The organism is Listeria sp. PSOL-1 (assembly GCF_902806445.1).
In the GTDB taxonomy this organism is placed as follows: Bacteria; Bacillota; Bacilli; order Lactobacillales; family Listeriaceae; genus Listeria.
This window is the reverse complement of the sequence record NZ_LR760298.1, coordinates 1-461,373: the sequence shown is the minus strand read 5'-3', so window position 1 is coordinate 461,373 and position 461,373 is coordinate 1. Positions and strand designations below refer to the sequence as shown.

General features: G+C 36.5%; 442 protein-coding genes, 11 tRNA genes, 2 rRNA genes, 2 other RNA genes, 4 pseudogenes, 2 riboswitches and 3 other annotated features (1 of these 466 only partly in view). Of the genes and pseudogenes, 104 read left to right on the top strand and 357 right to left on the bottom strand.

Going from position 1 to position 461,373, the window contains the following annotated elements:
* A protein-coding gene (gene rnjA, locus G6Q10_RS02280; RefSeq protein ID WP_163652439.1) for a ribonuclease J1 crosses the window boundary here: on the top strand, positions 1 to 386 show its 3' end. 1,282 nt of this gene lie to the left of the window's left edge; 386 of the gene's 1,668 nt are visible here — the last part of the coding sequence; its start codon lies beyond the left edge, outside the window; the stop codon is at positions 384 to 386.
* A gap of 334 nt (positions 387 to 720) precedes the next feature.
* Here rnjA and G6Q10_RS02275 read toward each other — a convergent pair whose 3' ends face one another.
* The 10 genes from G6Q10_RS02275 to G6Q10_RS02230 form a co-directional block, all read right to left on the bottom strand.
* Positions 721 to 1,380 (bottom strand): potassium channel family protein, encoded by a 660-nt coding sequence (locus tag G6Q10_RS02275; protein WP_163652437.1) that lies wholly within the window; start codon positions 1,378 to 1,380, stop codon positions 721 to 723.
* Between the two features lie 12 nt (positions 1,381 to 1,392).
* The gene (locus G6Q10_RS02270) at positions 1,393 to 2,034 is read right to left on the bottom strand and encodes a response regulator (protein ID WP_163652435.1); all 642 of its coding nucleotides are present in this window, start codon (positions 2,032 to 2,034) and stop codon (positions 1,393 to 1,395) included.
* A complete protein-coding gene (locus G6Q10_RS02265; protein ID WP_163652431.1) occupies positions 2,031 to 3,086 on the bottom strand; it encodes a sensor histidine kinase in 1,056 nt (351 codons plus the stop codon). The genes G6Q10_RS02270 and G6Q10_RS02265 overlap by 4 nt, the downstream gene beginning before the upstream one ends.
* Positions 3,083 to 3,796, bottom strand: coding sequence for a cell wall-active antibiotics response protein LiaF (liaF, locus tag G6Q10_RS02260; RefSeq protein WP_163652429.1), 714 nt, complete (start codon positions 3,794 to 3,796; stop codon positions 3,083 to 3,085). Before liaF ends, G6Q10_RS02265 begins: the two co-directional genes overlap by 4 nt.
* A 98-nt stretch (positions 3,797 to 3,894) precedes the next feature.
* Positions 3,895 to 4,770 carry a CvfB family protein gene (locus tag G6Q10_RS02255; RefSeq protein WP_163652428.1) on the bottom strand — a complete coding sequence of 292 codons (876 nt, stop codon included), beginning with the start codon at positions 4,768 to 4,770 and terminating at the stop codon, positions 3,895 to 3,897.
* Positions 4,771 to 5,057: 287 nt separating this feature from the next.
* Complete coding sequence (locus G6Q10_RS02250; RefSeq protein ID WP_163652424.1) at positions 5,058 to 5,747, bottom strand: copper homeostasis protein CutC; 690 nt, start codon at positions 5,745 to 5,747, stop codon at positions 5,058 to 5,060.
* A 145-nt stretch (positions 5,748 to 5,892) separates the two neighbouring features.
* Entirely contained in the window at positions 5,893 to 7,344 is a 1,452-nt protein-coding gene (locus tag G6Q10_RS02245; protein ID WP_163652423.1) for a PTS transporter subunit EIIC, read from the bottom strand.
* 21 nt (positions 7,345 to 7,365) lie between these two features.
* On the bottom strand, positions 7,366 to 7,836 hold the full coding sequence (locus G6Q10_RS02240; protein ID WP_163652421.1) for a PTS transporter subunit EIIC: 471 nt from the start codon (positions 7,834 to 7,836) through the stop codon (positions 7,366 to 7,368).
* 21 nt (positions 7,837 to 7,857) lie between these two features.
* Positions 7,858 to 8,688, bottom strand: coding sequence for a PRD domain-containing protein (locus G6Q10_RS02235; RefSeq protein ID WP_163652419.1), 831 nt, complete (start codon positions 8,686 to 8,688; stop codon positions 7,858 to 7,860).
* Between the two features lie 55 nt (positions 8,689 to 8,743).
* The gene (locus G6Q10_RS02230) at positions 8,744 to 9,235 is read right to left on the bottom strand and encodes a PTS sugar transporter subunit IIA (RefSeq protein WP_163652416.1); all 492 of its coding nucleotides are present in this window, start codon (positions 9,233 to 9,235) and stop codon (positions 8,744 to 8,746) included.
* A gap of 304 nt (positions 9,236 to 9,539) precedes the next feature.
* On the opposite strand from G6Q10_RS02230, the gene G6Q10_RS02225 reads away from it, so the two are divergent.
* Positions 9,540 to 10,382 (top strand): mechanosensitive ion channel family protein, encoded by an 843-nt coding sequence (locus G6Q10_RS02225; protein WP_163652413.1) that lies wholly within the window; start codon positions 9,540 to 9,542, stop codon positions 10,380 to 10,382.
* Positions 10,383 to 10,479: 97 nt separating this feature from the next.
* On the opposite strand, the gene G6Q10_RS02220 is transcribed toward G6Q10_RS02225, so the two are convergent.
* From G6Q10_RS02220 to G6Q10_RS02195, 6 genes are all read right to left on the bottom strand, one after another.
* A complete protein-coding gene (locus tag G6Q10_RS02220) occupies positions 10,480 to 11,595 on the bottom strand; it encodes an N-acetyldiaminopimelate deacetylase (RefSeq protein WP_163652411.1) in 1,116 nt (371 codons plus the stop codon).
* A 44-nt stretch (positions 11,596 to 11,639) separates the two neighbouring features.
* Entirely contained in the window at positions 11,640 to 12,350 is a 711-nt protein-coding gene (dapD, locus tag G6Q10_RS02215; RefSeq protein WP_163652410.1) for a 2,3,4,5-tetrahydropyridine-2,6-dicarboxylate N-acetyltransferase, read from the bottom strand.
* A gap of 48 nt (positions 12,351 to 12,398) precedes the next feature.
* A complete protein-coding gene (locus G6Q10_RS02210) occupies positions 12,399 to 13,277 on the bottom strand; it encodes a transcriptional regulator CcpC (RefSeq protein WP_163652409.1) in 879 nt (292 codons plus the stop codon).
* The gene (cbpB, locus tag G6Q10_RS02205) at positions 13,274 to 13,726 is read right to left on the bottom strand and encodes a cyclic-di-AMP-binding protein CbpB (protein WP_163652408.1); all 453 of its coding nucleotides are present in this window, start codon (positions 13,724 to 13,726) and stop codon (positions 13,274 to 13,276) included. The genes G6Q10_RS02210 and cbpB overlap by 4 nt, the downstream gene beginning before the upstream one ends.
* A 119-nt stretch (positions 13,727 to 13,845) precedes the next feature.
* On the bottom strand, positions 13,846 to 14,076 hold the full coding sequence (locus tag G6Q10_RS02200; RefSeq protein WP_163652407.1) for a YkuJ family protein: 231 nt from the start codon (positions 14,074 to 14,076) through the stop codon (positions 13,846 to 13,848).
* Positions 14,077 to 14,237: 161 nt separating this feature from the next.
* On the bottom strand, positions 14,238 to 14,459 hold the full coding sequence (locus G6Q10_RS02195; RefSeq protein WP_163652406.1) for a hypothetical protein: 222 nt from the start codon (positions 14,457 to 14,459) through the stop codon (positions 14,238 to 14,240).
* 158 nt (positions 14,460 to 14,617) lie between these two features.
* Here G6Q10_RS02195 and G6Q10_RS02190 point away from each other — a divergent pair, with 158 nt between their 5' ends.
* A complete protein-coding gene (locus G6Q10_RS02190) occupies positions 14,618 to 15,766 on the top strand; it encodes an aminotransferase class I/II-fold pyridoxal phosphate-dependent enzyme (protein WP_163652405.1) in 1,149 nt (382 codons plus the stop codon).
* Between the two features lie 40 nt (positions 15,767 to 15,806).
* Here the strand turns inward: G6Q10_RS02190 and G6Q10_RS02185 are convergent, their stop codons facing one another.
* From G6Q10_RS02185 to G6Q10_RS02170, 4 genes are all read right to left on the bottom strand, one after another.
* Entirely contained in the window at positions 15,807 to 16,676 is an 870-nt protein-coding gene (locus G6Q10_RS02185; RefSeq protein WP_163652404.1) for an NAD(P)-dependent oxidoreductase, read from the bottom strand.
* A 21-nt stretch (positions 16,677 to 16,697) separates the two neighbouring features.
* The gene (locus G6Q10_RS02180; RefSeq protein ID WP_163652402.1) at positions 16,698 to 17,735 is read right to left on the bottom strand and encodes a YdcF family protein; all 1,038 of its coding nucleotides are present in this window, start codon (positions 17,733 to 17,735) and stop codon (positions 16,698 to 16,700) included.
* Positions 17,736 to 17,885: 150 nt separating this feature from the next.
* Positions 17,886 to 19,604, bottom strand: a complete 1,719-nt coding sequence (gene ptsP, locus G6Q10_RS02175) for a phosphoenolpyruvate--protein phosphotransferase (RefSeq protein WP_163652399.1) — start codon at positions 19,602 to 19,604, stop codon at positions 17,886 to 17,888.
* Positions 19,604 to 19,870, bottom strand: a complete 267-nt coding sequence (locus tag G6Q10_RS02170; protein WP_163652395.1) for a phosphocarrier protein HPr — start codon at positions 19,868 to 19,870, stop codon at positions 19,604 to 19,606. Before G6Q10_RS02170 ends, ptsP begins: the two co-directional genes overlap by 1 nt.
* 382 nt (positions 19,871 to 20,252) lie before the next feature.
* Here G6Q10_RS02170 and G6Q10_RS02165 point away from each other — a divergent pair, with 382 nt between their 5' ends.
* Entirely contained in the window at positions 20,253 to 20,447 is a 195-nt protein-coding gene (locus G6Q10_RS02165) for a DUF2187 family protein (protein WP_163652393.1), read from the top strand.
* A 127-nt stretch (positions 20,448 to 20,574) separates the two neighbouring features.
* Entirely contained in the window at positions 20,575 to 22,014 is a 1,440-nt protein-coding gene (locus tag G6Q10_RS02160; RefSeq protein WP_163652391.1) for a phytoene desaturase family protein, read from the top strand.
* Between the two features lie 66 nt (positions 22,015 to 22,080).
* On the opposite strand, the gene G6Q10_RS02155 is transcribed toward G6Q10_RS02160, so the two are convergent.
* Positions 22,081 to 22,857 (bottom strand): carotenoid biosynthesis protein, encoded by a 777-nt coding sequence (locus G6Q10_RS02155; RefSeq protein ID WP_163652389.1) that lies wholly within the window; start codon positions 22,855 to 22,857, stop codon positions 22,081 to 22,083.
* Between the two features lie 186 nt (positions 22,858 to 23,043).
* Between G6Q10_RS02155 and G6Q10_RS02150 the strand changes: the two genes are divergently transcribed.
* From G6Q10_RS02150 to G6Q10_RS02135, 4 genes are all read left to right on the top strand, one after another.
* Positions 23,044 to 23,655: a CPBP family intramembrane glutamic endopeptidase gene (locus G6Q10_RS02150; RefSeq protein WP_163652387.1), complete on the top strand. Its 612-nt coding sequence runs from the start codon at positions 23,044 to 23,046 to the stop codon at positions 23,653 to 23,655.
* Between the two features lie 225 nt (positions 23,656 to 23,880).
* A complete protein-coding gene (locus G6Q10_RS02145; protein WP_163652385.1) occupies positions 23,881 to 26,058 on the top strand; it encodes an ATP-dependent Clp protease ATP-binding subunit in 2,178 nt (725 codons plus the stop codon).
* Between the two features lie 348 nt (positions 26,059 to 26,406).
* The gene (locus G6Q10_RS02140) at positions 26,407 to 27,453 is read left to right on the top strand and encodes an acyltransferase family protein (protein WP_163652383.1); all 1,047 of its coding nucleotides are present in this window, start codon (positions 26,407 to 26,409) and stop codon (positions 27,451 to 27,453) included.
* A gap of 196 nt (positions 27,454 to 27,649) precedes the next feature.
* Complete coding sequence (locus G6Q10_RS02135) at positions 27,650 to 28,786, top strand: VanZ family protein (RefSeq protein WP_163652381.1); 1,137 nt, start codon at positions 27,650 to 27,652, stop codon at positions 28,784 to 28,786.
* Between the two features lie 54 nt (positions 28,787 to 28,840).
* Here the strand turns inward: G6Q10_RS02135 and G6Q10_RS02130 are convergent, their stop codons facing one another.
* The 5 genes from G6Q10_RS02130 to G6Q10_RS02110 form a co-directional block, all read right to left on the bottom strand.
* Positions 28,841 to 30,178, bottom strand: coding sequence for a TrkH family potassium uptake protein (locus tag G6Q10_RS02130; protein WP_163655669.1), 1,338 nt, complete (start codon positions 30,176 to 30,178; stop codon positions 28,841 to 28,843).
* A 13-nt stretch (positions 30,179 to 30,191) separates the two neighbouring features.
* Positions 30,192 to 30,974, bottom strand: a complete 783-nt coding sequence (locus G6Q10_RS02125) for a TerC family protein (protein ID WP_163652379.1) — start codon at positions 30,972 to 30,974, stop codon at positions 30,192 to 30,194.
* Between the two features lie 278 nt (positions 30,975 to 31,252).
* Positions 31,253 to 32,005, bottom strand: a complete 753-nt coding sequence (locus G6Q10_RS02120; RefSeq protein ID WP_163652377.1) for a TerC family protein — start codon at positions 32,003 to 32,005, stop codon at positions 31,253 to 31,255.
* 247 nt (positions 32,006 to 32,252) lie between these two features.
* Positions 32,253 to 33,821, bottom strand: coding sequence for a peptide chain release factor 3 (locus G6Q10_RS02115; protein WP_163652375.1), 1,569 nt, complete (start codon positions 33,819 to 33,821; stop codon positions 32,253 to 32,255).
* 271 nt (positions 33,822 to 34,092) lie between these two features.
* On the bottom strand, positions 34,093 to 34,563 hold the full coding sequence (locus tag G6Q10_RS02110; protein ID WP_163652373.1) for a glutathione peroxidase: 471 nt from the start codon (positions 34,561 to 34,563) through the stop codon (positions 34,093 to 34,095).
* Positions 34,564 to 34,723: 160 nt separating this feature from the next.
* Here G6Q10_RS02110 and G6Q10_RS02105 point away from each other — a divergent pair, with 160 nt between their 5' ends.
* Positions 34,724 to 36,199, top strand: a complete 1,476-nt coding sequence (locus G6Q10_RS02105) for an MDR family MFS transporter (protein ID WP_163652371.1) — start codon at positions 34,724 to 34,726, stop codon at positions 36,197 to 36,199.
* A 198-nt stretch (positions 36,200 to 36,397) separates the two neighbouring features.
* Here G6Q10_RS02105 and G6Q10_RS02100 read toward each other — a convergent pair.
* Positions 36,398 to 37,426 (bottom strand): annotated as a pseudogene (locus tag G6Q10_RS02100) (branched-chain amino acid aminotransferase); the annotation flags it as partial.
* Between the two features lie 186 nt (positions 37,427 to 37,612).
* Here G6Q10_RS02100 and G6Q10_RS02095 point away from each other — a divergent pair.
* Both G6Q10_RS02095 and G6Q10_RS02090 read left to right on the top strand, forming a co-directional pair.
* Positions 37,613 to 38,362: an alpha/beta hydrolase gene (locus G6Q10_RS02095; RefSeq protein ID WP_163652367.1), complete on the top strand. Its 750-nt coding sequence runs from the start codon at positions 37,613 to 37,615 to the stop codon at positions 38,360 to 38,362.
* A 20-nt stretch (positions 38,363 to 38,382) separates the two neighbouring features.
* A complete protein-coding gene (locus G6Q10_RS02090) occupies positions 38,383 to 38,817 on the top strand; it encodes a GNAT family N-acetyltransferase (RefSeq protein WP_163652365.1) in 435 nt (144 codons plus the stop codon).
* Between the two features lie 48 nt (positions 38,818 to 38,865).
* Here G6Q10_RS02090 and rpiA read toward each other — a convergent pair whose 3' ends face one another.
* Positions 38,866 to 39,540 (bottom strand): ribose-5-phosphate isomerase RpiA, encoded by a 675-nt coding sequence (gene rpiA, locus G6Q10_RS02085; protein ID WP_163652363.1) that lies wholly within the window; start codon positions 39,538 to 39,540, stop codon positions 38,866 to 38,868.
* A 264-nt stretch (positions 39,541 to 39,804) separates the two neighbouring features.
* On the opposite strand from rpiA, the gene G6Q10_RS02080 reads away from it, so the two are divergent.
* The 5 genes from G6Q10_RS02080 to dltD are packed head-to-tail and all read left to right on the top strand — an operon-like array spanning position 39,805 to position 44,258.
* Positions 39,805 to 39,960 carry a teichoic acid D-Ala incorporation-associated protein DltX gene (locus G6Q10_RS02080; protein ID WP_163652361.1) on the top strand — a complete coding sequence of 52 codons (156 nt, stop codon included), beginning with the start codon at positions 39,805 to 39,807 and terminating at the stop codon, positions 39,958 to 39,960.
* A gap of 18 nt (positions 39,961 to 39,978) precedes the next feature.
* A complete protein-coding gene (gene dltA, locus G6Q10_RS02075) occupies positions 39,979 to 41,529 on the top strand; it encodes a D-alanine--poly(phosphoribitol) ligase subunit DltA (RefSeq protein WP_370519496.1) in 1,551 nt (516 codons plus the stop codon).
* Positions 41,526 to 42,710 carry a D-alanyl-lipoteichoic acid biosynthesis protein DltB gene (gene dltB, locus G6Q10_RS02070; RefSeq protein WP_163652359.1) on the top strand — a complete coding sequence of 395 codons (1,185 nt, stop codon included), beginning with the start codon at positions 41,526 to 41,528 and terminating at the stop codon, positions 42,708 to 42,710. The genes dltA and dltB overlap by 4 nt, the downstream gene beginning before the upstream one ends.
* Before the next feature lie 28 nt (positions 42,711 to 42,738).
* On the top strand, positions 42,739 to 42,975 hold the full coding sequence (gene dltC / locus G6Q10_RS02065; RefSeq protein ID WP_163652357.1) for a D-alanine--poly(phosphoribitol) ligase subunit DltC: 237 nt from the start codon (positions 42,739 to 42,741) through the stop codon (positions 42,973 to 42,975).
* The gene (dltD, locus tag G6Q10_RS02060; protein WP_163652355.1) at positions 42,975 to 44,258 is read left to right on the top strand and encodes a D-alanyl-lipoteichoic acid biosynthesis protein DltD; all 1,284 of its coding nucleotides are present in this window, start codon (positions 42,975 to 42,977) and stop codon (positions 44,256 to 44,258) included. Before dltC ends, dltD begins: the two co-directional genes overlap by 1 nt.
* A 46-nt stretch (positions 44,259 to 44,304) precedes the next feature.
* Here dltD and fabI read toward each other — a convergent pair whose 3' ends face one another.
* From fabI to G6Q10_RS02040, 4 genes are all read right to left on the bottom strand, one after another.
* Positions 44,305 to 45,093, bottom strand: coding sequence for an enoyl-ACP reductase FabI (fabI, locus tag G6Q10_RS02055; RefSeq protein ID WP_163652353.1), 789 nt, complete (start codon positions 45,091 to 45,093; stop codon positions 44,305 to 44,307).
* 63 nt (positions 45,094 to 45,156) lie between these two features.
* Positions 45,157 to 46,053: an RluA family pseudouridine synthase gene (locus G6Q10_RS02050; RefSeq protein ID WP_163652351.1), complete on the bottom strand. Its 897-nt coding sequence runs from the start codon at positions 46,051 to 46,053 to the stop codon at positions 45,157 to 45,159.
* A gap of 9 nt (positions 46,054 to 46,062) precedes the next feature.
* Entirely contained in the window at positions 46,063 to 46,857 is a 795-nt protein-coding gene (locus G6Q10_RS02045; RefSeq protein ID WP_163652349.1) for an NAD kinase, read from the bottom strand.
* 17 nt (positions 46,858 to 46,874) lie between these two features.
* A complete protein-coding gene (locus G6Q10_RS02040) occupies positions 46,875 to 47,537 on the bottom strand; it encodes a GTP diphosphokinase (RefSeq protein ID WP_163652346.1) in 663 nt (220 codons plus the stop codon).
* Positions 47,538 to 47,702: 165 nt separating this feature from the next.
* On the opposite strand from G6Q10_RS02040, the gene G6Q10_RS02035 reads away from it, so the two are divergent.
* On the top strand, positions 47,703 to 48,284 hold the full coding sequence (locus G6Q10_RS02035; protein WP_163652344.1) for a CYTH domain-containing protein: 582 nt from the start codon (positions 47,703 to 47,705) through the stop codon (positions 48,282 to 48,284).
* Between the two features lie 171 nt (positions 48,285 to 48,455).
* Complete coding sequence (yjbH, locus tag G6Q10_RS02030) at positions 48,456 to 49,268, top strand: protease adaptor protein YjbH (protein WP_163655665.1); 813 nt, start codon at positions 48,456 to 48,458, stop codon at positions 49,266 to 49,268.
* 62 nt (positions 49,269 to 49,330) lie between these two features.
* Here the strand turns inward: yjbH and htpX are convergent, their stop codons facing one another.
* The 5 genes from htpX to G6Q10_RS02005 form a co-directional block, all read right to left on the bottom strand.
* On the bottom strand, positions 49,331 to 50,245 hold the full coding sequence (gene htpX / locus G6Q10_RS02025) for a zinc metalloprotease HtpX (RefSeq protein WP_163652342.1): 915 nt from the start codon (positions 50,243 to 50,245) through the stop codon (positions 49,331 to 49,333).
* Between the two features lie 20 nt (positions 50,246 to 50,265).
* Entirely contained in the window at positions 50,266 to 50,823 is a 558-nt protein-coding gene (locus G6Q10_RS02020; protein WP_163652340.1) for a LemA family protein, read from the bottom strand.
* A 68-nt stretch (positions 50,824 to 50,891) separates the two neighbouring features.
* Positions 50,892 to 52,118 (bottom strand): peptidase U32 family protein, encoded by a 1,227-nt coding sequence (locus G6Q10_RS02015; protein ID WP_163652338.1) that lies wholly within the window; start codon positions 52,116 to 52,118, stop codon positions 50,892 to 50,894.
* Between the two features lie 12 nt (positions 52,119 to 52,130).
* Positions 52,131 to 53,039: a peptidase U32 family protein gene (locus G6Q10_RS02010; protein ID WP_163652336.1), complete on the bottom strand. Its 909-nt coding sequence runs from the start codon at positions 53,037 to 53,039 to the stop codon at positions 52,131 to 52,133.
* A gap of 189 nt (positions 53,040 to 53,228) precedes the next feature.
* Positions 53,229 to 54,263, bottom strand: a complete 1,035-nt coding sequence (locus tag G6Q10_RS02005; RefSeq protein ID WP_370519539.1) for a glycosyltransferase family 4 protein — start codon at positions 54,261 to 54,263, stop codon at positions 53,229 to 53,231.
* 204 nt (positions 54,264 to 54,467) lie between these two features.
* Here G6Q10_RS02005 and G6Q10_RS02000 point away from each other — a divergent pair, with 204 nt between their 5' ends.
* The 3 genes from G6Q10_RS02000 to G6Q10_RS01990 all read left to right on the top strand — a co-directional run bounded on the left by G6Q10_RS02000 (position 54,468) and on the right by G6Q10_RS01990 (position 58,953).
* A complete protein-coding gene (locus G6Q10_RS02000; protein ID WP_163652332.1) occupies positions 54,468 to 55,427 on the top strand; it encodes an LCP family glycopolymer transferase in 960 nt (319 codons plus the stop codon).
* Between the two features lie 300 nt (positions 55,428 to 55,727).
* Positions 55,728 to 56,285, top strand: coding sequence for a hypothetical protein (locus G6Q10_RS01995; RefSeq protein WP_163652330.1), 558 nt, complete (start codon positions 55,728 to 55,730; stop codon positions 56,283 to 56,285).
* A 109-nt stretch (positions 56,286 to 56,394) separates the two neighbouring features.
* The gene (locus tag G6Q10_RS01990) at positions 56,395 to 58,953 is read left to right on the top strand and encodes a scabin-related ADP-ribosyltransferase (protein WP_163652328.1); all 2,559 of its coding nucleotides are present in this window, start codon (positions 56,395 to 56,397) and stop codon (positions 58,951 to 58,953) included.
* A gap of 118 nt (positions 58,954 to 59,071) precedes the next feature.
* Here G6Q10_RS01990 and G6Q10_RS01985 read toward each other — a convergent pair whose 3' ends face one another.
* The 7 genes from G6Q10_RS01985 to G6Q10_RS01955 form a co-directional block, all read right to left on the bottom strand.
* Positions 59,072 to 59,791, bottom strand: a complete 720-nt coding sequence (locus G6Q10_RS01985; RefSeq protein WP_163652326.1) for a GntR family transcriptional regulator — start codon at positions 59,789 to 59,791, stop codon at positions 59,072 to 59,074.
* Positions 59,792 to 59,807: 16 nt separating this feature from the next.
* Positions 59,808 to 60,512: a glucosamine-6-phosphate deaminase gene (locus G6Q10_RS01980; RefSeq protein ID WP_163652324.1), complete on the bottom strand. Its 705-nt coding sequence runs from the start codon at positions 60,510 to 60,512 to the stop codon at positions 59,808 to 59,810.
* A gap of 16 nt (positions 60,513 to 60,528) precedes the next feature.
* Complete coding sequence (nagA, locus tag G6Q10_RS01975) at positions 60,529 to 61,662, bottom strand: N-acetylglucosamine-6-phosphate deacetylase (protein ID WP_163652322.1); 1,134 nt, start codon at positions 61,660 to 61,662, stop codon at positions 60,529 to 60,531.
* A gap of 127 nt (positions 61,663 to 61,789) precedes the next feature.
* Positions 61,790 to 62,605, bottom strand: a complete 816-nt coding sequence (locus tag G6Q10_RS01970; protein ID WP_163652320.1) for a PspA/IM30 family protein — start codon at positions 62,603 to 62,605, stop codon at positions 61,790 to 61,792.
* Between the two features lie 15 nt (positions 62,606 to 62,620).
* On the bottom strand, positions 62,621 to 62,935 hold the full coding sequence (locus G6Q10_RS01965; protein ID WP_163652319.1) for a lmo0954 family membrane protein: 315 nt from the start codon (positions 62,933 to 62,935) through the stop codon (positions 62,621 to 62,623).
* Between the two features lie 145 nt (positions 62,936 to 63,080).
* On the bottom strand, positions 63,081 to 63,314 hold the full coding sequence (locus G6Q10_RS01960) for a hypothetical protein (RefSeq protein ID WP_163652317.1): 234 nt from the start codon (positions 63,312 to 63,314) through the stop codon (positions 63,081 to 63,083).
* A gap of 104 nt (positions 63,315 to 63,418) precedes the next feature.
* Positions 63,419 to 63,877, bottom strand: a complete 459-nt coding sequence (locus G6Q10_RS01955; RefSeq protein WP_163652315.1) for a DUF4064 domain-containing protein — start codon at positions 63,875 to 63,877, stop codon at positions 63,419 to 63,421.
* A 128-nt stretch (positions 63,878 to 64,005) separates the two neighbouring features.
* Here G6Q10_RS01955 and G6Q10_RS01950 point away from each other — a divergent pair, with 128 nt between their 5' ends.
* Together G6Q10_RS01950 and G6Q10_RS01945 are read left to right on the top strand one after the other, a co-directional pair.
* Positions 64,006 to 64,824: an alpha/beta hydrolase gene (locus G6Q10_RS01950; protein ID WP_232057776.1), complete on the top strand. Its 819-nt coding sequence runs from the start codon at positions 64,006 to 64,008 to the stop codon at positions 64,822 to 64,824.
* A 19-nt stretch (positions 64,825 to 64,843) separates the two neighbouring features.
* Entirely contained in the window at positions 64,844 to 65,710 is an 867-nt protein-coding gene (locus tag G6Q10_RS01945; protein WP_163652313.1) for an alpha/beta hydrolase, read from the top strand.
* A 65-nt stretch (positions 65,711 to 65,775) separates the two neighbouring features.
* On the opposite strand, the gene G6Q10_RS01940 is transcribed toward G6Q10_RS01945, so the two are convergent.
* From G6Q10_RS01940 to G6Q10_RS01915, 6 genes are all read right to left on the bottom strand, one after another.
* Positions 65,776 to 66,825, bottom strand: coding sequence for an AI-2E family transporter (locus tag G6Q10_RS01940; RefSeq protein WP_163652311.1), 1,050 nt, complete (start codon positions 66,823 to 66,825; stop codon positions 65,776 to 65,778).
* A 237-nt stretch (positions 66,826 to 67,062) separates the two neighbouring features.
* A complete protein-coding gene (locus tag G6Q10_RS01935; RefSeq protein ID WP_163652309.1) occupies positions 67,063 to 67,290 on the bottom strand; it encodes a DUF3006 domain-containing protein in 228 nt (75 codons plus the stop codon).
* An 8-nt stretch (positions 67,291 to 67,298) separates the two neighbouring features.
* Entirely contained in the window at positions 67,299 to 68,420 is a 1,122-nt protein-coding gene (locus G6Q10_RS01930) for an MBL fold metallo-hydrolase (protein ID WP_163652307.1), read from the bottom strand.
* Between the two features lie 103 nt (positions 68,421 to 68,523).
* Positions 68,524 to 68,817, bottom strand: coding sequence for a HesB/YadR/YfhF family protein (locus G6Q10_RS01925; protein WP_163652305.1), 294 nt, complete (start codon positions 68,815 to 68,817; stop codon positions 68,524 to 68,526).
* A 221-nt stretch (positions 68,818 to 69,038) separates the two neighbouring features.
* Entirely contained in the window at positions 69,039 to 69,311 is a 273-nt protein-coding gene (locus tag G6Q10_RS01920; protein WP_163652303.1) for a hypothetical protein, read from the bottom strand.
* A 113-nt stretch (positions 69,312 to 69,424) separates the two neighbouring features.
* Positions 69,425 to 69,898, bottom strand: a complete 474-nt coding sequence (locus tag G6Q10_RS01915; protein ID WP_163652301.1) for a Dps family protein — start codon at positions 69,896 to 69,898, stop codon at positions 69,425 to 69,427.
* A 204-nt stretch (positions 69,899 to 70,102) separates the two neighbouring features.
* On the opposite strand from G6Q10_RS01915, the gene G6Q10_RS01910 reads away from it, so the two are divergent.
* From G6Q10_RS01910 to G6Q10_RS01900, 3 genes are all read left to right on the top strand, one after another.
* Positions 70,103 to 70,837, top strand: a complete 735-nt coding sequence (locus tag G6Q10_RS01910; protein ID WP_163652299.1) for an SMI1/KNR4 family protein — start codon at positions 70,103 to 70,105, stop codon at positions 70,835 to 70,837.
* Positions 70,837 to 71,310, top strand: coding sequence for a low molecular weight protein-tyrosine-phosphatase (locus G6Q10_RS01905; RefSeq protein WP_163652297.1), 474 nt, complete (start codon positions 70,837 to 70,839; stop codon positions 71,308 to 71,310). The genes G6Q10_RS01910 and G6Q10_RS01905 overlap by 1 nt, the downstream gene beginning before the upstream one ends.
* Before the next feature lie 67 nt (positions 71,311 to 71,377).
* Entirely contained in the window at positions 71,378 to 71,542 is a 165-nt protein-coding gene (locus tag G6Q10_RS01900; protein WP_163652295.1) for a lmo0937 family membrane protein, read from the top strand.
* A gap of 395 nt (positions 71,543 to 71,937) precedes the next feature.
* Here G6Q10_RS01900 and G6Q10_RS01895 read toward each other — a convergent pair whose 3' ends face one another.
* Complete coding sequence (locus G6Q10_RS01895) at positions 71,938 to 72,774, bottom strand: NAD-dependent epimerase/dehydratase family protein (protein WP_163652293.1); 837 nt, start codon at positions 72,772 to 72,774, stop codon at positions 71,938 to 71,940.
* 125 nt (positions 72,775 to 72,899) lie between these two features.
* On the opposite strand from G6Q10_RS01895, the gene G6Q10_RS01890 reads away from it, so the two are divergent.
* On the top strand, positions 72,900 to 73,730 hold the full coding sequence (locus G6Q10_RS01890; RefSeq protein WP_163652291.1) for a helix-turn-helix transcriptional regulator: 831 nt from the start codon (positions 72,900 to 72,902) through the stop codon (positions 73,728 to 73,730).
* A gap of 207 nt (positions 73,731 to 73,937) precedes the next feature.
* Here G6Q10_RS01890 and G6Q10_RS10065 read toward each other — a convergent pair.
* The 10 genes and pseudogenes from G6Q10_RS10065 to G6Q10_RS01845 all read right to left on the bottom strand — a co-directional run.
* Positions 73,938 to 74,055: pseudogene (locus tag G6Q10_RS10065) on the bottom strand (1,4-dihydroxy-2-naphthoyl-CoA synthase); the annotation flags it as partial.
* A gap of 69 nt (positions 74,056 to 74,124) precedes the next feature.
* A complete protein-coding gene (locus G6Q10_RS01885) occupies positions 74,125 to 78,234 on the bottom strand; it encodes an immunoglobulin-like domain-containing protein (protein ID WP_163652289.1) in 4,110 nt (1,369 codons plus the stop codon).
* A gap of 383 nt (positions 78,235 to 78,617) precedes the next feature.
* Positions 78,618 to 79,355, bottom strand: a complete 738-nt coding sequence (nfsA, locus tag G6Q10_RS01880) for an oxygen-insensitive NADPH nitroreductase (protein ID WP_163652287.1) — start codon at positions 79,353 to 79,355, stop codon at positions 78,618 to 78,620.
* Between the two features lie 15 nt (positions 79,356 to 79,370).
* Complete coding sequence (gene trmL / locus G6Q10_RS01875; protein ID WP_163652285.1) at positions 79,371 to 79,880, bottom strand: tRNA (uridine(34)/cytosine(34)/5-carboxymethylaminomethyluridine(34)-2'-O)-methyltransferase TrmL; 510 nt, start codon at positions 79,878 to 79,880, stop codon at positions 79,371 to 79,373.
* A 4-nt stretch (positions 79,881 to 79,884) separates the two neighbouring features.
* The gene (gene queG, locus G6Q10_RS01870; protein ID WP_163652284.1) at positions 79,885 to 81,021 is read right to left on the bottom strand and encodes a tRNA epoxyqueuosine(34) reductase QueG; all 1,137 of its coding nucleotides are present in this window, start codon (positions 81,019 to 81,021) and stop codon (positions 79,885 to 79,887) included.
* Positions 81,022 to 81,103: 82 nt separating this feature from the next.
* Positions 81,104 to 81,174, bottom strand: a tRNA-Gly gene (locus tag G6Q10_RS01865).
* A gap of 211 nt (positions 81,175 to 81,385) precedes the next feature.
* Positions 81,386 to 82,381 carry a lipoate--protein ligase gene (locus G6Q10_RS01860; RefSeq protein WP_163652283.1) on the bottom strand — a complete coding sequence of 332 codons (996 nt, stop codon included), beginning with the start codon at positions 82,379 to 82,381 and terminating at the stop codon, positions 81,386 to 81,388.
* Between the two features lie 15 nt (positions 82,382 to 82,396).
* The gene (locus G6Q10_RS01855) at positions 82,397 to 83,128 is read right to left on the bottom strand and encodes an MBL fold metallo-hydrolase (RefSeq protein WP_163652282.1); all 732 of its coding nucleotides are present in this window, start codon (positions 83,126 to 83,128) and stop codon (positions 82,397 to 82,399) included.
* Between the two features lie 114 nt (positions 83,129 to 83,242).
* Positions 83,243 to 83,914: a class A sortase gene (locus G6Q10_RS01850; protein ID WP_163652281.1), complete on the bottom strand. Its 672-nt coding sequence runs from the start codon at positions 83,912 to 83,914 to the stop codon at positions 83,243 to 83,245.
* A 63-nt stretch (positions 83,915 to 83,977) separates the two neighbouring features.
* Complete coding sequence (locus G6Q10_RS01845; RefSeq protein ID WP_163652280.1) at positions 83,978 to 84,598, bottom strand: DNA-3-methyladenine glycosylase; 621 nt, start codon at positions 84,596 to 84,598, stop codon at positions 83,978 to 83,980.
* Between the two features lie 258 nt (positions 84,599 to 84,856).
* On the opposite strand from G6Q10_RS01845, the gene G6Q10_RS01840 reads away from it, so the two are divergent.
* Positions 84,857 to 86,839, top strand: a complete 1,983-nt coding sequence (locus G6Q10_RS01840; protein WP_163652279.1) for a lipoteichoic acid synthase — start codon at positions 84,857 to 84,859, stop codon at positions 86,837 to 86,839.
* Between the two features lie 136 nt (positions 86,840 to 86,975).
* Positions 86,976 to 88,211 (top strand): dicarboxylate/amino acid:cation symporter, encoded by a 1,236-nt coding sequence (locus G6Q10_RS01835; protein ID WP_163652277.1) that lies wholly within the window; start codon positions 86,976 to 86,978, stop codon positions 88,209 to 88,211.
* A 47-nt stretch (positions 88,212 to 88,258) separates the two neighbouring features.
* Here G6Q10_RS01835 and G6Q10_RS01830 read toward each other — a convergent pair whose 3' ends face one another.
* The 9 genes from G6Q10_RS01830 to G6Q10_RS01790 form a co-directional block, all read right to left on the bottom strand.
* A complete protein-coding gene (locus G6Q10_RS01830; protein ID WP_232057775.1) occupies positions 88,259 to 88,918 on the bottom strand; it encodes a TetR/AcrR family transcriptional regulator in 660 nt (219 codons plus the stop codon).
* A 12-nt stretch (positions 88,919 to 88,930) separates the two neighbouring features.
* Positions 88,931 to 90,034: an ABC transporter permease gene (locus G6Q10_RS01825; protein ID WP_163652275.1), complete on the bottom strand. Its 1,104-nt coding sequence runs from the start codon at positions 90,032 to 90,034 to the stop codon at positions 88,931 to 88,933.
* Positions 90,031 to 90,753 carry an ABC transporter ATP-binding protein gene (locus tag G6Q10_RS01820; protein WP_163652273.1) on the bottom strand — a complete coding sequence of 241 codons (723 nt, stop codon included), beginning with the start codon at positions 90,751 to 90,753 and terminating at the stop codon, positions 90,031 to 90,033. Before G6Q10_RS01820 ends, G6Q10_RS01825 begins: the two co-directional genes overlap by 4 nt.
* 123 nt (positions 90,754 to 90,876) lie before the next feature.
* Positions 90,877 to 91,797 carry a type I pantothenate kinase gene (gene coaA, locus G6Q10_RS01815; protein ID WP_163652271.1) on the bottom strand — a complete coding sequence of 307 codons (921 nt, stop codon included), beginning with the start codon at positions 91,795 to 91,797 and terminating at the stop codon, positions 90,877 to 90,879.
* 84 nt (positions 91,798 to 91,881) lie between these two features.
* A complete protein-coding gene (locus tag G6Q10_RS01810; protein WP_163652269.1) occupies positions 91,882 to 92,715 on the bottom strand; it encodes a TIGR03943 family putative permease subunit in 834 nt (277 codons plus the stop codon).
* A gap of 15 nt (positions 92,716 to 92,730) precedes the next feature.
* Complete coding sequence (locus tag G6Q10_RS01805; RefSeq protein ID WP_163652267.1) at positions 92,731 to 93,729, bottom strand: permease; 999 nt, start codon at positions 93,727 to 93,729, stop codon at positions 92,731 to 92,733.
* A 94-nt stretch (positions 93,730 to 93,823) separates the two neighbouring features.
* On the bottom strand, positions 93,824 to 95,392 hold the full coding sequence (gene abc-f, locus G6Q10_RS01800) for a ribosomal protection-like ABC-F family protein (RefSeq protein WP_163652265.1): 1,569 nt from the start codon (positions 95,390 to 95,392) through the stop codon (positions 93,824 to 93,826).
* 376 nt (positions 95,393 to 95,768) lie between these two features.
* Complete coding sequence (locus tag G6Q10_RS01795; RefSeq protein WP_370519495.1) at positions 95,769 to 97,232, bottom strand: NAD-dependent succinate-semialdehyde dehydrogenase; 1,464 nt, start codon at positions 97,230 to 97,232, stop codon at positions 95,769 to 95,771.
* 121 nt (positions 97,233 to 97,353) lie between these two features.
* Positions 97,354 to 97,869: a GyrI-like domain-containing protein gene (locus G6Q10_RS01790; protein WP_163652261.1), complete on the bottom strand. Its 516-nt coding sequence runs from the start codon at positions 97,867 to 97,869 to the stop codon at positions 97,354 to 97,356.
* Between the two features lie 164 nt (positions 97,870 to 98,033).
* Between G6Q10_RS01790 and G6Q10_RS01785 the strand changes: the two genes are divergently transcribed.
* Positions 98,034 to 99,149, top strand: coding sequence for an AI-2E family transporter (locus tag G6Q10_RS01785; RefSeq protein ID WP_163652259.1), 1,116 nt, complete (start codon positions 98,034 to 98,036; stop codon positions 99,147 to 99,149).
* A 77-nt stretch (positions 99,150 to 99,226) separates the two neighbouring features.
* Here G6Q10_RS01785 and G6Q10_RS01780 read toward each other — a convergent pair whose 3' ends face one another.
* From G6Q10_RS01780 to hemG, 35 genes are all read right to left on the bottom strand, one after another.
* Entirely contained in the window at positions 99,227 to 99,901 is a 675-nt protein-coding gene (locus G6Q10_RS01780; RefSeq protein ID WP_163652257.1) for a histidine phosphatase family protein, read from the bottom strand.
* A gap of 23 nt (positions 99,902 to 99,924) precedes the next feature.
* Positions 99,925 to 101,274 (bottom strand): glutathione-disulfide reductase, encoded by a 1,350-nt coding sequence (gene gorA, locus G6Q10_RS01775; protein WP_163652255.1) that lies wholly within the window; start codon positions 101,272 to 101,274, stop codon positions 99,925 to 99,927.
* Between the two features lie 166 nt (positions 101,275 to 101,440).
* Positions 101,441 to 102,940 carry a glutamate/gamma-aminobutyrate family transporter YjeM gene (gene yjeM, locus G6Q10_RS01770; RefSeq protein WP_163652252.1) on the bottom strand — a complete coding sequence of 500 codons (1,500 nt, stop codon included), beginning with the start codon at positions 102,938 to 102,940 and terminating at the stop codon, positions 101,441 to 101,443.
* A gap of 148 nt (positions 102,941 to 103,088) precedes the next feature.
* A complete protein-coding gene (locus tag G6Q10_RS01765) occupies positions 103,089 to 103,586 on the bottom strand; it encodes a hypothetical protein (protein WP_163652250.1) in 498 nt (165 codons plus the stop codon).
* Between the two features lie 31 nt (positions 103,587 to 103,617).
* Positions 103,618 to 104,712, bottom strand: a complete 1,095-nt coding sequence (locus G6Q10_RS01760; protein ID WP_163655659.1) for an FtsW/RodA/SpoVE family cell cycle protein — start codon at positions 104,710 to 104,712, stop codon at positions 103,618 to 103,620.
* A 253-nt stretch (positions 104,713 to 104,965) separates the two neighbouring features.
* Entirely contained in the window at positions 104,966 to 105,598 is a 633-nt protein-coding gene (locus G6Q10_RS01755) for a YdeI/OmpD-associated family protein (protein WP_163652248.1), read from the bottom strand.
* A 17-nt stretch (positions 105,599 to 105,615) separates the two neighbouring features.
* Positions 105,616 to 105,852 carry a hypothetical protein gene (locus tag G6Q10_RS01750; RefSeq protein ID WP_163652247.1) on the bottom strand — a complete coding sequence of 79 codons (237 nt, stop codon included), beginning with the start codon at positions 105,850 to 105,852 and terminating at the stop codon, positions 105,616 to 105,618.
* 24 nt (positions 105,853 to 105,876) lie between these two features.
* Entirely contained in the window at positions 105,877 to 106,971 is a 1,095-nt protein-coding gene (locus G6Q10_RS01745) for a Glu/Leu/Phe/Val dehydrogenase (protein ID WP_163652245.1), read from the bottom strand.
* Positions 106,972 to 107,109: 138 nt separating this feature from the next.
* Positions 107,110 to 107,496 carry an OsmC family protein gene (locus tag G6Q10_RS01740; protein WP_163652243.1) on the bottom strand — a complete coding sequence of 129 codons (387 nt, stop codon included), beginning with the start codon at positions 107,494 to 107,496 and terminating at the stop codon, positions 107,110 to 107,112.
* A gap of 64 nt (positions 107,497 to 107,560) precedes the next feature.
* The gene (locus tag G6Q10_RS10060) at positions 107,561 to 107,713 is read right to left on the bottom strand and encodes a hypothetical protein (protein WP_232057836.1); all 153 of its coding nucleotides are present in this window, start codon (positions 107,711 to 107,713) and stop codon (positions 107,561 to 107,563) included.
* 249 nt (positions 107,714 to 107,962) lie between these two features.
* Positions 107,963 to 108,271, bottom strand: coding sequence for a hypothetical protein (locus G6Q10_RS10050; RefSeq protein WP_232057774.1), 309 nt, complete (start codon positions 108,269 to 108,271; stop codon positions 107,963 to 107,965).
* Between the two features lie 213 nt (positions 108,272 to 108,484).
* Positions 108,485 to 108,787, bottom strand: a complete 303-nt coding sequence (locus G6Q10_RS01730; protein WP_163652241.1) for a hypothetical protein — start codon at positions 108,785 to 108,787, stop codon at positions 108,485 to 108,487.
* 24 nt (positions 108,788 to 108,811) lie between these two features.
* Positions 108,812 to 109,762 (bottom strand): flotillin-like protein FloA, encoded by a 951-nt coding sequence (gene floA / locus G6Q10_RS01725; protein WP_163652239.1) that lies wholly within the window; start codon positions 109,760 to 109,762, stop codon positions 108,812 to 108,814.
* Positions 109,763 to 110,059 (bottom strand): NfeD family protein, encoded by a 297-nt coding sequence (locus tag G6Q10_RS01720; protein ID WP_163652237.1) that lies wholly within the window; start codon positions 110,057 to 110,059, stop codon positions 109,763 to 109,765. It lies immediately after the preceding gene.
* Positions 110,060 to 110,189: 130 nt separating this feature from the next.
* Positions 110,190 to 110,471, bottom strand: coding sequence for an HU family DNA-binding protein (locus tag G6Q10_RS01715; RefSeq protein WP_163652235.1), 282 nt, complete (start codon positions 110,469 to 110,471; stop codon positions 110,190 to 110,192).
* A gap of 366 nt (positions 110,472 to 110,837) precedes the next feature.
* The gene (locus G6Q10_RS01710; RefSeq protein ID WP_163652233.1) at positions 110,838 to 111,818 is read right to left on the bottom strand and encodes a tyrosine-protein phosphatase; all 981 of its coding nucleotides are present in this window, start codon (positions 111,816 to 111,818) and stop codon (positions 110,838 to 110,840) included.
* A 72-nt stretch (positions 111,819 to 111,890) separates the two neighbouring features.
* A complete protein-coding gene (locus tag G6Q10_RS01705; RefSeq protein ID WP_163655657.1) occupies positions 111,891 to 112,910 on the bottom strand; it encodes an NAD(P)H-dependent glycerol-3-phosphate dehydrogenase in 1,020 nt (339 codons plus the stop codon).
* A gap of 22 nt (positions 112,911 to 112,932) precedes the next feature.
* On the bottom strand, positions 112,933 to 114,243 hold the full coding sequence (der, locus tag G6Q10_RS01700; protein WP_163652231.1) for a ribosome biogenesis GTPase Der: 1,311 nt from the start codon (positions 114,241 to 114,243) through the stop codon (positions 112,933 to 112,935).
* Positions 114,244 to 114,520: 277 nt separating this feature from the next.
* Positions 114,521 to 114,608 (bottom strand) — tRNA-Ser (locus G6Q10_RS01695).
* An 8-nt stretch (positions 114,609 to 114,616) separates the two neighbouring features.
* Positions 114,617 to 114,689: transfer RNA gene (locus tag G6Q10_RS01690), tRNA-Asn, on the bottom strand.
* A 95-nt stretch (positions 114,690 to 114,784) separates the two neighbouring features.
* On the bottom strand, positions 114,785 to 115,249 hold the full coding sequence (locus tag G6Q10_RS01685; RefSeq protein ID WP_163652229.1) for a SprT family protein: 465 nt from the start codon (positions 115,247 to 115,249) through the stop codon (positions 114,785 to 114,787).
* Entirely contained in the window at positions 115,242 to 117,371 is a 2,130-nt protein-coding gene (locus G6Q10_RS01680; RefSeq protein WP_163652227.1) for a Tex family protein, read from the bottom strand. The genes G6Q10_RS01685 and G6Q10_RS01680 overlap by 8 nt, the downstream gene beginning before the upstream one ends.
* A gap of 160 nt (positions 117,372 to 117,531) precedes the next feature.
* Positions 117,532 to 118,149, bottom strand: a complete 618-nt coding sequence (locus G6Q10_RS01675) for a SpoIIE family protein phosphatase (RefSeq protein ID WP_163652225.1) — start codon at positions 118,147 to 118,149, stop codon at positions 117,532 to 117,534.
* 2 nt (positions 118,150 to 118,151) lie between these two features.
* A complete protein-coding gene (gene sigB, locus G6Q10_RS01670) occupies positions 118,152 to 118,931 on the bottom strand; it encodes an RNA polymerase sigma factor SigB (protein WP_163652223.1) in 780 nt (259 codons plus the stop codon).
* Positions 118,909 to 119,382, bottom strand: a complete 474-nt coding sequence (gene rsbW, locus G6Q10_RS01665) for an anti-sigma B factor RsbW (protein ID WP_163652221.1) — start codon at positions 119,380 to 119,382, stop codon at positions 118,909 to 118,911. The genes sigB and rsbW overlap by 23 nt, the downstream gene beginning before the upstream one ends.
* The gene (locus G6Q10_RS01660) at positions 119,366 to 119,707 is read right to left on the bottom strand and encodes an STAS domain-containing protein (RefSeq protein WP_163652219.1); all 342 of its coding nucleotides are present in this window, start codon (positions 119,705 to 119,707) and stop codon (positions 119,366 to 119,368) included. The genes rsbW and G6Q10_RS01660 overlap by 17 nt, the downstream gene beginning before the upstream one ends.
* Before the next feature lie 62 nt (positions 119,708 to 119,769).
* Positions 119,770 to 120,777 carry a PP2C family protein-serine/threonine phosphatase gene (locus G6Q10_RS01655; RefSeq protein WP_163652217.1) on the bottom strand — a complete coding sequence of 336 codons (1,008 nt, stop codon included), beginning with the start codon at positions 120,775 to 120,777 and terminating at the stop codon, positions 119,770 to 119,772.
* Positions 120,778 to 120,792: 15 nt separating this feature from the next.
* Entirely contained in the window at positions 120,793 to 121,203 is a 411-nt protein-coding gene (locus G6Q10_RS01650) for an anti-sigma regulatory factor (protein WP_163652215.1), read from the bottom strand.
* A gap of 2 nt (positions 121,204 to 121,205) precedes the next feature.
* On the bottom strand, positions 121,206 to 121,562 hold the full coding sequence (locus tag G6Q10_RS01645; protein WP_163652213.1) for an STAS domain-containing protein: 357 nt from the start codon (positions 121,560 to 121,562) through the stop codon (positions 121,206 to 121,208).
* A 4-nt stretch (positions 121,563 to 121,566) separates the two neighbouring features.
* The gene (locus G6Q10_RS01640; protein ID WP_163652211.1) at positions 121,567 to 122,403 is read right to left on the bottom strand and encodes an STAS domain-containing protein; all 837 of its coding nucleotides are present in this window, start codon (positions 122,401 to 122,403) and stop codon (positions 121,567 to 121,569) included.
* Between the two features lie 274 nt (positions 122,404 to 122,677).
* On the bottom strand, positions 122,678 to 123,022 hold the full coding sequence (locus tag G6Q10_RS01635) for a type II toxin-antitoxin system PemK/MazF family toxin (protein ID WP_163652209.1): 345 nt from the start codon (positions 123,020 to 123,022) through the stop codon (positions 122,678 to 122,680).
* A gap of 4 nt (positions 123,023 to 123,026) precedes the next feature.
* The gene (locus tag G6Q10_RS01630; RefSeq protein ID WP_163652207.1) at positions 123,027 to 123,305 is read right to left on the bottom strand and encodes a CopG family ribbon-helix-helix protein; all 279 of its coding nucleotides are present in this window, start codon (positions 123,303 to 123,305) and stop codon (positions 123,027 to 123,029) included.
* Between the two features lie 145 nt (positions 123,306 to 123,450).
* Complete coding sequence (alr, locus tag G6Q10_RS01625) at positions 123,451 to 124,587, bottom strand: alanine racemase (protein WP_163652205.1); 1,137 nt, start codon at positions 124,585 to 124,587, stop codon at positions 123,451 to 123,453.
* 4 nt (positions 124,588 to 124,591) lie between these two features.
* On the bottom strand, positions 124,592 to 124,960 hold the full coding sequence (gene acpS, locus G6Q10_RS01620; protein WP_163652203.1) for a holo-ACP synthase: 369 nt from the start codon (positions 124,958 to 124,960) through the stop codon (positions 124,592 to 124,594).
* 1 nt (position 124,961) lies between these two features.
* The gene (gene hemG / locus G6Q10_RS01615; RefSeq protein WP_163652201.1) at positions 124,962 to 126,344 is read right to left on the bottom strand and encodes a protoporphyrinogen oxidase; all 1,383 of its coding nucleotides are present in this window, start codon (positions 126,342 to 126,344) and stop codon (positions 124,962 to 124,964) included.
* A gap of 232 nt (positions 126,345 to 126,576) precedes the next feature.
* Between hemG and G6Q10_RS01610 the strand changes: the two genes are divergently transcribed.
* Entirely contained in the window at positions 126,577 to 127,167 is a 591-nt protein-coding gene (locus G6Q10_RS01610; RefSeq protein WP_163652199.1) for a VanZ family protein, read from the top strand.
* A gap of 441 nt (positions 127,168 to 127,608) precedes the next feature.
* Here G6Q10_RS01610 and G6Q10_RS01605 read toward each other — a convergent pair whose 3' ends face one another.
* The 10 genes from G6Q10_RS01605 to G6Q10_RS01560 all read right to left on the bottom strand — a co-directional run bounded on the left by G6Q10_RS01605 (position 127,609) and on the right by G6Q10_RS01560 (position 140,180).
* The gene (locus G6Q10_RS01605; RefSeq protein ID WP_197914075.1) at positions 127,609 to 129,972 is read right to left on the bottom strand and encodes a M60 family metallopeptidase; all 2,364 of its coding nucleotides are present in this window, start codon (positions 129,970 to 129,972) and stop codon (positions 127,609 to 127,611) included.
* Between the two features lie 503 nt (positions 129,973 to 130,475).
* Positions 130,476 to 131,222 carry an amino acid ABC transporter ATP-binding protein gene (locus tag G6Q10_RS01600; protein ID WP_163652195.1) on the bottom strand — a complete coding sequence of 249 codons (747 nt, stop codon included), beginning with the start codon at positions 131,220 to 131,222 and terminating at the stop codon, positions 130,476 to 130,478.
* 14 nt (positions 131,223 to 131,236) lie between these two features.
* Positions 131,237 to 131,941, bottom strand: coding sequence for an amino acid ABC transporter permease (locus G6Q10_RS01595; protein WP_163652193.1), 705 nt, complete (start codon positions 131,939 to 131,941; stop codon positions 131,237 to 131,239).
* Positions 131,928 to 132,725, bottom strand: a complete 798-nt coding sequence (locus tag G6Q10_RS01590; RefSeq protein ID WP_163652190.1) for an amino acid ABC transporter substrate-binding protein — start codon at positions 132,723 to 132,725, stop codon at positions 131,928 to 131,930. The genes G6Q10_RS01595 and G6Q10_RS01590 overlap by 14 nt, the downstream gene beginning before the upstream one ends.
* A 116-nt stretch (positions 132,726 to 132,841) precedes the next feature.
* A complete protein-coding gene (locus tag G6Q10_RS01585; protein ID WP_163652188.1) occupies positions 132,842 to 134,311 on the bottom strand; it encodes a PH domain-containing protein in 1,470 nt (489 codons plus the stop codon).
* Positions 134,304 to 134,786: a PH domain-containing protein gene (locus tag G6Q10_RS01580; protein ID WP_163652186.1), complete on the bottom strand. Its 483-nt coding sequence runs from the start codon at positions 134,784 to 134,786 to the stop codon at positions 134,304 to 134,306. The genes G6Q10_RS01585 and G6Q10_RS01580 overlap by 8 nt, the downstream gene beginning before the upstream one ends.
* A 180-nt stretch (positions 134,787 to 134,966) precedes the next feature.
* On the bottom strand, positions 134,967 to 136,463 hold the full coding sequence (locus G6Q10_RS01575) for a degradosome RNA helicase CshA (RefSeq protein ID WP_163652184.1): 1,497 nt from the start codon (positions 136,461 to 136,463) through the stop codon (positions 134,967 to 134,969).
* A 449-nt stretch (positions 136,464 to 136,912) separates the two neighbouring features.
* On the bottom strand, positions 136,913 to 137,605 hold the full coding sequence (locus tag G6Q10_RS01570; protein WP_163652181.1) for an alpha/beta hydrolase: 693 nt from the start codon (positions 137,603 to 137,605) through the stop codon (positions 136,913 to 136,915).
* Positions 137,606 to 137,627: 22 nt separating this feature from the next.
* Entirely contained in the window at positions 137,628 to 139,004 is a 1,377-nt protein-coding gene (gene murF, locus G6Q10_RS01565) for a UDP-N-acetylmuramoyl-tripeptide--D-alanyl-D-alanine ligase (RefSeq protein WP_163652179.1), read from the bottom strand.
* Between the two features lie 63 nt (positions 139,005 to 139,067).
* The gene (locus G6Q10_RS01560; RefSeq protein ID WP_163652177.1) at positions 139,068 to 140,180 is read right to left on the bottom strand and encodes a D-alanine--D-alanine ligase; all 1,113 of its coding nucleotides are present in this window, start codon (positions 140,178 to 140,180) and stop codon (positions 139,068 to 139,070) included.
* 497 nt (positions 140,181 to 140,677) lie between these two features.
* On the opposite strand from G6Q10_RS01560, the gene G6Q10_RS10120 reads away from it, so the two are divergent.
* Positions 140,678 to 140,773 (top strand): type I toxin-antitoxin system Fst family toxin, encoded by a 96-nt coding sequence (locus G6Q10_RS10120; RefSeq protein ID WP_163652175.1) that lies wholly within the window; start codon positions 140,678 to 140,680, stop codon positions 140,771 to 140,773.
* Between the two features lie 809 nt (positions 140,774 to 141,582).
* Here the strand turns inward: G6Q10_RS10120 and G6Q10_RS01550 are convergent.
* The 6 genes from G6Q10_RS01550 to G6Q10_RS01530 all read right to left on the bottom strand — a co-directional run bounded on the left by G6Q10_RS01550 (position 141,583) and on the right by G6Q10_RS01530 (position 146,716).
* Entirely contained in the window at positions 141,583 to 142,143 is a 561-nt protein-coding gene (locus G6Q10_RS01550) for a hypothetical protein (protein WP_163652173.1), read from the bottom strand.
* 254 nt (positions 142,144 to 142,397) lie between these two features.
* Positions 142,398 to 142,979 (bottom strand): TetR/AcrR family transcriptional regulator, encoded by a 582-nt coding sequence (locus G6Q10_RS01545; RefSeq protein WP_163652171.1) that lies wholly within the window; start codon positions 142,977 to 142,979, stop codon positions 142,398 to 142,400.
* Between the two features lie 270 nt (positions 142,980 to 143,249).
* On the bottom strand, positions 143,250 to 144,017 hold the full coding sequence (locus G6Q10_RS01540) for a hypothetical protein (RefSeq protein WP_163652169.1): 768 nt from the start codon (positions 144,015 to 144,017) through the stop codon (positions 143,250 to 143,252).
* Positions 144,018 to 144,176: 159 nt separating this feature from the next.
* Positions 144,177 to 144,323 (bottom strand): Lmo0850 family protein, encoded by a 147-nt coding sequence (locus tag G6Q10_RS10030; RefSeq protein WP_197914074.1) that lies wholly within the window; start codon positions 144,321 to 144,323, stop codon positions 144,177 to 144,179.
* A 240-nt stretch (positions 144,324 to 144,563) separates the two neighbouring features.
* Positions 144,564 to 145,292 carry an amino acid ABC transporter ATP-binding protein gene (locus G6Q10_RS01535; protein WP_163652167.1) on the bottom strand — a complete coding sequence of 243 codons (729 nt, stop codon included), beginning with the start codon at positions 145,290 to 145,292 and terminating at the stop codon, positions 144,564 to 144,566.
* Positions 145,289 to 146,716 (bottom strand): amino acid ABC transporter substrate-binding protein/permease, encoded by a 1,428-nt coding sequence (locus G6Q10_RS01530; RefSeq protein ID WP_163652165.1) that lies wholly within the window; start codon positions 146,714 to 146,716, stop codon positions 145,289 to 145,291. Before G6Q10_RS01530 ends, G6Q10_RS01535 begins: the two co-directional genes overlap by 4 nt.
* A 473-nt stretch (positions 146,717 to 147,189) precedes the next feature.
* Between G6Q10_RS01530 and G6Q10_RS01525 the strand changes: the two genes are divergently transcribed.
* Positions 147,190 to 147,393 (top strand): hypothetical protein, encoded by a 204-nt coding sequence (locus G6Q10_RS01525; protein WP_163652163.1) that lies wholly within the window; start codon positions 147,190 to 147,192, stop codon positions 147,391 to 147,393.
* A gap of 55 nt (positions 147,394 to 147,448) precedes the next feature.
* On the opposite strand, the gene G6Q10_RS01520 is transcribed toward G6Q10_RS01525, so the two are convergent.
* The 3 genes from G6Q10_RS01520 to G6Q10_RS01510 all read right to left on the bottom strand — a co-directional run bounded on the left by G6Q10_RS01520 (position 147,449) and on the right by G6Q10_RS01510 (position 154,688).
* Positions 147,449 to 149,785: a cation-translocating P-type ATPase gene (locus G6Q10_RS01520; protein ID WP_163652161.1), complete on the bottom strand. Its 2,337-nt coding sequence runs from the start codon at positions 149,783 to 149,785 to the stop codon at positions 147,449 to 147,451.
* 179 nt (positions 149,786 to 149,964) lie between these two features.
* The gene (gene nifJ / locus G6Q10_RS01515; protein WP_163652159.1) at positions 149,965 to 153,519 is read right to left on the bottom strand and encodes a pyruvate:ferredoxin (flavodoxin) oxidoreductase; all 3,555 of its coding nucleotides are present in this window, start codon (positions 153,517 to 153,519) and stop codon (positions 149,965 to 149,967) included.
* A gap of 125 nt (positions 153,520 to 153,644) precedes the next feature.
* The gene (locus G6Q10_RS01510) at positions 153,645 to 154,688 is read right to left on the bottom strand and encodes an alpha/beta hydrolase (protein WP_163652157.1); all 1,044 of its coding nucleotides are present in this window, start codon (positions 154,686 to 154,688) and stop codon (positions 153,645 to 153,647) included.
* Positions 154,689 to 154,872: 184 nt separating this feature from the next.
* Between G6Q10_RS01510 and G6Q10_RS01505 the strand changes: the two genes are divergently transcribed.
* Positions 154,873 to 156,087: an argininosuccinate synthase gene (locus G6Q10_RS01505; protein ID WP_163652155.1), complete on the top strand. Its 1,215-nt coding sequence runs from the start codon at positions 154,873 to 154,875 to the stop codon at positions 156,085 to 156,087.
* A gap of 3 nt (positions 156,088 to 156,090) precedes the next feature.
* Entirely contained in the window at positions 156,091 to 157,464 is a 1,374-nt protein-coding gene (gene argH, locus G6Q10_RS01500) for an argininosuccinate lyase (protein ID WP_163652153.1), read from the top strand.
* An 84-nt stretch (positions 157,465 to 157,548) separates the two neighbouring features.
* Here argH and G6Q10_RS01495 read toward each other — a convergent pair whose 3' ends face one another.
* The 5 genes from G6Q10_RS01495 to G6Q10_RS01475 form a co-directional block, all read right to left on the bottom strand.
* Positions 157,549 to 158,469: a nitronate monooxygenase gene (locus tag G6Q10_RS01495; protein ID WP_163652151.1), complete on the bottom strand. Its 921-nt coding sequence runs from the start codon at positions 158,467 to 158,469 to the stop codon at positions 157,549 to 157,551.
* Positions 158,470 to 158,543: 74 nt separating this feature from the next.
* Positions 158,544 to 159,410, bottom strand: coding sequence for an ROK family protein (locus tag G6Q10_RS01490; protein ID WP_163655655.1), 867 nt, complete (start codon positions 159,408 to 159,410; stop codon positions 158,544 to 158,546).
* A gap of 14 nt (positions 159,411 to 159,424) precedes the next feature.
* Positions 159,425 to 159,979, bottom strand: a complete 555-nt coding sequence (locus G6Q10_RS01485) for an HD domain-containing protein (RefSeq protein ID WP_163652149.1) — start codon at positions 159,977 to 159,979, stop codon at positions 159,425 to 159,427.
* 12 nt (positions 159,980 to 159,991) lie between these two features.
* A complete protein-coding gene (locus G6Q10_RS01480) occupies positions 159,992 to 160,948 on the bottom strand; it encodes an NAD(P)-dependent oxidoreductase (protein ID WP_163652147.1) in 957 nt (318 codons plus the stop codon).
* A gap of 5 nt (positions 160,949 to 160,953) precedes the next feature.
* A complete protein-coding gene (locus tag G6Q10_RS01475) occupies positions 160,954 to 161,658 on the bottom strand; it encodes a carbonic anhydrase family protein (protein ID WP_163652145.1) in 705 nt (234 codons plus the stop codon).
* A 340-nt stretch (positions 161,659 to 161,998) separates the two neighbouring features.
* Here G6Q10_RS01475 and G6Q10_RS01470 point away from each other — a divergent pair, with 340 nt between their 5' ends.
* Entirely contained in the window at positions 161,999 to 162,979 is a 981-nt protein-coding gene (locus G6Q10_RS01470) for an ETX/MTX2 family pore-forming toxin (protein ID WP_163652143.1), read from the top strand.
* 63 nt (positions 162,980 to 163,042) lie between these two features.
* Here the strand turns inward: G6Q10_RS01470 and G6Q10_RS01465 are convergent, their stop codons facing one another.
* The 4 genes from G6Q10_RS01465 to G6Q10_RS01450 form a co-directional block, all read right to left on the bottom strand.
* The gene (locus G6Q10_RS01465; RefSeq protein ID WP_163652141.1) at positions 163,043 to 163,693 is read right to left on the bottom strand and encodes a peptidoglycan recognition protein family protein; all 651 of its coding nucleotides are present in this window, start codon (positions 163,691 to 163,693) and stop codon (positions 163,043 to 163,045) included.
* A 206-nt stretch (positions 163,694 to 163,899) separates the two neighbouring features.
* Positions 163,900 to 164,415 carry an RICIN domain-containing protein gene (locus G6Q10_RS01460; RefSeq protein WP_163652140.1) on the bottom strand — a complete coding sequence of 172 codons (516 nt, stop codon included), beginning with the start codon at positions 164,413 to 164,415 and terminating at the stop codon, positions 163,900 to 163,902.
* Positions 164,416 to 164,679: 264 nt separating this feature from the next.
* Positions 164,680 to 165,096, bottom strand: a complete 417-nt coding sequence (locus G6Q10_RS01455) for a hypothetical protein (protein ID WP_163652138.1) — start codon at positions 165,094 to 165,096, stop codon at positions 164,680 to 164,682.
* 152 nt (positions 165,097 to 165,248) lie between these two features.
* On the bottom strand, positions 165,249 to 165,410 hold the full coding sequence (locus tag G6Q10_RS01450; RefSeq protein WP_163652136.1) for a hypothetical protein: 162 nt from the start codon (positions 165,408 to 165,410) through the stop codon (positions 165,249 to 165,251).
* Positions 165,411 to 165,578: 168 nt separating this feature from the next.
* Here G6Q10_RS01450 and G6Q10_RS01445 point away from each other — a divergent pair, with 168 nt between their 5' ends.
* Positions 165,579 to 165,794: a hypothetical protein gene (locus tag G6Q10_RS01445; RefSeq protein WP_163652135.1), complete on the top strand. Its 216-nt coding sequence runs from the start codon at positions 165,579 to 165,581 to the stop codon at positions 165,792 to 165,794.
* 232 nt (positions 165,795 to 166,026) lie between these two features.
* Positions 166,027 to 166,377, top strand: a complete 351-nt coding sequence (locus G6Q10_RS01440) for a YxeA family protein (protein ID WP_163652134.1) — start codon at positions 166,027 to 166,029, stop codon at positions 166,375 to 166,377.
* Between the two features lie 226 nt (positions 166,378 to 166,603).
* Here G6Q10_RS01440 and G6Q10_RS01435 read toward each other — a convergent pair whose 3' ends face one another.
* From G6Q10_RS01435 to G6Q10_RS01420, 4 genes are all read right to left on the bottom strand, one after another.
* Entirely contained in the window at positions 166,604 to 166,930 is a 327-nt protein-coding gene (locus G6Q10_RS01435) for an arsenic metallochaperone ArsD family protein (RefSeq protein WP_163652133.1), read from the bottom strand.
* Complete coding sequence (locus tag G6Q10_RS01430; RefSeq protein WP_163652132.1) at positions 166,927 to 167,478, bottom strand: hypothetical protein; 552 nt, start codon at positions 167,476 to 167,478, stop codon at positions 166,927 to 166,929. Before G6Q10_RS01430 ends, G6Q10_RS01435 begins: the two co-directional genes overlap by 4 nt.
* A gap of 303 nt (positions 167,479 to 167,781) precedes the next feature.
* Entirely contained in the window at positions 167,782 to 168,171 is a 390-nt protein-coding gene (locus G6Q10_RS01425) for a YrvL family regulatory protein (protein ID WP_163652131.1), read from the bottom strand.
* Positions 168,172 to 168,382: 211 nt separating this feature from the next.
* Positions 168,383 to 168,661 carry a hypothetical protein gene (locus G6Q10_RS01420; RefSeq protein WP_163652129.1) on the bottom strand — a complete coding sequence of 93 codons (279 nt, stop codon included), beginning with the start codon at positions 168,659 to 168,661 and terminating at the stop codon, positions 168,383 to 168,385.
* A 346-nt stretch (positions 168,662 to 169,007) separates the two neighbouring features.
* Between G6Q10_RS01420 and G6Q10_RS01415 the strand changes: the two genes are divergently transcribed.
* Complete coding sequence (locus tag G6Q10_RS01415; protein WP_163652127.1) at positions 169,008 to 169,985, top strand: ETX/MTX2 family pore-forming toxin; 978 nt, start codon at positions 169,008 to 169,010, stop codon at positions 169,983 to 169,985.
* 747 nt (positions 169,986 to 170,732) lie between these two features.
* Here G6Q10_RS01415 and G6Q10_RS01410 read toward each other — a convergent pair.
* From G6Q10_RS01410 to G6Q10_RS01400, 3 genes are read right to left on the bottom strand one after another with little or no spacing between them, the layout of a single operon-like run.
* Positions 170,733 to 171,116: a DUF423 domain-containing protein gene (locus tag G6Q10_RS01410; RefSeq protein WP_163652125.1), complete on the bottom strand. Its 384-nt coding sequence runs from the start codon at positions 171,114 to 171,116 to the stop codon at positions 170,733 to 170,735.
* A gap of 15 nt (positions 171,117 to 171,131) precedes the next feature.
* On the bottom strand, positions 171,132 to 171,398 hold the full coding sequence (locus tag G6Q10_RS01405) for a YwdI family protein (protein WP_163652123.1): 267 nt from the start codon (positions 171,396 to 171,398) through the stop codon (positions 171,132 to 171,134).
* Positions 171,395 to 171,961, bottom strand: coding sequence for a maltose acetyltransferase domain-containing protein (locus tag G6Q10_RS01400; RefSeq protein WP_163652121.1), 567 nt, complete (start codon positions 171,959 to 171,961; stop codon positions 171,395 to 171,397). Before G6Q10_RS01400 ends, G6Q10_RS01405 begins: the two co-directional genes overlap by 4 nt.
* Positions 171,962 to 172,109: 148 nt before the next feature.
* Here G6Q10_RS01400 and G6Q10_RS01395 point away from each other — a divergent pair, with 148 nt between their 5' ends.
* The 3 genes from G6Q10_RS01395 to G6Q10_RS01385 are packed head-to-tail and all read left to right on the top strand — an operon-like array spanning position 172,110 to position 174,406.
* A complete protein-coding gene (locus tag G6Q10_RS01395; RefSeq protein WP_163652119.1) occupies positions 172,110 to 172,976 on the top strand; it encodes a Cof-type HAD-IIB family hydrolase in 867 nt (288 codons plus the stop codon).
* A gap of 17 nt (positions 172,977 to 172,993) precedes the next feature.
* Positions 172,994 to 173,812, top strand: coding sequence for a pyridoxine/pyridoxal/pyridoxamine kinase (gene pdxK, locus G6Q10_RS01390; protein ID WP_163652117.1), 819 nt, complete (start codon positions 172,994 to 172,996; stop codon positions 173,810 to 173,812).
* A 30-nt stretch (positions 173,813 to 173,842) separates the two neighbouring features.
* Positions 173,843 to 174,406 (top strand): DUF420 domain-containing protein, encoded by a 564-nt coding sequence (locus G6Q10_RS01385; protein ID WP_163652115.1) that lies wholly within the window; start codon positions 173,843 to 173,845, stop codon positions 174,404 to 174,406.
* A 73-nt stretch (positions 174,407 to 174,479) separates the two neighbouring features.
* Here the strand turns inward: G6Q10_RS01385 and G6Q10_RS01380 are convergent, their stop codons facing one another.
* The 4 genes from G6Q10_RS01380 to G6Q10_RS01365 all read right to left on the bottom strand — a co-directional run bounded on the left by G6Q10_RS01380 (position 174,480) and on the right by G6Q10_RS01365 (position 177,860).
* Entirely contained in the window at positions 174,480 to 175,871 is a 1,392-nt protein-coding gene (locus tag G6Q10_RS01380; RefSeq protein ID WP_163652113.1) for a lytic polysaccharide monooxygenase, read from the bottom strand.
* Between the two features lie 117 nt (positions 175,872 to 175,988).
* Complete coding sequence (locus G6Q10_RS01375; protein WP_163652111.1) at positions 175,989 to 176,858, bottom strand: alpha/beta hydrolase; 870 nt, start codon at positions 176,856 to 176,858, stop codon at positions 175,989 to 175,991.
* Between the two features lie 31 nt (positions 176,859 to 176,889).
* Positions 176,890 to 177,591, bottom strand: a complete 702-nt coding sequence (locus tag G6Q10_RS01370) for a metallophosphoesterase family protein (protein WP_163652109.1) — start codon at positions 177,589 to 177,591, stop codon at positions 176,890 to 176,892.
* A 74-nt stretch (positions 177,592 to 177,665) separates the two neighbouring features.
* Positions 177,666 to 177,860 carry an Lmo0654 family protein gene (locus tag G6Q10_RS01365; protein ID WP_163652107.1) on the bottom strand — a complete coding sequence of 65 codons (195 nt, stop codon included), beginning with the start codon at positions 177,858 to 177,860 and terminating at the stop codon, positions 177,666 to 177,668.
* 165 nt (positions 177,861 to 178,025) lie between these two features.
* Between G6Q10_RS01365 and G6Q10_RS01360 the strand changes: the two genes are divergently transcribed.
* Positions 178,026 to 178,850, top strand: coding sequence for a DUF975 family protein (locus tag G6Q10_RS01360; RefSeq protein ID WP_163652105.1), 825 nt, complete (start codon positions 178,026 to 178,028; stop codon positions 178,848 to 178,850).
* A gap of 211 nt (positions 178,851 to 179,061) precedes the next feature.
* Here G6Q10_RS01360 and G6Q10_RS01355 read toward each other — a convergent pair whose 3' ends face one another.
* The 5 genes from G6Q10_RS01355 to G6Q10_RS01335 all read right to left on the bottom strand — a co-directional run bounded on the left by G6Q10_RS01355 (position 179,062) and on the right by G6Q10_RS01335 (position 186,180).
* Positions 179,062 to 179,718: a GntR family transcriptional regulator gene (locus G6Q10_RS01355; protein ID WP_163652103.1), complete on the bottom strand. Its 657-nt coding sequence runs from the start codon at positions 179,716 to 179,718 to the stop codon at positions 179,062 to 179,064.
* Positions 179,719 to 179,935: 217 nt separating this feature from the next.
* On the bottom strand, positions 179,936 to 182,626 hold the full coding sequence (locus G6Q10_RS01350; RefSeq protein WP_163652101.1) for a YhgE/Pip domain-containing protein: 2,691 nt from the start codon (positions 182,624 to 182,626) through the stop codon (positions 179,936 to 179,938).
* Between the two features lie 106 nt (positions 182,627 to 182,732).
* Complete coding sequence (locus tag G6Q10_RS01345; protein ID WP_163652099.1) at positions 182,733 to 183,692, bottom strand: magnesium transporter CorA family protein; 960 nt, start codon at positions 183,690 to 183,692, stop codon at positions 182,733 to 182,735.
* Between the two features lie 129 nt (positions 183,693 to 183,821).
* Positions 183,822 to 185,213 carry a branched-chain amino acid transporter BcaP gene (locus G6Q10_RS01340; protein ID WP_163652097.1) on the bottom strand — a complete coding sequence of 464 codons (1,392 nt, stop codon included), beginning with the start codon at positions 185,211 to 185,213 and terminating at the stop codon, positions 183,822 to 183,824.
* A gap of 154 nt (positions 185,214 to 185,367) precedes the next feature.
* Positions 185,368 to 186,180 (bottom strand): hypothetical protein, encoded by an 813-nt coding sequence (locus tag G6Q10_RS01335; RefSeq protein ID WP_163652095.1) that lies wholly within the window; start codon positions 186,178 to 186,180, stop codon positions 185,368 to 185,370.
* Between the two features lie 164 nt (positions 186,181 to 186,344).
* Between G6Q10_RS01335 and G6Q10_RS01330 the strand changes: the two genes are divergently transcribed.
* A complete protein-coding gene (locus G6Q10_RS01330; protein ID WP_163652093.1) occupies positions 186,345 to 188,168 on the top strand; it encodes an LTA synthase family protein in 1,824 nt (607 codons plus the stop codon).
* Between the two features lie 210 nt (positions 188,169 to 188,378).
* Here the strand turns inward: G6Q10_RS01330 and G6Q10_RS01325 are convergent, their stop codons facing one another.
* Positions 188,379 to 189,092: a DUF2238 domain-containing protein gene (locus tag G6Q10_RS01325; protein WP_163655653.1), complete on the bottom strand. Its 714-nt coding sequence runs from the start codon at positions 189,090 to 189,092 to the stop codon at positions 188,379 to 188,381.
* 109 nt (positions 189,093 to 189,201) lie between these two features.
* A complete protein-coding gene (locus G6Q10_RS01320; protein WP_163652090.1) occupies positions 189,202 to 189,849 on the bottom strand; it encodes a redox-sensing transcriptional repressor Rex in 648 nt (215 codons plus the stop codon).
* Between the two features lie 301 nt (positions 189,850 to 190,150).
* Here G6Q10_RS01320 and G6Q10_RS01315 point away from each other — a divergent pair, with 301 nt between their 5' ends.
* A complete protein-coding gene (locus G6Q10_RS01315; protein WP_163652088.1) occupies positions 190,151 to 192,109 on the top strand; it encodes an ABC-F family ATP-binding cassette domain-containing protein in 1,959 nt (652 codons plus the stop codon).
* Between the two features lie 58 nt (positions 192,110 to 192,167).
* Here the strand turns inward: G6Q10_RS01315 and G6Q10_RS01310 are convergent, their stop codons facing one another.
* The 6 genes from G6Q10_RS01310 to G6Q10_RS01285 form a co-directional block, all read right to left on the bottom strand.
* Positions 192,168 to 193,781, bottom strand: a complete 1,614-nt coding sequence (locus G6Q10_RS01310; RefSeq protein ID WP_163655651.1) for an HTH domain-containing protein — start codon at positions 193,779 to 193,781, stop codon at positions 192,168 to 192,170.
* A 3-nt stretch (positions 193,782 to 193,784) separates the two neighbouring features.
* The gene (locus G6Q10_RS01305; protein ID WP_197914073.1) at positions 193,785 to 194,948 is read right to left on the bottom strand and encodes a MalY/PatB family protein; all 1,164 of its coding nucleotides are present in this window, start codon (positions 194,946 to 194,948) and stop codon (positions 193,785 to 193,787) included.
* Positions 194,949 to 194,964: 16 nt separating this feature from the next.
* On the bottom strand, positions 194,965 to 196,422 hold the full coding sequence (locus G6Q10_RS01300) for a PTS fructose-like transporter subunit IIBC (RefSeq protein ID WP_197914072.1): 1,458 nt from the start codon (positions 196,420 to 196,422) through the stop codon (positions 194,965 to 194,967).
* A gap of 15 nt (positions 196,423 to 196,437) precedes the next feature.
* Positions 196,438 to 196,884 carry a fructose PTS transporter subunit IIA gene (locus G6Q10_RS01295; RefSeq protein ID WP_163652081.1) on the bottom strand — a complete coding sequence of 149 codons (447 nt, stop codon included), beginning with the start codon at positions 196,882 to 196,884 and terminating at the stop codon, positions 196,438 to 196,440.
* 283 nt (positions 196,885 to 197,167) lie between these two features.
* Positions 197,168 to 197,920, bottom strand: a complete 753-nt coding sequence (locus G6Q10_RS01290; RefSeq protein ID WP_163652079.1) for a flavodoxin family protein — start codon at positions 197,918 to 197,920, stop codon at positions 197,168 to 197,170.
* Positions 197,921 to 198,227: 307 nt separating this feature from the next.
* Positions 198,228 to 199,253: an SDR family oxidoreductase gene (locus G6Q10_RS01285; protein ID WP_163652077.1), complete on the bottom strand. Its 1,026-nt coding sequence runs from the start codon at positions 199,251 to 199,253 to the stop codon at positions 198,228 to 198,230.
* 114 nt (positions 199,254 to 199,367) lie between these two features.
* On the opposite strand from G6Q10_RS01285, the gene G6Q10_RS01280 reads away from it, so the two are divergent.
* The gene (locus G6Q10_RS01280) at positions 199,368 to 199,799 is read left to right on the top strand and encodes a MerR family transcriptional regulator (protein WP_163652075.1); all 432 of its coding nucleotides are present in this window, start codon (positions 199,368 to 199,370) and stop codon (positions 199,797 to 199,799) included.
* A gap of 202 nt (positions 199,800 to 200,001) precedes the next feature.
* Here G6Q10_RS01280 and G6Q10_RS01275 read toward each other — a convergent pair whose 3' ends face one another.
* From G6Q10_RS01275 to G6Q10_RS01235, 9 genes are all read right to left on the bottom strand, one after another.
* The gene (locus G6Q10_RS01275; protein WP_163652074.1) at positions 200,002 to 200,733 is read right to left on the bottom strand and encodes an epoxyqueuosine reductase QueH; all 732 of its coding nucleotides are present in this window, start codon (positions 200,731 to 200,733) and stop codon (positions 200,002 to 200,004) included.
* Complete coding sequence (gene tsaD, locus G6Q10_RS01270) at positions 200,726 to 201,760, bottom strand: tRNA (adenosine(37)-N6)-threonylcarbamoyltransferase complex transferase subunit TsaD (protein ID WP_163652072.1); 1,035 nt, start codon at positions 201,758 to 201,760, stop codon at positions 200,726 to 200,728. Before tsaD ends, G6Q10_RS01275 begins: the two co-directional genes overlap by 8 nt.
* A complete protein-coding gene (rimI, locus tag G6Q10_RS01265; RefSeq protein WP_163652070.1) occupies positions 201,757 to 202,203 on the bottom strand; it encodes a ribosomal protein S18-alanine N-acetyltransferase in 447 nt (148 codons plus the stop codon). The genes tsaD and rimI overlap by 4 nt, the downstream gene beginning before the upstream one ends.
* Positions 202,200 to 202,889, bottom strand: a complete 690-nt coding sequence (tsaB, locus tag G6Q10_RS01260) for a tRNA (adenosine(37)-N6)-threonylcarbamoyltransferase complex dimerization subunit type 1 TsaB (RefSeq protein WP_163652068.1) — start codon at positions 202,887 to 202,889, stop codon at positions 202,200 to 202,202. The genes rimI and tsaB overlap by 4 nt, the downstream gene beginning before the upstream one ends.
* Positions 202,886 to 203,347: a tRNA (adenosine(37)-N6)-threonylcarbamoyltransferase complex ATPase subunit type 1 TsaE gene (tsaE, locus tag G6Q10_RS01255; RefSeq protein ID WP_163652065.1), complete on the bottom strand. Its 462-nt coding sequence runs from the start codon at positions 203,345 to 203,347 to the stop codon at positions 202,886 to 202,888. The genes tsaB and tsaE overlap by 4 nt, the downstream gene beginning before the upstream one ends.
* A 287-nt stretch (positions 203,348 to 203,634) precedes the next feature.
* A complete protein-coding gene (locus G6Q10_RS01250) occupies positions 203,635 to 204,618 on the bottom strand; it encodes a FecCD family ABC transporter permease (RefSeq protein WP_163655649.1) in 984 nt (327 codons plus the stop codon).
* The gene (locus G6Q10_RS01245) at positions 204,618 to 205,598 is read right to left on the bottom strand and encodes a FecCD family ABC transporter permease (protein WP_163652063.1); all 981 of its coding nucleotides are present in this window, start codon (positions 205,596 to 205,598) and stop codon (positions 204,618 to 204,620) included. Before G6Q10_RS01245 ends, G6Q10_RS01250 begins: the two co-directional genes overlap by 1 nt.
* A gap of 17 nt (positions 205,599 to 205,615) precedes the next feature.
* Entirely contained in the window at positions 205,616 to 206,521 is a 906-nt protein-coding gene (locus G6Q10_RS01240; RefSeq protein ID WP_163652061.1) for an iron-hydroxamate ABC transporter substrate-binding protein, read from the bottom strand.
* Between the two features lie 759 nt (positions 206,522 to 207,280).
* On the bottom strand, positions 207,281 to 208,297 hold the full coding sequence (locus tag G6Q10_RS01235; RefSeq protein WP_163652059.1) for a PTS sugar transporter subunit IIC: 1,017 nt from the start codon (positions 208,295 to 208,297) through the stop codon (positions 207,281 to 207,283).
* A gap of 238 nt (positions 208,298 to 208,535) precedes the next feature.
* Between G6Q10_RS01235 and G6Q10_RS10025 the strand changes: the two genes are divergently transcribed.
* Positions 208,536 to 208,709, top strand: a complete 174-nt coding sequence (locus G6Q10_RS10025; RefSeq protein ID WP_197914071.1) for a hypothetical protein — start codon at positions 208,536 to 208,538, stop codon at positions 208,707 to 208,709.
* Between the two features lie 229 nt (positions 208,710 to 208,938).
* Here G6Q10_RS10025 and G6Q10_RS01230 read toward each other — a convergent pair whose 3' ends face one another.
* From G6Q10_RS01230 to G6Q10_RS01205, 6 genes are all read right to left on the bottom strand, one after another.
* Entirely contained in the window at positions 208,939 to 211,359 is a 2,421-nt protein-coding gene (locus G6Q10_RS01230) for a SpaA isopeptide-forming pilin-related protein (RefSeq protein ID WP_163652057.1), read from the bottom strand.
* Positions 211,360 to 211,516: 157 nt separating this feature from the next.
* Positions 211,517 to 213,001, bottom strand: a complete 1,485-nt coding sequence (locus tag G6Q10_RS01225) for an AcpB/EbpR/MafR family transcriptional regulator (RefSeq protein ID WP_163652055.1) — start codon at positions 212,999 to 213,001, stop codon at positions 211,517 to 211,519.
* A gap of 342 nt (positions 213,002 to 213,343) precedes the next feature.
* Positions 213,344 to 215,206, bottom strand: a complete 1,863-nt coding sequence (locus G6Q10_RS01220) for a PTS fructose transporter subunit IIABC (protein ID WP_163652053.1) — start codon at positions 215,204 to 215,206, stop codon at positions 213,344 to 213,346.
* A gap of 17 nt (positions 215,207 to 215,223) precedes the next feature.
* The gene (pfkB, locus tag G6Q10_RS01215) at positions 215,224 to 216,135 is read right to left on the bottom strand and encodes a 1-phosphofructokinase (RefSeq protein WP_163652051.1); all 912 of its coding nucleotides are present in this window, start codon (positions 216,133 to 216,135) and stop codon (positions 215,224 to 215,226) included.
* Positions 216,132 to 216,884: a DeoR/GlpR family DNA-binding transcription regulator gene (locus tag G6Q10_RS01210; protein ID WP_163652049.1), complete on the bottom strand. Its 753-nt coding sequence runs from the start codon at positions 216,882 to 216,884 to the stop codon at positions 216,132 to 216,134. Before G6Q10_RS01210 ends, pfkB begins: the two co-directional genes overlap by 4 nt.
* 121 nt (positions 216,885 to 217,005) lie before the next feature.
* Positions 217,006 to 218,193 carry a serine hydrolase domain-containing protein gene (locus tag G6Q10_RS01205; protein WP_163652047.1) on the bottom strand — a complete coding sequence of 396 codons (1,188 nt, stop codon included), beginning with the start codon at positions 218,191 to 218,193 and terminating at the stop codon, positions 217,006 to 217,008.
* 196 nt (positions 218,194 to 218,389) lie between these two features.
* Here G6Q10_RS01205 and G6Q10_RS01200 point away from each other — a divergent pair, with 196 nt between their 5' ends.
* Entirely contained in the window at positions 218,390 to 219,406 is a 1,017-nt protein-coding gene (locus G6Q10_RS01200) for a tagatose-bisphosphate aldolase (protein WP_163652045.1), read from the top strand.
* A 262-nt stretch (positions 219,407 to 219,668) separates the two neighbouring features.
* On the top strand, positions 219,669 to 220,637 hold the full coding sequence (locus G6Q10_RS01195; RefSeq protein WP_163652043.1) for a LacI family DNA-binding transcriptional regulator: 969 nt from the start codon (positions 219,669 to 219,671) through the stop codon (positions 220,635 to 220,637).
* Positions 220,638 to 220,640: 3 nt separating this feature from the next.
* Here the strand turns inward: G6Q10_RS01195 and G6Q10_RS01190 are convergent, their stop codons facing one another.
* A complete protein-coding gene (locus G6Q10_RS01190; protein WP_163652041.1) occupies positions 220,641 to 221,393 on the bottom strand; it encodes a MurR/RpiR family transcriptional regulator in 753 nt (250 codons plus the stop codon).
* A 175-nt stretch (positions 221,394 to 221,568) separates the two neighbouring features.
* On the opposite strand from G6Q10_RS01190, the gene G6Q10_RS01185 reads away from it, so the two are divergent.
* Positions 221,569 to 222,891, top strand: a complete 1,323-nt coding sequence (locus G6Q10_RS01185; RefSeq protein WP_163652039.1) for a 6-phospho-beta-glucosidase — start codon at positions 221,569 to 221,571, stop codon at positions 222,889 to 222,891.
* Positions 222,892 to 222,908: 17 nt separating this feature from the next.
* Here the strand turns inward: G6Q10_RS01185 and G6Q10_RS01180 are convergent, their stop codons facing one another.
* On the bottom strand, positions 222,909 to 223,340 hold the full coding sequence (locus G6Q10_RS01180; RefSeq protein WP_163652037.1) for a universal stress protein: 432 nt from the start codon (positions 223,338 to 223,340) through the stop codon (positions 222,909 to 222,911).
* A gap of 112 nt (positions 223,341 to 223,452) precedes the next feature.
* On the opposite strand from G6Q10_RS01180, the gene G6Q10_RS01175 reads away from it, so the two are divergent.
* From G6Q10_RS01175 to G6Q10_RS01165, 3 genes are all read left to right on the top strand, one after another.
* Positions 223,453 to 223,812, top strand: a complete 360-nt coding sequence (locus tag G6Q10_RS01175) for a Lin0512 family protein (RefSeq protein ID WP_163652033.1) — start codon at positions 223,453 to 223,455, stop codon at positions 223,810 to 223,812.
* 64 nt (positions 223,813 to 223,876) lie between these two features.
* Positions 223,877 to 223,949, top strand: a tRNA-Ala gene (locus tag G6Q10_RS01170).
* 181 nt (positions 223,950 to 224,130) lie between these two features.
* On the top strand, positions 224,131 to 224,466 hold the full coding sequence (locus G6Q10_RS01165; RefSeq protein WP_163652031.1) for a DUF898 family protein: 336 nt from the start codon (positions 224,131 to 224,133) through the stop codon (positions 224,464 to 224,466).
* Positions 224,467 to 224,653: 187 nt separating this feature from the next.
* On the opposite strand, the gene G6Q10_RS01160 is transcribed toward G6Q10_RS01165, so the two are convergent.
* From G6Q10_RS01160 to G6Q10_RS01150, 4 genes are all read right to left on the bottom strand, one after another.
* Positions 224,654 to 225,016 carry a glycoside hydrolase family 73 protein gene (locus G6Q10_RS01160; RefSeq protein ID WP_197914070.1) on the bottom strand — a complete coding sequence of 121 codons (363 nt, stop codon included), beginning with the start codon at positions 225,014 to 225,016 and terminating at the stop codon, positions 224,654 to 224,656.
* Positions 224,938 to 225,297, bottom strand: a complete 360-nt coding sequence (locus G6Q10_RS10020) for a glucosaminidase domain-containing protein (protein WP_197914069.1) — start codon at positions 225,295 to 225,297, stop codon at positions 224,938 to 224,940. The genes G6Q10_RS01160 and G6Q10_RS10020 overlap by 79 nt, the downstream gene beginning before the upstream one ends.
* Before the next feature lie 447 nt (positions 225,298 to 225,744).
* Complete coding sequence (locus tag G6Q10_RS01155) at positions 225,745 to 225,948, bottom strand: hypothetical protein (RefSeq protein WP_163652029.1); 204 nt, start codon at positions 225,946 to 225,948, stop codon at positions 225,745 to 225,747.
* Between the two features lie 230 nt (positions 225,949 to 226,178).
* A complete protein-coding gene (locus G6Q10_RS01150; RefSeq protein WP_163652027.1) occupies positions 226,179 to 226,991 on the bottom strand; it encodes a hypothetical protein in 813 nt (270 codons plus the stop codon).
* Between the two features lie 412 nt (positions 226,992 to 227,403).
* On the opposite strand from G6Q10_RS01150, the gene G6Q10_RS01145 reads away from it, so the two are divergent.
* Positions 227,404 to 227,610 carry a hypothetical protein gene (locus G6Q10_RS01145; protein ID WP_163652025.1) on the top strand — a complete coding sequence of 69 codons (207 nt, stop codon included), beginning with the start codon at positions 227,404 to 227,406 and terminating at the stop codon, positions 227,608 to 227,610.
* Complete coding sequence (locus tag G6Q10_RS01140; RefSeq protein ID WP_163652023.1) at positions 227,573 to 228,124, top strand: DUF2335 domain-containing protein; 552 nt, start codon at positions 227,573 to 227,575, stop codon at positions 228,122 to 228,124. The genes G6Q10_RS01145 and G6Q10_RS01140 overlap by 38 nt, the downstream gene beginning before the upstream one ends.
* 599 nt (positions 228,125 to 228,723) lie before the next feature.
* Here G6Q10_RS01140 and pepF read toward each other — a convergent pair.
* The 9 genes from pepF to G6Q10_RS01095 form a co-directional block, all read right to left on the bottom strand.
* Positions 228,724 to 230,532, bottom strand: a complete 1,809-nt coding sequence (gene pepF / locus G6Q10_RS01135; RefSeq protein ID WP_163652021.1) for an oligoendopeptidase F — start codon at positions 230,530 to 230,532, stop codon at positions 228,724 to 228,726.
* 73 nt (positions 230,533 to 230,605) lie between these two features.
* On the bottom strand, positions 230,606 to 231,712 hold the full coding sequence (locus G6Q10_RS01130; RefSeq protein WP_163652019.1) for a competence protein CoiA family protein: 1,107 nt from the start codon (positions 231,710 to 231,712) through the stop codon (positions 230,606 to 230,608).
* A 133-nt stretch (positions 231,713 to 231,845) separates the two neighbouring features.
* On the bottom strand, positions 231,846 to 232,502 hold the full coding sequence (gene mecA / locus G6Q10_RS01125; protein WP_163652017.1) for an adaptor protein MecA: 657 nt from the start codon (positions 232,500 to 232,502) through the stop codon (positions 231,846 to 231,848).
* Positions 232,503 to 232,712: 210 nt separating this feature from the next.
* Complete coding sequence (spxA, locus tag G6Q10_RS01120; protein ID WP_163652015.1) at positions 232,713 to 233,108, bottom strand: transcriptional regulator SpxA; 396 nt, start codon at positions 233,106 to 233,108, stop codon at positions 232,713 to 232,715.
* 265 nt (positions 233,109 to 233,373) lie between these two features.
* Entirely contained in the window at positions 233,374 to 234,333 is a 960-nt protein-coding gene (locus G6Q10_RS01115; RefSeq protein ID WP_163652013.1) for an ABC transporter ATP-binding protein, read from the bottom strand.
* Positions 234,326 to 235,405, bottom strand: a complete 1,080-nt coding sequence (locus G6Q10_RS01110) for an ABC transporter ATP-binding protein (RefSeq protein WP_163652011.1) — start codon at positions 235,403 to 235,405, stop codon at positions 234,326 to 234,328. The genes G6Q10_RS01115 and G6Q10_RS01110 overlap by 8 nt, the downstream gene beginning before the upstream one ends.
* 15 nt (positions 235,406 to 235,420) lie before the next feature.
* A complete protein-coding gene (opp3C, locus tag G6Q10_RS01105) occupies positions 235,421 to 236,455 on the bottom strand; it encodes an oligopeptide ABC transporter permease (RefSeq protein ID WP_163652009.1) in 1,035 nt (344 codons plus the stop codon).
* Positions 236,455 to 237,384 (bottom strand): oligopeptide ABC transporter permease, encoded by a 930-nt coding sequence (gene opp3b / locus G6Q10_RS01100; RefSeq protein ID WP_163652007.1) that lies wholly within the window; start codon positions 237,382 to 237,384, stop codon positions 236,455 to 236,457. The genes opp3C and opp3b overlap by 1 nt, the downstream gene beginning before the upstream one ends.
* A gap of 174 nt (positions 237,385 to 237,558) precedes the next feature.
* Positions 237,559 to 239,229, bottom strand: coding sequence for a peptide ABC transporter substrate-binding protein (locus G6Q10_RS01095; protein ID WP_163652005.1), 1,671 nt, complete (start codon positions 239,227 to 239,229; stop codon positions 237,559 to 237,561).
* Positions 239,230 to 239,592: 363 nt separating this feature from the next.
* Here G6Q10_RS01095 and G6Q10_RS01090 point away from each other — a divergent pair, with 363 nt between their 5' ends.
* Positions 239,593 to 239,943 (top strand): DUF3899 domain-containing protein, encoded by a 351-nt coding sequence (locus tag G6Q10_RS01090; protein ID WP_370519491.1) that lies wholly within the window; start codon positions 239,593 to 239,595, stop codon positions 239,941 to 239,943.
* A gap of 45 nt (positions 239,944 to 239,988) precedes the next feature.
* Positions 239,989 to 240,212 (top strand) — a binding site (T-box leader).
* Between the two features lie 75 nt (positions 240,213 to 240,287).
* Positions 240,288 to 241,280: a tryptophan--tRNA ligase gene (gene trpS / locus G6Q10_RS01085; RefSeq protein WP_163652003.1), complete on the top strand. Its 993-nt coding sequence runs from the start codon at positions 240,288 to 240,290 to the stop codon at positions 241,278 to 241,280.
* A 94-nt stretch (positions 241,281 to 241,374) separates the two neighbouring features.
* On the opposite strand, the gene G6Q10_RS01080 is transcribed toward trpS, so the two are convergent.
* The 6 genes from G6Q10_RS01080 to G6Q10_RS01055 all read right to left on the bottom strand — a co-directional run bounded on the left by G6Q10_RS01080 (position 241,375) and on the right by G6Q10_RS01055 (position 247,219).
* Positions 241,375 to 241,791: an organic hydroperoxide resistance protein gene (locus G6Q10_RS01080; protein WP_163652001.1), complete on the bottom strand. Its 417-nt coding sequence runs from the start codon at positions 241,789 to 241,791 to the stop codon at positions 241,375 to 241,377.
* 70 nt (positions 241,792 to 241,861) lie between these two features.
* On the bottom strand, positions 241,862 to 242,560 hold the full coding sequence (locus tag G6Q10_RS01075; protein WP_163651999.1) for a LutC/YkgG family protein: 699 nt from the start codon (positions 242,558 to 242,560) through the stop codon (positions 241,862 to 241,864).
* Complete coding sequence (locus G6Q10_RS01070) at positions 242,557 to 243,990, bottom strand: LutB/LldF family L-lactate oxidation iron-sulfur protein (protein ID WP_163651997.1); 1,434 nt, start codon at positions 243,988 to 243,990, stop codon at positions 242,557 to 242,559. The genes G6Q10_RS01075 and G6Q10_RS01070 overlap by 4 nt, the downstream gene beginning before the upstream one ends.
* Before the next feature lie 14 nt (positions 243,991 to 244,004).
* Complete coding sequence (locus tag G6Q10_RS01065) at positions 244,005 to 244,745, bottom strand: (Fe-S)-binding protein (RefSeq protein ID WP_163651995.1); 741 nt, start codon at positions 244,743 to 244,745, stop codon at positions 244,005 to 244,007.
* A gap of 131 nt (positions 244,746 to 244,876) precedes the next feature.
* Entirely contained in the window at positions 244,877 to 246,121 is a 1,245-nt protein-coding gene (gene fabF / locus G6Q10_RS01060) for a beta-ketoacyl-ACP synthase II (RefSeq protein WP_163651993.1), read from the bottom strand.
* A gap of 156 nt (positions 246,122 to 246,277) precedes the next feature.
* Positions 246,278 to 247,219, bottom strand: a complete 942-nt coding sequence (locus G6Q10_RS01055; RefSeq protein WP_163651991.1) for a beta-ketoacyl-ACP synthase III — start codon at positions 247,217 to 247,219, stop codon at positions 246,278 to 246,280.
* A 177-nt stretch (positions 247,220 to 247,396) separates the two neighbouring features.
* Between G6Q10_RS01055 and G6Q10_RS01050 the strand changes: the two genes are divergently transcribed.
* Complete coding sequence (locus G6Q10_RS01050) at positions 247,397 to 247,585, top strand: YjzD family protein (RefSeq protein WP_163651989.1); 189 nt, start codon at positions 247,397 to 247,399, stop codon at positions 247,583 to 247,585.
* A 183-nt stretch (positions 247,586 to 247,768) separates the two neighbouring features.
* Here G6Q10_RS01050 and gpmA read toward each other — a convergent pair whose 3' ends face one another.
* The 5 genes from gpmA to groES all read right to left on the bottom strand — a co-directional run bounded on the left by gpmA (position 247,769) and on the right by groES (position 254,455).
* Positions 247,769 to 248,458, bottom strand: coding sequence for a 2,3-diphosphoglycerate-dependent phosphoglycerate mutase (gene gpmA / locus G6Q10_RS01045; RefSeq protein ID WP_163651987.1), 690 nt, complete (start codon positions 248,456 to 248,458; stop codon positions 247,769 to 247,771).
* 75 nt (positions 248,459 to 248,533) lie between these two features.
* Positions 248,534 to 251,137, bottom strand: coding sequence for an ATP-dependent chaperone ClpB (clpB, locus tag G6Q10_RS01040; RefSeq protein ID WP_163651985.1), 2,604 nt, complete (start codon positions 251,135 to 251,137; stop codon positions 248,534 to 248,536).
* Between the two features lie 333 nt (positions 251,138 to 251,470).
* Positions 251,471 to 252,262: a GNAT family N-acetyltransferase gene (locus G6Q10_RS01035; protein WP_163651983.1), complete on the bottom strand. Its 792-nt coding sequence runs from the start codon at positions 252,260 to 252,262 to the stop codon at positions 251,471 to 251,473.
* Positions 252,263 to 252,505: 243 nt separating this feature from the next.
* A complete protein-coding gene (gene groL / locus G6Q10_RS01030; RefSeq protein WP_163651981.1) occupies positions 252,506 to 254,131 on the bottom strand; it encodes a chaperonin GroEL in 1,626 nt (541 codons plus the stop codon).
* 39 nt (positions 254,132 to 254,170) lie between these two features.
* Positions 254,171 to 254,455, bottom strand: a complete 285-nt coding sequence (groES, locus tag G6Q10_RS01025; RefSeq protein ID WP_163651979.1) for a co-chaperone GroES — start codon at positions 254,453 to 254,455, stop codon at positions 254,171 to 254,173.
* 220 nt (positions 254,456 to 254,675) lie between these two features.
* Between groES and G6Q10_RS01020 the strand changes: the two genes are divergently transcribed.
* The gene (locus G6Q10_RS01020; RefSeq protein ID WP_163651976.1) at positions 254,676 to 255,359 is read left to right on the top strand and encodes a CPBP family intramembrane glutamic endopeptidase; all 684 of its coding nucleotides are present in this window, start codon (positions 254,676 to 254,678) and stop codon (positions 255,357 to 255,359) included.
* 3 nt (positions 255,360 to 255,362) lie between these two features.
* Positions 255,363 to 255,557, top strand: coding sequence for a YdiK family protein (locus tag G6Q10_RS01015; RefSeq protein ID WP_163651974.1), 195 nt, complete (start codon positions 255,363 to 255,365; stop codon positions 255,555 to 255,557).
* A 124-nt stretch (positions 255,558 to 255,681) separates the two neighbouring features.
* Here the strand turns inward: G6Q10_RS01015 and glmS are convergent, their stop codons facing one another.
* From glmS to G6Q10_RS00970, 9 genes are all read right to left on the bottom strand, one after another.
* On the bottom strand, positions 255,682 to 257,490 hold the full coding sequence (gene glmS, locus G6Q10_RS01010) for a glutamine--fructose-6-phosphate transaminase (isomerizing) (RefSeq protein ID WP_163651972.1): 1,809 nt from the start codon (positions 257,488 to 257,490) through the stop codon (positions 255,682 to 255,684).
* Positions 257,491 to 257,910: 420 nt separating this feature from the next.
* A complete protein-coding gene (locus tag G6Q10_RS01005; protein WP_163651970.1) occupies positions 257,911 to 258,729 on the bottom strand; it encodes a hypothetical protein in 819 nt (272 codons plus the stop codon).
* 19 nt (positions 258,730 to 258,748) lie between these two features.
* The gene (locus tag G6Q10_RS01000) at positions 258,749 to 259,204 is read right to left on the bottom strand and encodes a DUF6568 family protein (RefSeq protein ID WP_163651968.1); all 456 of its coding nucleotides are present in this window, start codon (positions 259,202 to 259,204) and stop codon (positions 258,749 to 258,751) included.
* 90 nt (positions 259,205 to 259,294) lie between these two features.
* Complete coding sequence (gene glmM, locus G6Q10_RS00995) at positions 259,295 to 260,641, bottom strand: phosphoglucosamine mutase (RefSeq protein ID WP_163651966.1); 1,347 nt, start codon at positions 260,639 to 260,641, stop codon at positions 259,295 to 259,297.
* Positions 260,642 to 260,784: 143 nt separating this feature from the next.
* Entirely contained in the window at positions 260,785 to 262,131 is a 1,347-nt protein-coding gene (locus G6Q10_RS00990; protein WP_163651964.1) for a CdaR family protein, read from the bottom strand.
* Positions 262,128 to 262,949, bottom strand: coding sequence for a diadenylate cyclase CdaA (gene cdaA / locus G6Q10_RS00985; protein WP_163651962.1), 822 nt, complete (start codon positions 262,947 to 262,949; stop codon positions 262,128 to 262,130). Before cdaA ends, G6Q10_RS00990 begins: the two co-directional genes overlap by 4 nt.
* A gap of 184 nt (positions 262,950 to 263,133) precedes the next feature.
* The gene (locus G6Q10_RS00980) at positions 263,134 to 263,382 is read right to left on the bottom strand and encodes a hypothetical protein (RefSeq protein ID WP_163651960.1); all 249 of its coding nucleotides are present in this window, start codon (positions 263,380 to 263,382) and stop codon (positions 263,134 to 263,136) included.
* A gap of 233 nt (positions 263,383 to 263,615) precedes the next feature.
* Positions 263,616 to 264,491: an arginase family protein gene (locus G6Q10_RS00975; protein WP_163651958.1), complete on the bottom strand. Its 876-nt coding sequence runs from the start codon at positions 264,489 to 264,491 to the stop codon at positions 263,616 to 263,618.
* A 133-nt stretch (positions 264,492 to 264,624) separates the two neighbouring features.
* The gene (locus G6Q10_RS00970) at positions 264,625 to 266,448 is read right to left on the bottom strand and encodes an APC family permease (protein ID WP_163651956.1); all 1,824 of its coding nucleotides are present in this window, start codon (positions 266,446 to 266,448) and stop codon (positions 264,625 to 264,627) included.
* 277 nt (positions 266,449 to 266,725) lie between these two features.
* Between G6Q10_RS00970 and G6Q10_RS00965 the strand changes: the two genes are divergently transcribed.
* The 8 genes from G6Q10_RS00965 (at position 266,726) to G6Q10_RS00930 (ending at position 270,011) form a co-directional block, all read left to right on the top strand.
* A tRNA-Glu gene (locus G6Q10_RS00965) sits at positions 266,726 to 266,797 on the top strand.
* Between the two features lie 42 nt (positions 266,798 to 266,839).
* Positions 266,840 to 266,913, top strand: a tRNA-Thr gene (locus tag G6Q10_RS00960).
* A gap of 11 nt (positions 266,914 to 266,924) precedes the next feature.
* A tRNA-Tyr gene (locus tag G6Q10_RS00955) sits at positions 266,925 to 267,008 on the top strand.
* A 4-nt stretch (positions 267,009 to 267,012) separates the two neighbouring features.
* Positions 267,013 to 267,087 (top strand) — tRNA-Gln (locus G6Q10_RS00950).
* A 6-nt stretch (positions 267,088 to 267,093) separates the two neighbouring features.
* Positions 267,094 to 267,166: transfer RNA gene (locus tag G6Q10_RS00945), tRNA-Lys, on the top strand.
* Positions 267,167 to 267,392: 226 nt separating this feature from the next.
* The gene (locus tag G6Q10_RS00940; protein ID WP_163651954.1) at positions 267,393 to 268,295 is read left to right on the top strand and encodes an ABC transporter ATP-binding protein; all 903 of its coding nucleotides are present in this window, start codon (positions 267,393 to 267,395) and stop codon (positions 268,293 to 268,295) included.
* On the top strand, positions 268,288 to 269,520 hold the full coding sequence (locus G6Q10_RS00935) for an ABC transporter permease (protein ID WP_163651952.1): 1,233 nt from the start codon (positions 268,288 to 268,290) through the stop codon (positions 269,518 to 269,520). The genes G6Q10_RS00940 and G6Q10_RS00935 overlap by 8 nt, the downstream gene beginning before the upstream one ends.
* A gap of 17 nt (positions 269,521 to 269,537) precedes the next feature.
* On the top strand, positions 269,538 to 270,011 hold the full coding sequence (locus G6Q10_RS00930) for a GNAT family N-acetyltransferase (protein WP_163651950.1): 474 nt from the start codon (positions 269,538 to 269,540) through the stop codon (positions 270,009 to 270,011).
* A 140-nt stretch (positions 270,012 to 270,151) separates the two neighbouring features.
* Here G6Q10_RS00930 and G6Q10_RS00925 read toward each other — a convergent pair whose 3' ends face one another.
* The 7 genes from G6Q10_RS00925 to G6Q10_RS00895 all read right to left on the bottom strand — a co-directional run bounded on the left by G6Q10_RS00925 (position 270,152) and on the right by G6Q10_RS00895 (position 278,689).
* Complete coding sequence (locus tag G6Q10_RS00925) at positions 270,152 to 271,495, bottom strand: Ig-like domain-containing protein (RefSeq protein ID WP_163651948.1); 1,344 nt, start codon at positions 271,493 to 271,495, stop codon at positions 270,152 to 270,154.
* A gap of 34 nt (positions 271,496 to 271,529) precedes the next feature.
* Entirely contained in the window at positions 271,530 to 273,878 is a 2,349-nt protein-coding gene (locus G6Q10_RS00920; RefSeq protein ID WP_163651946.1) for an Ig-like domain-containing protein, read from the bottom strand.
* Positions 273,879 to 273,896: 18 nt separating this feature from the next.
* The gene (locus tag G6Q10_RS00915; protein WP_163651944.1) at positions 273,897 to 275,285 is read right to left on the bottom strand and encodes a MucBP domain-containing protein; all 1,389 of its coding nucleotides are present in this window, start codon (positions 275,283 to 275,285) and stop codon (positions 273,897 to 273,899) included.
* Positions 275,286 to 275,547: 262 nt separating this feature from the next.
* Complete coding sequence (locus G6Q10_RS00910; RefSeq protein WP_163651942.1) at positions 275,548 to 276,264, bottom strand: Crp/Fnr family transcriptional regulator; 717 nt, start codon at positions 276,262 to 276,264, stop codon at positions 275,548 to 275,550.
* A 448-nt stretch (positions 276,265 to 276,712) separates the two neighbouring features.
* Positions 276,713 to 277,201, bottom strand: a complete 489-nt coding sequence (locus G6Q10_RS00905) for a methylated-DNA--[protein]-cysteine S-methyltransferase (RefSeq protein WP_163651940.1) — start codon at positions 277,199 to 277,201, stop codon at positions 276,713 to 276,715.
* The gene (locus tag G6Q10_RS00900) at positions 277,198 to 277,761 is read right to left on the bottom strand and encodes a bifunctional transcriptional activator/DNA repair enzyme AdaA (RefSeq protein ID WP_163651938.1); all 564 of its coding nucleotides are present in this window, start codon (positions 277,759 to 277,761) and stop codon (positions 277,198 to 277,200) included. The genes G6Q10_RS00905 and G6Q10_RS00900 overlap by 4 nt, the downstream gene beginning before the upstream one ends.
* A gap of 127 nt (positions 277,762 to 277,888) precedes the next feature.
* Entirely contained in the window at positions 277,889 to 278,689 is an 801-nt protein-coding gene (locus G6Q10_RS00895) for a formate/nitrite transporter family protein (RefSeq protein ID WP_163651936.1), read from the bottom strand.
* 171 nt (positions 278,690 to 278,860) lie between these two features.
* On the opposite strand from G6Q10_RS00895, the gene G6Q10_RS00890 reads away from it, so the two are divergent.
* A complete protein-coding gene (locus G6Q10_RS00890; RefSeq protein ID WP_163651934.1) occupies positions 278,861 to 279,736 on the top strand; it encodes an alpha/beta hydrolase in 876 nt (291 codons plus the stop codon).
* Between the two features lie 105 nt (positions 279,737 to 279,841).
* Here the strand turns inward: G6Q10_RS00890 and G6Q10_RS00885 are convergent, their stop codons facing one another.
* From G6Q10_RS00885 to crcB (G6Q10_RS00820), 14 genes and pseudogenes are all read right to left on the bottom strand, one after another.
* Entirely contained in the window at positions 279,842 to 280,249 is a 408-nt protein-coding gene (locus tag G6Q10_RS00885) for an Lrp/AsnC family transcriptional regulator (protein ID WP_163651932.1), read from the bottom strand.
* Positions 280,250 to 280,290: 41 nt separating this feature from the next.
* Positions 280,291 to 281,573: pseudogene (gene kynU, locus G6Q10_RS00880) on the bottom strand (kynureninase).
* Complete coding sequence (locus G6Q10_RS00875) at positions 281,573 to 282,769, bottom strand: MFS transporter (protein WP_163651929.1); 1,197 nt, start codon at positions 282,767 to 282,769, stop codon at positions 281,573 to 281,575. The pseudogene kynU and the gene G6Q10_RS00875 overlap by 1 nt, the downstream one beginning before the upstream one ends.
* A 242-nt stretch (positions 282,770 to 283,011) precedes the next feature.
* Positions 283,012 to 284,154, bottom strand: coding sequence for an ArgE/DapE family deacylase (locus G6Q10_RS00870; protein ID WP_163651927.1), 1,143 nt, complete (start codon positions 284,152 to 284,154; stop codon positions 283,012 to 283,014).
* 59 nt (positions 284,155 to 284,213) lie between these two features.
* On the bottom strand, positions 284,214 to 285,107 hold the full coding sequence (gene rbsK / locus G6Q10_RS00865) for a ribokinase (protein ID WP_163651925.1): 894 nt from the start codon (positions 285,105 to 285,107) through the stop codon (positions 284,214 to 284,216).
* A 20-nt stretch (positions 285,108 to 285,127) separates the two neighbouring features.
* Positions 285,128 to 285,481, bottom strand: coding sequence for a hypothetical protein (locus G6Q10_RS00860; protein WP_163651924.1), 354 nt, complete (start codon positions 285,479 to 285,481; stop codon positions 285,128 to 285,130).
* 192 nt (positions 285,482 to 285,673) lie between these two features.
* Positions 285,674 to 285,877, bottom strand: a complete 204-nt coding sequence (locus G6Q10_RS00855; protein WP_163651922.1) for a CsbD family protein — start codon at positions 285,875 to 285,877, stop codon at positions 285,674 to 285,676.
* Between the two features lie 34 nt (positions 285,878 to 285,911).
* On the bottom strand, positions 285,912 to 286,340 hold the full coding sequence (locus G6Q10_RS00850; protein ID WP_163651920.1) for an Asp23/Gls24 family envelope stress response protein: 429 nt from the start codon (positions 286,338 to 286,340) through the stop codon (positions 285,912 to 285,914).
* 23 nt (positions 286,341 to 286,363) lie between these two features.
* Positions 286,364 to 286,567 (bottom strand): DUF2273 domain-containing protein, encoded by a 204-nt coding sequence (locus G6Q10_RS00845; protein WP_163651918.1) that lies wholly within the window; start codon positions 286,565 to 286,567, stop codon positions 286,364 to 286,366.
* A 12-nt stretch (positions 286,568 to 286,579) separates the two neighbouring features.
* A complete protein-coding gene (gene amaP / locus G6Q10_RS00840; RefSeq protein WP_163651916.1) occupies positions 286,580 to 287,134 on the bottom strand; it encodes an alkaline shock response membrane anchor protein AmaP in 555 nt (184 codons plus the stop codon).
* A gap of 22 nt (positions 287,135 to 287,156) precedes the next feature.
* Positions 287,157 to 287,408, bottom strand: coding sequence for a GlsB/YeaQ/YmgE family stress response membrane protein (locus tag G6Q10_RS00835; RefSeq protein ID WP_163651914.1), 252 nt, complete (start codon positions 287,406 to 287,408; stop codon positions 287,157 to 287,159).
* Between the two features lie 367 nt (positions 287,409 to 287,775).
* Positions 287,776 to 288,147, bottom strand: coding sequence for a hypothetical protein (locus tag G6Q10_RS00830; protein WP_163651912.1), 372 nt, complete (start codon positions 288,145 to 288,147; stop codon positions 287,776 to 287,778).
* Positions 288,148 to 288,233: 86 nt separating this feature from the next.
* The gene (gene crcB, locus G6Q10_RS00825) at positions 288,234 to 288,596 is read right to left on the bottom strand and encodes a fluoride efflux transporter CrcB (protein ID WP_163651910.1); all 363 of its coding nucleotides are present in this window, start codon (positions 288,594 to 288,596) and stop codon (positions 288,234 to 288,236) included.
* A gap of 2 nt (positions 288,597 to 288,598) precedes the next feature.
* Complete coding sequence (crcB, locus tag G6Q10_RS00820) at positions 288,599 to 288,979, bottom strand: fluoride efflux transporter CrcB (protein ID WP_163651908.1); 381 nt, start codon at positions 288,977 to 288,979, stop codon at positions 288,599 to 288,601.
* 64 nt (positions 288,980 to 289,043) lie between these two features.
* Positions 289,044 to 289,102: riboswitch (Fluoride riboswitch) on the bottom strand.
* A 172-nt stretch (positions 289,103 to 289,274) separates the two neighbouring features.
* On the opposite strand from crcB (G6Q10_RS00820), the gene G6Q10_RS00815 reads away from it, so the two are divergent.
* Both G6Q10_RS00815 and G6Q10_RS00810 read left to right on the top strand, forming a co-directional pair.
* Complete coding sequence (locus G6Q10_RS00815) at positions 289,275 to 289,703, top strand: hypothetical protein (protein WP_163651906.1); 429 nt, start codon at positions 289,275 to 289,277, stop codon at positions 289,701 to 289,703.
* A gap of 309 nt (positions 289,704 to 290,012) precedes the next feature.
* A tRNA-Leu gene (locus G6Q10_RS00810) sits at positions 290,013 to 290,096 on the top strand.
* Positions 290,097 to 290,532: 436 nt separating this feature from the next.
* On the opposite strand, the gene G6Q10_RS00805 is transcribed toward G6Q10_RS00810, so the two are convergent.
* The 5 genes from G6Q10_RS00805 to G6Q10_RS00785 all read right to left on the bottom strand — a co-directional run bounded on the left by G6Q10_RS00805 (position 290,533) and on the right by G6Q10_RS00785 (position 293,705).
* Positions 290,533 to 290,910: a DUF3139 domain-containing protein gene (locus tag G6Q10_RS00805; protein ID WP_163651904.1), complete on the bottom strand. Its 378-nt coding sequence runs from the start codon at positions 290,908 to 290,910 to the stop codon at positions 290,533 to 290,535.
* Positions 290,911 to 290,928: 18 nt separating this feature from the next.
* Positions 290,929 to 291,396, bottom strand: a complete 468-nt coding sequence (locus G6Q10_RS00800; RefSeq protein WP_163651902.1) for a YiiX/YebB-like N1pC/P60 family cysteine hydrolase — start codon at positions 291,394 to 291,396, stop codon at positions 290,929 to 290,931.
* Positions 291,383 to 291,541 (bottom strand): hypothetical protein, encoded by a 159-nt coding sequence (locus G6Q10_RS00795; RefSeq protein ID WP_163651899.1) that lies wholly within the window; start codon positions 291,539 to 291,541, stop codon positions 291,383 to 291,385. The genes G6Q10_RS00800 and G6Q10_RS00795 overlap by 14 nt, the downstream gene beginning before the upstream one ends.
* A gap of 824 nt (positions 291,542 to 292,365) precedes the next feature.
* Entirely contained in the window at positions 292,366 to 293,190 is an 825-nt protein-coding gene (locus G6Q10_RS00790; protein WP_163655645.1) for an aldo/keto reductase, read from the bottom strand.
* A gap of 125 nt (positions 293,191 to 293,315) precedes the next feature.
* Positions 293,316 to 293,705, bottom strand: a complete 390-nt coding sequence (locus G6Q10_RS00785) for a MerR family transcriptional regulator (protein ID WP_163651897.1) — start codon at positions 293,703 to 293,705, stop codon at positions 293,316 to 293,318.
* A gap of 145 nt (positions 293,706 to 293,850) precedes the next feature.
* Here G6Q10_RS00785 and G6Q10_RS00780 point away from each other — a divergent pair, with 145 nt between their 5' ends.
* Complete coding sequence (locus G6Q10_RS00780) at positions 293,851 to 295,200, top strand: MFS transporter (RefSeq protein ID WP_163651896.1); 1,350 nt, start codon at positions 293,851 to 293,853, stop codon at positions 295,198 to 295,200.
* Positions 295,201 to 295,264: 64 nt separating this feature from the next.
* Here the strand turns inward: G6Q10_RS00780 and G6Q10_RS00775 are convergent, their stop codons facing one another.
* The 5 genes from G6Q10_RS00775 to G6Q10_RS00755 all read right to left on the bottom strand — a co-directional run bounded on the left by G6Q10_RS00775 (position 295,265) and on the right by G6Q10_RS00755 (position 301,614).
* Positions 295,265 to 295,924: a protein with hydrophobic anchor gene (locus tag G6Q10_RS00775; RefSeq protein ID WP_163651894.1), complete on the bottom strand. Its 660-nt coding sequence runs from the start codon at positions 295,922 to 295,924 to the stop codon at positions 295,265 to 295,267.
* A 90-nt stretch (positions 295,925 to 296,014) separates the two neighbouring features.
* Positions 296,015 to 296,578 (bottom strand): GNAT family N-acetyltransferase, encoded by a 564-nt coding sequence (locus tag G6Q10_RS00770; protein ID WP_163651892.1) that lies wholly within the window; start codon positions 296,576 to 296,578, stop codon positions 296,015 to 296,017.
* Between the two features lie 27 nt (positions 296,579 to 296,605).
* Entirely contained in the window at positions 296,606 to 298,123 is a 1,518-nt protein-coding gene (gene cls / locus G6Q10_RS00765) for a cardiolipin synthase (RefSeq protein WP_163651890.1), read from the bottom strand.
* Positions 298,124 to 298,379: 256 nt separating this feature from the next.
* The gene (locus G6Q10_RS00760; protein WP_163651888.1) at positions 298,380 to 300,629 is read right to left on the bottom strand and encodes a glycosyl hydrolase family 18 protein; all 2,250 of its coding nucleotides are present in this window, start codon (positions 300,627 to 300,629) and stop codon (positions 298,380 to 298,382) included.
* Between the two features lie 271 nt (positions 300,630 to 300,900).
* Complete coding sequence (locus tag G6Q10_RS00755; protein WP_163651886.1) at positions 300,901 to 301,614, bottom strand: glucosamine-6-phosphate deaminase; 714 nt, start codon at positions 301,612 to 301,614, stop codon at positions 300,901 to 300,903.
* 84 nt (positions 301,615 to 301,698) lie between these two features.
* Between G6Q10_RS00755 and G6Q10_RS00750 the strand changes: the two genes are divergently transcribed.
* Complete coding sequence (locus tag G6Q10_RS00750; protein WP_163651884.1) at positions 301,699 to 302,421, top strand: MerR family transcriptional regulator; 723 nt, start codon at positions 301,699 to 301,701, stop codon at positions 302,419 to 302,421.
* Positions 302,422 to 302,442: 21 nt separating this feature from the next.
* On the opposite strand, the gene G6Q10_RS00745 is transcribed toward G6Q10_RS00750, so the two are convergent.
* The 4 genes from G6Q10_RS00745 to G6Q10_RS00730 form a co-directional block, all read right to left on the bottom strand.
* Entirely contained in the window at positions 302,443 to 302,751 is a 309-nt protein-coding gene (locus G6Q10_RS00745) for a rhodanese-like domain-containing protein (protein ID WP_163651882.1), read from the bottom strand.
* Positions 302,752 to 302,879: 128 nt separating this feature from the next.
* Complete coding sequence (locus G6Q10_RS00740) at positions 302,880 to 304,694, bottom strand: ABC transporter ATP-binding protein (RefSeq protein ID WP_163651880.1); 1,815 nt, start codon at positions 304,692 to 304,694, stop codon at positions 302,880 to 302,882.
* Positions 304,691 to 306,415: an ABC transporter ATP-binding protein gene (locus G6Q10_RS00735; protein ID WP_163651878.1), complete on the bottom strand. Its 1,725-nt coding sequence runs from the start codon at positions 306,413 to 306,415 to the stop codon at positions 304,691 to 304,693. The genes G6Q10_RS00740 and G6Q10_RS00735 overlap by 4 nt, the downstream gene beginning before the upstream one ends.
* Entirely contained in the window at positions 306,390 to 306,842 is a 453-nt protein-coding gene (locus G6Q10_RS00730; RefSeq protein ID WP_163655643.1) for a MarR family winged helix-turn-helix transcriptional regulator, read from the bottom strand. Before G6Q10_RS00730 ends, G6Q10_RS00735 begins: the two co-directional genes overlap by 26 nt.
* Before the next feature lie 195 nt (positions 306,843 to 307,037).
* On the opposite strand from G6Q10_RS00730, the gene G6Q10_RS00725 reads away from it, so the two are divergent.
* The gene (locus tag G6Q10_RS00725; protein WP_163651876.1) at positions 307,038 to 307,427 is read left to right on the top strand and encodes a hypothetical protein; all 390 of its coding nucleotides are present in this window, start codon (positions 307,038 to 307,040) and stop codon (positions 307,425 to 307,427) included.
* A 196-nt stretch (positions 307,428 to 307,623) separates the two neighbouring features.
* Here G6Q10_RS00725 and G6Q10_RS00720 read toward each other — a convergent pair whose 3' ends face one another.
* Positions 307,624 to 308,127 (bottom strand): GNAT family N-acetyltransferase, encoded by a 504-nt coding sequence (locus tag G6Q10_RS00720; RefSeq protein ID WP_163651874.1) that lies wholly within the window; start codon positions 308,125 to 308,127, stop codon positions 307,624 to 307,626.
* Between the two features lie 193 nt (positions 308,128 to 308,320).
* On the opposite strand from G6Q10_RS00720, the gene G6Q10_RS00715 reads away from it, so the two are divergent.
* A complete protein-coding gene (locus G6Q10_RS00715; RefSeq protein ID WP_163651872.1) occupies positions 308,321 to 308,869 on the top strand; it encodes a biotin transporter BioY in 549 nt (182 codons plus the stop codon).
* A 98-nt stretch (positions 308,870 to 308,967) separates the two neighbouring features.
* Here G6Q10_RS00715 and G6Q10_RS00710 read toward each other — a convergent pair whose 3' ends face one another.
* The 6 genes from G6Q10_RS00710 to G6Q10_RS00685 form a co-directional block, all read right to left on the bottom strand.
* Entirely contained in the window at positions 308,968 to 310,902 is a 1,935-nt protein-coding gene (locus G6Q10_RS00710) for a Na+/H+ antiporter (protein ID WP_163651869.1), read from the bottom strand.
* Between the two features lie 272 nt (positions 310,903 to 311,174).
* Positions 311,175 to 312,176 carry an NADP-dependent oxidoreductase gene (locus tag G6Q10_RS00705; protein ID WP_163651867.1) on the bottom strand — a complete coding sequence of 334 codons (1,002 nt, stop codon included), beginning with the start codon at positions 312,174 to 312,176 and terminating at the stop codon, positions 311,175 to 311,177.
* A 138-nt stretch (positions 312,177 to 312,314) separates the two neighbouring features.
* Positions 312,315 to 313,244, bottom strand: a complete 930-nt coding sequence (locus tag G6Q10_RS00700) for an LCP family protein (RefSeq protein ID WP_163651865.1) — start codon at positions 313,242 to 313,244, stop codon at positions 312,315 to 312,317.
* Positions 313,245 to 313,485: 241 nt separating this feature from the next.
* On the bottom strand, positions 313,486 to 313,941 hold the full coding sequence (locus G6Q10_RS00695) for a VanZ family protein (RefSeq protein WP_163651863.1): 456 nt from the start codon (positions 313,939 to 313,941) through the stop codon (positions 313,486 to 313,488).
* 200 nt (positions 313,942 to 314,141) lie between these two features.
* Entirely contained in the window at positions 314,142 to 315,542 is a 1,401-nt protein-coding gene (locus G6Q10_RS00690; RefSeq protein WP_163651861.1) for a polysaccharide deacetylase family protein, read from the bottom strand.
* A 358-nt stretch (positions 315,543 to 315,900) separates the two neighbouring features.
* On the bottom strand, positions 315,901 to 316,767 hold the full coding sequence (locus tag G6Q10_RS00685; RefSeq protein WP_163651858.1) for a trypsin-like serine peptidase: 867 nt from the start codon (positions 316,765 to 316,767) through the stop codon (positions 315,901 to 315,903).
* 334 nt (positions 316,768 to 317,101) lie between these two features.
* Between G6Q10_RS00685 and G6Q10_RS00680 the strand changes: the two genes are divergently transcribed.
* Positions 317,102 to 317,935, top strand: a complete 834-nt coding sequence (locus G6Q10_RS00680) for a DUF4198 domain-containing protein (protein WP_163651857.1) — start codon at positions 317,102 to 317,104, stop codon at positions 317,933 to 317,935.
* An 89-nt stretch (positions 317,936 to 318,024) separates the two neighbouring features.
* Here G6Q10_RS00680 and G6Q10_RS00675 read toward each other — a convergent pair whose 3' ends face one another.
* The 3 genes from G6Q10_RS00675 to G6Q10_RS00665 all read right to left on the bottom strand — a co-directional run bounded on the left by G6Q10_RS00675 (position 318,025) and on the right by G6Q10_RS00665 (position 319,987).
* On the bottom strand, positions 318,025 to 318,417 hold the full coding sequence (locus G6Q10_RS00675; protein WP_163651855.1) for a DUF1149 family protein: 393 nt from the start codon (positions 318,415 to 318,417) through the stop codon (positions 318,025 to 318,027).
* Positions 318,418 to 318,493: 76 nt separating this feature from the next.
* On the bottom strand, positions 318,494 to 319,501 hold the full coding sequence (locus tag G6Q10_RS00670; protein ID WP_163651853.1) for an inorganic phosphate transporter: 1,008 nt from the start codon (positions 319,499 to 319,501) through the stop codon (positions 318,494 to 318,496).
* Between the two features lie 93 nt (positions 319,502 to 319,594).
* On the bottom strand, positions 319,595 to 319,987 hold the full coding sequence (locus G6Q10_RS00665) for a peptidase (RefSeq protein WP_163651851.1): 393 nt from the start codon (positions 319,985 to 319,987) through the stop codon (positions 319,595 to 319,597).
* A gap of 151 nt (positions 319,988 to 320,138) precedes the next feature.
* Here G6Q10_RS00665 and G6Q10_RS00660 point away from each other — a divergent pair, with 151 nt between their 5' ends.
* Entirely contained in the window at positions 320,139 to 321,584 is a 1,446-nt protein-coding gene (locus G6Q10_RS00660; protein ID WP_163651849.1) for an MFS transporter, read from the top strand.
* An 86-nt stretch (positions 321,585 to 321,670) separates the two neighbouring features.
* On the opposite strand, the gene G6Q10_RS00655 is transcribed toward G6Q10_RS00660, so the two are convergent.
* Positions 321,671 to 322,012: a zinc ribbon domain-containing protein YjdM gene (locus G6Q10_RS00655; protein WP_163651847.1), complete on the bottom strand. Its 342-nt coding sequence runs from the start codon at positions 322,010 to 322,012 to the stop codon at positions 321,671 to 321,673.
* A gap of 173 nt (positions 322,013 to 322,185) precedes the next feature.
* Between G6Q10_RS00655 and G6Q10_RS00650 the strand changes: the two genes are divergently transcribed.
* A complete protein-coding gene (locus G6Q10_RS00650; protein WP_163651845.1) occupies positions 322,186 to 322,899 on the top strand; it encodes a YebC/PmpR family DNA-binding transcriptional regulator in 714 nt (237 codons plus the stop codon).
* Positions 322,900 to 322,927: 28 nt separating this feature from the next.
* On the opposite strand, the gene G6Q10_RS00645 is transcribed toward G6Q10_RS00650, so the two are convergent.
* The 9 genes from G6Q10_RS00645 to G6Q10_RS00605 form a co-directional block, all read right to left on the bottom strand.
* Positions 322,928 to 323,521 carry a YdeI/OmpD-associated family protein gene (locus G6Q10_RS00645; protein WP_163651844.1) on the bottom strand — a complete coding sequence of 198 codons (594 nt, stop codon included), beginning with the start codon at positions 323,519 to 323,521 and terminating at the stop codon, positions 322,928 to 322,930.
* A gap of 98 nt (positions 323,522 to 323,619) precedes the next feature.
* Positions 323,620 to 324,798: an MFS transporter gene (locus G6Q10_RS00640; protein WP_163651841.1), complete on the bottom strand. Its 1,179-nt coding sequence runs from the start codon at positions 324,796 to 324,798 to the stop codon at positions 323,620 to 323,622.
* Positions 324,799 to 324,895: 97 nt separating this feature from the next.
* A complete protein-coding gene (locus G6Q10_RS00635) occupies positions 324,896 to 325,546 on the bottom strand; it encodes a response regulator transcription factor (protein ID WP_163651840.1) in 651 nt (216 codons plus the stop codon).
* Positions 325,547 to 325,559: 13 nt separating this feature from the next.
* Entirely contained in the window at positions 325,560 to 326,591 is a 1,032-nt protein-coding gene (locus tag G6Q10_RS00630; protein ID WP_163651838.1) for a sensor histidine kinase, read from the bottom strand.
* Between the two features lie 15 nt (positions 326,592 to 326,606).
* On the bottom strand, positions 326,607 to 327,059 hold the full coding sequence (locus G6Q10_RS00625) for a GAF domain-containing protein (RefSeq protein WP_163651836.1): 453 nt from the start codon (positions 327,057 to 327,059) through the stop codon (positions 326,607 to 326,609).
* Positions 327,060 to 327,078: 19 nt separating this feature from the next.
* Positions 327,079 to 327,747, bottom strand: coding sequence for a respiratory nitrate reductase subunit gamma (gene narI / locus G6Q10_RS00620; protein WP_163651834.1), 669 nt, complete (start codon positions 327,745 to 327,747; stop codon positions 327,079 to 327,081).
* Entirely contained in the window at positions 327,741 to 328,310 is a 570-nt protein-coding gene (narJ, locus tag G6Q10_RS00615) for a nitrate reductase molybdenum cofactor assembly chaperone (RefSeq protein WP_163651832.1), read from the bottom strand. The genes narI and narJ overlap by 7 nt, the downstream gene beginning before the upstream one ends.
* Positions 328,303 to 329,871: a nitrate reductase subunit beta gene (gene narH, locus G6Q10_RS00610; protein WP_163651830.1), complete on the bottom strand. Its 1,569-nt coding sequence runs from the start codon at positions 329,869 to 329,871 to the stop codon at positions 328,303 to 328,305. The genes narJ and narH overlap by 8 nt, the downstream gene beginning before the upstream one ends.
* Positions 329,861 to 333,532, bottom strand: a complete 3,672-nt coding sequence (locus G6Q10_RS00605; protein WP_163651828.1) for a nitrate reductase subunit alpha — start codon at positions 333,530 to 333,532, stop codon at positions 329,861 to 329,863. The genes narH and G6Q10_RS00605 overlap by 11 nt, the downstream gene beginning before the upstream one ends.
* Positions 333,533 to 333,895: 363 nt before the next feature.
* Between G6Q10_RS00605 and pflB the strand changes: the two genes are divergently transcribed.
* Positions 333,896 to 336,178 carry a formate C-acetyltransferase gene (pflB, locus tag G6Q10_RS00600; protein ID WP_163651826.1) on the top strand — a complete coding sequence of 761 codons (2,283 nt, stop codon included), beginning with the start codon at positions 333,896 to 333,898 and terminating at the stop codon, positions 336,176 to 336,178.
* A gap of 399 nt (positions 336,179 to 336,577) precedes the next feature.
* On the opposite strand, the gene G6Q10_RS00595 is transcribed toward pflB, so the two are convergent.
* From G6Q10_RS00595 to G6Q10_RS00585, 4 genes are all read right to left on the bottom strand, one after another.
* On the bottom strand, positions 336,578 to 339,574 hold the full coding sequence (locus G6Q10_RS00595; protein WP_163651824.1) for a SpaA isopeptide-forming pilin-related protein: 2,997 nt from the start codon (positions 339,572 to 339,574) through the stop codon (positions 336,578 to 336,580).
* Between the two features lie 1,370 nt (positions 339,575 to 340,944).
* Complete coding sequence (locus tag G6Q10_RS10140; RefSeq protein WP_370519488.1) at positions 340,945 to 341,283, bottom strand: hypothetical protein; 339 nt, start codon at positions 341,281 to 341,283, stop codon at positions 340,945 to 340,947.
* Positions 341,249 to 342,538 (bottom strand): ABC transporter permease, encoded by a 1,290-nt coding sequence (locus tag G6Q10_RS00590; protein WP_370519487.1) that lies wholly within the window; start codon positions 342,536 to 342,538, stop codon positions 341,249 to 341,251. Before G6Q10_RS00590 ends, G6Q10_RS10140 begins: the two co-directional genes overlap by 35 nt.
* A complete protein-coding gene (locus G6Q10_RS00585; protein ID WP_163651822.1) occupies positions 342,531 to 343,436 on the bottom strand; it encodes an ABC transporter ATP-binding protein in 906 nt (301 codons plus the stop codon). Before G6Q10_RS00585 ends, G6Q10_RS00590 begins: the two co-directional genes overlap by 8 nt.
* A gap of 130 nt (positions 343,437 to 343,566) precedes the next feature.
* On the opposite strand from G6Q10_RS00585, the gene G6Q10_RS00580 reads away from it, so the two are divergent.
* The 5 genes from G6Q10_RS00580 to G6Q10_RS00560 all read left to right on the top strand — a co-directional run bounded on the left by G6Q10_RS00580 (position 343,567) and on the right by G6Q10_RS00560 (position 348,621).
* Complete coding sequence (locus tag G6Q10_RS00580; RefSeq protein WP_163651820.1) at positions 343,567 to 344,073, top strand: TetR/AcrR family transcriptional regulator; 507 nt, start codon at positions 343,567 to 343,569, stop codon at positions 344,071 to 344,073.
* Between the two features lie 91 nt (positions 344,074 to 344,164).
* Positions 344,165 to 345,691, top strand: a complete 1,527-nt coding sequence (locus tag G6Q10_RS00575; protein ID WP_163651818.1) for an AMP-binding protein — start codon at positions 344,165 to 344,167, stop codon at positions 345,689 to 345,691.
* A gap of 185 nt (positions 345,692 to 345,876) precedes the next feature.
* Positions 345,877 to 346,182 carry a PTS sugar transporter subunit IIB gene (locus G6Q10_RS00570; RefSeq protein WP_163651816.1) on the top strand — a complete coding sequence of 102 codons (306 nt, stop codon included), beginning with the start codon at positions 345,877 to 345,879 and terminating at the stop codon, positions 346,180 to 346,182.
* A 48-nt stretch (positions 346,183 to 346,230) separates the two neighbouring features.
* Positions 346,231 to 347,538: a PTS sugar transporter subunit IIC gene (locus tag G6Q10_RS00565; RefSeq protein ID WP_163651814.1), complete on the top strand. Its 1,308-nt coding sequence runs from the start codon at positions 346,231 to 346,233 to the stop codon at positions 347,536 to 347,538.
* Positions 347,539 to 347,847: 309 nt separating this feature from the next.
* Positions 347,848 to 348,621 carry a YtvA family blue-light photoreceptor gene (locus G6Q10_RS00560; protein ID WP_163651812.1) on the top strand — a complete coding sequence of 258 codons (774 nt, stop codon included), beginning with the start codon at positions 347,848 to 347,850 and terminating at the stop codon, positions 348,619 to 348,621.
* Between the two features lie 122 nt (positions 348,622 to 348,743).
* Here the strand turns inward: G6Q10_RS00560 and G6Q10_RS00555 are convergent, their stop codons facing one another.
* The 3 genes from G6Q10_RS00555 to G6Q10_RS00545 all read right to left on the bottom strand — a co-directional run bounded on the left by G6Q10_RS00555 (position 348,744) and on the right by G6Q10_RS00545 (position 351,439).
* Entirely contained in the window at positions 348,744 to 350,150 is a 1,407-nt protein-coding gene (locus tag G6Q10_RS00555; protein ID WP_163651810.1) for an MDR family MFS transporter, read from the bottom strand.
* 77 nt (positions 350,151 to 350,227) lie between these two features.
* Positions 350,228 to 350,851 (bottom strand): TetR/AcrR family transcriptional regulator, encoded by a 624-nt coding sequence (locus G6Q10_RS00550; RefSeq protein ID WP_163651808.1) that lies wholly within the window; start codon positions 350,849 to 350,851, stop codon positions 350,228 to 350,230.
* 12 nt (positions 350,852 to 350,863) lie between these two features.
* The gene (locus tag G6Q10_RS00545) at positions 350,864 to 351,439 is read right to left on the bottom strand and encodes a TetR/AcrR family transcriptional regulator (protein ID WP_163651806.1); all 576 of its coding nucleotides are present in this window, start codon (positions 351,437 to 351,439) and stop codon (positions 350,864 to 350,866) included.
* A 172-nt stretch (positions 351,440 to 351,611) separates the two neighbouring features.
* Between G6Q10_RS00545 and G6Q10_RS00540 the strand changes: the two genes are divergently transcribed.
* The gene (locus G6Q10_RS00540; RefSeq protein ID WP_163651804.1) at positions 351,612 to 352,580 is read left to right on the top strand and encodes a LysM peptidoglycan-binding domain-containing protein; all 969 of its coding nucleotides are present in this window, start codon (positions 351,612 to 351,614) and stop codon (positions 352,578 to 352,580) included.
* Between the two features lie 246 nt (positions 352,581 to 352,826).
* Here G6Q10_RS00540 and G6Q10_RS00535 read toward each other — a convergent pair whose 3' ends face one another.
* On the bottom strand, positions 352,827 to 353,891 hold the full coding sequence (locus tag G6Q10_RS00535) for an ETX/MTX2 family pore-forming toxin (RefSeq protein ID WP_163651802.1): 1,065 nt from the start codon (positions 353,889 to 353,891) through the stop codon (positions 352,827 to 352,829).
* Positions 353,892 to 354,267: 376 nt separating this feature from the next.
* Between G6Q10_RS00535 and G6Q10_RS00530 the strand changes: the two genes are divergently transcribed.
* Entirely contained in the window at positions 354,268 to 354,924 is a 657-nt protein-coding gene (locus G6Q10_RS00530) for a cyclic nucleotide-binding domain-containing protein (RefSeq protein WP_163651800.1), read from the top strand.
* A 68-nt stretch (positions 354,925 to 354,992) separates the two neighbouring features.
* Here the strand turns inward: G6Q10_RS00530 and G6Q10_RS00525 are convergent, their stop codons facing one another.
* The 3 genes from G6Q10_RS00525 to G6Q10_RS00515 all read right to left on the bottom strand — a co-directional run bounded on the left by G6Q10_RS00525 (position 354,993) and on the right by G6Q10_RS00515 (position 357,445).
* On the bottom strand, positions 354,993 to 355,322 hold the full coding sequence (locus tag G6Q10_RS00525; RefSeq protein WP_163651798.1) for a cyclic-di-AMP receptor: 330 nt from the start codon (positions 355,320 to 355,322) through the stop codon (positions 354,993 to 354,995).
* Positions 355,323 to 355,400: 78 nt separating this feature from the next.
* Positions 355,401 to 356,030 carry a dTMP kinase gene (tmk, locus tag G6Q10_RS00520; RefSeq protein ID WP_163651796.1) on the bottom strand — a complete coding sequence of 210 codons (630 nt, stop codon included), beginning with the start codon at positions 356,028 to 356,030 and terminating at the stop codon, positions 355,401 to 355,403.
* Positions 356,031 to 356,059: 29 nt separating this feature from the next.
* A complete protein-coding gene (locus G6Q10_RS00515) occupies positions 356,060 to 357,445 on the bottom strand; it encodes an aminotransferase class I/II-fold pyridoxal phosphate-dependent enzyme (RefSeq protein ID WP_163651794.1) in 1,386 nt (461 codons plus the stop codon).
* Between the two features lie 128 nt (positions 357,446 to 357,573).
* On the opposite strand from G6Q10_RS00515, the gene dhaK reads away from it, so the two are divergent.
* Genes dhaK through dhaM form a run of 3 tightly spaced genes read left to right on the top strand, consistent with a single transcriptional unit; the run spans position 357,574 to position 359,555 of the window.
* Positions 357,574 to 358,569 (top strand): dihydroxyacetone kinase subunit DhaK, encoded by a 996-nt coding sequence (dhaK, locus tag G6Q10_RS00510; protein WP_163651792.1) that lies wholly within the window; start codon positions 357,574 to 357,576, stop codon positions 358,567 to 358,569.
* A gap of 13 nt (positions 358,570 to 358,582) precedes the next feature.
* On the top strand, positions 358,583 to 359,188 hold the full coding sequence (gene dhaL / locus G6Q10_RS00505) for a dihydroxyacetone kinase subunit DhaL (protein ID WP_163651790.1): 606 nt from the start codon (positions 358,583 to 358,585) through the stop codon (positions 359,186 to 359,188).
* A complete protein-coding gene (dhaM, locus tag G6Q10_RS00500) occupies positions 359,181 to 359,555 on the top strand; it encodes a dihydroxyacetone kinase phosphoryl donor subunit DhaM (RefSeq protein ID WP_163651787.1) in 375 nt (124 codons plus the stop codon). Before dhaL ends, dhaM begins: the two co-directional genes overlap by 8 nt.
* Before the next feature lie 61 nt (positions 359,556 to 359,616).
* Here dhaM and G6Q10_RS00495 read toward each other — a convergent pair whose 3' ends face one another.
* The 14 genes from G6Q10_RS00495 to G6Q10_RS00430 all read right to left on the bottom strand — a co-directional run bounded on the left by G6Q10_RS00495 (position 359,617) and on the right by G6Q10_RS00430 (position 372,992).
* Entirely contained in the window at positions 359,617 to 359,808 is a 192-nt protein-coding gene (locus G6Q10_RS00495; RefSeq protein WP_370519538.1) for a YaaL family protein, read from the bottom strand.
* Positions 359,809 to 359,882: 74 nt separating this feature from the next.
* Positions 359,883 to 360,479 (bottom strand): recombination mediator RecR, encoded by a 597-nt coding sequence (recR, locus tag G6Q10_RS00490; protein ID WP_163651783.1) that lies wholly within the window; start codon positions 360,477 to 360,479, stop codon positions 359,883 to 359,885.
* Positions 360,480 to 360,565: 86 nt separating this feature from the next.
* Positions 360,566 to 360,883, bottom strand: a complete 318-nt coding sequence (locus tag G6Q10_RS00485) for a YbaB/EbfC family nucleoid-associated protein (RefSeq protein ID WP_163651781.1) — start codon at positions 360,881 to 360,883, stop codon at positions 360,566 to 360,568.
* Between the two features lie 25 nt (positions 360,884 to 360,908).
* Positions 360,909 to 362,636 (bottom strand): DNA polymerase III subunit gamma/tau, encoded by a 1,728-nt coding sequence (gene dnaX, locus G6Q10_RS00480; RefSeq protein ID WP_163651779.1) that lies wholly within the window; start codon positions 362,634 to 362,636, stop codon positions 360,909 to 360,911.
* Between the two features lie 146 nt (positions 362,637 to 362,782).
* Positions 362,783 to 363,430 (bottom strand): hypothetical protein, encoded by a 648-nt coding sequence (locus G6Q10_RS00475; protein WP_163651777.1) that lies wholly within the window; start codon positions 363,428 to 363,430, stop codon positions 362,783 to 362,785.
* Between the two features lie 163 nt (positions 363,431 to 363,593).
* Positions 363,594 to 363,860, bottom strand: an RNA gene (gene ffs, locus G6Q10_RS00470) — signal recognition particle sRNA large type.
* Positions 363,861 to 363,977: 117 nt separating this feature from the next.
* Entirely contained in the window at positions 363,978 to 365,483 is a 1,506-nt protein-coding gene (locus G6Q10_RS00465; protein WP_370519537.1) for a gluconokinase, read from the bottom strand.
* Positions 365,484 to 365,642: 159 nt separating this feature from the next.
* Positions 365,643 to 367,364, bottom strand: a complete 1,722-nt coding sequence (gene cydC, locus G6Q10_RS00460; protein ID WP_163655642.1) for a thiol reductant ABC exporter subunit CydC — start codon at positions 367,362 to 367,364, stop codon at positions 365,643 to 365,645.
* Positions 367,364 to 369,088 carry a thiol reductant ABC exporter subunit CydD gene (gene cydD / locus G6Q10_RS00455; protein ID WP_163651773.1) on the bottom strand — a complete coding sequence of 575 codons (1,725 nt, stop codon included), beginning with the start codon at positions 369,086 to 369,088 and terminating at the stop codon, positions 367,364 to 367,366. The genes cydC and cydD overlap by 1 nt, the downstream gene beginning before the upstream one ends.
* Entirely contained in the window at positions 369,088 to 370,101 is a 1,014-nt protein-coding gene (gene cydB / locus G6Q10_RS00450) for a cytochrome d ubiquinol oxidase subunit II (protein ID WP_163651771.1), read from the bottom strand. The genes cydD and cydB overlap by 1 nt, the downstream gene beginning before the upstream one ends.
* Positions 370,088 to 371,491, bottom strand: a complete 1,404-nt coding sequence (locus tag G6Q10_RS00445; RefSeq protein WP_163651769.1) for a cytochrome ubiquinol oxidase subunit I — start codon at positions 371,489 to 371,491, stop codon at positions 370,088 to 370,090. The genes cydB and G6Q10_RS00445 overlap by 14 nt, the downstream gene beginning before the upstream one ends.
* A gap of 229 nt (positions 371,492 to 371,720) precedes the next feature.
* A complete protein-coding gene (gene tadA / locus G6Q10_RS00440) occupies positions 371,721 to 372,170 on the bottom strand; it encodes a tRNA adenosine(34) deaminase TadA (protein WP_370519536.1) in 450 nt (149 codons plus the stop codon).
* A gap of 169 nt (positions 372,171 to 372,339) precedes the next feature.
* Entirely contained in the window at positions 372,340 to 372,654 is a 315-nt protein-coding gene (locus tag G6Q10_RS00435) for a DMT family transporter (RefSeq protein WP_163651765.1), read from the bottom strand.
* Positions 372,651 to 372,992, bottom strand: a complete 342-nt coding sequence (locus G6Q10_RS00430) for a DMT family transporter (RefSeq protein WP_163651763.1) — start codon at positions 372,990 to 372,992, stop codon at positions 372,651 to 372,653. Before G6Q10_RS00430 ends, G6Q10_RS00435 begins: the two co-directional genes overlap by 4 nt.
* A 184-nt stretch (positions 372,993 to 373,176) precedes the next feature.
* On the opposite strand from G6Q10_RS00430, the gene G6Q10_RS00425 reads away from it, so the two are divergent.
* Both G6Q10_RS00425 and G6Q10_RS00420 read left to right on the top strand, forming a co-directional pair.
* On the top strand, positions 373,177 to 373,902 hold the full coding sequence (locus tag G6Q10_RS00425) for a MarR family winged helix-turn-helix transcriptional regulator (RefSeq protein WP_197914068.1): 726 nt from the start codon (positions 373,177 to 373,179) through the stop codon (positions 373,900 to 373,902).
* Between the two features lie 39 nt (positions 373,903 to 373,941).
* On the top strand, positions 373,942 to 375,708 hold the full coding sequence (locus G6Q10_RS00420; RefSeq protein ID WP_163651761.1) for an ABC transporter ATP-binding protein: 1,767 nt from the start codon (positions 373,942 to 373,944) through the stop codon (positions 375,706 to 375,708).
* A 95-nt stretch (positions 375,709 to 375,803) separates the two neighbouring features.
* Here the strand turns inward: G6Q10_RS00420 and G6Q10_RS00415 are convergent, their stop codons facing one another.
* The 22 genes and pseudogenes from G6Q10_RS00415 to G6Q10_RS00305 all read right to left on the bottom strand — a co-directional run bounded on the left by G6Q10_RS00415 (position 375,804) and on the right by G6Q10_RS00305 (position 394,295).
* Positions 375,804 to 377,240: a hypothetical protein gene (locus tag G6Q10_RS00415; protein WP_163651759.1), complete on the bottom strand. Its 1,437-nt coding sequence runs from the start codon at positions 377,238 to 377,240 to the stop codon at positions 375,804 to 375,806.
* A gap of 383 nt (positions 377,241 to 377,623) precedes the next feature.
* Positions 377,624 to 378,979, bottom strand: coding sequence for an MATE family efflux transporter (locus G6Q10_RS00410; RefSeq protein ID WP_163651758.1), 1,356 nt, complete (start codon positions 378,977 to 378,979; stop codon positions 377,624 to 377,626).
* Positions 378,963 to 379,424: a MarR family winged helix-turn-helix transcriptional regulator gene (locus G6Q10_RS00405; RefSeq protein ID WP_163651756.1), complete on the bottom strand. Its 462-nt coding sequence runs from the start codon at positions 379,422 to 379,424 to the stop codon at positions 378,963 to 378,965. Before G6Q10_RS00405 ends, G6Q10_RS00410 begins: the two co-directional genes overlap by 17 nt.
* 122 nt (positions 379,425 to 379,546) lie before the next feature.
* A complete protein-coding gene (locus tag G6Q10_RS00400; protein WP_163651754.1) occupies positions 379,547 to 380,152 on the bottom strand; it encodes an HAD family hydrolase in 606 nt (201 codons plus the stop codon).
* 15 nt (positions 380,153 to 380,167) lie between these two features.
* Entirely contained in the window at positions 380,168 to 380,482 is a 315-nt protein-coding gene (locus G6Q10_RS00395; RefSeq protein WP_163651752.1) for a hypothetical protein, read from the bottom strand.
* Between the two features lie 70 nt (positions 380,483 to 380,552).
* The gene (locus G6Q10_RS00390; protein ID WP_163651750.1) at positions 380,553 to 381,509 is read right to left on the bottom strand and encodes a LacI family DNA-binding transcriptional regulator; all 957 of its coding nucleotides are present in this window, start codon (positions 381,507 to 381,509) and stop codon (positions 380,553 to 380,555) included.
* Between the two features lie 41 nt (positions 381,510 to 381,550).
* Positions 381,551 to 382,252 (bottom strand): NAD-dependent protein deacylase, encoded by a 702-nt coding sequence (locus G6Q10_RS00385; protein WP_370519535.1) that lies wholly within the window; start codon positions 382,250 to 382,252, stop codon positions 381,551 to 381,553.
* A 23-nt stretch (positions 382,253 to 382,275) separates the two neighbouring features.
* Positions 382,276 to 383,469 carry a multidrug efflux MFS transporter gene (locus tag G6Q10_RS00380; RefSeq protein ID WP_163651747.1) on the bottom strand — a complete coding sequence of 398 codons (1,194 nt, stop codon included), beginning with the start codon at positions 383,467 to 383,469 and terminating at the stop codon, positions 382,276 to 382,278.
* A 120-nt stretch (positions 383,470 to 383,589) separates the two neighbouring features.
* Positions 383,590 to 384,516 carry a dipeptidase gene (locus tag G6Q10_RS00375; protein ID WP_163651745.1) on the bottom strand — a complete coding sequence of 309 codons (927 nt, stop codon included), beginning with the start codon at positions 384,514 to 384,516 and terminating at the stop codon, positions 383,590 to 383,592.
* Positions 384,517 to 384,561: 45 nt separating this feature from the next.
* The gene (locus G6Q10_RS00370; protein WP_163651744.1) at positions 384,562 to 384,948 is read right to left on the bottom strand and encodes a hypothetical protein; all 387 of its coding nucleotides are present in this window, start codon (positions 384,946 to 384,948) and stop codon (positions 384,562 to 384,564) included.
* Between the two features lie 179 nt (positions 384,949 to 385,127).
* A complete protein-coding gene (locus G6Q10_RS00365; RefSeq protein ID WP_163651743.1) occupies positions 385,128 to 385,493 on the bottom strand; it encodes a DoxX family protein in 366 nt (121 codons plus the stop codon).
* A gap of 293 nt (positions 385,494 to 385,786) precedes the next feature.
* Positions 385,787 to 386,275, bottom strand: a complete 489-nt coding sequence (locus tag G6Q10_RS00360) for a hypothetical protein (RefSeq protein WP_163651742.1) — start codon at positions 386,273 to 386,275, stop codon at positions 385,787 to 385,789.
* 169 nt (positions 386,276 to 386,444) lie between these two features.
* Complete coding sequence (locus G6Q10_RS00355) at positions 386,445 to 386,900, bottom strand: hypothetical protein (RefSeq protein ID WP_163651741.1); 456 nt, start codon at positions 386,898 to 386,900, stop codon at positions 386,445 to 386,447.
* 488 nt (positions 386,901 to 387,388) lie between these two features.
* Positions 387,389 to 387,757, bottom strand: a transfer-messenger RNA (tmRNA) gene (gene ssrA, locus G6Q10_RS00345).
* A 74-nt stretch (positions 387,758 to 387,831) separates the two neighbouring features.
* On the bottom strand, positions 387,832 to 388,296 hold the full coding sequence (smpB, locus tag G6Q10_RS00340) for an SsrA-binding protein SmpB (RefSeq protein ID WP_163651740.1): 465 nt from the start codon (positions 388,294 to 388,296) through the stop codon (positions 387,832 to 387,834).
* 16 nt (positions 388,297 to 388,312) lie between these two features.
* Complete coding sequence (gene rnr, locus G6Q10_RS00335) at positions 388,313 to 390,628, bottom strand: ribonuclease R (RefSeq protein WP_163651739.1); 2,316 nt, start codon at positions 390,626 to 390,628, stop codon at positions 388,313 to 388,315.
* A 22-nt stretch (positions 390,629 to 390,650) separates the two neighbouring features.
* The gene (locus tag G6Q10_RS00330; protein WP_163651738.1) at positions 390,651 to 391,397 is read right to left on the bottom strand and encodes an alpha/beta hydrolase; all 747 of its coding nucleotides are present in this window, start codon (positions 391,395 to 391,397) and stop codon (positions 390,651 to 390,653) included.
* 122 nt (positions 391,398 to 391,519) lie between these two features.
* Positions 391,520 to 391,756 (bottom strand): preprotein translocase subunit SecG, encoded by a 237-nt coding sequence (gene secG / locus G6Q10_RS00325; protein WP_163651736.1) that lies wholly within the window; start codon positions 391,754 to 391,756, stop codon positions 391,520 to 391,522.
* A 91-nt stretch (positions 391,757 to 391,847) separates the two neighbouring features.
* Positions 391,848 to 392,603, bottom strand: coding sequence for a type I 3-dehydroquinate dehydratase (aroD, locus tag G6Q10_RS00320; protein ID WP_163651734.1), 756 nt, complete (start codon positions 392,601 to 392,603; stop codon positions 391,848 to 391,850).
* A gap of 80 nt (positions 392,604 to 392,683) precedes the next feature.
* Positions 392,684 to 393,415 (bottom strand): NUDIX domain-containing protein, encoded by a 732-nt coding sequence (locus G6Q10_RS00315; protein ID WP_163651733.1) that lies wholly within the window; start codon positions 393,413 to 393,415, stop codon positions 392,684 to 392,686.
* Positions 393,416 to 393,519: 104 nt separating this feature from the next.
* Positions 393,520 to 393,867 carry an antibiotic biosynthesis monooxygenase gene (locus G6Q10_RS00310; protein WP_163651731.1) on the bottom strand — a complete coding sequence of 116 codons (348 nt, stop codon included), beginning with the start codon at positions 393,865 to 393,867 and terminating at the stop codon, positions 393,520 to 393,522.
* 72 nt (positions 393,868 to 393,939) lie between these two features.
* Positions 393,940 to 394,295 (bottom strand): annotated as a pseudogene (locus tag G6Q10_RS00305) (DUF488 domain-containing protein).
* A 500-nt stretch (positions 394,296 to 394,795) separates the two neighbouring features.
* On the opposite strand from G6Q10_RS00305, the gene G6Q10_RS00300 reads away from it, so the two are divergent.
* Entirely contained in the window at positions 394,796 to 395,638 is an 843-nt protein-coding gene (locus G6Q10_RS00300) for an STAS domain-containing protein (protein WP_163651729.1), read from the top strand.
* Between the two features lie 45 nt (positions 395,639 to 395,683).
* Here the strand turns inward: G6Q10_RS00300 and tuf are convergent, their stop codons facing one another.
* The 6 genes from tuf to G6Q10_RS00270 all read right to left on the bottom strand — a co-directional run bounded on the left by tuf (position 395,684) and on the right by G6Q10_RS00270 (position 402,145).
* A complete protein-coding gene (tuf, locus tag G6Q10_RS00295) occupies positions 395,684 to 396,871 on the bottom strand; it encodes an elongation factor Tu (RefSeq protein WP_163651727.1) in 1,188 nt (395 codons plus the stop codon).
* Between the two features lie 111 nt (positions 396,872 to 396,982).
* A complete protein-coding gene (gene fusA / locus G6Q10_RS00290) occupies positions 396,983 to 399,064 on the bottom strand; it encodes an elongation factor G (protein WP_163651725.1) in 2,082 nt (693 codons plus the stop codon).
* A gap of 98 nt (positions 399,065 to 399,162) precedes the next feature.
* Complete coding sequence (gene rpsG / locus G6Q10_RS00285) at positions 399,163 to 399,633, bottom strand: 30S ribosomal protein S7 (RefSeq protein WP_163651722.1); 471 nt, start codon at positions 399,631 to 399,633, stop codon at positions 399,163 to 399,165.
* 32 nt (positions 399,634 to 399,665) lie between these two features.
* On the bottom strand, positions 399,666 to 400,079 hold the full coding sequence (gene rpsL, locus G6Q10_RS00280) for a 30S ribosomal protein S12 (RefSeq protein WP_163651720.1): 414 nt from the start codon (positions 400,077 to 400,079) through the stop codon (positions 399,666 to 399,668).
* 236 nt (positions 400,080 to 400,315) lie between these two features.
* Positions 400,316 to 400,723 carry a DUF2871 domain-containing protein gene (locus tag G6Q10_RS00275; protein WP_163651718.1) on the bottom strand — a complete coding sequence of 136 codons (408 nt, stop codon included), beginning with the start codon at positions 400,721 to 400,723 and terminating at the stop codon, positions 400,316 to 400,318.
* Between the two features lie 24 nt (positions 400,724 to 400,747).
* Complete coding sequence (locus G6Q10_RS00270) at positions 400,748 to 402,145, bottom strand: deoxyguanosinetriphosphate triphosphohydrolase (RefSeq protein ID WP_163651716.1); 1,398 nt, start codon at positions 402,143 to 402,145, stop codon at positions 400,748 to 400,750.
* A 153-nt stretch (positions 402,146 to 402,298) separates the two neighbouring features.
* Between G6Q10_RS00270 and G6Q10_RS00265 the strand changes: the two genes are divergently transcribed.
* Positions 402,299 to 402,760 (top strand): universal stress protein, encoded by a 462-nt coding sequence (locus G6Q10_RS00265; protein WP_163651714.1) that lies wholly within the window; start codon positions 402,299 to 402,301, stop codon positions 402,758 to 402,760.
* Positions 402,761 to 402,830: 70 nt separating this feature from the next.
* On the opposite strand, the gene G6Q10_RS00260 is transcribed toward G6Q10_RS00265, so the two are convergent.
* On the bottom strand, positions 402,831 to 403,415 hold the full coding sequence (locus tag G6Q10_RS00260; RefSeq protein WP_163651712.1) for a LysE family translocator: 585 nt from the start codon (positions 403,413 to 403,415) through the stop codon (positions 402,831 to 402,833).
* Between the two features lie 82 nt (positions 403,416 to 403,497).
* Between G6Q10_RS00260 and G6Q10_RS00255 the strand changes: the two genes are divergently transcribed.
* The 4 genes from G6Q10_RS00255 (at position 403,498) to G6Q10_RS00240 (ending at position 406,617) form a co-directional block, all read left to right on the top strand.
* On the top strand, positions 403,498 to 404,049 hold the full coding sequence (locus G6Q10_RS00255) for a helix-turn-helix domain-containing protein (RefSeq protein WP_163651710.1): 552 nt from the start codon (positions 403,498 to 403,500) through the stop codon (positions 404,047 to 404,049).
* Positions 404,050 to 404,103: 54 nt separating this feature from the next.
* Positions 404,104 to 404,562, top strand: coding sequence for a ribose 5-phosphate isomerase B (gene rpiB / locus G6Q10_RS00250; RefSeq protein ID WP_163651708.1), 459 nt, complete (start codon positions 404,104 to 404,106; stop codon positions 404,560 to 404,562).
* 243 nt (positions 404,563 to 404,805) lie between these two features.
* A riboswitch (SAM riboswitch) is annotated at positions 404,806 to 404,910 on the top strand.
* 69 nt (positions 404,911 to 404,979) lie between these two features.
* Entirely contained in the window at positions 404,980 to 405,660 is a 681-nt protein-coding gene (locus tag G6Q10_RS00245; protein ID WP_163651707.1) for a VOC family protein, read from the top strand.
* 102 nt (positions 405,661 to 405,762) lie between these two features.
* Entirely contained in the window at positions 405,763 to 406,617 is an 855-nt protein-coding gene (locus G6Q10_RS00240; protein WP_163651706.1) for a MurR/RpiR family transcriptional regulator, read from the top strand.
* A 64-nt stretch (positions 406,618 to 406,681) separates the two neighbouring features.
* On the opposite strand, the gene G6Q10_RS00235 is transcribed toward G6Q10_RS00240, so the two are convergent.
* Positions 406,682 to 407,098, bottom strand: a complete 417-nt coding sequence (locus tag G6Q10_RS00235) for a DUF2188 domain-containing protein (protein ID WP_163651705.1) — start codon at positions 407,096 to 407,098, stop codon at positions 406,682 to 406,684.
* 23 nt (positions 407,099 to 407,121) lie between these two features.
* A complete protein-coding gene (locus G6Q10_RS00230) occupies positions 407,122 to 408,849 on the bottom strand; it encodes a pyruvate oxidase (protein WP_163651704.1) in 1,728 nt (575 codons plus the stop codon).
* 226 nt (positions 408,850 to 409,075) lie between these two features.
* On the opposite strand from G6Q10_RS00230, the gene murQ reads away from it, so the two are divergent.
* Both murQ and G6Q10_RS00220 read left to right on the top strand, forming a co-directional pair.
* Complete coding sequence (gene murQ / locus G6Q10_RS00225; RefSeq protein WP_163651703.1) at positions 409,076 to 409,960, top strand: N-acetylmuramic acid 6-phosphate etherase; 885 nt, start codon at positions 409,076 to 409,078, stop codon at positions 409,958 to 409,960.
* A gap of 15 nt (positions 409,961 to 409,975) precedes the next feature.
* Positions 409,976 to 411,427, top strand: coding sequence for a PTS transporter subunit EIIC (locus G6Q10_RS00220; RefSeq protein WP_163651702.1), 1,452 nt, complete (start codon positions 409,976 to 409,978; stop codon positions 411,425 to 411,427).
* A 201-nt stretch (positions 411,428 to 411,628) separates the two neighbouring features.
* Here the strand turns inward: G6Q10_RS00220 and rlmH are convergent, their stop codons facing one another.
* A complete protein-coding gene (rlmH, locus tag G6Q10_RS00215; RefSeq protein ID WP_163651701.1) occupies positions 411,629 to 412,108 on the bottom strand; it encodes a 23S rRNA (pseudouridine(1915)-N(3))-methyltransferase RlmH in 480 nt (159 codons plus the stop codon).
* A gap of 812 nt (positions 412,109 to 412,920) precedes the next feature.
* Here rlmH and G6Q10_RS00210 point away from each other — a divergent pair.
* Together G6Q10_RS00210 and G6Q10_RS00205 are read left to right on the top strand one after the other, a co-directional pair.
* Positions 412,921 to 415,557 (top strand): binary toxin-like calcium binding domain-containing protein, encoded by a 2,637-nt coding sequence (locus tag G6Q10_RS00210; RefSeq protein WP_163651700.1) that lies wholly within the window; start codon positions 412,921 to 412,923, stop codon positions 415,555 to 415,557.
* A 268-nt stretch (positions 415,558 to 415,825) separates the two neighbouring features.
* Positions 415,826 to 416,518: a Crp/Fnr family transcriptional regulator gene (locus tag G6Q10_RS00205; protein ID WP_163651699.1), complete on the top strand. Its 693-nt coding sequence runs from the start codon at positions 415,826 to 415,828 to the stop codon at positions 416,516 to 416,518.
* Positions 416,519 to 416,570: 52 nt separating this feature from the next.
* Here G6Q10_RS00205 and G6Q10_RS00200 read toward each other — a convergent pair whose 3' ends face one another.
* From G6Q10_RS00200 to G6Q10_RS00150, 11 genes are all read right to left on the bottom strand, one after another.
* A complete protein-coding gene (locus G6Q10_RS00200; protein WP_163651697.1) occupies positions 416,571 to 417,080 on the bottom strand; it encodes a type 1 glutamine amidotransferase domain-containing protein in 510 nt (169 codons plus the stop codon).
* A gap of 103 nt (positions 417,081 to 417,183) precedes the next feature.
* On the bottom strand, positions 417,184 to 418,719 hold the full coding sequence (locus G6Q10_RS00195; RefSeq protein ID WP_163651695.1) for a S1C family serine protease: 1,536 nt from the start codon (positions 418,717 to 418,719) through the stop codon (positions 417,184 to 417,186).
* Between the two features lie 124 nt (positions 418,720 to 418,843).
* Positions 418,844 to 419,674, bottom strand: coding sequence for an MBL fold metallo-hydrolase (locus G6Q10_RS00190; RefSeq protein ID WP_163651693.1), 831 nt, complete (start codon positions 419,672 to 419,674; stop codon positions 418,844 to 418,846).
* Positions 419,675 to 419,787: 113 nt separating this feature from the next.
* On the bottom strand, positions 419,788 to 420,582 hold the full coding sequence (locus G6Q10_RS00185) for a two-component system regulatory protein YycI (RefSeq protein WP_163651691.1): 795 nt from the start codon (positions 420,580 to 420,582) through the stop codon (positions 419,788 to 419,790).
* Positions 420,582 to 421,898: a YycH family regulatory protein gene (locus G6Q10_RS00180; protein WP_163651689.1), complete on the bottom strand. Its 1,317-nt coding sequence runs from the start codon at positions 421,896 to 421,898 to the stop codon at positions 420,582 to 420,584. The genes G6Q10_RS00185 and G6Q10_RS00180 overlap by 1 nt, the downstream gene beginning before the upstream one ends.
* Positions 421,895 to 423,730, bottom strand: coding sequence for a cell wall metabolism sensor histidine kinase WalK (gene walK / locus G6Q10_RS00175; RefSeq protein WP_163651687.1), 1,836 nt, complete (start codon positions 423,728 to 423,730; stop codon positions 421,895 to 421,897). Before walK ends, G6Q10_RS00180 begins: the two co-directional genes overlap by 4 nt.
* Positions 423,731 to 423,739: 9 nt before the next feature.
* Entirely contained in the window at positions 423,740 to 424,453 is a 714-nt protein-coding gene (gene yycF, locus G6Q10_RS00170; RefSeq protein WP_163651685.1) for a response regulator YycF, read from the bottom strand.
* Between the two features lie 211 nt (positions 424,454 to 424,664).
* Positions 424,665 to 424,737, bottom strand: a tRNA-Asp gene (locus G6Q10_RS00165).
* 382 nt (positions 424,738 to 425,119) lie between these two features.
* Complete coding sequence (gene nrdG / locus G6Q10_RS00160; protein WP_163651683.1) at positions 425,120 to 425,671, bottom strand: anaerobic ribonucleoside-triphosphate reductase activating protein; 552 nt, start codon at positions 425,669 to 425,671, stop codon at positions 425,120 to 425,122.
* Complete coding sequence (gene nrdD / locus G6Q10_RS00155) at positions 425,664 to 427,814, bottom strand: anaerobic ribonucleoside-triphosphate reductase (RefSeq protein WP_163651681.1); 2,151 nt, start codon at positions 427,812 to 427,814, stop codon at positions 425,664 to 425,666. Before nrdD ends, nrdG begins: the two co-directional genes overlap by 8 nt.
* A 191-nt stretch (positions 427,815 to 428,005) precedes the next feature.
* A complete protein-coding gene (locus G6Q10_RS00150; protein ID WP_163651679.1) occupies positions 428,006 to 428,506 on the bottom strand; it encodes a GNAT family N-acetyltransferase in 501 nt (166 codons plus the stop codon).
* 129 nt (positions 428,507 to 428,635) lie between these two features.
* Here G6Q10_RS00150 and yidA point away from each other — a divergent pair, with 129 nt between their 5' ends.
* Positions 428,636 to 429,445, top strand: coding sequence for a sugar-phosphatase (gene yidA / locus G6Q10_RS00145; protein ID WP_163651677.1), 810 nt, complete (start codon positions 428,636 to 428,638; stop codon positions 429,443 to 429,445).
* Positions 429,446 to 429,482: 37 nt separating this feature from the next.
* Here yidA and G6Q10_RS00140 read toward each other — a convergent pair whose 3' ends face one another.
* Together G6Q10_RS00140 and G6Q10_RS00135 are read right to left on the bottom strand one after the other, a co-directional pair.
* Positions 429,483 to 430,100, bottom strand: coding sequence for a histidine phosphatase family protein (locus G6Q10_RS00140; protein ID WP_163655637.1), 618 nt, complete (start codon positions 430,098 to 430,100; stop codon positions 429,483 to 429,485).
* 78 nt (positions 430,101 to 430,178) lie between these two features.
* Positions 430,179 to 430,724, bottom strand: coding sequence for a TetR/AcrR family transcriptional regulator (locus tag G6Q10_RS00135; protein ID WP_163651675.1), 546 nt, complete (start codon positions 430,722 to 430,724; stop codon positions 430,179 to 430,181).
* Between the two features lie 166 nt (positions 430,725 to 430,890).
* On the opposite strand from G6Q10_RS00135, the gene G6Q10_RS00130 reads away from it, so the two are divergent.
* Positions 430,891 to 432,336 (top strand): glycoside hydrolase family 1 protein, encoded by a 1,446-nt coding sequence (locus G6Q10_RS00130; protein WP_163651672.1) that lies wholly within the window; start codon positions 430,891 to 430,893, stop codon positions 432,334 to 432,336.
* Positions 432,337 to 432,415: 79 nt separating this feature from the next.
* On the opposite strand, the gene rpoC is transcribed toward G6Q10_RS00130, so the two are convergent.
* From rpoC to G6Q10_RS00005, 25 genes are all read right to left on the bottom strand, one after another.
* A complete protein-coding gene (gene rpoC, locus G6Q10_RS00125; RefSeq protein ID WP_163651670.1) occupies positions 432,416 to 436,021 on the bottom strand; it encodes a DNA-directed RNA polymerase subunit beta' in 3,606 nt (1,201 codons plus the stop codon).
* Between the two features lie 199 nt (positions 436,022 to 436,220).
* Positions 436,221 to 439,775, bottom strand: a complete 3,555-nt coding sequence (rpoB, locus tag G6Q10_RS00120) for a DNA-directed RNA polymerase subunit beta (protein WP_163651669.1) — start codon at positions 439,773 to 439,775, stop codon at positions 436,221 to 436,223.
* Between the two features lie 473 nt (positions 439,776 to 440,248).
* The gene (locus G6Q10_RS00115; RefSeq protein ID WP_163651668.1) at positions 440,249 to 440,854 is read right to left on the bottom strand and encodes a class I SAM-dependent methyltransferase; all 606 of its coding nucleotides are present in this window, start codon (positions 440,852 to 440,854) and stop codon (positions 440,249 to 440,251) included.
* Between the two features lie 86 nt (positions 440,855 to 440,940).
* Positions 440,941 to 441,309, bottom strand: coding sequence for a 50S ribosomal protein L7/L12 (rplL, locus tag G6Q10_RS00110; RefSeq protein ID WP_163651667.1), 369 nt, complete (start codon positions 441,307 to 441,309; stop codon positions 440,941 to 440,943).
* A gap of 36 nt (positions 441,310 to 441,345) precedes the next feature.
* On the bottom strand, positions 441,346 to 441,846 hold the full coding sequence (rplJ, locus tag G6Q10_RS00105; RefSeq protein ID WP_163651666.1) for a 50S ribosomal protein L10: 501 nt from the start codon (positions 441,844 to 441,846) through the stop codon (positions 441,346 to 441,348).
* Between the two features lie 33 nt (positions 441,847 to 441,879).
* Positions 441,880 to 442,018, bottom strand: a sequence feature (ribosomal protein L10 leader region).
* Positions 442,019 to 442,067: 49 nt separating this feature from the next.
* On the bottom strand, positions 442,068 to 442,757 hold the full coding sequence (gene rplA, locus G6Q10_RS00100; protein ID WP_163651665.1) for a 50S ribosomal protein L1: 690 nt from the start codon (positions 442,755 to 442,757) through the stop codon (positions 442,068 to 442,070).
* Between the two features lie 33 nt (positions 442,758 to 442,790).
* Positions 442,791 to 443,216: a 50S ribosomal protein L11 gene (gene rplK / locus G6Q10_RS00095; RefSeq protein ID WP_163651664.1), complete on the bottom strand. Its 426-nt coding sequence runs from the start codon at positions 443,214 to 443,216 to the stop codon at positions 442,791 to 442,793.
* A 183-nt stretch (positions 443,217 to 443,399) separates the two neighbouring features.
* Positions 443,400 to 443,933, bottom strand: a complete 534-nt coding sequence (nusG, locus tag G6Q10_RS00090; RefSeq protein WP_163655635.1) for a transcription termination/antitermination protein NusG — start codon at positions 443,931 to 443,933, stop codon at positions 443,400 to 443,402.
* Between the two features lie 120 nt (positions 443,934 to 444,053).
* Positions 444,054 to 444,245 carry a preprotein translocase subunit SecE gene (gene secE / locus G6Q10_RS00085; RefSeq protein ID WP_163651663.1) on the bottom strand — a complete coding sequence of 64 codons (192 nt, stop codon included), beginning with the start codon at positions 444,243 to 444,245 and terminating at the stop codon, positions 444,054 to 444,056.
* Positions 444,246 to 444,262: 17 nt separating this feature from the next.
* Positions 444,263 to 444,412, bottom strand: a complete 150-nt coding sequence (gene rpmG, locus G6Q10_RS00080) for a 50S ribosomal protein L33 (RefSeq protein ID WP_163651662.1) — start codon at positions 444,410 to 444,412, stop codon at positions 444,263 to 444,265.
* Between the two features lie 106 nt (positions 444,413 to 444,518).
* On the bottom strand, positions 444,519 to 445,145 hold the full coding sequence (locus tag G6Q10_RS00075; protein ID WP_232057771.1) for an RNA polymerase factor sigma-70: 627 nt from the start codon (positions 445,143 to 445,145) through the stop codon (positions 444,519 to 444,521).
* A gap of 88 nt (positions 445,146 to 445,233) precedes the next feature.
* On the bottom strand, positions 445,234 to 445,752 hold the full coding sequence (locus G6Q10_RS00070) for an NYN domain-containing protein (protein WP_163651660.1): 519 nt from the start codon (positions 445,750 to 445,752) through the stop codon (positions 445,234 to 445,236).
* Positions 445,753 to 445,755: 3 nt separating this feature from the next.
* Positions 445,756 to 446,505, bottom strand: coding sequence for a 23S rRNA (guanosine(2251)-2'-O)-methyltransferase RlmB (gene rlmB / locus G6Q10_RS00065; protein WP_163655634.1), 750 nt, complete (start codon positions 446,503 to 446,505; stop codon positions 445,756 to 445,758).
* Complete coding sequence (locus tag G6Q10_RS00060) at positions 446,505 to 446,915, bottom strand: Mini-ribonuclease 3 (RefSeq protein ID WP_163651659.1); 411 nt, start codon at positions 446,913 to 446,915, stop codon at positions 446,505 to 446,507. Before G6Q10_RS00060 ends, rlmB begins: the two co-directional genes overlap by 1 nt.
* Before the next feature lie 3 nt (positions 446,916 to 446,918).
* A complete protein-coding gene (cysS, locus tag G6Q10_RS00055; RefSeq protein WP_163651658.1) occupies positions 446,919 to 448,334 on the bottom strand; it encodes a cysteine--tRNA ligase in 1,416 nt (471 codons plus the stop codon).
* 2 nt (positions 448,335 to 448,336) lie between these two features.
* The gene (epsC, locus tag G6Q10_RS00050; protein ID WP_370519534.1) at positions 448,337 to 448,939 is read right to left on the bottom strand and encodes a serine O-acetyltransferase EpsC; all 603 of its coding nucleotides are present in this window, start codon (positions 448,937 to 448,939) and stop codon (positions 448,337 to 448,339) included.
* Between the two features lie 64 nt (positions 448,940 to 449,003).
* Positions 449,004 to 449,220, bottom strand: a binding site (T-box leader).
* A 51-nt stretch (positions 449,221 to 449,271) separates the two neighbouring features.
* Complete coding sequence (gltX, locus tag G6Q10_RS00045) at positions 449,272 to 450,744, bottom strand: glutamate--tRNA ligase (protein WP_163651656.1); 1,473 nt, start codon at positions 450,742 to 450,744, stop codon at positions 449,272 to 449,274.
* Between the two features lie 17 nt (positions 450,745 to 450,761).
* A complete protein-coding gene (gene ispF / locus G6Q10_RS00040; RefSeq protein WP_163655632.1) occupies positions 450,762 to 451,235 on the bottom strand; it encodes a 2-C-methyl-D-erythritol 2,4-cyclodiphosphate synthase in 474 nt (157 codons plus the stop codon).
* Entirely contained in the window at positions 451,210 to 451,926 is a 717-nt protein-coding gene (gene ispD, locus G6Q10_RS00035) for a 2-C-methyl-D-erythritol 4-phosphate cytidylyltransferase (RefSeq protein WP_163651655.1), read from the bottom strand. The genes ispF and ispD overlap by 26 nt, the downstream gene beginning before the upstream one ends.
* An 18-nt stretch (positions 451,927 to 451,944) precedes the next feature.
* Positions 451,945 to 453,006: a PIN/TRAM domain-containing protein gene (locus tag G6Q10_RS00030; RefSeq protein WP_163651653.1), complete on the bottom strand. Its 1,062-nt coding sequence runs from the start codon at positions 453,004 to 453,006 to the stop codon at positions 451,945 to 451,947.
* 74 nt (positions 453,007 to 453,080) lie between these two features.
* Positions 453,081 to 454,454, bottom strand: coding sequence for a DNA repair protein RadA (gene radA, locus G6Q10_RS00025; protein ID WP_163651651.1), 1,374 nt, complete (start codon positions 454,452 to 454,454; stop codon positions 453,081 to 453,083).
* A gap of 361 nt (positions 454,455 to 454,815) precedes the next feature.
* The gene (locus G6Q10_RS00020) at positions 454,816 to 457,266 is read right to left on the bottom strand and encodes an ATP-dependent Clp protease ATP-binding subunit (RefSeq protein WP_163651649.1); all 2,451 of its coding nucleotides are present in this window, start codon (positions 457,264 to 457,266) and stop codon (positions 454,816 to 454,818) included.
* Between the two features lie 229 nt (positions 457,267 to 457,495).
* The gene (locus G6Q10_RS00015; RefSeq protein WP_163651647.1) at positions 457,496 to 457,954 is read right to left on the bottom strand and encodes a CtsR family transcriptional regulator; all 459 of its coding nucleotides are present in this window, start codon (positions 457,952 to 457,954) and stop codon (positions 457,496 to 457,498) included.
* A gap of 136 nt (positions 457,955 to 458,090) precedes the next feature.
* Positions 458,091 to 458,206, bottom strand: a 5S ribosomal RNA gene (rrf, locus tag G6Q10_RS00010).
* 74 nt (positions 458,207 to 458,280) lie between these two features.
* Positions 458,281 to 461,214, bottom strand: a 23S ribosomal RNA gene (locus G6Q10_RS00005).
* Between the last annotated feature and the right edge of the window lie 159 nt (positions 461,215 to 461,373).

The window sequence follows — 461,373 nt, the reverse complement described above, 5'->3', positions numbered from 1 at the left end:
CTGCTCGTGTTGCTGGTAAAATTTCAGCTGGAGACGTTTATATTGATGGTAGCGGCATTGGTGACATTGGTAATATTGTCTTACGCGATCGCCGTACTCTGTCAGAAGAAGGACTTGTCATTGTTGTTGTTTCAATTGATATGAAAACATCTAAAGTTATGGCCGGCCCAGATATCATTTCTCGTGGCTTTATCTATATGCGTGAATCTGGTAATCTAATTGGCGAAGCACAAAGCTTACTAAGAAGGCACTTAAACAAAGTCATGGCGAAAAAAACATCGCAATGGTCAGAAATCAAAAATGAAATCACAGATACACTGCAACCATTTCTTTATAATAAAACAAACCGCTATCCAATGATCTTACCGATTATTATGGAAGTCTAAAAGTCTTTGATATACAAAAAATAAATCGGCGACAAACCGAACATTGAAGAAGTCTGGCAAACTTCTTCAATGTTCGGTTTGTTATGTTCGAAATGTAGCACCTACAGTTCCTGACCTTTTTCTTTTAGCTCTTTCACGTGTAAAAATCCTTTCGCTAAAATCAGCAAATAACGGAGGCAATTTAGTTTGCAAGTTTATCCCCCTCTCTTAAAAATTAGTTCATTATAGTATGAAATAATGAAAGCGCAATCTTCTTTTTAAGCAAAAAAAACTTGTATTTTAAGCTTTAGATAGAATTAGAAACCTATCCAAATCCGCAAACACAAGCGTTATCTTATTGAATTTTTTCTTGTAAACGTTCAATATTATCATCTGGGCCAATTACAATCAATACATCGCCTTCTTGCAAGACATCCCCTGCTTCCGGCGTAATAATCATTTGTCTGTCTCGTTTGATACCAACAATATTTACACCATATGTATTACGAAAGTCAAGGTCAACCAAACTTTTCCCTAGGAAACGAGGATCGGACACAGAAACTTCAACCAAGCTGTATTCATCTGAAAGTTCAAGGTAATCAAGCATGTTTTTAGAAACGATATAATGAGCAATCCGTCTCCCCATATCGCGTTCTGGGTGAACAACACGGTCAGCGCCTATTTTGTCGAGTAACTTTGCATGTTTATCATTGGTTGCTTTGGCTGTGACAAATTTAACGCCCATTTCTTTTAAAATGAGTGTTGTTAAAATACTTGATTGAATATCTTCACCAATCGCTACAATAACATGTTCAAAATTACGAATCCCAAGCTGTCTTAGAGCATTTTCATCCGTTGAATTTGCGATGACAGCATGTGTTGCAATGGACATATATTCATTCACGCGCTCTTCGCTAGAATCAATCGCTAGAACTTCCATACCTTGTTCAACAAGCGAATGGCAAATACTGCCGCCAAATCTACCCAGTCCAATAACTGCAAAACCCTCTTTCATCTTCAATTCCTCCTAAGATTCTTTCTTAACAAGACCGTGTTTAAAAGCATAAATCGCTGCTTGTGTGCGGTCTTGTACATCAAGTTTTGATAAAATGTTGCTGACATGCGTTTTTACTGTTTTTAAAGTGATGAATAGCTCGTCGGCGATCTCTTGATTGGATTTACCTTCTGCAATTAGCAGTAAAATTTCATTTTCACGATTCGTTAAATCATCATGTAAATTTTTTTCTGGTCTAGCTGTCAAACGTTGCATCATTTTTCCAGTAACTTCGGGTTCTAAAACAGAATCTCCTGCAAATGTGGCACGAATAGCGTCGGCGATTTCACTTGCCGTTGACGTTTTTAACATATAGCTACTTGCACCTGCTTCAAGCGCTGGATACACCTTCTCATCATCAATAAAACTTGTTACTATGATAATTTTTGCATCCTTCCATTTTTGCATGATTTCTTTTGTTGCTTCAATTCCATCCATCTCATCCATAACTAGATCCATCAAGATAATATCTGGTCGCAAGTTTAAAGCCATTTCAACACCTTTTAAACCGTTTTCTGCTTCTCCAACGACTTCCATATCATCTTGAACAGATAAATAAGCAGAGACACCGATACGAACCATCTCATGATCATCTACTAGTAATACTTTTATCATTTTTTATCCACTTCCTTCTCTAGAACAAGTGGAATTTTAATTTCGACACTTGTACCTTTTTTAGGAAAACTAATAATTTTAATCGTTCCCCCAAATTCAGCTACACGCTCGCGCATATTTTGCAAACCGTAAGAGCCTTGGGGTGTATAATTCATATCAAAACCGATGCCATCATCCACTACCTTAAGAACAGCAAGCTTGTCGATTTCAACAAAGCGGACTTCAAGAAGTGCTGCTTTGGAATGTCTAAGTGTGTTACTCAAAAGTTCCTGAATGATGCGAAATAAGTGGTCTTCAATTCCTTTTTTCAGCTTGATATCTTCAATTTGCCACTCGACTTTAATCGGTAGCTTCGTCGTTAGTTCTCTTAATAATTGTTCGATTCCTTTTTTTAGTGATTTACCCTCTAATTGGGTTGGTCGTAAATGAAGAAGAAGCGCTCGCATTTCTGATTGTGATTCGTTAACAATTGATTCAACCATCTTGAGTTGCTTCATTAATATTGGAGAGGCATTTTCATCAACTTGCTCGTTTAAAGCTGATAGAAGCATCATTGCAGCAAATAATTGCTGACTGACGGAATCATGCAATTCACGAGCAATCCGGTGTCGTTCTTCTGAGAGAATGGCTTCTTTTGTTTCGCCGCTTGTTTCTGCTTTTTCGCTAGCAATTTTTTGTGTGAGTAGCGTTTGTTGTTTCATTTTATCACGTAATTGATCAATTTGCTTATAAACTTGCTGCACTTCAATAAAATTTTCTTCTTCTGACTTTATTTTTTTGTCTAAATCCCCTTGTTCAAGTAAACGAATCGAAAAATCCACGCTTTCAAATTTCTGTTTGATAAAATAACCAGAAATCGCTCCAATGATAATCCCCGCTGAAATTGCCGTCAGTGGTACAAATAAAATAAATGGCAAATAAAAAATTCTATTTTGAATTAAAAATTGGTAACTCGAGACATCATTTGAAAAATAGTAAAGAAAAGAAGCAACAATAGATGCCCCAAGCAGGAGCCCACTTGCAAGTAAAATTTGCGATCGGATATAAGTCATAGACGAATCACCTCTAAATCGCCAAATACAACAGAGGTTGTGATTTTTACTTTGCGAACGGCAGTTTCATAATTATCTGAGTAAACTTTAATGGTATTATTTTGAACCGTTGTATTTATTTTATCGTATTGTAAATTACCGAAAATCGCCGAATGCTCTAGACAGATGCCTAAATCAAATGGAATGAGTAAACGAATCTTACCAGAAATACTGCGAATCATGATCACACTTTCTCCAGTAGGCAAAACAGTATTTCCAAGATCGATAATTGTATCTCCAATACCAGTTTGAACATTAATATCGTCCCATTCATACACAACATCAAGCATGCGCCTGTTCCCAAACCACTGATTACGAATGAAATGATTAGCTTTATCTATTTTTGAAGCAGGCTCACAAGTTTTTACCATTAAAAGCTGAGGTGCCCGCTTGCGGTGAATATAATGGATAATGGCAAAGATCGCTGCAATAACTAAACCGAACTTAAATGAAACTGTTAATAAAACAGACATGAGCAGAAAAGTTACGGCTATGATCATGTGGTACTTTGCTGTTTTCTTTGTAATCCCTGCTCTTCGCGAACTGAACAAAAAACAAATACCAATTGCAAATAAAAAGAGTAACTGCCATTTAAAAAGCATCTCAAGACCAATGCCTACTGCTACAGCCACAACAAATACAAATAAAAATGAGCTCTCTATTTTCTTCAAGCTGACACACCTCCTTTAAAAAAACATGACTAATTCCTATTATAAAGGAAAGCTAATTTTGTTTACAATCCGCTATAGAACGATGCTTTGCTCATACTTTAGTCTGAGGTATCGTCTTTGGTTAGTTTAGTGATCACGCCTGCTTGTTGGGTCACTTTTTTTTGTTTCATTAGTGTACCAAGTGCACGTTTAAATTGAGCTTTACTAATCCCAAATTTTGCGCGAATGGCATCTGGATCGGATTTATCGCCAAAACCCATTTCTCCACCGACACTTCTTAAATACGTTAGGATCATTTCTGCGTCATCTGAGAGCACTTCATGAACGCGTCCACGAAGAGATAAATTTAATGAGCCATCAGGTTTGACAGAAATAACGCGAGCTTTGACATATTCCCCAAGACGAGGCTCTGAAGTTCGCTCACTTTCATGAATAAAGCCAATGTGGTAATTATCGGTTAAAATAAACGAACCAATTTTTAAGAGTCGATAAACGGTTCCGGAAATATTTTGATTAAATAAATTAGGATCTGCTTTCCTCGCAATCGCTTTAAATTCACGTTCAGTTGCAAGTACTCCCCAAATCCGATTTTTTTCATCGACGCGTAAAGAAATCATTAAGCGATCTCCTTTTTTTGGCCATAAATGTTTTAAAGCTGGCATATCATCAAGTGAAACAACCACATCTTTTTCAATGCCAATATCAATAAACACACCTAAATCTTTGCGAACTTCGGTTACAGTTCCAAAGCTATAGTGCCCTACTTGGATTTTTGGAATGATTGTTGTTGCTGTTATTTCATGATCATAATCAACATATAGAAACACTTGAACTAGTTCACCTGGCTGTAAATCAGAACGATTGCTGTTTCCTTTTTTTAAAAGAACTTCTTGATCATTTTTTGTTAATAGATAGCCTTCAGTAAGGACTTGTGTTACCGTCATTGTTTGGCTTGTTCCAAGATATTTTTCCATTTTTTCACCCTCAATAATCAATCTTTATCCATTATAGCTTATTCCATCCTATTACGCTATTTTTTCTAGAAAAGTGCATACACAAAATAAATCGGCGAAAAGCGTTGCATTTAAAAAATTTGCCAGACTACCGATCCTCACGTACAATCGTACGCTCCGCTTCCGGCTTCTGGCAAATTTTTTAAGTGCAAACGTTTTCGCTTGATTGGTCGTATTCGACATGTAGAACCTACGCTATATTTTTTAACAGATCCAAAGTGCATGATGTTTCAGGATCCCGCCTTTATTTATGTGTTTTGCTTGAAGAAAGCTATTTTAGTTTTATCTATGGTTTGGCTAAAATCGTTGGCAATCCGTGCGCCACTTCCAACATGATACCATTCATTAGCAAGTTCGCTATGCAGTTCTTGAACGTTTTTAGTTGAAACGCCACTTCCGACAAGGATTTTGAAAGAGTCCTGATTTGCCTCGCTATCTTTAATCCAGCGCTTTAATCTTGGCAGGGAATCGATTGCTTTTTCAGTTCCCCCAGATGTTAATAATTGCGTGATTTCAGTTCCATAATTTTTACGTAAAAGTTGATAACTTTCTTCAATATCACGTGTACTTTCAAGAGCTCGGTGAAACGTAAGGGCTAGACTTCCTTTTTTGTCAATGACTTTTTCTAAAAGCGCCTGATCAATGTCACCTTCTTTGGTTAATGCGCCGAAAACAATACCAGTAGCACCCAGTTCTTTTACTATTTCAATGTCTGTTAACATCGTTTTTTGATCGCTCGGTGAATAGGTAAAGGAATAGCTATGTGGACGGATCATGATCATTGTTTTTGTGCTTACACTCTTTATAATGTTTTTGATTGTACCGTAACTTGGTGTAAGCCCGCCCTCACCAATGGCTTGAACAATCTCCAAGCGGTCTACACCATACTGTTCTGCTCGCTTTGCATCTTCAGCATTTTGAACGATAACTTCAAGCATTTTGTTCACTCCTTCATAACATAATTAGACGCGTTTGGGGGATAAATAAAATAAATCGGCGACATGCACTCGCATTTATAGGTTTCAACTCTATCAAAATCTGTAAACGCAAGTACTTTCGCTCGATTTATTATCTTCCAAACCTTTATTTACCAGTAATATCATGCAACTTGTCAGCAACGAACTCTACATCCGCACCAACAATAATTTGCGCACTCTCTTTGTTCAATTTAACAACGCCACGTGCACCAGCTTTTTTAAGTGCTGGTTCATTGAGTAAGCTTGAATCTTTTACTGTTAAGCGAAGGCGTGTTGTACAATTATCGACTTTAACCAAGTTCTCTTCGCCACCAAGTCCGGCTAAATAACCTCTAGCCATGCGTTCATATTTATCAATTTGTCCAGAAACAGGAACGTCTGCTTCTGTTGCACCAAGTGAAGCAGCTTCTTCTTGTACTGGCGCATTTGACATTTCCATTGCAAGTCCTTCTTCCGTTTCATCTTCACGTCCAGGTGTTTTTAAATTGAATTTTTTGATGACGAAATAGAAAATTAAGAAATACACAACAGCAAAAACTAAACCGATTGGAATCAATTGCCAAGCATTGTGTCCTTTTGTATAATTCAGCGCGAAGTCAATGAAACCAGCACTAAATGTAAAGCCAAGTTTTATACCTAAGAAATTCGTAATAAACATCGATACACCCATTAATAATGCATGGATAGCATATAAGAATGGTGCAATAAACATAAATGTAAACTCAATCGGTTCTGTAATCCCTGTCAAAAACGCAGTAAGAGCTAAGGATAACATCATTCCGCCGACTTCTTTACGATTTTTCTTCTTCGCAGCAAGGTACATGGCAAACGCAGCACCTGGAAGACCGAACATCATAATTGGGAAAAATCCTACTTGGAAAACACCAGCTGTTGGGTCTCCCGCAAAGAAACGATTAATATCGCCGTGAGCCACTTGGCCGGTCGCATCAGTAAAGCTGCCAAAACCAAACCATAGATATGTGTTAAGCACGTGATGGAGCCCAGTTGGAATAAGCGCACGGTTTAGTACACCATAAACAGCAGAGCCAAACGCACCAGCACTTGTAATCCAGCCGTTTAATGAATCTAACCAACCTTGAATCGTTGGCCAAGCAAAGCCAAACAAAGCGACTAATAAAAGAGCCAAGATCGCATTAAGAATGATCGCTAAATGTTTTCCATCAAAGTATTCTTGATTGCCAAAAACTTTTTTATCGTACAAATAATTATATAGAATCGGTGCTGTAAGGCCTGCAATAAAACCAGCGAAAACCCCCATATTGATGTTAGGATTTATACCAATTACACCAAAGTTTAAAATAAAGAAGACAATCGCTCCGTTAAGACCTGCTGCTCCACTATTATCGCGGCTCAAACCAATTGAAATCCCGATTGCAAATAATAATGCTAGAAAGTCAAACAGCGCCGCGCCTCCTGAATGAATAAATGGTACATTTAAAACATCTTCTGCACCTAAGCGATTAAGTAAACCCGCTGCTGGTAATACAGCAATTGGCAGCATTAACGCTTTTCCCACTTTTTGTAATCCACTTAACATAATGATACCTCCATTTTATTCTTAAAAGATTGCTGCCACGAAAGCCCCGATAAACAAGGCAACTACAGATGTTATAATTGGAACAAATCTACGTCCACCAAAGAATGCTAACCATTCAGGCAAGCGAATGTTGTAAAATTTATTGTAAAGAAATCCTGCGATAATTCCCATATAAATTCCACTTATGAAGTTGAAATCAGCTGTTAATGTTGTAGGATTAAATACTCCTTTTGGATAGTTTAAAGATACAATAACTGCACCATATACTAACCAACCAACTGCGCCAGCAAGAGCAGCTGCACCACTATGATCTTTCGCAATCCCAATGGCAATCCCCATAGAAACAACAAGTGGAAACATAAGAACTAAGCCGTTATAAATTGCGTCCATTGATTTTATTCCTGTTTGCTGGGCTATCCAGAAAATACCTATAATAATGAGTGCAACAATTGGATAAACCACACCGATTGCCAATCTTTTTAATACATTCATTTTTTTAACTCCTCCTAAAAATTATTTCTTCCAAAAACTACGCAGTCTTTCAATATGCAGGGCTATATATCCTAATTCCGCTTCAGGCAATGTTTTTTTGTAATCTCGCTGAAGTAAAAAAGCTACTTTCCCCGCGGTATTAAAACTCGTTTCAAATTTCTTTTTAATCATTAAAAGCATTTCGCTATCCATCGTGTGTAATTCTTTTTTTTCTACACGATTTAACACAAAGCGTAAATGTGTAATCAGGCGTTCATAAGCGATATCTTGTCCTGAAAGCGTAATGCCTAGTTCGCTAGTAATCGTCTCAACCATACTAGCGATGATTGTCGCTGTTCTGACACTATCATGAATATCCCCAGAACCTATTTTTGCCGTGTGAATGTGAAGGGCAATATAAGCAGCTTCATCAATCGGCATATCAAGATGAAAGCGCTCCTTAATATGATTAATCGCCCATAATCCTATTTTGAATTCAATTTCATATAAAACTTTTATTTCATTAAGCAATTTGTTTTGAAGAATAATTCCTTCTTTCAAACGCTCAATGGAGAAGGCTAAATGATCTGTTAACGCAATATGAATATGCTCACTTAACTTTTCCCCAAGGGTTCTTTCAGCATGTGAGATGATTTCTTCAGAGACAGCAAAATACTCTTCATTAATCCGATTAAGCAGCTCTCGGAAATGCTCCTCTTCTTCTTGCATGATAAACATTTTTTCAATTTTATTCGCTGTGATGATATCATTTCTTTTTTTATTAAAAGCAATTCCTGCACCAATTGCGATTTTTTCTTGGTCACCATCATTTACGACAACAGCATTATTATTTAATATTCTTATTATCTTCATTCTGGCACCCTTCTCTTTAGGTGTGCGGGAAAGAGTCAACCTTCCCGCAACCGGATCATTTTACTTTTGCTTCAAATACTGCGGTTTCTCCAGCTGTTACACTTGTAGCTTCTTTCCATTCAAAATCGAATTGTCCTTCCGCACTATTTGTAACGACCATTGGGATAACTGTACTACTTGCATTTTTCTCAATATAATCGAGGTCTGCCTCAATAATCAATTGTCCCTTTCTTACATGATCGCCCAATTTAGCATGAACTGTAAACCCTTCACCCTTTAGTGCGACTGTTTCTAAACCTACATGAACAAGAATTTCTTGACCCAGTTCAGAACGAATGCCAAATGCGTGTTTTGTATCAGCTAATTGAATAATCTCACCATCGATTGGCGCTACGACTTTGCCATCAGCTGGCTTAACTGCAATTCCTTCGCCCATCATTTTTTGGCTAAAAACTGGATCAGGTACATCTTGAAGGTTTACAAATTCACCAGTTGCTTGTGCATATACGATTTCATTTTTATCTTTTCTAAACATTTTTTTAAACATTTTCTCATTCCTCCTGAAAGTCATTTGATATTCTTTATTGTACCTGGAATTTACTTAGAAATAAACGAAAAAAGCATGAAGAGATAAGCGAACGCAGCAAGACCGCACCCAAAAAGCTCTCCATGCCTGCTCGTAACAGTAACATGAAAACAATATTTCTCATTTGTTATACAATATATTACTTGTTAATTTTCAAAAAAGCAACCCCTTTTTTGAAAAAACTCTGATAGTAGGTTTTTGAACAATCTTTTTTTGTTTGGTAAAATAAAAGGAAGGTAATTTTGAAAAGGAAGTGGATCAAACGATGAAACAAATATCAAAGTGGTTTAACTCGATTGATTGGGATTCTTTTTGGAGCCAGACCATCTCAATTGGTGTAAAAATTATCATTCTCATCATCCTTTACTTTATCCTCAAGTATATTGGCATGAAGGTTATTCGTACTTTTTTCAAACGTTATCGTGAAAATCAAGCGGTTTCAGCCGGTCGTTCAGATACGCTTGAAAGCTTAATTTCAAATGTATACGGTTATATTCTTTTCTTTACGATCGCCATTTTAATTTTGCAAAACTTCATCAATGTCACTGCAATTATCGCAGGTGCTGGGGTTGCCAGTTTAGCTGTCGCATTTGGTGCGCAAGGGCTCGTTAGTGATGTTGTCACTGGCTTTTTCATCTTACTCGAACGACAAATAGACGTTGGAGACAGTATTACACTTGACCAAGTGAACGGGATTGTTGAAGCACTTGGCCTTAGAACAACACAAGTTCGCGATTTTGATGGAACACTTCACTTCATTCCTAACAGACAAATTATTGTTGTTAGCAATCACTCCCGTGGCAATATGCGCGTTATGGTTGATATCGAGATCAGCCCAAAAGCCGACATTGAAAAAGCAATGGCTGTGATCAATGAAGTTTGCACGAAAGTCTCTGAAACAAACAAAAATATTGTTGAAAAACCTGTTGTCCTTGGAGTAGAGAATGCGGGTGCTGCAAATATGTTGATTCGTGCAGTTGGAAAAGCTGTAAACGGCGAACAAGGGAATGTACAGCGTGAACTGTTAAAAAAATGTCACGAGGCCCTTACCGAAAACAATATTGAACTCCCTTTCCCATACTTTCCTTCATTTGGTTCAACCAATTAACTTTTCCCCAAAACAAATGAAGAAGCAGCTAGACTTACGGATATCGGCAATCCATTCTTCTGCCGAAAACCGCTAATCTAGCTGCTTCTCACTTGTCTTATTTTGCTAGAAACTTAGATAATACATCGATAGCAAAAGGGATGGCTTCTTCTTGTGGGTTCAGCTTTGCATGATGCAGTCCGTACTCTGAATTAACGCCAAGCCAGAACATAAAGCCTGGAATTTCCTCGAGAAAATAACCAAAATCTTCCCCTGTCATCGCTGCTTTAGCCTGAAGGTAACTCCCAGGAAATTCGGCTTCTAAAAACTGAACAAATCGCTTTGTTTCCTCTTGATCATTATAGACTTGACAATAATCGGAACCAGAAATGAAGCGAATTTGACACTCAAAGGCTTCCTCATATCCACGTGCAAGTTGCCGCAATTTTTTCCAAATTAATTGCATTGTTTCTTTTTTAGCTGTACGAATGGTTCCATCAAGATAAGCTTTCTCAGCAATCACGTTTTGGACTTCTCCGCCTGTAATTTTGCCAATTGTAATCACCGCACTGTCCATCGGATCGATGCTACGGCTAATAATTGTCTGCATTTGGCCGACAAAACTACTCGCATGTACAACCATATCATTCGCTAAATGTGGAAAAGCAGCATGCCCTCCTTTTCCAGTAAATTCAATGAAAAGTTCAGCTGTATTAGCGAACAACAGCCCTTCTTTAATTGCGATCTTACCAACTGGATATTCTGGCGCAATATGTAAAGCATAAATAACATCAGGCTTCCAGCTATTAAACTCATCGCTTACCAAAATCGGCTTTGCCCCACCTGGCCCTTCCTCTGCTGGCTGAAAAACAAAAACAAGATGGTTTTTCGGCTGATGTTCTGCAAAATAAGTTAGTAGACCAAGAGCAATACTCATATGCAGGTCATGTCCACAAGCATGCATTTTCCCAGGATGGTTTGAAGCAAAAGGAAGTCCCGTTTCTTCAGTCACCTGTAACGCATCCATATCGGTTCGGTAGCCAATTGTTTTTTGAGGCGCAAATCCGGTTAACTTTACTAAAATTCCCGTTTTCCAAGTCTCTACTTCTAAAAATTCACATGTTAGTGTATCGATGTAATCTAACAAATAACGCTGTGTTTTTACTTCTTCAAAGCCAACTTCTGGAATTTGATGCAACTCTCTTCTGATTTGGATAAAGCGGTTCAAATCCATCTTCTACCTCTCCTTTTAAAAATCCCGTTCTTGTTGTGTCTCAGTTAAAGTTGACGTAATCCTTGCATGATTTCTGTTTTAGATGCTGTTTTGGCATCGATTTCTTTTAAAACACGTGCAGGAACACCTGCAACAACAGTACCCGGCTCAACGTTTTTCGTAACAATAGCTCCAGCGGCAACAACTGCCCCTTTACCAACGCGAACACCTTCTAAAATCACGGTATTTGCCCCAACAACCACATCATCTTCAATCACTACAGGATCAGCACTTGGTGGCTCAATGACACCAGCTAACACAGTACCTGCACCAATATGACAATTTTTCCCTACGGTTGCCCGACCACCCATGACAACATTCATATCAATCATCGTCTGCTCACCAATCACAGCCCCAATATTGATGCTTGCTCCCATCATGATAACCGCATTATCTCCAATCGTTACTTGGTCGCGAATAACAACCCCTGGCTCAATTCGAGCATTAATCGATTTAAGATCTAGTAGCGGAATAGCTGAATTCCGGCGATCATTTTCAATAACGTAATCTTCAATATATTGTTTATTCTCCTTAAGAAGGGGTTCAATAACGCTCCATTCGCCGAAAATTGTTCCCGCATTCTCAGAAATAAACGTTTGAACCTCTTTTGGAAAAGTGATTTGCTTTAACTTTCCCTTTATGTAAAGTTTAACAGGTGTGCTTTTTTTACTGTTTTGAATAAATGAGATAATTTGTTGTGCATCCATTTGTTCCATTATTCATTCTCCTTTCAGCTTGCTTTTATTTATTTTAGTTTGCCACAGTTAGATTTCTGTTTCAAGGAAATCATTTGCAATTTCCAAAAAAGTCCGCACTTGCGGAAGGGATAGCGACTGTTCATAAGTCAATAGTGTTGTATCACGGCTTGCAATCGTGCCGTCTTTTTCTGTTAACGGGATTTTACAAATATCTTCATCATTTCGAATCATTGTAACAGCAGGCAAGATAGCAAAGCCAATACCGTTCAATGCCATTTGACGTGCTGTTTCAATTTGGTCCACTAGCACGACACGCTTTGGCGCTTTTCCAAAATTACGTTGCCAATAATCTTGGATAATGTCGTAATAGCTTGAATCGCTTTTAAATTGAATAAAGGGTCGATCTGTTGTAAAAATATCCTCAATACGGCGCATCTCACGGTCAACTAAAATTAAAGGGTCTGTAAATAAATGTTTTTTCTTACTTTTCCAATTGGTATCCCCACGGACAATCCCTAAATGAACGCTACCGGAAATAAGATGTTGGTGGACTTCACTGCTCCACCCCGTATGGAGTGAAATTTGCACATTTGGATAAAGCTCAGCATATTTTTTTAACACACGTGGCAGCCATCTCTGTGCAACCACGCTCGCACAAGCAATTCTAAGCGTCCCACGAACAACACCTTCCATCGCGGCTAGCTTCTCCTGGATTTGATGTTCCCGTTCAATAACGCTTGCTGCATGACGAACAATGGCTTCTCCTTCTGGTGTGAGTAAAAGACCTTTTTGTGTCCGAATGAAAATTTTTGCTTCCCAACGGCTTTCAATCGTTTGCAGTCGCTGAGATAGGGCTGGCTGGCTTAAAAACAATTTTTCAGCACTTTTCCGCATATTCAGTTCTTTAGCGAGACAAACAAGCAATTCATATTCTGTTACAATCATGTTTTTTCCTCCGCAGGCACATGTATAAAGTGATTTACTTGTTTTAACACGATTTTCCGTGTCAGAATTCCTTGAAATTTGAAATCCTCACTCGTAACGCAGACGAAAGGATGGTCAACAAGTAAACGCACAACATTCTCAATATCAAAGTCTTCTTTTACAACAGGAAAATTTGTTTCCATCGCATCTTCTACTTTTAATATTTCAAGTCGCTCATACTCAATGCGCTCGAGCCCAATAATCGCATCTGTAATCAGCGCTGCACTAATTAAACCGTATAATTTAAATTCAAAATCCAACACAGGTATCGTTGAATAACCACACTTTGTTAAAACAAGCAAAGCGTGCTCTAAATTATTCCCCATTTGCACATGTGCTACCTTTTCCGCTGAAATCATACCATCTTGTAGTTTTTCATTTAAAAAAGAACCTAATCTATTAGAGATCATCAAGTATCCCTCTCTCACCAATTTCATCATAGTTAAAATGTAAAACCTTTAAGTTTATTTTACCATAGACTATAAAATAAAAACCAGAACAACAACTAGTTATTCTGGCATTTTAGTTATCAATTTTCTTGTAGAATTTCAAAAATTTCAATCGCTGTCCAGTCAGTATCAGTAAATTGATACTTACTATTTAGTGCGTAAATTTCAATTTCAAATTCCTTTGAATCTCGAAAATATTTCACTTCACATACAGGCGTGCCTTCTTTTTCAAAGCGTCTTGCCTGTGTTTCTGCGGAATCGTCCTCTTGCATGGCATTTAAACGTTGAATAATTCCCATCAATTGAGACACAGCACATTCTCCTCTCACATTACACCGGCGCCGAAACAACTACTCTATTATTTCTAACTACCTTTACTTGATAGTCGCACCAATTACTAATCATTATACTATCAAATTTTAGCGCATAAGGCACGTAATTAGCAAGAAGAATTTTAAATTATTTTTAACTTTTATCGTTCATTCTTAGGATTATTTATATGATTTAAACATAGCTTGACCGCTTTTGTTATCATTTTATTACGATTAAAACCTTTTACACAAATGGCTCCATTTCCTCGTTCAGCAAAAACTTCTCCCCATGACCCACAAGGATTAAATCCATAAACCTGTATTTTTAAAAGCCCGTTTTTTGTTGGAAAATAGAAAATCTCAAATCGTTTTGATTTTGCCATACTTCAGGAACTCCTTTTTATAATTGAAAATGATTCTCATTATTATTCATTTTACGTGATCCACAAAAAAGATGCAAGTTCTTTTTAGGCCAAAATCCATAATAAAATAAATTTGTGTTATGATAAAGAAAATACAAAAAAGAAACAGGGTGAAAATTTTGCCAAAACCAATAAAAAAAGAGATGGCGAACATTGAAATTAGCGGAATTCGCAAGTTTAACAATCAGATTAATGACATTCCTGATATGATTCGCCTTACATTAGGTGAACCCGATTTCAAAACGCCAGAACATATTAAACAAAAAGCAATCAAAGCTATTCATGAAGATTTTACTAACTATACAGCAAACGCAGGAATGCCTGAACTTAGAGCAGGTGTTGCCAACTATTTGAACAATAAACATCAATTAGAGATCTCTGAAGAGGAAGTTATCATAACAGTTGGTGCAACAGAAGCCATTGCGATTTCACTTGAAACGATTTTAACCGCAGAAGATGAAGTGATTCTACCAGATCCAGTTTATCCTGGTTATGAGCCACTCATCCAGCTTGCCGGTGCAAAAACGGTGAAAATCGATACAACGGAAACTGCTTTTAAAGTGACACCTGAAGCGTTAAAAAAAGCGATCACGGACAAAACAAAAGCTGTCATTTTACCTTATCCTTCTAATCCAACCGGCGTTACACTAACTAAAAAAGAGTTAGAAGATATCGCTAATATTCTTCGTGATACGGGCATTTATGTCATTGCTGATGAAATTTATAGTGAGCTTACTTACCAAGGAAAACATTATTCCATTCGCTCATGTCTAAAAGAACAAGCCATTGTCATAAATGGCTTGTCGAAATCACATGCTATGATTGGCTGGCGAATTGGCTTTTTAATTGCTGATAAATGGTTAATTCAAGAAATGCTTAAAATTCACCAATATACAGTCACCTGCGCGACTTCAATCAGCCAAGTAGCCGCGCTTGAAGCTGTTTCAGCAGGGGCTGATGACCCGTTTCCTATGCGTACAGAATACAAAACACGAGCCGGATTTGTATTCGACCGTCTAACGAAAATGGGATTTGAAGTGGTCAAACCAGACGGAGCCTTTTATTTCTTTGTTAAACTACCAGATGAGATCACAATCCCTTCTTTTGACTGGGCAATAAAACTTGCACACGAAGCAAAAGTAGCTGTTGTTCCCGGCAATGCTTTTTCTGAAAAAGGAGATCGCTACTTCCGATTATCCTATGCCGCTTCCTTCGATCTCTTAGCTGAAGCCATGGATCGTTTAGCTAACTTTATGGAAGAAGTTTGACAGAGCTCAAGAAAGCATACCCAGCAAAAGTCGACTTTTTTTATATCTGTCTAGAATAATAGTTAATTAACGCTTGCGTCCCTTTTTCACTTAAGCCTTGATCAGCAAGCGTTTGATACATTTTTTCAGCAAGTTTCAAACCAGGAAGATCAATCGCCATCTTATTGGCTTCATCAAGTGCAATACGCATATCTTTAATGAAATGTTTAATGAAAAATCCCGGTGTAAAATCATTTTTAAAAACACGAGGAGCTAAGTTTGAAAGCGACCAACTCTGAGCGGCACCAAAAGAAATCGACGCTAGCACGCGTTCAGGATTTAGTCCAGCTGCCTCAGCGTAAACAATCGCTTCTGTAACGCCAATCATGTTTGATGCGATCGCAATTTGATTAACCATTTTTGTATGCTGCCCCGAACCAGCCGCACCTTGTAAAATAACGTTTTGTCCAAGGCGTTCAAAAAGCGGTTTTGCTTTGTTAAAAGCCGCCTCATCACCGCCCACCATGATGGTGAGTGAACCGTTTTTTGCGCCAACATCGCCCCCTGATACTGGAGCATCTAAAACATCAATATCCGCTTCTTTGGCTTCATTTGCAATTTTTTTCGCAAGCATGGGTGAAGAAGTTGTCATATCAATAGCAAGTTTTCCTGGTTTTAGTGTTGCCAAAATACCATACTCACCTAAATAAAGCTCTTCAACATCACTTGGATAGCCAACCATTGTAATCACAACATCAACCGTTTCCGCGAGCTGCTTTATATCCTCCTGCCAAACAGCTCCCTCTTGCAACAATTTCCGAGCTTTAGCTTTTGTGCGTGTATAAATCAATACTTCATAACCAGCACGCAATAAATTAAGAGCCATACTAGCCCCCATAACTCCAGTCCCGACAAAACCAATTCGTTTCAATTCAAACACCTCTTTATTAGCCTAATATTGAAAATAGAATAAGAAAAACAGTAAAACAAATGGAAGTAACATAAGAATAATAAGCGTTATATGTACCCATTTATACATCATTACAATGGCAATAAACTCTCGAAGTAAAGCGTTAGGTAAATAGTAATAAGCGGTCTTTGAGCCAATACCATGACTTTTCAATCCAGCTTTCCTTGCGTATAAACTTGCACGGAATAAATGAAAATTATTAGTTGCAAAAATACTGTTATATTTATCTAAAATACTGTCCATCTTTTGTTTAGAAAAACGCATATTCTCAAGCGTATTCGTCGACTTATCTTCCATAATAATATACTCTTCTGGAATTCCTTTATCAAGTAAATAAAGCCGCATAGCATTTGCTTCTGACATCAATTCATTCGCGCCTTGACCACCTGAAACAATAAAAGTAGCCTTTTTTCCCGTTTTTTGAATTTGTTTTTCCGAAAATTGAATCGCTCGGTTTAACCTGCTTGCAAGAAGTGGTGGCACACGATCGCCAATAAGGCCACTTCCAAGTACAATAATAAAATCCTGATTTTTGCGCAAGAAGCTAATGCGATAAGCAATCATAGATACTAAAAAGCAGAGAAAGAAAAAAGAAAAATAACCACAAATCATCACCGCAAAGAAGAACGGAACACTAAGCCATATAATATGTTCAATAACCCCTAAAGCAAATCCCCAAGCAATAAGTCCTAAAATAAGTAGGCCTAAAAAAAGCGGCAATAAATTAGCTAATCTTCTCCCTTCTCTTTTCATCATTAAACGGCCATTTGCTACTAAGCCAACGCCAATACCAATAATGAAAAGCGGCAACATCAGCAAAATTAAAATAAAGACGCCAATAACGATGATTCTTAACCATTCACGCTCATTCGCTGCATTAAGAACAAAACCTAAAATGAATAATAACAAAAAAAACAAACCAATTGTCAAAAAGATACCATTGCTAATTCTCCGACGATCAAAAATAGATAACCCCACAAAAATAGCAAGAAAAATCAATACGATGTAACCTAAAAACAAAGCTGTTCCTCCTTTTTTCAATTTCTCTTTAATTATACGTTGTTTAAAGAGCAACTTTCAAGTTACAATGATGTATTTTTAGTTACACTTATAGAAAAAACTGCGTGATCTCTCTTGAGATCACGCAGTTTTTCATTTGCTGATCATAAATTACTCAGCCGTATATTTATTAACCAAATCAACAACTTCTTCAGCTGTACCCTTTGTTAATGCTTCTTCAGCTAGTTTTGCCATTTCTGACTTATCTAAGCGCTTGATAAGTGAACGTGACTTAAGAATACTTGATGCACTCATTGAAAACTCATCTAGTCCCATACCAAGAAGAAGAGGAATTGCTGTTTGATCTCCTGCCATTTCGCCACACATACCAGTCCATTTGCCCTCTTTGTGTGATGCATTAATGACATTTTTGATCAATCTTAGAATAGATGGATTGTACGGCTGATAAAGGTAAGCAACACGTTCATTCATCCGATCCGCAGCCATCGTATATTGAATCAAATCGTTTGTTCCAATTGAGAAGAAATCTACTTCTTTTGCAAATTGATCAGCTAAAACTGCTGCTGCTGGAATTTCAATCATAATACCAAGTTCGATATCATCAGCGACTTTTGTGCCAGACGCAACTAATTTCTCTTTTTCGTCAAGTAAAATTGCTTTTGCTTGACGGAACTCGCCAATCGTAGCAATCATTGGAAACATGATTTTAAGCTTTCCATACACACTTGCACGAAGTAACGCACGTAACTGTGTACGGAACAACTCTTGATTAGCAAAACACAAACGAATAGCTCTGAACCCTAAGAATGGGTTCATCTCTTCTGGAAGCTCAAGGTAAGGAAGTGTTTTGTCTCCACCGATATCCAGTGTACGAACGACAACAGAACGATCTTTCATACCTTCCAAAACAGTTTTGTAGGCTTCAAATTGCTCTTCTTCTGTTGGGAAGTTGTCACGACCCATATACAAGAATTCAGTTCTATAAAGCCCTACTGCTTCACCACCATTTGCATTGACGCCTTCAAGATCATTTGGCGTACCAATATTAGCAGCAAGCTCAACATGAATACCATCTTTGGAAACTGTTTTCTCATGTTTTAGTTTTTCCCATTCTGCTTTTTGACGAGCAAAATCGGATTGAACTTGCTTGTAATGAGCGATTTGATCATCAGTTGGCTCAATAATTACATTTCCTTCAAGCCCATCGATAATGATCATTTGGTCATTTTTAACACTTGCTGTTACTTCTTTTGTACCAACAATGGCTGGAATCTCAAGGGAACGAGCCATAATGGCAGAATGGGACGTACGCCCACCAATATCTGTTACAAAACCTTTAACAAAATTGCGATTAAGTTGTGCTGTATCAGACGGTGTTAAATCTGCTGCAACAACAACAACTTCCTCATCAATTAATGCTGGATTTGGAATGGATACACCTAAAAGATGCGAAAGCACGCGTTTACGAACGTCTTTAATATCAGCTGCACGTTCACGCATATATTCGTTATCCATCGATTCAAACATGCCAATAAATGTATCTGTTGTTTCCTTAAGCGCAAATTCCGCATTTGATTTGCTTGATTTAATACTTTCTTCAATGGGTCCAAGTAATTCTGGATCATTTAAGACAAGTAAATGTGCATCAAAAATTTGAGCCTTATCTTCGCCAAGGCTAGCCGCCGCTTTATCGCGAATTGTTGCTAGTTCTTTTTTAGAAATTTCAACAGCACTATGAAAACGTTTAACTTCACTTTCTGCATCGGTTACAACCGACTTTTCAAAAGAAAGATCTGGTTCTACGAGCAGATAAGCTTTCGCAATGGCAATCCCATCAGATGCTGCGATACCTTTCAACTCTTTTGTCATTATTCAGCCAAGCCTTCTTTCTTAAGTACCTCAGTTAAGCCTGTAATTGCTTCTTTTTCATCGCTTCCCTCAGCATAAATGACAACCTCAGCATTTTGGCCAACGCCAAGAGACATAACACCCATGATAGATTTAAGGTTTACTTTTTTATCTGTGTATTCAAGTTGAACATCAGAAGTGTATTTACTTGCAGCCTGAACGAGTACTGTTGCCGGTCGTGCGTGAATTCCTGTTTCATCAATTATTTTAAAACTTGCTTGTTCCATAATTACATTCTCCTTTGTAGACCAAAATTTATTTTGACTTTTTCCACCAAAAAATTTTATTCAGCAAAAAAAGAATATCCTTCAATTAAACAGAGTAACATGTTTTTTTCATGGATACAACTATTTCTTGAGAATTTAGTGTAAAAAATCACTTACTTTCTATTTTAGCTGACCTTTTTTAAAAACGCAATGCCATCTTGTTATATGACTTATTTTATTTTAACTATTTCATTCATCTTTTATGGAAAAAACGCAAAATTTATGATATTATTTTAGAAGCCTTTAGTTGATTTTATTAACAAGATGGTGCAAACTAATATGAAAGCTCAAAGGTAAAGGCATTTCTTTTACAAATTTTTATAAATCATAAGGAGTGATAGCAATGGCAGACGTGCATGTTGGCGATATTATTGAATGCAAAAATGGCCATACAGGAATTGTAGAAAAGATAAATGAAAATTCCGTAATTGTTGTTCTAACCCGTACAGAAAATTTCGATCGCCTAGGAATTGAAGAAAAAACAGTCGTCAATCATCGAAATTACAAAATCATCCACTCATCTCAAAATGATCACTAAATAAAAAACAAGATTTTATAAGGAAAGAAATGATTTCTTTCCTTATAAATTGTATAAAGCGCTGATTCAAAAACTTTTCAGGCTTTTTTTAATTGCCAAAAGCAATAATACGAAAGGAGGCTCCCTTGTGACAACTAAGAAAGTAATTATCATCGGGGCTGGACCCGGTGGCCTAGCTGCTGCAATGCGCCTTATTTATCATGGTTATCAAGTAGAAATTTATGAAAAAAACAATCAAATTGGCGGCCGAACCGGTATATTAGAATTAGGGAATTATCGTTTTGACATCGGCCCTGCATCCATTACGATGCCACATGTCTTTACTGCACTTTTTATGGAATGTGGTTTAAATATTCGCGACTATATTAATTTTATACCCATTCAACCGACTTACGAACTCCATTTTGGCGATCTCAAATTTTCACCATCTGATAACCAAGCCACGATGCTACGTGAAATTAACAAAGCTTTCCCTGGAAATGAAGAAAATTACTTGAAATTCATGACTGATAATGCGAAAAAAATGCTTTTTATCACACCACTAAATGAATCTTCTTTTTCAAGTTTATTCGATTATTTTAAGCCCAATATGATTCGAGCGATTCCAAGTCTTCATATTGGACGTAATTTATCAGATGAAATTTCGCGTTATTTTTATGATAAACGTTTGCGTCTTGCTTTCTCCTTTCAAACGAAATACTTAGGAATGGCGCCAGAAGATACACCAGCTGCTTATAGTGTTATTCCCTTTGCTGAATATTATTACGGCACATACCACACAACAGGCGGCCAACATCTGTTAACAAAAACAATGGCCGATTATATCACGAATAGCGGTGGAAAAATCTTTTTAAACAGTAAAGTAACTGACTTTGAGATAAAAAATAGAACCATTCAATCAATGACCCTTTCAACTGGTGAAAAAATAACCGGTGATGCATTTTTCATTAATGGAGATTTTGCTTATTCCATGTTAAATCTTTTCAAAAATAAACGGCCATTTAAGAAAAAAAAGATTGAGGCAAGTAAATATTCAGCAAGTGGCTTTGTCATTTATTTAGGACTGGATAAACAGTTCCCAATTGCCCACCAAACCGTACTTTTTAAAAACACAGCAGAAGATAACATAATCCATATTACGAATCCTTCCCCAAATGATACTTCACTTGCTCCAATTGGGCATTCTAGTATTCGGATTATCGTTTATGTACCAAATAATAAAAGTGCGACCCCTTGGAATGATATCAAACAAACTTTCCGCGATAAAATAATGAAACAAGTACAAACAAAACTAGATTTACCTGATCTTGAAAACCATATTGTTTGCGAAAAAGTTATCACACCAATTGATTGGGAAAACGATTATCATCTTCACCTTGGCGCGCTTTTTGGAATGCAACAAACATTTAGTCAGCTAGGCCCTTTCCGCATGCCTAGCATGTTAAGCCGCCGCATGAAAAACGCCTATATCGTTGGCCGAGACGCTCACCCTGGTAGCTCACTTCCTACCATTCTAGAAGGAGCAGCCATTGCTACTAAATTATTTATGAAACGCATGAAAAAATAAGCAATACGCATTTCAGGTTTTTAAACTTTTCTAATAGATTAGAATCAACTTGTTAAATGCGTTTGCTTATTTTTTTCTATTTTTAGCTAAACTTAAATAATAGCCACTTGTAAAAAGTAGATTCGCAAATAAAGTAATAGCAATCGAAAACCATAAACCACCAAAAGATGATAAAAAGACAAAGAAAACAATAATGATCCAATAAACCGTAATAATTTCTGATTTTAAATCTGGATATTTCAAATTCTCCCAACGATTCGTTAAACTTAAAATAAAATAAATCATCAAGTGCAAAATAAGTCCAAGTGTCCACCAATTAACAAGATCCGATACTTGAATATCCGTAAACCCAAGATTCATTAAAAATAAGCGCTTAGCTTGAAGTAAAATGGGATCAATCAGAATTTCAAAAAACATGATCATCGTTGCACCAATAATCGCATAAATTCCACCGCGTATCCAATCAATGTTGATCTTAAGCGTTATCTCCCTAGCAATAATATGGGTTCCTGCGATAAGGCCTATCCAAATAAAAGCAAAAGTAATTGGCATGCCATTTAAGACCATTTCAAAACTCTCGCTAGCCGCATTTCCAGTATAACTAAGCTGCATCCATTCAATACAAAGTGTCACAACAAAAATTAAAATGGTAATCGCTAACCCCAGTCCCTTACCATACTGCATAATAAAAAAGACAGCTGCAAAAATTCCAGCAAAAATCAAGAATAAGGAATGAATACTTGTTAATTCCGGCCCCAAAATATGAAGTGAAGTGAGCAGCACACTTCCTAAAAACCAAAAAATATAAATCCATAGTAAAAATTTGTAGTTTTTTTCTAGCACTAAAAGCACTCCTTCTATTCAAACGAACTACGCTATTGATTATTATACCAGTTATCAGCCATAATCTCCTCTTTTTTTATAAAAATTACAACTTTAAACCGATTTAATCTATATTTGTTGCCAAAGTGAATTTTTTCATTTAAAGTACTTAGAGTAAGAAGTTTTTTATGTAGAGGAGTTATTCAATTGAAAAGCAGCAAGATAGATTTAAAATTAATTATCGGTCTTATTATTTCTGCCATCTTGATTTTCATTACATTTAATTATACAGAGAGCTTCTGGTATATATACGGAGCCAGTATGTTATTTTTACTTAGCTTCAGCATTTTTACTGTTGATTTGAAAAAAAGATATTCTTTTTTTGGCGGTCTTATTCCAGCCATTTTCTCAAGTGTTGTCTTATACATAATTTTTTATTTAGGCGCTTTACTGCTTAAAATCTTACCTTTTGGACTTGATAAATCCGTTCGTGCCGCTTTTAGTACATTCGCTACTGATTCTTGGCCGATTTGGCTTCTTCTCATTGTAGCGATTATCCCAGGTGAAGAAATTTTCTGGCGCGGATTTGTACTTAATCGATTATTAAAGTTAGTTAAACCTTGGCTCGCCATTGTAATAAGCACAGCGTTAATTACCATCCTTATAAGCTTTAGTGACAGTTTCGCTCTAATCATCAGCACGCTTATAGCTAATCTCTTTTGGAACTTGCTTTATCTTTACCGTCCAAGTCTACTGATGACTTATTTATCCCATGTATTATTCATTTTTTTACTGCTATCATTGTTGCCTATTTATTAAATAAGGAATTTTTTTCTGCTTTGAATTTAGATATAAAGCTGTGCTCGCGGTTTAAAGTGCACAGTTCTTTTTATGAAGTTTTAAAATGTGAACTCAAATAAAGTTTTTTGAGCAAAACACTTGAAAGTCAGAATAAGTCAAGTTATACTATAAACATAAGGTCAAAGATAGTCAAAGTCAAAAGACCTTTTACTATTTCTCAATTTTAAAGGAGGAATTTGACTTATGAAATGTCAAAACTGTCATCAAAATGAAGCTAGAATTCAATTATATATGAACGTCAATGGGCAACGTATAGAAATGCCTTTATGTGAAACTTGCTACGCCGAATTACGCAAACAAGGCCAAATGAATAGAAGTAGCTTTTCCGGAAACACTCCATTCGATGATCTATTTCGCCAACTAAGCGGGCAAAACGCAGCAAACCAAAATCAATTTGAACAATATAAAAATAGTCGTGTAAAAACGCAAGCTGGTGCTACAGGTAACGGCTTACTTGATGAGTACGGCACAAACTTAACTAATTTAGCCAAAAAAAATCAGCTTGATCCTGTTATTGGACGAGATGAAGAAATTAAACGTACCATTGAGATTTTAAATCGTCGTAACAAAAATAATCCTGTATTAATCGGTGAACCAGGTGTCGGTAAAACAGCCATTGCAGAAGGGCTAGCAAATGCAATCATGCAAGGAAACGTACCAAATAAACTACTAAATAGAGAAATTATCTTGCTTGATGTTGCCTCACTTGTTTCAGGAACGGGCATCCGTGGCCAATTTGAAGAGCGCATGAAACAATTAATCACTGAACTTAGTGAACGCAAAAATACGATTTTATTCATCGATGAAGTGCACACGATTGTAGGAGCTGGCTCTGCAGAAGGTTCAATGGATGCAGGCAATATTTTAAAACCAGCACTTGCTCGTGGTGAACTACAGTTGATCGGTGCAACCACGCTTTCTGAGTATCGCAAAATCGAAAAAGATGCTGCACTTGAACGTAGATTTCAACCCGTTATTGTCAACGAACCAAGCGAAGATACCACTTTAACTATTCTTAACGGTTTAAAAGACAACTATCAAGATTTTCATGAAGTCGTTTACTCCGATGAAAGTCTAAAAGCTGCCGTCACATTGAGTGCACGTTATATTCAAGATCGTCATTTACCTGATAAAGCCATTGATTTGATGGACGAAGTCGGCTCAAAATATAATTTGACCATCGAAATAATGGATGAAAAAACAGTAAATGAACGCTTAATGAGACTGGAAGAAGAAAAAAATACGGCATTAAAAAATGAAGATTACGAAAAAGCTGCCCATGTTCGTGATGAAATCACACGCCTCAACGAAAACAAAGCAAACAGCACCATTTCAGAACGACCAGTTATCCAAGCATCTGACATCCAAAAACTGATTGAAGAAAAAACGGGTATTCCAGTAGGACGTCTACAACAAGATGAACAATCCAAAATGAAAAATTTAGAATCCCATTTAAACACTAAAGTGATCGGGCAAAAAGATGCTGTAGAAAAAGTTGCAAAAGCCATTAGACGTAGCCGTGTAGGTCTAAAACAAAAGAATCGCCCTATTGGTTCATTCCTCTTTGTCGGCCCAACTGGTGTTGGAAAAACAGAGCTAGGGCGCACCCTTGCAAGTGAATTATTTGGTTCTGAAGAGGCAATGATTCGTCTTGATATGAGCGAATTTATGGAAAAACACAGTGTCTCTAAACTTATTGGTTCACCTCCAGGATATGTTGGTCACGAAGAAGCAGGGCAATTAACAGAAAAAGTTCGGCGCAATCCGTACAGCATCTTACTTCTTGACGAAATGGAAAAAGCACACCCAGATGTACAACATATGTTCCTTCAGATTCTAGAAGATGGGCGCCTAACTGATTCACAAGGAAGAACGATCAGTTTTAAAGAAACAGTGATCATTATGACAAGCAATGCTGGAACCGGAGAAAAAGAAGCAGCTGTTGGCTTTAATAAAGAAGCAAATGATGATCATTTGAGTTCCAGCTCATCACTTCTTGCACGCCTTGGCTATTACTTCAAGCCAGAGTTCTTAAATCGACTTGATAGCGTCATCGAGTTCCACAGCTTATCTCAAGAAGATCTGCTTGTTATTGTTGACTTAATGCTTGCTGATTTAAACGAAATCCTAGCAAATCAACAAATAGCAATTAACGTAACGAATGAAGTAAAAAGTAAACTCATCGAACAAGGATACGATGCTAAATTCGGAGCACGTCCACTTAGAAGAACGATCCAAGAACATTTAGAAGATCATATTGCTGATCTATTGATTGAAAAACCAAATGCTACAGTACTTGAAGCTGCCCTTGATCAAGATGGAAAAATTCAAGTAAGTGAGAAAGTTTCTGTACAAGCTTAAGAAAAACAGAGTAAATCTGGGAAATAAGATGACTCAGCTCGATTTTTAAGAAAATATGATTTAAAAAATCGAGCGTGAGTTCCCCATTTTGAACACAATAAATCGAGCGAAAGCGTTTGTATTTAAGTAGTTTGCCAGAATCCTGAAGCGGAACGTACGACTGTACGTGATGGCAATCCACTTAAATCACGAGCGCTTGTCGCCGATTTTTTTATCTCAAAGACTCACTCCGTTTTTCTAATGATTCCTATGTAATAAATTGTTAACAATCTGTCTGTTTATTGTCATCTTTTAGCGGGAATTTAATCATGCAATACTTATTTTATAAAGAAATTGTGTGGTGATCTAATGACGGTAAAAGTCGCAAAGGAACGAGATTATTATTTTGACAATGCCAAATTTATTTTAATCTTTTTTGTTGTATTTGGGCATTTAATGGAAACTTTTGTTGCTGATTATACAAGTGTTCATATCCTTTATCTGTCTATTTATACTTTTCATATGCCTACTTTTATTTTAATCTCTGGTTTTTTCGCAAAAGGATTTCGTAAACCTGGTTACTTAAGAAAAACGATTAAAAAGTTAATTTTACCCTATATCTTCTTCCAGCTTATTTACTCTATCTTTTATTATTTTCTACTTAACGAAGCGCATTTATCTGTTAAAATGCTTGACCCAGAATGGTCTCTTTGGTTTTTAATCAGTTTAGTTTTTTGGAACGTTATGTTACTAGCTTTTGCTAAATTAAAACCTATTATAGCGATCTTAATTGCCATTCTCATCGGTTTAACAGCAGGCTATTTTAACGAAATTGACGGTTTTTTAAGTCTTTCGCGTACATTTGTGTTTTTCCCATTCTTTTTAGTTGGTTTTTTCTTAACAACAGAGCATTTCAAGCTCGCGAAGCAAAATAAAGCAAAGATTATCGGTGGAATCATTGCTATTCTTATCGTCGCCTTTCTTATTGCCAATCCTTCATTAAATGCAGATTGGTTCTTTGGTTCTAAGCCCTATACTGACTTTGTTGCAGTAAAATGGTTTGGTCTTTTTATACGGATCATTGTTTACATGGTTAGTTTTGCAGCAATGATTGCCTTTTTCACTTTTGTGCCGAAAAGAAAATTATTTTTTACAAAGTGGGGGGAAAATACGCTCTATGTTTATTTATTACATGGCTTTTTCATTAAAGCCTTTCGTGAAGGAATGACAGCAAATACTGACTATACCGCGCAAACATTCGTGTTACTACTTGCTGTTTCGTTTGGCCTCACTGTTCTTTTATCAAGTCGTCTTATCACTACATTTTTACAACCTGTCATTGAGCTGAGAATATCAAAAATACGCGCCTTGATTAGCCGTTTAAAAGAAAAAATTCAGCCGCACGAAGGCTTTTAATGTTTAATTATGGTAAAATAAATGAGTCTCGGACATAAACGAGGTTTGCCAGCTCACGTACAGTCCGTGCGCTGGCAAACAAGCGTTTTCGCTCGATTTGTTGCGTTCGACATGTAGAACCTACTCCCTATTTTTTACATCTTTTTTTCTTAAAGTTTACTTAATTTAATATTACTTAAAGGAGCCTACTTATTCCATGTCTAATTATCTTCTACCGATCCAAACCGCAGCTATTATTTTTCCTATTTTAGCTTTTTTTCTAACACTACCATTTGCCATTTACTCTTATCGTAAATTCGGGGGCATTACCTTTATCCGTATTTTTGTTGTCTTTAGCTTTATTTTCTATTTATTGGCAGCTCTCTTCCTTACGATGTTGCCTCTTCCTGATCCAAAGGTTATTGCTCATACAAAAGCACCTACCCCACAGCTTGTTCCTTTTACGTTCATCCGTGATTTTATTAACCAATCTGGTTTTATTTGGAATGAGTCATCAACTTATTTACATACACTGACAAAGCATGTGTTTATTCAGCCATTATTTAATATCTTTTTATTTTTACCACTTGGTGTTTATTTACGTTATTATTTCCGTGTATCGCTCTTAAAAACGATCATCATTTCTTTTCTCATTTCACTATTCTTTGAAGTGACACAACTTACTGGAATTTATGGTCTCTATCCTCATGCTTATCGTTTATTTGATATTGATGATCTTCTGTTAAATACATCTGGTAGTATGATTGGCTTCTTGATGGCACCTCTTATCACATTCTTTCTACCAAGTAGGGAAAAAATTGATTTAAAAAGTTACATCCAGAGTAAACAGGTAAGTTATATCCGCCGCTTTTTCGCTTATCTCATTGATTGGTTTATCATAAACTTGCTGACAGAGTTACTTGAATCATTCAAAATTCTCCCATTCAATGCGTTAAAACTTTCTAAAAGTAATGATATCATGCAACTTGTTTGGTTATTTATTATGGTCCTACTTTATTTCATTGTTCTCCCAGCACTTACAAATGGCAAAACAATCGGTAAATGGATTGTCCACATTAAAATCGTTCAGCAAAATGGCAATAAAGCTACATTTAAACAGCTTTTAGTACGTTATAGTTTACTTTATTACGCTGTTTTTGGCTTACTTTATATTATTCAAATCGAATTAATGCTAAATAATGCAACAAAACAAATCCAATTGATTCTATTTATTCTTTCATTCGGTATAATCGCGTTATTCTTACTTCACCTTTTTATCAATATCATTTTACGTGATCGAACCCTTTTTTATGAAAAAATAAGCCATACAATGAATCAAAGCACCTTTAAATAAAACGGAAAAAACGTTTCAAAGCTTTCTCCATGTGTAGAAGCTTTGAAACGTTTTTTAACCTGTAATCATTTTTTCTTTTGGTAGACGAATCGCATTTTTACGCTGGTGTTTGCTTCGTAGACTTAGCATGGCATACATAATACCAATACGCCCAATAAACATCAGGATAATGATCACAATTTTACCCGCAGTGCTAAGATTTTCAGACAAACCTAGTGAAAGACCACATGTTCCAAAGGCCGAGAATACCTCAAAAATAACAGAAATGAGTGTAGCCGTTCTTTCAGTTTGCATTAAAATCATAACAGAAGTAAAACATAAAACTGTGGCAAAAAGCGTCACAGCTAATGACTTCCTGACATCTTCTTTAAAGACTTCTCTACCAAATATATAAATATGGTTACGCCCTCGAATCACCGAATAAAGGAACAAGATCGTGATCGCAAACGTCGTCGTTCGAATCCCACCTCCAACTGAACTAGGTGAAGCTCCGATAAACATTAAGAAAGAAACAAACAGCAAAGTTGGAATGGAAAGTGCCCTACTATCAATTGTCTGGAGTCCAGCACTTCTTGAAGTTGCCGAAAGAAACATCGAATTAAAAAAGCCTTCACTTAAACTAGAATGCTTGAAAAAATGGTTGAATTCCATCCCCCAGATTAAAAGCCCCCCACCAATTAGGAGCACGACATAAGTAACCGTCGTCACTTTCACAAATAATGAAAAGCGGAAGGGAATGAGCGCATTTCTTTCAAATAAAAAACGTCTCGTTTCAAGCAACACAGGAAAACCAATCCCACCTGCAACAATAAGTAAAATAGAAATAACTTGAACAAAATAGTCATTCACAAATGGCGTCAAGGAGGCTCCAGTAATATCAACACCTGCATTCGTTACAAGCGAAACAGAATTATAAATTCCTTGAAACATCGCTTCACCAAAGGTTGGATAAAACGGAATAAAATAAAGCCCTAAAATCACCGCGCCAATCACTTCAATCCCAATAATTAAAATAAGGATTTCGCGTAACATTCGAACCATACCACTCATCGTATATTGATTGGTATCGGTCATAATAAGCTGACGTTGCTTTAAACCAATTCTTCGTCGCAAAATTAAATAGAAGAACGTACTAAGCATCATGACACCTAAACCACCAAGCTGAAAAATGATAATTAATACCCAAATCCCCGCTGTACTATAAGAATGACCGATATCAAACGTTGCAAGCCCAGTCACACTAACTGAACTAGCAGCAGTGAAGAGTGTATCAATAAATGAAATGTGAAACCCTGGCTTCTTCGTAAATGGCAAGCTTAAAAGAATGGTTGAAATTGTCACCGCAAAAAAATAATACGTAATAATCAGCTGTATAGGCGACATCCGTCCCAAAAGAATGCGTATTTTATCTTTTATTTTTTGATTTTCGAGATAAAGTTTTCTTTTTCCTTGCAATGATATAACCACCTAAACCTAATATTATCATAACGGACCAAAAGATTAGTTTCCAAGCAGTAGATTCTGGAAAGCTTTCTGGTAAAATATGAACAGCTGGATGTGCAAGCGTATAAATAATCAGTTTAACGCCTACCCAGCCAACAATTAAAAAAGCAGCTGTTTCGAGAGTTGGATAGCGTTCGAGTAATTTCACAACTTGTGTGGCTGCAAATCGAATGACAACAAGACCAACAAGACCACCTAAAAACATGACAGTAAACTGACCACCATTCATACCGCCAATATCAAAATCTCCTAAATTTGGTAACGTCATAGCAAGCGCAAGAGCAGCAAGCATCGAGTCAAGCGCAAAAGCAATATCAGTTAATTCAACGCGCAGGACCGTACCCCAGAAAGAAGTTGTTTTTACATTCTCAACCTCTTTTTCACTATGACTGTCTTTACCCTTTCTCAAATCCCAGACATGTTTCCCAGATAAATAAAGCAAGTAAAGCGCACCAATCGCTTGAATTTCCCAAACTTTAACTAAAAATGAAATGACAAATAATGCAATAAAACGAAAAACAAATGCGCCCACTAAACCATAAAACAGTGCCTTTCTCTGCTTGTCATGTGGTAAGTGCTTTACAATAACCGCCATAACTACGGCATTATCTGCTGAAAGTACTCCTTCTAAAACAATAAGTACCATAAAAACCCAAGCATATTCAGCCAAAATTGATACATCCATCTCCTTGCTTCCCACCTTTCCCTTTACTTTACCACACTATCTTTAGAACTGCATCAGTTTTTCACTACAGAAAAATAGTTTGGAACATCACACGATTCAGCGATCTATTTTTCAAGAAAATGTGATTTAAAAAATAGCGCATAAATGCGATGTTTTGAACACAACAAACTGAGCGAAAGCGTTTGTATTGGAAAGGTTTGCCAGATTTCTGATTTCTGGCAAACCTCTTAAATTGCGAGCGCTTGTCGCCGATTTATCTTGAACTCTAATCTACGTCCTTACTCTTTTGGCTTACGATAAGAAACGAACCAACCAAAAATAATAATTAAAAGCAGCACACCCCAGAAAATGAGCTTCCATAAAGTGGATTCTGGAAAACTATGCGGGATGATACCCAGACTTTTATGTGCAAGTGTATAAACAACAAGCTTAATGCCAACCCAGCCAACGATTAAAAAAGCAGCTGTTTCAAGCGATGGATAAGCCTTTAACAATTTAACAAACTGTGTTGCAGCGAAGCGAATAATGATTAAACCAATTAAGCCACCTAAAAACATCACAGCAAATTGACCTGTATCAATTCCTCCAATATGGCCAAACCCTGTTTTAGGCAATGTAATCGCAAGTGCTACAGCCGCAAGCATTGAATCGATTGCAAAAGCAACATCTGCAACTTCGACTTTAAAAACAGTCATCCAAAAACCTGATCCCTTTTTTTCTTTCCCTTCCTCTTTATGTTCAGTATACTTTAAATGTCGTACAATATGACTGATTGAAATATATAATAAATAGGCCGCTCCTAGTGCCTGTACTTGCCATACATTTGCCAAAAATGAAATTAAAAATAAAGCGGCAAAACGAAAGACGAAAGCACCTAACAGACCGTAAAAAAGAGCTCGCTTTTGCTGTTTCTCTGGTAAATGTTTAACCATTATTGCCATAACAACTGCGTTATCAGCTGCTAAAATCCCTTCCAAACCGATTAATACAAGTAACACCCAAGCATATTCAAATAACATTGATGTATCCATTTTATTCCTCCTCACTCCTTTTAACATGGAGATCTCCACTAAAAAAGCGAGACCTCACCCTAAAACGGGCAAAGGTCTCGCTGACATTTAAATAAATGCGATAAAACCGATGGCAAAACCACGTAATGACGACTTTATCCTGACTATCGCTAGCCAGTGCTACTCCCCTTTGACATTGTCAAAAGAATATTAAATTTAATACAAAAATCATACCATAATAATGAGCCTCACGTCAATTTGAAAAAATTTAAAGTAAAGCAGTTAACTCAATATCAGGATTTTTATCACAGAACCAATTAATCGCGAATTGATTTTCAAAAAGGAAAAGCGGCTGATTAAAGCGATCTTTAACAAGCATACTTCTAGGAGTAGACAGCTTTTCATCAACATCTTCCACTCGAATCCAACGAGCAATTTTTTTACCAATTGGTTCCATAATAATTTCGGAATTATACTCATTACGCATGCGATGTTCAAACACTTCAAATTGAAGCTGTCCAACAGCGCCAATAATATAATCTTCCGTACGCCACGTTTTAAATAGTTGAATGGCACCTTCTTGGACAAGCTGGCCGACACCTTTATGGAAGTGTTTTTGTTTCATTACATTTTTAGCAGAAACACGCATGAATAATTCTGGTGTAAACTGCGGTAAGTCTTCAAAAGCTAAGTTCTTGCTTCCACTTGAAATGGTATCCCCAATTTGATAATTTCCGGTATCATATAGACCAATAATATCCCCTGCAACCGCCCGCGTCACGATTTCACGGTCATCCGCCATGAACTGTGTGGAGTTACTTAATTTCATTTGTTTTCCTGTACGCGTAAGTGTCACATTAATCCCACGCTCAAACTCGCCAGAACAAATTCTTACAAAAGCAATTCGATCTCGGTGTGCTGGATTCATATTCGCTTGAATTTTAAAAATAAAACCTGAAAAAGCTGGGTCCTCTGGCTTGATATCGCCTTCATTTGACAGATGATGTGCTGGAGATGGGGCAAACTCGACAAATGTTTTCAAGAATGTTTCCACTCCAAAATTCGTTAATGCACTGCCAAAAAATACGGGTGTTAGTTCTCCAGCAGCAATTCGTTCATGACTGAACTCATTTCCAGCCTCATCAAGCAACATGATCTCATCAAGCGCTTGCGTATAGTAACTTGAATCTTGTAATTTATGCGCTTCTTTCAAATCCCCATTTTCTCCAAGTGGCAAGAAAGTTTCTTCTTTTGGAACACGATATTGTTCTACTACACGATGATAACGGTCATATAGCCCCGCTAGTTCTTTTCCCATACCAATGGGCCAGTTCATTGGATAAGATTGGATGCCTAATACTTCTTCAAGCTCGGCTAAAAGCTCAAGTGGCGCTTTCCCCTGGCGATCCATTTTATTCATAAATGTAAAGATAGGGATCCCACGCATCCGACAAACTTTGAATAATTTGATCGTTTGCGCTTCAATTCCTTTAGCTGAATCAATCACCATAAGCGCAGCATCAACAGCCATCAATGTCCGGTAAGTATCTTCACTAAAATCAGAGTGTCCTGGCGTATCTAAAATATTAATACGAAATTGATCGTAATCAAATTGCATCACTGAACTTGTAACAGAAATTCCCCTTTGTTTTTCAATTTCCATCCAATCACTAGTTGCAAACTTTCCTGTTTTTTTCCCTTTTACAGTTCCTGCTGATCGAATCGCACCGCCAAACAACAACAACTGCTCAGTAATCGTTGTTTTCCCGGCATCCGGGTGGGAAATAATAGCAAATGTTTTGCGCGATGCAACTTCTTTTTGCAAATTCTGACTCATTTTCATTTCCTCCTACATTTTTTCACGTTGTATAAGTATAACACAATCTGCCTATTGTTTGGAGCTTTTTTTAGGTGTCAAAGTTGTTAAATGAATAAATAGCTTAGAGCTTGGGACATCATACGATTCAGTTCTATTTTTTAAATCGAACTTGCTCAAAAAAAAAAGTTTGCCAGAATCCGGAAGCAAAGCGTACAGCTGTACATGAGAACCGGAAAACTGGCAAACCTCTCCAATGGCGAGTACTTATCGCCAATTTATTATAAACAAACTATTCTGGCAAGTGCTGACTAATTTCAGCTTCAATATCTTCTGGTTTTGTCTTAGAAGAAAAACGTTCAATGATCTTGCCATTTTCATCGATTAGAAATTTAGCAAAATTCCATTCGATTTTCTTTCCGCCTGTTTGCTCAACAAGATATTTATAAAGCGGTGTTGCGTCTTTCCCCTTTACTTTGATTTTCTGAAACATTGGAAAAGTTACGCCATAATTGATTTGACAGAATTCCATAATTTCCTCATTTGTGCCTGGATCTTGATGTAAAAATTGGTTACATGGAAAGCCAAGGATCACAAAGTTTTTGTCTTTATATTTTTCATAAAGTGCTTCTAGACCTTTAAGTTGTGGAGTTAAGCCACATTTACTTGCTGTATTTACAATCAATATTGCTTTTCCAGCATATTCTTTTAACGAGATTTCCTTACCATCCATCTTAACCTCAATAAAATCGTGAACATTCATGTCCATTCCTCCTTGACCATTTTGATAACAAATATCGTTTCTTTTGGAATTACCGTTCAATTTTTATTATAACGCGGAAAAGGGGATTTGAGTAAAGAAACAGCTTACAAATAAAGAGAGAATATGCTATAATTCGGTTTGGTATGAAGGAGGAATTATTTTGAAGCATACAAACGTAAAAGCTGTTACTATTGCCGTGTTTACAGCCACATTCATGGCAGCAATTGAAGGTACAATTGTTAGTACTGCAATGCCTACAATCGTTAGCCAACTAAATGGCATCGAATTGATGAATTGGATTTTCTCTATTTTTTTACTAACTTCTGCCGTAACAGTTCCAATTTATGGTAAGCTTTCTGACCTTTATGGTCGTAAACTCATTTTTGTAATTGCAGCACTTATTTTTATTATCGGATCATCTTTATGTGGCTTTGCTCAAAATATGGAGCAATTAATTATTTTCCGAGCCATCCAAGGTATTGGTGCTGGGGGGATTTTACCTTCAACAATGACTATTATTGCTGATATTTATCCTTTTGAAAAGCGCGCTCGTGTCATTGGCTTTATGGGATCTGCTTGGGGGATTGCTGGGGTTTTTGGTCCGCTTTTAGGCGGCTTTTTAGTTGATCAGCTTTCTTGGCATTGGATCTTCTTTATTAATGTTCCAGTTGGGATTATTACGATTTTCTTAATTTGGGTTTATTTAAAAGAAGATATTCATCATGCGCGCTTACCGATCGATTATCTTGGAGCGATTCTTTTCACAACGGCATTACTTACATTATTATTTGCTTTTCAGCGTGCAGGTGAAACGTTTAATTGGCTAGAACCACTTGTACTACTTTTATTATTTACTTCGATTATCTTGTTTGTTTGTTTTTATTTTGCCGAAAAAAAGGCACCGGATCCTATTATTCCGTTTGTTCTATTTAAAGAACCGGTTGTTTTAATCGGAAATTTAATTAGTTTCTTTACCAGCGCCTTTTTAATTGGTCTTAATGTGTATGTTCCAATGTGGGCACAAGGAATGTTAGGGTACGGCGCAACCATTGCTGGATTCATGCTAGCACCGCTTTCAGTTGCTTGGATTACCGCTTCTTTTATTAGTGGACGATGGTTAAACAAACTTGGAACGCGGCGAACAGTGGGAATTGGTAGTCTGCTTGTGATAGTAGGTGCACTGATCCTTGTCCTTTTACCGCAAAAAACACCTAGCATTTCTTTTTACTTCGTTAATCTTGTTATTGGTTTTGGCTTTGGTGTTATCTTTACAACAACTACCGTTACGGTGCAAGCAGCCGTTTCAAGAGATAAGACTGGTGTCGCTACAGCTTCGAACGCACTTTTTAGAACAGTTGGGCAAACCATTGGTGTTGCGGTTTTAGGCACCATCTTTAACTCTATCTTATCCACGCAATTTAATGCAGCTAATGATAGTGGCGTTACTAGAAAAAACCTAAATTTATTAATTAGCCCAAAAACAGCAACTGAAGTCGATACAAGTTTGTTCGAGCCCATAAGAAATATCTTATATCACGGATTAAATCTTGTATTCTTAGTCATGCTTCTCATTGGAATTATCAGTTATATTTGCCACTTTATTTTACCAAAAATGGTAGCAAATAATAAAGAATAGCAAAAAATCCAAGGCATCATGCGACTCAAACTCTATTTTTCAAGAAAGTATGATTTTAAAAAAGCTGCATAGACGCTACATGTTGAACACGACAAAGCGAGTGAAAAAAGAGGTTTGCCAGACTTCCGGATTCTGGCAAACCTCTTTCATTGCGAACGATTTATTTTATTTATGTCACTAAGCTATTTCCTACATATCTTAGTAATCTACTTTTACAATCCAATCTTCTTCTGGTGCTTCAATGTCACCAAATTGAATCCCGCATAATTCATCATAAAGTTTGCGTGTGATTGGCCCTACTTCAGTTTCACTATAGAATACATGGAACAGATCTCTATTTTGGATGCCACCAATTGGTGTAATAACTGCTGCCGTTCCGCAAGCTCCTGCCTCGATATAGTCATCTAGCTGATCAATGTACACATCGCCTTCCTCTACGGTTAAACCAAGCCTATGCTCTGCTAAATAAAGCAAAGAGTACTTAGTAATACTTGGCAAAATAGACGGGGAATACGGCGTTATAAAATGATTTTCTTTTGTAATTCCAAAGAAATTTGCTGCCCCAACTTCTTCAATTTTAGTATGGGTAGCTGGATCAAGATAAATACAGTCACCAAACTTACGATCGCGTGCCGTTTTACCTGGAAGTAAACTGGCAGCATAATTCCCACCAACTTTTGCAGCGCCAGTCCCATTTGGTGCCGCTCGGTCAAACTCTGATACAACAAAGTTCACTGGACTTAAGCCCTCTTTAAAGTAGGAACCAACTGGGCTACAGAAAACTGAGAAGATATATTCTGGAGCTGCTTGTACTCCTAAATTATCGCCTACACCGATAATGTAAGGTCGCAAATATAGTGTTCCCCCACTTCCATATGGAGGAACAAATTCTTCATTTGCCGCAACGACTTGCTTACATGCTTCGATAAATTTTTCAGTTGGGACGATTGGCATAAGTAGCCGTTCACAACTTTTTTGCATCCGTAAAGCATTTTGATCAGGACGAAAAAGGTTAATTGAGCCATCTTTGGTACGATAGGCTTTTAAACCTTCAAAACATTGTTGTCCATAATGCAAAGCTGTTGAGCCTTCGCTAATATGAAGGATATTGTCGCTTGTTAACGTTCCCTCGTCCCATGCCCCGTTTTTCCAATATGAAAGATAGCGTTGATCTGTTTTAATATAACTAAAACCTAATTTATCCCATTCAATATTTTTACTCATGTTGGAATCCCTACTTTCTAAATTTTAAATGTAGTTTTTAGTATAGCACAATCCAGTAATGATAACAGTATTTAATCCAAAAAAGTTGAATACACATTATTTTCTATCTTTTTGAAAAACAAGGCCAAATTTTTTCCAAGTCCTATTTTTTCATGTTAAAATAAAGAAAAAATAAAGGAGCGAGTGAAAATGGCGGATCAAAAGATAATAGAAGAAACTATTTTTAGCCATGCTTTAAATGAAACGTTAGATTTAATCATCTGTTTGCCCAAAAATTATACACCGCTTTATAAATATCCATTTTGTATTGTTCAAGATGGAAAGGATTATTTGCGTTTTGGTAAATTACTGCACTTGGCTAATGAACTTACTGATCAAGATAAAATACATAAAGTCATTTTCGTTCTTCTTCCTTATAAGGATGTCCAGGATCGGAGACGTAAATACCATCCAGACGGGGAACAAAATGATGCCTATATTCATTTTTTAGCCTATGAATTGCTTCCTTATTTAGAGGATCGGTATTCGTCCTTTTATTTACCAACAAGCCGTTTTTTAATGGGCGATTCGCTTGGCGGTAGCACGTCATTAAAAGCTGCACTAAAATACCCTCATACGTTTGGTAATGTCATTTTGCATTCACCTTTTATAAATGATGACTTACTAACGTTATTTAAGGGCATCGAACCCGCCCGCTTAAAACTTTTTCACATCATTGGTAGTGAAGAAACTGAAGTACAAACAACGGATGGACAAATTGCGAACTTTTTAGACGCAAACCTTTTACTCCATAAAACAATGATCCAGAAAAACGTTTTACATCGTTACTATTTATTTGCTGGTGATCATCGCTGGAAATATTGGCAAAACTATATAAAAGACAGTCTTATATATATGTTTCCACCACAATTATTTGATCTTGATAATGCAAAATTTTAACTAAGAAAAGGAGAAAAAAATTGACAGTACAAAAAGCTATTACTTCAGAAATAAGAAAAGATGCTTTAAAAATCCGGCGTAACGTCTTTATTGAAGAACAAGGTATTGATCCTGAACTAGAATGGGATGAATTCGATAACGTAAATAGCGCAACGATGTTTGTTGATTATGCTAACGATGGGACAGCAATCGCTACAGGAAGGTTCCGCATGACTGACGGTTACGGCAAAGTTGAACGGATCTGCACGCTAAAAGCAGCACGTGGACTCGGAGCTGGACGACGAATCATGGAAGCAATTGAACATGAAGCTCGCCTTCAAGGTATTCTAAAATTAAAACTTGGCGCCCAAGTAACGGCTATTCCATTTTATGAAAAGTTAGGCTATCAGATAGCTTCTGAACTTTTTGATGATGCCGGGATTCCTCATAGACTGATGGAAAAGACTTTGAAATAAAATACTTCTGGTGATCTTTTGACATAACGAATGTTATGTCCCAAAAGATCATTTTCGCAACACTTCTTTGACAGTTCCATCTTGCATGCCAATCATGACGATATCAGCAATATCTAAAAACAACCCATCTGTGACAACTCCCGGAATACGCTCAAGTTCTTGTTGTAATTCCCATGGGTTATCAATTTTGCCGATATGAAGATCATAAATATAATGCCCATTATCTGTCATAAAAATTTTTCCATCCTGTTCTTTTCTAAGAATGATTTCTTTAGCAAACGTCCCGAGCTTTCTTTTTATTACTTCATGACCAAATGAAACTACTTCAACCGCAAGTGGAAATCTACCTAAAGTGTTCACTTGTTTTGATTCATCCACTATCCAAATATTTGTCGTGCTTGCAGTCGCAACAATTTTTTCACGTAAAAGTGCGCCGCCACCACCTTTTATTCCATTTAATTCATGATCAACTTCGTCCGCACCATCTATTGTTAAATCAATTTTTTCTACATCATTAAGGCTATATAAGGGAATGTTATTTTCATGTGCTAGCTGCTCAGATATACGTGAAGTGGCTACAGCTTTTAAATTCATGCCTTCTTGAATCAACTTCGCTATACGTTTGATAGCATAATAAGCTGTACTCCCGGTTCCAAGACCAATTGTGCTTCCCGCTTTTATATGCTCACAAGCCTTTAAAGCCGCCATTTTTTTCGCATTCATGTTATATCTTTCCTCCTTCAAAGCGAAAAGTTCATAAAAAATTCATATTTGTTGTCATAAACAGACTTTGTCTAAATTTTTATTCTTTTTCGCAATATTTTTCTCCGACATTTTTATATTTTAGCGCAAATTATGATAAATAAATATAAAAATGACTCAACCTTACAAAATTGTAATTAGACAAATTAAGTCACATGCGTTACATTATATAAGGGATAAAAACATATTCTTAATATTTGTCATTAAACAGTAATAAATGAGGTGATGAACATATTTAGCAAATTAAAACTTTTCTTCTATAAACCTAGTACAATTTTTGTCCTTAAAACCCTTTTTTATTTAATTGTTCTTCTTAGCTTACTATGGTTTTATGGATTCAAAAATCCAAATAGCACTAATTTTGTCTATAACGAATTTTAATAGAAAGGACGGATGCAGATGAGTATCCAAACGATGGATTCTACAATCGCGGCTCGTATTGATGAGTGGGCACAGAAAACACCAAATGCACCGTGTTATGAATATAATAAGGAAGTCTTAACTTATAAAGAGCTTAAAGAAAAGTCTGATGCCTTTGCGCTATTTCTTGAGAACAAGATTGGTTGCGAAAAAAATAAGCCTGTCATCGTCTATGGTCATATGAGCCCACTAATGATTATTTCTTTCTTAGCAGCAACCAAAAGTGGTCATCCATATATACCCATTGATAAATCAGTTCCAAACGAACGCGCAAGTCAAATTATTACAGCTTCTGGTTCACTAGCTGTTATTTTAGCAGAAGACGCTGATGATGAAGTTATTGTAAATTGCAAAGAAAAAGTGATTACTACAACAGAAATAACAGCTACTTTCAACAAAAATGAAGGCAAACTTCCAAATCCAAAAAATGCAGTAAGTGGTAATGATACCTACTATATTATCTATACTTCTGGAAGCACAGGCATGCCTAAAGGTGTACAAATTTCACATAACAACTTGGCAAGCTTTAGCCATTGGATTTTACAGGATTTTTCCTTTGCACAAGGAATGCGCGTTTTAAATCAAGCACCTTATTCCTTTGATCTGTCAGTAATGGGAGTTTATCCAACCCTTTTATCAGGCGGCACCCTTTTACCACTTGACAAAGAGATTAGCGCCAACTTAAAAGATTTATATGCAAAACTTCCTGAAATGGGGCTAAATGTTTGGGTTAGCACACCTTCTTTTGTTGATGTTTGCCTACTTGATCCTCATTTCAATCAAGAAACACAACCTGGGCTTACTAACTTCTTATTTTGCGGCGAAATTCTTACAAAAGAAACCGCTCGTGAGCTGTTGAAACGTTTTCCAAAAGCAAATGTTTATAACACCTATGGCCCAACTGAAGCAACTGTTGCTGTCACACAAGTAAAGATTACAAATGAAATCATTGACCAATACCCAAGCTTACCACTTGGTGAAATGAAACCCGATTCTAAACTACAAATTGTCTCAACTGAAACTGGTGAAGTACTGCCAGACGGAGAAAAAGGTGAAATTGTTCTGATTGGACCAAGCGTTTCAAAAGGTTATCTAAACGATCCAGAAAAGACAGCACAAGTTTTTAAAGAATATCCACCTTTTGTTGGTTATCATACTGGAGATGCGGGGATTATTAAAGATGGACAACTCTTCTTCTATGGTCGCCTTGATTTCCAAGTTAAACTGCATGGATATCGGATTGAACTTGAAGATATCGAAAATAATTTGAAAGAAGTCAGCTATATACGTAGTTGCGTTGTCATTCCAAAACTTGTTAATGGGAAAGTCGATAGTTTAGTTGCCTTTGTCGTACCAAACTCACACGAATTTCAAAAAGAATATCAACTTAGTTCTGCAATAAAAAAGGAATTGCAAAGTGTGTTACCAAGCTATATGATCCCACGCAAATGGATTTACAAAGAAAGCTTACCATTAACAAATAACAGTAAGGTTGATCGTAAAGCGCTGGCTCTAGAGGTGAACGAATGACAACACCTTATGGTACGATATTCTATTTTGGGATATTGTTTCTATTTTTAGCTCCCATTATCATTGCAGGCCTAAATGGTCGCCGTTTACCTGTTTATAATGCCTTTGTAACACTTCTTTTCATTTATTGGATGTTCTCTGAGAACTACATTCAAGGGATTGCGTTTATTGCCTTTATCTTTTGGCAATTAATTATTGTACGGCTTTACTTTAATTATCGCCGTGTTTTAAATAAAAATCATGGTGGTATTTTCACTTTAGCAATATTGATGTCCATTTTACCACTCATTGTTACCAAGATGCAGCCATTACTTGCAGGCCATCTTTCACTCGTTGGCTTCCTTGGTATCTCTTATTTGACATTTAAAGCCGTAACCATGGTGATAGAAATCCGTGATGGCTTAATCAAAGAGTATAATTCTGTTGAATTCGTGAATTTCTTACTCTTTTTCCCAACGCTTTCTTCTGGACCAATTGATCGTTATCGTCGCTTTAAACAGGATGTCGATAAACCACTTGATAAGGAAAAATATTTAGCACTTTTAAACAGAGGTATTTTTCTTATTTTCTTAGGTTTTCTTTATAAATTCATTATTGCTTATTTAGTTTCCAAATACTGGGTGGAGCCACTTAAATTTAATTTAATAAACCATATTAATTTTGGCTCTAGCATGCTTGGTTATATGTATAGTTATAGTATGTATTTGTTCTTTGACTTTGCTGGTTATAGTGCGTTTGCTGTCGGAGTCAGTCATATGTTAGGGATACAGACACCAATGAACTTTAACAAACCATTTATCGCTCGCAACATTAAAGATTTCTGGAATAGATGGCATATGACCTTATCATTCTGGTTCCGAGATTTCGTTTTTATGCGCCTTGTATTCTGGTTAACAAAGAAAAAATGGTTTAAAAGCAAGTTTACAATTGCCTATATCGCTTATTTCGTGAATTTCATGATTATGGGGATTTGGCATGGTCTTCATTGGTATTACATCCTTTACGGGTTATACCAAGCGCTCATGATTATCGGTTTTGATATCTTTGAACGCATTAATAAAAAATATAAATTCTATCCAAAAAACAAAGTAACACATGTCATTGGGGTATTTATCACATTTAATTTTATCTGCTTTGGATTCTTGATCTTCTCAGGAATATTAGATAAAATCCCATTTTAACTAAAAATAATTAAAGGTGGTTTTTAACATGGCTTTTCGCGATGAAGTATTAAAAATTTTAGAGGAAATTACAGAAACAGAAGAAGTTAAAGATAACACAAACGTTCAACTTTTCGACGAAGGCTTGCTTGATTCAATGGCAACAGTTAGTCTACTCGTTGAAATTGAAGCTCGTTTAGGTATCACAGTTCCAGTCTCTGAATTTGAACGCACGGAATGGGCAACTCCAGAAATGATTATTGCTAAGCTCGAGGAACTCAAATAATGAAAAAAAAGCTTTGGATGACATTTGGTCCAGTACTTGTTGCTGGACTTGTCTTCCTGTTCATCCTTTTCGGCCCAAGTGCTCTTTTCAATGGCGTTTCAAATAAAACCATTGAAAAAAGTGCTACTTCGATGAATGAAGGTGTCATTCAAGGACAACTTATTCAAGACGATGCGTTTTCAAAAAAAGAATACTTACCAATCTTTGGGTCTTCTGAACTCTCTCGTATTGATATGTTTCATCCAAGCGTTTATTCTCAAAAATACAATAAGGGTTATACACCGTTTTTAATTGGCCGTGCAGGGACACAATCGCTTACACACTATTTAAATATCAACTCACTCGGTACCCAATTAAAAGGAAAAAAAGTAGTTTTCATTCTCTCCCCACAGTGGTTTCAACCAAAAGGAGTAAATGCTGGTCATTTTGGGATTAACTTTTCACCGCTTCAAGCTTATAAATTTGCTTTAGAAGACAAAAAAGAAACACCCGAAAGACGCTATGCTGCACGCAGGTTGTTACAATATAAAGTCGTGCAAAATGATACAACTTTAAAATCCTTACTTGAAAACATTGCTACACCTGGACCAAATAAACCAAACGATGAAACTTTCACACGCTTATCAGCAAAATTCCAATATGCTATTTTAACTCGTAAAGATGAATTGGAATCAAAATTTGTCACTGGTTCTAGAGAAGAAATGGTTGAAAATGGTATTAAAAATCTCCCTGGCAACTTATCCTATGAAAAACTAGATCAACTTGCTATAGAAGCTGGTAAAGCCAATACTGGTAACAATGAATTTAACATCAAACAAAAATATTACGATAAAAAAATCAAACCTATTTACGATAAGTTAACAGACAGCCGTCGCTCATTAAGCTATGCTCAATCACCTGAGTACGCTGACTTACAGCTAGTTATGGATGCGTTTAAGCAGGCTGGTGCAGATGTTCTCTTCGTTAATCCACCAATTAATGGAAAATGGATCGATTTTATTGGCATGAATAGAAAAGAATTAAGTTTATATTACCAAAAAACACAAGCAATGGTGGAACAGAATGGCTTTAAATACGTTTCACTTGAGAAATTTACAGATGATCCTTACTTCTTAGAGGACCCAATTCATTTAAGCTGGCGTGGCTGGGTACAAATAGATAAGGCGATTGATCAATTTAGACAAACTAAAAAACCAGCCTTTTACCCACCAACACCAAAAGAATTTTATCTTTCTCAAGCACCACTTAAAGATAACAAAGGTAAATTAGAGAAAAAAAATTAAAAACATGTGCCGAGGACATCAATGAATGTCCTCGGCACATGTTTTTTTAAAATCCGATAATGTGATAGCCGCTATCCACATGAATCATTTCACCAGTAATCCCTCGTGAAAGTGAACTAAACAGGAATAAAGCCGTATCTCCCACTTCTTCTGGTTGTGTCGCTCGTTTTAGCGGTGCTTTCTCTTCTACTATGCTTAGTGACTTTGTAAAACTACTCACACCTCTTGCTGATAACGTACGGATTGGACCAGCTGAGATCGCATTTACACGGACGCCCACTTTTCCAAGATCAACTGCCATATATTTAACACTTGCATCAAGAGAAGCTTTTGCGACCCCCATAATATTATAATTTTCAACCACGCGCTCGCCACCAAGATAAGTTAACGTAATTAAACTTGCATCCTCTGCTAGCATTTCTAAATGCTTCAATGTTCGAGCAATTGCTGTGAAAGAATAAGCACTGATTTCATGAGCTTGTAAAAAGCTTTCACGATCCACTTCTAAATAATCACCCGTTAAATAGTCTTTATTTGCAAAAGCAATACAATGTGCTAAGCCGCTAATTTTCTCATGTTTCGCTTTTACAGCTTCAAAAGCCGCTTTTATGTTATCTTCACTTGTGACATCACAGTGAATCAATAATGGATCTTTATTTATGTCAGAAAGCGTGTCTACTAGTTCTGTAATGCTTTTTTTAGCCCGATCGTCTGCATATGTAAAAACTAACTTAGCCCCTGCTTCGTTAAGTGATTTAGCAATACTCCAAGCAATACTACGTTTATTGGCAACACCCATCACAACGTAAGTTTTATCATCTAAAGTTAAATTCATTATTCTTCCTCCTAAAATTAAACATTTATTCCATTATTTATTTTACATGAGTCTTGTTTTTTTTTAAACTTTTTTCACTTTGTTTATCATGTTTTCAATATCTGCTGGTAGTGGAATTTCAAACTCAAGATATTCTTCTGTAAAAGGGTGTTGTAAATGAAGATGATACGAATGAAGTGCTTGCCTTTTTAACTGATCTACTTTACCGCCATACATTTCATCTCCAATTAATGGATGACCAATATATGAAAAATGAACGCGAATTTGATGGGTTCTCCCTGTTTCAAGTTCAATTTTGAGATGATCAAAATCCTGATAATGTGCTATTCTTTGGTAGTTTGTTTTTGCATATTTTCCTTCTGGTGTGACTATTCGTTCCATGATACTAACATCACGCCTACCAATTGGAGCGATAATACTTCCACTAGACTCTGACAATTGTCCCGTGACAAGCGCCTGATAACGCCTTTTCAAAAGCCCTTTTTGCAGAAAATCACTTAATCGCGCATGAGCAAACCGTGTTTTTGCAATCAGCATCAATCCAGAAGTTTCACGATCAAGCCTTGTCACAATATGGATTGCAGAATCAATACCTTTCAGATGGTAATACCCTTTCACATGACTTGCAACCGACCCCTTTGGATGATATTGTGCAGGAATCGATGCCATCCCAGCAGGCTTATTAATAACAAGAATAAAATCATCCTCAAACACGATATCTAAAAGGCCAAATTCAGGCACTAAACGGTCGTTTTGCTTTTCTTTTGGAAAAGTTAGCTTAATAATATCTCCTGTTTTTACTTTATAAAGGACGGTTTCTTCTTTTTTATTGACTTCAATTTTCCCGTCTTCTTGATATTTCACAGAAGCTAAAAGCTGTTTTGAAATATGATGATGCTTAAGAAATGTCCTAAGCAGTATGCCTTCTTCCTCTTCTTTCACTTGCCACGATAAAAACAAAACTTCCTCCTAATCTTCAATAAACGAATCATGTACTCGTTGCCAAAATGGAAACGACCTGAATCTTGCAAATTGAATTGACTGATCTGAAACCTCATAACGAATTTCTTTTACATCGCGATGTAAAATACTTAAATGATCCACTGATATTTGAAAGTCATTATGGTTAACTGGCTGTAAACTAACTAAGTGATGATTTGGGAAAACAAGTGGGCTCCCAATTGTACGATAAACCCGATTATTAATTGACGCCATTTCGGTTAACTGCATGGCTGAAATGGAAGGATGCATTAAAGCCCCTCCAAGCGATTTATTGTAAGCCGTGGTTCCACTTGGTGTTGACATACAAAGACCATCTCCGCGAAATCGCTCAAAATGACTATCATTGACAAAAACATCAACGACAAATGGCCCTCCAGAGCTTTTAACCGTTGATTCATTTAACGCTAAATAAATCGCTTCTTGTTTTCCTAACGCATAGCGTACGGTTGTTTTTAAAAGCGGATAAATCACTCTTTCAAACTTGCCTTTTACAATTAACTTGACCAATTTATCAACTTCTTGCGGGCGCCAATCAGCATAAAAGCCTAAATGCCCCGTATGAATACCTAAAAACACAGTTTGATCTAAACGATTTTCATATTGATGAAAAGCAGCAAGCATCGTCCCGTCACCGCCAATGGAAATCACAATTTCTGGGTTAACCTCATCATAGACCATATCATAATTCCCAAATTCAGCAACAATTGTCAATCTAAGTAAATTCGACTTTTCATCCCCTTTGGAGAAAATTACATATTTCATTTTGTGTTCTCCTTTATCTATTGTTTAGGAATTTCATGGTGTACAGTATTTTGGGCTTTGATGACATCTTTATTTTTTGAAAAAAAGACCTGAGCATCTCTTACTTCTTCACGAATTTGGCGCATCTCTTCATCTAATTGATATGCAGCTTCTGCAGCGCGTTTTAGTCTTGTATTAATCGCTTCTGGAAACCCACCTTGATATTTATAATTCATTGAATGCTCAATCGTCGCCCAAAAATTCATGGCAAGTGTCCGAATTTGAATTTCAACAAGTAACTTTTCTGTACCTTGGATTGTTTCCACTGGATATTCAATAACTACATGGTAAGAACGATAACCACTAGGCTTTTTATTCGCAATATAATCTCTTTCTTCTATAATACGAAAATCACTTCTTTGTCTCATTAACTCGACAACAACTTCAATATCATCCACAAATTGACACATCATTCTAAGTCCAGCGATATCTTGCATTTCTTCTGCTAAGCAATCAAGTGAGATCTCCTTTTTTGTTGCTTTATCCAAAATGCTTGCCACGGGCTTTACACGACCCGTCACAAATTCAATCGGCGAATGATTGTTTTCAAGTATAAACTGGGAACGCATTCCTTTAAATTTTACTTTTAACTCTTCTACAGCTTGCTTATACGGCACAAGAAAATCTTCCCAATGATTCAAAAACCTCACCTCTACTAGCTTATTTGACTGAGTCTCAAATGCACACACCTATTTTACCATATTTTTTAAGATTCCTCTTTTGTGATAGCGTATTTTTAGCATATTTTTTTCAACACTGGTACTATAGAAGAAAAGAAACTTTTTATGCTTGAAAGGATGATTATTTTGTCACAAGAACTTGAAATTGAATTTCGTAATATGCTAACAGCCAGCGAATACGAAAAACTAACAACAGATTTCAACATAAAAGCTGATGATTACTTTGAGCAAATTAACTATTACTTCGATACACCAGCCTTTGCCTTAAAAAACAGACAGAGCGCTTTACGTATTCGAAAAATAAAAAATAACGATCAATTAACATTAAAAACACCAGAAGGAAATGGATTGCTTGAAACCACGCAAATATTAGGCGCTGATCAAACGGATGCTATCTTAAAAGGTGCGAATATCCCCATTGGTAAAGTACGCGAACAACTTGCTAAATTATCTGTTTCGTACGAAGACCTTATCTTGTTCGGCTCACTAAAAACCATTCGAAGCGAAATCGAATACAAAAAAGGATTGCTTGTATTTGACAAAAATTTTTATGGAAATGTTGTTGATTATAATCTTGAATATGAAGTACCCGATTACGAAAAAGGAAAAAGTATCTTTTCTGAACTTCTGGAAAATTATTCAATCACTGAAATCCCTGCACCAAATAAAATTGAACGCTTCTATACCGAAGTTTATCACAATGAATAAATACAATTTATAAAGAAATTCTGCTTTTTTTGAGGAGCAATTATTTGTTAATTTATGTAGACGCTGATAAAATATAAATAGACTTAAATTATTTTACAATATAGTTTACAGCTCAAGCGATACTAAGTACGGGCAGTGTATATGTCAGAATTTGAAAATCAGGTGATAACAATGATTAACCAAAATCTATATTATGAATCTGTTTCAAGTTCCAAGCCGATTGAAATTTATTTATTTTTCGATCCTACTTGTGAAGATTGTTGGAATATGGATGTCAATATTAAGCGCCTCCAGTTAGAATATGGTAATTATTTTAAATTAAGATACATTTTATATAATAATTTACAAACTTTTATTAACAAACAAAAACGCACCCCACAATTAGAAATGTTCAAAGAGCAAAAGGAGCAGGCGCACCTTTCTTATATTTCTTGTCTTGCTGTAAAAGCTGCTGAACTTCAAGGAAAAAAACTGGGGATTAACTTTTTGCGTAAAATCCAAGAAGCCTATTTTTTAGAAGGCAAAGATATTTCTGATAATGAGACACTGTTAAAAATGGCGCATGCTGTGGGTCTTGATTTAAGCGAATTTAATAAAGACTTTGCTTCCAATATTGCTAAACGTGCTTATATTGGGGATCAGAAAGTAGCGCATGAAATGGATATTTTCGAAAATCCAACCGTCGTCTTTTTTAATCGGAATATAGAGGATGCTGGCCTTAAGATTACTGGTCCCCATCGTTATGATGTGTATGTGCATATTTTATCGGAGCTCTTAAATCATTTTCCTGAACCAGAGAATAGGCCTCCAATGGAAGAATATATCAAGCAAGTACGTGTAACATCAGCAGAAGCTATGGCTGAATATTATAATGTATCTACAGCAAAAATTGAACGCCTAATGAAGAAATGGCGCTTGCAACAAAAAGTCACTTCAGTCGAAATGGCAGATGGACAACTTATATGGCAATATACAGGTGGGTAAAAAGCCGTGATACTATTTTGGAACGATGTCCAACTAGAGTTTCACGGCTTTTTTTGTTTTGTTTACATACTTTTTAGACGTTCGATTCTTGTACTGATTGGTGGATGTGAATCAAATAAACCTGGCTTTTCTTTTTTCGACTTCAGGGGTGAAGCAAAATAAATTGATTCACTAGCTGCACTTACTTGCTCCATCTTCTTACTATTCCCGCTGATCTTTTCAAGTGCTGAAATTAAGCCCTCAGGATTTCGGGTTAATTCAACTGCGCTAGCATCAGCAAGATATTCACGATTCCGCGATAAAGCAAACTGGATTGCAGTTGCAATAATAGGTGCTAAAATAACAAATACAAGAGCAACTAAATAAATAATTACCTGTGCTGCACCACCACCATTATTGTCATTTTTACGGCTGTTACGTCCACCTGTTAAACTTCCCCAAAAAAGAAAACGCATCGCAATATCACTCAAAATTGCAATAACCGCTACAAGAGCTATCGCAATTGTCGAAAGGCGGATATCATAATTGCGAATATGAGAGACTTCATGCCCAATTACACCTTCTAGCTCATAGCGCTCTAATGCATTTAACAGCCCGCGTGTCACAGCGACTGCGCTTTTTTCTGGAGATGAACCTGTTGCAAAAGCATTAAGGCTAGCATCTTCTACAATATACACACGTGGCATCTTGATTCCTGCAACCATAGCCATATCAGAAACAGTGTCAAATAAGACAGGCTCTTCTTCACGCGAACGAATTTCTTTTGCATGATTCATTTGCATTACAATGCTAGAACTATTGAATAACATAATGGCGATATAAATGATGCCAACAACCGCAGCAATAAGCAGTCCGTTTAGATAATTGTTCCAAACAACAATGCCAATCGCAGCACCCACCAAAAGTACGAATAAGAAGAAACCGAACACAATAAAAACAGTTTTGCGCTTATTAGAAGCAATTTGTTCAAATAGCATGCGCTCTCTTCCTTTCTAAATTAAAATTGGACTTTTGGTGTTTCACGTTCCTCTTCTTTTGCACTTAACATTTCTCGTTTCGTAAAGCCATGTGCTTTAGCGATAATATTCGTTGGCAATGATTCAATTTTTGTATTGTATGTCATAACCGTTGTATTATACAACTGACGTGAGTAAGCAACCTTGTTTTCCGTTGTAGAAAGCTCATGCTGTAATTCGATAAATGATTGGTTTGCTTTCAAATCTGGGTAAGATTCGCCAAGAGCAAAAACAGATTTTAATGCACCTGTTAGCATATCATCTGCTTCAATTTGCTCAGCACGATCATTTTTTGATGTTGCCATCATTTTATTGCGCGCTTCAATGACCTGTGTCAGTGTTTCTTTTTCATGTGTGGCATACCCTTTGACCGTTTCTACCAAATTGGGAATTAAGTCAAAGCGACGTTTCAATTGAACATCAATTTGCGCCCAGGTTTCATCAACGCGATTACGATATTTAACAAGACTATTGTATAAACCAAAGTAAATCAACGCAAGAACAACGACGATTGCGATTATAATGATTAAAGTTATCATGCTAATTCCTCCTTATGTTACAATTTAATTACATTATACCTCATTTTCCGAATCGTTTCCATGGTAAACTATTTTTTCTTTCGCATAAAGTCAAATGGCTCAACCGGTTGATCTACAACCATTTTTACTGTCATCATTGCATTAGGAGCACGATCAATGACTTCATCATTTTCATTCCAAATTTTCGTTACGGTCTGCTTAAAGCCAGTATCTTTAGGGCCATAAAATTCAATTTTATCCCCAACGCCAAAATTATTGCGCTGTTCAAGCGTTGCAATTCGCGTTTTTGGATCATAGTCCAATACTTGTGCTGCAAAAGCATATTGTGGAATTTTTCTTGTTTTACCAAAAAGTTGCTCGTCTTCTGTTGGTTCTTTATAAAAGAAACCGGTCGATAACTCACGCTGAGCTACTTTCCACAATTCATCTTCCCAAGCAGGATCAAACTCGAAATGATCTGGATCGCTGCAATAAGCATCAACCACTTTGCGGTAAATACTAGCCACTGTTGAAACATAATGAATCGACTTCATCCGCCCTTCTATTTTAAGGCTGTCTACACCTGCTTCAATCATATCTGGTAGATAACGAATCATTGATAAGTCAACTGCACTCATTGAAAATGGCTCTTCGTCTTCTGCTACAAGATTTCGCTTCACGCCATGATCCACTTCAAACAAATCATATTTCCAGCGGCAACTCTGAGCACAACCACCACGATTGGCATCACGATTCGCCATATGATTAGAAAGTGTACAACGTCCAGAATAAGAAATACACATCGCCCCGTGAATAAAGGCTTCCATTTCAACATTGGTTTTTTCTGCGATTTCGCGAATTTCCTCCATGCTTACTTCTCGTGCCAAAACGACACGTTCAAGCCCTCGTTTTCGCCAAAATTCTAATGTTTTATAATTAGTCGCTGATGCTTGTGTTGATAAATGAACTGGTAAACCAGGTGCGTTTTCAAAACAAATTTGAATAAGCGCAGGGTCAGAGACAATAACTGCATCAATACCAATTTCTCGTAATGTCAGGAAAAATTCTCCCGCCCCCTCAGTATCACCTTCGTGAGCCACCATATTAGCAGCCACGTATACTTTAGCTCCATGTCCATGCGCAAAAGTAATACCTTCTCGCATTTCATCAAAACTAAAATTCCCAGCACGTGAACGTAATCCAAAAGCTTGTCCACCAATATAAACCGCATCAGCACCATAACGGATGGCAATTTTTAATTTTTCAAGATTTCCAGCAGGTGCAAGCACTTCTGGTTTTTTTGTTATTGTGCGCATAAATATCCCCCTTTACTTCACTTCATCCGGATCTTTCAAATAAAAACCAGCATCAAGGCTTCTCGTTTTATTTGACAGCTCAGCCAGTTGGTTAACAAAACTTTCAGCAACAAACGCATCTTTCACGATCATTTCTTTCGCCTCAACAAAAAGTTTTGCAATCCGAACAAAATTTTCACTTTCATGTAAAATGCCATCTAACTTCCAAGTTGTAATCCCTGCTTGATAAAGCTCTTTTAAATAAGGCATCAATGAAATATCTTCTGAGCTAAAAATATGCGTGCCATTTTCATCTTCATAAATAGGTAGCATGCTATCCGCATCCCCCGGCTCACGCAAATAAAGCCCACGTTCTTTAGCAGAGCTTTCATCTAAATCAGTAATATTATAGTAATTCGTCACCAACTTGCGCTTTGATTGGTGAATGCACGTTGGCCCATAAACAAGAACTTCTACAGGTACATTTAAGCTACTGGCAATTTTTTCGATTTCGATTTTTGTTAACTCTCTAGCAAGAACAGCACTAATTGCTCCTTGCTCCACCCAAAAGGCAATTTGTTCAGCGCTTGTCACAAATGTTTGTGCATCATAAATAAATGGTAAGTCAAGTCCCAGCTCTTCCAACGTCAAAATAACACCTGGGTCACCGCAAGCAATTGCATCAGCCTTTATTTCAGCTAATTGCTTTAAATAAGCTGGGATTTCTGCGATATGTTCATTGTGCATTAAACCATTTACGGCTATGATGACTTTTTTCCCTTGTCCGTGAGCAAAAGCCACGATCTCTTGTAATTCAGTTACACTAAATGAAGCAGGCAACCTAAGACCAAATCGGTTGTTTCCAACATATAGCGTATCTACCCCCGCGCGAAGCAACTTTTCGGCTTGCAGTGCTGAATCTGCTGTCGCAATGATTTCCATATTGATTTCTCCTCGACTTTCTGTAAAAAGCTTACCTGAATAATGTATCATAACCACGGCTCTCAAACAATAACTTTCAAGTAAAAAGGAGCACGTGAATAAGCTAACAAATAGCTCCTCTCACCATACTCCTTTTCTGTATGTACAAAGCATATAAAAAAAACGTGCACTTGTCACGCTTTTTTTACATTAACTATTTTTTTCTTCTTCGTTTTCTGAATTCATTTTAAACAAGCGCATAATTGGGCGATAATTTTTCCCAATCAAGCCTAATGTTTCAATCAGTACCTCAATTAAAATAACCAGCACAATCATTAAAATAATCGAACCTAAAAGCGTTGACATTGTAAAAATAAATGAAAAGAGCGAAAAAAGTGCTGCGATTGCATAAATTAAAATAACCGTTTGCCGATGAGTAAAACCTAGATTCATTAAGCAATGATGCAGATGATATTTATCTGCCATCGCAATAGGTTGCTTCGTTACCATTCGCCGTATAATGGCAAAAATCGTATCAGAAAGAGGTACCCCTAAAATTAAAATCGGTACAATAAGTGAAATAAATGTGACGTTTTTAAAGCCCATAACTGAAAGAACAGCAATAATAAAGCCTAAAAAAAGTGCTCCTGTATCACCCATAAAAATTTTTGCTGGATTAAAATTGTAAGGTAAGAACCCAAGCGTCGCAGAAATAAGCACCGTAGCCACTAAAATAACAACGCTATCCGACATAATAAAGGCCATCCCCAAAATTGTAAAAAGAGCAATCGTTGAAACCCCAGCTGCAAGGCCATCTAACCCATCAATCAAATTAATCGCATTCGTAATGGTCACAATCCAAAGAATGGTAAGTGGAATACTCAAAATCCCAAAATGTATTTCACCACCAAATGGTAAATTAATAAAATCAATATTAATGTCACCAAAAAAAACAATAACAAATGCCGCCAAAATCTGACCAAACAGCTTATAACGCGCTTTAATATCAAAAAGGTCATCAACTAAACCTGTAAGCATCATGACTGTCCCAGAAATAGCTAACGTCCAAACAAAGCGATCTTCAATCGGCAATAAGAACAGTCCAATCATAAAACTACTATAAATTGCCAAGCCGCCAATACTTGGGATCGGCTTTACATTTATTCTACGTTGATCGGGTTTATCCGTTATATCGAACTTTAAAGCTAGATATTTCACAAGTGGCGTCAATAGAAGCGATGCCATGAAACAAATACTAATTAATAAATAAAACAAGGCTTCCACGCCCTTTCCGAACAATTTGTTTATTTTATTATACTTTTTCCGCTATAAAAACACAATGAAAAGCTAAAATTCTCATCCAATCTTAATAACTTCTTAAAGATTAAAAATTTTTAATGACCTTTTTCATATTTTAGTATAAAATAATAATATGTACGTAAAGAAAGGATGTCAAAATTGCGATCAGACAAACGTAAAAAGAAAAAGCACTTCGTATTAAAAATTATATTAATCACGCTTTTAGTGATTGTTTTAGCTGCTGTAGCCCTTGTCGGCTTTGCTTATTGGAGAACAAGCTCTACTTTTGATAAGATTCATCATCCCATTGAAGGAAAAGGAAGTTCAGGCGTTGCTTTAAATGGTAAAACACCATTTTCTGTTTTAATCATCGGAACCGATGCTCGTGGTAATGAGCGTGGACGTTCTGATACATTGATTGCAGCAACAGTTAACGGCACAAAAAACAAAATTCAAATGTTAAGTATCCCTCGTGATACTCGCGCTGAAATTATTGGTCATAATTCGACTGAAAAAATTAATGCCGCCTTTGCTTATGGTGGCGTAAAAATGGCAGATGCCACAACAACGAATTTTTTAAATAACATTCCATTTAACTATTATATTAAAATTAATATGGAAGGTTTCCGTGATTTAGTGAATGCTGTTGGCGGCGTTGAAGTTTATAATGACAAAGACGGTTTAACGCTAAATAAACAATCAAGTACTGGTAGCCAAGGAACTTTCAACAAAGGAAATATTCATTTAGATGGTGACCAAGCTCTGGCTTATGTCCGTATCCGTAAAACAGATGCTGAAGGCGACTTTGGTCGACAAAAAAGGCAACAACAACTTATTTCTGCTATTGCTGAAAAAGCTTTAAGTACTGGATTAATCTGGCGCTTTGACGGCATTTTAAACGCCATTGGTAAGAATATCGAGACCGATTTTACAATGAATGACATTACTAAAATTGCTAAAAACTACCGTAACTCATTAAAAAATGTGGAAAACCTTCAAGTAAAAGGCGATGGCGGCAAACTAAATGATGGCCTATGGTACTATGTTGTTTCTGAACAAGAACGTGCTCGCTTACACGATGAGTTAGCTAAAAATCTTGAAATTAAATAAAAACGAGATTTAATATTATGTTTAAAAATAAAAATGCTTTTCTCAGAGAAGAGCATTTTTATTTTTGCTACATGAAACGATGAACACAAAAAAAGCGCTTAAAGACGCTAACTGAAAGCAACTCTAGAAAAAAATGGATCCCATTTTTCATTAGCACCCCTTAAAAAAGACACATTATTGTCACAATTATATCTCTTTCCTCGAAAACTTCATTTTTTTAAAAGTAACTTTTATGATAACGTGAAAGCGCTACCTTTAGAATGAAAAGTATTATAAAAAAATGGATAGGAGATGATTGGATTGAACGTAAAGAAAGTAATTTCGATTTTTAGCTCTATTGTTATCATCACACTACTATTAACACAAAGCTATGACATTACTCATGCAAACGCTTCGAAAGGCAAATTTACTACAAAAATAGCTACTCAAAATACTAACTTTATTAAAAATGGAACTTTTAATGACGGGATAACGAATTGGGATAATCTTTACCCAGAAAAAGCACAAATCATTAATGAAAACAATAATAATTTTCTTAGGATAGCCACAGGTTCTGGTTTTGGTCATGTCACTACTCAAAAAATAGTCGACTTGGAACCTTATACAGCGTATACATTAAGTTTCGATTCAAAGGAGCAGGATTTTGGCTTGGATGGTATAGGAGCTTTTGTCGCCTTAAATAATAATATAGGAGAAATTGTTTCTGGAGTACCACCGCATTCTCCTAATTTAGAAAACCAAAGTATCTCACTAAAAACAACGGATATCGGAGAGCTTACTGTTTTTATCTTTGTGAATCCAGAAATCGGGGATGGACAAGCTGATTTTGATAATTTTACTTTGCTAAAAACAAATTAATTCGTTGTACCTTATTTGATAGTTAAGCATGTTTCATCAATTAAAAAATGGCAACATTCATTCTTAAAGTAGCTTAGTCATTCATTTTATCGAAAAAAAGGAGAAAAAAATGAATATAAAAAAAATAATACCTACTTTTTTATTAACGTTAACGATTTTTTTTAGTTGTTTCATTATTAATTCAAATACTGCTTTAGCTAATAATAATTTAGACAGTACAAATGGGGTAAGCGCTGCAGCTGTTCCCGCTATAGCTGCACTAGCTGTAAGAACAGTTCATAACTATATGACAGTATTTTGGAGCCCTCAATTGCCAGCAGGCGGACCATACTGGAGAAGTAATGTTAATGGCGCCCATGAAAGAGAACGGCTACTAAGATATGATAATCGAGGTCCTGATGACATATTTCTAAATGGGTTTTCACCACGTCGTCAAACGAATGATATGGAAAGATACACATGGGGGTTTTTTCAATATGCGAGTGGTAAGTATACTTATAATAATACACCTTATGTATCCACAACACGCCCAGAAGTAGATGCTGATGGACAAATTGTCAGACAATGGATGCCAGGTGAGGAATTTCCATATAGATATCAATATGAGATCTTCGCCCCTGGCGGTATAGACACTAATGTATCATTAGGAAGTGATTCACCCTATCCAGACGAAAGTGAGATTGTCTTTCCAGGTGGGATAAGACCAGAGTTTATTCGTTCAGTACGCGAATATAGAAGAGGTGCAGGAAATACTCCAGACTTAGTACGGATAATAACCAACCCTTCTTTCTTAGAAAGACCGGGCATACCTGAATTAACAGCTCCAGAAGGAATCGAAGTTGTACAATGGCAAAGACCTCCTGAGGGTGAATTAAGAAAAGCTTCCTATACTAGTGAAGAGGAAAAAGACCCTATGAAACAAAAAGGTAGTGTACAACCGGTAGCTAAAGAAGGAGGAATAAGTTCCACTAGAATTCCAGATGGAAACTATTTTATTAAGAGTAATATAAATAAAAATAGTGTACTTACAGATCAGGGGTCCACTGATAATAATGTGAAAATTTGGAACCAAAAAAATATAGAAAGTCAACAATGGTCCTTTGTATATGATTTCAAGAAAAAAGCTTATAAAATTAGATGTGCCCCAGGAAAAATATTAACGTGGGACAGAAATAAGAAAAATCACTTGCAAACACTTCCAGAATTGAGAAATAACGATCAATATTGGAAATTAGAAAAGGTTTCAGATGGTACTTATAAGATTAAGAGCTATTCTGATCCAAATAAAGTAATCGATATAGAACGCGAAGATCCACGTAACGGAAACTCCATTTTAGTCTATCCATATAATGGTGGAGGGCACCAAAAATGGAAATTTGCCCCTGTTGATTATGCTCCTATTCTTGATGGAGAATACTATATTGAAAGTAAGGTGTCTAAAAATAAACTAGTTACATCAAATTATTACAGCAACCTTGATGTCGTTATAAAAATCTGGCAACGTGGCAAACCCGATGGACAGATGTGGAAATTTGTATATGATAACCAGAAAAAAGCTTATAAAATTAAAAGCGTAAAGAATGAAACTTTAGTATTAACATGGGACAGTAAGCGCTCAAACAAAGTAATTCTATTTCCAGATCAAGGAAACAGCGATCAATATTGGCAAGCTTATCAAGATAAAAATGGAAATTATCAATTAAAATCAAATTATAATTCATCCATAGTTCTTGATCTATCCTATGGTGATTCTAACAATGGAAATAATATCATCGCTTATTCAGAAAATGGAGGAAACAATCAAAAATGGGCAGTAAACCCTGTTAATGCTCGTATTCTTGAAGACGGAGAATATTACATTAAAAGTAACGTCGATCAAAATAAACTAGTTACTCCAGTTAGCATCGAGCATGACGCAAAAATAAGTACTTTACAAAATGGCAAATATGAAGGACAAACGTGGAAGTTTGTATATGATGAACAAAAAAGGGCCTATAAAATTAAAAATGCAGTAGACCCGAATTTAGTGTTGACAAGCTTTGGCCTTTATTCGCCTAACCCTGTTCTACTTATCGATTTTAACCTTAATGAACAGTATTGGCGAATAGAACGGACCGAACAAGGATATTATCAATTTAGCAACTTTGCTGATCCAACAAAAATATTTACCGATAACACAAATAATAGTTATAAGAAAGAATGGCAAATAAATCGTATAGATGAACAGCCTATTGAAGATGGGGTGTATAGTATTATCACAAGAGTAAATGACAAATCTGCTATATATGCAGCTTCTAGCGATTATATCGAGCTAAATACTTTTTTAAATAGTATAGAAACTGACTGGATGTTTAAATATAACGAAGAAAAAAAGGCTTATAAGATTTCCAGTATGCGGTCTCCCAATAACGAATTATTCTATCAATTTCCTACTGGTAGAGTACTCCTTTTTGATAGTAAAAGCAATTCATATGTTAATGATGCACTAGCATATTGGATTGTTGAATATAGTGTGAAAAGTGGTGGCTATTTAATTAGAAGCTTTTATAATCCAGAACAGGTTCTTGACTTACAATTTGCTAATACTAAAATATGGAGCCCTATCGTTACTTATTTACCTCGCTTTGGTAGCAATCAGATATGGAACTTAATTCCTCAAAAAAGTTAAATCACTAATTCCATTTCTACTACAATATCTAAAGTAATTTAAGCCTATACTAAATAAATGTAGGAAAATACCCTGATAAAAGCGGCTATTTTCCTACATTTTTTATGACACTGATTCTTTATTTAATTCTCGCCACAAATTGAAATCTGCTTCCTACATATTGTGAACGCGTAAATTCAAAAGGCCGGCCGTCTTCTAAAGTCGTGATTTGTTTTAACTTCATCACTGGTGAACCTACCTTCACATCCAAATAGGGTGCAATTCTTTCTGAGACAAGTGCTGCCTCCATCGTTTGTTCTGCTTCGCCAATAGGTTGCCCAATATTGGATTCAATCGCATGATATAACGAATGCGTAATATCTTCTTTTGTTAAAAGTGATGCAATTTTTTCTGGAATTGCTGCTACTTCAAATAAAATGGGGACAAGGTCACCATATCTAATCCGTTCGATTTTCATTACATTACTATTTTTAGGAAGTTGTAAAGCGATCTGTTCTTGTGTGCTAGCAGGTTTAATCCCGTATGAAACAATTCGCGTTGAAGGCGTTTTTCCTTCTTGGCGCATCAAATTAGTAAAACTTGTCACTGCTTCAAGCCGCTCTGTTAATTTCTTTTCAGCAATAAATGTTCCTGCACCAACACGCCGTTGTAAAACATTATCATCCACTAAGCCTTGGATGGCTTGTCTTACAGTCATCCGGCTAACATGAAACATTTCAGCAAGGTGCCTTTCTGCTGGGATCGCCGCCCCTACTTTCCACACTTCATTTTCAATGTTTTGCTTGATTTCTGCCTGAATTTGGATATAAATTGGTATTTCTGACTTTTTATCGATCATTTTTCAGCCCTCTTTTTTATAAAAGTGAACCCGCCTCTTCATCAACAATAATCGTTACATCTGGATGGTTTTGCAAGATAGAAGCAGGGCAGTTTACATCGATCGTTCCATTGATGGTCTCTTTGATAGCCTCAGCTTTACTTTTACCAAAAGCGAAAAGAATGATTTTTTTAGCATTCATAATGGATTTAATCCCCATTGAATATGCATGTGTTGGGACATCTTCTTCACGTTCAAAATAACGTTTATTTGCTTCGCGTGTTGATTCTGTAAGCAAAACTTTATGCGTTAAAGAATCAAACGCAGTCCCTGGTTCGTTGAAACCAATATGCCCATTTGTACCAATTCCAAGGATTTGAATATCGACTGGATGCTTGCTTAAAATCGTTTCATAATGTGCACATTCCGTGTCAGCATCCTCAGCCATCCCATTAGGTAAAAAACTTTCTTTAAACGTTTTTTTTGAAAATAATAGCTCATTCATATAGTAATGATAGCTGTTCAGATCATCAGCTGCAAGGCCTACGTATTCATCTAAGTTTACAGTTGTGATCTTACTTGTATCTACATCACTTTTAATAAGCTCAGCATAGAATGTTTCTGGTGTGCTTCCAGTTGCAAGACCTAGTGTATTGACTTTACCAGCTTGAATGTCTTCCTTGATGATTTCAAGGCCTTTTAAAGAGCCTTCTAATTTATCTTTTGTTTTGATCAGTTGCATTTGGTATCATTTCCTCTCAAGAATATTTTCTTCCGTAAGAATAGGTTTCTAGTAAGTTTAAGTCGGTATCAAAAATGTTAAAATCAGCGTCTTTTCCAGCTTGAAGTGCGCCTTTTTGTGATAATTGGAATTCAGTTGCTTGATTAACGGAACTCATAAGTACCGCTTCTTCAATTGTGCAACCTGTAAATTCAATGATATTTCGAAAAGCATCATCGTACGTTAAAACACTTCCAGCAAGCGTTCCATCTTCAAGACGAGCTTGTTTATCCTTTACAATAACCGTTTGGCCACCAAGTTCTGATTTCCCTTCTGGCATACCCTTTGCCCGCATTGAATCAGTAATGAGCGATATACCATGCGCACCTTTCATCTTATAAGCCAGTTTCACCATGTCACGGTTAACATGGATGCCATCACAAATTAGCTCAGCTTGAATACCATCTTCAAGGAGAACATGCCCCGGAACACCTGGTTCACGGTGTGTCATGCGGTGACAAGCATTATATAAATGAGTGGCATGCGTTGCTTTACTTGTTTTCAAATGCTCGCGTGTATCATTTGAATGTCCAACACTTGGAACAACGCCTAGTTCATAGCAAAGATCTTCAAAAGCTGGCGAAGTTTCATGTTCAGGTGCATAAGTGACTACTTTAATTAAACCTCCAGATACGTCAAACCATTTTTTAAATAGATCCAGGTCAGGCGCTTGAATATATTTTTCTGGCTGAGCTCCTTTAAAAATAGCTGATACGAATGGTCCTTCTAAATGGATCCCACCAATTATTGGCTCATTTTTTGCTACTTCAGCAATCACTTTTAGCGCATTTTCAATATTTTCATGTGATTGTGTCATGGTTGTTGGAAAATATGTTGTAATCCCCTCTTTTAACATTCCACGGACTTGCTCTTTTAACGCTTTAGGATCAGCATCCATTGCATCATGTCCGTAACCTCCATGAGAATGCACATCAATAAAACCAGGAATGATCATTTTATCAGAAGCATCAATCACTTCTTCGTCCTGATTGGCTTTAAAATTAGTCATTGTGCCTACTTCTTTAATCTGAGAATCAAAGCGAATATAGGCATCCTCTAATACATTTTTACCTGTATAAATCGTCGCATGTGTAATCACTTTAACAATCATTACATAACCTCCTCATTATTAATCGGTCTATACCAATTATTATACTGCTTTTTTTTATAAATGCAACCATCACTTTTTCTTTACCCTCAAAAAAAGAACGCAAAAGTTATTTGCGTTCAAAAGCAGATTATTTATCGTTTTCGTCCGTCTCTTCTGAGTCGGAAACTTTTTCTTTTTTCTTTGCTTGCTTTTCTAAATCATTTAAAAGGTCATCCATTGAGGCTTTTTCCTTTTTCTTGAAATTCTCTTTTTCTCGTTCAATAATTTCATCTACCATCGTCGAGAAATCTTGTGCTTTTTCTTTGATCACTTCTTTGCTTCTTGTTGTTTTCTTCTCTAGTTCATCCATTAATTCATCAAATGACTGGGAAAGTTCTTTTGTCATGTCTGCCTTTTTCTTTGTTTCATCAACTAAATCACGTTGTTTTTGCGCTTCATGGTAGTCAGTTACGCTCCCCCAACTCATATCATGAATCACTTTATCCATTTTTTGCGATGTTTTTTCAGCATTTTTTTCAGCAATATCAGCTAAATATTGCGTTTTTAGATTTTTCCACTTAAGGCGCATTTCGTGCATGCGCAGCTCGAGTTGCTCTAAGCTTTCTTTAGCTTGCTCATAATGCTCTTTTGTTACTTGTAATTGCTCTTCGTATTGCTTTACTTCTTCATTCGCAAATTCAGCTAATTTATCCTCACCGGCTTCACTTGCAACGACAGCTTGATGACGGCGTTTTTCAAGATACGTTTCCATTTCTTTGTATTCTTTATAAAAAAGGGATTTCAGTTCACGTTGTTTTTCTACCATGCGCTCTGCTTCTTTGATTTCAGCTTTTGTTTTATCCATATAATAGCTTACCGAATTACGGCGCTTTTCAGTACGTTCTTCAATTTTTTGGCCTAATTGTTTATTCCACTCTTTCATTTTTTCAAAAAGATTTGCCATGTTTTTTTCCTCCAATTATTTAGTATATGGGTAATCAAACGTATTTTTATGATGATTGTTTTTTCGTCTATTTTTCATGAGAAAATAAATTATTGCTACAATAACTGCAACAACAAGAATGCCTTTAAGATTTGCCAAAATAATGAGGGCACCTATTCCAAGCAATATACTGTAAAGCACTTTATCCACCGCCGACTTTGCAATTCGAAGCCTATTGAAGGCCCAAAAGCCCAATACTGCTCCAATAGCTGCCATAATTGCTGGCCAGAGTAACGTTAAAATTAAAGCTATTAAAATAACACCTAAAATTGCAATCATTAAGCCTCTCATAATTTTTCCCTCCTTGCTTTGACTGTATCCATCATAACGCGGCTAAACAACTTTTTTAAGCAACTGTAGAAGGAAATTAAACTACAACTTGAGTCTTATACTAAAAAGGGGGAATTGACGTAAGCCAATCCCTCCCACAAATAAATTATATTTCTTGTTTTTGATTTTCATAAGCAACTGCTGCAAGCCCACCTTCTGAAAGCATTTTATCAGCTTCAATTTGAGTCTCGTTTACAGTTTGTTCAGCATATTTACTCCGGATTTGATTGACCTCTTTGAAAGGACCTGATCTTTTTTGCTTTAAAAAAGAGTAAGCTAAAGTTCCGCTAACCGCTCCAAGTACTGCGCCAACCAATAAAGCACAACTTTTTGTTCTCATTTTAAGACAGCACCTCCTAAACAACTGGATCTTTTTCATTATTTCTAAAAAAATGGCTAAAATGAAAAAGAGCTGGCATAAAAGATCAATCCAACTCTCTTTTGTTAAAAATTATCCAATGAATTCCGCGGTTTTCTAGCCCAACACATAATTGCTGCAATAAGGAATAAAAGCGCTGGAATAAAGCCAACAAAAAGCGTCGAGAATAAAATAAGGATAGCTAGAATTAAAAAGATAACCCCAGCAAGCACTGGCTTACGATTTTTTGTAATAAAAATAATACCTAAAATGCCTAATATAAACGTGATAATAAGAACAGCTAAAAATAAACCAGCAAATGTATGTACCCCGTCAATCACTGTGCTTGCACTTGGCACATCCGCTTGGTTTATATTCGCTTCTTGCAGCCCTTTAATATAATTTCTATTAAAGCTGTCTAAACCAGACTGTGTATCAGTAATTCGAACAACAGCAAAACTAACGATAGTCATGCCAAGCTGTAAAAGTAAACCAAGGATCAAGCCAATCACCGAAAGCGTAACTTCTCCAGTTCTTTTGATCATGATACTTCCCTCCTTATATTCATAAGTATACATGTTTTTTGGGTAGTTGAAAATCAATAACAGTTTTTTTAGCGTTTTTTTACAAAAAAATGTATAATTAAAACTTAAGAAGGGATGTTGGAAACTAAATGAAACGCCTAATAATGATTACATTCGTATCTATTTTTTGTGTAGGGCTCTCGGTCTACCTATTATTCGAGCTAAATGCTGCTAACAAACAAATCGTTGTACCAAATAAAAAAATTCCAACTATTTTTATTCATGGGTATCGAGGAAATGATCGTACATTTCATGGGATGATTCGGCGCTTTGAACAAAAATATCATTGGGGCACAGAAGCGCTTACGATTCACGTAAGCCCAGAAGGAAAAATCAGCACGACTGGCCACTATTCTACAAAGCAAAAAAACCCATTGATCAATATTATATTTGATAACAGCCACGCAACACTGATTCAACAGTCGATTTGGACAAAAAATGCATTGCTATTTTTGAAGAAAAAAGAACACATTACTAAATTTAACGCTGTCGGACATTCAATGGGTGGTGGTGCTTGGACAGCTTATCTCGCTACTTATGAAAAAAATCCCGATGTTCCACGTGTCGAAAATATTATTTTTTTGGGCGTTCCTCTTTATCCAGAAGAATATATTAATGGTGCTGCTCCAGCTGTATTAAACAACACTGAGCTGCTACACAACCGTTTTGCTAAAAAAATATCAAAAGCTATTCCAAAAGACGTCAATGTCTTAATCATTGGTGGTGATTTAAAAAATGGCACAAAAAGTGATGGTGTCGTTAATTTATCAAGCGTCCTTTATGGAAAAAAATTATTTCCTTACCAAAAAGTCAAAACAAAGATCATTAGAGGAAGCAAAGCAACACATAGCAACTTGCATGAGCTTCCAAGCATCGATTATACCATTGCTGACTTTTTATTTAAATAAAATGAAAGAGGCCTAATCAATGAAAAAATGGTTTTTTACGATTGTTTTCTTAGTTCTAATTATCACTTGTTTCAGCATGATTTTCGCTGTTTATCTTCCAGTTGAAAATAAAACACCAGAAACACACGCTAAACAGAAAAAACCAAAAACAGTATCTACTTCCATTCCTACTGTTTTTGTTCATGGGTACGCTGGCACAAAAAACTCCCTTGGGAACATGATAAAGCGCTTAGAGCACAGTAGTGATGCTACAAAATCCCTTGTCTTAACTGTCAACACAGACGGTTCTATCGCAAGCTCCGGAAAATATGATAAATTCAGTCATCGTCCACTTATTCAAGTATTATTTAAAGATAATAAAAGCTCGATGATTAATCAAACCCAATGGCTAAAAAGTGTGATGGCTTACCTAAAAGCAGATGAACATATCAAAAAAGTCAATGTCCTGGGCCATTCCATGGGTGGTGTAAGTTTAACAAACTACCTTGAACAAACAACAAATGACCCTGCTTATCCTGAAACAGAAAAGCTTGTTTTAATTGCAGCGCCTCTAAATGGCCTTGTTATTGGTGATAACGGCGTAACAAACTATGATCTTACAAAAACAGGGCCAAAAACCAAATCTGAGCGTTTTCTTCAGTTTAGCAATGGAAAAAACAACCTTTCGAAACAGCTACAAGTACTCAATATTGCTGGTGATACATTAGATGGTACAAAAAGTGATGGGAGTGTTTCTCTTGCAAGCGCACTTTCTGGAAAATTTATTTATGATCAAGTAAAAAGCTACCAACAAAAAATTATTCAAGGTAATGGTGCCAAACATAGTTCTTTACATGAAAACACACAAGTTGACGAGTTGGTTAGCCAATTCCTCTGGGATAAATAAAAAAACAAGAATTTGGGAACAAATGTGCATTTTTCTGCCACAATTTATACTCCAAATTCTTTTTTTTATTTATTTTTTCTTTTTTCTCGGCCAAAAAAATTTCTGCGTGGAATTTCTTCAGTATGACGCACGTCTAGTACATCAAGTAAGAACACAAAAACCGGAATGCCAACAATCAATCCCCACACGCTAAAGAACTGTTCTGAAAAAATTAATACAATAAACGTATAAAATACAGGCATATCCGTTTTTGAAGACATTAATTTTGGATTTAATACATAGGTTTCAAGCGCATGAACGATGACAACTGTAATTAAAATGTAGATAACATCTTGAAAGCCACCAATGGAATAAGCAATGATTGTAAGTGGCACACAAGAAATAATCACACCAGCAACTGGAATAAGGCCTAAAATAAAGACCATAATGATCAGGCTTAATAACTGTGGAAAGTTCATCAAATAAAGCGCCAATGTCGTAATGATTGTATTGACTAAAGCAATCAATAATTGTGCTTCTAAAACGACACCAAAAGTTTTAACAAATTTTTCGCCAAAATAAGCGAGATCTTTAAAAATAAAACCCACTTTGCTTGTTAAAAACAAACTTGTAAAGTGAAAAACGCGCTCTTTTTCTAGTGAGAAAAATAAGCTTAAAATCAATGCTAAAAAAAAGGACAAACTGATAGATCCTATCCCCGATAAAGAAGTTAATGCGAAATCAACGCTAGATTGCAAGTATTTTTCGATATTACTTCTTTGAACAAAATCAACAATCCACTTAACAATTTCATTATCACCTGGATGATTATATGTAGTGACAAGCAAATGAATTAATTGCGAAATTTGCGTAATTAAAATCGGCAAATAATGCACCACCGCAATATAAAGAAAAAGCGCAACAACAAGATATAGTACGATAACAATTAGCTTTCGTGGAATTTTCACTCGCTTTAAAATCGCACTTTCTAATCGTGTCACTAAAAAAGCAAAAATAAATGTTAATAATATTAAATCAATCAGACACCGCAAAGCATAAATCACTAATCCAGCTAACGCAAAAACGAATAGCCTTCGTAAAGTTGTATTTTGTTTTAAACTTATAAGCCACTTCATTTTTTATCCTCCCCAACTCTTTTTCATTCTATCATATTCCTGCCATTATCCCAATTTTTTATCCAGCTTCTTTACAATGACATAAACAAAATAAATCGACGACAAACGCGCGCAATTTAAGAAGTTTTCCAGACGTTCGGTTCCCCGTCGCTTCTGGTAAACTTCTTGAATACAAACACTTTCGCTCAATTTATCGTGTTCAGACATATGATGACCAAGACTCGTTTATTTTGCTCTTTATTGACGTTTTCTTAATTCACTTAATTTCTTTGCAATACGATCTTTTGCTTGTTCGGTTTCCTTTTCGCTATAAGTGATCTTGCCATCATCAGAGATAAAAACCTCATCCCCCTCTTTTAAGCCTTGGGGTAAATGACTAGCAGCCATTTGCCATTCTACTTCTTCAGGATGAATTAAGAAAATAGCTTGTCCATCCTCTAATCGGTCAAGGGTTGCTTTTTTCATCTTTTCACCTACTTTACCTGCGCAATTCCCTGCGCTTTAATTTGGCGGACAATACCATTACCTATCCCGTTTACCCGTTTTAAATCATCAATTGAATGATAGGGACGCGCGCGAATAATTTTTTCTGCAAGTTCAGGGCCAACGAGTGGTAAAAATTGTAATTCTTCTTTTGAAGCACGATTGATATTGATTACATTAGGCATTTCTTCACTTTTTGCGCCTTCCATTTTTTCATGTGGTCGTATTTTTTCTTTTGCTGAGTAACTGCTTCCAGGCTTTGGGATCCCTTCTTTTTCAGTACTCGTGTGAAAAGTTTTTCCATCTGTTGTTATCGTAATTTCTCCATTTACATCCGTCCCCAAGGTTTTGATATGACGTTCATTCAACCAGGTAAGTACCTCCTGATGAGGATGTCCATAACGATTGGCTTGTTCTGCTGAATAAACAGCTATTTTGGGTTGCACTTTATCTAGGAAAAATGGTTGATTAGATGTAGAAGAGCCATGATGCCCTAGATCTAAAATATCGGCTTTTAAATTTAACCCGCTATGGACCATTTCCTGTTCGCGCGATTTTTCAGCATCCCCTGTAAAGATCGCTGAAATTCGACCATATGTCAAGCGAATACAAAGCGAATTATTATTTGCATCTTCACTTAATTGATCTGGGCTAAGTACTTCAATCTCAAATGGACCAAAATTAGCTTTATTTCCCCTTCTTGGTTCTTTATATTTTGCACTTGAAGCAAGGGCCGCATCAATAACACGCTCGTAAATACTGCTGTTAAAAACGAAACCGCTCATCCAGATTTCTCGTGGTTTGTATTTTTCAATCACTTTATCAGCGTAACCAATATGATCAGCATGCGGATGTGTTAATAATAATAAATCAATTTTGGAGACCTTTTTTTGTTGTAGTTTTTCTAAAATATGGTTGTTATCTTGGCGACCTGTATCAATGAGAATGGTCGTCCCATCTTCTGCTTGAATCAACGTACTGTCTCCTTGTCCAACATCAAAGAAACTAAATCTCGCTCCTGTTAAATTGTCGCTAGAACTTATGTTAGGATAACTACAACCTGTCAGGATAAAGAGTACAAATACAGCTAGTAAGATTATCTTTTTAAACATTTATCCTTAAAACCCCCTATTTTATTTAAGAATACCAAAGAAAGTTCTCTTAAACAATAAAAAAAAGTTAGGCGATTTCCCGCCTAACTTTGACTTGACAACTTTAATTAAAAGAATAATTAGCTTCTTCTGTTGTTGGATTATAATCAATTTTCCAGTTACGATCCTTAAAGTACCAATAGTCATGGTCTTCAATAAAAACAAACACGCTGCCGTCTTTATTATTCAAAACTACTGCTTCAATAGGTTCATCAGCCTCAACTCCAATGGAAAAACCTGGATGAAGAGTACTATTAGAACCACCATACTTCGCAAAAAGACGAATACCTTTTTGACCGGATACATCGAACTCATCTTTAAACCATTTTTGCGCACTATCTGTTACTTCGATTTCCATGCAAATCACTCCTCCATTCCAAGATCTTTACTGACAGAATAACAAATTTACGCTACATTTTCACTAATTCTGCACTGTGACATCTAATTGGATGCTGCATGATAAACTTTTGTAATAACACAGATGTTATTTTTAGTTACTATACCATAACAGATAAAAAAAGAAAAGATTTTTGCACTTTTTTTTACAATATATATGATATAATCCACTATATCCTAATTTTATTTAATTTTTCTCTCCCTAGTCTGTGTTACTTTGCCATAAGCTTCTAAAGCGCCTATAATAACAAGCAATTTAATATAGATATGATAGACTTCATCATAATAGACATATAGCCACTTATCAAGTAGCAATAACTGTTGTATTTCTTGATTGGTGCTTTTTTTCAGAATCTCAAAATAAATACCTAACGCTTCGTAGGCCATCTCACATAGCATTTTTCTATCGCTTGCTGCTGATCCAGCTGCTCGAATAGAACAAACAATCTCTTCCATTACTATCTCCTTAGCCAAGTCTTTCATGATGACAAAAATGGTCGTACTTGAGCAATTTTTTGAACAAAAAAGCATTTCCTCAAAAGGGAAATGCTTTTTCATAAATCCAAACCTTAATCTTCAAGTGGTGCTTTATTAAGAAATGCTTGGTACATCCAGATATGTTTATCAATACTATTTTTAAAAGCGATGAGCATATCATTTGTTACATCGTCGCCTTCTTTATCTGTTAATTCAATGCCTTGTTGATACTCATCTCGTAATAATTTCAATGTGCCAACAAGCATTTCAATGAGTTCTTCCATTGTTTTCTTTTTAGTATAAGGAGCTTCTTCCACACTTGCATTTTCCAAGAATTCTTTCAATGTAGAAAATGGTGCACCACCAATAGCAATTAGACGTTCAGCGACTTCATCCATTTGTTCACCAAATTCGCTGTAAAGATCATCCATTTTTTCGTGTAGTGTGAAGAAGTTCTTACCGCGCATGTACCAATGGATCTGATGGATTTTCACTGTAAAGACATTTAAATTGGCTACTTGATGGTTTAAGAATTGCTTTGTGTCGACAGAATTGATTGTTTTCATGATTAATATTCTCCTCCTGATTTATACTAATTATTATATAATAATTAGTATAATATTTATTCCTATGTATGTCCAGTGTGGTGACCTTCACAAACTTATTTTACCACAGAAGGAAGAAATTAAACGTTATTTTGTCTTCAAAAAGAAATTTACTTGCAAATGCCTTTATTTCTTTTGCATAATAGACTTAAGGAGTGATTTACGTTGACAATCTGGTTGGGAGAAAACAATTTACCCGTGGTGCAAGAAGCTTTACATCAGTTTGAACAGCAAAAACAAATTCTCTTGCCGGCTGCTTATAAACAATTATTGATGCAACAAAATGGTGGATATATTTATAAAAATCATTTACCGACAATCGAGCCTACTTCCTATGGTTTTAATTTTTTAGAAGTGTATCGCTTTCTTGGCATAAATGAACTGATCACATCGACTCCCTTTGCAGATGAAAACCCGCTAACTGGGAAAAAAATCTTTTTCCACCGCGACGGAATGCGTTATCTTGGTTTCGATTATATCCGTTTGGAACCAGAAATTATTTATGCTGATTTTGAAACGATGCAAACATTTACTGCAGCAAAAGATTTTAATCATTTTCTAAATGAACTTTATTTTAAACCATTTGATCTTACGTCAATAAATGGTTATTCAGTAGATAAATTAACACAAATTATGCGACAATCCACAGTAGCTGAGCAGAAGCTACTTTTCATAAAGTTAGAGGATTTTGCAGATAAAAATTGGTATTTTGATGAATTATTACGTTTTTTACAAGTTGCTGATAGCCTTATTGTAGCAGAATTATTTGAGAATCAGCTATTTTTCTTTCGGCGCAAATTAACGGATAAACTGGTATATAAACTTTTAAATGCGCTTCATCAAGCAGGTTTACCTCAAGAAAAAATAACTGTTTTAAAAAAAGAATGGGAGGAATCGTGATGATCAAAGTAATATTTGTTTGCCTTGGTAATATTTGCCGTTCGCCAATGGCAGAAGGAATTTTTTCTAAAATGGTGGAAGAAGCTCGACTAAGTGATCAAATTAGTATTCGTTCATTTGCAACTGGCTCTTGGAATCTTGGGAATTCGCCTCACCGTGGCACTAAACAAGTTTTAAAAAAACTAGGGATTGACTATGCTGACATGCGTGCTGAAAAACTAATGCCTGAGGATATTAAAACGGCGCAATATATTGTTGGAATGGATGATAGTAACGTTCGTAACATTTTGAAAGTTAGCCAGGATGAAGATGCTCATATGAAAGTAAAAAAATTAATGGATTATGTTAAAAACCCAGAGGCAACTAGTATTCCGGATCCTTATTATACTGGCGATTTTATGGAAACTGAACGTTTAATTACTGCTGGTTGCGAAGCGCTTTTAAAGTTTATTCGGGTAAAAGAGGGAATTTAACGTTTTGTTTTTGTTAAATGGTGGTATTTCTTTTCTTGTATAATTAAATGAAATGAGGTTGAAAAAAATGTTAGGGATTATTTGGGGTATTATTGTTATTCTTTTTGTTGTTTGGCTTATTGGGATTATTTTTCACATTGCTGGTGGGTTGATCAATATTTTATTAGTGGTTATTTTAATTTTAATCATTTGGAATTTAATTCAAAGTGCACGGGGTAGACGTAATAGATGACTATTTGTTTTTATTTAAGGTATTAATAACTTTCCGCCTGTAAAACGGGTGGAAAGATTGTAGCTAAAGTTTTTTATTTACTTTGTTTACAGTCTGAGTGTACATTTACACAACCGTAAATGTACACTTTTTTATTTTCAATATTTAATCTCTTTTATAATAAGAAGGCTAGACAGCTATATTTATCTTTAGTAGATCATTCATTCGTTCAGAAATAATTTTGATGGGTAACTGTCGCTTTTGCTTTTAAATGGCTGTATTTTTATTTTTAAATAGCAGTAACTATAAGCGTTAATTTCTACTGAAACTCTTTCATTGTAATTCTATATACACCTTATTTTCTCATTTACAAAAAGCCTAGAATGTGAATATTCTAGGCTTCAAACAAATTTTTATTACAAAGCATCAGCATCAAGAGCGCTTTTAAAAGATGGATACTTTGGTTTAAATCCTAATTCCGCTTTAATTTTTGTAGTATCGAGAAGCATTCCGTATTCATCATATGGCGTATCATGAGCTTCTGGACTTTGCTTTGGCATATGATTTAGGTCTAGAAGATCAGCTACACTAATAGGTTCTTCATCCGCAACGTTATAAATATGTTTAGCAACACCCTCTTTTTCAGCAGCTAATAAAAGAGATTGACAAATATCATCATGATGAATAAGAGACAGCTTTTGTTTTGGATTCCAAGTTTGCATGATAGGCGCAAATTCTTCAATATGCTTATCTCTATCACCGTAAACGAAAGCAAAGCGAACAATACGAAGATCTAGATCTAATTCTAATAAAGCTTTTTCAGTAGCTGCTTTTGTTTTGGGATAAAGCATTTTTGGTGCAAGTTTTTCTTCTTCCAGACAAGGTCTAGTATGTTCAATGCCTCCATAAACTAGGCTTGTACTACTGAAAACAAAACGCTTAACACCTGCTTCAATAGCAGCTTTAGCAACTATCAAGCTAGCCTCATAGTTATTTTCCCATGCTACTTCTTCATCGCTAATATTTCTAAATTGGGCAGCTAGATGGATGACAGCATCGGTTCCTTTTATAGCGTTTACCAAAAAGGAATAATCACTAAGACTACCTAAAATTAATTCCGCGCCTCGTTCTTGAAGAGCTTTACCTTTTTCTATGCTACGCACAAGTAATTTTACTTCGTATCCTTTATTTAGTAAATAACAAGCGAATCTACTTCCAACTTTTCCTGTTCCTCCAGTAATAAAAAATTTCATTAATTATCTACCTCTCTCTTCAAATTCGAATACATAAATAGTGTAACAAATATAGTAGTTGGCAACATGATGTTCTTTATCGTACTATTAATAGTAGTAGGATAATTATTAAAGAGGTGTTTATCATGAATGACAATGGAAATACACAAACTTTAGGTGCTTTTTTAAGAGAAGCTCGTAATCGAATAACTCCTAGACAAATCGGGCTCCTTCCAAATAGTAGACGTAGAACGCCTGGTTTACGCCGAGAGGAAGTGGCACAATTAGCCAATATTGGTGTATCTTGGTATACGGCAATTGAACAAGGTAAAAATGTTCATCCTTCTAATAATGTTTTAGAAGCCCTAGCAGATGCACTCTTGTTGTCAACTTCAGAAAGACAATATTTATTCTCTCTAGCTACTGGTACAAAATTAGAAAAAAAGAAAGAGCAACAAACAATCTCTATAGGCTTAAAACAAATTGTCGACTCTTTAGATCCAGATCCAGCTTACATCATTGATGAATATTGGGATATCCTTATATGGAATAAGTCCGCAGAATTTGTTTTTCACTTCCATCCATATGATCAAAATGTTCATTATCTTCCTAATCTATTACGTCATTTTTTAACAGATCCCTTTATGGTTGCCCTTAATGGTAACAGCTGGGAAAAGAGAGCAAAAGTAATGATTGCAAGATACCGAGCAGATCGCGCTAGATATCCACAAGATGATAAGGCACAGCAGTTGATTGAAGAACTAGAACAAACTAGCAGCCTATTTAAAAAGACTTGGATACAGCAGAAAATAAGCATAGCAAGCAACAGTAAAAAAATTTTTATGCATCCTGAAATTGGGTTGTTAGAATGCGAACAAAGTATATTACAAACTCCTGATAACCCTAGTTTAAGCTTACGGGTATTTACTACGGATAAAACGCTGCATGAGATCATAAGAAAGCAACTCCATCAATAACGATAGGAAGTAGTTTAGTGTATATTTTGCTATATAGCTTGGCAAACCTTATTGTTATTAAAAATTTGATCAAATTTAAGTAAATTATTTTAGTATATATTATTGATAAGTATTTTTTAATTAAAGATAATTATTTTACGCTAAACAAAAAACAAGCTGATTTATTTAAAAAATCAACTTGCTTATCTCTAATAAAATTATTTAAATTTATGGATACTTTGGAAATTGACTATAATTAGGATCGCGTTTTTCTTTAAATGCATCGCGATCTTCTTTAGCTTCATCCATTGTGTAATTAAAGAAGTGTTACATCGCCTACAAGCTGTTAAATTCCTGCTAAGTCACTCACACAAGTTAAATGAATGCTAACTTGTGTGAGTGATGTATCATTGAATTATTTTTGTACAATAACGTTGACTCTGTTGACAACTTTAAGTTGACTATCTAAGCCAACAATTTCAAATGTGTCTTGCCAATTTGCTGCGGTAATTGTTTCTGTGACATACATATCATAGGTGCCATCTGGGTTGATTTTCCCTGTACGTACAGGGATACCGTTTTGATACAAACGAACGTATTGGATGTCTGCGCCCATGTTTCCATGTACATAAGACCAGCTACCTACTGTATAAGGGCCGCTTATGATATCAAGTTTGTAATCTCTTACCTTATCGATCGCTACTGCGGCATGTGCTACTTCTTTTCCTTTACTGTTCAGTGCGACAACTTCTGCTTGGTCGGTTAGACTGGTTATCCACTGATTGGCATTCGAAATGGTATACGCTGAAGCGGTTCCTTTCACGCCTTCGGCTACGATGGTGCCGTTGACTTTTAAGATAACTTTGGCTACATCCGCGCCAAAAGTCCCGACTATGGTAGCGTCACCTAACAGATATGGAGAAGCAGTTAGGCTATAATTATAGTTTCCTGTGATAGGGACATGGATGGTCACTTGATTTTGTTTTGTGCGATCTTGAGAGACTAATTGAACGACATCATTGGGTTGGATTTCATAGCTGTTCATGTTCGCGAAGGCAAATGTTCCATTCGCTGTGACACTCGTTTCTGCGACGCCAATGCCATTAATCTTCAATGTGACATATTTAACATCTGCTCCAGCTGTCCCTGTTAGAGTTGCTGTTTTTATAACATAGCCATTGGTTGCTAAACTATAATCATAATTTCCTTTCACTGGGATATTGATGCGATTTTGCTCTCTGTATTTTTTATCAACGCCAATGACTTCGACTTTATCATTAGGTGTTTCCACAAACCAATTAACGCTAGTAAATTTATACGTATGTGTGGTTGGATCCAGTGTCGCTTGTTGTTGGATCGTTCCATTAACGACTAGACGAACATAAGCGATATCTTGTCCATAGGTGCCTGTCAGGATTGGATCCTTGAAGTTATAGGCATCTGCTTTTAAGCTGTAATCATAGTTGCCGAGTAGGGAAATGGCGATGCGGTTTTGTTCGACATAACGTGCATCGACACCCACGACGTCGACTTTGTCTGTGCTTTGAAGATCATATTTTTTCATATTGGTGAATGTATAGTTGCCTTGGTCATCTAAGATCGCTTGGGCTTCTGTTTTACCGTTTATGATCAAGCGAACGTAAGCGATATTTGTGCCGTGCGTTCCACTTAGTGTATTCTCTGTAATCATGAAGGGTTTGGCTGTTAAGGTGTTGTCTAAGCTTCCTGATAATGGCACATTGATTCGTGCGTATTCTTTGTACCTGCTATCCACACCAACGACCTCGACTTGATCCAAATGAGAGCGGATGAAAGCAGATGCTTTGTTAAAGGTGTAATTCCCTTGGCCGTCTGTGATCGCTTGGGCTTCAACTTTGCCATTCACAAATAAGCGGATATACGCCAAGTGACTGCCATACGTTCCGGTCAGTTGTGCACTTCCTAAACGATAAGAATCAACGGTTAAATGATCATCTTGTAAATCACCGTCGGTGGTTGGGACGATTTTTCTTGCGTGCTCTACGTAGCGTTTATCGACACCAACGATTTCGATTTTATCTGTTCCACGCGTTACATATTTGTCTACATTGTTAAAGGTGTAACGGCCTTGACCGTCTGTGATCGCTTGGGCTTCGACTTTGCCGTTCACAAATAAGCGGATATACGCTAAGTCTTTCCCGTGAGTTCCGGTAATGGTTTTGGTTCCGGTTTGATAGCTTGTTGGTACGGTTAAGCTATAATCGATTTCACCTGTGACAGGGATGGCTTTTCTTGCCTGTTCTACGTAGCGTTGGTCAACGCCGACGATGTCGACTTGGTCTGCATTTTTAGTGATATATTTGTCTGCATTGTTGACGGTGTAGTTGCCTTGACTGTCTGTTGTAGCTTGGGTTACGACTTTGCCATTTACGAATAAGCGAATATACGCTAGGCCTTTACCGTAAGTTCCAGTAATGGTTTTGGTTCCGATTTGATAATTTGTTGGTACGGTTAAGCTATAATCGATTTCGCCTGTGACAGGGACGGCTTTTCTTGTTTGTTCTACGTAGCGTTGGTCAACACCTACGATGTCAACTTGATCTGTGTTTTTAGTGATATATTTGTCTGCATTGTTGATGGTGTAGTTGCCTTGACTGTCTGTTGTGGCTTGGGTTACGACTTTGCCATTTATGAATAAACGAATATACGCTAGGCCTTTGCCATAAGTTCCAGTAATGGTTTTTGTGCCCATTGCGTAACTTTTTGGTACGGTTAAGCTATAATCTAGGACAGCTTTTACGGTGGTGGTGGCGGCCGCACTCTCTTGTTTAGAGCCTTCTTTGGCTGTGACATGGATTACGGTGCCAGCGGTTTGTTTGGTGATGGTGATCGTATAGATCCCGCTTCCGTTTGCGCTGCCGGTTCCAATGACTTGGCCTGCTACTTTTGCTGTGATCGTGCTGTATGGGGTGGCGGTTCCGTTTAACTCACTGTCGGTGTCTTTGACGGGATTTACTTTTGGTGTCGCCGTTTTGTTCGAAACAACCGTTGTGGTGGCGGCCGCACTTTCTTGTTTGTTTTCTTCTTTGGCTGTGACACTAATTACGGTGCCGGCGCTTTGTTTGGTGATGGTGATCGTGTAGATCCCGCTTCCGTTTGCGCTACCGGTGCCGATGATTTCACCTGCTACTTTCGCTGTGATCGTGCTGTACGGGGCGGCGGTTCCGCTTAACTCACTGTCGGTGTCTTTGACGGGATTTACTTTTGGTGTCGCCGTTTTGTTCGAAACAACCGTTGTGGTGGCGGCCGCACTTTCTTGTTTGTTTTCTTCTTTGGCTGTGACACTAATTACGGTGCCGGCGCTTTGTTTGGTGATAGTGATTGTGTAGATCCCGCTTCCGTTTGTGCTACCGGTTCCGATGATTTCACCTGCTACTTTCGCTGTGATCGTGCTGTACGGGGCAGCGGTTCCGCTTAATTCACTGTCGGTGTCTTTGACGGGATTTACTTTTGGTGTGGCCGTTTTGTTTGAAACAACCGTTGTCGTTGCGGCGGCGCTTTCTTGTTTGGCTCCTTCTTTGGCTGTGACGCTGATTACGGTGCCGGCGCTTTGTTTGGTGATGGTGATTGTATAGTCACCACTTCCGTTTGTGGTGCCGGTGCCGATGATTTGGTTGCCTGCTTTCGCTGTGATGATACTATTTGGTGTGGCGGTTCCGCTTAATTCGCTATCGGTATCTTTGACTGTGTTTATTGTTGGTGTAGCTGTAATAGGTGCACTACTAACGATTACCCCTGTGTCCCAGCTTCCTAATTTCTTTGGTGAGGTTGCACTTACATAGATAGCTGTATTTTTTTTCTGTGCGAGTATATTCACTTTAAAGCGTCCAGATGCATCTGCAACACCGCCTTCAATCATGATAGGATTATCGAATGTACCTGTTCTCACAAAAATATTGGCATTTGGTTCTGCAGTCCCAGTTACAGTTGTGTCGATCTCAGTAACAGGGTTTACTACTGGATTAGCAGTGGTATCTGGATATTCATTATCGACATCACTTGTTTTTACTGCTCTTACGTTTCCTATCCTCATGACAGCAGTTGCATCTTTATTATTGGCTCCATTTATAAAGCCCGCTCCATAAACTGTAGCGGTAGTTGATGTTGCTGTAAAAGAAGGTGACATTACCGTCATTTCTTCATCATAAATTTGTGTTCCTGTATCATTAATTGCTAAAGTAAATGCAGTATCCGTTCGACTTTGCATGTAATCATTGACAACTATAACAGGTGTTAAGTCCACGTCTCCAACTGTACTTGAAGGCGCTGGAGTAAGTGAATGAACCATAACATCTGCTTTTATTGTATAGTGTTGCCCAGGAGTAAGTCCTACTACTGTGATTGGTTGACTTTGTCCTCCGTTTTGATCGATAATATATTGCTCGCCTGATCCTGAATCTTCGACCTTAGCAAATACCGATAGAGGTTGCATTAAAGACATGCTCAACATCATTAATGTTAAAATTACTATAAAACTTTTTTTCACGTATATCCCCCTCATTATCTGATTGATAATCATTAAATTGTTTTGTACTAAAAAATTCCCTCCTTCTGTTATTTTCTCTATAAATAATAATAAATTTTCTTGCACAAGTATGTAGATAGTTTGTGAAAATTGATTAAAAAATTGTTAAAAGTTACCATTTTTAACAATTTTTTAAGTTTCATTCACTAATTTTATCTTTTAATCCAATCTGCTTGTCTTATTACTGTATTAACCTGCTAAGGCTCTTATTTTTATGCATATAAACAATTTATCATTTTCCCCTGTACTTTTATGACTCTATTATTTTTAAACAAAATAAATACACCCCAAAAATTAGACTTCCTAATCTAACTTTTAGCGTGCACTTTGATTTATTCATAAATTCATTTTTTAGCTAAGTTTTTTTCTGTAAGCAAACTTTTAATGTCAAGCCTTGTTGGATGGCTCGTGCCACGTGCCATTTGATCTGTCCAGTTTTCAATGCGCTTTCCGCCTGTCCTTTTTTCATAATAAGCACGAATCGTTGCATCGTATTCGTTATAAAGGGACTTATCTTTTTTCTGATAAACATTTTCATGATAAATTAACTCTTCTGGCATGCGGGGCTTGGGAGCAGAATTTTGAGCAGGATGGCCAATAGTTAAGCCAAAAATAGGTAAAGCATAGTCAGGAATTTCAAGCAGCTCGGATACTTGTCGTAAATTATTGCGAATCCCACCAATAAAGCAAATACCAAGGCCCATCGATTCAGCTGCAATAGCCATATTTTGAGCAGCAAGTGTAGCGTCAATCACTGCAACAAGCCATTTTTCTGTTGTTTCTAAAGAAGTGAAATCAACATTTTTCACTTCGGCAATTTCTTTATTTCTAGCTAAATCTGCCACAAAAACAAAGAAATGACCTGTTTGTGCCACATAACTAGCACTTCCGGAAATTTCAGCAATGACATTAAGCTTTTCCTGATCAGATACACCGATAATTGAATAAGCCTGCATAAAATTAGATGTCGAAGCAGACTGAGCTGCTTGAACCAATAAGCGAATTTCATCTTGTGTTAGTTTCTTATTTTGAAAAGCTCGGACTGAATAATGACTTAAAATTTGTTCAACGGTTGAATTCACTTTTCCCCCTCCTCTTTAATCGTGAAATATTTGCTGTTCATAATGAGGATCTACATCAAGCTTGCCAAAATGTTGCTGTCTTAATGCTTCATAAATAATAATAGCTGCTGTATTCGATAAATTTAGCGAACGGATTTTGTCAGTCATCGGGATACGCAGGGCCGTCTTCTCGTATTTTTGTAAAAGTTCTTTTGGGAGGCCGGTTGTCTCTTTTCCAAAGATAAAATAATGATTTTGCTTGTCATCTTGATAACAAGCATCACTGTAAAGATGGCGAGCAAATTTAGTAATACAATAGTAATTTCCCTCTTTATTTTTTTGGAAAAATTCATCTAGTGAATCGTAATAAGCAAGCTTAACATGATCCCAATAATCAAGTCCTGCACGTTTTAACATTTTATCATCTGTACTGAATCCAAGCGGGCGGATTAAATGTAAATGCGTATCTGTTCCAGCACAGGTGCGTGAAATATTCCCTGTATTTGCAGGGATTTCGGGTTGATAAAGAACAATATGATTTGGCATTTTTTCACCTTGTTTCTAATATTTTTTCAGCAAATTCCATTTCTTGTAATACTTCTTTGTCCGTTTCATTTTCTTTAGCTAAAGAAATGGCATTAGCTGCTTCTTCTCCGCCAATTTTGGCAAGAGCCCATGCTGCTGTTCCGCGAATGACCGGTCTTGGATCAGCAGTTAAGCATGTGATAAGTTCTGGTATAGCCGTCTTATCTCTAAAACGCCCTAAAATAATAATTGCATTCCGCTGAATTGGTTTTTTTCCACGCCAAGAAGCAGAACTTGCACCAAACTTTTCTTTAAATGCTTTGTTTGATATTGAAAGAAGCGGCTTCAATTCTGGACGAACAACTTGCGGATCTGGCTCCATCTCTTCGTGGAAATGAAAATCGTGTCCACGGTTATACGGACAAACAACCTGACAAGTATCACATCCATATAAACGATTATGCAGCACCTCACGATATTTTTCATCCAAAAAGCCTTTTGTTTGTGTTAAATAGCTCAGACAGATTTTGGGATTCATTTTCCCCATACCAAGAAGTGAACCAGTTGGGCAAGATTTGACGCACTGATTGCAATCTCCACATAAATCCCCAATTGGCTGATCTGGCTCAAAAGGGATATTTGTTATCATCTCCCCTAAATAAACCCACGAGCCATATTCAGGTGTAATAAGGAGTGTGTTCTTCCCACGTGAACCTAGTCCTGCCCGTTCAGCAACGGCAACGTCTGATAACTCTCCTGTATCGACCATTGATTTTGTTTTCGCGTTAGGAAACTGTTTTTTGATGAAATCATCAAGCTTAGCTAACTTTTCCTGTAAAATATGATGATAGTCGATTCCCCAAGCGGCCCTTGCTAGCTCTCCGCGTCTATTTTCTCGCCGATTTGTAGGAGAATTTTTTAATTTCGCAGGATAAGCTAAAGCAATAGCAATGATTGACTTTGGTTTGTCGAAAATTAAATCTGGATAGACACGTTCATCACTATTGGGGTGTTCAAAACCGGTTAAGAAGTCCTTTTTTTTAGCTACTTCAAGTCGCTCTTTTAGAAACAAAAAAGGATCAGCTGTTGTAAAGCCTATCTTTTCAATGCCGATTTCTTTAGCGTATTGGATGACTTCTTTTTTGAATTTCAGCAGATTCAAATGGACCACCTCATAAATACAAAAATAAAACGCAATGCTTCGCTTAAAAAGGTCGAAACACTGCGTTAGTAACAGGTTTAAGAGCGGGTGATGGGAATCGAACCCACGACAACAGCTTGGAAGGCTGTAGTTTTACCACTAAACTACACCCGCATAAAATTTTCTTGTAACAACTTTTATATGATAACATTCCATGTTTGTTTTGACAAGAGATTTTATCATTTTTTTTAGAAAAAGGTTTTTTTGTACATAAAAGTGGGTAGATAATAGGTTTAACAATTTTGATCTGACCTTTTAAAATTAAGGTCAGATCAGAATTTCATCATGTTATACATTCGTTTTCAAAATACCCACATAGCATTCTTTAATAAAGTAGCTCCAAAAATTCTGCTTTTGTGATATTACCAAAATAGTTTTTCACATCAATATTTGCTAAAGCCTGTTCTAATGCTTCTCTTTGGTAGTTTATACCCTTTAATTTGTCTTCAATCTCATCAATGTTAGCCACACCAAAGAAGTCTCCAAAAATCTTAATATCAGAAATGATCCCTCTAGCGACATTCAAACGGATATCAATCGAACCAATTGGAAAGCGTTTTGTGTGCTCTAAATTAAATTTAGGTGATTTTCCATAATTCCACTCCCAATTGGCATAACGGGCTACTGAAATTTCGCTAATGCGTTTCCAGTCCTCGGAAGTTAACTTATATTCTTTTACATCTTTTACATTTTCTACATCAAAAATATGACGCAATAATAAATCACGAAATTCTTCTGTTGACATTTCCTCATCCATAAACTGTGAAATATTAGCTACACGACTGCGTATTGACTTGATGCCTTTTGATTCAAATTTATCTTTGCGTGGCTTAAGTGCTGCTGCAACATGATCAAGATTTAAATCAAACATTAATGTCCCATGCGAAAACATCTTTCCTTTGGTTACAAATTGGGCATTGCCAGAGACTTTATAGCCATCAATCAAAAGATCATTCCGCCCTTTAAGTTCAGCGTTAACCCCTAGACGCTTTAATGCAGCGATAATTGGCTGCGTAACTTTAGCAAAATTATGGAAGCTATCCCCGTCATCATCCGTAATAAAGCTAAAATTCAAGTTCCCCTCATCATGATAAACTGCTCCGCCACCAGATAACCTGCGCACAACGATAATTTCATTTTTTTCAACATAATCTGTATTAATTTCTTCAACTGTATTTTGATTGCGACCAATGATAATAGAGGGCTTGTTAATGTAAAAAAGCAACACTGGTTCCTTAAGCTTAAGTTCAGTTAAAATAAATTCTTCTACTGCTAAGTTAATTCGTGGATCTTTTTCGTTATTATTATTAATGAAATACACCGTTCATTCTCCTCTTTAAATTAATTTTCTTAAGCCCTTTTTGGCGATTGTAATTGGGCCGGAATAAACTGTGCTTGCCTCTTCTTTTAGTGTGTTCAAATCGCCTACTTGCGGTAAATGAGTAAGCATTAACTCCTTTACATCTGCTTTTTCAGCAACTTCTCCCACTTCGATACTTGCCATGTGTACTTTAGATTTCCCGGCCATATCTTTATAAAAGTTCGTATCTGCAGCAAGTAAATCAGCTTCTTTGGCAAAAGGAATGAGCGCTTCAAAAAATGCGCTATCCGCAGTATATACAAAAGCTTTTCCCCTCGCTTCAAAGCGCATAGCGTAGCAAGGAACAGGATGAATCGTTTTTAAGAATGTCACCTTAAATGGGCCGATTGTTAGCGTATCATCAACTTGATATTCATAAGCTTTAGTTACGTCTTTCATGTCTAGATAAGAATAACCTCGCTCGTCTTCACGATGTGCATAAATTGGTAAAACAGGTGGTCTATTGACTTGATCTGAAAGTAGACGCACATGCTGTAAGATGCCAACATCAGCTACATGATCAGGATGATAATGACTAATAATGACTGCATCTAAGTCATTTGGGTTAATAACATTTTCCATAATTGAAACCGCACTTGCACCAACATCGACTAATAACTTAAAACCATCTTCTTCTAGCAAATAACTTGATGTTCCTTCATTTTTAACAGGGTATCCGCCCCAATGTCCAAATATAGTTAATTGCATTATTCTCCACCCTTCCTTTTATCCTCTCCTATCATACAACAAATTCATATTGAAGCCAAAAAAACAATGCTTAGAAAAAGTCTGGAACATCAGTGACGTTTCCAGACTTAATAGCTATGAATTAAAATATTTGTTTTTCAATTCTTTTGTTAATGTTTCTGTTTTAATAAGCTTACCTGTTGCGATAAAGCGTTTATTCGTTTCTGTTGGTTTATCACAAGTAATTAGTGTAATGGTTGGCTCTGTCGTTTGGTCTAAAACAGATACATTGGTATCTTTAATAATTTTAGTTTGTTCAATTTCGTATTGATAAATCTTTTTCAAATCAGTGATATAAACTTTGGCACCTTTTTTGATATTCATTAATGGTCCAAATAACATCGATTGTTTACGCATATGATGGCCTGCAAGTGGATAATTGCCTTTTCCTAAAGTTTGATCTTCAAGCATTGTTGTTGCACCTGCTAATAAATTGGCGTTATTTGTTCCTTTGAATGTAAGTAAATTAATGTCTACAGATGGGATTGCAATGTTCCCAATTACAGCGTCTTTATTATAATCTTTTGCGCCCTTCAATACATTTGTTACAGAAGGAGGTTCTACGCTGCTATAATCAAATGTGGCTTTTTTCTGGTTGTTTCTTTCTAGTTCTTCTGCTGAAAATTGTCCGATTTTGTGATGTGTGCTGAGGTATTCGACAATCCAGTTTTTAATAAAAGGAGAGAACACAAGTAGTAAGCCAATTAAAAGTATAATAATAGCAATTGTTTTCCTTTTTCTTAACATTTACTTCCTCCTTTGTTTGGTTTTCTTATTATACAGTAGCTTAGGCAATATTTCAACTAGAGGCTAACTGCTGGCCCATCCATTCCTCACATGCGCTGACATTTTTCGACCAGAAACATAAGGATTCCCACTAACAATAAAACGCAGCGGATAAAATGTGGCAAGTTCTTTATTTGGGATACCGATTCGTTCCGTTGCAAGAATGTTTTCCGGTGTTTTTCCACTTTCAAGCCAAATGTTGCTACTAAATAAGCTTTTACCGTAATCATCCATTGTTAAAGCAAGTGCTTTTGTTAACTTTCCAGGTCCATTTGTAATTTCTCGACCACTTTTCCCTTTTCGATTTCGAATCATTTGATCCATATTTTCAACTGGCTCAAGTCCACGAATTAAAACCGCCTCAGGAATTCCTGCCTGCATTGTTATAAAATTGAGTAAAACTTGTTGATGCATATGATACATATAAACAAATCCAGCTTCTTGAAACATAATTTCTGTTCGCTTCGTTCGCAGATGTTTATAGCTATGAGCCGCCCGGTCATAGGAACCAAGGTAGGCTTCTGTTTCTGTTATCAATCCAGCATAACGGATACCATCTTTTTCATGAACCAGTTTCATCCCAAGTAAATCTCGAGCAATCAGGATTGTATCATTTAATGAAAAAAGCTGTTCTACACTTGTCATTTTATCTTCCACCTGTCTTTATTAAATCGATCATCTTTTTTATTTTAACTGTTCCATTTTAAAATTGCATGCGAAAAATAGGAAAAATCATTCTGAAGCCCCATATAATATCATTTGCCTTTTAGTAAAGTTATGATAAAATTATGTTATTGTGGGATGAGTGTAAAGTTAATTTTATACATGCTCCTGCTTTTTTCGTCTTATGAAAATAACAATTTTATTGATACTCTGCTAAGAAGAGTATAGGAGAGGTGTACTATGAATGATAGAAAAGGAAAAATCCAAGCTTTTTTTAGTAAAAATTATGGATTTTTTATTCTAGCTGTCATTTTGTTTTGGCTGAAATCAGTCATTGCATATGAAACGCAATTTAAACTGGGCATTGAAAATACAATGCAGCAATTTTTATTAATGATTAATCCACTTAGTGCGGCCATTTTCTTTCTAGGCCTTGCACTTTTTGCTAAAGGAAAGCGATCATTTATTTGGCTTATCATCATCGACCTTTTGATGACGTTTATTCTTTATGCAAATATGGTATATTATCGCTTTTTCAGCGATTTCATTACCTTACCGAATTTAAACCCAAAACAAATGCAAAACATGGGCGATATGGGCGGAAGTGTTCTTGCGCTGATCCATTGGACGGATATTTTCTTTTTTGTAGATATCCTAATTCTCATCGCTTTGCTCGCATTTCGCTTTGTTAAACCAGACAAGAGCGCACGTATTCAAGCAAGAAAAGTTGTTGGGGTATTAACGCTTGGTATAGCCGTATTTCTTGCTAACCTTGGCCTTGCTGAAATTGACCGTCCACAACTTTTAACAAGAACCTTCGATCGAAATTACATTGTTAAATATCTAGGCATGACGAACTATCAGATTTATGACGCTGTAAAGAGTACAGAATCGCAAACACAACGCGCACTTGCTGACAGTAGTGATGTCAATGAAGTACTTAACTACACCAATTCGAAATATGCAGCACCAAATCCGACCTATTTTGGAAAAGCAAAAGGCAAAAACGTCATCTATATTCACTTAGAAAGCTTCCAGCAATTCCTAATTAACTACAAATTGAATGGACAAGAAGTAACACCTACGATTAATCAATTCTTCAAAGATAAAAATACATTAAGCTTTACAAACTTCTTCCATCAAACTGGCCAAGGGAAAACTGCTGATGCTGAAATGATGCTTGAGAACTCACTTTATGGTTTATCTCAAGGCTCTGCTTTTACAACAAAAGGACAAAATACATTCCAATCAGCGCCCGGTATTCTTGGTAGCTTGGGTTATGATTCAGCTGTTTTCCATGGAAATTATAAGAGCTTTTGGAATCGTGATGAAGTATATAAGCATTTCGGATACAAACACTTTTTTGATGCAAGCTATTATGATATGAATGATCAAGATGTATCGAACTATGGCTTAAAAGACAAGCCATTCTTCAAAGAATCCGAGCCTTATCTTCAGTCGCTTAAACAACCATTTTATGCAAAATTCATCACACTAACCAATCACTTCCCTTATCCAATTGATTCATCTGAGGCAAGTATTGGCCCAGCAAACACTGGTGATTCTTCTGTTGATACGTATTTCCAAACAGCTCGTTACCTTGATGAGTCAGTCAATAGTTTCTTGCAATACCTTAAAAAAACAGGACTCTATGATAATTCCGTGATCATTATGTACGGCGACCATTACGGTATTTCTGACAATCATGCGAAAGCGATGACGCAAGTACTTGGTAAAGACTATAATGCTTATCAAAATGCTCAAGCACAACGCGTACCACTCATGATTCATGTTCCAGGTGTCGAAGGTGGCATCGAACCACAATATGGTGGTGAAATTGATGTCTTACCAACACTTCTTCACTTACTTGGTATTGATTCAAAAGATTATTTACAGATGGGTTCAGATTTACTTTCAAAAGATCATAAACAAGTTGTACCATTTAGAAATGGCGACTTTATTTCTTCTAAATTTTCGTCTATTGGTGGAAACTATTATAATCAAGTAACAGGGCAGCCTATTACAACTGAAACAAAAGAAATGAAAGAAACAAAAGACGCTGTTGCAAAAGAACTTGAACTTTCAGATGCAATCTTACAAGGAGATCTATTAAGATTTCATACACCAAAAGGCTTCAAGCCAATTGAACCAAATAAATACAACTACAGCAAGAAAACTCCTTCTAAAACAACAGATGATGCAGCAAGCACGGAATCTAAATAGCAAAAAACTTGGAATGAGAAAAATGAATGGTTTCCCTTATCTAATTGCTAGATAAGGGAAGCGTATCAAAAGTTCCAAGTTTTTTTATGATGTTTTGCTATTCTTAATGAAGGACATTTTTGAAAGGGAGAAAAAAATGAAAATACTACGCAATTATACATTTACGATTTGTCTACTACTTGGTATTATACTTGGTGGAGTTTCTGGCTTTATCTTTGGTGAAAAAACACAAGTGATAAAGCCCATCGGTGATTTATTTTTAAACCTGATGTTTGTTATGATTGTTCCACTTGTTTTCTTAAGTGTTGCTTCAGCAATCGCTGGTATGAAGCAAATGAAGCGTCTAGGGAAAATCATCGGAACGGTTTTTGCTGTTTTTGTTATGACAGCACTTCTTGCAGCAATCATCGCGTTTATTGGTGTAACGCTCTTTAATCCACTCCATAGCGTTAACACTAGCGCTTTACTTAGCCATTTACCGACAATGCCTGCTGAAAAAGGAAAGACAATTGGTGATATTCTTGTATCTACGTTTACTGTTTCAGATTTTCTAGCACTTTTTACAAAAGCTAATCTATTACCACTTATCCTTTTTTCCATTTTATTTGGCTTGGCAACAACCATGCTTGGCGAAAAAGGAAAACCTATTGCTGACTTACTTCATTCAGGTACAGCAGTGATTTTAAAGATGATTCAAATCATTATGTACGCTGCACCGATTGGGTTAGGGTGCTATTTTGCCACAACGGTTGGGAGTCTTGGTCCACAAATTTTAAATGGCTATCTCAATGCCTTCTTATTATACCTGACGCTTACAGTCATTTATTTCTTTGGTATGAACACTTTATATGCCTTTATTGCCGGTGGTAAAGCAGGAATTCAGACATTTTGGAAAAACGTTATTCCTCCAGCTTTAACAGCTATTGCAACTTCTTCTAGCGCTGCCTCCATTCCAGTTAACCTTGTCGCAACAAAAAAAATGGGCGTCCCTGATGATATTGCAGAAACAGTTATTCCTCTTGGCGCAAACACCCATAAAGATGGTTCTGTTATCGGTGGCATGATTAAAATCGCTTTTCTTTTTACTTTATTTGGAAAAGATATGACTAGCCCAACAAGTATTGTAGCTATCATTTTAGTAGCCTTTTTAGTTGGTGCTGTTATGGGGGCCATTCCTAGCGGTGGCATGACAGGAGAACTTCTCATCTGCTCTATCTTTGGTTTCTCTCCTGAGCTTGTTGGTACCATCATGATTATTAGTACCATTATTGATATTCCAGCAACTCTGCTTAATTCAACTGGGAATACAGTTTGTAGCATGCTTATTACACGCTTTGTTGAAGGAAAGAATTGGCTTTTAAATAAAAATTAATCCTTCAAAAAAGCACCCTGATTCGAGGTTTTGAATCAGGGTGCTTTTTATTTTATAGCGATACCATGTAAAATATATGCTACAGTAAAATCGATCTCTTCTTCATCTTGCCAATCCGAATCTGGCATAACGACAAAACGTGTTAATAAAAAACCAACGATGTTTGTAATTAATGCTCGCATAATGGTACTATTTGGCATTGCAGCAATTTCGCCTCGTTCTTTATAATAATCAATGAGTTGATCAAATTTCCCCTTCACATGCGTCATAAAAATGTTAGAAAATTGTTCACGCAACTCATCGTGATAAAATAACTCAAGAAAATAAATTTTAATTGCCTTCCCATTCTCTTTCGAAAAAGCAAAGCGATTCATAATAATCCCACGCACAAAACTTTCAAAATCAGGATATTTCTGCGTCAACACTTGTTCCGAAAAATCTTGCGCTAAAAAGGGAATCACACCATCAATAAGTGTTGGCATCGTAATCGCCATCAATAAATCTTTTTTTGTTTTATAATGGCGAAAAATAGTCCCTTCAGCAACGCTTGCGCGCCTAGCAATTTCACTTGTACTCGTTCCAGCAAAGCCTTTTTCTGAAAAAAGTTCGATCGCTGCTTGAATAATTTTCTTTTGTTTTTCACTCATTCGCTTATCTTGTTCTGCCACGTTTAACATTTGTTTTACTAAGTCAAATTCTTGATCCATGCTTTCTACTCCTTATGCTTTACGATATTTTTTTAATGAAAAAAGATTTAAAATCAAAAAGACAGCAGCAAACAATAACAAAATGTAAAAGTTTCCTTGAAAATCTTGAAAAGTTTCACCTTTAATCATAATCCCTTTAAGTACTGTTGCGCCGTAATACATTGGCATAATATGCGCAATCCATTGTAACCAATCCGCCATTCCTTCGATTTTAAAAATACCGCAAAATAAAACTTGTGGTACAATCACAATCGGAATGAATTGAATAATTTGGAACTCATTATTTGCAAATGTTGAAAGCAGCATTCCAAGCGCTAGCGACACAATAGCAAGTGTTAACGTAATAAGTAAGACATACCAAATTGAACCATTTTGGACCATGCCTAAAACGTGCACAGAATATAATGCCACAAGAACAGATTGTAGTAATGCAAAAATGCCAAAACCAATCATATAGCCAAGTTCTAACTCAAGGCGTTTAATCGGTGTAGCCATCAACCGCTCGAGTGTCCCTGTTGTTCGTTCACGTAAAAAAGAAATCCCTGCAATGAGAAAAACAAAGAAGAAAACAAAGAAACCAATAAAGATTGGCCCAATCGTATCAAAAAACTTCGTATGACTGTTTCCGTATACATAATGCATCCTTGTTTTCATACTTTTAGCTCCTGGCATGTCTTGCTGATTGGTTTTCGTTTCTCCCATTTGTTTTGATAATTTGGTCACCAATTGCTTTGTTTCTGCATCTTGCTTTGTCATCATAGCACTTTGTAATTTCATCTTTATTTCCTGGGTAACAGAAGGATCACTGTTTTCAAACGTTACATCTAAGCTATTTCCCGTTTGCTTGATAAAACCGTCTAATTTATCGTGTTTAATTGTATGGTTTATTTCTGTTGCCATAGAATACTTTTTTACATTGATCTTTTTATCCGATAAATTCTTTACCATATCTGCTGATAAGCCAGCTACACCAACTGTTGGTGAAACATCACTATCATCAAATAAAAAATTTAATAACGTGATAAGCAGTAATGGCGCAATGAGCATTAGCGCAAGTGTTCTTTTATCACGCTTAAATTGGTTAATAATCCGCTTGACAATGGCCCATACCCTCATTTTTTATTCCTCCCAAATTTTAAAAACGCATCTTCAAGTTTATTACTTTCCGCCTCACTAGCAAGCTCTTTTGGTGTTCCAAGCGCAATGATCCGTCCATCACGAACCATCGCTAATCGGTCGCACTTTTCAGCTTCATCCATGACATGGGTTGTTACTACAATACATTTCCCTGACTGCTTCAGCTTATCTAATTCGGCCCAAATTGATCTTCTAAGTTCAGGATCAATCCCAACTGTTGGTTCGTCTAAAATTAAAATATCAGGATCTTGAAGAAGTGAAATGGCAAGTGACAAGCGTCTTTTCATGCCGCCTGAAAAAGCACTGACTTTCTTCTTACGCTCATTTTCTAAGTCGACTAGCTGTAATGCATAATCGATTCGTTTTCTTTTCAAATTGCCTTTCAAGGAATATAACGAGGCAAAAAAGTCGAGATTTTCTTGTGCGGTTAAATCACTATAAAGTGCATCAGACTGCGCCATATAACCAATATTTGTAATCACTTTTAGCGATGGCATTTTCGTTTGCAGTACTTCAATCCGTCCGCTTGTTGCCTTTTCCATACCGATAATCGTTTTAACAAGTGTTGTTTTTCCTGCTCCAGATGGACCGATTAAGCCGTAAATTTCACCTTGGTTTACTTCAATGGATATGTTGTGTAAAATTTGCTTTTTATGTAAGCTGACATTTAAATCTGTCGCACGAATAAGCGCCTCCATGACATCATCTCCTTATAAAAGTGAGTGCTCACTCATTTTTACCATAATTGCAATCATTTGTAAACTAAAAAACAGATTCGAGCCTAAACGAATGATCACTTCTGTCGTTTTTAGCTCGAATCTTTATTTTCTTAAATATACATCAGAAACCAAATGATTACGTCCTTTATAGAGAATAAGGTTCGCGCGATACTTGGTTTTTTCAATGTTTTCTTTTAAATTAACACCATTAATTGTATCCCAAATTTCAAGAGCAAAGCGTCCTGCTTCCTCCTTACTGACTTTCGTATACTGATGAAAATAAGAATTTACATCTTGAAAAGCTGTTTCACGTAATATAAAAAAACGTTCTAAATACCATTTTTTTATATTTTCTTCAGCGGCATCCACATAAACGGAAAAATCAAAGAAATCACTTGGAAATACATTTTCTGCTGAATCAACTTGAAGTACGTTAATCCCCTCGATAATCACAATATCTGGGTTTCTAATGGTGCGTGTTTCAGGTAACACATCATAAGTAAAGTGGGAGTAAAGCGGAATTTCCACCTTATTTTTATTTGTCTTAAGATTAATCAAAAACTCACTAAAACGTGCTTTATCATAACTTTCAGGAAAACCTTTTTTATTCATTAAACCACGTTTCAAAAGCTCATGATTAGGATATAAAAATCCATCTGTTGTAACAAGCTCTACTTGTCTCGTTTTTGAAAACCAGCGATCTAACATGAGTTTAAAGACACGTGCCGTCGTACTTTTTCCAACAGCAACGCTTCCAGAGAGTGCAATAATAAATGGCGCACGCTGTTCTTTCTTTTTGAGATACTCCATCTTCTCCTCATGGATAAAAATGGCTTCATGATATTGAATCGCAATCAGCTTAATTAGCGGTAAATAAATTTCTGAAATATCATCTAATGAAATCCGGTCATTTAGGCCGCGAATTTGCTCTAACTCTGCCGCTGTTAAAATCTGATCTTTACTAACTTCAAGTTGACGCCATTCATCACGCGCGAAATGAAAGTAATGGTTAAGTTTAGTCATTCATCTTGTCCGTCCTTTTATTAGCTTCAATGTAAAATCATGAATAAGCATAACGTATTGTTTCTAAAAGCGCAAGGATCTAGATTAGTATTTACGATAAACATAAACATCTTTTGGCTTCGACACTTTAGTGTATTGCTTGATTGTAAGTGCGGGAATGTTCATCTTAAATGGCGCATAATACTCTTGTGAAATAACGCCACTAACAGACAGCCACGTATCATTTGCTAGTTTTATTTTTTCTGGCATCTTAGCAAGCATTCCAAAAACCCCTGAATCCGCGACACAGTGAATAATTCCAAATCGAAATAAAAATAAGTGATTACTTTTTTCAACTGGATCATTATAAACAAAACCAGTGAACTTGATGTGTTTTCCAATAAACTCGCCTGGATAGTTATACAAAATTTCCATTGTCATTAAATAATTCGCATCGGTGACAATCATTGGATCTTGTTTAATAATTTCAGCTTTTTCTTTTTCCATCATTTTAGCGTAATCGCTTTTGCCAAAATAGCCACTTGTATCAGGGCGCAAAAATTGATTTTGTGCATATGGATCGTCTCCAGCAGCATTATTTTTTGGAAAATGAAAGCCTTTTGCTGACACAAGCTTTGAATCAAGTGAAGCAATCGGAAAACAAAAGCCAGCAATGAGCGGATAAACTAACAAACCATATACAAAAAATTTTTTCCAAATTGTATTTTCTAAAGAATGCACATGTCCACCATGCTCATGCTTCAAATCTTCATCGCGAAAGACAATAATAAGCTGAATGAGCGCTAATAAAAAAGCTGCAAACATTGCTGAAAAAGACAAATAAGAATACTTCATATTAATATATTTACTAATATTTCCAGAAATATGCAGAAACATCAAATAAAAACCGAATCCAAATAACAAAATCGCTCGAAACATCAATTTTCAACCTCCTTAAATCACAAGCGCATAAATGAAAACAATGATCGTGACACTTGCTACTAAAAATAGCACAAACTTTGTTTTAAATGAAGCGAACATCATCATCAAATTTTTAATATCAAACATTGGCCCAAAAACCAAAAAGGCAACAATCGATTGCGTGGAAAAAATACTGCGAAATGAAGCGCCAATAAACGCATCTGCTTCTGAACAAAGCGATAAAATAAACGCTAAGCTCATCATCAATAAAATCGATAAGATTGGACCATGCCCAATCGAAATAAGTGTAGCGGTTTTAATGTAGGTCTGCATGAACGCCGCTATCAGTGCCCCAAAAACTAAATATTTCCCAACTGAAAAAAATTCATCCACGGCATGTTGCGCAGTATGCCATAATTTAGAACCAAATGACATATCCTTATGATGATGAGTGTGGTCATGCTCATCATGTGTATTTTCTAAAGTCGTTATCGCATTAATTTTCACAATCGGTGCTGTTAAACTTGCACTCCCATCCTGATTATCAACCTCTTGTGCAGCTTTTTCATAAGCAAAAAATTTTTCTTTTAGCCCTTCTCCTTTATAAAAATAAGCCAGTAAAACGCCAACAATGATGGCAACGACAAGGCTTCCTACAACACGCAAAATGGGAACTTCCCACTGACTCCCAAAAGCCACATAGGTGGAAAATAAGACAACTGGATTAATAATTGGAGCCGTTAACATAAAGGCAATTCCCGCATGAAGTGGCACTCCTTTTGCTAACAAATTACGGACGATGGGTACAATTCCACATTCACAAGATGGAAAGAAAACACCGATCAAAGATCCGACAATTACAGCTAAAAATTTATTTTTTGGCATAACACTTGCGATAAAACGCTCTGAAACAAACATTTGGATCAGTCCTGCAATAAATACACCAATTAGAACAAAAGGCAATGCTTCGATCATAATTGAAATAAAAATCGTATTCATCTGTAAAAACGAATCTGGTAAATGATTAAACAAGATCATGCCTCCTTCTAACCCGTTATCATAACTTCTTGATTTTATTCCTTACATTAGAATAAATCAAGTTTTATTGGAAGAACGAATCTTTGCACTACCTTTTTCTAAAATTATTTAGCGCTTGGCTATTTTTGACATATTCTTGGTCAAGTACTGTCTTTTCCGCCATTGATAGTTTTGGATTCATAAGCTTTGCAGCAATCTCAGACTGCCGAAGTTCAAGGCGTAATTTTTCCTCTTGTGTTCTTGGCTTTTCCTCCATTTCATCTAAGCCTTGCTTATGATAGTACATCTTTTCATCCCTAATCTCAATCACTTCTGTTGCGATGTTTTTTACAAAGGTGCGATCATGTGAAACAAATAAAACGGTTCCATCATATTTTTTCAATAATTGTTCTAAAGCTTCCATGCTTTCGATATCCAAATAATTCGTTGGCTCATCTAAAATTAAGATATTAGCTCCTTTCAAAAGCTGCATGGCTAAAAACAGCTTTACACGCTCGCCGCCAGATAAAAACGCTGCTTTTTTTTGCCAGTCTAATTCGCTAAAATGAAAACTACCAAGAACCTCAAAAGTAGTATTTCGATCATAAGCATTGCCGAAAGCCACATTTTCTAACAATGTAGCCTCTAGCTTGATGTCTTTCAAATGCTGATCAAAATAAGCAACATGAACACCTTGTGTCAACTGAAAATCCTTATTTTCTGGATCAAGTAATGCACCTAAAAAGCTGCTTTTTCCCGTAGCATTTTGTCCAGTTATTGCCACTTTATCACCTGCTTTAACTGAATACGGGTTTGTTTTGAAAAGCTTGTTCTTGCCAGCAAACAATTCTGCTTCTTTTACAGTGAGCACTGTGCCTCCCCTTTTTAACTGATATGCTTCGGGTACAGTAATCTTAACCGGCTTAGATTGAAATGGCTTACTTACTTTGTCTAATCTCTCAACGCGTTTTTCAATAGCTTTTATCGTTTGATGTTGCTTTTTTTGTTGAACGCCTTTACTTGGCCTTGCTGCTCTAATTTCTTGACTTGTCAGCCGTTTAGAGGGACGTTCCATTTTATTTGCTTCTTTTTGATGATGACGTATGGCAAGATCTAGTTGTTTGCGCTTTGCTTGGTATTCAGCATAAAATTTCTCTTGTTGTTTTATTTCGTGGTTTTTGCTTTTCAAGTAAGCTGTGTAATTTCCAGGGTAAACGGTTATTTTTTTATCCTCTAATTGCCAAATTGTATCCACCACAGCGTCTAAAAAGGTACGATCATGCGATATGACTAAAATCGTACCAGAGTACTGCTTCAGCTGATGCTCTAAGTAACGAATGCTAGCTAAATCAAGATTACTAGTTGGTTCATCTACAAGCAAAATCGCGGGGCTTTCGCGTAGAATCTGCTGAATAAGCTTTCGTGTTTGCTCACCACCACTTAAGTTTTCTGAAACTGGCTGAATTTGTTGAAGATAGCCGATTTGATCAAAAGTAATTATTTCTCCACTTGTTGCTTCACGTAAGCTAGCAATCGTTTCAAGTAATGTTGTTTTACCTGTGCCATTTCTACCAATTATTCCAATTTTTGCCCCGCGTGTAACGTTTAGCTGTGGAATTTCAATAAGCAAATCGCCTTGCGCTTCAATTTTTACATGATTCATTTTGATTGATAACATGAAAAAAACCCCTATCCATTTCGGAGAGGAGTTCAATTTTAGTCTCGCTAAAAAGCCACTTATTTTAAAAAAGTGATACACGCCAAATTGAACATACTTATCCTATCCGAAAAATCATTTTTGCTATGATTCTTGATTATTTTCGAAAAATAGGATTAGAACTTCATTGGCTTAATGTTACACTCCTTTGAATTTAATGTGTTTATTATAAAGGAGATTTAAAAAGTTTGCAAGGTTTCCATACATAAAAAGAGTCTGAGACATCATACGCTTCCGCTAAATACAATTTAAAAGTTGGAGCGGAAGCGCTTATCGCCAATTTATTTTGTTTATGTCTCAAAGACTCTTTTCATCAACATGTGTCAGGTCAAACAAGCTAATACCTTACATTCACAAATTTAACTTGCGTATATTCTTCCAAACCGTAATGGCCATTTTCACGGCCAAAGCCAGAATGTTTCACCCCACCAAATGGCGTTTCTGCGTTTGAAATAGCTATTTCATTAACACCAACCATTCCGTACTCGAGTTGATCGCTTACTTCTTCAACTCGTCTAATATCTTTCGTAAAGAAATAAGAAGCTAAGCCAAATTCACAATCATTTGCCATTTTCACCGCTTCTTCCTCTGTTTTAAAAGAAATAAGCGGGATAACTGGCCCAAATGTTTCTTCATAAAAAATATTCATTTTTTGCGTTACTTGATCAAGAATCGTGGGTTCAAAATAATACCCTTTATCATACTCCCCACCTCTTAATCGATTTCCGCCGATCAAGATATCTGCACCTTTCTCTTCTGCATCAGCAAGCTGGGATTCAATTTTACCAATCGCATCTTCACGAATAAGTGGGCCAATATCAACATTTCCTAATCCATTGCCAACTTTAAGTCCTTTCACCTTTTCTAAAACAAGATTTGTAAATTCATCTTTCACTCGTTTATCGACAAAAATACGATTTGGCGCGATACAAACTTGACCGTTATTATTAAATTTAGCAGCAATCAAATAACTTGCTGCTTCTTCTAAATCAGCATCATCAAAAACAATAAATGGAGCATGACCGCCTAGTTCAAACGATATTTTCTTCAATGTGTCTCCTGATTGGTTGAAAAGTAATTTACCAACAGCGGTTGAACCCGTAAATGTTAACTTACGCACGTCATCACTGGCCGTTAATGTTTCACCGATCACTGTAGAATCACCCATCACTAAATTGACCACCCCATCCGGTACCCCTGCTTTTTTAGCAATTTCGAAAAAAGCTATAGCAGAAAGTGGTGTATCACTGGAAGGTTTTAAGACGACCGTATTCCCGGCTGCAAGTGCTGGCGATAACTTCCGTGTCACCATACCTGATGGGAAATTCCAAGGTGTAATCGCTGCGACTACTCCAATAGGTTCCTTCTTAACAATATAGTTATGGTTATTTGGTGCGGGGATTCGCTCTCCGTATAATCTACGCGCTTCTTCAGCGGCAAATAAAAAGGTTTCTACGCCGGATAAAACTTCTTCTTTTGCTTCTTTTAGTGGTTTTCCTTGTTCTAATGTCATAATTTTAGCTAGATCATCTGCTTTTTCTTCTATTAATTGACTGATCTTACGCAAAATGCTTACCCGTTCTTTTAGCTCCAGTGCTCGCCATTTAGGAAACGCTTCTTTCGCTGCTTGGATGGCTTGTTTGGTTTCCTCCTCCCCTGCTTGGCTGACTTTGGCAACTACTTCTTTTGTTGCTGGATTAATGACTTCTTTCGTTTGATCTAATCCACCGGTTGTCCATTCCCCATTAATAAACAATCTTGTTTCAACTTTAGGTAATTGATTATCTTGCACAAGAAACACTCCTTTATCATTCGTTATTCTTTCTTTTCCACAAAAAAGTGTTTTTAATCTTTTTTTTGCTTATTATGAAATAAATGATTTAATTGCACGAACATTTATTATCGTTAAAAAGGCAGTCTTTTTAAAAGACTGCCTCACTACTTGTTAATTTTTTTATGACGGGAATTCGAATTTCATAAGCCTCTTGCTTGCTAATTTTTCCATTTAAATAGTGAATTTCGATTTTAAATGGGAGTGGATCAAATACGGGAAAATCAGCGGTAATATAAGGAACATATCCACGTTCTTTAATTTGTCTGCTTATTTCATCATAGCTTTCTTCACGGTTTGTTCCGGCAACATGATTGGCTACAAAATAAGTTTGCGGCGGTATTTCTAACCACTCCATGTCCTCTGGCAAACTGCGCGGTTTTTTAGATGCCTGAAAAGCTGAATAATAAGTAATTCCATCTTCTATGTTATGAACTGAGATGTTAAAAAGTTGATCAACATCTACTGTGTCTTCAGTCAGTGTTTTTACCTCTTGAATTAACTTATTCGCTTTTTCATGAAATGCCTCCAAAGACTTCCCTTGCCAAACCAAAGCGATCATAAACAATGCTTCATGTTCTTCAAAACGCAGATCTGTAATGGCCATTTTTTATCGACTCCTTTCTATTTATGATATAAAAAGCAGTCATTTCATCTTGTCCTTCTACCTAAGAGCATATCATAAATCCTATCATCCGTCTTTCAATAACTATTTTTGGCTATTTCAGGCGTGAAATGGTAAGATAAAAGAAATTAAAAAAGGAGGTACCCATGAAGTTTCCACGATTTCAAAATAGCAAACTGTTTTTCTGGACTATTGAAATATTAGCCGTTGTACTTATTCTATTTTTCCTTTTAAAGTTGCGTTACATATTTTCGCCAATTGGGGTTATTATTTCAACTCTTTTCATGCCAATTCTAATTGCCGGCTTCTTATTTTATATGTTTAACCCTCTTGTTGGTTTTTTGGAAAAGCGTAAAATTCCACGTTTACTTAGCGTTCTTTTAATTTTTATCGTTTTCATCGTTTTGCTGGCACTCGCCGTTATGAAACTAGGGCCTATTCTGACAGACCAAGTGACACAACTCGCAAAGGCGCTTCCAGGTTATTGGAATGATTTCGAAAAATGGCTACAAGAACTTTCGAAAGATCCATCATTTAGCAAAATTGATTTTAAAAGTGAAATGGAGAAAGCAAATCTCTCCGTTCCTAAAATTATGAATATCGTTCTAAACGGTTTAACCACAAGCATCGGTGCAATTGCAGGCTTTGTTACAAGCTTTGTTGTGATTTTAGTTACAGTTCCTTTTATCCTATTTTATATGTTCAAAGATGGGAATAAATTCATGACATCTGTTCAAAAATTTTTTCCAGCATTTATTCGTGATGATGCCAAAAAAATTATCCAAGAAATGAATAAAACACTTTCAACTTATATTAGTTCACAAGTTTTAGATTGCTTATTTGTTGGGATTTTTACATTCATTGGTTATTTAATTATCGGTCAACCTTATGCTCTTTTATTTGCGTTCATTGCTGGTGCAACGAATATTATTCCATATTTAGGACCTTTTATTGGTGCGGCACCAGCTGTTATTGTTGCCTTTTTGACCACTCCGATACAAGCTTTAGGAGTTATCATCGTTGTTGTCATTGTGCAGCAAATTGATGGTAATGTTTTACAACCCCTTATTATGGGACGCACTTTAAAAATCCATCCATTAACGATTATCGTTATCTTGCTTGTTGCAGGCAATCTGGCTGGACTCTTTGGAATGATTTTAGGTGTACCACTTTATGCCATTATGAAAACAATTATTGTAAATGTAGCCAAACTGATCCAGCTCCATCACGATGTAGAGGTTGGGAAAAAATTAGATGAATAATCATTTTTAGGCTAGGACAGTTCAAGCGCTTATCGCCATCTGTCCTAGCCTTATTTTTGTATTTTTTACGCAAACTTTTATTCTGCTTGAAAATGAGAAATATCATTTAAGCGCTCAATTTCAAATAAACCATTTTCATAAGTTAAGACTGTCACACTAGCATTATCTAAAATAAAACTCTCTTTAACCGATGGAACTAGCTCATGGACAATATTTCTAATTGTATTTCCGTGAGCGACGATTAAAATATTTCCACCTTCCTCACGATGACGATTAATAACATGCAAAAACCCTTGTTCAACACGGGTCCAAAACGTGAAAAAGTCTTCTGCGTCACCAGTTGGATCAGCTTTTTTTGTGCCATCCATCGCTTGCTTTACATTGGCTTGCTCAAAAAACGCTGCTTGGGATTCATAGCCGTTTACTTGAGCAATTTCCTCCCAAGCAACCGTGTTTTTTTCTCCTTCAAATGAACCAAAAAAAGTTTCACGAAATTCTTCCCGCGGCTCAAGGGTCAAGCCAAATCCATGTTTATTTTCTTTTAACAATAATTCGGCAGTTGCAATGGTTCGGTGGAGATCACTAGAATAAGCTGCAATAAATTCAATTTCTGAAAGGCCACGACCACTTTGCTTAACAATTTCAATGCCCTCCGGTGTTAAAGGCGTATCAGCCCAACCTTGCATTCGCCAATTTTTATTTAAATATGTCTGTCCATGTCGTACGAAATATAAAGATAATTTTTCTCCCATTAACTCACGCCTCCTTAAAGTTCTTACCTCATTGTCACAAATTCTTCAGCACTTGTTGGATGAATGGCTACGGTATTATCGAAATCAGCTTTCGTTGCTCCCATTTTTATGGCAACAGCAAAGCCTTGCAACAGCTCATCCATGCCAGTACCGATACCATGAAGACCTACAATACGTTCATTTTGTCCTTCACAAATCAGTTTCATTCGACAAGGTTCACGGTGTGCAGTCATTGTTGTATACATGGATGTAAATGAAGAAGTATACACTTTGATATTTTTTTCACCATGTTTGGCAATCGCTTCAGGCTCTGTTAAACCAACTGTTCCAATTGTAGGGTGACTAAAGACAACGGTTGGTACCAGGTGATAATCTAAATGCTCATCTTTCTTACCATTAAATAACCGTTCTGCAAGTCTTCTTCCAGCAGCAATGGCTACTGGTGTTAATTCAATATGCCCAGTTACGTCGCCAACAGCATAAATTCCTTTAGCGCTTGTATTTTGGTATTGGTCAACGGCAATATAACCTTTATTTGTAAGTGATATTCCTGTATTTTCAAGTGCAAGCGTATCCGTAACAGGGGTTCGACCAATAGCCCAAATAATCGTGTCGACGATCTCTTGTTTTCCATTTTCTAAATAAAGAATTAAACGTCCATCTGCAGTTTTTTCGACCTGCTTCGGTATAGCATGCGTATGAATATCAATGCCATTTGCTTCATAAATTTCAGTAAGTGTAGATGAAATCATCGGATCAAAATGGCGCAAGGGTACATGTTTACGGACAAACAAATGGGTTTCAGAACCGAATGCGTGCAAAATACCAGCAAGTTCAACCGCAATATACCCTGCACCTACAACCGCCACCTTTTTTGGCAGCTCCTTTAAAGCAAAAAAACCATTCGATGTGATACCCAATTCAGCACCTGGAATATCTGGAATTGTTGGTTTTCCACCCGTAGCAATTAAAATGTGATCTGCTGTATATTTTTCTCCAGCGACGATGATTGTTTTGTCATCAAGAAATTGAGCATATCCATGAAGCAAATCAACATGATTATGATCCAAGCCCTTTTTATAAATGGTATGCAGTCGTGCGATATAACTTTCACGATTTTTAACAAGCGTTTGAAGATCAAATGTAAGATCAGCATGTAAGCCATAATCTGGGCCATATTTTTCAATTCCCGCTTTAATCTCTGCGCCATACCACATGACTTTTTTCGGTACGCACCCAACATTAACACATGTCCCACCAAGGTATTCAGGTTCTACTAAAGCACATTTTTTTCCATGCATAGCTGCGCGGTTAACTGATGCAATTCCTCCACTACCGCCGCCAATAGCAATATAATCATAGTGTTTTGTCATCTATTCTTCCCCCTGTTTTTCTAAATCACCTTAAGTGTACTGCATTTTTTGTATGATTGACAATTTCTCTGCTTCAAAAAAAGATTGAAGCATAAATAACGATAAGCCTACGCACGAAATCTATCATAGCGCAAAATCGATTTATGTCTTCAATCTCTTCTTTTGTTTACAATAATTGACGTCTCTTTCGAACATCATAATTTTCATAGATAGCGATAGCTAAGATGGAGAAAACAACTGGACCAGCAATCATCCATAATGTGTCACCCCAGTTTCCACCGATAGCCGGTTGAATGATAGTAAAGATGTTAGCAAAACCAACGACACAACTTAAAACAATGGTGACAAAATAAGAAATCATCTTATTTTTATAGACAACAAATGGTCGTTCTAGATTTTCACGACGTTTAAAAAAGGGAAAGGCTAACGCTAAAAATAAATAAGGTAGCGTCATTGAAACATTGGCCATTAGCGTTAATTTATTATAAAGCGCTGAGGCATTGCTTCCCCCAAAAGAAGCGATAACAATAATTAGCGAAACAATAATACACTGAACCCACATAGCAAATTCGGGCATGCCGGCTTTATTAATTTTGGTCATTCGTTTTGGCCACAATTCTTTTGGCGTCCCTTGAATAATTGCTTTTAGTGGTGAATAAATTAATGTAAAAAAAGCACCAGTATACGCTAAGAACATTGATAGCCCTGTAACTCTAGCAAACCAACTAGCCATTCCAATAGCAGCACTAGCTGAAAGACCTATTGCATGGCCAAATTCAAGCCCTAAATTATACATTAACACATACGTAATATTTCCTAAATTCGTCGTTTCGCCGTTTAATACTTTTGCCCAATTTGCAGTAACTCCCCAAAGTAAAATCCCAATAGCATAACCAATGGAAATCACCATGGCCGCAATCATAATTCCTTTTGGAAATGTTTTTTTAGGATTCTTCGTTTGATCAACAAGGCCAGCAACAGCTTCTGTTCCGCCATAAGCAAAAATCGCAAACACGCAAAAACTTAAAACAGAGATACTACTTAAGTAATTAGGATTGGGTGAGATTAAAAACGATCCAACACCAGTAATTTCCTGTGCAAAACGTCCGCCATTTAAGATTAAAACAACGAGACTAACTAAAATTAAAACAACATTTAATCCCATTACTGCGATTCCACCGACAGTTGTTACCTTAGTGATTTGTTTCAAACCTTTTGAAGCAAATAGCGTAACAACAATCATCCAAACCACACCGAGTATCCCAATTGTTTGCGTTGGAGAAAGCGAAAAAAGGGTCCATTCTTGTGTTTTATCTGTTCCAAATAAAAATGTCGAGAGTGGGATCCACACTTTAGATGAAATCCCAACCATCCAAATAATATAAGAGGTAAACCACATAAACGTAACAATAAAGGCATAGCGCGGTCCAACGCTATCATTCATCCACGAATAAATACCACCTTTTTCATAGCGATAAGCCGAGCCATATTCTGCCATCATTAGCGCAAACGGGATAAAAAAACAAACCGCTGCAGCAACATACCAAGGGATGGCACCATATCCCATCAAATAAAAACCAACAGGACCATTAGCAAAACCAAATACCGATGTGAAAATCATTAAAATCAAACTGATTAATCCCATCTTTTTAACTTCATTTGTCATTGAATTCATTCCTTCTTATTCGAAATTTCTTGAGCTAAACTCTCTCACCTCAAGTATTATACCACTATTTTGGCGAATTCCTTTTTAGTTAATGTATTTAGGGAAATGCTATAAATTGGAATTATCTGATTTTATGGCTGCAAATTTTTTAAATAAAAGCCTCTCCACGCATAATAGCAAGTACACGTGGGTTAGGCAGGTAACGCTCTACTTGTTTAAGCTGCGCCAAAATCTTTTCTTGCTGATAATGTTCAGCGATACCCATTGCAACAGCACTACTTCTACTTACACCCGCATGGCAGTGAACAACAATTTGTTCCCAATTTGGATAATGATCAATGAAACGATAGATGACTTCACAGTGTTTTTGATTAAATAATTTCATTTCAGCTTTCTCTTTGGCGCTAAGACCCCAATAATCGTCCCTTTCATTAATGTCATTAAAATATAATTCTAAGATGGCTTGATATCTTTTTGGATCGCGTAATGGCTTTAGATTTCCATCTACATCAGCAATACGAATTAATAAAGCATTGGAAGAAATGGGTTGATAATTAACCGCTACAACTTCTGGAAGCGCGACAATTTCTAAACGATATGGATCAAAATCAATATTTCGTTTCTCCTTATTAATATAATTTGCCATTTTATTCGCTCCTTTGATCTTCCACCGTATTTTAACATAGCCCTTGCATTTTATCATCGCGAATAACAGCAAGCATAATACCAAGCGCAATGAAGTTCCCGAGTACAGAACTTCCACCATAACTCAAAAAAGGTAGCGGAATACCAGTCAATGGCATCAATTCCACAGACATTGCGATATTTTCAAAAATATTAAAAGCATATAAAACGGCAAAGCCTGCAAAAACATAACTTGAAAACATATTTTTCATTTGTAAACTAACCATAATAAGCCTTTGGATAAATAAAATAAAAATAAGCAGCAAAATACTAACACCAATAAAGCCGAAATGATTAGCTATCGCGCTAAAAATCATATCTGTGTGGCTTTCAGGAATATATAGCTGCTTCCCACCATATCCCGTTAATTGCCCCGAACCAATAGCTTGAAGAGATAAATTAACTTGATAAGCACCATTAGGGTCACTTGCAGGATCAAGCCAAGTATAAATACGGGCAAACTGGTATTTATGCAAACCAATTTTTTCCAACCATTCCACATGATAAATAACCAAATACATAAATACCGAAAAACTTACTGCTAGCAAAGAACAGATACCAAGAATCCATTTCACTGATTTCATCGCAAGTAGCACGATGGCAAATGCCGTTACAAAATAAACAATCGTTGTCCCAAGATCTGGCTGTTTGAATAACAAAAGCAAAACAGGAATGATAAGTACTGTTAAAATAAACTGTTGCCGTTTCAAGTTTACGTGCTTGTTAGCAGCAAAATGAGCCAAAACAAGAATAAAAAAAGACTTAATAATTTCAGATGGCTGCAAAGAAAAGCCAAGAATACGATACCATCTCTTTGCTCCATTAATATCAGGAACCAATGGATTTGGAATAATAATTCCAACTAATAAAATCAGCATTAGCACATATATCCAAATGATATGTTTTCGCCAAAATTCAATCGAAACACGCGAAATAAGCAGACAAATCACAGAACCCATCATCAAAAAAATGATTTGTATTTTTAAAAAGTCTGTATCATATTGATTCGTTTGTTGCGCTAACCAAATAGCACTACAACTAATGAGTGAAAAAAGGATAATCATAGCTACAAGGCTTTTTTGCATCATTTCGTTTTTGTTCAACTTAATTTACCTCCGGACACTAGTATTTCTAGTGAATTTTGGATCGCACACTTAAGTTAAACGTATCACAATGAAAACGAGCTTACAATGCCTTTTCGGTTTTATTTAGAAATTCTTTAAAAATATTTAGTTGAAAATGACAAATCAAGAGAACACGTTTTCATTTAAGAGACTTGCTAAAAACGGAAGGCTAGCAAACCTCTTAAAGCAAGCGCTTGTCGTCGATTTATTTGAGATCTTATTTAGATTTTTGTCCAGTCTTCAAAAGCCTAATCGTTTCCTGTTCGCGTTTAGCCTTTGTTGCAGGCTGCTTAGCGCTATAAATGTATCTCGCCCATGATTTTTGATAACCAGGTGCAAGTGCTTGATAGAAAGCAAGGAGTTCCGGGTTTCCCGCAAGAAGTTCTTCAACATTGGGAATAAAGGATTGATAATCTGGTTCGTCCTCTGTTTTCTTTTTGTTCTTTGCATTCGCTATTTTAAGTCCTATTACGGTAAATGTCTCATTAAAGCTGACCATACGCGAAAACTTTAAATGGCTGTTTGGAATATAACCTGCTTCATCTGCTTCCAAGCCACTTAGAATTTCATCGCGATGAATGTATTCAGAGTATTCTTTATTTCCTTTTTTTGGATAGGCAAGAAAAAGATAGCCTGCTTTTGCTAAACGCTCTTCGTTAATTACCTGTAGAATAATTTGTTTCATTTCAGATAGGTTAAAAACAAAGGCAAAAATTAATTCATATTGTTTCTGCTTTAGCTCAAAATCAGTGCTAGTCAGTGAGTCGAGTTCAGTGACATGCTTTGGCAGATTTAAAATAGCCTTTTTCGGATATTTGGTTAAATCTAATTTTTCAATGATTGTTTTCACAGTAAAAAATCCTCCAATTACTCAGTTACGTGCTGTTCACCGTATTCTTTGACGCTTTTCATCACCTCATCACGTGTGTTCTCTTTTAAATAAGATACCATTTTAGGCACCAGGGCCATCATCTCTTTTTTTGAAAAAACACCGTTATTTTGGTTTTTAAATGTCGTTTCTAGTAACTTTCGCATGTCGCTTTCATTGGTAGGAGCTGTCCGTTCCAAAATGTAATCATAAAATTGTTTTTGTTCATCATTCATATTTTCTTCCTTCTTTCTCGATTTTTATCTTTTGGTTAATAACGAATGCTCATGTTTAAAGAAGTTGCTCCGTACTTCTTTTAGCTGCCTTATTCGCTTTTCTGCTATCTGATCGGCGGCATCAGCAGTGGTTATTTTTTCAGTATTCGCAAATTCGAATACTTTGCCAATCTGATCATAAATTTGATCAATCTTTTGCATTGCTCGTTCGTGATTATAATTGTTTAACTCATCAGCAATATTGATAACACCACCAGAATTAACAATATAATCCGGTGCATAAATGATTCCTTTTTCATTTATCATTTTGCCGTGTTTCTTTATATCTAAAAGTTGATTATTTGCGCTACCACAAATAACTTTTACCTTTAATTTTGGTATTGTATCATCATTTAAAATTCCACCAAGTGCGCATGGGGAAAAAATATCAGCATCAGCCTGATAAATTTCATCAGGAGCAACAGCCTTGGCCTCAAAGCGCTCAACAACCCTATCAACAGCTTCTTGATTAATATCCGTTACGATTAAATTAGCACCTTCTTGATCAAGCTGTTCACATAGAGAAAAGGCAACGTTGCCAACACCCTGAATTGCCACTGTCTTGCCCTTTAGTGAATCACTTCCATAAGCTTCTTTTGCACAGCGCTTCATTGCAGCAAGGATTCCACGTGCTGTCATCGGGCTTGGATTTCCAGATGACCCAAAGCTTTCTGACACACCTGTTACATAATCTGTCTCCTCATGGATATAATCCATGTCTTTAACTGTTGTCCCAACATCTTCAGCAATAATATAACGGCCATTTAGACTTTCTACAAAACGACCTAATGCTCTAAACATCGCTTCGCTTTTATCTTTTTTAGGATCGGCAATAATGACAGCTTTTTCTCCACCAAGGTCGAGCCCGGCTGCTGCATTTTTATATGTCATTCCACGAGATAGTCTTAGCACATCTTCTAATGCCGCTTCTTCTGATTCATAAGGCCACATACGACATCCACCTAGTGCTGGTCCAAGTGTTGTACTATGGACCGCAATGATCGCTTTTAACTCAGAAGTCTTATCTTGGCAAAATACTACTTGTTCATAATTATCTTTTTCCATCTTAGAAAATAACATAAAAATCCCCTTCCCTAGCTTTTATCATCATTCACTTTCATTATACGAGATCGTGATTTAAAAGCAAAAGCCTGGCATGCTTTATGTTAGAATTCATACTTTATATGTAGGCGGTTTCAAAAAATCAGGACTATAGTTTTAGTCATGTGATTCAAAAGTTAGCTTTTCTACGATTTTAATATCGGGATGTAAACTCATGACAACGGGACAAGCTTTTTTGACATACTTTAATGCGCTTTGTGCCTTTTCCTGGTCAGCTTCTGCTATATCAAGAAAAAAATGAATCGTAATTTCTTCAATGACATGAACTGCTTCGTCTAGGTTTTGCTTATAATCCACGTCCATCATAAGACTGTTCACTTTAATGCGCTTTTTTGTAAGCAATTTTACAAAAACATAACCACTACAAGCACTTGCAGCAGCAACAACCATTTGTACTGGAGAAAAGCCCTCCTCTTTAATTAATGGCCAATGAGCATCTGCATGAATAAGCTCAATTTTTTTCCCATTTTTAATTAATTTCACAAAGAATCCCTCCTTAAAAAATGATTATAGTCTTGACATGAATGAAAGTCAAAGATAAGAACAACTACTGAACGATAGCGGTAATCCCATTTTGCTCTGAAAAACACAATTTTAGGCCAACATTAGCATCTAGCTTTGCATAGTGTACAGCCCAGTAACGAATGGCTTGAACAAGCGAAAAATGATCCAGACTCTGAATGAGGTGATCTCCTTGCATGACATCAGCACCAAAACCTTTACTTCATCATACGTAAGAACAACTTCCACATCTTCTAGTGTCCTTCCTTTTTCATTTGTAAAAAAGACGATCACTGCATTTGAGATATTTCCTTCATCTAAAATTATCTTTTCACATGATCAAAAGTTTGTCGTTGTGTTACTGCTTCATTCCCGCGGCAACACTTCCATTTATTAAACAAGAAGAAGAGAAGACGAATAACAACATAGATTGCAAGCAGATTAACCATTAAGCCAAAAAACTGCCCAAACCAGGAAGTAAACCACCAAATAGTAAGCCAGCTAAGCTCTCTACCATTAGGCCTCCTAAAAAGCCTCTACCGCTCCGGTATTGTTTACCATTATTTGTAACTGGAGATTTTCGTGTTGTTGTATGATTATTTCCTGGATTAAAAGAACGCCGCGACGATCGGTAACCTTTTGCATCTGCTTTTGTTATTTGTTCGTATTTTGCTGGAACAATTTCATTTATTGCATTCCCTCCAATTGGTAAAAAGACAAGTCCTACAGATAGTAAAAACGCCATCATTTTTTTCATAGTGTTTCCTCCTTGATTTTGTAAAATAATAGAAAAAGACCTCACGTCTATAAGAAATAAACGTAAGATCTTGCAAACAATGTTAAAATTGCTAATTAAGCCGAGGAACTACATTCCCGTACTGACGACTTAATTATACTGCTACTCCCCTTAAGCTGGGTTTTATTTGAATAGGTTCATTATACTCCCATTTACTTTCCTAGTAAATCTTTTTTATTTACGCATTGAAACGGGCTTATCTAAAATTTCTTTCATGATAATGGCTTTTTTCTTTGTGCTAAGTAGGCTGGTTTTGTTGCTCAACCGATTCTCTTTCTCACTTCTTTTTTGTTGTAAGTTTTTTTGGGATAGAGGCTTTACCTCTTCTTTGACTACTTTTTTGTCGAGTTCTGGTTTTGGCGCTACTTTTTTCTTCGTTTGACTTTTCTTCTTTTCTTGAACAGATCTACTGTATAGTGAGATAACCCCTATTAAGATAATAAAAATGACGGGTAAAAGTCCCCAGTTAATGGACAAATGAAACACCTTCTTTCAAGCCACTTATTTGCTTAACTCTGAATCTTCACCGGCAATGGATTCGCGCATTGAAGTATCAGCTTGGACATTTTTCATTTGATAATAATCCATAACCCCAAGTTTTCCGCTTTCAAGAGCATGTGATAATGCCCGAGGAACCTCAGCTTCTGCTGCAACAACAGCAGCTCGATTTTCTTGTTCAAGCGCGATGGCCTCCGCTTTACGTTTTGAAGCGGCTGCTTGTGCAACTTCCATATCTGCATTCGCTTTTTCAATGTCTAGCTTTGCTTTAATGTTATCACCAATGCGCATTTCAGCTATATCAATAGACAAAATTGCATAAGCTGTTCCATCTCCAAGTCCTTGTTGTTGAACTTTTTTAGAAATGCTATTAGGATTTTCTAAAACATCGGTATGCTCGCGCGTTTCACCAACTGTTGACACAACTGCTTCACCAACACGCGCGATAACAGTGTCTTCACCTGCTCCTCCAACAATTCGTTCAATATTGGATTGGACTGTAATTTGAGTGATCACTTTTACTTCAACGCCATTTTGGGCAACGCCTGTAAATTCTGGAGTTCGGATAACTTTAGGTGTTACTGAGGTTTGCACGGCTTCAAGGACATCACGGCCAGCTAAATCAATCGCTGCAGCTCGACTAAAATCAAGCTCAATATTCGCTCTATGGGCTGCAATTAACGCATCAACTGTATTATCGACATCTCCACCAGCCAAATAATGACTTTCTAATTGATTAACCTCTAAATCAAGTCCTGCTTTAATTGCTTTAATTAGTGGCTTTACAACACGAGAGGGAATAACCCTACGCAGTCGCATTCCAATTAAAGTCCCTAATCCTACAGGGACACGTGCAGAAATAGCACTAATCCAAAGCCCTACAGGAACGAGCGAGAAAAAAGCAATCAACACGATAACAATAAGTAAAATGATAATCATTGATCCAATATACATTTAATCTTCCTCCGTTCGATTTTCACTGACTATAATATAACCGGTATCTATACCAGTAGCAATAACGGATGCTCCTACATCTAAGTAGCCATATCTAAGCCGCGCTTCATAAATTTCATTTTCTATTTCAACACGACCAATTGGTTTAAGTGTTGTAATTGCTTTTCCTACTTTTCCTTGCACTTTATCTTGTAATAACTTCATGCGTTCAAACTCCCGGTCCTCCAAAACCCCTCTGTGAATAAAGCCAAAAGAGTCACCGTATACAAAATCGTCGTCTGAAAAGTCATGTTTCATGCCATCACCTTCCTTTTACTTGTATGCCTACTTTAACCATACATGAAAACGCTTATGTTTACAAATTTTTTTAAAATAAAAAAAGAATCTGCCCACGTGGACAGATTCGGTCTGTTCAATATCTATGTAGTTATTTTTTTTGAACACGATCTTTAAGTCCTTTACCTGGACTAAATGCTGCAACTCTACGAGCAGGGATTTCGATTTCTTCTCTAGTACGTGGGTTGCGCCCTTTACGAGCCGCACGCTCACGAGTTTCAAAAGTACCAAAACCGATTAATTGAATCTTTTCGCCTGCAGCTAAATTTTCTTGAATAGTTTCTAAAGTAGCTTCTAAAGCTTTAGCAGCGTCTTTTTTGGAAAGGTTAGTTTTTTCAGCAATAGCATTAACTATATCTTGTTTATTTGCCATTTTGTTTTTCACCTCCTTATAGAGAAGTAATCCAAAATAAGCAGGTCTCAACCATTACCTGTCTATTTCTTTTCCAAAACAGCAAAACCCGTATGGAAAAATTGGATGAATCGATACCGAAATGGCTTAATTACAAGCCTTATCAGTAATTCTGATAAAAGAGTATCACATAATCCTCACAACTGCAAGGATTTACACTAGATTGATATTATTTTGATCTTTTTCTATACACGATTTTAAGACAAAAACGCGATAATATCAATCTGCTAACCATAATAGTAACTGGGAAATGGCATAATAGCAAGCAAAACCATCGAATGAGCCAAAAATGGTTCTTTTTTCATAAAAATAATGCTTAAATCTAGGCTATTCTAGCAATAATGCTTGTAATTTTTGTTTCATTTCTGCCGTTATGCCAATGCCTTCCTCAATGTAACGCTCAACGGAACCGTAAGTTTTGCGCATCTCATCAAAAGCGATTTCTAAATAAGAAGGTCTCGCTTCAGCCATAGGGCGGAAATTTTCTAAATTAATTTTTTCATCAGATGCACCAAATTGCTGCAATAGCCGATCCATTTCGGCTAAAATTTGATCGCTATATTGATTGGTTATTTGATAATCAGTAAAAATATCAGTTTCATTTACATCTAGTACTTTTAATAGCAAAGCGCCTAATACGCCTGTTCGATCTTTCCCAGCTGTACAGTGAAATAGAAAAGGAACCCCCCCATCCTGTAACAATAAATCAAAAATGACTTTAAACTCTGCTGTAGAGTCTACAAATACACGATAACTATCGCCCATAAGTGGTTCATAGATTGTTTTATCATTTCCTAAACTAGTGGTTTTAGAATCGTTTGTTGCTGTACCAATTGCAATATGCCGATCGTCTACCCCAGCAATCTCTTGCGTCGGCTCCGCTTGCACCTCTTTATCACTACGCAAATCACAAATCCATTTAATGCCTAAATGTTTCATCTCTGTTATATCATTTTCTGTCAGATTGACTAAATTACCTGAGCGAAATAATTTGCCCCATTTTACACGTCGCCCATTTGCCGATGAATAGCCACCCATATCTCGAAAGTTGAAGGTGCCTTCCATTTTGATCGTGCGTTCGCTTACAACGGTTGTTTCTCCATTGTTTTGTTTTAAAATAAAATAAAGTGGTTTGACATTCGTATAATTGGCAGAAAACTCTGTTTGATTAGCTTGTATTGTACCAATTAACTCACTTGTATTGCTTAATTCAGGTGCCTCACTTTGAAATATCTCTGTCCCTGTTGGAAACTCTCCTTTTGACCAAGTAATGTGATATGCTGCTTTTTGTGCTTCTACTTTTAACATACTCTGACCTCCTTCGTATTATCTACCCTAAAAAGCACAATTTGAATCGAGCACTTCGAATTGTGTCTTTTATTAAAATTTTTCTTTTTCTTCTTTTTTTGCTCTCCCCATTAAACGGTCCACAGCAACTTGTGGATTTTGATTCTCGAAAAGAATTTGATAGATTGCTTTTGAAATTGGCATCTCAATTTGTAATTTGTTCGCCCATGTATTAACGGCTTTTGCTGTTCGAACGCCTTCAACAACCATCCCCATATTATCTAGCACTTCTGTTAACTTTTTGCCTTTACCAAGCATGTTCCCGGCTCTCCAGTTACGCGAATGAACACTTGTACAGGTTACGATCAAATCGCCAATACCCGTTAAGCCATAAAAAGTTTGCGGCTCAGCACCTACTGCTGCACCAAGCCTCGTAATTTCAGCCATTCCACGGGTCATAAGCGCTGCCTTCGCATTATCTCCGTATCCTAAGCCGTCAGAAATACCAGCTCCAAGTGCAATAATATTTTTAAGGGCTCCACCAATTTCTGCACCAATAACATCAGTATTTGTATAAATTCGCAAGTTATGATTAGCAAAAATATCTTGTACTTTCTTAGCTAGCATAGTATCTTTACTACTTGCAGAAAGAGTTGTTGGCTTGCGTTTTGCCACTTCTTCAGCATGGCTAGGTCCAGATAAAACTACAATTCCTTGTCTGTTTTCAAGAGAAATTTCTTGGGCTAAAACTTCTGACATACGTAAATTAGTGTCCGGCTCAATCCCCTTACTTACGTGAACGATAATTTTAGGTTCAGTTAAAACCGTATTGAGGTGCTCCGAAACAGAACGCATTGCGCTTGTTGGCACAGCAATAACAATGATTTCGGCACCTTGTGTTGCTTGTTCAAGCGAGAGCGTTGCAGTAATTTTCGCAGGAAGAGAAATGCTTTTTAAATAATGACCATTTGTATGCTGTTCATTTATTTCTTGAATAATTTCTGCGTTATTCCCCCAAATTACTGTATTATGACCATTATCAGCTAGAACGAGTGCAAGTGCTGTTCCCCAACTACCTGCGCCAAGTATAGCTACTTTTTGCTCTTTTGCCATCATTTAAACCACCTTCAAAAAATTATTTTCGTTGTCTTGCAATAAGACGAATCGGCGTTCCTTCAAAAGGAAAGGCTTCACGAATTCTATTTTCTAAAAAGCGCTCATAAGAAAAATGCAACAATTCTGGTTCATTCACAAAAACAACAAAAGTTGGAGGTTTAACAGCTACTTGTGTTGTATAAAAAATCTTTAACCGTTTCCCTTTATCCATAGGTGCTGGATTCATTGCCACAGCATCACTAATCACATCATTCAACATGCTACTTTGGACGCGTAAAGTATGATTTTCACTCACCTGATTGATCACTGGGAATAAATTAGTTAAGCGTTTTTTCGTTATTGCGGATACAAAAACAATCGGTGCATAGGATAAAAATTGGAATTGCTCGCGAATATCTTCAGTAAAGGCTTTCATTGTTTTTTCATCTTTTTCAATGGCATCCCACTTATTCACAACGATAATAAGCGCACGCCCAGCATCATGAGCATATCCAGCAATACGTTTATCTTGTTCTCGAATGCCTTCTTCTGCATTTAAAACAACTAAAACAACGTCTGAGCGCTCAATCGCACGCATCGCTCGAAGGACACTATATTTTTCAGTGCTTTCATATACTTTCCCTTTCTTACGCATGCCAGCTGTATCAATCATAACATATTCTTGCTCTTCAAATGTATAACTCGTATCAATCGCATCACGCGTTGTGCCGGCAACATTTGAAACGATCACGCGCTCTTCGCCAAGTAGGGCGTTAACAAGGGATGATTTACCCACATTTGGGCGGCCAATTAATGAAAATTTAATTACATCTTCACCGTACTCATCAGCGATATCTTTTGGAAAATGGGAACGCGCCGCATCCAATAAATCACCTAATCCTAAGCCATGCGATCCCGAAATTGGATAGGGATCACCAAAACCAAGCGAATAAAAATCATAAAGTTGATCTCGCATTTCCGGATTATCAATTTTATTTACAGCTAAGATGACGGGTTTATTTGAACGATATAAGATTTTAGCCACTTGTTCATCAGCATCAGTGACACCTTCACGTCCATTTACAATAAAAATAATAACATCAGCTTCATCAATAGCAATTTCAGCTTGTGCGCGAATCTGTTTTAAAAATGGCTCATCACTTAAATCAATGCCACCTGTATCAATGATATTAAAATTTTGCCCAAGCCACTCTGCTGTATTATAAATTCGATCACGTGTTACTCCAGGAACATCTTCAACAATGGAGACACGCTCACCAACAATACGGTTAAAAATAGTTGATTTACCAACGTTTGGACGGCCTACAATTGCCATAACAGGTTTTGCCATCGTTTCACCTTCTTTTTCTTTTAAAATCCTGTTTGTTAGACTTTCTTTAGTTTATCAGTAAATGTGGTTAGTGGCAACATAAAAAAACAACCTAGCATTACTGGGCTGCTTCATTTTCATGATTGATGATTTCTATAGCGCTATAAAAACGATGGTTAACTTAGCAAAATACAGGTCCAGCATTTTTCATAGCATACACTTCTGTACGAATTGGGTTATTTACTTTAACAAAGCAAAAACACTCCTGTTGATTCACAACATTGAGTGTTTCCTAAAACGGAGAAAGAGGGATTTGAACCCTCGCGCCGCGTAAACGACCTACACCCTTAGCAGGGGCGCCTCTTCAGCCACTTGAGTATTTCTCCATATAAAGCTCCACAGGCAGGACTCGAACCTGCGACCGATCGGTTAACAGCCGATTGCTCTACCAACTGAGCTACTGTGGAATAATAGAGCATTTAAACTGCAATTTCTATTATAATCAGCTTCCAAGGAAAAAGCAAGCAAAAGTGAGAAATTTTAATCGCTGTTCTTCCTCTTTTTACTCGCCTATCTTCACTTTTGACTCGCCTATATATTTCAACTTTCCACCACAATTTCCACAACGATATTTGGCTACGTTAAACTTCCTTCTTCTTAAAAAAACTTGCCGACATTTTTCACAGCTATATTGTTGCACTTTTACTTCTCGCTTAAGCGGTTTAGAGAAACGCGGTGCATCTACTTCTTGCAAAAGCTTTTTAAAATCCTGATCACGATGCCGGTAACCTTTATTCTCCAAATGCAGATGATAATGACAAAGTTCATGGCGCATAATACTCATAAAGTAATCTAAACCACATTCAGCTAAATAGCTTGGATTCATTTCAATATCGTGGCTTAAAAGTAAGTATCTGCCGCCTGTCGTTTTTAACCTTGCATTAAATCTAGCTTTATGTTTAAATTTTTTTTTAAAATAATGAAGTGAAACCTGTTCCATTAGTTGTTGCAATTCGTCATTATTCATTTTTATCTTGTGATGGGTTAAGCATTGTTAGCGCAATGCGGTTTTTTATTAAATCTACCTCATCTACCCAGACCGTTACAATATCTCCAACGGATACGACGTCTAAAGGATTTTTTACAAAGGAAGAGGTTAATTTTGAAATATGAACGAGTCCATCTTGTTTCACACCGATATCAACGAATGCACCAAAGGCAACGACATTTCGGACAGTTCCTTCTAATTCCATGCCTGTTTTTAAATCTTCCATTGAGATAACATTTTGTTTTAATAACGGTGCAGGTAACTCCTCACGCAGATCTCGTCCTGGAGCGCTCAAATCGGCAATAATATCTTGTAATGTTTCTACCCCAATATCTAGTGTTTCAGCTAATTGCTTTTGATCCAAATCGCTTAAAACTGTTTTTAACTCATCGCTCCCAATCGATTCTAAAGTCGATCCAGCTGTTTTGATAATTTGTTTGGCGGCGGAATAACTTTCTGGATGAATGGCTGTTTTATCAAGTGGGTTTTCCCCTTCCAAAATACGCATGAAGCCGATGCTTTGTTCATACGATTTTGCACCTAAACGTGGTACTTTTTTTAGTTCACCACGTGAAGTAAATGAGCCATTTTCTTCACGATATTTACGAATGTTATTTGCGACTGTTTTATTCAATCCAGCAACATACTGTAAAAGTGAGGCAGAGGCGGTATTCACATTGACTCCTACCTGGTTTACAGCGGTTTCAACTACAAATGTGAGTGCTTCTGTTAATTTTTTTTGTGACACATCATGTTGATATTGCCCAACACCAACAGATTTCGGATCAATTTTAACAAGTTCAGCCAAAGGATCTTGCAGCCTGCGCCCGATTGAAACAGCACTTCTTTCTTCTACTTGGTAATCTGGAAATTCAGCACGGGCAACTTCACTTGCAGAATAAACGCTTGCACCTGCTTCGCTCACAATACAATAAGAGGCTTTTTCATTTGTTTCAGCAAGTACTTCTGCAACAAATTTTTCAGTCTCACGTGAAGCGGTACCATTACCGATTGCAATGATTTCAATTTGATATTTTGTTTGACCTGAATGTGGGTAGATAACACCAATTTCTAGTACCTTTCCAGTTTGATCAAGGACGGCAAGCTTACAACCAGTGCGATAAGCGGGATCCACACCTAACATAATTTTTCCTTTAAGCGGTGGTTGTAGGAGCAATTTACGTAGGTTTGCTGCAAAAATTTCGATGGCATGATTTTCTGCCACTTCAGTTAACTCTGCACGAATTTCACGCTCAATAGCTGGTGCAATAAAACGCTTGTAAGCATCTTGAATAGCGAGTTCTACCCGTGAACTTGCTTCGTTTGCTTTTCCTTTAATTAAATGATTGCGGAAATAATCAAAGATTTTAGTTGTGTCCACTTGAATGCCAACACGTAAAATCCCTTCTCTTTCACCGCGGTTAAAAGCAAGTGTGCGGTGACTTGCGATTTTTGTGATCATTTCTTGATAATCATAGTACATTTCATAGACTTTCTTTTCATCACTTTCGGGTTTTTTCGCAGTAGAAAGAATCATCCCGAATTTACGTGTGAAATCGCGCGTCCATTTACGATATTCTGCTTCATCGCCAATTTTTTCTGCCATAATTTCATGAGCGAAAAGAAGCGCTTCTTCGGCTGTTTTTACTTCTTTTTCAGCTGAAATAAACTTTTCTGCTTCCATTTCTGGACTGCCACTTTCTAATTTAAAGAGCCAATTCGCAAGTGGCTCCAGTCCTTTTTCCTTAGCGATCGTTGCTTTTGTTCTCTTCTTTTGTTTATATGGCCGGTAAATATCTTCTAGTGTTTGTTGCTTTTTTGTTTGGCGAATTTTAGCCTCTAATTCAGGAGTTAGCTTTTCCTGCTCAGCGATTAAGCGAATGATTTCTTCTTTTCTTGTTGCTAATTTAAGCTCATATTGATAGGTTTCTTCAATATTCCGAATGGCTACTTCATCTAAGCTTCCTGTCATTTCTTTACGATAACGTGCGATAAAAGGTACCGTATTTCCTTCATCCATTAATTTAATAACCGCATCAATATTTTTTTTCGGGTATGCTAATTGATTATAGATCTGCTGCATTGTTTTATCATCTTTCATTCTGGTGGCTTCCTCCTTATAAATTAACGATGAGCTTGGGACATAATGCGAATTTACGTAGGTGCTACATTTCGAACATGACAAATCGAGCGAAAGCGTTTGTATTTAAGAGGGCTGGCCAATCTCTTAGATACAAGCGCTTATCGCCGATTGATTTTGTTTATGTAACCTTGGGAAATTTTCCTAAAATAAATGTAACATCATCGCTTGGTTTTTCTTTGATTGTTTGTTCGATTAGATTTCCTGTCTTCTCTGTGCTAAGTGATGACTTTAAATAAGTTTGTACATGTTCAAGAACCAAACCATCAGAATACATTAAAAACTTTGTATCATACTGAAACTGGTATTCTTTCACCTTAAAACGCTTGGGTCCGCCAGATAAATATCCCTTTGTTGATAATGGATAGATTAGCTTATCTGACGGCCCAAGCGCAAAAAAGCGAATATTTCCCATGCCGCTATAAGTAATCCGCGCATGAGGTAAGTCGCACTTAACCACTGCAATAGCTGCCCCGCGAAGAGAAAAAACGGCTGTGTTTGCACGTTCCATTAATGTTAAAACGTCCTCTTCGGGGGCTTCTTTAATTGCATTAATCGCTGCCTTAGCTGCTTTATTAGCTTCAGTACCGCTTCCAAGCCCATCAGCTATCACACACAAAAACGTATCATTCGATTGATGGAAATAATACATGTCCCCAGAGCAAGTTTGCAAAGCTTTCGCTCTTTGAAAAGTAAACAATTCCATTTTAGCAAAAGCATCATTGGTTGTTTTAGACATTCTTATTCCACTTCCTCGTTTTGCAGTGCTTCCTGCAGTTTTTTTATAGCTTGGCGTTGAATTCGCGAAACGTGCATTTGTGAAATATCAAGAAGTGCTCCGGTCTCTTTTTGACTCCTATTTTCAATAAAAGTATATTGTAATATTTTTTGTTCACGTTCGTCTAATACGGGAAGCACTTTTTCAAGTAACATTCTTTGATTGACTTGTTCAAAGCCATCATCTTCATTTCCAACAACATCAAGTAACGTGATTGTGCTGCCATCAGAATCAGCTTCAATGGAATGGTCAACGGAAAGCGCTTGATAACTTTTCCCCATTTCCATTGCTTCAAGAACTTCCTCTTCTGTTGCACCAATATGATTTGCGATATCACTAATTTGTGGTGAGCTTTGGAGTTCTCGTGTGAGTTCTTCAACAGCGTTTTTTATTTTAGGGCCAAGTTCTTTAATACGTCTTGGCACATGAACACTCCATGTTTTATCGCGCAAAAAACGCTTAATTTCACCAACGATTGTTGGAACAGCAAAAGCCTCAAAACTTTTACCAAATGTTGCATCGTAACGTCTAATCGCGCCAAGCAAACCGATATTTCCCACTTGCACTAAATCTTCATGAAAAGATTTACCTTGGGAATACTTGCGAGCAATTGATTCAACTAAATTCTTATAGTGAACAACGAGTTCATATTGCGCTTGTTCGTCACCATCTTCTTGATAAGCTTTAATCCACTCATATACTTTTTCTTTAGCGTCCTTATCAGGTTGAGACACTCTCTGCATTCTCCTCCACCTGCTTCTCATTGATATATTTGGTCATTACAACGGAAACACCTTTTTTATGATAAAACTTTACGTCATCCATTAATGTTTCAATTAAAAACAGTCCTAAACCACCAATGCGCAAAACTTCGTGCTCTTCACTCACTTCATATGGTCCAATTTCGTCACGCTTAGCTTCAAAATCAAAACTTTCTCCGCGATCGGTAACAATGACATCAATCTTATCTTGATATATCTTAAACTCTACTTTTATTTCACCTTCACCGGTTTCTTTAAAAGCATGTTTAACAGAATTAGTAATGGCTTCACTTACGGCAATTTTTAAGTCTTCAATAGCTTCATAAGAAAAACCTGCTTGACTCGCAATTCCGGAAAGCGCCAATCTTCCTAACTTAACATATTCTGGCTTGGCAGGTAACGTTAATTCAATTTTGTCACACATTGTTGCCATTCGCTTCACCCTCTTTTTTGATTTCAATAATATCTGATAGTCCAGTGATTTCAAAAAGACGGTATAAACGTTCTGGTAATCCGACTAAAATAAGTTCACTGTTATTTGCACGAAGGCATTTATACATGCCAACAAATACACCTAGACCGGTAGAATCCATGTAACCGACGTCAGCTAAATCAACACGTAGTTCAAAATCTTTTTCTTCTTGATATTTTTCAAGATTTTCTTTTAGTTTAGGTGCTGTATAGGCGTCTATTTCACCCCTAATGAAGGCTTCTACGTGCTTTTCATCTTGTTCGTTAATCTTAATATCGATATTCATTATTTCACCCCATCAATTTCGGTATACTAAGGCTCTTTACCCAATTTTATTTTTTTCAAACCTTATTTCGTTCGCTTGATACAAATTAAAGTAAAATCATCATGCAATGTGAAATTCTGCATTTTAAGAAGTTGGTTGTAGACTTCTTCTACCATTGCTTGCGTATTTAAGCTCAAATTTTTTGTGAATAAATCAATTAATACTTCTCGTTCAATGAAGCCTTGTTCCGTCCGTGCTTCGGTTACGCCATCAGACATAATAACAATCATATCTCCTGGTTGAACACTTTTTTCAAAGCTGCGATAGCTTGTTTCGCGATCTATGCCAAGTGGAAGCCCTCTTGCATAAAGATCAGAGAAGGATTGTTCGTTTGCCTGATAGTAAAGCCCTACTTCATGGCCTGCTGATCCAAATTCAAAAAGATGTGTGTCATCATGATACAAGCCGTAAAACATCGTAATGAACATGCTATCGTTGATATTTTCTTCCACGACTTTGTTTAGTTCTTTTAAAACAATAGAAGGTGTTCGCTCTTTTTCATCTAGGCCAGTTAGTGCATATTTTATCATCGATGTACTAAATGCTGCTGGGATTCCTTTACCAATTACATCAGCTAGTGCGATGCCAATCCCTGTTTTTGTGTCTTCGATGAAACTGTAATAATCACCACTCATTTGTCTAGCCGCAATACTAACAACACCAAACTCTACATCTTCACGGTGCGGTGTTTCTGATTCCATTAGTGTTTTTTGCATTGTTTCTGCTTGGGCAATTTCATTTTGTAGCTTCTTTTGCTCACTTCTAAGGCTAATGTGTTCAAGATAGGCTAACCCGTAACCAACCATTGTTTCCAGTAACACATCGAATGACTTTTTGACATAATTTGACAATTCTGTATCATAATCTTCTAAGGCAGATCGGTGAATATTGATAATTTCTTCTGGTGGAATTTTATCTTCCATTGCTTCTTTTGTTAATTTTTCACAGCTATAAAGAATCTCTTCGTCTTGATGCTTTAAATATTCAAACAGAATTTTTTTATATTTTCTAGCAAAATTCTTCTTTTCCATTGAATGCAGTTCCCCCTACCGAACCCACTTAATTGCTTTGATGACGGTTCCCTTACTTTCCCCGTCTGCCTTAGATTCAATATCGAAACTATCCATTAAACGCTTTACACCAGGAAGACCAGCTCCTAGCCCTCCTGATGTTGTATAGCCATCTTGCATAACTTTGCGAATGTCTAAAATTCCTGGACCACTATCTTTTGCGGTAATTTCTAAGCCTGTTTTTCTTGATTCCGAAATGCGTGAAATACAAATCTCACCACTTCCAGCATAAAGAAAAATATTTCGCGCAAGTTCGCTAATTGCAGTTGTAATTCTTGCCTGATCTACTGTACCAAAACCTATTTCCTTTGAAAATTTTCTTCCAATTTGTCTTGCAGCTACAATATCCCATTCATTTATAATTTTTACACAGGATTGGAATTCCATCTTTATTCCCCCAATTCCTGTTTCAATTTTTCAAGGCCACTTTCTAAATCCATTGCTGATAGCACACCTTCAAAGACTATACCTAACTCAATTAATGTAATGGCTACTGCTGGTTGGATCCCAGTGACGACAACCTTTGCGCCCATCAATCTAGACATGCTGACAACATCACCTAGGATTTTTGCAATAAATGAATCAATAAAGTCAATAGACGTAATATCAATAACTACTCCTCTGGCTGTGGTTTCATGGATTTTAGCTAGCAGATCTTCTTGAAATTCAATTGCTGTATGATCATCCAATTCACTTTGGATCGAAATTAATAAACATTCACCTAATTTAAGTATTGGAATCCCCACAGTCTCACTCCTCTTTTTCAATGATCTCTCTATTTGTTAAAGCTAGTGCGCGCTCTATCCCTTTTTTTATTGTGTTTGTTGTAATGATCTGATTAAGCTCGATTCCAAGTGCCACGATAGTTTGCGCAATTTCTGGTCGAATTCCTACAAGCATGGCTTGACACCCGACAAGACGAGCGGCTTCTGCGGCCTGAATAATATGATGTGCAACCATTGTATCGACAACGGGTACACCTGTTATATCAATCAAAACAACTTCAGAACGATTTTTTACAACGCCCATGAGTAAATTTTCGATAATTAGCTTGGCTCGTTCAGTATCAATTGTACCTATAAGAGGCATTACTGATATTTTGTCGAAAATAGGTAAAAGCGGTGCTGAAAGTTCTTGAAGTGCTGTTTTTTGGATGTCCACTGTTTTTTCAAAGGTGGTTGCATAAGCTGTTATAATTTGATTATACATCGAAGAAAGCCAATTTCCAAAGAGATAATAACCATCTTTTTCTAGATCTTCTTCATACTTTAAAAAATTTTCTTGTCCACGTATTTTTTTGTAAACAAGCAGACCGAAAACTTTAAGCCCAATTGTAACAAAATGAACAGGCCAATTAATACTTACGATCTTTTCGGCATAATTATCAAGCTTTTCAAAAAACATACTGCTTGCTTCTGTAACGTTTGAAACAAGTAGGTCAATAAACTCTTTACTTGTTTCTTCATACATCTCTTCTTTTGTGATATCGACAATACGCGGATCGGTTTGCTGCTTCATTTCTTCCATCCATTCTTCTAATAAAACCGTATCGTTTTGACGAATGAACTTTGCAAAGTTGTTATACATTATTTATTTTCTCAACCTTTCCTGATAAACTCTTATGTTTCTTAGAGGAGCTAGCTACTTTTTGAAAAAACCTGGCATAGGAAACATTTTACTGCGATAATATGCAGTTTGTTTGTGTTTCCTATGTCAGGTATTTCAGACATTGAATTATTTCTTATGTAATATAATACCCTAAAACTTGTCAAGCTTAGAATAAACATTTGTCTTGCTGCGCGAATCATTTGCCCTGCTTTCATCATCCTATTTTATTACGATGGGGACTAATTGGATTTGGTCAAAATTCCACTACACCAAGACTTATTTCGACTGCTTTATTTACCTTTTCCATTAGCTCATCGTCCAGATGGGTAATCTTATCCGTTAAACGTTGCTTATCAATGGTTCGGATTTGTTCAAGTAAAATAACGGAATCCCGATCAAATCCATTTTTTTTGGTAGCTTCAACATGAGTTGGCAACTTTGCTTTTTGAATCTTTGCAGTAATTGCAGCTACAACAACGGTTGGACTAAACCGATTGCCAATATCATTCTGAATGATGAGAACAGGCCGTATTCCCCCTTGCTCGCTCCCGACCACGGGGGAAAGATCCGCGTAGTAAACATCACCACGCTTCACCAACTGCCTAACCTCCTAATATTTCCATACTTTTTGTTTCTGCTTCCGCTTCAACATGCGTGCATTCACTAGAAATAGCAAAGTTAATCGTTGCCATTTCAGTATATCCCTTTTCCATTTCGTCACGTAGCTCACGTGCTTTTTTTTGTTCGATAAACTGTTTCGTAGCTTCTCTAATCACTTCGCTTCGCCCCACTTTTTCTTTTTTTACGACTGAATCTAGTTCTTGCATGAGTTCCTCAGTTAACGTAACTGAGATTTCTGTTTCACATTCTCTCTCTAACACGTTTGGCACCCCCAAAGCTGCATACATGTTTATAACAATACCATCGTACCACTCCAAGCGCTTGAAGAAAAGTAATTTCCTTTAATTTTTCTATTTTTTAGCTATTAGTCCTAAGAATAAGCACAAGCTTTCGTCCTATATCTAGTTAAATGGGATGAAATTCATCTTTTTGTTCGGAAGTCTGATAGATACGCTTTAAACGTTCACTTAGCATACATATCACTTCATAATTGATCGTATTTAAATGGTCTGCTATGTCATCTGCACTTACTTGAACTCCGCTACTCTCCCCAATTATAGTTACTACCGTTCCAACTGGGAATTCATAGGGCAACCTAATCGTTATTTGATCCATGCAAACACGTCCGATAATTTCTGCTTTTATGCCGTTTATTAAGACATGAAAGCCTGAATAGTGACGAATAATTCCATCTGCATAGCCAATTGGAAGTGTGGCTATCCATTCTTCATTTTTTGCCGTATAAGTAGCCCCGTAGCTAACGTGATCACCTTTTTTTAACTTTTTGACTTGAACCATTTTGGTATAAAGCGATAAAGCTGGCGCGAGTTTAAACGGCAATATATCTGCAATTTCGGTGGAGGGAGTTAAGCCATACATTGCAATGCCAAACCGTACAACATTACATTCCAAATGCTCATGAAGTAGACTATCAGCTGAATTAGCTACATGAACATAACGTGGTTTTTTATCTAACGTTTGCAAAATTTCATCAAACCGTTGTATCTGTTTATTGAAATAGCTCATATCTTTTTGATCAGCTGTAGCAAAATGAGTAAAGATTCCTTCTAACGATAAACGATGATCATTTTTTACTTGATGGATAGCTTTTACTACCTCTTCTTTTGATCGCACGCCAAGTCGGCCCATTCCCGTATCCACTTTTAAATGGATATTTAAATTTCCGTCAAACACTAAGTCCTCTAGCCAGTTAAGATCAAATAGCGTAATTGAAATTTGAAATTTTGCAGCAAGCGCTACGTCTTCTTTTCTTACTGCTCCTAATACTAAAATCGGCATGTCAAGAAAACCATTTTCTCTTAACGCCAATGCTTCATCTAAAATAGCAACGCAAAAACCTGTAGCTCCTGCTTCTTTTGCAGCTTTTGCTACTTCAATGATTCCATGTCCATAGGCATTCGCTTTAACAACGGCCCAAATCGACGTGTTTTCTGGTAAGCGTTTTTGTTCATTTTGAATATTTTTTTTAATCCTTGTTAAATCGACTTCAATCCATGTATCACGGTGCCAACCGACAACCATCTTGTTACCTCTTTTCCTTATGTTCAATAATAACTTGAGCAGCTACTGAGTATTCAGTATGTGTAATACTGAGAAAGATGTTTTCATCAGCAAGGTCTGGTTTTAACAAAATGGGGCGACCACCTTTTAACTGTAAAACTTCAATGTCAAGAAAGCTAAGATGTGCTCCAAGTCCAGTACCGTTTGCTTTTGCATACGCTTCTTTTACGGCAAATCGTCCAGCTAGGAATTCCATTTGACGCTGTCCGGTATATTTATGATATAACAATTGCTCTTTCTCTGTTAAAATTCGTTCAACAAAGCGTGGATTATTTGTCACAGCTCGGCGAATCCGGTCAATATCAATCATATCAAGACCAATACCTTTGATCATGTCAATTTTCCACCTCGTTAATAATTTGTCTTGCTTGATTTTGTGCGAGATCAATACAATCAGGAATTCCTATCCCTACATAGCTCATACCAGCAAAATAAACACCTGGATAATTCGCCCGCAAATTATCTGTAAGCGCTAAAAGTCTCTCTTTATGCCCCACCTTATATGTAGGCATTGCATGCGCCATTCGGCTAACTTCTGCAAATAAAGGTACATCCGTAAGCCCCATCATTTCCTTATAGTCTTGAATTACAAAATCAATTAACGTATCATCTGAATGCCCACTAATTTCATCTTCGCCCATTTTGCCGATGAAACCTCGAAGTAACATTTTATCTTTTGGAACCATATGCGGCCATTTCTTTGCTACCCAAGTACAGGCCGTTGTCTTATATGGTTTTGTTCTAGCAACTAGATAACCTGTTCCTTCAGGTAAATCAGCTTGGCGATCGTAAGCAAGAGAAATGGTGGCAAGTGTTGTAAGTGGTTGGTTTACAAAAGGGGCTGCTGTCTTTTCATCCGTTAATTCAATGAGTGTATCATGTGTTGCAGCAACAAGCACATAATCCGCTTCTTCCTTCGTACCATCAGTGAAACTTATACTATAACTTGAACCTTTTTTAGTAATCTTTTTTGCTTTTTTTGCAGAATGAAGATGCTCTTTAGGTAAAGCAGACACAAGGGCTGCTGGTAGTTCAGAAAAACCACCTTCTAGCGTTCGGAAAGCACCAATTGTATTTTTTGTATTTGTCGTATTCATATTGCTATTTTGAGGAACTTTAAGTCCTTTCATCAAACTTCCTGCTTTCTCAATGGCTTGCTCAAATTGCGGAAAGGTAGCACGCAAACTCATTTGAAAAATATCCCCAGCATAAATTCCTGAAAGAAGTGGTTCAATCAAGCATTTAACAAGCTCAGAACCAAATCGCGCCTCAAAAAATTCGCCAAGTGATTGATCTTCATCTTTACTTTGATAAGGAAGGGTTGCCTCCATTAATGCTCGTTTTTTTCCAATTTCAGAGATTAATGTACTCTTTAAAAGCGCAGCTTCATCAGTAGGAATCCCCATAACAGAACCTTCTGGGATAGGATGAAGCTGCTTTTCGTGATAGACAAACGATTGGCCAGTTGCATTGACAATTAATTTATCGGTTAAGCCCAATTCTTCAATAAGGGCTAGTCCAGCAGGTTTCCTTGCCAAAAATGAATCTGGTCCTTTTTCAACAATAAAGCCTTCACGCTTCACTGTTTCAAATTTCCCACCAAATGAAGAATGACTTTCATAAAGGTCCCACTTCAATTGATTAGAAGCTGCTTTTTCCAAAGTATAAGCGGCAGCAAGACCAGACAAGCCACCACCGATAATCATGATGCGTTTCATATTTTCTATCACCTCGTTTTTAGTTGTCTTTATTTTAGCATATATTCGCGTATGTTTTCATATAAAAAACTGTAAACAAATAACATAAATCTAGTGTTTTAGGTTTACGTTAGGCTGTTAGGCATGCCAAATTTAATCTCCATTCAGAAATTTTATATCGACAGCTCTAAATTTCCTATGAACTAAAAAACATGTTATCTTTATTTTGAGTACTTAAGAAAGAGGAGATGTTATGTTAACGTTCTCTGTTTTAGTAATAGCTATAGCCATTGTAATCTATCTTTGTTTTTTCCTAGTCCGATGGATACATAAAAAGGAAAAAATAGAGAACATTATTTTTAAGACATGTCTCTATGTCTATAGTTGTGGTGTAATCAAATATACATTATTTCCAGTCCTTATTAGTTCCCAGCTCTTAAAAGATCGAGCAGAAGATATAACTGGGCCATTTTTTAATTTAATACCATTTCACACGATAAATGAAATTTTTAGCATAAGAATTAATATAGAATCCATTATGCAAATTGTATTGAACATTGTTCTGTTTGTTCCATTAGGTATTTTACTGCCACTGTGCTTCAATAAAATAAGTTGGAAAACAGTTTTTTTAATTGGTTTAAGCACTTCAATATGTATAGAGCTAATTCAACTTATGCAAAATATAATTTATCAAGCGCCATTTAAATTCACAGATATTGATGATATTATGTTAAATGTTTTTGGCAATGTCATTGGATACGTTCTATTTTTAACTTGTAAACCGCTTTTTCAGAGATTGGGTCTATGTCCAAAAATAACAAGTGCAAATTTAGAGGAAAACTAGTCATATTGAATATAATTGAAATTGTGCTTTTTGTATTTGTATAGGTTCTCTAAACGGGACAATAAAACGAAAAATATCCAACTTTTCTTGTTTCGTCATGTGCTCTTCGTTTTCGACTGACAGTTATCCTTTCTTTTTACTCATTCAGCTAACAAATTCCTTTCTCATTCTGCACAGCTACAATATGGTTTTTCCGGTTAATGCGGTTGTATTGATATTTTCTTTCAAGGATATAAAATGCCGATTGTAAAATGTAGAAAAACCGCCACTTTACAACCGACATTTACAACAGATGAACATTGGATAACTACGCTATTTTATGTGGAGATAAATAAAAAGTCTTTCTTCCTCTTCAAAATCTTTCATTTCCATCATCTCTTTGATACTCTATTGATGGTTATACCTTGTGAAAAACGTAACTTTTAACACAGCAACGTGATACTAATCAAAAGTCCGCGCTTTAATTCTATAATTGCCACTAGCGTGTCGCACTTCGATTTCATATAAACTACCAGGTATTGCCTTTTTGGTAGTACTAAATGTTGTTCCTTTTAACTGGCCATAATAAGGTTTTCCTTTCGTTACTTCTGCCATATATTTTTTGTTTTCTAAAACAACTAGCTTATAATTTTTATACAGCTCACTTGAAAAAGTAACCATTACTTTATCATCGAACATCAATTCAGATACCATGGCTTCGAAAAATAATTGTTGTGCATCCTTCATTTTAGTGGTTAGTTGATCTCTTAAATCACCTGATAAAAGAGAGGTTTTAGTACGTAAATCATCTAATTTTTCCTGAGTCACATTCGCTTTTAGTTGATTACTTCCGATGAACAGGTCATCGATATCCCTTTTTAATACCAGTTCTGCTTTATTAATGTCACTAACGGTATACGTTTTATGCGGTAGACGAAATTGCACAGCAAAATTTTCTTTATTTTCTTCCTTGTGAACAGTTAAAACATTGCCAGATAAGCTACTATAATAAGGTTTTCCTTTAGCTATTTCAGCAATATAACGATTAGATCCCAAAATAACAATTTTATTATATTCTTTAAATTTATTATTAACAAATTCGACAGATAGCGTACCTTTCGCATCTAGACGTATATCTTTTACTAAAGATTGTAAATATCTTGTTTCTAATTTCTCTAGTAAATCTAAAAGTGTTTGCTTATTATTTTTATCCGTTATTTCAGCTATTTCACTTCTAATATGATCTAATATCGCTTGGGTCATCACGCTACTAAGATCATCTTTTGAATTTAAAGTGTTTAAAATTTGGGTCTTTAATTGATCTATTGTAATCGAGCCCTGATAAAGTTGAAAGGTTCCAGTCGAATTTCTAGTTTCGATCTGGATTTTATCTGTAGGGGCAAGACTGACTTTGGTTTTCCATACGTTCTTATTTAATGAGCTGTAGTATGGCTTTTTGTTTGTTAATTCTGAAATATATTGCCCGTTTTTGATTAATACTACCTTTTGACCTTTAAAAATATCGTTTTCAAAGGCAGTTAAATCAACATTTACACCCGTTTCAGAAAGAGTGACCGTATTTATTAGTCTCATTGGTAATTGTCTATTTATTTGATTATCATTTAGCCAAATAGGTTCAGGTAAATCAAGTAATTGGCTCGTTTGTTCTCTTGTAGCATCTGCAATTCTAAATCCCCATTGTTCAAAATAAGGGACCATATTATACCCAGTTATATTGGAAACAGTCAACATGAAATTTTGTATACGTTCGCTATCTGTACCATAAGGCAGTTTATTTTCCCGATAATATTGGTGTAAAATTGGGTAAAAATCTTCTCCAAAAGTGTTGGCTAGTTGGCCGAATAGCACCATTTTCAAATCATTATTTTGCTTTTCAAAATCTTTATTTTCCGATTTCAAGAAATTATGCATTTGCGGATAGTACTTATCGAGTGCAGTTATAGCGCCTGTTATTTCTTTTTGAGCGGCCATTGAATAAATATTTACTGTAGATTCCGTTACAGAGCTCCATTTCCATGGAGACTGCTGCCTTTGATGTCCACTTTCATGCCAAATTCCCCATCCGTTATTTGTCTTCAACAATCTAGATAATGCAGCATCTCCGTTAAATCCCATATATTCTTGTGTAGCAAACATGTACATTCTGGATACTTCGACAAAGTGTTGGAAATGACGGTCCACCGAATCCTCTTTCCGTCCATTATCATTAATACCTGACACCCGGTCTTGAGCCAGCAAAAATTTATCATAGTACTCCATCAATTCTTTAGGATTATTGATTTTTTTTTTGGCTTGTTGATAACTCACTGTAATAATAGCTTTATTGCTTACTAATTGTACATCTGTGACATTCACTTCCATAGATAGTTGCCTTTGAAACTCCTTGACACTCGTTTGATTTAAATCAAAATAGGGCATAGATCCAGTTGCACCCGAAATTGTCACTGATGCACTGCCATTCTCATTAGGATTTTTAATGTAGATAGCTCCTTGATTTTCCACCTTTATCATGTTTTTTCCTTGATTTAAAGCATATTTTTTTTGGAGGTTACGTTCAGGGGTCCCAATGGTTAATTCTAATGAATCTTGTCTACTTACTTCAACGGTTAAAGTATCCCCTTGTTCTGCATATAAGCCACTGGGGTCTAAACTTGAATAACGTAATGATCTTCGTTGACGATCTCTTTCTGTTTCTGTATTTCCTCGTCCTATAAACTCTTTTGTCATCTGTTTTTGAGCCGTTTTCTGTATTTTTTCCGTCGATAAAATTTTTTCTTGCTTGCTGTTTGCTTGCTCTCCTTTCACCTCAGTACTTCCAAAAAAACCACATAATAGTACTACACAAATAGGTACACACTTTTTCATACCAAAACCTCGCTTTTTTATTTATTTATTTTAATTTCTGCGCTAAATAAAACAATGAGTTTTGCTATTATTAAGCATCAAACTAAAATATCAAAGTATTCGTTAGGCCTTTTATCATCGAATCGTTAAGATTTATATCGATTACTGTTAAAGCGCTTTCAAACAATACAAAACCTAACATTGCATTTAATTCAGAAAATTTATATCGATAACTATTTCGGAATAGCCAATTAAATGCTACCATAAAAAGTTCTTTAAAAAGTTGAACTTTGACTAATTGCCCCTCTAATTTTTGTCTAAAATATGTTTTTTAGCTTATGCTTCCATAATTATTTTTAGTCGTGACTACTTTTTTATGTATTTGGACAAAAGAAAAGAGCCTAGGTTTTCTCCCTCAGACTCTTAGATACCCTTTTTTTATAATTATATTCATCTGCGGCATATCAAATCGGATTTTGAATGCGATCAAGAAATTGTTTGGTTCGTTCTTCTTTTGGTGCATTAAAGATCTCGGCTGGTGTTCCTTGCTCGACGATTACACCTTGATCCATAAAAATAACTTCATCAGCAACATGCTCGGCAAATTTGAGTTCGTGCGTAACAACAGCCATTGTCCAGCCTTCACTTGCTAAGCTTTTCATGACACGTAAAACATCTCCTACAAGTTCAGGATCCAGTGCAGATGTAGGTTCATCAAACAAAATTAATTCAGGTTTCATTGCAAGTGCACGGGCAATCCCAACACGCTGCTCTTGTCCGCCAGAAAGCTGATAAGGATACATATCTTTTTGCGTGGTTAAACCAACTTTTGCAAGCAAATCTTGTGCTTCCTTTAAAGCTTGTTCTTTTGGTACCTTAAGTACTTGTGTTGGACCTTCAATAATATTTTCGATCGCTGTTTTATGTGGAAATAAATTATAGCTTTGAAAAACCATGCTAGATTTTCGCCGAAGTTCAATTAAAGCTTGTTTCGTCACGTTCTTAGAAAAATCAACCGTTGTTCCAGCAATGCTTACTGTCCCTGCTTCAGGAATTTCAAGCGCATTGAGCGAGCGTAAAAAAGTCGTTTTTCCTGAACCAGAAGGGCCAATGATAACAACGACTTTTCCTTTCTCAAAAGCAAGATTAATTCCTTTTAAAACCGTGTTATTCTCAAATGATTTACGGATATTTTTTATATTAATATACATGAAAAGGCCCCTTTCTACTTTGCAATATAACGATCAAGTCGTTTTTCAACGTTATTTTGTAATCCAGATAATGCCATGCAAAGTACCCAATATAAAAGACCGGCCTCCATATAAATTAGCAAAAATTCATAGCTTGTCGCCGCAATTTCTTGTGCTTTTCGGAATAAGTCTGCTACAAGAACAAGCGATGCAAGTGACGTATCTTTAACTAAGCTGATAAAAGTGTTGGAAAGCGGTGGGACCGAAACGCGTGCTGCTTGCGGGATAATAATTCGCCGTAATGCCTGACCATATGTCATACCGATTGTAAAGCCTGCTTCCCATTGTCCTTTTGGTACAGATTGGATAGAGCCCCGAACAATTTCAGAGGCGTAGCCACCGACATTTAGTGAAAAAGCAATGGTTGCTGCAACAAATGGATCAAATTTCAAGTTAATGTTACCAAGTCCATAAAAAATAACAAAAAGCTGCACAAGAAGAGGCGTTCCCCGAATAATAGAAACATAAACTCTAGCCACTGCACGTAAAATTTTAACTGAAGATAAGCGACAAAGCGCAATAAGTAAAGCGATAGCCATTCCAATGACAAAAGAAAGAAGCGTAAGTGGAATCGTATACGCAATCGCCCCTTTTACCATAGGCCAAAAAGCTGTTTTTAAAATACTCCAATTCAAATGGTTAAAGGAAATAGCCCCGGCAACAAAACTATTTAGAAACATCTTTTCCAAACCATTTTTCTGAGATTTTTTTAAGCGTACCATCTTTTTCCATTGCTTTTAATTCTTTATCAAAAGCTTGTTTTAGCTTGGTATCTTTCCGAAAAGCAAAGCCGCTGCTGCCTTTTTCTTTATTTAATTCAGCAGCAATTTTAATTTTCTTATCGCCTGTATTTTTCAGATAATCAAGGACAGCCAATTTATCATTGACCGTTGCATCGACGCGGCCTTGCTTAATGAGTTCAAGCGACTGAGCTAAACCGTCTACTGATTCAATTTTAGCACTGGCAGATTGGGCAATTTTACCATAGTTACTAGTTAAGCTTTGGGCTACTTTTACACCTTTTAGATCGCTCATTTTTTTGATGTCCTTATTATCTTTGGCTGTAACGATAACAGCTGTACTTGTTGAATAAGGTATAGAAAGATCATATTTCTCTTCGCGTTCTTTATTAATTCCAACTTGATTAGCAATCACATCAAACCTTGAAGCATTCAAACCAGCAAACATAGAGTCCCACTGTGTTTCTTCAAATTTTGTTTTAACGCCAAGTCGTTTGGCTACTTCCTTAACTACATCAATATCATAACCAGTTAATTTATTTGTTTTGCTATCATGGAAGGTGAATGGACGATAGGTGCCTTCAGTCCCCACTGTCATAACGCCTTCTTTTTTGATTTGTTTCAACAAGTCTTTATCATTTGTGCCACTGCCAGAATCACTCCCACAAGCAACTAAGCCCAGCGTAAGTAAAGATGTGAACACAATCATAAGTAGTTTTTTCATTTTTTCGTCCTCCTTTTTGTTTGATTCTTTAACGCACTCATAAATAGCCACTTGTCATCTATTGTATGGGCCTATGATCCAATATGCAAGTAATTCAGCTTACAATTAGTAACTTACTAAAAAAGGTGTGGACGATACCATTTATAAAGTTCATAGGCATCTTTATCTTTTAAATAGCGAATAAAGGGGCGAATATCTTCGCTACCGGATTTTAAATCAATGCTAAGATGACTTGTTTTACTGCGCTTCATCCACACACTCTGCTTGACTTTTAACGACTGAATACGGTCTTTATGGACGATGTATGTTTTTTTAGAGATGACTGGCCGTGCTTGTAAAAGAAGTAGTTTATTTCTCGCTAAAAAGCCAGTTGCTCGATAACTTGCGATAGCTTTTAAAAATGAAAGAATTGGTATAATGATACTAATAAGGCCGAATGGATAGTATAGCCATGTCAAAATGATAAATGGTAAACTCCCCCATAGCAAGTAAATAAATAAAAAACGACGTAAACTTGTTTTAGGCACACGCATTAGTTCATCTATTTCCACATTATATTCTGGCAGAAATGCTTTTAACGTTTGAAGCGCCTGATCTTTTTTCATAATCGGTAAAAGAAGCAAATCTCCTGAATGTTTCTTATCGCCTGAGCTCCCTGCGGTTATCACTTTCACAGCAACGAGATTAAACCATTTTCTAATTGGGGATTCAATCATGACAACTGCTTGGATTTTCGCATGTGAAATCGTCGTATGGTTTCTTTGAAATAAACCTTTCTCAATGACAAGTTCACTGTTAAATTTCATCAATTTGAATTGAAAGTATTTAAATAAAGTAGCGACAATGGAAATACACCACAGTATTACAAGTAAGGCAATCACAAAAAGAATGACAATCAAAACACTCATCTGTTCAATATGTTTAAATTGCTCTTCAACAAATTGTTTAGGGATCACGTCTTTAAGCTGCCCTAAAACTGCAAGTAAAATGGCAAGCCCTGCTAGCACCCCGCTTGATGTCAGCGCCATAAATAAAAGTTCTTTTGTTTTTAATATGACAGTTTGTTCAGGTATGTCGTTTTCTTTAGGTTTAGGAGCATCAAATGGATTTGTCACCTGTACTGTTGCTTCTTGTTTTTTCCCGTCACGCAAACTCCTTAATTCATTCAGCGTACTGATTGGGACAGCACTTAAATCGCCTTCTGGTTTCTTCCCACCAGCTGTTTCAATCAAAACTTGGGTAACGTGAAATGGTATAAAAAAGAACCATTGTTTCTGTTGAATGGTTTGAATTCGTTCATAAGGAATAAAAATATTTTTGTGAAAAATGAAACCATAGCGGATCCGAAGTCCATCTTGTTCTAACGTATAGCGAAAAGTAAAATATTTAGAGCAAGCTGGCATTAAAATGAGAACAACAAGGATCGCTACAATCAATAAATAAACCCAAATAGGAAAATAACCAGTAGCAACAGAAGCTCGATAAATTGAAAATATCCCAACTGCAATGGGGATAATATTTTTACGGATACTTACAAATAACTCCTTAATAAGCGCAATAGGATGCAATTTACGTTCCTCAAACATCTTCTTTCGCCACCTTTACAAGTTCAAGAATATGACGACGTAACTGATCGGCTTCATCTTCGTTAACTGCTTCAATAATGTGCGTCTTCGCTGCTGTTGTGATATGTAACGCCATTAGTTTTTCTTTACGAAGGAGAGGGCCTTGTGACGTTTCAACATGTTGAATTCTAATCATTGGAATTAATGTACGGCTCCGGAAAATAATACCTTGCTGAATTTCAATTTCATCATGACAAATTTGGTAACTAAAGCGCTTAAAGCGGAAAGGAATAATAAAACGATAAATAAATATAAAATAAAAAAGCGTGATGAAAACAGCAATGCTATTCCACCAGAATGATACATCAGTTAAAGAAAAAATAAGGGCAGTAACAAGCGTTATAACGACAAGAATACTTCCCCATACGCCATAAGTAATGTGCCAAACTTTTTTAATTTTCTTTGGTAACTGATTTTCTAATTTTTTAAGCTCCATGTGATACTCCTTTTTTCAAAATCATAACACCACTGAATTAAGAAAAACAAAAAAATGAGGAGGAGCGCGGGACATAAATGAAATAAATCAATGACAAGCACTCCACATGTAGTACTTATTTTTCAACTAAAAACATAGTGAAATCAATTTATCTCCCGGACTCTTCCTCATTTTACTAAATTAATTAGATTTCTTATTGTACTTTCCTTTGTTGTCACGTTCTGATTTAAAACGACGGTCACGGCTGCCTGAGCTTGAACCACGACGGCCTTTGCCGCTGTTGTTACGATCGCGGTAATTCCCACCACGATAGCCGCCATTTTTACTTTTACCTTTGTAACCACCGCCACCACGTGATGGAAGTGGGCGCTCTTCTGTAATATGAACAGGCGTTTGATCTGGTTCTTTGGCAAGCAGTTTTAGCATAGCGGAAGCAATATCCGTTGCATCATATTTTTCAAGCAGCTCACTAGCTACTGTTTTATAATCAGCAAGGTTTTCTTCCGTAAGAATTGCTGTGATTTTTTCTGCTGCAAGATTCAATTGGCCTGCAAAAGCTTCATCCCAAGTTGGTGCTTTAAGAGGGTTCATACGTTTTTTGGTTGTTTGTTCAACTGTTCTAAGATAGCCCATCTCACGTGGCTGAACAAATGTGATTGCCATACCTTCTTTACCAGCACGTCCAGTACGTCCAATGCGGTGAACGTAACTTTCTGGGTCTTGCGGAATGTCGTAGTTATAAACATGCGTCACCCCTGAAATATCGAGCCCACGAGCAGCGACATCTGTTGCTACAAGTACGTCAATCTTTCCTTCTTTAAATTTACGCAAGACACTCATCCGTTTTGCTTGTGTAAGATCTCCGTGAATTCCTTCAGCATTATAACCGCGCATATCAAGTGCACGTGCCAATTCATCCACACGACGTTTCGTTCTACCGAAAACAATCGCAAGTTCTGGAGACTGCACATCCAGCAAGCGGCTTAATACATCAAATTTTTCTTTTTCATGAACTTTTACAAAGAATTGCTCAATCAAAAGTGCTGTCATTTCTTTTGTTTTCACACGAACTAGTTCTGGGTCTTTCATGAAGCGTTCAGCAATGCGTCTAATTGGTTCAGGCATTGTAGCCGAAAATAGCAGCGTTTGACGACTTTTTGGAACCTTTTCTAAAATCGATTCAATGTCCTCAACGAAGCCCATATTTAACATTTCGTCTGCTTCATCAAGTACAACCGTTTCTACATTTTCCAGTTTTAGCGTGCGACGATTGATATGATCAAGTATACGACCTGGAGTCCCTACGATAACGTGCGGATTTTTCTTGAGCGAGCGGATTTGGCGGCTAATATCAGAACCACCATAAACAGCTAAAACACGCACATGCTTATCATAGCTTAATTTATACAACTCTTCGGAAACTTGAATTGCAAGCTCACGCGTAGGCGCAACAATTAACGCCTGTACATGATTGCTTTTTGGATCAACTTTTTGGATCATTGGAAGTCCGAATGCGGCCGTTTTACCTGTACCAGTTTGTGCCTGACCAATTAAATCTTTACCTTCTAAGCTGATTGGAATGGTTTTCTCCTGAATTGGGGTAGCTTCCTCGAATCCCATGCGTTCAACTGATTTTACAATTTTTTTGTCCAGACCAAACTCTGAAAACTTTGTCAATGTCATTTCTCCTTTACCTTTTAAAAATTGGATTTGGGTAAGAGAGCTTCATTTTTTTCGTTATAATACACGACGTATTATCTGATTTTCCTTTATTAACAGCTTACAAATGAAAATCTTTCTAATCTTTACACTTGCAGTAAAAAAGAGTTCGGGAAACAAAATCAATCATCAATCAGATGCTTGCCACTAGTCTACTCCATGTCCCTAACTCTGCGTTTTCTGGCATTTCAAGAATCAGCTGCTTATGCAGGATTCCGACGTATAAAATGAAATCCACACTGGGCAAATATACCCAATAAAAAAAGCCCTCGTCATCACTAGGCCGTTAAATAACCTAATAAATTTCCATTTCTCATCATAACATGACTTCAAAGGAATTTCAAATTGAAAATATTATAATCTAAAAAGAAGTACTTATGGAATTTATCCGATCGCTAGTGACGATGTTAGTTTCTTTCCAAAAAAGTAAGCATTCGCTCAAAAAGAAGTATCGCTTCTTTATCATGACAAATAACATGACCTGCATTTTCCATCAAAAAAAACTCTTTCGGGCCAGCAATTTTTTCATCCAAATACGCAACGCTTTTTTTAGCCGGGACAATAGGATCTTTTAGCCCCTGAGCAATAAACGTTGGTATTTCAATATGTTCGAACACAGGACGAGCCAAATCAACCATTTTTTTAAATTGTAAGGTGGAAGAAAAGGGAACCTCATTAAACTTTTTAAAATAACGCTGAAACATTGAACTGTTACGCAAGCGGTCACTTCTTGCTTCAATCAACATTTGTCTTGAATCGTTAAGAAGCTGATTCCATTCTAAGTAGCTAACAGCAGTGCTTAACAAAACCAATTTTTTCACTTCAGGATGATGTCTTGCAAGAAATCCAGCTAAAAGCCCTCCCATTGAAAAACCAACTAGATACACTTGTTCATCTTCTTTTAAAAGTTGGGTTAAAATACTTTCAAGAAAAACAATCCAATCTTTATAAGTCACGTTGCGTAAATACGTTAGCCTATCATGTCCTGGCAATGTTGGCGTCAAAACATCCCAATCTGTATGTGCCCGCACGTAATCCGCAAAAGGTTTTACTTCAGCGGGTGTCCCTGTAAAACCATGAATAAAGAGGCATGCCACCATGATTTCTCATCCTCCAGTCTAGCTAGCTCTCTGTCATAAGGTATTCAACTACATCTTTTAGCCCCATTCCAAAAGAAGCTTTAACAAGAAGCCATTCCTCACCTGTTAAGTTTTGTGAAAGGGCTTGTTTTAAATCATCTTTCGTCATAAAATGATGAACATTTTCCCGTCCGATAATCGTTTCAGCAATTTCTGCAAAAGCCTGCATTTCATCGCCATATAGATAGACTTGATCAAGTTTACCAGCCTGTAAAACAGTAGCTGAGGCCCGATGAAGGTTAGCAGATTCTTTCCCAAGCTCCAGCATATCACCAAGAACGGCTACTTTCTTATGTCCATCTGAATCCATTTCCATAAACGTTTTCAAAACCGTTTGAAGTGCCGTTGGACTGGAATTATAGGCATCATTTAAGATTCTTAATCCATTTGATGCTGTAAGCCATTCTAAACGGTTTTTCGAGCGCTCCATTTTTTTTAGCGCCTGCTTCACCATATCAACTGTAATCCCCAATTTAAAAGCCGGTATCATCGCAGCCATCGTATTAAAAACATTGTGTTCACCAATAATTGGCACAAAAATCTCTACTTCTGGAGCGACATTTGTCGTAAAAGAAGTACCGTCTGCTTGATTGTTAATTTGAAGTGGATAAATGGTCGCTTCATGGCTTTTGCCAAATGTTTCTTTGTGATATTCATTTGTTACTTTATTGCTAAGAAGCGGTTCTTCGTATGGATAAACCAATAAACCATCTGCTTTTAGACCCATTGTAATTTCCATCTTAGCTTTAGCAATTTCATCTCGCGTACCAAGATATTCGATATGTGCTTCACCGATATTTGTAATGATTGCAATATCAGGAGCAGCAATCATGGAAAGCTCTTCAATTTCATGCCTATGACTCATTCCCATTTCAAGCACAGCGACCTCAGTATCTTCTGGCATCGTCAAAATTGTATAAGGCAATCCAATATGATTATTAAAATTCCCGCCCGTAAAATGAACCCGATATTTTGTCGCCATAATAGCAGCTGTAATATCTTTTGTCGTTGTCTTACCATTGCTTCCTGTAATTGCGATTACTTTCGGAGCTACTTCACGAATATATTTTTTAGCAAGCCATTGCAGTGAACGAAGCGTATCTTCAACAAGAATAATTGGGAAATCTGTCGGCGGATTGGGGACATCTTTTTGCCAAAATGAGGCACTTGCTCCCATTTCGATCGCTTGCTTTACAAATGTGTGCCCATCTCTTGTTTCACCAACAAAAGGAACGAATAAGTCACCTTGTTTAAGCTTTCTTGTATCAAAACATATTCCTGTTATTTCTACGCTAGAAAACGCATTGATATCATTCTCCACTGGAATCATTTTTGCTATTTGCGCTATCGTCTTTTGCATTTTTTCACCTTTTTCTAAACATAATCAGAGCCTTGACAAAATCAACCTCATTGCTTTAAACTGTTAATCTTTAAATTGATGTTGTAAATGGTTTTTTGCTTCATAACGTTCTAATCCTAGCTCAATTAATTGCTCAATTAATTGATTGTAAGGCATACCGCTAGCTTCAAAAAGCATTGGATACATACTTATCGGTGTAAAACCAGGCATTGTATTCACTTCATTTAAAAAGATTTCATTATTTTTTGTGACAAAGAAATCCGCTCGAGCAAGGCCGCTACCATCAAGTCCAAGAAAAGCTTGAATAGCATATTCCTTAATTTGTTCAAGTACACCTTCTTCCAATTCTGCTGGAATAATCAAGATTGTACTGTTATCTTCATACTTCGCTTTATAATCATAAAAAGCCTCTTCATGTCCTTTGGGTAAAATTTCTCCTGGAACTGAACAGATAGGTGTGTCATTACCAAGAACAGCAATTTCAATTTCGCGTGCATCAACACCTTGTTCCACAATCACCCGTCTGTCAAAGCGAAAAGCTTCATCAATGGCTGTCTTAAGCTCACGATTATCCGTTGCCTTACTTATACCTACACTTGAACCCAGGTTAGCTGGTTTCACAAATATTGGATAAGTTAGCAAACCTTCAATATCTTGAGCCATCTCTTCTCGATGCTCTTTCCAATCAAAAGCCCGAACAGATACAGCGGGAACTTGAGGAATGCCTGCATCAGCAAATACCTTTTTCATAATAATTTTATCCATCGCAGCAGCTGAAGCTAAGACACCATTTCCAACATAAGGAATGTTAAGCACTTCAAGAAGCCCTTGAATCGTTCCATCTTCCCCATTTGGCCCATGAAGTAATGGGAAAACAACTGTATTCTCGCTTTCAAAAGAAATCCCTGCTGGACTAATTAATTCGCCTACCGAAACTTCTTGATCACTTGTGGCGAATTTTCTTTCTTTACCTGACTTGAAGCGCAGTTGTTCAGAAAAAGTTAGTTTGTCCGTTAATTTTGGTCCTTGAATCCAAATTCCTTCGTATGTAATGTATATCGGAAAAGTATCAAATTTATTTAAATCCAGTGCATTTATAACTGAAAATGCTGTTTCAAGTGATACTTCGTGTTCCGGAGATTTTCCACCATATAAAAATATTAATTTCTTTTTCATCTTATCCCTCCATTGTTCATCATCTATTTTACCACGTTTCTTGTCAATTAACAGAATAAACTTAGCTTTTCACAAATAAAAACAGCCATCCGTTTTAAGTAGATGGCTGTTCAGACTTTTATTTGCAATAGATATACTTATATTCTAGATTCATCATGGTCGCTTTATTAAAAGCAAAGAACATTACGAAATTGCCTTTTTTAATTCTTCCAGGTTTAAAGTTGAAGGAGTATACATTACACTACGAACAAACACATTGGTATCATATCTCCACAGGCTATATCAAGGCTTTCTAGGTTGGTACTACTATACATTGATTGAAGAAACTGTGTGGAAATGCCATTTTATATTTTTGAAATTAAAATTATTTTTATTTCATTTTCTGAAAATATTTAGTATGTGTTGTAGTGCCATTTTCGTGTATTATTCATTTAAAAACTTACTATTATATAGTAAAATAAAGATGGCAGCTTGCCCAGAGAGTCGGTGAATCTCTGATGTTTTCAATTTTTTCGTTAATTGTCGCGCCTATCCTAGTAGGTATAGTACTTAGACTATTTTCTTTTTGGTTAAAGAAGAGAGAAGACAATTAAGCAAGTTGTTTCTAACTCACATGTTCAGCAAAATTTGGACTTTTTTTCTTTCATTACTTCTTCTGCATTCGCAGTACTAGGTAACAATATATTAGAGGTGCCTAATATAGTCGTTCCCAATACCATAATTGTTATCCCTTTTTTAAACCTATTAGAAAAACTACTCGATTCCATCTCCTTATTGTCATATATGTATGATGCTGTTCGTAAGAAATACTAAATTTTTTGCTTTAGCACTTACCTTTTAAAGTGTAACACGTTTGAATTTGAAAAGCATGAACAATTTTCTTAATTTTTTCAATTTAGAGAAATATTATCTATATATATTAGGTTTTCGGTTATTTATTAGCTAAAATTTAAACGATATCCAACTTTTTAAATGCTTAAAATCGATTATTATCCATGCTGAATTGACATTAAAAAGCTACTTATTCTTATAAACATTGTAAATAAAATAGGTTTGTACCCTAGTTGACTTTTGTATTGTCCCAATAATTTCAAAAAAATCGTGTCATGGCAACAAAAAGTTTCATGCTATAATAGCACGGAACTCTTATTCTCATATCCATGAATATTTACTTATTTTATACTTTTCACATAATAAATTAGTGTTTGCTTGACTCTGAAATGAAAGCTCTGATTATCAACATAACTAATGCGATGCCAAAAATAACAAAACCTAAATATTGCATCCACTTCACTTCAGAGTAAATTCCATATATGGTAATTATTGCTGATAAAACTATCAAAGTTGCTATAGTTATCTGGACTTTAGTCACTTTCATTGTAATCGTAGCACCTCTCTCATATTATTGTTTTCCTTTTGCCACCAATTTAGCTCCTTTAAATTTTAGCCAGATACCATTACTCACATAATTCCAACCCATACTTACCACAGTGCTGACTATAGTATACGCAACAGTAATACCGACCCCACCTGTAAGTGCAATTAAAACTCCTGCTACACCAAGACTACCTACACAGATAGTTTTACCTAAAGCTGCACTCAAATAAATATAAGTATATCCGCTCTTTTTAACTATTTTAGTTACACTACTTTTTCTTTGCATTGCAGCCTTTTTTAGCTCATCAGGTACTGTAATATCCTGTGATTGCATTAATCTAGCTAACTGTGAATCTGTGATAGTTATATTGCCTTCTGAATCATAAATATTCATTTGCTTTGCTTGATTTTGGACTTGTTCTACATCTATACTATTTAGCATTTCTGCAGCTTCATTCTCTCTTTTAGGACTAACAATATTTTCACTTTCAGAAGCAGACGCAGAAATTGCTGGTGCTATTGGCGCAAATACTAATGAGGCAATCATCATCGGTGCTACAACTTTTAAAACTTTTTCTTTTTTCATAAATAAAACCTCTCCTTTTTTATTATAATGTATTACGCTTTCATCATAACACAAAATCGTATACCAAAACGAAAAATATAATAAATGAGCTATTTTTTGTTATAAACGTTAAATATATAAATGTAAGTTTTATAAATTTAGTTATTGATTTATATTAAAAAGTTAATTAAATTTGTTAAATTCAATCCCTCAACTGTCTCAATAAATTTTCAAAAACATGCGTATATCTAGATTTACGTATATCGAGAAGATTTTCACTTAAAGAAGCGTCCGTGTTCTTTACTCATTAAGCTCTCTAGTACTAACCAAGCAGAACATCGACGCTCTTCAAATTCTTTAGCATGGTACAATTCATGCTCTACACTAAGGCCATCGATCAGGCAATAAAAGATATGTAACCAATGTTTTCTCGATATTTCATCTGGGATTTCCTCGACTAAAATTTCACCAAGTGCTTGGAAAGTTAATGTTTCATAAGTGCTTGCTTCTTCTTTTAATTTGTTTTGTAACGTTTTAGGAGGATAATAAATCGTCCTTTGAAAAAATTTCTTCGCATCAGCTGCTTGTTTAAAATCAGTTGCTTTATAGAAAACGGATTGCAGCAGGTCTCTCGCTGTTTTATAATCTTCCTTGCTTGCCTCTTTAAAACTGTTTAACTCTTTTTGAATAACATCTTGATAAATTTCCATAAATAACGCTTCTTTTGAAGAGAAATGAGCATAAATAGATGGTGTTTTAATTCCTGCTAATTGTGCGATTTCTGATAAGGCTGTCCCATCATATCCTTTTTCTGCAAACAATTTTAAAGCTGCTTTCTTTACTGTAATTTTTGACATAATCAACCTCCTGTTGCCTAGCCACCATATTATCAAAAAGAATCTGGGAGATAGACAAAATAAATTGACAACAACTGTTCGCATGAAAGAAGTTTGCCATACTTCCGGTTCTCACGTATAGTCATACGCTCCGTTTCCGGCTTATGGCAAACTTCTTTAATACAAACACTTTCGCTCGATTTGTCGTGTTCGAAGTGTAGAATCTACGCTATCTTTTTTTAAATCGTATTTTCTTAAAAATAGAGCTGAATCGCATGATGTCCTAGACCCTTAATGATTTAATAATTTCCATTCATTTTGTTTGATGTCATAACTTAAAATAGCTACACGCTTGTTATATGCAATCGGTTCTTCTGATCGCTCGAGTTCTTCTAATCCCTCTGATAAATCAAGACCAATTGGGATATTTAAGTGGGTTCGCGTTTTTTCAGCTTTACCAAAAGCGATACATGCGCCTTCTTTAAAGTAATCAGCGAGTTGTCTAAGTAGAGCCACAGGCGGCTGGCTAACCTTTCTCTTTTTCCCAAATGAAAATAGTGGTTTATCGTTGATGATGTCATTCGTTCTACCAGCTATGACGTAGCTTAGTAAGTCATAGAAATGATTCATATTTCGATAATAAACTTTATTATACCAACCATCCCGTTTTGTAAGATAAACAAAATTATTTTGCAACTTATAATAAAACGGTGAACGAAGGTGTCTACCTGTATGCGCCAGATAAAGCAATTCAGCAATCTCCTGTGAAGACAACTGATTAAGTAAATCGATATCTTCAAAGTCAATCCAACAAATATCTTTCATTCGCTCATTTTGCTGTATTTTTTGATCAAGTAAGCTCACAGAATCAATATAGTTAAAGCCCGTATGTGCATTGTAATTCAAATCTTCAAGCTGATTTTTGATCAATAAAATATTAGCTGGTGGCATGGTAACACCGTTCATAAAATCATGAAAGGAAATTCCGCTTGTCGCTACATTATTAATTACGCTATCCATGTGTATATAAATGGATTGATTTATCATATCTTTTTTCATATGCCTGCCTCATTTTCTTACTTTTAGTCCTATAGTTAACATCATACAACATTTTGGGCTCTAAATATATGTCAAAAGTTTCAAATCTAAATTACTTTATGATGACAGTCTTTTTCATTCGTTTAAAAAAGATCAGAAGGAAAAACCTCTGATCTCCATTTACCGCAAACTTAATTTTACACTTGGCATTTGCTTAATGGTTAAAGCGCGCCAAATGTCCTTTCGCGACTTCGTTTTTTCAACAACGATGCCTTTTTCTTCTAATTGACGTATGATTTTGTTCAATTCATCAGTGCTCTCTTTCAAGCTAACCACCCCGTTTACAAAATGTTTTCATTCAATTATCTCTTTTTATAAGTTCACTTTAACATAAATGTTATAATAAGAATACCCCTTTTTTCTAACTTTAACCTTTTCTTTACATATTTTTTTCAAAGTCGCCATTTATTTTTATTTAAAACTATGCTGCTTGTAAAAAAACATACTGCATTTAGTGGAGAATTTCTTTCGTTAAAGAAACTTATCCAACTAAACGCAGTATGTTTTTTACAATACTTTATTTAAAAAACTAATCGTTCTTTCATGGCTTGGATGATCAAAAATTTGTTCTGGCTTTCCTTCTTCTACAATATAGCCACCATCCATGAAAACAACGCGGTCACAAACTTCGCGTGCAAAGCCCATCTCATGTGTGACCACCATCATTGTCATACCTTCTTTAGCGAGATCTTTCATAACGCCAAGCACTTCCCCAACCATTTCTGGATCAAGTGCTGATGTTGGCTCGTCAAAAAGCATAATATCAGGGTTCATAGCCAGTGCACGAGCAATCGCAACACGCTGTTTTTGCCCACCGGATAATTGGCTTGGATAACTATTTGCTTTATCCAAAAGCCCTACACGCTCAAGTAAAGTCCGACCCGTTTTTTCAGCAGATTCTTTACTTCCTTTTCTCAATTCAACTGGTGCTAATGTGATATTTTTTAAAATGGTCATGTGGGGGAACAAATTGAAATGTTGAAATACCATACCAATATTTTCGCGCACTTTATTAATATTTGTCTTTTTATCCGTTAAGTTAAAATCATCCACGATAATTTCACCAGCTGTCATGTCTTCAAGTTGATTCATACAACGTAAGAAAGTGCTTTTTCCAGAACCAGAAGGGCCAATAACACAGACCACTTCGCCTTCTTTTACTTCAAGATCGATTCCTTTTAAAACTTCATTATCGCCATAACTTTTTTTTAGCTGGGTTACTTTTAACTTTGTCATTTGCCGAGTCTCCTCTCAAGAATATTCGAAAGTTTGGTTAGTAATGTAATCACAACAAGGTACATAACGGCAACAACAAACCAAATACCTGTTGTTTCAAAAGTACGGGCAATGATAATTTTACCTGACTGCGTAAGCTCAACAAGGCCGATAACACTCATAATAGATGTATCTTTTAATGTAATGACAAATTGATTAATAAATGACGGTACCATAACGCGAACAGCTTGTGGTAAGACGATCTTAGACATCGCTTTCCCATAAGGAAGCCCTAATGACCGTGCGGCTTCCATTTGCCCTTTATCAATGGCGTTAATCCCACCACGTATCAATTCGGTAATATAAGCCCCAGCATTTAAACTAAGGGTGATTATAGCAGCAACAGTTGGATCCATTCGAAAGTTAAGTGCTTGTGGGATACCAAAATAAATAAAGAACGCTAAAACAATTAGCGGAATCCCACGAAAAATATCTACATAAACACTAGCAATTCCTCGCATAACCTTGTTCCGACTTACCTTTAAGAAGCCAAAAACAAGTCCTAAAACTGCAGCAAAAAACAACGAAATAAATGTTAATTTAATTGTATTCCAAAGCCCAGCAAGTAGTGCAGGTGAGCTATTTATTAATGTATCCCAGAAAGTATCTGTTTTTGCATCTGAACCAACATACTTATCAATAATCTTCCCGTATTCGCCAGTTGATTTAATATGTTTGAGTCCAGCGTTAAACTGGTCAAGTAGTTCTTTACTTTGTCCTTTTTTTACAGCAAAACCGTAACTGCCGCCGCTTTCTTTTTTAGTGACAATTTCAAGTCCGTTTCCTTGTTTTACACCATAAGCAAGCACGGGATAATCATCAAAGCAAGCAACTGAATTTCCTCCTTTGACATCTTCGTACATTCCTGCAGAATCGTCAAAAGGTACAAGTTTATATCCATATTTCGCTTGGTTTTTTTCAGCAAATTGATAGCCTTCTGTTCCTGTTTTAACGGCAACTTTTTTCCCTTTTAAATCTTTGTAGCTTTTAATTTCGTTGTCGCCTTTTTTCACAGCCATGACAACGCCAGTTTCAAAATAAGGGGTGGAGAAATCAAATTTTTTCTTACGCTCATTCGTAATGCTCATGCCTGCAATAACGCCGTCTACTTGTCTTCCTTCAAGCGCCTGGACAGCTGCATTAAAGCCCATAGGTTTAACAGAATAGGTAAATCCTTGGTCTTTAGCAATTGCTTTTAAGATATCCATGTCAATCCCGACAAGTTCTCCCTTACCATTTTCAAATTCAAACGGCGCAAAAGTATCATCTGTAGCAATTTCATAATTTTTCTCTTTAGCATAAACAGGCGCAGTAAAACCACCAAAAATAATAGCAACAAACAGTGCTGCCGCTAAAAATGGTAATATTCGTTTGATTTGTTTCATAATTTCCTCCTTATGTATCACAGAATTCTTTTATATTTATCAACTTTTTATTTGTTATTTTTTAAGGATTACCTTAAAGATTTTACCATAAGCTTCTGTTATTGACCATAGTTATTTATTATAAGTTTTTATAACTTACATGTCATGTTAGATTTTTTGACATTAAAAACATTTATACATAGCCATTTTCGTTCAAAAAGGCGTCTTTTTTTACTAAATTTATTTGGTTAAATTTGTAATTTTGAAATAACTTTTACAGGGTACTGAAAGCTAAAATGATCAGTATTCAGTTTTACCTTAACTTAATATCATGTGTTTATCTAAATAATATTTCTTTTTTATTTTTTCGTGTTATTATTTACTTAAGGAATAAGACGCATTGGTATTTCTGGATTATACTATATTTCTAAAAAGGAGAATATTTATGATTTGGTTTTGGGCTGCCATTTCTTACACGAATAAATTGGAAAAAAATGATTATTTTTAGTTTATCATTTATTTTAATCATTGAAATAAGCCAATTTGTCATTGGAGCAAGTGTAGGATTTATGTTTCGCGTTTTTGATGTAGATGATATTATTGTGACTGCATCATTGGCTTTGTCGTTTTTATCGGCTTTCGACGTCTCTTACTTTGGCTTTATCCAAAATCACAAAGTAAAATTTTATCTTGATTAGTTTATCCACAAGGCGAAGGCATACACGAGTAGAAATTACTTGTGTATGCCTTTACTTAAATAAACTTCATAATAAGCGTACGCAATGAATAAAATAGTGGCTTTACAGTGAGAATTAGTGGGATATAAATCACCGCTAATTTCATATTAAATAGTGAAACAAGCGAGAATATCCCTCCTGCAAATAAAAAGACCATCACAAATGCGCTGAGAAGAAGTGTAATCATTAAGCCAATTCGATAATCAAATGGCCAAGCAACCGTTACAAGTGCGGTGAAACAAATAACCCCTGTAAGTAAGACATTCATCGTTGAAACTTCGGCGGATTTTAAATTCCAGAAATTGCCAATAAGCAAAATAACAATAATATACATGACAACGCAAAGTGCTGCCGGTAAAGAGGTTTGAATCACTTTCTTCAAAAATTGTCCTTGGATACGCTTATAATTCGGTTTCAGTGCTAAGAAAAAGGATGGGATCCCTACTGTAAGAGCTGAGATAGGGCTAAGCTGAATCGGTTGAAATGGATAAGCATTATTTACGAAAATGAAAATCAATGTAAGAATGATTGAATAAATCGTTTTAATTAAATAAAGCGATGCCACCCGTTCAATATTATTAATCACACGACGCCCTTCATTTAAAACCCCAATCATTGAATCAAAGTTATTATTTAATAAAACAAAATCGGCAACGCTTCTTGTGGCATCGCTACCTTCAGCCATGGCAATGCTACAGTTAGATTGTTTTAGCGCTAAAACATCGTTTACGCCATCTCCGGTCATTGCAACAGTATGGCCTTCGCTTTGAAAAGCCTCTATCAAACGTTTTTTTTGATAAGGAGAAACACGCCCAAAGACCGTATAACTTTTGGTAAGTGCTACAAAATCGGCTTCTTCACTCACTTTGCTCATATCAATATATTGTTCGCCGTTTTCAATTTCTGCTTGTTGTGCTACATTGGCTACTGTTGCTGGGTTATCTCCCGAAATAACACGAATCGAAACACCTTGTTCTTTGAAATAACGAAAAGTTTCTTTTGCTTCTTTGCGGAGTTCATCAGCAATTAAAATAATGCCAATTAATTCGGGATTAGTGAAACTTTCTAAAGGTTCTAGTGTTTTTGCTAAAGAAAGTGTTCGATAACCTTTTTCAGCATACCTATCTATTTCGGTTTTTTTCGCTTCTGGTAAATCTTTAAAAATAAATTCTGGAGCACCAATAATGTAACTGCCTCTATCTTGAAATGTTACACCACTCCATTTTCGCGCTGAGGAAAAAGGCATCATTTGGCTATGCGTCCAATCTGGCTGATCCGTAAACGTCGCTTTTAAAGCAAGGCTAGTAGAATTATTGTCGTTTAAATTGTGTACGATAGCTGAAACAGCTTCAGAAAGTTCGGCTTCTGTATAATCAGATTCAGGCAAAATATCAGTAACATGGAGCTCTCCATTTGTAATTGTTCCCGTCTTGTCTAAGCAAAGGACATCTACTCGTGCTAGCGTTTCAATCGCTGGCATTGTTTTTACAAGTACACGTCTCCTAGCTAAATTCATGACCCCAACAGCAAGTGCAATCGAAGTAAGCAAAACAAGCCCTTCAGGTATCATACCAATAACAGCAGCTGCAGTTCCTAAAATTGAAGCATTTAAGTCTCCACTTTTCGTCATTTGCGAGATAAATAAAATGGTACCAAGTGGAATAATGACAAAAGTTAAAATTTTGATGATCGTTTTAAGAGATCGTAACAACTCACTATAAGCCGTTTTTTCTTGTTTCGCTTCCAGTGATAATTTAGAAACAAAGCTCGCTTCTCCAACTGCTACTGCTTCTACGTAAGCATGACCACTCACAACAAAACTTCCACTCATTAGTTCATCGCCAACGTTTTTTACAATCGGATCAGATTCGCCAGTTAATTGTGATTCATCAACTTCAATACCAGATGTTGCAAGAACAGGCCCATCAGCGCAAACTTGTTCTCCACGCGAAACAAACATAACATCATTTTCAACCAACTGTTCTTGCTCGATTTCAATGATTTTCCGCTCGCGAAGGACGTGTATTTTAGCTTGTGTTAAAATTGTGAGTTTGTCGATTCTTCTTTTGGCACGGATTTCTTGATAGATTCCCATGGTTGTATTACAAATCGCTACTCCGAGGAATAACAAGTTTTTATAACTTCCTGTATAAATAATAAAACACGCGATAAAAATATTGAGCAAATTAAAAAGTGTTAACGTATTATCGCTAAAAATACGCGAGATTGATCTAGTAAGAGGTTTTAGCGAATGATTTTGGCGCCCTGTATCGATTCGTTCTTTAACTTCTTGCTCGGTTAAGCCAGCAACTGGATGAAGAGAATCATTTAACTTTTGGCTTTCTTGGCCCATTTCCACCATATCCTTTGCGCTAGAGTCAGATTATTTAATTTCAGATTAGCAAAAAAACAGCTGCTATTCCATTCATTTCACTTACAAAAGGTGACAAGTTTATCACATGAAAGAAATTGGGGAAAATCGGTGACAACTTTCCTGCTTTTTAGTTTTTAACCTCCTGCGTTATCACCGTTTTATTTTGTTTTTGTTGCAACTATTTTTTCTGTATCGAGTCCAGCAAGGCTTGCATAACGGATAAAACGTTTTTCGGCATCTTTTTGGGTTTTTTCGGCCAGTTTTTTAGCTATTTCTGGGTTTTGTTTATAAAGTGCTGAATAACGTGTTTCACGCATTAAAAATTCCTTGAACAACGCAAAATTTGGTTTTTTAAAATCCATCATCATTGGATTTTTTCCTTTTTCTTCAAGTTCAGGATTATAACGATATAAATTCCAGTAGCCGCATTCAACAGCTTTATCTGTTTCGGACAGCATTGTTTTCATGCCTGAAGAAATTCCATGCGCAATACATGGGGTGTAGCAAATAATTAACGATGGGCCTGGATATTTTTCGGCTTCTTCAATGGCTTTTAGTGCTTGACGTTTACTTGCTCCCATTGCAATTTGTGCAACGTAAATATTCCCATAGCTCATGGCCATCATGCCAAGATCTTTCTTGCCGGCAACTTTCCCAAGAGAAGCAAATTTTGCAATAGCTGCGGTTGGTGTCGCTTTTGAAGATTGACCACCTGTATTGGAATAAACTTCATTATCCATAACAAGCATATTCACGTCTTCACCAGATGCAAGCACATGGTCAATTCCAGCAAAGCCGATATCATAAGCCCAGCCATCGCCACCAATCATCCACTGCGAACGTTTAATAAACAAATCACGTGCTGCATAAATTTCTTCTAAGAGTGGTTGATCTTTCATTTCAGCAAGAAGAGCAAGTTGTAAATCTTCAGCGCGTTCTCTCGTGCCCTCACCAATATCCATTTGCGCTAACCATTCAGTGAAACATGCACGTAGATGTTCTGAATATTCCCCACTACTTAATGCTTCCTTTATTTTATTGGCTAATGCTTTACGGAGGGTTTGATTTGCTAGATGCATGCCATAACCATACTCTGCATTATCTTCAAGAAGTGAATTAGCCCAAGCTGGACCTTGTCCTAGATGATTGACAGTATAAGGTGTGGCAGGGGCACTTGCTCCCCATATAGAAGAACAACCCGTCGCATTAGCAATCATCATCCGGTCGCCAAATAATTGCGTAACTAATTTAATATACGGCGTCTCCCCGCAACCAGCACATGCACCAGAAAATTCAAGTAATGGTTGTTCAAACTGGCTTCCTGGAATTGTATTTTTCTTTCCAGGGTTTTTCTTTGGTGTAACGCTCATGGCAAAATCCCAATTTCTTTCTTCTTGTTCGGCGATTTCTTCAAATGGTTTCATCACTAATGCTTTCTTTTTCGCTGGACAAGTCTCACTGCATAAATTACATCCAGTACAGTCAAGTGGCGAAACTTGAATTCGGTAATTTAAACCATTTTTTCCTCGCATCTCGCGTGTAATAAATCCTAAAGGGGCAGTTTCTTTCTCAAGATCATCTGTCAAGATAGGACGGATGGCAGCATGAGGGCAAACAAAGGCACATTCATTACACATCGTACAGTTCTCAGAGATCCATTCAGGAACTTCAAGCGCAATTCCTCGCTTCTCGTAAGCGGATGTTCCTTGAGGTACGCTGCCGTCTGCCATCCCGTTTTCGATGAGTTGTCCAACAGATAGCGTATCTCCAAGCAGACGATTAACTGGCTCGAGGATTTGCTTAACATAAGATGGTGTTGTTTGATCTGTTTTTTTGGGCTCATCACTTACTTCTAACCATGATGCAGGTATCTCTACTTTAACTAGTCCAGAAATCGCTGCATCCATTGCTTGAATATTTTTTGTTGCAACTCCCATATCTTTTTTACCGTACGTTTTTAGCGCTGAATCTTTTAATTCTTGCAAAGCTTTTTCAAAGGGTAAGATTTTTGTTAGTTTGAAAAAGGCGGTTTGCATAATTGTATTCGTTCTTCTCCCAAGTCCGGATTCTGAAGCAATCTTCAAGGCATTAATGATATAGAAGTTAACCTTCTTTTCTGCGATTGTGCGCCGAATACTCGCTGGTAAGTGGCGTTCTAGTTGTTCAACTGACCAAACTGTATTAAGTAAAAATGTCCCGCCTTCTTTTATCCCTTCTAACAAGTTATACGTTTTTAAATAAGCAGCTGTTGAACAGGAAACGAAATTAGGTTCAGTAACAAGATAAGATGACCGGATTTTTGACTTTCCAAAGCGTAGATGAGAAACAGTTAGACCACCAGATTTTTTAGAATCATAGGAAAAATAACCTTGTACATTTAAATCTGTGTGGTCACCAATAATTTTGATTGCTGCTTTATTGGCGCCCACAGTGCCATCTGAGCCAAATCCCCAAAACTTACATTGAAAGGTTTCAGGGTTTGTTAAATCTTTTGGACCAATGTTTTCTAAAGAAAGCTGGGTAACATCATCTGTAATCCCAATTGTGAAGCGTGGTTTTGGTAAGGCGCTTTCCAGATGTGAGTAAACACCAAGGATCTGATCTGGTGTCACATCTTTTGAACCTAGACCATAGCGCCCTCCGATAACGACAGGACGTTTTTCACTATCATATAGTGCACTTTGGACATCTAATAAAAGTGGCTCCCCGGAAGCGCCAGGCTCTTTGGTACGGTCAAGTACAGCCATGCGCTTAACTGTATTGGGCATTTTTTGTAAAAAGATGTCACTCGGAAATGGACGGTAAAGACGGATATTTAATAAACCAACTTTTTTCCCTTGTGCGATTAAATGATCGATGGCTTGTGAGATGACAGAAGTAACAGAACCCATTGCGACAATAACATCCGTTGCATCTTCACTCCCATAATAGTTAACTAAATCATAATCCGTTCCCCGAAGCTTGTTAATTTCACTCATATATTCACGAACTATACTTGGAATTTCCTGATAGTAACGATTAACCGTTTCACGCTGTTGGAAAAAGATATCGGGATTTTGATTTGTACCGGATGTTGTTGGACGATTTGGACTCATGCTGCGATTACGAAATGTTGCTAGTGCCCCTTTATCAAGCAACGCCTCAAGTTCTGCGTATTCCAAAAGCTCAATTTTTTGCAGTTCATGACTTGTTCTAAAGCCATCGAAAAAGTTTAAAAATGGTAAACTTCCCTTTAAAGAAGCAAGGTGAGCAACTGCTGATAAGTCCATCACTTCTTGCACAGTACTTTCAGCAAGCATGACAAATCCTGTTTGCCGAGCTGCCATCACATCGCTATGATCACCAAAAATATTTAATGATGCAGCTGAAATTGTCCGGGCCGAAACATGAAAAACGGTTGGAAGGAGCTCGCCAGCAATTTTGTACATATTAGGGATCATTAGTAACAAGCCTTGTGATGCTGTATAGGTGCTTGTTAAGGCGCCTGCTTTAAGTGAGCCATGAACCGTACCAGATGCCCCCGCTTCTGATTCTAGCTCCACAACCTTCACAGGTTCCCCGAAAAGATTCAACTTTGAAGCCGCCGACCATTCATCAACAAGTTCAGCCATAGTTGATGATGGCGTGATCGGATAAATCGCAGCAACTTCAGTAAACGCGTAAGAAATATATGCCGCTGCTGTATTCCCATCCATTGTTTTTTGATTACGCATAAATTTTCGCACTTCCAGTCTTAAATAATATTGTTTTTTATTTTACACTAGAGTTTTCATTAACTCAAGAACTCATTTTAACATTAAAAAAGTGCTTAGGCAAAGGCGCCTAAACACTCTACAATTTATTTCTCAGTTAAAAAGTCACCGATCAATTGATACACTTCATCCGTTGCATCAGAGTCAGTTTGCATAAAATCATGCGGCACTTTCTCCATGCGTTTTAAAGTAACCAAGACACCTGCCTCTGTTAACTTTTTCGCATAAGCCTCACCTTGATCACGAAGCGGATCATATTCTGCTGTAACGATCAAAGCTTCAGGTAATCCATGTAAGTGTTTGCTACGAATAGGAGCAACAAGTGGATCGTATTTACGATTCTCTGCCCCAGCTAAATAGAGTTTGAAACACTTATCAAGTGCTTCTTTTGTTAAAACATAGCCCTCTTTAAATTCATCCATAGAAGGATAAAGGACTGAAGCATCTCGGCTGAAAATATCTGTTGGCGGATAAAGCAAGATTTGTTTACTAATTTCAGGCAGCTCTTTTGCCTTTGCTAATTGGGAAACAACTGCCGCAATATTAGCACCAGCACTGTCTCCGGCTACAATAATTTCATTTGATTTCATCCGCAAACTAGTTTGATGTGAATTGACCCAAAGAAGTGCACTATAAGCATCTTCAATCGCTCGCGGAAATGGACTTTCAGGAGCTAAACGATAGTCCACAGCAATAACGCGTGCGCCTGTTGCCTGCACTATTCTTCTAGCAATAGCATCATGTGTGTTTAAATTCCCAGTAACAAAGCTGCCACCGTGAAAATAAACAATGACTTGATAAGGTCCATCTGCTTCAGGTGTATAAATTCTAAGCGGAATTTTTCCAGCCGGACCGTCAATTTTTTTATTCTCAATATCACCGATTGCGATCTTTTTAGCGGATCGTAAAGTTTTTTCAGTAACTCGGATATATTTATAACGAGTATCGACATCAGATAGTGGTGCTGTTTTTTTAACATAGTCTTGTGCAGCTTCTTCTAAATTATCAAGGACTGCTGGATTATAATCACGTTTCCCGGCTGCTTTTTTAAAGATAAATAAAAGAGCAATCAGCGGTAATAAAATAACACTAAATAACCCAATAAAAACCCATTTCATTATATTTTTCAATTATGCTCAACTCCTAATTCGTTATCATTTACTCTTTTAGTATAGCAGTTTTATTTTAGATGACCAAGCCTTTGCATAAAATGAATTTTTAATCATAAAAAAGCATAAATATTTGATATTAATCCTTTTAAATGCTAATATATATAAAAATTAATGAATAATTATTAGAAAAGGAGTTTTTATTATGACAAAAGAAAAAGTTATTTTAGCTTATTCTGGTGGACTGGACACATCTGTTGCAATTAAATGGTTGACCGACTTAAATTACGAGGTCATCACATGTTGTCTTGATGTTGGTGAGGGAAAAGATTTAACCTTTATTAAAGAAAAAGCATTAACAATAGGCGCTTCTGCTTCTTATACAATTGATGTCAAAGATGAATTTGCAAACGACTTCGCTTTAATTGCTTTGCAAGCACATGCTTATTATGAAGGTAAATATCCCCTAATTTCAGCGCTCTCTCGCCCTTTAATTGCGAAAAAACTTGTCGAGCTAGCGCGAAAAGAAGGCGCAACTTGCATCGCGCATGGTTGTACTGGAAAAGGAAATGATCAGGTGCGCTTTGAAGTAGCCATCCATGCTTTAGCACCAGACTTAACGATTATCTCCCCTGTTCGTGACTGGAAATGGTCACGGGAAGAAGAAATTAATTATGCACGTCAAAAAGACATCCCCATTCCAATTAATTTAGATCAGCCATTTTCCATTGATCAAAATCTTTGGGGAAGAAGCAACGAGTGTGGCATCTTAGAAAACCCTTGGATTAGTCCACCTGAAGAAGCTTATGAGCTAACAACAAGTCTTGAAGACACTCCAAACACACCTCAAGTTATCGAAATTACATTTGAAGAAGGCATCCCAGTTGCTTTAAATAAGGAAGAAATACCGCTTGCTTCATTAATTTTGAAATTAAACGATATTGCTGGTCAGCATGGAATTGGGCGGATTGATCATATTGAAAACCGCCTAGTTGGGATTAAATCTCGCGAAGTTTATGAATGCCCTGCAGCTCAAGTTTTAATCACAGCACACCAAGAACTTGAAAATTTAACATTTGTTCGTGAAACGCTCCATTTTAAACCACTTATTGAACAAAAAATAAGCGAGATGATCTATAATGGCCTATGGTTTTCACCACTAACAGAAGCGCTGATTAGCTTTTTGAAAACAACACAAGAATATGTAAATGGCGTCGTCCGCATGAAGTTGTTTAAAGGGCACGCTATCGTTGAAGGAAGGAAGTCACCTAATTCACTTTACGATGAAAATTTAGCAACTTACACGTCCGCTGATACTTTTGATCAAGATGCAGCCATTGGTTTTATTAAGCTTTGGGGTTTGCAAACAAAAGTAAATGCTGAAATAAACAGCAAAAATAAAGCCGAGAACGAGGTGTGAAAAATGGAAAAGCTTTGGGGTGGACGTTTTGAAGGAAAAAGCGAACCATGGATTGAATCTTTTGGTGCCTCAATTTCGATTGATCAAAAAATGGCGCAAGAAGATATCACAGGAAGCATAGCACACGTTAAAATGCTTGGGAAGACAGGCATTCTAACAGCAGAAGAAGTCAGTGAAATCCTACGTGGACTAAAACAACTTGAAATGAAATTACAATCTGGAAAAGTAACGTTTTCCGAACAAAACGAAGATATTCATTTAAATATTGAAAAGTTACTACATGATGAAATCGGTCCACTTGCTGGAAAAATGCATACTGCTCGCAGCCGCAATGACCAAGTAGCAACGGATATGCACCTTTACTTAAAAAATAAAGTTCACGAGATCATACAAGAAATTAAGCGTTTCAAACAAATACTACTCACTCAAGCAGAAGAAAATATCACAACGATTATGCCCGGATACACTCATTTACAGCACGCTCAGCCCATCTCATTTGCCCATCATTTACTTGCTTACCATGCCATGTTAACTCGCGACGTCGAACGCTTTTTTGAAAATTTAAACCGAATTGATAAGTCCCCGCTTGGAGCTTGTGCACTAGCGGGGACAACATTTCCGATCGATCCAAAATATACAGCAGCTTTACTTGGCTTAAAGGATATTTATCATAATAGCTTAGATGCTGTTAGTGACCGTGATTTTATTGTTGAATTTTTAAGCAACAGCGCGCTCATTATGATGCATCTATCGCGTTTAGCTGAAGAAATGATTTTATGGACAAGCCATGAGTTTCAATTTATTACATTAAGTGACGCTTATACAACAGGGAGCTCGATCATGCCACAGAAGAAAAATCCTGATATGGCTGAGCTTATTCGGGGGAAAACAGGCCGGGTATATGGCAATTTGGTTAGCTTACTTACGACATTAAAAGCCCTACCACTTGCTTACAATAAAGATATGCAGGAAGATAAAGAAGGGATGTTTGATACTGCTGAAACAGTGCTTTCTTGTTTGAAAATTTTTTCAAGCATGGCCAAAGAAATGAAAGTGAATCATGAAACCATGATACAAGCAACACAAAAAGACTTTTCTAATGCAACGGAACTCGCTGATTATTTAGCCAAAAAAGGGATTCCATTTCGTTCGGCTCATGAAATGGTTGGTAAGCTTGTTCTCTCTTGTGTCAAAAGAGGCATTTATTTACAAGATGTTACACTTGCTGAATACCAGACGCTTTCCCCACTTATTACAGCAGATGTTTATCAAGCACTACGTTCAGAAACAGCCGTTCTTAAACGCAGCTCATATGGTGGAACTGGGTTTAGGCAAATCGAGGAAATGATTGTTCTGTTGAAAAAAAAAGAGAGCTAATATTGGCACAAGCGGAATAAACTGGGTAACGATCACCAATTTATTTCGCTTCTGTCCCAAAATTATCAATCCTTAGCGCACACCTTAGAGGCTGCTCGTCACTTCTTTTGCTTGCTTCATAATCTCCAAAATAACATCCTTACAAGGTTTAATTTCATTAATCATCCCCGTAATTTGACCTGCCATGATGGAGCCATTTTCTGTGTCGCCTTCTGCTACAGCTTTACGCAATGAACCAAGCGTTAAGCTTTCAAGTGTATCACGATCAACATTTTCATTTTCTAAGCGTAAATATTCTTTGATCATTTTATTTTTAATCGAACGGACTGGTGCTCCGCTTCGCCTTCCAGTAACCATTGTATCACGGTCACCCGCTTTAAGCAGTGCGGCTTTAAAATTATCATGTACAGGGCATTCATCTGTTGCTAAAAAGCGTGTGCCAATTTGAACTCCAGCAGCACCTAAAGCAAAAGCTGCAACCATACCGCGTCCATCGGCAATCCCACCTGCAGCAATAACAGGAATCGAAACTGCATCCACTACCTGAGGAAGTAGCGCCATTGTTGTCGTTTCACCAACATGCCCGCCTGCTTCTGTTCCTTCTGCAATGACAGCATCCGCACCTAATTTTTCCATTTTTCTAGCAATCATAACAGATGGCACAACAGGAATAACTGTAATTCCAGCAGCCTTCCAAGTTGGCATAAATGATTTTGGTGTTCCTGCTCCTGTTGTAATGATTTTTACATCCTCTTTGATGATAACTTCTGTTAATTCTTCAATATTTGTCATCATTAACATTAAATTAACTGCAAATGGCTTATCCGTTAGTGTTTTTGTTCGACGTATTTCTGCAGCTAATTCTTCAGCTGACATTCCGCCAGAAGCTATCACACCTAAGCCTCCCGCGTTTGAAACTGCCGAAACAAGTTCTGCTTTTGCAATTTGTGCCATTGCTCCTTGAATAATTGGATATTCAATGTGAAGTAATTCTGTAATTGACATGTTTTTCCTCCCAAATTTTGATCTCATCATGTTAGTATAACAAAGTTTGTTGTGAAGGGATAGACAAACTTTTATCAATCCTTTACTAAATTTGCCAATAGCAAACAGCCGGTAATTGCCGCATCGTCGCCTAACTTAGGCAAAACAACGTACTTTTCCAAATTCGGCAGTTCAATATAGCCATTGATGAGTGCTTTTAATTCACTACGAATAAAAGAAAGCAATGGCTGCTGCTTTGTCACCCCACCACCAATGATCAGTCTCTCGGGTGATAAAATAAGGATATAATTCATTAATGCTTGCGCAATATAATAAGCTTCTAAACGCCAGACAGCATCATTATCCGCTAAATCTTTTCCTTCTTTTCCCCACCTTTTTTGAATCGCTTTACCAGAAGCAAGCCCCTCCAAACAATCACTATGAGACGGACAAATACCAGCAAAACGATCTTGTCCATTCCGCCTAACAAGAATATGTCCCATTTCTGGATGGGATAGACCCGTTAAAATTTCACCAGAAACAATCGCTCCACAACCAATACCAGTTCCGATTGTCATATAAAGACAACTATTTAAGTCCCGCGCTGCACCTAATTGAACTTCCCCAAAAGCTGAGGCATTAACATCCGTAGTAAAAGCAATTGGCACATCAAATTCCTTTTTTAAATGACCAACAAAATTATAGTTCCGCCAAGCAACTTTTGGAGTATGTGTAATATAACCATATGTAGCACTATTTTTCCGAATATCAATCGGGCCAAATGAACCTACTCCAATACCTTTTAAATCAGCTTGATATTTTTTTAAAAAAGTAACGACCTCTGCCATTGTTTCTTGTGGCTCTCTTGTTTTAAAACTTGCTCGTTCAATGATCTGACCTTTTTCATCACCAACTGCTACAACAAACTTAGTTCCACCTGCTTCAATTGCTCCAAAAATCATCATACTTACTCCTTTTAGCTAATCATATTTTCGCCAAAAACAATGGGCACAAGTTGCGCATAAGAAAAAAAGAAGCTTGGAATTTCAGGCACGCCAAGCCCAAAAGACATCTCTTTTGCCACGCTTTCGTAATACCACTTCTGTTCAGAATAACTACGCTTAAAATAGGACCAAACGCGCTTCCCCTCTGAGCTAAAAGCATATTGAATCGAGAGTAAATTATCATATTTATCTGCTACAATCAATGCTTTTTCAGCTAACGAGCCTAGACGTACGGTTTCAATCGTATGCGCTTTCCGCTCCTCCCAAGACAAAGCTTTATTTTCTGTATGAGCAGCAACTAATTCAGCCACTGGTTTGCCAAATTGACGTTCAATTTCTTGGCTGGTTATCTCAGTATCCTCAACAACATCATGCAGCAACCCCGCCACAACAACTTCTTCAGAAAAGCCCGCGTTAGCTAAAAGTCGAGCAACATTTAATGGATGACTAAAATATTTTTCTCCAGTGATCTTGCGTTTTTGGCCTAAATGAGCATTAGCCGCAAATATTTTCGCTTTCTGATACATTTTGTCACCTACCTAATAAACGGAGTTAAGCGGATCAAGTCCATTAAGAACCGCTTGGACATTATCAAGTGCTATTTCGCCCATTTTTATTCGCGTTTCAATTGTCGCATTCCCAATATGAGGGGTTAAAACGACTTGTTCAATCTGTCTCAGTTCAGCAGACACTTTTGGCTCAAATTCAAACACATCAAGTGCAGCCCCACTTATTTCATGACGCTTTAAAGCCGTAATTAAATCAGCTTCACAAACAATCGGGCCTCTAGCTGCATTAATAAGAAAGCTTTCTTTTTTCATTAATTTTAGTGTTTCATGATTAATTAAATGTTTCAACTCTTCACTATACGAGGCATGGATGGTTACAATATCGCTTGTTTCAAATAATTCTTTTTCAGAAACAAACTTTGCGTTCCATTTTTTGGCCATTTCCTTTGGCTTGTGCCCAGAATAAATAAGCTTCATACCAAAAGCATTTGCTCGTTCTGCCACAGCTTGACCGATTTTGCCTAATCCGATAATTCCAAGCGTTTTCCCTGCTAAACCATTTCCTAAGAAAAAGGTTGGTGCCCAGCCCGTAAATTCTTCCGGCCTTTCCCTTAACAAACGATCTCCTGCTGAAATTCGCCGCATCACATCAAGAATAAGCCCAAGCGTTAATTCAGCTGTCGCTTCTGTTGAAACTTCTGGTGTATTCGTTACAGCAATCCCTAATTCTTTTGCTCTTTTAACCGCAATGTTATCAAAACCAGCACCCACATTTGCAACGACTTTAAGATTTTTCGAACTCTCTAAAACTTTCGCAGTGACAGGACTTGAAAGTGGACAAATAAGGGCATCCGAAAATCGTACGCCCTGTATTAATTCCGCTTCAGTTATTTTTCCATCACCAGTATAAAACGCAGCACCTAATGCTTGTAATTTGCTTTCAGTTTCCGCCATCAACTTCCCAGCTACAAAAATGCGTTGTTTCATTCTATTCACTCCTCATAGAAGATTATTTCACGTCCATTTAGTGCTTGAACAGGTCGATTTGTTCCACCTATGATTTTTTCTAACCCAGAGAAAGTATCAGCCGCTAAGCTCCTTTGTTGAGTTAAAAGCAACCACGTAACATTCTCCACAGTTGGCGGCGTTGTGAGCGAACCTTGATAGGTGAAAAACGCTTTTTCTTTTGGTAAAAAAGTATCAATATCTAGCTTAATTTCACGAGCAATCGTAAAATCTTGGAATACTTCTGAAAAAAAACGAGGCAACTCACCTAAAGATACAGCCACATTTGCCGTTATTTCCATAAAAACCCCTAAAACAAGCATTTCTCCCTGCTCATTTTGATGAACAAAATGCCATTCGATTGGAAATGTAGTATTATTCAAAAGATGCTCACTTGGGATATGTGCATGAAAAGCTTGCAAGATATAAGTAGTGTCATTATACACCAAAGATTGCGTCTTTTCGAGCGGAAACAGATGCACAGAATTTTCGATCCGCTTTACTTCATAAGGCATTTCATGATAATGAGTGATGATATTTTGACCCGTTAATTTTTTGATATCTTGTTTTTTTATATTAATTGGCGACTGTCTTTCTCCCGTACTAGCAATCTTATAATCGGAACAAATATGTCCCCAATTTTCCGGCCCCGTTTCCCCTTGATACGCCCATCTTACCTTGTTGTTTTTCATATTACACCTCTTTACAAATAAAGTTACTCCCAATTTTAGCTAAAATTAAAACCTAGCAACAAATGCTTTGCTTGAGAAAATTGTAACAAAGTGATTCTTACGTTCATTTTAAACATTTTGTAGATTAAATACAATTTTTAATTAATGTTCACAAAAAATACATATTTTCTTTTATAAAATGTATTTATTACACAACTTCTTTTTATGAAAAAGGAATACATTAGTTTTAGAAAAAGATTTAAATTTTTTCCCAAAACTAATGTAGGAGAGGTGATAAAGCGCTAACAACTATTTTTGGTCATTACAATTTTACGTTATAAATTAAAAGGAGAGAAACAAATTGAAAAAGTTAAAATTGTTTAGTTTATTATTGCTTCCTAGTGTAATCTTATCTACAACCACACCGTATTTAGCTGCAGAGAAAGTGCATGCAGAAGCTCCCTCTGAAAAAGCTGGCATTATTGTTCCTATTACTGACCGTTTAAATGCTATCGCCAAAGATTATTATGAGAAACAACAATACATGTCTCATGTCGATAATTATACGATCACCAATTTAATTAGAACAACACAGAATCAAAAATTTGATGTAAGCGGTAGTCAATTAGGTAGCCCTACTAAAGGTAATGAAACTCCAATTTATATGGGAACAAATACATTTGACAATACAGACAGTGCTACAGAGCAAACATATAATACATCAGAATTTTCCCAAGCAGTAGCTTATAGTAACTCAACATCAACAACTAAGGGCTTTAAATTTAATTCTGATCAATTCATTCAGATTTTTTTACCAGAGAGTAAAATTAATTTAGAATTTAATGCCTCTTCTACGCAAACGAATACTAAAACTGTAACAAACACAGTAGTAGCAACACGTCAACCAATTAAAGTTCCAGCCGGAAAAAAATATCGAGTAACGGTTGATTTACGAAAAGTGTCTTATTATGGAAAAGTTTCTTTAAATGCTTTTACAACAGATACAACCCCTACATTTACAAACAAACTGCAAGGGTATCATTATGATAGTCACGGAATTCCAACACAAAAACAATTCGACATCACGGATCCTTATGACTTTGCATACTTCACTAATTCTTCTATTTTTAATAAAAATGATATTAAGTTTGAAACGAATGCGACTGATTTAAACGAAGCCATTTGGAAATATGTTTTTGGTACACTCGAATCTAAAATATCATTCGTTGGAGAAGGCGATTATAGCTATGAAACTGGCACAGAATTCTTTGTTACAACAGAAGATATTACAGATTCGAACAATGTAAAAGTTGTAGATAAGCAAAGTTATAAACTTAAATAATATAAAATGGCAACTAAGCCGCCGTAAAATAGTGACTTAGTTGCTTAATTTTTACTATATCTATTAAATAGAATAATAATAATAATTAATCCGTGAAAAAACATATTTTATGGAGAAACCATTTTTAGGCAAATAATTATAGGGATCGGTATGTGTTGTACCTCCTAGATATTTAGAAACTGAATTATGAGTAATGATTGTACCTATCCCATTAATTTCATCTGCTAGAGTAGGTTTTCCAATATTAAATTGCTTTAACACCCTTGCAATATAATGTGCATACTGTTCAATGGATTGCATCATCTTAATTTTCGAGGTCCCATCTGGAAATTCAACTAATTCAACTTGGACATAGCGCGGATTTGCAACTTTGCCTGCACCCCAACATAAATAATTAGGATCCGCAATTTCAACAGCCTTCCGATCATCAACAAAAGCATGAACAAAAGCATTTTCCCATGTTTTCTCTTCATATGAAATCCATTCTTCAAGTGTTTTATCATTTTCCCCAGTTGAATGTAGAATAACGCCTTCTGGTCTACCAACACCACTTCTATAAGGCAGCTTTGGAAAATCTTTTATCTTTTCTAAAGTATGAGGACGTTCAATAACTAAATAGCCTATTTTTTCCACATCCTTTGCGAATATGATCTGATCGTTAGACACCAGATATATAGATAGAGAAGCAAGCATGATTATAAGATATTTTTTCATTTCCAAATCCTCCAATCATTTTTACGATAAGAAATTTAGGAGACTTTAAACCAATTTGTAATCACAGAATTACGCAACAACAGTTCATCCGATTCGTTAGAGAAAAACAGATTCTAGATAAGCTTTTCCTGATTTCTTAGCATGCTTGCTTCTATTTCTAAAAAGAAAGAAACGCACTAATTTTTTCAACTAGTGCGCCATTTTGTTTATCGTTCGTCATCTAAAATAAAAATTTGAGCATCTAGCAAAACAGAATTAATAGGGTGTTTTTTTTCCGCTTTGATTGGAGCTCCTAAGTTAGGATAGTAATCATGAACATCCCACACCATATTTGAATCTCTCTTATTATGAATAATAACTTGATTATCTGACACCTTTTCTAATGTCCATAGCATGTTACTATCATCTAAATTCCGGGTTGCCCAGCCAAGATTGCCAACACCCTCGCTTCCACTCCACCTAACACTTTCAACTCCGTATTGATTATTGATAATATAACTTTCCTTTGAAGGAATATAGTAAAATTCAAATTTTTGATATCCTGGAGCTAATTTTCCTAATTGAAGATTACTATTTACCTGTAAATTGCTATCAAGCTTGGGCTTCACAGCATAATATCCATTTGGAACTGGTTGATCTGCAACAGCTTTTACACCATCACCGCTAGTGAAAACGATTACAAAACACATGACAACAGCAACTACGAAACACAATTTTTTCATCTTCCATCTCTCCATTCATCTTTATTTTTAATTACGCTTTCATCATAACATAAAATAAAGTTTAATGGTAAAAAATGTAATAAAATGTCTGTTTTATGTCACAAACGTTTACTACTAAAAGGTTATCGCTTCCTGTCTTTTATAGCTAAATGGCAACGGAATAATAAAATACATTTCGCTTACTCTTCAAAACCAGCAAAAAATGCCCTCCCTACTTGATAGCTAGAAGTAGGGGGGCAAACGTATTAGTTTTTATTGGCTACTTTATCTCGGGGCTAAGGTGTAATTGACACCATGAACCGTAACATTTGAAATTGTATTTGGCCATTTGTCTTGTAGCCATTTTTGAGCATCGCCTAAGATTTTTACTTGGTCAACAAGTTGATTGTAAAATTTCACTTGATTTTTATTGTACCAAGGATCGTCATGTGGGTTAGGTGCCAATTGATAAACGTGTTGTCCAGGATTAAATGTTACACCTCTATTTTTACTCCAAGAAGTTTCAGACCATTTGTACTTAACCCCATTTATAACTGCATTTCCTTCAATCCCTTTTGCCTGCACAGTAACTTTTCCAACATCATGATTTAGAGCTAGAGGACTTAGGTCGTAAAAGCTTACCCCGGTGAAAACAGTTATACCGCATACTAAACTCGCTGCACTTAGAAATAACTTCTTCATAAAACATTCCTCCATTCATTTTTATATAATTAATTATAATAAAAAAACGCTTTCAAGTCAAAATATAATGTTAATATCTAATATTCTTTCAATTCTGATATAAATTCTAAAACAAAAAAATTAATTGCCCTTCAATCACTGTTTTAAAAATATTATTTTTTGCCATTATATATTTTAAATGCACCAGCCATACATCCCAATATCATTAACTCCGCTACTAACATATTACCCGCTACATGATTAAGCAAATAGCCAACAATAAGTATAACTACTGCTACGATAACATAAGCTATCCATTGAATCTTTGTAAACATCTCGAATTCTCCTTCTTGTTTCTAATATTATATTATCATAATATCGCTTTAAAATTCACAATTTATAATAAATTGTTTATTATATCGTATTCATAAAAAGTTATTATCCAAGTACAACAAATATATGATATGCTGTTTTTAGTAAGAATATAAAGGAGAAGATGAGCTATGACGATTCAATCAGCTTTAAAACTATTTTTCACTGGACTCATGCTTTTATTTATTTTACAACTACTAAGTTACATAAATTGGCTATTAGTTGATCAACAAGTAATAATGGGATACTTAGATAAATATATTTTATTGAAATCACCTTTAATTGTTATTCCATTCATCTTTTTTTTACCTCTTATTATTAAAATTTTTCAATATTACTTCGATTAGTGCTAAGATCTTTAGTTAATTAGAATGTAACTTCTTTGACTTAAAAGCAAAAAATTTAATGACTACAGTACGTTAAACGGAACGCTCGATGCTTAGCCCCTTTCACTTTCTTATTAGAAAAAATAGGTAACTTTTGGCTAATCGCTTACATAAATGTAATAGAAATGTAAGTTAGATCGATTTTACCAGAAGAATTTTTTCATTATGATATATAGTGAAAGGAGTTAATAAAATGAAACTTTTAATTAGTATTTTAGTTGTTGTTGTAGCTGTATTTATAGCGGGCTGGTTCTTCCTATCCACCTATTACGGTTCAAAAGACTACTATGTAAAAATCACAATGGACCCTATAGTAAAAAAAGATAAAGCGCCTGACGGAATAGTGGATACTTTTTATAATTACAAAGTTACCGGATTTGGGAAAGATGGCCAAGAAAGAAAATTAAATTTAGAATCACAAGACAAAATGGAAAAAAATCAGTACTACATCATTCATTGGGAAGATAGACGTAATATCATATCTAGTAAAGAAAAGGTAAAGCAAAAAGATATTCCTTCAAATATTTTAAAGAAGTTGGAATAAGATGAGTTTATTAAATTTTAAAGAACGTAAAAAGATACTGAATCATAACGCCATATCCCAACACCTAAAAAAGAGTCTAAAATAAGAAATTATTTTGATTTTTATTTACAACATGAAAATGGCTTTATATGTGGTTATATTCTATTACTATCTTCTTTATAAATATCTAATCATAAATTTTAGAGGCAAAATGAGGGGCAAACGAAACAACAGAGATTTAAATTAGCTAATCTATCTGAGCATCTATACCTATTCCAAAAATCTCTTCTATCTCATCATTGTTTAACAAAGCATTTTTTTTAATGATTTTATCATTTAAAGTTACAATAGGCAAAATGTCTTTTCCCTTTTGTTTTATTAAAGCATAAACATTTTCATGCGCTTTAAAAGGGACTTCAGACTCGTTAAGAAAAAATACCTGTATTTCAATTTTTATGCCATTCAAGTCCAAATAAGCTTGTTTGAATTCTTCGCTTGCAAGTTGATTAATAACCTCAATTTCAAGCTCAAACTGTAGTTCTTCTTCTAAACAAAAATATTTTAAATTAATCATCGCCCTAAAGTAACACCTCCTGCTTTAGACGAAACAGTACCTGTACCCATTGAAGTATAATATTGTGTCGTTACCCGGCATGGAAGATACTTTTTCTTAGAGGTGTAATTAAAATAAATCCCTCTAGCATAAATTTTTGGAGCATTGTAAGGTGTAACCAAAGAGTTTCTATATGTTTCTCCATAATATAAGCGTGTGTTAAGATCAAGAAAACCTGCTCTAGAAGCAGTGAGTATGTAGGTTGTATATCCTGTAGTAGCATTTATCTTTTTAGTAGAAGCAATACAAGTAACAACATTTATTCTACGTGTAGATATTGAATTTATTGGTGTTTCGATTGATATTGCAGCATAGTACTCATTATTTGTATTAAATCCTTCTTTTTCAAAAAAATTTTTTTCTTCTTCTGATAATTCATTAAATGTTTTTGTTTGAATGCGAGCTTTTGTAATAACTTGATCTTCATAAGCATTTACATTATTAGCTTTACAAATAAAACTTATCAAACACATAATAACAAATAGCAATATAATGGATAATTTTTTCATAAATAAAACTTCTCCTTTTTTAATATAATGCCTTACGCTTTCATCATAACATAAAACCGGATACAAAAACGAAAAATATAATAAATGAGGTAGCTATTCAACAACGAATAGGACATTCTAAAGGCTCCCAAATTACTAAAATTTATACTCATTCAGACGAAGTTATGAGACTAGAAACAATCAAATGATATGCCGAGTATAAAAAAATCAAAAACTTTTAGGGGCAAAATGAGGGGCGAACGAAAAAACAAAGCTAAAAGAGTAATTAAATTTTATGCTCTTTTAACTTTGTTTTTTTACAAATTAATTCTCTCCTTCTGGTAGCTGATCGATGATAAAGAATATTATAGTATGTGCTAAAGCTACCATTAAATAAATAGATGTATTTAATGAAATAGCTGCAAAAATCATGTCTAATAAATATACTCCTAAAAGCGAAGTCAAAAAACTAACACACAAATTAAATATCAAAGGCATTTTGTCCTCTTTATTTTTGGACAACGTTACTTTCACGACCATTTCTAGAACGTTATCCAATAAATAACCTACAATATAGGTAAGGATTAAAAATAAAAAAAGATACCATAAATTATCATAATTACCATTTAGCAAATAAATAATTAAATAATCGATTCCAAAAAAAGGAATTAATAACAGAACTAAAATTAAAATAAAAAATAGAATTGAAAGCATAAGTTACCTCAAATAATTATAAAATAAATGTTACTAAAAAATCTGCAATTAAATCTGCAATATTTATATGGAATGCCTACTTTGGTTAAAGCCTTAACAATATCGTAACAAGTATATGTATCAATCGCTTTGATAATTTTTCCACCATATTTTTTTACAACATCTCTCACTTTTTTTGATGGAATGACATTTACATGTTTAATAGCAAACTTCATTGTTTTTTTATAACTGCGCCCTTCCACCTTGGCGTTGGTTCTTGAGTTGCAGCAGCTTTTGTTTCTGCTATATAATTATTCCATTGTTGTTGAGTGATGCCATCCTCTTTTAAAGCTTCATTTAGAGCACTACTAAATTCTACTAATTCTTGGTTTTTAGATATTACCTTTTCTAAGTTTCTTTCAGCAGCATAGGCGCTTATGCTTGGCGTTACTACTGATAATCCCATAGCTAGAGCAAGTGAAGCACAGCAAAACTTAATTGACTTTTTCATTTTAAACCTCCTTTTTAATTATAATGTTTTACGCTTTCATCATAGCATAAAAGCGGATACAATAATCAAAAATGTAATGAATGACTTATTTTTTATCACAAACGATTAAAAATAAATTTTATATAACTGTGTATTCTGTCATTAGACACAAAATATACATATTTAATTTTATACCATGTATCTATAATACACCTCATTTAAATTTAAAAAAGATACACTTATTACAACATGAAAGACTATTATCCTAATCATTTTTCTAAAATTAAATAGAAAGGTGGTGAATATCCAAGTTAGTTTTATCCATTCTATTTTTTACTAGACTAAAAAGAAATAAGGAGCGGTTTAAATGAAAAAGTTAAAATTATTAAGTTTAGTATTACTTCCTAGTGTTATCTTAACTACAGTTACTATACCAACTTTTAACCCAGAAATTGTAAAAGCAGAATTACCCTCTAAAAAAGAAGGAGTCATTGTCCCTATTACAGATCGTTTAAATGCCGCAGCTAAAGACTTTTATAAAAAAATGCAAGAAGGGGAAACTTTTGATAATTATACTGCTGTAAATCTAAACAGTACGAAACAAAATGAAAAATTTGATGTAAGTGGTAGCACATTAGGTGAACCTATTAAAGGCGATATAGAACCTGTTTATATGGGTGATAATATCCTTGATAATACAGGAAGTGATGTAGACCAAAACCTTAGTACCTCAGAATTCTCTCAAGCTGTAGCATTCAGTACATCAACCGCAACCTCTAAAGGATTTAAAATTAATTCTGATAAAATTGTCCCAGTTTTTATTCCAGGAAGTGATATTAATTTAGAATTTAATGCTTCTTCGACTGAAACAAAGACTTTTACAGAAACAAATACAGTCACTGCCCCCCGACAATTAGTTAAAGTTCCAGCAGGCAAAAAATACAAGGTACGTGCTGACTTAAGAAAGGTGCCTTATTATGGAAAAGTAGCATTAAAAGCGGTTACGACAAAAAATAATCCTAATTTTACAAATACATTACAAGGTGTTCATTATGACAGCCACGGGATTCCTACCCAAAAAGACATTGTCATAACATCCCCATACGTTATGGATTACTTCATTACACCTTCCAATTTTAAAGATTTAAAAGTTGAAACAAATGCTACTAGTTTGATGGATGCATTTTTGAAATATCTCCAGGGTAATCTCGAATCTAAAATAGCATTCGATGGTGAAGGTGAATATTCCTATCAAACAGGCACGGATTTTATTGTTACTGTCACAGATATTACAGATTCTAAAAATGTAAAAGTTGTTGATAAAAAAATAGTTAAGCTTAAGTAAAAGAGCTGAAAATTTATAAAAGAGTCTGGATAGTTGATAATCCAGACTCTTTTTTAGGAAAATTCATGCCTAACTTAGATCAGCTTTTTTCTTAGATTGGACAAGTGTTTCACTATTTAAAATTAACCTATCTCTTACTCATCTTTCTTCTTCTATAAAAAGATAAGGTACCGGTAACAATTAACTATATAATTCCGATTGTAAATAGCAATAAACCTAATAGCACACTATAATAACCGCCTTCTTCATGTAGTACGTTATTGGATGTATACTAATAAAGTAGACACAAAACATGCTATATTATCGAGGTAGCTATCCAACAACGAATAGGACACGTAAAAGGCTCTAAAATTACAAAAGTTTATACTCACGCAGATGAAATTATGAGAAAAAACACCATAAATATCTATGAAGAATATAAAAAAATAAAAGACTTATAAGCTAAGCGAGGGGTAACTGCGAGGGGCAACCTCAAAAATAAACAAAAAAAGGTGCTGAAAACACTACAATTAACGTGTTTCAGCACCTAAAAAGGGAGTTTAAGGTAAGAAAGGACAATCTCTTACTAAAAAGGGAGAAAAAGTAATAAGATTGTCGTTGCTTATGTTCATATATTACCCGTCAAAAATAAAAAGAAACCCAATAAAACAATTTTTTTATTAAAGTTTAATGACAAATATTAATAAAAACTGAAATACTACGACATAAATTCTTTAACACCAGTACCTTGCATGTTACAATCAACAATTAATATTTTTGGAAAAAATTATTTTGTTTCAGTGTACCGATAATAAAACATAACCAGCCAGCAATAAAGGCTACTCCTCCAAATGGGGTTACTGGCCCTAACATCGTTATTTTCAAAGTGCTAAGTAAATATAAACTTCCAGAAAAAAGGATAATTCCAATCGAAAAAAACCATGCTGCAGCTAAATATAGTTTACTTTTCGTCAAAGCTAATAATATTCCGGTGACAAGCAAAACAATAGCATGAAACATTTGATAATGCACCGCTGTTTCCCAAACACCTACACTACTTCCTAATACACTTTTTAACCCATGAGACCCAAATGCTCCTAACAACACTGCTAAAAGCCCAAAGATACCACCTATTGTCAACACTTTTTTCATAAATGACCATTCCCCTTAAAATTCAAATAACGAGTCTCCATTTGCGCCATCTTCCATGATTAATTTTTGTCCTTGATTGACTAACAATGGCTTTTCTTGCGCCTGTACCGCTGAATCCCCTATTTTTTGTGACTCTTTCATGTTTTCTGGCTGCAACATCAAGTCGAGTAACACTTCCATAGCATGCAAATGGTTATTTTGTTCATTTTGTGTTTCTGCTACTTTTGCTAGCTTTAGCTCTTTTTCTATTTTTGCAAAAATGGTTTCCTTAGCAATACTCATGTGGCATCACTCCCATCAATGTGCTTCACAATACAAGCTGGGTTCCCAGCAATAACAACATTATCAGGAAAAGACTTAGTGACAACAGAACCAGAGCCAACAACAACATTATCACCAAGAGTTACTCCAGGATTTATAACTGAACGCCCACCAATCCAGGCGTTATCACCAATTGTAACAGGGCGGCCTAATTCATACCCGCTATTTCTTTCAGCCGGGTTAAGTGAATGTGTCGCTGTATAAACATGTACTCCCGGTGCAAACATACAATTTTTTCCAATCCGCACTTCGCAAACATCTAAAATCACACAATCAAAGTTGGCATAGAAATGTTCACCTAGATAAATATTAGAACCATAATCGACACGAAAATTTGGTTCGACATATATATTTTCGCCAGTTTCAGCTAGTAACCCTTTTAATAATTCAGAACGTTGCGCTAGATCAATCGTTTCGTTAATGGTGCGACATAATTTTCTTGCTCGGTCTCGTCCATGCGTAAGAACACGATCGGCTGGATCATATGGTTCTCCTGCCAGCATTTTTTCTACTTCTGTTTTCATATGTCACCTTCCTTTTCAATATTTCTTTAATTATAACGAAATTTTTTTCACTTCGCAAAAATCTCCATATCGGATTATTCAACTGCAAATTCTTTTAAAAAATGCTATTCTTAAGTAGATAGGGAAATATCTAGGAGGAATCTTATTTATGATAAAAGTTATTGCTTCAGACATGGATGGAACGCTACTTAATTCAGCTATCCGCATTGCGAAAGAAAACGTCAACGCCATTCAGTATGCTCGCGAAAAAGGGCTCCATTTCGTGCTTTGTACTGGAAGAATGTATGACGATGCTATGTCACTTGCACATCAAGCAAATCTTTATGCTCCAGCAATTTGTATGAATGGGGCAGAAATTCGCGATGAACATGGAAAAATTATCTTACAACATCCACTAGAAAAACAGCTAGTCAAAAAAATTTTTCAAGTATTAAACGAACATGATATGTACACCGAATTTTTCACAGATATTGGTCCAATTACGCTTGATAAAGCTTACGGAAAAAAATTCATGACAGAAATGCAACAGCAATTTTTTCCCGATGCCAAAAAAGACGAAGTGATTGAAAAAATTGAGGAACGCTTCGAATCAAAAAACGTGCGCGAAATTAACGATATATCCCGTCTTTTTTCTAATCAAGAAATCACCATTTTAAAACTTATCTCCTTTTCAGCAGATAAAAATAAATTAAAACAAGCAAGTGAAACGTTATCAGCTTCTAGAGATATTGCTGTTACTTCCTCATTTTCAAACAATATCGAAATTACACATCGCGAAGCTCAAAAAGGCATTTCATTACAATATTATATTGAAAAAATGGGCGTAACACTGGACGAAACATTCGCTATCGGGGATAATATGAATGACTTGTCTATGCTTAAAATGGCTGGTTACAGTGTTGCTATGGGAAATGCTGAAGCTGAGGTTAAAAAAGAAGCAAAATACCATACATCAACAAATGATGATCATGGTGTGGCACAGGCAATTTATCAAATGCTTAAAAACAATCATTAATCTTGGAGGTCATATAAATGTCTATCAAAAAAACATTAACTATTGCCGGTTCTGATTCAAGTGGTGGAGCAGGGCTTCAAGCTGATTTAAAAACTTTTGAAGAGTATGGTACATTCGGGTTTAGCGCCATCACAACGATTGTAACGATGGATCCAGATAACAATTGGGCCCACGGAGTCACCCCGATTGATGCAAAACTTGTTCGTGAACAACTTAAAACGATTCTCTCAGGCGGCCCAGTCGATGCAATGAAAACAGGAATGCTAGGTTCTATCGATATTATTAAAGCTACACGCGAAGTGATTGACCAATATGATTTAAAGAATGTTGTTATTGATCCTGTTATGGTTTGTAAAGGCGAAGATGAACTGATTCAACCTGAAAATGCGACAGCCATTCGTGATTTACTTCTTCCTAAAGCAATCATTACAACGCCAAATTTGTTCGAAGCAGGCCAATTGTCCGGACTTGGCAAACTGACAACAATAGATGATATGAAAGCTGCTGCTAAAAAAATAATTGACCTAGGTGCTAAATATGTTGTAATCAAGGGCGGAAAAGCACTTAAAAGCGAGAAAGCGATTGATTTACTTTATGATGGACAAGATTTCACGGTCTTTGAAGTGGACAAAATCGCTGCTAGCCATAATCACGGTGCTGGTTGTACATTTGCAGCAGCAATTACAGCAGGACTTGCCAAAGGGATGAGTGTTCCAGAAGCTGTTTCTAAGGCAAAAGATTTTGTGACAGCAGCAATTAAAGAAGGATTTCCTTTAAATCAGTTTATCGGACCAGTTTGGCACGGAGCGTATAATCAAGCAGAAAAACGGATATAAAAATTAAAACAAATAAAGGGGTTTATTTTCATGGAGCAAGACAATCAAAAACTTTATTCAGCAACATCTGATAAAAACTATTTTTGGCCAATTATGATTTTTTCCTTTGTAGCTGTTGTGCTTATCTTATTACTATTTTTTTCACCCATTGGATATCAAGGTGCTGTTCATTTTGATTTAACTATTTTTCCACGAATGAATGCGATTTTTAACAGTTTTACATTCATTTTTCTTTTGATTGCACTTTGGGCGATTATTAAAAAGAAAAACATTAAGATGCACCGTGGCTTCATTCTTGCTGCTTTTGTGTCAACTTTGTTATTTTTAGTTTCCTATTTAACCTTCCACTTTTTATCAGCAGAGACAAGCACATTTGGTGGAACAGGGGTGCTTCGGCCTATTTATTTCTTTATTTTAATCACGCATAGTTTTTTAGCAGCTATCGTTGTTCCACTTGCTCTTTTTGCACTTGTTTTTGGTTGGACAATGCAGGTTAAAAAGCACAAAAAAATTGTTCACTGGACAATGCCAATTTGGCTTTATGTCAGCCTTACGGGAGTATTAGTTTATTTATTAATGGCACCTTACTATTAAAAGAATAAAAAAAGAGTCTAGGACAAGCATTTATGTCCCAGACTCTTTTTTGAAATTATCCCTGCTTTTTTACTTAGTCATTTAAAAGTTCCCAAGGGCCCCATTGATCGGCACCTGGAATTAAACCATTTTGTTCCCATTTTGCTCTGTAGTGTTTGCCCTTGTAAGATACAACATCGCCGCCTTTATAGACTTTTGTTGCATCCCATTCAGGGAATAGTGGGTTGTCGGCATTGGCAGTTTTTTCAATAAAAATGTTTGAAGTGCTAGTAGATCTGTTCCCACTTTTATCTACTGCTAAAATATAATAAACATAGTATGTGTCTGCTTCTAAGTTAGTATCGTTAAAGCTTGCTTCTTTGGTTTCAGCAACAGGTACACCATTACGGTAGATAATATATTTTTCTACACCAACATTGTCAGTAGATGCTGTCCACATTAATGAAATACTTGATGAAGTTGCTCCCATAGCGTGTAAATGCGTAGGTGGAGTAGGAGGCGTTGTATCATTTTCCGGTGCTTTAGCTGTTGTCATCGTGTAGTCATCACTAACATCAGAAACGTTATCTGAAGCATCTTTTGCAGTTACAGTATAGTGATAAGTTGTATTTGCTGTTAGATTGGTATCATGGAATTTAGTATCCGCTGTGCGGTTGACTAATTTGCCATCACGATAAATTTGATATTCAGTAACGCCTTTGTTGTCTTTGCTTTCGTTCCAGCTAATGTCAGCAGAATTTGTTGTGATGTTTTCTGCTTTGATTCCAGTAACTTTATCTGGTTTTACAGTATCTTCATCGCCACTACCATTGCCATCGTTATGCAAGTTAACATCGACTACTTGGTAGAATGATTTATCGGTATTATCAACTGTCCACACAGCTAAAACAACGTAGTAACCACTGCGATCAGTAGGTAGATTTACAGTATGTGTAGGGTAGGTATCTGCTGTTGCATGTCCAGGTTGATCGATTGTTGCTATTTTTTCAAATTCAGATCTTGTAAGTGGAGCATTAGGATCCCAACCTTTTTTCGTGATGAAGTATTCCCATTTTGTAGTCTCATGCGGGGCAGTGTAAGTCCAAGTAAATTTGTTTGGTCCACCATTTAAATCCTGCATTTTCCAGTAGTTCGCTTGTTGTGTATCTAATTTATAGTCTCCAATAGCTCCGTTAAGAAGTCCTTCACCTGAAGCAATGTGCCCATCGCTTGGACCTGCTTCTGGGAAACCTTTAAACCACTCTATACCCGCTGGATTAGTAATTGCTTTTCCATATTTTTCAAGAGCAGCATCATAATTTTGTCCTTTTTCAAGAACACCTTCATAAACACGGCTTTTTGGGCTTGAGATATAGCCATGGGCAGATGCAGTGTCATCATTTAACAAACAAATGCTTCCAAGAACAGCAAAACCAGCCACACTGCCAAGAAGAATCTTTAGTGCTTTTTTCTTGTCCTTTTTCATTTCATAAACTCCTTTTATAATAAAATTATCTTTAACATCAATCATTATATAAATTTATGAACATTTAAAAGTGACATCGCTGTATAAATCTATTACATTTAAGTACTTTTAACTTTTTTAAATAGCAGCCTTACTTTTACTTTTCTCAGGCAAGTTCCATAAAAACTGGCTAACATATTGATCAACCTGGTTATTTTCATGCAAACCGCTATGTGTGATATCTGGTCCTTTAACAAGTCGTTCTTGATAAGCTTCTTTTGGAAAAAAATTCTTTGCAAAGAAAACACTTTTCACCTGAACAAGTCCATCAGAATCCAAGCCACTATGCTCGCCAGCAATCGCCAACATTTTAATATTTTTTGGTATGTTCCGTTTTTTTTGCTGTAAAAGTTTTAACGCACTAGAGCCTGTTTTTAGATCATGAGCAGCTGGATCTTTTTGCAGCTTAAAGTAATCAGCTTTATTTATACCATTAAATGGTGTGGCAATCGCAATAAATTTTTGCGGCGTTGGATAATGATGGTCGAGCTTTGTCGTCTCAAGATAATTTAAAATAGCAAGACCTCCCATTGAATGACCTACTAAGTTGATTTTTTTGATTTCTTCTTTTTTGCGTAAATATTGCATAACATTTTGCATCCATAAAGTTTGTCTAGCAAGGCTTGCCCGATTATCTTCAAAAATTACTTGAATTGCAGAATCACCTTTTTGATCAGGGTCCAAGTTCCCACGTACCATTAAAGTCCCTTTTTGTGAAACACTAATACGCATGGCAATCGTTCGACTTCCTTCTTGTTTAGAGAAACGATTTAACATATTGCCAAAAGAATTAAATGTTCCTTTATATCCATGCACAAAAACTGTTGGAATAATCGTTCGCTTTAGCTTAGCATCCTCTTTTTCTTCGTCATTATGTAAAATGATTATAACAGCTATTAAAATAAACATCGTCACTGTCGGAACAACGATGAGCGCTATTTTACGCATATTGTGCCACGTCCTTTTTCATCAGAAGACTCTATTTAGTGATAGAAAAGCTGTCTGTAATCATTTTCTCTTCTACAACAACTGCATTTAAGCTACCGCCAAATACAGCACCGCCGTCAATATCAAGCCTTGTTTGGTCTTCTGATATCCAAATATGGTTATCGTTATGTAAATTTTGAACAGGGGTATGACCAAAAATAAAAACTTTCCCCGTTTTATTTTGTCCGAATAAAAATGGTTCACGAATCCATAAAAAGTCTTTTGGATTCGTATCATGCCAATCAGAAAGCGTTAAGTCAACCCCTGCATGAACAAACACGTATTTTCCTACTTCATAATAAAGAGGGAGTTTTTGAACAAATTGAATTAAATCTTGGGCATCTTCTTTTACTCGCTCAGCCAATTCATCTGGGGTTACTTTCTCTTCAATCGTATGTGTTAAAAGTGTTTGAATAGTTTCCATACCGCCTTGGCTGATATAATAAGCCATTTTTTCCGTGGGTGCAGCTAGCCAGTCAAGTAACATCTGCTCATGATTCCCTTTAAGGACAATAACTTCTGCCTCTTCACTAAGTTTTTTTATTCGTTTTAAAACTGCGCCAGGATTTTCACCACGATCGATTAAATCCCCTACTAGAAGGAGTGTTTGCTTTTCTTTTTGCCAATTTTCTAAGATCCTATCTAGTAACGTAATTTCACCATGTACATCACCTATTGCAAATATTGGCTTCACTTTTCTAGGCCCCCTTTACTACACACTTTTAAACAACTAACAAAAAATTGAGCTTGTTTTATTATCGTGTAGATTTATTTATCTTCCAACTTTTTTTCAATTATATTCATTTCTTTACGTATTGCATCTAAACGAACTTCAGAGACGCCAATCGGCCCGTTTTGTAGCTGCGGGTCTTCCGTAATGACGTTTGCTTCGGCTGCGACATCTTGATATTCCTTTTTTAATTCTTGTAATCGGTTTTCTAGCTCTACCTTACTTTCTTTCATAAACAAAAGCACCTCCATTTATAGATGACCTTTCTTTTCCCTCTTTTTCATAAAACAACCCCCTTTCTGAGGTTTTTATGAAATTTTATGGTTTTTACTGTATTCATCGAGATTTTTATGCTATTTTTAGTTAAGCAACTACATTTTACGAAAGGAAAGATAATCATGATGTCAATTACAGAAGTAAGGCGCAGTGCACGGAGCGCCCTTAAAGGAAGCTGGGGTAGTGCCATTGGCGTATTTTTACTAAGTCAAGTGATTATTATTGCAGCTTCTAATATACTTGGCTTTATTCCACTCATCGGTCTTATTGGCTCTTATTTACTTATTGCTCCTATAACAGTTGGCGTAAGTTGGTTTTACTTAGCTGTTAGTAGGCATGATCAACCAGATGTTGGCTATATGTTCAGTGCTTTTAGAGATTATGGTAGGACATTGCTCGCTTATGTATTAGTTACAATTTTCACTCTACTTTGGACCTTACTGTTCATTATACCAGGAATTATTAAGGCCTATTCTTATTCACAGACATTTCTCATTTTACGCGATAACCCAAATACTTCTGCACTAGATGCTATTACTGAGAGCCGCCATTTAATGAATGGTCATAAAGGTCGCTTTTTCTTGCTTTCGTTGACCTTTCTAGTTTGGTATTTAATTCCATTGATTGTTGGTATTATTGGCTTTATAAGCTTTTTCTCAGTTTTTATTGCGAGCAGTATACACCATTCTATTAATTATAGCTTTACAACAAACGTAGCGAGTATTGGTTTGCTCACAGCAGGAGGAGCATTACTCTTACTAGCATTTCTTCTATGGATTGGTATTTCGCTTTACATTTATCCGTATATGTTTACTTCTTATAGTATATTTTATAACGATCTCATTGGAAACACGATCTATCCACAAGATGAGCTCTCATCTGCGTCAGAAGATCCATTTAGCAGCGATAATCATCCAGAAGGCTTTGGCCCAGACGAAATAAAATAAGTTTTATCGATAACAAACATTCACGTTTGCAGATCTTGGCATTCAAAACGCTTTCACATAACTTCTTACAGGGTCCCCCTCCCCGGTTTCAGTCATCACATGTAGCGGTCAAACGGTCAAAATCTGCAAATCGGAATGTTTTTTTCGTGCTTGAAAAACACACGCGCCTACAACAAGCAATATGCTTTCTAGAAGTACTCACTTTTGCAAATCAACGAAAAGCATTAACAACAAATTCATTTAATAAATTTTTAACTTCTACATAGACTTCTTGATATTTTTGCGCCTCTAGTAAATCAACAATCAGCGTGAAATGTTTTATCGTTCGGTCACGACCTTCTTCTGGAATTTGATTAACGCTGTCTACTGCAAAATAAGTCAAATTGAAGAAAACTTTTTTAACCATTTCCCGATAATAAGGATTCTCCGAAAATGAAATTAGCTTTAAGAAAAACTGATGTTGATTAAAAATATATTCGTCAATATCTTTAAGATAGGATGCTCGGTCCATGTCATGGATATAATTTCGCAAATCAGCAGTATCGATATTTGTTTCTTTTTGCTCGATTTTTTCTAACGTTGACTTAACAAATAATTCAATGACCTCAAGTGATTGAACGTAACGGGTTGAATCAACAATAGAATCTTTTACTACCACCCCGCTATAAGTGCGATAATCAAGAACACCTTCTGCAACAAGAGCTGTAATTGCTTTACGTATTGGAGAGCGACTAACACCTAACTCTTTTGATAGCCTTTCTTCAGTTAAGTGTTCGTTAGGTTTTAATTCACCGGAATTAATTTTTTTAATAATACTAAAATAAACAACCTTATCTAATGTTTTATACTCCCGTTTACTTTTTAACATTTTAACGCTCCTTTAATTCGGTAAATTTTCCATCATTACAGCATATAGGTGCATGCAAATACAATTGCACTTGATTTTCCTATAAGCTAAATCCCTTCGTTACAATGTATTATATCTTACCTTTATATAAAAAAACAAGTAAAGTAGAATCGTATATAAATCTACTTTACTTGTTTTTTGTTTCACGACAAGTCTTCACCTTATATACACTCATCCATCAATGGATTAGCTTGCTTTTTCTTGTTTTAGCCGCTAATTTAGGAACAATTTTATCTAATGGTTTTTTAAATACCACGCCGAAAACGATAAATAATACGGCAAAACCAACTAAGACAGAAAGATCCGTCCACATCGTAGGCCCGTAAACACCACCAACACTCTCTCTAAGCAAACTAACTGCATATGTGAATGGCAAGAATGGGTAAATAGCTTGGAAAAACGGTGGTGAAACCTGAATTGGGAAATTGCCGCCCGCACCAGATATTTGTAGAACCAACAAGACAATCGCAGCGCCTTTTCCAACATTATTGAATAAGGATACAAGCGTATAAACGATAATCATAAAAACAAAGCTGATAAAAAGACTAAAAAGTACATGTAAGAGTGGTTCAGCAATGCTTACACCTAGAATAAAGATATTTCCAAGTGAAACCACAAGGGCTTGGCAAAAGCCAATGACAAGAAAGGTAAATAAACGCCCAAAATAGCGATGATAATTACTATACATTCCTACAGGGGCAGCGACATCAACACGAAGCAAGGAAATAAGGAGCAGTGCCCCCACCCACAGACATAGCGCTGTATAAAATGGCGCACTTGCTGAACCATAATTAGGAATTTTATAGTATTCCGTTTGGTGTAAATTCACAGGATTTGCGATAAATTCACTATCTTTATTTGCATCATTACGAAGCAATTTAATAATCTCTTGCAAATCATAATCACGGTCAAATTCACGTATTTTATCAGCAGCCTTATTAATCGCATGATCAAATTGTGGTAATTCATTTCGTGACAAACTACTAGCAATATTAACAGCTTTTTCAAATTCTGGCATTTTTTCTTGGATAAGATTAGCTGCATGATTTATTTCTTTTTCTAAACCAGGTAGATCATTTCGAATAAAACGTCCTGCTTTATGAATTTTTGCTTTCACTGCGGGATAATCATTTTTATAAAAATTAGCTGCTTCATTAATGCCATTTATCACACGATCTAGCTTCGTATTGATTGCCGAAGTTGTTTCAGCAAGGATCTTTTCGATTTGTGGCATTTTTTGTTGAAATTCTTTGAGAAAACCTCGGCCAGTAATTAATGTCTGTTTCGCATTTTTTAAAACATTTTCGATATCTGGAATTTTCTTTTGAGCATTATCAAGCAGGTTTTTACCATTTTTTACATCTTTTTCAATTTGATTTAAGCCTTGTTGAATTTTTGGTACAATGACTGAATCGTAGTTGTTTAAAATGGACGCTAGTGTGTCGCTTACTTTGGTAGCATCGCGATTTAGGCGATCTACCAATTCTTTTGAGGGTTCTGCTCCATCTTCTAATTCTTTTTTAATCGCTTGAATGGTTTCTTTTTGGTCTGCTAATAATTGATTGAAACTACTTAAATCAGCAATGAGGCCATCGAGTGGATGATTAGGTAAAGTATCATTTAAATTTTTTAACAAATTAATTTGATTTGTAAGTAAAGATTGTAGATTATTAATATGTTGCTCGACTTTATTTAAAAGGCGTATGGCATCTTCTGGTTTTAAATTCCCATTTTTAAGTTGCTCAGTAATTCCTTTTATCGTATCAGCCACTTGTTTCATTAATTCTAAGTTGGTTTTTATTGCTGGTGCTACTTGATTGAAAGATTGATCTATTTGATTTACAAATTGGTCTAGCGCACCTGCGTAATGGCTTCCATCATCCGCAATTTGTTTTACAGTTGGTACCGCTAAAAGTGCTTCATTAATGATAGCTAGTGCTTTATCTGATTCACTTACAGCATCATTTACGGTTTTTTTAATCGTACCGATATGTGCATTTACCTCTTTTACATCGTCTGCTACTTGATAAATCTCAGGAATTTTCTTTTGTAAGCGTAAAACATCATCGCCAAGCTGATCCATTAATGGCAGTTTTTCTTCTACACGAAGAAGATCATTTGCCGCTTGGTTTAATTCTGGAATTTTTTTATTTAGCTCAACAACTTGATTCACTTTTTCTTTTAATTCAGGTAGCTTTTGTTCAAGATTTTCAGCTTCACTACCCATTTTTTTTATTTCTGGCATAGCATTTTGCACTTGGAAAACTTTTGATTTTAGCCTTCTAAGAGTTGGAAGCTCGCTTTCAAGATCGATTCCTGCTTGATTAAATGCTGTTAATACAGCTTTACTAATCGTACCGATAAATTCTGTACTAATCTGGCTTACGACTGTCGTTGCACCTTTTTCAGTCATTTTAGGGGCAATAGCATTAATTTTTTGATTGACAGAATAATCAACGTTAGGCTTTTTATCCTCGCCAGTAACGACTGAAACCATATCTTTAGAAAAACTTTTTGGAATATGAATCGCCGCATAGTATTTACCACTTTTTACGCCCTTTTGTGCTTGCTTATTGGAAACAAAAGTCCAGCCTAACTTATTGTTTTTCTTAAGTTTTTTTCGTAATTCCTCGCCAACATTGACTTTTTCAGGCTTTTTACCAGGAATTTCTACCTGAGTGCCTTTGTCATCAATGGCAACAGCAACCTTAATGCCTGATGTGTTTGAATAAGGATCCCACAGCGCCTTAATGTTAAACCAAGCATAAAGTGAAGGTAGGATAATGAGCGCAATAACGAGCAAAAGGGCAAGTGGCGCTTTGAATAATCTTCGCCAATCTAGAATGAAGATCTGGTATACTTTTTTCATTAAAGCAACCTCCTTTTCCCTTAAAATCATCTTTTCTATGTAACCCCAGCCATTATACAAATTTGTTTTAAGAGATGCAAGTTTTGTTGTTCTTTTATTTTCTTACTTAAAAATATTTTCGACGCCAAAAAATAACGGTTACACAAGCAGTAATAACAAATGTAAAAATCATAATCCCCGTAAAAGCAAAACGATCATGCATAAATGGTAACTTTACATTCATACCATAAATACTACCAATAATTGTTGGCAATGACAAAATAATCGTGAATGAAGCTAAGAATTTCATCACGATGTTTAAATTATTGGAAATCACTGAAGAAAAGACATCTGACATTCCACTGATGATTTGTGTATATGTATCCGTCATGGCAATAGCTTGCTTATTTTCAATCATTACATCACGAAGTAAATCGTGATCCAGTTGATTTTCAGTAAAATGCTCGGAATCTTTCATTTTATCAAGGATAGCTTTGTTGGATTGCAGCGCTGTAGCAAAAAACACTAAACTTTTTTGAACCGCCATAAAGGCATAGAGCTGCTCATTTTTCATTGCTTGTTTAATTTCGCCTTCAAGTTTGTTCATCATGCTAATCAACTTATACAGATCCTTCAAAAAATAAGAAGATACGGTATATAGCATTTGCAGTAAAAATTGAATATGATTTTTGGTATCAAAATGATCATCTTTTGAATACAGAATATGGTTCGTTATCGGATTTTCTTTTAATGAAATGGTTAAAATGATCTCTTGCGTTACAATAATACCAATTGGTAGCGTTTCAAACATTGCATAACCTAATTCATCTGATGTTTGGTAGGGCGTTTCAACAATCACTAGTGAATGCGTAAAGCTCTCTTCTACATGTTTCATTTCAATTCTAGAGCGTTCTTCTGAGTCTAGTGCATCAAAAAAATAGGTTTTTGGTATATCATATTGTTTACTTAAAGATTCAATTTCTGATTCTGTGGGGTCGATAACTTTAATCCAGGCTCCTGTTCCTACTTCTGCTTGTTCGACTTGTTTCATCATCTGGTCTTCTGCTGTTTTATAATATGTAATCATTTAATCCCTCTTTCTTTTTGCTAGCTAGCAAAGCATAACACGTATCAATAACCTTTCCCGAAAAGTACACACCCCAAACTAAAAGATGTGATTAGGTCAACCATTTATGACCCAATCACATCCTTTTTATTATTTATTTAAATGACTATGTCTAAAACCATAAGCAAAATAGATGACAAGGCCGATAACAAACCAGATGCCACAAGCAGTCCAAGTAGCTGCTGATAAACGCGTGATTAAAAAAGCACACAATAAAAATGAAACAATCGGAAGTACTGGATAAAATGGTGTTTTAAATGCGCCACTTGCAATATCTTTTTTGCGTCGTAAAAAGATAATTCCTAGTGATACAACCATAAATGCAAGCAACGTTCCAATGTTAACAAGCTCGGCAAGTTTATCAAGTGGGATAAGGCCAGCAAAAACAGCGACAATCGTTGCGTAAGTCCATGTATTTTTTACAGGCGTTTTATATTTTTGATTAATTTCAGCCATGCTTTTTGGTAAAAGTCCATCACGTCCAAGTGCATAAACAAGTCTTGTTCCGCCATACATCATAACAAGAATAACGGTAATCATCCCGACAACTGCACCAAGTGAAACAATTCCAGCAACCCAGTTTTGATTAATCACTTGTAAAGCAAATGCTACTGGATCAGTTACATTGAGCTTCGTATAAGAAACCATACCTGTTAGCACAATGGATACGAGCATGTAAAGCAGCGTACAAACCACAAGTGAACCAATAATTCCAATTGGCATATTGCGTTTTGGATTTTTTACTTCTTCAGCAGCTGATGATACTGCATCAAAGCCTAAATAAGCAAAGAATACAAGTGCTGCCCCGTTTAACACACCGCTAAAACCAAATGGCATGAAGGGCTGCCAATTGGTTGGTTTTACATAAAAAATACCAACAAGAATAAATAATAAAATAACACTTACCTTCAAAATAACCATAACCCGATTCACCCTTGTTGACTCTTTAATTCCACGAGTGAGCAACAAAGCAATTAAGAAAATAATAATAATAGCGGGTAAATTAATAAAAGTTCCAGCTGCAGGATTAAAAGAACCTGAGATTGCATGCGGAATTTTAATATGGAAGCCTGATAAAAAGGCATTTAAATAAGAGGACCAACCGCTTGCTACAGAGGCAACTGCTAAACCATATTCAAGAAGTAGTGCCCATCCAAGTAGCCAAGCAATAAATTCCCCAAAGATCACATAGCCATACGTATACGCACTACCGGCAACAGGGACTGTAGATGCGAACTCAGAATAGCAAAGTGCTGCCAGTGCACATACAACTGCTGCAATAATAAAAGAAAAAACAATGGCTGGACCAGAATGGATAGCTGCAACAGTTCCTGGTAAAATAAAAATACCAGTACCAATAATAGCACCGACACCAAGCAACATTAAATCAAATGCGCCTAACGTTTGCTTTAAATGAGTATGGCTACTCATTTGCCCCAATAACGTATCTATTGGTTTTCGTCTAAAAAGTTGTTTTAACATATCTTCTCTTCTCCTACTTTCAAAAGGTATGTTTCTATCATATGCTTTACCGCTTTAAAGGTCAACACTTTTTTTCGCAAAAAGTATAAAATATTGCATAAAACGCTCCGAATCAAAAGATAGGAACAGCTGAATCAGAGCGTTTGCTTCGTTTCTAATTCGTTTTATCAAAATTTGTAGCCATTTGTAATGCTTTCATTGGGTCCATTGCATAAACAATATATACTGTACGACCTTCTTGCCACATCACTTGATTTCCAGTTAGGCTTGTATTTTTTTCCGAGTCTAGTTTGACACTGCCATATTTATTTGGAATCGGCAATGATTCTTTTTCCAGAAAAGCAACCGTTTGTTTAGTAAGCGGCATATAATCCCCATTGTTAATATTAGAAGCATGTACGGACAATGCCCATCTGCCTTCATTCCAATTCATGTATTTATTGCCAGCACCCGCATCGGGATAACCTTTAATGTCATGCCCCAAATCTACTGGTTTAGCACCTGTTTTTGAAAAGTCGGTATAGCCAATAGCTTCTTCAGCTGCTTTTTCACTTGAATATGTTTTCTTTTCAATACGGCCTATTTCTTTAGCATTTTGTCCATTTTTGAGTTTTTCATTATTGATTGGAATGGGCTTGTCGCTTTCAAAAAAGTCGACAACATAGCTTGCACTACTACCTGCTGTGGTTGCTGTAAGGTGCATTTTGCTGGATGAAAGTGGAATTTGTTTTGGTAAAGCTATCCCTTTTTCTGCAATTTGTTTTTTTGTAGCCGCTAAGACTTGCTGCTCTGTTAAGGCTTTTGTTTCCCCTTGTTTTTGTTGATCATTTTCGTTTGTCATAGCCGTATCTTCAACTTTTTTACCTTTATCTGTATTCGTATTATCTGATTTTGCTTGATTACTTCCACAGCCAACAACTAAAAAGACGATACCGAGCGTTGATAATGCGATCCATAATTTCTTCATTTTTATCACCTCATTTTTTGTTTTCCCGTTCGTTTTTAGATAAAACGTTTATCCTAAATTTAAAAGTATTATTTGCACTGATACACACGTTGAGGTAAAATTAGCAATAATGGGGAAGTGTTAATATTTTTCCGTTAATTTTATTTTAGAAAGAGGCTTACACTGTGTTAATTATTTTTTTTCTACTGATTATAGGTGAATTTGGTTTAGCTTATTTCCAAGTGTTTAGCGATCCAAGTTTATTAAGCTTTTGTGCGGATTCTTTATTTGTTATGATTCCTCTTCTTTTGGTACATAGTTTCGCACCAAAAAGAGCACATGTTTACTGGTATGCTGGTGTTACAGCCTTTATTGGAATTTTAATGCTTATTCTTGTGTTATATGCTCGCTTTTATAATGAAGTAGCCACATATCACAGTTTCTCACTTATTGGCGAAGTAGGTGTTGTGAAAGATAGTGCAACCAGCTTGCTTAAATGGTATGATTTGCTATTTTTAATCAATTTAATACTCTTACCAATTATTCTCTACCTTGATCTAAAAAAAGGAATTCGCTTCAAAACGTTTAAACTTAATCGAACAAAATTAGGACTTAGTACAACATCACTTATTTTACTGATTAGTTTATTTACGTATGATATGATGCACAAAAATATTATTAGCGATCAAAAACGCGCTGAAAAAATGGGCTTTTTCACTTATAATGTCGCGACGGCTCTAACTGGCAATGCTCACGTTAAAGCAGCGGATGTTACAGCAGACAACATCCGCAACTTAAAGGGGGTTAAGCTTAAGAAAAAACCTAGTTACTTTGGCGCTGCTAAGGGAAAAAATTTAATTATTATTCAACTTGAGTCCTTTCAACGTAATTTAACAGGTACAAAAATAAATGGGCAGTCCGTTACACCAACACTCGATAAATTGGAAAACGAAATGCTCTATTCTGATCAATTTTTCCAAACAGTTTCAAAATCAAATACAGCAGATGCTGAATGGTCTGTTTATACGTCTACTTTCCCAAGTGGTTATTATACCAATACACAAACTTATGGAGATCGTGTTATTCCTTCACTACCTCGTGTTCTTGGTAAAAACGACTATAAAACAGCAACATTCCATACAAATGATGCTAGCTTTTACGATCGCGATGAATTTTATCCAGCAGTCGGTTTTGATAAGTTTTATGATCGTAATTTTTTTGGGAATAATGACGTTATTGGTTTTTCACCAAGCGATGAAGTGCTTTACAATAAGACATTACCTATTTTAGAAGACCATTATAAAAAAGGGCAAAAGTTTTATGCACAATTGATTTCTGTAAGCAGCCATATGCCTTTTATCATTCCTGAAGATAAAAAAGAACTTGTGCTTCCAAGTGATTTGCAAGATACACAACTAGGCAATTATTTTGAAGCTGTCCATTATGCTGACAAACAGCTTGGACATTTCATTGATAAATTAAAGGCGAATGGTATTTGGGACAATTCTATTGTTGTAATGTACGGAGACCATCATATTATCAACACTGGAAGTTTAAATACGCAGGAGAAAAAATACGTTAACCAAAGCAGTCAATTAAAAGCACAACCTGCTGATGATTATCGCATACCCTTTTACTTACATGTTCCTGGTACAAAACTAGCCGGAAAAATTGATAATATCGGCGGTGAAATTGATATCATGCCAACTGTTCTAAATCTACTTGGTATAGATGCTAAGAAGCAGATTATGTTTGGTGAAGATATTTTAAACACAAAAAATAATTTTATTCCGGAAAGATACACGATGCCTGAAGGAAGTTTTCTCGCAAATGATTACATGTATGCACCTGATGAATCATTTGAAACAGGAAAAGCAACAAATTATACCGGTACAAAAAAAGAGCTAACAAACGATGTCAAAGAAAAATTTGATGCTAGTCGAAAACTCTTACAATATTCAGATAGCTATGTTGAAAACTTGCCAAAACAAGCAAAGGATCGTAAATAAAAGTCTACATTGAGTCTGGAACATTATACGCCTCAGCTATTGCTTAAAGAAATAGAGCGTAGGGCTAAATCGAGCGAAAGCGTTTGTATTAAAGAAGTTTGCCAGAAGCGGAGCGTACAAAGCTGTACGTGAGAACCGGCAGTCTAGCAAGCTTCTTTAATGTGAGCGCTTGTCACCGATTTATTTTGCGTATGTTCCAAAACTGCTATATTATTTCTTCCAATTATGGCGCTTAAATTCAAATTGTTTCATCCATGGTCGACCTTTCTTAAGTGCAAAATAACCAATGATAGCTATCGCAAGAGCACCTACAATATCAACAATAATATCCCCCATTGTATCGGCCAAAGCTGCTCGTCCAACAAGTGGCGTGCCAGAAGATGTCATAAAACGCTGCATATTCAGCCCAAGTAAACCATCAAACGTATACTCATATACTTCCCAAAAGGCTCCAAGTGTCACAGCAAAACAAAATGAAAAAACCGCGATAAATCCTGGTTTCATTTTCATCACAACATTCTCATCAGCATTTAAGATGCTAACAAAGGAGAATCCACCAGCACCCAACATTGCACCACTAAAAGTGTGTAAAATTTTATCCCAATAAGGTACAATGGCATAAAATTTCTGAATCGTTCCTAAATAAATCGCACCATAAAGAAAGATAACAAATAAAATATAAACAAGTCCTGGAATCTGAAACTTAAAACGGCGCGCTAAAATACTTGGTAAAGCAAGAATAACGATACCAAGAATAATTTCTACTAATAAAAAGATATAATCTCCTTGAAGCGTAACTTTCGGCCCTTTTACAGGCTGCCTTACCGGTGCTGTAAAAATCTCGAAGATCGTAAATACAAGCGATATACCCATTGAAACAAAAATAAATGCTGCAATCCATTGTGGCCAGCGTAATTTTTTCAAGAAATTCATTTTGCTTCCATCCTTTCTTTTCCAAATACTAAAATAGAAAAAAACCAACATATAACGCTGCAAAACAAGCCTAAGCAGCGTCATAAATTGGTAAAATCTTTTAATCGTTTTTTGACGGATAATTTTCTAAGAAGTAAATTAACGTTCGTAGTTCTGTCGTCAGATCAATATGGTGTACACGTACTTGTTTTGGTACACTAATCCGTGCAGGCGTAAAGTTTAAGATTCCTTTTACGTTTGCTTCAAGAAGTTTATCAACTGTTATTTGTGCCTCTTCTGAAGGTACTGTAAGAATCACCACTTCTACGTTATTTTCTTTTAAAATTTCTTCCATATTATTAAAGTGATAAATTGGAATCCCTTGTTGTATTGTTCCAACTTTTTTAGCGTCTACATCAAAAGCAGCAATAATCTTGATATTATTGTTTTTCATAAAGTTATAATGCAGTAAAGCCATACCAAGATTCCCTACACCAATAATTGCTACGTTTGTTTGTTTATCTTGACTTAGTGTTCTACTGAAAAATTCCAGTATGTAGGATACGTTATAACCGTAACCTTTTTTACCTAAAGCACCAAAATATGAAAAATCACGGCGAATCGTTGCTGAATCTACTTTAACAGCTTCACTAAGTTCAGCAGAAGAAACACGTTCTTTTCCCGATTCATGCAAATATTTTAAGTAACGATGATAAACCGGCAAACGTTTAGCAGTTGCTTGTGGTATCCTCGTTGTTTCGTCCATCATAATTTAATTCCCTTCTTCCTAGTTTGTTGGCCTTAAAAAGTTCGATGCAGTAAAAGACTGTTTTCACATTCACATGACTGCTTTTATACTATAAACATTTCACAAATGATGCACAAACTTTTTGCTCACTCTTGCTAAAAAATATTTACTGACCACACTTTAATTCTTTTATCTTTTTTATTTTAACGTAAAATCACAATAAATGCTAGTCATTTCACATGCTAATCAAAAGATACTGTCATTGCATGTGCCTTAGCTTTGCGATACACTTATACTTAGGAATAATTTAGGAGCGGAAAAAATGATTTTATTACAAGTACAGCAAATTAACAAATATTTCGGAGCAGATCTTATTTTAGAAAATATGTCTTTAGAAGTAAAAACAAACGATCGTATTGCTCTTGTTGGTAGAAATGGAGCTGGAAAATCGACACTATTAAAAATTATTGCTGGCCAAATGAGTAGCGATAGCGGCTCGATTTCAAAACCAAAACAAGTGAAAATCGGCTATTTAGCGCAAAATACCGGACTGGAATCAAGCAAAACAATCTGGCATGAAATGTTAAGTGTTTTTGACGATTTAAGACAGATGGAGCAAGAACTACGCGAATTCGAGCAAAAGCTTGGCAAACCAGAAATCTATGAACAACCTGAAAGCTACGCTCAACTTTTAAAAGATTACGATCTCATGCAACATCGTTTTAAAGAGCTTGGTGGCTATCAATACGAAGCAGAAATGCGCTCCATTTTGCATAGTTTACACTTTTATCAGGAGGATTTTGACAAATTGATCGCTTCACTAAGTGGTGGTCAAAAAACCCGACTTGCACTGGCCAAATTATTGCTTGAAAAACATGATGTTTTAATTCTTGATGAGCCTACAAACCATCTTGACATCGCCACATTATCTTGGCTTGAAAATTATTTACAAAACTATTCAGGTGCACTACTAATCGTGTCACACGACCGCTATTTCCTCGATAAAGTCGTAAACCAAGTCTATGAAATCAGTCGAACAAAAATCAAGCGTTACACGGGAAATTACAGTCACTACCTAAAGCAAAAACAAGCGCAATTTGAATTAGATCTAAAAAAATTTGACAAACAGCAAACACAAATCAGTAAACTAGAAGATTTCATCGCTCGTAACATCGCGAATTCTGCTACAACCAAACGGGCACAAAGCCGTAGAAAACAACTAGAAAAAATAGATTTCTTAGATCGACCTCAAGGGCATGAAAAAACAGCTCATTTTGGTTTTACATTTAAACAAGCAAGTGGTAAAGATGTTTTATCTATCGATGAGCTTTCAATTGGTTACCCTAACAATCAAGCTACAGCTGAGCAGATTACCTTTGAAGCCAAAAGAGCTGATAGCATCTCTCTCATTGGCCCAAATGGCGTTGGGAAAACGACTTTACTCAAAACTTTAACAGGAGAACTACCCGCTATTTCAGGACATTTCCAATTTGGGATCGGTGTTAAAATTGGATATTATGATCAAGAACAAGCAAAACTGACATCAAACAAAAACATTTTGCATGAAATTTGGGACGACTACCCCGAACGAACTGAACAAGAGATACGGACGACATTAGGCAACTTCCTCTTTTCCAATGATGATGTCTTAAAAATCGTCAATACATTAAGCGGTGGCGAAAAAGCTCGATTAGCGCTTGCTAAACTAACTTTATTAGACGCGAATGTCTTAATCCTTGATGAGCCAACCAATCACCTCGATATCGAAAGTAAAGAAATTCTTGAAGCGGCTTTAATCCATTTCGCAGGCACCATCTTATTTGTTTCACATGATCGTTATTTTATTAACAAGATCGCTTCAAAAATTGTTGAATTAACGCAGACAGGCACAACCGTTTACCTTGGTGATTACGATTATTACCAAGAAAAAATAAGCGAAGCAAAAGAAATAGCTCGCCTCAAACGCGAAGAACAATTAAAAAACAATACCACGCTTAAACAAAATCAACCCAAAAGTGCCAAAACCTCTTATAAGGAAAGTAAAGAAAGTCAAAAACTCATTCGTCAAAAAACACGCCAGCTAGCAGACATCGAAGTACAAATGGAAAAAACAGATGCTAAAATTGCCGAATTAGAAGAAAAACTAACGGAGCCTGAAGTCTTTGGTAACCATGAAACTGCTCTAAGAATTACAGACGAATTAGACGGATTAAGACAAGTAGCAGATGCTTTAATGGAAGATTGGGAAATGATTAGTGAAGAACTAGAAGCATTGAGATAAAGAGGCCTAAAACAAAACAATTTTTCTTACATAAAACACTGTTTTGTTCCAGGTCTTCTTATTCCAATAATGCCAATATTTGTTCATAACTTTCACAACTTCTTATATCATTTTCTTTTAAATGATTATAAAGATAAGAAAAAATTTGCGAATAACTGGTGGCATTTTGATCTACTAAAACAATTAATATTCCATAAATCAATTCATCATTTAAGGAAACTGCTGCTTTCAAATGGATATATAGCAGTCTAAACTGACTATGGTGATTTAATTGTGTCGAAATATGTGGCATTGACACATGGTTAACAACCAATTGATTTCCAGCAATTTCTCTAAGCTTAATTTGTTCAGCTTCTTTAACAGATAAAAGCTGCTTCCGAACAAAATAATCCATCCCCGCATTTAGTGCTTCTATAAATCCTTTATTTTCTGCCTCTAAACAATAAAATGTCTCTTCTTTAAAATTCTCTTTCAAGTGATTTCTAATGGTTACTTGTTCAATTCGCTTCCGAATATTAGACAGATCCGTACTACTAAAAAGCCCATCATATTGATAATCAAAGCGAAACGCTTCCGTTAGCATAAATTCTTTTTCACCAATAGTGAGGTCGTACGTCGTGTTTTTAAGCGCGTTTTTTACTTCTTCCATTGTATGTACAACATCGACCTCGATCCCTTCAATCTGTTCGGTTAGCATCATTGAATTAATACTGCCAATGGAATACTTATCTTCTGCCATTAATACGTGGATCGTTTCATTACTTGCCATACTTTCCTCATTGATCACATAAAGTGCAAGGTAATCTGGATCAATATAAACATCTTTAAAATAAAGCGAAATTTGTTGGACAAATGCTGTGCTAAAATCGAATGAAAATGGATTTTTTGACTTTAAAATCCGAATTTGTTCACTCGCTTTGCCGTCAAAATAATTTGGAAAAGCAAGGTTACGCAAAAGATGATTTTTAATTTGTTCTAAAAGCTTATTCTCTTGATAAACTAAGTTATACGTTTGGTTAATCTTCCGTAAAATGGGAGATAAATCAATCGTCAGTAATTGCTTGCAACACGCAGCTTTTTCAATCATATATGAATGGTATTTCGTCGCTGTTTGACAAGCGAGCCATTGCGCTCGTTTTTGCTTAGAAGTCATGTAACGCATCCATGGTTCTTCATAAATAGAAGCTTCGTCAACAACTAAATTCTCTCCGCTACTTACTAACAAACTACTTAGGATATCCAATTTTTTATAGGATGATTCATTAATAAAAATGCCTTTATTAGATTTAGATGTAATCTGAAAATAATTGAGATATTTTTCGTTGCTATTTTTAATGATGTTCATTATTTCTTTTTTACTAAGATATAATTTTTCTTGAATCTCGCTTATTGAAAGGGCTGCATGTGTTAAAAGTTCAAAAAGAAGTGTCCGCTCATCTGCTTCTAGTTTTAAGAGAAATTTATTCAACAAACGCTGATTAATAATGTTTAATTTATAACCACGAGAACGCTCAATATAGCCAATTTTCTCTTCTTTTAACCAAAAGTCAATCATGATAATATCGCGTACAATCGTCCGCCTTGAAACATGTAAAAATTCGCTTAGTTCTTCACCTAAAAAGAAATTTCCTCGTAACAGGTCCAATATTTTTATTTGCCGTTCGTTTAACATAATTTAAGAATGCAGCGCCCACTCCATCCTATTCAATCCCTCCTCTAATTTTTTAAGCGGACAGCCGATATTCATTCGTAGGTATTGTTGATCTCCGTATGTGCTTCCAGGCATAATCCCCACATGTCCCCGGTTGATTAGACGATTCTGCAACTCATCTTGTTTCCATTTAATATCTGATACATTCAGCCAAGCTAAATAAGTTGCTTCTGGCATTTCAAAGTCAATTTCTGAGATTTTTTCTGCAAGGAATTTTTGAAGAAAGTGAAAATTGTTTTTTAAATATTGCTGAAGCTCTTGTACATACTTTTCGCCATGAGTATAACCAGCTATCATACTTTCAATACCAAAGATGCTAGCAGAAGATACAGCATCTCGCTGCTTCAATGTAAATAAAAATTTTTCCCGCAAGCTTTCATTAGGGATAAATGCATAAGATCCACCTAATCCTGGCGTATTAAATGTTTTTGAACTTGAACAACAAAGCGCCACATTATCTTCTGCAAAACAAGTGATTGGTGTATACTTTTTTTCACCTAAAATAATATCTCGGTGGATATCATCTGAAATAATAAAAACATTGTAACGCTTGCTAAGCTCATTCATTCTTTTTAATTCTAATGGGCTAAAAACTTTGCCGGTGGGGTTATGTGGGTTTGTTAAAAGAAAGACTTTCGTATTCTCCTTAGCAAAATTATGTTCTAACGCGCTCCAGTCGATTTGGTATCCTTGATCAGCAGCACCTAACTCTATTTTTAGAAGTAGGCGTTTATTCGCTTCAATTGCACTAAAAAAGGCGTCATACATCGGTGTAAAAACAGCAACACCCTCACCTTGTTTTGTTAAAAGACAGATCAGCTTGCTAATAGTATACATAACACTTGGACTATACACAATCCATGATGGTCTTATTTTTACTCGTGGATCTTTTTCAAACCAAGAAATAATACTTTGCTTATAGGCCTCATGATTCCAACGCGTATAACCATAGACAGGATGCTTCATGCGCTCATTTAAAGCAACTTGAATGGCATCTGGAACAGCAAAATCCGTATCTGAAATAGAAAATGGTAAAATATCACTTCGACCAAAACGATCTACTGTATAATCCCACTGCGTACTATATGTTCCGGTTCGATCAATCTGTTGGTCAAAATCTATTTTCACAATCATGCCCCCCCTTCTAAATCGTTGTTTGTATTTCCTCAACTGACTTTTGTTCCTGTACTTTTTTCGCCTGGTTCTTTAACCAAGCTGTTTTGAAAACAATAATAAACAAAACATTCAAGAATAAACCAACGCCTACAGTTAAATAGAAGAAATACCATGGTTTTTCTAAGCCAATTAATGGATCAAAAATGCCGATTCCTGGTGCAATTCTTTCGATATTAAACATAATCGAAATCGCACCAGCAATTCCGCCTGCTAATGTATTTGCTGCAATCATGGGAATAGGAGCGGCTAAAGCATAAGGAATAGCAGGTTCAGTCGCCACCGTTGCACCAACAATAAAAGCGCTAATACTTGTACCGCGTTCTTGTTTTGTAAATAGCGTTGGTCGAATCCATGTAGCAATTGCCGCTGCCATAGGTGGAAGTAGCGTTACAACCCCAACAATCCCGTACCAATTATAAACACCGGAGCTAAGTAGCGAAAAAGCAAAGAACCATGCTGTTTTATTAATCGGTCCACCCATATCAAAAGCAAGCATCGCTCCAATAATAAAGCCACTAAATAATTTCATTGATGTTGGAATTGAATTTAAAAAGCTTAACATTTCAGTCATCAGCCAAGACATCATTGGGCCAATCGCAAAATAAGTCAATAAGCCAAAAAGAAGCAATGTAATAAATGGAATTAACATAGAACCAAGGAGTGGTTGAAATGCTTTGTTAAGTTTTACTCGTTTGAAATATTTTACAAAATAACCAATTGATAAACCAAGGACCACAGCACCTAAAAATCCTGCTCCTGATTTCGTTCCAAGTAAATCAGTGCTATTTGCTAAATAAGTAACCAAAAATGCTGGTGCAAACGCTGGTTTATCACCAATCGCGCTAGCAATATATGCACCCATAATTGGGATCATAAAAGTAAAACCCAAATTCCCGATTGCAGTCAAAATCCAAGCAAGTGATGGACGAACCCCTTCACTAAGCGCTACATTAGGCATACCAAACTGAATAAGCATACTGCCTAAAGCAACGAGCAAACCACCACCAACGACAAAAGGTAAAGCAGCTGACACACCAGCCATGAGGTAGCTCATAATTCCCTCTTTGACAACAGGTTGATCATTGCCTAATTTTACCTTAGAAGCATGTAAAGTCGTTGCTTTTTGTTCAATGTTATCAAATAATGTATCAATATGTTTAAGCGCGTCAGAAACAGGAAGTTCAACTACTTTTTTTCCATCGAAACGGGCTCGATCTTCAACTGATAACCCTTTTCCTAATGCCAAAATGACATAATCTGCTGCTTCGATTTGAGCGTTTGTTAGTTTATTTTCCACCCCGCTAGCACCTTGTGTTTCGATATGAACCTCGTAACCGAGTGATTTACACTTTTGTTCAATCGCTTCAGCTACCATATAAGTATGGGCTATACCTGCTGGACAATTGGTAATTCCTACAATCTTCATTTTTCTCACTCCTTATTAATGATTTAATACTAAATTAATTTCATTTAGTATTTGTTCCGCATTTCCATTTTTCAACAAATCGGTAAATTCTGTATGCATCAATTTACGACTAATCTTTGCAAGCAATCGTAAATGAACATCATCTTTATTATCAGGTACTAGTAAGCAAATTAATGTATGGACTGGTTGATTATCTAATGCTTGCCATTCCATCAGCTTGCCATTCCTTACAACCAAAATAGTTGGTTCTTTTACAGCTTTATTTTTGGTATGTGGAATAGCTATATTTTTGCCAAATCCTGTTGTTGATTCTTGTTCTCTCTCTACTAAACCTTGATAAACTGATTCAACGCTTGTTGTACGCCCATTTTCAAAAGCTAAATTTGCTAAATAACGAAAAGCTTCTTTTTGATTTGTAAATTCTGTTTGTAAGTTAATCAAATTTTTTTCAATAAATGTCATCTTCATATCCCTCACTTCATATCTTATAAAACTAGTATATGCTGTATGGAAGAAAACGTTAACATTCTTTTTGTCGCAGATGAAGTGACAAAAAATTTGGGTCATAAACAAAATAAATCGGCAACACACGCGCGCGATTAAAAAAAGTTTGCCAGACTTTCGGTTCTCACGCACAATCGTACGCGCTTTCCGGCTTCTGGCAAACTTTTTAAATACAAATGCTTTCGCTCGATTTGTCGTATTCGAAATGTAGAATTTACGCTATTCGTACGTAGCTGATCACTCAACGTCTCTTATGATTATATAAAGTAACCGTACGTAGCATTACGGAAAGAAAGAGGAAAAACAAGATAACAAAGGTCATATAACGCATCCAGAAAGACTCCAATTTAAACCCGCCTAATTTCTCTAGTCCAACTTGAGCCCCCATCACAATTAGTGTTGTTATGGCTAACATAAAAAAAAGCTGGATATAACGTTTCAAAGTAAAACCTCCTCGTTTTTGCCGCTTTGCTATTTTTACCCCTAATGTATAAGCTTCTTCTTTTTTCTTCTTAGACAGCTCTTTTTTTCGAAATGTATTCGTCAATACTAATTCTGCCATTCTATGCATGCCTGCTTGTCTTGTGATGTCATCAATTTGATTGAATGTTGTATTGGTTACTCCGGCTACGATATTTTCAAAACTACCTTTATAACAAGACGTAATCGTTATGTATGATTTCCCCTTCAAACGATAAGGAATGAGCTGAGCTTTTGATGAGGTTAACACGAATTGGTTTCGATAAACATCAAAAAAATTCTTTAATAGGCCACTCATCCCATTCCAATAAGTTGGTGTTGCAAATATCAAACAATCTGCTTGTTCAATTTCTTGACCGATTTGTCTCAAGTTATTCCCCTTTAAATCCTGATCTCCTAAATAGAGGCACATCGTTTCACAACCATTTTCTTTTGCTCCAAGTAAAACCTCGTCTAACATTTGAGCAGTCAAGCCAATTTTGTTGGTAGTTCCTAGTATCCCGATTACTTTCATTTCACTCCTCCTTATTATTTAAATAAAAGAATGTTGAAGTTCAGGCTCCCATCATTAAATTCCGTCTTTTATTGTATCATAACTTTACTAAAGAGAGCATATCAGAATTTAGATAATCGACCTCAATGATTGATTTTAATACTAGGATCTACCTTATTTTTAACTTGCGTAAAACGAATCTTAGACTGCATGCTTTATCATTTATTCATATCGCTCATTTTTTTACTCCTTTTCAGATGGTTAATTTCACTTTTCTAAAATGGTATCGCTTTTATCTATTCTAGTTTTTTGCGTTTATGATCAGCACTTACTTATCCGTATTTTTCTCCAAGCTATCTACGGCTAAAAGAGCCGCTTCTTCTTTTGTTGAAATAGGTTGCCATTCTAAGAGTTCTTTTGCTTTTGAATTGCTGACTTGCCGGTTCATTTCTAAAAATAATCGACCTTCTTTTGCATGTTTACTAAATAATGAAGCCAATTTTATCTGCCAATTAGGGACTGTTTTTGTGACCACTTGATCGGCTAGTTCTGGACGATTGCGCTTAATTAATTGCGCAATTTCTAGTAGTGAAATTTCTCCATCAGAAGAAGCAATAAACCGTTGCATAGCTGCTTTTGGATTTGTCATAGCACGAATGTGTAAATCGGCTACATCACGAACGTCTACAACATTGAGAGGAAGATTTGGAATTCGTTTTGTATTTGGGTTTATTAACATTTTTAATAAATTAAAACTTTCCGAAACATGACGATTTAACGAAGGACCAAAAACCGCCACAGGATTGATTGTTACAAGTTCTAACTCGTTTTCTTTTTCAACAAAATCCCAAGCTGCTTTTTCAGCTAAAAGTTTTGATTTTTCATAAATAGATAGTCCTTTTTCAAATTCGTCTGTCCAATCCTTTTCTGTTGTTACCGTATTTAAATCTTTATTGCTAAATCCGATAGCTCCGAAGTTCGATGTCATGACAACACGCTTGACATCAGCTTTAGAAGCTGCTTTTAAAATACGTAATATTCCTTCTACTGCTGGTCGAATGGCTTCATCTTCGTTTTTGGGTATGTCAAAAAACACTGGTGATGCAACACTTAAAACATAGCTACAGCCTTTCATTGCTTCTTCCCAATGCTCATCGCTAGATAAATCTGCTTCAATAAACGTCAATTCCTCTAAATGCTGAATACCATTTCTACTTAAAGTCGCTAAAACCTCATCTTTTCTTGCAAGTGATCGAACGGTCGTTTTCACACGATAACCACCTTTCAACAATTGAAAGATAATATGCAATCCCATGAAACCTGTACCACCCGTAACTAAAACTTGCTCTTTCATAAAAACATTCCTCCAAAATACATTTTTATTTACTATAAAGTCCCTCTAAGTTATAATCATCATATACCCTAGACTATAGTCTAAGGCAATCATTTTATTATTTTGGAGAAAAAAATGACTTATACAATTAAAGAAGTTTCTGAAATACTTAATATAAGCATCTATACCATACGTTATTATGACAAGAAGGGACTACTCCCTTTCGTTTCAAAAAACAAATCTGGTTACCGAGAATTTACAGAATCTGATTTAGAGTTTATGCGGACAATTTGCTGTTTAAAAGGCACAGGAATGGCCATCAAAGACATTCGTACGTACATCACATACTGTATGCAGGGTGTTACTACAATAAAAGACCGAAAAGAACTGCTTGCTATTCATCGAAATAATGTTTTAGCGGAAATTGAACTACTAAAGAAAAATTTAAAAGGTGTCGAACAAAAATTAGATGTCTATAATTCTCCAATGGCAGCAAAAATCATCGAAAAGCAACGAGATTTTGTTCGAAATGAAAAAGAACAGGCCTCTCTTAAGAACCCTTATTAATCATTAAAACGACGACACGCGCTCACATTGAAAAGGTTTGCCAGGCTCCCGGTTCTCACGTACAGTCGTACGCTCTATTTCCGGCTTCTAGCAAACCTCTTCAATATAAAATTTGTCGTATTCGACATATAAAATCCACGCTCTCGTATGTTCATGGGTCCACTATAAACGGTAAAGAATAAGACTCATACAATTCAAGCCTTCACTCCGTTTTCCCATACTTATCAACAAACGCTTGCGCCTCTTTTTTAACCTGCTTCAAGTCAACCTCTTGACGCTTTGCTGCAAAGATACAACCACAGTAACATTGACGATAGACATTATATTCCTTACACATTTCAATCGATTTTTGATAACCATTATTCTTTTTGAAATCACTTGGTAAATACTTTGTTTCAAAAAAACGTTGTACCTCTAAACCAATTTCATTAATTTGTCCGCTATCCTTTTTAGGTGATAAGGTTAGGGCACTGCCAAAATAATCATAGCCTAATTCTTCAGCTTTTTTAGCAACAATATCTAGCCTCATTTGAAAACATGCCGCACATCGCGAACCACCTTCTGGCTCATCTGCTAATTTATTTTTCTGTACCATATCAATAAATTGATTTGGCTCATACGGCGCGGCTAAAAATTGAATTTCCGCCCCGTTCTTTTGATTAAACGCTTCAATGAACTGCTTTTGTACCAACTCACGGCGCAAATATTCAGCTCGCGGATGAATATTGGAATTAGCAAAGTAAATCGTAATATCCGCAAATTCATTTAAATAGGCTAACGAATACGTACTACACGGCGCACAACAACTATGCAACAAAATCTTTGGTCGTGCATTTGCTTGCAACCAAGTTTTGATTACTTTTTGTAAAACTTTATCGTAATTGATTTTTTGATCCTTATTTAGCTTTGCTAAAATAGCTGTGCTATCAATCATTTTGCACCTCATTAAATGTCAATCCTGGTTCAGCATTCATCGCTAAATTACCAAATTGGCATTTTTGATAAGCAATTGTTCCTGCAGCAGCAATCATTGCGGCATTATCCCCGCAAAGTGAAAGTGGCGGGATAACGAGCGAAACATCTGATATTTCCACTTCAGCTTCCTGAATGAGACGCGCACGTAGCCCTTTATTAGCCGCAACGCCACCAGCTAAAAGAAGTTGCTTTACTTGATACTTTTTAGCAGCACGCAGCGTCTTATTAACTAAAACATCAACCACGCTTTCTTGAAAACTAGCTGCCATATCAGCAGGGCTTGGTTCCAAATCTTTTTGACGCATATTATGCAGTGTATTAATAAATGCTGATTTTAAACCACTAAAACTAAAATCAAAGTTATCTTCATTTAACATCGCACGTGGAAAATGGAAAGTGTCCTCACCTGTTTGTGCAAGTTTATCAATTTCAACGCCACCAGGATAAGAAAGACCAAGAGCTCGTGCAACTTTATCATAAGCTTCTCCAGCAGCATCATCACGCGTTTCCCCAATAATTTCAAAATCATTGTGTGCGCGCATCAATACAAGCTCAGTATGCCCACCGCTAACAACAAGAGCTAGTAAGGGAAACTTCATCGCTGTTTCAAAACGATTCGCATAAATATGTCCAGCAATATGATGAACACCAATGAGCGGAATTTGATGAGAGAATGCTAATGTTTTAGCAGCATTTACCCCAATAAGTAAAGCACCAACTAGTCCCGGCCCTTCTGTAACCGCAATTCCGTCAATCTCGGCTAACGAGACATCTGCTTGTGTTAACGCCTCTTCAATCACAATCGTTATTTGTTCAACGTGATGTCTTGAAGCAATTTCCGGAACAACTCCACCGAATCGCTTATGGCTATCGATTTGTGAAGCCACCACATTTGATAAAATTTCATGGCCATTTCTTACAACCGCAGCAGCTGTTTCATCACAGCTTGACTCAATACCAAGAATAAGTGTTTGTTTTTTTGTCATGATAAATCCACCCACATTACTAGCGCGTCCTCCCCATTATCTGAATAATATTTTTTTCGGAGCGCGCCGTTTTGAAATTCAAATTTACGATATAAATTTTGTGCAATTAGATTACTCGTGCGCACTTCAAGCGTTACATGCATAGCACCTTTCTCTTTAGCACGCCTAAGTAGTTCTTTAAGCAAATATTCCCCGTACTTCTTCCCCCGAAACGAAGGATGAATCGCAATATTTGTAACGTGCCCTTCATCAAGGATAAACCAGATTCCAGCATAACCAACCACTTCGCCATCTTCTTCTATTAGCAAATAGTAAGCATATTCATTAAAAAGAAGCTCATTTCGAAAAGCTCCTTCTGTCCATGGTGTAGGGAAGCTAAGTGCTTCAATGGTTACAAGCGCTGCAATATCTTGAATCAAAGCTTCTCTAAATGTCAAAGTCATTTTTCGTGCCCCGCTTCAAGCCACTTACTTTCTGCTTCTGCAAGCTTTAAATATTTAGGCACAAATGAATGGACATCTGCTTTTTGTCGCGTTTCAGCAACACGTGCTAAATAGCCTGCACGAGAAATATTCTCTGCCATAGCAAATTCAGCGTGCTGACCAAAATGACCTTGGATTTTTTCATGAAAACTTGATGAAATGTCTCCAATAAATAAATATTTATCGCCATTTTGCGGTAAAGATTGCAACAAATCGTCTAACGCCATATGTTGATCCTTTTTCACAGTGATTAACTCATTATCAGCTGTTTCATATACTCCAGCATATACATTATCACGCCTAGCATCAATGAGTGGCACAATTTTCCCAGAAAAAAATAACCCCGGACTCGCGATGATTTCTAAAGAAGAAACGCCAACAAGTGGAATTCCTAAATCCCAAGCAAGCGTCTTCGCAGTAGACACCCCAATTCTTAAACCAGTATACGAACCTGGTCCTTCAGCAACTGCGATTTTTTCAAGATCAGCTATCTTAACTTGGCATTCTTTCATCAACATATCAATGGCTGGTAAAAGGCGTATACTATGGTTTTTCTTAAGATTCGTTGTATATTCACCAAGCACTTTTTCTTGGTGATAAAGCGAAACCGCCATAATATCAGTTGCCGTATCTATACCTAAAATCATTTTTTAAAAACCTCCATCCCCAGTTGCTCATACCGCGCACCAACTGTTTCAACAACTAAATCCCGCGCATCTCCCTCAACATGATTGATTGTAATTTTCAAAAATTCATCTGGCAAAACTTCTGCAATAAATTGTGCCCATTCAACAACACAGACACCCATTCCTTCAAAATATTCCTCAAAACCTAAATCAAATGCCCCGCCTTCTTCAAGCCGGTAAACATCCATATGATAAAGTAGTAATCTACCACTTTTATATTCACGAATTATTGTAAACGTTGGACTTTTAATCAATTCAGTAATTGCTAACCCTTCAGCTATACCTTTTGTAAAAGTTGTCTTTCCAGCACCTAGATTCCCTTCAAGCAAAATAACATCTCCTGCATGAAGATGTTCACCTAATTTTTTAGCTATACGATGAGTCTCCTCAGCACTTTTAACTTGCTGTTCAAATTTCATTTTTTTCACCTATTTATTATTTTCTTACCATATCATACCACAAACTCTGATATTTATCCTTTTTTAAACAAACAATTAGGCTACCATCAAATCTTTGACACGATGCGATTCAGCTTTATTTTAAAAAAAATACAATTAGCATAGATTCTTACATGTCGAATGCAATGGATCGAGCGAAAGCGTTTGTATTGAAGAAGTTTACCAGACGCTTATTTCCAGCTTCTCTCAATTTTTTTCAATGCGAGCGCTTGTCACCGATTTATTTTGTGTAGGTTAAGAGTTCTTCTCTAATGATTTTTCCGTAATAATAAATAAATAAAATAAGGGCTACCAATGAAGGCAAGCAAAATCCCAACAGGCAAATGCGCATATTTCGAAATGATATCCGCCAGTAAAAAAAGTTCGCCACCAATTAACATGCTAATTGGCAAAAGATAGCGATGCTTTGGCCCTACAAATGACTTCGCGATATGCGGTCCAATCAAGCCAAGAAAAGTGATTGTCCCAGTTACACTTACAGCCACAGCAGCTAAAATGACAGCAAGCAAAAGCAAAACGACACGCCAAAACGATGTCTTAAGTCCAAGATTAACCGCTGTATATTCATCAAGCAGCAAAATATCAAGCACTTTTGTATGATAAAAAATAAAAGGTAAACAAAAGAAAAGCACCAGCGCTAAAATCACAACATATACCCAATCCGTTCCCCAAATCGAACCAGATAACCACTTAGCAAGAAAATCAACTTTATTACGATCTGCTGAAGACATCAATAAAACCATCAAACCGGACAAAGCAAAAGAAAAACCGATCCCGTTTAAAATAAGCAGCCTCGGATTATTTTTCGAAAATAAAACGATTAAAAAAGCAGTAATTATCCCAAAAATTCCACCAGCAAGTGGCAAAAAACGACCAAATGTTTCTACTTGAAAGGGAACAAATAGGAAAAAAAGAGCAACTCCAACACCAGCTCCAGAATTCACACCAATGATCCCCGGATCCGCTAAATCATTTTTTAACAATGTTTGCAAAAGTGCCCCTGAAATAACAATACTAACACCAGCTAATAAAACGATCAAAAGACGCGGCAAACGTAAATTAAATAAGATAAAATTTTCTAATCCGGTTCCCTGGCCGGTTACAATAGCAAAAATCCGGTTAAACGCTAATGCTTGTGTCCCAAGTGTTAAGCTTAAAAGCGCAGTCAAAACCAAGACAACCGAAAAAACGCAGATCACAAATGAAAAAGAAAACCTTTTCGATTTAACCATCATTTAACCCCTCCCTTTCGCACAATATATAAAAAGAAGGGAAATCCAAGCACCGAAATGATAGCAATAATTGGAATTTCAAATGGTGCAGTCAAAACCCTGCTAAGTAAATCTGAAATAAGTAAAAGCAACGCCCCAATAAAACAAGACATTGGCAAAATAGATTTATAATCATACCCAACAATAAAGCGCGCAATATGCGGCACAATTAAACCAATAAACGCCAAATTACCAATAAGTGTAACTGCCAGTCCAGTTAAAATCGCAACGAGTAAAAATAAAAGCACACGCAAGCTACGAACAGGCAAACCAAGTCCTATAGCAACTTCATCACTCATCGTTAAAATGCCAATTTGCTTAGAAAAAAAGAGGCTGATTAAAAGTGTGATTAAAATAACCGGAACAACCATCTTCACCTCAGTCCAGGTAACACCAATTAATCCCCCCGCTGTCCACATATTCATATCTTTACTCGTTTTAAAAATCAAACCAATTGCACTTGATAATGCCGTTAAAAAAGCTGAAATCGCTGCACCTGCTATAATAATTTTAAACATATCCTTTGATTTACTTAAAGCAAGAACCAAAAGTGTTCCTACAGCCGCACCAATAAAGGCCGAAAATTCCATCCCTAAAAAAGCGATTCCTGGTATAAAAGCAAGCACAAATGCGATCGCAGCATTTGCACCAGCCGTCACACCTAAAAGTCCTGGATCAGCAAGTGGATTTCTTGTGACGGCTTGCATAATTGTTCCTGAAATACCAAGCGCCGCACCAACAAAGATTGCAGCAATAATCCGCGGAACACGAAGTTCATTTAATGTCATCATCTCCTTCATATGTGCTCCGTGCACAAATCCATCCCACAAATAAGAAAGCGTATAGTTGACAGAGCCAAGCATCAGCGCCAAAATCGCTGTAATCGCTAGAAGTAAAGAGATGATTATAAATTTAACAGGCAATGAGACTTTGATTGACATATAAACACATCATTTCTTCATTTAAGTAAAAAGAATTTCTGAAAGGTTTTTAGTTGGTATTCAAGCGTTGTTGCATCGTTAAAGTAAAATGATTTCGTATTAACTTCCAATACATGATGGTTTTTCACAGCTGGCATATTTTGATAAACAGTTGTTTTCATAAAAGAATTATCTACCGCTGAATTTTTATTCAAGATTAAGTAATCTCCTGTATAATTTGGTAATTCTTCTGGAGATACCGCATAATATCCCGGTTTCAATGCCTTTTTCTTCACATTATCAGGCATTTTAAGTTTCATTGTTTGATACAGAATTTCTGTCCCACGTCCCCAATTATCCCCGAAGACGTAAATCTCTTTACTGAATTTCTCAGCAACAGAAATGGTTTTATCCGCTCCGATTTTTGCTTTAATTTGTTCACCCGTTTTTTCTGCTCGTTTTTTAAAATCAGCGGCCCATTTTTTAGCTTCGTTTTCTTTATTCACGACTTTGCCAATGGCAATATGTTGATTTAAATAATCTAATTTTCCGTATGTAAATGTAACTACAGGAGCAATTTTTTTCAATTTATCTTGGTTTTTTATCGTGGATAAGCCGATAATTAAATCAGGTTTCAAAGCAATAATATCTTCAATATCTTCATCTGACACCGTTTTAGCATCTTTTAATGATTTTTTAAAATTAGGGTTATCTTTACTAAAGGAATCTACACCAACGATATGTATCCCAAGCTTAATTAAATCCCCTGCATAAGCAGATAATACCACCACTCGTTTTGGTGCCCGCGGAACTTGTATATCGCCACTCTCCGCTTTAAATGTTATCGTTTTATTTTCTTTCTCGCTGGTTTTATTATCCTCACCACAAGCAACAAGCACGAGACTAATCATAAGTAAAGCAACAAATAAACCAATTTTTTTCATAAAAACATTTCCCTCCTCACAATTGATAACCATTCTCACTTATATCTATCATAGCCGCTAATGAGTACTTCTGTCAATCCTCATTAGTCAATTAAACCTGAAATAGACGAACCACTATTTATCCAAATTTTTCTAAAAAGGGCATCTTTAGACTCATTTTTAGCAGAAAAAGTTTATTCCTCGTGAAAACGGATATAGTATAGTAACAAAAGATAAAGAGGTGTTGCGAATGAAAGAAGCCAATTTAAACGTTTCTTATTCCTGTTCCTTTTTTGATAACGCACATTGATCTGAGTGAATGTTTACAGTGCGTATAAGCTGAATTCTCAGCTTTGCCATATGCCGGATTACAAGTCTGATGGAGAAAGAAGAATGTTGGTTAAAGTCAATTCTTTTTGAAATTGCAGGAGGAAGGCGACGAGTAAAAGCCGCGTCAAGGACGAATATTTCAAAAAGATAGGATGCGAAATTTAGTTATTCGCCTAGCTTTTTTAAGCAAAGGGTTGAAGTATCATAACTTTGTTGATTGAACGGTTATAAGTAATGAATTTTCGCTTGAAGAAGATAACTTATTTCCGAATGTCACATCGCATTCTAGTGTATGTTTAAGCAGAAACATCAGACAAATACCGGCCCATCAGATGAGCGGCAAGTTAGCTCATTTGTCAAGAACCCCTTTCCAATATTGGAAAGGGGTTCTTTTAAAGCGGATAAACGCATTTTTTAAGTACTTTTATATTTACGAAGCCATTAAATTGCCTACTCTACTTCTATTTTTAAATCTCCTGCTTCAAGATGTTTGGTTTGAATGAGATAGGGCTTAGCTACAAAAGCAATAATAGCAGGTAAAAGCACAGCTGCCACTAAAAAGAGCAATAGTGAAACCACGCCATAATTGGCAACAAGATAAAGTGGTGCAACAAATGCGCATAGGCCCATGCCTGCTACTTCGCTTGAGGCCTGAATATGAAATACAAGTACGCCGAGTGGACCAGCGATTAAAGTTGAAAGTAAAGGAATCAGCATTAAGCGCGGTTTTTTGATAATATTTGGCGTTTGCAATTTAGGCGTACAAATAAATTGCGCAAAAAAAGCACCCCAATTATTATCTTTAAAACTTAAAATAGCAAAGGATACAAACTGCACTGAGCAACCAATTAAAGCAGCTGCACTAGCCGATCCGTCCAACTGGAGCGCAATAGCAAGCGCTGCAGATGAAGCAGGACTAAGAATCAACAGCCCAAAAATAAGGGCAATTACCATAGAAGAAATAAGCGGTGATCCTTCAACGAGTGTTGTAATAAAACGACTCACCGTAACAAGTATTGGCGTCATTACTCTAGCAAATAGCAAACCGCTTAACCCACCAGAAAGAAGAGATACTGCTGGAATTAAAAGCATATCGAATCTTGTTTTTCCAGATACCTTTTTGCCACACCAAACCGCGATTAATGTGGCTAAAATCGCACCAATCGGCTCTCCTCCCGCAATTGCAAAACCCGTTTTTTCAAGCGCAATACTTGCTCCCCCACCAATAATAGCAGAAATCGCCGCGCTAATAATGACCAGTGTGTTGGCTTGTAAACATAACGCAATACCAACGCCAATTCCTGGGATAAGCATCGCCTTACTAATCGCACCAATCTGAACCAAAATAGGTAGATTGATCAACTGGCCAATCGTTTGAATTAGCAGTCCCATTCCAAGTGTTACTAAAACTGCATTAGCAATTCCCATTGACGCTTTATACGCCCGATCGATCAAATAACTTTTCATTTCAATAAACTCCCTTTTTATACCTTTCTTACAAGCTTATAGATCTCGTCTGTAAGTTCAAGTTGCGATCTGTGATCGTTTGCTCATCTTTTCCTAACTATATCAGAAAAATTTTACTTTTACAGCCTTGTTTATCAGTAAAAAATATGAATATAATGTTTTTAGTAAAAAAGATGTTAATTTCTATATTCATTTTTGTTATACTTAGGGTAGATTAATAAAGCGAGGTGTTCTTGATTTGAAAATTACTGGCCTAATTCTTCTCCTCATTGGCTTAATTGCGATTGGTGTTTCTTTTAGCATAACGGGCATAGCTGGCTTCTTTATTTTCTTAGCTGGTGTAATTTTAGTTATTTTAGGTATTATTTTAATGGTAAAAGCAAAAAATAGACACTCCGGATCATATTATTAAGAGCTTGTTCTTCCTAAAAAAACAAGCTTCCAAAAATCAACAATTTGATTTTTGGAAGCTTATTTGTTTATCATAGATTGTTCTTTAAGTATAAAATTTTAAATTGATAGGACATGTTAGTCTGTTTATCCAACCAAATCGCCCTGTTAGTTATTGTTTACGCATTTTTATCCTAATTTACCGAGCTTCATACTCCTCAAAAAAAGAAGAGGATTTCCTCTTCTTTTAGCTATCTTTCGCTTCTTCTCCACCACATGATGACAATACCGATCACAATTATAATACCTCCAAAAACCCATACTTTTTCAAAAATATCACCTGTTCCTGGAAGGACTTTATCTATGCCTTTTTTCCCTGAAGAAGGTCCTCCTGATACACTAGAACCTGTGCCTGGGTCATGGGGTTTTGTGACTGTTCGTTTACTATTTATTACGGTAACATTTGTCGCTTCGCTTTGCCCCCTTTTAATAGTAAAGACAGTAGGTGTAGCATCGAGCTGGTAGCCTTTTGGTGCCTTTGTTTCCACAAATTGATACTTACCCGGCTCTAAACTTTTTACTTGGATTTTACCTGATGAATTGGTTATAAGTCCCGTTTGGAGCTCCTTGCCATTTTGATCTTGAAGTGTAAATTCTGCCCCTGCTAAGGTCTGGCCTGGATTTTCTTTAGCAACTTTGGTCAGTATCACTTCACCAAATTGCCTTTCATTCTCTGCTATTACTTCTACAGCATGTGTTTGATTTTCTGTTATTGTAAAAGATATTGGTGTCGCATTTAATAAATATCCTTCAGGAGCTTTTGTTTCTACAAACCGATACTCGCCAGCTTGTAAACTTTTCAACGCAATTCTTCCATCATCATCAGTTTTTAAACCACTTTGCAACGTTTTACCTGTATCATCTTGTAAGCTGAATTCTGCATTAGCCAATGTTTTATCATGGTTGTTACGATCGACTTTTGTAAGCCTCACATCTCCAGGTTGCTGTTGGTTTTTTGCTGTAAGCTCTAAGGTTTGTGTAGGATTATGCGCAATCGTGAAAGAAAGAGGTGTTGGATCTAAAATATAGCCCGTTGGAGCTTTAACTTCGACAAATTGATAATTCCCTGGGGCCAGATCTTTGACAGTTAATTCTCCTTTAGCGTCCGTAGTCAATCCTGTTTGCAGATTCTTACCAGTAGTATCTTGTAAGTTAAACTCTGCTCCTGCCAATGTCTTACTTGTATTCACCTGGTCAACTTTTGTAAGCTTTACATCTCCTGGTTTTTCTTGGTTTGTCGCTTTCACTTGAACAGGATTTCCAGCATTAAGGCCTGTTACGGTAAAAGGAATCGGCTTAGTATCGAGAATATAACCAGTTGGCGCTTTCGTCTCCACAAATTGGTATTTTCCAGCCGAAAGATTTTGAACAGTAACTTGCCCTGCATTATCAGTGATTAGCCCTGGTTGCAGCGTCTTTCCTGAAGTATCTTGCAAGCTAAATTCTGCTCCTGCTAAAGTTTTGGTTTCATCGCGTTGATCGACTTTTGTTAAGGTCACATCCCCTGGTTTTTCCTGATTTGTCATTTTGACTTGTACAGGATCCACGGCGTTATCTGCTGTCACAGTAAAGGGAACCGGCTTAGTATCAAGAATATAGCCCGCTGGAGCTTTTGTCTCCACAAATTGATACTCACCAAATTGAAGGCCTTCTGCTTTCAACATACCTTTATTATTTGTCGTTAAACCTGATTGGATGGTTGTGCCAGAGCGATCTTGTATACTGAATTCTGCTCCCGCTAAAAGCTTATGCGCATCATTTGCATCGCTTTTGATAAGCTCAGCCGCACCAGTTGTGACATAATCAAAGGAAGTGAGTTGGAATTGTTGTAAGTTATACCTATTACCAGTTGAGGCAGCAACGATAAAAGCTAAAGCATCTTCTGATATCCATGTTGAAACATCTTTTGACCATACTTGCTCATCGTACGTCACTGTTATCTGTTTACTTTCTCCATTATAAGCAAAAGTTACATCTTTGAACTGATTATTTGAGGGTTCAGGAATTTGTTTTCCAGGCGCATCACTTCCCATATAAGTGGAAAGTACACCTGATTCATCCGCATGAATAAAACCAGCAAAAGCTACTCCATGCCCCTCTTGGCTACCAAATTCTGGTGGATCAGGCGTATATGCCGTATGTCCATTGAAATTAAAATAGGTATCAAGTTTAAACCCAAAGGCATCCTTTAATCCTCCTATCCCAAGGCCTCCACCATATGCCCCTACATCCGTTGTACTTCCTGGATGAAAACCAATTCCGATACCGTCTGCTCCTCGATTTAATTGTGATTTATCTCCTAAATTAATTTTTCCTTTAAGCGTAAAATTTTTGGTCATATCAATCTTGCTTTTTAATGAAAAATTACCACTTTGATATGTCTCATTTGGTGTAATCGTAACAATCCCTGTAAACTGTTCGTAAGTAGCTGAACCATTCAATCTAAAATAATCTAAAAAATTATTCGGCGTTACGTGGATATTTCCGTCAGAAGCATCTACTGCTTTAACATGATCCATATTGGAAGGCATACTAGGAACAGAGAACACAGAGGCTAATGTAATTAAAAAAACAGCCACCATTTTGATTTGTTTCATTATTATTTCTTTCATAAATTTAAAAGCTCCTTTTTGAAAAACAATTTATAAAAACTGAATTTTTTCTAAAATGAACACGATTTGACATTTGATAAAACCATACCGAAACATAGTCAGTATCGCTCATCACCTATCTCTATTCATTTTATTTAACAGGATATGAGTCTCGTTCTTATCCATTTGATCTTTGATTAACTAAGATACCTTGTACTAAAGCATGAACGGCTTGCTCTTCTTGTGGATTCCCTACATCAGTTAAAAAATAAATTTGTGTATGCGCTTGGATAGGAAAAGCCAAGTTCGTAATAATAAGGTCATAATCTTCTGTCTCTTGATAGGGCTCAACAGATATATAAAGATTTTTCAACAATTCATATTTTAAATGATTCAAGTAAATATCAACAATTAAGGTGTCAGCATGTAAAAAGACACCAATACGCAATGGTGTATTAAACAGATCCCGATGCTTATATACAAAAAGTGCGCATTTATGGATTAATAGCCATTGGTTTCTAGGCCAAGCTGTTACAGCAAAATCAGGTTGTTGTAAGGTTTCTCTGATGATTTTTTTCACATTAATATAGCGATAGTTTGCCTCCATATAAAATTCTGTTGTTTCTTTATCAAAATAGTAAATCGTTCCTTTAATCCATAAAGTATGCCCTAAGCTTGTATACCAATACCAAGCATCCGGTAAAGCCAAAAACGGCATGTCATCATTTGCACCCTCTCGAAAAGTACGAAGCAAATGATGGGACAGTTTCACAATCAGATTAGAATGATCACTTTCTACTTCTTCTAAAATCTTTCGCGGTAAAGGATGGCCCTCAGGAAAGAATGGGAAAATAGTGCAAAAACAGATAAGTGCCTGTTGCTCAAAATCTAGATTATTACTACCTTCAAAATATTTTTCGAGCGCATTTTTAGGGAAATTAGCTCCCAAATGATGATTCACTGCTTTCCCATGCTGGCAAAAAGAAGCGGGTACTTCATATGTCGATGTTTTCCCTTGATGCTGCAAAGATAAAGAAAGCCATAAAGCTAGTCTTTGACGTTGCACTTGATTCCATGAAATTTGCCAAGCATCTTCTAGTGCCTCAATCACTTGATGTTGGCTTTCTGTAATGGTCCGGTCATATAAAAAATGTTGTGGATGTATCTTAGAATATAATTGATATGCGAAGAAACGGATTTGCCACTCTTCGCCTATAAATTGATTTTTATAAATTTTGATGTCAAAAGATTGTAGCCACTCATTTAAAAAATGTAAACGTCGATAATATTCTGATCGACTAATAAATAACTGTTGAGTCAAAGATTCAGTAGTTGGGCTAGATTGGGTCCAAATCGCATCCAAAATTTGAAAATTCGTTGATTCTTCCAAATACGTATAAGTTAATCTATTCAAATTAAGCGAGACTTTTTGGACTTGAATATGATACTGTTCTTTTTCCTCATCATAATAAATAACATGAGGATGTCCTAAACGCTGAAACGTTTCATTGATACTTTGAACCCTCCGTTGTAAGGTTTTATTATGAATACCCAATTTACGAAAGAGTTCTTCTCGATGCATATATCCTCCAGCAATAAATAATATTTTAATGAGACGAACATTTTCTTGTTCTGATAGATCTAATAAAGCTTCTTTATACACAGTTCTTCCTCCCTTAAAAACATAATCATGTATCAAATAGTACATAATTATGAAATCACAATGCGATAGATTATGTATTTAAAAGTACACATAATCTTGAAATTATAGTATAGAGGATACTAAAATATAGCTTTGTTGATATCTGTAGTATAGCACCTAATTTTACTAACATGCGTCTCAACCTTATATTCGTTTTAAGAAAAAAAAGAGACACTTTTTTTGGAAGTTTAACATTTTTTCCCTATTAAAAAAATGTTAAACTTCTAAAAAATATCTTCTTTTTTACATTTTACACAAAAGAGCTTAGGACATACATGATTGTCCCAAACTCTTTTCAAATCATTATTTAGCTGTAGCGGCTTTTTTCCAAAAACCATATATCACTCCAGAAATAATTGTACCAATTAAAATAGCAACAAGGAATAAAACAGGCTTATTGGCCAGCAAAGCAACAAAAACCCCACCATGTGGCGCAGGAACATTGACGCTCCAAAGCTGCGTTAAGCCTCCAGCAATCGCAGAACCAATAACTGAGGAAGTGATCACTCGAAGCGGATCAACTGCTGCAAAAGGAATCGCTCCTTCTGTAATAAAAGATAATCCTAAAATATAATTCGTAATCCCTGCTTGTTTTTGTTGTTCTGTAAATTTATCTTTAAAAAACGTTGTTGCAATGGCGATCGCAAGTGGTGGAACCATTCCACCAGCCATCACAGCGGCCATGAATGCGCCATCATGTGTCGATGTGAATACGCCAATTGAAAATGTATAAGCCACCTTATTAAACGGGCCTCCCATATCAAGCGCCATCATTCCACCTAAAACAATGCCTAAAATTACCGAATTAGCGGTTCCCAAACTTTCAAGCTGCGTTGTCAAAAAATGATTAATCACTTTAAAAAATGGATCAGCAATATAGTACATTATCGCCCCAGTAATTAATAGCCCAAAAACAGGATAAAGTAAAATTGGTTTTAATCCATCAAGGGTCCTCGGCATACCAGCAAACATTTTTCTTAATCCAAGAACAACATAACCCGCAATAAATCCAGCGGCAATCCCTCCTAAGAAACCAGCACCTGTCTTATAAGCCATTAGCCCGCCAACGATCCCTGGCATTAATCCTGGTCTGTCAGCAATACTACTAGCAATAAATCCAGCCAAAATCGGTATCAAAAAGAGAAAAGCACCTGACTCACCACCTGTAATTTGACTAAGCATCTTGAAAATAGAGCTATCCTTAGCAAAATTTTCGATTAAAAAAGATAAAGCCATTAAAATCCCGCCACCAACAACAAATGGTAGCATATGAGAAATACCGTTCATCAAATCTTTATAAATTTTACTACCAACTGAGGTTTTTTCCTCACTTTCAGAAGCAGGGGCCCCCTCATCATGAAAAACTGGTGCTTCCTGTCTTAATGCTCGATTAATCAGCTCTTCTGGCTTCCGAATCCCATCGCTTACTGGTGTTTCCAAAAGATGCTTACCATCAAAGCGAGCCATTTCAACTTTTTTATCAGCAGCAACAATGACTCCTTTAGCGCGTGTAATTTCTTCTTTGGTTAAGCGATTTTTTACTCCTTCTGAGCCGTTTGTTTCAACTCGAATCGAAACGCCCATTTCTTTTGCTTTATTCTTTAGCGCATCTTCTGCCATGTATGTGTGCGCAATTCCAGTCGGGCAAGCGGTTACAGCAACAATGAATTGATCATTATCTGAACTTCCTATCGCCTCCTCTGGCTTCGATTTTGCTTCTTCCATATCAAATAAATGAATGACTTCTTCTGATGTTTTAGCAGCTTTTAACTTTTGCACAAAGTCAGGATGAATAAGTAAACGTGACAGCGCTGCCAAAGTTTCTAGATGTGTTTCATTCGCACCATCAGTTGCAGCAATCATGAAAAATAAATACGCAGGCTCTCCGTCAAGCGAAGCATAGTCAATTCCTGCTTCACTTTTGGCAAAAACTACAGTAGGTTCACTAACTGCTTTTGTTTTTGCATGCGGCATTGCAATTCCTTCACCAATACCCGTTGAACTTTCCTCTTCACGCGTCATGATAGCTTTTTTAAAAAGATTGATATCATTGATTTTTTGATGCTGACTAAGTGAAGCAATCATTTCATCAATCGCTTCTTCTTTATTTGTTGCTTTAAGAGACATAATCATGACGTCTTTATTTAATAAATCAGTGATTTTCATTCTATTTCCTCCAACTTTTATAATTTGTTAACGTCTACAAGAGGAATCAATGCGCGAATTTGTTTCGCCGTAGCCAAATCAGTCGAAAAGGCTGTCGCCGTTCCTGTTGCAACGCCCATTTTGAATGCTTCAATTGGATCATTTGTATTGCACAATGTCCCAATGAAACCAGCGATCATCGAATCTCCTGCACCGACTGAATTTTTCACTTGACCAATAATTGGTTTAGCAAAATAAACGGCCTCATCTGTAAAAAGAAGTGCTCCATCTTGTGCCATTGAAACGATGACATGTTTAGCGCCAAGTTCTAGGCACTTTTTGCCATAAGGGACGATCTCCTCCATTGTATTAAAAGTAACTTGAAATAATTCCTCCAACTCATGATGATTTGGTTTAATTAATAGTGGCTTTTTAGCTATCGCATGGATTAATTCGTCGCCTGTCGTGTCGATCATAAATTCTGCGCCTTTACGAATACATAAATCAATAATTCGCTCATAAAAATGGTTTCCTAATGAAGGAGGAATACTCCCTGATAAGATAACAGTATCACTTGCCTCAATTTTATTTAGCTGACTAAAGAAATTTGCAATCTCAGCTTCACTTATCGTAGGACCAAGACCATTAATTTCTGTCTCCGCTTCATCTTTTAACTTAATATTAATACGAGTATCATCTGAAATTTTGGTAAAACTAGAACCGATCCCTTCATTGTTGAGCCATTTTTCAATAAAATCACCTGTAAATCCTCCTAAAAAACCTGTAGCATTCGTTTTTACATCTAATTGATTCAGCACACGCGAGACGTTTATTCCTTTGCCACCTGGAAGTTTGTAGTCCCGTTTCATGCGATTCAGGCGCCCAAGTTCTAAATGTTCCACCTCAACAATATAATCAATCGATGGATTTAGTGTTATTGTATAAATCATTTCTCAACCTCGATTATTTTGGAATTTTGGATAAATTTTTCTTTGACATTTTTTGGAATGGTATCAGTAATAAGTGTTGCCTCTTTAAGAGCAAACATTTTGGCAAATTTATTTTCAGTGAACTTACTATGGTCAGCTAGTACAAATGTTGCATCAGAAGCGAGATGTGCTGAACGCTTTAAATAAGCCTCTTCAATATCGGGTGTTGTAAAACCATAATTTTGATGGACTGCGTTGGTGCCGATAAAAGCTTTATTGAAATGGTAGTTTTTTAAATTATCTAGCGCAATTGCACCGATTACAGCTTTTGTATGCACTTTCATTTTTCCGCCTAGTAAGTACGCTTCGATTTGTAACTTTACTAATTTTTCAACATGTTCTAAACCATTCGTTACAACAGTAACACGTTTATCAGCTAAAAAAGGAATTAATTCGATGGTTGTTGAACCAGCATCAAGATAAATACAATCTCCTTCTGAAATCAGCTTGGCACTGTATTTAGCCATTTCACGCTTGACATGAATGTTTTTGAATGATTTTTCGTTCATACTTGGTTCTGAATTATGTGAGTTTGTTAGCTTGGCACCACCGTGAACTCGCTCAAGTAAACCTTTTTCCTCTAATTCAATCAAATCTCTTCTAATCGTTGATTCAGAGCTATTAAGCTGTTGAACTAATTCGACTAATTTCACAACGCCATCTTGCTCTAAAACTTCAATAATTCGCTGTTTTCGTTCTGCATTTAGCATCTCTTCCCCTCCATCCTTCATTATTATACCATCAAAAACATTCATTTTCAATCGCTTTCTTTCAAAAAAATTCATAAAAAAACCATCATTTACTTTAACACAAATGATGGTTTTTTATGATTTAATTCGTTTTATTCAATAACTTATAAATTTCATTATTCACTTTACCAAAAGATGAGATGTTATTTTGAACGTTAGAAAAGAGCATAACATAGGTTTTCCCTGTGTGGCTAAAACTATTTGAGATGTTCCAGCCATTTAAAATGCCATGATTATTATAACTCCCTGGATCAACGTAAAAACCAAAGCCATATCCAGAGGAACTACCTTTTTTGAACATTTCGCGAAAACTCGCATCATTAATTAATTTTCTTTCAAAAAGTGCCTTATCAAACAATTGCATATCACTTGCAGACATATACATATTTCCAACACCAAATAATTGCGATAAATCAGGCATCGCGGGCGTTGTATAATTTCCATCTTTAGCTACATAATAGCCTACCGATGGATAAGGCTCTTTCTTAAATGTTTGATAAAAACCGACATGCTTCATTCCAGCTGGCTTGAAGACATATTTTGTAAGGTATTCTGCTAATGGCATACCACTAAGCTTTTCTACTAAATAAGAAAGGACTGTATAATTGGAATCCATGTAATACCACTTGCCTGGACTACGTGCGATTCCTTGTTTTTTAATATCATCTATAAGCGCTTGAGGCGTAATCGCTCCCTGACCTTCCTTATGTCCATTAATTCCAGATGTATGGGTCAAGAAATTACGTAATGTAATATTCTTCCCATTTGGAAAATCAGGTAAATATTTATTAATTGGATCATCAATTTTTAATTTTCCTCGTTCAGCTAATTGCAAAATAGCAGTCGCTGTAAAAGCTTTTTGCGCCGAGCCAACAAAATAAACCGTATCTGGATTGTTTTGTACTTTATTTTCTCGATTCGCTTCTTTATAACCTTTATTTAGCACTACTTTTCCTTCACGTACAATATAAGCTGTACCACTAAAACCAATACTTATCAAATATTTATCGATAGCTTCATTTTCCATAACTGTCTCACTTAGTTTGGTTTTTGCTTCTACTTTTTTCTTTGGCTTTTGTTCTTTAGATATACTCTTTGTTTGTTCTTTCGGACTCGGACTAGGTGTCTCATCGTGTGGAATAAATAATTTAATTACAGAAAAGATCAAGATCAGTAATATTAATATACTGAAAACACTTAACACCACTTGTCTTCTAAACTTTCTTTTTAATTGAACGCTTTCATTACGATTTCTTCTGCGTTGCTCCATCTTACCACTCCTGTCAATCATTAGCTAGTATGCAGAAAAGTTACTAAGCTATAATAAATGCTAACGCGAACAACTCCCCTTCTTTGTATGGTAGAGCAATTGCTATCATATTGCAATAGGTTATAAGTATGTTTAATAAAAATTTTTTAGGGAAAAATAAAAAGTCAAGAACAACTTTGAAAAGGAGATCGATCATATGGTTACAATAACAAAGGGCAAATTTGAAGGTTTACAAAGACTTTCTAATGATAAAGGAGTCATTGCCGCACTTGCAATCGACCAACGCGGCTCGCTCAAAAAAATGATTCAAGCAGCAAAAGGAACAGAAAGCAAAAAAGATGTCGAAGATTTTAAACAGCTCGTTTCAGAAGAACTTACACCTTATGCCTCAGCAATTTTGCTTGATCTTGAATATGGAACGCCTGCTATTAAAGCTAGACACGAGGGCTGTGGCCTTCTTACTTCTTATGAAAAAACGGGTTATGATACAACGATCCCCGGTAAACTTCCTGACTTAATTGAAGACCTTTCCGCTTTACGTATTAAAGAAAATGGCGGAGATGCAGTAAAAATTCTTGTTTACTATGATCCTGATGAACCAGCTGAAATTAATAATATTAAACACGCTTTTCTCGAAAGAATTGGCGCCGAATGCAAAGAGGTTGACATTCCTTTCTTCCTTGAACCCATTACTTATGATGCAAATATTGCTGATTCTGCTTCATTAGAATACGCAAGACTTAAACCAGCAAAAGTTAAAGCAGCCATCAAAGAATTTATTAAACCTCGTTACGGTGTAGATGTACTTAAATTAGAAGTCCCCGTCAATTTTAACTACGTCGAAGGTTTTACTGAAGGAGAAACTGCCTATTCAAAAGAAGAAGCAGCTAATCATTTTGAAGAATGCTCCGATTTAAGTACATTGCCTTTTATTTACTTAAGTGCAGGTGTAACTGCTAGACTTTTCCATGAAACCATCGCTTTTGCTAATCAATATCAAGTACAATATAGCGGCGTTTTGTGTGGCCGCGCAACTTGGAAAGATGGAATTAACGTTTACGGCAAAGAAGGAGAAGACGCTCTACGTAAATGGCTGCGCGCACAAGGGAAAGAAAATATCACCTCACTCAATAAATTATTAGACGAAGGTGCTGTTCCTTGGTGGACAAAATATGGTTCATTTGAGGATATCCATGTAATCGAAAAAGAATAATAAAAAAAGCAGAAGCAGTTTAAAGCTCTTCTGCTTTTTTTATTTTGTAATTTCGTTAATCAGATGAGTAGTTGCTAATGATTTTACTTCTTAACCCTTCTAAAGAATTGGTGCTTTATCCTCTTTTTTCTACTATTAGCGAATACAGCACCCGTTTAAGCTACTCTTTTGAAAGCTTTACACCATTCTATAAACATTTCGTCATAAGTTATGTGCTACATGATCCTGTTTTTTGTTATACTTAAAAATAGGAGGTGATTTTGTGGCAAACATTCAAGAAATTGCACGCCTTGCAGGTGTTTCATCAGCAACAGTTTCTCGCGTTATCAATAACCAAAATTATGTCAGCAAAGAAACGCGCGCTAAAGTCCAGCAAGTAATTGATAAATTAGACTATGTCCCTAATTTAAATGCCGTTTCGTTAAAAAAAGGGACCACAAAATTAATTGGGATTGTTGCCCCAAGCTTTTCAGATTCACTTGCCGTTTTCATTCGTAGTTTCACAGCTTCTGCCCAAAATCATGGCTACAATGTCACTTTATTCATGACAAAAAACGCCCCTGATAAAGAGTTAGAGGCATTAGAAATGTTACGTCGCAAACAAATTGACGCGCTTGTTCTCGTTATTCGCCTAAATGACTGGGAAACAATCGAACCTTACACCAAATATGGACCAATTGTTACTTGGCAACGTGTTGAAAATAAAAAAATCCCCTCTGTTTTTATGAATCAATATGATGGATATAAGCTAGGCTTAGAGCACCTTTATGCCCAAGGATTCCGAAAAATCATCAATGTGTATGGCCTCACAAAAGGCCTCAACACACAAAGTAGAATTTCTGCCTACCAGGATTTTTGCCGCCAAAAAAAGATAAACCCAACTGAGTTTCTGCATTTTCACGGTATGGGAACAAGATCAGATGGTGAAAAAATAGCTCACTGGTGGCTAAATGAAAAAAATAAACCAGATGCCTTTATGACACCAAATGATGCTTTTGCGGCAGGGCTGATAACAGAAGCAAAGCGCCTTAATATCAATATCCCTTCTGATTTTGCCGTATGTGGATTCGATAATATCGAGATTGCACACCTACTTAACATGACAACCATTGATTACCCCGTTGATAAGCAAGCTGAAAACGCCTTTACAATCATTCAAAATCAATTAACAGCTACAAAAAAATCACTCAAAGAATTACAGTTCAGTTTAATAAAAAGATCAACAACATGAATCTTAATCGGCATTTTTATCATTTTGTCGTCGGATCTCTTTTGCTAACCTTTCAATCGTATAAAGTGCTGGAAGTTGTGAGGTGATATTTGCGTCATAATACGTTTCTTTATTAATATAATACGAAATATTCGCATCTGATAAACGTGCAATTGTTGATTTAGCACTATTGGTAATCGAAATAACTTTACATTGCTTGATCTTCAGTTGATGAATATAGCGAATAATATCTCGATTCTCCCCTTCTACAGAAATGGCCACCAAGCTAATTTTAGTAGCTAAATGGCTTGAAAGATGATCAAACGGATGATTTAGTGGATCTTCAATATGCAAAGCTAATGTAAACAAAGAAGAAAAATAAAGAGCCCCGTATCCTGCAATAACACCTGATGCTCCAATGCCAACAAATAAAACTAAATCGATATTTTTTAAAATTTGCGCAACGCTTTGAAGTTGTCTTTGGAATTCTGGTTCTCTCGTTCTTTTTAAAAAGTCAATATACGTTGTTTCATCAGCTGTATCAATTTGCGTTGCTTTCTTCTTCTCTGTGTAAATCTGCAATTTTACGCGAAATTCAGCAAATCCACTGCACTTAAACTTCCGGCAAAAACGTAAAATTGTTGTTGTACTAACGTGGACAACATCTGCTAAATCACGAATACGCATATAAATCACCTTATCCAAATTAGCCGCTACATAATTATAAATATCCAGTTCAGTGTCATTTAATTCAATATGTTTATCCAAAAAAAGCATAATAAACCCCCACATTTCCAAGCTTACTAGTCTTATTTTATCATGTAACAACTCGTTACTCAATCGTAACGAGTTCCTACTTAAGAAATGTTTTCCAACTGCATGAAAACAGCTAGCAATTTTTGCTGTTCATTTTTATACTAAAGAAAACGGTATCATAATGGAGGAGTTTCAAATGAAAAAAGGACTTAAAATCGCTACAATTGGCGGAGGATCTAGCTATACACCTGAACTAATTGAAGGATTTATTAATCGAAAAAATGAACTTCCCGTACGCGAAATTTGGTTAGTTGACGTAGAAGCCGGAAAAGAAAAATTAACGATTGTCGGTGATCTCGCTAAACGCATGGTTAAAAAAGCAAAAGCAGATATTACGATCCACTTAACCCTTGATCGCCATGAAGCTTTAAAAGACGCTGATTTTGTTACCACACAGCTCCGTGTAGGGCTTCTTGAAGCACGTATCAAAGATGAACGAATTCCAAACTCTCATCATGTGATTGGTCAAGAAACAAACGGCCCAGGTGGAATGTTTAAAGGTCTTCGCACAATTCCTGTTATTCTCGACATTTGTAAAGATATGGAAAAGCTCTGTCCAGAAGCTTGGTTAATTAATTTTGCAAATCCTGCTGGAATGGTTACAGAGGCCGTCTTACGCTACAGCAACCAGAAAAAAGTAGTCGGGCTTTGTAACGGTCCAATTGGTATTGAGCGAAATATCGCTGAAGTACTTCATGTAAACCCTGAAGAAATTTATGTCGAATTCGTCGGCTTGAATCACATGGTTTTTGCCAAAACGGTTTATTATCAAGGAAACGATATAACCAAAGATGTTGTTTATAAAATGACCGAAAACGATTCTGGTTCAACTTTAAAAAACATCCACGCTACAGGTTGGGACAAAACATTTTTACGTACATTGAATATGATTCCAATCGATTATTTGCGTTATTACTGGCAAACAAAAGAGCAGCTTGAAGAGCAAAAAAAAGCTTACAAAGAACACGGAACCCGCGCTGAAGTTGTAAAAAATGTTGAAAGTGAACTCTTTGAACTTTACAAGCAAGAAGAACTAGCTGAAAAGCCAAAACAACTCGACCAACGCGGTGGTGCATATTATAGCATGGCTGCCTGCAATCTCATTAATTCTATTTATAATGACAAACGCGATATCCAAGTTGTCAACACCAAAAATAATGGTGCCATTTTAGACATTGATCCAAACTCAGCCGTTGAAACAAATTGCGTCATTACAAAGCAAGGGCCCATCCCGCTTACCAGTGGATACCTTCCAGTCGCTATTAGTGGGATTATTCAACAAATTAAATCTTTCGAGCGATTAGTAGCAGAAGCCGCTGTAACAGGAGATTACAATAAAGCCTTACTTGCAATGACAATCAATCCATTAACTCCAAGCGACAATGAAGCTCACGTATTACTTGATGAATTACTTGAAGCCCATCAAACCTATCTACCACGATTCTTTAAAAAAGAATAATAAATGGCTCGTTCTATTTAACGAGCAATTAAAACATCAACCATAGCACGGGCTAAAATATAGCTTGAAACACTTCCAAGTACAACTCGTTCTACACGATTCATTCCCGTTGCACCAACAATAATTAAATCTGCTTCAAATTTTTCTGGAATTTCCTTTGCCAAAAGCCGCTTTGGGTTCCCGCTTTCTACATACGTTTTCACCTCAGGAACCCCTGCTTTTTCTGCTTGATTTACGTATTCTTTTATTTGCGTCGTAACCCTTTCCATTGCTTCTTTTTCAAGCGTTCCATCATAAGAAACATTAGGTGAGAATGAACGCAAATCAACAATGCTAGCAATGCCAAGTGTAGCCTGATATTTTCCCGCTAAGTCAAGCGCTTGCTGAAATGCTTTGTCTGCTTGAGTTGAACCATCTATCGCAACGAGAATTTGCTTATAATTTTCCATAAAACTGCTCCTTAGTATACGTCTTTACTATTCTTTACCCATAATCAAGCAGGCTCATACACCTTTTTCAATAAAAATTTATGTTATACTAAAATAGAGAGGAGTGGAAATATTGGAAAAACGATTATTCATTCAAACAGGATTTGGTGTGGATGTTCATGGTCAAAATATAACAAAAGCTGCCAAACGAGCTGTCCGTCACGCGATTTATCATAATTCGATGGCAGGAATTGAAGCGATGCTACCTGGACATGATTTAAATCAAATGGTTGTTAATGTTAAACTAGCTATCCCTATCGATAAAGAAAAGCTAGATCACGATGCGATTAAATCCTTAATTCCTTATGGTACAGTAACGATTGAAATCGTGGATGGTGGAATGCTAACAACAAGCGGTATTTTTTTAGCTGATAAAAATGATGTTAATGACTTGATGTACATTGTCAATGCTTCTGTTGAAACAGGTTACTAGTTTTGCTAATTAGCCATTGACAAAATAAACATCTTTTCGCTATACTAAATTTGCTGGACAAAAGGGGGCATTAGCTCAGCTGGGAGAGCGCTTGCATGGCATGCAAGAGGTCAGCGGTTCAATCCCGCTATGCTCCACTTACACCTTTAAAACGTTGGTATAAAGCCATTTTAAATTACGATTGAATGTGCTTTTCATTCAATTTGTCAATCAAAAAAATGCTAATTGCTGAATTCAAAACAATAACGATCAGAGATATTTTTAAAAATTATCCTTATTACAAATGAATGATATACACTAAAGATGGAGGAATTTTAAATGGCAGAAACTACTTTAGAAATGAGAAATGGAAGAACGTCTTTTTTTGATGGAGGACTATTCCAATACATTGGCTGGACGATATTAGGGGCTATTGTCACACTTTTTACTTTAGGTATTTGCTACCCTTGGGCTTTATGTATGATCTATGGATGGAAAATTAATCATACTGTAATTGAAGGAAAGCGAATGAGATTTAATGGTTCCGCTGTAGGCTTATTCGGAAATTGGATAAAATGGTTGCTACTGACCATTATAACTCTTGGTATTTACGGTTTTTGGGTATTTATCAAGCTTGAAGATTGGAAAGCTAAAAATACTGTTTTTGAAAACTGAATTTAATACTAATTAAAAGTCACCCTTTTTCGTTTGGGTTCTTGTTTTTTATTCTCTCAATTTTTATTTCATAGCTTTCAAAAAAGACCGGATTAAATGTTTCCTAAATAACTTAATAGCTTTTACAAAAAGAGTCTAGGGCAATCATCCCAGACTCTTTTTTAAGACCACGTGATTGATTCAAAGACTACTTAGCAAGCTCGTTGTTAAAAGCCTCTTGATCCCAACTTGCTAAGTTACGGCCTTCAATAATTGAAATTAATTTATCAGCATAGTTTGGATCGGTTGCATATCCATCTTGTTTTAATAATTTAGCGACTTCTTTATAATCTCTTACACCAATTAAATTTTGATAACGTGGTTTTTGTAAAAATATGCCATGATCAATCATACTTTCTTTTTTGGAAGGATATTTCCTAAACTTATCTTCAATCTTTATCCACTTACCATCAATAAATTCCTTCGTCGGCATCATAACATATTGGCCATTATATTCCCCTTTAATACCAAAAAGATTATTTGCGTTTTTAGATAATTTAGATCGCCCCATCCACTCTCTAAAATTGCTTGAGCAGCTGTAATCGAAGGAATCACTTGGTATTCCTTCCATCCTTGTATAGCTCCTTCTTTTATTTCAGATAAAAATTGAGACGGATTGGTATCTCTTTTAGTTCTTAGCTTCCCGTTTTCCATATAATATCCTGGACCTATATCAGCATTCGATGTGAGCGCATCTGTATTCACAGAATTAGCTTCTGCTTTTAGTGAAATTCCCCCCGTTAATGTTAAGCTTAAAAACAATGCTACAGTAAATACTAAAATTCGTTTCATTCAAATCTCTCCATTCATTTTTATTTTTTTGATTGCGTTTTCATAATAGCATACTAAATGAATAGATAGAAATGAAAAATGTAATTAAATGTTTTTTTATATCACGTATATGCATTTTAAACATGATTTAAATGAAAAACAAAGTAATTATTCGATATAATATTACTTTATTTCGCAAAAAAGAAGAATGATTAATCCTACTTGAATTCTTTTAATTTGTTTTTTATTGTAGCTCTAGTTATTACGCTCCAACCAGCCAACTTAGTCGTGCAGATTATTTAAACCGGTACAATATCATAGGCTTAAATCGAGCTTGCTTATACGAATTTTTAGGGATAAAAATTAAGAGACGAAAAAAGCTGCACCACAATGGGTACAACTCTTTCCAGGGCAATCAATATGTACCATTGCTCGCACGTAATAATGGCCCCTGTTCAATAACTGGTACTAGACCAACAACACAGCCTTCTTACCATCATCTAAATTAATCTCTTTTTCTTGAATACTATAACTGTTTAAGTCAAATGATTCTAAAATATTGTCCACTTCTGTCCCACCTACTTCGGCTGCATTTGCTTTTACACCGTGTAAATTCAGACACAGTAGAAAACCAGCAACCAAAAGTCCTAAAATTGTTAACAACTTTTTCATGTTAATTTCTCCCTTTTGGCGTTTATGTCTTACCTTTTTACGGTAGCATAAAAAATCGGATACAAAAACCAAAAATGTCGTGAAATGTTCGTTTCTCATCATAAACGACAAATGTAAGCACAATTACCATAAATATAGTGCATTAGATTCAATATTATTAATAAATAAAAATCCTTGCGATTGGGACCTAGCGTTTTATCAGTGTGTCTTTTTGTTGAATTTATTTAATTTCAATTTTTAAATCTTGCTATTAACTCTTTAAATCTTTTCCGTAAAAGTTTATCCCACTTTATTGGGATAAATGGAGCCAAAAGAAATTCCAATTTTACTTCACTACTTTCAGCTGGATAACTCGATACAAAAGTTCTTGGAGAGATGTAAAAAGATACTCTGCATTCTTTATTTCTATTATTTTTATATCGGACATTCAGTTGCATTACTGGAACAAAAAATTCATTCTCGTATTTACACATTTTGCTTAAAAAGATAAAGTTCAACAAGACTATAAGATTATTTGGGAGGGCCACATTAAACTTGCCTTTTCCTGCCAAATAATCATGAGCTTGCCACCTTGTCTTATAATTAAAAATTTGGCCAATGGTTTTACTACTACTACGTTCTACAATTAAAAAATCTTCTTTATTAAATTCTATTTCTAAACCCTTTTCTTGCTCTGTTATTGCTTTATTTTTTTCAATATATTGTGATAAAACTTTTTTATTTATAAGATCAAATTGGTATCGAATATCATGAGCTGCTTCTGTGCCTAAATTTTGAATGTTTATATAGCTACTGGAAAACTCTTCTTTCCATTCAATTTGATTCTCTAGCTTCCATTCATCAAAAATACTTACTATTGTTTGTTTGATACTCTCAATCCTAACTATCATTTTAACTTTGTTCGAAAAACGGGTGTATCTAAACTGGAGTATAGTAATAATGAGTGAACAAACAGCTGCTATCGCTGAACCAATTCCACTTATAGGGCCCCATTGAATATTCAAAGTGCTTACTTCTTTCAATATATCTTTTAAAAATTCCAATACTATCACCCTTTTTAATCTAAATATAACAAGTAAAAGCTACTTACTCAAATATAAACAGATAGAAAAAAGGAGTTTCCTTAGTTATAAATCAGTAACTATTCCCTTCATCAGGGAACAGTTGTAGCAGGTATAGGATGCTAAACAAAAACGTCTACCCTATTCTGGAACCCCAAATTTTTCTTCAGCTTGCAAAGCAGCAATTTATAAAGAAAGGAAGTGAAGTACAGATATAAACAATTGATTTCCCTTCACTTCCACATTATCAGAATACCTTTTTCCTCTAACATATTTCTACCAATCTTAAACTTTCTCTGTTTTTCAAAGTTTATATTTCTGTTTACTTTTAACACTATATTGGTATATTATTAATAGAGAACTTAAATTTTTATTTTATTAAGGAGGTATTCACATGTATAAAACTCAACAAAGTGATAATTTCTCTAATTTTATCATTGGGATGGGTAAAATTTTAGATGTGAATTATATTAATATTTCCAAACTGAAGAAACCACCTCAAATAAAAAGTGATTATGAGTCTGTTAAATCCGATTGGGAAAAAGTAGGAAAGGATATCGAATATGGCATCACAGAATATCGAAAAAAATACGAGCGTTGAAAAAGACTGTAATGATGTGGCGTTAGAAGAAGTTCTCGAAGCTGATGAAGCTGTTGGTCAAATTTTAGAAAAGATGAGTGACAAAACACGATTACTCGTTGAACAGAAAGTTGAAAAAACTTTATATAGCGGACCTTTACCTCCTGCTGATCAAATAAAAAAATACGAAGAAGCTATGCCAGGAGCTGCAGACAGAATTTTCAAAATGGCTGAAAATCAAGCGACTCATCGTCAAACAATGGAAACGGAAAAGATGAGCCTAACTAAAGATTTGAATCAAAGATTGGTTAAAAATGAAATAAAAAATAACTCTCGAGGATTACTATTTGGTTTCATTATTACTCTTGTGTTTGCGTTTGGCGGTTTCTTATTAATCTTATTAGATAAGCCTGTATCAGGTTTTGTTTCTCTTATTGTCACTGTCGCATCTTTAGCAGGAGCATTTATTTATCGAAAAAGAAAACAGCAAGACGACGATAACGAAAATCATCAAGATGATAAAAAGGACGAATAGTAGAATCCCTATTCGTCCTTTTTTAGAAGTTAAACAATAGAGACCGCCTTTATAAACTTCCGCAAATTTTAATAAAACATCTGAAAGTTTAGATACAAAAGCTCGTTCCAAACAAAAGTTTTTAATTTGTTCTTGCATATACAAACCTAATTTGCGTATTTAATCAATTTCCAAGCGTTTAGGACATTCTAAAGTTGATATGACACTAAATGTTTATATACATCTCACAGAAAAAATACTAAAAACCAAAACGACGAAAAAAGCTGCACCACAACGGGTACAGCTCTTTCCAGCGCAATCAAAAGGAGAAATTCACACAATCAAATAAAGGGGGTATTTGTTTGTGATTTATTTCACGGTAATACTATATCATATTATTTTTTCAAATTCAACTGTTCACAAACTTTTTTTGCCTTTTTTATTGCGCGATCGTTACCTACTTATGATTACTTTCAAATGGATATTGTTTTTAAAACTAATAATATAGCGATGTATACAAAAAAATAGCTGAATATAAGTAAAACAAAAACAGCTATTATCTTAAAAAAATAGCTGTTTTTATTTTAAAATTTTTTATCTGAGACAAGTTTTCACAATCATTATACTAATTGTTCTAGCTCATCTAGACGTTTTTCAAAAACTTTTAATGCGTCTTCAATAAATTTCGATGTCGTCATGTCTACTCCTGTGCGTTTCATAATTTCAATTGGATAATCTGAGCTCCCCGATTTTAAAAACGTTAAATAGCCAGTAACAGCGGAAGCTCCTTCTTCAATAATTTTAGTACTAAGAGCTGCAGCTGCAGAATAGCCCGTTGCATATTGAAAAACATAATAATTCATATAAAAGTGAGGTATTCTTGACCATTCATAACCGATTTCTTGATCATATGTCATTGCCTTACCATAATATTTTTCATTGATTTTAAAATATAAATCTGTCAGAAATTCTGCTGTTAAGGCTTCACCATTTTGATCAGCTTGATGGATGGCATGTTCAAAATCGGCAAATTGGGTTTGTCTGAAGACTGTACCTTTAAAGCCATCGAGATAGTAATTAAGCAAATAAGCTTTTATTGTTTTGTCATGATTGTATTTCTTAAGTAGGTAATCCATCAATAAATTTTCATTTGTAGTTGATGCAATTTCAGCAAGGAAAATAGAGTAATCGCCATATACATAAGGTTGATTTTTACGTGTGTAATAACTATGAACGCTATGGCCTAATTCATGTGCTAAAGTAAATACATTGTTAATATTATCTTGCCAATTTAATAAAATATAGGGGTTTGTACCGTAAGCTCCTGAAGAATAGGCGCCACTTCTTTTTCCTTTATTTTCGACTACATCAATCCATCTGCTGTTAAATGCTTTTTCTAAAATCGATTGATATTCTTCACCTAAAGGCTTAAGACCCTCTAACACTACCTTTTTTGCTTCATCATATGTAAACTCAAGCTTTACATCGCTTAAAAGTGGTGCATATAAGTCATACATTCTTAGCTCCTTTAAATTGAGTAAATCTTTTCTTAATTTGATGTATCTGTGAAAAAGAGGTAGATGAGCTTTTACTGTTTTAAGGAGTGTGTCATAAACAGTTTCTGGGATATGGTTATTAGATAGTGCTGATTCGCGTGCAGACTGGTAACCACGTGTTCTAGCATAAAAGTTGGCTTTTTTTATTTGACCGTTAAGCGTTGAAGCGAGCGTGTTTTTTAATCCGCCGTATACAGAATAAATCCCTTTAAAGGCAGCTTCCCGAACGTCCCTATTCTCACTTTCGATTAATTTTCCGTATCTGCCATGTGTGATTTTAATATCTTTTCCAGTCTCATCTTTGATTGTTGGAAATGCAATATCAGCATTATTTAATGTATTGAATGTCTTTGCTGAGCTTCCAAGTACTTCACTGGCACTCGCTAAAATCTTTTCTTCTTTTTCTGATAAAATATATGGTCGATTTAAGTTTAATTCATTTAATAAATGACGATATTTTTTTAATTCATCACTTTCTGTTAAGAAAGAGTCTAATATTGGTTCATCAATTGCTAAAATTTCAGGATCAAAAAACGCTAAACTTGAATTGACTTTTGCGATTAAACTACTCGCACGACCATAAAAACCTTGGTATTTGGCATTTGTTGTATCCTGATCCATTTTAAGGTGTGCATAGACATATACATTCTCTAATTGATTAAATAATCGATCTCGAAACTGCAAAGCTTGTAATAAATTTGTCGCACTATTTTTTAGCGTTCCTTTATAGCTTTCACTTTGCTTGTTCAACTCTTCAACATTTTGGAATGCCTCTTCCCATTTTTTATCACTTGAAAAGATTGTTTCTAAGTCCCAAGTAAGTGATACTGCCACATATTCTCTTAACGGTAATTCATTTTTATCTTTAGGCATACTGCTTCCTCCAAACATATTGTTTACTTTTTATTATGCGGTAAAAAAGGGGAATTTGCAAAAATCAAGATCATTAATAGGTACTAAAGGGCTCCATTACTAACATTTTTTGCTTCAACATATAGCAACCACGACTTATCTCAACGCAAATCCCTTCGCGTTCCAAATAGCTCAAATATTCATCTAATAATCCGAGTGATTCAAATGGAGCTAGAGCGATCATTTTTTTTGGATGAACGATATTAGAATAACGTTTAACAAGCTGTTCTTTGGCAAAACTCTCACCAACTTCCAATCGACCAAAAAAAGAATCATAGAGAAAAAATTGCCATTCAATAGCAGGCGTTATAACTAAAAATTGTTTTGCTAAAGTAATACCCACTTGCTTTGGCAAAGACTGTAGATGATAACCAGCTTCATAAACTTTACGCATGAATAGCCCACGTGATTTAAACTTCGCGTAATAGTAACAGATCTTTTGTCTCTCTAATACTCTGTTTCGCTTCACATAAAATTCATGATACTTCACCCTTTCAATTCGTTCATACATTTCTTTAAGTGATAGAAAAAGGGGCAAGTGCATGACAGAACTAAAAAAGCGATTACCAGATTCATACGTGAGATGATATAACAATATAAATTCGCGATTTTCCGTATTATAAGTAAGTAAATAATAACCTAAACGGCGATCCCACTTAATAAATGATTGCTGAAAAATCGTTAAATGATAACGTCCTTTAATACACGTTAAATCTTGTGCTAAAATCCAATAGACCTTTAGTTGAAGCTTTTCATAATCAATTGTTCTGGCACACATCTGGCTAATAGGGATGGTAGAGCATTGCAGCTCGAGTACGGTATGATCATCAACAAAAATATCTGCTTGTCTTTTAATGTCTTTAAAAAAATACTCTAAATTAACAGGCATCCCCTGCAACAGCGCCCAATTAGAAATCTGGAACTTCCCGCTCAAGTGATGTTCGCTTTCTGGCTCGGATGAAAAACGGCATTTACTAGAATGGCGATGGGCAAAATGTGGTAACTTTTTATCACCTGCTTTGATAAATAATTCTTCACCACAACTCAAACAAAAATAATGATATGAACTGGATTTCAAATGAGTAGCATTATTTCGAGTAATTGTAACCCATTCACCCTGTGTGTTCTTTGCTGTAAACAAATAGATCCGCTCCTTTTTCCGTTTATTTTCTTATTCTCTAAATGCGCCTAAATTCCTCTCCAAAATCCGGAAAAAGCAAAAAAACCTGCTTTATGTATTTTTACACACATAAAGCAGGTCAAAATTAATTATTTTATTTGAAATAGTGTTTAACTTGAGATAAGGCAGGCGTATCTAAGATGAGTTTACCGTATTCCTCTAGAATATATCCAGTTAAATTAGACTCATTCCCGTATTCTAGTAATATACTTACAACATTGTCAATGTTTGTTTCATCATACTGTGTTTCTGGAAACTCTACGTGTAAGAGATATTTGTTTTTATAGTAGTATAGTTTCGTTACTAAAGATTCCAGACCTACTGCTTGACTCATCGTAACGATATCTTCAAAGTCGCGGAACTCCAGTATAAATTCGAGTGTGTCTTCTTCATTCACAACTTCTCTTTTTGCTAAATTGAAATTTTCTTCTAGCATTTTTTCAATACGCTCTTCTGCAAGTTCATCAGTTTCAGGTAGCGTTAAATCAAAGCCACCTCCATTTTTCCCTGCAAGATTTGCTTTTGTTACAAACACTTCAAGCCCATTTTTTAGAGCCTGCACTTGAATCCAGAGCGGACCTTCAGGAGAGAACTCTTCTTCAAATTTCAACTCATCCATCATTTCCCAGAAAAGCTCTTCACTTTTCTCGCGGTCATACCAAACATCTTCTTGGTTGAACCCGCGTTCTTCCAAATCCAGATAAGAGATATAAAATTTTATTGTATCTTCATTAATTCGTTCAATTTCCATCGTCACACTCCCCCTTCCTAATTAGTCATTGACAATGAAGGGCAAACTTTTTTCTAGTTATATTGTAGCTCAAAAAATAATTTTATACCACAATTTAACACATAATATCTCAAAAATAATGCAATCACCAGAGAAATTGCTTAAAAATCTCACTTATTCGTAAAAAAATTACCGAAATCAGAAACTATCTCGGTAACTTTTCATATAAAATTAATTAACCATTTTCTGAGCTTCACGAAGCTGATAAGTACGCACTTTTCTTGGTAAAAAGCGGCGAATTTCATCTTCATTATAGCCCACTTGCAATCGTTTTTCATCAATGATAATCGGACGGCGCAATAAACCAGGGTTCTTTTGAATAAGTTCAATTAATTCTTGCAGTGGCAAACTGTCTAAATCAACGTTTAATTTCTGAAAAGTTTTCGAACGAGTTGAGATAATCTCATCTGTACCATCTTCAGTCATCCGAAGAATTTCCTTAATTTCATCAGGGCTTAGTGGTTCTGAAAAAATATTTCTTTCTTTGTAAGGTATTTCATGCTCTTCCAACCATGCACGTGCTTTTCGGCAAGATGTACAACTAGGTGAAGTGTATAACGTTACCATTAGACATTCACACTCCTTATAGGTTTATTATTCCATTCACACAAACGAAATTCTCCATTTGGAAATCGCTAAAAGAATTTACTCCCTTATTATACACTAAAATCATATATTTCCATATACTATTTTAAAATTATTTCCAAATAAATAGAACCGTTCCAGTAAATCAATTATTATAAGGTACCCTAATTATCTTTTATTCAAACTAAATTTGTATCAAAAGCAACTTTTTAGTAGCTATTATAAGCGAAACTGGTTCTGCTATTATTCATTTTACAACATTTACAAGCTTCTCATGTTTTTCTTTATAGATTTCTATTTCTTTCTCTGAACAATAAACAAAATGTCCTGGCGCAATTTCGCGCATCTTCAGTTCTTCGTCTGCTTGATATTGATGAATTCCTGGATCATACGTTTTTCTTACACGTGTTCTTTCATAGTCCGGATCCGGTAATGGAATCGCAGAAAGCAGTGATTCTGTGTAAGGATGAAGTGGCGCCTGATATAATTCATTGGCATCAGCTAATTCAACTAATTTACCAAAATACATAACACCAATGCGATCACTAATATATTTAACCATTGATAGATCATGTGCAATGAAAAGATAGGTTAGGCCTTTTTCTTTTTGCAATTCTTTCAACAAATTAACCACTTGTGCTTGAATTGATACGTCAAGTGCTGAGATAGGTTCATCTGCAATAATAAATTCAGGCTGAACCGCAAGTGCACGAGCAATTCCAATACGTTGGCGTTGCCCGCCTGAAAATTCATGTGGATAGCGTCCAGCATGCTCTTTGCTGAGTCCGACTGTTTCCAGTAACTGATAAACACGCTGATTGATTTCTTCTACGGAATTAGCTAAACGATGAACTTTGATTCCTTCTGCAATAATATCACGTACTTTCATACGTGGATTAAGCGAGGCATATGGATCCTGAAAGATCATTTGCATTTTACGACGAAATTCATGAAGCTCTTTACGTGATTTTTTCCCATGAACATTTTTCCCGTCGTAAAGGACTTCACCGTCTGTTGCATTGTATAAACGGATGATCGTTCTCCCAGTTGTAGATTTACCACAACCAGATTCGCCAACAAGCCCAAGCGTTTCTCCCTGATAAATATCAAAGGAAATATCGTCTACCGCTCGAACTTCATAAGGTTTTCCCTCGTTAAAATATTGCTTTAAATGATGAATTTCAAGTAATTTTTTTCTTTCACTCATTAACCTCTACCCCCTTTGCATGAACAGCTTGCATACCTGGATGAAGTTCGGCAAATTGTTTCTGCCGGCGTAACACAGCATCAGGCGGAGTCACTTCAGGTGCATTTGAATGAAGCAACCATGTCGCTGCAAAATGAGTATCCGAAACTTGGAACATTGGTGGTTGTTCTTCTAAATCAATTTGCATTGCATATTGATTCCTTGCCGCAAAAGCGTCTCCTTTAGGCGGTTTGAGCAAATCAGGAGGTGTGCCTGGAATAACAAATAGTTCTTCGTCTGCTGTATCAAGTGTTGGCATTGAACTGATAAGCCCCCATGTATAAGGATGTTGAGGGTTATAAAAGATTTCATCTACTGTACCAATTTCGACAATTTTACCAGCATACATAACAGCAACCCGATCAGCAACATTTGCTACAACGCCGAGGTCATGTGTAATAAAAACAATCGAGGTATCAATTTTTTTCTGTAAGTCTTTCATCAGCTCGAGAATTTGTGCTTGGATCGTTACATCAAGTGCAGTTGTTGGCTCATCAGCAATTAAAATTTGTGGGTTACAAGCAAGTGAAATTGCAATCACCACACGTTGTCTCATCCCACCAGAAAACTGATGCGGATACTGTTTAATTCGTTCTTCAGCATTTTTTATACCAACTAATTGCAGCATGCGCAGTGCTGTCTTCTTTGCTTCTAGCTTGCTGATTTTTTGATGTTTAATGAGTGGCTCAGCAATTTGTTTTCCAATGGTCATGGTTGGATTAAGCGAGGTCATTGGATCTTGGAAAATCATTGCAATATCTTTACCACGAATTTTCTGCATTTGCTTTTCAGAAGCAGTTGCTAAGTTTTTTCCGCCAAATAATATTTCACCCGACTTAATTTTGGAATTGCTTTCTGGAAGAAGTCGCATAATCGCTTTGGTTGTTACCGATTTCCCAGAACCGGATTCACCAACAATCGCAAGCGTTTCACCTTTATATAAATCAAAGTTTATACCACGAATCGCTTGAACTTCGCCAGCGTATGTGTGAAAAGAAATATTTAAATCTTTTACTTCTAGTATTTTTTCCATATTCCTCACCTCTTTCTAATCACGCATTTTGGGATCAAAAGCGTCACGTAATCCGTCCGCTACAAGATTAAATGCAATCATGATGATACATAGAATGATCGCTGGATAAAGCACCATGTAAGGTAATACTTGCAATGTTTTATATCCATCGTTAATCAGTGTCCCAAGAGAGGCTGCTGGTGCTGGGAGCCCTAAACCAATAAAGCTTAAGAAAGCTTCAAAAAAGATCGCATTTGGAATACTAAACATCACATTGATGATGACTACACCAGAAATATTTGGTAATAAATGTTTAATCAAAATTTTAGGTGTTGATTCGCCAAGTGTTGTTGAAGCTAAAATAAATTCTTGGTCTTTTAATTTTAATACTTGCCCTCTGACAACCCTTGCCATTGTTATCCAGCTTGTCATTGCAATAGCAATAATAATCGAAATAATTCCCGGATTAAGAACGAGTAACATTAAAATAACGACAACTAAATTAGGTATTGCTGAAATAATTTCTAAAATACGTTGCATGATGTTATCAACTCGACCACCAACAAAGCCAGAAATCAAGCCATAGGTGACACCAATTATTAAATCACAAAGTGCAGCAACAACGGCAATAATAAGTGACACACGCGTCCCTGCCCAAATGCGAGCAAATTGATCACGTCCTAGCGTATCACTTCCTAACCAATAATAGGTTCCTTCTTTGACACCTTTTTGTTTATATACATCAACGCTTGCATCGCCAATCTTTTGATGCCCATTCCAAAATGGCATGTGATCAAATCCCGGTATTTTAGGTGGCAAACTAGCATAGGGTGTATCTTGATAATTAACACTATTTTTAGGCCCTAAGTTTGGCGATAGGTACTGACCAAAAATCGCCATGATAACAATCACTCCTAGTACAATAAGCGAAACTAAGGCTGCTTTATTTTTGCGAATCCGAAGCCATGAATCTTGTAAGAAAGTTAAGCTAGGTCGACTAATCTTTTCTGCTTCAGCTTCTTTTAAATGTGCTGGTTGAAATAATTCTTTTGCAATCTTATGTTCAGTCATCAGCGCTTCCCTCCAGACACACGAATTCGCGGATCAATAAGTCCATAAAGAATATCAACAATTAAAATAATAAGAATTAACATTACGGCAAATAAAATGGTGGTTCCCATAATAACCGGATAATCATTCGTTTGAATAGAGGATACAAATTGACTCCCAATTCCTGGGATACCAAAAATATTTTCGATAACGAGCGATCCAGTCATAAGGGATACTGAAAGCGGGCCAAGCACTGTAACTAGTGGGATTAAGGCATTACGAATCGCATGTTTTAGTGCGATCTCAGTGCGACTATTTCCTTTTGCTTTGGCTAAGAGAATGTAATCAGATGCAAAAACATCAATTAATTCCGTTCTCATGAAACGAGCAGCGGTTGCAAGTGGAAACATCGCTAGAGCAAACGCAGGTAGAATCGACTCAGCAAATGAACCCCATCCAGCGACAGGCAGCCATTGCAATTTTGCTCCAATCCAGAACTGTAAAACGGTGGCAAAAACAAATGAAGGAATGGATTTTCCAAGGATAGCAATAAATGTGCTAGTGTAATCTGGCCACTTGTTTTGATACATTGCAGCAATGACACCTAGTATAACTCCAAAAAACAGACCATATATCATTGCTTCAAGCGCAAGTATAACAGATGGTCCAATCAGTGCACCAAGGATTTCTGAGACGGGCCTGTTATCAAGTTGAAAAGAAACACCTAAATCACCTTTAACTAAATTTTTCATATAATTGGCATATTGTAATGGCAACGGATCATTCAAACCATATTTTTCATTCATTATATGAATTTGTGTATCAGATAATTTTTCTTGATTGCGATATGGTGTACCTGGCAAAAATTTCATCAAGAAAAATGTGACAGAAGCAATAATAAAAAGCGTAATTAACATATAAAATACACGTTTCAATGTATATTTTGCCATTGAATTATACACCTCCAAAATTTATTTTCATTCAAAAAAAGCAGTCTTTTACTTTAATTCATTTTTATAAAAAATAGCTTAGACATTCATAATACTAGCTTTTTGAAGATCTTCTACAAATAATTAAGGAGAGAGTATATTGAAATATACTCCCTCTTAATTTTTTAAAACTTATTATTTAGTCAAGTATATATTTTTATACGTGTAATCTGCTCCAAAAACATTTTTTTGGAGATTATGAATGGAATCTCTTTGTAGGTAGGCATTTGCACGATGATAAAGCGGTGCAATAGCGACGTCGTCAGTAAGCAAGATGTTTTCTGCTTTCACCATTTCGTTCCAGCGTTTTTCATCGTCTGCTGCATATGTGGTAGCTGCTTCGTTTAAAAGCTTATCATAAGCAGGATTTGAATAACCCATTCTATTTTGTGTTCCATCTGTTTTAAACAGGTCTAAGAACGTTGATGGATCTTGGTAGTCAGGACCCCAGCCACTAATAGCTAAGTCATAATTTTGATCTTGATCATTTTTCAAGCGAACTTTAAATGGTACGTTTTTAAGACTTAAAGATAGGCCATCAAGGTTTGTTTCTAATTGATTTTGAATGAATTCAGAAGATTTCTTAGCATTTTCAGTGTCATCAGACATAAATTCTAATGTTAGCTTATTAACACCAAGTTCTTTCAAACCTTTTTTCCAAGCTTTTTGAGCCTTAGATTTATTGTATTCTAGCTGCGCTCCAGATTCTTTCACATAATCTTCATGATTTTTAGGGTCAAATGTGAAATTTGGTGGTACTAAATTGTTGGCTGGTTTAGAGCCATTTTGTAAGACGGTTTTTGTATAAGCATCTTTATCAATGGCTAAAGCAATCGCTTCACGGATATTCTTATTAGCAAGTGGTGTCTTTTTCCCTTGGCGCTCTTGATTAAATTTAACATAGAATGTCGATGAATCATTGACAACAGTGTAATCTTTATTATTTTGATTTTGCGCTGCATATTCAGCACTTAAAAGCGCACGATCAATTTTTTTCGTGTTATAGAGATTTAAGTTTGTCCCAGAATCTTGAACAACTTGAACGTTGATTTGTTTTAATTTTACTTTAGCTTTATCCCAGTAATTATCATTTTTTACGTATGTCCATTTTTTATTTGTTCCAGTCCAATTTTTCAACTGGAATGGCCCGTTATAAAGGATATTGTCGCTATTTTGAGCGTATTTATCGCCTTTTTCAGTGACATATTTTTCATTTAGAGGGAAGAAAGTTGGGAATGCAAACAGTGAATTGATATAGGCAGTTGGTTTAGCAAGTGTCACTTCAAGCGTTTTGTCATTCACAGCTTTTATGCCTAATTCTTCAGGTTTTTTCTTACCAGCTACAATATCAGAACCATTTTTGATTGCGTCAAAAAGGTAAGAATACGTTGCAGCGGTTGTGGGGTTAACAGCACGACGCCATGCAAAAACATAATCGTTAGCTGTTACAGGTTCACCGTTAGACCATTTTGCGTCATTACGTAATTTAAAAGTATAAACTGTTTTGTCCTTATTAATTTTTGGTTTTTCAGCAGCACCTGCAATGGTTGGTGTACCTTTTTTATCAAGTGCATATAGGCCTTCATTCGTTTGGTTTAAAACATTGAGCCCTACTTGATCTTCTGCTTTTGAGCTATCAGCAGAAGGGATTAAAGCTGGCTCAGATAAATTAAGTACTTGTTCTCCCGTTGCTTTCCCAGAGCCTGAACTGTCAGAAGAGCTTTTGCTACCTCCACCACAAGCTACTAAAACTACACTTAATAATAACGTAAAACCTAGTGTCAAAAATAATTTAACTTTTTTCATGAAAGGTATACCTCCCCTTTTTTATTTTTCTGAAAAATTTTTTTCATCTACTATTATACTCTAATTTTTCTCGCTTTGTAAATTGTTTGCACGAAAAAGCATGAAACAAAGATGAAAGTTATAAATTATTAAAATTGTTCCATAATAATTACTGTAAATACAGTTTCTCAAGCTTCATCATGGCATTTCGATAAAGCCAGTTATTAAAGCGCATATTAAACGAGCCCTTAGCTATTTTTAGGATTATTTTATTTATATACTTTTTTGATACTAATGTCTAGCTAAACGTACTTAGAATGAAAGATAGCGTTTTATGTTAAATTATGCTAAAGTAAAGGGATTAGAACAGTTGAGGTGAATGGTTTGGTTAAAAGAACGATTTTATATGCAATCATTCAAGAAGTCTTCATTTTTTTGATTATGCTAATAAAAGAAAGGCAAGTAAGTTTACTTCATTATATTAATCTTTCTTTTTTAATTGCATTCATTGTTTTTTTATTTGGTTTGCTTATCTATGTAATGCGTAGCGGCTTTTTAGATCGTGTTCATGATGGTTTTAGAAAAGTGACGCGCAAAATCCGTAATGAAGAGGAAAATGAATTTTCAGAGATGATGCTTTCAGATTTAGTTGATCTGTCGTATCTTGATTTTTTATTTAGTGCACTCCTCATCCTATCCTCAAGTATGATTGGGCTTATTTTTTTCTATATGTGAGTTTGACAGTTTTTAAGGTTATTGTTACAATATTAGTAATGTTATATTGATGCGTTAATGAGGAAGAGTAGTAAATATGCCCTTGTTTTTCAAAGAGAGTCTATGGTTGGGTGGAAATAGACAGCAAGACATATTGAATGGACTTCCAATGTACCTGTTATGAATGAAAAGTAATAGCAGGCGGCTAAAACCGTTATTTTTAATGAAGAGCCCTAGTTTTTCCTTACAGGGTATTAGGGTGGTACCGCGAATAAACGTTCGTCCCTAGCAAATGAATTATTGCTAGGGACGGGCTTTTTTTATGTGGTAAAATGTATTTTTTATTTTAAGAGGAGGAATTTTTCATGAAAAAAGTTATTTTTTCTGGAATACAGCCAAGTGGTGATCTAACGCTTGGAAATTATATTGGAGCACTTAAACAATTTGGGCAGTTTCAAGATGAATTTGATTGTTTTTATTGTATTGTTGATGAGCACGCCATCACTGTTCCTCAAGATCGGTTGAAGCTACGTAACCAAATTCGTAGCCTTGCAGCACTTTACTTAGCGGTTGGACTTGATCCTGAAAAATCAACATTATTTATCCAGTCTGAAGTCCCTGCTCATGCACAGGCTGCTTGGATGCTGCAATGTAACGTTTATATTGGCGAACTGGAACGCATGACTCAATTTAAGGATAAGGCTTCTGGAAAAGCAGGTGTTAGTGCAGGCTTATTAACTTATCCTCCACTGATGGCGGCTGATATTTTACTTTATCAAACAAACCTTGTGCCAGTTGGTGAAGACCAAAAGCAACATCTCGAATTAACACGAAATCTGGCAGAACGTTTTAATAGAAAACATAACGATATTTTCACAATGCCGGATATTTATATAGCAAAATATGGTGCGCGCGTCATGTCACTTCAAGAACCTACCAAAAAAATGAGTAAATCCGATAGCAATCAAAAAAATGCCATTTATTTACTAGATCCATCAAACACAATTACTAAAAAAATCAAAAGCGCTGTAACGGATAGCTCTGGTATTGTTAAATATGATAAAGAAAACAAACCAGGGATTTCCAATCTTCTTGCCATTTATTCTGCGATTACAGGTGAAGCTATCCTTGAATTAGAAGAAAAATATGAAGGTAAAGGTTATGGTGCGTTTAAATCAGACTTAGCGGAGATTGTCGTAAACGAGCTGGCTCCTATTCAAGAACGCTACACTGCTTACTTAAATTCCGATGAACTTGACAAAATTCTTGATGCCGGTGCTGAAAAGGCAAGGAAAGTCGCTTCAAAAACATTACGAAAAATGGAAAATGCGATGGGCTTAGGCCGCAAGCGTCGTTAAAGCGTAAAAAATACGAAGAAGCTAGAAAGATAAATGGGCAACAGGCTCTACGCCATCATTTTATCTCGGCCTCTTCGTATTTTTTTCTTCAGATTTATATCACTTTTAGTTCCACATCAATATTCCCACGGGTTGCTTTTGAATATGGGCAAACCTGATGGGCTTGTTCAATCAGTTCTTTGGCCTTATCTGCACTTACACCATCAATATGTGCTTCAAGCAATACACCTAACTTAAAACCATTATCTTCTGGATCGCTATAAAGAGTAACCGTTGCTGTTATTGTACTTTTACCATCAATTTTTGCTTTTTGCATAACGAGCTCAAGTGCACTGTTGAAACATGCGCCATATCCAGCTGCAAAAAGTTGTTCAGGGTTTGTTCCACCACCGCTTTCTCCGCCAAGCTCTTTAGGCTTTGAAACGTCAAAGCGAAAAATATTATCTGGAGAATGAACTTCTCCACCTCTTCCCCCAGTATTGATAACCGTTGTTTCGTACAATTTTTTCATTGCTATTACCTCCTTGTTTTCTATTTTGTGACTCTTTATGGTAACTTTCGGTAACTACTGTTTGGCTTTTTTAAACTAAAATGTATGTCATGTTTAGCGGGCCATGCACACCGACAACGAGTTCCATTTCAATATCTGCTGAATTGGAAGGGCCAGATATGAAATGTAAAGCACTTGGTAATGTTTCTCCTGCCTCCACTCGACGGTTTAAATCAAAAACAGCTTGCGTTGAACGTGGAACAATTTTTTCTTTTTCAACGATCGTAATAAAATGTTGTGGCAGCATATCAAAAGCTCGTCCATGGCCTGCGTTTGATGCCGTAACGACTGTCCCCGATTCGGCTAATGCATATTCTGCAAAACATATTCCAATATTTGCTGCTTCTGCTTTTTCAATGTTTGTTCTACCTGCTTCATTTCCCCAAATATAAATTGGTAAACCTTGTGTTTTTAACGCCTTATCAATTCCCGAGCTCATAAACCGCTCATCATCACTTAGCAACAAATTCCCTCCGTTAAAGGCTGCTATTTCCTCCAACACTATTTGCGTTAAATGTTCCTTCTTGACGTCAACTACTTTGGTATGGATTAATTCACATTGTTGCTTAAAAATTACTATTAATTCCTCGTTTGGCTTATCAGCAAGTGTTTTCCAATTAATACTATCTTGTAGTGATGGGCGTGTTACCCCTTCTATTTGAACATTACGCTTAAATTCACTGGCAATTTTAGCTAAAAATTTATCACGATTTTGGATTGTTCCTGTCATTTTATTTCACCTGCTTTATGTGCTTTATACCAAGTACGAAAATCATCTTTCTTTTTAGGTGGAACTGGTAAATCTCGTGCATTTGTCCAACCTTTGATTAAACCTGGACCTTTTACTACTCTATCTTCTTTTGTAAGCGGTCTGACTAGTCCGTGCGCCATGCTTAATGCAGCCTTGAAAAGAAACGGTGAACTTGTCCCCATGCCGATGAGTTTCATTTGAAGATGTTCTGATTGGTTATATTTTTTTTCTTTTTCAATAATATGCTCCCGATGCCAAATCAGCAATTCATGTAACGGAATTTTCACTGGACAAACGTCTGTACAAGCGCCACACAAGCTAGAGGCAAATGGCAATTCTTTATAATTTGCATAACCTCCAAGAAGTGGCGATAAAACAGCGCCAACCGGACCAGGATAAATGGATCCGTATGCATGGCCGCCAATTGTCCGATATACAGGACAAACGTTCATACAAGCACCACAACGAATACATTGCAAAATTTGTTTAAAAGTTCCACCAAGGATATCCGATCTACCGTTATCAACAATCACTAAATGAAACTCACTCGGGCCGTCTTCTTCTTGTTCATTTTTTGCCCCAGTATAAACAGAAATATAACTTGTTAACTTTTGACCTACTGCACTTCGGCAAAGTAAGTTATCCATCACTTCCATTTCTTCCATTGTCGGTACAATTCGTTCCATTCCCATAACAGCGATGTGCGTATCAGGTAAAGATGCACAAAGATCGGCGTTTCCTTCGTTTGTTACAAGGTTAATTGAACCAGTATTGGCAATAGCAAAATTACAGCCTGTGATGCCTACTTCTGCTTCCATAAACTTTTTCCGTAAAATTTGGCGAGCAAAACGAGCAAGATTCGTGGCGTCATCATCGCCCGTATAGCCAAGTTTTTCATGAAAAACTTTACGGATTTGCGTACGGTTCTTATGTAATGCAGGAGCTACAATATGACTTGGCGGATCAGACTCATCTTCTTGTAAAATATATTCGCCTAAATCCGTTTCTAATACCTCACAACCCGATGCCTCTAGAACGTGGTTTAAATTAATTTCTTCAGTGACCATTGATTTTGCTTTGACGACTTTAGTAGCCGCTTTCTTTTTTATGACTTCTTCAATGTAAGCACTTGCCTCTTCTTTTGTTTCAGCAAAAAAGACGTGTCCTCCTTTTTTGCTAACGTTTTCACTTAATTGATATAAATAATAATCTAGATGCTGAAGCGTGTGTTGCCTAATTTGCTCACCTAGGTCTCGCCACTTCTCCCAATCTCCAAGTTGTTCTGCGGCTTCATCGCGACGAACTCGTAAGCCATCTTGCGCTTTTGCGACTGCCCTCCGCATTTCAAGATCTTGAATGCCATCATTTTCCCGTAATTTAAATCGACGTGTGTCCGTTTGAATCCCCATCTTTACATCCTCCTTTACTTTATCGTTGCTTCTTCTTTAACACGATGATTTAAAATTTCAGCAATGTGCATAATTTTAATTTCTTTCCCGGTGCGTGTTATTTTTCCACCAATATTCATCAAGCACCCCATATCTGCACTTATTAAAACATCTGCTCCCGTTTCAGCAACAGCCGCTACTTTATCTTGAACCAACTGCTCTGATATCTCCGGCATTTTTACTGAAAATGTTCCACCAAAGCCACAGCAACTTTCAATATGATTAAGGGGGCGCATGGTTAGTCCTTTCACATTTTCTAAAAGGAGAAAAGGTGCTTCTGCTTCTTTTAATAATCGAGTCATATGGCATGAACGGTGATAAGTAGCTACTCCATTAAATGTAGCCCCCACATCAGTGACTCCTAGTACGCGTACAATAAACTGTGTTATTTCATAAGATTTCTTTGCAAGTCGGTTTGCCCGAGGGAACCATTCAGGATCGTCCTTAAAAGCCTTTGGATATTCCCTAAGCATTGCCACACAAGAGCCAGATGGTCCTACTACATAATCACTCTCTTCAAAAGCTTCAATCATATTTTTCATTGCTTTTTTAGCGTCTTTAAAATAACCGCTATTATATGTAGGCTGCCCACAACAAACTTGTTTTTCAGGAAAATCTGTTTCACATCCTAAATGTTCTAACAATTCAACGGTTGCAATCCCAACTTGCGGAAACATCATATCTACTAAACATGTTGAAAAAATACTGACTTTCATCCTTTTTTCCTCCTCATTCTTTATATCTCTCCCGCTACTTACCATTTTACTCCTTTTGCAGATGTATTCAAAATTATAATCCTTAAAAAAAAATAAAGTCAACAATACTGTAGTATTGCTGACTTTATTGATTAATCTTTTATTTGTCTAAAAATAAGTGTTGCATTATGGCCACCAAAACCAAACGAATTGGACATAACGATTTTAACAGCTTGTTTGCGCGCTTGATTTGGAACATAGTCTAGATCACAAGCAGGATCTGGGTTTTTCAAATGAATAGTTGGTGCAATAATCTGATCACGAATGGTTAAAATAGAAAAAATTGCTTCAATACCACCAGAAGCACCTAATGTATGCCCAGTCATTGATTTAGTAGAACTAATTGCTAGCTGCTTTTTCGCATGATCACCAAATACTCTTTTAATCGCTTGTGTTTCGTATTCGTCATTATACGCAGTACTCGTTCCATGTGCATTAATGTAATCAATATCTTCGGGGTTCACTGCTGCATCTTTTAAAGCCATTTCCATTGCTCTTGATGCACCTTCACCGCCTGGAGCTGGTGCAGTAATGTGGTAAGCATCACCAGTCGCTCCGTAACCAATCACTTCTGCATAAATCTTAGCTCCACGTGCCTTTGCATGTTCATACTCTTCTAAAATTAAAATACCTGCACCTTCACCAATAATAAAGCCATCGCGTCCTTGATCAAATGGACGACAGGCTGTTTCAGGATCAGGATTTAAAGAAAGAGCTTTGTTAGCGCAAAAACCAGCTAAACTCATTTTAGTAATCGGAGCTTCTGTTCCACCTGTAATCATAACATCTGCGTCGCCTCTAGCAATTACTTTAAAGGCATCGCCAATTGAATTGGCTCCTGTTGCACAGGCTGTCACTGTAGCAGAATTAATCGCTTTTGCACCAAAGCGAATCGATACTTGTCCAGAAGCCATATCTGGTATCATCATAGGGACAAAAAACGGGCTCACACGGCGCAGGCCACGATTCAAGTAAGTATCATATTGCTGCTCAAATGTCTCCATTCCGCCGATACCTGAACCAATCCAAACCCCTACACGTTCTGCATTAGAATCATCAATGGTTAAGTTAGCATCTTTCACAGCCATTTCAGCGCCAGCAATTGCATAATGTGTAAAACGATCCATTTTACGTGCTTCTTTTTTCTCGATATATGTTTCAATGTCAAAATTTTTAAGTTCTGCAGCAACTTTTACCGGAAAATCATCTGGATTTAAGCGTGTTAAGCCGGTTACTCCATTTGTACCTTGCTTAGCGTTTTCCCAAGAAGTTTCAGCATCATTTCCAATTGGCGTGACAGCACCTAGGCCTGTAATAACCACTCTTCTTCTTTCCATTTCTTCATCTCCTTAGCTTCGGGATCATGAAAAAACAACTTCTGCAAGTCAAGCAGGAGCTATTTTCAACTAAAAATTAATAATAAATGCACTAACTATTATAGCATAAAAAATGAGATATGACTGCTTTTCTGCTATTTTTAATCTTGCAAGTTGTTATTTTCCCCACCGAAGTACGAGTGCTCCCCAAGTAAGACCAGCTCCAAAGCCAACTAGTAGCAAGTTATCATCATCATGAACACGGCCTTCTTGCACAGCATCAATTAAAGCAAGGGCAATCGATGATGATGAGGTATTTCCATATTTATGAACAGTTTTCATGAGTTTTTCCTCTGGTAAATCGAGTCTTTCACGGGATGCTTCCATGATGCGGATGTTTGCTTGATGAGGGATCAATAAGTCGAGATCCGTTTTTTCTAAACCAGCTTTTTCTAAAACTTCAAGTGAGGCGTCTCCCATTTTACGTACAGCAAAGCGGAATACTTCACGGCCATTCATATAAAGTTTATGATTTTCTTCTTTTAAATTTAAATACTCCGCACCGGATCCATCTGAGCCAAGTACAAAAGAGAGTAAACCACGATTACTTGAAACTGGTCCCATAACAACAGCTCCAGCGCCATCACCAAACAAAACTGCTGTGCTGCGATCATCCCAATCTGTAATCTTAGATAATTTATCTGCTCCGACTACTACGATGTGTTTGTATGCGCCTGTTTGAATGAACTGAGATGCGGTTACGACACCGTACGTAAAACCTGAACATGCAGCTCCCAAATCCATTGCTGCTGCGTTTTTAGCTCCTAGACGGTTTTGAATAATATTACCAACAGATGGGAATGTTGCTTCTTGTGTAACGGTTGCGACGATGAATAAATCAATATCTTCAGGGGTTAAATTGGCATCTTCAATTGCTCTTTTAGCAGCTTCATATGCCATATCATGCGTATATTCATTCTCTTTGGCGATTCTTCTTTCTTGAATGCCAGTACGTGTGCGAATCCACTCATCAGATGTATCTATCATTTTTTCTAAATCAAAATTCGTTAAAACACGTTCAGGAACGTATTTTCCAACTCCTAAAATACCTGCGTTCATCTGTCTTCCTCCAAATTATATATTTAAAAAGTAATTTTCGTTTTATGACCTGGTACTAATTTTAGCAGAGAATGTTTTTTTTGGCAATCTTCAAATGTAAAAAAATAAACTGAGCTGGTATCTTTTTAAAGAATATGCTAGAATGGATTCGTGATTTAAGCGAAATGAGGTGTAGTTATGCGCTATATTGTTACAGTAATTTGGGCTTTCTTACTTTCGATGATGACAGAATTTGTCCTTGCTTCTATGTTGTATGTATCATTCAATTTCACAAGAGGTCTTGTTTTAACAGTGGCCATTTCATTCTTTGTATTTTTAATCCCACTTTTAATGCCAAAAGACAGCGAAATTTATGATCTTAAATAATTTTGGTTTGAGGCAACCTTCAAGTCCGTTTTGAAGTCTGGAACAAGTGGCATTCAATTCTATTTTGAACATGACAAATCGAGCGAAAACGATCGCATTGAAGAAGTTTGACAGAAGCCCGGTAAACCTCTTCAATGTGATCGCTTGTCGCCGATTTATTTTGTTCATATCAAAGACTTTTCTTTACTTATCAAGATAGTATTTATTCGTTGGCTTTAAATTTTCATCTAATTCATAAACCAATGGAACCCCTGTTGGTATTTCTAGCTGCATAATGTCATCATCGCTAATATCTTCTAAAAATTTAGCTAAGGCACGTAAACTATTCCCATGGGCAGCGATAACCACTCGTTTGCCTGATTTTATTTGGGGTGCAATGATGTCCATCCAATAAGGTATCACGCGTTCTAAGGTCACTTTTAAATTTTCACCTGAAGGAATGGCATGCGCATCAAGCAAATCGTAACGGCGATCGTTTTTTGCTTGGCGTTTATCATTTTCTTCAAGAAGAGGAGGAAGCGTGTCATAGCTTCTGCGCCATAGTTGTACTTGGTCTGCGCCATATTTTTCGGCTGTTTCTTGTTTATTTAAACCTTGTAACGCTCCGTAATGTCTTTCATTTAGACGCCATGATTTATAAACAGGAAGCCACATTTGATTTGACTCTTCTAATACATAGTTTAATGTTTTAATGGCGCGGGTTAAGACCGAAGTAAAAGCGACATCAAATTCTAAACCTGCTTCTTTTATTTTTTTCCCGGCTGTTTTTGCTTCAATGATTCCTTCTTCTGACAAATCAACATCATGCCAACCTGTAAATAGGTTTAACTTATTCCACTCACTTTGTCCGTGACGAATTAATACTAGTTTCATTTTACTCATCCTTCCCTACTAGCGTTTATCTAGCCAATCCATTTTTCCCTGTTCCGTGAAAACTAAACGCTTTAGTTAGGCGTTTTTTGTGTTAAAGGTTAACTCATTATTTGCAAGATCAATTTCAACAGTAGCATGTGGCATTACCTTTCCAGCAACGATTTCACGGGCAAGAGGCGTTTCCATATGGCGCACTAAATAGCGTTTTAATGGCCGTGCTCCGTAAATTGGATCATAGGCTTCTTCTGCAATAAATGCTTTTGCGGCATTAGAAATAGCGATATTTATTTCTTGATCTTGTAAACGCCATTGTAATTCATGAACTAATTTCTCAACAATTCCTTTAATGTTTTCAAGTGAAAGTGGTTTAAATAAGATGATATCATCCACACGATTTAAAAATTCTGGTTTAAAGGAAGATTGTAGAATTTGAAGCACATCTTTCTCCAATTCTGCTGAAATTTCACCATTTGCTGTTCGTTCTAGTAATAATGTAGAGCCAATATTACTTGTCATGATGATCACTGTATTCTTGAAATCGACCATCCGACCTTTTGAATCTGTAATGCGACCGTCATCTAGGACTTGTAAGAGGATATTAAATACATCAGGATGGGCTTTTTCGATTTCATCTAATAAAATAATTGAATATGGATTACGACGGACGGCTTCTGTTAATTGTCCGCCTTCTTCATAGCCGACATAACCAGGAGGAGCTCCAACAAGTCGCGATACAGAATGTTTCTCCATGTATTCGCTCATATCGATTCGAATCATGTGGTCTTCTGAATCAAATAGGTTGTACGCCAATGCTTTAGCTAATTCCGTTTTCCCGACACCTGTTGGTCCAAGAAAAATAAATGAACCGATTGGCTTACGTGGATCTTTAATCCCGGCGCGTGCACGCAAAACAGCATCGCTAACTAAATTGACAGCATTGTCTTGGCCAATGACTTTTTCATGAAGTGCATCTGCTAATTTTAACAGTTTCTCGCGTTCACCTTCTACTAACTTAGTTACAGGAATGCCTGTCCAACGTCCAATGATTTCGGCAATTTCGTTTTCAGTCACTTCCTCTTGTAATAAACGATCTTCTTGTGTTGTTTTTGTACGATTTTCGGCTTCTAACTCGGTTAATTCTTTTTCTGCAGCTGGGATCTTGCCGTGTCGAAGTTCTGCTGCTCGATTTAAATCGTAATTGTTTTCAGCCTCTTCTAAATCATGGCGCATTTGGTCAATGGCTTCACGGATTTCACGAATCTTACCAATCTCGCCTTTTTCTGCTTCCCACTTGGCTTTCATTTGATTAGCTGCTTCTTTATAGTCGGCTAACTCTTTTTGCAATGTTTCTAAGCGGCGTTCGCTAGCAACATCTTTTTCTTCTTTTAACGCGGCTTCTTCAATCTCAAGCTGCATGACTTTTCTTGTGACTTCATCTAATTCGCTTGGCATTGAATCAATTTCAACACGAATCGTTGCACAAGCCTCGTCAACTAAATCAATGGCTTTGTCTGGTAAAAAACGATCTGTGATATAACGATTAGATAATGTCGCTGCAGCAACTAAAGCGTTATCATGGATGTTAACCCCATGATGAATTTCAAAGCGTTCTTTTAAACCACGTAAAATAGAGACTGTATCTTCTACGGTTGGCTCTGGGACCAGGACTTTTTGAAAGCGACGTTCAAGCGCGGCATCTTTTTCAATATATTGGCGGTATTCATCAAGTGTGGTTGCACCGATACAATGAAGTTCACCACGTGCTAACATTGGCTTCAACATATTGCCTGCATCCATTGCCCCTTCTGTTTTCCCAGCGCCGACAATCGTATGAATTTCGTCAATAAAAAGTAAAATTTGGCCTTCTGATTGTTTTACTTCTTGAAGGACAGCTTTTAAACGTTCTTCAAATTCGCCGCGATATTTAGCTCCGGCAATAAGCGAACCTAGATCAAGTGATATAATTATTTTATCTTTTAGGCCTTCTGGTACGTCTTTTCGGACAATTCTTTGGGCAAGGCCCTCTACAATAGCTGTTTTCCCTACACCCGGTTCACCGATTAGGACAGGGTTATTTTTTGTTTTACGTGATAAAATACGAATCACGTTACGAATTTCAGTGTCTCGGCCAATAACAGGATCTATTTTTCCACTTCTTACTTCTTTAATGAGATCCCGTCCATATTTTTCTAGAGCTTCATAGTTCTCTTCAGCATTTTGACTTGTCACTTTTTTACCTCCTCGAACTTGCATAATGGCTTGTTTTATCACTTTTGAATGAATATTTTGAGATGTAATTGCTTCTGTAATCGGGCTGTTTTTTTGTTCCATAACAGCAAGCAATAAGTGTTCTGTTGAAACAAACTCATCCTCTAATTCTTTTTCTATTTTTTCAGCATTAACGATTAGCTGATATAAATCTTGGCTCATTGAACGGCCATATTGAATATTCGTTCCAGAAACTGCAGGGACTTTTGCTAATGCTTGGTCTATTTCTATTTCAAGTTTGCTTATATCTACTTGTGCAACCTCATAAATCCGCTTAGCAAAATCGCTTTCTTGTAATAATACTTTGAAAAGATGTACGACATCAATAGATTGGTGTTCTTTTTCGATAGCAAGTTGTTGAGCTCCGGCAATCAATTCTTGTACTTGTTGTGTAAATTTTTGCATTTCCATTTGGTTTTTCCTCCTTTGATTCAAGAAGTTGTTTGACCTTTTTTGACCTTAAGGTTATTATACATCAAATTAGCTTTCTTTGTCGAATGAAAACGCCTGTTTTAAGACAAGTATGGAGCATAAACAAAATAAATCAGTAATAAGCGCTCGCATAAAAAAGTTTGCCAGACTTCCGGTTTTCACGCACAGTCGTACGCTCCGCTTCCCGATTCTGGCAAACTCCTTAATACAAACGCTTTCGCTCGATTTATCGTGTCCGAAATATAGCACCTACGCTATATCTTTAAAATCATACTTTCTAAAAAATATACATGGTGACCTAAACTCTTAAAGTTACCGATATAAAACAAAATCGCTAACATCTTCAAAGCCAATTTTATGGTACATCTTTCCAGCAATTGGATTATGATAAAACAAACAGGGTGTCTTTCCTTCCGCAAGTAAGTCACAACAAAGACGTTTCAGAATTGTGCTTGCAAATTTTTGATTGCGATAATTCTCTTTTGTTGCCACTCCTGTGATCATTGCTGAAAAGCTATTTTCTGCTGAAGTCTCTGCGACAGATGCGATTTCACCATTTTGCTCAGTATAATAAATTCGTTTTGATCCCTGATTAAGTTGTTCAATCATTAAATCAATATTTCTATCGCGCTCTTCAAACTCTTTTATTTCTGCTTGCATAGTAACAATTGCAGGTACATCTTCTGCTTTAGCTTGGCGAATAATCACTTCATGGTTGGCATTTATCATGCTTGCATTTGTACACTTACAAAAATATGCTTCTTGTTTTTTCGCCTTAATTTCAGGCAACGTCTGTTCAAATTGTGAAACTACACGCGGGATACCGCTGATATTAATATTTTTACCTTCTTTTTCTTGGATAATTTTAGTAAAAGCAGCCACATCAAAATCAGAAGACTTCGCATATGGTAAAAAATTATGTTCAAAGCGTAGCATACACGCACGCAATTGCTGGTTTTCATCGAAGTCTCCCCATAAATCGATAAAATCATTATCATAACCAAAATTTTCAATATCGCCTAATATAAATAAATTTAAAAGTGCTTCCGGTTTAAGCAGTTTCATGACTTCCACTTCATTCGATGCAGTTAGCCTTTTAATCAAGTGCTTCCACTCCTCAACAACAAATTAGTAACAGCAAAGTGCTTTCATTTTAGTTGAATTATAGCAAGAAGTCAACAGCTGATAAACGCCGATGAAATTGCTATTTATACCGTATAATTGAGAGAAAACGATTACAATGGTGAATTAAATTATTTTACGTTTGATGATGATGAGCTTGCTTTAAGCTAATAAAAAAAAGCCCGCGAAAAGATTAGAAATCCTCGGGGCCTTTCGTCGTATATCTTACATCATTCCAGGCATTCCACCCATACCCATATCAGGGGAAGCTGGCGCATTTTCTTCAGGGCTATCTGCGACCACAGCCTCTGTTGTTAAAAGAAGTGCTGCAACAGAAGAAGCATTTTGAAGTGCAGAACGCGTAACTTTTGTCGGATCAACAATACCTGCATCAAACATATTTACCCATTCTCCATTTGCTGCATTAAAGCCGATGCCAACTTTTTCATTTTTTAAGCGCTCGACAATTACTGAACCCTCAAGTCCTGCGTTATGTGCAATTTGACGTACGGGTTCTTCAAGTGAACGTAGGACGATATTAATTCCTGTTTTTACGTCGCCTGTTGCTGAGATAGCTTTTACTTTCTGATATACATTAACAAGAGCTGTACCGCCGCCAGAGACAATACCTTCTTCAACAGCTGCACGTGTTGAATTTAACGCATCTTCAATACGTAATTTGCGTTCTTTAAGCTCTGTTTCAGTTGCAGCTCCAACTTTGATAACCGCAACGCCACCAGCAAGTTTTGCAAGTCGTTCTTGTAATTTTTCTTTATCAAAGTCAGAAGTTGTTTCTTCCATTTGTGCACGAATTTGACCAACGCGGGCTGAAATTTGTGCTGTTTCGCCAGCACCTTCAACGATTGTTGTATCATCTTTCGTTACCACAACTTTGTTTGCTGTACCTAACTGCTCAATGGTTGTTGCTTTTAGATCTAAGCCAAGGTCTTCTGTAATCACTTGACCACCAGTTAAAATAGCAATATCTTCAAGCATCGCTTTACGACGATCACCAAACCCAGGTGCTTTTACAGCTACAACATTGAATGTACCACGTAATTTATTTAATACAAGTGTTGCTTGCGCTTCGCCCTCTACGTCTTCAGCAATAATGATCATTGGACGGCCTTGTTGTACAACTTGTTCAAGAACAGGTAAAATATCTTGAATGTTAGTAATTTTTTTATCTGTGATTAAAATATATGGTTTTTCAAGATTAGCTTCCATTTTATCAGAATCAGTGACCATATAAGGGCTTGTATAACCACGATCAAATTGCATCCCTTCAACGACGTCAAGTTCTGTTGCGAAGCCTTTTGATTCTTCAATGGTAATAACGCCATCATTTCCTACGCGTTCCATTGCCTCAGCAATCAGTTTTCCGACCTCTTCGTCACCAGAAGAAATAGATGCTACTTGAGCAATTGATTCCTTGCCTTCGATTGGTTTAGAGATGTTTTTTAATTCTTCAATGGCAGTCCCTACAGCCTGTTCAATTCCACGGCGAATACCGACTGGATTGGCTCCTGCAGTTACATTTTTAAGTCCTTCTTGAATCATGGCTTGAGCAAGAACTGTTGCTGTTGTTGTTCCATCACCAGCAACATCGTTTGTTTTAGAAGCTACTTCAGCAACTAACTTTGCTCCCATATTTTCAAAATGATCTTCTAATTCGATTTCTTTTGCAATCGTTACGCCGTCATTTGTGATCAGTGGTGATCCGAATTTTTTCTCTAAAACCACGTTACGTCCTTTTGGTCCAAGTGTCACTTTAACAGCATTTGCTAATTGATCTACACCATTAAGCATGGAGCGACGAGCTTCTTCGCCAAATTTAATATCTTTTGCCATAATAAAATTTACCTCCACTAACTCTATTTTTATTTTGTATTAATCGATAACTGCTAAGATATCACTTTCACGTAAAATTAAATAATCTTTTTCTGCAAAGGTTACTTCTGTTCCAGAATATTTCGAGTAGATAATACGGTCTCCAGTTGCAACTTCTAAAGCTTCTTTCGTACCATTATCTAGCACGCGACCGGTTCCAACAGCTACAACTTTACCTTCTTGCGGCTTTTCTTTCGCTGAATCAGGTAAGACGATCCCGCTTGCTGTTTGTTCCTCTGCTTCCAAAACTTCAATGACAACACGATCTCCTAACGGTTTTAACAATGTAAATAACCTCCTCTAAATAGTTGTTTGCTATTTTTAGCACTCAATGGATAAGAGTGCTAACACAATTATTATGATAGTCAAAAATGGTTAGAAATGCAAGCATAAACCTTTAACATTTAGAATAAAAAAATGCTTTCTTATTTGCTTGCTTTATCTTTTCCTAGTACAATAAGAACATAATTTAATTATTGTCGTCATTATGAAAGGAAGCGTTTTTTTGCCAAAGCATTATTTCACAATTATTATTATTTATTTCACACTGTTATTCGGCGGTGCCATTGGAGCTATTCCTATCGCCTTGCTTCTTAAAACAACAACCTCTCTTAGCCCCATTGAGATTACTAGTTATTCATTTGTTATCTGGACATTAATTTCCAATATTATCATGTTGCTTGTTATTTGGCGTACATTACGGGGTAAACCTAACATGAATCGAATTACTCAAGGGCAACAAACTTCTTTACAGATGAGTCTTATTTGGATGGTTGGGGGTACCGTTTCTTTATTTTTTGCACAATACCTTTGTGGAATAATCATTTCGCTATTTATTGGCGTTCCTGATCAATCTGTTAATACAACACAACTGCTTGATATAACTAAACAAGCACCGATTTTTTTACTCTTTATTAGTTTATTAGGCCCAATTATTGAAGAATTTGTTTTTCGCAAAGCTCTTTATGGCGGGTTAGCCAATATAATGAATATTCATGTCGCAGCAGTGATTAGTTCTCTTATTTTTGCTATACTTCATGGCGATATCCAATTCATGTTATCCTATTTTGTAATTGGACTTATTCTATGCTATTTATATACAAAAACAAAGCGTTTATCTGTTTCAATTGGCGCGCATGTCCTCATGAATACAGTTGTTATGCTAATGAGTCTTAGAGTAGGAGGGTGAATAATGAAAAAAAAGAATTTGCTTTTTCAAAGTTTGCTTTATTTAATTTTAGGGGCATTGTTTGTTTATTTTGCGGTTAACCAAGTGAACGATCGTGGTTGGGGATATCTTGCTTACATTATCATTGCGATGGCTGTTTTTGATTTTGTAGCGGGACTTCGCCTTTTATTTATTGCTTTTGCTAAAAGAAAAAATTAAGCTTAGACAAAAGGAGAGGCTTTATTATAAACAAAATAAATCGGCGACAAGCGCTCACATTGAAAAGGTTTGCCAGACTTTCAGTTTCTGGCAAACCTTTTCAATATAGAGGCTTTTACGTCTTTTATTCAACTGTGACACTTTTTGCCAAATTACGTGGTTTATCGACATCACAGCCACGATGAAGCGCTGCATAATACGCAAGTAACTGACAAGGAATAACACTTACAAGCGATGTTAGTAATGGATGCACTTGCGGAAATACAAGGCGATCTCCTGGCTGGTTAACGCCTTCCATTGAAATGATGCACGCATTCGCACCACGAGCTAATACTTCATTGACGTTCCCACGAATATTCCAATTAATGTTTTTTTGAGTAATGACAGCAAAAACAGGGGTTGCATCTTCAATTAAAGCAATTGTTCCGTGCTTTAATTCTCCGCTAGCAAAACCTTCTGCTTGAATATAAGAAATCTCTTTCAATTTAAGTGCCGCTTCCATAGCGACAAAATAGTCCATCCCTCTACCTAGGAAAAAGGCGTTACGTGAGACAGCTAGATATTCAGCTGCTAAATGTTCAATTAATTCTTTACTCGCGACAAGTCCTTCCATAGCATTTGCTGCAATGCCTAGTTCAGCAACTAAATCTAATTCGTTTGCTGCTTGAATGCCCTTTTGTTTGCCTACTGCTGCCCCTAAAATGCTCAAAACAGCAATTTGGGCTGTATATGCTTTTGTGGAAGCAACAGCAATTTCTGGTCCGGCATGCAAATACATTGAAAAATCAGCTTCCCGATCAAGTGTTGACCCAGGAACATTGGTCATTGTTAACGTTTTATAGCCTTTTTCTTTTACTTTCACAAGCACTTGACGGCTATCTGCTGTTTCACCACTTTGCGTAATGAAAATAAACAACGGATTTTTGGACATCAGTGGCATATTATAACCCATTTCACTTGAGACATGGACTTCAACTGGAATTTCTGCCAATTGTTCGATTAAATTTTTTCCAACAAGACCAGCATGATAACTTGTTCCGCATGCAATAATATAAATGCGATCAGCTGCCATGATTTCGTTTAAAATTTCTTGATCGACTGTAATTTCACCTGCGTTGTTTTGATAAGACTGAATGATATGTCTAATAACTGCCGGCTCTTCATCAATTTCTTTTAACATGTAATGAGGATATGTGCCTTTTTCAATATCAGATGAGTCAATGGTTGCGATAAAACTGTCGCGTTCCATCTTCTGGCCATTCAAGTTTTCAATCATAATTGTATCTCTAGTTAGTGAAATTAATTCTTCATCCAAAATTTCAATAAATTCTTTCGTTTCTTTTAATGCGGCCATAGCATCACTTGAAATGATATTAAAACCGTTTCCTTTTCCAATTAATAATGGACTTTTATTCTTAGCCGCGTAAAGCACTTCTGGATCCTCAGCATCAATTAACGTAATTGCGTAAGAGCCATGAAGTAAGGAGATCGTTTTTCGAAAAGCTGCTTTTGTATCAAGCTCTTGCCCAGCAAAGTACTCGATTAATTGCACAATAACCTCGGTGTCTGTTTCTGTTTTAAATAAACGTCCTGGCAAGTACTCTTCTTTTAGCAGGGAATAATTTTCAATCACGCCATTATGCACAATGGTAAAACGGCCTGATTCGCTTTGATGCGGATGAGCATTGATTTTACTTGGTTTCCCATGCGTTGCCCAGCGTGTATGTCCGATTCCAATTTGACCGTATGCTGCAATGGGTACTTCATTTTTCAAATCCTGAATGCGACCTTTTTCTTTAAAAATTTGCACGCCTTCTTGATTAAATAGCGCAATACCAGCTGAGTCATAACCGCGATATTCTAATTTTTCTAGTCCATCTAAAAGGACATCTTTTGCATTTTTTGTTCCAATATATCCTACAATTCCACACATAATCAATAGCCTCCAATAATTCTTAAGGACAAATCAATGACCTTTTGTAAAATGATGTTTCCTTGGAGGTCTTGCTCATGTTCCTTACCTTTTTCGTTTATTTGGTCGCCCAAATCATTTGTAGCTAAGGCATAACGACTGCATGAACAGCCGGGAGACTCCCGCCGAATTTTCGATTAATCTCCTCCTCGTCAACTAGCTAATGATCATTGCCGAGTTTCACAGCAATGATGTTATTAAAACAAGTTAGTTCTGGCGCTTTTATTTAATTAACCGTTCCTCCTTTTCTTATTTTTCAAGGAAACAAATTTCATTCTACAATAAAATGTATACTCCGTCAAGCATTGTATAAAGCTAAATAACAAAAATTGGTCTATACAAAACAAAGTTATCTTCTTCATTTCACTATCTGAGTATGATTTAATCTTTCGTCGCCACTAATTGAAAAATCCCACTGATTAAACTAGAAATACCAATAATAAGACCAAATCCAAAAAGTCTCGTTTCACTTGGTCCAAGCGCTTTAGCAACTTCAGCAGAATAACGAGCCCATTCTTCCATCCAAATATAATTGCTAAGATAAAGAAAACTTATAGCAAGTGAAAGGGCTGCTAAAATATACGAAACGCGTTTAAACAACACACATACTGTAACAAGCAATATAAGAGCTATCGCATAAGCAAAGACAGCATCAAATGAATTCGTAATAAAATAAACATCATTTTCTGAAGGTGTATTAACATAATGTAACGTAATGATAATGCCGCTAACTATAGCAGCTCCCGCACTAATCAGTGCAAAAATAGCCGCAGCAATACGCCATTTTGTTTTCCAGCTGCTGTCTGTTTTAACTTGCTCAGTACTCTTTCGAAAAGTAAATAATAAAATGAAAAGAATGGCTGCCATTAAAACAAGGATCGTCCCACTAAAATCAAAAGGCGGTGTTTGATCACTTTTAGCTCCTATAAAAATGCGAATCTGATAATAATAAACAGAAAAACCTTGATACAAAATAAACAATGCTAAACTAAACATAGCTCCTCTACGGAATTTTTCCTGCCTCATAAATAATAAACTGATTCCACATAAAAGTAGCGCCAAAAAGCCGATCACCCAATAATTCCAGACAAATGTATATTTCTCAATTGTAAAATAGCCATAAACAGCACTCAAAAAACTGTATACCTGCGTAAAAGCTATGACTAGTATTAAGCTTGCGACTAACTTCCTGATTTTCATAAATGCTTACACTTCCTTCTTACTGCACTTTAAGCCACTTATTAATCTCTTTTTGCTCAGAAATATCCAAATTATAACGCGCACTTTCTCGACCATTTGTTATGTATAATAGTGTAGGTACAGTTTTTATTTTTAATTTTTCATCGATAGCAACAAAGTTTTCGCCTCTTTTTCTAGCTGCATCGGTATCATAATAAAAAGCTTTTTGTCCATTTTTATTCAAACCGCGAACCAGTTTTTCTTGGAATTTTTCGCAATAGGGGCAACTTTTTCTACCAATATAAATAAATGCGGTTTCTTTTTTTAAAAGGAGGTTTTTTAGTTCTGTCGTTGTTATTTTAGTTAGTGTCTTTTGACTAGCTTCACGCGTCGTCGCTACTTGATTTAAACTCTGCATTTTAAAAATCAAAATTACACCAATTAAAAAGAACACGAAACCACTAATCATAATCATATGAACGGGTTTAAATTTCACACAGCCACCTCCCACTTTACAAAAAAGAAAAATCTGAACAAATAAACGTTGATCTTTTGTTCAGATTTCATCATTTCTAACTTCGATTTTTTATAAACCCATTTCTGCTTGAACCACTTTTGCAATACGCTCACAAAACTCATTTGTTGCATCTTTTGTTTCTGCTTCAACCATTACGCGTACGAGTGGCTCAGTGCCAGATGGTCGGACTAATACGCGTCCATTTCCATCCATCTCTTTTTCCACTTCTGAAATGGCTTCGCTCACTTTAGGATTATCTGTTACTGCATGCTTATCAGTCACACGAATATTAACTAACTTTTGCGGAAAAGTTTGCATTTCAGCAGCTAATTCAGAAAGCGTCTTATCCGTGGCTTTCATGACATTAATGAGCTGAATCCCAGATAAAAGGCCATCACCGGTTGTATTATGATCTAAGAAAATAATATGACCCGATTGTTCCCCGCCAAGGTTATAATCACCTTCTCGCATGGCTTCAACAACGTAGCGGTCTCCTACGGCTGTTTGTACATCATCTATCGCTAATTCTTTCAGTCCTTTATAAAAGCCTAAGTTGCTCATAACTGTTGAAACAACGGTATTTTGGTTTAGTAAACCGTGTTCTTTTAAATATTTTGCACAGATGAACATGATTTTGTCACCATCCACGATTTTACCATGCTCATCAATCGCAATGACACGATCTCCATCTCCATCAAAAGATAAACCGACATCCGCATTTTTTTCGGTAACAAAGGCAGAAAGAGCTTCTGGATGCGTTGAACCAACACCATTATTAATGTTTAACCCATCAGGAGAAGTCCCCATTGAACTGATATCTGCTTCAAGATCTGCAAATAAATGCGTAGCTAAACTCGCTGTCGCTCCATTTGCACAATCAAGCGCTACATGATAACCATTAAAGTCCTGATCAATCGTTTGTTTTAAGAACTGTAAATATTTTTGTTTTCCTTCATAGTAATCGCTAACTGTTCCTAAACCTTCAGCACTTGGCCGAGGTAGTTCATCTTTTTCCATATCTAGTAAAGCTTCAATTTCTAACTCCTGGTCATCTGACAACTTAAAGCCATCAGAACCGAAGAATTTTATCCCATTATCTGGAGCGGGATTATGTGATGCTGAAATCATAACGCTAGCTGCAGCACCTTGTGCTCTTGTAAGATAAGCAACGCCCGGTGTTGAAATAACGCCTAAACGCATGACTTCAATTCCTACCGAGACAAGACCAGCAATGAGTGCAGATTCAAGCATCTCTCCAGATATCCGAGTATCACGAGCAACTAGAACACGTGGATGTTCTCCCACATGGCGTGTAAGAACATAACCTCCCATTCTTCCTAAGCGGAAAGCTAGTTCAGGAGTAAGCTCCGAATTTGCTACCCCACGAACTCCATCCGTTCCAAAATATTTTCCCATTATTAATTCTCTCCTTCTGTGTCAAACACCAGAATTTCATCATTATGGTGTTTATTTTTCGAAAAATGTTTAGTGAATATAAGTATATTATCTTAATTCCTGAAAAAAATCCATTTTAGAAATAAAATAATACATTATTTTTGTTAAGTGTTCTTGCGTGTTATTGCAAATTCAGCTACTTTTTCTGACAATCGATAACTAATTTTATCAGGGACATTATGCGCTTCAATATTAGTTGAATAACTGCCTTCTCTAGCCGCAGCTAAGTTGGCAATTAAGCTGATTGAACTAGTATTCATCGTGTTTAAAATAATAGATGGGCCTTGTAAGGTAACATTTACCTTACCACTTGCTGGCGTAATCATTTGGGCTTCGTAGCCATCGCTTAAGCCCGAAGTATAAACATCAACATTTGAAAGTGTTCTACTTGCTTGTGCGAATGTATTATTTGAGTTATTTTTATTAGATGATGCGTCGTTATTGTTCATTGTGGTATCTTTTTTCTTTGAACTCTCTTCTTTCTGGCTAGAATCATTGTCCTTTGTTTTTTTTGTTGTTTTGATTTTCACTTCTATACTTGTTGGTTGAACGGCTCTTGCACCACTTGGAACTGGAACGGTTATTTCTTTTACAGTATCCGCTGTAATTTTACTTACGTCAACAGGTATTTCAATGACCTTAATTTTATCCAGTTCTTGACCGTCACCAACGACAATAACATTTTCTCGATCTGGTGTCACGCTTGAAATTGATAGATCGCTTTTCGGCGTCCCTTGTTCTTTTATTTTAATTGGAATGGATTTACCCACTTTACTAACAGAAACGTCGACTTTGACTTTCTCAGGGCTAATTTGAACATCTAGTTTATTCAAATTTTTATCAAATGCTGCGACAGTGGCACTGGTTGAAAAATCTTCTTCATGCTTATCATTGCCCTCAACGGTTGCTTTGACGTAAGCAATTTGCTTCATCGTATCTTTTGCACCAGTAATTGCAACTTTCCTTGGTTCAACAGTCGTTGTGTCCGCTTGGTAACCTTCAGCAATCGTTGACTTTCCTAACTCAGCATCTACAGAAAATTTCTTTGTTACTTTTTCTTGTACATTAACTTTCACAGTTTCTGGATTAATGACTGCTTTAAGGCGTTCAGAAAGGTTTTTCACCCGCAGTTTAACAGTTTGTTCCCCAATGGAGGCATTTCGCAAATCAACATAGACGATAAAATCTTGCTGGGCCTTTGCACTTTGGACTAAACTACGTGGGCCAGACAGTGTTACTGAAACCGTATCCGGCATACCAGAAACATATAAATTGGTGTTATCATAATAAACTTTCACAGGGACATTTTGTACAACTTCTGTATCTTGTTGTGTTAGCGTACGGAATTCATCATTTCCATTGTTGATATTTACAGATACAAATAAAATCGCTGCTAAAAGAAGAGAAATAATCCTTATTGACCATTTATTATTTAAAATACGATCCATCATTTTTTATCGTCTCCTTTCCATTTAGAAAAGAAGCCATTTTTTTTCTTAACCACTGTAACCAGTTCACGCTCTAACATATCATGAAGTTGTTCTTTAGAAATATCACGGAATAGCTCGCCGCTTTTTGTAACAGAAATGCCACCCGTTTCCTCCGATACAACGATTGTAATACTGTCTGTGACCTCACTAATTCCAAGAGCAGCTCTATGCCTTGTGCCTAGTTCCTTTGAAAGAAAAGGACTGTCAGAAAGCGGTAGATAACTGGCTGCAGAAGCGATTTCATTACCTTTTATGATCACAGCTCCATCATGAAGTGGTGTATTTGGGATAAAGATATTAATTAAAAGCTGCGAAGAAATATGCGCTTTAATTGGAATACCCGTTTCAATGTAATCTTCCATTCCTGTATCTTTTGCAACAGAAATTAAAGCACCAATTCGCCGTTTAGCCATATATTCCGTTGATTTTTCAATCGCTTCAATTAAATGATGCTGTTCTTTTTCAATGCGTGAACCTGTGCGCACAAAAATATTGCCTCGCCCAAGGGTCTCAAGTGCCCGTCGAAGCTCAGGTTGAAAAATAATGATGATGGCTAAAAAACCCCAAGTAAGTGCTTGGTTTGTAATCCATTCCACTGTATGGAGACCACAAAAACTACTGATCACTTTTACCACAACAATAATAAATATACCTTTTAAAAGCTGAACTGCCTTTGTTCCACGGATCAGCATAATCAATCCGTAAATAACAAACCATACAACTAAAATATCAATTATATTTTCTATGTAATGCAATATAGGAACATTTAAAAAATTCATCATTTCGCCTCCGTCATCAAGGCAATCCTCATTTTTGCCAATAATTATTGAATGTTTGCTCGTTTTTTTCATTATAGCACAACTATAGTCACGTTAGAAGGAAACACCTTAGGAAAATTTAGGAAAGAAAACTTAAAGATTCTTTTTGTGTATAAAAAAACACTTCCTTATTTGTAAGGAAATGTTAGGCTTTATGATATTCTGCACTTGTTTCTTTTTCCAAGGCACGTTTTTCACGCACCTGGTTAAGAGTGTGCACAATAAATTTAACTAATTGATACGATAAACCACTGATAAGTCCACATAAACAAGCCGCAAGTGAAATAATGAAAAAGCTTACAATCGGGTTCTTTAAAATGTTTATGGCAGCAATACCTAAAATAAATATAATGATCATCGGTAAAATAAAATATCTTTTACCTTGCTCCGACATCCAAACACCCTTTCCTTTTCCATTTACAAATTTACCTGACAAACTTGTCTGTATACATTTAGTATAACAGAAAAGTATCTTTTATCAAGGTCGGTTAACTTGTCTAATTTTAGCCGTTTTTTGCTTACAAATGGCGCACAAGCACGTTTTGAAAGAAATTGCAAGTAATTATGCGCTAGTAACTTTCATCAAAAAGATAAATTTGTTATTTTTTTGTAATTTTTTAACAGAATTTACCCTGTGAAATATTCTTCAAGTAGAGTAGCAATTAAACGAGCTGTTTTGTTTTTTTCATCTTTAAGTGGATTTAGGCCTGTGATCGTAATCGATGCCACAGCATGACTGTCTGCAAGCTTTTTCAAAAGATGCCTGATTTCACGCCAATAAAGGCCACCTACTGAAATAATATCCGTCCCTGGCGCAAACTCTGGATCAATAACATTAACAGCCAACATAAAGTGAATGGGTTGCTTTTTTATTTTTATCCATTCCATTAACTCATCTGTCACTTTCTGAAAGCCCTTCCGATCAATCGTCTGCATTTCATAATGATTTATTTTTAAATTGTCGATATGTGCCTTACTTGTTTTAGAGCATCGTCTTGTACCAATAATCGCTAAATTTCCTGGATCTAAAAAATGACCATCCATTACTTGTGTTAATATTTCTGTGCCTCTTCCAAGCGCAACTTCTAACACGCTTTCACTTAGCCTTTCAGAATAATGCTCGTTTCCCAAATCAAGTTCTGCATTTAACCAGACAACGCCTGCTTTCGGTGCTTTTACAAGGGCCGCTGCAATCACTCCAAGTGAAATAAATTGCTCTCCGCCTAAAATAATCGGAACGCCTTCTTTTTCAAGCATTTCACACACAATTTGCTTAAGCTCGACTATCTTTTTTGTAATCGCTTCCAAATTTTTGTTAATTAAAATGGCTTCTTCTTCCAAATTCGTGAAAAACGGAAGGTTCTGATCGTTGTTTACATGGATGTCTAAACGTGCTAAAAATTCGTCCATTCCCGCATAGCGAATTGCAAAAGGCGCTAACAATGTCCCTCTCCTAGCTTGGTTAAATAACCAAGGAACTCCTAAAATCCCCGTTTTTTTCATCTCATTCACCTATATTCATTTATCTTTGTTAGTATTTTAACATAGTTTCTTTAAATTTCATAAAGAAAAGAGCTAGCGATCACAAATAGCTCGGTCTTTTGTTTAGTCACAAAAACCGAGCCATCTTCAAATACTATTCTTTTAAGTGATAAGGATATGTTGCTACAACAACATCTTTTTTCATTAATAATTTGGTCCGAATAAGTAAACTTGTTTGATTGTGTAAAACATTTTGCCAACCCTTTTTAGGAATAAATTGTGGAATTAATACAGTGAGTGAATAGTTATCTTGATCTGCTTTTTGCTTGGCGGTATCAATAAATTTCATCAGTGGCTCAGAAATTGAGCGATATGTTGAATAAAGATGGGCAATTCTAATTTCTGGATGAATGCTGTGCCAACGATCAATGACTTCTTTTCCTTGTGCTTTGTCAACAGAAACATGAACAGCAATCACTGTATCACCAATTGATTTAGCGTATTTTAGTGCCCCTTCAACGACCTTTGTTGTATCTGAAACTGCAACAATAACCGCATTCCCTTTAAAATCCGGTAAATCCATGACTCCATCAACTCGAAGTTGTGGACCAAGTTTAACATAATGATGGCGTGTTTTATGAAAAACAAAAATCAAAATTGGCATAAAAATGAAGACAGGCCAAACAGACTCGATGCGTGTCAAGAAGAGAACGACCAATACTGTAAAGGAAATAACGGCACCTAACAAATTGGCACCTAATTTTTTCCTCCAGCCTGTGGGACGCTCTTTCCACCATTTCACGATCATTCCAGTTTGTGAAAGTGTGAAAGGAATAAATACTCCAACAGAATAGAGCGGTACAAGAAGTTCTGTTTTTCCATGGAAGAGAATAATTAAAACAATCGAACCTATAGCGAGTGTCACGATCCCATTTGAATACCCAAGTCGATCCCCTTTCGCTAAATACATTCTTGGCATGTATTTGTCTTTTGCTAAATTAAAGGCTAAAAGAGGAAAAGCTGAGAAGCCAGTATTAGCTGCTAAAACTAAAATTAAAGCCGTTGTTGCTTGGATAAAATAAAACATAAAATTCCGTCCAAAAACATTGGCTGCGATTTGTGAAAGCACGGTTACTTTAAGCTCTGGGACTGTACCATAAGCAACAGCTAAAACAGTGATTCCTAAAAAGAAAAAACCTAAAAGCGATGCCATGATAGCCAACGTTTTAGCAGCATTTTTTGCTCGTGGTTTTTTAAATAATGGAATCGCATTTGAAATTGCTTCAATCCCAGTCAGTGATGCTGAGCCAGAAGCAAAAGCACGTAGCAATAAGAAAATTGTTACACCTTGCACATTTGTTCCAACAGCGGCCGCTTCGTGAGTGGCGTCTATTCCCATCAAAAGTTTAAACACACCAGTAAAAATCAATACTATAATAGAAAAAACAAACAAATAGACAGGAACAGCTAAAATACTAGCTGATTCAGTAATCCCGCGCAAATTAATAACGGTAACTAAGATAACGAGTACAACCGCTATCGGGATAACAAATGGATATAGTGATGGGAAAGCTGAAATGATGGCATCTGCTCCAGAAGACACACTAACAGCAACAGTCAACATATAATCAACAAGCAGTGAACCTCCGGCAACCAGACCCGCATTTTTACCTAAATTTTCACGTGAGACAACATAAGCTCCCCCGCCGTGTGGGTATGAATAAATAATTTGCTTATAGGATAAGTTCAAAGCAAATAATAAAATTAACACACATAATGCAATTGGAAGCGAATACCACATTGCTGCTGCACTAACTGTAACAAGAACAATCAAAATCTGTTCTGTTCCATAAGCAATCGATGAAAGTGCATCAGAAGATAAAACAGCAAGCGCTTTTAGTTTCCCGAGTTTTTGTTCCCCAGCTTCTGAACTTTTTAGTGGACGACCGATTAATAACCTTTTTAGCGGCGAAGCCATTGGTTTTCCCTACCTTTTTATTATATTTTTAAAACGACATCACACATTATAGCATAGCTCAGCTTAGAATGTAACCAGAAGTTCACAACTTCTCTACATACTGATATAATAGGCTTTATCGCACTTTTTCTACCGGTTTTAGTTCGTCTGTAATTTTTTTATTTAAAATGAAATCTTTCTTCATAAATGAAATTATTTTCAGAAAAGAAAAACTTTTAATTTTCTATTTACAAATCTTGCTATAGTTTATATAATAAATGTTAGCTGTTAAATAAATGGCCCGTTGGTCAAGCGGTTAAGACACCGCCCTTTCACGGCGGTAACACGGGTTCGAATCCCGTACGGGTCATCTTTAGTAATCAAGTAGTACTTATGCTATTGAGAGTACTACGCCGACTTAGCTCAATCTGGTAGAGCAACTGAATCGTAATCAGTAGGTTGCGGGTTCAATTCCTGCAGTCGGCATTTATTATTTTGGAGGAGTAGCGAAGTGGCTAAACGCGGCGGACTGTAAATCCGCTCCTTAGGGTTCAGTGGTTCGAATCCACTCTCCTCCACCATTATTGGGCCATAGCCAAGCGGTAAGGCAACGGACTTTGACTCCGTCATGCGTTGGTTCGAATCCAGCTGGCCCAGCCATTTTTAGAGCCGTTAGCTCAGTTGGTAGAGCATCTGACTTTTAATCAGAGGGTCGATGGTTCGAGCCCATCACGGCTCATATCTAAAATCGCTATTTTTAGCGGTTTTTTTATTTTGTGCTGGTTTTTTAATCTTACCCCTAGCTCACAATAGTTGCAGTTCATCCTAAAAACGACTAAACTCCTAGTTAAAGAACGATTCACATTCTATCTCAACACCATCTCGGGCAACCTCTTTTTACTAACAGTATATAAGGAAGAGCATTCATGTTAGAATAAATGTATATCTTAAAAAGGAGCGAAAAAATGCTTGAATTACAAAGATTAACAAAGCAATTTGGTAGCAAAACAGCCGTAAACAACTTATCATTTACTGTGGAAAGCGGGAAAATATTAGGATTAATTGGGCAAAATGGCGCTGGTAAAACAACGACATTTCGTCTGATTTTAAATTTCCTTAAAGCAACAAGTGGTGAAATTTTTTGGAACGGCCAATCTGCATTAAAAATAAATCCTAATGATATTGGTTATTTACCTGAAGAACGTGGACTTTATAACGATGTAACGATTGAAGAGCAGCTGTTATTTTTTGCAGAGTTAAAAGGTTGCAAGAAGCAGGAAACAAAGTATGAAATCGATCAACTACTAGAACGCGCCGAAGTCGTTGGGAAAAAGACCGATTTAATCAAAACGTTGTCAAAAGGGAATCAACAAAAAATACAATTACTCAGCACAATCATTCATAAGCCAAAATTACTGATTTTAGATGAACCATTTAGTGGCCTTGATCCAGTAAATGCAGAGATTTTAAAGCGTTTTGTATTTGAAATGAAAGAACAAGGAACCACCATCATTTTCTCAAGTCATCGGATGGAAAATGTCGAGGAATTGTGCGACTCCCTAATCATGTTAAAACAAGGCCAAACCGTGCTTAAAGGAACAACGGAAGAAGTAAAATTAAGCTATGGACGAAATCGTATTCGCCTTGTCGCCCCTCAACTGACAATGACCGATTTACAACAATTAAATGGGGTAAAAAGTGTAGAAACGCGTCCAGACGGCACTCGTATTTTACAATTAAGCGCTGAAAAATATGCCAAAGAAATTTTTAATTATGTGACAAAAGACGGCTTTATTCCAACATTTAGTTTAGAGCCCCCAACGCTTGAAGAAATTTTCAAATGGAAGGTTGGTGAAGATATTGAATAAATTCTGGGTCATTACCAAGCAAGTCTACAAACGACGCGTTAAAACAAAATCATTTGTTATTTCTCTCCTTTTCCCGCTGTTAATCGCAGCTTGTTTTTTTGCAATTCCTAAGATCGTGAACTACTTTGACAAAACCGATACAACAAAAATCGCTGTTATTAGTGAAAACTCTCTTTATCGCGATTTATTTACTAAAGATACATCTACTTTCAAAGTAAATGATACAATCACCACCATTAAATCTGCAAAAAAAGCCTTAACGACAGAAAAAATTGCTGGCTTTTTAACAATTAACGAAACAAAAAACAATTTAACTGCAAGCTATACAACAAAAGATCCCGCTGGAAAGACTGTTTTAAATAAAATTTCGAAAACATTAACTTCAGCTAAAGTCACCATGAAAGCAAGCGAATACCAAATTACACCTGCACAATTAAAGGAGCTAAGCACTCCTGTCTCCATCTCTAATCAAGTCATTGCTGATAATCAATTAACCAATAAGCAAAAAGAAGTAATGAGTGCGGCTGTCCTTGGATTAACACTCGTGATTTTCATCTTTGTCATGAGCTATGCTAATATCGTTGCTTCCGAAATCGCAAATGAAAAAGGCACGCGCATTATGGAAGTCATTCTTTCAAGCGTTTCTGCTAAAACTCATTTGTTAGGAAAATTAGCTGCTATTTTACTTATGTTATTAACACAAATTGGTTTTTATTTACTCTGTGCTGTTGCTTTCATGCTGATTGGAAAGAATACAACCATGGTACAAGGGATCTTCAATCAATTTAATAATTTTCCAACCTATTATTTGGTGTTAAATCTTGGTTTTATTTTGCTCGGATTATTGCTTTATATTCTATTATCTGCTCTAATTGGTTCACTCGTACCCAATGTCGAGACGGTTGCCCAGTTTATTTATCCAATGACCATTTTAGCGATTATTGGCTACTGGGGATCAATTGCAGCAGCACAAGCGCCTGATAATTTACTTGTCATCATTGGTTCTTATATTCCGACATTTTCACCAATGATTATGCTTGCTCGAATGGATTTATTATCTGTCTCTACTATTGGTATTCTTTCTTCACTCATCATCTTACTGCTTTCAGTTGGAGCTGCTTTTTGGTTAACCATTCGACTCTATCAAAGCAATGTATTACTTTACTCTAATGAAGGCTTCTTTAAAACTTGGAAAAAATCACTCAACTATGCAAAACATCAGTAATAAAAAGGAGGATATGCATGAAAATTAGGGGGTCATTAGCACAAGACACGGCACAAATGATAGAATTAGAACATCTAGTTTGGACATGCGAAACGACGCCAGCAGAAATCCATTTTGATAGCAAAGCAGAATATCAATTTAAAAATCCACCTGGCTCAAAAACAGTTGCTGTTATCGATAAAAAAATCGTTGGCATTTTAGACTATAAAACGCCTACTCCACTAAAAACAGCACAACATGTCATCTTGTTTGACATTGCCGTTCACCCAGATTACCAGCGGCAAGGCATTGGTATTGCATTGATAAATTATTTAAAAGAAACAGCACAACTGCAAGGCTTTAAAAAACTGCAACTCCGCGTTTTAGCAAGTAACCAAAAAGCCATTCATTTTTATAAAAAAAATGACTTCCATATTGAAGGCATTTTAAAAAAAGAATTTTGTATTAATGGACAGTACGTTGACGATATTTTTATGGCTTATTTTTTATAGGTTCCAACGTGCATGATAAATAAAAAACGGTTCTGCTTGAAAGGTAATTGTTATAGAAAAGCTTAAACTTTTTCTATTAAAAACCGATTCAAGCAGACCGTTTTTTAACTTACATCAAAATTTCTTTTACACGTACTTCATCAGCTCGACTTTTCTCCAATGACTACTTCTGAAGAATAACTTTCAACATTATTGCTGATTTGTTTTACATACACGATCGCTCCTGTTACTGCATCATTTGGATTGATCGGGATGTCGTAATCGCCAGCGCGATTAGCAAATCCTTGATACATTTTACCGCCAAGTGTAACAATAACAAGCGCATTAGGACTAGCTGTACCTGAAATCGACTCTGCTCCTATAGCGATTGTATTGACAGTTGGTGGCGCTGGATAAATAATGACGACTTTTGTTTCTTCCACACCATAATTCGGTTCTTTTGATTTCACAGTCACGTTTTGTCCAGCTTGATAGGTTTGCCCAAGCTCAATTGAAAAGGCTCCTGTTTCTGTTGCTGTTCCCGTGTACACCCGATTACCAATTCGAACAGTCATTTTGGAATATGGTTCTGTGATTCCTGTAATAACGCGGTCAATATTGGTAATTGCATTGACACCTAAATTATACCTGCCTTTTTCAACAACAGCTTCTGTGACTGCGCTATTCACATTTCCATTTGTTACATGTGCATAGATAACTGTATCGCGCGTGTATTTATGGTCTAAATAAACAGTAAAATGTCCATTCTGATCCGTTTCTGCTTCGTATAAGTCTTGCCCGATTGTTAATTTAACTGTTAAATCAGGGCCTGCTTGACCTGTAATCACTTCATCTTCTGTTGTGACCTTATTGATTAGCGGGGCCTCTAATACGACCTGTTTTTCGATGACAATGATTTGTGTTGGATTACTAATTAGTGAACCATTTATAGCATATACTTTAATCACTGTACCTTTAGAGTATGTGCGACCTAAATTAATCGTAAATTCACCTGTTTTCTGGTTTGGATAACTATAACTAGCCGCACCGTTAATAACAGCTTTTACTTGAGGTGAGCGCGAAATCCCTGTTATAACTTGATCTGTTGTGCTTACCTCATTTACTTGAGGCTCAGTAACAGATGCTGTCGATTGAACAATCGTTCTTTTTCTTTCTGAAGAAAAAAGACGATACTGTTCGACTTCAATCGCTGTGCCTTCTGGATATTTTTTATTTAACTTGATTGAAAAGTCACCATACTTATTGGCACAACCTCTAAAAACATAGTTCTTCACTCTAACACGAATACTGATATTTGGTGTAGCAGTTCCTGTTACACGTAAATCGGTATCACTGACTTGATTGATTTTTAGTGGCCTAAATGTAGAGTAGTAAGTAGCCGCACTCCCCGCTTTTACAGTTGTTTTCGCTGGAAACTCAACGCCTAAAATAATCGCTCCAGCAAAAATAATGATTAACAATTTTATTAGCTTCTTATTTTGCAAAAAAATCCCCTCTTTTCCGCGTCATCTTTTATATTTAATACACCCAAATTGTAGCCGGTTGACTTGAATAGCCATTTACTTCTTGAATAATGGTAATTTCATCCCCAATTTCAAGTGGGCGTTTAAGTGTAATCGAGAAATTACCGTCTTGATCAGCTATGGCGTTATATATTTCTGTACCATTTACCGTAATTGTAATATTAGCAAACGGATCTACCATATTCGTGATCTCAGTTTGATTATGGAACAACGATGTTTGCGTTGGCGAACGCGGAATAACAACGGTTTTAATAACGTCTGATGTATCATCTTCATCCCTTGTAAAATAATCAACGCTTGTCCCAACAGGATACGAACGATCTAGTTCAAACTCAATCTGTCCTTCATCATCTGAGTAACCTTCATAGATACGGTTACCAATTTTAACTTGATAATATGAATTTGATCTCGAAGTTGTTCCGAGCACTGAAGTATCTTGACTATTAATTGCTGGATCAATAAACATTTCTAACTCTACACTACTTAATACTTTCGATGCTGTTTTATCACTAACATTACCTGCTGTATCCGTTGCTGTAACGGCGATTTTAGTGCCGCGTTGATATGTGGTTGTAAGCGTTAGGCTGTAGGATCCTGTTTCTGTTGCTATCGTTTCATAAACAGAAATTTCACCATCTTTTTTTGTTAATTCGATACGCATTTTGGCACCAGCTTCACTTTTACCTGTGATTACTGTATCTGTATCAATCATTTTATTTATTGATGGTTTTTCAGGAGCTGTTTTATCTAAAACAGTGAACGAAATCTCATCGCTTGGCACAGACGAACGCCCTGTGGCAAATAAAGTTCCCTTTGTTCCAGCTGGATAACGCTGATTTAGTGAAATCTTAAAGTCGCCTTCATTATTTGCCTTTCCAGTGTATGTTGAATTGGCTATTACAACAGAAACATCAGCGCCAGCTTCAGCTTTACCGGTAATTTCAGTATCCGAATCGCCAACTGGATTAACTTGTGGAGTCGCTGTTTTAATCGTGCCCTTCACTTTTACTGTTGTCGGGTCACTTGTTCTTTCTGCTGCATCTGTTTCGGTTACTTTAATTTCTGTTTTACCAGGAAATGCACGGCCTATATCAATTGAAAAAGTTAAATCTTCCTGAACAATGCCTTCAAATTCTTGGTTATTAATAACAGCTGTAATTTTATTTCCTGCTTTATAACCTTTCCCTGTTACAACTGTGTCGGTATCTGTTACTTCATTTACTTGTGGAGCATCTGGTTTATAGTTATTGACTACTGTAGTTTCTGTTGCATTACTTGTATTATTAGCAGCATCTACAGCTGTGACAAACAACTTACTACCTATTGGTACGGTTTTTGTTAACTCCACTGAAAACTTATTGTTTGTTCCATCAATCGGTTGCCCATTTGCTACACCATTTCCAACCAATTCTTGAGCTTCGTTCCGCACTTCTATTCTGCTCCCTTTTTCAGCAGAACCTCGAACAGTTTGTTCTTTCCACTCAACTGGACCATCAACTTTCGGTGCCTCTGGTGCATAACTATCGATTACTTTTACTGTTGTTGGTGTACTCGTAATCCCGTCATCTGCTACTTGAGTAACGTTTATCACTTCATCATAGACCAGAGTACGATTAGAAACAATCGTGTATGTACCGTTTGCTTCTACTAAACTGGTCCCCAATAATACATCATTTTGATCGGTTACTCGGATACTATTTCCTACAACACCTGTTCCAAGAACCGTTCTTTGTCCTGCTTCTGGTGCTTCTACGGTTGGAGATGCTATTTTTTCTTCTTCCATCCCTTTATTTGGATCCGCAGCATCATAACCAATCATCATATATACATTTGTTACTTTTGGAGCATTAAATTCTAGTGTAATAACATAGTCTTGCTCTTTATCACTTACAATCGTTTCAGTATAAACATCTTGATTTAAGGTTGATGAGGATGTTTTTTTCGTCCCATTAAAATCAATACTTGCTTTAGCTTTTCCAGTTGTACGGAAACCATAATACCATTTTAAGTTATAAGTACGACCCTTTTTTAAATGAAATGATTTCCTTGCTTTAAATTTAGCATTTCCAATATTCGCGAAATTGCAAAGCGCTGCATTTAACTTTGTGCCACCTACTTTAGATTCTTTATCTTCAAGAAAAACCAAACTAAGTGATGCTTTCAAGTCACTGCTATAATCAAGGATTTGCCAATCTTTAGCAACATTAAAATCGCCTTCCAACAAATCAAATGGGATGATGCTTTTAGCAGCGATATCCTTTTCTTGGAAAAAGGCTCCCCCTATAACAAAAAGCAATATAGCCACAAATCCTATTCCTACTTTTTTAAATGTTTTTTTCTCCATAAAACAAATTCCCTTCCCTTAACGATAAAATCTTTTCGTTTTTAAAAAGCAAACAACAAGGCTACTTGATAAAATCAGCAGACCAATGATTACCCAATAAAAAATAGGGGCATCTCCTGTTTTAGGCATTTCCTGGCTAGGTTCTTTTTTCGCTTTCTTCTCTGGTAAAGTTCGATTAGTGTCTGCATCATTTTTCACACTTGAATAAACTAGAGTAATTGTTTTAGCTTCCTTTTCGTATTTTCCTGATAAATTATTTACTGCTTTTTTAAAACGATAATTTTTAATTTGCTTAGGAATGACTTGGTAAGCTTCGTCTAAATTTCCGCTTCTAGTTTCAGGTGTTCTGATTTCATTCATCTTTTCGTCGACATATTGAATCCTAATAGAACCTTTCGTATTAGTAGCTATTTTTCGATAAACTAACTTAACGATTTGTTCCGATTTTGTAAAAACTCCGTGTGCATTACCATCGACCTTTTGAAGCTCATAACCAGCAATATCAGGAATGCTAACATTATATGCCTTATCAATCGTCCCTTTTATTAATTGATCTGGGCGTAATTTATGATTATTTTGCTCCACATATTGAACAGTCACTTTTCCCTCTTCAATTGGACTGTCAACAGGTGTATATTCATAAATAACTTTTTGTATTTCTTTTGAAAAAACATCTTCTTCCTTACCTATCACTCGCTTTAACTTATAACCAGCAATTTTCTTCGCTTGGGTTTTATAAGTTTCGCCTACGTTCCCTTCGTATAGCTCCTCTTTAGCAAGGGTTGCTCCTTTTTCATCTATATGATTAACAACCACTGGTAGCCCTTTCTCTGTAACTTTAACACCTCCCTCCAAATCATTTACTCCATAACCAAGCATAAAGTAAACATTGGTATTTTTCGGCGCATCTACTGTTATTTTGATTTTGTAATCACGATCTCGGTCGGCAACAATTGTTTCTTTGTAGAGATCATCATGCGTCGTATTTGATTTTGAGACGACACTTCCATCAAAATCCATCTTCACTGATGCTTTGCCAGTTAAACGAATTCCATAATTCAATTTGAATCGATACGTGCAACCCTTTTTCAAATGAAAAACGCGTTCAGCTTCAAACTTAGCATCAATATTTGCCACATTTACTAAAACTCTCTTCATTGGTTGAACTGTCTTTCCTACTACAAAATCATTTTGAAGAAAAATTAAGTCCATCCAATTTTCCGGAAAGTTAAGATTAGTGCTAGAACTAAGGATATCCCAATTTGCAGACACATCCCATTCTGGTGGCAAGATATTTGGGTATTCTTCAGCTTTCACTTCATTTAGATGAACTGGAAACAAAACAACACTCATAGCTAAAATGGCAACAATAAATTTTAGCCAAATCTTTTTACAAAGCACAAACATTACCTTTCATCCCTTTCTTTTTAGCTGGAGAATCTCAATAGACTTTATCCCATATATCACCTCCCTGGAATTGTTTATTAGTTCCGAAAATTAAACAGCCAAAAGGAACGATTAACTTCTATACATGATACATGAAGTAAAATAACAAGCTCATACAGAGAAAATTTCAAACGACAACATATTTTAATGTGTTTTAAAATGCCAAAAAATAAAGAACGATTTCATCCACTATCCTTAGAAAAACCGTTAAATTTAAATTTTCTTAAAAAATAAAATTTTCTTTTCTTTCATATCCTGTAGAAATGCTCGCTCTCAATTCACAAACATTTAATTCAATTTGTCTGCCATGAATATAAATTAATTTCTCAGCCACCAATTTTTTACATACTTTGGAAAAAGAAGCTGGATCAATACGGCAATAATTAGCCAAAAGATAGTGATTAATGACACTTGGAAATTGATAATTGTCATGATAATTTGTTGCTCCAAGAGACACTGCTGCTGCGAGCAAGCCAGAAACTACGCGATCCCGTTGATATTTCCCATTAGCTGCCTCTTTTAATGCTATATTGTGTAATTTATTCGCCATTTTTTTAACCAAGTATTCCATAAAAACGGGCCGAATAGATAAATAATCTAATAAATAATCAGCATTAATGACGATAACATGAACTGGGTCAAACATCCGCAAGCAATAATTTTTTTCTTTAAGGGGGACAAGAATTTCGTTAAAACCGATCAAATCAAATCCAGCATGAAAATCCACTAATTTTTCATAATGGTTAATACTCATGTATTTGCCTATATAACCTGATTGTATAAATAAAATACCTGAATCGTGAACATCTTCCGCTTGAAGGACTTCATTTTTAGAATACTTTTTACTTTTTACCAAAGACGGTCTGTATGCATTTAATCGTAATTCTTGAATAATATCTTCCATTGTTATACCCTTTTGAATTGCTTTTCTGTACATCATAAATTTCCCTCCTCAATATGGTTTAAATTTAGCACAATCTACCATTGTATGAAGTTGAAAATTTACATTTTTTACCATATAATTGTGAATATTTTATGAAATCAACAAATAAAAAAGCCATATAAAGTATGACTTGCCTTTACATGGCTTTGAAAAATTATACATTAAACTGGAATTTAAAACACAAATAACCATCCGTCATCTTTTAATTCATTTGATTACTTTTAAGGTGTGGCCAAATTAGCAAACGTTTTTCAAGAAAGCGATTTACCGGTCACCATGAATACATTACTTATCTCTCATTGAATATCACTTGCCATTATTATCACAACAGCTTTAATTTCGCATTATTGTTAAAATCCCAACCTACTCCATCGTTTTCACTTAAAAAACATTGTTCAACAAAAACTTGTTTTTTTCAAATAACTAGCTCTTGTATTTACTTTAATCAAGAACTTTCTATTTCAAGTAATTTTTCTTTCATCGCAAGGCCTGCCCGGTAACCTGTCAGCTTACCTGACTTCCCAATGACACGATGACACGGAATAACAATTAATACTGGATTTGCTCCAATTGCTTTAGCCACGGCACGAACGGCTCTTTTGTTTCCTAGTTCTTCTGCAACTTCACTATAAGTTCGCTTTTCCCCATAAGGAATCGATTTTAAAATTTCCCAGACTTTTTGTTGAAAAGGTGTTCCGGTCAATGTTAGCGGAATGTCTTGCTGTGGAATCTGATTGCTAAAATAACTAGTAAACCATTCTTCATAAGGTGCTGTTACTTCATCATTTTCCACTAGCTTCTCTTTTGGATAATGTTTTTCTTGCCAAGTTTTAAGTTCTGAAAGGCCATTTATTTCACCGCTAACAAAGCATAGCCCTTCATCCAAAACTGCTAAATAACTATTATTTTCATTGATCTTCCCATAATAGATCATCCCTTCACCTGCTTTCGTTTTCGATAATCTTTTGGTGAGACACCTATATATTTTTTAAAAAAGATGCTAAATTGCGCTGGACTATCAATACCGACATAAGTTGCGATTTCAGCTATTTTTAAATCTGTGTTCACAAGCTGTTCTCTGGCCCTTGCAATACGGATACGATGCAAATATTCTAACGGCGTGCTTCCTATCACAGCCTTAAAGACATGATGCAGATGAAATGGGCTTCCATGACAATGATTAGCAATGTCAGATAAAGTTAATGTTTCGCGGTAATGATCCGCAATAAAAGACTTAATTTGATCCACCCACTCGTTATCAGGAACTTTCATGCCAGCTGTGATACATCTTTTACACGGCCTAAAACCAGCTTCTAAAGCTTCTTCCTGTGTTGAAAAAATAACAACATTTTCTCGTTTAGGTAAACGCGAACCACAAGATGGGCGACAAAAAATCCCCGTAGTCAAAACCGCATAATAAAATAAACCGTCTTGCTCCTGTTCATTGTTTGCCACTACTAACCACTCTTTTTCAGTCGGTTGCTGCCACTTCATCTCTTTCACCTCCACTAATTTTATTATAACTCGGATGAACAAAAAATAAATACAAAAAAATGAAAACGCAAGATTTATAAAAAAAATCAGTTCAAGCAGTAATTGCTCAAACTGATCTAAAAAATAATTAATCTTTAAAAATGGAAGGTGTCCGGTTAAGCCAAGCATAACCAAGTCCAATAACTAAACCACCACCAACATAATTTCCAAGCATCGCAAGTACAAGGTTTGTAATGACACTACCTGGCGTCATCCCTGCTAGATGACCACCTGAAGCAAAGAATGCTAACGAGAATGAAGAAAAATTAGCAATAACGTGCTCAAAACCTAGAAAAGCAAAGATGAAAATAATGAAAATCATACTGAGTACTTTAGCTGCATCATCTTTCATTCTTAACGTACACAACACCGCTGTATTCACAACAATATTTGCAAAAATTCCTTCTACAAAAATTTGTAATGGAGCCTTTGCTAATTTCCCACTTACAGCAGTAAATAAAAAGTGATCCGCTGGAAGCGCGTGGAATGCAGAAGTAAGCGACATAATATAACCAGCAATAATACCGCCAATTAAATTGAAGAAAATACATAAGAATAAAACCTTTAAAGCTTTCCCTGGGCGAACTAATTTCTGATAAACACCTGTTGTCATGTACATCATATTTGATGTACCAAGCTCAGCGTTCATATATATGATCATAACGAGAGACCAACTAAACATGAAAGCATATAAAATTTTTCCAAGACCATGTGCAAAATGATCAACTTTATCTCCAATCATAACGGCCACTGCTGTTCCAAGAGTTAGGAATAAACAGGCAAGCATTGCTCGAACGATATAACGAATAATATGGTTATTAGCTAAATCTACCTTCTTTTTGGTACTATAATCAATTTTTTGCATCAATGGACTGCTTTCGATATCCAACTTACTTCATCTCCATACATTAAAATTTTAACAAAATACGTATAAAAAATATGACAACTTGTTCATTGTACCATAGTGAACACAATTTGAAAACACCTTTTTCCTTGACAAATATTGCTGGCAAAATGAAAAAAATAAAGCTACACTAATAAGTACGAGGAGGCTTTTATAATGATAAAAAAGACATTAACATATGCTAAACGAGAAGCGCTTGATTTAAAGGCTGATTTTTATCGCAGTGAAAAAACAGACGCTCGAACCATTATTTACTTTCATGGCGGTGGCTTAATTTACGGCACACGTTATGATTTACCAGAAGAATATATCCAGCTATTTCTCGAAAGTGGGTATCATTTACTCGCTTGTGATTATCGATTAGCGCCTGAAACTAAATTGCCACAAATTTATCAAGATGCTTCTGACGCGGTTTTTTGGTTTAAACAAAATGCTCGTCAAGAACTGGGATTAACAAACGATGATTTCGCTCTGTTTGGTCGTTCTTCTGGTGCATTTTTAGCGATCAATCTTGCATCTGATCCAGCTCTGCCAAAACCGTTTGCAATCCTTTCTTTTTATGGATATAGCAGTCTGAAATCGACATGGGTCCGTACAGAAAATCTTTTTTTCAAAAAATATCCAGCTATTTCTGCTACACTCTGTAATGCGATGATTTTACCCCATGAAATTGCAGAAGGCGCAGTCGAGAAGAGATTTGCCCTTTACCTTTATTCTAAACAAAGCGGCGAGTGGCTATCCATGGTTGCCGGCATACCAATAAATCAAAAATTAATGGATACATATTCCTTAGATCCTGAACAAGATTTTCATTTCTTACCCCCCATCTTCTTAGCTCATAGTTTAAGTGATCCTGATGTCCCTGCCGTTGAATCCGAAAAATTAGCAAATGGCACGCTTTATCATGAATTTTACCAAGTGGAGGATCTGCCACATGATTTTGATACAGATACAACAAAAGAGGAGGGTGCCCTTGCTTATAAAGCAGCCATTCGGTTTTTAGGTCAATTGAAAGATAAAGACGAGCTCTAACCTAAAAAAAGTTATGTATTCTTATTAGCAAACAGCCAATAAGAATACATAACTTTTTAAATAGATAACATTCGATCAATTGGGGTCTCTAAAATAATTGACGTATTAATCGTTCCAAAAAATAATTGACGTATTAATCGTTCCAATCGGCATTAACTCGTTCAATAATTTATCAATCTCATTAATGTCGGTTGCATAACCTCGTACGATATAATTCTCTTGTCCAGTAATTGCATGCGCTTCAGTTAGGTTTGGAAAATTTTTCAGAATCCGCTCTAAAGATTGGACAGTCGGTTTTAAGTTGCTGATTTTAATAATAAACGAAATATTAAAGCCTAGCTTCATTGGATTAACTTTAATTGTAAAATTCTCAATAATACCATTTTCAACAAGTTTCTCCATTCTATTTTTGACACTTGGTTCTGAAAGTAATACCTGTTTGGAAATTTCTTTGACCGGCATGCGGCTGTTTTTCATTAATAGTTGCAAAATCTTTTTATCTATTTCATCCATTTATATCACCCATTTTTATTTTACCCTATAATAAGCATTTATTATACAACTAAAGCACGTCCTTTATCAAATGACTCATAGCTCTTTGTTTTAATAATCTCTGCTAAGACCTCAACAACTTGATATACCTCAACATAAGAAGTGTAAAGAGCAATTGGAGCTAAGCGAATCACATTAGGCTCTCTAAAATCAGGAATAATCCCATTTTCTTTTAAAGACAAACTAATCCGATATGCTTCATCATGTTCAAGACAAACGTGCCCGCCGCGTTTATTATCCTCACGCGGGTTGCCAACACGATAACCATATTCGCTAATTTTTCATCAATCAAATACATCAAGTATGCTGTAATATTCAAGGATTTTTTCCGAATTTCCGGCATACCAATTTCGTTAAAAAGCTTTAATGTTCCTTCAAGTGGCGCCATTGATAATAATGATGGTGTCCCAATTTGCCAGCCACTTGCATCTTGTTGATGTTCAAATTGATGTTTAAGTTGAAATTGCGTTTCATCCTTATTACCAAACCAACCTGCATTTCCTGGAACTTTATGAAAATGTCTACGATGAATATATAGCCCGGCAATGGAGCCTGGGCCACCATTTAAATATTTATACGTACACCAAATCGCAAAATCAGGTTCAATTTCTTTAAAGTCGATTTCGATTGCTCCAATAGCATGGCATAAATCAAAACCAACGACAATTCCTTTTTCATGTGCAGCTTTCGTAATTCGTTTCATATCAAGTACTTGCGCGCTGCGATAAAGCACGGTTGGCAAAAGAATAATCGCAACATCACTTGTCATTGCTTCAATCACAGCATCCTCAGAAATAAAGCTTCCATCTGGACTTTTAACTACTTTTACAGCATCGTTTGGATCAAGCCCCTTAAGACGCACTTGACTGTCTACTGCATAACGATCCGTTGGAAAATTCAAATCATCAACCAAAATTTTATATCTTTCTCTCGTTGGGTGATAAAACGTGCTGATGAGTTGATGAATATTTGAAGTAGTACTACCAGCAACTGCTACTTCATCAGCTTCAGCACCAATTAATGGTGCCATCATTTCTGCCAGCTTATTCGAATAATGATAATATTTACTATCTTCAACGTTCCAGATTTTAATTCCTTCTTTTTTCCACTTATCCATCATTGAAAGCAGTGACCTTTCTGCATCTTTGGAAGCTAACCCCAATGAATTTCCATCCATATAAATTTCATTCTTCTTGATGAAAAAATGCTCTCTCACAGCATGTAGTTGATCTTTCATATCTAATTCTTTTGCAAATGCTAAATCACTCTTAAATGTTCTCTCCATTATAATTCCTCCTCTTGATTAAAATTCAATACAACACGGCTTCTTGTCTGTAGTAGAAAAATAAAGGCCGCAAAAACCCCAATAAGTACAACACTCGTTAACACAAATAAGCTGATTTTCCAAGAGGCTACTTCAACCAACTTTGTAATCAGAGGTGCACCAATAACAATGCCTAAATAATAGAACAAATTGACAATCGACATGCTATAACCAATTAGCTCACTTTGCTTAACGACTCGCGGTACCATGATTGTAACTGCTGATGAGGCTAAGCTTGCAGCAACTGATAAAGCGAATATCTGAATAACATACGTTGCTTGAGTAAGGTACGCAGCTGCTAAACAAGAAGCTGCCATCAAAAGAAAAGCGGATAAAATAACCAATCCAGGCCTTCCTGTTTTATCGATTAAATAGCCAGCAAGAATCCCAAATGGAATGCCAAATAACCCAAACAAGCTCGCATAAAAGTTAGCAACATTTTGACTCAACCCATAAAAATTAGTAAAAAGAAACGGATAAATACTAATAAAAGTGAAAAGAACAAAAGCCATTGTTCCTTGCATAAGTGCAAGCAGCCAAATCTGCTTATTTTTAACAGCAGAGAGAAATGCCTTGCCACTTCTATGCTCTTCTTTTTGAGAAACTGGACCATCTGTAAATAAAGCAAACAAAATAAAGATCACAAGCGATAATGCCGCCATAAAATACCAAAGTGAAGCCGTACCAAACATCCTTGCCATTGGAGCGAAAATATTCATCGCAATGAGTGAACCAAGTGCTGAGAACGTTGTAAAAATCCCAATCGCTGTGCCACTTTTTGAACTATCCTGAAACCAATAACTAATTAGTACAACACCCGTCATCACAATCGTGGAAAAAGAAATCCCTTCAATAACCCGCGTAACTAAAAGTAAATAAAAATGATTAACAAAAGCACCGATAAGATTTCCGAAAAACAAACATCCAGTAATACCAAGCAGTAATTTTTTTGCTCCAATTTTTGTAACAATCATTCCACCAGGCAGTGCAATAAAAATACCCGAAATTGTAAACACTGACATTAGCCAAGAAAGATCAGCAATTGAAACATGAAGTGTTGCTGATAACTCATTCATAACTGGAGGTACCTTCAACTGGCTGAGTGAAATAATAACGCCACCTAAATAAAGCAAGCAAAACTTACCCCATTTCGACATAACAATCCCCCTTCCACAAAGATAGAAATCGTTTACATAGTTTATTTTATTAGTTTTTATCAAAATTGTATATGATGTTTATAAAATTATATTCTGTAAAAAACTCATTTTATGATGAAATAAAAACAAAAAAGTTCATAAAAAAACACACTTGTCCTATAAACAAAATAAATCGGCGACAACCCTGTCACCGATTTATCTCGCTCAAATACAAGCGTTTACAATTCTATTTGTTTCACCAGTTAATTTAAAAACTGTTTAGCAATTTCTTTATACACATCAACCATCTCAAGATAGTTATCTGTATCAACATTTTCGTCTATTTGATGCGGCGTTTCATTCCCTGGGCCAAAAATAATTACTGGAAATTCTTTTTTAGATTTTGTAAATTCTGCTGCATCCGTTCCACCAGATATACCAAGAAGCGGGATATCTTGACCAATTTGTGCTTTAGCTACTTTCTCTGCAATTTTGATAAGTGTTGATTCCCGGTCACTAAATACCGGTTGTTTATCATAATCCCATGTCAGTTCTAAATGAACATCTTTTTCTTGATTTAACTTTTCGAGAATTTCTTTAAAAATTTTTCTGACCGTTTCGTTATTTTCTTCTGGAATTGTACGAATATTCCCTTGTAATTCTGCTGCTTCAGGGATGCTATTTACTTGCTCGCCACCACTAATCACCGTTACATTATGGATAAATTTTCCTAAAATAGGATTTTCCTTCGACATTTTAGCTACTTGATTTTCAACTGCATTATAAAATTTCAATAAGTTATCAATCGCGTTAATGCCAAGTTCTGGCATTGAACTATGGGCGTTTTTTCCGTAAGATTTAAGTGTATAATTCATAGCACCTTTATGAGCATAAACAATATGATAACCACTTGGCTCGCCAATAATTAAGCCGTCTAAATCATCAGCATAACCTTTACTTGTCAGCTGCTCTGCTCCAAGTTCACCAATTTCTTCGCCAACTGTTGCTAATAATTTAATTTTTCCGTTTAAAGGCGTTTTTTCTTCTTTTAATTCAATCATAGCAATAACGAGTGCTGCAAGGCCTGACTTCATATCTGTTGCACCCCGACCATAAATTTTTCCATCTTTTTCAGTTGCCTGAAATGGCGGAAATGTCCACTTACTTTCATCCCCAGCCGAAACAACATCCATGTGTCCTGAAAAGCCTAACACTTTCCCTGCATTTTTGTCGCCTACTTCACTAACTAAACTCGCGCGTTTTTCTGCATAAATTACTTTTTCTGAATCAATTCCGTGATCTGTTAATAATTTCTTTAAGTAGTCTGCCACTTCTTCTTCGTTGCCATTAGTCGAATTAATATTAACGAGGTCTTTCAAAATTTGAATCTTTTCTTGTTGATCCATGCCATTACCTTCTTTCTTTAAATTCAACTATCTATTCCCTATTGTATTCAAAATAAACATTACTGATTGAGTTCTTCAGCAGTTGGAAGTGACGTGTATGCCCCGTATTTTTCCACAACTTTTGCTGCTACTTTTGCTGCTTTTTCTGCTGCTTGGTAAATGGAAGCACCTTGTGCTAAAAAGTGAGCAAATGTCCCAATATAACTATCACCTGCTGCTGTTGTATCGATAACTTTTGCCTTTACAGCTGGAACTTCATGAACACTTTCACTAGTTATAATAAGCGAACCTGCCTCCCCAAGTGTAATAATAATGGCCTTTATTCCACTTTTTATCAGCTCTTTTGCTTTTGCAACTCGCTCTTCTGTTGTTTTTGACTGATGATTTGTCACGATATCAAATTCGGTTTCATTGGGCATAAAATAGTCCGTTAACTCAAGTAATTCTTTTTTACAAAATTTTCCAGGTGCTGGATTTAAAATTGTCGTTTTCCCTGCTGCTTTTGCTTGTTTAAATGCACTTAAAATCGTTGCTTCGGCTATTTCAAATTGGGAAATAACAATATCGCAATCAGCAATACATTGTCGTTTTAGCTCATTTAATGAAAATGCTTTATTGGCACCTGCATAAGTTAAGATCATGTTTTTACCACTTTCCTCAATAAGAATCCAAGCTATTCCAGTTGTGGTATCAAGCATTTCTACTTGCTCATCATCAATGTGTTCATCTTTTAATATCTTCTTTAAAATACGCCCATTTTCATCATCACCAACCGCTCCAATAAAAACAACCTCACTACCTAACCTAGCAGCCGCAACCGCTTGATTGAAACCTTTTCCGCCAGCTGAGTCGCTTATCTCTTGTCCTTCGAGTGTTTCTCCTATTTGTGGAAGTTTTGCTAGCGTCATCGTTTTATCCATGTTTAAACTACCTACAACACAAATTTTACTCATCAAAACCCCTCATTTTCGCGTTAATTATTTTTATTCCGTTTAAAATTAATATAACTAAAGCTAATGATAATGCAAATTCCACAAACAACTGGTCGAAAATAAATTCCCGAAAAACTAGGCACAAAAAGCAGTCCTAAAATAACGCCAAATACCCAAAATAGCATCGCTAAAAAAAGTAAAAAATCGTCTCGTTTAGAACAAATAATCAAAACCCCTGCAATAAGCATCATAATCGACAAGCCTAGACTCGCATTCTTTGCCAAGCTTTCTGGAACGATAAGGAGATGGGTCCCGCTTGGCTTAATAGCAGATATAAAAGAAATAAACCCTAAAATAGATGCTTGAATCGATATAATTCCTGCAAAAACACGCATGATAACACTCACCTTTTCTACTGACTCAATCGTCTTTTTGTTTTAAGCATAGCATGCTTTTAAAAAGAAGTCATAGTTTTTGTTTATCGTATAAATTTCAAAATATAAAAAATTGATATTTAGCTTATGAATCATAAAAACTCCCTTTATAGTAGTTACTATAAAGGGAGCTGTTTAATTTTTTGTTGCACTTTATTTGTCTTTTTTGAACTTGTCTTTTGCTTTATTCGCAAAGTCCTCTGCTTTTTCCTTTGCATTATTTGTTACTTCTTTAAATTTGCCAGTAGTTTTATCTTTTACACCTTCTGCTTGTTGTTTTTTATCGCCAGTAGCTCCTCCTACACGATCTTTTACTTCGCCTTTTGCTTTATCTTTCATACCATTATCTTCAGTCATTTTTCTCATTCTCCTTCATTCATTAGATTTTTAATTAGTTTGAACGATTATCATTTGTATCTTTAGCTTTTTTATTATCTTCTTCAAGTTCACGTCTTGTTTTTACATCTGTAACGTTAAGGTTAATTTCAACAACCTTTAGTCCAGTCATTCTACCTACTGCTTCGGTAATTTTCTTGACAATTTCGTTAAAGATTCCAGGAATACTTCTACCATATTCAACAACAGCAGTAAGATCTATCGCTGCTTGCTTTTCACCCACTTCAACATCAATTCCTTTTGTGATGTCTCCATTGCTTGTGAAGCGTTCAGTTATGCCACTAATCATTCCACCTTGAAGGTCAACAACACCATCCACTTCTTTTGCCGCAATTCCTGTGATTTTTTTGATAACTTGATCATCAAATGTTAGTGAATTTTTATGAGTTTCTTGTTCTCCATTTTGTCTGCTTTCTTCAACCATGTCTAATCACCTTTCTTTTCGTTTTATTTAGAAATAAATTGAAACCATTTTTGTAGATCTAACGCCCCGTCGCGCCATTTCCCAATAACAAAACCAATCGCTATTAACAGCAAAATAAGTAATGTATAGCCAAATCCGATGGTAATCCAGAGCACTGCTATAATGAAACCTAAGAGCGTCCAGAAAATTCTTCCTCTGTATGGCTTTAAAAATTCAAGCAGATCCATTCTGATTCCTCCTTAGACAACACGTGCTTCATTCTTCTTGCGTTTTTCCGGAATTCTTTCTTCCATACGGATATCAACAGAAACATGTTCAATTTGAAGCAATTCCTTGAGTCTTTCTTCTACATTGGCTTGCAAATTTTTTCCAGCTTCAGGCAGGTGAGAAAGAGGAATTGTCCCTCCAGAAATGGTGGCTTGAACTGATTGTTTCTTGCTATTTAATTTTGTGTAAACTTCTGGCTGCTTTAAAATATTCATCTCATGTATGGCATGTAAAATTGTGCTATTAATCATTGTCTGTGTTAACTGAATATCTCCTGCTGGTGTTAAAATATGGAGTGCACGCACTTTTTGTTTTGTTGCAATCGCTGCAAAAAACAACAGGAAGAACACAAAAAAGATTAAAACAGCAACAACAATCATGACATTCATAAACCAATTGGAACTACTGTAAGTTTGTATTTGATCTGAAAAACCAGCAAGCGGATAAACTAAAGCAGCAAATATTGCACTACCAATCATCCCTACTAATCCAATCAGAAGAAAAATCAGTCTAACAAACCCATTCATAAAACAGCACCTTCTTTGTTTGTTATTTTTTGCTCATCCCGATAAAAAATGAAATAATTGCTACTAAAATGACTGCACCAATGATGGAAGGAAGAATAGCCATTCCTGCAATATGTGGACCCCAGCTACCAAGAAGTTTTTCCCCTAACCAAGAGCCAACTAGACCAGCAATAATGTTACCAATCCAACCAGCGGGGAGTTTCCTACTGGTAAGCGCACCAGCAATAATCCCAATAACAGCACCAACAATGAGTACCCATAACAAATGCAACATCTTCGCACCCCCCCTTTCTTATTATCTTTTCTATATGTAGATATCCATTTATTTAAACTTTTAAACTTACTTTTTTATTAAATTGAATAAATTATTTCTAACTATCGTAGTAGAAATTAAGAATAGCTACTGATAATGCCAAAAACAAAATGCTTTAAATAACATTTAAATCTACCCTGCGCATACAAAAAAAGAGTCTAAGGCATCATGTGCCTCAGCTCTATTTTTTAAGAAAATATGATTCAAAAAAGATAGTATAAGTTCTATAGTTCGAACACGACAAACTAATAGAAAACGCTTGCATTAAAGAGTTCATCAGAAGAAGAAGTCTGGCAAACCTCTTCAATCGCGCGTGCTTGTCGCCGAGCTATTTTGTTAGCTTAATAGAAGTTGCTGGGTTTGAAACTTTACCTGGTGATGGAGAAACGATTTTTGTCCCTTCAGGAAAAACGGCAGAAAAACGGTCTCCTTTTCGTAATGAAGCGATTTTTGTCGTTTTACCAGAAGCATCTGTAATTTTTGTTGAATCATTTAGCAGAACAGTTAAGTCTCGTGAATTTTTTTCTGCCTCACCTTGCCAACTCAACGTGCCATTTACCATTAAAGTCTTATTTTGAACAGCTGAACTTGCATCACTAATTGTACCATTTACTACCACTGCAGGAACACCTTGTTTACCGCAACCAACGGCTAAAAAAACAAATAAAGCAATGATAGAAAGGAAAATAATTTTTTTCATACAGATTACCTTTCAAAAATCTTTTTTTCTAGCATATCATGCCAAAAACTTAGCTACAATAGTTTATTTGACTTCTTAAGCTTTTCTTATAAGTTATTGCCAACGATCACACCAAATGCAGCAAAAAGTAAACCGAATAAATAAGATAAACCTGTATAAGAAAAAAAGATTTGATATTCTTTTTTTAAGAGTAATTCAATATTTTCAATTTTAAAAGTAGAAAATGTGGTATATCCTCCTAGTAATCCTGTTCCAAACAGCAATTGCCATGCTGGTGAAAGATTTGAAGAAATAAGCAGACCAAGCAAAAAGGAGCCACTAAGGTTAATAATGAAAGTCGCCCAGGGGAACTGTGTGTGCCACTTATTTTTTAACCAATTAGAAAAACCGTATCTTATCATACCCCCAACCGCAGCACCAATTCCGACAATCAGTAACTGAATAATCATATTCAAAGCCCCCTTCGCTTTACTAAAATCCAGCTTACTTTATAACCTACACCTGCAAACAGCAAACCCCCACATAAACTAACCACAATATAACTAATCGCAAGAAAATATTGCCCGTTCATTAACAAATGAATATTTTCAACACTAAAGCTTGAAAATGTAGTAAAAGAACCGACAAAACCTGTCCCTAAACCAGCAATTAATTGCGGTGGAACATCCACATTTTCCGCAAAATATTGCATAATGATTGCTAACAAAAATGATCCCAAGAGATTAACGACAAGTGTTGCAATGGGAAAGTTATTAGCATTGATAAGTAAGCTAATTCCATAGCGGCTCATGCCACCTAGTGCACTGAAAATAGCAATATATACGTAATACATTTTCTAATCCTCCTCTAAGCAATTAAAAATCCTGCTTAAACAAGCCTAGGGTTGAACTAAGCTTACTTAAACAGGAGTCATCAGCATATTGCGGTTTTAGCGAACTCCATCGCTCTTTCATTTTTACTATACAACGAAAATATTTTTTAAGCAAGCAAGTTTGTTAGGTTGTATAGCGGTTGATGGTCAATAGAATGAGAGATATTATTTAAATGAAAGGGTTTCTCTTTGTTTTACTTTTCACATAATATTATGATAGATTTAGATTAAATATAAACAAAAGAGAGATGATAATATGATTCAAGCTGACCGTATCATTAGTTATAATATTAATCTAGATTACCTTTTAATTTTACACACTGAACTAGATATACCCATTGCTTCTACTGTGTGGGAACGCTATTTAAAAAAAGCATTAATTATTTCTGATCCAACTATTGGGAAGATCGTAGACACATCTGACTATACTCGAAATATTTTAGAAGAGTTGCATCTAAATAAAAATATTTTAGCCACAAATATTCAAGAATATCTATCGAATAGTTTTGATATGCAATTTCCTAATACTTTATTACCTCATAATCCAGAGCAAATCTTCTTCAAAAAATATGAAGAGGCTTCATATAAGCAAAAATATATCATCTTAGTGACGCATCCTATCCCTCATTCATTCTCTAAATTAGACAAAACAAATGATTTATTGGTAGAAACAATTTTAATATAAATGATTTTATAGGCAAAATACTCTAGTAATTTGCCTGGATATTTTTAATAAAATTAGGTTGCTTCTGATAACTTGCTTTTTTCTTAGCACGCCACATTTATAAGATTCAATCTCTTCTATTTTTTTATTTAATAGTAATGATATAAATCAATTGAGTGGTAATAATAGCTAATAAAAGGCATGATAGCTTAGATAGAATGCCAACTTGACAAATTTAGTTGCGCTAGGATATACTAACTTAGCATGTATATAGATATAATAACCTTGCGCGTCTCATTAGGTTGTGTGGGTGAAAAACATTGATATTAAGCGGTCGTGGCGGAATCGGCAGACGCGCTAGGTTGAGGGCCTAGTGGGCATTAGCTCGTGGAGGTTCAAGTCCTCTCGGCCGCATCTTACATTAGCAATGAGTTTCAGGATTAATTTATTTTTCCTGAAACTCGTTTTTTGTTGTTTGGGGCCTGGGATGGGCCTGATAAAACTTTAACATGATCTTACACCACAAAAAAGGATGCAGTTTAAATACGCCCTTTTCCAACTAATTTCAGATATCAACAAAGTAAATGAAAGTTGTTAAGTTCTGTCCCATTTCTGCTCTACAAAATTGAACTAAAAACAGCCTCGAGATAAGCTTTTAAACTATAAAATGAACAAAAACTACTACCTGCTTAACAGGGAGTGGTTCAAAGTGGTTAGATGATTACTTTTTTTATTTATGAAAGTCTAGGACTAACACAATAAGCGTAACAAGTGCTAGTGTAAGCATCAGTGCTTTATAAACAGACGTGTTTTTTTTCTGGAAACACTCAAAACTACATAGCTCTATTTTCTATTTTTCTTTAAAATCATCAGAAAGCGGAGGATGTTTAATAGACGGATCACTTGAATTAAGAGCGGTCCCATTCTTATAAACATTAAGAGATATATGGTAAGGGTCACTTTTAGCCCAAGAACGATAATAATAAGAGTACTCTTTCTCTGGATCTGTTTTAATTTTATAGGTTGCTCTATAGCCCCCTTTCATCAGGCTAGCTCCTGAATCAAGTAATTGCATATCTTTTCTATTGATTTGCTGAGCCGTAATATATTTTTCTATCGCTTTTTTTCCAAAGTACTTTTGTACAGGTACCTGATAAATATAGAAAATCATACCAATCAAAATAATGATACCTACAGGAACTCCTGCCCATAAAAATATTTTTTTCATAAATATAATTCCTACTTTCTAAAAAGTCTTTTTAAGCTGGGGTTTATAATTAGCTGTAAATGTTCCTATTAAAAAATAAGGAGCTACAAATCCATTCTTAGGATATACTACCTTAGCAGCTCCTGAACCAAAATAATAAGCTTGATAAACTAACTTGGAACAATAACTAGGGCTTTTTTGATAGAGATGGTAATCTATACCATAGTCAAGTTGTATATTTTTCGTTGCACTTCCAGTTGTTGAATAATAATTACGATCAGCATAACGTGCTACTCTCTTCGCCATGTCTTGATCTTTTAGCCTGTAAACTTTTACATATTTCCCACTATTGTCATATTCCTTCAACCAACTACTTACTGTGCTTTGCCTATTATTAGATTTTGCAGGACGTCGGCCTGTACCTGGCATGTCCAAAATGTAATTATCACTATTTGCGATAGCAGCATGGCCTGTAATCCCCTTTGAACTGGTATTATTTGTAATCAAAATGTCGCCAGCCTTTTATAGCAAAGCCTTTCCATGAAGCATGTGGTGTAACATCATTAAAAACTTTTGTATCCCCCTCTGGAGGGATTCCGTAGCGATTCGCTTTCAACCAAGCAGCATAATTTGTTGCCAAATCCTTCGGCAATATATTCTCCTTGACAGCCTCTTTAAAATTAGGATAGAATTCTTCTTCATTTTCTGTCTTCCATCGCGCAAAAGTTTTCGTTTCAGGATTAATAATATTTTCTGATACAGCTTGATTATAAATTGCTTGAAAATTCGGTTTTTTTCTACCCCGCCTACATTAATACTGTGTGTAGGTACCACTAGTAATACTGAGGTAAGAGTAAGCAAAAGAAATAGTAAACTCTTTCTCATATTTTTGTCTCCCTTTTTATTATTTTCTAATAATTACACTATATCATAAAATCGCTTTCAAAATCAAAATATATAACAATATTTTTTTCATAACGCTCACACTAGAAAGGAACAAAAAAGAGATGAATCGTAATGACTCATCTCTTAATTTTTGTTTTTCTGCACATAGCAGCTTATTTTAAAAATACACCCTGGAAATGCTATCACTCCTTGTTTAAGAGGACAAAATAAAACTATTGTAAAACTTCATGGCAATCAACTTAAAATTAAAAGAATCCATGATATATATGCAATATTCTTGATTTACAAAAGCTATTGTAGCGTAGAGTGCTAAACAATAAAAAAGAATTATCTCGCTAGATACAAGAGAACAAAAGATTATTATTGACATAGTTCCTGTATTAAAAGGTTTTTCGTAGCATTGAATAATTTGATTGACAAGCTATATTAGTTTGATATTACTTAGATAAGGCACAAGGTTAAAACTTTGGGTGTCTCTAAGCTCAAAAAATCTTATTTGCTTCAAATAATGATATTTCACGAGACAAAAGCCCCCAAAAACTAAAATAATCAGTAGCTTCTTTCCAGTTATTAGAAATTAAATTCCTCCGGATCTGGACCTGTACGTTCGTTTTTATTCAAAGCATTAATCGCTTCTACTTCTTCTCTACTTAGCTCAAAATCAAAGACTTGGGCATTTTCAATAATCCGTTCTTTATGAACAGATTTCGGGATAGTCACAATCCCATTTTGCAAATCCCAGCGCAAAATAACTTGGGCTACTGATTTACCATGCTTATCAGCAATAGCTTTCAAATCAGCATTTGCTAAGATTTTTCCGTTACCAAGTGGAGACCAGGCTTCAACTACAATATTGTGTTCTTTACAAAATTTGCGTAAAGGCTCTTGTGTAAGTAATGGATGAAGCTCAATTTGATTTACCATCGGCGGGATCTCAGCGTCTTCCATTAATTCTTTTAGATGATGTTCATGGAAATTACATACACCGATTGCTCGCACTTTTTTATCTTTATATAATTTTTCAAAAGCGCGCCATGTCTCTTTGAATAGTCTAGTTCCTGGCCAATGAATGAGGTATAAGTCAAGATAATCAAGGCCTAATTTGGCAAGGCTTTTGTCAAAGGCAGCTAACGTTGATTCATAACCTTGATCAGCATTCCAAAGTTTTGTTGTCACAAATAATTCATCACGTTTTTTTCCTGATTCTTTAATAGCACGGCCGACACCATCTTCGTTTTTATAAGCGGCGGCTGTATCAATGCTGATATATCCTGTTTCTATTGCCCATTTTACTGAATTCACTGCTTCTTCGCCATCTTTAACCTGCCATACACCAAATCCCATATGTGGCATCAGAACGCCATTTGCAAGTTCCACTGTATCTTTTAAATTCATCATTCATCCTCCTAAAAATTAATACTTCCTTATCATACCCTTTAAAGCGTATTGTAAAGCAAATATTTAGCATTTTTTTATTATCATAGCTCTTAACAGCCATTTTAGAGTACATTTCCTTCATTTCATCTTTTATCTAAAAAAAGTTGTTCTGCCTCTTTAGGTAAAATATGTTCTTCAAAATGATCAATTTTTTCATTAAGATAATCGATGACAAGCTGAATATTTTGTATTTGGGCTACCAACTCATCACGCTGATTAATTAGGAGCTTACGTCGCGCTTCGGGTGAAACATCCTTTTTATGCAGCATGCGAACGTATTCAATACAGGTTTCAATGGGCATGCCTGTTTTTCGCATGGAGATAATATAACTAATCCAGTTCATATCATTTTCGCAGTAGTTGCGATAACCATTTTCATTACGCTGGACTTTGGGTAATAGACCGATACGTTCCCAATAACGAAGGGTGTCTTTTGTTATATCGAATTTCTTACTTACAGCATCAATATTCATAAATACTCATCAGCCCTTTCTTCATTTTGTTTCATTATAACCCTTCAATGCAAATCATTTAATAAAAAACACTTGCCTTAGAGTGCAGACAAAGGTTTATAATAACCAAGTATTTTAATAAATCATTTTGATCAGGAGAAAAAATATGTCAAAATCTACTCAGCAAAAATTTGGTATTATTCTTCCCGTTATTCTTTTTAGTTACTTCATGATCTTGTTCGATGTATCTGTCACATTCACAGCAACTGTAAAAATCGCGACAGATCTAAACCTGAATGAACACTCATTATCTTGGGTAAGTAATGCTTACTCACTAACTTTTGGTGGCCTTTTATTGTTCAGTGGTCGGGCTGGTGATATCTTTGGTCGTAAGCGGATGTTACTCATCGGACTATTCCTCTTTAGTGTAAGCTCATTATTTGTAGGATTATCAACAAATGCACCAATGATTGTTATTTCTCGTGCATTACAAGGAGTAGGGTCTTCTATTTTAGCACCAGCAACATTAGCACTTTTAATGGATACTTACCGTGATGACATGCGCTCACGAGCAATCGTAGCTTACGGAGCAACAATTGGTATCGGTACTAGCTTCGGTTTAGTATTTGGGGGCATGATTGCAAGTCTTTTCACTTGGCGAGATGCTTTTTTTATAAATTTGCCAATTGGAGGTATTCTTTTTATTCTTACCCTCAAATATGTTAAGACCGATAGACTTCCTTCAACTAGTAAACAAAAGTTAGATTATCGGGGAACGATCTTTTCTATTATTGGCTTTTCGACATTACTCTACAGCATCGTTGGTGAAACCCATCAGTTAACCTTTCTGGTCATCGCGCTTATTTTTTTGGGGGCTTTTATTATCACTCAGCACTACGCTAAAGCACCAATAATGCCGCTTAAATTATTTTTAGATTACGAACGCAGTAGTTCCTATATTGCTCGCTTTTTCTTTATGGGTGGTATACTTGCTTATTGGTTTCTTGCACCTCAAGCAATGCAGCATGTCTTTCACTATAGTCCGCTACAAGCTGGTATTTCCTTTCTACCAATGACTGTAGTTCAGTTTTTTTCAGCGACAAAAGTCACAATGCTTAAAAAACGCTTTGGTGATACTCGTGTGTTATTTATTGGGATAATATTAACAATGCTTGGCTTTATCATCGCTTTTATTGCTAAAATTGAATCGGGTTATATCTTATCAATGGCGGTCCCGATGATATTTTTGGGAGTTGGGCAAGGGCTTTCATTAAGTCCAATGACTGAAATGGGCTTAGCGAATACCGATCCTTCTATTGCAGGGTCAGCATCAGGTGTGGTTAATACAATTCACCAATTTGGAGGGGCACTGGGGTTATCAGTTATCGTTGCTTTGAGTAGTGTGCAAATGATTCCAGCTAAAATTTATAATTATTCTTTAATTTTTATGATCCTTTTTATCTTTATTGCCCTACTCGCTGTATCGAACCTTGCGTACCATAGACATGTAGATTAGCATTTTTACTAAATTAAAAACACATTTTCCTTTTAACGAATAAAGGAAAATGTGTTTTTCTAATTTATAATGATGATTTTCTTTTTCTTCTTACTAACCAAATGATAAGAGCAACTGCTAAAATAAGAACGATGCCTCCTACGATAGCAATATTTTTCACATTAGGAACATTTATTTCAAAGAAAAGTGGTTTCTTCTCAGTTAATGGTACCTTCCAAGTTAATTTTCCACCTGAAACCTTATCTGCATTATTCTTTCCAATACCTGAAATTGGTAAGTCAAGCACAAGTGTATAATTAACTTGTGATAATATATTATTTGGGATCGCTGCATCGCCACTATATTGTTTTAATAGCTTTGGCATATCAACTGTTCCATCTAATCTCACTTTATCAAAGAAAAAGCCTTTTGTTTCCTTGTAATTAATTCCGTATTCTTTGGCTAATTGGTTTGTGTTTTTGCCTCCAGTTGTTTGTTTAATGTGGCGGCTAAATTGATATTCTGTTGATGAAACTTTTTTTACTTTAAATCCTTGATCTTTAAATTGAGGAACCGCCTTATTCATAATTGAATCGGCCAGAAAAGCCGCTGTCCCATCAAAATTCACATCAAAATTAATATCAGCAGTCCCATTTTTGTTTACTTTAACTGTGTTCGTAATATTTGCGCAACCAGCCACAAAAGCAAGGCACACAACTAATATGCTTATTATGTATTTTTTCACAACTGCACCTCCGTAGCTTTTAGCTTAGCACGAATTGAAATGAATGTACAGTTTCGATAAGGTACAATTGTGAAAGCTAGACAATGCTTTTTATAGTGGCTTTTGCATATGATCATATAAATGTGTTCCAAGTACTACTTCCCCTACTTTTACAAAACCTAGTCGATTGTAAAGTCGTTTGGCATGAGGGTTTTTTTTATCGCAGTTTAAACCAATAACGCTTTCCCCACTTGCTTTAGCGATATTAGGTAATTCATTAGTTAAAGCTGAGCCAATTCCTTGGCCTCGAAATTCTTCGCTTGTCACTAAAGAATCTAAATACCATTCATTTGGGAAAGTCTCTAGATCTACAAAGACAGGTTTTGTATGGGTTAAATGAAACTCCTCGATAACTTGCTGCCAGGGTTTTTCAATTAATGGTTCTATTTTACTTGGATAACCCGCCACCACACCCGCGATTTGTTGTCCTTTTTCGTAAACATAAATGTGTTTATAATAATAACGATAATTTGGGAGTAGAATGGCTTTTGTTAGTGCTTTTATTATCGTTGCTTCTTTTTCTGTTTTAAAAATGGAGAGCTCCATATCTTTCCAAATTGTAAGAAGAAGTGGGGCGATTTCTGTTGCATCATCCATAGTAGCTTGTCGAATCATTAATAGTTCCTCCTTAAAAACTAGGGTTTATAAAATAGGAGATAACAAACTAGAAAGGTTTTCTTTCATTTTCGTATACCATGATTTTTGTTTGATATCTTCTATTTGATATAACTTACTTGCTTTGAAGTCAGCTTCAAAGTCAACTAACATCTTCTTAATTGCAGAATCTGTTTCATATAAAAAGACCATAAGTTCATGATTAAGGCGAAAACTCCGAACGTCAAAATTTGCAGTACCAACGGCGCCTCTTTCTCCGTCTACGAGAATTAATTTAGCATGGATAAATGAATCATCCCGGTACGCATACATTTTTGTTCCTGCTTCAAGCATCGTTTCAATATAAGCATTGCTTCCATGAAATGAGATTGCTCGATCACCTTTTCCCGGAATGATAACACGAACATCAATGCCACTCATGGATACACGCCGAAGAACAGCAAGAGCTTCTTCATCAGGAACAAAATAAGGTGAAGCAATCCAAACAGACTCTTTTGCCGATTCAATCAAATCTAAAATGGCATCACGCACACCATTTTCTTTGTCGTAAGGTCCCCCGTAAACGATTTGCGCCCATTCTGAACCTCTTGTTTTTGGAGATAAATATTGTTTTACGCCTGCTTCATTAATAAATGAGTCCGCTGCTTCCGCACAATTTTTCATATAAACCCAATCTACTAAAAAGGATTCCTGTAATTCTAAAATTGCCGGGCCATTAATTTTGATATGTGTATCACGCCAAACGACAAAATCAGGTGTATTGCTACGATATTCTTCCCCAATATTTAATCCACCGGTAAAGCCAATCTGCCCATCAATGACGATTAACTTGCGGTGATTACGTAAATTTGCAGTGCGTGCTATCCAAATTGAGCGAATTGGGTCAAACGCCTGAATTTCTGCACCAGCTTCTTCAAGCGGTTTTAAAAAACTTTCATGAAGCTTGGCACAGCCCCATGCATCATACATAAAACGCACTTCAACGCCTTCATTCAGTTTATCAATTAAAAGATCACGGATTTCGGTACCAATTGCATCCGCTCTATAGATATAATATTGAATATGAATGTGATTTTTTGCTTGTTTTAGTGATTCGATAATCGCTTTGAAAGTCTCGTCACCATTTGTAAGCAGCTTTAGCTCATTGCCATTAACGGCTTGAATATCAGTTAAATGAGCAATCCTTTTTGATAAATCTGGCGCTGCATTTGTGTTGTGCGTTTTTTCAAGTGCACGGATCTTCGTCGTAATTTTATGGGCTTCATTGATTTGATGGTAGTGAAAAATACGGCTTTGTGGATTACGCCCGAAAAATAAGTAAATAAAATAACCGAGTATTGGCAGAACAAAAATAACAGCAATCCAAGCGACTTTAGAACTTGTTCCTCGTTTATCCCAAAAGATAAGACGAATAGCAACAGCCATTCCCGCCAGCTCAATCAAAATGGCCGCTGTATATAAAATAACTTCAGACCATTCCTTAAGTAAAAAACCCACTCCAATAATAAGGAGGATCATGACCACCAACTGCACAAATTTCTTCATTCTATGTTACCCCCTTTTTACATTTAAGTATACACTGGATTTTTAAGGATGTCATTTATCAAAAAGATTCCTTTTGCGCAATAAATAAAAGCGTCTGGGTCATTCAAGAAAATATAGCGTAGACTCTACACGACAAATCGAGCGAAAGCGTCTATATTGAAAAGGCTTGCCAGAAACCCGAAGTCTGGCAAACCTTTTCAATCGCGAGCGCTTGTCGCTAATTTATTTTGTTTATGTCACAGGCTCTTTCTGTGGACTATTGAATAAGCTCCCAAGGGCCCCATTCTTCTGCTCCTGGAATGTTACCTTGTGTCCACCATTTTGCTCGGTAAGTTTTGCTTTGATAAGTGACAACATCCCCTGAAGTATAGACTTTATCTGCATCCCAAGCATTCGTTATTGGAAGTTCATTATTTGTTGTCACTGATAGCGGTTCGCTTGCAGCTGAAAAATTACCTGCGCTGTCATAAGCTTTTACGGTATAAATATAGGTAGTATTGGGAGTTAAGTTTTGATCAGCAAATGTCGTATTTGATGATGTCCCAACTAAAGCGTTATCGCGGTATATCTTATACCCAGCCACTTTTACGTCATCTGTTGCTGCTGTCCAACTTAATGTGACATTTTTATCCGCTTTCTCTGATGCTTTTAGATTTGTTGGCGCACTTGGTGGTGTATTGTCTGTTGAGTCATGGTTAATATCCTCTGTTCCATAGACAGTTTGCTTACTTAGTTCTGCACCTGTTTTCCCGATGCGTTGTACTAAATCAATCTTACTGATGTGGCTTGGGTCAACCGTATCTGCGCTTGATTTTAATCTAAATGTATAGCTTGCACCTTGAGGAATTTCTTGGCCATCGTATACTGATGCCAAGTCTACTGTTGTAATGCCATTTTCTGTTGTTACGGTTCCTGCTTTATAATCGCCATTTGTTAGTGTTTCAGAAGAATCTAGCGCAATGTATAATTTAGGTAATTTAACCGTTTCAAAAGCCGTTTCTACTGATTTCAGGACATCGTCTGTTTCATCCACTTTTTCATTGTTTTTTACTGTTACTTCATAACCTACGCCATTTTCACTGTATGGCTCAATTGAAACTTCTACATTCAGACCCGCATAATTTATTTGTTCTTCTGGAAGAGGTGTTGAGCCAAACAAACCATCCTTGGTGGCCTTTGTAAGCTCATCCCGCTTTGTACTGTCTGTTTCTTTATCTTGAGACTGCATCCAGGAAATAACGCCGCCTAACTGATTATCTTTAACATATTTTGTTTTTTCAGCGATAGAACGCACATTATCGTATGTGTAAAATTCACCTGTTTTATCGTTATAGAGATAAGGCGCTTTAGCAATATCATCCCAATATTCTTTTAAATCAGTTGATTTTGTTTTAAGATCATCAATATTTCGGTATGGCCAAACACCACCAGCACGTCCCCCGTCGCCTGCACTAAGTGAGCTTTTATTGCCTGCCCCATAAGTAGGTGTTCCATCTGCATCTTTATTATTTTTTTCAGCTGGTTGGAAAAGTCCAGGATGATCGGTATCCGTTCCTGATTCTACTTTATTCCAGCCACGTGTATAGTAAGCCGCCCCGATGACAATTTTTTTGGAATCAGCCCCTTGACTTTGTAAATACTTAACGGTTTGATCAACTGATAAGCCACTTGCATAGTTAGGGTCTGCTGGATTTCCATATAACGCAGTATGATGTGCACTATTCGATACCCAAGCTCCATTCATGTCATAAGTCATCACATTTGCAAAATCTACTACTTCAAATAATTTTTTTACATCAACCCCGTCTTGGAGTGTTTTTTGAGCAGCTGGCAAAGCGACAGATAATTCATAGGTTTTATTTAATTCTTTTCCTTGTTTATCAATGGTTGTTCTAATGTCATTCAATAATGTAATAAAATTCTGTTTATCTTCTGGTTTCGCATGAGGTGTTCCTTCATCATTCTTGTTATCAACTAAATCTGGTTCCCGAACAGAAGCTGGGTATTCCCAATCTAAGTCAACAAAGTCCAGATTTGTATATCTGATAAATTTCGCAATATCTTCCACAAATTGAGCGCGTTTGGAAGGATCTGCCGCTACTTCAGAAAAGTCGCCTGATTTTGACCAACCTCCAATGGAAATCCCAATTTTTAAATTAGGATTTTTAGCGCGCAAATCTTGCATAGCATTTAAAAGGCCCGCACTAGCACTATTCCACTGAACTCCCTCGCCGCCAACAGGTGCCCCAACTGCTGCATCTTTATCAGTAAATTTCAACTTACCATTACTATCAAAATCTAAAAAGGCTAATGTTAAATGTGTCAGTTTATCTGCCGCAATATTTTTGGGATAAAAGTTCCCTTCTCCTCCCCAAATAGCCCAATCGCCATTGTATGCAACTTGACGATATTTTGGTGCTTCAACCGCTTTTGTAGTCTCTCCTGTAAAGGTTAATCCAGATAATACAAGTACAATACCTGCAAGAATACGAATCACTTTTTTCATAAGAACCACCTCAATTAATATTTTTTAAAATCCAGTCATCCCTTATCTAGAATTGATTACTTAGTTACACCTCCTTTTTTATTATTAAATTCTAGATACTATTTTATGTAGCAAATTTCATGCCAACAAGTAAATATTCATACTAACAAGTTTTATAATTACACACATAAATATCAAATCAAATCTTTTTTACACAGTTTTTATTAAATATATTAATTAAAAAAAACATAACCGCGGATATTCCTTTCAAAATACCGCGCTTATGTCCTTTTTAAAGTTCACTCGCTGCTTCTTTATCTAAAAGAAGTGTCAAATTAGGGTGTAATTGCAAAACAGATGCTGGAACGTCTTCGGTAACAGGGCCAAAAAATGCTCGCTTGATAATCTCTGCTTTTTTCTTACCATTTGCAAACAAAATAATATGTTTAGCTTGCATCACGCTTTTTGGTCCCATTGTTACATAATAATCAGAAACCTTGCGCTCATCGCCGCCAACCTCGCTGATTAAAATCTCTCGTATATCTGGCCTTGTCTTTATAGAAACGCGAACGGTTTCATCCCCAAATTTTGTGGTCCCTGGCAAATTTCCACAAAAATGACCATCGGCACCAATACCAAGTAACATCGCATCAAGTCCACCTCGTTCTGCAATAACCTTGTCATGTGTTGTATAATTAAACATATCTAAAGCATGGACCTGTTCTTCTTTAATTCCAGCTGGTTCAAAATACATTTGTTTTAAATTAGAAATGGTTACACCCCATTTTTCATTGCCGATCGGAATTTCATCAAAGTTATAATAAGTCACATTTTCAAGTGGTGTTTTCGCTTTCATTTCTGCACTTAATAATTCATAAAGTCGTTTTGGTGTGCTTCCTGCTGTAATTGCTAAATGAACTTTTTTTGGTTGATACATTAGTCCAAGTAAAAGTTGCATCGCTGTCCTACTCATTTGTTCATAATCTTTTTCAATAATAACTTGCATATTAAACCACCTCATTTTCTTCTTTATATTTTTACTATAAAGCCTATAGCTACTATAGAGTCAATTTATTTTTTGGAGGTAAACATGACAAAATTATTAACCATTGGCGAAATGGCAAAGTTAAGTGAGATTTCCATTCAAAGGCTGCGTTATTATGATCAAATTTCGCTTTTTTCTCCTGCTGAAATTGATAATAAAACCGGTTATCGCTATTATCAAAAAGAACAAACTCTTCTATTACATATCATTCAAATGCTACAATACACAGGTCTTTCTTTAAAAGAAATCAAGCAACTTTTGCTTCATCCACAAAAAAACGCCATTCAAGATCAGTTAGCTCTAAATCTACAATCATTAGAAGCAGAAGAACGCAAAATCAAACGAAAAAAATGGCTTATTCACCGTCATACTCACTATGTAAAATTGCCTTTTCGGCAGTCATGCGAAAATTTTTATCCAGATCGCTATTTTTTTGCTGTCCCCTCAGACATTCACAAATTTAACAACCAAGACTACACATTGCTATTTACTGCTTTGAAAGCTGCCAGACTGTCTAAAAGCTACAAACAATTTATATCTTATTACCAAAGCCAAACGGAAAATTTCATCGGTGTTGACCTCGATGAAATGGTAAATAGTCCGCTCATCAAAAAAATTTCAGCTGGAACATTTAAACTTACAAGGGGAACAAAAGAAGATTTAGAACACGTCTTAGTGCAGCCAACTTCCGAATTCTTTATTCGTGAAATCATCACTTACGAGCTCCATCGGCCTAAGATAAGCTATCTGTTGGAAGAGCGCCTTTAATTGTTCTTAGGCGCTCATTGCTTATCTTAACAAAGTTGTAACATCCCCTAGCCATGCATCCATACCACCTAAAATATTGATCGCTTGAAACCCTTTATTTGTCAAAAATTCAGAAGCTTGACTAGATCGCTTCCCCATATAACAAATAAGATAATACTGCTTGTCTGGCTCTAAATCTTCCCACGCTAAAGCTAATTCATCCATAGGAATATTATGCGCATTTGGAATATGCGCCAAAAGAAAATCAGTAGGCTCACGAAGGTCAATCAGATAGGGGCTATTTTTTATCAAATATTGCTCAAATTCAGCTGTAGTTATTGATTGATACATATTTTCACCTCACTCAAAAATTATCATATAATTTTTGCAATACAAGAACAATGTATTTGCTCAATGCATTTTTTCATAAAAAAATTTCCTTTATTAGAAAAACTAACAAAGGAAATTTTGCTTCATCATTAGACTGCTTTTGAACCAGTAAATTGACTATTATAAAGATCAGCGTAAAATCCGTTTTCACTCAACAATTCTTGATGGGTTCCTTGCTCGATAACGGTTCCTTGATTCATGACTAAAATAAGATCTGCATCGCGAATGGTCGATAATCTATGTGCAATAACAAAACTAGTTCTATCTTTCATTAAATTACCCATTGCTTTTTGGATATTAAGCTCTGTTCTTGTATCTACACTTGATGTTGCTTCATCAAGAATTAAAATAGATGGATCAGACAAAATAGCTCGAGCAATCGTAAGCAATTGCTTTTGCCCTTGAGAAATATTTGATCCTTCCTCATTTAAGATTGTAAGATAGCCATCAGGTAATCGGCGAATAAAATCATCTGCATAGGCCGCTTTTGCCGCAAGAACGACTTCTTCTTGGGAAGCCCCATCACGTCCATAAGCTATATTATCAGCAATTGTACCATTAAACAGCCATGTATCTTGTAATACCATCCCAAATTTGGCACGAACTTGCTCTTTTGTCATATCTCTTGTATCAATGCCTTCAATGCGAATTTCTCCTGCATCTACATCGTAAAAGCGCATTAATAAATTAATAATCGTCGTTTTCCCAGCACCAGTCGGCCCTACAATTGCCACCATTTGACCTTCTTCTACTTCAATATTAAGATCCGTCATAAGTGGTTTATCCGTAGTATAGCCAAATTTTACGTGATCGAACACAATTTTATGCTCTTCTCCTTGAGCTACTGGGATTTGTTCTGGGATATGGTCTACTTCTTCTTGTTGATCCATCATTTCAAATACACGTTCAGCTGAAGCAATGGTCGATTGAATGACATTAGCAATATTGGCCACACTAGCAATTGGTTGTGAAAAAAGTTGTACGTATTGTGTAAAAGACTGGATATCCCCAACTTTTAAAGTTCCATTGGTAACAAAAATCCCTCCACCAACGCAGACCGCCACATAGCCTAAATTTCCAATAAACTGCATCATTGGCATCATAATCCCAGAAATAAATTGTGCTTTCTTAGCTGACTGATAATAATCACTGTTTACTTTTTCAAACTTTGCTAGTGTATTTTTTTCCTGACCAAATGCCTTAATAATCGTTTGGCCACTGTAAGTTTCTTCAACAGCATCATTTAAAATGCCTAAGTTTCCTTGCTGCGCAGCAAAGTACTTTTGCGACTTCCCGGCAATTATTGCAACAACAAGGATACTAAGTGGTACTGTACAAACAACAATCAATGTCATTTGCCAACTAATTGTTAACATCATAATTAAGACACCAACAACTTGAATTACTGCGGTAATCGCTTGTGTAAGGGATTGTTGCAATGTGTTAGCAATATTATCCATATCATTTACAGCACGGCTTAAAATATCACCATTTGATCTAGTATCGTAATAACGGAGCGGCAAACGTGCCATTTTAGCTTTTAAATCTTTACGCATATCATATACCGTTCGTTGCGCCACACTAGACATCACAAATTGCTGGATAAAATTAAAAACGGAACTTCCAATATAAAGTAAAAAAACAAAAAATAAAATATCAAAAATTTTATCATCATTAATTCCATTAGGACCCATCAGCCCTTCAAAAATTTCTGTTGTCGCTTTCCCTAATTCACGTGGACTAAAAATATTAAAAATAGTTGAGAGAATCGCAAAAACAAAGACAACCATGATCGAAAATGTACGCGGCTTCATGTAGCCTAGCAAGCGGAATAATGTTTTGTTAAAATTCTTGGGCTTTGCTACTGGACTTCCCATCCCTCCGCCTCTTGGTCCTGGACTCATGCTATCTCCTCCTCTGAAAGTTGTGAGCGCATAATTTCTTGATAAATCGCATTATGCTCTTTTAATTCAGTATGTGTTCCGATACCTGCTACTTTTCCCTCATCTAAAACAATGATTCGATCGGCATCCACAACAGAAGTTATTCGCTGAGCCACAATAAGTGTAACGGCTTCTTTGGTTTCATTTAAAAGCGCACCTCTTAGCTCTGCATCTGTTTTAAAGTCTAGCGCTGAAAAACTATCGTCAAAAATATAAATTTCTGGTTTACGAATAAGTGCCCGGGCAATCGCCAATCTTTGCTTTTGACCACCAGAGAAGTTATTTCCACCTTGCTCCACATGCGTCTTGATACCACGACTTAATTTAGAGACAAAATCTTTAGCTTGCGAAATAGCAAGTGCCTGCCAAATTTCATCATCTGTCGCTTCTTCTTTACCATATCTCATATTTGTTTCAATGCTCCCAGTAAAAAGAACAGCTTTTTGAGGAACTAATCCAATTTTTTGGCGTAGTTCATCTTGATTTTGTTCGCGAACATCAACTCCATTAACACGAACAACCCCACTTTCTACATCATAAAAGCGCGGAATCATGTTAATCAAGGTGGACTTACCTGCACCAGTACTTCCGATGATGGCAATGGTTTCTCCAGCTGCTGCTTTAAAAGTAATGTTATCAAGTGCTGGCTTTTCAGCGCCAGCATAACGAAATGTGACATGATCAAATTCCAGCAATGCTTTCTGTTCAGTATTTTTGGACGCTTTCGGATCAAGAATTTCTGGTTCCATATCAAGAACTTCATTAATACGTTCAGCAGAAGCTCCAGCACGTGGAATGAAAATAAATACTGCAGATAACATCATAAAGCTCATCATAATTTGCATCGCATATTGAATAAACGCCATCAAGTCCCCAACCTGCATACTACCTTCACCAATCAAATGTGCACCAATCCAAACAATTGCAATACTTGTTAGATTCATAAGTAACATCATTAGCGGACTCATAAGTGAAAGCAACCGGTTAACCCCAATGGCAGTAGAAGCGTAATCGTTGTTTGCCTCTTCAAATTTCTTTAGTTCATCTTGATTACGATTAAAAGCCCGAATAACCCGAATCCCAGTCAAACCCTCACGGATTACGCGGTTTAATTTATCCATTTTCTTTTGTAATGCTTTGAACTTTGGCATTGCTTTACCGCCAATTGCAATCACCAACATTAATAATATTGGTAAAACAATAACAAAAATAAGCGACAATTTGGCATCTCGCCCAACAGCCATGATAATTCCACCAACCAGCATAATTGGAGCCATCACCATCATTCTAAGCATCATATATAAAACATTTTGGATTTGGACAACATCATTGGTTGTTCTTGTAATTAAAGAAGCTGTGCCTATTTTATTGTTTTCTTGCAGCGAAAAACTTTCCACACGTGTAAAAATTTTATCACGAAGTTCACGCCCAAAGCCCATTGCAATTCGCGAGGCTATGTAAACAATAACCACCGAAAGAACTACAGCCAATGCGGAAATAAGCAACATGAACGATCCCATTTTCCAAATGTAAGCCTTATCTCCTTGGACGACACCTTTATCGATAATATTTGACATAATCGTCGGTAAGTAAAGTTGGCCTAGCACTTGAATAAAAGTTAAGCCTAAAACAATGACAATTCCTAACCAATAAGATTTAAGGCGTTTCATCAGTTTCATCATTTGGCACTACACCTCCTTCTTCTTTACCTTTATGATTAAGGTAATCTGTTAATTTTTCAAGCAAATAAATCAGTGTTTTCATATCTTCTTCACCAATATAATCACGCATATCTTCAAAGTTTGCTTGAATTTTTTTAATGACTTGTTTCATTAGTTTATTGCCTTTTTCAGTAAAGGTTAAATAAACAGCGCGTTTGTCTTCTGGATTTTGTGTACGATTGATCAAACCTTTTTTTTCTAGTGCATTGATTTGTTGTGTAACGCTTGGTTTTGAAACACGAAGCAATTGACCGATATCGGAAACTTTCATGCCCATTTTGCTTTTATCTTTTTTTAGACCATGAAAGAGAATGAAAAGAAAACGAATTTCAGCACGAGTATAACCTTCAAAGTGAAAACCAAGCAGTTCTGCACGTTTAAAATTCATAAAAGCTTTAATGACGGAATGACCTAGATTATCTTCCAATATAGCCCCTCCTTTTAATTAGTTAACTTAATTAAGTATATATTTCTTTTTATGTATTTGTCAAGCCCAGATCCGGTATAAACAGCGCCTCTTTGGCAAATTTTTCCGTAATTCTTATTTATTTGCTATACTAATATATTATCGGAGGTGGCAATATTGCGTTTTATTTTTGCTTATTTAACGGTCTTTATTTTGGGGATTTTTGCTGTCATTGGAATGGAAGGTTTACTATTTGATAAACTAACGCTAGAGCTTATCTTCGCAGCTATTCTGTTTGCTGCTCCATCAATCTTCGTGGGTGCAACAATCGCTGAAATTTACTATGGATTTAGTAAAAAAGCGACATTAGCAAGATTTGCAATGTATGGATTGATTTATGGCGTTTTGATCACTGTCGTGGTTCTAGGTATTCTCCAATTAGCTACTACACTCATGATCATTCTACTTTCAGCTCTTGGTGGGATCATTGCGACATCCCTTAGCGTGATTTTCTTCATTTTTCGCGGTGGATACTCACATAGTGGTAAAGCAGCCTCATCTAAATAAAAAAGGGGCTGAACATACACAAACGACAAGCGCTCACATTGAAGAGGCTTGCCAGACTTCCGGTTCTCACGTACAGTCGTACGCTCCGCTTCCGGCTTCTGGCAAACCTCTTCAAGGCAAACGCTTTCTCTCGATTTGTCGTATTCGAAATGTAATACCTACGCTTTCTTTTTTAATCGGATGGCCTTTCGTTTGATTAGACCTCGTCTTCTTCAACGTGGTGTAGTAGTTGATAACGGATTGTTGCTAAACCATAGCCATAAAAATCTTCCACAAACTCTTCCGCTTTTTCAAATCCTTTTGCTTCATAAAAACGGATTGCTGCCTCATTTTGTTTCTCAACATTTACTGACATCGGGAGTGGTATATGAAACAGATTCATACCTTCTTCTAAAAGTTCTGTTCCATACCCTTGATTGATGAATTCAGGATGTAAATAAAATGCCGTCAATTCACTTTTTCCTTTCGCTAATTCAACAAAATTAACAAAACCAATTGTTTTTTTATCTTTTATTAGAAGGGCAAAGGGCGTCGCCTCGATACGATTAGTTAATGTCTTTTCATTATAAAATTTCGCTAAAAAGGCATCTTGTACTTCTTGTGGGATAATATCTTTATAGGTATTATGCCATGAAAGTGTAGCAATATTTTTAATAGCAGTAACATCCTCTTTACTTGCTTTACGGACGCTCGTAGTCATTTATTATTCCTCCTCTACTTTCCGGGTTACATAAATTATACCCGCTTTTTCATCATTTTATGTATTTTTCTTAAGTTCCTGTTATTATAACGCTTTCTTTTTTATTTGACTATTTTTATGAATTTTAGCTTGCTTGAGAGAGAAAATAATGTTAACTTATTATTTATATAAGTTAACATTAAGGGGTTGTATCATGAATCATCAAAAGTTAAAATTTTTAATTGTCGATGCACTATTTGCGGGGATCATTGCTGCACTCGCTCAAGTGGCTATTCCAATTGGCCCTATTCCCTTTACGGCGCAAACTTTTGCGGTCGGGCTTGCAGCAACAATTCTTGGCGCGAAGCATAGTACGATTGCCGTTAGTGTTTATATTACACTCGGGGCGATTGGCATGCCTGTTTTCCAAGGAATGGCTGCGGGAATGGGTATTCTTTTAGGTATAACTGGTGGGTTTATTGTAGGCTTTATCTTTAATGCTTGGATTACAGGTTATTATCTTGATAAACTGGGTTATACTCAGATTAATGCGATTATCGCTAACCTGATTGGTGCTCTTGTTACGCTTCTTTTTGGTGTGCTTTGGCTCAAAATAAGCGCAGGTATGACATTTAGTAAAGCATTTCACGCAGGTATGATACCATTTTTAATCCCAGGCATTCTTAAAGCCATTCTTGCTGGCTGGATTGGTCTTTTAATCCGTGAACGCTTAATTGCAGGGAAACTTTTACCAAAATCGTAAAGTCCACAAGATTACATAGCTTAAAAACTGCTTTGTGGGTTTTTTCTTACGAAACCCACAAAGCAAAAGGCTGATCGCTAGCTTATTGATGTCCCAACCTAACTAAACAAATCATTTTCCATAATTAAAACTTCTTCACGACATTTCTTCATATCCTTACGTGATAATTCACCTTTTTCAAAGTACTTTTGGATTAAAGCACGTTCCACTTGAATGGCATATTCAGCAAGAATTTCGATTTCTTCTTTCATATTTTGCTTATTTCTTCCGCCAAGGTGTGTAAAGCCACGACCCTCATAGCGTGTTAAATAGATATCATACATTTCTGGGCTCACAAACCCATGTGGCAATGTTTCTAATTTCTGGGTTACATATTTTCTTGTTTCTTCTTGAAGCGTCCAACGCTCCTTTTTTCGCTGCTTTAAATTTACTTGAGGTGCTCTTAATTCAGTCATTAGTGCTCTTCTTCTATTACGATATTTTTTGTCATTAGTCAATATATACAGATATTTATTGCGTTTATTAATAAAACGACCAATGCTATTATCCGAAACTTCGCCTTTTTTCTTCATCGATGCGGCTTTTTCAATTTCCCAGTTTAAAACAGTAATTTTCATTTTTAAATCATCATTTCGTAAGTGCTCTTTATCCTGATTTAATTCAAGAATTCGTTGTTGATAAATCTGAGATAAAAAGTGAACATAATCTTTATTTTCACCGTTTTCTTGTTTTTTAAGATCTTTCATGACGTCTCTTAAAATAGAAATAACAACTTCATTTTGTTCACTATCGCTTTGTTTTTTCTCAGCAAAAAGGGGCAATACAAAATTGGCTAGTAGTAATGTAGTTAAAATAACCCCTGCAGCAAGTGCAATTAGCAAATTACGTGAAGCAAACGTTTCTCCATTTTGAATAACAAAAGGAAGGGATAGTGCACTGACAAGCGTCACCGTCCCCCTAACGCCAGAGATTGTATATAAAAAACTATCGCGAGTCCGTTCTTTAAACGATTTTTTCTCTTCACTAAAAGCACGGAAAATAAATAATAGTAAAAAGCGTAAGACAAGTAGGCCTGCTGTAATACAAAGAACTAAAAAGACCAAGCCACTATTTGAAATGCCAGTATCAAACCAGACATCACTAACCACGCGTGGCAGTTGTGTACCAAGTAAGATAAATACAACCCCATTTAAGCTAAATGTAAGAACCGACCATGTATTTTTAGAAAGCGTATTTAACCTTGCGCTTTCTGGATTCATTTTGCTATAGCCAATGGATTGCATCATTCCTGCACTCACCACAGCCAAAATTCCATTAACCTCTAAACTTTCCGCAATTAAAAAAATCAGAAACGGTGTAAGTAAATCCAGCAATAAAAAAGAAATAATATTTTCAATTCCAAATCGTCTAAGAGCGGTTGTTACGACCCACTTTATCAGGCTAAGCACTACCCCTAAGGCGATACCTCCGATTGAAATTAGTACAAATTTCATTCCAGCATCAAGTAATGAAAAAGTTCCTGTTGTCAAAGCGAGCACAGCAAATTGAAAAGAAACCAAGCCAGAAGCGTCATTAATTAAAGACTCGCCTTCTAAAATATGAATAGCTTTTTTCGGTATTTTAACTTTTTCAGCTAAGGAACTTACAGCAACTGCATCAGTTGGCGCAAGTGCAGCAGCAAGTGCAAATGCAGCGGCAACTGGAAGAGAAGTGATCATGCCACCAATTAACATCCCAAGTGCGTAAACCGTAATAAAAACTAAGCAAATTGACAGCCAAAAAATCGGTTTTCGCCATTTCCATAAAGCGACTTTATCTGTATTTTTTCCGTCATTAAAAAGTAGTGGTGCTAAAAATAACAACATAAATAATTCTGGATTAATACTAAAATTAAATTTTTCAAACGGTAAAACGATTAAAATACCTAAACCGATTTGAATTAGCGGTATAGAAATACTCGGTAAAAATCGACTTAATACATTCGATATAAAAACCATTCCTAAAAGAATAAGAATAAATTCAAAAATCTCCATAACCTTTCCCCCTTTTATGTATAAAAATAGTGTATCCGATCATTATCATAATAACATACATCGTAAGGCGGGTTTCTACTTAAAACTTTTTAGGGAAAAATAGAGCTTAGATTCTGCATTTCGAATACAACAAACTAGGAGAAAGCGGTTTCAGTTAAGAGGATTGCCAGAAACCGGAAGCGGAACATACGACTACCGGAAGTCTGACAATTTTCTTAAACACAAACTGCAAGCGCTTGTCACTAATTTATTTTATTTATATCCCCAATGAACTATTTCCCTCTCACGTCTACAACGATTTTCCCAATATTCTTACCGTCAAATAACGATAGAAATGCAGGTATCGTTTGATCAAATCCATGTACAAGTGTCTCTTTGTGGATCAGTTTGCCTTCTTCTAGCCATTGCACTAGCTGCTTTTTACCTTCTGCAAATTGATCAGCATAATCCCCAACTGTAAAGCCTTGCATTTTAGCACTTGATTTAATTAAATAGCTTTGTACACGCGGGCCCATATCCTCTTCCGCTGTCTTATTATAAGAGGAAATCGTGCCACATACAGGTATCCTTGCAAATTTATTTAATAATGGCCACACAGCATCACTTACTTTGCCACCAACATTTTCAAAATAAACGTCAATTCCATTTGGACACGCTTTTGCTAAATTATGGCTAAATTCTTTTGTCTTATAATTTATCCCCACATCAAAACCTAGTTCGTTAACCATGTAATGGATTTTTTCTTCACTTCCCGCTATTCCAACTACACGTGCGCCTTTAATTTGTGCAATCTGTCCGACAGCTGAACCAACTGCTCCTGCCCCAGCACTAACAACTACCGTTTCATCCGGCTCGGGCTGGCCGATATCAAGTAGACCAAAATATGCGGTAAGGCCTGTCATACCAATGATCCCTAAATAAGCAGGCAACTTAGCAACCGCTGGATCGATTTTCTGCAGTGTTTCGCCTGGCAAAATGGCTTCTTCTTGCCATGGTACACTTCCTATTACAAAATCTCCTTCGAGAAAATCATCGGATTTCGATTTAACTACCTTGCCAATGCCAGTACTTACAATCGGTTCATTTAGTTTAAATGGCGGAATATAACTCTTTGTATCGTTCATTCTACCGCGCAAATAAGGATCTACAGATAAATAGACCAACTGAATATGCACATCTCCGCTTTGCATCCCTTTAAGCTTCACATCTTTTATTTCAAAAGTATCTTTACTTGGTAAGCCTACTGGACGGGTTTTTAGATTAATTTGTTTCATCTTTCATCGCACCTCATTTCTTCAATTAGTTGCCTGATACCACAAGAAGCACCTGTTTAAACTTCGATATTAAAGACAAATTGAGACATAAGCGAAATAAATCGAGTTCATTCCGCTCATGTCTCAGGCGCTAACTTTTTATTCACTTAAAAACTGTTGAATCGCTTTTTGATTCGCAGCAATATTAATGCGTAGTACAGCTCCAGCCCCAGCAATACGCTGGTTCTCCCATGTTCCTTTTACTGGAACGGTGAGTGTTTTTACATCTTGTGTTCTTGAAAAAGCAAAATCCATTCCTGTTTTTAACACCAAGCTAGTTGGCAAATCTGTTTTTGTATAGCCTTGAATGGTCCCTAGCACACGTGGCATCTTGAAAATGCTTGTTGCTGATATCGCCTGTTCTTTGACAGCTTGCAAGACTTGTTGTTGTCTTCTTACTCGTCCAAAATCGCCTTCTGCATCATGACGGAAACGCGCATATTGTAACAACGTATGTCCATCCATCTTTTGTTTTCCAGCTTTAATTTTGGCGTCAATATTGGCTGACATATCTTTTTCAGCAGTGATTTCGATACCATTTGGCGCAAGGGTATCAATAACTTTTGGAAAACTTTCAAAGCTAGCAACTACATAATAGTTACAATCAATTCCAAAATTTTCTTTTACTGTTTTTCTAACTAACTCAGGTCCTCCGTAGGAATAAGCAGCGTTAATTTTATTTTTACCATAGCCTGGAATGTCTACATACGTATCACGCATTAGCGAAATGAGCTTAGGTGTCTTTGCTTTTTTATTATAACTAGCAATCATTAAGGAATCCGAGCGACCTTGATCTTTCCCACGTGAATCACTACCAATAAAAAGAACATTTACCGTATCCCCACGTGCTTTTTCGCCATTAAAGGCAAAATCTTTCATTTTACTTTCTTTTTGAGCATCTTTTAAACTCAAGTTATATTGAAAATAACCGATCACAGCAAGTCCAGCAATAATGATTAGCAATACGAATAAAATAGTAATAAATATACGACCTTTTCTTACTTTATGCTTTTTTTGATGTCGAGCCATTTTTTTCACCTCAATTTATTCACTTGTATTTCCAAGCTATTAATTCCATATTACAATAAAATGACAAAAACTCCGAGCGAAAAACTTATAAGAATTATTAAAGATTATTAAACCGTAACGTCATTAAACTTTTTGACTATATTTGTTTTAACTGTAATCGGTTCCAAAATTCATATCAATAAAAAGCGTCTTGATTTTAGATTTTCGACAGAAGCCATAGCCGCTAAAACCAGGACGCTTTTTATATTTTATTATGTTTTTTTACTATCTTTCGCCAAATGAGTGCTGTAAGAGCTACACCAATTATCGCTCCACAAAAATCTAAAATCACATCTTGCGCAAGCGGTGTTCTCCCCCCAGTCAAATACTGATGAAATTCGTCGCTTGTAGCAAAAACAAGCGGTATCAAAAGCGCGCACCATAACGCCAGACGCTTTTTACCAAAATACCCCCGAACCCCTGTATAAATAAAAATTCCCATTGCAAAATAAGTAAAGAAATGGGCTCCCTTACGCAGAAAAAACTCAACAAACTTGCTGTAACCCATTGCCTGAACGCTCACTTCACTCGAACCATATGTAAAATGAATCGTGCTAAGTTGCTCTTTCAAAGGTTGTTTTGCCAGTATTTTATCTAGCGTTGACACCATCGATTGCTGTTCATAAGTTTCAGAAGAAGAGTAAAATAAAATTGCCATAATCGCAAATGCTCCTAAGAAGCATATCAAAAAAACTTGTTTTCTATTTTTCAAAAAACGTCGCTCGCTTTCACTGTTTGTTCATTTCATTGTATCATTCTTTCAACAATAAAAAAAGAGAGCACTTTGATCCGCACATTAAAGCGGGGCTCTCTTACTTTTCGAACATCTATTATCTTTCACTCAAATTCACAAAATCGTTATTTCACAATTCGTTCATCATTATTATCAAAATATTGATGCCCAATTTGTGGCTGACTTTTTAACATTTCACTTACGGTTACAAACTGGTAATCTTGTTTTTTTAGTTCTTTCAAAGTATTTTCCAAACTTGCAAATGTGAAAGGATGGATATCGTGCATTAAGACAATCGCGCCATCATAGGCACGCGCTTTGACTTGATTTGTAATAAGGGGCGGTTTTTTTAATTTCCAGTCCATTGTATCGACGCTCCACTGAGCAATTGGAATCCCAATATTTTCAGCCGTATCTTTATGAACAGCTCCATAAGGTGGGCGAACAAAATCTGGAAAATGGCCTGTTGCTTGGTAAATAACGAATTGTGTTTTTAAAATTTGGCTTGAAACTTCTTCTGGAGATTTTTTCGTTAATTGGGGATGATCCCAAGAATGATTTCCAATTTCATGCCCAGCTTCATACTCTTCTTTAACCAAATCTGGATGGGCTTTTGCAGCTTTCCCTAGCACAAAGAAGGTAGCCTTAACATGATATTTTTTCAAAAGCTCCAAAACTTTAGGTGTCGTTTTCGGATTTGGGCCATCGTCGAAAGTTAACGCAATTTTTTTCCCAGTCACTGGTTCAGTCTTTTTAGAAGGTTTAATGTCATTTGGTAAATATTTAGGATTAACGTGCTCAGCGATATCGCTTAAATCAATATCCGCTGTTTTTATTTTTGGATAACCAGGAACGCTCACTGGAATCATTAATTTTTTATCAGATAAAGCAAAATTAGTCGTTGCTAAATCTTTTAAATAATCCACTTTACCTAGCACTTGAATGTTTTGTAATGGTATTTGCTTGGTTTTCATTAGTGCATTTTGCATAACACGACGGAGTTCAGCAATTTTATCAGGCCAGTTGATGAAAAGATCGTTTAACTTTAGTAAACGCTCTGTATCATTATCAACAACAAAGCCCTTGCCAATTGGTGTTTGATTCACTTTTTCCAATTGATTAGCTTTTTTAATGTACGCTTCTTGTTGCATCATGACACTCCTTGTATTCTTTCCTGCCTGCTTATATTTAAAGGTATAAAAAAGAATGCCATCTTTTTTCCATTTTTTACTAATCATTTTTTGTTCGTCTGCTGCGGCTTTAAAAATCTCATCTTTAAGTCCCACGTTATCGGTTTTATCTTTTAGGCGAGGAATATAGGCAACAACATCTGCACCGCTTACTTTTTTTTCAACTTTTGTGTAGTGCTTATTACTTACTTCTTGTTGCATTTTTGAATCCACTTGTTGTAGCGCCGCTTCACGCGATTTATTGAATTGAGATTTCTGCCAAGCTTTAAAGCCAAGTAGGCCGCCAATTAAAACAACGACAACAATAACGCACAACACCAAATACTTTTTATTCAACAAAAACACCTTCTTTATGAAATAACCATTTTGTCATCTACGGTTCATACTAACAATAATATGTACATTGGTCTACCACTTTGGACTATTTTTATTTAATTTATTTACTTTTCATATGATAATCGTATATTTTTGGCATTAGGAGTACAAAATGGTTTGTTTTTGAACTCGATTAGCTAAACTTTGCAAATAAAAAAGAGCTTATGACACCCCAATTTTTTGGGACCACTACAAAAATGTGATAAGCTCTTTTTCAAATCAAGAATATACCTTGATATCATTTCTTTTTAGCCTGTTTTGCATGATCATTGTAAATTTTATTTAGAAAAATTTTTTCCCGTAGATTAAGTACAAAAGTTTAATTCCAGACCCATCTATCTGCATTAGATGTATATAATTTTTGATTCTCTTCATTAACACGTTTCATGATAAAATTATAATTTACGCTATTTAAGCGCTGCCCTAAATTACGTAAATTCCCATTATTGCCTCTGCCACCGTTTGAATGGACACCAACCACTTCATGGGAAGTATTAAAAATTGGCGAACCTGATTGTCCAGGCGTTGTATCAATATCATACATTAAAGTAGGGGATTCTAAATTATCAAAGTTATGAATTTCTACACGATTAGTATCATACCACTGTGTCTTGTTTTTTTCACCGGGATAACCTGAAATCGTTACTTTTCTATCTGTCGTGGAAAACTTCTTAACTTTTAATGGCGCAACCACATCTCCTAGCTCTTTCCCGTATGGAAGATCATTTTGTTTCCCTACTGTCACTACAGCAATGTCAGCATTTGGCGAATAAGCCACATCAATGATTTTAAACTTGCCAAACGGAAGATAATCTCCATCTCTTCCTGGATAAAACCAAGCTGAATTTGTGGCACCTTTGTTAATTGGATTTGCATTTCTGAATTTTATTGCCACGTGATTATTAGTTACAAACGTATTTTTCCCTACTACAAATCCCGTTCCCTCAAAATTAAAGGTGGAATTTGAATCACTTCCAGGTGAAACTGTGAGACCAATCGAGGCAAAAGTAGGGGTTGTTGAATCTATGACTTTATTTCGATAGTCGTGAGGCGGATGCAAAATTGACCTTTTCTGGATCTTATGTGCTTCCGTAGTTGACTGGGCATGAGTGGAAAAACTAGGCGTCAGAACTAATAGGGCAATGGCAAAAGCAACAAAAAGTTTTAAAGATTGTACCTTTTTCATAAAAATTCTCCTCCTTATAAGTATCTGCGTCTTACATTAAGTATAATAACACAAAAAAATAATTATGTCGTTAAATATACTTTTTATTTAGAAAATATTGTATTTAATAACTATTTTAAATACATTATCAATTATTCTCTTAATAATAAATAAAATACGATTAAATCTTTATATTATATTCTATTTCATTAATAAAATATACATTTATAATGAATTATCTTTTTTTTCACCTAATTCCCTCATTTAATTCTTTTCATTTTATTCTATTTATAGTATGCTGTATACAGTTCAGAAATGATGGCTGAACTAGTAAAAAGGAAAAGGAGTGTTTTGTATGATTGTTTTGTTTTTTATGTTAGCACTCATTGCTTGTTTTATGATTTTTAAAAAGCAATGGAAAAAAACAACACCTATTGTTTTACTTGTCATCTGTTTAGCTATTTTATCAGCATGTGGCACAAAAAATGCTACTGAAGAAGTTCAAGCTGATAAAAAAGTAACTCAAAAAACAGAATCTGCTAAAAAAAATGTTACTCCCCCCAAAATTGAAAGTAAAGATCAGTTTAAATCGACGAATAATGGAACCGTTATCATCAAAGGGAAAACGGCTCCAAATGCTGAAGTTAGAGTCGAAAGCAAGGATTTTACAGCACAAAAGATAACAACTGCTAAAAATGGGGAATTCGCTTTTACAATTCCAGCAATAAAAAAAGCGAAAGTAAACGCTACGATTTACACTAAACTTGGCAATAAAGAAGATCATCAAGTAATTTCGCTTGTTGGAAACCCTACATACAAGAAAACACTAGCAAAAAAAGTGGAAGACGAGCGCCTAGCTAAGGAAAAGAAAACACAGCTAGCAACTGAAACACGCAAAGTCGCGCAAAATGACCAAAAACAAGTGAAAGTACAGCCAAGCAAAAAAACAACCGTTAAAAAAACTGTTGTTCCATCAAAAAAAGCACAACCTAAACCTAAGCCTGCTAAACCCAAGCCAAAACCAACTAAACCTAGCCAAGCTCAAGGAAGTACAGTCTACATCACTGCTACTGGGAAAAAATATCATTTTTCCCCCAATTGTCGCGGTTTAAATCATTCCAATAGTAAAACCAAAATCAAATTAAAAGATGCTCAATCGCGCGGCTATACAAAATGTAGTTTCGAATAAAAGCTAAATCGCCCATATTTGCAGGTCATGACTAATGAAAGCCTTGTAAAACCTGCAAATATGGGCGATTTTAAGTTTGTTCCAATCTTTTACTCGTTATTATTCGCGGTAAAATCTAAATCAATTCCTGGTGCATCAAATGCAATCTCAGACACCTCATACGTCAAGCGTGTAATATAAGAAATCAAAGGCTTAGAAAGCTCTTGAATGAGCTCTTCTCCTAACTCATTACCTTGGCCGAAGAAGTCAACTAATTGCACAATACGACTAATTTGTCCATTAATCTTGAATTGCGGTAAAATCAGATCAAATGGAACGTCAATTTTAAAAAGCTTCCCTTCCTCTAAAATTGACTTATCATCGGAAGTAGGTTCAACTTCATTAATCTCTACTCTTACTGTGTTCTCCACTTGTTCTTGCTTCGCTAAAATGGTTTCAAAGTTATATTTTTCAACAATGATTTGATTTGTTTTAATTTCCACTCGATCGCATCCTCCATTATCTTATTTCCTCTATTGTACCTGATCTCACAAAACTTCACCAGCTAATTTTTTATTTTTAAAGAAAAATAAAAGCAGCAATCCAGTAAACTAATGCTGCCATTAATGCTGCTGCGGGTAAAGTGAATATCCAGGTAAGCAACATATTTTTACCTGTACGCCAGTTTACTTCTTTCTTATGATTGGCAGTACCAACACCCATGATAGAACTATCGATAACCTGTGTTGTACTTACAGGAAGATGCGTTAATGTAGCAGACATGATCACTGATAATGAGGTAACGTCTGCCGCAACGCCTGTAACTGGTTCAATCCGCATAATTTTTGTACCTACTGTTTTGATAATACGGAAGCCTCCAATAGAAGAACCCACCGCCATTGCAACCGCGCAAGTAAACTGCACCCAAAATGGCACTCCAGCACTTTCTTTTAATAGTCCACTTGTAATTAAAGCTAGCGTGATAACACCCATTGTCTTTTGCGCATCATTTGTCCCATGCGCGTAAGCTTGAATAGCAGCTGTTCCAATTTGGGCCATACGGAAACGTCGATTCATTTTCACACGTTTTTGGTTATGGAAAATAAGTTTAAACATGGAATAAATGATATAGCCAATGGTAAAGCCAATAATGGGTGAAACAATCAAGGCAAAAATAATCGTCGTAAAACCTGCATAGTTTAATACGCTAAAATTTCCAGCAGAAGCAACCGAGGCTCCGGCAATTGCTCCAATTAAAGCATGCGATGAGCTGCTTGGCATTCCAATAAACCAAGTAAATAAATTCCACAACACAGCAGCAATCAACCCACATAAAACCACGAATTCGCCATTATGTAATGAAAATGGATTAACAATATTTTTTGTAAGTCCTTCAGCAACACCTGTAAAAGAAATCGCTCCTAAGAAATTCATGACAGCAGCAATAGAAATGGCCACTCTTGGTTTTAATGCTCGTGTTGAAATACAGGTCGCTACAGCATTTGCAATATCATGAAAACCATTAATGAAATCAAAAGCAAGTCCCATAATAACGATTAATACGGTAATAATAATTATTGTATTCAAAACTCATTCCCCTTTTATTTACTATCCTTTATAATATACCCTAATCAAACAAAAAACATGCAGTGGGAAAGTTATTTTCCCCTATACATGTCTTTAAAAATTCTCATAGCCATTATCAAAATCATAGCCATCCATTATATTCTCCTGATTATCATACCATGAACCATCTTCAAAACTTTGAATTATACCAAATACAAAGGTAACGAAAAAAACGATACTTAGAATAAACGTAATCACTGTTAAAATACAACCTGAGATCAATAAGCCCAGTCTTTTCTTATCTTCAAAGGCTGGTTTTTTGATAATGAAGTAAACAATCATTACGATAATGACACTTGTAAAAGCAATCAGCAAACACCACAAAGCGGCATTCATATTGCGACTTTCAGCATCTTTGTAAATCCAAATAGCAAGCAATACGCGTCCAGCGATTCCAAAAACAGCGCAAAGTAAAAATAAAAATGGTAAAAAAAGTAATGCTGTCATCTTCTTTCCTCCTCAACTAACTATTTTAATATTACACCGTAAAATGCTTCTACACAAATGTTTTATTCTAATTTCTCTAGACAAACGCGTTTATTTCTTAGCAAAGGTGGGTATTTCTTATTGTTAGATTATAAGAAAGGGAAATGAAAATATGAAAAAAAAGAAACAACAAATTAACCCACAAGAAATGATAATTGTTGACACAAAAACGGCGCAAAAGGCTGTTGTTGCTACTGGTTTAGGAAATGCAATGGAATGGTTTGATTTCGGGATTTATTCTTACTTAGCTGTTATTATTGGGAAAGTCTTTTTTCCTGAAATGGATGGCATTTTGCAACTTGTCTACACATTTGCAACCTTTGCGATCGCTTTTATTATGAGGCCAATTGGTGGCTTTGTATTTGGCTGGCTTGGTGATAAATGGGGCAGAAAAAAAGTTTTAACCATTACGATTTTAATGATGGCTTTTTCAACACTTTGTATTGGCTTAATACCTGGATATAAATCAATTGGAATTGCAGCTGCCGTATTGTTACTTGTTGCGCGCTTGGTCCAAGGATTTTCAACAGGTGGCGAATATTCGGGAGCGATGACGTACATAGCAGAATCAGCACCAGATAAAAAACGTGGGATCTTAGGTAGTGGCTTAGAAGTCGGTACGCTTTGTGGCTATATTGGCGGTTCGGGTCTCGTTACTTTACTTACATTTATTTTAGGTGATCAAACAATGCTTGAGTGGGGTTGGCGCATCCCATTTTTCGTAGCTGCACCACTTGGTTTGGTTGGACTTTATCTTCGTTCGAATTTAGAAGAAACTCAAGCATTTCAAGAGCTACAAGAACAACAAGAAGACGACGAAAATACGCAGCCTTCATTTAAAGAGATTTTGTTATATCATAAAAAATTCTTATTTGTTGGGATTGTGATTGTTGCTTTTTATAACATTGTCAATTATATGGTTCTTAGTTATATGCCGTCACATCTAAGTTCTGTTCTTGGTTATGGGAATTCAAAAAGCTTATTACTGATCTTAATTGTGATGTTTATTATGATTCCATTTGTTTTCTTAATGGGTCACTTAAGCGACAAAATTGGGAATAAGCGTATTGTGCAAGCTGGCTTAATTGGAATCATTGTATGTGCTTGGCCGGCTTTTTCATTAATCAGTCAAAATCATATCTGGACAGTATTTTTGGGGTTGGTGTTATTAGCACTTTCGCTATCTTTTTTCGAAGGAGCATTACCTTCACTTCTACCAACACTCTTTTTCACAGATGTTCGTTACCGCGCTTTATCTGTAACTTTTAACATTTCGGTTTCAATTTTTGGTGGGACAACGCCGATGGTTGCTTCGTTTTTAATTAACAAAACAAATAATGATCTTATGCCGGCTTTTTATATGATTGCTGTTTGTCTCATTGGTTTTGTCGTTGTCACATTTATGTTTCGCGATACTTCTGGAAAATCGCTTCGTGGATCATTCCCTGCTGTTGAAAGTAAAGAAGAAGCTGCTGCACTTGGAAAAAACCCTAAAAAAGCGCTTTGGTGGAAGAAAGAAGAGAAAGAAATTAAAAAGAAAATTGATGAAAGTTCTTAGCATCTAAATAGGGCATAAACGAATTAAATCGAGGCGAAATTAGCCTGATTTAATTCGTTTATGCCCTATTTTCTGCTCGTGAGTTTTTAGCTGTTTTTCTTTACAAATTCTGATTTTAATTTCATTGCGCCAAAACCGTCAATTTTGCAGTCAATATTATGGTCGCCTTCAACCAAACGAATATTTTTTACTTTGGTGCCTATTTTTAATGGATTTGAGCTTCCTTTTACTTTTAAATCCTTAATAATCGTTACTGAATCACCATCTTGAAGCGTGTTTCCATTTGCATCACGCACTTCATTATTTTCATCTGCATTTGTTTCTTCAGCATTTGTCCACTCATGGCCGCATTCAGGACAAATAAACAAACCACGATCTTCATACGTGTATTCTGAGTTACAAACTGGACAATTAGGTAATTTTGACATTTATTTTTTCCTCCATTCATTTCTTTCTTAATTATACCGAAAACTTCCTGAATTACCATACTTTTTTCTGCTTAAAAGGACGTTCCAGAAAAAAAACTTAACAAACTCCCCCTTCTCCTATATAATAGATGAAGAGTATTTAAAACGCTAACCTTAGAAAGCGAGTGAATAATATGGGCCGTAAATGGGCAAATATTAAAGAAAAAAAAGCATCAAAAGATACGAATAATAGCCGAATCTATGCAAAATTTGGCATTGAAATTTACGTTGCAGCAAAATCAGGCGATCCAGATCCTCATGCGAATCAAAAGTTACGTTTTGTCATTGAACGAGCTAAGACTTATAACGTACCAAAACATATTATTGATCGTGCCATTGAAAAAGCAAAAGGCACTGGTGATGAAACTTATTCCGAACTCCGCTATGAAGGTTTTGGTCCAAATGGTTCAATGGTCATTGTTGATGCCCTAACAAACAATGTAAATCGCACAGCATCTGACGTTCGTGCTGCTTATAGTAAAAATGGCGGCAACATGGGCGTGAGTGGTTCTGTTGCTTATATGTTTGATAATACCGCTGTTTTTGGCGTAGCTGATAAAAATGCTGACGAATTATTGGAAATTTTAATGGAAGCTGAAGTTGATGTGCGTGATATTCTTGAAGAAGATGATCAAGCGATTGTTTACGCCGAACCAAGTGATTTCCATACTGTCCAAGAAGCTTTAAAAAACGCTGGTATCACTGAATTTACTGTTGCAGAAATTGAAATGCTGCCACAAAATGAAATCACACTTGCTGGTGATGATCTAACTAAATTCGAAAAAATGATCGACGCTTTGGAAGATCTAGAAGATGTCCAAAAAGTCTATCACAACGTTGAATTGTAGGAATCAACTACTTATCACTTAGCTGTTTCTAATCCATCATCCCTTTACCGGAAAGAATCTTATCGATATATTTCTCTATCCTAGCGATTCTAGTTTTTGACTGTTTGGCATCTGAAAAGTAGTGAATATAAGCTTTCTTTCGGCCTGGTGTTAAATTCTCAAATGCTGATTTAAGCTCTGGCAACGTATCCAATTTTTGCTGAAATTCGGCAGGAATGGGTGCTTCTTGCCTCGGCTTTTTTTCTATTGTCAAACCCGCTTTTTCTACTTCAATCGCTTTTTTCACATAATCTTTAATCGTAGCTGACATATCGCGAATGCTTCCTACTTCTGTAAAACGAATTTGACGACCAACATGCGTCTTTTCTCCGGTTTTAACTAAAATACCTTTACCATCATCTAACAAAACGCCTTTAAAAAATAAAAGTGCCACGTATGCTTTAAACCCTTGAATAATAACAATATTTTTTCCTTCAGATAAATAGCAAGGCTTTCCCCACTTTATCTCTTCTGTAAGCCCAAGGTCAAGCAAAATTGATCTAAGCTCTTCCATCTCTTCTTGCCACTGTGTTACTTCGCTTAAATATTCACTTACTTTGGGATTTATTTTATTTGTTGGCATCAAAAAACACCTCACATTATTTTTTATCATTATAACACACTATAAAAAGCTGTAAGAATAATGCAGTTTCTCATGCACTATCCTTACAGCTTTTTTGATTAAGCGGTTGTCCTTTTACGCGAAGGGCGAAGATAAGTCGCCCAAACCGTTACTAAACAAAGCAATGTGAAGATCGCAAGGAAAACAAATCCAAGCGAAAAGGTTCCGGTTGATTGTTTGATTGCCCCGAGCGCAAGTGGTGGGAAAAAGCCCCCCAATCCACCAGCCGCACCAACAAACCCAGTCACGGCTCCAGTGTTACCTTTTGAAACCATAGGCACCATTTTAAAAACAATACCGTTTCCTAAACCAATTGTTAATGCGGTTAAGAAAATCACAGTCGTAAAAACAACAAAGTTTTGTAAGAAAGAAGCCATGATCAGTGCAAAAACAGTAACGAAAGCAAAAACTAGCGTTAATAGTTTTGTGGAATTAATTTTATCCGCTAACACACCTCCAACTGGACGCATACAAGTTGCCACTGCTGCAAAAGCTGCTGCAATAAGGCCTGCGTTAACTGGAGTCATACTAAATTGATCTCCCATAAAAGAAGGCAAGTAATTACTTAAAGCAACAAACGCTCCAAAAGTTAAGAAATAAAACAATGACAGATACCAAGTATTTTGATCTTTAACAACAGATAAGGACTTAGCAAGAGTTTTCTTTTCTTTCGGAAGCTGCATTTCTTTTGCTAGTAAAGCGAATAAGACAATGATAACAACTAAAGCACCAATCAATGAGTAATAAACTGAGTCAAAGCCCCATGTATTGTTAATCCGTGGAATAAAAAGGCCTGCTAGAGCGTTACCAATGTTTCCCATACCAGCAATGCCAAGAATCAACCCTTGCTTTTCAGGTGGAAACCATGAAGAAACATAAGAGATTGCTACCGCAAAAGTCGTCCCTGCCATACCAATAAGGAGCGCACAAAGTAGTAACATTGGGAATGAAGCAACGTTTGGAATAAAAAGTAACGGAATAATAATGAAAATCATCGTTCCAATATAAACTTTCTTTCCTCCAACTCTATCGCTTAAAATCCCCATTGGAATCCGCATAATGGAACCTAATAAAACAGGTGTAGCAATGAGCAAACTTTTCTGCGATGCAGTTAGATCATAGGTTTGCGCAATTTGGTTAGCCACTGGAGATAAACTTGCCCACACCATAAATGATACAGCCATAGCCACTGTTGCCATAATAAGAGCAATGACTGCATCTTTTTTTGAATAATTCATTGTAAACTTCCCTTCTCATATTAAAGCTTTCTTGGTTGCATTATTACATATTAACTTTTTCACAAATAAATATCTATTAGGGAAAAGCCTAATCAATTTAAAAATCAATTAAATTCTTTTTAATTGCGTAATGAACTATATCCGTGCGTTTTTCAAAACCTAATTTATTCATAATATTTGTTTTGTGCGCCTCTACTGTTTTTACCGAAATAAATAGTTTTTCAGCAATTTCTTTATTGCGATAGCCTAAAGCGATTAGTGGTAGAATTTCTTGCTCACGGCGAGATAAGAGTTGATAAGAATCCACTTTTTCCTCTACTTCATTTTTCAAAATAAATTCACGGACAAGTGCCGGTGCTACTTTAGGATGGATATAAATACCACTATTATAAACAGCACGAATGGCTTCGATCATTTCGTCATCTTTGGCATTTTTTAGCAAATAACCTGATGCGCCAAGTCTTAATGCTCGGAATAAATATTCTTCGTCATCGTGCATTGTCATAATTAAAACTTTTACATCAGGGTAGTTTTCCTTAATTTTCCTTGTTGTCACTAAACCATTTTCACCGGGAGGCATGCTAAGGTCCATCAAAATGACGTCTGCTTGCGTACGCTCCATTTCCATTACAGCTTCAAGTCCGTCTGCAGCATCACTGACAACTTCCATATCTTTTTGCGCATTAATAATATAAGATAGCCCGCGCCTAACAACCGCATGATCATCAACAAGCATGATTCGAATCATCGGTATTTACCTCCTAACTAATGGGGATTAAAACAGAAATCTGCGTACCATTCCCAATTTCTGAATGAATGGTACATTTCCCCCCAAGAAGCTCTACTCGTTCCTGCATATTCATTAAGCCAAGTCCAGTGCCTTTTATTTCAATATCCTCTGTTGAAAAACCGCAACCCTCATCAATAATTTCAAGTAACAAGGTATTGTCGCGTTTTCTAAGTGTAACGATGATCTCGTCTACATCCGCATATTTAGCAGCATTCGTTAATGATTCTTGAGCCACACGATAAAGCATCGTTTCAATTGCGCTAGAAAAACGTTCATGGTGAACATTAGAAATAAGTGCTACTTGAACACCAAAGATTTGCTCATAGCGTTTGCAATAAGATTTCAATGCCGAAAACAGACCTAAATCATCAAGTGCTGATGGGCGTAATTCAACAGCCATGTTACGGATATCATCTAAAATTGTAGAAATAAAGCTTTCGATGCCTTCCATTTGTTCATTGAAAGTAAGACCTTTTTCCATATATTTTAGTTTGCGAACTTCCATTAAGGCACTATACATTTCCTGCGCCAAGCCATCATGCAACTCACGTGATAGTTTTTTTCGTTCAGCTTCATGGGCGTTCATTACATACTTTGTTAATGTTTTCTTTTGAAGTAACTCTGCTGTTTCTTGTTGTTCAGTTAAATTTCTTAACGAGAGCACGCCAATCCCTTGCTCTGCATCCATTAATGTAAAAGAAGCACTATAAGGGATTTCACCTTTTTCTTTATGCTTAACAAAAATTTGAAAAGCTTCTCCTCTTTCACGTCTTTTGATAAAACAATCATGACAAGTTTTTTCATCATTAATTGATGTATAGCCTTTACAAATCACACAAAAATCAATGAAGTCTTGTATTTTAACATGGTGTTCAGCTAAAAGTCTTTCTGCAGCTTTATTTTTATTGATAATTTCTTGATTTGCATCAACGAAAAAAATGGCATCACTTGTCTGTTCAAAAAACAAATTCGTTAATTTTTGTTCATTTGAAATTTTTCCCAAAGCGATTACACCTTCTTATTTTTTTAATTCTATAATTGTTGCAACAAGTCCATTTGCAGTCTTGTTAAGCACATGCATCAGACTATCATCCATCTCTGTTACTTTCCGGTAGCCGCCAACAAGGACAGCAATAACTTCCTGCTCCGATAAAACTGGAACAGCAATAAGTGATGCCAGGTTTTCTGTGATCGCGATCGGAAATTCTTCAAGTGGGCCTGCTAATTCTTCTTTAAAATTAGTAACAATCATTGGTCTAGCAGTTTTCCATACAATCCCTGCAAAGCCTTTACCAACTTGAAGCACTATTTTTTGATAGCGATTATTACGATTACCTGAAACGTATTTCCACTTAATAACTTTTTGATTAGATTCTTTCGTATTGATGGCTATGCCTAAAAAATCAAAGGCATAGTCAAGTCGTGTATCCATTAATGAATCTGTGATGAGTTGCTCAAGGCTGTCTACCATTTAACTCTTTCAACCTCCACTATATTCTAGTTACAATATAACTGCGCTTAACATAGCCAAGCGGGACACTCCATGCATGGACAAGCCTCGTATACGGGAAAAGAGCAAAAATGATAAATGCGCTAATGATGTGCAACTTAAAAAGAAGAGGCACATTTGTCATTAAATTCATATCTGGATGGAGTAAAAAGATCTGTCTAAACCAAACAGCAATATTTTCTCGGTAATTAAAGCCTGGATGCATGTGATCTGTTAATAATGTACTCAAAATACCTAAAATTAAAGTAAGCACAAGTGTCAAATTAACAATAATATCTGTTGCTGAACTAAGTCGCCTCACATTGCGATTCCCTAGTCTTCTAAATGTTAATAAAAACATGCCGATAAATGCCATAATCCCAAATACACTACCAACTAGAACAGCAACAAGATGATACATATGCTCACTAATCCCAACTGCATTTGTCCAAGATTCAGGAATGATAAGCCCAACAAAATGGCCACCAACAACAAAGATGATCCCTATATGGAATAACATACTCCCGACCATCAATTGCTTCTTCTCAATAAACTCGCTTGATTTTGCTGTTACGCTAAACTGATCATAACGATAACGGAAAATATGACCGACAATAAAACTAGCAAGCACGAGATAAGGTGATACCACCCATAAAAATTCATTTAACATGCTGTCCCTCCTTTATGCAACAAACAAGCCTTAAATTCAGTTCGAACTGCCTGAATTAAATACTGATAAGGATGATCTTCTTCTTGTAAAGCATTAAGCAAGTGATATGTTCCATCTTCAATCACACCAATGGAAACTTCAATATCTTGAATCCGCTCATCACTATACCACTCTCCAGCTTCATAAAATTCAAGCATCAATGGTAGATAGTCCGTCAATTCAGTATCCTCAGCAAGCAAACCAAACATCTCATAAAGCACTTTTAATTTAGCCAGCATTTGTCCACGTTCTCTTGCATCTTCAAATTTATAAAAAGTCATGTACATCGTTGTTGCCTTTGAAAAATCAAACGTTGTTACGTACTTTTCTTCTATTTCAGTAAATGATAATAACTTCATCTCTTGCCAAAACGAAGCCAAACACTCGCTTGCTTCTTTTTCAGCGAGATCTAATTGCTTAAAAATAAATTCTTCGTTTAAGATTTGCTTCTCAGGATAACTTAATAAACTTGACAGCTTTCCAAAAACAGGTCTTTTATCATTCAATTTTTGTGAGTCAATCACGCCAAATACCTCCGTAAAAGCTCTCTTCATAGATTTCTTGGGGATCTTTGCCATTTGCTTGTGCTTCTAGGATTGGTGCGTGTTCACTTGCTAAACTACAGCCAGTACATGCATCATTTTCATATCCTGTGCTACCTTGTGCGCTATACATATCAATCTGCTCTTCTCGGTGATTTAACGGAATGACAAAGCGATCTTCATATTTAGCGATAGCAAGTAAACGATACATTTTCTGCGTTTCTTTTTTTGTTAAATTGACACGCGCTAATTTTTCATCATCAAATTCTTTTCCAGATGAAACAGCTCGCATATATAAACGCATCATTGCCATTTTCTTTAACGCGGCTTTTATAACTTCTTGATTCCCGGCAGTTAAAATACTTGCCAAGTAATCGACAGGAAGGCGCATTTCTTCAATGGCTGGAAAAATCATATCCGGATTATTCACTGAATCTTTACCTTCAAAATAATTCATGATTGGTGAAAGTGGTGGGACATACCAAACCATTGGCATTGTGCGATATTCTGGGTGTAGCGGGAAAGCAATCTTATATTCTTTGGCCATTTTATAAACGGGTGAATTTTGAGCAGCTTCAAGCCAATCTTCAGCAATTCCATCAAGTCGTGCTTGTTTAATAATTGCTGGATCATTTGGGTCAAGAAAAAGATCCAGTTGCGCTTCATACAGTTCTTGTTCATTTTTAGTTTCAGCAGCTTCTTTTACACGATCCGCATCATATAACATAACGCCTAAATAGCGAATCCGGCCAGTGCAAGTTTCAGAACAGACAGTAGGGAGACCTGCTTCAACGCGAGGAAAGCAAAAGGTACATTTCTCAGCTTTGTTTGTTTTCCAATTGAAATATACTTTTTTATATGGACAGCCAGACATACAATAGCGCCAACCACGACAAGCTTCTTGGTCAACTAATACAATGCCATCTTCATCACGTTTATACATCGCTCCACTTGGGCAAGATGCAACGCAAGCAGGATTTAGGCAATGTTCGCATAACCTTGGTAAATAAGCCATAAAAGCTGTTTCGAAATTAGATTTAATTTCTGTTTCAATTTTTTTCATATTTGGATCTTGTGGTAGAGTTTTTGGTGCGCCTGCAAGATCATCTTCCCAGTTAGGACCCCATTCGATTTCCATGTGACGCCCAGAAATAACAGATTTAGGACGAGCAACGGGCTGGTTTTTCTTTTCTTCTCGTGTAAATAGTTGATCGTAATCATAAGTCCATGGTTCGTAGTAATCTTTCAACTCAGGCATATCAGGGTTATAGAAAATTTTACCTAAAGCAATTTTATTTAATTTAGAACCAGCTTTAAGTTCTAGGTTGCCTTTTCTGTTTAGTTTCCATCCCCCTTTATAATGTTCTTGGTCTTCCCAGCGTTTTGGATAACCAATGCCTGGCTTTGTTTCAACATTATTAAACCAAATATATTCAGCACCTGGGCGATTTGTCCACGTGTTTTTACAAGTTACACTACATGTGTGACAACCGATACATTTATCCAGATTCATGACCATCCCAATTTGTGCCTTAATCTTCAAGCCAGTCCACCTCTTTCAATTTTCTAACAGCGACATAAAGATCGCGTTGGTTACCGATTGGCCCGTAATAGTTGAATCCATAACTTAACTGGGCATAACCACCAACCATTTGTGTTGCTTTCACATGAATTTTTGTTGGCGAATTATGACTTCCACCGCGTGTTCCAGTAATTACATTTCCTGGGACATTAACATGTTTGTCTTGCGCATGATACATGAACATTGTCCCAACAGGAATACGGTGACTAATCACTGCACGAGCGGTAACAATTCCATTGCGATTGTAAACTTCTAACCAGTCATTATCATCAATTCCAGCTTTTTCAGCATCTTCATGATTTAACCAAACATTTGGACCACCACGGAACAATGTGAGCATATGCTGATTATCTTGGTACATACTATGGATATTCCATTTTCCATGTGGTGTTAAATAGCGCAATGTGATTGTTTTCTCAGTTTCTGTAACTTCGGCATCACGCGTAGCGAATACTTTTGGTGGTAAAGTTGGTTTATAAATCGGGAGTGTTTCGCCGTATTGCATAAATAATTCGTGATCGATATAAAATTGTTGTCTCCCAGTTAATGTTCTAAATGGTACCAATCGTTCGATATTGGTTGTAAATGGTGAATAGCGTTTTCCATTGGTATTTGATCCGGTAAATACAGGTGTTGGAATAACTTCACGTGGCTGTACGGTTATACTTTGGAACGTAATTTTTTCTGCTTCCCGGTCTTTTGCTAAATCAGCTAATTGAGTGCCGGTTGCTTCTTCTGCACTTTGCCAAGCGCGAACAGCAACTTTTCCATTTGTTGCACTAGAAATTGTTAAAATGGCATCAGCAACTTGTTTTTCATTTTCAATGATTGGCTTCCCATTTTTAATTGTATCATCGGTGTAAACCCCATTGATCGTTTTCAAATCTTCATATTCGCCAGCAACAGAAAATTGGGTTCCGTGTGCGCCAACTTTTCCAGTAGTAAGATTTGGGCCAAGTGTGATAAATTTATCATAAATTTGCGTATAATCGCGTTCAACGACTTGGAAGGTAGGCATTGTTTTCCCAGGAATAGCTGCAATTTCACCTTTTTTCCAATCTTTAATTTCACCATAGCTTTGCGAGATTTCCATTTTTGAATCGTGTCCAAGTGGGAGCATAACGATATCTCGTTCAGGCTGCTTAAATGCATGTTTTGCCATGGCTGAAAAGGTTTGTGCTAAACCTTTAAAAATATTCCAATCTGATTTTGACTCCCAAAGCGGGCTGATCGCTGGATTAAATGGATGTACAAATGGATGCATATCCGTGCTTGATAGGTCTGTTTTTTCGTACCAAGTAGCTGCTGGTAAAACGACATCAGAATACATTGGTGTTGCAGTCATTCTAAAATCCAGTGTAACAAGTAAGTCAAGCTTGCCGCGTACTTCCTCATCACGCCATACAACTTCTTCTGGTTTAAATTCATCATTTGCTGTGCTAAGTAAATTATCTGTTGTTCCAAGCAAATGTTTCATGAAGTATTCTTGTCCTTTTCCGCTTGAAGAAATGAGGTTAGAGCGCCATACAAACAATCCTCGTGGGAAGTTTACAGGATTATCTGGGTCTTCTACGGCAAATTTTACTTTTTCTGTCTTTAAATCTTCTACTAAATCAGCAATGAGCTCTTCACTACTTTTATTAGGGCTTTCTTGTGCAAAGATTAAACTATTTTTATCAAATTGTGGAAATGATGGTAACCAGCCAAGGCGCGCAGCAAGCACGTTATAATCAGCGGGATGCTGATATCTTAGAGGTTTTCCAAGTGGCGATTTTAAAGCGTCATTTTCCATTTCTTCATATTTCCATTGATCTGTTGCAAAATACCAGAAACTCGTTGCATTTTGTTGGCGAACAGCACCTTGCCAGTCTTTCGCAAAAGCCACAGTTTGCCAGCCTTCAATTGGACGACATTTCTCTTGTCCAACATAATGCGCCCAGCCGCCGCCATTTCTTCCTTGTGAAGCTGTTAAGATAACAAGGTTTAAAATAGAACGGTAGATCGTGTCGCTGTTGAACCAGTGATTGATCCCCGCACCCATGATAATCATCGAACGTCCGTCTGTATCTAAAGCATTTTGGGCAAATTCACGAGCAATTTGTGTGACAATACTTGCTTTCACGCCTGTGATTTTTTCTTGCCAAGCCGGTGTATATTCGCTAGTAGCATCATCTAGACCTTTTGCTGCCAATGGATCATTTTCATAACGAGCAATACCATATTGGCTTAACATAACGTCAAAAACTGTTGCAACAAAACGCTTTGTCCCATCTGCTAGCGTAATTTCACGTACTGGAATCGTACGCTCAAAAACGCCATTTCCTTTTTCATCAAAATAAGGAAATTGTACTTTTTGATATTGGCCACAAGAAACAGACAGTGCTGGATCAATTTGATGCCCATCTTCTGCTTCAAGAGATAAGTTCCATTTCTTCTCCTCTTCATAGCGTGCACCAATTGTTCCATTTGGCACAATGATTTCATCGGTTGAGGCATCAATAATACACGTCTTCCAATCGCTATTTTCAGATGGAATACCTAAGTCTGCAATACGCAAGAAACGGCCTGGTATAAGCCCGTTTTGTTCGCTTTCATCGAGTAACAATAAAAAGGGCATATCCGTATATTTTTTAGCGTAATTGATAAATAGTTCTTCTTGACGTTCTACGTAAAATTCTTTCAAAATAACATGTGTCATCGCTTGTGCTAATGCCGCGTCAGTTCCTGGATTAGGTGCTAACCAGTTATCAGCAAACTTTACATTTTCAGCATAATCTGGTGCCACTGCAACGACTTTCGTACCTTTATACCGAACTTCTGTCATAAAATGAGCGTCTGGTGTACGGGTAAGCGGGACATTTGATCCCCACATCATGATATAGCCAGCATTATACCAATCGCTTGATTCTGGCACATCAGTTTGCTCACCCCAAATTTGCGGAGAAGCAGGTGGAAGATCAGCATACCAATCATAAAAACTGAGCATTTCCCCGCCAAGCATTGTAATAAAACGCGAACCAGCAGCATAGCTAATCATTGACATTGCTGGAATTGGAGTAAAACCAGCGATACGATCGGGACCATATTTTTTAATTGTGTAAGTGAGCATTGCTGCAATTAAAACATAGGCATCTTCCCAAGAAACACGGACTTGACCACCTTTTCCTCGCGCTGATTTATATGCTTGTGCTTTTTCAGGGTCTTCAACGATGCTCGCCCAAGCAGCCACAGGATTAGGATGCTGCTTTAAAGCATTCTGCCACATCCGGAAAAGACGACCGCGAATATACGGATATTTAATTCTCAGCGGGCTATATTCATACCAAGAAAAGCTCGCACCACGTGGACAACCACGCGGTTCAAATTCTGGCATATCTGGGCCACAACTTGGATAATCAGTTGCTTGATTCTCCCAAGTAATAATGCCGTTTTTTACAAACACTTTCCAACTACACGATCCAGTACAGTTCACTCCATGTGTTGTGCGCACTACTTTGTCGTGACTCCAACGATTGCGGTACATTTTTTCCCAGGCTCTACTTTTCTCTTCTAGTATTGTCCAATTGCCATTAAATTTTTCGGTGCGATTGAAAAAACGCAAGCCTTTTTTTCTATATTTCAACGGAAAGTCACCTCTTAAGAATTATCGGTAAATAGCAACACTATAATATACTATTCACTACCAAGTCCACATCGGGGAAACCCCTAGTCTTTTTGTTAATGAGAAAACAATATAAACTATACCATAATTAAAAAGACAATATATTTTTCAATTTCATTACAAAATCGCTCTTTTTTATCAATGAAAAAGATTAAATTCTGTATTAATACAGATGCAAAAAACAAGTTGAAGTTATATAAAAGAAATTTGTTTTTTTGCAATATTGTTATTGTATTCACTTTCACAAAATAGTAGACTATATTTGTAAAGTATATTTAACGCTTACATAAAGACTTCAAACGTTTCAAGGAGGAATAGAATAAAATGGTCAAAGCATGGGAAGGTTTTAAAGGAACCGAATGGCAAGATACGATCAATATTGGTAAATTCGTACAAGATAACTATACACCTTATAGTGGTGACGAAAGCTTCTTATCTGAAAGCACTCCTCGCACAGCGAAACTAAATGAAAAAATTAATCAACTTGTCGACGAAATGGATGCTAAAGGCGGCGTTCTTGACATGGATAACAAAATTGTTTCCAATGTCGCATCTCACAAAGCTGGTTATGTTGATGAAAACCTTGAAGTGGTAGTAGGCCTGCAAACCGATAAGCCATTTAAACTAGCATTCATGCCAAATGGTGGGCTTAGAACTGCAGAACAATGTTTAAAAGAAAATGGCTATGAAGTAGATCAAGAAATGCATGATTTCTTCCTAAATAACCGCCCAACAGCTAACGATGGTATTTTTCGCGCTTATACCGCCGACATCAAACGCGCTCGCCACTCTCATATCGTAAGTGGTTTACCAGACGCCTATTCTCGAGGTCGAATCATTGGCCTTTACCAAAAACCAGCACTGTACGGCGTTGATCGCTTAATCGCTGACAAACAAGCAGACTTACAACAAATCCCAATAACTTCTGATGAAAACATTCGCCTTCGCGAAGAAATCTGGTTACAAATCAAAGCATTAAAAGATTTGATTGCTTTAGGAAATGAATACGGCTTAGAGCTTGGACGTCCAGCTGAAAATGCACAAGAAGCAGTTCAATGGACTTATATGGGCTATCTTGCTTCTATCAAACAAGCGAATGGTGCAGCAAGTTCATTCGGACGGGTCCCTATTTTCTTAGATATCTATATCCAGCGCGATTTAGAACGCGGAATTATCACTGAACTTGATGCACAAGAATTAATTGAGCAATTAACGCTCAAATTAAGAATGGTACGTTTCGCACGTACAAAAGGATATAACGAACTCTATGCTTCCAATCCAACATTTGTTACAACTTCTATGGCTGGTATGGGCGCTGATGGTCGTCATCGTGTAACAAAAACTGATTATCGTTTCTTACACTGCCTAGATAACTTAGGCAACTCTGCTGAACCAAATCTAACAGTACTTTGGGATGCGCGTTTACCTGAAGAATTCAAAACTTATTGCATGAAAATGAGCGTTAAGCACTCTTCTATTCAATATGAAAATGATAAATTAATGCAAGAAGAAGGCTATGGCGATATGCAGTGTATCAGCTGCTGCGTAAGCCCACTAAACCCAGAAGCAGATAAAGAAAAAGGCGAAACACATAACCTACAATACTTCGGAGCTCGTGTTAACGTACTAAAATGCCTACTCGGAGCTATTAATGGCGGCCGTGACGATCTTCATAAGGAAGAACGTGTATTTAATGTTGTTGAACCGATCACATCAGAATATCTAGATTACGATGAAGTCCTAGAAAAATTTGATGTTGCAATGGATTGGCTAACTGACACCTATGTTGATGCCATGAATATTATCCATTTCATGACAGATAAATATAATTATGAAAGTATGCAAATGGCCCTACTTCCAACAAAAGTAACAGCTAACATGGGATTTGGAATTTGTGGTTTTGCAAATGTAGTAGATAGCTTAAGTGCGATTAAATATGCAAAAGTAAAAACAATTCGTGACGAAGATGGTTTTGTTTATGACTATAATGTAGAAGGAGATTTCCCTCGTTATGGTGAAAATGATGATCGCGCTGATGATCTTGCTGTTATGGTTCTTAAAATGTTTAAAGAAAAACTTGATTCACACAAGCTATATAAAGATAGCGAAGCAACTGTATCAATCTTAACCATCACATCAAATGTAGCTTACTCTAAACAATGTGGTAATTCACCTGTTCATAAAGGCCCTGAGTTCGATGAAAACGGAGTAATGACTCGCGAACCTGAATTCTTCAGCCCAGGTGCAAATCCTTCAAATAAAGCAAAAGGTGGTTTCTTGGATAATTTAGCAAGTCTGACTAAAATTCCATTCCATTACGCAAATGATGGTATTTCCCTAACAATCCAAGGTGCACCAAAACTATTTGGTAAAACAGCGGAAGAACAATCACACAACCTTGTAGGTATTCTCGACGGTTACTTTGAAAAAGGCGGCCAACATATTAATTTAAACGTCTTAAATCATGATGAAGTTGTCGCTAAAATCAAAGCCGGAATTCCTGTTATCTTGCGTATTAGCGGCTATTGTTTAAATACAAAAGACCTTAACGACGAACAAAAAATGGAACTTTGCGAGCGCATGTTCCACGAAAAATTAGTCGGTTAATTTTTCAGCAAAAAGAATCTGGAACATAAGTATTGGTCCCAAGAAAAACAAGCTTTCAAAAATCAAATGCCTGATTTTTGAAAGCTTGTTTACTTGTAAACCGAAATAACTCACGTCTTTGGCGATATCCTTTTGACAAAATAGAGGGCCGCTAAAATTGTTGATTTTTCTTATCTAATCTCCAAAATAAAGAACCTAGGACATCATGCCATTCCACTATATTTAAAAAATAGAGTATAGGTGCTACACTTCGAACACGACAAATCGAACGAAAGCGTTTGTATTGAAAAAGTTTGCCAGAAGCCGGAAGCAGAGCGTACAACTGTATGTGAGAACCGGAAGTCTGGCAAACTTTTTAAATTACAAACGCCTTGTCGCCGATTTATTTTGTGTATCCTTCTAATTATTAGCTTTTCGTTTTCTCCACCACATGATCACTACACCTATTACGATCAAAATCCCTACAAAAATCCATGCTTTTTCAAAAACATCACCTGTATCTGGAAGAATTTTGTCGATGTCTTTTGGTTTTGAAGAAGATCCGCCTGCCACATTAGGCTGGTGAGGCTTAGTAGTTGAACCAGGAGGATTCGTCTTTTTGACATTGGTTACAGTAACTTCTACCATTTTATCTTGTTCTTTTGTAATCGTAAATCCAATAGGTGTAGAGTCAAGCCGATATCCAACTGGCGCTTTCGTTTCGACAAATTGATATTCACCTGGAGATAGGCTCTCTACCGCTAACTTCCCTGTCGCATCTGTCCGAAGGTTTTTTTGTAAAACTTTTCCGTTTTTGTCTTGAAGTGTGAAAGTGGCACCTGCTAAAGCTTGTTTGGTCTGTTGATCTATTTTTGTTAACATAACACCTTGCTGCTTCATTTCATTTGTTTTTTGCACTTGAACCGCTTGGGCCTGGCCTTTTATAATCGTAAATGATACTGGAGAAGCATCAAGCTGATATCCAACTGGCGCCTTCGTTTCAATGAGTTGGTAATCACCTGGCATGAGCTTGTCTATCGTTAACTTTCCTGCTTCATCTGTGGTTAATTCTTTCTGTACTACCGTGCCCCTCGGGTCTTGTAGCTCAAATACAGCGCCTGGTAAAACATCTTTCGTCTGTTGATCTATTTTCGTTAAAACCACACTTCCTGGAATAAGTTGATTCGTTTTTTGTACTTGAATAGGTTGTGTTGGATTATTTGGTATCGTGAATGGAACCGGTTTTGTATCTAGTTCGTAATTTGCTGGGGCTTTCGTTTCCACGAATTGATAATCTCCTGGTTCTAAATCCTTCACCTGGATTTGACCAGATGAATTGGTAGTAAGCCCTGTTTGAAGTTGCTTTCCATTTTGATCTTGAAGTGTAAACTCTGCACCTGCTAGTGTCTGTTGAGGTTCTTCTTGCGCGACTTTTGTTAAAATTACTTCGCCCACTTGTTTCTCGTTTTCTGCCATCACTTCTACAGCCTGTGTTTGTTCCCCTGTAATTGTGAAAGGAATAGGTGTCGTATTTAATACATAGCCTTCGGGGGCTTTGGTTTCAACAAATTGATACGATCCGACTTGTAAATCTTTTAATGCAATTCTACCATCATCATCCGTCTTTAGGTCAGTTTGGAGATCTTTGCCTGAAGCGTCTTGTAAGCTGAATTCCGCATTCGCTAGGGTTTGCCTGTGATCTTGTTTATCAACTTTCGTCAACAATACATCGCCGGGTTGTTGTTGATTTTTCGCTGTTATTTCTAATGTTTGAGTAGGATTATGCGCAATGGTAAACGCAAGAGGTGTTGGATCTAAGATATACCCCACTGGCGCTTTGACTTCAACGAATTGGTAATCCCCTGGCGCCAGGTCTTTTACTATTAATTGTCCTTTAGAATCCGTAGTCAATCCCATTTGCAGGTTTTTACCAGTAGAATCTTGTAAGTTAAATTCTGCTCCAGCTAACGTTTTGCTCGTATCCGTCTGATCAACTTTTGTAAGTCTTACATCGCCGGGTTTTTCTTGATTCGTTGCTTTCACTTGAACAGGATTTCCTGCATTAAGTCCTGTGACGGTAAAAGGAATTGGTGTCGTGTCTAAAAGGTAACCCGTCGGTGCTTTCGTTTCGATAAATTGATATTTTCCTGCTGGAAGATTTTGAACAGTGATTTGCCCTGCATTATCCGTTGTTAATCCTGTTTGTAATATCTTGCCTGAACCATCTTGTAAGTTAAATTCTGCTCCAGCTAATGTTTTCGTTTCATCGCGTTGATCGACTTTTGTTAAGGTTACGTCTCCGGGTTTTTCTTGATTTGTCGCTTTTACTTGAACGGGATCAACGGCATTGTCCGCTGTCACGGTAACAGGAATAGGCGTCGTATCTAGAATATAACCTTCTGGGGCTTTCGTTTCGACAAATTGGTAATCTCCAAATTGAAGTCCTTCTACTTTCAATTTTCCTTCACTATTTGTCATTAGCCCTGATTGAATAGTCGTTCCAGAGCGATCTTGAATACTAAACTCTGCTCCAGCTAACAGTTTATTGGCATCCTTTGCATCGCTTTTGGTAAGCTCAGCAGCGCCTGTTGTGACATAATCAAAGGAAGTGAGTTGAAATTGTTGTAAATTGTAGCCAACACCTGTAGAAGCAGCAACAATAAAGGCTAATGCATCTTCTGTTATCCAATCTGAAACATCTTTTGTCCATACTTGTCCATCATAAGTTACTGTAATCTGTTTACTTGCTCCATTATAGGCAAATGTCACATCTTTAAACTGATTATTTGAGGGTTCAGAAATCTGCTTTCCAGGTGCATCACTTCCCATATAAGTCGAAAGTATACCCGAATTATCTGCCTGAATAAAACTAGCAAAAGCTACGCCGTATCCTCCCTGATTCGTTCCATTTCCAAACTCTGATGGATCAGGATTAAATCCTGTATTAGCATTGACATTAAAATAAGTATCAAACTTAAACCCAAATGCATTCTTTAATCCTCCTATACCAAGACCCCCACCGTATGCTCCTACATCAGTTGTGTTCCCTGGGTGAAAACCAAAGCCAATACCATCTGCTCCCCAATCAATTTGAGACTTATCCCCCAAATTGATTTTTCCTTTCAGCGTAAAGTTCTTGGTTACATCAATCTTACTTTTTAATGAAAAATTACCACTTTGCCAAGTTGTATTTGGTGTAATCGTAACTATGCCCGTAGATTGTTCATAAGTAGCTGAACCGTTCAATCTAAAATAATCTAAAAAATTACTCGGTGTTACATGGATGTTCCCATCAGTATTGTCTGCTGCTTTAGCATGGTCTGCTTCTGAAGATATACTAGAAGCAGAGAAAACACTTGCTAACGTGATTAAAAAAACAGCCATTATTTTTAGTTGTTTCATTAAAACTTCTTTCATATTCTTAAAAACTCCTTTTTAAAATTAGTTGTATAAAAATTAAACTTTTTCATAGACAGATAGTTTAATTAGGATATTTTTTCAGTTGCTCACATTTTAATACTTTGTTACTGACCACTTTTAAAAGCTCCTTCTCTTATTCTGATTAATCTTCTTTATACATGATCTTTCCGTCCCCTTTAAATTCAAAGCATAGAGGATACTAGATTATAGCTTTGTTGCTACCTGTAGTATAGCACCTAAACTGGTTAACACGTGTCCCGTTATCATGTTGTTTTTAAGAAAAAATGGGACATCTATCATTATTACTGCAAATTAGATAACTCTTCCCTTTTAAAAAAGATATAAAACTTATACCAAAAGTGATCTGGATAACTTACATGTTTTTTGTAAAATATTCTGACTCATTTCATTACTTAAAAACTAATGTCCTCTCTTTTGATTAACTAAAAGATGAAGTAAGATATGAGTGAGTAATTGAAAATCCCAAAGCAATTTACAAATTAGCAGCAAATTATTCCTAAAAAGACTTTTATATCTTCAATTATTGCAGCACATGTAAAAAAGCTATATTTTCTATTGCCACAATGAATCAAAGTACTAGAGATCTTCCTTTGTTATATTTTAGATTAAACAAAGATACGAAATTTGAGCATTTTTTCCATTTCCCACCAGTTGGGAAACCTTCCTGTTGTATAATCATTTGTTGCATCCTGGAAAGAGAAGTAGTTAAAAGTCCTCCCTTAGTAGAATAACAAATATACACGCTTCGTTGTCGATGAATTGTAAAGGATGCATACGCTCTCCCTGAAGTATAGTAAGTATAGTTCATTATTATTTAACCCCTGTTCATTTATTCTATGTGTAGTATACCACCTAATTTAATTCACACGTGTCCCGATATTTTATTATTATTTAGCGAAAAACGGGATTTTTAGTTTTGGATCGATAGGAGCGTATGCCTTTACTTACCTATGCAACTTATCAAAAAAATACTGAAACAACCGAAGAAAAACAGCTTTCAAATCCGCGTGTCGCTACTTGAGTTCACTTGCTTCTTTGTTTGAAGGTGAATGATATAGTGGTAAATCTAAGAAAGTATCCTATCAAAAGATTTACAACTAAACAAGCTCTCAAAAATCAGGTATTTGATTTTTGAAAGCTTATTTTTCTTTAAACAACAATTTACTTTTTTATTAATCTAACAAGTTCAGCCCATTTGTATATAAAAACTTATTTAGCTGTTGTTTTGAAAGCACCTCTGTATTTTCTAGCTCTCCTTATAGTGTAGTAATCATCTTGACAGGCGTATATGGCGTATCAAACCAATAAACGATCTTATTTTCAAAGGAATTCTCATCTAAAAAGCTTTAACCAGTAATATCACGTTTTCGGTAACTAATCATTCCCGCAATAATTAGCACTAAAGCAATCACACTTGAAACAATAAGCGGCATTGAATCCATTTTTTCAACGGGAAGACGCGGAACCCAACCATAGGGGGTGAGATGAGTTAAATAATCCGGCACTTTAAGCAGTTTGCCAAGATAAACTACAAAAAAGGAATAATAAAGATAGAGCCAAATAAAAGTAGCAATCTGTGGCATAAATCCAATGAAAAGGACAGCAAGACCAATCATAACAAAAGTTGCCGGTAGATATACCATCGCCGCATTAAAATAAATATGAAAAGCAATTGGATTTGTCATCACTGCATGTGAACCCTAAAACAGCAGCAAAAAGCATAATAAAGCTTATTAAAATAGCAAAAATCAAATAACTAAACATCACTTTAAAACGCGATATCGCTCTTGTTAATAAATGTTCCATCCGATTCTTACGCTCTTCACTTTTCATTTTTAAAACGAGCATTAACGCAGGAATAGCAGAAATAATTGCCAAAATCGACATCAATGTAGCAACAAACTGTTCTGTAAAACTTAAGTGGCTGCCTGAAGATAATAATTGCTTAACCAAAGCATTATCTTTAAAAAACGATTCCAAATTACCAAAAACTGATCCATAAGAAGCGCCTAGAACGACCAGTCCCAAAAACCAAGAAATTAAAGCCGTACGCTGAAGTCTAAGAACCAATCCAAATGGTGAAAGCAGCCAACTTGTTGCTTGCTTTCTTCCAGAAAAAGTGGGTAAATAGCCCGCTGCCAAATCACGAATCGAACTTAAATAACAAGCCGCTAAACTAATAATGATCGCAGTCGAAATAACCAACAAAATCGGCGCCCAGTAATTATTGACATATACCTCTACTTTCAAAATCCAACCTAGCGGCGAAAACCAAGACAACATTTCATGACTAACGTCTCCTACAGCACGCACCAAATAGCTAAGCCCCAAAATAAGCAATGAAAAACTGACCGTCCCTCTTGAACTTTCACAAAGCTGGGCAAAAAGAGCAGTCACAGCAGCGAAAAAAAAGCCAGTTCCGCCTAAACACATCCCATAAAGAAGCGAACCATTCAAATCTAAACTAGAAATTCCAAGAAGCGTTAAACCAAAACCAGTTCCTAGAGCTAACAAGATGTTAACAAAAAGCATCGTTAGCATTGTTGAAAGCAAATTAGCTAACCGGCCTACCGGAAGTGAATGAATTAATTCTAATCCGCCATCCTCTTCATTCGCACGTGTACTACGAGTAACAATTAAAATATTCATGATAGCGACGACGATTGCTGTAAATAAAAGCATTTGTTGGCCCATCATTGCACCAACCGTATAATGACTAGCACCTGTAGCGGGCCCAACCATCGCAATCATAGCCGGATTTTTCATCGTTTCGGCCATTGAAGCACGCTCTAAACTAGTGCTAAATGCACTTTGGAAAGCTTGAGCAATAAGGACACTGACTGCAATTAAAGCTACAAGCCAAACGACTAATCCTAATCGATTACGACGAAAATTAAACTGAATAAGCTCCCCTGTCTTACTAAAAAGTCGCTTACCCATTGCTCCTCACATCCTCTTCCACGTGGTCATAATGGCGCATAAAAACATCTTCTAAAGTCGGGGGTGTACTTTCTAAATTCACTACACCACAGTGACTTATCTTTTGAATCAGTTCATTCAGCTTTTCTGAATCCACCTGAAATAAAAGCTCATTTCCTTGATGCTTAACATGATATACGCCTTCCATTTCAGCTAAACCTACAACTTCTTGCTTGGTTTCAATTCGTAGGTTGAGTCTTGTTAAATGGCGCATATCATTTAATGAACCACTTTCAATAATTTCACCTTGGCGGATAATCGCTATTTTGTCGCAAAGCTTTTCCACCTCAGATAAAATATGACTTGATAACAAAATGCTTTTTCCAGCACTTTTTGCTTCAAAAACACAATCTTGGAAAACTTTCTCCATTAAAGGATCAAGGCCAGACGTTGGCTCATCTAAAATATAAAGTTCAGCATCTGTTGCAAATGCTGCGACTAACGCTATTTTTTGTCTGTTTCCTTTAGAATAAGTACGACACTTTTTAGTGGGATCGAGATTAAAACGTTGTAACAACTCATCACGTTTAGAACGATTGAAACTCCCTCGTAATTTCATCAACAAATCGATAACCTCACCACCGCTTAAATTGGGCCATAAGACAACATCTCCTGGCACATAAGCGATGCGTTTATGAATCTCAACCGCATCTTTCCATGAATCTTGTCCAAAAATCTTACTTTTCCCTTGATTTGCCTTAATAATCCCTAATAAAATGCGAATTGTCGTGGACTTCCCGGCACCATTTGGGCCAATAAAACCAAGTATTTCTCCTTCGTTTAAAGTCAAATTAACCCCATTTAATGCCGTGACTTTGCCAAACTTTTTCACGATATCTGCTACTTCAAGCACAGCCATTTTATTCTCCCCCAGTCAAAATTATGAAATATATTAATATATAAACACTATTTTATTTACAAATAATAATGAAATTCTTTTATTGTTTTATTGCATATTATTTATTACACTAACCATGAGCGATGATTTTATGAACGGCTTTAAAAAACGGCGCCAGCAAAAAGAAGAAGATGTATCACAAGTAACCATCTACAATTATTTCGAAAGCAAAGACAATCTTTCTAGACGCGTTTTTCTTTATTATATCGAGCAAGCAACAAAAGACTTTGAAAAGCTTATTTACAGTAATGTTTCCTTTCCCGAAAAAATCAAACATTTACTTTTTAATGAAGCGGATATGTCTACAAATATGAACCCAAATTATTATGAATCTTTCATGACCGAATACTCCCGTGATCCAGATTTTGCGCAAATATACAACGATAAATACATCATTCCTTTGCTAGAGCATTTGTTTGCTGAAGGAGCATCAGCCAGATATATTGACTATACATTGAATAGCCAAGTGCTGATTTTCTATATGTACAAATGTGAATTAAATATGCTCAAAAAAATGGTCCTAAAGCGGAGCTATTACCATATGCCGACGATATTCTCAAAATCTTCTTTTATGGCATTTTTGGTGAACGCCAATTAGAAAATAAATAAAGTTTATCACCTTCTTTTGGTAAAGTTAAAGGAAGTGCTATAATAACAATATTCACGAATAAAGGGGAATCAGATTTTCAATGATTAATAAATATGAACCATTCAATCTATTTTCAAATTTTTCCAAATCAGCAGAGCGTTTTCCTGATCAAACCATCCAATTTGATGAACCACTTCCTTCCTTTCCAGAACTTACACTTTCAACCACATACTTAGAAAGCAAAAAAGCGCTAATCGTAAAAGCAAGCCAATTGCAGAAATTAGGTATTGTAAAAAGCAACAAGGTCATTCTTTATAAATCAGCCCAATTTGATACTTATTTACTCGCTGTTGCCCTTGCTTATATTGGTGCTGTCCCAATCATGATTTCGCCACATCTCCCCGTGGAAACCATGGATATTTTAACCGAACGCTTAGGTAATCCGTGGTTGATTTGCGACTTTGCCACCCAAAAAAGAAGTCAGCAGCTACAAAAATTGGATACGAATCAACTTATCTTTGCTGAAAAAATTAACGATATTACCATTGAAACCCTCTCTTCACAAATAAAATTACCAGACGACATGATTTCTTATATGACACACACTTCTGGAACAACTGGTGTCCCAAAATTAATTGCACACTCCGCAAATTCCATGGGATGGCGTATTAAATGGCAAAAAAACATCTTAAGTTTAATCCGTAAGCGTGGTTTAGTCGCTTTTCATATTTCGCCAGTACATTCACGTTTCAACATTGGCATCTCCTCTCTCATGGCCAAAGGATTTCCACTTCTTTCCATTGCAAATCCTAATCTTAAAAACGTGGCATTCGTTCTACGAAAATGCGAACCTTTCATCATTGAGACACACCCAAACCATTTTGTTCAGTGGACACAACTAGCTAAGGAAAAACCTGAAGTATTCGCTAGCGTCAAGTACTATCATTCAACTTTCGATGCAATTAACAAAGAAACAATGGCCATTTTTTTACGTACTTCGAAATACCGCAAGCCCATTTTCTTACAAGTTTATGGACAAAGCGAGTGCGGGCCTATGATCATGCGTTTTCATACTAAATCAAGCTTAAAGCGAGCAAATGCACGCGTCATGGGGGTTGGCATGCTAGGTTTAACGAAAGCTCGTATTGTAGATCAAAACGGACGAGTTCAAGCTGCTGGAACGCCGGGAAATATCCAAATGCTATCAAAAGGACGAGCGCTTACTTATTTTAATGAAGACCAGCGCTTTAATGAAAACGTCTACGGAAAATGGTGGGACAGTGGTGATTACGGTGTAAAAAATCGTTTAGGCAGCTTATCTTTACTCGATCGCCAAGTAGACCTTATCCAAACGATTGATAGTACACTCGCCATTGAAGACCGATTGCTTGACCAATTAACTTTTTTAGATGAAGTGATCATTATTCGTGGCAAAGAAGGGAAACCACAGCCCATTGTTTCAGTGCGAGCAGGTCAAAAAATGGACTTTGATCGTTGGTTTGCCGCAATTTCTGACTTCCCTCATTTAAACGAACCAATCATGATGGATTACGATAAGATTCCTAGAACAGCAACAATGAAAGTACAACGGCTGCGTTTAGAAAAAGCACTTACCCAATCTGAATAAATCCAAAATATAGCCTCCCTCATCCTAACTTATTTTTTAGTAAAAAACCTATCTGTGTAATTTTTACACAGATAGGTTTCATTGTGTAACCTCCTCCATCTTTTGAAACCGTTATCAGAACACCATTTTAAGTTGGCACACTTTTTGCTTTTATATTTAATATAAAGTTAAAGGAGGACAAAATAATGAAAACAATTATGTTAGTTTGCTCTGCTGGAATGAGCACCAGTTTATTAGTAACAAAAATGGAGAAAGCTGCTAAAGAAAAAGGGGTAGAAGCAAAAATCTTTGCTGTAGCGGAGGCAGAAGCAGCTTCACATTTTGACGAAATCGATGTCTTGTTACTTGGACCACAAGTTCGCTTTTTAGAAAATAGCATGAAGCAAAAAGTAGAACCAAAAGGGATTCCACTTGCAGTTATTGATAGCACAGATTATGGCATGATGAACGGTGAAAACGTATTACAGAAAGCACTCGAACTTTTAAAATAACGTTATCAAACAATCTTTTATGGATTGTAAAAAAAGGAGATCTTATAAATGAATGGGTTTATTGCTTTTATGGAAAAATATTTTATTCCATATGCAGCTAAAATCGGCGGACAACGACATTTAGTAGCGATACGTGATGGTTTTATTACAACAATGCCACTGATGATTTTAGGTTCTTTTGCGGTACTGATTAATAATTTTCCATTAAAAGTATATCAAAAGTTTATGAATGGCCTTTTTGGTGAAGGGAAATGGCAAGCATTTGGTGCAGACATTTGGAGTGGGACTTTTGCTATCCTTGGTTTATTAATTGCTTTTACGGTGGCTTATAATCTTGCCAAATCTTACGGAAAAGATGCCCTTTCATCAGGTACTGTTTCTGTTGCTACATACTTTACCATTGGAGCTATTGCACCTGACGCAAAAGGAATCCCTGGTGTTGCTGGTTTAGGTTCTACTGGACTTTTTCTAGCGCTTATTGTTGCTCTTCTTTCTACAGAAATTTTCACACGCCTAAGTGGCAGTCCAAAGCTAATCATCAAGATGCCTGATGGCGTTCCACCAGCTGTTGCCCGTTCATTTGCAGCTTTATTTCCAACGATGATTACTGTTGCGATTTTTGCTTTAATTACAGCCTTATTCCAAGCATTCGGTGTTAGTAATTTAGTAAGTTCATTCTATACACTGATTCAAGAACCATTTATGGGACTGGCTAATTCTTTGCCAGCAGCGATTCTGTTAGCGTTTCTTTCATCCTTTCTTTGGTTCTTTGGACTTCACGGAGCAAATATTATCGATCCATTTATGCAATCGATTAACGTAACAGCGATTGAAGCCAATGTCGCAGCATTAGAAGCTGGGAAAAAAATTCCTTATATTGTTAACAAACCTTTCTTTGATTCATTTGTTAATTTAGGTGGTACTGGCGCAACACTCGGATTAATCATTGCCATATTTATCGTTGCCCGTAAACACAAAGCCTATATGACAGTATCTAAACTATCTGCAGCACCTGGTATCTTTAACATAAATGAGCCAATGATGTTCGGTTTGCCAATTGTTTTAAATCCAATTATGTTTATTCCTTATATTTTAACACCAATTGTCCTTGTCACCGTTGCTTATCTTGCAACTCTGAGCGGTTTGGTGCCTCCCGCAACGATCATTACCCCTTGGACAACACCACCAATCATCGGAGGCGCGCTTGCAACACAAAGCATCGCAGGGGGGATCCTTGCAGCAGTCAACTTAGCTCTTTCAGTTTTAATTTTTCTACCATTTGCTAAAGTTGCACAAATTCAAGAGACACGCCGCGAAAAAGAAACGCTTTTAAAAGAGGAAAATAAACAAGTTTAAAAACAAATGCTCTTTAAAAAGATCGCATAACGCATCCAAAGAGGTTTGTCAGACTTCTGGCTCTCACATACGTACAAGCCGTATATGAGAACCGGAAGTCTGGCAAACCTTTTAAATTTTTATTTATCTCCTAAACTCTTTTCATTTCATTATTTTATATAGAAAATAAAAATTAACTAAAAAAATGAAAAAAATCTTTTTTTATTCTATTTGTAATAGCATCCTATTTTACTATATAATAGAATTGTATTTTATGTTTTAAACATATACTAAAAATGGGATTTAATATAAAAAAGGAGTGCACTATCTGTGAAAGAATATGTAATTCCTATTGAAGCCATGTCTGAAGCACTTTACTTATCCCCAACTTCTGCAATTATTTCAGACCCTCAGTTGCCTGGAAATCCATTTATTTTTGTCAATCAAGCTTTTGAAAACTTAACAGGATACTCAAAAGAAGAGATTATTGGTCAAAATGGTCACATACTGCAAGGTGGAGATACCTATAAAGAGCCGTTAGCTGATATAAGAAAAGCGATTCAATCAAAAAGAAGAATCACCTGCACATTAAAAAATTATAAAAAAAGTGGCGAACCTTTTTATAATGAACTAACCATTCAGCCCATTTATGATGAAAAAGGAAATTTTTATTATTTCGGTACACAAAAAGATGTTACTGAATCTATTTTATTAAAACAAAAAATGGAAAAATATCAACAAGTCATTGAAAACTTAACTGCTCCAATCATCCCGATCAATCATCGGATTACCATTCTTCCAATTATTGGTGATATTGATAATGAAAGAATGAATGTACTTATCAAAAAAAGTTTACAGTATTTTCAGGCTCACGATATGGATCATTTAATTTTAGATTTTACTGGATTAATTACCTACCATAAAAATATTATCGATGATATTGTTGCTTTCTATAAAACATTAAACTTGCTTGGAATTCAATCAATTATTACTGGCCTAAGCCCAAAGCTCGTACAAGAATGGACAAATGCTAAAGACTCCTTAGAAAAAGTCGCAACCTATCATTCAGTTAATCAAGCACTAAAGGCATTAAAAGCACTCTAAGCTCAGTCTTCCCCTCACAATTAAGTAGCTAAAAAACCCCCAAAGATACTCGATTAGTCATCTTTGGGATTTTTTGGGCTAATTGTTTTTATGTTAATCGTGCATTTCAATGGTTCATGTTATTACGCTTTATTCACCAAACTTTGCTTCGTCTTCAAAAAACAAGTCAACATAATCCCCATCATAATAAAAGCCATTAATAAAAGAAATGTGTGATGATACCCTAATATACTTGCGCCTTTCAGTGAAACCATTTTTGCTGAACTAATTTGCTTTGTCAAAAATGCAGTTAAAAATGCTACTGAAAGAGAATTGACAACTTGCAACATTTCATTAGATAAAGGGGTTACACGACTAATAAATTTCATCGGTACAGATTGCAAAGCATGGTTATTTATCTGCATATTGACTAAACCTTGCCCCAATCCCAGGAAAATAACAGCAATGAATAAATAAAATGGCGCTGACGTTGCTTGCAATTGTGCTAATAAACCCAAACTAATGCCTGTCATCAAAAATCCTGGTAATGCAGCAAACTTTGCTCCATATTGATCATAAATTCTCCCACCTACAATCATGCCAATAAAACCAGCGATGGCTTGAGGCACCATCATTAAACCTGCTTGAAACGATGAATAGCCACAAATATTTTGCAAATATAAAGGAATAAGTAACATCGATCCAAATACTGCAATTTGATTTAACCACATAAGAACAATACCTTTTCGAAATTCACTAATTTTAAAAGCTTTAATGTGAAGCAAAGGAAATTCCGCAAACCATTCAATCATGATAAATATCGTTAACATCACTAAACCAATTAATAAAAAAAGCAGTGTACTCGTCGAAGTGAAGCCGTGATCTGTCCCTAAGTGAATACCATAAATTAAAAATGGAAAGGCAAAAGGCGAAAAAATAGCACCTTTTATGTCAATCTTAGCAGAATGATTGGCTTTAAAACGTGGTAAGAGAAAACGAACCATAAGAAGTGCAATCATACCAATTGGGATATTAATCATAAAAATAGTATGCCAGCTAAAATTAGCGATCAACCAACCAGAAAACGCTGGACCTACTATTGGAGCAATTAACATGGGTAACCCCAGAAAGCCCATCATACTGCCTCTTTTCTCCATTGGAATAATTCGAAAAGAAATAGCTATTCCAAGAGGACCAACAACTCCTCCAAATACACCTTGTAAAATTCGAAAAATGATTAACTGCGTCAGTGATGTAGAGACCCCAGCAAAAAAAGATGCTATTGTAAAAAATAAAATTGCCACTCCAAAAACCCGTTTAACTGAAAAGCGATCAGCTAAAAACCCCGCATAAGGAATAACTGTTGCCATAGCTAATGTATAGGCAGTAATCGTCCACTGTGAAGTAGCTAAAGTTGAATGAAAAGCCGATTGAATCCGCGGTAAAGCTACATTCATAATTGTTGTATCCATCATAACAAGCAGCATTCCAAGCGCAATTGTTAAAACTGATGGGATTACTTTTTTTAATTCAAAATCTGTTGTATCCATTTTTATCGCCTCTTTTCTAAAACATCGTTCGATAAAAACAATAACACCGTTCGAATTATTTGTAAAGAAAAAAATCGTTACCGATTTTTTTCACTTTGTTCTATTCCTGTTAAAATCAATTTTAGCCCAAAAACAAACATTTCTTTACTATCCAAAGATTGGTATGCGCCTATCTCTTTATAATGGCTTAAAAATGGAAGCTCCACTTGCCTTTCTTTTTCATCCGCAATAAATGGCGTTCCTGTTTTCTCAAAACGCTCAGCATCTACTTTAAACGTACAAATATAATTGATATAAACGTTCATTGCAAAAAACTTTTCTTCTTCCTTCATTTCCAAGTGATCAATAATCATTAAAAGATTATCCAATAATTTTAAATAATTACGGCTTGTTGGCGGATAATCCATTAAAAGCTGTGCTAAATCCGGGTATTTTTCGAGACATACTAAAATATTGTCTGCATATTTAGCCAAGCGCTCCTGCCAAGTTCGTTCTGCTACCGGATATGCAATTTCAGCACTAGCTTGATTGATAAGCTCCGCAAATAACACTTCTTTACTTTTAAAATGATAATATAAAGATGAAACAGTCATATTCGCAAATTCAGCCAATTTACGCATTGAAAACCCAGCTATTCCTTTTTCTTCTAGCAAAGTCCATGCAGCTTCAATAATTCTATTTTTCGTAACTTGAGGTTTCATAATTTTATTCTCCTAAAGTTGTGATGTTATCGCTAACTTTTTAAGTACATTTGTCAATTCCTCAGCATTTGCCTTAATTTTAGATTTGCGACCATATAAATCTGCTTTCACTTTTTCAACCATTATAAATAAAATCACACTATTTAAAACAAGAGAAATTGATTCCGAAATAGAGCTCTCTTCTTTTCCAAAAAGCTGTTGTACCTTTTTTCTGACCTTATCATGAAGGTATTCTACAACGGAAGGATCAATGAAAGCCATATCACGACTTCCGACTTCTTTTAGCGAAACCATCATAAAATCACGGTACTTTTCATAAAGGCTAGCTATAAATTGATAGGTTTGTTTTAGGAAATAGTCCACTTCGCAAAACGGCCGATTAAAAAACTGCTCAATTTCTTGTTTGATCATATCCGCCTGCATCTCAAGTGTTAAGTGGATTAGATTTTCTTTATTTTTAAATTTCTTGAAAATCGTAGCCTCATTAATTTCAGCAGCTTCAGCAAGTTGTCTCGTTGTTGAACCTTTTATCCCGTTTTTAGCGATCATTTTTAAAGTCGCATTCATTATGGTTTCATTTGTAATCATCGGATCGCCGCCCTTTCTAGCCAATATAAGTAAGTGCTTGCTTATATCAGCAGTATAGCAAAGTTATTTTAAGTATTCAAGGCTTTTCGTTTTTCGTTGGCGTTCATTTGTGTTTAATGGCATAATGAAATTAACTGTTTGTCAATCATTTAATTTTAGGAGTGAAGGTATTTTGGAAAAAACAAGAAAAGAACGAATTATCGCCGCTAAGCAAAAATTAAAACTGACACGTAAATACGAAAATACTAAAAAAGGTGCAACAATGGTTGGCTTAGCAGCTATAGCCAGTTCCTCGATTGTCCCTGCTTTTGCTACAACTGTTCAAGCAGATGAAACCGTAAAAAATACGAATTCGTCTGTTCAATCCTTTATTGATCGTTTTAGTGAGGATGCCGTAAAAATTGCTGATGAAAACAATTTATACGCCTCTGTCATGATTGCCCAGGCCATTTTAGAGAGTGACCATGGAAGAAGTGCATTAAGTAAAGCACCAAATTATAACCTTTTTGGCATTAAAGGCAATTATAAGGGGAATTCTACTAGCAAAACTACTTTTGAAGATGACGGCAAAGGGAAGCACTACCAAACCACAGCTCAATTTCGTAAATACCCTTCCTATGCCGAAAGTCTACAAGATTATGCGAATGTCTTACAAAATGGCACAAGATGGAAAAATGATATTTACAAAGCAGCCTGGAAAAGCGAAACAAAAAGCCATCATGAAGCTACAAAAGCGCTTACTGGAACGTACGCCACCGATACCCAGTACAATACAAAACTTAACCAGATTATTGATATGTACAACTTAACTACTTTTGATACTGGCGCTGAATTAACTACCAATACTTATTATACCGTTAAAAAAGGCGATAACCTTAGTAAAATTGCCTTAAAATATAAAACAACGGTTTCCAAATTAAAAGAATGGAATAATTTAACTGCTAATTTTATCCAAATAGGACAGAAATTAGTCGTGAAAAGAAATCATACAGAAACAAAACCAACAACGAATTATGTCGTAAGAAAAGGTGATACTTTATGGGGAATTGCCCGTAAACATAACACCTCTGTAAAAACCTTACAAATAACAAATAAATTAAACAGCACTGCAATTTACGTTGGCCAAAAAATGAACATATAACTCATTAAAAATGAGAGCGAGACATAAAACGACTGAACTATATTTTTTAGGGAAAATATAGTATCGATACCTATGTTTAAGTACATCATACTAAGGAAGGCGCTTACATTTAAAAGGTTGAATAGACTTGTATCTGATGACTGACATCTTTTAGCGATTATGTGAATGAACATTTCTGAATTCTATCAATTCTCTTAAACACAAGCGACTTCCCACTAAGGTCTTTCGTTTATGCCTCGTCTCGTTTTATTTCTCTATTTTTTTACTAACTGTGTTTATTTTTCCAGTAGGTTTTCCATTTAAATCAAGTTCTTGTGTTGTAATGTTATGCACTACAGCTGTTCCCTTAATATTAAATTCTCCTTCTAGATTTAGGTTCATATTTGATGCATCAACAATTTTGTTTCCGCCAATAAAGTCTTTGAACGTACGTGGAACTGGTACTCTATTCGCTTTATCAAGCTTATTGATACCATAACTAATTGTATTAAAGTCCGTTTGACGATATCCAGGTTTATAAAGTTTGTCCACAATCTCGTGATCATTGAATTTTACTTCAAAATCCCCTTTCATAAACTGTTTACCACCTTGAGAATAAAGATCTAAGCTTTCAATTACTCTTACTTTTTTATATGGAGCTACTGTGATTGTTTGGCTTGGAACGGTATATGTTCTTTCTTCTGTTACAGTATTTGTTTCAGATTTATTCATGTTGTAGCCTAAAGTAAAGCTAAGCTCATGCCCAGTTGATCCAGTACCAGGAACGCCTACTGTTGAAGTAAATTTATACCCGAATGTCGCGTTCATTCCGTTTGTTAAAGTTGTACTTTTTGTTTGTGTATATTTCTTTTGGTAAGAAGCTGTAAGACGAGTTATCGGAGTAGGCCCCTCATTTGTATACGTATTATCTGGCGCATTGTATATGTTTTCTTTTTCGGCAGTGTTTAAATCAACTTTAGTGTTATTGACATTACCTTTTTGCTTAAGCGTTAACCCTACCATTCGTTCAATGTTCCTATAATCATTGTTACGATTATTATCACGATACCAGTTAACTAATCGATTTAACTGTGCATTGAGTTTACGATCAACAAACTCATGATATTTCGAAATGAACCAACCATCTAGCAATTGTTCTGTCATGTTGACTGGTTTACCCGTTTGTCTAGCAGCTTTTTCTCTAGCTTCCATTCGCTTAATTACCGTATCTACATAGTATTCTGCCGCTTCTGCTTTATTAACTGGTAAATACGAAAATACCAAGGATAGTGCTGCAACCAATATCAATCCCTTAATAAAAAATTTCTTCAATATGTCCATCTCCTCTTCATTCAAATTTTTTTTTAAGTTTCTCACAAGGCTAAAGGGGTAAGGTAAAATTCACGCTTTTACATAAAATACACCTCCTTATCCATTTAGAAAGGATTGTTATTGTACTTAAGTTAAGTATACTTTTTTCGAAAAACAAGTAAGTGTATTAAAAGTTCATTTTGTTCTGATATTTATGTATTTTATATGGCCATTAACTTATTATTATTAAAAAAATATTAAATAGAAAATAAATCGTTATATTCATAAAACGATTTATTTTTTTATAAAAATTCCTTAAAAAAATAAAAAATTACTGCTTTATAGGTATATAATATAAACATAACTAAAAATATTTTACTTAGGAGATGGATTAAGAATGGATTTTATAAGTTATTTTCTGTTTGCAGCAGATGATCCAAAAATTAACGAAGTAACAAAAAAAGATTTTACTTCAAAGGAGAGTTTTTATTTTTTTGATACAGAAAATAGAAATAATATGATTGGATTAATGGTAACGGGAACTGCCATGATAGAAATAAAAACACCTTACGGGGAATGGACAATTAATAATATCCTCAAAACTGGAAGCCTATTTGGGGTTGAAGAGATCTCTACTAATATAAAAACAAGAAGAATTATCGAGTACAAAGCTACGGGGCTAGAGCATGGAAGTTATTTAGAAATTGATCGGGAATATTTGCTTTTAAATATGGCTCAAGAGCCTATACAGCGGTACATAATAGATAGATTAATTGATATCTTATTAGACATTAATTGCCTTCATCAATACACTAAGACAAGCATGAGAATCAAATTTATTAAAGAATTAGCAGATATTGCAATTGATTTAAATTTAGAAATTAAAGATTTCACCATAACCTTTCCAACTTTCATCAATATAACTTTTCTTGCTAAATATCTAAATGCTAGCCGTGCAAGTATCTTATCTGAACTAAAAAACCTCCAAAAGGTTGGTGTGCTTGTTTCAAAAAAACCGATTATGATAGACCTGAGGAAAAGTACGTTTATCTAAGTTTTTGCAAAAAAACCCCTTAATGCTTTGAAAGCATTAAGGGGTTTTTTATCTGATCCGCTGCTATTTTAAAAATGATGAAAGTTTTCAACAGGTACAACAAAGACGGTTGCGCCACCTACCTGAACTTCAATTGGATAAGGTACATACGTATCAACGGTTACACCAAGTGAAGCTGAAGGTGTCATAATTTGTTCGCGGGCCTTACAATTTTCGCGAATAATTCCTAAAACCTCATCGACACGTTCATCTTCTGTCCCAACGATAAAAGTGGTATTTCCAGCTTTTAAAAATCCACCTGTTGTTGCAAGTTTTGTTGCACCGAAATTATTTTTTGTTAAAGCATCGGAAAGGCGATTACTATCTTGGTCTTGAACAATTGCAAGAACTAGTTTCATTTTTCACATCCCTTTCTATATTTTTCTTATTATAGCAAAAAATAAACAATAGCTTTACTAATTTGCCTACCTGTTTTGCTAATCTTTTATTCTTTTTAAAATATCCTCTAATATGATATCTGCTATCTCATTTGGCGATCTTGTGGCCTGAATGCAAACAAAGCGTTCTGGAAACATCTTGATAATTTGTTTATAACCTTGAACTACTTTTTGATGAAAAGTAATATTTTCCTTATCAAGGCGATTCACTTCGCGCTTTTGGTTGGCAGCAATACGCTCTAATCCAACAGCAGCAGGAACATCGAGGTAATATGTCACATCAGGGATTGTTTCTTCAACAGCAAATAAATTAATATCTAAAACGGCTTCAATGCCAATTTCACGTCCAGCTCCTTGATAGGCAAGTGAACTATCAATAAAACGATCGCATAAGACAATCTGCCCGTTCAAAAGCGCTGGGCGAATCGTTTCTACAACATGTTGTCTGCGCGCACCTGCAATAAGTAAGGCCTCTGTTTTCGGATCCATTATTTCATTTCCGATGCCAAGGACAACTTCCCGAACTTTTTCAGAAATTGGACTTCCACCTGGTTCACGTGTTTTAATAAAATCCAGCCCTGCTTGCATCATTTTTTCTTGTAATAAATTGATTGTACTTGTTTTTCCTGAACCATCTGGACCTTCAAGCGTGATAAAAATCGCTTTCATCTATGTACCTCTCTTTCCAATTTATCTTTTCAAATTATATCATAAATCTTAATTTCTTCAGCAAGTAACCTTTCACCACCTTGAAAATGATGTTGACGTAGCTCGCTTAAAATCTTGAAGTGCTCACTCGTAATCCTTTCACCGCGTAAAATCTCAGGAATACCTGGAGGATAGCTCATAATATTTTCAGCCGAAATACGGCCAATCGATTCCATCAATGGGATAAAAATGGTCTTTGTTGTTTTCATTTGTTCGTAGCTAATGGCTAGTTCAGTAATCTCCTTGTTTTTGGCACTTTTTACAGAAATGGTGGTTGGTTCAAGTTCAGGAGCAAACCATTTTTCAGGTGGTAAAAAGGTTTCTTCCTTTTTTAATAGCGGTAAAATGAGCAGAACTTGCGTTAAGTCAGCAAACTCTGGAAAATAGCCGTTTTGCTCAAAAATCTTTAAAATCTGCCATCCTGATAAATTTGGCTTGCGGATGACCATTTTTAAAGGATCCGCTGGAAGAATAACTTCAAATCCTTGCTCCATCAAAAACTGAAGCCAGGCATCACGCATTTTTGAAAAAACTTGGAAGTCTGCTTCATCATAATTTGCAATATAATGTCGTGCGATATCTAACGAAGCCATGATTAAATAAGAAGGACTACTTGATTGCACAACTTGTAAATAATAAGGAACCTGCTGTAAACGCGAATCATCACTACCTATATGTAAAAAAGCACCCATTGTTAACGCAGGCAATGTTTTATGTGCAGACTGGACCACAATATCTGCGCCTAATTTTAGTGAACTAAGCGGAAATGTTTGATGAGCTTCTAAATGTGCTCCATGTGCTTCATCAACTAGAACAAGCGCCTTATACCGGTGAGCCACTTCGATACAAGCTTTTAAGTCAAAAACAGTCCCATAATAGCTTGGATAAGTAAAAATACAGGCCACAATATCAGGATGTAGAAGAAAAGCGCGCTGCAACCATTCACTTGAAATCCCACTAGCAGTATTGGTTTGCGTATCCACGTCTGGCGTTAAGAACACAGGTACAGCAAAAGCTAGCTCCAAAGCATGAATAATCGATTTATGTACATTTCGAGCAACAAGAACCTTCTCCCCTCGTTTAACTGTAGCTAAAATCATCGCTAAATTTCCAGATGTTGTCCCATTAACTAAAAAATAGCTCTGCTTTGTTTGGTAAAATTCCGTAAGTAGCTCCATAGCTTCATAAATGACCGTTTTTGGCTGATAAAGGTCATCCATTCCAGTAATCTCAGTTAAATCATATTTTAAAAAAGCTTGCCACGTATCAGGATACAACTGGCCATTTTTATGCCCAGGTACATGAAAGGAAACAGGATTTAATTTCGCATGTTCCACAAGCCTTTTAACAAGCGGCATTTCTTCTTGTTTATTCATAACAAATCGACTCCTCTTATCATTCGTTTTTATTGTAACATGTTCACTTTTATTCGTAAAAAATAGACGTTTAAGTTTGTCTTACAAGGGAACTCAATTAGTACAATTGCAAGGAGGCGTTTATACTGATGAAAAAAATTATCAATCAGCCTGAACAAGTCGTTGAACAAATGCTAGAAGGCCTCACAAAAGCTCATCCAAAATTAGTAAAACGTATTCCTGATACTCGTGTTATCGTTCGAACGGACCAATCTGCAGGAAAAGTGGGACTAGTTAGTGGTGGTGGAAGCGGACATGAACCTGCTCATGCTGGTTATGTTGGAACAGGAATGTTATCTGCAGCAGTGTGCGGTGATGTTTTCACTTCTCCCACGCCTGATCAAATTTACGAAGGAATTAAAGCAGCAGATCAAGGTAAGGGCGTCTTACTGATCGTCAAAAATTATACTGGTGACGTGATGAATTTTAAGATGGCTAAAGACTTAGCTTTGGCTGACGGAATTTCAATAGAGCAAATTATTGTTGATGATGACATCGCGGTAAAAGATAGTGATTTTACAATTGGCAGAAGAGGCGTTGCTGGAACTATTTTGATTCACAAAATTGTCGGAGCCGCTGCTGAAAATGGCGCAAACCTCTCTGAACTAAAAACACTTGGCGAAAAAATCATAAAAAACATCAGAACACTTGGCGTCGCATTATCTCCTTGTACTGTTCCAGAAGTAGGACATCCAGGCTTTAAGCTTTCCGATGATGAGATTGAATTAGGGATCGGTATTCATGGCGAATCCGGATTTAGTCGTGAAAAATTACTACCTTCAAGTGAGCTTGCTAAACAGCTTTTTGAAAAAATTAATACAGAACTTTCACTAAAAGAAAATGATGATGTCGTACTTCTTGTTAACGGAATGGGAGCAACCCCCTTAATGGAACAATATATTTTTACAAACGATATGCATCAATTATTTAAAAATTTAAGTATAAACGTCCAAAAGACACTGGTTGGTAATTTTATGACCTCGCTTGAAATGGCTGGAATTTCACTAACCGTTTTAAAACTTGCGGAGATGCCATGGCTTGATATGCTTAATCTAGAAGTTACGACGATTGCTTGGTCATTTTAAAGGAGGAAGAAAGATGAGATATGACAAAAAATGGGCGCTTCATTGGCTAAATGAATTTAATAATCAGATTATTAATCACAAGCAACTGCTCAGTGATTTAGATCAAGCCATTGGAGATGGTGATCATGGAATCAATATGGCCCGTGGTGCTACTGAACTTAAAAAAACATTTGAAAATGAAACACCAGAGACGTTAAAAGATGTTTTTAAAGTAGCAGCAATGACACTTCTAAGTAAAGTTGGTGGTGCTGCTGGACCGCTTTATGGCTCAGCTTTTTTAAATATTAGCAAAGAAATAACAAGCGAAGAATTTTCTGCTAAGGAATTGGCCAAAGCTATTGAATCTGGCCTAGAGGGGATTGAAACACTCGGTCATTCGACAGCTGGTGAAAAAACAATGATTGATGTCTGGCAACCTGTTGTAAGCGCACTTCATCAAGAGGAACTCACAGATGACGTCATTGAAGTCGCTCTAGAAAAGACTAAAAAGATGCAAGCAACAAAAGGCCGGGCTTCTTACCTAGGTGACCGCTCAATTGGCCATTTGGATCCTGGTGCCTATTCTTCAGCAATATTATTCCATGCGATGCTTTCAGTGAGTGGTGACACAGATGACTAAAGATGATGGAATCGTTATTATCTCCCACTCTAAAGATGTAGCAAGAGGCATTTATGATCTGATTAAACAAATTGCAGCGGATGTTCCTATCACATATGCTGGTGGGACAGAAGATGATGGCATCGGCACTAGTTTTGATAAAGTAAATCAAGCATTTGAAAAGAACCCTGCTCAAAAAATTTATGCTTTTTATGATTTAGGTAGTGCTAAAATGAACATTGAAACTGTAAAGGGATTATCTGATAAAGAAATTTTTCTTTGTAACGCACCGATCTTAGAGGGAGCCTATGTAGCTGCGGCTCAACTACAAATTGATGGAGATGAGGAAACCGTTAAACAAACGTTACAGCCAATCGAAATCAAATAATTTGGGACACACATGACATAAACCAAACGCTTGATTTATGTCACGTATGTCCCCTAACTACTTATTTTCCTTTGACTTGTCGGTAACGAGCTTCTTTAAATAAATAAAAATACTTCGCTTCAGCTTTCTTCTCTTCATATTCAAGTTGAGAATTATAACCAAAACTCTTATGCACCAGCACTTTCTGCTTGTGCCAATTTTCTTGCGTTTTATCAATTAAATCCATCAAATAGCGATCATATTTTTTATGCATTTTACTAACTTTCTTACTTTTTTTGTGTCTACTGTGGTGCACACTTCTTGCTTCCACGGGGAGTCACCTCACTTTTAAACTTCTCTTCTGCCTTCTAATGCCTTTGATAAAGTAACTTCATCCGCATATTCTAAATCTCCACCAACCGGTAATCCATGAGCAATTCGCGTCACCTTGATACCACTTGGTTTGATAAGCCTTGAAATGTACATTGCTGTTGCTTCACCTTCCACATTTGGATTCGTTGCTAAAATGACTTCTTCTACTGCGTCATCTTGAAGACGTTTTAATAGGTCGGGAATGTGAATATCTTCTGGACCAATTCCATCCATTGGTGAAATCGTTCCGTGAAGCACATGGTAAAGCCCGTTATAATCACGCATTTTCTCCATTGCGATCACATCTTTTGGCTCTTCTACAACGCAGATAATCCCTCGATCTCTAGAGGAATCTGCGCAGATATAACAGGGGTCTTTATCTGTAATATGACCGCATACTGAGCAAAATGTAAGATCCCGCTTGACGTCCACTAAAGATTTAGCAAACTCCAGCACATCATCTTCTTTCATATTTAAAACATAAAATGCTAGTCTTGCAGCCGATTTTGGCCCGATTCCTGGCAATTTCATAAAACTATCCATAAGTTTTGTAATCGGCTCTGGATAATACATTCTTCATCGCTCCTACACCATATCTCTAGGTAAAACAACTTCACCTGGAAAAATAAGGCTAAATCATTTTCGTTCTTTATTTTAGGTTAAAATCCTGGTAAATTCATGCCTTGAGTAAATTTACCCATTTTTTGTGACGTTGTGTCTTCTACTTGTTTTAAAGCGTCATTTGTTGCTGTAAGGACAAGGTCTTGTAACATTTCAATATCTTCTGGATCAACGACATCTTCTTTAATTGTCACTGCTAAAACTTCACGTTTCCCAGTAACTTTTACAGTAACCATGCCACCGCCAGCTGTTCCAGTAAATTCTGTAGCTTCCACCTCTGTTTGTGCTTTGGCCATTTCTTTTTGCATCTTTTGCATTTGTTTCATCATACCTTGCATATTTCCCATTCCACGCATATTAAAAATCTCCTTCTTGTCAATTTTATTCTTTAATTTCTAGCAAATCTTCACCAACAAGCTTTAGGGCTTCTGAGACAAATTTATCGTCGTTTGGTGCCGTTTCAACTGCTTGGTCTACAGCTTCTTCCTCATTTGGGCCCATGCCTTGGCTTTGGATAAACTCTTCGCGCACTTCCATCCACTGCACTTCTGGAATCCCAATAAAAGCGTAATTGCTTTTTGTTAATTTGGAAATATTGGTGCTAAGCGTTTCGACAAAAGTAGCATTGTCCATTGCCATTTGACAATGAATTTCATGCTTAAATTTTAACACAAAAGTGTCGTCTGATGCAGCAACTGGCTCAGCGTCATTCAAAAGTGCAGCTTGTGAGGCGAGCAACATGGAGAGCAGTTCGCTCCAAGCACCGCGAATAAGCTGTAAATTTTGTTTTTTGGCTGTGCTTAATACATGATTGATTTTACCAATTGGTGCTTTGAACTTCTTACTGTTATTCATATTTGCTTTCTTACTGCGAGTTGGTTTTGGCTCTGACGTTTTCGTTGTTTCGATTGCACCGTTTTCAACTTGCTTTTTTAGTGCAGTAAATTGAGAACGCAATTCATTCATTTCATTTTGTAAAGATGTGAAATCTTCACTTGTGCCTTCTTGGGTAGGCAAACTTTCTGTTCCAATTTGTGTTAACTGCACTAGTGCCACTTCAACATATACTCCTGGATGATTAGAAAAACGCATTTGTCCTTCTGTGTCATTTAAAACTTTTACATATTGATAGATTTTACTTGCACTAGCCTCTTTAGCTAACTGCTGGAACTCGTCGTCTACTAAGGCTCGCTCTAACACTTCTTCTAAATTAGGCGCTTTTTGAAAAAGTAAAATATCACGGAAAAACACTAATAAATCTTCTATAAGACGCGCTGGGTCTTTCCCTTCAACAAACAGTTTGGAAAGTGTGGTAAGTGTACCAGCCGCATCTTGCCTCATAATTCCAGAGACAAGTTCTACGAGTAAACTTTGTGCAACTGAGCCCGTAATCTCAAGCGCATCAGCTACTGTCACTTCTTCTGAGCCATAAGAAATCACCTGATCAAGCAAGCTAAGTGCATCACGCATGCCACCTTCTGCCGCCTGGGCAACAATCATTAATGCCTTTTTATCGTAAACAATATTTTCTTCCTCTAAAATGTAGCACATGCGTTCAACGATATCTTGTGTTGTTATTCGTTTAAAATCAAAGCGCTGCACACGTGAAATGATCGTCAGTGGTAATTTATGCGGCTCTGTTGTAGCCAAAATAAAAATAACATGCTTTGGTGGTTCTTCTAATGTTTTTAAAAGCGCGTTAAAAGCCCCTGTTGAAAGCATGTGCACTTCATCGATGATATATACTTTATACTTAGCAATAGTTGGTGCATATTTTACCTTTTCACGAATGTCACGGATTTCTTCCACGCCATTATTACTTGCGGCATCAATTTCTAGCACATCGGGAACCGTTCCATCTGTAATCCCATGGCAAATATCACAGTCATTACATGGCTCGCCATTTATGCTATTCTCACAATTTATTGCTTTGGCAAAAATTTTTGCAGCACTGGTTTTTCCGGTACCTCTCGGACCACTAAAAAGATATGCATGTGATGTTTTGTTTTGAGAGATGGCGTTTTGAAGTGTCCTTGTGACATGGCTTTGGCCAACAACATCTTCAAACGATTGTGGTCTAAAAACACGATATAATGCTTGATATGCCATCTTACACTCTCCTTCAAACCTTAGTATTCTTATTATAGCTTATATCAAGCGCTTTGATAAGAAGAAACGTTTACTATAATGCCGTTTATTTTAATCTTTAACTTGCGCTTTTTCATGGCCAGCACTCTTTAGAAGGCGGTAACTGGTTAGCTATCTTCCATTGAAAAAATCACAAGTCTTTTTTGATGGTTGATTTTGACTTTGATGTTTTTGTTTAATTTTTCCTTAAATAGCTTAGTAACGTTTAAATAGTCATCATTGCTGCTATTTTTTTGGTTATTGTATCCTTGTAGTATGGTAGGTTTTATGCGAACAATATAGCGATCGGTTGATGTTTCTCGTGGATCATAGTGATAAACCTTTCGCCCTACTTTGTTATGGATAGCGTAAGTTTTAAATGTATCACTCCCTGTGCGATACATATTTTCTTGGATGACATACGCATTATCAGCAACTCTGTAATCAAGTTTTCCATCGTATTTTTTATGTTTAACGGTGTTGTCTATTTCATATTGCTTATAAGCTGTTCGAAATAAATATTCAATATGTGGGTAACTGTTGATTCGAAAGTACATATTTTTACTATTATTTTTTTTATCAATCCCAATATCACTGCCTACAATCGGGGATACTTCATAGAGCTTTCCATTATTTTCATAGGCTACTTGATATTCATCAAAAACCTCTTGCTTTTGAAATAAGCCAAATAATGTGCCTAAAAAGACTCCGATCGCGATCATTGCAATGATCGCTGATATAACGATAATATTCCTTTTTTTCTTGATAAATTGCATTGTTTTCATCCTTTGGCCAATTAAATCTATTATTTATTATATCAGTTTTCACTTTTTTGTGATAGTACTTTTCTAGTTGAAAAGAGGACATCTGGAGTTCCAGTAAGTCGCAAAAAACTCTCTTCACTATAAAGAGAGTTTACGTTTTATTTTAAAATTAACGCCGTGCACCTCAGATCGACATATAACCACCTGCGCTTTTCTAACAGTTAGCTCAAATTAGGCTACCCTGCGGCACATGAAAGGCACTGCTTAATGCTGCTTCCTTCCGGACCTGACATGGTTCACAGGTTTTCATTGCGCAAGACCCAATCGTCAACACCACTTATTAAATGCGGACCAAACAGGTATATGCCTCAAACAAAGGAATTCAACCCCGCTAGAGCGGTCTTCGGGTTACAGGGCTCCGCTACTTCCCCGTCTAGCACGGCAAATGTAATACCACTAGTCAAAAGCCGTTAAAAATAGGCTCAAACATTAGTGTAGCCGTTTTGCTATAAAAGTGCAAGTAAAATCTATTCATTTTCCCTAAAAATAATCGGTGCAATTATTGTTCATTCTGCCATTTGATTATTTCTTGATTTGTTACCTTCAAACTTGTAGCAGCTTGTTCAAAGATCGTAAGCAAGCTCTGATATTTCTTCGAGCGTTCAGTGTTTGGGGTATAACTAGCAATTATTTTTGGTTTCTTAGGCAATTTTAAATCATCAATTAACCCGATCGAATACATCGCAATAATTGCAGCGCCTAAACTCGATCCTTCAACAGTATGTGGTACAAATACTTTACGGTTAAAAACGTCTGCTAATAATTGACACCAAAAAGCATGTCGAGAAATCCCTCCTGATACATAAATAACATCGTTTTCTGCTTTCACCGCTTCATAAACACTTGCTAAATTTAATGCTACACCTTCAATAACCGCTCGAATCATATGAGCAGGCGTATGATTAATCGTTAAGCCTAAAAACGCCCCACGAATCTCACTTGTCCAAAACGGTGCACGTTCACCTAGTAAGTATGGCAAAAAAATCAAGCCATCCGCACCAAGTGATATCTTCGCCGCATCTTCCATTAATTGGCCATAATCTTTTGTTTGCTGTAATTCCATTGAGGCAAACTGTTGCAATGCCCATTCAATCGTTTTACCACCGTTATTTACAGCGCCACCTCTAACGAACATCTTTTCACCTAGATGATAGCAAAATGTACGGCTTAAATGATCTGTCTCAAAATGATCTGTTGTTTTCCTAACGGCACCACTTGTTCCAACCGTTACCGTTACATCGTGTACTCCCGTTGCTTGGATCCCTAAATTGGCCATCGCTCCATCATTTCCACCCATTACAAAAATGGTTTCTCGTGAAAGACCTAACTGCTTTATCCACTCTGCGCTCATCCCTTTTAATTGATAAGTTTCCGCAACAACTTTAGGCAATTTTGTTGTTGAAACTTGGGCGATCTCAAGTGCCTCATCATCCCAAGCGCCTGCCTTTGTATTATACAGGCCAGATCCAGAAGCAAGTGATTCATCGATCAGCCACTCCCCGAAAAATTGGTAAAGGCAGTAGCTTTTAATTCCACAAATTATCTTTGTTTGTGCAATTTTTTCTGGTGCTGTTTTATTTAACCAACAAAGTTTAGCAAACGGGCTCATTGGATGAATAGGTGTTCCAGTTCGTTCATATAATCGATTTAAATGAAACGCTTGTTTCAAATGTTCTAATAAAATACCACTTCGCCTATCTGCCCAAGTAATACAATTTGTTATTGGCTTATCATGGTTATCAATCAAGATTAAACTGTGCATTGCCGCACTAAATGAAACCGCTTTTAATTTATCACGTTCAAGATTACTCCTAGCCATTACACCTTGTATCGCTTCCACTACTGCTGCGAAAATTTCAGCAGGATCTTGTTCTGCTTTTCCATCAATATCGGTTATTAATTCATAGTGTACAGCATAATTCATAATGATGTTCCCGGATTGATCAAACAGAACAGCTTTTGTACTTGATGTTCCAATATCTACACCCATAATATAGTGATTCATCATTGTCCACTCCATTTTCAAAATTTAATAGAACAGAAATATTTCAATTGGCAGGTTTTGTCTGCTCTTTTTACGCTAATGACTACTCTTGTAGTAGCGAATTTACGAGACTAGCAAAACCTGCTCCATCGATTTATTTACTACCCAGCTTTTCACAATCTATAGATCAATTGGACGATCAAGGCGATATAAATGTTGATATCTTGGCATATGTGCTAATAGCTCCTGATGTGTACCTTCCATTAATACTTTACCTTCTTCAAGAAAAATTACTTGATCCATTTTCTTTACACCAACTAAATGATGCGTAACCCAAATCAGTGATTTATCTTTCAATGTTTCAAAAATAGTGGCTAATAGATCACGTTCAGTTACAGGATCAAGCCCTACAGTAGGTTCATCTAGTATCACAACCGGAGTATCTTGAAGTAAAATACGTGCAAGCGCAATGCGTTGCCGCTCACCACCAGAAAAACGTGCACCCATCTCGGACATCTGTGTTTGGTAACCTTCAGGCATACTCATAATAAAATCATGAATTTTCACTTGTTTTGCAGCTTGATGAACTTCTTCATCTGTTGCATCTGGGTTCCCAAGGCGAATATTATTTAAAACAGACGTGCTAAACAAATGAGCTTTTTGATTAAGCATCGCTGTCATTTCAGCCATTTGTGAAGTAAGCTTAGTAGCGTCGATATCATTTATTGTTATCTGACCAGAAGTCGGCTTTAAGGCACCTTGAATAAGTTTTAACAACGTTGACTTGCCTGTTCCACTTCGGCCAATAATCGCCACTTTCTTGCCTTGCTCTAATTCAAAATGAAACTGATCAAGGATCTTTCGTCCATCTTTTTGATATTTAAAGGTTAATTGGTTCGCACAAATTTTTACTTGTTCGGTGTTGATTCGTTCTGCTTTTTCCGGTTCATTTGGCACTTCAATTTGGTCAAGGCGCGTTAGCGAATCTTGATAAAGTGACGCATCACTAACAGCACTTGCAACAGGAATAAAAGCTTCCGCAAGGGACATCATCGCAAGTGTAAAAGCTGCAATCAATGTTGCCGAAAAAGCGCCTTGATGAACCTCATTTGCACTAAAATAAAGCGCAGTAACAACCAAAGCCCCCATCACCAGCTGACCAAAGAAATCGCGCCAATTCACAAAATGAAACTGCTTTGTTTCAACACTTAATAACTCTTGCTCATCTTTTTCATACTGCTTAATAAAAGACTTTTCACGTCCACTAAAGAGTAAGTCACTAATTCCAAAAACGGTATCCGTAAACTGTTGATAAAGTCTGTTTCGCCCCTGTTTTAGCCACGCATTTTTAGTTCGTGCATAAAGTAAAGAAATCCAAGGCAAAACAAAAACTAACAAGCCAATTAAAACCAAGAAGACAATAGCAAACGAAACAGAGAATACACCAATTGCAATCACTACACCTAAATAAAGGATCAAACTAACAATAGCAGGGAGCATTGTTGTTAAATAAAAGTTTTGCAAATGCTCAATATCATCGGTTAAAAGGCCAAGAATATCTCCTGTCCGGTAACGCGCTTTAATAAGTAGTGATTGCGGCTCTAGAATTCGATACAAGCGTACGCGCATTTTTTCCAAGATTCTAAGTACTAAGGAATGGCTAGCAAGACGTTCCACATAGCGTGAAACCGAACGCAAGATACCAAACGTCCTTACCCCAACCGTTGCCACATAAACTGCCATAATCGATTCTGGCATAAGCGAACTTTTAGAAATCAGATGTCCTGAAGTAAACATTAACGCCGCACCCGCAGAAAATGTTAACACACCGAGAAAAATAACGATTAGAAACAGCCTAAGATTTTGCTTAATATATGGTTTTATCCAGCTACTTCTCCGCATCATATCTCCTCCAACTGCGCTTTAACTAAGCGATAGTAATAACCTTTTTCTTGAATGAGATCATCGTGTGTCCCCATTTCAACTACCTGTCCATGATCAAGTACAATAATCCTATCCATTTCAAGCATCCAGTGCAAACGGTGTGTAGCAAAGAAAACGAGCCTATTTTGAAATAGTTCTAGCATTGGTTTTTTCAATTCATATTCCGTTTCAATGTCTAAATGAGCTGTGGGTTCATCCATTAGCACAATTCGTCGGTCAGATAAGAATGCGCGTGCCAGTGCGATTCTCTGCTCTTGACCGCCACTCAACAAGCGCCCGGCTTCTCCGACAATCGTTTCATATCCAGCATGTGTTTCTGCAATCATATCTGTAAGTCCAGCTGCTGTTGCGGCATTTTCCACCTGTTCATCACTTGCTTTAGGATGATAAAAACGAATATTGTCAGCAATGGTAGCGTGAAATAGATAAGGATGTTGCGGAATATAAGTCACTTGTTTCTGCCATTCTTTGCTTGTTAGTCGAACATGATCATCTTCATCCAATGTAAAATGACCAGACGTAGGTCTTAAAAATCCACTTAAAACATCAATCATTGTCGACTTGCCTGATCCCGTAGCTCCAATAATACCAATTTTCTCAACCCCCGAAACGGTCAAATCGATTTGAGAAAGCGAACGGAGTCCTGCTGTATCATGTTGTACAGAAATATTTTGCAAACGAAAGATGCTGTTAGCTGAATATTCATTAGCCATTGTGCCATTTTCAAGTTGTTTTTGCTGTTTACCACGATGAATAATGTCCTGAATCTCACGGCCTGCTTCTTGTCCGTCAAGCGTAGCATGATAATCGCTCCCTAGCTCACGTACAGGTAAAAAATATTCTGGTGCGAGAATTAAAATCGCCAAAGCAACAGGTAAACTAGTTAAACCATCAATTAAGCCTAGCCCTAGAAACAAGGCAACAACAGCAATGGAAAGCATCGTAAAAAAGTCTAAAGCAAAGGAAGAAAGAAAAGCAACACGTAATGTTTTCATTGTGGCTTTTCGATACCGTTTACTTGTTCCAGCAATACTTTTCTCATGACTACGACTTAAACCAAGATATTTTAATGTCTCAAGACCTTTGAGCGAATCCACAAAGTGATTAGATAAAATGCGATAAGAGTCAAATTGTGAATCTGCTTGCTTTTTAGCTGCCAAACCAAGAATAATTAAAAATAAGATTAAAATGGGTAGCGTAACAAAAAGAATAATTGCCGAAGTAGTATCTTGCATTACAATATAAATCCAAATAATCGCCGGGATCAACATCATATTTACAAATTTAGGCAAAAACAACTCTAAATAGCGTCTAAAATTCTGAATCCCTTCCATTACCATGGTTACAATTTTTCCAGTTCCTATTTCACTTGTAAATCGTGGCCCAAGTACAAATATATTTTCTAATAATTCTTCTCTCATTTTACTGCCAATTTTCGCTGCGTAAGTGTAAACCATTTGCTTTTTCCATACGTTTAAAAAATGTCGCACAAAATAAGCCACTAAAAAGAGACTTATTTGTACGACAACATCGGAAAATGCTTTACCATGAAATAAATCAGTGATGGCACGTGCTAAAAAACGCGCCATCACAATAATTGCTACAGCTTGAATCGTTGTAAAAACAGCAAGTAAGCTAAGAATCCATTTAATTCTTGGATAGTTAAATAATTCTTTTCCCATTAATACGTCATTTTCTCCTTACTAGAAACGCGTTTGCGGAAGACATAGTAACTCCAAACTTGATAGCCAAGTACAAACGGAAGTAATGATACCGCTACAATTGTCATAACACTTAAGGAATATTGTCCAGATGCTGCGTTATTAATTGTTAAGTCAAATGCCGAATCAATTGAACTGATCATCACGCGTGGGAAAAGTCCTACAAAGAGTGTTCCCACAGTGAACACAATACCTAAGCCTCCAAATGTAAAGGCAAGGACATCACGATCTTTCCAAATGAAAATAGCTGAAAGGACGTACATCACCACAACAATCGCAATAAAAAGTGGTACAAGGATTGGTCTAACTTGGAAAAGATCTGTAAAGAAGAACGCTAAGACTACATAAATAACAAGTACTGGAATTGTAATAAACCAAACCCGTTTTGCCAAACGACGTGCACGATCCTGAATATCATCTTCTGTACGAAGCGTAATAAACAGCAACCCATGAAGTAAACAAATAAGCGTAATGGTCAGTCCACCCCAAACAGAAAACAGCGTGATATAGTCAAAGAAACCTGCATACATATCCATACTAGAATTGATTGGCATTCCCTGGATTAAGCTTGAGAATAAAACACCTAATAAAAACGGAGGTAATAAGCTGCCAAGAAAAACAACCCAATCCCAAGTTTTTGCCCACGCAACAGAGCTTTTTTTACTCCGAAACTCAAACGAAACACCACGGCCGATAAGCGCTAATAGGAAAAGGACAAGCGGAATGTAATAACCGCTAAACATCGTAGCATACCAATGTGGAAATGCCGCAAAAATTGCCCCACCAGCAGTAAGTAGCCACACCTCATTAGCATCCCAAAATGGGCCAATTGTGTTAATCAGAACACGCCGTTCCATATCATTACGAGCCATAAAACGGGTTGACATCCCTACGCCAAAATCAAACCCTTCAAGGAAAAAGAATCCAATAAATAAAATTGCAATTAGCAGAAACCATAACTCATTCAGTGACAACTTTTTCGCCCCCTTTATCAAATGGATCTACAGAAGTATTTTCCTCTTTTTGTTCCCCAAATGGTCCTTTTTTAATATCGCGAATAAATAGATAGACAAGAACGATGGCCAAAATGGAATAGATTGTTGAAAATGTAATGATCGAAAACAGGATCTGCCCTGATGATACATTAGGCGAAACGGCCTGGCTCGTTTGCATGTAACCAAAAACAACCCATGGTTGACGTCCAATTTCAGTCATAATCCAGCCCATTGAATTGGCTATAAATGGAAATACAATCATCGGTACCATAATTTTTAAATACCAAGTTGTATGTTCTAAACGTTTACGCCATGCAAGAATAACACCAACTATCGCTGTTAAAATCATGATCATACCAGCAAGAACCATAATACGGAAACTCCAGAATGAAGTTTTTACTGGTGGAATATAATCACCAGGACCATATTTTTTCTCATATTTCTTTTGTAAAGAATTCATACCTTCCACTGAACCTGAGAAAGTGGAATAAGATAAGAAACTTAAAGCATAAGGAATTCGTACTTCCCAATCATTTTTTTGTTTTTTTGAATTAATACCAGCAATCATGTTCCACGGTGCAGGGTCAGCTGTATCATTCCATACACCTTCTGTTGCTGCCATTTTCATTGGTTGCGTTTTAACTAAGTATTGTGCTTGCGAATGACCACTAAATGCCGTCCCAAAACCACCGATAACAGCCATTACCATCGCAATTTGGAAAGAACGCTTGAAAAATTGTACATCTTTTTTCTTAAGCATCTTATACGCACTGACACCGGCAATAAAGAACGCACCTGTTGCAAAAGCACCAAAAATAACGTGTGGAAATTCAACCAATACTTGCCCATTTGTAATCAATTTCCAAAAATCATTCATTTCAGCACGTCCGTTTTTAAAAGTAAAAGCGACTGGATGCTGCATAAACGAGTTAGCTGCTAGAATCCAAAAACTCGATAAGATCGTCCCAATAGAAACGAGCCAAATACAAGCTAAATGAAGCTTTTTGCCTAGGCGGTCCCATCCGAAAATCCACAGTCCAATAAACGTAGATTCCATAAAGAATGCAAGAAGTGCTTCGATTGCAAGCGGTGCTCCAAAAACATCGCCTACAAAGCGAGAATAATCAGACCAGTTCATACCAAATTGGAACTCTTGAATAATCCCTGTCACGACCCCCACCGCAAAGTTAATTAAAAATAAATGCCCCCAAAACTTCGCCATTCTTTTGTATACGTCTTTTCCTTTCACAACATACAACGTTTGCATGAGCGCTACCATGAAAACAAGTCCGATAGATAGCGGCACAAAGAGAAAGTGAAAAATCGTTGTTGATGCGAACTGGAAACGGGCTAGAAATAATTTATCCACCCTTTTTCTCCTCCTTCTTGTAGTTGGCAAAAATGTCCAACTTTTTTTATTTTCCCCTAAGCTAGGCGTGTTCTATTATTCACAAAAATAGCTGAAACCAAAATACCTACCAATTTATGAAAAAATAATTTGTCCAAGGTATATTTTATCCTATTTCGGGCAAAAATTAATTAGTTCTTTTGTCATTATTTTTCTTTGAAGTCATTCATGAATCATTTTAGTAAGCATGTTAAGATCTGCTTTTGTTTCGTTTACGTAATTCCTTGAAAAAAGTGGTCAACATTGCTGCGGTTTCATCTTGAAGCAAGCCGCTTTCAACCTCGCATACATGATTAAAACGCTGATCTTGCAGGAGATTCATCAATGTCCCTGCTGTCCCTGATTTAGGATCTTTTGCCCCGTAGTACACTTTATGAATCCGCGAAAGTAAAATGGCACCACTACACATTGGACAAGGTTCAAGTGTAACATAAAGGTCCGCACCGCTTAATCGCCATGTATTCAAATTTTGACAAGCATCTTGAATAGCTAAAATTTCCGCATGTGTAATGGCATTCTGAGTTGTTTCTCGCAGATTATAACCGCGACCGATAATTTCCCCATTAAGAACCACAACAGCACCAATAGGGACCTCACCAATTGAGCTGGCTTTTTTCGCTTCTTCAAGCGCCAATCGCATATAGTCTGCCGGCTCCACTTCCACACCTCTTTCTTACATCTGCAGTCAGCTTTATTTTAGCATAAAGTCATGATAAAAGTAGAGCGATCTGCTTTGATCATTCAAAGTCATTTGCTGTTCGCTTGGTAAAACACGATTCCTATGTCATTTCATTCCTAATGCTTATTACCTAGCTAATCAATTTTAAACCAATAATACTTACAATAATTCCCAAAACAAGTAATAATTTACGATGATCCCGTGATTCTTTAAAAACAAGCATACCCATCAGTACACTTCCAGCGGCACCAATACCTGTCCAAACACCATAAGCTAGGCTAATTGGAATTTCTTGCAATGAAAGGGATAAACAAAATAAACTAAGTCCCATAAAAACGATTAAACCAAAAGTCGGGATAAGTTTTTTTAAACCTACTGACAGCTTAAGGCTTACAACACCGCCTATTTCCATTAAACCTGCTATAACTAAAAATACCCAACTCATATTTTTTCACCTTTCTTCGTTTTATCAGGAACCAATTTCAAACCGATGATACAACTGATTAAAACAACTAATAGGATAATTTTGATTAGATTTACAGCATCTCCTAAAAAAAGCATGCCAAAAAGTGCCGTACCAAATGAGCCAATTCCTGTAAAAACAGCATAAGCCGTTGAGATAGGTAAATACTTTAATGATTTAGAAAACATCCAAAAACTAAAAATTAACGTTATCACGGTTGGAATAACAACTGGAATATTTGTAAATCCATTAGAAAATTTCAAACCGAAAGCCCAAACAACTTCTGCCATACCACCGATAATCAAATAAACCCATGCCATCTTGAGCCCTCCTTTTTTACCTAATGTTAATTAGTTTATGATTTCATTTTACCTGAATTCATTACATTTTACAACACTCTTTTATTTTTTTCAGAAAAAGGGTTGACATTGATTCGGCACCGAACTATAATGAATATCGAAATAAAGATTCGGTGCCGAACAAATTATTCGAAATGAGGAATTAATGATGAGTCATTTTACAGATGAGCTTATGAAGCAACTGCATTTTATCAGTGAAGCTAGCAATGCTTATATGAGTCAAAAAAAACAAAAGCTGACTGGTCAGCAAAGAGTTCTTGCTGTCTTAGGATTAGAAGACGGATTGACACAAAGCTATTTAGCAGAAGTACTAGATCTACGTCCTAGTTCGCTTGCTGAATTATTAAAAAAAATGGAAGAAAAAGGCGACATTCATCGAAAAGAAGACGCCGGAGATAAAAGAATTAAGCGTGTCTATCTAACGGAAGCTGGCCGATTAAATGCCAAAGAAAATGCGGCGTTAAAAAAAGAAGATTATAGTGAAAACTTTTTCTCTGGACTTAATCAAAATGAGAAAAAACAATTTAGCGAATATCTACAGAAAGTTGCAGACGGTTGGAATGAAGATTTAAAACAACAAGCACAACGATTTGTTGATCCAATGGACCGGATGCAAGCTATGCAAGAAATGCGCGAATCACTTATGGAACGTTTTGGCCATAACTGGCAAGAGTTAACACCCGATGAAGTAAAAAATTTGCGCAAAGAAATACGAAAGATGATGAAAGAATCATCTTTTGCAAATAACCGTCGTGGTCACAGTTTTCCGCCAAACTTCCCAAGAGGTTTTGGTCGAAGAGAAAACCCTAATTTTTGGCGTGAAATGGGATTTTTTCCACAAAAACCATTTGAAAAACAAGACGAAGAATAAGTGCAACTTTCTTGATAGTCACTAGAGGAGGAAAAAAGGATGCAAAATGAAGTAAATCCATCAGAAGAATTACCCAAAACAACACGAAAATTTAAATTTAAAGATTTTTTACAGTTAATTAATAGTGTCAATCCTAAAAAAGCGTTATTTCTCTTTGGGATGCTCCTAAGCCTAGTTACAAGTGGGGCAAGTTTAATTGTTCCACAACTAACAAAGAGCTTGGTGGATACAAGCGGTTTATCAAAAATAGATGGGAAAATGCTCACTATTTTAATTTTAGCTTTTGCTGTTCAACTAGGTTTCGGAACGATTGGCGGTTACCTTTTACGCTATGTTGGTGAAAGTGCTGTTAAAACCCTACGCGAAAAATTATGGAACCATTTATTGAAATTACCTGTTGGCTATTTTGATAACCATAAATCAGGAGAAAGTAGTTCACGACTAGTGAATGACACGTCTGTTATCAAAGAACTCGTGACTTCTCAATTTCCGAACTTTGTCACTGGTGCCATTCAATTAGTTGGCTCGATTATCATTTTATTTTTAATGGATTGGAAAATGGCTTCCATCATGTTTGGAGCAATTCCAATTCTCGCTATTATCATGGTACCTATTGGAAAAATTATGTCAAAACTTGGTCGTCAACTACAAGCAGCAACAGCCGATTTCAACGCTGAAGCAAGTGAAAAATTAGCAGAAGTTCGCTTAATTAAAGCAAGTAATGGCGAAGATTTTGAAAAAGCTTCTGGAAAAAAATTCATCCATAAAATTTTCACACTTGGCGTAAAAGATGCTAAAGTTGAAGCGATCTTACAACCTGTCATGATGACAGCTATGCTAGGGCTTTTCGTTGGTATTCTTGGTTACGGCGCCGTACGAGTACAAGCTGGCACCCTAACAAGCGGTTCTTTAGTCGCGTTCTTAATCTATTTGTTTAACATCATTGCACCCGTTATGAGTTTTGCTACTTTCTTCTCTCAAGTTCAAAAATCAATGGGCGCAACAGAACGTATTCAAGAAATCTTAGAAATTGATACTGAGCCATCTGGACAAGGTAAAACGGTTGATGTTGTTGGTCAAACAATCAAAGTAAATCGCCTTACTTTTAGCTACGCAGAAAATCAACCTATTCTAAAAGATGTCTCATTTGAAGCAAAACCTAATACTGTTATTGCTTTTGCCGGCCCAAGTGGCGGGGGTAAATCAACTATTTTCTCTTTATTAGAGCGTTTTTACCATCCTCAAAATGGTTCGATCCTTGTTGGTGACCAAGACATCCAAAATATCGATTTAGAAAACTGGCGATCACAAATTGGTTACGTTTCTCAAGATAGTGCTATTTTTGCAGGAACTATTCGCGATAACCTACAATATGGTTTACCACAAAAACTATCTGATGAAGAATTGTGGAAAGGTCTATCCCTCGCTTACGCAGAACAATTTGTTAAAGACTTCCCTGAACAACTAAATACGGAAATTGGTGAACGTGGCGTCAAACTTTCAGGCGGACAGAAACAACGTCTCGCTATTGCTAGAGCCTTTTTAAGAGACCCTAAAATTTTAATGCTAGACGAAGCAACCGCAAGCTTAGATTCACAATCAGAAGAAAAAGTTCAACGCGCCTTGGAAAAATTGATGGTCGGCCGAACAACTTTAGTTATCGCTCACCGCTTATCTACAATCGTACATGCCGATCAAATTTATTTCATTGAAAAAGGTCAAGTAACTGGACATGGTAAACATATCGAATTAATTAAAGACCACCCACTTTATGCTCAATATGTGAATGAACAAATGGTAAGTTAACCACGTTGGTTCTCTTGTTTTGTATAAAATGACAAAAAAGTAGACACTACAAAATGGAACAGTCGCCATCTTGTAGTGTCTTCATGTTTTTATAACTATTGAAGGATAAGAACCGTCCTACCATCCTCATTTGCTGTTTGAACGGATTTGGCTTTCCCTGAAAGAGTACCGCCATTTAATGTGAGCTCTCCATCCTTTAGCGTATATTCTTCATTTAAAGGGATTAAATAACAGTCCCCCATATTAATAATATTTACATTTTGTACATTAATCCCTACTGTTTTAGATTCAAAAGATGCACTAAATCCTAATATGACATCCTTATTTTTATACTTATAGAAACCTTCCACATTGTAGCTACCATTTTGGAGAGAACTTGGAATTTTTAAAGCCGCTATTTTCTTATTGGATAAGAATTGATCAACAGCATTCATTCCTTTTGAACTCTGCTGGTTCTGTGTATTGATTTCTTTTTCAACCTCTTTTTTTACTGTAGTATTTACACTTTCTTTGATTGGTTGAATATTTTGTAAAAGTAGATCAGCAATCGGTTGCTTATTTTGGAAATAGTTATTTTTCCATCCAGGTTTTACTCTATCTAACAAGATACCGCCCATGAAACCAATTTCATAACCTTCCTCATCTGGCGCAGAAAAAGCTTTCTTTTTATCATAAAAGAGGATATCTTTTTTAGCCGTTTCTTTTTGTTTCTCCGTTAAGCTTGGAGAAGCTATTTCACCTAAATATTCTACATAGCGAGCTTGGCCTTCTATAAAGTCCACTGCCTGCGCGTTTTTAGCCTCGACTGGATCTTTTGCTTTCCATTCTTCAAGCCAATATTTTGCTTTTCCAAGATATTCTTCTTGTTTTGATTTATTCGTATACGCTTCTGCTAGATTCAACAATAACATTTTCCTGTATAATCTCGGTTCAGAAGCTATCGGGTACTCTTGACTTCTATTTCCTGTTCCCTGAATCAACTCATTTTTCAATTCTGCTGGTTGGTAAAAATAATGAAAGAGTTCATGAGTAGCAACAGTATATGTCATGTTAAATTTAGCAAACTTTTGTTTGATTTTTGGTGGTGTCTGCTGCATCATCCCTATATACTCTTTATTAATTGTTAACATGATTGATTTCTTGCCATCAAATTTTAGATCTTTATAACCACCAACTGATGGATTTGTTATATTTTTGTATTCTTGAGGTTTTAATTCTTTCTTCTCTTTTGTGTTTATTTTCCATACTTTGTCTACTTTACCTTTGGAATTTGTATAAAAAAGAAGCAAATTGTTATCTTTATAATTAGCTTTTGGCCATACATTCTTTATATAAGGCCAATTTGCTTTTACATTTGAGAATATTGTATCCACATATTCTGCTACTTCTTTACTTACACCTTTTGTTATACTATTATTCTCAACCGGGTTGTTAGTATCCGCTTTGTTTGAATTTTTCTCTGTACCCACACCGCATCCTGTAAATACCAACGATGTAGCAAGTACAACCGGTACTATGATTCGCTTTTTCATGTTTATATCTTTCGCTCCTAGCCTTTAATGAGTTTTAATTTTTTTACTAATATTCATTTATTTGGATTTGTTAACTTTCTCCCTTCGTCCCAAAATAAGTAAATTATATTACGTAAAAGAGTATACTATAATATAATAATAAAGAAAATGAGCAAAAACGAGACATTGTCGCGTTATCAAGGACTAGGTCCCTTACATTCATCGCGAAAATATTTCCAAATCACAAAAAAAGATCCTAGGATATCATACAATTCAGCTATCTATCTTAAAAAATGAGCATAGGTTCTACATATCGAACACGACAAATCGAATGACAGCATTTGTATTAAAAAAGTTTGCCAGAAACCGAACCGGAAGTCTGACAAACCTCTTCAACAATTTATTTATATCTCTGCTTGCTTTTCATTAATTATTCGCTTAGAAGTGGTTAATAAAATAACAAGGCAAACCGTAAATGCAATTAAATCAGCTAAAGGAAATGCATACCACACACCATGTAAACCAATAAAGTTTGGCAAAATAAGTAGCAGTGGAACCAAACAAATAATTTGGCGCATTAACGAAATAATAAATGAAATCCGTGCTTGTCCTAACGCTTGATATAAACCACCGCAAACAATTTGAAAACCAATTGTTGGTGCTGCAAGCAAGATAAGACGTACAGCTGTTGCTCCTTCGCTAATGATTTGCGGTTCATTTGAAAATATCCTCACTAGTTGCATTGGGAAAATCTCTACCATTCCCCAAGCAACAAGCGACATAGCTGTTGCTACAAGCATTGAAAGTTTCACCGCTTTACTTACTCGGTCTAAATTCTTTGAACCATAGTTAAAACCAACAACCGGCTGCATTCCTTGAGTCACGCCATTAATCGGCATAATCGCAAATGTAACAATTCGATTCGCAATCCCGTAAACAGCAATCGCTAAAGTTCCACCATAAACTTGTAACATCCAGTTCACCGCAATCGTTACAATACTTCCAGCTGACATCATAATAAACGATGGGAAGCCAATTGCAACTATGCGCATGATCATTGACCAATCCATCTGGAATTTAAACCCGCTAAGAGATAACGAGCTTTTTCCTGAAAGAAAATAGATTAATAACCATGCTGCACCCACCGCTTGTGAGATAACAGTTGCCAGCGCTGAACCACGCACACCCATATGAAATCCCATAATAAAAAGTGGATTTAACAACATATTTAGCACAGCTGAAATAATCATTGTTAACATCGCTGTTCTTGCATTTCCTTCTGATCGAACAATATTGTTCATCGCCATGCCAAACGTTTGAAACACAGCGCCAAGTAAAATAACAGAAAGAAAATCCTTTGTGACATTATGAATATCAGCTGGTGCTCCAAAAAAACGAATAAGTGGATCTAAAAAAATAAAAGTAATCAGTGCAATTAAAATACTACTTAAAACAACTAACCAAATGACTTGATGATACACACGGTTTGCCTGCTTCTGCTCCCCCGCACCAAGTGACCTTGAAATAATTGATGCTCCCCCAATACCAAACATTGCTGCCATAGCCATTAAAATCATCTGCACTGGAAAAGCAATCGAGAGCGCTGCAACGCCCTGTGCGCCAACACCATAAGATACAAAAATCGTATCCACGATGTTATACATGCCCATCACAAACATACCAATAAATGCTGGTATAGAAAGTCGTGCCATTAAAGCAGGTATACTATCTTCCCCTAAACGTCTACTCTGTTCTTTCATTTATAACCTCTCTTTTCATTACGTCTGCCGCATTCTCTGCCATCTTAAGTAGCAGACGAAGTAATTCATTTCGTTCTTGCTCTGTAAAACCTGCTGTTAGAAAATCATTCCAACACAATGTTGTATCTTCAATCAAAGGCCGTATCCTCTGTCCTTTTTCAGTCAAAAAAACCCGATGCGTTCTCTTATCAGCTGGATTCACGGAACATTTAACCATATCTAGTTCCTTAAGACGCTTCATATGCCGCGTTACATTGGCTTTATCTGTTAAAAAACGTTTAGCAAGTGACTCTTGTGTAATGCCGTCTTCTTGATAAAGCGCCCATAAATAGCGCAATTGTCCACGATTTAGCCCAATCGAAGCTAAGCGATCATTCTTGTACGCATCTTCTGCCCGATGAATAATTGAAATTGATTTTGCAATAATCTCAAGTTTTTCAGCCAACTTTTTCACCTCGCTTAGTATATGTTGATGACAGCTTTTTCAGTATAACAGTAGTTGGTTGATTGCGCAACCATTTTTTTGGATAAAAAACGGACGAATAATGAAACATCCGCCCTTTCCCCTTAAATACACCCCAAAACATCAGCAGGCTTTTCAAAAATAAAATCTGCTGCTTCAAAACCAGATGTCGTTTTCGCTCCCCATAAAGCCAGACCAAAGTGCATCCCTGCAGCATGTGCAGCAGCCATATCATAAGGTGAATCCCCAATATAAAGCGCTTCATTTGGCTTTCTTCCTAACATCGACAAACTTTTTAAAAGGGGCTCTGGGTGTGGTTTATGGTTTTCGGTATCACTGGCACAAACAATGGCATCAAAATAATGCGCAATTCCAAAAGGATAAAAACCTTGCTCCATTTCTAGTGCATCTTTTGAAGTAACCACCCCACCTTGCGGGATTTTTTCAAACACTTCTTTCAAACCAGCAAAGATTTTGATTCGATCACGAAAGGCAAATTCTTTTTGCTGCCATCTTTCTAAGAACTCCTTGCTATGAGAAATATTTAATTGCTCAATCGTTTTCTTGCCTGGAATCCCTAAAGCAAAACGCAGATCCGTCTTATGATAGTCTAAGCCCACTTCAAGGAGCGTTTCTTGTAATGAATCAAGCACGGCATCTTCTGTATCTAAAATCGTCCCATCAACATCAAATATAATCGCTTTGTACATATACCCTATCCTCCTTTAACATTCTTTTTTAGCAAGTGGCGCATAATTTGCGCTTCTTCCACGGAGTTCATCATAAAACGGTTGTAAGTGCTCAATCTGCCCATCTATTTCAAATTGAATCGGATGACATTCAAACATTAAGCAAACTTTTCTATTTTCAGGTAGCAAAGCTATATTTCGTAACGTCTTTAAAGGATACGTATGTTTTTTACTCATTCCAAAACTATAATCTTGCTTAAACACTAGATAATCACGTTCGATGTAAAAAACACCAAACCGATATTCCATCCCTAGTTGTGAAAAAACCTTACAAACACCTTCTATTTTCAAAATATCTCACCCTTTCCATCATCTCTTACTTCTGTTTTAAATGATGAAACTGGTTTCAGGTCAAGTATTTTTATACTGTACTTCGTTTAATTAATGAATGCGCAATTTTTTGTTTTCTAATTTTACCCGAAAAGAAAATATTAAAGGCTGTTTTTCCCAATTCTTTCAAATGATGATCAAGTGTTGTTAAATGTAACACCCTACTAATTGGCAAGTTTTCTTGGCCGAGGATCGCTACGTCTTCTGGTACACGCAACCCCCTTTTTTCGGCATAAAGGAGCATCCCCGCTGCTACTTCATCTCCATTTGCATAAATCGCATCTGGTCTCCATTTTGCTTCTTCAAAAAAGTATTGAGCCGCTAAATAGCCATCTTCCACTGTATAACAATCTAACAAATAGTCATCTTCCTCTATTGTATCAAAAATGGTTTGATACGCTTCTATTTTCTTAGCCGTACTCGGACTTAACGCACTGTCCCTTCCCGTTGTAAAGGTTACCCGCTTATTCCCATTTTCCTTTAAAAATGAAAAACCTTCACAAAAAGCTAACAACCGATCAACATAAGCACACGAGAACTCAGGAATATCCGTATATTCATTTAAAATAATTGGCCCATATTCTGTAAAGGGGACAATTTTTTCCAACGAATTTGCACGTGAAGTGATAATTAATCCGTCTACTTGTTTCGTTTTTAACATCAGTAAATTTTTTTCTTCTATTTTCGGATCATAATTCGTAGGAAAGAAGATCACCGAATACTTCTCTTGAAATGCTGCTTCCAAGATCCCATTAGCAACCTTATCAAACCATGGGTGATCATTATAAGGTAAAATAACACCGACCGTATTCGTTCTACCACGCGCTAAATTTCTTGCACTTCGATTTGGTGTATAGTCAAGTTTTTCAATCACATGAAGTACACGAGAACGTTTATCCTCTGCGACATAAGGATGCTCATTCAAAACGCGAGAAACCGTTGTTACAGAAACACCAGCTAACTTAGCAATTTCTTTAATATTTGTCATCTTCATGGTCGCTCCTTGTTTTTCTTAAATTTTAAGCTCCTTCACACTTCTTGAAAAACTTGCGCTGCATCCCCTGTTACCATGACAAACGGAATGTTTAATTCTAACGGATTTTTATTGATCGCAAAAACTTGCACCTCAGGGTTACGATAATCGATCAAATGACAAAAAGGACTGACTTGGAAGCTAGTTCCTACGATCACAATAAGTTCCGCATGACGTACCGCTGAAACCGCCCGTTCAAAGGCCTCGGCTTGAATTCCTTCACCATAAAGCACCACATCTGGGCGAATCATTCCACCACAATTAGCGTGAACATTACTTTTTAAGTAATCCTCAGCCCGAACTTCTGCACCACACCTTATACAATAACAATTGGACAAGCTCCCATGAAAATTCACTACGTCTTTCGCACCAGCTGCTTCATGAAGACCATCAATATTTTGTGTAATCGTTGTCACTTGTTTATGAAAAGATTGCTCCATCATCGCAATTTTCTGATGAATAATATTTGGCTTCGCACCTGGATAATACATCTTTGTTTTAACAAAAGAGTAAAAAAGATCTGGTTCATTCATTAAGCATTGCTCACTTAATAAATATTCAGGTTGTCTTCCTTCTGACCTTTGATATAAGCCATTTTTCGAGCGATAATCAGGGATTCCTGATGGCACAGAAACACCAGCCCCAGTCAAAAAAACAATATTTCGCAATTGTTGTAATGCTAGTTTTAATGTTTCAATTTCCGCTTTCATCTTACTTCCTCCTAATTTCCTTGATGTATTTTTTTATTAGCAAAAAATGAAATAATGATATTAATAAAAATAATCCCTGCTACAACCAAGAAAACTTCACTATACCCAAAATGTGCAGCAATGGCCGATCCTGCTAACGGGCCAACAACATTTCCAACATATTGAAAAGATTGATTATAGCCAAATATACGTCCCGAAATATGGCGTGGCGTATTTTTAGCAAGTAATGATTGTACAGCTGGAAGCAAAGCGCCATCCGTTATGCCAAGCAAGAAACGCAAAATGCCAAGCTCAATAGGACTTTGTGCAAAAGCCATCGGAATTTGCAAAATCAGTGAACCACATAATGCCCAAAACAATATCCGCTCTGTGCCAATTTTATCACCTAATTTCCCTAATCGCGGAGCTGTTAAAAGAGCGGCCACTCCTGGAACCGAAGCAATAACACCACTAATAAAAGCAATATTTTGGACATTCCCAGCAAGTTCTCTTACGTAAAGCGTCATAATTGGATTCACAGAATTAATTGCAACTTGAATAATCATCGTTGTAAAAAATAAGCTAAAAATCAAAGTTGGATGCTCAAGCCCACCTATTACCTGGCGAGCGGTCAACATTTTATGTTTTTCAACTGGTGTGAAATTTTCTTTAACAAAAAAGAGCGTCAAAAAGAAGCTACAAGCAAGCAGTGTCCCTGTAAGAAAAAATACCAACCGCATATCAAATAAATCAGCTAGAAAACCACCAATTAATGGCCCAATCAAAACACCAGACACAGCCGCAGTCGACAGCATCCCAAGCGCCTGACCACTTCTATGCCTTGGGACTTGTGTTGCAATCAAAGCATTAGCTGTAGAAATGTAACCTGAAAAAATCCCCATTAACAAGCGTAAGCCAACAAATTGATAAACGTTCGTTACAATGCCCATTAAAGCCATTGCAAGACACATCCCAAGCGCTGCACGAAGAAGCATGACACGGCGTCCTTTCCGATCCGCAAGACTTCCCCAAATCGGTGACATCACAGCTGATACAAGAAAAGTCGAGCTAAGTGCGATCCCAGACCACAAACTAACTTGCGCATGATTATGTACACCAAGCTCTTCAATATAAAGCGGCAAAAATGGCATAATTAAATTAAGCCCTGTCCCAGTTAAAAAACATCCAATCCAAACAATATATAAATTTTTCTTCCAATCCGTCATAAAAATTCACCATACTTAATGAAAAAAGCGATTAAGACAGATAAATATGGCGTATGTAGCGCATCTCGCGTTCCTTATCACCAATTTATTTTGTTTATGCCTCAAATCCTTTAACTAATTTTATTTGGGTAAATGATTTAAAAAATTTTGATGTGCAAAACCAGCTACTTCTTCCTCAGAAAAATGCTTTCTCAATTCAGCAATAAAAGCCTGATGTTTCCCTGCATGCTCCAATCCTTTAATATGCGAAGGAATCCCATCAAAATCCGAACCAAATCCAATATTTTTAATTCCACCAAGTTCACAAATATGATCAATATGCCGAATAACATCTTCCATTTTTGCCGACCCATTTTCCTTTGTAAACAGCGGATAAAAAATCACATGGATCATTGCATCGCGTTCGATCATTGCTTTTATTTGATCATCACTTAAGTTTCGCATATGCGGACAAATTGCTTTAGCACTCGAGTGGCTTGCAATCGGAAACTCTGCCAATTCCATTACGTCCCAAAAGCTTTTAATACTTAAATGTGATACATCTGTAAATACTTTTCGTTCATTTAAAAGTTCGACAATCTGTTTACCAAAAACTGTAAGCCCTGCCCCACGAGGCTCTTCAATACCATCAGCCGCTAAATTAGGATAATTCCAAGTTAGACCTACAGACAATACACCTTCATCAAGTAATTGCCCTAGCTTTTCTAAATCCTGCCCAATTGGCTCCACACCCTCAAGTGTTAACACCGAAGCAATATTCCCTTCAGCTAACTCGAGAAGATCACTCCACTTCTTAAGTGCTTTCATCATGCCATTTCGCTGCAAAACATGTTGTTTAAAAATCGTCCTCTGCTCACTAGCCCGCTTCCATTTTTGCTCGACTGGCACTTCTGGATCTAAAAAAATCGCAAACCCTTGAAGTAGCACATCTCCTTCAATTAGCCGTTCAAAATTCACATCTAGTTCAGGTGAATCCTGAAACGTTAACTTTCCTTTACTATCTTGAAGTTTATAAAGCGCATCACAGTGCATATCGACTATTTTCATTTAATGGCCCTCCTCAAAGTTGTTCTTATTTCAGTATAACACAATTCAGTCAAACCACGATTGATTGTGTTTATCAATCATTTTTATTAGGGTTGCCCTATGCCAGCTTCTACCCAAAACTCGTTTGCTAACAAAATATTTCCCCTGCTCCACTTGCCCCGCTTGATTTATTGTTGTAATTTGAAGAAGATAAACCAGCGTTTTCTTTTGTAACTCAACCTTATGTAGCTCTTCTTTAGGTAAAAAATACATGACAGCTTCTGCCAAATGGAAGGAAAAAGTAAACAAGCCAATATTAGTAAAACAAAGGATCAGGCTATGTCGTCCACGCATATTTGGCCCTGCATATAATAAATCAGTCGTTGTTATTTCAAGACCGCTTTGAGCAGCAAAAGTATGAACCTCTGCTTCTAATTTCTGCTTTAAACTCAATTTAGCAAAACCTCGATTCTAATGGGTTATCCATTTATTTTATCATGCGAATCGAAAAATTCAATCTCTCTTCTTCGTAGACACAGCTAAAAACTTCGATTTTGCATTCATATTAGCCAAAGCAGACTAAAAAAATAAGAGATTAGAACATAATTTATGCCCCAACCTCTTATTTTGCTTTATTGATAGGAATCCCCACTTTTTTTCCAGCTCCAGACTTTATTAAAACGATTCGTTACCACAAAGTAAGCTAAGCAAACAATGTAAAGTAATACCAATTCCATTCCTGCGTATCCCTCAGACAAGTGGACTTTTATAAGGGCACCAGCTAAAGTAGCAATAATTAACAAACTTGCATATGGAACAAATAGACCCAAGACTAACGCAAGCCCTCCTGCAAGTTCAATCGTTATTGTCCCAATAAGAACAATAACAGGTAAATCTAAACTGCTAAAAAAGGCTTCCGTTTGTGAAAAGGAAACAAGTTTTGAAATACCATGTTGAATAATCATTAAACCAATGACAGCTTGAAAAATATTTTTCATATCATCTCATTCCTCCTTTTCTAATTACTTAACATAAGTTTATCACTTTTAATAAGCAAGTTGAAATAGTTTGTTAGTGAGCAATGAGGGTTTATTTACTATGGTTCTCTTGTTTTTTATTTTGAAATGGAAGCGTTATCTCTCCAGCAGCACCATTTTAGTGGAAATCGTTTTCAAAAGCCTTGCAAAATAGAACACCAAAAAACGATTTATTTTTGACAATGATAAAATGGATGGAAAAACGCACTAGTTTATTTAGCTAGTGCGCTCTTTTCTATATTTTTTAAAATAAATTACGCTTCTTTTGTTAACACAAAATTGGTAAAGTCTGCATGCGTATTAGTCAACGGGAAAGGTTCGATTAAAAAGAAAACGTCAAGAACTCCTTCAAAATTTGCTTCTAATTTTGTAGTCTGTGAAATAAATGATGTACTAGGTATAACAGATAAACTGGAAACCTTATCCGTCCTAATCCCTAGTTCAGCTTTAGTATTATTATTGCTCAGCCTCGAATCTGCAGTAAGAATGTACGTTGCTTTTGGCACTAAATTTTTTACAGTCTGATGCGTAATATACCCCTCAGAACCATTAGCAACTCTAGCAAAGTTAGTATCCCCTTCCTTTATTATCTTGACATCTGTAGGATTTACATTTTCCCAGCCATTTAAGCCATCCTTAAAATCGCCATTCACAAGCAAATTTTCACTCGCATAGACATTTGAAACGTTAACGAATAAAAGAAAAGAACATATAAAACCCAAAACAAGTAAACTTTTTTTCACATTTCATCTCTCCTTCATATTATTTTTATCTTACATTTTTATGGTAACATCAATTGAACACAAAATCATAGGCTGCCTGTTTTTTGTTGTGAATAGGTAATATAAGCGCTTTCTAAAGCTTAAAAGCAAGAAATTTGATTGCCTTTTAACCCTGTTTTTTTATTTACATTTATTTCTTAGCATAACTAAAATATTTTAATTTATCTGCGCTCACCCCTGTACCATTTATATTATAGCTGATTGATACTTTCTTGGTTTTGGGGTCATAAAAAAAGCTGTAGGTAAGCTCGCCATTCTCTATTTTCTCTAATTTTTTCTTATTTGTTAGTTTGCCTTTATGAGGGTCTAAATAATGTCCTTGTTTTAATACAATCTCTTTCCAATTTTCATAATCTTTTTTTGTAGTGATGGTTGTTTCTATATGACTTCCTAAATTACTGGACTCATATTTATTATCTGTCAAGGTATACATTTCTTTTTTAGGAATGCGTAAGCTTTGTATTGCTTCTTCAATAGGCTTTTTAGCTTGCGATTTTTGATAAAACATATTGCCATAATAGTAACCTTCTACAATAACAATTATTGCAACAATAAATATAAGGATTCCTATCATAATTTTTTTCATGAATGACAGCTCCTTCAAATTAGTAAGTGCCTACTTTATAAGGGACATATTTTCCTTTAAATGTATTAGGTAACGCAGCAGGGCTTACAAAGTTTAAACCTGCAAAAGCTGGTTCAATCACTTCAGCACTTCCACTTCCATAATAAAAAGATTGAAAGACTAATTTAGAACAATAGTTTGGGTCTTTTGTTGTAGTTGCTGAAGTTAGTCGATAGGAGATATGTCTAGAACTAAAGGGCATCCAAATATTATTAAAGCAATCTCTCTTTTTTGTTCTTTCCATTTTTATCATAGCATGAAATCGGATACAAAAAAAGCGGCGTTTTCATATTCTATCGCGTTCTCTCAAAAACAAACTTCACTAGTAGTAAATCAGTGAAAAAAACTTAAACAACACAACTCACCCTAATCCTCTACAAACCAAAAAAGGCGTAAACCGCATAACACAAGCGATCCATACCTTTCAAAGTCTTTCATCATTATTCAACGAATGGAGATGGCGGGAGTCGAACCCGCGTCCAGAAATATCGGCACTTAAACTTCTACGCACATAGTTACCGTATTCGCAATTCGCTTGAAACTCGGCCCGGCAACAGGCTTTCTTTCAGCTAGTTTGATTGCTCTCTTTTTAAAGACTACAAACGGAAGCCTTTAAACGTATCCCACTTAGAGTAAGACCCTGACCGTAGCACATGGGCGATGCACGGAGGATCAGCATTCAGACTGCGATTAAGCAGCGAAAGCTAAGTTTTGTTTTTGTTTGCCAGTTATTATTGGCTTTGACGTTATTAACGAGGACGATCCCCTCGATACGCAGTTTAAGCTCGAACTATCCCTGTCGAATCCGTAACATCCCCAAGATAAAAAGATAGCATTACTAGTATAACGAAATTTAATGAGGAGCACAAGCCTTTGTTACTCCCCACTTTATTCATCGTTGTCTTTCCTTAAATGCTCGTTCGATGTCACGTTTTGCTTCTTTTCGTTTTAAATCTTCACGTTTGTCGTATTTTTTCTTCCCTTTAGCAACGCCAATTAATACTTTTGCATAGCCATCTTTAAGGTAAAGTTTAAGCGGTACAATAGAATATCCAGCTTCTTTTGTTTCACCAATCAAGCGGCTAATTTGCTTTTTGTGAAGTAAAAGTTTTCGCGTTCTAAGTGGCTCATGATTATAACGATTTCCTTGCTCATAAGGGCTAATATGCATGTTATGAAGAAAAATTTCTCCTTGGCTAATACGTGCATAAGAATCTTTCAAATTAACACGCGCATTTCGAACGGATTTAATTTCTGTTCCTTGAAGTACAATGCCCGCCTCAAAAGTTTCTTCAATGGCGTAATCATGGCGGGCTTTTTTATTCTGGGCAATGAGTTTCCCTTCTCCTTTTGGCAATTTTAATCAGTCCCTTCTAACGGCGTTTTTTCTTTTTGTTTTTTGGTTGACCTTTTTTAGCTACACCTTCATAAAAAGCGCGTTTTTTCTTCTTTTTAGGTTTTGTATGCCATTCATCTTCTTTATTTTTATTATGATTTTGGCGTTTTGGAGATGAGCTTGCCACTGCTTTTGGTTTTTGGCGAGCACCTGCTTTCCCCTCACTTAACAACTTAAAGTCAACCTCACGTGTATCAATATCCACTTTTGCTACTTCGATTTCAACCTTATCACCAATACGATAGACTTGTCCCGTTCGTTCACCAATCATCGCTAGTAAATTTTGATGAAAACGGTAATAATCCCCTTTCATTGCACTCACATGTACAAGGCCTTCAACCGTATTAGGTAATTCAATAAACAAACCAAAATTAGTAACCGAACTAATAATGCCAGTAAATCTTTCGCCAACTTTATCAGCCATAAATTCCGTCTTTTTAAGTTCATCTGTTTCTCGTTCAGCACTGACTGCACGTCGTTCCATTTTCGAGGCATGTTCTGCAATTCCAGGAAGTTCTTCGGCATTTTTAGCTAACGTTTCTTCACGAACATCTCCGTGAATTAAATATTCACGAATTAATCGGTGAACAATTAAATCAGGATAACGACGAATTGGTGACGTAAAATGCGTATAAAAATCGGTCGCCAAACCAAAATGTCCTGAACTTACTGTATCATATTTTGCTTGCTGCATTGATCTTAACATTACTGTTGAAACGACCATTTCCTCCGGCTTACCTTTTACTTCATCAAGTACTTGTTGAAGTGCAGCTGGATGAATATGATCAATGCTTCCTTTTACAATTAAGCCAAAGTTAGTAATAAATTCAAAAAAACGTGTGAGCTTTTCTTCTTTTGGATCCTCATGGATTCGATAAATAAACGGCACATCCATCCAGTGAAAGTGTTCAGCTACGGTTTCATTCGCTGCAAGCATAAATTCTTCAATCAAACGCTCGCCTTCTGAACGCTCACGAATCACAACCGCTTCAGGATGTCCATTTTCGTCTACTGCAACACGCGCTTCTTTAAAATCAAAATCAATAGCCCCTCGTTTTTCACGTTTATGTCGTAAAATGTGGGCAAGCTCTTCCATTGTTTCAAGCATCGGAACAATAACTTGATATTTGCTGCGTAAATCTGCATCTTTTGCTACCAAAATATCATTTACATCATTGTAAGTCATTCGTTCTGCTGTTTTAATTACACTTTCAAAAATTTCATGACTGATGACTTCTCCGTCTGCATTAAGCTCCATTTCACAGCTCATTGTAAAGCGATCAACTTGTGGATTCAAAGAACAAATCCCATTAGAAAGCTTATGTGGCAACATCGGAATAACTCGATCAACCAAATAAACACTTGTCCCTCGGTCTAGTGCTTCCTTATCAAGCTCCGAACCTCTTGCAACATAATGCGTCACATCGGCAATATGCACACCTAATTTATAATGCCCATTTTTAAGCTTTGTAACCGTAACCGCATCATCCAAATCTTTAGCATCAGCACCGTCAATTGTAATAATTAACTCCTCACGCAGATCACGACGATCCCCAATATCAAGTGTATCAATTGTTTCCGGTGCCAGACTAGCTTCTTGCATCACTTCTTCAGAAAAAGCAATTTGGATCCCGTGTTTGTGAATAATGGATAGAATATCTACACCAGGATCATTACGATGACCAATAATCATCTTCACCATACCACGTGCCTCTACACGAGCATATGGATAAGCCGTAATTTCAACAATGACTTTATGACCATTGACAGGCTTCAGACCACTTTCAAGTTCAATCTCTATTTCACCAAACACCCGTTTATCATCAGGAATTACTTTTCCATTTCCGAGAAAATCTTCTACGTAAGTCCCAACGATCTGCGTTGTTTTTCGTTCAACAATTTTACTAATCACACCTTCAGCTAAATTGTTCTCTTTGCGCTTTGTGATCTTAGCAAATACAATATCTCCGTTCATCGCATCGTTTACTTCATTAGGTGGAATAAAGATATCGTCAAGCCCAGTCTCCTCAGGTAAAACGAAGCCAAATCCACGTTCGTGCGCCCGAAAAGTCCCTTTAACTAAGTTCATTTTTTGAGGTAATGTATAGCGATTTTTCTTTGTTCTAACAATTTTCCCGCTATCTTCCAAATGCACTAGTGCCTTCACCATTAATTTAAATTCATTCGCCTCGTGAAACTCGATTCCCGCTTCAAGCTCATCCATTGAAAACAAGCCATCTGGATGCCTTTCTAAGAATTCCATAACGCTTTCTTCCATTTGGTGTTGGTTCATTTTTTCCCTCCTTTAAAAAATATTAATCTTGCCAATTTAACTGATTTAAAAATGTTAAAATATCATCTTGCAATTTTTTCCGTTCTTTATCAATCGTAATAACATGACCAGAATTTTCATACCAGATAAATTCTTTATCGGTTGATTCTACCGAGTCATAAATCCACTTCGCACCATTTGGGTCAACCATTTCATCAAGCTTACCTTGTACTACCAAAATAGGTGTATAAACCAGATCTACCTGGCTCATGACATGATTAATTTCATCTTTTAGCTTAGCAATCTGTGCCATTGATTTATCTTGGTAAAATAACATTTCCCGCTCCATTTGTTCTGTTGTTTTTCCCTCTAGTTTTTTATAATTGCGTACATATTCTAAATAACCGGAAATGATTGGTGAAGAGCTATCCATTTTTGTTGGCGTACTCATCGAAACAATCCCTACAAGTGGTTTATTAAGCCCTAACTTTAATGAAAATAAACCTCCAAGCGAAAGCCCCGCCACAGCAATTTCCTGATATCCAAGCTCTTGCAAATAATCATAGGCATCAAGCACATCTTGCCACCAATCGTCTGGCCCAGTTTGCAAAAGTAAATCAGGCGAAACCCCGTGCCCTTTATACTGAGGAGCATAACATGTATACTGATGGTCCTGTAAAAAACGCCCCAACATACGTACATCAGCGGAACTTCCAGTAAAACCGTGAAGAAGAAGCACAGCTCTTTTTCCCGTCTCAAATAAAAATGGTTTTGGTGGGGTAATTTTCATAGTTAAACGCTCCTACTTAAAAATTCATTTCTGTTTCTAGTTTACGAAAAAATCGCTGGAATCTCAAATATTAAAAACAACAAGACCACCTAAAACCGTTGTTCAGGTGGTCTTGCATCATCTTATTTGTTAAATACAAAAGACATCATAATCAGTACTGCAAAGAAGATAATTGCTAGAACAATCGTTGCACGATGCAAAATCAATTCTAATCCTCTTGCTTTTTGTTTACCAAATAATTGTTCTGCACCTCCGGAAATTGCGCCAGATAAACCATTGCTCTTACCAGGTTGAAGAATAATTACGATTACTAATAGTACTGATATAACGACGAGTATGATAGATAGTGCTGTACTCATTATTTTTCCTCCTAAAACCGTCCATATTGACTAAGATTAATTTTAACATATTTCTAGCTTCTACGCAATACTGCACATCAATTTGCCACAATTACTCCGCAAAAAATGAAAGCATTTTCTTTAATTCAGAAACACTAACTTGCCCAGGCGCCGAAGCTGCTTTTACTGAACCAAATGTCACACTCGAGCCAAATAATTGTCCTGTCATGCGGCTAATAACACCCATTTTATTCATTGACATTGTAATAAATGGGCGTGTCGCATATTGTTCTTTCATCTCATTCGTTGCTGTCAAAAGGACAAGGACGTCTTGTGGAGAATTCGGCATAACAGCTATTTTAGTTATATCTGCGCCAAGAGATTCCATCTTACGTAGACGTTTAACCAATTCTTCTTGCGTAGGTGTTTTAGCAAAATCATGATTGCTAATAATAACTCTTACATTTCGCTTATGAGCAATATGTATTGTTTCTAAAAGCCCCTTTTCATCACTAAAAAGCTCTAAGTCAACAAAATCAGGCATTCCAGTTGCGATGAGCTCTTGATTTAAAGCAAAATAAAATCCAAATGGCAGCTCGCGTTCTCCGCCTTCTGTTTTACTACGAAATGTAACAACAAGGGGCTTCTTATCCAGAATAACCCGAATTTTTTGTAGCGCCACTTTCACTTTAGCTAAATCTTCCACATCGTCAAAAAAATCCATACGCCACTCAACCAAGTCCGGCGCAGCTTTTTTGATCAATTCAGCTTCTTCTTGGATATTGGCTACATCTTCACCAACGATTGATGCACAAATCTTTGGCCGCCCTTCACCAAAAGTAACGTTTTTGACAGTTATTGTATTCATGCTGTACTCCTTTGAGTTTTCTTTGATTTTACCATAATTTAAACTATAAAAAAATGCAACATCAAGTTGCAATTTTTACATCAAAAGAAAATGCTGTGCGCATTAGCCTCTGAACTAAAATGATATTTATTATTTTCACAGCGCTCTAAAAATGGCAGCAATAGCAGATACTGCGTAAAATCTTCAAATGGTGGCAACGCTTCTTTCACCGTACATCCCGCTAAAGCATGATATAACTCCTGCTCTGTAAAATATTCTGGTAGAAAACAGCTAACCTTTGTTGAAAGTAACATTTCCTTTGTAACCGTTTGAAAAGCCGCTAATAAAATCTCTTTATGGTCAAACGCAAGCGATAAATTGAGTGCGTCTTCAACTGAAAACAACTCCACTTTAGCAGCATCATCAGAAGCTAAGCGCTCACCAAGTGATTCAAGTGGCGCAAAAGCATAATGTGCCCTTGAAATAATCCACCCACGAGGATCACGCCCAGGCTTATCAAAAACTCCAAAAGCCGTAAGCGCAATATCAGAAAGTCCCGTTTCTTCTTTAAGTTCTCTTACTCCTGCAGTATAAGCATCCTCATCCGGATTAACGAAACCACCTGGAATCGCCCATTTTCCGCCTTCAATATTCGGTTTTCCCTCTGCATTTTCCTTACTTCTTTCAATTAAAAGAACATGTAATTTCGGTACTTCAGCTTGCTTTTTAATAGTGAAAAGCAAGATATCACTTGTATAACCATCAGGTGTACGAAATTTTTCTGCATCATAATGTTTCAGCGCATCTTCCTTTTTTACAAATTTATTCACCATTTTTCATCCCTCTTCTTTCTAACAATGAAACCTTTATTTATATTTTTACTCCATTGTCATAACTCATACCCGTTTTCTACATTTGAAAACCTAATCTACTAAAATTATAACGGGCTACTCTGATTATGTACTACTTCATATTGCATGACATGGTTGTTAATAATCCCCTTTCGATCCCGTTTTTGTTCACGAGACTCTTTGGTACGTCCATGTATTTTTTTAAAAGACTCACTTTTGACCCAAGCTTTTTGTGATTCAGCATCCGTCCACTTACTCATAACAATGACTTCCCCATAATCGATATCAGGCGTTAAATTTGTTTTCCAAAGTTCAAATCCTAAAAAACCTTCCACCTCAGTAATCGAGCGAGTTAGTACACTCTCAGTAAATTGCTTAATGACTTGCTCCTCGTAACCTTTTTCCACCTTGATTGTATTTGTAACAATAATCATTTATAACATCCTCCTTATATATAGCACATTTCTGCTTATTTAGCTTGATTATATTGATAATGATTCTCATTGTCAATAATGTGATTCATTGAGCCACTCTTTCAAAATGGCTGCTTGGTTGTGTATTTCGTCTTTTGCCCTATATAGAAGTGTTATATTTTGCTGTATTAACCGTTTATTTATTTTCTTTTTAAATTCAAGTGCTGCAGGATTATTTTTTATTTCTGTTAAATATTCTTTTTTAAACGCTGTAAAAGTTATCTTTTGTTCATGAAAATTTTTGCGAAGCTCTGTTGATAGTGCAACTTCCTCCATTCGTCTAGTTGTGCTTCTTTTTTAGAAATCCCGCGAGGCCAAATACAATCTACTAAAATGCGATACCCATCTGAATTTCCTCTTTGCTCATAAATGTGCTTTATCTTTAGCATATAAAGCTTCTTTCATTTTATTTGCTTTTTTTAAATATTTTATTAGCAAAATCTCACAAAATTAACGTTAAATTTTTAACTTTAACGATTAATATAGAAATATAAACAAGAAACAATATTTTTCTCCCTTTTTCATTGTTTCTTATCTTATTCTCCTTTTTTATCACTGTGGTTCTCTCCTTTTCCACAGTGATTTTTTTATGCACTCGATCATGAAAAAAAGTTTTTAGATTTCTAATAAAAATTTCATACAAATCACAGTAAATTCTTGTTAAGGATAGGTATTATATAATTACAAGCTAACAAGAAACAAACTTTTTCATTTTCCCCTTTTTAAATGAAAAATCCAAAACTCCCTTTTTGGCCACTACGGTTTTCTCCCTTTCCGTAGTGGTTTTTTATGTAAAAAAATTATAAACTTCTATCTTTCTTTTGAAATTTTTGAGATTCAACTTTACAATAGTATATGACAAGAAATTTTACATATGGAGGAAAAAGAGATGATAAACTACAAATTAGAGCTTTACAATTATTTAAAAGAAAACACTGAAACCATCGCCACAAAATGGATAGAAAAAATAAAAAATGATAACATCCTTCCCTTTGATTCTATTTATTTTGATGAAGCGCATCACAATCAATTCTGGATGGATCTTCAACAAATTGTTCAAGCAATTATTTCCTACTTACTTGATGACAAAACAGAATACAAACGTCTTGTTGAAGAATGGAGCGTGGCTATAGCAAAAACACGCCTTAGTTCTGAAACGCCTGTTTTTGAAGTCATTCATGTCTTAAATGAGACACGAGCTATTTTCATGCAATTCATCAAACGATTTCTTGAAAACAAAAAAGAAATCAAACCTCAAACAGCGCTTGACCTAACAGAACAAGTTCAGATTGCCTTTAATGAATTGATCGAACGCTTTGCAAAAATGTATCAGCTTCTGATGCAAAGTCATCTTGAAAAACAACAAATTCTAATTGCTGAATTAGGGGCACCAATCATTCCCATCACTGAAAATATTGCCATTTTGCCACTTATTGGTGACATTGATACCCATCGTGCTAGAAAAATAAAAGAATCTGTCCCAAAACGATGTGCGCTTGCTAAAATTGAAAAATTATACATTGATATGTCTGATTCTCCAATCCTTGACACAATGGTCGCAGGCGAATTATTTGAGCTGATGAATATTCTCGAATTGCTTGGGATTAAATCCATGTTTTCTGGTATTCGTCCGGAAGTTGCCCAGACAGCTGTGCAAGCCGGAATTAATTTTAAAAATGTTCAATCATACAATTCACTTTTTGCCGCTTTGAGACATGATGATATTTTGTAAAAAAAAGACAAGGTCAAAAATGACCTTGTCTTTTTGCTGTTTCAATTATTTAGTAATAGAAGAAACAACGCCAGCTCCTACTGTACGTCCACCTTCACGGATGGAGAATTTCGTACCATCTTCAATAGCGATTGGAGCAATTAGTTCAACAGTTAGTTCAACATTATCTCCAGGCATTACCATTTCAGTACCTTCTGGAAGTGTAACGATACCAGTTACATCCGTTGTACGGAAATAGAATTGTGGACGGTAGTTATTAAAGAATGGAGTATGACGTCCACCTTCTTCTTTAGATAAAACATAAGTTTCAGCTCTAAAGTTAGTGTGTGGAGTGATTGAACCTGGTTTAGCTAATACTTGGCCACGTTGAATTTCTTCACGAGCAACACCACGTAAAAGCGCACCAATATTGTCTCCTGATTCAGCATAGTCAAGAAGTTTACGGAACATTTCTACCCCAGTAACAACAACTTTTCTGCTTTCTTCAACAATACCAACGATTTCTACTTCATCATTGACGTTAACTTTACCACGTTCAACACGACCTGTTGCAACAGTTCCACGACCAGTGATTGAGAATACATCCTCAATTGGCATCATGAATGGTTTATCGTTATCACGTTCTGGAGTTGGGATGTAATCATCTACAGCGTCCATTAATTCGTGAATTTTTGGTACCCATGCTTCATCACCTTCAAGAGCTTTAAGCGCAGAACCTTTAATTACTGGAATATCGTCGCCAGGGAATTCGTAGTCGCTAAGTAGGTCACGAACTTCCATTTCAACTAATTCTAATAACTCTTCATCGTCAACCATGTCGCATTTATTTAAGAATACAACGATGTAAGGAACACCTACTTGACGAGAAAGAAGAATGTGTTCACGTGTTTGTGGCATTGGACCATCAGCAGCAGACACTACTAAGATCGCGCCATCCATTTGTGCAGCACCAGTGATCATGTTTTTAACATAGTCAGCGTGCCCTGGGCAGTCAACATGTGCATAGTGACGATTTTTAGTTTCATATTCTACGTGTGCAGTAGAGATTGTAATCCCACGTTCACGTTCTTCAGGTGCACCATCAATTTCGTTATAAGCAGAAGCTTGTGCCAAACCTTCCTCAGATAAAACAGTTGTGATAGCTGCTGTAAGTGTTGTTTTACCGTGATCGACGTGTCCAATCGTACCAATATTAACATGGGGTTTTGAGCGGTCAAATTTTTCTTTTGCCATTTTAAAATATCCTCCTTAATGTTTACCAAAAAATTATTTTGATTTGCCAAACAAAACGCTGGCAAGTTCTTCTAATAAAGTTATACTTGAAGTCGCGAAAAAAAGCAATTATTATTCTTTCTTTCCACCGTTTGCTGCAATGATCTCTTCAGAAATTGATTTAGGAACTTCTTCATAATGATCAAAATGCATCGTATACGTTCCACGACCTTGCGTAGCAGAACGAAGATCAGTCGCATAACCAAACATTTTTGCAAGTGGAACAAATGCATTTACAACTTGTGCATTCCCACGTGCTTCCATGCCTTCTACACGGCCACGACGGCTAGTAATGTCACCCATGATATCACCTAAATATTCTTCTGGAACAACAGTTTCAACACGCATTACTGGTTCAAGTAGAACTGGATCACATTTTTTAGCTGCTTCCTTGATAGCCATTGATGCAGCCACTTTAAAGGCCATTTCATTTGAATCGACATCATGGTAAGAACCATCATATAGTTTTACCTTAACATCAATTACTGGGTATCCAGCAAGCACGCCATTTTCAAGCGCAGATTCAGCACCTGCTTCTACCGCTGGAATGTATTCCCGAGGAACAACACCACCAACAATAGCATTTGTAAATTCAAAGCCTTTACCTTCTTCATTCGGCTCAACTTCAAGCCACACGTGTCCGTATTGTCCACGTCCACCAGATTGACGTACAAATTTACCTTCAACCTCAGCTTTTTTGCGGAATGTTTCGCGGTAAGACACTTGCGGAGCGCCCACATTAGCTTCTACTTTAAATTCACGTTTCATACGATCAACGAGGATATCAAGGTGAAGTTCACCCATACCAGAGATGATTGTTTGACCCGTTTCAGGATCAGTTGCAGTGTGGAATGTTGGATCTTCTTCTGCAAGTTTTGCAAGAGCTTGCCCCATTTTATCTTGGTCAGCTTTTGATTTAGGTTCAATTGCAACCGAGATAACTGGTTCTGGGAATTCCATGGATTCCAAGATAATTTGTGATTTCTCATCACATAGCGTATCCCCAGTAGAAGTATCTTTAAGTCCTACTGCTGCTGCAATATCTCCGGAGTAAACGATAGAAATTTCTTCACGGTGATTCGCGTGCATTTGTAGGATACGTCCAACACGTTCACGTTTCCCTTTAGAAGAGTTTTGCACATAAGAACCAGAGTTCAAAGTACCAGAATAAACGCGGAAGAAAGTTAAACGACCAACAAAAGGATCCGTCATTACTTTAAATGCAAGAGAAGAGAATGGTTCTTCATCACTTGCATGACGTTCAGCTTCGTCACCATCCGGTAAAAGACCTTTGATTGCTGGAACATCAGTTGGCGCTGGAAGATAATCGATAACAGCATCAAGCATTGGTTGTACACCTTTGTTTTTAAATGCTGTCCCACAAACGACAGGATAAAATGCTACATCAAGCGTTCCTTTACGGATAGCAGCTTTCAACTCATCTTTTGTGATTTCTTCGCCTTCTAAATATTTCATCATTAGCTCTTCATCAAGTTCAGCAACTGCCTCGATTAATTTGCCATGATATTCTTCGGCAAGCTCTTTCATATCTTCTGGAATCTCTTTGGTAATTGGATCATTACCAAGATCATCTTCATAATATAATGATTTCATTTCAATTAAATCAATGATTCCGACAAAATTATCTTCCGCACCGATTGGAAGTTGAATTGGATGCGCATTTGCATCAAGACGGTCATACAAAGTTCCTACAGAATATAGGAAGTCAGCACCGATTTTATCCATTTTATTAACGAATACTACACGAGGAACCCCGTAAGTAGTAGCTTGACGCCAAACTGTTTCTGTTTGCGGTTCTACACCAGATTGTGCGTCAAGAACTGCAACAGCACCATCAAGTACACGCAAAGAACGTTCTACTTCAACTGTGAAGTCTACGTGCCCTGGAGTATCAATGATATTTACACGGTAACCTTTCCACTGAGCTGTTGTCGCAGCAGATGTGATTGTAATACCACGTTCTTGCTCTTGCTCCATCCAGTCCATTTGGGAGGCACCTTCATGGGTTTCACCAATTTTGTGAATACGCCCTGTATAGAAAAGAATACGCTCTGTAGTAGTGGTTTTACCTGCATCAATGTGCGCCATAATTCCAATATTACGCGTCTTTTCTAAGGAGAACTCTCTAGCCATGTTGTTTTTCTCCTTCCGTAAAAAGTTTTTCAGGCATTAGCCTTAGATTTTTGTTTAAATAGGTAAAAGTGAAACTTTTAATAAGTTGCCACCACAGATCACCAGCGGAAATGTGCAAATGCTCTGTTCGCATCTGCCATTTTGTGTGTGTCTTCGCGTTTTTTCACAGCTGCTCCAGTATTGTTAGCGGCATCCATGATTTCACGAGCAAGGCGTTGTTCCATTGTTCTTTCACCGCGAAGACGTGCGTAGTTTACTAACCAACGAAGACCTAATGTCGTACGACGATCAGCGCGTACTTCAATCGGTACTTGGTAGTTTGCTCCACCAACACGACGAGCTTTAACTTCAAGAACTGGCATAATGTTTTTGATCGCTTGATCAAAAACTTCCATTGGATCATTACCAGTTTCTTCTTTGATGATATCGAAAGCTTTATATAGAATATCTTGTGCTTTTCCACGTTTACCATCAATCATCATTTTATTGATTAAACGAGTTACTAGTTTAGAATTATACATCGGATCTGGTAACACGTCACGTTTTGCAACAGGACCTTTACGAGGCATTGGATATCCTCCTTTCATTAATTAAATAAGTATTATTTTTTAGGTTTTTTCGTGCCGTATTTTGAACGACCTTGAGCTCTATTTTCAACTCCAGCTGTATCTAGTGCACCACGAATGATGTGATAACGCACCCCTGGCAAGTCTTTCACACGTCCACCACGGATAAGAACAACACTGTGCTCTTGCAAGTTATGGCCGATACCTGGGATATAAGCAGTTACCTCGATACCATTACTTAAGCGAACACGTGCATATTTACGTAATGCGGAGTTCGGTTTTTTCGGTGTCATTGTCCCAACACGAGTACAAACACCACGTTTTTGAGAAGAATTTACATTTGTAAGCTCTCTTTTAAGCGTGTTCAAGCCTTTGTTAAGCGCTGGAGAATTAGATTTCTTAGATTTAGATTGACGCGATTTGCGAACTAATTGGTTAATTGTAGGCATTGAATCAGTTCCTCCTTCCTTATTTTAGTAGTACCACACATCCAGGTGGTTCATTTTTTTCGAAAAATAAAACGGCTGTTAGCATAGGCTACAACGCAAGTTTATTTTCATGATCCTCTTTTATTAAGTAAGAGGCACCTTGAGTATAATAACACTTGTTTCAAGCAATGTCAAGAGACGATCAGCCGATGTATTTTGAACGAAAAAAATGGCTTTTATCAGTCACAACACTAGAACTAACCCTTTACTTTCAAGCGCTCATACACAGTCAAAAAGAGGAACACAAGTCCAAGCGCAAGCAAAATATGTCCTAATCCAGCTATTCCTGAAACCGCCGCACCAGTTTCTTTTCCAAAAACCGTCATTGTACCATGGAAAACCATTAAGCCCACCGTTAACAATAACCCAAGATTATAAATGTAGTAAAATAGTTTGAATTTCTTACTTTTCATGATACCAAAATTTTTCTCAAGCATTAGCACAATTAAAAACATAAACATACCAAGCATAAGTAAATGCGTATGTAGCACGCTGAGTTGTGTATCTCCAGTGAAGTTATTGTATTTAGTGATTTCACGGTAATAAACACCCGCGAACAAACCAAGAATGCAATAAACAAATGATGTGGTTAGCAATTTTTTCATTTTTATCCTCCTTTGAAGTAAATTTTAATTTAAACCATTTAGTTTATGGTATAAATCCTTTGCATAACTATCGGTCATACTACAAATAAAATCTGTCACTAATAACAAACGCAAATATAATTTCATTTGTTCATCTTCTGTAGCGGCATTTTTGCGGTAACAACCAATGTAATTATCTGAAATTAACGATAGCAATCGATTATCCTTTGCCGAAAAGCGCTCCGGAAATGGACTATCATAATATAAAACAGCTGGAATATAACTATCTAGCAATGAAGAAATAATTTTATTTCCTGCCATTTCTGATTCAACCACTCCGGGATCTGTATAAATATATTTTGCCGATAGGTTTTGTAAAATTTGAACAAGCTGATCCGCCTCTGATGCTTCAAGCAAAGATTGATTAAACTCACCCGCCATAATGGCTTGATAGTTTTTGTAAAACTCTTCCAATGCCCGATTAATCAATTGACCACGGACATTAGATGCCAGCCACTGTTGCGCAATAAAGCTTTCTTCTTGTCCGGCATAACGGATATTCTTCTTTTTAAGCTCGCCGTATACAGCAGCCGTTACCCAATTATGATCTGGCGTCTCTTCAAATTCCCTTAAAATCTGAGCAATGGATACGATCCTTTTTTTCACACCATCTTCCAAATCTGCATTTAAATAAGCAATATCATCAGCAACTTCCAGCAAAAATGTCAGTGGGTGTCGATGATTAAAAGCTCCAGTAGCAGATGTAACTTCTTTAAAAATAGCTTCGTCTGCATAAAAATAACCTAATTTTTTACTTTTAATCTGCGTTTTATTGATATGTAATGAAGAGACTGGATATTTAATGATGCTATTTAGCGTTGCATGTGTTAAATTCAAACCATATTCATCAAATAAATAATGTAGTTTAGATACTACACGAAGTACTTGTGCATTCCCTTCAAAATAAAGAAAATCCTGCTTCATTTGTTGTGTCAATAAATGATCTAATGCTTTACCATTATATTTGATTTTTGATAAGTTTATTTTAAACCATTCACGAATCGATTCTTCTCCAAAATGACCGAATGGCGGATTTCCCATATCATGTAATAAACCGGTACAAGCGAGTATTTCCGGTATTTTTTCAGCATCTTCATATGTGAACTCGGCATCAATGTTGTCTTCGCTAATTTTATGTGTAACCATGTTTCCCATTGATTTGGCAATGGTTGAGACTTCAATTGAATGTGTCAGACGTGTACGAACAAAGTCGCTCTTTTCTAATGGGAAAATCTGTGCCTTATCTTGAAGTCGCCTGAAGGAAGCACTCATAACAATACGCTGATAATCATTTTCAAACGCACTACGAATATCAGAGCTTTTATAGCGAGTAACACCCGATTCGCGTCTTCTTTTGTCGTTCACTAAATGATCCCACTTCATCTTTATCACTTCTTTCATTAAGCTATTTCTTTTCTTATTGTATCTTAAAAAGTTGTGAAATACTATTATCATCTTTTTAGCAAAAGAAGCATAAGCAAAGAAAAATAAGGGTATAACAAAAAGAAGGTGAATTTCAAGAAAGGGTGAATTATAATGACCACGTATAAACGAATTTTAGTCGGCATTGATGGTTCAAATGAAGCTGAAGCAGCACTTAGACGCGCCATCCGAATAGCAAAAACAAATGAAGCTGTTCTTGGCATCGGCTTTGTAGCGGACCTTCGCAGAATTGCTCCATTAATAGATTATGAACAAACTTACGCTAAAAAAGCAAAAGCTTATGGCGAAGAATTGATCGAAATTTATGCAAACGAAGCAAAACATGCCGGGATAAAGCAAGTTGAAACATTCGTTCACTTTGGAACACCTAAAGCAACTATGGTTCATAAAATTGCAAAAGAGTTTAAGGCTGATCTAATTATTGTAGGAGCAACAGGTCTAACCGCTACTGAACAAATGTTAATAGGAAGCGTCACAGAATACATTGCACGCCACGCTCCTTGTGATGTCATTATCGTACACGGAAAATCTTGGAATGAAAGAAAAGATATTTAATATCGCCCTTAAAACAAGCGTATTAAAAACTTGCCCTAGAACTAGTAAGCAACAAATTAATTTGTTATGATTACTTAGAAAGCAAAATTTCAAAAGCAAGGACAACAAGAATAAAAGCCATTGTCATATTAAATCCTCGCTCATAGTTCAAAAGAAATTTACAAATTGCGCAACCAAGAGCTGCCCACGTGAAAGATGCCAAAAAGCCAATCATAGCAATCGTAACCGTCCAAAGTGATAATACAAAATAGCTGCTTGCATGCGGAACAATATAAGTTGCCATAGCTGTCAAAACATATAAAATCGTTTTTGGATTTAGAAATTGCAATAGATAACCTTGTAAAAAAGTAGGACATTGATGACCTGCTCGCTTCTTTTTATGTGCAGTAAAAACCATCTGGTAAGCTAAATATAGTAAATAAACAAACCCGATAATTTTTAAAATAATGTAAAAGTTGGCTGATACATTTAACAATAATGAATTAAATAGGATGCTTAAAATCGACAATGTTAAAAAGCCAGCACCGATCCCAAATAAAAAATGCAATGTCTTTTTCATTCCTAAATTTGTTGCATATTTCATCGCCAAAATATTGTTCGGACCTGGCGTAAAACTCATAAAAACAGCATAAAATACGGTTGCAACAAATAACATAAAAATCACCATCCTATACAAAGGATTATATTTCCTTTTAAAAGGAAAGTCAAGTTCGATTAAAAATAAGGAGACTATTTGCATGAATGACATCCATATAACGGTTGCTCGTAATCTCAAAGCGCTGCGAAAAAAACGCGATATCACTTTAAAAGAGCTTTCCGAACTAACAACCGTCAGCACAACAGCACTGAATGAAATTGAAAAGGGAAAAGTTGTCCCATCAATTAATACACTTTGGAAAATCGCCAATGGCTTGAACATTTCTTTTAGCGTCCTTGTAGATGACGCCTCACCGCAAGTAAAGATTATTCAAAAGGAGAATGTAGACTTTGTTTCTGCACATGATCAAAAATATCGTGTTTATCCTTATTTTCCGTTTGACCGGAAAGTGAATTTTGAATGGTTTACAGTGGAAATGGATCCAAGTGCTAAGTTAGAATCAGAAGCACATTTAGCAGGAAGTGAAGAATATTTGACACTTTACGAAGGTTCTCTAGAGCTAGATATCGCAGGGAAAATTTATCGCTTGGAAAAAGGCGACGCTATTAAATTTGAAGCAGATTGCAAGCATACCTATGTAAACCGAAGCAATGAAATGACAGTGATTAGCATGATTATTTATTATCCTTAATCATTTCACACTAAAAAAATGCTAACAGTGCTTATAAAAAGAGGAGGAATAAGAATGAATCACTTGAAAATAGCTATTGCGTCAGATCATGGCGGTATTGCATTGCGCAAGACAATTGTGAAGTATTTACAAGAGACCAAAATAGATTATATCGAGCTTGGGCCCGAAACCTCTGAGTCTACTGACTATCCCCCACTTGCTTTTACAGTCGCCAACAAAGTCACCACAAATGAAGTCACACATGGTATTTTAATCTGTGGTACGGGTATTGGCATGAGTATCGCTGCCAATAAGGTGCCTGGAATCCGTTGTGCCCTTGTAAGTGACACCTTTAGTGCACACGCTACACGCGAACATAACGATAGTAATATTCTCGCTTTAGGTGCACGCGTTATTGGCCCAGGACTTGCCCTTGAGATTGTTGAAACATGGCTACATACTGAGTTTCAAGGCGGTCGCCATAAAAAGCGTATTGAACAAATTACAGCTTATGAAAAAGAGTCTGAGACATAATACGATTCAGCTCATACGAACTAAAAAATAGCGCTTAGTGTTACATTTCGAACATAATAAATCAAGTGAAATCGCTTATGTTTAAGCGATTTTTCAGGAATCAGAAGCCTGGCAATCCTCTTAAATATGAGCGCTTGTCGCCGATTTATTTTGTTTTTGTCAAAGGCTTTTTTCCCTCATAACTTTTGACCAATAACTGAATTTATGGTAAATTTTCATTACTAGAATTTAAAAAACAGCGTATTCTTATCATGAGAGATGGAGGGAATTGGCCCAAAGATATCTCAGCAACAGACCATTTGGCACTGTGCTAATTCCAACAGACCCCGTCCGTCTGATAGATAAGAAGAGACTTGTGATGCTCTTCTTTCATATAAAGAAGAGTTTTTTTATAAAAAAAGAAAGGAGGGATTAAAGGTGTCATTACATTTTAGCCATTCCATTCATTATGTTCATAATTTAGACGATGTTGCTCGCCAATTTTCACATTATGGCCTAGCACTGCAAAATAAATCACAAGATGCGCTTACATCAGCAAGTGCTTTTTTATCTCCATATGTCGAATTTTTTTCACTAAATAAACAAGAAAATAACGACCGCAATTTCTTAAAACAAGAAGCTAATCTTTATCTTCCAGTCCAGCAAATATTTGGCCGTATTGCACTATCTACCAGTCATTTGGAAGAACTGAAACATCGGTTCAAAAAAGCTGGGCATAAAATAAGTGCGCCGATCTCAGGGAAACATTCAAACGGAACAAAATGGCAAGGCTTTACCATTTTAACTGACTATAATCACTTGCTTTACCCACTTTTTATCGATCAAAAAAGCAGCGTAACTAAACAAGAGGCCCCTACTTTAAAAAACATTTACTTTCGCGTTGAAAACCCTCAATCTGTTTGCGAACACTGGCAAGAAATCCTTCATTTAAAGCCACTTTATATCAAAGGTAAACAAGCTTTACAAATTGATAACTTTCATTTAATTTTTGAAAAAGGTAAGATCAATCGTCTCCATTCACTAGAATTTGAAGCCACTGATTGGCCAGTTAGTCAAACTGAATTTCGAATTGGTCAAGGCTTCTATCGTTTTAATTGATTGTATGTATAGCGAAAAACACATTTTTAAGCAATATGAAATATTATTTCAAAAGCAAAAAATCTGCTATAATGAAAGAAAAAAGGAATGGAGTTTTATGCCATGCAAGCTGGAAGCGTTACAAGCCGAATTCAAGGAATGATTGCTTCTCTTCCTAAATCCGAACAAAAAATTGGACAAGTTATTTTAAAAGATCCCGAATGGGTTGTTTGTTCTTCCATCCATAGCTTAGCTGAAAAAGCTGATGCGAGTGGCGCAGCGGTTATTCGTTTTTGCAAATCGCTCAATTTCGCTGGCTTCCCCGAATTAAAACGCCAACTATCCATTGAGCTTTCAAAACCTCAAAAGCTAGGTTACTATGATGTCAAGCCAGATGACTCATTTACTTCTATCAAGGAAAAACTCGTTTCGAATATGGTACAAGCTGCTAGCGATACCATTTGCTTATTAGAAGAAAAAAACTTGCTTAAAGCGTGCTCTATTTTAGAAGAAGCAGATACGATCTATGTTTACGGAGTAGGTGCTTCATGGTTAATTGCAGAAGACTTCGCACAAAAGTGGCTTCGCTCTGGAAAACACGTGCTCGCTTCTCAAGATCCACATGTTTTAACCATGGCCTTTTCGAGTAATAATAAGCCAAGTGCTTTTCTAGGTATTTCTTATAGTGGTGAAACGTCTTCCGTCTTAGAACTAACTCAACTTGCAAAAGAAAATAGCTTAACAACCATAAGTTTAACTCACTTCGGTACAAATCGTTTGAAAAATATTGCTGATTTATCTCTTGAAACCTCGCGTGCTCCTGAATCCGAGCTTAGAAGTACAGCCACCAGCTCAAGACATGCACAATTTTTAACAGTAGATGTGCTCTACTATTACTACGCAACACTCCATTACAATGAAATGATTCACCATATCCAAAAATCACGTAATGCAACAGACCGTCTTCGTGAAAAATAAAGTCCTACTAAAATCAATGAGTAGATACTTTAACAAAAGTACCTACCCATTGATTTTAATATTTTTACTCGTCTTTCTTATGTGAGATAACTTTTGTTCCCTTATTTTCTGCAATTTCTTGCGCTCGTTTCTCGGCATCTTCTTTATTTGAAAAAGTCGCACTTGCTTGTTTAGCATTCTCCGATTTTACTTCCCATTTCCCATCACGAAAGCGCACATGAACGGGTTCATCTAATGTGTCAGCTCCTGTTCGGCCTGGCTTTTTTTCGTGGTTTTGGACATGCTTATTTTTTAATTCCTGTTTGTCGGATTTGTTTGCTTTTTGATACCATTCTTCGGCTTGTTTTGTAGCAATCGGTATGGCTCTTTCTTCTGGATAACCATCCTTTAACAGTGCATTCCCAATGTCAATTGCTTTCTTTCGTTCTAATTCTGCTAAGTTTTTCCATGATGGAGGGTAATCACTTGTTGTCCATGGCATTCTATCATCCCACCTTCATTCATTTATAAAAAGCGTCTTAAAATGGTTTTAAATGGCGGCATCTTCGCTAGTTTATGCTCTTTTCGCAATGTTTTTCCTTCAAAAGTAAGATACCCTTTTGCTTCCTCCCAAATAATTTTACCTGGGAGTGGTGCAGCATCTGCATCCACATGAACATCAATAATCACAGGAACTTTTTCATCTTTAGCTTGCCTTAGCGCATGTTGTAGCTCTGCTCGCGTGGTAGCTTGATATCCTTTACCACCACAAGCCTCAGCAAATAAAGCATAATTAATATCAGGTAAATCGATCCCATAATTTAATTCTCCTGCTGATTGCTGTTCATATTTAATAAAGGAAAGCTCTTGATTATTTAAAATGATAACAATCATTGGTAACTGGTAATGTACTGCTGTTACAAAATCTTGCATAACCATAGAAAAGCCGCCATCCCCAGTAATCGCCAACACCTGACGTTCAGGTTGAGCTATTTTAGCAGCAATCGCTCCTGGAAGTGCACAACCCATCGTTGCAAGCCATGAAGAGATAAGAAAATCATTTTGCGGCCCTAATTGGAGATAGCGTGTACTCCAAACAGTAGACGTTCCAACATCAATTGAATAAATAGCGTTTTCTTCAGCAATTGTACGAATATCAGCCATCACGGCTTCTGGCGCAATGGGTGTTCCATCTTTTGCTTCGTCTTCCTCAAGCCACGTCCTCCAATTTTTCATATTGTCTTGACATGCTTTTAAAAAGCCACGTTCTTTTATTTCGATCCCTGCATGATTCCATTCTTGCAGCACCTCTTTGACATCACCAACGATTTCAATATCTGCCGGATAACGCCGGCTCATTTTTCTTGGATCAATATCAACTTGAATACAGGTGATTTGTTTTTTAGGAAAATAATCGATATAAGGATAGTCATTTCCTAACATAATTAATAAATCCGCCTCTTGCATAGCTTCATATGCTGGTTTTGTTCCGATCTTCCCAATATTACCTAAAAGGTTAGGATGTGAATCATGAAGAATTCCTTTAGCTGGTAATGTAGTAATGACTGGAACCTTAAATTGTTCTATAAAATCTTTCAATGCTCCTTTAGCCTGTTTTGTTCCAATACCAGCAAGAATAACCGGTTTTTTAGCATCTTTTAGCAGTTGAAGTGATTCACTAATTTTGGCTTCATCGAGTTGTGGATAGACAGGATTAAAACTTCTTTCCTGTAAAGCCGGTGCATCAATTTTCTTCAATAAAATATCATTAGGAATGGTAAGAACCGCTACACCTTTTTTCTGATAAGCTGTTTCAATGGCTTGATCAACAATTTCAGCAATATTATCAGCTGATTCAATTAATTTATTATAGACAGCCACATCTTCAAATACTGTTGGTAGGTCCACTTCTTGAAAAAATTTGGTATTGGCCTTATCCGTAACAACTTGGCCTGCTAGTACAAGCATCGGTACGCTATCCATTTTCGCATCGTACATCCCGTTTAATAAATGGATCGCCCCTGGTCCAGCAATGGATAATGCAACAGCTATTTTTCCCGTTAATTTTGCATAAGCTGCTGCTGAAAGTGCAGCCACTTCTTCATGGCGGACATGAATAAATTTGATAGCTTCTTGTTCTTCGCGAAGTGCCTCAACCACAGTGTCAATCGAATCTCCTGGTATACCATAAACATGATCAATTTGCCAATTCTTTAAAACATCAACTAATACTTTAGTACCTTTTTTCTTCATTATGTATTTCTCCTTTTCCCTGGAAGTTCCAATATTAATTTCATTCCCATTATCCCAAGCTTTAAAACCAATGAAATACAAATTTCAAATAAATACAAGCATCAAATCGCACCGTTATTTTTGTCTTTTATCGCTGTTTTTCCGAAAATTTTATTTCTTTTTTTTAGAAAAAAATTGAAATTATATTTTAAAAGCATTATAATCCAGGTAAAGGAGTGATCAATTTATGTTAGAAAATTTATCTACTGAAAAGCAAAATATGAAAACCCTTAACTTAGATCAACTTAAGACAAATGAAATTTTACAAATTATGAATGAGGAAGATCAAAAGGTAGCAGAGGCTATTAAACCCGTTTTACCTGAAATTGGTGAAATTGTAAGCGGTGTAATTAATAGCTTTAAACAAGGTGGTCGCCTGATTTATCTTGGTGCTGGGACAAGTGGTCGCTTAGGCGTTCTTGATGCTGTTGAATGTGTTCCAACATTTGGCGTTCCAAAAGAACTTGTTGTCGGACTTATTGCTGGTGGCGAAAAAGCATTTGTAGAGGCCGTTGAGGGTGCTGAAGATTCAATACAACTAGGACAAGACGATCTCAAGCAAATCAATCTGTCAAAAAAAGATTTTGTCATTGGAATTGCTGCTAGTGGGCGTACACCTTATGTCATCGGCGCTCTTGATTATGCTAGCTCTATCGGTGCTAAAACGGCAGCCATATCTTGTAATCAAGATGCAGCAATTTCCAAACATGCTGATACTGCTGTTGAAGTTATTCCTGGTCCAGAAGTTTTGACCGGTTCAACGCGTTTAAAAGCAGGTACCGCACAGAAGCTGATTTTAAATATGATTTCAACTGCTTCTATGGTTGGAATTGGAAAAGTATATCGCAATTTAATGGTGGATGTTAAACCCACTAATGAAAAGTTGGAAGAACGAGCTAAAAGGATTATTATGGAAGCAACAGAAGCTAGTAATGAAGAAGCAGAAAAAGCTTACATTGAAGCCGATAAACACGTCAAAGTAGCTATCGTGATGATCTTAACTGGAGTCGCTAAAGAAGAAGCCCTCCAAAAATTACAAGCCGCTAACGGTTTTGTTAGGCAAACATTTTAAAAGGGGTGGTTTAATATGTCAAAAGAAACAGAGATTGGTAAAGGTATTTTTGAAAATGTTGGAGGTATTGAAAATATTTCTCGTATCGCTCATTGTATGACTCGCGTTCGTCTCGGGATTCGCGATAACTCCAAAGTAAATAGTGAAGGCTTAAAAAAAGTCCCTGGTGTCCTTGGTGTCGTTGAAGATGAAACTTTGCAAATTATTGTCGGTCCTGGAATCGTAAATAAAGTAGCCGATTTTATGGCTAGAACAGCTGGTGTGAAAATTGGTGAAACAATTTCTGAAAACCTTGATCAAGATTTAGGCAAAAGCGGCAAAGAACTTGTTGAGGAAAAAGCAGCAGCAACAAAAGCTAGTCTAAAAGCAAAACAAAATAATTCTTCTTCCTTTAAACGTTTACTTCGCTCGATTTCTAATATTTTTATACCATTAATTCCTGGATTTGTTGGTGCCGGATTAATTGCTGGTATTGCAGCGCTTTTGGCTAACAATATTACGGCTGGAAACCTAAACCCAGCCATTTGGAATCAATACGTTGATATTTTAATAGTTATCAATAAAGGAATTTTCGCTTTTCTCTCCATTTACGTTGGGATTAATACAGCCAATGAATTCGGTGGGACACCTGTTCTTGGTGGTGGCGTAGCTGGAATCACAATGATATCTGGCCTAGCGGAAGGTCACACAATTACTAACATTTTTACAGGACAACCTATTTTAGCTGGCCAAGGTGGTATTATTGGAGTTCTGCTAGCAGTTTGGCTAATGTGTTTACTTGAAAAAAATCTGCGCAAAGTTATCCCAAATGCAATTGATATTATCGTTACCCCAACGCTTGTACTACTCATCATTGGTTTAGTTACAATTTTCCTTATTATGCCGTTTGCTGGATTAATTTCAGAAGGGCTCGTTTCTGTTATTAATTGGACCATTAATGTTGGTGGCATTTTTGCTGGCTTTATTTTAGGGACATTATTTTTGCCGATGGTCATGCTTGGTTTACATCAAATCTTAATCCCAATTCATGTTGAAATGATCAATCAAACTGGCTCAACATTACTTCTACCAATTCTAGCGATGGCTGGTGGTGGACAAGTCGGAGCCGCAATCGCCTTATGGATTCGTTGTCGTAAAAATAAACCGCTTATTAATATGATTAAAGGCGGTCTTCCCGTGGGTATTCTCGGGATTGGTGAACCATTAATTTACGGTGTTACCATTCCACTTGGGCGTCCGTTTATCACAGCTTGTATCGGTGGTGGGGTTGGCGGTGCAGTTATTGGTGCCTTTGGTAACGTTGGTGCAATCGCCATCGGTCCTTCTGGTGCAGCTCTTATTCCACTTATTGCTAATCATATGTGGCTAGCCTATATCTTTGGACTCTTAGCCGCTTATCTTGGTGGCTTCATTCTGACTTACTTCTTTGGTACACCAAAAGATGCTACAAAAGCAATTGAAGAATAAAAAGTGACATACACAAAATAAATCGGCGACAAGCGCTCGCATTGAAGCAGTTTGCCAGACTTCCGGTTCCCACGTACAGTAGTCGTACGCTCCGCTTCCGGATTCTGGCAAATTGGCTTTCGCTCGATTTGTCGTGTTCGAAATACCGCACCTACGCTAATTTTCTTAAAAAATAGAGCTGAATCGTATCTTTCCTATTCTTTACTTATGATATGGTTCTCCGCGCATAATTCGAAAAGCTCGGTAAATTTGCTCCATTAAAACAAGGCGCATTAGTTGGTGAGGTAGTGTCATTTTGCCGAACGATATCTTTTCATCTGCACGAGCTAAAACAGCTTCACTAAGGCCAAGCGATCCGCCTATAATAAACACGACTTTACTTTTCCCATACGTCATTAATTGGTCGATATTTTGCGAAAATTCCTCGCTTGATTTCTGTCTACCATTAATGGCTAGTGCAATAACGTGAGCATCCGCTGAAATTTTATTTAAAATCCGCTCACCTTCTTTGTTTTTTACTTGCTTCATTTCAGCAGTACTTAGAACTTCGGGAGCTTTTTCATCTGAAACCTCAACAACTTGGACCTTTGCATAAGAACCAAGGCGTTTTAAATATTCATTAATCCCTTGTATTAAGTACTTTTCTTTTAACTTTCCTACTGCAATAACCTGGATATTCATTCAATCGCTCCTATTTTTTACATTTTCATTCCTATCATACTACAAGGCCGCTTAAAAAACAGCCAGCTATTACATTTGACTTAAATTGCAAAATAAATTTCATAATTCATTCTTCCACAACTTATCCCAAGCTTATCCACAAAATTAATCCACATATCCACAGACTCCCTCTATATTTAGTATAGGAACGTCTATTCCCTACAAAATACATTTGCATAGAAACGAGTTATACACACGTTATCCACAAATTAAATGAAGTCTTTCTTTACTCAATAAATCCCTTTAAATCAGAAGTTTTCGCAGTCAATGTTATTAACAAACATTGGTATTACTTGCTTTAATCATTGGTACATCGAAAGAACTAGGTATTTTCTTTTATACATAAATTACCAGAAAATTTACTTCTCTATAGCTTATTAACAGGTTATCCACAGATTTCATGGACATATACACAGGAGCCATCCATATTTTGCGCTCAAAAACTTATTTCCCACTAAATATGCTTATTTTTACAATAATGAATTCACAAGTTATCCACAGTTTTTCCTTAAATTCACCGATAAAGAAAATGTCATTTATTTAGTATGCAAAAGAAAATTTTCACTTTTTGTTCACTAAAATGTCATAAATAAGATGGATAAATGGACTATAAATACACGCTATTTTTTAGAAAAAAAGTAATATTATTTATAATAGAATCGCTTTTTAAACATGAAAGGGGGTGAATTTCATGTAATGTCATTCTTAAAAAAAAATGGGTTTTTGAATAAGTGTATATCTCGAAACAATAATTTTTGAAAGTGGGGAGTAAAATGAAACCGATTACGATTTCTAAGTGGATTATTGCAACTGCTTTATTAGCGCAAACTAGTGTATTGCCTGTAAACGCTTTTGCTGAAAAAAAGGATACCTCTAAACCAATAACAGCTACCAATGAAAAAGCTCAAAAGAAAAACCTAATAGGCTACTATTTTAAGGATCGCGAATTTAAAGATCCAATTTCTATCAAAACTACCGTTTCCAGTGCTAAACTGCTAGGTAAAGAAAAAGATAAAAACATTCACTCAACGCGCTGGGTAGGTAAAATAAAAGCACCTAAAACAGGGAGTTATACTTTCTCTACTACCGATGATTCTCATATTATAATAAAAGTTGACAATAAAACGATACTTAACCAGGCGAAAGATAAAACGACGATTCAACTTAATAAAGATCAATCTTATGAATTCCAAATGGAGTACCGTAATCCAAAAGAACTTACAGAAGATTTGAAGCTATCCTGGTCGATTGATGGAGCTAAAAGTGAAATTATTCCTGACACTAATATTCTATCTCCTGATTTTTCAAAGAATAAAAAGTCGGCATCAGAACAACCATTGCTCCCTCAATCTAATTTGTTTGATAATAAAGTAAGCGACTTAAAAGATACAGATAAAGATGGCATTCCTAATGAATGGGAAGAAGCTGGCTATACCTTTAAAGATTATGAAATTACAAAATGGGAGGATTCCTTCCTTGAATTAGGCTATAAAAAATATATTTCAAACCCTTACAAAGCACGAACAGTAGCAGATCCATATACTGATTTTGAAAAAGTATCAAGACTTATGCCTGAAGCGACTAAAGTAGAGGCTAGAGATCCACTGGTTGCTGCTTACCCAGCAGTTGGGGTTGGAATGGAAAAACTCTTATTTTCTAAAAATGAAAATGTGTCAGAAGGTGCATCAGGAACTCTATCGAAAAGTGTAACAGATACAAGTACTACAGCAGAAGGAACTGAGGTTGCTACAGAAGCAGGAGGCACCCTAAGTCCTTTTGTATGGGGAACATTTAAGGTAAGTGGTAAATATACGCATAGTTGGACAAATACTACGGCTACTCAAAGTGGCGAAAGTGAATCTTGGTCAAGTCAGTTAGGATTAAACACCGCGGAATCAGCCTATTTAAATGCAAATGTTCGTTATTATAATGCAGGGACTGCTCCTATATATGAATTGCGCCCTACATCCAATTTTGTATTTAAAAATTCTGGAACTTCTCTTACAACCATAACTGCTGGTCCAAATCAAATCGGGAATAGTTTAGCACCAGGTGCAACATACCCAGCTAGAGACTTAGCACCGATATCATTAGACAAAGCAAATGAATCTGGCACAGTAAAAATTCCAGTTAACAAACAGCAGCTTGATTCCATTCAAGATCATTCTGCAAAATTAAATATAGAAACCACGCAAAACAAGGGACAATATGGTATTTTGAACGATATGGGCGGCCTAGTGACAGATGCAAGCAAACAATGGGATCCTGTCCGAACAAATATTGAGTCCGTATCAGGCTCGATAACTTTATATCCAGATGCTAGTAAAAATGCCTTGGAACGTAGAGTAGCAGCAAGAGACAGCAAAGACCCAGAAGACAAAACACCTGAAATCACTATCGGAGAAGCTATTAAACGAGCTTTTAATGCGGAAGAAAAAGATGGACGTTTGTTTTACACTACTCCTGAAGGAAAAGAAGTATGCATTGATGAATCATTAGTAAATCTTATTGGCGATGAAAAGACTCAGCAAGACCTTGAAAAACAAATGGAATCACTAACTGATAAGCAAGTGTACAAAGCCAAATGGAAAAAGGGAATGAATCTTACTTTAACTATCCCAACTGACTACTATGATTTTGAAAATTCAAAAGGGACCGATTGGAACGCTACTTCACCAACTTCAAATAGTTATACAGGTAATTATGCCGGAAAAATTTCTTCAACTGGAAATGGCTCGGCAAATGAACCTCTTAACTTAAAGCCTTTTACAAATTATACAGTGCGAGCATTTGTTTACGTCAAAGCAAAAGATACTGCTAAATCAAATGATATTACATTATATGCAGATAGCGATACAAGTGGAAACGGAAAAGGCGCACGGCAAAATGCCACAGTCAAGGGAAATCAGTGGCAAGTGATGGAGTTTACTTTCAATACAGGTGGAACTCCACAAAATTATAAAAATTTAGGGCTGAAAAGTAAAGTTAACCAAGGGGCTTCTGACCAAGAAGTATACTTTGATGACATTTCGGTCACCCCGTGGCAAGAAGTTGGTGGGGAGAACATACTTCCTAATGGGAATTTTGATGAAGGACTTGCTTATTGGACTGCTCCAGGTTTTCAAGTGAAGGATGGCTATTTAACAGGATTTGGCGCTATATTTAGTAAGAACGTGCCAGCCAAACCAAATACCAGATATAAAGTAGAATTGGATCTACGAAATGGCGATCCTAGTGTAACAGTAGGCAATGGTAGCATCAATTATTTCTGGGAATTTCCAACAGGTACCAATACATGGCAAACCTTTAGTTACGAATTTACCACCGATAATTCTGGAAAAAATATCTTTCTCTCCATGTCGGGTGAATTCGATTTAGATAATGTAAAAATTAAAGAAGTTTTATTTTAGTTTAGCTTCATTTCTTGCAGTAAAGATACAGAGTATCTTTACTGCAAGAATGTTATTTTTTAATAAAAGCTTCTATGATATTCTGTATTTCATAAAAAATTCTCTTTTTGCTGTTTTTTTGCATAGAATTGAAGTCTTCTCCTGGTTATCCAAACATTAACCGAACTAATAGCAAATAATTAAGTTGTAATTTTTTAAATAAATAGAATAATTCGTAATTTTAGTACATAAAGCGCATATTCATTAATTTATTTAGGAGCTGACAAAAGTGCCATTCGATGTAATTAATTACTTTTTATACGCTGCAGAAGATCCAAAAATTGATGAAGTAACTAAAAAGACTTTTTCTAAAAAAGAGAGTTTTTATTTTTTCGACACAGAAAATAGCACTCTTGGTTTACTTCTAACGGGAAGCGTCATCGTGGAAATGAAAATATTTTCTGGCCAATGGACAGCAAATAACATTATTAACGAAGGAGGAATATTTGGGATAGAAAATATTGCTACAAATCTCAATTTAAGGAGAACCTCTGAGTACAGAGTAACCGGATTAGAGCAAGGGGCATATTTAGAAATTGATAAAGAATATTTACTTTTAAACATGGTTCAAGAACCTATCCAAAACTATGTACTCGATAAATTGATTGATACCTTAATGGATATTAATTCCCTTCATCAATACACACAAATGAGTTTGCACAGTAAGATCATTAAAGAATTAGCACTACTTGCTGGTGATTTAAATTTAGAGCTGATTAATTCTTTTATTATATTTCCAGAATTTGTTAACATAACTTTCCTTGCAAAATATTTAAACTCAAGCCGTGCTAGTATATTGCTAGAATTGAAAAATTTACAGAATACAGGGACTCTTGTTTCCAAAAAACCATTAATCATCAATATCCAGAAAGCGCATTCGCAGCAATTTTTAAAAAATTATTATTACAAAAGTGATCTCTAAAAGATGAAAGAGCGCGAGACATAAATATCCTCACGCTCCTATTCATAATACATCACAACAGCTTCAATGCTTCGCGATTAAATGCAGGTAAATCGTCCGGGGTACGACTTGTCACAATTTGGTCATCAACAACAACTTCCTCATCTTTAACAGTAGCTCCTGCATTAGCCAAATCAGGGCGAATAGAGGTAAATCCTGTTACTGTGCGGCCTTTTAATTTACCTGTTTGGATAAATAATTGCGGCCCGTGACAAATTGCAAAAATAGGTTTTCCTGCTTCGATAAAAGCACTAACAAATTTCACAAAGCGTTCATCAGCTCGCAATTGGTCAGGTGAAAAACCACCAGGAATGAAAAGTGCATCGAAATCATCTGCTGAAACATCATCGATACTCTTATTAATTGTGACTTTTGTTTTTTCATGTTTGCCAGTTACTTGTTTTCCTGCTTCTTTTTCAATTGTAATGACTTCATGTCCTGCCTCTTTAAATGCTTGAGCTGGGCTTGTATATTCTACATCTTCAAACAAATCAGTTAGTACAGCAGCTATCTTTTTACTCATATTATAATCCTCTCCTTCATTTTACTTTTTGTTTTCCACGTTACAGCTATTTTTAAACAAAAAAGAACGTAAGATTCAATTAATCTCACGTTCTTTTTTGTTATTATTGCTGAACTGTCTGTGCTTTTTCTAATGTAAGGGTTGTGGTTTTTAGCTTACCGTCGCGATAATATTTAATGTCTACTTTATCGCCAATCTTTAGGCCGCTGCTATAAAGCACTTTACGTAACGACATTGAATTGTTCACTTTCTTACCATTCATTTCAACAATAACATCATATTGTTTTAAGCCTGCTTTTGATGCGGAAGAGTTGTTTGACACGGTTTGAACTAATGCACCATAATTTACTTTTTCCGGTAATTTCAAAGTATCATGTTGTTGTGCATCAGGGATCGTATCGACATCACGTAAAGTTACGCCAAGTGCTGGGCGTTCGACTTCACCTTTTTGTTCTAATTGTTGAATGATTGGCTCAACCGAGTTAATCGGAATCGAAAAACCAATTCCTTCAACGTTGCTTGTCGCAATTTTCATTGAGTTAATACCAATAACTTGGCCTTCTAGGTTAACTAAAGCACCGCCGCTATTCCCTGGGTTAATTGCAGCGTCCGTTTGGATAACTTCTGCTTCCCAATCGTTCGTTCCATCGCCATTCACATCTACTGGAACAGCACGATTTAAACCTGAAATAATTCCTTCTGTCACTGATCCAGAAAATTCAGTGCCAAGTGGACTTCCGATCGCAATTGCCTTTTCGCCAACTTTAAGTGTGTCTGAGTTGCCAAATTCAGCTACTTTTGTTACATTCTTATCGCTAATTTCAAGCACAGCTAAATCATTCCATTGATCCGTTCCGACTAACTTAGCTGTTGATTTTTTCCCATTTGAAAAAGTAACTTCTAATTTGTTTGCTCCGCTGACAACATGATTATTTGTTACAACATAAGCTTTTCCGTTTGCTTTTTTATAGACGACGCCGGATCCAGATGAGGCTTGTTTTTCAGAAGACTTATTCGAAGGAGACTCTCCGCCACTACCAAAAGGATCATTATTAAGTGAATCTGATTGCTGATAGTTTAATACGCTGACTACAGCGCTTTGGACCTTACCAAGTGCCTTGGTTGTATCTGTTGTATTATCATAACTTACTTTTGTTGTTTTTGTTGGTGTTATTGAATTATTGTTACCAACAACACCATTTGCGTTCCCATTATTTAAATTTCCTACGGCTAAAAAGACAATAAGTGCACCAACAATAACTCCTAAAATTCCAGTTAAAAAGTAGCCAAGGAAATTTTTATTGCGGTTTGGTTTCTTTGGTGGAATTCCCCCATTACCGCTTGAACGTGTTGGTGGAATTGGCGGTATATCATTACCACTAGTATGTGTTTCTTCTGGTTGTTTATTTGCTGCTTGATCGAAAAAAGCATTTGTTGCACTTGCTTTGGCCTGTTCTGCTGTTGCTCCCATAAATGGTTCTCCTGCTGGCGTTACTCCTTCAGCAATTGGTGCTGTTTGATTGCTGTCCGCCGCCTCATGCATAGCGTCAATTTGTTGCCCTGTATAACTCTTTTTTGGCTCAGAATTCAACTGATTTGGCTTTTCATTTGACTCAAACTCATTATTTTCGTTACTCATTACGTCATCCCTTCCTATGTCAGTTATCATTTCTAATTTTATTGTACAAGGTAAATATGAAAAAATAATGAAAAACTTTTAAAAGTTTATGTTGAAAAATAATTATTTCCCTCAGATCCGCACTTTAAATGGCAAATAAATTCGTTGCAATTTCTGGATCTGTATCAAATAGCTCAACTTGTTCTCCGACAATGATCCCTTCGCCTGCAAGCGTCTGTGTTACACTCATACGTGCTAGATCTTTCATATTATTGTCTTTACTTAAGTGCCCCAGGTAAATGCGTTTTGTTTTATCACCAATTACTTCACTCATTGCAAAACCAGCATCTTCATTTGATAGATGGCCCTCATCACCTAAAATACGTCGTTTAACATTCCATGGATAACGTCCCGTGCGCAACATTTCAATATTATAGTTGCTTTCAAACAAATAGGCATCCGCATTTTTAATCTGCCCTTTCATCCGCTCGCTTACGTAACCAGTATCTGTAATCATGACAAACTTTTTATGCCCATTATGAAATATGTAAAACATTGGTTCTACAGCATCATGCGATACACCAAATGATTCTACTTGAAGATTGCCAAATGCTTTTACGGTTTCTATTTCAAAATCAAATTTTTGTTCTGTTGAAATTTCGCCAATGATATTATCCATTGCTTGCCAAGTTTTGTGATTTGCATAAATTGGCAGTTGATATTTACGAGCTAACACGCCTAAACCTTTAATATGATCAGAGTGCTCATGTGTAATTAAAATAGCATCAAGATCACTAAGGTTTCGACCAATTTGCGCAAATAAGCCTTCCATTTTTTTTCCGCTTAGGCCGCAGTCAATCAGAATTTTTTGGTTGCCGGTTTCAACAAGCGTTGCATTCCCAGAGCTACCACTTGCTAATATACTAAACTGTATTTGATCAGTATCACTTTTTGTTAACGCTTTATTTGCAAACATTCTGATCCTCCTTGCCACTTTCTTATTAATTTATATTGTACCTTTATTTATTCAATATTGCACTAAAAAAAGATATAAACTACATCATTTAGCTTATATCTTTTTTTGACATCTTATTCTTGCAAGTTCTTATTGATAACTTGTCCGTCTTTAGCATTGACTAAATAATAATTGGTTGTCTTTTTATAGTTAACTTCAAAGCACCAAACAGGGAAATAAACATCACCACTTGATAATTGGACGGTTGTATAATAGCCAAAATAGCTGCGTTTTACCTCACTATCCGATTTTAAATCTCCATGCTGATAGACCGATTCAAGCGCCTCAAGTGATGAGACTAAATTCTTCTTTGTTTCAAGGTTATCTTGTTCTTCAAGGAAGGTTTGACGGTAAGAAATCACTTCATTATTTTTATTTAATTTTAATTTAATTTGTCCTCTGCTGTCGAAAAATACTGGTTGGTCTTTAATGACTTGATTATAGATGATTTCACTATGCTTCTTATCGTAACGCCAGAACCTGTATTCATCGCCATGGAAAACACTTGATTCAATAAACTTATTTAACTCTTTTTGTTCTCCTTTTTTCTCAACTTTGATCGGACTTGTCAAAACAGAAAGTAACGTCTGCCTATCTGTACTTAACGTTATTTTTTGATTATCTTGTGATGGGATTTTCTTATCATCGAAAGTTGTTTGAATAGCTGTAAAAACCTCGCCTGTTTGCTTCCCATTGGATAGTCCTTCTGGATATTTGATATTATCTGATTTTAAATGATCTTGAAGTGTATCTTTAGACAATTTATCTGGATCATTGGTTAGTTGCTCATTAAAAACCATAATAGCCAGGAAAATATCTAAAACCAAGAATGTAATAATAAAGATAATCTCCGCTTTTCGCCAATCCATTAGGAATCACCTGCCTTTGCTTTCACCTGATACCAAACGCCTTCATACTTGTAAAGCCATACCGGATCAAGCTCGACAACGCGGTTCAAGTCTCTACCACTTGCCCATACCATGCGATAGCCTGGCGTAATCATTTTGACTTTTTTAATGTCAATTTGGCTGTCTTGTCTAAGCTGCTCAAAAACAGATTGCGAAGATGGTAATTCTACTTTACCACTTTCGCGTGGGACAGCATAATCCAGCTTAAAGAATGGTCGCGTATATTTGTAAATACCTTCTTTGCCCTCAGTTACCTCAATTTTGGCCATGCCGTTTTCGCTTACGACTTGCCGATTATTAACAAATAAACTAAATCTTGTTGTCCCCGTGTAACGGTCAAATCCTGAGTAATAGTAGTCTCTTGTCCAGCCTGCATGGTCATTAATGAAATTAAAACTGTCCTGAATGAAACCTGCTTTTTTGTTATTTGCAATTTTTTCACTGTAAGATTGTTCTTGTGAAGGGTTAATATACCTGAGTATTTTATTACGATCATCCAAAACAATCTTACTGGAACCATTTGTATAGGAATTATCTTCATTTTTTATTGGACCTGAATCAGAAAATAAAGCTTTGGTGAAGCTATTTATTTCAAGTAAATCAACAATGTATGTTTCGCTTTCAATCTCGATCTTACGGTTAGATAAATAAATAAGCCTGCCATCGTTATCAACGGGTGTCATTTGTTGTAGCGCATTTTTCTTATCTGCTGAAGCTAAAATACTCTCAAGTGAACTAATATCTTTTTTAGATACCGTACTTTGATAAATTGTATTTTCTGCATCGTTAGCAAAATATACGTTATGGAGATTCGTATTCCCCGAATATATATCGAAAGTAACCCGGTTAAATGACGCGTTTTCTAGATTTTTACCTTGGATCGTGTACATCTGTGAAAAAATAGTGAATGGCACACTATTAGGATATACAACTTCGATAGATCCTTCTTGATGCACAATGTGATCGTATTCTTTATCTGTTTTTTTTCCAGATAAGACTAGCTCTGAAAAATTAAAATTGCGGCTATTTAAAACATAATTATTAAGAAACTCAGAATTGCTTGCTTGAAAATTTTTATCCCCTTTGTTCATTTGTAGATAAATTGGGCGAAACACCTGTGATACTGAACGCGTTTTATCGATGGCTTCTTTTTCGACCTCTTTAACATCAATCGACTCATAATTCGGTTTGCCATTCCAAATCCAGTAGCTAAGAACAACACTTAAAATAACTAAAGCTGTTAGTACTAAGGCTCTTAAATTGGATCGTTTGATCATTCCCAATCATCCTCCAGTAATTCACTATATGGTAGTGTAAAACGAATGGTGGTCCCATGGTCTTTGTTCCGCTCAGCCCAAATACGACCATCGTGCGCTTTAATTACCTCAGCTGCAATGGCTAAGCCAAGACCAGTTCCACCCATTTCCCTTGAGCGTGCTTTATCCACGCGGAAGAAACGTTCAAAAACTTTCTCCAAATCTTCTTCGGGAATTCCAAGGCCTTGATCGCTGATGCTAACTTCAATTTCATCTTGATATTTTTTTAGATAAAAATCAATTTGGCCGCCATCTGGTGAATATTTATTGGCATTGGAAATAATATTATCAAGAACTTGCATAATTTTATCTTCATCAATTTCAATGATAACTGGCTCTTTTGAAATATGACGCTTAAAGCGGATACTTTCTTTTTTCATCATTTCAAAACGATCAATAATGTGATTAAAAAAGTCAGTGAAATTGACAAAGCTTTTATCCAGTTGATCACGTCCTCCGTCCATGCGTGAGAGTTTTAATAAATCGTTAACAAGGCGGATCATTCGTTCAGTTTCATTATGTGTTACTTCTAAAAACTTAGGTGCAATCTCTTTATCTTGCCAAGCACCATCGCTTAAAGCTTCTAAATAACTGTGCATGCTGGTTAGTGGTGTGCGCAACTCATGTGAAACGTTGGAAACGAAATCTCTGCGTTCTTGTTCGACTTTTTCTTGATCTGTAATATCGTGTAACACAGCGATAACACCATTAACAAAACCTGTTTCACGCTGGATAACAGAAAAATTTGCTCGTAAAATCAATGGATCTTCTGTTGTGCTGCGATCTAGTGTTAACTGTTTATCCATTTCCATTAAGTTTTCAAATTGGAATTTATCGCTAATATTTAGCACGTCGATAAGTGATTTTCCATTTGCGCTTTCATGTGGAACACGCAACATTTTTTCAGCTGGTGTATTGATTAGAATAACTTTTCCACGGCGGTCTGTAGCAATTACGCCATCTGTCATATAAGCTAAGACAGAGGATAATTTGCGCTTTTCTCCTTCTGTCATAGCTTGGGCTTCTTGTAATCGCTTTGTTAATGTATTAAAGCTTTGTGCTAATTCACCGATTTCATCTAAGCCGTACACTTTGACTTTGCGGGTATAGTTACCACGCGCCATGGCATAAGCTTGACGTTTCATATCAATTATTGGACGCGTGATTGTACGTGACAAGAGAATGCCCAGAATTGCTGTAATAAACATAGCAATCACTGTCCCTGTAACAAAAATATTGGTTATTTCGTTTACTTGCGTATAAACACTTTCGATTTTAGCAACGAGATAAATAACACCGATTACTTCATTTTTGTTTTTAATGGGGGAAGAATAAACCCAAACACGCTCGTTTTTGTTCGCAGTTCCTTCTTCCAAGTAAATATTTTCTTCTATTGTACCAAGCGTAAGCGAACGTCTAATAAGCTGACTCGTCGACTTCTGTCCAACAACGCCTTGATTATTCATATTTGATATGCCGATAATTTTTCCTTTTTTATCGACAATTCGTATTTCGCTTAAATTCCCATTATTTCGGGCATAGTCAACAAGCAATTTACGAATATCATTTTGAAGCTGTGAACTATTTTCGCGGTTTTTTAAAATTTCTTCACGCACATTATAATCAAGCAAAGTAATACTATTTGTAATGGAAGTTTGAAAGTTTTTTTCGAGTTGCCCTTTCAATTCACGGACAAAATAAGTCCCTATAACTTGCATGGCAACAAGCACTAATAGCAAATAGATTATAACAACTCTGAACTGCACAGATTGGAAGAATTTCATTTTTGGCATGGTTTATCTTTACTCCTGTTCAGGATTTCGCAAATAATACCCTACACCTCGCCTTGTAACGAGCCAGGTTGGGTGACTTGGATTATCTTCAATTTTTTCTCGTAAACGGCGCACAGTGACATCTACGGTACGAACATCTCCGTAGTAATCATAGCCCCACACAGTTTGTAGTAGGTGCTCACGTGTCATGACTTGTCCCATATGTCTTGCTAAATAATGTAGCAATTCGAACTCCCGGTGTGTTAATTCTATTGTAACTCCACGCTTTGAAACGACATAAGCATCTGGATGAATCGTAAGTGAGCCGATTTCCAACTCACTATTTTCCTCATCTTCAGTAGGTTGTGCACTAATCTGACTATGTCGACGCAAGTTTGCTTTGACACGTGCGATTAGCTCCCGATTGCTAAATGGTTTGGTTACATAATCATCAGCACCCAGTTCAAGGCCTAACACTTTATCAATTTCAGAATCTTTTGCGGTAAGCATAATAATAGGCATATCGTATTTTTTGCGGACTTCACGACATACTTCTATTCCATCACGTCCTGGCAGCATAATATCTAATAAAATTAAATCCGGCTTTACTTCTTCTACTAATTCAAGCGCTTCATCCCCATTATAAGCGCAAACTACTTCAAATCCTTCTTTGTTTAAATTAAACTTAACAATATCTGCAATTGGTTTTTCATCATCTACTACTAGAATTTTTTTCTCTGCCATGCGTTAAGATCCTCCTATTTTTCCCATTAATTTATTGTTAGACTTAATCAAAACTGCGGCTGCTATTAACTGGTTATTAAAATTAAGCATCCATTTTATATCATTATAACACAAGTGATAAATTTTCTGAATTATTACAGCATCTTTGATTATTATATGAGAAAAAAAGAGCATCGTTCACGTTTTTCGTGCTCAATGCTCTTTATTTATACGGTTCCGACGGGATTTGAACCCGCGATCTCCTGCGTGACAGGCAGGCATGTTAACCCCTACACCACGGAACCACAAGAATTTATCGCCTTAAAAAGGCACTTTTTTATTAAACCATGGAATAATAATAACGTCAATAGTTTTTTTCATTTTACTCCGATAAAACATCGAAATTTATTACTTTTTGTTTACTATCTTTAAATTTTCCTTTCTGAGTTTCTCTTGATTCATGAATAATTTTTTATGCCATCCTTGTTTTATATAAAATGGGACATCATGCGATTCAGCTATCTTTTTTAATAAAAATTGACGTAGATGTATATTTCGAACACGATAAATCAAGCGAGAGCTTTTGTATTGAAGCAGTTTGCTAGAATCCGGAAACGAAGCAGGAGTCTGGCAAACCACTTCAATCGCAAGCGCTTGTTATCGATTTATTTTGTGTATGTCAAATTGTCATGTTAAGTACAGGATCACTTCCCCTTTAGCAAGTGATTTTTTCACATCGATTAGCCGTTGATTGCTAGATCCTCGAAAAGCAAGATTGGGATCAAATGATGCTTCTTCAAAACGTCCATCTACAAGAACATCCACAAGGTTAAGCAACTCTTTCTTATCTTCTGTTTCAAGTAATAGTTCTTCCCAAGTGTATCCAGTCCATGACCAAATATCTTTTGTATTCCCATAAAGTCGTCGTAATTCTTTTGAAACAGCAAGGCATGTTTCTGTATTTAAAAACGGCTCCCCACCAAGGAGTGTAAGCCCTTGAACACTTTCATGGCCAACATCCTTCATAATTTCTGTTAAAAGCCCTTGTGTAAAAGGCATCCCATATTTAAAACTCTGAGCAGCTTTATTGTAGCACCCCTCACAGTGAAACGGGCATCCTGCTACATAAAGGCTACATCTAACACCTTCACCATCGACAAAATTAAACGCTTTATAATCAGCAATATAGCCCTTTGAAAGTACACTTGATTGCCATTCTTTTGGTGCGGGATTATTCATCTGATAACGCCATGTGTTTTATCCGATTCGAAATTTCAACATGACGTCCGTGTACCATCGGACGCTTCATTGGATTGCCAAGATAGCCGCAAGTACGCTTTACAACATCTGCTTTTTCTGGATCCGTATTACCGCAATGGGGGCATTTAAACCCTTCCTCCGTTGGGCTAAATTCACCCTCAAAGTCGCATTCGTAGCATTTGTCAATCGGCGTATTCGTTCCAAGATAAGCTATGCGATCATATGCATAATCCCAAACAGCTTCTAATGCTTTTGTATTATGAGTTAATTTTGGATACTCACAATAATGAATAAATCCACCCGAACTATATTCAGGATAATCTTTTTCAAAATCAATTTTTTCAAAAGGCGTGATTTTTTTACGCACATCATAATGGAATGAATTTTGATAATAACCTTTGTCGGTAATATCTTTGATGCTGCCATATTTTTCTTTATCTAAGCGATTAAAACGGTCGGTTAAACTTTCGCTTGGTGTAGAATAAACGCTAAACCAATAATCATACTTTTCACGCCAAAGTTCAGCGTAATTTTTCAACTCACTTGTAATGTCTAGTGTAAATGCTTTAGCTTCAGCATTTGTTTCCCATTCCCCGCCATAAAATACGGTTGCTGCCTCATAAAGACCAATATAGCCAATTGAAACGGTAGCACGCTTATTATTAAAAAGCTGATCAACAGGTGCTCCGTCTTCTAAATATTCACCAAAGGCTCCGTATTTGTAGAGAATCGGTGCATTTTCTGGACAGGCCTCAGCTACGCGTTTTAAGCGAAACAATAACGCATCTTTTACAGTTTGCATCCGTTCGTGAAAAATTTCCCAAAATTTCACTTTATCGCCGCCACTTTGAATGGCTATCCGCGGAATATTTAAAGTAACGACGCCTAAATTATTTCGTCCAGCATTAATATATTCGCCTGCTTCGTTCTGCCAAGCTGGTAAAAATGAACGACAACCCATGGGTACTTTAAAATCGCCAGTTAGACGCACTAATGAGTCATAGTTGAGTACATCAGGATACATTCTTTTAGCAGAACATTTTAACGCCAATTGCTTTATATCATAATTCGGATCATGTTTTTCTAAATTGGTCCCTCTTTTAATAGAAAAAACTAATTTAGGGAAAATTGCTGTATGCCTGTCTTTTCCAATGCCACCTAAGCGAACATTTAAAATCGCTTTTTGAATTTCTCGTGCAAACCAATCTTCACCAAGGCCAAAACCAAGCGTCACAAATGGTGTTTGTCCATTACTGGTATAAAGCGTGTTAATCTCATATTCCAAGCTTTGCATGGCGTCATAAATATCTTTACTTGTCTTGCTTTTTAAATAGTCTTCGCGCTTTTCAACAATCACCCAATCTTTTGCTTCTCGTTCATGTTTTTGGTAGTTCAACTTCGCATATTTTGCTAAAATTTCATCCACACGATCAACTGAGCAGCCGCCATACTGCGAGCTTGCTACATTTGCAATAATTTGAGAGATCTGAGCTGTTGCAGTCTGGATTGACTTTGGACTTTCAACGTTGGCATTTCCAATTGTAAAGCCACTTTCAAGCATACCTTTAACATCAATTAAACAGCAGTTGGTCATCGCGTGATAAGGGCTATAATCTAAGTCATGGAAATGAAGATCGCCTTTTAAATGAGCATTTGCCACATGTTTAGGCAACATATATTTTAAGGCGTAGCTTTTAGCGACCGCCCCGGCAGTTAAATCGCGCTGTGTATTAAAAACGGTTGCATCTTTGTTAGCATTTTCATTGACGACTGTCTTGTCTTTTTCGAGTAACTTTTGGACGCTTTTTGTGAGATCAGTGAGATTGCTTCGCTTTTTATCACGATCATGACGATATTCTATGTAACTTCTAGCTACGTCGGGATAGCTTGATTTCATCAAATGATTTTCGACACATTGCTGGATAGCGGCAATCGTTAATTGGTCTTCATTTGGTAAAGAATTCACAATTGAAATGATAATTTTTTCAAGAAAAAACTCATCTGTTACACCGGTTTCCTTCATTGCTGCTTCTACTGCATTACGAATTTTAATCAAATCGAAAGTCGTTTTTCTACCATCTCTTTTGATGACCACTTGTTCAGATTGCTTTTTTAAATACATGCAAATTCCCCCTAACACCTATATATTGTGTTTACTTGATCATGTTATCACAATATAGAGAGGTTTTACAGTATCAACCCTAAACTTAACAAAAACAGGACTAAAGTTCTCATTTTCACAAAAACTTAAAATGTTTGCAAGTAGTCACATCATTTGTATCGTTTTAAGTCCTATTCGGCGTCCTCATTATCTTATAACGTTAAAACGTATTTTTCTACAAGATGCTGTTTATCGCCAAATACTTTATTAATTTCTGCATGTTTTTGATACCCCAAGTATTGCCAAAAAGAAATCGCTTCTTTATTTTCTGCTAAAACAGCTAACATAAGTGAATCTGCGCCGCCATCACTAGCCCATTCAGCAATCACTTGATGCAGAACTTTCCCTAGCCCTGACTTTCGCACATCAGGAATAAGTAGCAGTAAGCCAATAAACCACTGGCCTTGACGCGGATAATTAGCAATAACATTAACCAAACCAATCGCTTCTTCATTTTCATTTAAGATCGCGATGTTAAATTGATCGAATTTTGCCTTTCCAGGTGGTAATTCGTTCAAAAACGCCATAGCATCTTTAGAGGTAGCACTTTTTCCTTGCTCGATGAAGTAGTAATCATCACATTTCGTATTTACTTCTTCAACTAAGGCAATGTCTTTTTCATTCACAAATTTGATGTGATATTGTTGCTTCAATGATTTCACCTTTTTCCGATTTTTATTCTATATCTAGATCTTACCATAAATTTTTAAAAAAGCGTCGCGCAAATTATTTTTAAATATGCTATACTGATTTTGATTGTAGTTTGTAAAGGAGCAAAAAATATGTATAAACTTGTAGCAATTGATATTGATGGAACTCTCTTAAATGACAAACACGAAATAACGTCAGAGGTAAAAAACGCCATCCAAAAAGCAAAAGCGCTTGGTGTAAAAATTGTATTATGTACTGGACGGCCACTTGTTGGTGTACAACAGTACTTGAGTGATCTCGAACTACGCGAAGAAGGCGATTATGTTATTAGCTTTAATGGCGCTATGGTCCAAGATACATTTACAAAGCGCGTTTTATCCCATTTAACACTTAATTACCAAGATCTAAAAGAAATCTATCATTTTAGTGAATCCGCTAAGTTACATATGCACTTCTTTGATGAAAAAACGCTGTACACGCCAAATAGGCACATTGGAAAATATACAGTTGGTGAAGCATACTTAACAGGTGCACAACTCGTTTTTCAGGAAATTGAAAATACACCGACCGATTTAATCATGTCAAAAGCCATGCTAATTGATGAACCCGATATTCTCGAAGCCGGCATTCTAAAGATTCCTGCTAGCTTTCATCAAAAATATCACCTTGTCCGAAGCGCGCCACATTATCTTGAGATTTTAAATAAAGAAGCTACTAAAGGAAACGCTGTAAAGCAGCTTGCTATGTCGCTAGGCATTGAACGATCTGAAGTGATGTGTATTGGGGATCAAGAAAACGATACTTCGATGATTGCCTATGCCGGCCTTGGTGTAGCCATGGGTAACGCCATCCCAGAAATTAAAGCAAAAGCTGACTTCATTACTGCTTCAAATAATGAAAGCGGTGTGGCCGTCGCGATTCAAAAGTATATTGTGAATTAAAAAAACACGCCAAAAGTTCGCTTTTTGGCGTGTTTTTTTATATTTTATTCAAAAGGTGATCGACATTATTTAATTCAATCACTTTATGTCCATCTTGCTTAAACTCAACAACGCTAATGCTTGTGTTTACTATTTTTGTTCCTTGTTTTCTGTGTTCTGCAAGCGTTCCTCCTGAAAGAAGATGTAGTAATAAAGTAAGAGCCATACCATGGGAGACGACTAAAATATTGCCCTTCGTTTGTTCAGCTTTGATTTTTTCAAGTCCAGAGAGTAGTCTTTTTTCCAGTTGAAAATAAGTTTCTCCACCATTTATCTTAGCATCAAAGGTAATAGGATCTGTGAGAAAGAGTTGACGTTCGAGAGCAAATTTTTGATCAAGTTCAGTAACTCGAACACCTTCCCAACTACCAAATCCCATTTCGCGAAATTCTTCCATTGGCTTAATTTCAACGCTTGGATCATTTAAAATAAGTCGTGCCGTATCTTGTGTTCGCTTGCTTGAGCTTGAATAGATTTGGTTAAATGTAATATTTGAAAGGGCTTCTCCTACTCGTTTTGCACCTTCTATTCCTTCTGAAACAAGAGGTGAATCACCCCAACCTTGCATTTGCCCGGTTAAATTCCACTCCGTTTTTCCATGACGCACGAAATACATTGTTAATTTATCTTGAACCAATTTTGTTCCTCCTAAAAAATTGCTACAAATTAAATTGTAACATGCTTCGTTTCATTTTCAAGAAGAAGTTGTATTTGCTATTTTACCCAATAAGAACTGCACCACCGTTTCCTGACTTGTTTGTTCTGGTTCATTCATCTTAAGAAGCTTAGCATGCCACATTCCATCAATGGTATAACGCACAAGTTCTGCCATTTCTGCTCCAATTTCTGATGCCATATTGCGAAATTCTGTTTCATAAATTTCATCCCAATAACTTCCATCAATATTTTCGGAAATACTCGTTGCAAGCAGAACACTATGAAGCCCGACAAGTTCAGCATTTTGCAGTTGTCGTAAGTTGCCTTTTAAGTAGCTTTCTGTATATGGAAAAGCGGAATCTTCTTTTATTTTTTCGTATTCTTCTGTTTCGATTTCTTTATAGACTGAAATAGCGTGGTAAATAATGGCTAACGTCAATTCTTCTTTATTTTTAAAATGGTAGAAAATAGCAGGTTTTGTGATATGGATCCTTGCAGCCACACGAGCTAAACTGTATTGTCGGATCCCTTCTTCTTTGATCACTTCAATAGCTGCCTTGATAATTTTCTGTTTGCTACTCATATGTTCCCCCGCAATTTTTATTTTGCTTAAAGTGTACCGAATTTCAACTTAAAAAGCAATTTCTAATTTAACATGAAAGCGCTAAAATTATGACTTGACATGTAATCCATTACAGGACTTAAAATAAAAAAGTACTAAAACAAATGGAAGGGAGCGACAAAATCAAATGACAAATAATAAACAAGCATTTCCTGAAGGTTTTTTATGGGGAGGGGCAACAGCAGCTAACCAACTAGAAGGGGCTTACTCAGAAGGTGGAAAGGGACTATCTGTAGCAGATGTAATGCCTGGTGGTAAAAAACGCTTCGAGATTTTAAGTAGTCCTAGCTTTGATTGGCAAATACATGCCGATAAATATAATTATCCAAATCACCATGGAATCGATCATTATCACCGTTTTAAAGAAGACATTGCTTTATTCGCGAAAATGGGGTTTAAATGTTATCGCCTTTCTATTGCTTGGGCACGAATTTTTCCAAAGGGCGATGAAAAGGAACCAAATGAAGCTGGTTTATCATTTTATGAAGCCGTTTTAGATGAGTGTATCAAACATGGTATTGAGCCTGTTGTTACCATTTCTCATTATGAAATGCCGCTGCATCTTGTAACAGAATATGGTGGCTGGAAAAACCGTCAGCTTATCGATTTTTATGAGCACTATGCAAAAACCATTTTGACAAGGTTTCATAAAAAAGTAAAATATTGGATGACATTTAACGAGATTAATAGTTCATTCCATTTTCCAGCGCTTAGCCAAGGACTTGCTCCAACGAACGGGGCAAATGAACCACAGCATGTGTTCCAAGCTTTACATCATCAATTTGTTGCAAGTAGTAAAGCGGTGAAGATTGCTCATACACTGGATCCTGAACTTCAAGTTGGTTGCATGATTATCTATGCAACAACCTATGCTTACGATGCCAATCCAATCAATCAACTTGCTACGTTGAAACAAAATCAACAATTTAATTTCTACTGTGCTGATGTTCAAGCGCAAGGAGAATACCCTTCTTTTGCTAAACAACTCTGGGCTGAAAAAGGCGTAAAACTGGCGATCGAACCAGGTGATTTAGAGCTACTTAAAGAACATCCTGTTGATTATATTGGTTTCAGCTACTATATGTCCGCTGTTATCAATGAAACAGCGACAGAAGATGACAGTGTAACTGGCAATCTCCTTGGCGGTGTCCGCAATCCTTTCTTAAAAGCAAGTGAATGGGGTTGGCAAATTGATCCAGTAGGGTTACGTATCGCCTTAAATGAGCTTTATGATCATTATAAAAAGCCTCTTTTCATTGTTGAGAATGGGCTGGGCGCAATAGATCAAGTGGATGGAAATTTCTATGTAGAAGATGATTACCGAATTGACTATTTGCGCGGTCATGTTGAAGCAATGCGTAATGCGATTTCTGATGGAGTTGATTTAATCGGTTATACTCCTTGGGGCTGCATTGATTTAGTAAGTGCTTCAACTGGTGAAATGGCTAAACGATATGGGTTTATTTATGTCGATTTAGATGATGACGGCCAAGGTAGTGGCAATCGCTATGCGAAAAAATCATTTTATTGGTATCAGAAAGTTATCCAGACAAATGGTGCTGATTTAACATAAAAAACTTGATTTTCTAACATGTTCCTAATTAGAAAACAAATATCCACCCGCGAAAACCGGGTGGATATTTTTGCTTTTATTAATTTGTTGTTTGTTCTTCAGAAACTTCTTGCGTATCGTCTACAACTTGTGATTTTAACTGACGATAACGATTGATTCCCGTACCTGCTGGGACTAGTTTTCCTATGATAACATTTTCTTTTAAGCCAAGAAGAGGATCTTGTTTTCCTTTAATTGCAGCATCTGTTAAGACACGAGTCGTTTCTTGGAATGATGCAGCAGATAAGAAGGAATCCGTTTCAAGTGAAGCTTTTGTGATACCTAGAAGTACTGGACGACCAGTAGCAGGCTGAGCTCCACTTAATAATGTCTCACGGTTAGCGTCTCTAAATGTGTGAATATCCATCAGTGTACCTGGCAAGATGTTTGTATCACCTGTATCCATGACACGGATTTTACGCAACATTTGACGAACCATAACTTCCACGTGCTTATCGCCAATTTCTACCCCTTGCATCCGGTAAACTTTTTGTACTTCAGCAAGTAGATATTCTTGTACAGATAATACATCACAAACACGAATCAAAGCTTTTGGATCAATTGAACCTTCTGTTAAAGCTTCACCACGTTCGACTATTGAACCTTCTTCAACACGCAAACGTGCTGTATAAGGAACATTATAACTGCGGCGATCATCGCTTCCTTGGATCGTGATTTCTAAACCACGGTCGCGTCCTTCTTCAACAGAAACCACTTCTCCGGCAACTTCTGTAATCGTTGCTTGACCTTTTGGATTACGTGCTTCAAAGATTTCCTGAATACGGGGTAGACCTTGTGTGATATCATCTCCAGCAACCCCACCGGTATGGAACGTACGCATTGTAAGCTGTGTACCTGGTTCCCCGATTGACTGAGCAGCAATAATACCAACAGCCTCTCCAACTTCAACTTCTGTTCCTGTTGCCAAGTTTTTGCCGTAACATTTTTTACATACTCCGTGTTTTGTGTTACATGTAAAGGCTGAGCGAATCGTCACTTCTTCGATTCCAGCTTCAACAATTGATAACGCAATCGGTTCTGTAATCAGTTCGTTTTCATGGGCAAGAATTTCATTTGTTTCTGGATGGCGAATGGTTCTACGAGCATGGCGTCCTTCAAGTCGTTCTTCAAGCGATTCGATAATTTCTGTGCCTTCACGAATGGCTTTAATTGTAAGGCCACGGTCAGTCCCGCAATCATCTTCACGAATGATAACATCTTGAGCAACATCAACAAGACGACGAGTAAGATAACCTGAGTCAGCTGTTTTAAGGGCTGTATCAGTAAGTCCTTTACGCGCTCCGTGAGTGGAAATGAAGTATTCCAAAACGGTTAAACCTTGACGGAAGCTTGATATAATTGGAAGCTCTACAATACGTCCAGATGGATCAGCCATTAAACCACGCATACCCGCAAGCTGTACAAAGTTAGAAGCATTACCACGCGCTCCAGAATCCTGCATCATATAAATTGGATTCAAACGCTCTAAGATAGCGATTAATTTATTTTGGATCTCATCTTTCACGCTATTCCAAAGGCTGATTACACGCTCATACCTTTCAGTATCTGTAATTAAGCCTCGACGGAATTGCTTCGTAATTTTTTCTACAGTGTCATGAGCTTTTTCAATGATTTCAGGTTTTTCAGGTAAAACCAAGATATCAGCAATACCTACTGTAATGCCAGCTTTTGTAGAAATTTTAAAGCCTAAGTCTTTCATGCGATCAAGCATTTTTGATGTTTCCGTAATGTGGAATCGCTTGAAGACTTCTGCGATGATATTCCCGAGAATTTTTTTCTTAAATGGATCAATAAGTGGCTGTTTAGCAATATGAGCTTTTACATCAGCTGTTGTATCCACAAAATATTTCTCTGGTGTTTCAATTTCAAGATTATACTTTGTTGGCTCATTAATATATGGGAAAGATGTTGGTAAAATTGTGTTGAAAATTAATTTACCTACTGTTGTAATGAGCAATTGTTTGCGCTGCTTATCTGTAAAGCGTTCATTTGGTATAGAACCTGCATAAACTGCAATACGAGTGTGCAGATGAACATAACCATTTTGATAAGCTAACTGTGCTTCATTAATATCTTTGAAAATAATCCCTTCGCCAACTGCATTTTCACGCTCTAAAGTCAGATAATAGTTACCAAGAACCATATCTTGTGAAGGAGTAACAACCGGTTTACCATCTTTAGGGTTCAAAATGTTTTGCGCTGCAAGCATTAAGATACGCGCTTCTGCTTGCGCTTCTGCTGATAATGGGACATGGACAGCCATTTGGTCACCATCAAAATCAGCGTTATAAGCTGTACATACAAGCGGGTGAAGACGAATGGCACGGCCTTCTACAAGTGTTGGTTCAAACGCTTGAATACCAAGTCTGTGAAGCGTCGGTGCACGGTTTAAGAGAACTGGATGCTCACGAATCACTTCTTCTAAAACATCCCACACTTCCGATGAGGTGCGCTCGATCTTACGTTTGGCGCTTTTAATGTTATGAGCAAGGCCACGACCAACTAACTCTTTCATTACAAAAGGTTTAAATAGTTCTAGTGCCATTTCTTTTGGTAGCCCACATTGATACATTTTTAAGTTAGGACCTACAACGATAACAGAACGTCCAGAGTAATCAACACGCTTACCTAGCAAGTTTTGACGGAAACGACCTTGTTTCCCTTTTAGCATATGCGAAAGTGATTTTAGCGGACGATTACCTGGTCCAGTAACTGGACGACCACGACGGCCATTATCAATTAAGGCATCGACAGCTTCTTGGAGCATACGTTTTTCATTTTGAACGATAATATTCGGTGCACCTAAGTCAAGAAGACGTTTTAGACGGTTATTCCGGTTAATTACGCGGCGATACAAGTCATTTAAATCACTTGTTGCAAATCGTCCACCTTCAAGCTGCACCATTGGGCGAAGTTCTGGTGGAATAACAGGGAGCACGTCTAAAATCATCCAGCTTGGTTCATTTCCAGAGTTACGGAAAGCTTCCATGACTTCAAGGCGGCGAATAGCACGCGTACGTCGTTGCCCTTGTGCTGTTTTCAGCTCTTCTTTTAGCTCATTCGTTTCTTTTTCAAGGTTAATATCTGCTAAAATACGTTTGATCGCTTCAGCACCCATTCCAGCTTGAAAACCTTGACTATATTTCTCACGATAAACGCGATATTCTTTTTCAGAAAGTAATTGTTTCTTCTCAAGCGGGGTATCCCCTGGTTCGGTTACAACGTAAGAAGCAAAATAGATAACTTCTTCAAGTGCACGTGGGCTCATATCTAAAACTAGCCCCATACGGCTTGGGATTCCCTTGAAATACCAAATATGTGACACTGGCGCAGCTAATTCGATATGCCCCATTCGTTCACGGCGCACTTTTGATTTCGTGACTTCAACGCCACAGCGATCACAAACGACACCTTTATACCGTACACGCTTATATTTACCACAAGAACATTCCCAGTCCTTCGTTGGTCCAAAAATACGTTCACAAAATAAGCCATCGCGTTCAGGTTTTAATGTTCTGTAATTGATTGTTTCTGGCTTTTTAACTTCACCATGTGACCAAGAACGAATTTTATCTGGAGATGCTAGACCTATTTTCATATACTCAAAATTATTAACATCTATCAAGTGCCCAACCTCCTAATTTTAATTGTGATTATACTTTGAGTAAGCGGGCGGAAAGTGATCATCAAATCTAGCTTTCCGCCTTACTAAAGCTTTACTGAGTTTTTAACCGATCACAACAGCAAAATGCTCAATATAATCACGCTTCATTTAAGCTTCAACAAAAATGCCTGTTGTTCTGGAGTCTTTTAAAACGGGCGGGTTAATCAACCTGCTCGGTGGTTGTTTCTTCTGGTTTCACAATATTAAAGGAATCATTTTGACCAGAGAAATCGTCATCATCCAAATCGCGCATTTCGATTTCTTCTTCTTCAGCAGATAGAATTTTCACATCCATACCTAAACTTTGAAGCTCTTTAATTAATACCTTGAAGGATTCCGGTACACCTGGTTTTGGTACACTGTCACCTTTAACGATCGATTCATAAGCTTTCACACGTCCTACAACATCATCAGACTTGATCGTTAGGATTTCTTGAAGTGTATAAGCAGCTCCATAGGCTTCTAATGCCCATACTTCCATTTCTCCAAAACGTTGTCCACCAAATTGGGCTTTACCACCAAGCGGTTGTTGTGTAACAAGCGAGTAAGGTCCAGTTGAGCGAGCATGGAGTTTGTCATCAACCATGTGCGCAAGTTTAATCATATACATAATGCCAACAGAAATACGATTATCAAACGGTTCACCTGTTCGTCCGTCGTAAAGTACTGTTTTCGCATCTCTTGCCATACCAGCTTCTTCTACAGTGCTCCATACGTCTTCTTCATTTGCTCCATCAAATACCGGTGTTGCGACATGAATGCCTAGTTTGCGAGCAGCCATTCCTAAGTGAAGCTCAAGTACTTGCCCAATATTCATCCGTGAAGGTACACCAAGAGGATTAAGCATAATATCAACTGGTGTTCCATCTGGCATAAATGGCATATCTTCTTCTGGTAAAATTCGAGAAATAACCCCTTTATTACCGTGACGTCCAGCCATTTTATCGCCTTCATGGATTTTACGTTTTTGAACAATATAAACACGAACTAATTGATTCACACCTGGTGGGAGCTCATCCCCTGCCTCACGTGTAAAGATTTTAACATCTAGAACAATGCCGCCACCACCGTGAGGAACACGTAGCGATGTATCGCGAACTTCGCGAGCTTTTTCACCAAAGATAGCGTGTAATAAGCGTTCTTCAGCAGTAAGTTCGGTTACCCCTTTAGGCGTTACTTTACCTACAAGTAGATCATTATCTTTAACTTCAGCTCCGATACGGATAATTCCACGTTCATCAAGATCACGTAAAGCATCTTCACCAACATTTGGAATATCACGTGTCATTTCTTCAGGTCCGAGTTTAGTGTCACGAGCTTCTGATTCAAACTCTTCAATATGAATCGAGGTATAAACGTCATCTTTTACAAGGCGTTCACTCATGATGATCGCATCCTCATAGTTATAACCATTCCAAGTCATGAAAGCAACCAGCACATTGCGTCCAAGCGCTAGCTCTCCTGAATCCATTGAGGGACCGTTACCAAGAATTTCTCCTTTGACAACACGATCGCCTTCAGAAACATTCGGACGTTGATTATAACAAGTCCCTTGGTTAGAGCGAACAAATTTACGCAATGTATATTTATCGATACCGCCTGTTACTTCTTTACCGTCAACAATAGAAATACGACGTACCCAAATTTCTTTTGCTTCAACATGTTCAACGATGCCGTCATGTTTAGCCGTAACCGCAGCTCCTGAATCTTTAGCAGAAACATGTTCCATACCAGTCCCAACAAATGGTGCTTCTGGGTGCATCAGTGGCACAGCTTGACGTTGCATGTTAGCTCCCATCAGAGCGCGGTTGGAGTCATCATTTTCTAAAAATGGAATACAGGCTGTTGCAACCGATACAACTTGTTTTGGTGAAACGTCCATGTAATCAATTCGTTCTTTTTCAACAGCTAAGTTTTCAGAACGGAAACGAGCCATGACTTCCCCTTCAGTAAAAGTACCATTTTCATCTAGTTTAGAGTTAGCCTGTGCGACAACATAATGATCCTCTTCATCGGCAGTTAGGTAGTCAATTTTATCCGTTACTTGATTTGTTTCCGGATCAACACGACGATATGGTGTTTCAATAAAGCCAAATTGATTTACTTTCGCAAAAGAAGAAAGCGAGTTGATCAAACCGATGTTTGGTCCTTCTGGCGTTTCAATTGGACACATTCGACCATAATGTGAGTAGTGAACATCACGAACTTCATAGCCAGCACGTTCACGAGTCAAACCACCAGGCCCAAGCGCAGATAAACGACGCTTATGCGTGAGTTCACTGAGTGGGTTGGACTGATCCATAAATTGTGATAACTGTGAGCTACCAAAAAACTCTTTGATCGAAGCGACAACTGGTCGGATATTAATTAATTGTTGTGGTGTAATTGTACTCACATCTTGGATTGACATCCGTTCTCGTACAACACGTTCCATCCGAGATAACCCAATTCGGAATTGATTTTGTAAAAGTTCTCCTACTGAGCGAAGACGACGATTACCAAGGTGATCAATATCATCCGTATCCCCTACACCATGTAGTAAATTAAAGAAATAACTGATAGATGAAACAATATCTGCTGGCGTAATATGCTTTACAGTCTCGTCAATATAAGCATTGCCAATCACATTGATTTCTTTTTCTGGATCATCGGGTGTATAAATTTTGATTGATTGGACAACAACGTTATCCTCTAGTACGCCATCATTTGGACGCAGCGTACGGAAACCTACGCCATTCTCTAGATTGGGGATGATTTGATCTAGGTTACGGCGATCTAAAATATCACCTTTTGTAGCTATAATTTCACCTGTTTCAGGATCAACTAGCGTTTCAGCTAATATTTGGTTAAACAGGCGATTTTTTAAGTGTAATTTCTTATTGATTTTATATCGGCCTACGTTAGCTAAATCATAGCGCTTTGGATCGAAAAAGCGAGATATTAACAAGCTACGTGCATTTTCAACGGTTGGTGGCTCACCTGGGCGAAGTCGTTCATAGATTTCAAGAAGGGCTTTATCTGCGTTATCTGTATTATCTTTTTCTAGCGTATTGCGCAGATAATCATTGTCCCCGATTAAATCTAAAATCTCTTGGTCAGAGCCAAATCCGAGTGCACGCAAAAGAACAGTAACCGGTAATTTACGTGTGCGATCAATACGAACATGAACAACATCTTTCGCATCTGTTTCATATTCTAACCAAGCGCCACGATTTGGGATGACTGTGGAGCCGAAGCCCTTTTTACCATTTTTATCGACTTTGTTATTAAAATAAACTCCTGGAGAACGTACCAATTGGGAAACGATAACACGTTCTGCACCATTAATGATAAATGTCCCCATTTCGGTCATAAGTGGGAAATCGCCCATGAATACTTCTTGATCTTTTACTTCACCGGTCTCCTTATTAACCAGGCGCAATTTAACACGTAAAGGAGCCGCATAGTTTGCATCACGGTTTTTAGATTCTTCTACTGAGTATTTTGGTTCACCTAAATCATAGTCAATAAATTCTAAAGATAAATTCCCAGCAAAATCTTCAATTGGAGAAATATCACGGAACATTTCACGCAAACCTTGATCCAAAAACCACTGATAAGAAGCTGTTTGGATTTCAATCAGGTTTGGTAGCTCTAACACTTCACTAATACGCGCAAAACTTCTACGTTTACGGTGTCTGCCGTATTCTACAACATGTCCTGACAAACTCTTCACCCCACAAAATATTTTAAAATTTATAAGCACACTTTTCCTTCATGCAGTTCGAAAAAAACAGAGGAACCTCCCGCACCCGGAGCTTAAGTCAATTAGCTTAAGCAGCGTTCATCAAAAGTTTCCGTCTGCTTCTTAAGTCTTGAGTGTCCAAACACAAAACTGCGCAAAAAGAAGCGGAACTTGTGAAAATCATCTATATCACTTTTTAGACAAAAATAAAGCGGATTTCATGTTTCCTGAAACTCTTTAGAAATTTTTCTTAAAAGTATCAGTGCAAACTGGAAAAATAGTCCATTTCGCATACTGAAAGCCACCATTCAATCGTTCATTATTTTGCCGTAATCACTTGCAAACACTTCATTTCTTGTTAGAAAGAAAAGTGGTATAGATTCTTTTGGCATTATACTATAGTACAATAACTTAAAGGAGAAGTCAAACAAAAAGCGAGCCTAATTATTGCTTTTCCGCTTCACTTATGCTTTTATGCTTTTTAGAATGTAGTACCCTTTAACTTTCCGTACAACTTCAGCATTTCCAAAAACCTCTTCCATTTTCTTCATTGCAGAAGGAGCACCCTGTTTCTTTTGAATAACAATCCATAATTCCCCATTTGGAGATAAATGATCATATGCACCAGCTAAAATTGCATGAACCACTTCTTTTCCGGCACGAATTGGTGGATTACTCACTATCGCCTGGTACGCTTTTTTAGAAACATTTTCATAAATCGAACTAGAGAATGCTGAAATATTCTTAATTTGATTTATCACTGCATTTTCTTTTGTCAATTCAAGCGCACGCAAATTTACATCCACCATATCAACCTGGCTTGTTGGACAAGCTTTGGCAATGGCAAGACCGATCGGCCCGTAACCACAACCTACATCGAGAATAAAAGAATCTTCTTTTGACATATGAAATGTTTCGATTAATACTTTCGAGCCAAAATCCACAGTGTTTTTTGAGAAAACGCCATTATCGCTAATAAAAGTTAGTTCATGTCCACGAAGCGTGTATCGCCAACTTTTTCGTTGGTGCATAAGCTTATCGTTATTTGTATAATAATGATTATTGGTCATTTAAATCACCTACTCGTTTTTCTTTTATTTTAACATAAAAAAGCCTGCAACCTATCACTAGGTTACAAGCTTTTATAGAACAGAAATTATTTAACTTCGACGTTAGCGCCAACTTCTTCAAGTTTGCCTTTGATTTCTTCAGCTTCTTCTTTAGAAACGCCTTCTTTAAGTGGTTTTGGAGCGTTATCTACAAGTTCTTTAGCTTCTTTCAAGCCAAGACCAGTGATTTCACGTACCACTTTGATAACCTTGATTTTAGAATCGCCAGCAGAAGCTAGTTCTACTGTAAATTCAGTTTGTTCAGCAGCTGCTGCAGCACCTGCTCCACCAGCTGCAGCTACAGGAGCTGCAGCAGTTACGCCAAATTCTTCTTCAATCGCTTTTACAAGATCGTTAAGTTCTACAATTGTTGCTTCTTTAATTTCAGCAATAATGTTTTCAATATTTAAAGCCATTTTAAAATTCCTCCATTAATATTATAATTTTTTAGTTTAAGCTTCTTGTTCAGTTTTTTGATCAGCAACCGCTTTGGTTACTAGAGCTAGGTTACGGACTGGAGCTTGAAGTGCACTGCATACCATAGATAGCAAGCCTTCGCGTGATGGAAGAGTTGCAATAGCTTTAACTTCTTCAAGAGAAGAAACAGTTCCTTCAATGATCCCTGCTTTAATTTCAAGTGCTTCATGATCTTTAGCAAAATCGTTCAAAATCTTAGCAGGTGCAACAACGTCTTCATTACTGAAGGCAATCGCATTTGGTCCAGTGAAAACTTCATCAAGACCATCGAAGTTTTTTTCAGCAGCGGCACGGCGCATCAAGCTATTTTTGTAAACTTTAAAATCAATTCCTGCTTCACGTAATTGTTTACGTAACTCAGTAATCTCAGCAACGTTAAGACCACGGTAGTCCACGATAACTGTTGATACACTGTTTGTAAGTTTTTCTGTAATTTCGTTAACGACGCTTTGTTTCGCTTCAATAATTTTACTCATTCTTTACACCTCCGTCCAAATCAATGTCTAAATCAAACAAAAGAAAAACCTCTACGCACGTAGACACGCGTAAGAGGCTAGCTGAATGAAAAACATTCAAAAGAAAATCCTCGGCGGGTAAAATTAAGCGATAAATCGCACCAGCTGTCTACGGTTAGGATATTTAATTTGTTTTCAACTGTTTAAGTTTATCAAACAGCTTTTCATCCGTCAAGCTTTAATTATGAGCTAGTTGGATCTACTGCAATACCAGGGCCAAAAGTAGTTGTTATTGTAAGATGTTTTACGTAAGTTCCTTTAGCTGCAGCAGGTTTTGCTTTTTGAAGCACATCATTTATTACACGGAAGTTTTCAAGTAGTTTAGACGTTTCAAAAGAAACTTTACCAATTGGTGTATGGATATTTCCAGCTTTATCAACGCGATATTCTACTTTACCAGCTTTAATTTCATTTACTGCTTTTGTTACGTCCATTGTTACAGTTCCTGTTTTAGGATTTGGCATTAAGCCTTTTGGTCCAAGAACACGACCTAGCTTACCAACTTCTCCCATCATATCAGGAGTTGCAACGATTACGTCAAAATCAAACCAGCCTTTGCTAATTTTTTCAACATATTCCGCATCGCCAACATAATCAGCACCAGCTGCTTCAGCCTCTTTTGCTTTATCACCTTTAGCGAATACGAGAACGCGCTGAGTTTTACCAGTTCCGCCTGGTAGTACTACAGCACCACGGATTTGTTGATCCGCTTTTTTAGGGTCAACGCCAAGACGAAATGCTACTTCAACAGTGGCATCGAATTTAGCGGAATCAATTTTTTTAGCAAGTTCAATCGCTTCTTCAACTGGATATGCTTTTGACAGATCCACTTGCTTCAAAGCTTCTTGATACTTTTTACCTTTCTTAGCCATTTCTTTTCCTCCTTATTGTTCAAAATTACCGAATTACTCTTCGATGGTGATTCCCATAGAACGAGCAGTACCTTCAACCATACGCATTGCAGATTCAACATTCGCTGCGTTTAAATCAGGCATTTTGGTTTCAGCAATTTCCTGTACTTGAGCACGAGTTACAGATGCAACTTTGTTACGGTTAGGTTCACCAGATCCTTTTTCCACTTTTGCTGCTTTTTTAAGTAAAACTGCTGCTGGTGGAGTTTTAGTGATGAACGTAAACGAACGGTCTTCAAATACAGTGATCACAACAGGGATAATAAGACCAGCTTGATCTGCTGTACGAGCGTTAAACTCTTTACAGAATCCCATGATATTAACACCAGCTTGACCGAGTGCCGGTCCTACTGGAGGTGCAGGATTTGCTTTACCTGCTGGAATTTGAAGCTTAACTAATTTAATAACTTTTTTAGCCACGAGACATACCTCCTTAAGTCCGTGCTGTGGTTAATGGGGATCAGTATTTCCCCTCCCACGGAAAAACAAACGCTTTAAATAAGCGCACTTAATAATGATATCATTTTACTTCTAATTTTGCAAGTATACTACAGATGGATTTCGCTTTAAAAAATATCGCAAATTCCTATGATAAACTGACTTTTATAGCTTTTCAATCTGATTAAAATCAACTTCTACTGGAGTTTCACGACCAAACATATTGACCATGACTTTGGCTTTTCCTTTATCAAGGTCTATTTCGTCTACTTTACCAGAGTACTCAGCAAATGGTCCTTCTTTAACCATCACTGTTTCCCCGATTTCAAAATCAGCTTCAATTGCTTTTTCCATCATACCCATGCTCTTCAAGATACGATCTGCTTCTTCTGGAAGTAATGGGGTTGGTTTTGAACCTGAACCTGCTGAACCAACAAATCCAGTAACACCAGGAGTATTACGTACAACATACCAAGAATCATCTGTCATGATAATTTCAACAAGTACATAACCAGGGAAAACTTTGCGTTTAATTGTTTTTGTTTTACCATTTTTCACTTCTGTTTCTTCTTCTTCCGGCACAATGACACGAAAAATTTTATCAGACATCCCCATTGATTCAACACGTTTTTCAAGGTTATCTTTTACTTTATTTTCATAGCCGGAATATGTGTGAACAGCGTACCAATTCTTTTCCATTTCACGTTTGGCGACAAATAAAATGGCCGCCTTCCCTCCTTTATACTTATGATTTTCCAAAATAAAAAACCCGGGAACACTCGGGTTTCATAGACAAGCACTATTATACCATTATTTTTCTTAATTGCCCAGTTTTAAAACATATTGAACAAGTTGCTCAATACCAAAGTCAAGCACCATAAAGAATACAGCAAACAAGATAACAGTAATAACAACCGTTACAGTATAAGTAGCTAACTCTTTACGCGTTGGCCATGTAACTTTACGCATTTCAGATGTCACATTTTTAAAAAAACGTGAAATTGCTGCCATGATAAAACCTCCAATAATTATTTCGTTTCGCGATGTAAAGTATGTTTATTGCAACGCCGACAAAATTTCTTCACTTCAAGCCGGACTTGTCTTGTAGAACTCGTAACACTGATAGAATAATTTCTTGAACCGCACTCAGAACAGGCGAGGGACGCTTTCTTTTTCATATTTATTCAACTCCCTACGCGATCTATTAAGAAGAATTTGCATCTACTCTAATATACCATCAGTAGTTTTTAGAGTCAAACCTTTTTTGTTGCGTTTTTGACAAATTCAGTCTTCTTGCCTTAGCTCTTTTACCATTTTTCGCTTTACGCGTTGTAATGCATTATCAATTGCTTTTTCCTTAACCTGAAAATATGCTGCCATTTCAAAATAACTTTTGCCTTCTAAATATTGCTGTAAAACTTCTTTTTCAAAAGGGCTTGTCACTTCTTTTAATCTGGATGCGATCTGTATGAGACCCTCATTTTTGATTAAAAAGTCTTCTGGTGTTTCAGCTCCTTCTTCAGAAATAACATCAATTAGCGTCCAATCTAGTGTATCATCATCCGTCATCTTCGTATCAAGTGAAATCGAATGGTTGAGCGCAAAGTTCTTTTTCCGAGTTGAGCGTTTTACAGCAGAAAGCAATTGACGATTAATGCAAATTTCAGCAAAAGATTTAAATGAAGCTTCTTTTTCAGGATTAAAATCACGAATTGCTTTAAAAAGACCGATCATAGCTTCTTGAATTAAATCGTCACGTTCCGCCCCTTGCAAAAAGTATTGTGTGGATTTCCAGTAAATAATAGGTTGATATTTAGAAAAAAAATATTCTAGCGCTTCCGTATCGCCATGTCTTGCCAAATCTAGCTTACTGAGATCGACACCTTGTTCGCTTGCATTCTTATTTTCCAATGATTGTCTCTCTCCTCCACTCTGAATTTTTGGAAGCATACTTAATTAGTTGCTTTATTATACAAAGGCGAAGAGCCATCGTCAATCTTTATTTTTCACCTCTTCGCCACTTTTCTAACTGCAATAAAGTCACAGAATCTAAATTCAGCTTTGATTTTGGCATTTTTTCTTGGATTTGTTTCATTTCTTGGCTAATAGAACGGGACATTTCTTGAATTTCAAATAATAACTCACGGGAAGAAATTCGCAAAGCACCCTGACCAAAAATCGCCCACTGTTCCGTATAATCGCTTGTTGCTACAATGATTTGCGTTTCAGCATTTTTCCATTCAATGGCTTTTTGTTCGATGTATTCATCAGCCGTCTCATCTTCTTTTGTAAAGATGATATCGACTTTATTCTTGGTTTCTTCACGCCCTTTCCCCCGAACATATTGTGCGTCAAAAACAATGACAACCTTGTAACCAGTATAACTTTGATATTCACCAAGGCTTGCAATTAGGCTATCACGCGCAGCTTCCAAATCATATTCTTTAAGCTTACTTAATTCTGGCCATGAACCTATCACATTATACCCATCCACCAAAAAAATATGCTTGCGCTTCATCCATTAGCCCCCCAGCGAAAACCTTTTTCGATAAACTTCATAAAGAAGCAGTCCCGCCGCAACAGATGCATTAAGCGATGTCACTTGCCCAACCATTGGCAAATGAACAAGAAAGTCACATTTTTCCCGGACTAATCGACTCATCCCACGACCTTCACTCCCGATGACAAGTGCAAGTGGCAAGGTTGCATCCATTGTCCGATAATCCTCTCTTCCTTTGGCATCTGTTCCAAAAATCCAAACTCCACGTTTTTTTAAATCTTCTATTGTGCGACTAATATTTGTGACACGAACAACTGGAACATATTCGATAGCCCCAGTTGAGGCTTTAGCAACTGTTTGTGTTAAACTAACTGATCTCCGCTTTGGAATAATAATCCCATGAGCACCCACCGCATTAACCGTTCGCATAATCGAACCTAAGTTATGCGGATCCTCTAACTCGTCTAAAATCACAAAAAAAGGTTGTTCATTTTTCTCCTCTGCTTGATGAAAGAGATGTTCAAGCTCAAAATATTTGTAAGCAGCTATTTGGGCGGCCACACCTTGATGTGCACCTGTTACAACTTGGTCAATTTTTGCTTTAGGAACAAAGCGAATTTCAATTTTATTTTCTTTAGCAAGCGAAATAATTTGTTGCATTACGCCATTTTTTGAGCCCTCTGCGATATAAATTTTATGAATATCACGCTTGGAGCGTAATACCTCAAGGATTGGGTTGCGTCCACCTATCCACTCCTGCTCCTTTTCCATCAATTTTTCAGCTCGCCTTCTTCAATAATTTGGATTGCTTTTTCAAACCATTCATTTAAACGCACATGTTCCCCACCCAAATAAAGGTAGCCAACCACTGCTTCAAATGCGGTTGCCAAATTGTACGTCGATATATCTGTGTTTTTGGGCACTGTATAACTTTTTGAATTACGCCCTCTTTTTAAAACGCTCTCTTCTTCCTCTGTGATAAAGCCTTCTGTCATTAATGTCCTTACTACAAGTGCTTGGCCTTTTGCAGACACATACTTTGTTGCACTTTTGTGGAGTTGATTAGGTTTAGTTTTTCCTAAAACTAGCAAGTGCTTGCGAACGTATACTTCATAAATCGCGTCTCCCATATATGCTAAAGCTAGGCCATTTAGTTGTTTATAATCTTTTACTTCAACCATCTATCAGCCTCTTCTCCAACGCGTGCCATGAGCTGTATCTTCTAAAACGATATCTTTTTCTTTTAATAAATCACGAATTTCATCTGCACGAGCAAAATTATGTTCACTTTTTGCAATCTGGCGCTCTTCAATTAGAGCATTGACCGTATCATCTGCTAATCTCATTGAATCACTGTCCTCTAATTTTAATCCAAGTACCTCAGCAAATAAACTCATCATACTTAAAAATTCGCGTAAAACCTGAATAGAAACCCATTCACTTGCTAAATAAATATTAGCACGCTTTGCTAGCTCATAAAAAGCAGTAATTGCATTAGCTGTGTTAAAATCATCATCCATTTCGTCTTCAAATTGTTGCTTTAATTCGATGAGCTGTTCAAGTAGATTTTCTTGCTCCTCTTCATTATAATAATCTTCCTCAGCCCGCTCAATACGGTAATTAATATTTTGATAAGCTGTTTTTAAACGCTCTAAACCATTTTTCGCATCTTCTAACGTTGCCTCACTTAGCGAAATTGGACGGCGATAATGCACTGATAGCATAAAAAAGCGAATAACATTGGCATCATGCTCTTTTAACAGATCATGTAATGTAATAAAATTTCCAAGTGATTTTGACATTTTTTCTCCATCAATATTTAAAAAGCCATTATGCATCCAATAATTAGCAAAAGTTTTTCCCGTGAGTGCCTCTGATTGAGCAATTTCATCTTCATGATGAGGAAAGATTAAGTCTTGTCCTCCTGCATGAATATCGATTGTATCTCCTAAGTATCTCCTAGCAAGTGTAGAACATTCAATATGCCATCCGGGACGCCCATTTCCCCAAGGACTTTCCCAATAAATCTCACCTGGCTTCGCTGCCTTCCATAAAGTGAAATCCAGCTCATCTTGTTTGCGTTCACTCGTTTCTACGCGCTTTCCATGCTGTAATTCGGAAATAGGTTGATGTGAAAGCTTACCATAATCAGTGAATTTTTTTGATCGAAAATAGACATCTCCCTCTGATTGGTAAGCAAAACCGCTCTTTTCTAAAGCAGAAATAAAAGCAATGATTTCATCCATGTTTTCAGTTACACGTGGATTAATCGAAGCTTTTGCAACATTTAACTGATCAACATCATCAAAATAAGCGCCAATAAACCGACTAGCAACCTCTGGCACAGTCAGTTTTAATTCATCTGCAGCTTGAATCAATTTGTCATCTACATCAGTAAAATTCGAAACAAATTTTACTTCATAGCCACGGTAAGTTAAGTACCTTCTAACAGTATCAAAGACGATAATAGGTCGTGCATTTCCAATATGGATATAGTTATAAACCGTGGGGCCGCATACATACATTTTTACTTTCCCACTTTCAAGCGGCTTAAATAATTCTTTTTCCCGTGTTAAAGTATTATAGATTTGTAGTGACATCTTTAGCTCTCTCCTTTTTCTAATTTGGTAATTTTATTTTCAAGCATTCTTATTCTTTCAATTAATTGATCCATATTTGGCTCAGCATGCCCTACAGTTCGCCCGTTTAAACGAACAACTTTAGCAGGAACGCCAACAACTGTTGCCCCTGGTGGAACATCTTGTAAAACAACGGCTCCTGCTCCCACTTTAGCATCCATCCCAACCTTGATTGGACCAAGCACCTTTGCACCTGTAGAGATCATAACGCCATCATTGATTGTTGGATGCCTTTTACCTTTATGTTTCCCTGTGTCACCCAATGTTACACCATGAAACAAGACAACATCATCACCAATTTTCACAGTCTCCCCAATCACAATCCCCGCACCGTGATCAATAAAAAGACGCTTGCCAACAACCGCACCAGGATGAATCTCAATATTCGTCAAAAAACGGGCAACTTGAGCAATGATTTTACTGACCAAAACCAACTTCTTTTTATATAAAAAATGTGTTATTCGGTGCATCCAAATCGCATGCAGCCCTGGATTAGTAAAAAAAGCATCCCAAAAACCTTGTGTCGCTGGATCATTTTTAATAATGACCGCAATATCTTCATTCATTCTCTTCCTCACTTTGTTTAGCCTCCTTTACTAAATAAACAGCAAAACAAAAAGACGCCTCTAAAACAGAGACGCCTTGCGCGGTTCCACTCTGATTGAGTTTTTTAAAACTCCACCTCAAAATACGAGAATAACGTCTCGTGGACCGTTTAGTGATACTTAAATTTCACACTAAAGCTCAAGGAGGCATTTCAGAAATAATTCACTAAGCAGCTTCCAGCAAATTACTGCTCTCTCTATAAATCAAGTTATTTCTTACTTCTTCCTGTCAACGCTTTACATCATTTTATTACTTTTATTATATCAGCAAAATAATTATTCGCAACTACTATTCAATTTGCTAACCAGTTTTTCAAGCGTTCCAGCACCTTTTCTCGACCAAGTACTTCTATTGCAAGCGGTAACTCTGGTCCGTGCATTTCACCTGTTGTAACAACACGAATTGGCATGAAAAGAGCTTTTCCTTTGACTCCTGTTTCTTTTTGAACACGTTTAATGGCAGCTTTAATTTCATCAGCTACAAATATTTCTATAGCCTCAGCTTCTTTTTTGAAAGCATCAATGACAACCGGCACAGTTTCAACATCTAGAATCGCTTTTTCCTCGTCATTATAAGAAAGTGAATCCGCATCAGCGAAAAACATTTCTGATAAACCAACAATTTCTGCACCATAACTCATTTGTTCATGGTAAAGCGAAATCAGTTTATGGATCCAATCAAGTTCAGTTTCACTTGGTTCATTTGAGACAACACCAGCTTTTTGTAAATGTGATAAACTAAGCGCTACAACATCGTTAAGTGGAAGTTTCTTTACGTATTGGTTATTTACCCAGGTTAATTTTTGTTTATCAAATAATGCTGGTGATTTAGACAAACGTTTTTCATCAAAGATTTTAATTAATTCTTCTTTAGAAAAAATCTCTTCCTCGCCTTCTGGAGACCAACCGAGCATCGCAATAAAGTTAAATAATGCTTCTGGCAAGTAGCCTAAATCATGGTATTGCTCGATAAATTGAATGATCGAGCCATCGCGCTTACTCAATTTCCGACGACTTTCATTTACAATCAATGTCATATGCCCAAATTGAGGAGCTTCCCAACCGAATGCTTGATAAATCATTAATTGTTTCGGTGTGTTAGAAATATGATCGTCCCCGCGCAATACATGTGTTATCTCCATAAGATGATCATCTACAGCCACCGCAAAGTTATATGTCGGTACCCCGTCTTTTTTCAAAATAACAAAATCGCCGATGCCATTCGAATCAAACGAAACTTCATCTTTCACCATATCATAGAAGGCAAACGTTTCATCAGCTGGGACTTTAAAGCGAATACTTGGCCTTAAGCCTTTTGCTTCTTTTTCTGCTTGTTCTTCCTTTGTTAAGTGGCGGCACTTCCCACTATATCGAGGCATTTCACCGCGGGCTTTTTGAGCCTCACGTTCAGCATCTAATTCTTCTTCTGTACAGTAACATTTATAAACCATATCTTTTGATAGCAATTCTTCAATTAATGGCAGATAAATAGGCTGGCGTTCAGACTGACGATATGGTCCATATGTACCTGGCTTATCAACGCCTTCATCCCAGTCAATTCCAAGCCATTTTAAATTGGCAAGTTGGCTTTCTTCGCCACCTTCAATATTGCGCTTGGCATCTGTATCTTCAATCCGGATAATAAAATCTCCACCGTTATGCCTTGCAAATAAATAATTAAATAAAGCTGTACGAGCATTTCCAATATGCAAAAAACCAGTTGGACTCGGTGCATAACGCACACGCACTCTTTTATTATCAGTCAAAACTCTTCACTCCTCGTTTATTTTTCAAGTAATACTACTGCTAAACTTGTAATGCCTTCTCCTCGACCAACAAAACCCATTTTTTCAGAAGTCGTTGCTTTTACATTTATTTGTTCACTTGAAGCATGCAAAAGTTCAGCAATTCTTTTTTTCATGTCCTCAATATAAGGGGCCATTTTGGGCTTCTCAGCAAGAATTGTACAATCTATATTTCCCAATCGATAACCTTCTTTTTCAACTTCTTGCCACACTTGGGACAATAACTCTGCGGAATTAGCATCTTTATAAGCAACATCTGTATCTGGAAAAAAGTAACCAATATCCCTTTTACCAGTTGCACCGATGACAGCATCTGTTACTGCGTGTAGTAAAACATCTGCATCACTATGGCCAAGCAAACCTTTTTCATAAGGAATGGTTATTCCACCGATAATTAGTGATCGACCTTCAATCAATTGATGCGTATCATACCCCTGTCCGATTCTGATCATCATTTACGTCCTCCATGCTTTCTATTATCGCTTTTGCAATTGGTATATCCTCAGGTGTTGTCAATTTAATATTATAATAACTACCTTCGACAATCTGGATAGGAAGATTTAATCTTTCAACTAGACTGGATTCATCTGTTCCGACAAAATGATCTACCACTGCTTTTTCATGAGCTTTTTGTAAAATTTGGAGTTCAAAGGCTTGAGGTGTTTGGACTTGCCAAAGGTGATCGCGATTAATGGTTTCCTTAACAACACCATCTGCCATACGCTTGATTGTATCCTTCACTTTCACTGCACAAATGGCTGCTTTTTGCTCTGTAACACCCACTAGCAAACGATCGATAATTTGTTGGGATACAAATGGACGTGCACCATCATGAACCAAGACAACTGACTCAGCACCACAATGCTTTAATCCATTAGCCACACTATGCTGTCTTTCGGTTCCTCCAGCAATAAATAGGATAGATTTATTTTGTATATCAAGTTTTTGAATTAGCTGCTTAGCTTGTTCAATCTCTTCTTCATGGCATACAATCACAATATGAGTGCACCTTTTATCAGATAAGAAAGGAAGGAGAGCATGCGCAAAAACGGGTTTATCTAAAAGATTTAACCATATTTTGTTTTTTTTAGCATTCATTCGCTTACCTTGCCCTGCTACTAGAAAAATTAATTCATAATTCATTATACGTACTTCCAATCATTAAACAGGCTTAGCAAAAATCATTCTGCCAGCTGAAGTTTGAAGAACACTTGTTACTTCAACATCAATAATTTCATTAATAAATTTACGTCCCTCGTCAACAACGATCATTGTACCATCGTCTAAATAAGCGATACCTTGATTATGTTCCTTGCCATCTTTTACAACAAAAACATTCATTGTTTCACCTGGTAAAACTACGGGTTTTACAGCATTAGCTAAATCATTAATATTTAATACCGCTACATTTTGAAATTCTGCAACTTTATTTAAATTATAATCATTGGTTACTACTTTACCACCTGTTACTTTCGCTAATTTTACTAGCTTGCTATCCACTTCATTAATATCATCGAAATCACCTTCATACATCTCGACTTGAATACCTTCTTCTTTTTGAATTCGATTTAAAATATCTAATCCTCTTCGCCCGCGTGTTCTTTTTAACGTGTCTGAAGAATCAGCAATATGCTGTAACTCAGCTAATACAAAGAGTGGAATTACAATCGTTCCACTTAAAAAACCAGTTGTCAAAATATCAGCAATGCGACCATCAATTATAACACTTGTATCAAGAATTTTATAGCTCGTATCTTCACTTTTTTGTTCGCTGAGGGCTTTTTTTCGTGCTGTTCGGTTAAATAACAACCCCCAATCGTTACGTCTTCTGCTACCAACTTGAAAACCTAAATAGCCTAACACTAATGTTAATAAAATGGGGACAACCGAATTAATAATTGGAATCTTTGTTTGGCTAAAAGCATTCCCTGCAAAAAAAGCAATGACTAAACCAGCAATAAGGCCTATTCCGCCATAAACAAGTGTTACACTTGAAATTTTTGTTAACCTTTCCTCAGACCAATTAAGTGCGGCTTCAATATATTTCACCGCCCAAAAAGTAATAAAATAAAATATAAGTGCACCAATCAAAGCATTGATATAGGGATTAGCGATTAACAAAACATGGTTTAAATGAAGTTTCATCCATATTGATGGTAAGACAAACACTCCTGTAGTTCCACCAAGTAGTAAAAAGCATACTCGAATCATCCATACAAGCATTTCTTGTCCTCCTTTCATAAACTAATATAAAGTTTATTTTAACATTGCAATGACGTTATCAGCAAATAGAATCTTTATGTCATTTTTGGAAGAGCTTGTTTTAGTGCAGCAACAATCGTATCTACAGGCATGATTGTCACACCTTTTGGAATATCCCAGCTCCCTTGGTTATTAGCAGGAATAAAAATCCGCTTAAAACCTAACTTAGCTGCTTCTTTCACGCGCTCTTCAATGCGCGAAACTCTGCGAATCTCACCAGTTAAGCCGAGTTCACCGATAAAGCAGTCTGTGTTACTGGTTGGTTTATCATGATAACTTGAAGCAATACTAATTGCAACTGCCAAATCCACAGCTGGTTCGTCTAATTTGACGCCTCCTGCTGCCTTTAAATAAGCATCCTGGTTTTGCAATAACAAGCCTACTCGCTTTTCTAATACAGCCATAATTAGCGAGACTTTATTATGGTCCAAACCAGTAGCCATTCGCTTAGCATTACCAAACATTGTGGGAGAAACGAGTGCCTGGATTTCTACTAAAACAGGGCGTGTTCCTTCCATCGACGCAACAACTGTAGATCCAGAAGCATCCTGTAGCCTTTCTTCAAGAAAAACCTCAGAAGGGTTAACTACTTCAACGAGCCCAATATCTCGCATTTCAAAAATTCCAATCTCATTTGTAGACCCAAAACGATTCTTTACTGCTCGTAAAATACGATAAGCATGATGTTTTTCCCCTTCAAAATATAGGACAGTATCCACCATATGTTCAAGAAGCCTAGGTCCCGCTATTGCACCTTCTTTTGTTACATGGCCAACGATAAAGATAGTAATATTTTGCATTTTTGCAATTCGCATAAGTGCTGCTGTAGATTCACGTACTTGTGAAACGCTTCCCGCTGCGCTTGTAACGTCTGGATGATAAATCGTTTGAATCGAATCAATAATCACCAAATCCGGCTTAATAAAGTTAATTGTTTCTTGAATATCATCTAAGTTCGTCTCAGCATAAAGATATAGATGTTCTCCTGAAACTCGTAAGCGTTCTGCACGAAGCTTAGTTTGTTTAACAGATTCTTCACCTGAAATATAGAGTACTTTTTTTCCAGAGAGTGTTAACTCAGCAGAAACTTGTAGTAGCAAAGTGGATTTTCCGATTCCTGGATCTCCTCCAACAAGTACTAGTGACCCTTCTACTACTCCGCCACCTAAAACACGATTTAACTCTGGCATTTTTGTCTGAATTCGTTTCTCTGATTCGCTTGTTACATCGGTAATTCGCATTGCCTTAGAAGGTTCATCTGTATGATGAAAAGACGTTCTTGTCTTTTTAGAAGGTGCTAATGCCTCTACCATCTGATTCCACTCGCCACAATTTGGGCACTTTCCCATCCATTTAGGTGATTCATAACCACAAGAGTTACAGACGAATTTTGTTGCTCGTTTTGCCATAAAATAGTGTCCCCCCTTTCGCTTTTATTTATTTTAACACAGATCATACGTTCTGTTTAGCATTCTAAGTAAAGTTTCTTTTTTAAGCTGATTATAAACATTTCGCGTAAAAAAAGAGTCTGGGGGCATAAACAAAATAAATCGGCGACAAGCGCTCGTATTGAAGGAGTTTGCCAGACTTCCGGATCTCACGCACAGCCTCGCACGTTCCGTTTCCGGTTTGTGGCAAACTCCTTCAGTACAAACACTTTTGCTCGATTTATCGTGTTCGACATATAGGACCTATGCTCTACTTTTTTAAAATCGTGTTTTCTTAAAGAATAGAGCTAAATTGCATTATATCCCCGACTCATTTAGCATTTTATTTTATACTTTCTTTTTTACGAATAGAATTATTTTTTTTACGAACCTCAAGCTCACCATCTTTCACGCCGATTTCTACTTTGTCACCGACTTTAATGGCTCCACGTAACAATTCTTCAGAAAGACGATCTTCAATATTTTTTTGAATCGCACGCTTAAGTGGACGCGCACCATATTCAGGATCATACCCATCTTTTACGATTTTCGCTTTGGCTCCTTCAGTTAATTTAACATGAATATCGCGTTCGAGAAGACGACTAGTAAGTTGTCTTGTAAGGAGCGTCACAATTTTCTTCAATTCCTTTTCAGAAAGTGAATGAAAGACAATCGTTTCATCAATTCGATTGATAAATTCTGGACGGAATGTTTGTTTTAGTTCTTGTAAAACACGATGTTCCATGGCTTTATGATCTTTTGTTAAATCAGTAGCGTTAAAACCGACTGATTTGTCTTGCGTCATTTCTTGTGCTCCAACGTTTGATGTCATAATAATTACGGTATTACGAAAATCAACTACACGGCCTTTAGAATCTGTCAAACGTCCATCATCAAGGACTTGAAGTAGCATATTAAACACATCAGGATGCGCTTTTTCAATTTCATCAAGTAAAATAACAGAATACGGATTTTGACGTACCTTCTCGGTTAGCTGACCGCCCTCTTCATAACCGACATATCCAGGAGGAGAACCAACTAAGCGGGCAGTAGAAAATTTCTCCATGTACTCTGACATATCAACACGAATCATTGCTTTTTCATCATCAAACATTGCTTCTGCTAAAGCTCTAGCTAGCTCTGTTTTACCAACACCAGTTGGACCAAGGAAAATAAAAGAACCTATAGGGCGTTTTGGATCTTTAAGTCCTGCTCTCGCACGTCTAACTGCTAATGCAACAGCTTTAACGGCTTCATCTTGTCCGATCACACGTTCATGTAATATTTTTTCCATATTTAAAAGTCTATTCGTTTCGGTTTCTGCAAGTTTGGTAACAGGAATGCCAGTCCAGCTTGCAACGACTTCAGCAATTATATCTTCCGTTACCTGACTGTTATCCGCTCCTTGTTGCTCTTTCCAGTTCGTTTTCTTCTTTTCTAAAACTTTTTTTAATTTTTGCTCGGTATCACGAAGAGAAGCAGCTTTCTCAAATTCTTGACCTTGGACAGCGGCATCTTTTTCTTTTCTAAGTTCGGTTAATTTATCTTCCATTTCTTTTAGGTTAGATGGCGTTGTATAAGCTTTTAGACGCACTTTTGAGCCTGCTTCATCAATCACATCAATCGCCTTATCCGGTAAAAATCGGTCGGAAATATAGCGGTCAGACAGCCTTACAGCAGCTTCTAAGGCCTCATCTGTGATTGCTACGCGATGGTGTGCTTCATAACGATCTCGTAAGCCTCGTAAAATTTGGATAGATTCTTCTGTTGTCGGCTCGGCTACTTTAATAGGTTGGAAACGTCTTTCTAAAGCAGCATCTTTTTCGATATATTTACGATATTCATCAAGTGTAGTTGCACCAATACATTGCAGTTCTCCACGAGCTAGAGGTGGTTTTAAAATATTTGATGCATCGATTGCTCCTTCTGCTCCGCCAGCACCAATCAATGTATGCAACTCATCAATAAATAAAATTACATTTCCTGCTTGTCTAATTTCATCCATAACTTTTTTTAAACGATCTTCAAACTCGCCACGATACTTAGTCCCAGCAACAACCGTACCCATATCAAGTGTCATAACACGTTTGTTACGTAACATTTCAGGTACTTCGCCTCGAATAATTTGTTGTGCTAAACCTTCAGCAATAGCAGTTTTACCAACACCAGGTTCACCAATTAAAACAGGGTTATTTTTAGTACGTCTACTTAATACTTCAATTACACGTTGAATTTCTTTTCCACGCCCGATAACAGGGTCTAAGTTTTCCTCACGTGCAATGACTGTTAAATCACGAGCTAGACTGTCTAAAGTAGGGGTTGCTTGTGTATTTGTTTGTCTCCCAGCGCTTGTACCTTCACCGCTTCCAAGTAATTGCAATACCTGCTGGCGTGCCTTATTTAAACTGACACCAAGGTTACTCAATACACGTGCAGCAATACCTTCACCTTCGCGTATTAAACCAAGAAGTATGTGCTCGGTTCCTACATAAGTATGACCTAACTTACGTGCTTCATCCATAGATAATTCAATTACTTTTTTAGCGCGGGGGGTATATTGTATTGTGGTTACAGGAATTTCGCCCTCTCCAATTAAAGATTCTACTTCTTCCTGTAACTTTTCAGTATCGATTCCTAATTCATATAAAGCTTTTGCAGCAATACCTTCGCCTTCGTTTACTAAACCGAGTAAGATATGTTCTGTTCCTAGGTTACTATGGTTAAGGCGCATAGCCTCTTCTTGTGATAATGCGAGAACTTTCTGTGCTCTTTGTGTAAATCGTCCAAACATCATTGTTGTTTTCCTCCTTTTACCTATGAATGTAAAGCAAAAATGACTTCTACTACATTTTTATTCATATAGGCAACTCTTCTTGCATAATAATTTGTTTAACAGGTTATGTCAAATTTTGTAAAATTTGTTCTTTATGACATTCAATTAGAAACCTGAAAACGTTGAATAAGATTGTATCTTTTATTTCTTACCACAAAATAGAGCTTTTAATCCATCTGTTTTAAAGAATTTAATCATATTTTAAAGCGACTAACATTGCTTCAAGTATTCTACCACGTAAAATATCACGATCAGGAAGCGGCAATATTAAAACCTCGCGATCCAAAGCAGCTAGCATTAACCTCGCTTCTTTTTTACTGATGACTTGTTCCTCAAGCAAACGAAGTAATACATCTTCTGAAAAAACTTGTGAAACTTTTTTGCCGTGTACCATTGAAATAATAGCTTCTAAAAGCTGTAACTTGTCACTCATTTTCACTTTAATAATTCGAATATATCCTCCGCCTCCGCGTTTACTTTCCACAATATAACCACGTTCCATTGTAAATCTTGTATTAATTACATAATTTATTTGTGATGGGACACATTCAAATTTATTAGCGATTTCACTTCTTTTAATTTCAACAGCCTCGCTTGACTCTAATACTTGCTTTAAATAAGCCTCAATGATGTCAGAAATATTCCTCATCACATAGAGCTCCTTTCACTTGACTTTGACTAATTTTGACTTTAATTATACTAGAAAAGCAAACTAAATTGCAATAGATTGGCTTATAAATAAAAAAGCATTTACACTTAAAAAAGTGCAAATGCTTTACTCAACAGCCCGGCAGCGACCTACTCTCACAGGGGGAAGCCCCCCACTACCATCGGCGCAGAGAAGCTTAACTACCGTGTTCGGGATGGGAACGGGTGTGACCTTCTCGCCATTGCTACCAGACTTATTCATTGAAAGATGATTCTTTCAAAACTAGATAAAAAGGGTGATTAAACCTGACTCCAAGAGTCTTTTTTAAGGATAAGTCCTCGATCGATTAGTATTTGTCCGCTCCATATGTCGCCATACTTCCACTCCAAACCTATCTACCTGATCTTCTTTCAGGGATCTTACTTTCTTTCGAAATGGGAAATCTCATCTCGAGGGGGGCTTCACGCTTAGATGCTTTCAGCGTTTATCCCGTCCGCACATAGCTACCCAGCGATGCTCCTGGCGGAACAACTGGTACACCAGCGGTGCGTCCATCCCGGTCCTCTCGTACTAAGGACAGCTCCTCTCAAATTTCCTGCGCCCGCGACGGATAGGGACCGAACTGTCTCACGACGTTCTGAACCCAGCTCGCGTGCCGCTTTAATGGGCGAACAGCCCAACCCTTGGGACCGACTACAGCCCCAGGATGCGACGAGCCGACATCGAGGTGCCAAACCTCCCCGTCGATGTGGACTCTTGGGGGAGATAAGCCTGTTATCCCCGGGGTAGCTTTTATCCGTTGAGCGATGGCCCTTCCATGCGGTACCACCGGATCACTAAGCCCGACTTTCGTCCCTGCTCGACTTGTCAGTCTCGCAGTCAAGCTCCCTTGTGCCTTTACACTCTGCGAATGATTTCCATCCATTCTGAGGGAACCTTTGGGCGCCTCCGTTACTCTTTAGGAGGCGACCGCCCCAGTCAAACTGCCCACCTGACACTGTCTCCCCACACGCTAAGTGTGGCGGGTTAGAATGGTCATACAGCAGGGGTAGTATCCCACCATTGCCTCCTCGCACGCTGGCGCGCGCGGCTCTTTGGCTCCTACCTATCCTGTACAAGCTGTACAAACATTCCATATCAGGTTGCAGTAAAGCTCCACGGGGTCTTTCCGTCCTGTCGCGGGTAACCTGCATCTTCACAGGTACTATAATTTCACCGAGTCTCTCGTTGAGACAGTGCCCAGATCGTTGCGCCTTTCGTGCGGGTCGGAACTTACCCGACAAGGAATTTCGCTACCTTAGGACCGTTATAGTTACGGCCGCCGTTTACTGGGGCTTCAATTCGCACCTTCGCTTACGCTAAGCGCTCCTCTTAACCTTCCAGCACCGGGCAGGCGTCAGCCCCTATACGTCACCTTACGGTTTTGCAGAGACCTGTGTTTTTGCTAAACAGTCGCCTGGGCCTATTCACTGCGGCTCTCTCGGGCTTTCACCCTATCAGAGCACCCCTTCTCCCGAAGTTACGGGGTCATTTTGCCGAGTTCCTTAACGAGAGTTCTCTCGCTCACCTTAGGATTCTCTCCTCATCTACCTGTGTCGGTTTGCGGTACGGGCCGCTCTACTCTTCCTAGAGGCTTTTCTTGACAGCGTGAAATCAGGAACTTCCGTACTTTAATTTCCTTCCCCATCACAGCTCATGCTTCGTAAGAAGCGGATTTGCCTACTTCTTACACTCACTGCTTGGACGCACCTTTCCATCTGTGCGCTTCCTTATCCTTCTGTGTCACCCCTTCGGTCAAACAAATAGCGCGGGTACAGGAATCTCCACCTGTTGTCCATCGCCTACGCCTATCGGCCTCGGCTTAGGTCCCGACTAACCCTGAGCGGACGAGCCTTCCTCAGGAAACCTTAGATATTCGGTGGAAGGGATTCTCACCCTTCTTTCGCTACTCATACCGGCATTCTCACTTCTAAGCGCTCCACCAGTCCTTTCGGTCTGGCTTCTCTGCCCTTAGAACGCTCTCCTACCACGAACATCTTACGATGTTCATCCACAGTTTCGGTAATACGTTTAGCCCCGGTACATTTTCGGCGCGGGGTCACTCGACCAGTGAGCTATTACGCACTCTTTCAATGGTGGCTGCTTCTAAGCCAACATCCTGGTTGTCTAAGCAACCCCACATCCTTTTCCACTTAACGTATATTTGGGGACCTTAACTGGTGGTCTGGGCTGTTTCCCTTTCGACTACGGATCTTATCACTCGCAGTCTGACTCCCGAAGATAAGTCAATGGCATTCGGAGTTTATCTGAATTCGGTAACCCGAGAGGGGCCCCTAGTCCAAACAGTGCTCTACCTCCATGACTCTCTACTTCGAGGCTAGCCCTAAAGCTATTTCGGAGAGAACCAGCTATCTCCAAGTTCGATTGGAATTTCTCCGCTACCCACACCTCATCCCCGCACTTTTCAACGTGCGTGGGTTCGGACCTCCAGTAAGTATTACCTTACCTTCATCCTGGACATGGGTAGATCACCTGGTTTCGGGTCTACGACCTGTTACTCTTTCGCCCTATTCAGACTCGCTTTCGCTACGGCTCCGCTTTTTCCACTTAACCTTGCAACAAATCGTAACTCGCCGGTTCATTCTACAAAAGGCACGCTATCACCCATTAACGGGCTCTAACTACTTGTAGGCACACGGTTTCAGGTACTCTTTCACTCCCCTTCCGGGGTGCTTTTCACCTTTCCCTCACGGTACTGGTTCACTATCGGTCACTAGGGAGTATTTAGCCTTGGGAGATGGTCCTCCCAGATTCCGACGGAATTTCACGTGTTCCGCCGTACTCAGGATCCACTCTAGAGAGAAGCACATTTCAACTACCGGGCTGTTACCGTCTCTGGCGGGCCTTTCCAGACCGCTTCGTCTATCTCCTTCTTTTCTTACTCCGTATTTGAGTGTCCTACAACCCCAAGAAGCAAGCTTCTTGGTTTGGGCTCTTTCCGTTTCGCTCGCCGCTACTCAGGAAATCGATTTTTCTTTCTCTTCCTCCAGGTACTTAGATGTTTCAGTTCCCTGGGTCTGCCTTTCTTTTGCTATGTATTCACAAAAGAATCCTATCTGACAAAAGATAGGGGGTTCCCCCATTCGGAAATCTCTGGATCAATGCTTACGTACAGCTCCCCAAAGCATATCGGCGTTAGTCCCGTCCTTCTTCGGCTCCTAGTGCCAAGGCATCCACCGTGCGCCCTTTCTAACTTAACCTTATTTCTTTCCTTATAAATAAGGAAAGGCATGTTCTTTGATCTGCGATGATCAAAGAAGGTTCATGCTTTATTTTGACTCGGTGTCTTGGTTTACACAAACCAATGGTTTGTGTGGTTTTCACTTTACTTTTTATCTAGTTTTCAAAGAACAATCTTT

Coding starts and splice junctions, on each gene's coding strand:
- G6Q10_RS01710 (WP_163652233.1), bottom strand. CDS start 111,818: ATGTTAAAAGTAGAAGCACAAAAAGCAGCATATCACATTACTTGGTCA.
- G6Q10_RS00270 (WP_163651716.1), bottom strand. CDS start 402,145: ATGAAGTGGGATCATTTAGTGAACGACAAAAGAAGACGCGAATCGGGT.
- G6Q10_RS01790 (WP_163652261.1), bottom strand. CDS start 97,869: ATGGCCATTACAGATCTGCGTTTTGAAGAACATGAAGCATTGTTTATG.
- G6Q10_RS00745 (WP_163651882.1), bottom strand. CDS start 302,751: ATGTATCAATCAATAACTACAGCTGAATTTGAGCAATATTTGATAAAA.
- G6Q10_RS00525 (WP_163651798.1), bottom strand. CDS start 355,322: ATGAAACTAGTTCTTGCAATTGTTCAAGACCAAGATAGTAATCGCCTT.
- G6Q10_RS01915 (WP_163652301.1), bottom strand. CDS start 69,898: ATGAAAACAATCAATTCTGTCGACACAAAGCAATTCTTAAACCATCAA.
- G6Q10_RS01705 (WP_163655657.1), bottom strand. CDS start 112,910: ATGGCAAAAGAGCAAAAAGTAGCTATACTTGGCGCAGGTAGTTGGGGA.
- G6Q10_RS01485 (WP_163652149.1), bottom strand. CDS start 159,979: ATGTATCAGAAAGCGAAAATATTTGCGGCTAATGCTCATTTAGGCCAA.
- G6Q10_RS00680 (WP_163651857.1), top strand. CDS start 317,102: ATGATTGTTTTGTTTTTTATGTTAGCACTCATTGCTTGTTTTATGATT.
- G6Q10_RS00355 (WP_163651741.1), bottom strand. CDS start 386,900: ATGAAAAAAATTATGATAGGAATCCTTATATTTATTGTTGCAATAATT.
- G6Q10_RS01295 (WP_163652081.1), bottom strand. CDS start 196,884: ATGACATTTATTGAAAAAAATTTGATTAACTTACAAACAGAATTTACA.
- G6Q10_RS00835 (WP_163651914.1), bottom strand. CDS start 287,408: ATGTTGCATTTGTTATGGGTACTCATTGTTGGTGCTGTTATTGGGATT.
- G6Q10_RS00220 (WP_163651702.1), top strand. CDS start 409,976: ATGTCAAAAGAAACAGAGATTGGTAAAGGTATTTTTGAAAATGTTGGA.
- G6Q10_RS00660 (WP_163651849.1), top strand. CDS start 320,139: ATGAAAAAAAAGAAACAACAAATTAACCCACAAGAAATGATAATTGTT.
- G6Q10_RS01535 (WP_163652167.1), bottom strand. CDS start 145,292: ATGACAAAGTTAAAAGTAACCCAGCTAAAAAAAAGTTATGGCGATAAT.
- G6Q10_RS00650 (WP_163651845.1), top strand. CDS start 322,186: ATGGGCCGTAAATGGGCAAATATTAAAGAAAAAAAAGCATCAAAAGAT.
- G6Q10_RS01210 (WP_163652049.1), bottom strand. CDS start 216,884: ATGCTAAATGCAGAACGAAAACAGCGAATTATTGAAGTTTTAGAGCAA.
- G6Q10_RS01340 (WP_163652097.1), bottom strand. CDS start 185,213: ATGTTAAAACAACTTTTTAGACGAAAACCAATAGATACGTTATTGGGG.
- G6Q10_RS01675 (WP_163652225.1), bottom strand. CDS start 118,149: ATGTCTAAAACAACCAATGATGCTTTTGCTAAAATGGAATTGTTTACT.
- tmk (WP_163651796.1), bottom strand. CDS start 356,030: ATGAAAGCGATTTTTATCACGCTTGAAGGTCCAGATGGTTCAGGAAAA.
- tsaE (WP_163652065.1), bottom strand. CDS start 203,347: ATGAAATTTGAACAGCAAGTTAAAAGTGCTGAGGAGACTCATCGTATA.
- G6Q10_RS01015 (WP_163651974.1), top strand. CDS start 255,363: ATGAAAAAAAAGAATTTGCTTTTTCAAAGTTTGCTTTATTTAATTTTA.
- rbsK (WP_163651925.1), bottom strand. CDS start 285,107: ATGAGTAAAATTTGTGTTGTAGGTAGTTTAAACATGGATAAAACGATG.
- G6Q10_RS00580 (WP_163651820.1), top strand. CDS start 343,567: ATGAACGGCTTTAAAAAACGGCGCCAGCAAAAAGAAGAAGATGTATCA.
- G6Q10_RS00485 (WP_163651781.1), bottom strand. CDS start 360,883: ATGCGTGGAATGGGAAATATGCAAGGTATGATGAAACAAATGCAAAAG.
- G6Q10_RS02135 (WP_163652381.1), top strand. CDS start 27,650: ATGTCTAATTATCTTCTACCGATCCAAACCGCAGCTATTATTTTTCCT.
- G6Q10_RS00845 (WP_163651918.1), bottom strand. CDS start 286,567: ATGGATCTGCTTGAATTTTTAAAGCCATACAGAGGAAGAATTTTCTGG.
- rpmG (WP_163651662.1), bottom strand. CDS start 444,412: ATGAAAAAGAAAGCGTCCCTCGCCTGTTCTGAGTGCGGTTCAAGAAAT.
- G6Q10_RS00590 (WP_370519487.1), bottom strand. CDS start 342,538: ATGGGTAAGCGACTTTTTAGTAAGACAGGGGAGCTTATTCAGTTTAAT.
- rpsL (WP_163651720.1), bottom strand. CDS start 400,079: ATGCCTACAATTAACCAATTAGTTCGCAAATCGCGTCAATCTAAATCT.
- G6Q10_RS01365 (WP_163652107.1), bottom strand. CDS start 177,860: ATGAAAGAAAGTAAGGTAGAGCTAGAAAACCGATTACAAGAATTAAAA.
- argH (WP_163652153.1), top strand. CDS start 156,091: ATGGAAAAGCTTTGGGGTGGACGTTTTGAAGGAAAAAGCGAACCATGG.
- rpsG (WP_163651722.1), bottom strand. CDS start 399,633: ATGCCTCGTAAAGGTCCTGTTGCAAAACGTGACGTGTTACCAGATCCG.
- G6Q10_RS00915 (WP_163651944.1), bottom strand. CDS start 275,285: ATGTTTGTGCTTTGTAAAAAGATTTGGCTAAAATTTATTGTTGCCATT.
- G6Q10_RS00300 (WP_163651729.1), top strand. CDS start 394,796: ATGATAAACTACAAATTAGAGCTTTACAATTATTTAAAAGAAAACACT.
- G6Q10_RS00740 (WP_163651880.1), bottom strand. CDS start 304,694: ATGAGTCCAGGACCAAGAGGCGGAGGGATGGGAAGTCCAGTAGCAAAG.
- G6Q10_RS01290 (WP_163652079.1), bottom strand. CDS start 197,920: ATGAAAGTAATCGGGATACTAGGAACTACCAACAAAATTGGCTTGACT.
- G6Q10_RS10060 (WP_232057836.1), bottom strand. CDS start 107,713: ATGCAAGGAGATCACCTCATTCAGAGTCTGGATCATTTTTCGCTTGTT.
- G6Q10_RS01490 (WP_163655655.1), bottom strand. CDS start 159,410: ATGATTTTTGGAGCAATTGAAGCAGGTGGAACTAAGTTTGTTGTAGCA.
- G6Q10_RS02270 (WP_163652435.1), bottom strand. CDS start 2,034: ATGATAAAAGTATTACTAGTAGATGATCATGAGATGGTTCGTATCGGT.
- yjbH (WP_163655665.1), top strand. CDS start 48,456: ATGATTAACCAAAATCTATATTATGAATCTGTTTCAAGTTCCAAGCCG.
- G6Q10_RS01550 (WP_163652173.1), bottom strand. CDS start 142,143: ATGAAAAAAGAAAAAGTTTTAAAAGTTGTAGCACCGATGATGATTGCC.
- G6Q10_RS00400 (WP_163651754.1), bottom strand. CDS start 380,152: ATGTACAAAGCGATTATATTTGATGTTGATGGGACGATTTTAGATACA.
- cydD (WP_163651773.1), bottom strand. CDS start 369,088: ATGGGAAAAGAATTATTTAACTATCCAAGAATTAAATGGATTCTTAGC.
- floA (WP_163652239.1), bottom strand. CDS start 109,762: ATGTATATTGGATCAATGATTATCATTTTACTTATTGTTATCGTGTTG.
- G6Q10_RS00430 (WP_163651763.1), bottom strand. CDS start 372,992: ATGGCATGGGTTTATTTGATTATCGGTGGTATGGCAGAAGTTGTTTGG.
- G6Q10_RS00665 (WP_163651851.1), bottom strand. CDS start 319,987: ATGACAGCATTACTTTTTTTACCATTTTTATTTTTACTTTGCGCTGTT.
- tuf (WP_163651727.1), bottom strand. CDS start 396,871: ATGGCAAAAGAAAAATTTGACCGCTCAAAACCCCATGTTAATATTGGT.
- G6Q10_RS00900 (WP_163651938.1), bottom strand. CDS start 277,761: ATGAAGTGGCAGCAACCGACTGAAAAAGAGTGGTTAGTAGTGGCAAAC.
- G6Q10_RS00780 (WP_163651896.1), top strand. CDS start 293,851: ATGTCAAAATCTACTCAGCAAAAATTTGGTATTATTCTTCCCGTTATT.
- glmM (WP_163651966.1), bottom strand. CDS start 260,641: ATGGGAAAATATTTTGGAACGGATGGAGTTCGTGGGGTAGCAAATTCG.
- crcB (WP_163651910.1), bottom strand. CDS start 288,596: ATGATTATTCAGTTACTGATTGTCGGAATTGGTGCTGCGGTTGGGGGT.
- G6Q10_RS01940 (WP_163652311.1), bottom strand. CDS start 66,825: ATGAAGTGGCTTATAAGTTTAAAACAAAATACAACTTTACGAAGGCTA.
- rplJ (WP_163651666.1), bottom strand. CDS start 441,846: ATGAGTAAAATTATTGAAGCGAAACAAAGCGTCGTTAACGAAATTACA.
- G6Q10_RS00850 (WP_163651920.1), bottom strand. CDS start 286,340: ATGGTTGAAGAAAGCAGACAAAATGGAGAACAAGAAACTCATAAAAAT.
- G6Q10_RS00410 (WP_163651758.1), bottom strand. CDS start 378,979: ATGAAAGAACAGAGTAGACGTTTAGGGGAAGATAGTATACCTGCTTTA.
- G6Q10_RS01935 (WP_163652309.1), bottom strand. CDS start 67,290: ATGAAAAAAGCAACCCTTGACCGATTAGAGGATGGACAAGCTATTTTC.
- G6Q10_RS02020 (WP_163652340.1), bottom strand. CDS start 50,823: ATGATAACTTTAATCATTATAATCGCAATCGTCGTTGTTCTTGCGTTG.
- recR (WP_163651783.1), bottom strand. CDS start 360,479: ATGTATTATCCAGAGCCGATTACAAAACTTATGGATAGTTTTATGAAA.
- G6Q10_RS00550 (WP_163651808.1), bottom strand. CDS start 350,851: ATGAAACCTCAAGTTACGAAAAATAGAATTATTGAAGCTGCATGGACT.
- G6Q10_RS01420 (WP_163652129.1), bottom strand. CDS start 168,661: ATGAAAAAGTCAATTAAGTTTTGCTGTGCTTCACTTGCTCTAGCTATG.
- G6Q10_RS01145 (WP_163652025.1), top strand. CDS start 227,404: ATGTATAAAACTCAACAAAGTGATAATTTCTCTAATTTTATCATTGGG.
- G6Q10_RS00920 (WP_163651946.1), bottom strand. CDS start 273,878: ATGGAGAAAAAAACATTTAAAAAAGTAGGAATAGGATTTGTGGCTATA.
- G6Q10_RS01600 (WP_163652195.1), bottom strand. CDS start 131,222: ATGTATATTAATATAAAAAATATCCGTAAATCATTTGAGAATAACACG.
- acpS (WP_163652203.1), bottom strand. CDS start 124,960: ATGATCAAAGGTATTGGTCTTGATATGATTGATATTGACCGGATTCGC.
- G6Q10_RS00975 (WP_163651958.1), bottom strand. CDS start 264,491: ATGAAAAAAACGGGGATTTTAGGAGTTCCTTGGTTATTTAACCAAGCT.
- G6Q10_RS02145 (WP_163652385.1), top strand. CDS start 23,881: ATGAAATGTCAAAACTGTCATCAAAATGAAGCTAGAATTCAATTATAT.
- G6Q10_RS00710 (WP_163651869.1), bottom strand. CDS start 310,902: ATGGAGATTTTTGAATTTATTCTTATTCTTTTAGGAATGGTTTTTATA.
- G6Q10_RS01745 (WP_163652245.1), bottom strand. CDS start 106,971: ATGTTATTTTCTAAGATGGAAAAAGATAATTATGAACAAGTAGTATTT.
- G6Q10_RS01460 (WP_163652140.1), bottom strand. CDS start 164,415: ATGAAAAAATTGTGTTTCGTAGTTGCTGTTGTCATGTGTTTTGTAATC.
- G6Q10_RS02125 (WP_163652379.1), bottom strand. CDS start 30,974: ATGGATGTATCAATTTTGGCTGAATATGCTTGGGTTTTTATGGTACTT.
- G6Q10_RS00875 (WP_163651929.1), bottom strand. CDS start 282,769: ATGTCGAAATGGGGTAAGTTTTGCTTGCTTTATTTAGGTGGCGTTATT.
- trpS (WP_163652003.1), top strand. CDS start 240,288: ATGAAAAAAGTTATTTTTTCTGGAATACAGCCAAGTGGTGATCTAACG.
- G6Q10_RS00770 (WP_163651892.1), bottom strand. CDS start 296,578: ATGATTCGACAAGCTACTATGGATGATGCAACAGAAATCGCCCCACTT.
- G6Q10_RS01345 (WP_163652099.1), bottom strand. CDS start 183,692: ATGATTACATATTATAAAACAGCAGAAGACCAGATGATGAAACAAGTC.
- dltD (WP_163652355.1), top strand. CDS start 42,975: ATGAAAAAAAAGCTTTGGATGACATTTGGTCCAGTACTTGTTGCTGGA.
- G6Q10_RS00380 (WP_163651747.1), bottom strand. CDS start 383,469: ATGACGGATTGGAAGAAAAATTTATATATTGTTTGGATTGGATGTTTT.
- G6Q10_RS01230 (WP_163652057.1), bottom strand. CDS start 211,359: ATGAAAGAAATAATAATGAAACAAATCAAAATGGTGGCTGTTTTTTTA.
- G6Q10_RS00555 (WP_163651810.1), bottom strand. CDS start 350,150: ATGGATACAACAGATTTTGAATTAAAAAAAGTAATCCCATCAGTTTTA.
- G6Q10_RS01320 (WP_163652090.1), bottom strand. CDS start 189,849: ATGATGGACGAAACAACGAGGATACCACAAGCAACTGCTAAACGTTTG.
- G6Q10_RS00115 (WP_163651668.1), bottom strand. CDS start 440,854: ATGACCAATAATCATTATTATACAAATAACGATAAGCTTATGCACCAA.
- G6Q10_RS01065 (WP_163651995.1), bottom strand. CDS start 244,745: ATGAAAGTCAGTATTTTTTCAACATGTTTAGTAGATATGATGTTTCCG.
- G6Q10_RS01050 (WP_163651989.1), top strand. CDS start 247,397: ATGCGCTATATTGTTACAGTAATTTGGGCTTTCTTACTTTCGATGATG.
- G6Q10_RS01410 (WP_163652125.1), bottom strand. CDS start 171,116: ATGAAAAAAGTGTTGACAATAGGTGGTATCTTTGGGCTTTTAGCAGTG.
- G6Q10_RS01925 (WP_163652305.1), bottom strand. CDS start 68,817: ATGGAAATCGAAGTAACAGATAGTGCGCAAAAATGGTTTAAAGATGAG.
- pepF (WP_163652021.1), bottom strand. CDS start 230,532: ATGCCTAAAGATAAAAATGAATTACCGTTAAGAGAATATGTGGCAGTA.
- rpiB (WP_163651708.1), top strand. CDS start 404,104: ATGAATCACTTGAAAATAGCTATTGCGTCAGATCATGGCGGTATTGCA.
- ispD (WP_163651655.1), bottom strand. CDS start 451,926: ATGAATTATGAATTAATTTTTCTAGTAGCAGGGCAAGGTAAGCGAATG.
- nusG (WP_163655635.1), bottom strand. CDS start 443,933: ATGGAAAAGAATTGGTACGCTGTTCACACATATTCCGGCTATGAAAAT.
- tsaB (WP_163652068.1), bottom strand. CDS start 202,889: ATGATTTTAGGTATAGATACGGCAACTGATATTATGGCGGTTTCGCTT.
- G6Q10_RS01660 (WP_163652219.1), bottom strand. CDS start 119,707: ATGAATATCGATATTAAGATTAACGAACAAGATGAAAAGCACGTAGAA.
- G6Q10_RS00315 (WP_163651733.1), bottom strand. CDS start 393,415: ATGGTGAATAAATTTGTAAAAAAGGAAGATGCGCTGAAACATTATGAT.
- G6Q10_RS01425 (WP_163652131.1), bottom strand. CDS start 168,171: ATGCTTTCAATTCTATTTTTTATTTTAATTTTAGTTCTGTTATTAATT.
- G6Q10_RS00990 (WP_163651964.1), bottom strand. CDS start 262,131: ATGATGGATCGTATTTTAAATAATAAATGGTCAATAAGGATTATTTCT.
- G6Q10_RS10020 (WP_197914069.1), bottom strand. CDS start 225,297: ATGAAACGAATTTTAGTATTTACTGTAGCATTGTTTTTAAGCTTAACA.
- G6Q10_RS00130 (WP_163651672.1), top strand. CDS start 430,891: ATGACAAATAATAAACAAGCATTTCCTGAAGGTTTTTTATGGGGAGGG.
- G6Q10_RS02010 (WP_163652336.1), bottom strand. CDS start 53,039: ATGGAAATCATTGCGACAGCAGATTCAGCACTGCAAGCCGAAAAGTTG.
- G6Q10_RS00020 (WP_163651649.1), bottom strand. CDS start 457,266: ATGATGTTTGGACGATTTACACAAAGAGCACAGAAAGTTCTCGCATTA.
- G6Q10_RS00310 (WP_163651731.1), bottom strand. CDS start 393,867: ATGATTATTGTTACAAATACAATCAAGGTGGAAAAAGGTTACGAGGAG.
- G6Q10_RS01520 (WP_163652161.1), bottom strand. CDS start 149,785: ATGGGCCAAGAAAGCCAAAAGTTAAATGATTCTCTTCATCCAGTTGCT.
- G6Q10_RS01945 (WP_163652313.1), top strand. CDS start 64,844: ATGAAAAAATGGTTTTTTACGATTGTTTTCTTAGTTCTAATTATCACT.
- G6Q10_RS02235 (WP_163652419.1), bottom strand. CDS start 8,688: ATGAAGATAATAAGAATATTAAATAATAATGCTGTTGTCGTAAATGAT.
- G6Q10_RS01970 (WP_163652320.1), bottom strand. CDS start 62,605: ATGGCAAATCTTTTTGAAAAAATGAAAGAGTGGAATAAACAATTAGGC.
- G6Q10_RS00790 (WP_163655645.1), bottom strand. CDS start 293,190: ATGAATTTAAAAGATACAGTGGAACTTGCAAATGGCGTTCTGATGCCA.
- G6Q10_RS00435 (WP_163651765.1), bottom strand. CDS start 372,654: ATGAGTTGGGTATTTTTAGTTATAGCAGGTTTAATGGAAATAGGCGGT.
- G6Q10_RS01395 (WP_163652119.1), top strand. CDS start 172,110: ATGATAAAAGTTATTGCTTCAGACATGGATGGAACGCTACTTAATTCA.
- walK (WP_163651687.1), bottom strand. CDS start 423,730: ATGCCAAAAATGAAATTCTTCCAATCTGTGCAGTTCAGAGTTGTTATA.
- G6Q10_RS02015 (WP_163652338.1), bottom strand. CDS start 52,118: ATGCGCACAATAACAAAAAAACCAGAAGTGCTTGCACCTGCTGGAAAT.
- G6Q10_RS02005 (WP_370519539.1), bottom strand. CDS start 54,263: ATGGCATCGCTTCTATTGACGCCACTTGTGAAATATCTAGCTTTAAAG.
- G6Q10_RS00760 (WP_163651888.1), bottom strand. CDS start 300,629: ATGAAAAAAGTGATTCGTATTCTTGCAGGTATTGTACTTGTATTATCT.
- G6Q10_RS01220 (WP_163652053.1), bottom strand. CDS start 215,206: ATGAAAATCACTGATTTATTAAATAAAGACGTCATGATTATGTCTCTT.
- G6Q10_RS01110 (WP_163652011.1), bottom strand. CDS start 235,405: ATGGAAAAAATACTAGAAGTAAAAGATTTAAATATTTCTTTTCACACA.
- G6Q10_RS01545 (WP_163652171.1), bottom strand. CDS start 142,979: ATGTCAAAAATTACAGTAAAGAAAGCAGCTTTAAAATTGTTTGCAGAA.
- G6Q10_RS01165 (WP_163652031.1), top strand. CDS start 224,131: ATGGCAGAAACTACTTTAGAAATGAGAAATGGAAGAACGTCTTTTTTT.
- G6Q10_RS00905 (WP_163651940.1), bottom strand. CDS start 277,201: ATGATCTATTATGGGAAGATCAATGAAAATAATAGTTATTTAGCAGTT.
- G6Q10_RS01465 (WP_163652141.1), bottom strand. CDS start 163,693: ATGAAAAAATATCTTATAATCATGCTTGCTTCTCTATCTATATATCTG.
- G6Q10_RS00255 (WP_163651710.1), top strand. CDS start 403,498: ATGAATGACATCCATATAACGGTTGCTCGTAATCTCAAAGCGCTGCGA.
- G6Q10_RS00640 (WP_163651841.1), bottom strand. CDS start 324,798: ATGAATTATTCAAAAAAAGATGCAGTCATTGCTCTTATTATGGCAACA.
- G6Q10_RS01480 (WP_163652147.1), bottom strand. CDS start 160,948: ATGAAACAACGCATTTTTGTAGCTGGGAAGTTGATGGCGGAAACTGAA.
- G6Q10_RS01570 (WP_163652181.1), bottom strand. CDS start 137,605: ATGGTGGCATGCCTCTTTATTCATGGTTTTACAGGGACACCCGCTGAA.
- fabI (WP_163652353.1), bottom strand. CDS start 45,093: ATGAATTTAACTTTAGATGATAAAACTTACGTTGTGATGGGTGTTGCC.
- opp3C (WP_163652009.1), bottom strand. CDS start 236,455: ATGACTGAACATAAGATTGCAAAAGAATTATTTCAACCAGCACATTTA.
- dltC (WP_163652357.1), top strand. CDS start 42,739: ATGGCTTTTCGCGATGAAGTATTAAAAATTTTAGAGGAAATTACAGAA.
- spxA (WP_163652015.1), bottom strand. CDS start 233,108: ATGGTAACGTTATACACTTCACCTAGTTGTACATCTTGCCGAAAAGCA.
- fabF (WP_163651993.1), bottom strand. CDS start 246,121: ATGGAAAGAAGAAGAGTGGTTATTACAGGCCTAGGTGCTGTCACGCCA.
- G6Q10_RS01180 (WP_163652037.1), bottom strand. CDS start 223,340: ATGGAAAATTATAAGCAAATTCTCGTTGCGATAGATGGTTCAACTCAA.
- G6Q10_RS01835 (WP_163652277.1), top strand. CDS start 86,976: ATGAAAATACTACGCAATTATACATTTACGATTTGTCTACTACTTGGT.
- G6Q10_RS00365 (WP_163651743.1), bottom strand. CDS start 385,493: ATGAAAAATATTTTTCAAGCTGTCATTGGTTTAATGATTATTCAACAT.
- G6Q10_RS01855 (WP_163652282.1), bottom strand. CDS start 83,128: ATGCAATTAACTATATTTGGACATTGGGGCGGATACCCTGTTAAAAAT.
- G6Q10_RS01350 (WP_163652101.1), bottom strand. CDS start 182,626: ATGAAAAAAGTATACCAGATCTTCATTCTAGATTGGCGAAGATTATTC.
- G6Q10_RS01680 (WP_163652227.1), bottom strand. CDS start 117,371: ATGAAAGATGATAAAACAATGCAGCAGATCTATAATCAATTAGCATAC.
- cdaA (WP_163651962.1), bottom strand. CDS start 262,949: ATGAATTTTTTAAATGTTCCTATATTGCATTACATAGAAAATATAATT.
- G6Q10_RS01440 (WP_163652134.1), top strand. CDS start 166,027: ATGAAACTTTTAATTAGTATTTTAGTTGTTGTTGTAGCTGTATTTATA.
- G6Q10_RS01540 (WP_163652169.1), bottom strand. CDS start 144,017: ATGAAAAAAGATATGATAAATCAATCCATTTATATACACATGGATAGC.
- rlmB (WP_163655634.1), bottom strand. CDS start 446,505: ATGGAAAAGGAGCAGGAGTGGATAGGTGGACGCAACCCAATCCTTGAG.
- G6Q10_RS01765 (WP_163652250.1), bottom strand. CDS start 103,586: ATGGCAAATTATATTAATAAGGAGAAACGAAATATTGATTTTGATCCA.
- G6Q10_RS01895 (WP_163652293.1), bottom strand. CDS start 72,774: ATGAAATTTTTTATTACTGGAGGAACAGGAAAAGTTGGAAGTAGATTC.
- G6Q10_RS01475 (WP_163652145.1), bottom strand. CDS start 161,658: ATGAAAAACAACAAGGTAAGATGGGCGTATCAAGGGGAAACGGGGCCG.
- G6Q10_RS01360 (WP_163652105.1), top strand. CDS start 178,026: ATGATGTCAATTACAGAAGTAAGGCGCAGTGCACGGAGCGCCCTTAAA.
- G6Q10_RS00260 (WP_163651712.1), bottom strand. CDS start 403,415: ATGTTATTTGTTGCAACCGTATTTTATGCTGTTTTTATGAGTTTTACG.
- mecA (WP_163652017.1), bottom strand. CDS start 232,502: ATGGAAATTGAACGAATTAATGAAGATACAATAAAATTTTATATCTCT.
- G6Q10_RS00210 (WP_163651700.1), top strand. CDS start 412,921: ATGAAACCGATTACGATTTCTAAGTGGATTATTGCAACTGCTTTATTA.
- narI (WP_163651834.1), bottom strand. CDS start 327,747: ATGTTAAATGAATTTTTATGGGTGGTATCACCTTATCTCGTGCTTGCT.
- G6Q10_RS00190 (WP_163651693.1), bottom strand. CDS start 419,674: ATGTTTGCAAATAAAGCGTTAACAAAAAGTGATACTGATCAAATACAG.
- hemG (WP_163652201.1), bottom strand. CDS start 126,344: ATGAAACGCATCATGATTATCGGTGGTGGCTTGTCTGGTCTTGCTGCC.
- G6Q10_RS01985 (WP_163652326.1), bottom strand. CDS start 59,791: ATGATCGATAAAAAGTCAGAAATACCAATTTATATCCAAATTCAGGCA.
- G6Q10_RS00735 (WP_163651878.1), bottom strand. CDS start 306,415: ATGATGAAACTGATGAAACGCCTTAAATCTTATTGGTTAGGAATTGTC.
- G6Q10_RS01310 (WP_163655651.1), bottom strand. CDS start 193,781: ATGTTAAACGAACGGCAAATAAAAATATTGGACCTGTTACGAGGAAAT.
- glmS (WP_163651972.1), bottom strand. CDS start 257,490: ATGTGTGGAATTGTAGGATATATTGGAACAAAAAATGCAAAAGATGTC.
- nagA (WP_163652322.1), bottom strand. CDS start 61,662: ATGATTGTTAAAGTGATTACACATGCGACGATTTATACAGGTAAAAAT.
- G6Q10_RS00940 (WP_163651954.1), top strand. CDS start 267,393: ATGCTTGAATTACAAAGATTAACAAAGCAATTTGGTAGCAAAACAGCC.
- G6Q10_RS01250 (WP_163655649.1), bottom strand. CDS start 204,618: ATGGTTAAATCGAAAAGGTTTTCTTTTTCATTTGTGATCTGCGTTTTT.
- G6Q10_RS00515 (WP_163651794.1), bottom strand. CDS start 357,445: ATGAATAAACAAGAAGAAATGCCGCTTGTTAAAAGGCTTGTGGAACAT.
- G6Q10_RS02210 (WP_163652409.1), bottom strand. CDS start 13,277: ATGATTGTAACAGAATATGAATTGCTTGTTTGTCTCGCTAAAGAACTG.
- G6Q10_RS00135 (WP_163651675.1), bottom strand. CDS start 430,724: ATGAGTAGCAAACAGAAAATTATCAAGGCAGCTATTGAAGTGATCAAA.
- G6Q10_RS01190 (WP_163652041.1), bottom strand. CDS start 221,393: ATGCTTTTTTTGGATAAACATATTGAATTAAATGACACTGAACTGGAT.
- G6Q10_RS00070 (WP_163651660.1), bottom strand. CDS start 445,752: ATGAAGCGCAAGCATATTTTTTTGGTGGATGGGTATAATGTGATAGGT.
- G6Q10_RS02110 (WP_163652373.1), bottom strand. CDS start 34,563: ATGAATGTTCACGATTTTATTGAGGTTAAGATGGATGGTAAGGAAATC.
- G6Q10_RS01715 (WP_163652235.1), bottom strand. CDS start 110,471: ATGGCAAATAAACAAGATATAGTTAATGCTATTGCTGAAAAAACTAAC.
- G6Q10_RS00805 (WP_163651904.1), bottom strand. CDS start 290,910: ATGAAAAAAATATTTTTATGGGCAGGAGTTCCTGTAGGTATCATTATT.
- G6Q10_RS01580 (WP_163652186.1), bottom strand. CDS start 134,786: ATGGAGCTTAAAAAATTAGAAAATCAGTTACCAAAGAAAATTAAAAAA.
- murF (WP_163652179.1), bottom strand. CDS start 139,004: ATGCAAAAGACGATAGCGCAAATAGCAAAAATGATTCCAGTGGAGAAT.
- cls (WP_163651890.1), bottom strand. CDS start 298,123: ATGAAGAAATTTGTGCAGTTGGTGGTCATGATCCTCCTTATTATTGGA.
- G6Q10_RS01890 (WP_163652291.1), top strand. CDS start 72,900: ATGAATGACAATGGAAATACACAAACTTTAGGTGCTTTTTTAAGAGAA.
- dltB (WP_163652359.1), top strand. CDS start 41,526: ATGACAACACCTTATGGTACGATATTCTATTTTGGGATATTGTTTCTA.
- G6Q10_RS01235 (WP_163652059.1), bottom strand. CDS start 208,297: ATGAAAAGTTATTTGATCGATCGGGCGTATAAAGCGTCAATGGGAATT.
- G6Q10_RS01530 (WP_163652165.1), bottom strand. CDS start 146,716: ATGAAACAAATCAAACGAATATTACCATTTTTAGCGGCAGCACTGTTT.
- coaA (WP_163652271.1), bottom strand. CDS start 91,797: ATGACTAAACTTAACCATTACTTTCATTTCGCGCGTGATGAATGGCGT.
- dhaK (WP_163651792.1), top strand. CDS start 357,574: ATGAAAAAAATTATCAATCAGCCTGAACAAGTCGTTGAACAAATGCTA.
- G6Q10_RS01980 (WP_163652324.1), bottom strand. CDS start 60,512: ATGCAACTGATCAAAACAAAAGATAAATTAGAAGGCTCTTTAAAAGGC.
- G6Q10_RS01055 (WP_163651991.1), bottom strand. CDS start 247,219: ATGAACGCAGGTATTTTAGGAGTTGGAAAATACGTTCCTGAACGTGTT.
- G6Q10_RS02250 (WP_163652424.1), bottom strand. CDS start 5,747: ATGCTTGAAGTTATCGTTCAAAATGCTGAAGATGCAAAGCGAGCAGAA.
- G6Q10_RS01455 (WP_163652138.1), bottom strand. CDS start 165,096: ATGAAGAAGTTATTTCTAAGTGCAGCGAGTTTAGTATGCGGTATAACT.
- G6Q10_RS00720 (WP_163651874.1), bottom strand. CDS start 308,127: ATGACTACGAGCGTCCGTAAAGCAAGTAAAGAGGATGTTACTGCTATT.
- murQ (WP_163651703.1), top strand. CDS start 409,076: ATGTTAGAAAATTTATCTACTGAAAAGCAAAATATGAAAACCCTTAAC.
- G6Q10_RS00530 (WP_163651800.1), top strand. CDS start 354,268: ATGGATTTTATAAGTTATTTTCTGTTTGCAGCAGATGATCCAAAAATT.
- G6Q10_RS01400 (WP_163652121.1), bottom strand. CDS start 171,961: ATGAAAACAGAAGTAGAAAAAATGCTGGCAGGAGAACCATATGATCCA.
- cydC (WP_163655642.1), bottom strand. CDS start 367,364: ATGCGGAGAAGTAGCTGGATAAAACCATATATTAAGCAAAATCTTAGG.
- G6Q10_RS01840 (WP_163652279.1), top strand. CDS start 84,857: ATGAATGATAGAAAAGGAAAAATCCAAGCTTTTTTTAGTAAAAATTAT.
- G6Q10_RS00545 (WP_163651806.1), bottom strand. CDS start 351,439: ATGATTACAAATGAAACCATAATGAATGCGACTTTAAAAATGATCGCT.
- G6Q10_RS02275 (WP_163652437.1), bottom strand. CDS start 1,380: ATGAAAGAGGGTTTTGCAGTTATTGGACTGGGTAGATTTGGCGGCAGT.
- G6Q10_RS01240 (WP_163652061.1), bottom strand. CDS start 206,521: ATGAAAAAAATTGGTTTATTTGTTGCTTTACTTATGATTAGTCTCGTG.
- G6Q10_RS01920 (WP_163652303.1), bottom strand. CDS start 69,311: ATGGAAGAGATTGTTTGTTCTATTCGAGCAGCTGGATCAGCAGCAAGC.
- cysS (WP_163651658.1), bottom strand. CDS start 448,334: ATGTCACTACAAATCTATAATACTTTAACACGGGAAAAAGAATTATTT.
- G6Q10_RS01385 (WP_163652115.1), top strand. CDS start 173,843: ATGGAGCAAGACAATCAAAAACTTTATTCAGCAACATCTGATAAAAAC.
- G6Q10_RS00180 (WP_163651689.1), bottom strand. CDS start 421,898: ATGATCAAACGATCCAATTTAAGAGCCTTAGTACTAACAGCTTTAGTT.
- yjeM (WP_163652252.1), bottom strand. CDS start 102,940: ATGACAAATGAAGTTAAAAAGATGGGATTAATCAGTTTGATTTTAATG.
- G6Q10_RS02265 (WP_163652431.1), bottom strand. CDS start 3,086: ATGACTTATATCCGATCGCAAATTTTACTTGCAAGTGGGCTCCTGCTT.
- rplL (WP_163651667.1), bottom strand. CDS start 441,309: ATGGCTTTAAATATTGAAAACATTATTGCTGAAATTAAAGAAGCAACA.
- G6Q10_RS01445 (WP_163652135.1), top strand. CDS start 165,579: ATGACGATTCAATCAGCTTTAAAACTATTTTTCACTGGACTCATGCTT.
- dnaX (WP_163651779.1), bottom strand. CDS start 362,636: ATGGCATATCAAGCATTATATCGTGTTTTTAGACCACAATCGTTTGAA.
- G6Q10_RS02080 (WP_163652361.1), top strand. CDS start 39,805: ATGAACATATTTAGCAAATTAAAACTTTTCTTCTATAAACCTAGTACA.
- rpiA (WP_163652363.1), bottom strand. CDS start 39,540: ATGAATGCGAAAAAAATGGCGGCTTTAAAGGCTTGTGAGCATATAAAA.
- epsC (WP_370519534.1), bottom strand. CDS start 448,939: ATGAATGAAGATATTGCGGTCATTATTAAAAATGATCCAGCGACACAA.
- G6Q10_RS00235 (WP_163651705.1), bottom strand. CDS start 407,098: ATGCCATGGACAACAAGTGATTACCCTCCATCATGGAAAAACTTAGCA.
- G6Q10_RS01810 (WP_163652269.1), bottom strand. CDS start 92,715: ATGTTTCGAGCGATTTTGTTATTTGGATTCGGTTTTTATTTGATGTTT.
- rplA (WP_163651665.1), bottom strand. CDS start 442,757: ATGGCTAAGAAAGGTAAAAAGTATCAAGAAGCTTTGAAGCAAGTGGAT.
- G6Q10_RS01525 (WP_163652163.1), top strand. CDS start 147,190: ATGATTATTTTTAGTTTATCATTTATTTTAATCATTGAAATAAGCCAA.
- G6Q10_RS01505 (WP_163652155.1), top strand. CDS start 154,873: ATGACAAAAGAAAAAGTTATTTTAGCTTATTCTGGTGGACTGGACACA.
- G6Q10_RS02045 (WP_163652349.1), bottom strand. CDS start 46,857: ATGAAATATGTAATTTTCTCCAAAGGGGATGAAAAGTCGAATTTACTT.
- G6Q10_RS01780 (WP_163652257.1), bottom strand. CDS start 99,901: ATGGGAGAAAAATTATCTTTATATTTCGTACGACATGGACAGACATAT.
- G6Q10_RS01160 (WP_197914070.1), bottom strand. CDS start 225,016: ATGGGGCGATCTAAATTATCTAAAAACGCAAATAATCTTTTTGGTATT.
- G6Q10_RS01640 (WP_163652211.1), bottom strand. CDS start 122,403: ATGTATAACAACTTTGCAAAGTTCATTCGTCAAAACGATACGGTTTTA.
- G6Q10_RS01245 (WP_163652063.1), bottom strand. CDS start 205,598: ATGTCAATCAAAGTCTCATTGCCTGTTAAATTTATAATCATCTCTTTA.
- opp3b (WP_163652007.1), bottom strand. CDS start 237,384: ATGGCAAAATATACATTGAAACGTGTATTTTATATGTTAATTACGCTT.
- cbpB (WP_163652408.1), bottom strand. CDS start 13,726: ATGATCTCTAATAGATTAGGTTCTTTTTTAAATGAAAAACTACAAGAT.
- G6Q10_RS10140 (WP_370519488.1), bottom strand. CDS start 341,283: ATGACAAATCCAATTGCTTTTCATATTTATTTTAATGCGGCGATGGTA.
- G6Q10_RS10050 (WP_232057774.1), bottom strand. CDS start 108,271: ATGAAAAAAATGATGGCGTTTTTACTATCTGTAGGACTTGTCTTTTTA.
- G6Q10_RS00195 (WP_163651695.1), bottom strand. CDS start 418,719: ATGAGTAACGAAAATAATGAGTTTGAGTCAAATGAAAAGCCAAATCAG.
- G6Q10_RS01585 (WP_163652188.1), bottom strand. CDS start 134,311: ATGTTTGAGGAACGTAAATTGCATCCTATTGCGCTTATTAAGGAGTTA.
- G6Q10_RS00870 (WP_163651927.1), bottom strand. CDS start 284,154: ATGGATCAACAAGAAAAGATTCAAATTTTGAAAGACCTCGTTAATATT.
- G6Q10_RS01200 (WP_163652045.1), top strand. CDS start 218,390: ATGGTTACAATAACAAAGGGCAAATTTGAAGGTTTACAAAGACTTTCT.
- pfkB (WP_163652051.1), bottom strand. CDS start 216,135: ATGATTTATACAATAACACTAAATCCATCGATTGATTATATTGTTGAG.
- G6Q10_RS01095 (WP_163652005.1), bottom strand. CDS start 239,229: ATGAAAAAAGTTAAATTATTTTTGACACTAGGTTTTACGTTATTATTA.
- G6Q10_RS00275 (WP_163651718.1), bottom strand. CDS start 400,723: ATGAAAAAATTGCTAACCACATCATTTGTTTATTGCATTCTTGGTTTG.
- G6Q10_RS00815 (WP_163651906.1), top strand. CDS start 289,275: ATGATTCAAGCTGACCGTATCATTAGTTATAATATTAATCTAGATTAC.
- G6Q10_RS01185 (WP_163652039.1), top strand. CDS start 221,569: ATGAAAAAAGGACTTAAAATCGCTACAATTGGCGGAGGATCTAGCTAT.
- sigB (WP_163652223.1), bottom strand. CDS start 118,931: ATGCAGAGAGTGTCTCAACCTGATAAGGACGCTAAAGAAAAAGTATAT.
- yycF (WP_163651685.1), bottom strand. CDS start 424,453: ATGGCAGAGAAAAAAATTCTAGTAGTAGATGATGAAAAACCAATTGCA.
- G6Q10_RS02240 (WP_163652421.1), bottom strand. CDS start 7,836: ATGAATGTATTAAAAAGATTGGCAATCGGTGTGGTTTATCCAATTGTT.
- G6Q10_RS00855 (WP_163651922.1), bottom strand. CDS start 285,877: ATGACTGAAGATAATGGTATGAAAGATAAAGCAAAAGGCGAAGTAAAA.
- G6Q10_RS02245 (WP_163652423.1), bottom strand. CDS start 7,344: ATGTTAAGTGGATTACAAAAAGTGGGAAAAGCGTTAATGCTGCCAATT.
- G6Q10_RS01115 (WP_163652013.1), bottom strand. CDS start 234,333: ATGAGTGAAAGAAAAAAATTACTTGAAATTCATCATTTAAAGCAATAT.
- G6Q10_RS01960 (WP_163652317.1), bottom strand. CDS start 63,314: ATGAGAACAAAAAGTTGTGCTTTATTGGTTGGCGCAGTACTTGGAGCG.
- G6Q10_RS02225 (WP_163652413.1), top strand. CDS start 9,540: ATGAAACAAATATCAAAGTGGTTTAACTCGATTGATTGGGATTCTTTT.
- radA (WP_163651651.1), bottom strand. CDS start 454,454: ATGGCAAAACGAGCAACAAAATTCGTCTGTAACTCTTGTGGTTATGAA.
- G6Q10_RS01070 (WP_163651997.1), bottom strand. CDS start 243,990: ATGGGGATTCAAACGGACACACGTCGATTTAAATTACGGGAAAATGAT.
- G6Q10_RS01990 (WP_163652328.1), top strand. CDS start 56,395: ATGAATATAAAAAAAATAATACCTACTTTTTTATTAACGTTAACGATT.
- G6Q10_RS00970 (WP_163651956.1), bottom strand. CDS start 266,448: ATGGCTTCGCCGCTAAAAAGGTTATTAATCGGTCGTCCACTAAAAAGT.
- G6Q10_RS01435 (WP_163652133.1), bottom strand. CDS start 166,930: ATGATTAATTTAAAATATTTTTGTTTAGAAGAAGAACTACAGTTTGAG.
- G6Q10_RS00730 (WP_163655643.1), bottom strand. CDS start 306,842: ATGAATTTTAAACGTGCAGAACTGCTTGGTTTTCACTTTGAAGGTTAT.
- G6Q10_RS01650 (WP_163652215.1), bottom strand. CDS start 121,203: ATGGAATTCCAATCCTGTGTAAAAATTATAAATGAATGGGATATTGTA.
- G6Q10_RS01900 (WP_163652295.1), top strand. CDS start 71,378: ATGTTAGGGATTATTTGGGGTATTATTGTTATTCTTTTTGTTGTTTGG.
- G6Q10_RS00785 (WP_163651897.1), bottom strand. CDS start 293,705: ATGAATATTGATGCTGTAAGTAAGAAATTCGATATAACAAAAGACACC.
- G6Q10_RS01155 (WP_163652029.1), bottom strand. CDS start 225,948: ATGAAAAAGTTGTTAACAATTTTAGGACTTTTGGTTGCTGGTTTTCTA.
- G6Q10_RS00595 (WP_163651824.1), bottom strand. CDS start 339,574: ATGAAAGAAGTTTTAATGAAACAACTAAAAATAATGGCTGTTTTTTTA.
- G6Q10_RS02230 (WP_163652416.1), bottom strand. CDS start 9,235: ATGTTTAAAAAAATGTTTAGAAAAGATAAAAATGAAATCGTATATGCA.
- G6Q10_RS01275 (WP_163652074.1), bottom strand. CDS start 200,733: ATGATTGATAGCACAGCTATTTTAGCAAAGCTAAATAAGGATCAAAAA.
- dapD (WP_163652410.1), bottom strand. CDS start 12,350: ATGGAACAAATGGATGCACAACAAATTATCTCATTTATTCAAAACAGT.
- crcB (WP_163651908.1), bottom strand. CDS start 288,979: ATGTATTACGTATATATTGCTATTTTCAGTGCACTAGGTGGCATGAGC.
- G6Q10_RS02115 (WP_163652375.1), bottom strand. CDS start 33,821: ATGAGTCAGAATTTGCAAAAAGAAGTTGCATCGCGCAAAACATTTGCT.
- clpB (WP_163651985.1), bottom strand. CDS start 251,137: ATGGAAATGCAAAAATTTACACAACAAGTACAAGAATTGATTGCCGGA.
- G6Q10_RS00465 (WP_370519537.1), bottom strand. CDS start 365,483: ATGAATCACTATATTATGGGTGTAGATATTGGAACATCAAGTACAAAA.
- G6Q10_RS01590 (WP_163652190.1), bottom strand. CDS start 132,725: ATGAAAAAACTACTTATGATTGTGTTCACATCTTTACTTACGCTGGGC.
- G6Q10_RS02165 (WP_163652393.1), top strand. CDS start 20,253: ATGGCAGACGTGCATGTTGGCGATATTATTGAATGCAAAAATGGCCAT.
- G6Q10_RS00415 (WP_163651759.1), bottom strand. CDS start 377,240: ATGAAAAAGCGAATCATAGTACCGGTTGTACTTGCTACATCGTTGGTA.
- G6Q10_RS01955 (WP_163652315.1), bottom strand. CDS start 63,877: ATGATCAAAAGAACTGGAGAAGTTACGCTTTCGGTGATTGGCTTGATC.
- G6Q10_RS00565 (WP_163651814.1), top strand. CDS start 346,231: ATGAATGGGTTTATTGCTTTTATGGAAAAATATTTTATTCCATATGCA.
- G6Q10_RS02255 (WP_163652428.1), bottom strand. CDS start 4,770: ATGGAAAAATATCTTGGAACAAGCCAAACAATGACGGTAACACAAGTC.
- G6Q10_RS01760 (WP_163655659.1), bottom strand. CDS start 104,712: ATGATGCAAAAAAGCCTTGTAGCTATGATTATCCTTTTTTCACTCATT.
- G6Q10_RS01140 (WP_163652023.1), top strand. CDS start 227,573: ATGGCATCACAGAATATCGAAAAAAATACGAGCGTTGAAAAAGACTGT.
- G6Q10_RS01205 (WP_163652047.1), bottom strand. CDS start 218,193: ATGGAGCAACGCAGAAGAAATCGTAATGAAAGCGTTCAATTAAAAAGA.
- G6Q10_RS01655 (WP_163652217.1), bottom strand. CDS start 120,777: ATGGAAAAGAAGAATTTTGCTAGAAAATATAAAAAAATTCTGTTTGAA.
- G6Q10_RS00330 (WP_163651738.1), bottom strand. CDS start 391,397: ATGAAAATTACCCCACCAAAACCATTTTTATTTGAGACGGGAAAAAGA.
- trmL (WP_163652285.1), bottom strand. CDS start 79,880: ATGCCAAATCATATTGTTCTTTATCAACCCGAAATCCCTGCAAATACA.
- G6Q10_RS01595 (WP_163652193.1), bottom strand. CDS start 131,941: ATGTTTCTAAATAGTTTTGTTGCCGGGGCTATTTCCTTTAACCATTTG.
- G6Q10_RS01785 (WP_163652259.1), top strand. CDS start 98,034: ATGAAGTTTCCACGATTTCAAAATAGCAAACTGTTTTTCTGGACTATT.
- rnr (WP_163651739.1), bottom strand. CDS start 390,628: ATGAACCAACACCAAATGGAAGAAAGCGTTATGGAATTCTTAGAAAGG.
- aroD (WP_163651734.1), bottom strand. CDS start 392,603: ATGAATACAATAACTGTCAAAAACGTTACTTTTGGTGAAGGGCGGCCA.
- G6Q10_RS00230 (WP_163651704.1), bottom strand. CDS start 408,849: ATGAAGAAAAAAGGTACTAAAGTATTAGTTGATGTTTTAAAGAATTGG.
- G6Q10_RS01430 (WP_163652132.1), bottom strand. CDS start 167,478: ATGAAAAAATTATCCATTATATTGCTATTTGTTATTATGTGTTTGATA.
- fusA (WP_163651725.1), bottom strand. CDS start 399,064: ATGGCTAGAGAGTTCTCCTTAGAAAAGACGCGTAATATTGGAATTATG.
- G6Q10_RS01375 (WP_163652111.1), bottom strand. CDS start 176,858: ATGCGTAAAATAGCGCTCATCGTTGTTCCGACAGTGACGATGTTTATT.
- rlmH (WP_163651701.1), bottom strand. CDS start 412,108: ATGAATATCCAGGTTATTGCAGTAGGAAAGTTAAAAGAAAAGTACTTA.
- alr (WP_163652205.1), bottom strand. CDS start 124,587: ATGGTTGTCGGTTGGCACCGTGATACATGGATTGAAGTCGATTTAACA.
- G6Q10_RS01820 (WP_163652273.1), bottom strand. CDS start 90,753: ATGGAGGCGCTTATTCGTGCGACAGATTTAAATGTCAGCTTACATAAA.
- rimI (WP_163652070.1), bottom strand. CDS start 202,203: ATGACTTTGACATTTAGAGAAGCTTTGATTCAAGATATTGCAGCGCTT.
- G6Q10_RS00910 (WP_163651942.1), bottom strand. CDS start 276,264: ATGATGTACAGAAAAGCAATTCAAAAGGGTATAACAATGGAAGATATT.
- G6Q10_RS01610 (WP_163652199.1), top strand. CDS start 126,577: ATGTTAACGTTCTCTGTTTTAGTAATAGCTATAGCCATTGTAATCTAT.
- G6Q10_RS00015 (WP_163651647.1), bottom strand. CDS start 457,954: ATGAGGAATATTTCTGACATCATTGAGGCTTATTTAAAGCAAGTATTA.
- G6Q10_RS00705 (WP_163651867.1), bottom strand. CDS start 312,176: ATGAAACAAATTAATCTAAAAACCCGTCCAGTAGGCTTACCAAGTAAA.
- G6Q10_RS01415 (WP_163652127.1), top strand. CDS start 169,008: ATGAAAAAGTTAAAATTATTAAGTTTAGTATTACTTCCTAGTGTTATC.
- G6Q10_RS01335 (WP_163652095.1), bottom strand. CDS start 186,180: ATGAAGAAATTATGGATCGCATTATCAACGCTCGGTATCGTCTTTTTA.
- nifJ (WP_163652159.1), bottom strand. CDS start 153,519: ATGCGTAATCAAAAAACAATGGATGGGAATACAGCAGCGGCATATATT.
- G6Q10_RS01965 (WP_163652319.1), bottom strand. CDS start 62,935: ATGAGAGGCTTAATGATTGCAATTTTAGGTGTTATTTTAATAGCTTTA.
- G6Q10_RS00890 (WP_163651934.1), top strand. CDS start 278,861: ATGATAAAAAAGACATTAACATATGCTAAACGAGAAGCGCTTGATTTA.
- G6Q10_RS00425 (WP_197914068.1), top strand. CDS start 373,177: ATGATGAGTCATTTTACAGATGAGCTTATGAAGCAACTGCATTTTATC.
- G6Q10_RS00980 (WP_163651960.1), bottom strand. CDS start 263,382: ATGTCGGAGCAAGGTAAAAGATATTTTATTTTACCGATGATCATTATA.
- G6Q10_RS00645 (WP_163651844.1), bottom strand. CDS start 323,521: ATGCCAACAAATAAAATAAATCCCAAAGTAAGTGAATATTTAAGCGAA.
- G6Q10_RS01850 (WP_163652281.1), bottom strand. CDS start 83,914: ATGTTAAGAAAAAGGAAAACAATTGCTATTATTATACTTTTAATTGGC.
- G6Q10_RS00140 (WP_163655637.1), bottom strand. CDS start 430,100: ATGTATTTCGTGCGTCATGGAAAAACGGAGTGGAATTTAACCGGGCAA.
- G6Q10_RS00475 (WP_163651777.1), bottom strand. CDS start 363,430: ATGCAATTTATCAAGAAAAAAAGGAATATTATCGTTATATCAGCGATC.
- G6Q10_RS00635 (WP_163651840.1), bottom strand. CDS start 325,546: ATGATTCGAATCATGCTTGTTGATGATCATGCGGTTGTTAGGCGCGGG.
- nrdG (WP_163651683.1), bottom strand. CDS start 425,671: ATGAATAATCCCGCACCAAAAGAATGGCAATCAAGTGTACTTTCAAAG.
- G6Q10_RS01355 (WP_163652103.1), bottom strand. CDS start 179,718: ATGTTAAAAAGTAAACGGGAGTATAAAACATTAGATAAGGTTGTTTAT.
- G6Q10_RS00495 (WP_370519538.1), bottom strand. CDS start 359,808: ATGCATAAAAAATATGATCGCTATTTGATGGATTTAATTGATAAAACG.
- G6Q10_RS00700 (WP_163651865.1), bottom strand. CDS start 313,244: ATGGCTCGACATCAAAAAAAGCATAAAGTAAGAAAAGGTCGTATATTT.
- dhaL (WP_163651790.1), top strand. CDS start 358,583: ATGAGATATGACAAAAAATGGGCGCTTCATTGGCTAAATGAATTTAAT.
- G6Q10_RS02195 (WP_163652406.1), bottom strand. CDS start 14,459: ATGGCAAAATCAAAACGATTTGAGATTTTCTATTTTCCAACAAAAAAC.
- G6Q10_RS02120 (WP_163652377.1), bottom strand. CDS start 32,005: ATGGATACATCAATGTTATTTGAATATGCTTGGGTGTTACTTGTATTA.
- G6Q10_RS00390 (WP_163651750.1), bottom strand. CDS start 381,509: ATGACAAATATTAAAGAAATTGCTAAGTTAGCTGGTGTTTCTGTAACA.
- G6Q10_RS00860 (WP_163651924.1), bottom strand. CDS start 285,481: ATGCGTGTTTTTGCAGGAATTATATCGATTCAAGCATCTATTTTAGGG.
- abc-f (WP_163652265.1), bottom strand. CDS start 95,392: ATGTTATCAATCAAAATGAATCATGTAAAAATTGAAGCGCAAGGCGAT.
- tadA (WP_370519536.1), bottom strand. CDS start 372,170: ATGCGATTGGCGCTTGAAGAAGCGAAAAAAGCCAGCTCAATTGGTGAG.
- G6Q10_RS10120 (WP_163652175.1), top strand. CDS start 140,678: ATGTTTTCAATTTTTTCGTTAATTGTCGCGCCTATCCTAGTAGGTATA.
- G6Q10_RS00930 (WP_163651950.1), top strand. CDS start 269,538: ATGAAAATTAGGGGGTCATTAGCACAAGACACGGCACAAATGATAGAA.
- G6Q10_RS01405 (WP_163652123.1), bottom strand. CDS start 171,398: ATGAGTATTGCTAAGGAAACCATTTTTGCAAAAATAGAAAAAGAGCTA.
- G6Q10_RS01300 (WP_197914072.1), bottom strand. CDS start 196,422: ATGAAGATTGTAGGAATTACCAATTGTCCAGCAGGTATAGCCCATACT.
- secE (WP_163651663.1), bottom strand. CDS start 444,245: ATGGCAGCAATTTCACGTTTTTTTAAAAATGTGACATCTGAAATGCGT.
- G6Q10_RS01825 (WP_163652275.1), bottom strand. CDS start 90,034: ATGAGGGTATGGGCCATTGTCAAGCGGATTATTAACCAATTTAAGCGT.
- G6Q10_RS01495 (WP_163652151.1), bottom strand. CDS start 158,469: ATGTCAATTACAGAATTACTTCACATTGAATATCCAATTATTCAAGGA.
- gorA (WP_163652255.1), bottom strand. CDS start 101,274: ATGACAAAACACTATGATTATATTGCTATTGGCGGCGGTAGTGGAGGA.
- pflB (WP_163651826.1), top strand. CDS start 333,896: ATGGTCAAAGCATGGGAAGGTTTTAAAGGAACCGAATGGCAAGATACG.
- G6Q10_RS01950 (WP_232057776.1), top strand. CDS start 64,006: ATGAAACGCCTAATAATGATTACATTCGTATCTATTTTTTGTGTAGGG.
- G6Q10_RS00200 (WP_163651697.1), bottom strand. CDS start 417,080: ATGAGTAAAAAGATAGCTGCTGTACTAACTGATTTGTTTGAAGATGTA.
- G6Q10_RS00375 (WP_163651745.1), bottom strand. CDS start 384,516: ATGAAAATAGTCGATATGCACTGTGATGCGCTTTATAAACTTCAAGAT.
- G6Q10_RS01845 (WP_163652280.1), bottom strand. CDS start 84,598: ATGACAAGTGTAGAACAGCTTTTTTCATTAAATGATACAATCCTGATT.
- G6Q10_RS00885 (WP_163651932.1), bottom strand. CDS start 280,249: ATGGATGAAATAGATAAAAAGATTTTGCAACTATTAATGAAAAACAGC.
- yidA (WP_163651677.1), top strand. CDS start 428,636: ATGTATAAACTTGTAGCAATTGATATTGATGGAACTCTCTTAAATGAC.
- G6Q10_RS00420 (WP_163651761.1), top strand. CDS start 373,942: ATGCAAAATGAAGTAAATCCATCAGAAGAATTACCCAAAACAACACGA.
- G6Q10_RS01280 (WP_163652075.1), top strand. CDS start 199,368: ATGACTTATACAATTAAAGAAGTTTCTGAAATACTTAATATAAGCATC.
- G6Q10_RS00570 (WP_163651816.1), top strand. CDS start 345,877: ATGAAAACAATTATGTTAGTTTGCTCTGCTGGAATGAGCACCAGTTTA.
- G6Q10_RS00685 (WP_163651858.1), bottom strand. CDS start 316,767: ATGAAAAAGGTACAATCTTTAAAACTTTTTGTTGCTTTTGCCATTGCC.
- G6Q10_RS00755 (WP_163651886.1), bottom strand. CDS start 301,614: ATGCAAGTTATTATTGAAAAAGATTATGAACAAATGAGTAGGACAGCG.
- G6Q10_RS00585 (WP_163651822.1), bottom strand. CDS start 343,436: ATGGCTGTGCTTGAAGTAGCAGATATCGTGAAAAAGTTTGGCAAAGTC.
- G6Q10_RS02220 (WP_163652411.1), bottom strand. CDS start 11,595: ATGGATTTGAACCGCTTTATCCAAATCAGAAGAGAGTTGCATCAAATT.
- G6Q10_RS00575 (WP_163651818.1), top strand. CDS start 344,165: ATGATTAATAAATATGAACCATTCAATCTATTTTCAAATTTTTCCAAA.
- G6Q10_RS00060 (WP_163651659.1), bottom strand. CDS start 446,915: ATGGTTGAAGTAAAAGATTATAAACAACTAAATGGCCTAGCTTTAGCA.
- groL (WP_163651981.1), bottom strand. CDS start 254,131: ATGGCAAAAGATATTAAATTTGGCGAAGAAGCTCGTCGCTCCATGCTT.
- dltA (WP_370519496.1), top strand. CDS start 39,979: ATGAGTATCCAAACGATGGATTCTACAATCGCGGCTCGTATTGATGAG.
- G6Q10_RS01930 (WP_163652307.1), bottom strand. CDS start 68,420: ATGTTTAAAAAGATAATCTTACTAGCTGTATTTGTACTCTTTATCCTG.
- der (WP_163652231.1), bottom strand. CDS start 114,243: ATGGCAAAACCTGTTATGGCAATTGTAGGCCGTCCAAACGTTGGTAAA.
- rsbW (WP_163652221.1), bottom strand. CDS start 119,382: ATGGCAACAATGTGTGACAAAATTGAATTAACGTTACCTGCCAAGCCA.
- ptsP (WP_163652399.1), bottom strand. CDS start 19,604: ATGACAAAAGAGTTGAAAGGTATCGCAGCATCTGATGGGATTGCCATT.
- gpmA (WP_163651987.1), bottom strand. CDS start 248,458: ATGAAACTAGTATTAATTCGTCACGGACAAAGTGAGTGGAATAAGTTA.
- G6Q10_RS02170 (WP_163652395.1), bottom strand. CDS start 19,870: ATGGAACAAGCAAGTTTTAAAATAATTGATGAAACAGGAATTCACGCA.
- G6Q10_RS01685 (WP_163652229.1), bottom strand. CDS start 115,249: ATGAATAATGACGAATTGCAACAACTAATGGAACAGGTTTCACTTCAT.
- pdxK (WP_163652117.1), top strand. CDS start 172,994: ATGTCTATCAAAAAAACATTAACTATTGCCGGTTCTGATTCAAGTGGT.
- G6Q10_RS00625 (WP_163651836.1), bottom strand. CDS start 327,059: ATGGTAGACAGCCTTGAGCAACTCATCACAGATTCATTAATGGATACA.
- G6Q10_RS01075 (WP_163651999.1), bottom strand. CDS start 242,560: ATGACAGGAACAATCCAAAATCGTGATAAATTTTTAGCTAAAATTGCC.
- G6Q10_RS00265 (WP_163651714.1), top strand. CDS start 402,299: ATGACCACGTATAAACGAATTTTAGTCGGCATTGATGGTTCAAATGAA.
- G6Q10_RS01285 (WP_163652077.1), bottom strand. CDS start 199,253: ATGAAAGAGCAAGTTTTAGTTACGGGTGGTACAGGTTTCATGGGATTG.
- G6Q10_RS01560 (WP_163652177.1), bottom strand. CDS start 140,180: ATGAAAAAGAAATTAATATTTTTATATGGTGGAAAATCTCCGGAACAC.
- ispF (WP_163655632.1), bottom strand. CDS start 451,235: ATGATCAGAATCGGACAGGGGTATGATACGCATCAATTGATTGAAGGT.
- G6Q10_RS01315 (WP_163652088.1), top strand. CDS start 190,151: ATGATTTTATTACAAGTACAGCAAATTAACAAATATTTCGGAGCAGAT.
- secG (WP_163651736.1), bottom strand. CDS start 391,756: ATGAGTACAGCACTATCTATCATACTCGTCGTTATATCAGTACTATTA.
- G6Q10_RS00185 (WP_163651691.1), bottom strand. CDS start 420,582: ATGGATTGGCGAAAAGCGGAGATTATCTTTATTATTACATTCTTGGTT.
- G6Q10_RS01830 (WP_232057775.1), bottom strand. CDS start 88,918: ATGGATCAAGAATTTGACTTAGTAAAACAAATGTTAAACGTGGCAGAA.
- amaP (WP_163651916.1), bottom strand. CDS start 287,134: ATGAATGGGTTTGTTAGACTGATTTTTCTTCTGATTGGATTAGTAGGG.
- G6Q10_RS02000 (WP_163652332.1), top strand. CDS start 54,468: ATGTCAAAATTGCGATCAGACAAACGTAAAAAGAAAAAGCACTTCGTA.
- tsaD (WP_163652072.1), bottom strand. CDS start 201,760: ATGACAAAAAAACAAACACTTATTCTTGGTATTGAGTCAAGCTGTGAT.
- G6Q10_RS00715 (WP_163651872.1), top strand. CDS start 308,321: ATGAATCATCAAAAGTTAAAATTTTTAATTGTCGATGCACTATTTGCG.
- G6Q10_RS01450 (WP_163652136.1), bottom strand. CDS start 165,410: ATGTTTACAAAGATTCAATGGATAGCTTATGTTATCGTAGCAGTAGTT.
- G6Q10_RS00655 (WP_163651847.1), bottom strand. CDS start 322,012: ATGTCAAAATTACCTAATTGTCCAGTTTGTAACTCAGAATACACGTAT.
- G6Q10_RS02095 (WP_163652367.1), top strand. CDS start 37,613: ATGGCGGATCAAAAGATAATAGAAGAAACTATTTTTAGCCATGCTTTA.
- G6Q10_RS01720 (WP_163652237.1), bottom strand. CDS start 110,059: ATGAAACATGACTTTTCAGACGACGATTTTGTATACGGTGACTCTTTT.
- G6Q10_RS01005 (WP_163651970.1), bottom strand. CDS start 258,729: ATGAAAATCAGGAAGTTAGTCGCAAGCTTAATACTAGTCATAGCTTTT.
- G6Q10_RS01080 (WP_163652001.1), bottom strand. CDS start 241,791: ATGAAAAAATTGTACGAAACAACGGTTATCAATACTGGGGGAAGAGGT.
- htpX (WP_163652342.1), bottom strand. CDS start 50,245: ATGCTATTTGAACAAATTGCTTCTAATAAGCGCAAAACTGTTTTTATT.
- G6Q10_RS02140 (WP_163652383.1), top strand. CDS start 26,407: ATGACGGTAAAAGTCGCAAAGGAACGAGATTATTATTTTGACAATGCC.
- G6Q10_RS00750 (WP_163651884.1), top strand. CDS start 301,699: ATGACAAAATTATTAACCATTGGCGAAATGGCAAAGTTAAGTGAGATT.
- G6Q10_RS00030 (WP_163651653.1), bottom strand. CDS start 453,006: ATGCTTGTATGGATGATTCGAGTATGCTTTTTACTACTTGGTGGAACT.
- G6Q10_RS01380 (WP_163652113.1), bottom strand. CDS start 175,871: ATGAAAAAGGACAAGAAAAAAGCACTAAAGATTCTTCTTGGCAGTGTG.
- G6Q10_RS01750 (WP_163652247.1), bottom strand. CDS start 105,852: ATGAATGATGAACAAAAACAATTTTATGATTACATTTTGGAACGGACA.
- dhaM (WP_163651787.1), top strand. CDS start 359,181: ATGACTAAAGATGATGGAATCGTTATTATCTCCCACTCTAAAGATGTA.
- G6Q10_RS01905 (WP_163652297.1), top strand. CDS start 70,837: ATGATCAAAGTAATATTTGTTTGCCTTGGTAATATTTGCCGTTCGCCA.
- G6Q10_RS00830 (WP_163651912.1), bottom strand. CDS start 288,147: ATGAAAAAAATTATTTTCCTTTCTATCATTGCTTTATTTGTTTTTTTA.
- G6Q10_RS00240 (WP_163651706.1), top strand. CDS start 405,763: ATGCAAGCTGGAAGCGTTACAAGCCGAATTCAAGGAATGATTGCTTCT.
- G6Q10_RS00695 (WP_163651863.1), bottom strand. CDS start 313,941: ATGGCAATTTTATTTTACTCTTCTTCTGAAACTTATGAACAGCAATCG.
- nrdD (WP_163651681.1), bottom strand. CDS start 427,814: ATGTATTTAAAAAAGCAATCTGAACAAGTGGTCATCAAAAGAGATGGT.